Genomic DNA, 461,373 nt, shown 5'->3' on the forward strand with positions numbered 1-461,373 from the left:
TGCGCGAGGGCTTGCGCATATTGAAGGACGAGCCGGAGCGCCGCGCCCGCCTCTCCGCTCTGGTGGGACGCGCGGGCGAAAAGCTCGGCGCCATGGGCTGGCCGGCCAGCGGCTCGCAGATCGTGCCGGTGATCCTCGGTTCCAATGCGCGGGCGGCGGCGGTGGCCGCGCATGTGCGCGCGGCGGGATTCGATTGCCGCGCCATCCGCCCGCCCACGGTGCCGGAAGGCACCGCGCGACTGCGCATTTCGCTCACCTTGAACGTGGATGAGGCCATCGTGGACGGCCTCATGGGCGCCATCGCCGAGGCGCTGGAGCAGGTTGCGGCATGAGCCTTCCCCTGGTCGTGACGGGCACCGATACGGGTATCGGCAAGACCGTCTTTTCCGCCGCCCTCGCGGGCGCGCTCGGCGCGCATTATTGGAAGCCGGTGCAATCGGGCCTGGACGAAGAGACCGACAGCGAACTGGTGCGGCGGCTCGCCCGCCTGCCTGCCAATCGCATTCTGCCCGAGGCCTATCGCCTGAACACCCCGGCCTCGCCCCATCTGGCGGCGGAGCTGGACGGCGTCGCCATTGATCCCGGCGCCCTGATGCCGCCCACGGTCGAAGGCCCGCTGGTGATCGAGGGGGCGGGCGGGCTCATGGTGCCGCTGACGCGCACGCTGCTCACCATCGACCAGTTCGCGCACTGGGGTTTTCCCGTGGTGCTGTGCGCGCGCACGCAGCTCGGCACCATCAACCACACGCTGCTTTCGGTGGAAGCCCTGAAGCGGCGCGGCATCCCGCTGCTGGGCATCGCCTTCGTCGGCGACGAGATGGCCGACAGCCAGGAGACCATCGGCGCCTTTTCCGGCACGAAGATCGTGGGCCGCTTGCCGCGCCTCGTTCCCTTGACCCCCGATGCGCTGGCGGCCGCCTTTTCGGCCGCCTTCGACCTCGCCGATTTTGCGCCGAAGCGCGCGGGAACCTGATGATGAGCCCCTCTCCCGTCTGGCACCCCTTCTTCCAGCACGCGACCGAACCCACGCCGCCGCTGATCGCGCGAACCGAAGGCGCCTATCTGGAAACGGCGGAGGGCAAGCGCATCCTTGATGCCATTTCCTCCTGGTGGGTGATCACCCACGGCCATCGCCACCCGCCGATCATGGAGGCGATCCGCGCGGCGTCCCAGGATCTGGACCAGATCATTTTCGCCGGTTTCACCCATGCCCCGGCCGAAGCGTTGGCCCGCGAACTGGTGAAGCTCGCCCCGGCCGGGCTGGAGCATGTGTTCTATTCGGATTCCGGCTCGACCAGCGTGGAAGTGGCGCTGAAGATGGCGCTCGGCACGTTCCGCAATCGCGGAGAGGCGCGCAGCCGCATCGTGGTGATGGAGGACAGCTATCACGGCGATACCATCGGAACCATGAGCGTGGGCGCGCGCGGCGTGTTCAATGCCGCCTATGAGCCGCTGCTGTTCGAGGTGGATACCATCCCCTTCCCCGCGCCGGGCCGCGAACAGGAGACGCTCGACGCCTTCGAAGCCTTCGCCCGCACCGGAAAGGCCGCCGCCCTCATCGTCGAGCCGCTGATCCTCGGCTCCGGCGGCATGCGCATGTATGGGCCGCAGGTGCTGGCGGAGCTGAAGCGCATCGCGCAAGCGACCGGCACCTTGTTCATCGCCGACGAGGTGATGACCGGCTGGGGCCGCACCGGCACGTTGTTCGCCTGCGAGCAGGCCGGCATCGCGCCCGACATATTATGCACCTCCAAGGGCCTAACCGGCGGGGCGATCCCACTCGCCGCGACCCTCGCCACCGCAGAGGTGTTCGCCGCGCATTATTCCACCGACCGGGCCAAGACCTTCTTCCATTCCTCCTCTTATACGGCGAACCCCATCGCCTGCGCCGCGGGCCTCGCCAATGTGCGGGTGTGGCAGGACGAGCCAGTGCGGGAGCGGGTCGCGACGCTCTGCGCGCTCCAGGCCGAGCGCATCGCGCATTTCGCGGGGGATACGCGGTTTGAAAATCCCCGGCGTTGCGGCACCATCACGGCGCTGGACCTCAAGGTGCCGCAGGGCGGCTATCTCGCCGAAGTCGGGCCGAAGCTGCGGGCCTTCTTTTTGGAGCGCGGCTTCCTGGTGCGCCCGCTCGGCAATGTGCTCTATCTGATGCCGCCTTATTGCATCACCCCCGCCGAGCTGGATGCCCTCTATGGGGCCATTGATGCGGCGGCGGGCCAGTTCGGAACCGCGTCATGAGCGCTTTTTCCACCAGCCGCATCATCGGCTTCGGCCACGCCGTGCCAGGACGCGAGGTGCTGAACGCCGAGCTGGAAGCGCAATTGGGGCTGGAGGCCGGCTGGATCGCCCGGCGCACCGGCATCGAGGCGCGCCGCTGGGCGGAGCCTGGCGACACGCTCTCGGGCCTAGCCCAGGGCGCGGCGGAAATGGCCCTTGCCGAGGCGGATCTTCCACGCGACGCCATCGGCCTGACCTTGCTCGCCACCTCGACGCCGGACCAATTGCTGCCACCGACCGCGCCGCTGCTGGCCCACCGGCTGGGGCTCTCCCGCTCCGGCGCGGCGGATCTGGCGGGCGCGTGCGCCGGCTTTCTCTATGCGCTGGTGCTCGCGGAAGGCTTCGTGCGGCTGCACCGCAAGCCGGCCCTGGTGGTGGCGGCCAATATCCTCAGCCGCCGGATCAATCCCGCCGAACGCGGCAGCGCGGTGTTGTTCGCCGATGCGGCGGGCGCGGTGGTGCTGGCCCCCTCGACCGAGCCGGACACCGGCATCCTCGGCGTCTCGCTCGCTTCCGACGGCGCCGGCTATGATCTCGTCGCGATTCCCGGCGGCGGCAGCAGCCGGCCGTTCGCGCCCGATCTGCCGTTTGAAGAAACGCGCATGACCATCACCGACGGCCGTGAGCTTTACGTCCAGGCGGTGCGGATGATGACCGAGTCCGCCAAGGCCGCGCTCGATACCGCCGGCCTGGACGCCGGCGCGGTGGATTGGCTGGCGCCGCACCAGGCCAATGCGCGCATGCTGGACATGGTGGCCCATCAGCTCGGCATCGCGCCGGAAAAGGTGGTGCGCAGCATCGCCCGCTACGGCAATTCCTCGGCCGCGACCATTCCTTTATCCCTGTCCCTCGCGCATCGGGGCCGCGCATTCCGGCGCGGGGAAACCCTGGTGCTCACGGCAGCCGGGGCTGGCCTGACTGGCGGCGCCTGCGCGCTGCGGCTCTGAAGGGGGAAATCCATGCGCCTGCACAAGCTTGCCTGCGAAGACCAAGCCGCCGAAACAACGCCAATCGCGGCGGAGGTGCTGATTTCCGGCACGCCGCAGACCCGCGTCTGGGTCACCTATGACGCGCCCGCCGAGCGCCTGTGCACCGGTGAATGGGAAGCGACGCCCGGCAAATGGCGGGTGACCTATGAGGAATGGGAATATTGCCTCGTCCTCTCCGGCCGCTGCATCGTGACCGGGGACGACGGCAGCCGCATCGAAGCGGGGCCGGGCGATGCCTTCGTGCTGGAGCCGGGGTTTTCGGGCACCTGGGAAGTTCTGGAAACCATGCGCAAGCACTGGGTCATCCGCACCCCCGCCTGACGATCACCGCAAGGTCGAGCGGCGCTGAATGAGGTCGTGGGCGGCGAACAGCTCGGCCACCCAATCCACGAACACCCGCAGCCGCGCACTCAGGTGACGGTTGGGCGGATAGACCACATGGAGCGGAAACGGCTCCGTGCACCATGCGGTCAGCACCGGCACGAGATCGCCGCGCCCGAGGGCGGCATGGGCGAGGAAGCTTGGCGGCTGGACGATGCCGAGGCCGGCGACGCCCGCGGCGAGATAGGCATTGCCCTCGTTTACCGCGAGTGTGTAGCGACCGTCGATTTCCAGCGTTTCACCATCGCGCACGAACTCCATCGGAAAGAACCGCCCGGTGTGGGCGCTGAAATAGCGCACAACGGGAAACACGGTGTCCAGCTGGCTCGGATGGGTCGGCGTGCCGTAGCGCGCGAGATAGGCCGGCGCGGCGCAGGTAAGCATTGCAAGTTCGCCGATGCGGCGCGCGACCAGAGAGGGATCGGTGATGTCCCCGGCTCGGATCACGCAATCCACATTCTCGCTCAAGAGGTCCACCGGCCGGTCGGTGACGCCGAGGTCGATCTGGATATCGGGATGGCGGGCGTGGAAATCGGGCAATGAGGGAATGAGGATCAGCAGCGCAAGGCTGGGGCTGATATCGACCCGCAGCCGCCCTTGCGGCGTGCCTTGCTGCTGGGTCATCGACCCGTCCAGTTCGTCAAGGTCCGCCAAGAGCGTGACGGCACGCTCATAATAGGCCGCGCCGTCCGGCGTCACGGTCACGCGCCGCGTGGTGCGGTTGAGCAGGCGCGTCCTCAGATGCGCTTCGAGCTGCTGAATCTGCTTGGTGAGCGTGGGCTTCGGCACGCGCAGCAGATCGGCGGCGCGGGTGAAGGTGCCCGCCTCCACCACGCTCACAAAAGCCCGCATTGCAGCAAATTGATCCATATCAACAGCTCCTTAGCGGGGTTTAGCAGTCATTATTCACGTAGAGAAATAATGTAGTCAAAAAATGCATCTTTATTCAAGCGACATAGGGGCATATCGATGACGCATCGCAAAACGCCGATGAACGATTGGCGGGATTTGCGGCAATCCGGACCCCTGTCATGCCCCTGCCCTGGAGCGAAGATCGAATCGTGATGTCGTGTGGCGATGCCGTTCCGGTGCGCGTTCTGCGCCGGCCGGGCGCCTCCCGCGCCGCGCCGCTCATTCTCCACCTGCACGGCGGCACCTTCATCACCGGCACGCTGGATGCCGGGCGCACCATCGCGTGCCTGCTGGCGCAGGCTGGCGCAACGGTGGTGTCGCTGGATTATCCGCTGGCCTGCGAAAAGCCCTTTCCCTATCCGCTCGACATCGCGTTCGCCGCCCTGGAGGGCCTCAACCGCCAGCGCGCCACATGGAGCACAAAGCGCGCGCCGCTGCTGGTCGCCGGCGAGGAGGCCGGAGGCAATCTCGCCGCAGGCGTCGCCTTGATGGCGCGCGACCGGAAGGCGCCGCCGCTCGCCGGGCAGATCCTGATCTCGCCCATGCTCGACCCCGCGCTTGCCACCTGCTCGATCCGCGAGGCCGATGCCGGCCCGGTCGGCTGCAAATGGGCGGACGGCTGGCAGAAATATCTGGGCTCCGCCGACAAGGCCGCCCATCCCTATGCCGCGCCCGCCTCCGCCTCGCGCCTCACCGGCCTTGCGCCGGCGCTGGTGGTAACGGCGCAAGACGACCCGATGCGGGACGAGAGCGTCCGCTATGCCGACAAGCTGCGCACGGCGCAGGTGTGCGTGCAGGCCCACGTCTTCGACAGCCCCACCGGCTGGCCCGCCAGCCTCTCCGAGGCGGCATCGCGCGAGGCCGCCTGGGCCGAGCGGCTGCGCGGCCTGTTCTCCGCTTTCTTCGCCGAGCTTCGGGCCGCCGTGCGGCCCGGCCTGCCGACACATCCCGCCCTTATCTGAACGCCAGGACCGCCCCATGACCCGGATCATCACCAAGCGCCGCCTCGTGATCGCCGCCCTTGCCGCGACTGCTCTGTCCGCCGGCCTCGCCATTCCCTACGCCCTGCCCCACGGTGCCGCCCAGGCCAGCGATCCCGCGAAGGCACCGGCCGGCGTGCCGGTTTCCGTCGCCGTCATCGAGAAGCGCAACGCGCCGGTGTGGGATGAATTCTCCGGCCGCCTCGAAGCCATCGAGCGGGTGGAGCTGCGCTCGCGCGTCGCTGGCGCCATCCAGGCGGTGCATTTCCGCGAGGGCGCGCTGGTGAAGGAAGGCGCGCTGCTCATCACCATCGACCCCGCGCCCTACCAGGCCGAGGTGGATCGCACCCAGGCCCAGGTCACCGCCGCGGAAGCCCGCGTCGCTCTGACGAAGGCGGACCTGGAACGCGGCCAGCGCCTGTTCGAGTCCCGCACGGTCGCCCAGCGCGACCTCGACGAACGGCTGAACGCCCATCGCGAGGCCCAGGCCAACCTGCGCGCGGCCCAGGCGACGCTCCAATCGGCCGAGCTGAACCTCAGCTATACGGAGATTCGCGCCCCGGTCTCCGGCCGCGTCGGCAAGCTGGAAGTGACGGCGGGCAATTTGATCTCGGCGGGTCCCGGCTCGGTGGTGCTGACCACGCTCGTCTCCACCGACCCGATCTATGCCAGCTTCCACGCAGATGAAGAAGTGGTGCTGCGGGCGCTTGCCGGCCTCTCTCCCGAGAACGGCAGCGATACGCTGCCGCTCGAGCGCATCCCGGTGGAAATGCTCACCGTCACCAGCAATGGCACGCCGGTGCGCGGGCATCTCCAGCTGATCGACAATCAAGTGGACGCGAAAACCGGCACGGTGCGTGTGCGCGCGGTGTTCGACAATCCCGACGGCCGCCTCATTCCCGGCCAGTTCGCCCGCCTGCGCATGGGCCGCACCACGAATGGCGATGCCCTGCTGGTGAGCGAGCGCGCCGTCGGCACCGACCAGAACAAGAAGTTCGTCCTGGTGGTAGATGGCGAGGGCAAGGCCAATTATCGCGAAATCACCCTCGGCGAGCCGGTCGGCAACCTGCGCATCGTCACCAGCGGCCTGTCGGCCGGCGAGCGCGTGGTGGTGAACGGCCTTCAGCGCATCCGCCCCGGCGCGCTGGTGGTGCCGCAGACCGTGCCCATGGACGTCACCAAGACCGCCCAGGCCGCCGCCGCCGAAGACGTCGCCCAACGCTGATCCTTCCGGCCCGTTCCCAGGGGATCACCCTCGCGAGGATCTCCTAGGGGGCGGGCCGCTCCACCTGTAGCCGCGTCATCTCCGCTCCCGGGCCACCCGCCCGCGGGGCACGGCCTTTTATGCCCCTGCGGGGGAGGATGTCATGAATCTCTCCAAATTCTTCATCGACCGCCCGATTTTCGCGGGCGTGCTCTCGGTCCTGATCTTCCTCGGCGGCCTGCTGGCGCTGCGGGTGATGCCGATTTCCGAATATCCCGAGGTGGTGCCGCCCCAGATCGTGGTGCGGGCGAACTATCCCGGCGCCAATCCCAAGGTGATCGCGGAAACCGTCTCCACCCCCATCGAAGAACAGATCAACGGCGTGGAAGGCATGCTCTACATGAGCAGCCAGACCACCACCGACGGCCTGATGACGCTGACCGTCACCTTCAAGCTCGGCACCGATCCCGACAAGGCCCAGCAATTGGTGCAGAACCGCGTCTCCCAAGCCGAGCCGCGCCTGCCGGAAGATGTGCGCCGCCTCGGCATCACCACCATCAAGAGTTCGCCCGACCTGATGCTGGTGGTCCATCTGTTGTCGCCCAACGGGCGCTACGACATGACCTATCTGCGCAATTACGCGGTGCTGAACGTGAAGGACCGCCTCGCCCGCATCGCCGGCGTGGGCGACGTGCAATTGTTCGGCTCGGGCGATTATTCCATGCGCGTCTGGCTGGACCCGCAGAAGGTGGCCGAGCACGGGCTCTCCGCCAGCGACGTGGTGGCGGAGATCCAGGCGCAGAACGTGCAGGCCGCCGCCGGCACGGTGGGTGCCTCGCCGGGCGTGGACGGGCTGGACTTGCAACTCTCGGTGAATGCCCAGGGCCGCCTGCAAACGGAAGAGGAGTTCGGCGACATCGTCGTGAAGAGCGGCGACAATGGCGAGGTGGTGCGCCTGCGCGACGTCGCCCGCATCGAGCTGGGCGCCGCCGATTATGCCCTGCGCTCGCTGCTGAACAACAAGTCCGCCGTCGCCGTGCCGGTGTTCCAGGCGCCGGGATCGAACGCCATCCGCATCGCCGACGAAGTTCGCCGGGTGATGGCCGAAATCAAGGAGAACATGCCCGACGGAGTGGATTATTCTATCGTTTACGATACCACACAGTTCGTTCGCGCCTCCATCGACGCGGTGATCCACACCCTGCTGGAAGCGGTGCTGCTGGTGGTTCTGGTGGTGATTTTGTTCCTCCAGACTTGGCGCGCCTCCATCATCCCGCTGCTGGCGGTGCCAGTCTCGATCGTCGGCACGTTCGGCGTGATGTATGTATTCGGCTTCTCCATCAATGCCTTGACCCTGTTCGGCCTAGTGCTGGCCATCGGCATCGTGGTCGATGACGCCATCGTCGTGGTGGAGAATGTGGAGCGCAACATCGAGCAGGGCCTCGCCCCGCGCGAAGCCACCTACCGCGCCATGAAGGAAGTCTCAGGGCCGATCATCGCCATTGCTCTGGTGCTGATCGCAGTGTTCGTTCCGCTCGCCTTCATCACTGGTCTGTCGGGTCAATTCTACAAGCAATTCGCCCTGACGATCGCCATTTCAACTGTGATCTCGGCGGTGAATTCGCTCACCCTCTCGCCCGCTTTGGCGGCTCTTCTTCTGCGCGGCCACGATGCGCCGAAGGATCGTCTTACCCGCATCATGGACCGCTCGCTCGGCTGGCTATTCCGCGGCTTCAACTCGGTCTTTACCCGCGGGTCGCGCGCCTATGGCAATGGGGTGAAGGGCGCGATCTCCCGCAAGGGCATCATGGTCGCCTTCTATCTGGTGCTGGTCGCCTGCACCGTAGTGCTGTTCCGCGCGGTCCCCGGCGGGTTCGTGCCGGCGCAGGACAAGCAATATCTGGTCGGCTTCGCCCAATTGCCCGACGGCGCCACGCTCGACCGCACCGAAGAGGTGATCCGCCGCATGAGCGACATCGCGCTCCAGCAGCCCGGGGTCGAATCGGCCATCGCCTTCCCCGGCCTGTCGATCAACGGCTTCACCAATTCTTCCAATTCCGGCATCGTGTTCGTCGGGCTGAAGGCGTTCGAGGAGCGCAAGACGCCGGAGCTGAACGGCGGCGCCATCGCCATGCAGCTGAACCAGAAATTCGCCTCCATCAGCGAAGCCATCATCGCCATGTTCCCGCCCCCGCCGGTGCAGGGGCTGGGCACCATCGGCGGCTTCAAGCTGCAATTGGAGGATCGCGCCGGCTTCGGCTATGAGGCGCTGGACGAAGCCACCAAGGCGTTCATGGCCAAGGCCATGCAACAGCCCGAGCTGGCCGGCCTGTTCTCCTCCTACCAGGTGAACGTGCCGCAATTGTTCGCCGACATCGACCGCACCAAGGCGCGCCAGCTTGGCGTCGCGGTGACGGACGTGTTCAACACCATGCAGATCTATCTGGGCTCGTCCTATGTGAACGACTTCAACAAGTTCGGACGCACCTACACGGTGCGCGTCCAGGCCGATGCGCCGTTCCGCGCGCGGCCGGAGGATGTGGGCCAGCTCAAGGTGCGTTCCAAGACCGGCGAGATGGTGCCGCTCTCCGCTTTGCTGAAGGTGCGCTCGGCGGCGGGACCCGAGCGGGCCATGCGCTATAACGGCTTCCTCTCGGCGGATGTGAACGGCGGGCCGGCGCCCGGCTTCTCCTCCGGCGAGGCGCAGGCGGCGATCGAGCGGGTGGCGGCCGAGACTCTCCCCAAGGGCTTCGGCTTCGAATGGACCGAATTGACCTATCAGGACATTCTGGCGGGCAATTCGGCGATCTGGGTGTTCCCGCTCTCGATCTTCCTGGTGTTCCTGGTGCTCGCCGCCCAGTACGAAAGCCTCACTTTGCCGCTGGCGATCATCATGATCGTGCCCATGGGTCTGCTCGCTGCCATGGCCGGAGTGTGGCTCAGCGCCGGGGACAGTAATGTGTTCACGCAGATCGGCCTGATCGTGCTGGTGGGCCTGTCGGCGAAGAATGCGATCCTGATCGTGGAATTCGCCCGCGAACTGGAGTTCCAGGGGCGAAAGCCGATCGAAGCCGCCATCGAGGCGAGCCGGTTGCGGTTGCGGCCGATCCTCATGACCTCGCTGGCCTTCATCATGGGCGTGGTGCCGCTGGTCACCTCCACCGGCGCGGGCGCGGAAATGCGCCACGCCATGGGCGTCGCGGTGTTCGCCGGCATGATCGGGGTGACGGTGTTCGGCATCTTCCTCACCCCGGTGTTCTATGTGCTGCTGCGCCGCCTCGCCGGAAACCGCCCGCTGGTGCAGCATGGCGAGGCCCTTTCGGATCTTCACCCTACAGCCGGAGGCCATGACGCAGACGGGCACGATGCGCCCCATCCCGCGCCCCATCCCGCGCCCCATCCCGCGCCATCGCACGCGTCCTGAGCCGCGATCCACCGGAACGACAAAAGCCGCCCCCACGGGCGGCTTTTTTCATTTGAGGATCAAGATCGAGGACCGCTCAGAACGCGGCGGGCTTCGCAAGCGCGGCCAGCACCGGGCCGGCCACCGCCAGCGCATCGTCCGCGACCGCCAGAAACGGCTGACAGACCGCCATCGGCTCGGGCTGGAATCTTGCCCGCATGCAAAAGGTGTTGAACGGCGCGGCGAAGGCCGCGATTCCGTCCGTCACCTCGGTCGAGACCGCCTCCAGCCGCTTCGAGGATGCGCCAATGCTGCTCTCGACCGGCGTGACGGCACCGGGCAGATCGTCGAGGCCGATGATTTCCCGGTGTGGCGGCGTGAAAAGAAGCTCGATCGCTGCGCGATTGGCGCCCATGGCCTCGAGCCGCTCCGCCGGCAGGCTTGCCCGCGAGAAAAGCCCCTTCAGATTGAACCGCCCCTGGCGCCGGCGACTCTCCTGGGTATCGAGCAGGCACAGGGAATAGCCGAAGATCTCCACGTCGAACATGTGTTCCAGCGCTTGGGAGAAGGATTCGACCAGGGTGCCATCCCACCCGAAGTCCACCAGCGCGACCCGCATCTTGGGGGCGAGCCCGTGGTCCAGGAGGCTACGGAACAAGCCGCGGCGATTGCGGCGCGCCACCTTGAGGATTTCCCAGCGATAGGCTCCGAGGAAGCGTCGCAGCAGCGGCTCGGTGGTGGAATCGATGATGACCTCGTCTCCAAGGCCGATGTCGGCCAGCACAAAACTGGCGGGCGCGGGAATGTCCAGGCGTTGCAGCAGCTCGAATGTCCGCAGGCCGTGTGCTCCCGCCAGAAGCATGTCGATCCGCGTATCGAAATTACGGTCATGCGTGCCGGCCAGCATGATCACGGTGGGGCCGATGCAGAAATAGCCATGGCGGGACAATTGCGGCGCATCGGGATGTTGCGAAATTTTCTCGACGGCAGTGCCCACGCCCGGACAAAGCAGCAGCAGGTCGATGTTGTCGCGCCGCGCCTGTTGATCCAGCCAATGGAGAAAGCCTGTGACTACAGGGCCGCCGACGTGGAAGCCCAGCGCCTTGCAAGATCCTTTGGGCAGCCCGCTGGCTAGACGCTTCAGCCCAAAGGCCACCGAGGCTGCCCCCTCCGTAGGCAGAGGCAAGGCGTCGCGATCCTGCGGGCCGTTCTCCGCAAGATCATCCACGAGGTGGAAAATCCGGTCTGGGGCCACATCAAGGTCGCGCGCGATGCGGATTGCCAGGGCGGCCGCATCGGGCGAACCGATCCCATCATGCGACAGGAAGAGCGGCACCTTGGGCAAGGCATGCTGCGCGAGCAAGTCCTCGAAAAAAGCGGCGGGAAGATGGGTCGAACCCGCAAGGACCGCGCGCCCATTGGCGGCAGCTTCCCGGAACATCGCTTCAACGCGCGGGTTGGGAAGCCACAGGGCAAGCTCGAACCGGCCTTCGGTGCGCTTGGCGAGATTGCGCTCGGTCGGGCTCGCCTCGAGGTTGGCATAGATCAGGTCGAGGGTGAACGGCTGGTCGCCCCCGGTCTGCTGCCGCGCCTTAGCCTCCGCAGCAATGCGGCGGGCCCTGAAGTCGGGCATGCCGACGCTCGCGGCGACGAGGTCGAAGAGGTGTTCCGGCTCCACCAATGGGCGGATGAATAAGGTCTTGCAGACATCGAACCAGACGATATCTGCCGCCTCCATGGCCGCGTTCATTGTCAAAACCGGACCCCTTTCGCCCTTCCTCTCGCACCGTGGTGCACGGCCGCTTCCGCCGATATACCGCGCCGACATTATGCATCCTCCCTCAGGAAGGAACGCGGAATGTCAGGTCGTTCGGGTGCAAATTAGGGGAGAAGAAGGGATCCCGCATGAAGAAAAGTGGATGCGCCACGTCCAGCCGCCTCTTGTCAGCGCGCAGCCGCGCCATTTTTTCCGCGCTGACGTGGTCGATGCCCCGGCTCATGGATTCGTAATGCAGCAGCTCCGCAGCCGGACACACCACATTGAACAGGCCCGCCTCCACCAGGCGGAAGCACAGATCCACGTCGTTATAGGCAACCGGGAATGACTCGTCGAACCCGCCGACGGTTTCGAACTTGCTGCGCTCCACCATGAGGCACGCGCCGGTGACCGCCAGCCAGTTCCCGTCGAGCATGTTGCGCGCGTAATAGCAGGGGTCCTTGGCGTTCGCGCCAAGAAAGGCGTGGCTCGGGCCATCGGCGATATAGACCACGCCCGCGTGCTGAACCCGCTGCGACTTAGGATACAGCAGCTTGGCCCCCACGGCACCGACATGGCTCTGCTGGGCATAGCCGATCATGCGGTCGAGCCAGTCGGGGGTGATCACTTCGGTATCGTCGTTGAGGAACAGCAGGATCGCGCCCGATGAGGCGCGCACGCCGACATTGCAGAGCGCCGAGAAATTGAACGGGAAATCGTGCCGCACCACGCGCACGCCCTCTTCCGCGTCGAGACCGTCCAGATAGGCGAGGGTTTCCGCTTCGCTTGAGCCATTATCGACGATGATCAGCTCGATATTGCGGTAGCTGCTCTTGTCCCGGATCGAACGCAGGCATTGGCGCAGCACGGCCCAATTGTTCTTGGACGGGATGATGATCGAAACGCGCGGCGCTTCCGCCACATTGTACCGCACCCGCATATAGGCCTTCAGGCCCTCCACCGGCTCGCACGTGCCGCTGACGCCGCGGCGCTGCATCGCCTCCAGGCGCAGCCGCACCGCGGCCGAAAGCGCTTCCGGCTTGGCGTCGAACTCGGCCGCCGCGGAGCCCGGTATGATGCGCCAATGATACAGGACCTTCGGAATGTGGGAGATCTTGCGGGTATTCTCCGTGATGCGCAGCACGAAGTCCCAATCCTGCGACCCGTCATATTCCGAACGAAGCGGCCCGACTTTCAGCGCTAGGCTGCGGCGCACGCAGCTGACGTGGCACGTGTACATGAGGCTCATGAGCGTGTCGGGTGACCAGTCCGGCTTGAAGAACGGCTCCACGAACGTGCCGTTGGTCGCGATCTTGTCTTCATCGCTATAGATGAAGTCTGGATCGTCCCGATCGATGCAGGCGGCGAGCTCGTAGAGGCAATCCTCGGTCAGTTCGTCGTCATGGTCGAGAAAGACCAGGAAGTCGCCGCCCGCCAGTGCGATGGCTTCGTTGGTAGCGCCGGAAATGCCCTGATTCACAGTGAGATTCTTGACGATGACGCGCGGATCCTTGAGCAGGGCAAGGGCTTGGCGCACATCGTCGCGGGGGCTGCGGTCGTCCACCAGGATCAACTCCCAGTGCGGATACCATTGCGCATCGACCGAGGCCACCATACGGCGGAGCACGTCAAGCGGGGTATTGTAGAGCGGCACGATGATGGAGAAGCGCGGCGTCGCCCGGAAGCGTGCGATGCGCTCATCCAGATCGGCCGGGCACCGCGGGGCGATGTAAGTATAGCCTGGGGCTTGGCTGCGCCATTCGTAGGTGCCGGTGCGCACCGCCGGGAGCGTGCCGTCCATTATGCCTTTGCGGCCCGGCCGGAAGGCGACATGGCGGGCGTGATGCCCCAAAAGCCCGGCCCGGAAGGCCGGGACCGTGGTCTTGGCCATTCTCCTGTAGCGAAGCGCTCGCAACCAGCGCAACCATGTCCGCCAGACGGCGCCCGGAACCGCTTTCAAGCCGCTGCCGCGCAACCTGTCCGGCACCTGCTTCGACAGATAGTCGGCCAGGGGCGATTGCCAGGGCTCCAGCTCGGGATGTTCGTCACGATAAGCGATCGGACTGAAGGTGGCGCTGGGAATACGGCCCTCGCCCTCGCCCTCGCCATAGAGGATATAATGCCACAATGGATTCAAGGCCGCGCTGCTCACGTCCGGGTATGTCGACAGATAGAAATCGGAATCAAAGGCGGGATTTGGCCAGCAGCCCTCGAAACCGCCGCGCAGCAGGTAATCTACGACCGGCTCGACACCGACCGAATCGGGCTGGCGGTATTGATCCAGGTAGAATTGACGGTCAAAGAGGCCAGAATCCAGAAGCAGCCGGCAATTGGCCTCCAATTTCCCAGAGCCGAACCGACGGATCAGCCGTCCCCACACGCCGCGCCATCCGCGGCGGGCCGACACCGGCAAGGCTCGGATCACCTGAGAAATATTATGCCGCCGACGGCGCTCCACCTCGGCATGTGAGAGTGCAGATTCAAGCCGCAGGCTCAAAACTCCAAGTTCGGTCTCCTGCTGGCGTATGCGCTCTTCGGCCCGGGCGATCTCCTTGTCCAGCGTCGCCCGAAGCGCTGCCAGTTTCGCCGCATGCCCCCCGTCCATCTCCATCAACACGTTCGCTCCCAGCGGCCTCCAGAGATTGCGAGCCGGCTTATTCACCAACACCGCAGACCATGCCTCAAGTGTGGTCAGCCCCCTAAGAACGGTGCGCGCATCGCACACGACGAAGCTTATCGCCTTACCTCAAGATAAAATACTATTATAATGTGATTATATGGACGAGTTCGCATCTGACGCTGCGAACGTCCATTTGAACGTGAATGATACCCTGGCGGGCTGTCGAATCGCAAGGAAAAGTGCCGACCGACCCTTTGGCCTGGAACAATTATGGTGAGGCGTCGTTTCTACCGCGACGGCTCTCGCTGCAGCCCTTGGTCAGGTTTTAGGCTTCGATCGGATTCGCGTGATGGCATCGCCAGAAAAGAGGTGGGGACCGCCTTTTCAGGCTACTCTCACGAAGCCTAGAGCGGGCCGGATACCTGTCGTCGCGTTTGGTACGCACCCTCGCTACGCCACAAATTGCGCGCGACTTAGAACGCAAGCCTGGGCGCCAAACGAAGCGTTCGCAATCGCACCCGGTTAAAGGCGAGATAAGATTTTGAGAGGGACCGAGATCCTACGCTCATCGCTGCGCGGTTCCTTCTCCTCGCCGCAAAATGATCCGCGCAGATCGTGAAAAATTGACCCCCCCCCCCCGCAGAAATACAATGCCTACCTGCAAAAGGTTAAACCTGATTTCGGAAAGATCAAAATATGAAAAATATGCTATTAAATGTAAACGGGTCGTCAAGAGACATAAATGATCGTTATTTTTATAGAGATATACATGAAAATATTGGAAACTTATATATATCCCGGTCGGTTGCTAAAATATTTGGCCTAAATTCGAATAATACTAAATTTATAAATTCGATAATATCGGCAGATCCAGATGCTTTTAGATATTACCTAAATGCACTGGAGGAAGTTGATACAATTTTCCTCATCCTAGAAGATCATTTAAGAGAATCATTCCCAGATCAGTGGTATGATACCGCATTTAATTACATCCGCGAAATTGATCCGACAACTCAAAAACTTGTCGTTCTCAGTCTGGCCGCCAATTCTCATGCGCCTTGGGCCGATCCATACGATGCCGACCTTGCTTTCCGACTATCAAAATCAAAGCTTAACTTTTTCAAGATGCTTTCGGACAGAAGTAAAGTCATTGGTGTAAGGGGTGATTATGAAGTAGAACAATTGAATAAAATTCAAATACATAATACAAAAGCCCTCGGATGCCCATCCTATTTCGAAGAAGGTCGAAATCGTATCGTTTCTACTCCTGAGTGGAGCGCTAACGACGGCAGGATAATCGGGGTCACTGGACAGCTTGGATATTTTATAGATTCAGATGCACATTTTTATCTGCAAGGAGATTATGATTGGCCGATTGTCGAAGTTATATACGGTGAACCGAAATCACTGACATCTCAATGGCAGGAATCAATTGCCCAGGCACCTCGCTTATCGCTTCTACGCGGTCTTGTGACCGAGCGGGTCCATTTTTTTCCCGATTTCTGTGCCTGGAAGGACCATGTCCGGAAAAACTGTAAAGCTGTGATCGGCACGAGACTTCACGGAGCGATCATTGCACTGAACGCCGGAGTTCCTGCTATTGTCACAAACGGCGACACACGATGCCGCTCATCTTGCGCATTTCTGGGAATTCCTTGGCAACCCGGAGAACCCATCAACTCAACCCGGTCTGGAATCCAAAAGCTCTTCGGCGAGATAGATATCGCTGCAGTAAACGACATCTATCAGAGAAGGTTTTCTGATTTTTGCGATTGGGCCCAAGAGATGTCACTTCCTTTAGCTTTTAAGGAAACGGACCTTTCGCCGATTTCTATGCAAAATAAGAGGCCTCCTGATATTGTTGTGCAGAGTTTTGTTAAAATACTTCGAGGCAATATCAGATATAACGATGGAAATGACATCATTTTAGCACCACATTATTGATTATTTCTGTTTTAAAATATGCACAATAATAATGCATTAATATTGTTGCGTTGATATACCTACTTTTATAGGTTGACCACAAGACACGAAAGACGATAGCGGCATTTAGGTCTTAGGAGGTGGAGAGACGCTCGTCCTGAAGGGTGAGGAACCGGCCGGAGGAGAACAACGATCGATGCGCCGGAACGTTTCGCGCGCTCCCGGTCCGTAGGCCCCCGTCTCGAGCTCACACCTCGGCGGGATCAATCGGGCGAGATCAATCGGACCGGACGGATCACCAAAGGGGCGACGGGCATACGCGAACTGGGCTGTTGGCGGCGGCCAACATCATCTTGCGACCGAGCACACGCTGGGCACCGATGAAGGCCTGGGCGGTGCGTATCACCCGGCGTCATGAAGACAGCAGACGAAGGTCGCCCTGGCTCGCAAGATGGCTGACGTCCTTCAAAGCATGTGGCGATGCCGTGCGGAATTCCGATGGACTGCGACCGCGGCGTGATCGACCCGGCCACGGTTCCCTGAACGCCCCGTCGCGGGGCGGGGGATGATTGAGTTCACATGACCTGTCGTCGCAGCCGCTTCACGGAAGAGCAGATCATCGGCATCCTGAAGGAGCACGAGGCCGGATGCCGGTCTCGGACCTGTGCCCCAAGCACGGGGGCAGCGACGCCAGCATCGTACGCCTCCGCCGAAGGCCGCCTTGCGGGCTGCTGCGCTGGGATGAAGGTATGACCTTAAGTTCAGACTTAAGGTGATCAGGTCGATGAAGATCGAGGTGCTCGGGACCGAACGGCGACGGCGTTGGCGGGACGAAGAGAAGGCGCGTATTGTTGCGGAGACGCTGGACAACACCGCGACGGTCAGTGAGGTTGCGCAGCGAAACGATGTCTGCCCGAGCCTCGTTTTCACATGGCGCCGCCAAGCGCGCCAAGGGCGGCTCGTGGGCATCGCCGAGGTCTCGCCGCTCCTGCCGGTGATGATCCAGGCCGAGACGCCACCCGCGGTGAGTGAGACGGAGAGCGGGCCGACGCGACCTCGGCGCGCGACCGGGTTAATCGAGATCGATCTCGGCCGTGGCCGTCGGGTTCGGGTCGATCGTGACGTTGATGCCGCTGCCCTGCGTCTCGTCCTTGACCCGCTGAGCGCTCGATGATCCCGGTTCCGAGCGGCGTGAAGGTCTGGCTCGCAACGGGCCACACGGGCGTGCGCAAGGGCTTCAACGGCTTGGCCCTGATCGCCCAGGAGACGTTGAAGCGCGATCCGCATTCGGGGCATCTGATCGTGTTCCGGGGCCGCCGTGGCGACCTGGTCAAGATTCTCTGGCACGACGGACTGGGCATGTGCCTGTTCGCTAAGCGGCTGGAGCGGGGGCGGTTCCTGTGGCCATCGACGGTCGACGACACGGTGACGATCACGGCCGCGCAGCTCGGTTATCTGCTCGAAGGGATCGACTGGCGGATGCCGCAGAAGACGTGGCGCCCGACCGCGACGGGATGACATAAACCATTGCTTCGGCACTGCTTTGTGGCAGAATCATCGGCGTGATCGAAGCTCCCGATTTGCCCCAGGATTTGGCCGTAGCCCACGCGATGATCCTCGCGGAGCGGGAGGCGCGACTGGCCGTGGAGCGGGTGCAGGCGGGCGAGCGCCTGCTCATCGAGAAGCTCCGCCTGGAGATCGCTCGGCTCCGTCGACAGGCCTTCGGCACCTCCTCCGAACGGGGTCGCAAGCTCGAGCAACTGGAGCTGATGCTTGAGGACGCCGAGGAGACCCTGGCGGCGGCGGAGATCGCAGCACAGGTGGCGGTGGCCGCCGTAGAGCCCTCCGGAAAGGAGGCCCGCGAGCGCCGCCGGCCGATACGCGGTCCGCTGCCGGAGCATCTGCCGCGCGAGCGTGTGGTCGTCCCGGGACCTGCTGTCTGCCCGTGCTGCGGCGGGGATCGGCTGTCAAAGCTCGGAGAGGACGTCACCGAAACGCTCGAACGGATCCCAGCGCGTTGGTTCGTTGTCCAGCACGTGCGCGAGAGGGTCTCCTGCCGCGCCTGCGAGGCGATTGCCCAGGCGCCGGGCCCGTTCCATCCGATCGCCCGTGGTCGCGCCGGGTCGAACCTGCTGGCCGAGATCATCACAGCGAAGTACGCCATGCACCTGCCGCTCCATCGGCAGGGCGAACGGTACGCCCGCGAGGGGGTAGCTCTGACCGACAGCACGCTGGCCGACTGGGTCGGCGCCGTCACCGTCTCGCTCGCTCCCATGGTGGAGCGGATCGAGGCGCATGTGCGTGCTGCCGAACGTATCCACGTCGACGACACGCCGGTCCCCGTCCTGGCGAAGGGCAAGACCCGCACCGGACATCTGTGGGCCGTGGTGCGCGACGACCGCCCCTTCGCCGGTGCCGCGGCTCCCGCCGCCGCATACTTCTACTCGGCCACGCGCTCGGGCGAGCACGTCGAGGCCTGGCTCAACCGCTATGCCGGCCCGATGCAGTCCGATGCCTTCGCCGGCTACAACCGGCTCTACGACCCCAGCCGCAAGCCCGGCCCGATCCTCGAAGTGGGGTGTTGGGCTCATGCGAGGCGCAAGTTCTTCGAACTCGCCGATCTCAAGCGAGCTCCCATGGCGGCGGCGATAGTGAAGGCGATCGACTCCATCTTCGAGATCGAGCGCGAGATCAACGGTTGGCCTCCCGACGAGCGGCTCCGCGTCCGGCAGGATCGCAGTCGCCCTCTGGTCGCCGACCTGGAGGCCCGGCTTCGCGCCGACCGCGCCAGTCTGTCCTCCAAAAACGATACCGCCAGGGCGATCGACTATATGCTTAAGCGCTGGCAGGCCTTCGCCCGGTTCCTGGACGACGGACGCCTCTGCCTCTCGAACAATGCGGCCGAGCGCGCCGTGCGCGGCATCGCCCTCGGTCGCAAAAACTGGACCTTCGCCGGATCCGACGCCGGCGGGCGCCGTGCTGCTGCCATGTACACCTTGATCGAGACCGCGAAGCTCAACGACGTCGACCCGAGGGCCTGGCTCGCCGATGTCCTCGCCCGCCTTCCCGGCCATCCCGCCCGGGCCATCGACCAACTGCTGCCCTGGAACTGGAAAGCCGCAGATCACCTGCAGAATGCCACCTGAGCCACGCCCGCGCCAGACCTCATCCCGCGGCCCTCGCCGGATGCGTACAAAGCATCTACAAGTGGAAGGTCCGTTTCGGCGAGATGGACGTCCCGGTGGCCAAACGGCTGCCGGCGCTCGAGGACGAGAACGCGAAGCTGAAGCCCATGCTCGCCGACGCCACGCTGGACAATGCCGCGCTGAAGGATCTCCTGTGAAAGAAGTGGTGACGCCCGCTTCCCACCCGAGGCTGTGTGAAAACCCCTGATTATGCTATGTTTAGACACTTCTTCGGAGGTGCCAGATGGGACGTTTTGTCGAGGCTGCCGACCGTCATCAGGCGAGCTTTCTGCCCGCTTGTTTGGAGGACTATGTCGATCCCGACAATCCGGTCCGCATCATCGATGCCTTTGTCGATGAACTCGATCTTGCCGAGCTCGGTTTTTCCCGCGTGCAGCCGGCATCGACCGGCAGGCCTGGCTACGCGCCGGGCACGATGCTCAAGCTTTATGTCTATGGATACCTGCATCAGCTGACCTCGAGCCGGAAGCTAGAGCGCGAGGCGGGCCGCAACATCGAACTGATGTGGCCGACCGGCAAGCTGGCACCCGACTTCAAGACGATCGCGGACTTCCGCCATGACAATGCCAGCGCGCTCCAGATCGCGTGCCAGCGCTTCGTCGCCATCTGTCGTGCACTGGGTCTTGTCGGTGGCAGCATGGTCGCAATCGACGGGTCACGCTTGCGCGCGGTGAACACGCACGAGAAGAACTACACCAAGGGCAAGCTGGCGCGCCGGAAGGCCCATGTCGAGGAAAGCATCGCGCGCTATCTCGCCGAGCTTGAGGAAGCCGACAGTGCGGAAACCGGACCGGCCACTCCCCGGATCCATCACCTGACCGAGCGACTGGCGTCGCTGCATGGTCGGCTTCGCGAACTCGAGGAGATTGGCCAGCAACTGCAAGCCGCTCCCGATGAGCAGGTGTCGCTCACCGATCCCGATGCCCGTGTCATGGCGACCGGGAGCGACCATCGCGGGGTCGTCGGCTACAACGTCCAGGCGGCCGTCGATACCCGGCACCACATCGTCGTCGCCAATGCGGTGACCAACCGCGGTCATGACCGCTCGCATCTGCTGGAGATGGCCACAGCGGCCCAGGCCGAGACCGGCGCTGCCGAAATGATCGCCCTGGCAGATCGTGGATACTATGAGGGCGAGCAGATCCGCGCCTGCACCGAAGCTGGCATCATCCCGATGGTGCCCAAGCCAAATACCTCGCCGGCTCAGGCGCGTGGTTTCTGGAGCAAGGCCATGTTCGTACATGAGCCTGAGACCGACACCTACCGCTGCCCAGTCGGCGCACAGCTCCAGAAGCGCTTTGCCAGGGTGGAGGGCGGCAAGCTCATAAGCGTGTACTTCAACCAAAGGGCCTGTGGTGCCTGCGCATCTCGTGCGCTGTGCACGGCCGGCAAAGAGAAGCGTATCCGACGATGGGAGCACGAAGCGGTGCTCGATGCCATGGAGCGCAGGCTTCAAGCGATGCCCGAAGCCATGGCGGTCCGCCGCTGCACGGTCGAGCACGTCTTCGGCACCATAAAAGGATGGATGGGCGCCACCCACTTCCGAACGCGCGGCCTCAAGAACGTCTCCACCGAAGCCAGCCTGGCGATCCTGGCCTACAACATCAAGCGCGTCATCGCCGTCGCCGGCGTTGCATCGACCCTCAAAGCGATAACCGGGTGAACGGAGCTAATGCGCGCCGTGGCAACAACCTGAGCGACGAGCCATACTGAGTTCTCACACAGCCTCGGGCACAGAGCTGTCGCCCGCCTCATGGAAGCCCTTGGGATGAGCGAACGGCGGGCGTGTAAAGCCATCGGCTTCTGCCGCATGACCATGAGATACATGTCCGCCCGCGGGGACGACGGCCCGGTGCGCAAGCGCATGAATGCCATCGCCCCGGAGCGGCGGCGATTCGGGTACCGGCGTCTTGGCGCCTGCACCCGCCGCTCAGCCCCCCTGAGAGGGCAAATCCAACCGACGGAACGAACGAACTCACAGCTGGATAGAAGTTGGAGGCAACGTCGGGAGCGGATCATGATCGATGCCACCCATCTGAAGGCCCACCGCACGGCGGCGAGCCTGCTTAAAAAGGGGATGTTCCCCGTCGTATCGGGCGCACCAAAGGTGGCCTGAACTCAAAGCTCCACACGGTTTGCGACGGCGACGGCCGTCCGATCATCATGGTGCTGACCGAAGGCCAGATGAGTGACCACAAGGGTGCACGTCTCGTCCTTGATGCCTTGCCGCCGGCCCGAAGCCTGATCGCCGACCGCGGCTGCGACAGTGCCTGGTTCCGGGAGGCACTGGCCGCCAGGGGCATTGATCCCTGCATTCCTTCATCGCGGAGCCGCAAGCGCCCTTTCGACTATGACGAGGGCCTCTATCGCCAGCGACACAAGGTGGAGAACCTGTTCGCCAAGCTCAAGGACTGGCGCCGTATCGCTACACGTTATGATCGTTGCGCCCACACCTTCTTCTCAGCCATATGCATCGCCGCAACAGTCATCTTCTGACTCTGATTTGTGAGTCCTGAGCCTAGCTCTCTGATGTCGGCATTATGTGAACCCTCCTGGAATTCATTTAATATTCAAGATGCGCTTAACTGCCTTTCTTGGATGGCGAAATATTTTAACGACAGGACTGTATTCCCTTTTTTGCACAATAATGGTAGCAGGCGCCCCAGTATAATCCGCTGATGCTGGCGGCGCGACCAACTCAACCGAAACATTCGCGTCGTTTATAAGCTCTGCTTCATTCAGGAAACCACTCACCGGATGGGGCGTAGTGTACGCTACCGGCCGCAATGACTCCAAGAGAAGTCTTAAGTTAGCCATCTCCTTCTCAACAAAAATCCAAGGATGAACAGTGGCTGGAGACATACTGGCCAATATGGCCTCGTACGAACCTATATGCTGACCATGGATAGCTATAAAAACATCGTTTCTTTCATAGACAAAATAATCCCCCATTTTTTTAACAAAATAGGGCGAATGTCTAAAATCCGCAATCTGCTGCATGAGATGCAGTGTAGACAAAATCTCACCAGAAATGACATTCTTTGCTGCTCGCCCCTTCGATTTATCTATTGTTTCGATAATTCCAATTATTTTGCTGAATACTTCGATATAAGAAAGATCAAGAGAAAGAATAAAAACCCTAACTTCTTCTATATCGTCTAATGAAAAACATTGGCTAATCTCATTTTTCTTGAGATATACATCTGTTTGCTCAATTAACTTAACAACAATCTCGTTTAATGACCGATATATAGTACCATCATGTCTATACTCGTGTAATTTCGCAATTGTATCTGCAGAGATGTCACCCCGCTCCATTGCAGCACGAAAGTGCCGAACTATACCCACCGACCACCAGTAAAATAATGGCTTTCCCGTTGTTTGGGAAAATTTAGTCCAACCGCTCATGTCAAAGAAAATACGATAATCGACGAGAGGACTTGCGAGAAAACATACATGTGAATCTTTAAACAGATGCAGAAACCAAAAACAATGAGCATATATCGGGGACGTTTTAACAATCTCACGAAATATGTCTGTATTTAGCATTTTAGTCCGAGCTACAAGTATGGACCAACCCGATAACATATTAATAAGGCCCACACGGCGAAGCACACCCTCAAGGCCATAACACTCAACGTCAATAGCATCTGGGATCTGACCAAAATTCGCTAAGACTCCATTTTGCTGAATCACTCTGAAATTTGAAACATAAAAATCGACATTGGAGCCACCCTTCAGTCGCTCTATCAATTTCATCGCCGATTCGAAATTTGGAATATCATCGTCACCGAAAAACCAAGTATATTCTCCACTTACATCACATATGCCTCTAAGAATATTTTCCTCTGACGTCTCAATGTAGACGTTTGATCTTTTTATCACTAAATTTTTATTCTCTATTTTAAGCAGGTCTTCACTCGTCCCGTCTGAGCAGTTATTGTCGAGGACGACGACTTCTACGAGACCTTCCAGGTATCCATCTTCGATAAATCTGATAAATCTATTCACAAGCGGTATAATGAATTTTCGCCGATTGCGTGTTGGTATTAAAATTGACAACAACATATTGATACCCCTTCATGCCCTTCTTAAACTTTTGAAGTTAGCCCGATCTAATGCGCCTATTTACTGGTTTTCTAGGGTTATTTTTATAATATAGAAACCCTCATACTCTCTAAGGAATTTTTTAATTTTATTAAATATTCAATGTGTCAGCGATATTAAAAATCACCATCCTTCACTTCGAAGCAATAAAAATTGTGAAAAACACAGGTCTCCAGCACTAAGGGCGCTTTTTAGCGAGAAAATAGAACCGAATCACCGCCCTCGCAACGGCGAGGGTATTTTAAGCGACCTCGCCAAGCTCACCAACTCATAGATGGGGTTGCAGTTCGCGCCGAGCGGCTTCCCTCTCTCCGACAGGAGAGCCGACACTGACATAGCACCCTCCTACGGCGGCGCTGTGGATTTGCGATGTGCCGCCCCACAGGAGGTCCAAACACACCTTCTCCTTCAATCGGCGATTTTATCGTCGAAGAAACCACATCGAGCGATTCTTCAAGCGTACCGACCAGATGCACGATCTCACCTCCCGCGGCGATCGCGGTTCGAACAATTTCCGCATCTCCCTCAAACTCGCCCCGATTCCCATCTCGATCATTGCATTATGCGTTCGCGGATTAGGTGTTTTGTCCCACATTGTGATGGCATAGCTTTATCGCCGTCAGAATGGGAGGGGGCGGGCGCTATGGAGCAGGTTCTTTACGGAAGCGCCAAGACCACACACGCGATACGAGCAGAGCTACGGCGATCGAAGGCTCCGGTCGCGCAACTCGCGCTGCCACTCCTTGAGCTTGACGAACAAATTCTCAACATTGGGTCGCCGACCGTAAAGGTACTTGTCATGCTCTAGAGCATTTCATGTTTTGATTGAAGCATATCCGGCGTTTTTGAGGTCGTTGGCGCACTCGGTTGGGTCGATGGCCTGGACGAGTTCGCCGACATGGCGCCAGGTGTCTTCGATGGTTCGCTTCTGGGCCTTGCGCATCCAGTGCTTGATCTTGACGAAGGCCTGCTCGATTGGATTGAGATCGGGCGAATAAGGCGGCAGGAATCCGAGCCTAGCGCCGGCCGCCCGGATCAGATGGCGCACCGCCTCGGATTTATGGCTGCCCAGATTGTCCATGATGACGATGTCGCCGGGCTTCAACGTGGGCACGAGCATCTGCTCGACATGGGCGCGGAAACACGCACCGTTGATCGGGCCGTCGAAGACACAAGGCGCGGTCAGGGCATCGGCGCGCAGGACTCCAAGGAAGGTCAGGGTCTTCCAATGGCCGTGGGGCGCAAAGCCGCGCAGGCGCTTGCCCCTCTGTCCCCAACCATGGAGCGGGGCCATGTTGGTCTTGATCCAGGTCTCGTCGAAGACGAGCCTGCTCGGGTCGAGCTTGGGCTGATGTTTGCGCCAGCGCTGGCGGCGACGGGCGATATCGGCTCGGGCCTGCTCAAGAGCGAACATCGTTTTTTTTTGAAGCGCAGCCCCTCTCGGCTCAGGAACCGTCAGATGGCGTCATCCAAGACCGAGATCCCGTGCGCCGCCAGTTCCGCCTTCAGGGCGTGCAGCGTCAGGCTCGGCGTCTGCTCGATCCGCCCCGCGATGAAGGCGCGGTGCGGCTCAAGTACCCGCTTGCGGTGGCCGCCCATCCGGCCCGGTGCCACCGAGCCCGTCGCTCGAGGACGCTGCGACCACTTCACCACCGAGGAGACCGCAACCCCGAACCGCGCCGCAACCGCTCGGCTCGTCTCTCCGGAAAGAACCGCTGCAACAACCCGCTCCCGCAGGTCAGTCGATAGGGGTCGGACCATGCGATGCTGGCCTCCGCCCAGCCAGCATCTCGAATCACAACTTCCCGAAAACCGGAATCCCTACGATTTAAATCAAACGCAGAAATGCCCGAGGGCTGAGACTCAACGCAGCCAGCATGAGACGAGAGCGGCGAGGCAGAGGCCAGCGAGATAGTTCCTCGCGAGCTTGCCGTATCGGGTGGCGATGCGCCTGAAGTCCTTGAGGCGACAGAACATGCGCTCGATGGCATTGCGCTTCCTGTAGCGCCTTTTATCGAACGGATGCAGATACTTGCGATCATCCTTGTTGGGGATGACCGCGCGTGTGCCTCGGCGGGCAAGGTCTTCGCGGACCTTGTCGCTGTCATAGGCCTTATCGGCGAGAAGCTCGTCGGCCGGCGGTGCGGCATCCAGCATGACGGGCAGCATCTTGATGTCGGCCGCCTGGCCGGGGGTAAGGGCCAGGACCAGCGGCCGGCCCTGGCCGTCGCTCAGGGCATGGATCTTAGTCGTTCGACCGCCGCGGGAGCGACCAATCGCCTGACATTGCTCCCCCCTTTTTCGGCGCCGGCCGCCGAGCGGTGCGCCTTGACGTGGGTGCTGTCGGCGAGAAGCTGGCGCGGCGTGCGCTGATCGCCGGTCAGGGCGGCGTAGATGCGCTGCCAGATCCCCTTGCGGGACCAGCGGTTGAAGCGGTTGTAGACCGTGGTGTAAGGGCCGTAATCGACCGGGCAATCGCACCAGCGGCAGCCGCAGCGCAGCACATGAATGATCCCGGGCAGGATGCGCCGGTCATCCACGCGCGGCGGGCTACCATAATGAGGAAGAAGGGGTTCAATCTTCGACCATTGGTTATCATTCAACCAGAACAACCGGCTCATGGTATACTCTCCATCCATGAGCCGATTGAATCATAGATCGTTCGTTGAGTTTAGACCCTAGAGCTAGGCAGCGGAGCCTTCGGGTGGGCGTCCAACTTGAGTCGTGAAGCGCCCCTCGCTGCCCACCCGAAACCGTGCCACCCACTTGTAGCCGGCGCGCACCGAAATGCCCGCGGCACGGACCGCAGCGGTCACCGGCCAAGTCCCGGATGAACATCCTTTATTGCTTCGACATCTAGGCCTAGCCACCCGACCCAAGATCGCTTATCAAAACGATAACAAAAATTCACGAGAACCTCGATCTTGCTTTGCTATCTCTCAGGCCCGATATAACCACCCTAGAAATATTATAGTGCGATATCAGCGCTATAATGAATAGCGTATCATATTAAGCGCCCACTTACATTCACGTGAAATTTTCTGGCCGAGAAATTCGCTAGCCACTTTCGATCCAGGACGACACGCCAATGCGAGAATCACATTGTACTTCGGCAACACCGCTTCAAAAATAGGTACAAGATTTACTGCACGCAATAGAGCTCGAATGCTTCTTTGCGAGAAATGATTTATATGCTCATGCATTATCATCAGCGGGCCACCCGACTTCTCTTGCTCATCTAATGAGCTGAGAAGTAATCCGTCATATTGCTTTGGCACGTCGACACAAATGATGCCCTCGTCAGATAGATACTCCATCGCCTGAAGAAGTGTCAGCCGAGGATTGCTCACATGCTCCATCACTTGCGAGGCGAACACGAAGTCACAAAGACCGTTACCCGATTTTCCGGCACTCAAATCATCGATCCGAACCTCCGCAGCTGGGAAAATTCGGCCGGGGAAAAATCCATCCCCACCAAAATCCATAACTGTTTTGGGATAAATTTCAGAGAAAATATCGACCACCTCCGCATACTCTTGAGCTCGATCAATGTAATAGGGGCTGAATTTATTGTCGAAACTAGGAATAAACCCCGCATAAGACGGCTCGACTCTAAGTCGAAGATCATTATATTTCTGATCTCTATACCCAACATACAGCTTCTCAGCCTCACCCGAAGAAAGCCTGCGCTTAAAGAAGAAAAAGTCACATATTTGACAATATAACCCTTCAGTCATCACTTCTCCGAGCTCACAACGCTCAGTGAGAAACTGAGCTATTTCGCGGGAGCCTCGGTTCACCAATTTTTTGCTGCCGCAAATTGGACAGAAATCCATTTTCATCTATTTTTCCTCGTGTTGATTGGCAAAACTAAATCATTTTAATTCAAAAAAATCACGCCTTAAACAAAATTAATTAACTATCAGTTAAAATTAAGTTAGTTATCGTTCATCCATTAATTCAATTATCATATTCTCATTCAATTCTTCAAAACTAAGGAAAGGCGACATATCCTCAAGCGCCGGCGACGTGATGCGTCCGTCCGGATGCTGCTTGGCGCCGAGCTTCGGGGCAAACGGCACGGCTTCGTCGAGCATCACCTCACACACGACGGGCCCTTCAATCGCCAGTGTCTGCTGGATGATGTCGTCGAGTTCTCCGTGCGAGGAAATGCGTAGGAACGGGAAGCCGAACGCCTCCGCCACCCGCTTGAAATCGGGGAAGGTCACGCCGCTTTTCGGCCCGCCGCCCACTTCATCCCCGCCAAAAAAATTGCGCTGCGACTGAAAGATGGAAACGTATCCGCTGTTATTTAGTAGGAAGATCTTGATCGGCAGCCGATTCCCAATGATCGTCTGCAATTCCTGCAGGTTCATCATGATAGAGCCGTCGCCCGCCAGACAAATGACCTCCTTGTCGCCATTCGCCTTACAGGCACCGATCGCGGCGGGCAGGTCATACCCCATCATCGCGCTTCCGGAATTGGACCACAAGCGCTGGCCTTGCTTGAGCCGGCTGGCCTGGAAGCTCACGATGCACGCCGTCGCGTTGGCGGCCACGACGACAGCGTCCTGCGTCAGATGTTCGAACAGGCGATCCATAAAGCAATATGAATTGACGACCCGGTTGCTCCAATATTCCGGCTGCACGACGGAAAAACGCCGGCGACGCTCTTGTGCCCATTCCAGCCATTGCGCGTGTTCCGGTGTGGGACCGGCATATTCGGCATCGGCAAGCGCCGGCAAAAGCACCGCGAGGTCGGCGACCACCGGCATGTCGGCCTTGATATTGGGACGGTCCATTTCCAGCCGGTCGATATCGACCCAGATCTTGAACGCCTCGCGCGCAAACGATTGCCAATTATAGCTGATCTGGCGGATATTCAGGCGCGTGCCGAGGATGAGCAGGCAGTCCGAGTTTTGCGCCACGAAATTGCCCGGGCGGTCCCCGATGGTACCGGGCCGCCCGCCGTTCAGCGGATGGCTGTCCCACAACAGATCGTGGGCGCTGAAGCCGGTCACCACGGGGATTTTGAGCTTATCGATCAGGCGCAGAAAGGCGGTGTGCTGGCCGCTAAGGTGAACGCCGTTACCGGCATAGACGACCGGGCGCTTCGCCGCGGCGATACGCTCCAAAATCTGGCTGCATGTGTCCGCAAGCGCGAAATCCTGGTCCCAGGGCGCACCCAATTCGGCGGGATCGAAGCCCGGAAGTTCGTCGGGATCGATCAGCGACGCCTGCACATTGAGCGGGATGTCGAGCCAGCAAGGCCCCGGACGCCCGGAAACGGCGAGATAGAGCGCCTTTTCCAGATGGTAGCGGATCGATCGGGGATCGGTGACCATCTGGACATATTTCGTGACGGGGCGAACCAGCTCCTCAATGTCCAGCTCCTGGTCGCCATATTGACGCAGCGGTAGGCCGGTGGAGCGGACCGTTGTCTCCATCTTCACTTGGCCGGAGATCACCAGCATCGCGATGGAATCGGTAAAGGCGCCATGGACCCCGGTAATGGCGTTTGTCCCGCCCGGTCCGGACGTCACATTGGCCACGGCCAGCCTGTTGTTCACGCGATAATAGGCTTCGGCGGCGATGGCGCTGGCTTGCTCATGATGATTGAAAACGCATTCCAGGCCGGGATGCGTTCCAAACGCGTGGTTGAGATGCATGGCGCCGCCCCCGGTCACCATGAACACATGCTTTACGCCGAACTCGACAAGCCGCTGCGCGACCCAGTTCGAAAGCTTGACCTTGGTCATTGCTTCCACCCATTCCACATTGCCGTGCGACGTATCGCGTCTTCGAGGGACACCGCTGTGAACAAGCCGAGTTCGGTGGCGGCGCGCTTGGTTTCTGGAACATATCGGCCGGGGTTCCAGCCTTTCTCGAACGCATCGCGCACGATGAATTCGCCATTTCCAACCGTTGCCGAAACGACCCGTGCGAGGTCCCGGATCGAGATGCCTTCGTCGGAGCCTACATTATAGGCCGCCCCATCCGCGCCCCGCGCGAGCAGATGCCAGAGCCAGGTCGTCAAATCACCCGCATACATATAGGAGCGCACGGGCATACCGTTGCCGTTCACGATCACCGGCTTCCCCGCCATTGCATCGCGGATGAAGTTGCCCGCGGCGAAATGGATGTCCAGCGATATGTACGGACCCAGCAAGGCAAAAATCCGAGCGGTGGTAATCGAGAGCCCAAACTGTGCGCGATATATCGCGCACAGCATTTCGGCTGCCCGCTTGCCTTCCGCATAGGCGTTGCGGGCGTTCGTACAGTCCGGCGCGCCGCTCCAGGTTTCGGGAACGCGCTCCATCTCCCAGGGCTGCTGGCCGTAAATCGCGCCCGTGCTGAGATAGAGCACCCGCGGGATCTTGTTCTCAACGGCGAAGTTGAGCGCGGTTCGCGTCCCCGTGAGGACGGTATCGAACATTTTCAGAGGGTTGTTTTCATTCAGATCGGCGCTCGCATCGGTTGCGGCATGGATCAGATGCGTGAAACCTGCGGATTTGAGCGTGAAATCGCGGACATCACCGACGATGAAAGTGAACGCGCGAAACGAGGCGAGATGCGGCGCCTTCGCTGCGAACGCGTCCGCATTTCGGGTCAACACTGTCACTTTGATATCGAGGGGCTGGCGCTCCTCGGCATAGCGGAGGCTTTCCAACAGCCAGCAGCCGATGAAGCCGGTGCCACCGGTCATGAAGATACGCGCACCCCGCATCGTCTCCCACACCGTCGCAGTGTGTTCGAAAATATCGGCCAAATCGCTTTCGATAGACCAGCGCGTCACTGCCGATGCCCCTTCCCCATTTTAAGGCATGCTTCCAAAGACTTCCTGTATGCCGTCTGAGCGCTACCCGCGCTCCTGCGCCGCTATCCTCCAGCAATACGGTCAAGATCCGAGATTTCGCCGATCGTCAAAAAACAGTCCGCACGACGAACGCCGTCATCATATCCTCCCGCAAAGAATACGAACCGAACGCCGGCTGCCGCAGATCCCTTTTGATCCACGGTGCTGTCACCCACAAAGATCGCGTCATCGGGTTCGGTGCCCATGCCGGCCAATGCCGCCAAGATTGGCTCGCGGCTCGGCTTCGACGCGGACATGGTATCACCGCCGATGACGGCCCCGAAATAGCCCGCAATTCCGGTGTCTTCAAGCAGTTTCACGCAGAGCGATTCCGGCTTGTTGCTGCAAATCGCGAGCGCCATTCCTCGTCGGGCGAGGCGCTCCAGCACTTCCGGCACGCCGGCGTAAAGGCTCGATGCGGGTACGCGATGGCGGGCAAGCCGCCGGCGAAACTCGGCCAGCTCCATGGTGCAATCGCCCGTATGCATGTCCAGCGCATTGCGAACCAGTGTCGGGGCACCGAGGCTGATCCAGCCGCGATAGCGGCTGTCTGGCACGGGTGCGAAGCCGTGCTCGGCGCGCATTCCGTTCAGGACGGAAGCCACCGAGGGAGCACTGTCAACCAGGGTGCCGTCGAGATCGAAAACGATGCCACGAACCCGCATCAGCGCCGCCGGGGGACTGCGTAAAGCACGGAGTCGAAAGTATTGAACATATGCTGGCGAATGTAATAATCGTAATCGTCGACAATGCTGGAAATGAGAAGAAGGAGATCCCACACGTCTTCGGGCTTATGATAAAGCGAGGCGCAGATGATCGGGCGGCCTTCTGCGATCAGCCGGCTCGCGCCCTTCAGCGCCATCGCCTCGCTACCCTCGATATCCAGCTTCAGAAAATCGACCCGGGTATTCGAGAGCATGTCGTCGAGCTTGACGGTCGCAATGCGGGTGGTCCCGCCGCGATCGACAACCCCGCCTTCGCCTTCGCCTGAAAATGACAGGATTTCGTAGCTGTCCGCGACGGCGAGCGGAAGGCATTTTACAGCGCCGCTGAAGCCCTTCACATTCGCGACCAGGGACGCATAATTTCGTGTGTCCGGCTCGAAAAGATAGGCGTCCGCCACGGGCATATGCTGGTTCAGCGCGACATAGGTATCGCCATCAAACGCACCGCAATCCACATAGCAAAACGAGCGGTTGGCGAGATGCGGGAGCGTGAGGTCGCAGAAATACTGCTCTTCCGGATCCACATGGGCGGCATAGGCAAGGTCCTGCCCGGCCCGAAAGCGAATGATGCGCGAAAACAGCGTCCGGCTTCTTTCGTCCGACAACAGCTCATAGGCTTGGCGGATACGATCGCTCTCGGCCTTCGCGACCTTGGTCGAGCCCAGCCAGAACTTCCAGCCCAGTTGGTCCTCCACCTGAGGATAATAATCGAACGGCCAGAACAGTCGGTCTATTCCGGCCGCACGGGCGATGCTGTCGATATCGCTGTAGGACGTGTCCCGGTTGAAAATACCGACCGCGACCTGCGCCCCCGGACCCAGGGCCTGCGGGCCGACCGCAATCGGCAGGATCGGCAGCCCGTCGCAGTTCTCCGCCGCCGGCTTCGTCGCAACGAAGCCGGGCACCTGCGCGCCCTTCGCCCGGAGCGCCGCCGCCACGGCGCGCCCGAACGATCCCGTTCCATAAACCCAGACGGGACGGCCAAGGTCTAGCGCGCGCGTCGCGTCGTCGCTGGCATTGATCGCGGCGGCAAGTTCAGAAAATGACATGGCTGTCTTCCGGCGTAACCGCCCTTAAATGCCGCGCGCTTCGATGAGCGCCCGAAGCGATGGGTTTTCGTTGTACGGTCCGTCGACGTGGGTGATCATTAGGGGCTCATTGGCCTTGATCGGCTGGACCAGCTTCTCACCATCCATGACCTCGCGAACCGAAAGCTGGCCCTTGAGCAAGGGAATGGCCATGTAAAAATCGCGCTCGAAGGCTTCCTTCGAGAAGACATAGCCGGGGCTCAGGTCCGTCCGCGCGTATGCGCCGCGAACCAGGGCATCGAGATACTGCACCTCGCGCCTGGTGATCGGCCGGCGCTCGCTGCTGCGGCCGCCGCACATTTCGCGCGCCTTGTGGAAAGCCTTGAACCACTCGTCGCAATTCTCGGGCAGCGAGCAGTAAGGCGAGACCGCGACGCCTTCATAATTCACGTCGATGTGGCGTTCCCAGGTGCGCGCGCCCTTGCCGTAGGAGATCAGCATCGATGAATGCCAATCATGGTATTCGTGCGTCGATAGCCCGACCACATGGTTGGGATAGCGCGTTTTAAAATAATCGATCTGGTCGAGATCCAGCTCGGCGTCTTCCGACGGATATAGAGAGACGCAATGATTGATGGCGAGCGGGATGTTCCGCTTCTCGAAAAACTCCACCAGATCGTCCATGTCCTTTTCAGACGCACCGCCGGTGGAGACGATAACCGGCTTTCGCGTGCTGGCCACCTTCTCGATCAGCAACCAGTCGTTCATGTCGGACGAGGCGATCTTGATGATCGGCATGTCGAAGTAGACGCAGAGATCGACCGACGCCTCATCGAAAGGCGTCGCCATCGGGATGGCATCAACCGCCCGGATTTCGGCCACCATGCGCGCGAAATCTTCCTTCGAAAGCTTGGTGTCTTCCGTTTTCTTGATATAGCGCAGCTCGGTATTGCCCTTGAATTCAGGATGGATGAATTCATCGACGTCGCGGAATTGCAGCTTGATCGCCGCCTTCACGCCGTTGTGCCGAATAACTCGGCCATGATCACGAATGATCTTGAGCCCGCGGTCGAGCTTTCCCCAGTGATTGTTAGCAAGCTCGAGTACAAACAAGTTCTCAAACCGCTCGCGATCCCTTTGCTCAAGCATTTCCGTTTCCCATCTGAACGAATCCATCGATTTGCGCGAGTGTAACCTTGCGCATTTCTTCACCTCGAATAGCGGCCGTATGCCAGGCCACGGTTTCTTCAAGCGCGCGAGCAAGGCTCCAGCGCGGCGTCCATTTCAATATCGCTCTTGCCTTTGAACAATCAAGCTTCAACAGGCCCGCCTCGTGCGGCCCGGCGTCATCGTCCAGGGCCCATCGGGTGGGTTCCCCCCACATGCCGGTCATCTGATCGACGATCCACTGGACCGGTCGCTCATCGGCTACATCGGGGCCGAAGTTCCAGCCCTGTGCGAAGGTCGCGCCGTCCTCCACCAACCGCTGCGCGAGCAGAAGGTATCCGCTCAACGGCTCCAGCACGTGCTGCCATGGGCGGACCGCGCCGGGTCGCCGGATCTGGAGCGTCTTGCGCGCGGAGAGAGCACGGATGATATCCGGAATCAGCCGGTCTTCTGCCCAGTCGCCGCCACCGATCACGTTGCCGGCACGGGCGCTGGCGAGAAATGTCGACGGTCCCGACTGCGACTCATGAAAGAACGAGCGCTGATAAGCTGAGGTTACCAGCTCCGCGCAGCCCTTCGAACTCGAATAGGGATCAAATCCCCCCATGGGGTCGGTTTCGCGATAGCCCCATAGCCACTCGCGATTCTCATAGCATTTGTCGCTGGTGACATTGACCACCGCGCGCACGCCCTCCTGGGCGCGGACCGACTCAAAGAGATTGACCAGACCCAGAACATTGGTCGCATAGGTCTCCGTGGGATCGGCATAGCTTCGACGAACCAGCGGCTGCGCCGCAAGGTGAAGCACGATCTCCGGTGCGCATGCGCGCATCGCAGCATCAAGCGCGACGCGGTCCCGGATATCGCCGAAAATCGACGTCATCCCCTTGGCGACGTCGCCGGCCTCGAAAAGCGAGGGCGTGGTGTTCGGAGGCAGCGAAAAGCCCGTGACGTCGGCGCCTAGATGTTGGAGCCACAAGGAGAGCCAGCCTCCCTTGAAGCCGGTGTGGCCGGTGAGGAAAACACGGCGGCCGCGCCAGAATTCCGGCGTGCTCATGCGCCACCTTCAACATTACTGTGGCGACCCGCGCGGGTTCCCAAAACGACCTGCATCACACCGAGCACTCCTTCGCCACCCGACCCCATACCGGGCAACCGCCGCGAGCGCCGCCCTTCGACAAGGCACCTGAAATTTCCCGTAAAGACCAGGCTGTGCGCAAGCAATAAGGGGCGACCAATTCCATCGCCTCGTAGCCCACGCGACAGGACTTTGCCGACTGGGCATGAACGCGAAATGACATCAGTCCCAAACTTTCCACGGCGCCTTGCCGGTTTCCCACAACCCTTCGAGGCTGGTCTTGTCGCGCAGGGTATCCATCGGCTGCCAGAAACCGGGATGGAACCACGCTTGAAGCTCACCCTCGCGGGCCAAATGTTCAAGCGGCTCGCGCTCCCACAGCGTGTGATCGTCGGCGATATAGTCCAGAACCTTCGGCGACAAGACGAAGAAGCCGCCGTTGATCCAGCCGCCGTCCCCGACCGGCTTTTCCACGAAGGCGGAGATGCGGTTGCCGTCGAGCTGCAAGGATCCAAAGCGGCCCGGCGGCTGAACCGCGGTCATGGTCGCGAGATGCCCATGCGATTTATGGAAGTTGATCAGCGCGCCGATATCGACGGACCCGACGCCATCCCCATAGGTCAAGCAGAAATCACCCTTGATGTAGGGCGCCGCGCGCTTGACGCGCCCCCCGGTCTGCGTGCCTTCACCGGTATCGACGAGCGTAACGCGCCAGGGCTCCGCCTTGCGCTGATGTACTTCTATGGAATTATCTTCCATATTGATGGTCACATCAGACATATGAAGAAAATAATTCGCGAAATACTCTTTTATCATATAGCCTTTGTAACCACAGCAAATGATAAAATCATTTACGCCGTACCAAGAGTATATCTTCAGTATATGCCATAGAATAGGCTTTCCGCCGATCTCTATCATCGGTTTCGGCCGGAGATTGGATTCCTCGGAGATCCGCGTGCCGTAACCGCCAGCGAGAATGACCGCCTGCATTAATGCTTCCCCGCTCCGCCGCCCGAAATACCCCGGGACCTACTAAGGCACCTTGATATTGAGTTCAAGCCCTGTCGAGACAACTATAGGTGGGATATTCCGGCAATCGGGCCGAGAATGTCCGCGGGCCCGCTTTTGATCAAAATAGCGGCATCACCTTATGGTATCCTACGGCTAGTAGACCTTACCGCACGACCATGAAACGCATCCCGGCTGCCGGCCCACATCGAAGCTACCGTCCAACCATGAGCGTTGCCGTCTAATATTTCCTCATGGCGCGCCCGACGCGGCCGCTGCGCTGAAGATGCGCCGCTCCTTACTCGCTTGATCCTTCGGGCCCTGACATTTTGGCAAGGGGCTCCAAGGCCGGACCATCGTCATATTTTCCGGACCGCAGATAGTGGATGAGCGGATTCTGGCCCTCTCGCCTCAAATCCCGGTGCAGGGCATAATAATCACTGGTGGAGAAAAACGGTCCCGGATCCCGCCCCTCGCCGGCCCCGTGCAGCAGGTAATGACGGACCGGATCAACCTTCATGCGGGCGATATCGGGGTATTGTTCAAGATACCATTTTGGATCGAACAAACGAGATCTTCGCAATAGCCTCAGATCCGCTGAACGATCGAGAAGCATACGCCCCATGCTGAGCAACTGGGTTCCCGCTAGCCGAAACGGGTGGGAAGCCATGGCCCGCCCCTGGCGCGCCCGCTCTTCGTTGAACCCCTCGCCGGTCTCAAACGGCAGCAGCGGCCGGCGGACCTTACGGCGGTAGCTCCGGCCCGCCGTCGCAGCCTGCGTGACTTCAATAAAATGGGTGAGCTGGCGTTCGAACGCGGCCTCGGCCTGCCGATATTCCTCCGCGACCAGATGCACCGTCCGCTTCGCGTGTGCGACCTGCTCGGGGGTGTCGCCCCAGGCTACACCGTTGCGACCGAGCTCCTTTTCGGCGAGCGACACCTGAAAGAACGGATTCGGCATCAAAATCGTCGGGCAACCACACAACATCGCCTCCAGACAGAGCGATGTATTCTCGAAACAATAAAAAAAATCGCTTCTACGAAATAAACGGGCGAGTTCTTCTACCGTCTGCGAGTTCGGTTGATCGCGCGTGATCTCCGTGCTTCCGGCGGGAACGCCGAAAATCTCGCCCCCATGAACATACTTATACTTGATCGCGGTGTAACAGGTGCCGGTTCGCGCGCCGGTTCCGGCGGCGTTGAAGATGCTGGTATCCACATGGGGCAGAAACAGCACATTATCTGGCGCCCCGCAGAATTCGGCGAGAATGCTGGTGTAACCGAAGACGATCGTCTCCGGGGGAAAGCTGGCATCGCCGCCGAGAAATCCCGGAAAATTAAGGACGTAGCGGACCACCGTTTCCGCATCAAAGGGATTTCCGGACACCACCTCCGGGTAGATGACTATCGGCCGAACGCCGTTCTGAAAATGGTAGTCTACGATCTCCTCGGTCAAAAGCGGGGTCAACAGATCCGGATGCGTGTCGATCCCGTCCGCCAGCGGCGTCGGGGAAAAAAAAGCTCGCTCGCCCCTCAGGTTCAGCATATGGCAGAGTAAATGAAGACACTTTATGCCAGCAGACATGCGGGTGTAGCGCGGTGCTACAATATAATATGCACTTCGTTGAGGGTCGGGGAATTTCATCAGAGAAGAGATCGACTCGTTTGGCAGGAAGACCGAATATTTCTAGCGCAACCTGTGGATAACCCAGCATATACGCTTTTCACGGCATCACCATTACAAAGTATGCCGCATTCGGCAAGAAGCGACATCCGCAATCGAGCCCACCGAAGGTGCCCAAAGGGCGGGAGGCCGAACGCCGGTGCCGCTGCGTTCTTGCTGGTTTGACTAGGAAAGTGATAACCGATATCGCAAACGCGTGCGCGTTCGGTTCTCCCCCGCCAGTCACGATCAGGTGCCAGTTTCATGAACGACATCCTAATTAAGCAGGCCCACGACGTCCTGTCCGGGGAGTCGGACAATCCGGAAGAACTCCGCCGACTGATCGTCGAACTTGCCGCGCGGTATTCAGATATCGCCCACAAACCCAAGCCGTTTGTTCCGGGCTCGTCTTTTGTCCCCGTCTCCGGAAAGGTGCATGGCGCCACCGAGATGCAGCTTTTGGTGGAAGCTTCCCTCGATTTCTGGCTGACCACCGGCCGTTTCAACGATGCGTTCGAAAAGCGCCTCAAGGGATTCCTCGGCAGCCGTTTTGCCATGACCTGCAATTCCGGGTCATCGGCAAATCTTTTGGCGGCCAGCGCCCTGTGCTCGCCCCTGGTGCCGCACCACCTGAAGCCCGGCGACGAGGTGATCACCTGCGCCACCGGCTTCCCAACCACCGTCAATCCCATCCTCCAAAACCAGCTGGTTCCGGTCTTCCTGGATGTTCATCTCCCCACCTACAATATCCGCTCGGACTTGATCGAGGACGCGATCACCAGCAAGACGCGGGCCATCATGGTTGCCCATACCCTGGGTAATCCGTTCGATCTGGACACCGTTCTGGAAGTCGCGCGCAAGCACGACCTCTTCGTAGTGGAAGATACGTGCGATGCGCTCGGCGCGACATACAATGGCACGACGGTCGGAACACTCGGAGACATCGGCACGGTCAGCTTCTATCCTGCGCATCATATCACGATGGGCGAGGGCGGCGCCGTGTTCACCAATAAGAGCGTTCTGAAGCGCGCCCTGGAATCCATCCGCGACTGGGGCCGCGACTGCTGGTGCGAGCCAGGCAAGGACAACACCTGCAAGCAGCGCTTCAATTGGCAGCTCGGCGATCTCCCCGAGGGGTATGACCACAAATATACCTATTCGAACATCGGCTATAATCTAAAGATCACGGACATGCAGGCGGCTGTCGCCCTGGGCCAGATGGACCGGCTGGAGGGCTTCATCGCCGACCGGCGGCGCAATTTCGCCTTCCTGAAGGAGGCGCTGAAGCCCCTCGAGGAATTCCTGATCCTTCCCGAGGCGACGCCGAAGTCCGATCCGTCTTGGTTCGGCCTGCCCCTCACCGTCAGGGACGGCGCTCCTTTCACGCGCAACGCGCTGATTCGCCACCTGGAAGACAATAAGATCGCGACCCGCCTGCTGTTCGGCGGAAACCTCATCCGGCAGCCCTATTTCAAGACTCAAAACTACCGGGTCCACGGCGATTTGACGAACAGCGATAAGGTGATGAACTCCACCTTCTGGATCGGTGTCTACCCCGGCCTGACGTCGGATCACCTCACCTATATGGCGCAGACCATGGCGGATTTCTGCCGCAAGGTCTGATCCCGGCCCGGCTTTCGCGGCACGGAGCGGGGCGGCGATGAGATGATCGCGCCGCATCCTCCACGCGCCTCCTGCCTGAACTGCCTCCGCCCACCCCGACATAAAAAATGCCCGCTCAAGGCGGGCATTTTCTATTTTAACGTCAGTTCAGCGCCGCTCAGGCCTGGGGCTGGGGCTCTATGCTGCCGGCCGGTCCGTCGGGGCGGGGGCGGTTCTTGCCGGCGGTGGGCACCACCGAGCCGCGGGGATTGGCGGGCTCGATCACCGTGTCGCGCACCGGCGGCTTGCCGCCGAGCAGGTCGATGATCTCATCGCCGGAGAGGGTCTCATATTCCAGCAGGCCGCGCGCCAGGGCTTCCAGGCCCTCGCGATTTTCCGTGAGGATGCGGGTCGCTTCCTGATAGCCCTCGTCCACGAGGCGACGCACTTCCTTGTCGATGGTCTGGGCCGTCGCCTCGGAAATATTCTGGTGCCGCTGCATGGACATGCCCAGGAACACCTCGTCCTGGTTCTCGCCATAGGCGACTTGGCCGAGCAGGTCGGAGAAGCCCCAGCGCGTCACCATCATCTTCGCGAGGCGGGTCGCCTGCTCGATGTCGGAGGCGGCGCCCGAGGTCACCTTGTCGTGGCCGAAGATCAATTCTTCCGCCACGCGCCCACCCATCATGATGGCGAGGCGCGAGGTCATCTGCTCATAGGACATGGAGAGCTTGTCGCGTTCCGGCAGCTGCATGACCATGCCGAGGGCGCGCCCGCGGGGAATGATGGTCGCCTTGTGCACCGGGTCCGTCGCCGGAACCTTGAGCGCCACGATGGCGTGGCCGCCCTCGTGATAGGCGGTCAGCATCTTCTCTTCCTCGGTCATGACAAGCGAGCGGCGCTCCGCCCCCATCATCACCTTGTCCTTGGCGTCTTCGAACTCGCTCATGGTGACCATGCGCTTGTTGCGGCGCGCGGCCATGAGGGCGGCTTCGTTGCAGAGATTCGCAAGGTCGGCGCCGGAGAAGCCGGGGGTGCCGCGCGCGATCACCTTCAGGTTCACGTCGGGGGCGATGGGGATCTTGCGAGCATGCACCTTCAGGATCTGCTCGCGGCCCACCACGTCCGGGTTCGGCACCACGACCTGGCGGTCGAAGCGGCCGGGACGCAGCAAGGCGGGATCGAGCACGTCCGGACGGTTGGTGGCGGCGATGAGGATGATGCCCTCGTTCGCCTCGAACCCGTCCATCTCCACCAGCAGCTGGTTCAGGGTCTGCTCGCGCTCGTCATTGCCGCCGCCGAGACCGGCGCCGCGATGACGGCCCACCGCATCGATTTCGTCGATGAAGATGATGCAGGGCGCATTCTTCTTGGCCTGCTCGAACATGTCGCGTACGCGGCTCGCGCCGACGCCCACAAACATTTCCACGAAGTCCGAGCCGGAAATGGTGAAGAAGGGCACGTTCGCCTCACCCGCGATGGAGCGGGCGAGCAGCGTCTTGCCGGTACCGGGCGGGCCGACCAGCAGCACGCCGCGCGGGATGCGGCCGCCGAGGCGCTGGAACTTCTGCGGGTCGCGCAGGAATTCCACGATCTCGGTCAGTTCGCTCTTGGCCTCGTCGATACCCGCCACGTCCTCGAAGGTGACGCGGCCGTGCGCTTCGGTCAGCAGCTTGGCGCGGCTCTTGCCGAAGCCCATGGCCTTGCCGCCGGCGCCCTGCATCTGGCGCGAGAGGAAGATCCACACGCCGATCAAGGCGATGAACGGCAGCCAGGAGACCAGAAGGCTGACGAACCAGGGCACATTGTCCTGGATCGGACGCGCCGTGATGGAAACGCCCTTTCCGTACAGGCGCTGCACCAGGGTGGGATCATTGGGGGCGTAGGTCTGGAAGGCACGACCGTCGGTGAACGAGCCGGTGATGGTCGGCCCCTCGATCACCACGTCGCGCACCCGGCCCTGATCCACGTCGGAGAGCAGCTGCGAGAAGGAAATGTCGTTCGCGCTGGTGCGCTGTCCCGGGCTCTGGAAGAGCGAGAACAGGGCCAGAAGCAGCAGAACGATAATGACCCACAGGGCGAAATTGCGAAGGTTGGCGTTCATAAATTCCTCACGGGGAGCGCAGCGACGGCGCTCCCGCATCGGGCCTCCAGTTGCCCGGAATGGCCATTCTGCGTCATCGCTCACCTTGCGTCCGAGGTTAAAATAGGTCGCGCCCTCTGTCTTGCCAAGGAGAACAGCAGCCAGAAGACTCAATTATGCGCTATTGCCCACGCGACGGGCACGGCGCGGCAAGGCTCGCGCAACCTCCAGCCGGCTCGGCGCGAGTTGGATGCGCCCACCCGCCAGGGTGGCGCAAACGCTGCGCCCATCGGCCTGCGCGGCGCTAAGAGCGGCCAGCAGGCGTTCAAGCTTGGCCAGCTCAACGGGCCCCTCGTCACCCACCGCGTCGAGCAGACGCAGCAGCACCCGCAGGGCGATTTCCTCCGGCAAATTGAAAAAAGCCGCGCGGGCGAGGCGGATCGGCCCCGCCGCCGGCCAGGGTTCCGGCGCAAGGTCCGCGAGGGCGTGATCGGTTGCCTGTTCGAGCGCGGCCTCGGCGCGCGCCATCCGCCGCCCGAACCGGGAGAGCCCGGCGGCGTCCAGCCCCTCGCCGGCAAGCTGCGGCATCATGGCGCGCAGGCGCACGCGGGTGAAGGCCGGATTTGCATTGGACGGATCGCGCACGAAGCCCACCCGCGACGCCTCCAGAGTGGCGATGAGGTGCGCCTTGGGAATCGCGAGCAAGGGGCGCAGCAGCACCACGCCCTCGCGCCGGGAAGAGGCCGCCATGCCGGCGAGGCCGGAGAGGCCGGAACCGCGCGCAAGGCGCATGAGGATGGTCTCGGCCTGGTCGTCGAGCGTGTGCGCCGTCACGATGGCCTGCGCGCCGACCTGCCGGGCATGGCCCACCAGCAAAGCGTAGCGCGCGGTCCGCGCGCGCGCCTGGATGCTGCCGGTGATGCGCGGACCGGCCCAGTTCAGAATCGCGTGGGGGATGCCGAGACGCCGCGCCTGAGCGGCGGCGATCTGCGCCTCTTCCGCCGCGGCGGCGCGAAGGCCGTGATCGACGGTGGCCGCGAACAGCGCGGGCGCGGCGGGGGAAAGGCGCGCCCAGCGGGCGGCAAGTTCCATCAGGGCTGTGGAATCCGGGCCGCCGGAACAGGCCAGCAGCACGGCTGGATGGCCGCAGAATGCAGAAAACAGCGCGGGAAGTTCGTCATCCTCCACGGGACGCGGCGCGGATGGCGCTGCTTCAGCAGCCGGCACGCTTCTGCTCGCGTTCCACCGCCTGACGCACCGTCGAGGCGGCACGGGGATATTTGCGATCCACTTCGCCGAGGGTGGCGCAGGCCGCTTCGCGCTCGTTCAGCGAGGCCAGAGACTGGCCAAGGCGCAGCAGCGATTCCGGCGCGCGGGTGGAATTGGGATATTTGGTGGACACCTGGAGGAACAGCTCGGCCGCGTCCTTGAACGACTGGCGCTGGAACTGGCTCTCGCCGAGCATATAAACCGCGTCCGGGGTCAGCCTGTCGGAGGGATAGGCCTGGAGGAACTGGCGGAAGGTCTGCTCCGCCGCCGCATAATCCTGGCGCTGAATCTGGCCGTAGCCGGCATCGAACAGCTCGCGCGCGCTGCCGGCGGGCGCGAGCGCGGCCGTCTGGGCCCCCGTGCGCGGGGGAATCGCGCTGCCGCCGGGGCCGATCTCCAGCGGCACGTTCGGCCGGGCAAGGCCGGCGGAGGCGCTCGCCGGCGATCCCAGGGGCTGGGGGGCGCCGGGCGCGACCGGGTCCTCGTTCGGATCAAAGGCGTCGGAGCGCTTGCCGGTGCCCGGCACCACCGGAGCGGCAACCGACGGCACCGGCGCGGCGCCGGGTGCGCCCACCGGACCGGCGACACCGGCCGCAGGCGGCGCGGGGCGCGGCCCCTTTCCGCCCGAGAGGCGGTATTCGACATCCTCCTGGAAGCGGCGCACTTGCTGCTCCAGCTGCTGGTTTCGATACTGCAATTCCTCGATCTGGCCGGTCATCGTGCGCAGCTGGTTTTCCAGCCGGTCGATGCGCAGCACGCTCTCGGACTGCGCGGCGGCAGCGGCCTGCTCGCTCTGAACCGCGCCGGGCGGCTTGAAGAGATCGCCGAAGGGATTGTTCTGCGCCTGCGCGCCACCGGCCGCCAGGCTCAGGCAGGCGGCGAACAGGAGCGCTCGGGCACCGGAAAGCGGGCGCATCATGGTCCGAATCGCGAAAGGGGTTGAAGTCAGGGACATCGCTCAAAGCCCCGCATCTGTTGCAGCTTTGCCCAGGGATCGCGTCCAAAGTGTGACCCCAGGCGCAAGGGAGAAGCGGACGCGGCGGCAGGCGCGAGCCCGCCCGCGAAAACGACGGAGCCGGCGCCCGAAGGCACCGGCTCGGCCGAAGGGAGACCTGAAGGCGACAGGCGCGGATCAGGAACCGGCGGTGTTCAGCACCGTCACCGCGCGGCGGTTCTGCGACCAGCAAGAGATATCGTTGCACACCGCCACCGGACGTTCCTTGCCGTAGGAGATGGTGCGCATGCGCGCCGGGTCGATGCCGCGCGAGGCGAGATAGTCGCGCACGTTCTGGGCGCGGCGGGCGCCGAGGGCGATATTGTATTCGCGGGTGCCGCGCTCGTCGGCATGGCCTTCGATGATGAAGGTATAGCGGCTGTATTGTTGCAGCCACTGGGCCTGACGATCCAGCGTGGCACGCGCCTGGGGCGACAGATCGGTCTGGTCGGTATCGAAGAACACGCGATCGCCCACCGCCACGACGAATTCCTGCGGCGAACCGGGAGGCCCGCCGGCGCCGCCGGCTCCCGCCGCGTTCTGGTCAGGATTATTAGCGCAGGCGGCCAGTGCCAGCGCGAACCCGAATAGAGCGGCGAACCGGAAGCCGCGAGCAAAACCAAAGAAACGCATTCCGGTGACTCCCTTCTCAACGCAAGCCGGAGACCTCGTGTAACAGCCGCTTTCTTAAGCGAAGGTTCCGCAGGCCCCGTCCTTGGTCCGCAGAGCGCGGTAGATCCCGGTTCGCGGGTCCCTACCGTCTCCCATGGTTAATGCTTGGTGAGCGACGTCGGCCACGGCGGGACGCCGGTGTCTGAAACCCGGCGGCCGGCAGCGGCCGGCAGCCGGTCGCCCCTGCCGCATGACGAGGCATCCCGCATGCGGCGAATGCAGCAGTGGTGCGGGGCCGTGGCATCATGATGGCGAAGATGAGGACCGCTAAAGGCGGCGCTGCCGCGCTTTTGGACATTTTCCGAAAGCTGGTCCCAAACCCCTGAAATCACGGCATTATCCTTAATGCCACGCGAAACCATGGAAGAGGTTTGCGCCAATCTGTGGCGCAGAGGCAACACCTCGCGGCAGCCCCGGCATGGCAGCCCCGGCGTCAGGAGCGCAGCGGCGACCAGGCCGGATCCGAGGCATAGCTCGGTGTCGGGACGCGCTGCTCGTTATAGCCCGTCACGTCGATGGTGAAGAGCTGCGGCCCGGCGCCGCCCGCCGGATCGCGGAAGAACATGATCACCCGCCCGTTGGGCGCGAAGGTCGGCCCCTCATTGTGATAGCCTTCCGTCAGCACGCGCTCGCCCGAGCCGTCGGTCTTCATGACACCGATGCCGAACCGGCCTTCCGCCTGCCGGGTGAAGGCGATGACATCCCCGCGCGGCGACCAGACCGGGGTCGAATAGCGCGCATTGCCGAACGAGATGCGGCGCGCGCCTGAACCGTCGGCGCCCATGATGTAGATCTGCGAGGTGCCGCCGCGATCGCTCTCGAAGCAGATCTGGCGGCCGTCCGGCGAATAGCAGGGCGCGGTGTCGATCGCCGCCACGTCGGTGAGGCGGGTCGTGGTCTTGGAGCGCAGGTCCATGACGAAGATATTGGAATTGCCGCCCTGCTGAAGGCTCATGATCACCTTCTGGCCGTCCGGCGAAAAGCGCGGCGAGAAGCTCATGCCGGGGAAATTGCCGACGATCTCGCGCTGCCCGGTCTCGATGTTCAGCAGATAGACCCGCGGGTCGGCCCGGCCATAGGACATATAAGTGATTTCCTGGCTGGTCGGCGAGAAGCGCGGGGTCAGCACCAAATCGTCGCCGCGCGTGAGATATTTCACCTCGGCGCCATCCTGGTCCATGATGGCGAGCCGCTTGATGCGCCGCTCCTTCGAGCCGCTCTCGTCGATGAACACGATGCGGGTGTCGAAATAGCCCTTCTCGCCGGTCAGCCGCTCATAGATGGCGTCGGCGATGATGTGGGCGACCCGGCGCCAGTTCTCCGGCTGCGTGAAATATTGCTGGCCGAGCAATTGCTGGCCGGCGAACACGTCCCACAGGCGGAACTCGGCCTTCAGCCGCCCGTCGCCCTGGCGCGTGACGCGGCCGGTGACGAGGCCCTGGGCGTTGATCACCCGCCAGTCCTGGAACCGCGGCGCCTGGTCGGGATTGGTGATGTTCTCCACGAACGCCTTTGGCTCGATGGGCGCGAACAGGCCGGAGCGCTTGAGATCGGCGCTCACCACCTGGCTGATGCCGCGCCCCACCTCGCCCTCGCCGATGAAATCGGTGATGGCGATGGGAATCGGCTGCGGCGTGCCGGATGTGATGTCCAGCTTCAGCGCGGCCCGTGCCGGCGCGGGGAGCCCGCCGAGGGCCAGGGCGGCCGCGACGCCGCCCCCCGCCGTCACCAGGGCACGGCGGGACAGCAGGGTACCGGAGGCCTCGAACGGTGCGGGTCGCTTCAGAAGGGTCATTCTTGTCTCGTTTCGGCAGATCGGGTGCGGAACACCTCAGCCACGGAACATGTCGCGCGGCGTGAAGGTCATGTCGATGGTGCGCCAAACCTCGTATTTCGAGGGCGGCAGGAAGGAATAAGGCGAGCAGCGGCGGATGGCGCGGATCGCGCTTTCCGCGAACGCGGGTCCATAGGGCGAGGCGGAGCCTTCGATCAGAACCGGGTTGCCGATCACCGAACCGTCCTGATTGAAGTTCACGCGGATCAGCACCTGCATGTCCTGCGCCTCGGCCGCGCCCACGGGCGGGTTCCAGCATTCGCGCAGGCGGGCCCGCAGCGCATCAAGCTCGTTCTGGGTCAAGGTCGCGGCGACGCCCGCCGTCGCGCCGAGCGAGGCGGTGTGGGAAATCGCGTCGGCCGCGGCCGCATTGCGCTGGGGCGTGCGCTTGTCCAGCAAAGCGGCGATCTTGTCCACGTCGAACTTCTGGTCGGTGGGCGTCTTGGCGTCGGCCACCTGCTTGGGGACTTCCTTCGGCGGATCGGGCTTTTTCGGCGGCATCGGCGGGGCCTTGGCCTCCTGCTTCTGCTCTTCCTTCTTCGGCGCGGCCTTCAGCGCCTCGTCGGCCTTCGGCTGCTCGGGCGTGGGCTCGGGCGGCTTCTCGGCCTTGGGTGGGGTCGGGGTAGGCTTCTGCTCCTCCACCTTGGGCGGCGGCGGAGGCGGAGGCGGCGGCACGGCCGCGCTCGGCTGCACCTCGGCCTTGTCGGTGACCTTAAGGTCGGGATTGTCGGCGGGCTTGGGCGTATCGACCTTCTCGGCCACCACTTTCGGCGGCTCGGCCTTCTTGCCCTTCTGGTTGCCCTTGGTGAGTTGCGACAGGTCGGAGGCGGAAATCACGTCCACCGCCACCGTCTCGGGAGGCGCGTCAAAGGGTCTCGGGCCCGAGAAGGACACCAAGGCGAACACGAGGACGGCCCCGTGCGCTATGGATGATGCGGTTAAGCCGACGCGCATCCTGATCCTTCTCAGCCCCCTTGCTCGACCTCGGTCACCAGCGCGACCCGCTTGAATCCGGCACCCGAAAGGCGGCCCATGACGCGCATCACGGTGCCATAGTCCACCTTCTTGTCGCCGCGCACGAAGATGCGCTCGTCAAATCCGTTCTTGGCGATGGCCTGGAGCTTGGCCACCAGGTCGTCCATCTTGATCTCGGTGTCCTGGATGAAGATCTGGCCCTTGTCGTTCACCGAAATGGTCAGCGGGTCCTTGTCCTGGTCCACGGACTTGGCCTGGGTCTGCGGCAGATCAACGGGCACGCCCACGGTCATCAGCGGTGCCGCCACCATGAACACGATCAGCAGCACCAGCATGACGTCCACCATGGGCGTCACGTTGATTTCCGCCATGACGGAGACCCGGCGCCGGCGCGAGCGCCGTCCTTGCCATCCCCCCGCGCCGCCTGCCGACATGCCCATGGCGCGCCCTCAGCCCCGTTCGTCGATCTGGCGCGACAGGATCGCGGAGAACTCGTCGGCGAAGCCTTCGAGACGCTGCGCCTGCCGGCCCGCCTGGGAAATGAACTTGTTGTAGAAAATGGTCGCGGGAATGGCCGCAACGAGGCCCATCGCTGTCGCGAACAAGGCTTCCGCGATGCCCGGCGCCACAACCGCGAGGCTCGTGTTCTTCGAGGCCGCGATCGATTGGAACGAGGTCATGATGCCCCAGACCGTGCCGAACAGGCCGATGAAGGGGCCGGCAGAGCCCACCGTCGCCAGCACCAGCAGCCGGTTTTCCAGCCGCTCCATCTCGCGGGCGATGGTCACGTCCATCACTTTTTCTATGCGCTGGTTCAGCCCGGCGAAGGAGCGCGCGCCGCCCTCATAGGTGCGTTTCCACTCCCGCATGGCCGCGACGAAGATCGCCGCCATGGCATGGTTGGGCCGCCCGGCGAGCGAGCGATAGAGGTCTTCCAGGCTCTGGCCGGACCAGAAGGCCTGCTCGAACGTGTCCATGGCGCGGCGGTTGCGGCCGAACGCCAATGTCTTGTCGATGATGATCGCCCACACCCACACGGAGGCCGCGACGAGGCCGAGCATCACCAGCTTGACGACGATATGGGCCTGCATGAACAGGGTGATGAGCGATATGTTCACGCTCGGCGCATCGAGGGCGCCGCTCGTCACGGGAGCGGCCAGGGGCGGGGCATTGCCCGTTCCCTGTGCCAGAGCGGTGGCGCAGGAGAGGGCCAGCAGCGCCGCCGTCGCAAGGAGGAGCCGCTTCATCGGCCGCACCGCGCGTTCTCGCCAGACATCATCTCATATCCTCGGCTTCGCGCGCATGCAGCGCGAGTTGCAATGCGTGCGCCTGCAGCTTCCGTTTTGAAGAGTGCGGGTTCTTTGACCGGCGGACTCTGTCCAAACTTTGACCGCGCTGGATTTTCGCCGCGTCGCAGCAGATCGCGCGACGCTACGACAGAGAACACACGATCATGCTTAAGGAAGCGTTAGCGCTGCGCTGCACCGTCCTGCGCCGCGCGTTCCGCATCGGCCAGCGTCGCCTTGCGCAGGGCATCGGGAATGCGGCGCGCGCGCCCCTGGGAGACAAAGGCCACGCGCACATTGGCTGAGACCAGCAGCTCGCCGTTCCGCCGCACGCTCTGCCCCAGCATGATGGAGGCGCCGGCCACTTCCTTGGACAGCGTCACCACCTCCAGCACGTCGTCGATGCGGGCGGGTTTGAGAAAATCGAGCTGCATGGAGCGCACGACGAAGTGAAAGCCCGGCGCCTCCGCCGCGGCTTCCGCGAACAATTCGCCCTGCGCCACCCCCAGCAGGCGAATATAATCGGAGCGGCCACGCTCCATGAATTTCAGATAATTGGCGTGATAGACGATGCCGGAGAAATCGGTGTCCTCATAATAGACCCGCAGGGCCAGCGCGTGGCCGCCGGGAATGAGGCGCCCCGACAGATGGGGATGCGCCTCCAATTCCCCCGGTGCCGTCGCGCGTTCGCCGCTGATGTCGTTCTTCATGCCGTCTCTCTCGCCGTTTGCGCCCGTCAGCCCCTGCGCCCCGCCGCATGCGCGGGACGGCGACAAGACCTACTCTTCCTCGTCGAACAGAGGCAAGGCGGAGGATGGTCGCTGCGGCTCCGGCAGGCCGAGATGGCGGTAGGCGCCGGAAGTGAGCATGCGGCCGCGCGGCGTGCGCTGGATGAAGCCCTTCTGCACCAGGAACGGCTCGACGATCTCCTCGATGGCGTCGCGCGGCTCGGACAGTGCCGCTGCCAGCGTATCCACCCCCACCGGGCCGCCGGCATAGAATTCGGCGATCACGTTGAGATAGCGCCGGTCCATGGCATCGAGCCCGGCGCCATCCACCTCCAGGGCCGAGAGCGCGCGGTCGGCGATGGCGCGGTCGATGGTCTCGACCTCCGCCACCAGGGCGAAATCGCGCACTCGCCGCAGCAGCCGCCCGGCGATGCGCGGGGTGCCGCGCGCGCGTAGGGCGATTTCCCGCGCCCCGTCCGCCGCAATCCCGATGCCGAACACCCGCGCGCCGCGCGTGACGATGAATTCCAGTTCCTCGACCGTATAGAAGCCGAGCCGAACCGGAATGCCGAACCGGTCGCGCAGCGGCGTGGTCAGCAGTCCGGACCGCGTGGTCGCGCCCACCAAGGTGAATTTGGGCAGCGAAATCTTCACCGAGCGCGCTGCCGGCCCCTCGCCGATGACGAGGTCCAGCTCATAATCCTCCATGGCGGGATAGAGGATTTCCTCCACCGCCGGGGACAGGCGATGGATTTCGTCAATGAAAAGAACGTCGCGCTCCTCCAGATTGGTGAGGATGGCGGCAAGGTCGCCGGCCTTGGCGATCACCGGGCCGGAGGTGGAGCGAAAGCCGACCCCCATCTCCCGCGCCATGATCTGGGCGAGCGTGGTCTTGCCCAGGCCGGGCGGGCCGACGAACAGCACATGGTCCAGCGCCTCCTGCCGGACGCGCGCGGCCTTGATGAAGATTTCCAGGTTTGCCCGCGCCTGCGCCTGGCCCACGAAATCGGCGAGCCGCTGCGGCCGCAGCGTCATGTCGGCGGTATCGTCGTCGCGCTTTTCCGGCGTCAGGAGGCGTGGGTTCATGGGGCCTTGTGCCATCGGGCCATATGGAAATCTAGCAGGTCACACGGGGCGGCGCAGATCATTTCGCCAGCTCGCGCAATCCCAGCCGAATCAACGTCTCGGTGGTCGCGTCCTCCCCCGCCCCGCGCGCGGCCGCAGCGATCGCCGCCGCTGCCTGGGGCTGGCCATAGCCGAGATTGGTGAGGGCGGAGATGGCGTCCGCCACCGGTGCCGGTACCCGCGCGCCCGCGATCTTGCCGGCCAGCTGGGCCAGCGCGGGATCAAGGCCGGAGAGCGCCGGCGTCTTGTCCTTCAGCTCGGTGACAATGCGCGTCGCCACCCGCGGGCCGACGCCGGGCGCCCGCGCAACCGTCGCCTTGTCGCCCAAGGCGATGGCCTGCGCCAGTTCGGCCGGGCGCAAGGTGGACAGCACGGCGAGCGCGGTCTTGGTGCCGATGCCCTGCACCGCCTGCAACAGGCGGAACCATTCGCGCTCGCTCTCGCTGGCGAAGCCGAACAGGCGGATCATATCCTCGCGCACGAAAGTTTCGATGAACAGGACCGCCGCCTCCCCCGCCTGCGGCAGGCCCTGGAGCGTGCGGGTGGAGGCATGGACGAGATAGCCGACGCCATGGACATCGAGGATCACATGGTCCTCGCCGAGGCTGTCGATGACGCCCTTGAGCTTGCCGATCATGATAAAGCCTTCACGCGCCCGTGCCGCTCAGCGACGCCCAGAGAAAAACGAAGGTGGCCACGACGCCGAGGCCGGTGCGCACCATGTGCAATTGCCCCCAGCAGGCGATCAGGTGCGCGCTTTCCGGCCCCGCAAGGGCATCCTCGGTCGCCAGCAGCCGGCGATTGGTGGGCATGATGGCGATGAGGGTAAAGGGCCAGTTCGCCAGCATCAGCACGCCGCCGGCCATCCAGCGCCACTGGCCCGACACAGCAAAGGCGATCGCCCCCAGCAGAAAGCCGAGCAGCGCCAGGCTCGCCTGCATGGCGAAGCCGCGCGCATAGGCCGGCTTCCACTGGCGCAGCTGCGCGGCCGGGTCGAGCCTCGCCCGCGCCGGCTGCTCGGCGACGTTGATATAGAAGGCGGCACCGGCAAACAGTGCCGCGTCCACCAAAGCAAGCTGCCCCCAGATCATGCCACCCCCCTGCATCGCTGCCCTGCGAGCCCCCCGGCCTGCGCCACTCTACAGCGCCGCGCGCCGCAGCGCAGCGGCGCCGCGATGATGGGCATGGGTGATCGCCACCGCCAGGGCATCGGCGGCGTCTTCGGTCTGCGGCGTCGCCTTGGGCAGCAGCACGCCGATCATCATGCGGATCTGCGCCTTTTCCGCCCGGCCGGCACCGACCACGGTCTTCTTCACGAGGAGTGCGGCATATTCGGCCACCGCGACCCCGGCCTGGGCGGGGGCGAGCATCACCACGCCGCGCGCTTGCCCGAGCTTGAGGGTGGAGGCGGGATTCATGTTCACGAACGTCTCTTCAACCGCCGCCTCGTCGGGCGCATGGGCGGCCACGACGGCGCATAATTCCCGGTAGAGCGTCGCCAGCCGCACGGCCATCGCCGCGCCTTCGGGCGGCAGGATGGTGCCGCAGGCGATGAAGGAGAGGCGCGAGCCTTCGGCCTCGATCACCCCCCAGCCGGTCCGGCGCAGGCCGGGATCGAGCCCGAGGATGCGAATCGCATGCTGTTTCATGCGCTCACCATGCGCGAGGCGCGCCCGCGCCGCGAGAGGGATCGCGTCCCGGCGGCGGCGGGGCCGATCGACAGGCCCAGAGCATTTTCGAGCGAAGTGAACACCGGTTCGCGTGAAAAAAATGCGACAACGCAACGAGTTAGAGCATTTCGTCGTTTCCGTGAAACGATGAGATGCTCTAACTTCACGCAAGGACAGCCGACATGGCCGCGCAGGACCCTGGCCCGTGTGTCCGCGGCAATGCCGGTGCGGGGCTCCAGCCGCCGGCCCGGCAGAGAGAGACGAATCCGCCTCTAGGTGCTGGATTTGGCGGAGACGGTGCGCGGCGCCGCCTCATCCGGTGCCGTCTGTTTCCATTCCGGCTTGATGGCGGTGGTATTCGCCGCCTCGTCCACGATGCCGGGGGTGAAGGCGATCACGGCGGCCTGTGCCCGCCGCAAGGTTTCCGCATCCGCCCGCGCGACGATATCGTCGCGCTTGCGGGCGCTTTCCGAATCGCCCTGGTTCGCGGCGAGGGCAAACCATTTCCAGGCCTCGCCGAGATCCAGCGCGCCGCCGAGGCCGCGCGAATAAATCACGCCGAGATTGTGCTGGCTGTCGCGCAGGCCGAGATCCGCCGCCATGCGGAACCAGCGGATGGCCGCCGGCCAATCGGATTTTCCATCCACACCCTCCGAGGCCAGCACGCCAAGATTGTGCATGGCCCGCAGGTTTCCGCGCTCCGCCGCCCAGGTATAGAGCGCGCGCGCCTGCTCGATGTCGCGATTGGTATATTCATAGAGGCTGCCGAGCTGATAGGCGGCCGGAACGGAGCCCTTCGAGACCGCGTAGGACAGCCATTTCACCCCGTTGACCGGGTTCATGTCCGTGCCTTTGCCGTCCACATAGCGCATGCCCACCTCATAGGCGGCGGCGGGATTTCCGCCCAGGGCGGCGGCGCGCAAGGCGGGCGCGCCCACCGGCGGCGGCAGATCGCCGAGCGGGGGGGCATTGACCGGCGGCGGCGCCTTGACGGCAGCAAGCGAGGCGGTTGCGGTGGTGCCCGAAGCGGTCTCCGTCGCGCGCGCTTCCAGGTCCTGCGCGATCCGGGAGAAAGAGCCGGAGACCGTCTCCCCCATGGAATGCGCGAAGCTGGAGAGGGGGCCGGAGAGTTGCGCGGCACCCAGGATCACGATGCCGAGGACGGCGGCGGCGATCGCCACGCGCCCGGCGGCGGGAATGCCCGGACGCTTGCGGCTCGCCGCGGCGCGCTTGCGCGAGGTGCGGCGGGCGTTGCGGATGGCGCGATCCTCGCGCCGGCTGAACAGAGACGTCTTGCCCACCACCGGACGGCGCGTCGAACCGAGCTGCGGCTCGACCTTGCCCGGCGCGCCTTCGGGGAAGGGCGCCCAATGCGGGTCCGGCATCTCGTCGCCGGGAAAATGACGCGGCCTCAGATCGGCGAAATCCGCCGCGTCCAGGGCGCCGTCGAACACCGGGCGCGCGCCGTCGAAGCGCGGCGGCTCCACATCCGGGGCGTGGTCCAAGTCGGGGGCGTGGTCGAAGTTGGGCGCGTGGTCCCGATGGAATGCGCGATCGAGCTCCGGTTCCGCCACGCGATAAGGCGGGCGCACCATTTCCTGGCCCGCCAGTTCCTGATCTGCCAAGTCGCGCAGGCCCAATTCCGCCTCGGCGGAGAAGAACTCCTGGGTCCGGCGCTCGAAATCCTGCTGCCGCGCCTCCAGCGCTGCGAGGCCGCGCTTCAGGCCGATCACCGCCGGCGCGTCATCGCGGGCCGAGAGGCGCATCGCCACCGCCTGTACCGCCTCGGCGGAGACGTCGGCGGAGGCCATGCGAAAGCGTTCCAGCTCCTGCGTCAGCCCGTGTAGATTGGCTTCGATGCCTTCGAGCCGCGCCTGATGCTCGGCGCTGATCTGGACCCGTTCGGCGAGCACGGCGACATGGCGCTCCAGGGCTTCGGCGAGGGGCTGAAGGGTCTCGGCCTGCGGCCCGCCCTTTTCTTCCAGGCGCTCCAGCAGCAAAGCGACCTTCTCCGCCAAGGCTGCGGCGCCGCCGACGGCGCCCACCTGCTCCGACAGGTCGGTGAGGCGGGCGGTCAGGTCCGCAAGCTGCTGCTGAATCGCCGCGCCGGTCGAATCAGTGGCGGGCGCTTCGTCCAGGCGGGCAATCAGGTCGCGCGTGGACCGCTCCATGGCGGCGCCGGTGACGGCGATCCGCTGGACCACATCCTCGCCGACCCGCATGAGATCCGCGCGGGACGCGGCCCCAAGGCCGGCGAGCGCGCCGCCCTCTTCCAGGGCCCGGGCCACCAGGTCCTTCAGTTCCGCAATCTGTTCCTGCAAGCGCGCCAGGGCCTCGGGGTCCACCGCCCGGCTGTTGAGCAGGTCCACTTTCCGGCTCAATCCCTCCATTGCGGCGGAGAGCCCGTCCCTGCCCTCGCCATCCGAGAAAATCCCGAGGCACAGCTTGATATCATTGAGATCTGCCGCGAGGCGGGCCGGCTCGATGGCCTGCACCTCGCTCATCTGGCCGTGCAGATGGGTCAGGGCGCGGCCGATTTCCCGCACCGCGGCGCGCGGCGCGGTTTCGCGCAGATCCTCGCGCAACCGTTCCACCTCGGCGCGCAGGGTCTCGATGGCCGAGGGGGCGAACAGATCGTGCGCGCCTTCGATCCGGCGGCGCAATTCTCCCACCGGATCGGGCTCGTGGACCGGTTCGATGCGGAACTTTCGGGCGGCTGTTTCCAAACGGTCCATGCCCGCCTCCTGCGGCTGGGATGGGGCGAAGCGAAGCGCAACGCCGGGACAAGAAGTTCCGAATCTTTGACGCGGTTTGGTAAACGGTGAGTTAAAGCCCGATTTTCCAGGAATTTGGCGTCGGAAGTAACGGTTACTTTCCCTAAGGGAGCCTGCAACCTTCTCCCTGGGTGAGCCAGGTTTCCCTATGTTCGCAGATGGGTCCAGGACGCCGGTCACCTCGGGCAGCACGCCAGTCTCCGGTTATGTCCTTCGGTCTCAAATCACCTTGCGGGCCTTGGTCGCAGAATGGCGCGATTGCCGCCTCGATCGCGACCAGCTTCAGGAGAGTGTGCATGGACGCAAACGGTTTCGAAATTCGCGAGAACATCGCACAACCCGACCGGACCTTCGGGGCCGCCAATGTCTTCACCATCGGCGATCTGTCGCGCGAATTCGGTGTGACCTTGCGCGCGCTGCGCTTTTATGAGGACAAGGGCCTGCTGAGCCCGCGTCGCGAGGGCCTTGCGCGGCTCTATTCCGCGACCGACCGTGATCGCCTGTCGGTGATTCTCAAGGGCAAGCGCCTCGGCTTCACGCTCGCCGAAATCCGTTCGCTCGTGGCGGCGCATGAAGGACAGAATGTGCAGGATCTCGCCCTCACGCGCGACCGCTGCCTCTCCCAGCTCACCCAGCTGGAGCGCCAGCGTGCCGAAATCGAGGCCGCCATCAGCGAATTGCGCGAGACCGCCGACCGGCTTGCCGCCTGAGCTTGCGCTGACCTGCCGCCGGATTCGGCTGCGGTTGCGTTTCTTCGGATCAAGGCGGGACAGCGGGTCCCGCCTCGAACCCTTTACGATCCAATGCATAATCAAGCAGCCCGGCCCCACGTCCCGCGATCACGGACGCGGCGCGCCCGCTCTGGCTCGGATGGGGTCAGATATAGGCCGAGCGATAAAAATCCTCATTTTCCCCTGCCACCGTCGACAGGTGTAGCGCAAGGGGCGCTGTTTCCGCGGCACTGGCCGGATCCAGCAGGCGCAGGCGCAGCGCCACGAGGCGCTCCACCATCTGCCGCGGCGTCTCCGACAGGGAATATTCGAACGCGCCGGCGCTCCCCGCGACTCGTTCGGGAAAGGCGCCGAGGGGCGGCACCAGAACCGCGCGCCGCGCGGCGAACGCCTCGCTCAGCGTAAAGCTGTAGGTTTCGGGCCAATGCTGGGGGAAGAAGATCAAGTGCGGGTCGCCCTTGGCGATCAGGCCGGGCAGATCCTCCAGCTTGTAGCGCCCGGTCTTCGAGAGCTGCCCGCGCAGGTTTGAGGCCCGTGCATCGAGCTTGGCGGGAAACTCCCCGATCACCTGCCAGTCCAGCGGCGCTTTGATGGCTTGGCTGTATTCGATGCAATCCAGCAGGAACGCCCCGCCCTTATGCTCGGCGAGAATGCCGAGGACGGCGACGCGCAGGGGAATGTCCGCCGCGAGCGGCGGTATCCGGACCGGTTGCGGTCGCCGATACAGGTCGGGCTCGTGCGGCACCACCAGCAGATGGGCCGCAGGCGCGTAGCGGCGGATGCGATCCGCCACGTCGCGCGAAGGGCAGATCACCCGGTCGGCCCGCTCGATCAGGACAATGCCGAGCTCCCGCCACCGGACGATGTCGCGCGAGAACGGCTTGGGCTCCGCCGTAAGGCAGGCGCGGCAGCCCTGCGCGTCGGGTTCGCCGCAATAGGCGCCCGCCTGCGCCAGGTTGATGCGCGGGCAGATCAACGCATAATCGTGGATCGACAGGTCATAGGGCAGGTTCATGAGCGCCAGGAAGGGCGCGAGCTGTTCCATGGCCGTCAGCGCGTGATGCACATGGATGCGCCGCAGGCCGAACGCCCGCAGCAGCGGCGCCACATCGCCGAGCGCGGCGACGCGCATGTCGACCCGCCGTCCGCCGTTGGCATCGGGAATGAACAAGGCCAGCCCGAGATCGCTCCTGCCCTCGACCGGCGCGGCGATGATCAGCGTCAGGGATATGGCGCGCTCCGCCGTATGCGCCATCAGGTCCACCACCTGCTTTTCCGTGCCCCCGCCCCAAGGGTGCAGGATGTGCAGGATCACTGGCACGCCGGACGCGCGAATCAGGCTCGCCTCGATCGCGAGGCGCATCGCAAAGGCGGGGTCCTCGCGCACCCAGCGGGCGACGGCCGTTTCATAATCGGGATGGCGCGCATGCAGGAGTCCGGCCGAATCGCGCTTGCGCGCGGGCGCACTGCCGCCGAAGCTCACGCAGCCCGCGTGGTAGACGAACACATCGCCCGCGAGCACATGGCGCCAGGCCTTCGCGCTGGCGCGGCAGCAGAAGTCGGCTTCCTCGCCATACCCCTTGCCGAACGCGGCCACGTCGAACAGGCCGACATCGTCGAGGCACGCCCGGCGGATGAACATGCAGAACCCGACCGAAGTCGGAATATCCACGCAGCGGCCGGCATTGGCGGCGGCGCAAGCCTGGTCCATCTGGGCGAGCGTGTGGCCCGCCGGCAGGCCCAGCCCTTCGCCGATATCGGGATAGCTGCAGATGGTGGCGTTGTTCGAGAACGGGGTGACGGTGGCGATGCCCGGATCCCCCGCCGCCTGCGCCGCCATGCGGTCCACCCAGTCCCCGCAGACCTCGGTATCGCTGTTGAGCAGGATCACGTCGCGCCGACCCGCCGCGATCATGCCGCGGTTGGCGCTGGCGACGAAGCCTTCGTTCTCCGCATTCACCAGCAGCAGCACGTCCGGAACGGTCTGCGCGACCTGCTCGAGATAGGCGCGCAACGCCGGCTCGGGTCCGCAATCGTCGATGAGGATCAGCGGCCCGAAGGTCGTGTTGTGGGCGCGGGAGGCGAGCACGCTCTCGATGCAGACGCGGGTTTCCTCAAGGCCGGAATGGACCGGCAGCACCACGGCCACCTCGTCCATGGGCAGCAGGTCGAGGCCGATGCGGCGGATCGGCGAGGGCGCGAAGCTTGCAACGTCGAGGGTATGGCGCCGCGCCACCTTCAAGAACGTGAGGTCCTCGGCGTCCACGAGCGGGGCGCCGACCCGCCCTTCTCCCCGCCCCAGGGAAAGGAAGTGCGCCAGCGGGTCCATGCCCAGCGCCGCCACATCGGGATTGGCCGAGAGATACCAGCGCGGATCGAAATCCGGGCTGGGCATCCGCCCTTCCTTGCTGCCGTGTAGCAAATAGTGCAGCAGCGGATTTTCGCCCAATGTCGTCACATCCGGATAGCGCGTGACATACCAGCGGGTCTGGAACGCCGGGTTGGGGTCCCGCCCATCCTTCGCGCCATGGTCCAGATAATGGGTCAGCGGATCGATGCCGGCGGCGCCCACATCGGGATAGCGCCGCAGGTAATAGACCGGGTCGAACAGGTTCGATTGCTCGAGGCGCCTGCGGTTCTTGGCCAGCACATAGGTGGCCGTCCGCACGCCGAACAATTTGGCCACCCGGCTCAGGAGCTGGCGCTGTCCCGCATAAAGCGTCTTCGCCATCTGGCGCAGCAGCCAGGGGACGGAGCGCATCCGCTGAACCTGCTGGAGCAATTGGCGCTCGCTCTGGAGAAGCTCAAGCTCCAGGGTCGCGGTTTGCGCGGCCTCCTCGCGCAGGAGCGTGCGCAGCCGGGCGGCTTCGGCCGCGAGCACCTCGACGCGCGCGCGCGTCACATCGCGCAGCGCGTCCATCTGCGCGGCGCCGGCGGATTCGACCGCATGAGCGGTCTGCAGCGCTTTTGGCGTTCGCGCCAGCTTCAGATCCCGACCCAGGCGGGCGAAGGCCATCTGGATGTTCTGTCGCATGTTTTCGTCCCCCGGCGGATCGAACAGCGCGCGCAGCGGCGCGGCGATCTGGGCTCCGGCGGCGAGGACGCCCAGACCTTCGCCATGGGGGAAGATGAAACTATCGTAACGCGCGCTCAAGACGCGCCATAGATCCGCGTCGCCCGGCGCATCGAGCCCGTGGACCAGGATCACCGCGCCGGGGGACAGGCGTTCGAGCCAGGCATCCAGCACCTCGCCCGCGAGCGCGCCCAGGGGTGCGGCATCGAGGCAGAGCAGATCGATGCTGCCGGGCGCAAACTCCCGCCAGGCCGTGGCGGCGGACGCGAGCACCGCTTCGGAAGCGCGGACATCGTCGCGATTGAACGCGGCGCCGAAAGCCGCCGGCTGCCGCCCCTCGTGATCGCCGTCCCATCCCGAAACGGCGACGCAGCGGGTCGGCAGATCGAGATGCGCGGCGATCTGGAGAAAACACAGGTGAGGATTGGGGGTGCGCCCGCCGAGCGAAACCGCGAGGCGCGGCCGCAGCGTGTCGACCAGCCAGAAACCGAAGGGAAAATGCTCGACGAAGGCCGCAGGCAGGGCCACCTGCGCGGGCTCGAAAAACGCCGGCGTCGTCAGGGCTATCCCCAAAGACAACGAAGAGCCCATTATACCCGTCTCCGATCCCGCCCGCGCCCCCTCGCCCAGACAGTCAAGCCTATGCGTAGCTTTATGCATTTTTCAGGCAGTGCGCGAACTACGGTCGACCTTGGCAAGCTCCGACGACATGCTCGACCCGAAACAGGGCCTCCACCAAGGGCTCGCCCCCCATGGCGCGCGCCGTCCACCGATCTCCGAAGCGCGATTCGGGGAACGGTTTATGGCAATAAGAATGTTCGGAGAATAAATCATTTCCGGGCCGGAGACGCCATTTCTGCGTTTCTATGAAAATTGAGAAAATGCACACTGCTCATGCGAGTCTTGCTTGTACCACCACGCTCCCCCTCGGAACAATCCGCCTTTCATGTTTCCAAAAAACAAGACTGCAAGTGATTTTTGGCCTTTTTATTATATCAATCGAAAATTTCACAATATCTGCGAATTTAAAAACGGGTTTTGGACTGATTTTGATTGTCTAACATTATATATTTTTATGAAAAAACTCTTCCAGAAGTCTATCCATGCATATTTTTCAAATCATATCGGAATTGACCGTCACTGCACGTTTAAGTTGTTCACAACCGTGTTGGAAACAAGCTCACGTTCCTTTTTTTGCAATCTGTCCGGAGAGTATGACATCCTGATCACAGGACCGGAGGTATTATACGATCGCCCTATGCACCCTCGCCGACCCCGCAAAAGTCGGGGCCGCGCCGGCGGAGCACCTGCCGTCACCGTCGGATAACGCCAGGCAACGGTAAGGCCAGGAGACGTGCACGGACAAGGGTTCTCCCACGCGGCGCCAGGGGGAGCGGCTGGTGGTGCGATCGCACCATGACGCAGGGCGCCGTTGCGCCCGGCCGAGGAGCCGCGTCATCACGTCGCCGCAGCGGCCACGCGCAGAGGCGATGTCCGATGCGGTTCGCACGGAGCGGACCCGGCTCGTGCGAACCACATTGGTCCAGGCGTTCAGAGCCCCATCCCGAGAAATAAACCGCGCGAAAACCTCTAGGCGGTCATCTTCGCGACCATTGCGTCCGACAGCTCGAAATTGGCCGTGACGCTCTGAACGTCGTCATTGTCCTCCAGCGAATCCACCAGCCGCAGAAGCTTTTCGGCGGTCTCGTCGTCCACCGCGATATTGTTCTGCGGGCGCCACACAAGGCCCGCCTTGCGCGGCTCGCCGAACTTCAGTTCGAGCTGGCGCTGCACCTCGTTGAGATTTTCCACCGCGCAGATCACTTCATGCCCGTGCTCGGAGGAGGCGACATCATCCGCGCCGGCCTCGATGGCGGCTTCCAGCATGGCGTCGGCGCTGGCCTTGGCGGGGTCGAACTCGATCAGCCCGACCCGGTCGAACATGAAGGAGACCGCGCCGGTTTCGGCGAGGTTGCCGCCCGACTTGGTGAAATAGGAGCGCACTTCGCCCGCCGTGCGGTTGCGATTGTCGGTCAGCGTCTCGACGATCACGGCGACGCCGCCGGGGCCATAGCCCTCATAGCGGATCTCTTCGTAATTCTCGCTGTCGGCGCCGCCGGCCTTCTTGATGGCGCGCTCGATATTGTCCTTGGGCATGTTTTCCGCGCGGGCGGCGAGGATCGCGGCGCGCAGGCGGGCATTCATGTTGGGGTCGGGCAGGCCCATCTTGGCGGAGACGGTGATTTCGCGCGCCAGCTTAGAAAACAGCTTGGAGCGCACCGCATCCTGCTTGCCCTTGCGGTGCATGATGTTCTTGAATTGTGAATGTCCGGCCATGACCGCCTCCGATATCTGTTTGGCCTTAACTCCGCGCACCCATCAGGGGGCGCCGCACGAGCCGGGCCTTCTTGTATGAAGCCGGCCTTATAGGTCGGCCGATGGGCGAAGGGCAAGGAAGCCGCGCAAGGATTCCGTGCCGTCAGCTTTCCCAGAAGCCCGGCCGGGCTTCTTCCAGTACCCCGCCGAGCCGCACCGCCGCGACCTTCACGGCGAGCCCGGTGCGGTCGTCGCTCTCCACCGCAAGACCCGAAAGGCTAGCCGGGCCGGAGGCCGGCTCGAAGCGGCCGGAGCCGATCTTGCGCGTGAAGCGCCGCAAGGGCTCCTCCTTCTCCATGCCGATCACCCCGTCATAGGCGCCGCACATGCCGACATCGGTGCAGAACGCCGTGCCGCCGGAGAGGATGCGGTGATCGGCGGTCGGCACATGGGTGTGCGTTCCCACGACAAGCGTAGCGCGGCCGTCGCAATAATGGCCGAACGCCTGTTTCTCGCTGGTGGTCTCGGCGTGGAAGTCGATCACCGCCGCATCCACCATATGGCCGAGTTCCGCGCCTTCCAGCACCCGGTCGAGGGCCGCGAACGGGTCGTCCAGCGGGTCCATGAAGGTGCGGCCCATGATGTTTGCCACCAGCACGCGGGCGCCGTTCTTGGCTTCCACCAGGATGGCGCCGCGCCCCGGCGTGCCGGCGGGATAATTCGCCGGACGCACCAAGCGGTCCACCCGCTCGATGAACACCAGGGCCTCGCGCTGATCGAAGGCGTGGTTGCCGAGGGTGACGGCATCGGCCCCGGCGGCACGGAAATCCTCATAGATCGCTTCGGTGATGCCGAAGCCGCCGGCGGCGTTCTCGCCATTCACCACCACCAGATCCAATTGCCATTGGGCGATCAGGCCCGGCAGGCGGGAGGTCAGGGCCTCGCGGCCGGGCCGGCCCACCACATCGCCCAGGAACAGAATACGCATATTAACCGCCGCAGAGAAAAAGCCCCGCCTCCGTTATCATCCCGTCCACCCTCTCGTCATGGGGCTCTTCGGGCACGCAGGGCACTTCCTGGCAGGAAAACGCATAGCCGAAGGCCCGCACCGGGCCGCGCGCGCGCAATCCGGCAAGCGTGCGGTCGTAATGGCCCGCGCCATAGCCGATGCGGTAGCCGCGCCCATCGAACGCCGCGAGCGGCACCATGAGCGCCTGCGGCACCACCTCGGGCGCGTCTGACGAAGGGGTGGGGATGCGATAGGCGCCCGCAAGCTCAAGCACGTCGCCCGCCTGCCAGCGGCGGAACAGCAAGGGTTCGTCCCGGCTCAGCACCACCGGCAAGGCGACGATCGCGCCTGCATCCCACAGCAAGGCGGCGAGCGGGGCGGTGTCGATTTCATCGCGGAACGGCGCGAACACGGCGACCGAATGGCCCCGCACGTCTTCAAGCAGCGACATGGCGTGGAGCGCGGCGCGCTGGGAGGCGTGGGAGCGTGCCTCTTCTCCCATGGCGGTGCGGCGGGCGAGCGCCGTGCGGCGCAGGGCCGCCTTTTCTTCCTGCCGAGCAGCCGCGTCCTGTTTCGACGCGGGATCATCCGCGCCGACGGCTCTCGTGCCTGACGGGGAAGGTCGGGAAGCGGAAGGCGAAAAGATCATGTGCGGAGCCGCAAAAGCCGTCGGAGGTCGATCCCGGGAAACCTACAGCGTAGGTGGGCGCCGTGTGTCCAAGCCCAGGGGCGAGGTCAGGAACAGCTCCCTTAAGGATCGATAAGGCCCCGGGGAATGTTCTCCTAACGAACCCCACAGCCCCGCCGATTGAATGTAGGCCCGCCGCGCCCCGCGCGCCAGAGGCGGTTTGAAATTTACCCAGATAACAAAACCGCGCGCCGCACCCGAACCGCCGCGCCGGGGCGGGTCAGCCCATGCCGACATTGGCGGTGGGCGCCGGGCCGACTTCGCGGGCGAGCTTTTCCAGGCGCTCGGCCACCTCGTCGATGGAGCGGGCGACGGCTTCCTCGCTTGCCTCCATGCGGGCGAGCGCGGAGGCGCGGGCATCGCGCTGGCCCTCGATGTCGCTTTCCAGCGCGCGGATGCGGTTGCGCGCCTCGGCCAGTTCGTCGGCGATGGTGACAGCGGCCATGACGGTGAGGCGCTGATCGCCGATCTCGCCGAAGGCGGTGCGCAATTGGGCGATGCGACTGTCGATGTCGCGCGCGAGGCGGATGAGATGCTCTTCCTGCCCCTCGTCGCAGGCCATGCGATAATAGCGGCCGGCGATGGTGACGCTGACTTGCGCCATATTATCCGCCGTGGGTCGCGAGCACGTCGCGGATCGTGCTCATGGCCACATCGAGGCGCCGCGTGACCTCCTGGGCCACCTCGCCCAGCTCCGCCACCTTCTCGCGCGCGCCGTCCAGCTCCTCGGCGAGGCGGGCGCGGTCATTGCCCATGGCATGGAGCTGCGCCAGCAAGGCCTGCTGATGGCGATCGGCATCGCGCCGCCGCTCCAGGGCGTCGGTCAAGGCATCAAGCGCGGCGTGCAGGCGCTGCGTTGCCGTTTCGATGGGTCCAGTCTCGGCCGGGCGTTGCTTCAAGGCGTACATGAAATTCGAGTGTAGCTGAATCGGCGCGAAAACAGAGCCGTCTTGCCACTTGTCAACGGGAATTAGGGCGAGCAAGAGACCGCTGGCCCGCCGGCAGGGCGAAACCCGCCGCGAACCGGGCCGAAATGACGCAGAATGCGATGGGGGCAGGACGCCATGGGTGGGGACGCGATGGGTGGGGACGCGATGGGCGAAACGGGGAATGGCGGCGCACGGGGCGTCGGGCGGTGCATGACGGCAATGGCGGGGCGCGCCCTGCTGGTGATGGCCGCCGTTCTGGTCGCGGCCTGGGCGCACGCTGTTCCCGCGGCGGCGCAGGGCGCCAAGCCCACGCCCGCCTCGGCCCAAGGGGGCCAACCCGACCAGACGCCGGATGCCGTGGTGCGCGCGCTCTACCAGCATTATTTCGACACCGCCCCGGAGACGGTGGTGAGCTTCGACTATAGCGATCCCGCGACCGCGAAGTCCTATTTCGACCCGGCCCTGGCGAAGCTGATGGTGGCGGACGCCAAGCGGGCCGCGCCGCACCTCGATTTCGACCCCTTCATCGATGGGCAGGATTTCGAACTCTCCCCGGTCACCTACCAGACCAAGACGGTCTCGCGCGGCGAGGCGCTGGTGACGGCGCAATTCCTGAATTTCGACGAGACCAAGTCGATCGTCTTCAAGGTGGTGCGTACCGGCGCCGGCTGGCGCATCGCGGATGTGCAATGGGGCGGCGGGCGGGAGACGCTGCGCGCGCTGCTGGCCAAGGCGGGGAAATAAACCTGCGACATTATCGGCGCGATGACGCCGGCGGCGGCCGGGCCGGTCCGGCGTGCCGCGCTGCGGGAAAAAATGCCTTTGCGAACAAATGGCAACACGCGCGCAGCGCCCGGGCGCGACCATCCGGCGCGGCCCGCGCGGGGCCCGATCCCTTGACCTGCGACTTCCGCTGCGTTTGACACCCCGGGCAGCGCTGCTATCACTGCCGCGCCGCGGCATCTGCCGCTTGGCTCTTGTTGCCCATAAAGGCGCCCCCGGCGCCGGAGACCTGCCCCGCATGTCCAGTCGCGAACGCCATGACCGCATGGCCAACGCCATCCGCTTCCTCGCCATCGATGCCGTGGAAGCCGCGAATTCCGGTCATCCCGGCCTGCCCATGGGCGCCGCCGACATCGCCACGGTCCTGTTCTCCGACATCATCAAGTTCGATCCCGCCGACCCGAAATGGCCGGACCGCGACCGCTTCGTGCTCTCCGCCGGCCACGGCTCCATGCTGCTCTATGCCTTGCTGCACCTGCTCGGCGTGGAGGGCGTGAGCATCGAGGAGATCAAGAAGTTCCGCCAGCTGGGTTCGCTCACCCCCGGTCATCCGGAAAACTTCATCACCCCCGGCATCGAGACCACCACCGGCCCGCTCGGCCAGGGCATCTCCACCGCGGTCGGCATGGCAATGGGCGAACGCCTGATGGCGGCCCGCTTCGGCCGCGACGTGGTGGACCATTATACCTATGTGCTCGCCTCCGACGGCGATCTGATGGAGGGCATCAGCCAGGAGGCCATCGACCTCGCCGGCCATATGAAGCTCTCCAAGCTGATCGTGATGTGGGACGACAACCGCATCTCCATCGACGGCGCGACCTCGATTTCCGGCTCGACCGACCAGCTCGCCCGCTTCGCCGCCTCCAATTGGGCGACGACGCGCGTGGACGGGCATGATCCGGTCGCCATCCGCGCCGCGCTCGAAGCTGCCAAGACCTCGGACCGGCCGACCCTGATCGCCTGCCGCACGGTCATCGGCTTCGGTTCCCCCGCCAAGGCGGGTTCGGAAAAGGCCCATGGCTCGCCGCTCGGCGCCGCCGAGATTGCCGCGACCCGCGCCGCGCTCGGCTGGGAAGCCGGCCCGTTCGAAATCCCGGACGATGCGCGCGCCGCTTGGGCGGAAGCCGCCGCCCGCAGCACCTCCGCCCGCAGCGCCTGGGCCGAGCGCCTCGCCGCCTTGCCCGCCGCCGACAAGGCCGAGTTCGAACGCCGCGTCGCCGGCACCCTCCCGCCCGCGCTCGACGCGGCGGTGAAGGCCGCCAAGGCCAAGGCTGTGGCCGACGGCGGCGCGGTCGCGACCCGCAAGTCCTCGGAAATCGTGCTGGACGCTTTGACCCCGGTGGTGCCGGAAATGCTCGGCGGCTCGGCCGATCTCACCGGCTCCAACAACACCCGCGCCAAGGGCATGAAGGCGATTTCGCCGAACGATTTCGCCGGCACCTTCGTGCATTGGGGCGTGCGCGAGCACGGCATGGCCGCCGCCATGAACGGGCTGGCCTTGCACGGCGGCATCATTCCCTATTCCGGCACCTTCCTGGTGTTTTCGGATTATTCCCGCCCCGCGATCCGCCTCGCGGCGCTGATGGGGACGCAGGCGATCCACGTGCTGACGCATGATTCCATCGGCCTCGGCGAAGATGGTCCCACCCACCAGCCGGTGGAGCACCTCGCGGCCCTGCGCGCCATTCCCGGCCTGCTGGTGCTGCGCCCGGCCGATACGGTGGAGACGGCGGAAGCCTGGGAGATCGCGCTGAAGGCCAAGGACCGGCCGAGCGCGCTCATCCTCTCGCGCCAGAACCTGCCGATCCTGCGCCAGGCGGACGATGCCAACCGCTCGGCGGAAGGCGCCTATGAGATCAGCCCGGCCTCGGGCGCGGCGCAGGTCTCGCTGTTCGCCACGGGTTCTGAAGTCTCGCTCGCGGTCGAGGCGCAGAAGCTGCTGGAAGCCCAGGGCGTTCCCACCCGCGTGGTGTCGGTGCCCTCGTTCGAGCTGTTCCTCGCCCGCCCGGCGGCGGAACGTCGCGCGGTGGTCGGCGATGCGCCGGCCAAGGTCGGCATCGAAGCCGCTATCCGCATGGGCTGGGACGCGATCATCGGCTCGGATGCCGCCTTCATCGGCATGAGCAGCTTCGGGGCCAGTGCGCCCGCGAAGGAACTCTACAAGCATTTTGGCATTACGGCTGAGGCCGTGGTTGCCGCGGCCTTGGCGCAGCTGCGCCAGGATTGAGCCGCACGGGGCTGTTTTAAGGAGCACCGTGCCCTTCCCGGAGGGTGCGAGGCTCCAACCGGATCGGGCGACGCGCAAGCGGGGCCTCACGAATGACGCGGCGCGCGGGCGCGGCGTCTTGAATGGTCAAGATATGGCCTCGGCCTGAAGGGTCGGCCAATGGAGGATGACATGACGGTGAAGGTGGCCATCAACGGTTTCGGTCGTATCGGGCGCAACGTGCTGCGCGCCATCATCGAATCGGGCCGCACCGACATCCAGGTCGTCGCCATCAACGACCTCGCCCCGGTGGAAACCAACGCCCATCTGCTGCGCTTCGACAGCGTGCACGGCCGCTTCCCCGCCCAGGTGGTGGTGGATGGCGACACGATCGATTGCGGCCAGGGCAAGATCAAGGTGACCGCCGTGCGCGATCCCGCGCAGCTGCCCCACAAGGAGCTGGGCGTCGACATCGCGCTCGAATGCACCGGCATCTTCGCCAGCAAGGAAAAGGCCTCGGCCCATCTGACCGCCGGCGCCAGGCGCGTGCTGGTCTCGGCCCCGGCGGAAGGCGCCGACATCACGGTGGTCTATGGCGTCAACCACGAGAAGCTCGCGGCCGAGCATTTCGTGGTCTCCAACGCCTCCTGCACCACCAATTGCCTCGCCCCGGTGGCGAAGGTGCTGAACGACGCGGTCGGCATCCAGCACGGCTTCATGACCACGGTGCACTCCTACACCAACGACCAGCCCTCGCTGGACCAGGTGCACAAGGACCTGTACCGCGCCCGCGCCGCCGCGCTCTCCATGATCCCGACCTCCACCGGCGCCGCCAAGGCGGTGGGCCTGGTGCTGCCGGAGCTGAACGGCAAGCTGGACGGCGTCTCGATCCGCGTGCCGACCCCGAACGTCTCGGTGATCGACCTGAAGTTCGTCGCCAAGCGCGCGACCACGGTGGCCGAGATCAACGAGGCCATCAAGCGCGCCGCCGAGAACGAATTGAAGGGCGTGCTGAACTATACGCTGGCCCCCAACGTCTCCATCGACTTCAACCACGATCCCCATTCCTCCACCTTCCATATGGACCAGACCAAGGTGATGGACGGCACGCTGGTGCGCATTCTCTCCTGGTACGACAATGAATGGGGCTTCTCGAACCGCATGGCGGATACGGCGGTGGCCTTGGGAAAGCTGGGCTGACCGGCGGCTGAGGGAGGCATCATCATGACCGCCATCGCCGACGCCGACATCACCGCTTTCCGCACGCTGGACGATGCGGACCTGGCCGGAAAGACCGTGCTGGTCCGGGTCGATCTCAACGTCCCCATGGATGGGGACCGGGTCACCGACGACACCCGCATCCAGGCCATCATGCCGACGGTGCGGGACATCACCCGCGGCGGCGGGCGGGCGATCCTGCTCTCCCATTTCGGCCGTCCCAAGGGCCGCGACGAGAGCCAGTCCCTCGGCGCCGTCATGCCGGCGGTGCGCGAGCGGCTCGGCGCGGCGGTGGGCTTCGTGCACGACTGCGTCGGCCCGGAGGCGGAGGACGCAGTCGCCAGCCTGCCGGCGGGCGGCGTGCTGGTGCTGGAAAACACCCGCTTCCATGCCGGCGAGGAAAAGAACGCGGCCGATTTCATCGGCGCCCTCGCCAAGCTGGGCGATCTCTATGTGAACGACAGCTTCTCCACCGCCCATCGCTCCCACGCCTCCACCGAGGGCCTGGCCCACAAGCTGCCAGCCTATGCCGGTCGCGCCATGCAGAGCGAGATCGAGGCCCTCACCAAGGCGCTGGAAGCGCCCGAGCGCCCCGTGCTCGCGGTGGTGGGCGGCGCCAAGGTCTCCACCAAGCTGGAATTGCTGGGCAATCTCTGCCGCAAGGTGGACGTGCTGGTGATCGCCGGCGGCATGGCCAACACCTTCCTCGCCGCGCAGGGCCACACGGTGGGCAAGTCGCTGTGCGAGCATGATCTCGCCGCAACCGCGCGCGATATTCTGGAAAACGCCAAGGCGCGCGGCTGCGAGATCGTGCTTCCGGTGGATGTGGTGGTGGCGAAGACCTTCGCCGCCCACGCGCCCCATCGCATTGCCGATATCGATGATGTGGCCGCCGACGAGATGATCCTCGATGCCGGCCCGGCCACGATCGAGCTGGTCAAGCGCAAGCTCGGCACGGTCAAGACGGTGGTGTGGAACGGCCCGTTCGGCGCGTTCGAGCTGGCGCCGTTCGATGCGGCGACGGTGGCGGTCGCGCAGGCTGTCGGCAAGGCCACCCGCGAGGGGCGGCTGATCTCGGTCGCCGGTGGCGGCGACACGGTGGCGGCGCTGAACCACGCCGGAGCGGCCGACGACTTCTCCTATGTCTCGACCGCCGGCGGCGCGTTCCTGGAATGGCTGGAAGGCAAGTCGCTACCTGGGGTCGAGGCGCTGCGCCGCTGAGGCGTGTTTGCTAAAATCGGTTCCAGGGTCAAATCGGCCGCGAAAAGCGGCTTCTCAGATGGGTGGACTTAAGATGATGACGGCTGAGCTTGACGCGATCGCGCAGAAAATGGTGGCCGGCGGCAAGGGCATCCTGGCCGCAGACGAGAGCACCAGCACCATCAAGAAGCGGTTCGACGCCATTGGCGTCGAGAACACCGAGGACAATCGCCGCGATTATCGCGAACTGATGTTCCGCACCAAGGAAGCGATGCAGGATTATATCTCCGGCGTCATCCTGTTCGACGAGACCATCCGCCAGAAGGCCAAGGACGGCACGCCCCTGGTGCAGATCATCCAGGACGCCGGCGCGCTGCCCGGCATCAAGGTGGACGCGGGCGCCAAGCCCCTCGCCTTCTGCCCCGGCGAGACCATCACCGAGGGTCTCGACGGCCTCGGCGGCCGGCTGAAGGAGTATTACGCCCTCGGCGCCCGGTTCGCGAAATGGCGCGCGGTGATCGACATCGGCGCCGGCATCCCGAGCTATACCGCCCTGCGCGCCAATGCCCATGCGCTCGCCCGCTATGCGGCCCTGTGCCAGGAAAACAAGATCGTCCCGATCGTCGAGCCGGAAGTGCTGATGGACGGCGATCACGGCATCGACCGCTGCTATGAAGTCACCGAATGGGTCCTCAAGACCGTGTTCGAGGAGCTGTATTATCAGCGCGTGCGCCTGGAAGGCATGGTGCTGAAGCCCAATATGATCGTGCCGGGCAAGAAGGCCCGCACCCAGGCTTCGGTGGAGGAAGTCGCGGAAAAGACAGTGCGCGTGCTCAAGAGCTGCGTGCCGTCCGCGGTGCCGGGCATCGCCTTCCTCTCCGGCGGCCAGGCGGACGAGGACGCCACCGCCCATCTCGACGCCATGGTGAAGCTGGGCGGCCTGCCCTGGAAGCTCACCTATTCCTACGGCCGCGCGCTCCAGGCCGCGCCGCAGAAGGCGTGGTCCGGCAAGGCGGAAAATGTCGGCGCCGCCCAGGCCGCCTTCACCCATCGCGCGCGCATGAATTCGCTCGCCGCCCTCGGCCAGTGGTCCAGCGCGCAGGAACAGAAGGCCGCCTGAGCCTTCATGTCCCGATGTGAAAGGCCCGTCCCCCGCCGGGGGCGGGCCTTTTTCGTGCCGCGCGGGGGGCGGTGAAGAGGGGCGATGAGGAGGGGCGATGCGGGCAGGAAACGCCTTCGCGACCCCTTCAGCGGCGGGCGGCCCTTGCTTTTTTCCGCCCGCGTGCTCTAGCCATCCTGCACGGCCATATTTCCTCGGCCGTGTTTTCGCCCGTTTCTTGGCAGACCGATCGGACCCATGTCGAATACGCAACAGGCGCAGGGCGCCCGGCTCATGCTGATCCTTCCCGCCGCGCCGGCCCTTGGCCGCAGCGCCGTCGCCGCGCGGGTGCGCGCCGGAGACATGGCCGCCGTCATCGCCCGCATGGGCGAGGGCAAGGGCGAACGCGAGCGGCTGCGCGGCCTGATGGCCCCGGTCCAGGAGGCGGACGCCGCCCTGATCGTCGATGGACGCGCCGACGTGGCGATCGACATCGACACCGACGGCGCCCATCTCTCCAGCGTCGCGGCGCTGAAGAAAGCCATTGGCACCCTCAAGCCGGCGCGGATCGCGGGGGCTGGCGGCCTCACCTCGCGCCACGACGCCATGGAGGCGGGAGAGGCCGGCGCCGATTATGTGATGTTCGGCGGCTGGGAGGCGGATGCCCCCCCGTTCGAGGAGGTGCTCGACATGATCGCCTGGTGGGCGGAAGTGTTCGAGGTGCCCTGCGTGGGCGTCGCCACCTCGGCCGAGGAGGCGGAGCAACTGGCGCGCGCCGGGGCCGATTTCGTCGCCTTGTCCGGCGATTGGATTACCGGGGCCGAGGCCGAGGCTCGCATCGCCGAAATCGCCGCCCGCATCGCCGCCGTGGAGCGCGCGCCTTGAGGCGGCCGCCCGCATTGCGCCATTTCCTGCGGGGCGGAACATGCCCCGAGGGCTTGGATCTGCTTTTCCAGGGCAAGAATTTCCGCCAGAGCCGGACGCCGGCACTGCGCATCGCGGTCGCCGTGGCCGGCCTTTTGCTGCTGGCGGGCCTTGCCGCGCCGCTACGCGCCGAGGCGCAGACCGGCGAGAAGCCCGCCGCCTCGGGCACGAACGGCGCCAAGACAAGCAACGGCGCCAAGCCGAGCAATGGCACCAAGGCGGGCAACGGGGCGAACGGGGCCAAATCCGCCCCCGCACCGGCCGCGCCGCCGGCCCCCGCCGCCGCCGCGCCGGCGCCGAGCGGGCCCGTGGACGTGGCCTTCGGCGCCTATCAGGCGGGCAATTATCTCACCGCCTACAAGGAAGCCATGAAGCGGGTCGAGGCCGGCAATGATCCCGCCGCCATGACGCTGCTCGGGGAATTGTACGCGCGCGGCTACGGCATCCCCTACGATCCCGCCAAGGCTGCGCAATGGTACGAGCGCGCCGCCAAGGCCGGCTCGGCAAACGCCATGTTCGCGCTCGGCATGATGAATCTGACCGGCCAGGGCCGGGCGGTCGACGAGAGCGCCGCGCAGAAATGGTTCGAGCAATCGGCGAAGGCCGGCAATCCGGCGGCGGCCTATAATCTCGGCCTGATCTATCTCCAGGGACGCGGCGTCACGCAGGATTTCACCAAGGCGGCGACCTATTTCAAGCAAGGCGCCGACGGTGGGGTCGCGGATGCCCAATATGCCCTGTCGGTGCTGCTGAATGCCGGCAATGGCGTGCCGGTCGACAAGGCGGCAGCGCTCAAATACCTCACCGCCGCCGCCCAGCAGGATCACGTGACCGCCGAGGTGGAACTCGCCATCGCCACCTTCAACGGCAATGGCGTGCCGAAGGACGAGGCGGCGGGCGCCGCCCTGTTCCGCAAGGCCGCCCTCGCCGGCAATGCGATCGCCCAGAACCGCTATGCCCGCGTGCTCTCGGTGGGCCGCGGCGCGCCGCAGAACAAGGTGGCGGCCGCCGCCTGGCACATGCTGGCCAAGGCGCAGGGGCTCGGCGATCCCTATCTCGACGGGGTAGTGGACAGCCTCTCGCCGGAGGATCGCAAGAAGGCGGAAGACGTCGCCCACAAGTGGATCGCCCTGACGCCCAACGCGGTCCAGCCTTGACGCAGCCGTGCGGGACGGGCAGAGGATCGCGCTCAATTCAATTGACGGCCGCCCGCGCGGCCTCCTTTTGCAGACCCGGCCAGGAGCGGAGCGCCTTCGCGCCGCCGGGTCTGCGCCCTCACAGCGGCACGGCCGGCGCATCGTCCCTGGCGGACGGCGCCGGTGCCGCATGGCAGGAATGGTTTTTCGCACAATGATCCGCTCTCCGCTCATCACCGTCATGGTCCAGGCCGTCCGCAAGGCCGCGCGCGGGCTCACCCGCGATTTCGGCGAGGTCGAGAATCTCCAGGTGTCGGTGAAGGGCCCGGCGGATTTCGTCTCGGCGGCGGACCGCAAGGCCGAGGACATCCTGTTCACGGAACTCTCCCGGTCCCGCCCCGGCTTCAGCTTCCTGATGGAGGAGCGCGGCCGGGTGGAAGGCACCGATCCGGCCAATGAATGGGTCATCGACCCCTTGGACGGCACCACCAATTTCCTGCACGGCATTCCCCTGTTCGCCATTTCGGTGGCGCTGGTGCGCAATGGCGCGCCGTTCGCTGGCGTCATCTTCAATCCCGTGACGGATGAATTGTTCGTCGCCGAAAAGGGCCAGGGCGCCTATCTCAACGACCGCCGCTTGCGCGTCGCCGGCCGCCGCAAGCTGGCCGAATCGGTGGTGTGCTGCGGCCTGCCGCACATGGGCCGGGGCGATCACACGCGCTTCAACCGCGAGCTCGCCAAGGTGCAGACCCAGGTCGCCGGCCTGCGCCGCACCGGTGCTGCCGCGCTGGATCTCGCCTGGGTGGCGGCGGGGCGGTTCGATGCCTTCTGGGAGCGCAATCTCTCCGCGTGGGATATGGCGGCGGGCATCCTGATGGTGCGCGAGGCGGGCGGCTATGTGTCCGATCTCGACGGCGGCGACCAGATCCTGGAAAAGGGCGATGTGATCGCCGGCAACGAGGACATGCGGCGCGACCTTCTGGCGCTTCTGAAGGCGGCCTGAGGCCAGCTGGGCGCGACGCCGCGCCGGTCCGCCGCGCCCGCGCCTTTACCTTCGCACCGTTTCAATTTTCCCGGCCCGCGCCGGGCGCGGTTCCATTTGCGGCCATCTGTGCCATAGTCGCCCGTCAGGGGAACGGCCTGCGGGAGCGAAAATGGCGCGTGTCGTTGATCCGTACGTGAAGGTGTCTTCGCCCCGCATCTTCCTGGTGCGGATGGTCATCTTCCTCCTGCTCTGCGCTGCCCTCGCCGCGGTGCTCTACCAGCAGATCCAGGCTGCCTTCCTGAACAATCCCGGCTTGAATGCCGTGATCTTCGGCGTTCTGGCCTGCGGCATCATCCTCGCCATCCGGCAGGTGGCGCGGCTGTTCGCGGAAGTGGAATGGGTGAACTCCTTCCGCCTCGCCGATCCCGGCCTTGCCGTTTCCCGCGCGCCGACTTTGCTTGCCCCCATGGCCGCCCTGCTGCGCGATCGCATGGGACGCATGGCGATTTCCCAGGCGACCATGCGCTCGATCCTGGATTCCATCGGCACACGGCTCGACGAGGCGCGCGACACGGCGCGCTATCTCACCGGCCTGCTGGTGTTCCTCGGCCTGCTCGGCACCTTCTGGGGCCTGCTGGAAACCGTCTCCTCCATCGGCGGGGTCATCAGCTCGCTGGAGGTGCGGCCCGACAGCGGCTCCATGTTCGACGAGATCAAGCGCGGCCTTGCCGCCCCGCTCGCCGGCATGGGCATTTCCTTCTCGTCCTCTTTGTTCGGCCTCGCCGGCTCGCTGATCCTCGGTTTCCTCGATCTCCAGGCCGGCCAGGCGCAGAACCGCTTCTATACCGACCTTGAGGACTGGCTCTCCACCACGGTGGAGGATCTCGGCGATCCGGTCGGGCCGATGCCGCGCGAGCGCTTGCCGGTGCTGTCCGCCTTGCCCCATGGGGGCGGTGCTTCGGGCGCGGCGGGCATTCCGGCCGCCCTTCCCCTCGCCCTGCCGCCGCCCGCGCCGCTGGATGTGGCGCCTTTGGTGGAGGCCATGGCGAAGCTGGAGCGCACGTTGACCGAATCCGGCTCCCAGCGCGTGACCACGGCAGTCTCGCAGCTCGCTGAGAGCTTACAGGGGCTGGTCACCCACATGCGCTCCGAACAGGCGCTGATGAAGCAGATGATCGAGGTGCAGACCGGCCAGCAGGAGGAATTGCGCCGCATCGTCGACCGGCTGGACCAGACCCTCGACACCTATGACGAGACCGAGCCAGAGCCCAGAAGCGGCGGTCGGGGGGCCTGAGCATGGCCCTCGGCCGGCGCAGCCGCGAGCGCACGATCGATTATTGGCCCGGCTTCGTGGACGCTTTGTCCACCTTGCTGCTGGTGTTCATCTTCCTGCTCTCCGTGTTCATGATCACCCAGTTCTTCCTGACCCAGGACATTTCGGGCAAGGACGACGCCATGCAGAAATTGCAGGCGCAGATCCGCCAGCTCACCGAGCTTCTGTCCCTGGAACGGGCGACGGGGCTCACGGCGGAAGGGGAATTGAGTACCCTGCGCGCCAGTCTTGACGCCACCACCGCCGAGCGCGACCGCCTCAAGGGCCAGCTGAGCGCCGCCCCGGCCGCGCCCGCCCCCTCGCGCGAACAGGCGCTCGCGCGCGAAGTGGATGTCCAGAAGGATGCCGCTTCCCGCGCGCTCGCCCAGATCGAATTGCTGAACCAGCAGATTTCCGCCTTGCGGCGCCAGATGGCGGCGCTGGAAGAGGCGCTCAACGCCTCCGAGCAGCGCGACAAGGAGAGCCAGACCCGCATCGCCGATCTCGGCCAGCGGCTGAACGTGGCGCTCGCCCAGAGGGTGCAGGAGCTGAGCCGCTTCCGCTCGGAATTCTTCGGCCGCCTGCGCGAGATCCTGGGCAACCGGCCGGACATCCGCATCGTCGGCGACCGCTTCGTGTTCCAGTCCGAGGTGTTTTTCGACCGCGGCTCCGCCACCCCGCGCCCGGAGGCCCTGCCCGCCCTCGACCAGCTCGCCGGCGCCATCCTCGATCTGGAAAAGCAGATTCCGCCGGATATCTCCTGGGCTCTGCGGGTGGACGGGCACACCGACAATCGCCCCATCTCCACCCCGCAATTTCCCTCGAACTGGGAATTGTCGGCCGCCCGCGCCATCGCGGTGGTGCAATATCTGATCGCCAAGGGCGTGCAGCCGACCCATCTCATCGCCGCCGGCTTCGGCGAATATCAGCCGATCGACCCCGGCACCACGGACGAGGCCCAGGCCCGCAACCGGCGCATCGAGCTGAAGCTGACCGAGCGCTGATCGCGCCCGAACGGCGCGCTTGACTCTCCCGCGCCGTTCCGGAATCTATAAGAACAAATAGGGAACACGCGAGCCACCCCAAAGGCGAAAAGCCCAAGGCCGGCGCGCGCTCCCATGAAATCCCCCGGCATTCCGCGCGGGCGGCGGCGTTTGCGCCGCTCGCGCGGATGCTGCCAGCGAAACGGACGGCCCATGTCCAATCCGAGCGCGACCCGCGCTGCGGGCGAGCTTGCGCGCCTGCGACGCTGCATTTCCGCCATCGAGCGGCGCGCGGACGCCCCGCCCGCCCGCCCTCCCATGCCCTGGTCGGCGGGCGAAGAGGAAGACTGGAGCGCGCACGACTGGAGCCAGGAGAATGGGAGGGAGGACAGCTGGAGGGAGGACAGCTGGAACCGGGAGAATGGGAACCAGGACCATTGGGGCGAAGAAAGCTGGAGCCGCAAAGGAAGCCGAGAGAACAAGACCGGCAGCGATGGCGACGGCGATGAAGGAAGCCGGGGCGAGGGAAGCCGGGACGAGGGAAGCCGGGACGATGACGGCCGCAATGGTGGACCGTGGCGCGAGGCGGGCGGAAAAGGAGAGCGGGCTTCCGCGCCCGGAGGCTCTTTCCCCGCAGGGTCAATCCCGGAGGATTCTGCCGGCCCGGCGCGCGCCCCCTTCGCCGGATCGCCCTCCGTTGGATCACCCTCCGCCGCGTCCCAGACACGGATCTCCGGCGGTGGTCCGGCGCACGATGCGCGCAGCGCCGCCGCACGCGCGCAAGAACAAGCAGGCCCAGTCCGGGAGCGGGTGCGGGCCACCTGCCGCACCGCCCGCGCAGGCGCGCAAAAACCAGCACACGCGCAAGAAGAAGCCCACGCACACGAACACGCACGGGAACCGGCAGGCGCGCAGGAACACGCCCCGCTCGGCGCTCCCGGCGCCGCCCTGCCTCACCCGCTCGTGTCCCACCCGCTTCTGCCCCTCGGCCTCCCGCATCTGGATGGGGTGCTGGGCGGCGGGCTTGCCCTGGGCGCGCTGCACGAGGCGGCGGCCCGCGGCCCCGGCGCGGAAGGCGCGCTCACCGGCTTCGCCCTCGCGCTCGCGGCCCGCGCCGCGTTCCAGCTCAAGCGCCCGGTGCTGATGGTGCAGCACGAATTGGCGGAGCTGGAGGCCGGCAGCCTCTATGCGCCCGGCCTCGCCGAACTCGGCCTGTGCGGCGGCGCGCTGGTTCTGGTGCGGGTGCGCAAGGCGCAGGACGTGCTGTTCGCGATGGAAGAAGGCCTCAAATGCGGCGGGCTTTCAGCGGTGCTCGGCGAAGTGGGCACGGCCTTTCCCGAAGCCCTCACGGCCACCCGGCGGCTGTCGCTGGCGGCGCGCGCGCATCCGGTGCTCGGCCTGCTGCTGCGCCAGAGGCCGGATGCGGCCGCCTGCGCCGCCCTCACCCGCTGGGTGGTCACGCCCGCCGCGAGCACGCCGCACGATGCCCATGGCGGGCTCGGCCTGCCGACCCTGGAGGCCGCCTTGATGCGCAACCGCCTCGGCCCGCTGGGACGCTGGACCCTTTGCCTGGCCGGCCCGGCCTTCCTTTCGGCGGAAGCGCGTCCCGCCCTCCACCGCCCTGCCCGCGAGGCCGGATCATGAGCCCGCCCCTCACCGCGCCCCCCGCGCCCGGCCGGCGCTATCTGTGCCTGTGGCTGGACCGCCTTTCCACCGACCGCATCGCGCGGTCCCTGCCGCTTGAACAGCGCGCGGCGCCGCGCGCCACCCTGGTGCTGGAGAAAAGCGCGCTGCGGCTCGCCGCGCTCAATACCGCCGCGCGCGACCTCGGCCTCGTGCCCGGCCTCTCCCTGGCGGACGCCCGCGCCCGCCATCCCGATCTTCAGGTGGCAGAGCATGCGGCCGAGGCGGACGCGCGCCTGCTCGGCCATGTGGCCGACGCCTGCGAGCGCTATACGCCCTTGCTCGCCCTCGATGCGCCGGACGGGTTGATGCTGGATGTGTCCGGCTGCGCCCATCTGTTCGGCGGCGAGCGCGCTCTGGTGGGCGATCTGCGCGCGCGCATCGGCGCACGGGGCTATTCCACCCGCGCCGCGCTCGCCTCCACCCTCGGCGCCGCCTGGGCCTTGGCGCATTTCGGCGCCCGCCCGGCCCTGGTGGCGGAAGACGGCGCCGACCTTGCCGCCTTGCTCGCCCCCTTGCCGCTCGCCGCCCTGCGGCTGGATGCGAGGACCCTTGCCGCGCTGGCCCGGCTCGGCTTCGCGCGGATCGGCGATCTCGCCGGCAAGCCGCGCGCGCCGCTCACCGCGCGCTTCGGCACCGACCTGCTGCGCCGGCTCGACCAGGCCAGCGGCCTTGCGCGCGAAGCGGTGGAGCATCGCTTTCCCCCGCCGCGCTTTTGCGCCGAGCGCAGCCTCTCCGACCCCATCGAGCGCACAGAAGATGTGCTGGGCCTCGCCCATCATCTGGCAACCAAGCTTGCCCCCGCCCTGGAGCGCGCGGGCAAGGGCGCGCGGCACCTGGAGCTGACCCTGTTCCGGGTGGACGGGCAGGCGACGCGGCTGAAGGTGGGCGCCAGCCGGCCGCTGCGCGATCCCCTCGCCATCCGCCGCCTGTTCGCGGAGAAGGTGGCGCAGGTGGCGAGCCTGGATGCCGGCTTCGGCTTCGATCTGCTGCGCCTCGGCGTCACTTTGGTCGAGGACATGGCGCCCCACCAGCACGGCTTCGATGCCCGGCAGGCGGAAGAGGCCGCCCTGGACGGCCTCGTGGACCGGCTCGCCGCCCGCTTCGGCGCCGCGCGGGTGCAGCATCTCGGCGTTCTGGACGCGCATCTGCCCGAAGAGGCCGGGCAGGCCACCGCCCTGGCGCGTAAGCGCCTGCCGTTCGATGCCGCCGCCCTCGCCGACCCGGCGCGGATTCTGGCCGGGAGCGAAGCCCTTGAAGCCGGGCCACGCGAGACTTTTGACCCCATCGCCAAAACCACCCCGCGCCTGCCGCCGCAGGGCACGCCGGCGCCAAGCGGGAGGCAAGGGGAGCAAAGAGAGCAAGGGGGAGAATCGCAAAGGGGAGAAGGGGCGCAAAGGGGAGCCGGGTTACATTTGAGAGGGTTACAAGGGGGAGAAAGCGGGCAGGAAAAGCGGGAGGGGCAGGCCATCCCCTTCCCTGCGCGCGCCTTGCCCCCGCGCGCGCACGCCGCACACCGCTCCGCTTCGCCCCCGGCCGATCCGGACCGGCCGGCCCCGGTCCGGATCGCCGTTGCGATCCCTTTTCCCCGTGCGCTGGGCCTCCGGAGCAAGGCGGCCGAAACGCGCGCGCTCGCTCCGGCAGGGGGCGCCCCTCCAAGCTCCGCTGCAGCCGGGCACGCCCCAGCAGGTCGCATCCTGGCAGATCGCGCACCGCAAAGTGACGACCCCGGAGCCCTTTCGCACGTAGCCGATGCTCCCCATCCGGAACACTTGCCGCAGGAAGACCCGGCGCTGCGTCCGCCCGCCCATCCCCCCGTCGCCGCGCCGCCGGCACGCCTCGGCACCGCTGGTGCGATCCCGGTGTATCCCGTCCCCATGGACCGGGAGCCGCCAGCGGAGCTTCCCGCCGCTCTGGTCCCGCGCCCGCCGGTGCAGGCCTCCGCTTCCTCTGCGCGCTCCTCTGCCCAGGCCATGGCCGGTCCGCCTCTCCCCGCGCATCCGGCGGTGCGGCGCGCCGGCTTCGCCGCATCTCCTGCGCCCGCCGAGCGGCCCGATGCCGGCGGTGCCGCGCGGCCGCAGCGCCTGTTCGCCGCTCCCGAAGCGGTAGAAGCCGTGGCCGAGGTGCCGGATGGGGCGCCCTTGCGCTTCCGCTGGCGCCGCCGCATCCATCATGTGGCGCGCGTGGAGGGGCCCGAGCGCATCGCCGCGCCCTGGTGGCGTGAACCCGCCTTGCGCCTCGCGGGGCTGCCCCCCGCCGCGCATCCGGACGCGCTGATCGAGGGCACGCTTCAAGGCGCGCTCCACAATCCGACGCGGGATTATTTTCGCGTGGAAACAAACGAGGGCCTGCGCCTCTGGCTGTTCCGCGCCGGGCTCTATGGCGCGGAAACCAGCCGCCCCGCCTGGTATGTGCACGGGCTGTTCGCATGAGCGGCGATCTCCTCACCCCCGCCTTTGCTGGCCGGTCCGGCCCACGGGCCGCGCCGCCCGCCCCGCCGCCTTATGTGGAACTGGCCGCCACCAGCAATTTCTCCTTCCTGCACGGCGCCTCGCATCCGGAAGATCATGTGCGGCAGGCGCAGGCGCTCGGCCATCGCGGCATCGGCATTGCCGATCGCAACACATTGGCCGGCGTGGTGCGGGCCCATTCCATGACGCGGGCGCTGGATTTTCCCCTCGCCATCGGCGCCCGGCTGGTGTTTTGCGACGGCACGCCGGACATCCTCGCCTATCCGACCGACCGGCCCGCCTACGGCCGGCTCTGCCGCCTGCTCACCACCGGCAACATGCGGGCGGAAAAGGGCGATTGCCACCTCACCCGGGCCGATCTGCTGGATTTCCAGGAGGGGCTATGCCTCGCCGTTCTGCCCCCGCGCCGCCCGCCGGAGGCGTTCGCGACATTCCTTAGCCAGCTTAAAGAGGCCGCGCCCGACCGCACATGGCTCGCCGCCGCGCTCTCCCATGGCGGGGATGATGCGCGCCGCCTCGCCCGCCTCGCCGATCTCGCGCGGCGTGCGCGCTTGCCCGTGCTGGCGGTGGGGGACGCGCTCTATCACGCGCCGGAACAGCGCCCGCTGCATGACATTCTCACCTGCATCCGCACCCATGTGACGCTCGATACCGCCGGCACGCGGCTCGCCCCCAATGCCGAGCGGCACCTGAAACCGCCCACCGAAATGGCGCGCCTGTTCCGCGTCCTGCCGGAGGCGGTGGCGGAAAGTTTCGCCTTCTTCTCCCGGCTCGATTTTTCCCTGGACCAGCTGAAGCCCACCTATCCCCGCGAAGCCCGCGACGGCTTCGCCTCCCCGCAAGAGGCGCTGGACACGCTGGCCTGGGAGGGCGCGCGGAAGCGCTATCCCGAAGGCGTCCCGGACAAGGTGCGCGCCACCTTGGCGCACGAGCTCGGCCTCATCGCCGAGCTTGGCTATGCGCCCTATTTCCTCACGGTGGACGAAATCGTGCGCTTCGCCCGTGGCGCCGGCATCCTGTGCCAGGGGCGCGGGTCGGCGGCCAATTCCGCGGTGTGCTTCTGCCTCGGCCTCACCGAGGTGGACCCGATGAAATCCGCTTTGCTGTTCGAGCGCTTCATCTCCCGCAACCGCAACGAGCCGCCCGACATCGACATTGATTTCGAGCATGAGCGGCGCGGCGAGGTGCTGCAATTCGTCTATCGGCGCTATGGCGCGGCCCATGCCGGGCTTGCCGCCACCACCATCACCTATCGCACCCGCTCGGCGGTGCGCGAGGTGGGCAAGGTGCTCGGCCTCTCGGAGGATACGGTGGGCGCGCTCTCAGGCTCCATCTGGGGCTGGTCCTCCGGCGGCGTGAAGGCGGAAGAGGCGGTGCGGCTCGGCCTCGATCCCACCGACCGGCGGCTGGCCCTGACGCTGGAACTCTCCCGCGCGCTGATCGGCTTTCCGCGCCATCTCTCCCAGCATGTGGGCGGCATGGTGGTGACCCACGACCGGCTGGACGAGACCGTGCCGCTCACCCGCTCGGCCATGGACGAGCGGCCGATCATCGAATGGAACAAGGACGATCTGGAAGCCGTCGGCCTGCTGAAGGTGGACGTGCTGGCGCTTGGCATGCTCACCGCCATCCAGAAATGCTTCGCCTTGCTCAATACCCGGTACGGGCACGATTTCAAGCGCATCTGCGACATCCCGCCGGACGACGCGCGGGTCTATGCCATGCTCCAGCGGGCGGATTCCATCGGCGTATTCCAGGTGGAGAGCCGCGCCCAGCAGACCATGCTGCCGCGCCTCAAGCCGGCGAAATTCGAGGATCTGGTGGTGGAGGTGGCGATCGTGCGGCCGGGCCCGATCCAGGGCGGCATGGTGCATCCCTATCTGCGCCGCAAGCAGGGGATCGAGCCGGTGGTCTATCCCTCGCCCGAGCTGAAAGAGGTGCTGGAGGGCACGCTCGGCGTGCCGCTGTTCCAGGAACAGGCCATGCAGATCGCCATCGTCGGCGCCGGCTTCACGGCGGAGGAAGCCGACAAGCTGCGGCGCGCCATGGCCACCTTCAAGCATGTGGGCACCATCGACACGTTCAAGGACAAGCTGATCCGCGGCATGCTGGCCAAGGGCTATGAGCGCCCCTTCGCCGAGAGCCTGTGGCAGCAGATCCAGGGCTTCGGCTCCTACGGCTTTCCCCGCTCCCATGCGGAGAGCTTCGCGCTGCTGGTCTATGTCTCGGCCTGGATCAAATGCCATTATCCCGATGTGTTCGCCGCCGGCCTGCTGAACGCCTGGCCCATGGGCTTCTACGCCCCGGCCCAATTGGTGCGCGACGCCGCCGAGCACGGGGTCGAAATCCGCCCCGTCGATATCAATTCATCGCACTGGGACCACACGCTGGAAGCGGAGGAAGGCGCGGCGGTCGTCATCCTTCCGGACCATCCGGCTGAGGCGAAAAATTGCGAACTCCCTATCCCACCCAAAGCCCCGTGCCCCCTCTCCACCCCTCCCCCGCAAGCGGGAGAGGGGGACGGGCAGCGCATGCGGGAGCAAATTAATAGCCGACTAAATCACACGGCAAATCCGCGACGCACGATCCTGCCGGAAGAATTCCAGGATGAGACAGAGGTCATGAACCGCGAACCGCCTGCGCCATCCAAGACTGCGCCCCCCCTCTCCCGCGTGCGGGGGAGGGCTGGGGAGGGGGAAGAGGGCCGGGTTCGGGAGGGTGAACCGCCCGCAGGAAGAGAAGGCGCACCGACGCCCCACCTGCAAAGCCCCAGCGCGCGCACTGCCCATCCCCCCCTCCCGCCCTCATGCCCGTGCCCCCTCCCCAACCCTCCCCCGCAAGCGGGAGAGGGAGCAGGTGTGGCGCCCGCCGCCGGGCGCCTCCATCCCCGCCATGCCGACATGGCGGGCGACGTGAAGACCACCCATGCCCTGCGGCTCGGCCTGCGGCAGATCGACGGCCTGCACGAGGAGGCGGGCCGGCGCATCGCCGAGCTGCGCGGGCCGGGCTATGATTGCGTGCGCGACCTGTGGCTGCGCACCGGCCTTGCCCCGGCGGTGCTGGAGCGCCTCGCCGATGCCGACGCCTTCCGCTCCCTCGGGCTCGACCGGCGCGCCGCGCTCTGGGCGGTGCGCGGCCTGCGCCGGGCCGGCGACAAGGACGATCTGCCCTTGTTCCGCGCCGCCGCGGCCGCCCGCGAAGAGAGCGTGCGCGAGGCGGAGGTGGCGCTTCCGGTCCTGCCGCCGGGCGCGCAGGTGATCGCCGATTACCGGCACCTGAAACTTTCGCTGAAATCCCACCCCCTGGCCTTCCTGCGCGCCCGGCTCAACGCGCGCGGCGTGACGCCCAACGGCCGCCTGCCGGATCTGAAAAGCGGACGGCGCCTCACCCTCGCCGGGCTGGTGCTGGTGCGCCAGCGGCCGGGCACCGCGAGCGGCGTCATCTTCATGACCATCGAGGACGAGCAGGCCTTCGCCAATGTCATCGTCTGGCCGCGCGTGTTCGAGGCCTTCCGACCGCAGGTGATGGGCGCGCGCCTGGTGGGGGTGACCGGCCGGTTGCAGAACGAGAGCAGCGTTATCCATCTGGTGGCGGAGAAGATCGAGGATTGGAGCCATCTCATCGACGCCTTGGACCGGGACGGCCCGCCCATCGATCCCGCCATGCCCCCGGACGAGACCAAACGCGGCCCCGGCCGCGACCCGCGTGAGACAAGCAGCCCCGGCCGCGACCCACGCGACCCGAACGAGGCGCCCCACCGCCGGCGCCCCGCCCAAACGCCACTGCCCAACGATGTCCTGCCCGTCGATGTCCTGCCCGCCGATGTCCTGCCCGCCGATGCTCGGGCGGCATTGCCGAAAGGGCGGAATTTCCATTGATGCCCCGCCAGCGACGACCCCGGTGCGCGCGCCGCGCGGTGCACCCTCAGCGCGAGGGGCGGCGGACCCGCCCGGTACATCGCACGCAAACGAACCCCACGCAGGCGAACCCGCAGACGCGGCGCTTCGCGCCGGAGGGGTGGGAGGGTGGAGGGCGTGGGAGGGCAGTGGGCCTGGGAGCGTGTCAGGTTGGGGGCACGCGGGGCGTGGCGAACCGCCAAGGCGAGTTACCTGGGGCGAGTCTCACCTGGGGCAAGTCACCTGGAACGTGTCGCGATGGACGAACAACCGGGGCGAGTCACGTGGAACGGGTCAACCGAACCCGGCGCGCCGGGAGAAATCCCGGCACGTCCGGCGGCCCGGATTCATCGCTGCTGAACCTTCGCCCGAAATGGCGGTGTCATCCGCCGAGAGGGTGCGGAAAAGGTCCACGAAACCGATGTTCGTCCGTGGCAAGTCATTGTTTCACGTGAAACATTTTCCAAAATGCCCGCCCGCTCCGTGCCCGGCGGCGAGATTTCCGCCCTGCGCCACCGGCCGAAAACCAGCCGCGCCCGGCGGCTGTGACGGTATCGCGCGGCCGCGAAAGGCAAAACCGGATTGACGCGGAAACGCCCCTGGGCTCACCTCGCCCCATGACCTATGTGCTGCTCCTCATCGCCATCACGGCGGAAGTCATCGCCACCTCCGCCCTCAAGGCGGCGGAGGGCTTCAGCAAGCCCGTGCCCTCCGTCATCGTGGTGATCGGCTATGCGGTGGCGTTCTATTGCCTCTCGCTCACCTTGAAGGTGCTGCCCGTGGGCATCGCCTATGCCATCTGGTCGGGCGTCGGCATCGTGCTGGTGGCCGCCATCGGCCTGGTGGTCTATGGGCAGAAGCTGGATCTGCCCGCCGTCATCGGCCTCGGCCTGATCATCGCCGGCGTGCTGGTGGTGAACCTGCTGTCGAAGAGCGTGCCCCACTAGCACCCGTGCGGGCTGAGGCCCTCAGGCCGCGCGCGACCCCGGCAGCAGCAGGTCGATCACCCGCCCCGTCGCCCGCACCTGGGCCTGGAACACCGTGCGCGAAACCCCCTGCGCATCCGCCGCCGCCTCCCGCGCCAGCGACAAAGGGGTGGGATAGGGGGCGGTCAATTGCGCCACCACCTCGTCGGATTCGAACGTCAGGTCGGCGTCGAACCTGCGCGCGATCTGCTGCATGCGGCGGTTATGCGCGAGGCAGTTCATGTAGAGCGTACGGATGCCGCGATTGCGCGCGGTGAGAATGGTGCGCTCCATCAATTGCGTGCCGAAGCCGCCGTTCTGGAACGCGCTTTCCACGCTGAAGGCCGCCTCCGCCTCGCGCGGGAGCACGCCGGAAAAGGGATAAAGCTCCGCCGCCGCCCGCAGCACACCGTCGACGAAACAGCCATGGATCACGGCGCCGGAGCGGAACACGCGCTCGGCATAATGCTCGATGAAGGATTCGGACACGGCCGAACCGAAGCGGTTGCGCCGGCTTTCCTTATCCAGGCGCAGCAGATGCTCGCGCAGCAACTGGGCTTCGCCAGCCCATAGCTTGCGGATGATTCCAGGCGCGGCCTGATCGTTCATGGTGGTCTCCTGACCTATGGTCCGGACCCCCCGGTTCCTCTGTCCGCAATCTATGTGCAATGCAGCAAAGGTCAAGGACATTGACCCACCAGCGTCGCGTCAAGCCCACGCCGCTCCAACGGTCGCCGCGCTTAAAGATTTGACGTCGCTCAATTTCCAGCCGTCATGCGCCGCACGCAAACCTGCTGCGCCGCAGCAATGACGGCGATCTTCACCCCATTTTAGCGGATCAGGATGGCGCGGAAATCATTCACATTGGTCAGGGTCGGCCCGGTCACGACGAGCCGATCCAGCTTCTGGAAGAAGCTATAACCGTCATTATTGGCGAGGTGATCGGCCGCCGAAACGCCGGCCGCGCGGGCCTGAGCCAGAATCTGGTCGTCGAACCAGGCGCCGGCATTGTCCTCGGTGCCGTCCACCCCGTCGGTATCGCAGGCGATGGCGGAAATGCCCTTGGCCTCCTTCAGCGCGAGCGCCAAGGCGAGCAGGAATTCCACATTGCGCCCGCCCCGCCCGCTGCCGCGCACCGTCACCGTGGTCTCGCCGCCGGAAAGCAGCACGCAGGGCGCCTTCGCGGGCTCGCCATGGGTCGCCGCGCTGAACGAAATGCCGGCGAACACGGTCGCCGCCTCGCGCGCCTCGCCCTCGATGGCATCGCCGAGGATGATGGTCGAAAGGCCGAAGTCCTTGGCCTTCTCCCGCGCCGCATGCAGCGCCATCATGGGGGTGGCGATCATGTGCACCTCCTGCCCCGGCAGGGCATCGCCGGACACCGTATTGGCGCGGATCACCTTTTCCATCTGCGCGCTCACCGGCACCTCATAGGCGCGCATCAGGGCGAGCACCGCCTCGGGGTCCGATTTTTCCGGAATGGTGGGGCCGGAGCCGATGGCGCGTGGGTCGTCGCCCGGCACGTCGGAGATGAGATAGGTCACGCAGCGGGCCGGCGCGATGGCCGCCGCGAGGCGCCCGCCCTTGATGGCCGACATGGATTTGCGCACCTGGTTCATGATGCCGATGGGCGCGCCGGATTTCAGCAGCGCCTTGTTGAGCGCCTGCTTGTCTTCCAGCGTCATGCCCTCCGCCGGAAGGGTGAGCAGCGAGGAGGCGCCGCCCGACATCAGGCAGATGACCAGATCGTCCGGCCCGGCCGAGCGGGCAAGCTCCAGGATGCGCTGCGCCGCCTTCAGCCCGGCCGCGTCGGGCACCGGGTGGGAGGCTTCCACAATCTCGATCTGGCGGGTTTCGCAGCCATGGCCGTAGCGCGTCACGATCAACCCCTCGCAGGGCTTCTGCCAGGCATCCTCGAATGCGCGCGCCATGCGGGCGGAGGCCTTGCCGGCGCCGATGACAATGGTGCGCCCCTTCGGCGGCTGCGGCAGGCGCCCGTCGAACTTGCCTTCGGGCACGGCGGCCGCGAGCGCGGTCTCGAACAGAGCGCGGAGAATTTCCTGGTCGGACGGCATGTGCTCGGAGGGCTTGGGGTCGGACGGCATGGCGGCTCCCTTGGCCCCCGCGCGGGAGGGCGACATCCCCGCCCTTAGGGCTTGTGGGATTCATTATTTCATCCCGTCACTAGCGCCCCGAAAGGTCGGGATCAATGGCTTGCGCCCGCGAAATCGCGCTCCGCCGACCGGCCGGGACAGGAGTCAGCGGTTTAGACTTTCGTCTCAGGCACAAGAAAGCAGGTGGCCTTTGCCGCCGAAGGCGCTAGCCTTCCGGAAAAATACTTAATGATATCGGAGGAGCGTTCATGAAAAGGCTGAAGATGGTTGCCCTGTCGGTCGCGCTGGCGTGCGCGCCCGTGGCCTCGCAGGCGGCGGAATTCGTCAATATTCTCACCGGCGGCACCTCGGGTGTCTATTATCCGATGGGCGTCGCGATCGCCAACATCCTGTCGTCCAAGGTGGCGGATGTGCGCCCCTCGGTGCAGGCCACCAAAGCGTCGGTGGAAAATCTCATCCTGATCCAGCAGGGCAAGGGCGAGATCGCCTTCACCCTCGCCGACAGCCTCGCCGACGGCTGGGCGGGCAAGGAAGAGGCCGGCTTCAAGGCGCCGCTGAAGAAGGTGCGCGCGCTCGCCGCCATCTATCCCAACTACATCCAGATCGTCGCGTCCAAGGACAGCGGCATCAAGACGCTCGCGGACCTGAAGGGCAAGCGCCTGTCGGTCGGCGCGCCGAAATCCGGCACCGAATTGAACGCCCGCGCCATCCTGAACGCCGCCGGCATCAAATATGAGGACCTCGGCAAGGTGGAATATCTGCCGTTTGCCGAATCCGTGGAATTGATGAAGAATCGCCAGCTCGACGCCACCTTGCAGTCGGCCGGCCTCGGCGTGTCCTCCATCAAGGACCTCGCCACGGCGGTGGAGATCAATGTGGTGGAGATCCCGAACAGCGTGGTCGACAAGGTGGGCACGCCCTATCTGAAGACCGTGATCCCCGCCGGCACCTATACCGGCCAGACGGCGGACGTCGCCACCGCCGCGGTGCCGAACTTCCTCGTCGTGCGCGAGGACATGAAGGATGCCGAGGTCTATGCCATCACCAAGGCGATCTTCGAGAATCTGCCGGACCTCCAGGCCGCCCACGCCGCCGCCAAGGCGATCACGCTCAAGGGCGCCATGAAGGGTTCGCCGGTGCCGTTCCATCCAGGCGCGGAGAAATATTTCAAGGAAAAGGGCGTCTCGCCCTGACCTTTGGGAAGATGACGTGAACCGGCGCGCCCTCGTGGTTCGACCGTGACAGATGGAGCCCATCTGTCGCCAGGGGTCGAACCACAAGTCTTTGATCTGGTGGATCAACTTTCCGAAACGGATGGGGACCATCCGTTTCGGCTGATCCACCAGCGGCGCGCCCGTTTCCCATTCCCGCGGCTGCCGCACGGGGAAACCCGCCGGTTGGTCCGGCCCGGACGATCCGGAGCCAGCGATTCTGGAGCCAGTGAAGATGAGCGCGCCGCGCCTTTCCGCCGATGCCGACGTCACGCCGCCGGAGACTTTCGCGCCCATCGACGACATGGAGCACGGCTTGCCGCCCGGGTTCGGCGAAGGCCTGAAGGGCACGATCCTGTTCTGGATCGCCATCGCCTTTTCCGCCTACCAATTGTTCGTCTCCACCTATGCCATCCTGCCGAGCCAGGTGATCCGGAGCCTGCACGTGGGCTTCCTGTGCCTGATCGCGGCGGCGCTGATCGCCAATCATCGCAGCACGTCGCGGCTGACGCTGGCGCTGGGCTGGGGCGTCGGCCTCGTCGGCTTCGCGACCGGGCTCTATCAATGGATCTTCTATAACGACCTGATCCTGCGGGCCGGCGAGATTTCCAGCACCGACTTCGTGATGGGCATCGCCCTGATCGTGGTGGTGTTCGCCATTTCATGGCAGATGATGGGTCCCGCCCTGCCGCTGATCTGCGGCGCCTTCCTGGCCTATGGCCTGTTCGGCCAATATCTGCCCGCCCCGTTCGATCATCGCGGCTATTCGCTGGACCAGATCGTCGAGCAGATGTCATTCGGCACCGAGGGCATCTATGGCGTGCCGATCGCGGTCTCGGCCACCTACATCTTCCTGTTCGTCCTGTTCGGCACGTTCCTGGAGCGGGCCGGCATGATCCAATTGTTCAACGACGTGGCCCTTGGCCTGTTCGGCCGCGCGCGCGGCGGCCCTGCAAAGGTCTCGGTGTTCTCCTCGGCCTTGATGGGCACCATCTCCGGCTCCGGCGTCGCCAATGTGGTCACGGTGGGCCAGTTCACCATTCCGCTGATGAAGCGCTTCGGCTACAGCGCTTCCTTCGCCGGGGGGGTGGAGGCCACCGCCTCCATGGGCGGGCAGATCATGCCCCCGGTCATGGGCGCCGTGGCCTTCATCATGGCCGAGACCATCGGCGTGCCCTATGCCACCATCGTCAAGGCGGCGATCATCCCGGCCATCCTCTATTTCGGCTCCGCCTTCTGGATGGTGCATCTAGAGGCCGGGAAGCGCGGCCTGATGGGCATCCCCAAGGACAAGATCCCGCTCATGCTGCCGGCCCTGCGCAAGGGCTGGTACCTGCTGCTGCCGCTGATCGTCCTGGTCTATCTGCTGTTCGCCGGATACACGCCCTTGTTCGCGGGCGCCGTGGGCTTGGCGCTGACCGTGGTCCTGATCCTCGGCCAGAGCGTCGCCAGCGAAACCTCCAAGCCGATGATCCGCCTCGCCTTCTGGATCGCGCTCGGGCTGGTGTGCGCGGCCTTCTTTGAATTCGGCGTGGTGGTGATCGTGGCCCTGGTGGTGGCCCTGGTACTGGGCAATCTGATCACGCGCGGCGGCCGGGCGACCCTGGTGCTGTGCCGAGACGGGCTGGCGGAAGGCGCGCGCCAGGCGCTGCCCGTGGGCATGGCCTGCGCCATTGTCGGCACGGTGATCGGCGTGCTCACCCTCACCGGCTCGGCCACCATCTTCGGCGGCTGGGTGGTCTCCATCGGCAAGGAGACGCTGTGGCTCTCGCTGCTGCTGACCATCGTCACCAGCATCATCCTGGGCACCGGCATTCCCACCATTCCCACCTACATCATCACGGCCTCGCTGGCGGCGCCGGCTTTGCTCACGCTCGGCGTGCCGCTGATCGTCAGCCACATGTTCGTGTTCTATTACGGCATCATCGCCGATCTCACCCCGCCGGTGGCGCTGGCGGCACTGGCGGCGGCGCCGATCGCCAAAGCCTCGCCCGACGCCATCGGTTGGCAGGCGTGCCGGATCGCGCTCGCCGGCTTCCTGATCCCGGTCATGGCGGTCTATGAGCCGGCGCTGATGCTCCAGGACGGCGGACATATCGCGGCCCAATACGGCTATTGGGTCGAGGTGGCCTATGTGTTTTTCAAGGCCTGCATCGTCATCGGCCTGCTGGGTGCGGTGGCCATCGGCTGGCTGTTCGGGCCGCTGTCGATCATCCAACGGGTGGTGGCGGGGATCGCGGCGCTGCTGTTCGTGGCATCGGTCCCGCTGTCGGACTTTGCGGCGTTCGCGCTGTTCGCCGCCTTCCTCGCCTGGCATCTGATCCAGGTGCGGAATGCAACGGCCCGTGCGGCGTGAGCCTGATCTGCCTGGCCGGCGGCGGCGTGACGGTCCGCCTCGCCGCGCTGATCACCCTGGCCTGGACCCATTCGGTGCAGAAGACCGTATGGGAAGAGGATTGGCGCGCGACCCCCGCCGGCCTGGTGCTCATGGAAATGCGCCTCGAGGGCTCCGGCGCGGGCATGGATCCGCCCGAAGGATCGGTGCTGAAGGACGGGCGCTATGTCGCCCATCCCGTGCTTCCGCCGCAGAAGCAGATCGTGATGCGCCGCTCCGGCGCCACGGCGGATTACCGCGTCTGCATCGACGGCGCCTGCCGGCCCATGGGGGCGCTTCTCCCAGAGACGGCGGACCCGGTGACCCTTTCGACGTGCGAATGAGGCACCCTGTGCAAGGCCGGGGGTGCAGGCTTATATGGCGGCCATGAGCAGCCCTCTCGTGTTCGACCGGCCCTTGCTGCGCCGCCGCCTCGCCCGTGCCGCCGCCCTCGGCGCGGCCGATTTCCTGCTGAACCGCGTGGCCGAGGATGTCGGCGACCGGCTGCTGGCGGTGAAGCGCGATTTTCCCCGCGCGCTCGATCTCGGCAGCGCGACGGACGCGGTCGCGCAGGTGCTGGCGCGCCATCCCGGCATCGACACCGTGTTCCGCGCCGCCCCGCTCGCCGCCGCGGCGGGCTTTGGCTTCCCAGCCGTGGTGGCGGACGAAGAGGCGCTGCCGTTCGCGCAAGGCGCGCTCGACCTGATCGTCTCCGGCCTCTCGCTCCAGTTTGTGAACGACCTGCCCGGCGCGCTGACCCAGATCCGCCGTGCGCTGAAGCCGGACGGGCTGCTCATCGCCGCCCTCATCGGCGGATCGAGCCTTGGGGAATTGCGCGAGGTCTTCGCCATCGCCGAGAGCGAGACCACGGGCGGCCTCTCGCCCCGCGTCGCCCCGTTCGCGGACGTGCGCGACATGGGGGCGCTGCTCCAACGCGCGGGCTTCGCCTTGCCGGTGACCGATGTGGACCGCGTGACGGTGCGCTACGCCTCGCCCTTCACCTTGTTCGCCGATCTGCGCCGCATGGGCGCGGCCAATGCGCTGGCCGAGCGCCGGCGCGTGCCGCTGCGCCGCGCGACCGTGCTGCGGGCGGCGGAACTCTATGCCGGACGCTTCGCCGATGCGGACGGCAAGGTGCGCGCCACGTTCGAGATCGTCTGGCTGTCCGGCTGGGCGCCGCACGAGAGCCAGCAGAAACCGCTGCGCCCCGGCTCCGCGCGCATGCGCCTTGCGGACGCGCTCGGCACCACGGAAATGAAGCCGGCGGGGGAGCCGCCCACCAAACCATAGCGGCCGGGCGGCACCACAGGCCGCGCCAGGCGAGAAGCTGAGAGGGGGAGCCATGTCCGGGTTCGTGTTCAACACCACGCCGAGCATCATATGCGCCAGCGGCGCGGCGCTGCGGGTGGGCGATCTGTTCGCGGCGCGGGGCGTCTCGCGCATCCTGATCGTCACCGATCCGGGCATCGTCAAGGCCGGCCTTCTGGCGCCGACCCTGGAAGCCCTGCGCACGGCGGAAATCGCCCACCGGGTGTTCGACCAGGTGGTGGCCGACCCGCCGGAGGACGTGGTGTTCGCCGCGACCTCCGAAGCCGTCGCCATGGGCGCGCAAGGGGTGCTCGGGCTCGGCGGCGGCTCCTCGCTGGATGTGGCCAAGCTGGTGGCGCTGCTGGCGCTGGGCCAGGAGGCGCTGACGGAAATCTATGGCATCGGCATCGCCAAGGGGCCGCGCCTGCCGCTGATCCTGGTGCCGACCACCGCCGGCACGGGATCGGAAGTCACGCCCATCTCCATCGTCACCACCGGGGAGACGGTGAAGAAGGGCGTGGTCTCGCCCTGCCTCATCCCCGACATCGCGCTGCTGGACGCCGATCTCACCCTCGGCCTGCCGCCCCATGTGACGGCGGCGACCGGGGTGGACGCCATGGTTCACGCCATCGAGGCCTATGCCTCGGCGAGCCCGAACAATAATCCCATCTCGCGCGGCCTCGCCAAGGAGGCGCTGCGGCTGCTGGGGGCGAACATCCGCACGGCGGTCCACCAGGGCACCGACCGGCCGGCGCGCGAAGCCATGCTGCTCGGCTCTCTGCTGGCGGGGCAAGCGTTCGCCAATTCGCCGGTGGCGGCGGTGCACGCGCTCGCCTATCCGCTCGGTGGGCATTATCATCTGCCCCACGGGCTCACCAATGCGCTGGTGCTGCCGCACGTGCTGCGCTTCAATCTGCCGGCCGCCGCGAGCGCCTATGCGCAGATCGCGCCCTATGCCTTCCCGGACATTGGCGAAGGCACGGACGCCCTGGTGGCGGAACGCTTCGTCGAGCGGCTGGCCGCTCTCTCCATCGATCTGGGCCTGCCCCGCTGCCTGAGGGAAGTGAACGTGCCGGAACACCATTTGCCCATGCTGGCCGCCGACGCCATGAAGCAGAGCCGCCTTCTGGTGAACAATCCCCGCACCGTCCACGAGGCGGATGCGCTGGCGATCTATCAGGCGGCCTGGGCATGAGCGCGTCGGCACAAGAGCAAAAGGACAGCGGGAACAAGGGCGCGGGGCGCGAGCAACCGGCGCTGATCTCCGCCTTCCCCCACCGCCTCACCATCACGACCCGCTGGGCGGACATGGATGTCTATGGCCATGTGAACAACGTGGTCTTTTATTCCTATTTCGACACGGTGGTGAACGAGTATCTGATCTCCAAGGGGGCGCTGGATTTCGAGAACAGCCCGGTCATCGGCCTAGTGGTGGAAACCCGCTGCGCCTATTTCGCCAGCCTCTCCTATCCGGCGGTGGTGCAGGCGGGGCTTCGGGTGGCGAAGCTCGGCTCCAGCTCGGTGCGCTATGAGATCGGCCTGTTTCAGGGCAGCGACCAGGCGGCGGCGCAGGGGCATTTCGTGCATGTCTATGTGGACCGCCTCACCCGCCGTCCGGTGCCGCTGCCGGACGCGCTGAAGGCGGCCCTGCTGCCGCTCACCTGACGGAATCTGCGTCTCGCTGGCAATGTTTCACGTGAAACATTGATTTTAAAACAATGACTTGGCGCGGACGAACAGCGGTTTGGTGACGCTTCGCCGCGCCTTTTCGGGCGATGACACCGCCTATTCGCCCGAACGTTCGCCGCGAACTTCGGCAAATCGCGATTCCGCCAAAGGCGCGCCCTACGGCCCCAGCAGATCGATCAGCGCCGGGATCAGCGGCGCGTCGGCGGGGGGCATGGGCAAGTCGCGCAGCTTTGCCGGGCGCAGCCATTTGAGACCGGAATGCTCGCGCGCCACCACCGGCCCGTCCCAGCGGCGGCAGATCCACAGCGGCATCAGCAAATGGAAGGTCTCATAGCCATGGCTGGCGAAAGTGAGGGGGGCGAGGCACGCCTCCTTCACCACGATGCCCAGTTCCTCGTTGAGTTCGCGGATGAGGGTGTCCTCGGGCCGCTCGCCCGCCTCCACCTTGCCGCCGGGAAACTCCCAGAGGCCGGCCAATTGCTTGCCCTCCGGGCGCTGGGCCACCAGCACCCGGTTGTCCACATCGACCAGCGCGCAGGCGGCGACGAGGACGATCTTCACGAGCGATAATCGCCGTTGATGGCGATGTATTCCTTGGTGAGATCGCAGGTGAGCGCGCGGAACTTGCCGTCGCCGAGCCCGAGGTCCACCCGGATGTCGATCACATCGCCCCTCATATATTGGGAGACCATGCCCTCGTCGTAATCCGGGTCACGGGCGCCATGGGCGGCGACCTGGATGTCGCCGAAGGAGATGGTGAGAAGATCGCGGTCGGCGGGCTCCCCGGCCTTGCCGACCGCCATCACCACCCGGCCCCAATTGGCATCCTCGCCGGCCACCGCGGTCTTCACCAGCGGCGAATTGGCGATCGACATGGCGATGCGCCGGGCCGACTTCTTGGACGCCGCGCCAGTCACATGCACGCGCACCAGCTTGCGGGCGCCCTCGCCGTCGCGGGCCACCTGTTCGGCGAGGTCGGCCATTACGCCCTTCAGGGCGGCGCGGAAGCCTTCGACGCGCGAATCATCCCAGCGCTTGATGGTGCCGACGCCCAGCGCCTTGGCGGCGCCGGTGGCGAACAGCAGCAGCGTGTCGGAGGTGGAGGTGTCGCCATCCACGGTCACGGCATTGAAGGTGGTGCCCACGGCCTTGGACAGCATCTTCTGGAGCACGTCGGCGGCGATCGGCGCGTCGGTGACGATGAAGGAGAGCATGGTCGCCATATCGGGGGCGATCATGCCGGCGCCCTTGGCCATGCCGGCGATGGTCACGTCCAGTTCGCCGAGCTTCACCGTGGTGGTGGAGAGCTTGGGGAAGGTGTCCGTGGTCATGATGGCGCGCGCCGCCTCGGTCCAGTTCTCGCTGCCAAGGCGGGTCGCCGCATCGGCAAGGGGCGCCTCGAACTTGTCGGCGTCCAGCGGCTCGCCGATCACGCCGGTGGAGGCCAGGAACACTTCGGACGGCTTGCAGCCCAGGGCCGCGGCGGCATATTCCGCCGTGGCGGCGGTGGTGTCGCGGCCGGCTTCGCCGGTGAAGGCATTGGCATTGCCGGAATTGACCACCAGGGCCCGCGCCCGGCCGCCGCGCAGCGCAGCGCGGCACCATTCCACGGGAGCCGAAGGGCACAGCGAGCGCGTGGTGACGCCGGCAACCGTGGTGCCCGGCGCGAACGCCATCAGCAGCACATCGGTGCGGCCCTGGTATTTGACGCCGGCGGAGGCGGTCGCGAACCGGACGCCCCCGACCGGCGGGACATAGGGAATCAGCCGGGGGGCGAGCGGGGACAGGGGAGCGGACATCGGCGTGGCCTTCCGTGAATGGCGGGCGAGATGTGCCGCAGGCCGCGCCCGCAGGCAAGCGCTTCGCGCGCAGAGCGGCCCTTCGCGCGCGCTTTCCGCCGGGCTTGCACGCGCCGGCCTTGCCTCGCTGTGCCGCCCATGCCACGGTCGGCGCGATCTCGCACTGCTTTCCCTCAGGGGCCATGCCACTGCTTTCCCTTACGGATCTCGACCGAGCCGAACTTGGACCCTGGCCGGCGCTCGGCTATCAGGGCAGCCCGCTCGACCGCGCCGCCCATCTGCGCGGCGCGGTGGAGGACCTCGCCAAGCGGGAGGATGCCCGCTTCTATCTCCTCGGCGGCGAAGGGGTGGTGCTCCATCCCGGCGAACCGCTGCGCGACCCGCTGTTCACCGCCGATGCGGCGACCGCGCTCGGCGCGGGCAAGCGGATCTTCCTCGGCCTCGCCGACGGCGCGCCGCGCTTCGCCGCCCGGATCGACCCGGCGGAGAAGGAACGCCTGGAGGCGCGCGGCCTGCTGGTGCCGGATCTGCGCTCCACCGCCGTGCAGGGCCTGGTGTCCAACGATCATCTGGCCGCGCTCGCGTGCGGCAAGGCCATGCTCGCCTGGCACGGGCGTCATCGCTTCTGCGCCAATTGCGGCACCCGCACCCGCGCCATTGAAGGCGGCTGGCGGCGCGATTGCCCGAGCTGCGGGGCCCAGCATTTTCCCCGCACCGATCCCGTGGTGATCATGCTGACCTATCGCGGCGATGAATGCCTGATGGGCCGGGCGCCGCATTTCGCGCCGGAAATGTGGTCCTGCCTCGCCGGCTTCGTCGAGCCCGGCGAGACCATCGAGGAAGCGGTGCGGCGCGAGACGCTGGAGGAAACCGGCATCACCACCGGCGCGGTGCGCTATCGCTGGTCCCAGCCCTGGCCCTATCCCATGTCGCTGATGTTCGGCTGTATCGCCGAGGCGACATCGCAAACCATCACGATGGACCCGAACGAGCTGGCGGGCGCCCGCTGGTTTTCCCGCGCGGAAATCGCGAAGATGCTGGTACGCGCGCACCCCGACGGGCTGTTCGTTCCGCCGGCGAACGCCATCGCCCATCATCTGATCCGCGCCTTCGTCGAGGGCGCCACCGTCTGAAAGAGTGCCCGTGCCGGATCCACACCCCAGCTCCGGACCCGAGACCCAGGCACGGCCGCAGCAGGATGGCGCGACGCCCGCGCACCATCGTCCCGCACGCCTGCACTGGCGCGGCGCCCTGCGCGCGGCGCTGCGGCCGGTGCGCAAGCTCATCGCCCCGGCGCGCGGCACCGCGCCCCGCCCGGTGCGCCGGCCCTCCACTTTGGTCTATGGGCTGGAGGACAAGGTTCCGCTCTCCGCCCTCATTCCCCTGTCCACCCAGCACGCCATGCTGGCGCTGACCTTCCTGATCTATCCCATCGTCGCCGCCACCGAGGCGGGGCTGCCGGAGGACCAGATCGAGGCCATGCTGAGCGCCTGCGCCATGTGCATCGGGCTCACCACCATCATCCAATGTTCGCGCACCCGCTTCGGCAGCGGCTATCTGGGCATCCATATTCCCGCCGCTGGCGCCATTCCGCTGGCGGTGCAGGCGCTCACCATCGGCGGGCTGGGGCTGATGGCGGCAACCACCATCCTGGTGGGCGTGTGCCAGCTCTTCATGGCGCGCCTGGTGCGGCCGCTGCGCGTGCTGCTGCCGCCGGAGGTGTGCGGCGTCGCCGTGACCATGCTCGGCGTTTCGCTCGCCAGCCCCGCCCTGCGGCGTGCGCTCGGCCTGGAAGGCGGGGGCACCGAGGTGAACCTCGGGCCGCTCGCGGTGTCCATGGTGACCCTGGTGCTGATCGTCAGCGTCACCGTGTTCGCGCCGCGCCGGTTCAAATTGTTCGCGGTGCTCGTGGGCGCGTCCAGCGGCTGGGCGCTGGCCATGTTCAGCGGCGTCGATCCCACCGACATGGGGGCCGCCCTGGCCAAGGCGGATTTCGTCGCCCTGCCCCATCTCCAATTGCCTTCGCTGGCGCTGGAGCCGCGCCTGTTCCCGCTGGTGGCCCTGCTCGTGATGATGGGGCTGGTGGACGTGCTCGGCGTCACGGTCTCGCTGGAAAAGATGAACGACGCCGAATGGCGCCGCGCCGACATGCAGGCGGCGGGACGCGCGGTGACCGCCTGCGGCATCGGCAATATCTTGAACGGCATGACCTCGGGCTTCCAGTCCGGCCTGTCGTCCTCGGCCGTGGGTCTCGCCTTCGCCACCGGGGCGACTGCGCGCAGCATCGGCATCCTCGCCGGCGCCGTGATCTTCGCGACCGCCTTCTTTCCGAAGGCCATCATGGCGCTGACGCTGATCCCCTCGCCGGTGATCGGCGGCATCCTGCTCTACACCTCCGCTTACCTGCTGGTTGCGGGCATGGACCTGATCTTGTCCCGCCGACTCAGCGAGCGGCGGGTGTTCCTGGTGGGGCTCTCGGTGCTGGCGGGCCTCTCGGTGGCGCTGCTGCCGCTGAAGGGGCAATTGCCGTTCTGGATCCAGCCCCTGTTCTCCACGCCGCTCACCGTCGCGGCGTGCAGCGCCATCGCGCTCAACCTGCTGTTCCGCATCGGCATATCCAAGGAAAGTTCGTTCTTGGTGCCGGAGGGGGCGAACGCCTTCCTCACCGCCCAGGACTTCCTGGAACGCCAGGGCGATCTGTGGGGCGCGCGGCGCGACGTCATCGCCGCCGCCATTCCGGTGGCCGCCCAGGCGCTGGAGGTGATCGTCGACACCGGCATCGCCGAAGGGCCGGTGGAATTGCGCGCCCGCTTCGACGAGAGCCATCTCGACGTGTTCGTGCTCTATGACGGCGCGGTGCTGGAGGTGCCCAAGGAGCGCCCCTCCCCCGAGGCGCTGCTGGGCGACGCCAAGGAGGTCGCCGGCTTCGCCGCCTATCTGCTGGTGAAGCTGGGCGACCGGGTCACCTTCGGCCGGGCCGCCGGGCGCGCGCGCATCACTTTGCGCTTCGATCATTAGGGCGGGACCCGGACGCCGGACGTCGGAAATCATCCCGCACGCGCGGGGCTGGACAGGAATGGATGACCTTGCGCTTCCCAGGCGGGAAAAGCTCATGCCAAAGGCCATCTTCAAAACGCCCTTTGCACCTTAAGGCGAGCTCTTGAAAATCAAGTGTTCATCAAGATGGTCCCCCGAAGGTGTAGCATCCCACCGCTTGATAAGCCCGCTTCATCTTTTGTTGCCTCGCGCGCGCAAGAGAATAAATCTAGCCTTGTCTCAAAGGTGCGGCGAAGACGGCATCTGGGAGGCGGTCATGGGCGCGACTTGGGAACTCCTGCTCGGCAAGCTCGAATGGCTCAGCGCCCCGATCGGCGATTTGCCACAAGAGGCCATCGCCACGGCGACAGTGCTGTTCTGCCTGCTCATCCTGGCGGGCGTCGCAGCCATCTTGCGGCTTGCGATGCCGAGCATCATGGCCCTCACCCTGGGCGCGATCTTCCTGGCGCTCCAGGCCTATGACGTACAGACCCAATGGCGCACCATCAGCTTTGGCGCCGTCGCGCTCGTCATGGCGCTGATCGTCACCACCAGCGAGCGGCGACGTGGCGTGCGCGAGATCCGGCAGGAGCTTGCCGACATGGACGCGCGCTTCGATCGCTTCCTGGATGCGCTCGACCACCGCCAAGCCCTGGTTGAACATCGCGTCGAGCAGGCGCTGGTCGTTCCCGCTCCGCCGCCGCCGACGCAGAATACGCAGAATACGCAGAATACGTGATCGCCGGGCCTAGAGCGCGATCCGCCCATATGGAATCACTTGGTGGTTCCATATGGGCGGTAAATCGCCCCCTCACTTATTGAATAGAGGCGGATTCACTGCCCATATTGAAACGCCCAAGGCGATTGAATAGGGGCAGACCCGGCTCTATCCCCGCCGATGCCGGAAGCGGTTGACTGGGCGAAAGGGCAGCACAATTCCCATCTGCCCCCGCACGCAGGGGCCGAACATGTGGGAGTCCGGCCGCTTTCGGGTCGGACCCGGCGCTTCCAGATCCTTCAGCGCCCTGCGGCCGTTCAGCCAGACCACGCCCGGCAGCAGAAACCCCGCGTGCCCGCCTTCACCGGCTGATCCCGCATTAAGGGCGTGCTGCATATGCGCCACCTGATGCTCGATGTAGCTGCTGGAGCCGGCCTTGGGATCGGTGCGGCGCTTGGCGGTAGCCGAGCCCCGGCTGCCGTGCCTTACATTGGTGGCGAGAAGCGCGCCCGGTGGAAAGAAGGTGCCGCCGCCCATGATGAAGGAGAGCGCATGCTTGGCCACCTCCGGCGGCGTGGTTGTCGGGACAAAGCCGCGCGCACCTTGCCGAAAGGCGTCCGTCACCTCTTCGGGATCGCTCCTGTCGGACAGGATGACCAGTGGGGCGTTGAGGGTGAAATCCTGGACATGCCGCATCCATTCAGAGGCCACGGGATCCTGCACCGACAGCCGGCCGAGGCTCAGAATGCCCAGCGAGAATGCAAGATGTCGGTCCGCCGCGCTCTCAAGGTCCGCGGGATCGCAGTCGCGAAGCGAAACGCCGTGCATCTCAGCCCAATCCCGCAGCAGCCCCACGATGCCGGCGCGCCTCAGTGGAAGAGCGTCGACGATGAGGACGATGGGCGGGAGATCCTTTTCGATCGCTTCGGACAAGGCCACACCTGATGATGCAAGATCCTCTCCCATCCAATTGCATCAAGAACCAGCAATTTAACGCCGTACACTTGAAGATTTCATGCAGGCGCGTGAAATCGAAGCAGATAGAGAGTTGATTAAATATATTTCAATCGCCTGCAACAAAACAATTAATACTGAAGCATGAAGCCCCTAACGCGTACAAATGCGCTGTACTCCCGAGGCATTGCGCCGGGCAGAGAGACTCGGCCCCATAATGCGCGACCGAGGTCCGATGGCGGTCGCCTTCATATCGGAAGCGGTAGAGCCGGATATTTGGAGCTAGAGCGTTTTCAGCAAAAGTGGATTCCGGTTTTGCGTTACGAAAACGCGTCATAATAAAAGCCCGGAGCACGTTCGGCAAACCGGCGTTCGCCGAACCTGCTCTAGAGGCCCGGCACCCAGCTCTCCGGCCCCTTCACCGCTTCCGGCAATGCGGGCGACAAGCCGCCCACCGCCTGGCCTCGCTCCATTCCGCACAAGGCGGCCTGGGTTCGGTTCGACGCCCCAAGCTTGCGCATGATCTGACGGACATGGACTTTGACCGTCGACTCGCACATGGACAGCTCACGGGCTATCCTTTTGTTGGAGTGCCCCTGCTGAAGCAGACGCAGGACCGCGTTCTGCCGGACCGTCAGGGTCGTGCAATAGGCGCCATTGTGCATGACATTCGACACCACCGGCCGCCGCCAGTCGGGCGTGGGAGCCCGGTTCTGGCTTCCCAGCAAGGCGTTCGCCGGGAAGTACACGCCGCCACCCATGATGAAACGCAGCGCCTGAAACACCACGGAAGGCGAAATCTGCGAACTGATGAACCCGCGCGCGCCGGCCTTGAGCACATTGACCACCTCGTCCGCGTCGTCACGGTCCGATAGGATGACAAGGGGCACGTCCGGCTGCCTGCCGCGCAACTCCTCGATGCGGCCCTGAAGCTCGGGCGCCTCCATGGATTCTCCCCCGACGTTGAAGACGATAAGCTGCACGTCGCAATTGCCTTGACCGGATTCACGAAGGTCGGACAAGTCCAACGCTTCGAGCCGCATATTATCTTCCTTCGCCCAATCCTCGAGCAGGCTTTTCAGGCTCGCTCTGCGGAACGGAAGGTCATCTATTAAGATGATTCGTAGAAGACCAGCAAGATTATCAGGCACCGAGATCATGACTTCCTCCGCCTTACACCCCACCCATCACTCAGTTTTACGCTGTAAAAACATGATATGTGAAAAATGGTGTGCAAAAAACCAAAAGACGTCACTCTCTGCCGATTCGAATCTCCCAACGCCGTAATAACCTGTGCAATTATGCAAATTGAGTAGATATCACTAAGTCTATACTCAATATGGATACAAACTCGCGACTGAAAAATATAAAAATATACTAACCATGATAAGATTTATTTTTAAAATCTTTGTTTCAAATCAAAAACTGATACCGATATATCTAAAGTATTACTTTCCCCAAGGGAATGAAAAAGGAAGGTCAACTAAAGCGTCGCATTCGCCCGTAATCTAGGTCGAAATACAGATGCGAATCAACCTTCAACATGAAAGGAGCAGCAACATAACCCTGATTGTTGAGACGTTGGCCGACTCTTCAGCCTGAAACATAATCAGACTTCGCGGAAGCTGCGCCTCATCGCATCCTTGAAAGGTTCGATCAAATAGTCCACAAATGTCCGCTCCTGTGTAACGATCAGGACCTCCGCCGGCATGCCTGGAAGCAGCTCGACAATACCTTTCAAGCGCTCCAACTCCTTCACGTCTACTTCGACACGGGCAAGGTAATAGGATTGCCCGGTCGTCTGGTCCACGAGCCGGTCGGCCGAAATCGAATTCACGATACCGTCCATCCGGGGCAGGGCGCGCTTCGAGAACGCGGTCAGGTGCACCTGGGCAGCGAGGCCAGCATGGACAACATCGATATCCACCGGCGACACGCGCGCTTCGATTAGTAATGTTTCCCCATCCGGCACGATGTCAAGGATAGCTTCCCCAGCGCGAATGACGCCACCCAAGGTCTTGAACCGGAGGTTTACCACCGTGCCACTGACGGGAGCGATAACGACGGTGCGTGACAAGATATCCTTACTCGACTGGAGGCGCTCCATGACCGCTGCGAGCTCCACGCGAACCTTGTCCATCTGCTCGGACACCTGATCGGCCCGCTCGGCATCCAAAGCTAGAAGTTGCACCTCAGCTTCGCCAATTTGCTGCTCGGCGCGCGAGATCATGCCGATATATTCGCCCCTTCGGCCCTCGATCTCCGCCTGCGCCCGCTCGAGGCTGAGAACCTCCGGCTTGCGGATCAGGTTCTTGCTGAGCAGGATTCGCTTACCGTCGAGCTCCTCCCCGATCAACGTCAATTGCTGGACGGAACTTGCCGCCTGCGCCTTCAAGGCATTGATCTGTTGATGGAACTGCTGAATTCTCTGATGCAGGATCTCATGCCGCCGCTGGTGCGCCGTGCGGCGGGTCTCGAACATGGCGCGCTGGCCTTCCACGATCGTCTTGAGGCCCCGGTAGCCTTGGTCGGACAGCAATTCCCCGGGAAAGGCGATCTCCAGGCGATCCTGCTGCTCAGTGACCAGGCGCGCCTGCATGGCGAGCAATGTATAGTATTGGTTGAGTTGTGAATTTAATACAGTTTCTGCTTGTAAACTTTCCAGGACGACCAAAGGCTGGCCCGCCGCCACCTTGGCGCCATCGCGCACCTGTAGCCCGGCGATGATGCCGCCCTCCAAATGCTGGATGGTGCGCCGGCTGCCGTCAGGGCTGATCACGCCCGGCGCAACAGCCCCTCCGGCCAGGGGGGCGAGCATGGCCCAGGCCAGGAATCCACCGAGAAATACCAGGATGAGCCACAGGCCGACCAGCATCGGCGTGCTCACCGAGCGCCGCAGCGCCGCATCATTGCTTGGCGGCAGAACCTGCGTCGCTGGTTGCGATTCATGGGGAACGAGAGCGCGCGAGATAGCCATGGCTGCATACCCTTTCCAAGTTGGACGTCTGTCATGTCTAGGAGGCGGGAACCGGCGGACGACCGTCGCGCAACGTGTTGCGCTCCATCGGCGAGGCGCCGGAGACGGCCAGGCGCAGGCGCTTGAGAATTTCATCCCTCGGGCCGAAGCCCTCGACGCGCCCGTCCTTCATCAGCAGGATCTTGTCGGCCTGCGCGATGGTGGAGGGCCGGTGCCCGACGATCAGGAGTGTTGCGCCCTTGCGCTTCATCTCTTCCAGCGCGGCCGAGAGCGCGGCTTCTCCGGCCTGGTCCAGATTGGCATTCGGCTCGTCCAGCACGATCAGGCGCGGAACGCCATAGATGGCGCGGGCAAGGCCGATGCGCTGGCGCTGGCCGCCCGACAAGCGCAGGGCGCCGTCGCCGATGGCGGTGTCATAGCCGTTCGGCAGACGCTGGATCATGTCGTGCGCATGGGCGAGCATGGCCGCCTCGATGACCGCAGCATCGTCCGCGCCGCCGCTCATCCTTGAGATGTTGTCGCGGATCGTGCCGGGAAAAAGCTCGGCATCCTGCGGCAGATAGCCGAGGTGGCGCCCGAGATCATCGGGATTCCAATGGCCGAGGTCGGAGCCGTCGAGGCGGACCTCGCCGCTGGTGGGCCGCGCCACCCCAACCAGCAGGCGGCACAAGGTGCTTTTGCCGCTGGCCGAAGGGCCGATGACCGCGATCGCTTCGCCCGGACGCGCCTGGAACGAGACCTGCTGGAGCACCGGCGCGCGCATCCCCGGCGGGGTATAGCTGACCTGGTCCAGGGAAATGAAGCCAGCCGGGCTCGGAAGGCGGAACCGCCGGCGCTGGTCCGGCATGGATTGCAGGCGCATCTGGAGCCGGTTGTACGCCACCCGGGCGAGACCGAAATTCCGCCAGGTGCCCATGGCCATCTCCACCGGCGCCAGGGCCCGGCCGAGCAGGATGGAGGCGGCGATCATCGCACCGCCGGAAACCTCGCCCTTGAGCACCAGATAGGCGCCGAGCCCCAGCGTCGCCGATTGCATGAACAGGCGGGCGAACTTGGTGAACCCCAGCAGCAGCGCGCTGCGCTCGTTGGCCTCCTGCGAAGCCCGCACGCCCACATCATTGCTGACCCGCCAGCGCTCGATCAGGGCCGGCAGCATCCCCATGGCGCGCACCACCTCCGCGTTGCGGATCGTGGTTTCGGCCTGGAGCGTGGCGGCGATCTGCGCCTGGCTCGCCGCGGCGATCGAAGCCCGCGTCAAGGTTTCGTTGGCGATCCCGAGCGCCAGCAGCAATCCCGCCGAACACACCGCCAGAAGACCCAGCGCGGGATGCAGGATCCAGATCAGCACCAGGAACACCGGCGCCCACGGCGCGTCGAAGAACACGCTGAGACCGGGCGAGGCGATGAAAGCCTGGACCTGAGAGAGATCCCGCATGGCCTGGGCGCCCGATCCGTCGCCCATGAGGCGGGTCCGCACGGAATGGGACAGGTAGACCGGCCCCAGCCGGTCCGACAGCCAGGAACTCATGCGGATGGTCACGGCGGCCCGCAGGCCATCCAGAACCCCCAGCAGAAGCAATGCGGCGGCGGCCAGGATGGTCAGCATGACCAGCGTGTTCACGCTGCCGGTTACCATCACCCGGTCATAGACCTGCAGCATGTAGAGCGGCGATGCCAGCATGAGCAGGTTGATCGCCAGACTGAACGCCAGCAGGACCCATGCGGCCTTGCGGCATTGCGCCATTGCCTCGTCGAGGTCCGTGCCCCTGATCCGATGACCCGCCCTTCGATCCCGCGTCGACATTTCCGCCCCTCCACCAAGAGATGATCGCGCCCAGCCGAGCCTCAGACGATGAGGCCCGGATCCACGAAGAGGTCCTGCGAGACCAGGATGCCGGCGGCCGTCTGCGCGGCCGCAAGATCGGTCAGCGATCCGACCACGACGTAAGTGGTGTGGGTCGCCCCAACGAGGCGCACCGCCAGGGTCGGGTCGGACGCACCGAACACCTGCGTCAGCGTGGGCGCCTGGGTGAGGCTGTTCAGCTGCACGTCCTCGCCGGTCTGGTAGCCCATGATCAGGTTGGTGCCGCCCAGGATGCGGAACGTATCGACGCCCGCCGTGCCGCCATCATTGACGCCGTCCCCGTACAGCGTCTTCGACCCGCTGCCATTGGCGACCAGCAGATCGCTGCCGCTGCCGCCGCGCATGATGTCGCTGCCGGCGCCGCTGACCAGCTTGTTGTTGCCGGTGCTGCCGATGAGCGTGTCGGTGAAGGCCGAGCCGGTCACGTTCTCGATGGTGTTGAGCTGATCGCCCGCCGCATCGCCGCCACTGCCGACGGTCGCCGCTGCCGGATTGGCCGTCAGCGTCACGCTGACGCCCGCCGACGAGGTGGAATAATCGGCCGTATCGATGCCGTCGCCCCCGACCAGGATGTCCGCGCCGATGCCACCCCTCAGCGTGTCGTTGCCCGCCCCGCCTTCCAGGCGGTTGGCGACATCGCTGCCCACGAGCAGGTCGGCGAAGGCGGAACCGGTGAGATTCTCGATCCCGTTGAGCTGGTCGCCCTGGGCATCGCCGCCGCTACCGAGCGTCGTGCCGGTGGAGCTCAACCCCACCGATACGCCGCTCGCGGAGGTGGAATAGCTCGCCGTATCGGTCCCCGCGCCGCCCAGGAGGATGTCGGCGCCGCCCTGCCCGCGCAGCAGGTCATTGCCGATGCCGCCCTCCAGCCGGTTGGCGACGGCGCTGCCTTGCAGCGTGTCGTTGAAGGCGGAGCCGATGAGGTTCTCGATTCCGCTGAGCTGGTCGCCTTGCGCGTCGCCGCCGCTGCCAGTGGTGACGAGATTAGGATCATCGCTCGCAAACAAGGCCACGCCCACCGCCGAGGCCGAGGCCGAATAATCGGCCGTGTCGGTCCCCGCGCCGCCGATCAACCGGTCCGCGTCCGCGCCGCCGGCCAGCGTGTCGTCGCCGGCGCCGCCATCCAGCCGGTTCGCGCCTGCGCCGCCGCGCAGCAGATCGGCATAGGCCGACCCGATGACGTTCTCGATGCCCGTGAGCTGGTCCCCTTCGGCATCGCCGCCAATGCCGAGCGTCATTGCCACCGGATCGAGCGTGATCGTCACGCCGGCCGAGGAGGTCGAGTATTCGGCGGTATCGACGCCGCCATTTCCGGTGAGGACATCCGCGCCGCCGCCGCCGACGAAGGTGTCGCCAAGTTCCCCGCCCAGGAACGTATCGGCGAACGCACTGCCGACCAGCCGCTCGATCAGGATCAGGGTATCGCCCTGTGCGTCGCCCCCGAGGCCGGTCCCCGCCGCGGTGGGATTGGCGAGCGTCGAATTGAACTGGACCGTCACCGCGCCGGTCGAGGCGGAATAATCGGCCGTATCGAAACCGCTCTGGCCGATCAACGTATCGCCGCCGGCGCCGCCCGTGAGCGTATTGTCCTCGGAATTTCCCGCCAGCACGTCATCGAAGGCCGAGCCGATCAGGTTTTCGATCGACACCAGGCTGTCACCGGTCGCAGCTCCGGAGGTGGTGTTTGTGATCATGTCGATGCCGACCGCCCCGCCGGCGGAATAATCCGCCGTGTCGATGCCGTCGCCGCCATCCATCAGGTCCGCACCCGCGCCGCCGATCAAACGGTCGTTGCCGCCTTCGCCGGTGATGACATCGTCGCCATCGCCCCCGTCCATCCGGTCGTCGCCGTCGCCGCCGGACATCAGGTCCGCGCCCGCGCCGGCGAGGAAGGTATCGTTGCCGGCATCGCCGAACATCTGGTCGGCCCCGTCGCCGCCATTGAGGTCGTCGTCGCCGTCGCCGCCATACATCAGGTCGGCGCCGCTCGACGCATTCAGCATGTCCGCCCCGGCGCCGCCGCGCAGGATATCGTCCCCGAAGCCGGAGAGGAGTTGGTCGTCGCCGTCGCCGCCGTCCAGCAGGTCGGCATCGTCGCCGCCGGTGAGCAGGTCGTCGCCCGTGCCACCATAGAGCTGGTCCGCCCCGAAGCCGCCCAGCAGCGTATCGTTCCCGCCGCCGCCGAAGATGCGGTCATTGCCGAAGCCGCCGTCCAGGGTGTCATTCCCGCCCGCGAGGCTGTCATTCACCCCGTCGGGGATGCCGTCCGCGTCGTCATCGTCGGGAATTGCGTTGCCGTCCACGTCGACGATCGTGTCGCCGATCAGAAGGTCGTCGCCGTCATTGCCACGCAGGACGTCGTTGCCCATCATGCCAATGAGCTGGTTGGCAAGCCCGTTGCCCGAAAGAACATCGTTGAACGCGGAGCCGGTGAGGTTCTCAATCCCCAGAAGCGTATCGCCGCTGGCATCGCCGCCGGCGCCGCGGGTGGTCTTGGACGGATCCAGATTGAGGGAAATGGTGACCATGGCGCCGGAGGTGGAATAATCCGCCGTGTCGATGCCCTCGCCGCCGGTGATGGTGTCGGCGCCCGCGCCACCGCGCAGCACATCGTTGCCGGCGCCGCCATAGAGCTTGTCCGTGCCCGCCCCGCCGTCGAGAATGTCGTCGCTTTCGGCGGCGGTGAGCGTGTCATTGCCGGCGCCCCCGTCCAGATAATCGCCACCGGTGGTGCCGGCGCGCACCGAGATTGTGTCGTTGCCATTGAGGCCCAGCACCTTGAAGCGGCCGGATCCGGTGACTTCACCCCGGTCGTTGCCGTTTCCAAGGGTGAGAAGCTGGTAGCTGACGGGCACCGTGGCGAGCGCCTCGACCTGGGTCGTGGCCAGCAGTCCCATGGCGCCGGCAAGCGGTGCCGAACCCGTGGTGCCCGAACCCGTGGTCCCCGACCCCGTGGTGCCCGACGATATGATGCCCGACGATGCGGACGAAGACGATTTTGTAATCCGGATTGTCGTCGCCATGGTCCACTCTCCCCTTCGTGCTCGGACGTCCGCCGGCAGGTGGACCTAAGGTTAGATGCCAAGGAGCGCCGCCAACAACTGCACACACGTGGAGCCATCTTTTGGGGGAGAGAAGGATTATGTATTCGCTTTTGGTCTACTCCTTCGGGCGAATACATTTTTTACATATAATGAATTGATTTTGGTATTTAGGTATCTGGTATTAAAACAAATTCAAATAATGACGCAAAAAACAGCAAGGGAGCTCCGGGGGTGGGGGTCCCCGGAACTCCCAAGCTGACGAGTACGTTGACGCCTGCGATCCAGAACTCCGCCGACGCCGGCGTCCCGATCAGGCCACCGCCGAGTATCCCGACAGGGGGATGCTCGAATAGTCGTCGGTCGTCACCACGGCGAGGTTCACTTCGACGGAGGTGTCGTCGCCCACCGCCTGAACGTCGACATTGAAGCCAGCGAAGTTGCCATCGATGTCGACGCAGACTTCGATCGACGGATCGACGTTGAAATCGCTGCTGTATTCGGTGGTGGTGTCGAACTCGAGGGAGACGTCGGAAGAAAACTCATAGGTGACGTCGAGGTCCCAGTTGAAGTCGTCGTTTGAACCGTGATCCCAGGAAGACATGGCTACCTCCATTGCTTGAGCATCGGCCGTGTGCCGATGAAATGATCCTAGGTTTTCGAAGTTCTTCGGTCAAAGTAGCAAGTGGATAATTGAACCAATGGGGTACATTGAAAAATAAATACAAATTAATATACGCCGATATGAAGTGGGTATTATTTCGATATTTTCTTGCGGAACGCAAATATGCCCCCTCTGCAATGCAAGGGAGCAAACAAATTAAAACCTTAACTCTATGAACTCAGTCGATGGCCGCAGTAACCACGACAGTCACCGTCGAAAGCTGGTCTTCGACGGTCAATGCGAAAAAATCCACCTGGGCCAAGCTGTTGTCGCCGACAGCGACCGCGGTCACATCGAAAATCGCCAAGTTTCCGTCGACCTCGACAGCCCAGCTGTCGTCCGTGCCGCAGCCGCAGTCCGGGACATAGTCCGGGACCGGATCGGGCAAGGGAACCAGAACCTCGGTGCCGGGACCGGGGTCGGCCGCTTCATCTTGCAGGGTCACAGGCGCGAAGGGGATGCCTTCGATATCGAGCGCGAAGACCTCGGTGGTCGCGATCGCGGCCCATGTCGCCGCATCCCCGTCCACGCTGCTGACGGTGGACGTGTAGTTCAGGCTGAATGCGTGGTCGGCTTCGCCCGTCACCTCGCCATAAGACACCGCGGACGCGTAAGCGGTGCCATCGCCCGCGCCCCATGCGGTGAAGGTCGCGTTGCCATAGGCGGTCTGAACGCTCTCGTCGCCGACGACAAGCGCGTCCACGGAGGCCGTGGCAAGCGTGTCCTGCCCGACCGCTGTGGCATCACCGCCCAGCGAAAGCGCCATGCCCGCCTCATCCGAGGACGTCGGTCCCGTCGAGACGTCCAGGACCATCGCGACACTGTCGATGGACAGCGACACTCCATCGTCACTGCTTTCGGCTTGGCTCACCGACAGGTTTTGCGTGAATGAGGAATTGTAATTCGCTGACATGGCTATAACCCGCGCTCTGCGTTGTATCCAGTGTATCGGAACCATTCCCAATCAGATGGAAAATTGCGCGTTATTCATCACTATAAAACGAGCCTATCCGCACGAGGTACATCCTCATACTTAAGACCATCAGGCCAAAGTAGAGGCACCACGGTCGTACATCATCATTACGACTTGACAGATCAGTCGCCGACGCTTTCCGCTCTAGGCGATGAAGAAATCCGGCGCTTCGCTTTCGTTCATGGTAGCCGCCGCGGTATCGTCGGTCTCGGCGCCGTCGTGCTGCAGAAGGGCCCGAAGGATCGGGATCGCGACATCGTCCGGAAGCGACACGTCCGCGGGCGCATCGTCGAATTCGGGATTGAGGGCGAAGAAATCATCGAGCCGCAGGGTCGACCATTCGCCATCCAGCATGAAGGTCATCAGCAGGTCCTGAGGGTCGCAATCGGAGCGCTCGAGGAACAAGGTCGACCCATTGGCCGCACGCAATGCCGCCTCCGACGTCCATCCCTCAAGGCCGATCAGCCGATCACCCTCGCGGAGCTTGAAGTCCTGAAGGGTGGCGCAACCCTGATGGTCGGCGACATCATAGAGGTCCGCCGTGCCGGTGCAGGAAACGTCCTTGGCATCGCAGAGATTTTCAGACTCCACGGGCAGGATCAGGGTGCATACGTCGCAATCGCCGCCCCCCTCGTCCGAGCCGCCCTCGTCCGCTTCGCCCTCGGCGAGATCGTCTTCCAGCGGCGCGCCGCCGACGAGGCCGGTCTCGTTCGCCGATACGAAGTCATATTGCGTGGAAGGCCCGACCCGCTGCACCCCGCCGGGATCCAGCTCGCTGATGTCCGGCGAGACGGCAACGCCATTGGAGAAGGCACCAAAAGCCTCGGCGCGATCCGCACCACCGCCGCCGCCCTCTCCCCCCTGGCCCGTCCCTCCGCCTCCGGATCCACCGCCGCCCCCGTGCTGGCCGGGATCCGAGGGATCCGAGGGGTCCGAGGGGTCCGAGGGGTCCGAGGGCGTACAGGGTATCGGCTCGGAATAATTCGTGTGGTCCACGGCCGCTTCGAGCAGCGTCGCGACGCTCGACAACTGGTCCTCGACCGTCAGCGCCTGGATATCCACATTGACGAGACTGTCGGGCCCGGTCGCGACGTTGGAAATATCGTAGCCGGCGAGATTGCCCGATACGACGCCGGGCGGCGTGGCGACGGGCGCGCACGCGGTCTGCTCCAGCACCAGCGGCCCGCAGGCCAGCGACAGGCCCGCGATATCGACCGCGAAAAAGAAGGTGTTGCTGAAATCGGCGGCCCAGGCCGCACCGTCGCAAATGCCGCCGCCCGAGGCGGTGTCGGTCATCAGGAACACGAAATCCGCGCCGCAGAAATCGAACGTGGAGCCGACATCTGCAGCGACCGCATCCCCTTCCGCGCCAAAGGAAACCGCCGCCAGGCCCAAGGTTCCGGAAGCGACACTGCCCCATGAAAGCGATTGAACATTGGCCGAAAGGTCGGCGAAGGCGAACGTATCCGTGCCGACAGCATCCGCCCAGGATGCTATTCCCACAGACAGGCCATGATCGCTCGAATCGGCGACCCAGGACTGTTCGGAAATCAGCTGTCCGAAGGACCCACCCGACAAGGTGATATCCTTCGGACCGATCTCGACGATTCCACTCCCCTGCGGAAGGACAAAGGTTAGGCCCGAGATTTTTTCCGCTACTAGCTCGATAGTCATCACGTCCCCCTATGCGCCCCGTTATTTTCAAATATTCATACAACCTCCGAGGAGATTGCAGAACATTGCAAAGGGCGCTTGACCTATCGGACGGGGACTACGCCTAAAGAGGAGCCTTCGGAAGGTGAAGAAGCGATACGCCGAGCTCCTTATTACCTTTCTCTTCTCGCAGTCGCACACGCATTTCGCGGGAGCGAACCGATGTACCTAATCCTGTCGCACGATGCTGCGGCGGAAGGGATGCGCGGGATAGACGCCGAGAATGCGCAGTTCCCGGGAGAAGAAGGCCAATTCCTCCAGCGCCCGCTTCACCGGCAGGTCGTCGGGGTGGCCTTCCACCTCGGCATAGAACTGGGTCGCGGTGAACTCGCCGTTCATCTGGTAGGATTCCAGCTTGGTCATATTGACCCCATTGGTCGCAAACCCGCCCATGGCCTTGTAAAGCGCCGCCGGCACGTTGCGCACCCGGAACACGAACGAGGTCATGACCGGGCCGTTGTCCGCTCCCGCCCATTCGCCTTCGCGTGCCAGGATCACGAAGCGCGTGGTGTTGTGGCTCTCGTCCTCGATATTCTCCGCCAGGATCTCCAGCCCATAGAGGTCCGCCGCGAGGCGCGAGGCGATGGCGGCGCGGGTGACGTCCCGCGCCTCGGCGATCTCGCGCGCGGAGCCGGCGGTATCGGCGCCGATCACCGCCGAAAGGCCGAGCGTGCGCAACGCCTTGCGGCATTGGCCCAGCGCCATCACATGGCTCTGCGCGGTCTTCAGCGTCGCGAGGCTCGCGCCCTTCACCGCCATCAATTGATGGGACAGCGGCAGGAAGAATTCACCGATGATCTTCAGGCTGGCGCGCGGCAGCAGATGGTGGATGTCCGCCACCCGGCCGGCGACCGTGTTCTCGATCGGGATCATGGCGAGATCGGCCGTGCCGCCCTCCACCGCCGCGAACGCATCCTCGAAGGTGTGGCAGGGCACCACCTCATATTCGGGATAGGCTTCGCGGCAGGCGATGTGCGAATTGGCGCCCGGCTCCCCCTGGAAAACGATGCGACGGCTCATGCCCGAATTCTCATGCCAAGGTCCTCATGCCATATCTCCCGATGTGCGCTCGGCGGCGAGCAGGGCGCGCGCCCTTTCCAGATGCGCCGGTGTATCCACCCCCAGCGGCACCGCGTCCACCACCGCGACGTCGATGCGCATGCCGGCTTCCAGCGCCCGCAGCTGCTCCAGCTTCTCCCGCTGCTCCAACGGCGAGGGCGGCAGCGCCACGAACCGCGCCAGCGCCGCGCGGCGATAGGCATAGAGCCCAATGTGATGATAGAGCGGCCCTTCGCCAAAAGGCGCGGTCGCGCGGGTGAAATAGAGTGCCCGCAACAGGCCGGGCCCAAGCGGGGAACCGACCACCTTCACCACGTTCGGGTCGGTGCGCTCCTCCTCCAGCACGATCTGCGCGGCCAGCGTCGCGATATCCACGGCCGGATCGGACAGCGGCGCGAGGGCGCGGGCGATGGTGGCGGGCGCGATGGTGGGCAGGTCGCCCTGCACGTTGACCACGAATTCGACCTTGCCCTGCGGGTCGATCTGCATCAGCGCCTCGTAGATGCGATCGGAGCCGGAAGGATGGTCGGCGCGCGTCATCACCGCCTCGAGGCCGGCGCTCCGGACCGCGTCGGCGATCTCGGATGCATCGGTCGCCACTGCGACGCGGCCGATATTGGCTGCGACTGCTCGCCGCGCCACTTCCACGATCATGCTGCGCCCGCCGACATCGGCTAGCGGCTTGCCGGGCAGGCGGGTGGCGGCCAGGCGGGCGGGGATCAGCACCAGAACTTCCGCAGCGTCCATAATCGTGGCAACCTTGGGGCGGGAATGCGCCAGGACCAGCGCGAAACGTGGCATTGGGGCGCGCCTTATACGGGTTGCACGGCGCCAATCAAAGTGATTAGTGTCCGACCGGCTACGCCTTAATTGAGGCGACGGCCCAAGTTTTTGCCGGTGGACCGCGAATTTAGGGGCTCCGAGGAGCGAAGCGCCGATGGATAGTTTTGAATTGAACAAAATCGCGGGAGCGCTGCTCGGCACGCTTACCTTGACGATCGGCCTCGGCATCGTTTCCGAAATTCTCTTTGCACCCGAAGCGCCCGCCAAGCCCGGCTATGAGATCGCCGTGCCGGAAGGCCCAGCGGGCGGCAATGTCACGGAAGCCAAGGCGCCCGTGATTCCGATCGAGCAGTTGTTCGCCACCGCTTCGATCGAGAAGGGCGCCAACGTCGCCAAGCGCTGCGGCTCCTGCCACAATTTCACGGAAGGCGCCGGCGCCAAGGTGGGCCCGGACCTCTATGGCGTGGTGGATCGCCCGGTGGCGAGTGTCGCCGGCTTCGCCTATTCGGCCGCCATGAAGGCCAAGGGCGGCGAATGGACGCCCCAGGCGCTCAATCACTTCCTCACCAATCCCAAGGCCGACGTGCCCGGCACCGCCATGGCCTTCGCCGGTATCCCGAAGGAAACCGAGCGCGCGGACCTGATCGCCTATCTCAACTCGCTCTCCCATTCGCCCAAGCCCTTGCCGACGGCTGCCGCCGCCCCTGCGGATGCCAAGCCTGCGGATGCGAAACCGGCCGAGGCTGCGCCTGCGCCTGCGCCTGCGGACGCGGCCAAACCGGCCGAGACCGCTCCCGCCGACACCAAGCCCGCGGAGACCAAGCCCGCGCAATGATGCGGGCGGCACCGGTCACGGCGCGCTGAGTGCAAGCGCACTGATCGCGGCGCGACTGAAGTCGGGCCGCATCGGGGCTGGATTTGGGGACGCCCGCGCGGCGCCCACGATCCCTGGAAAACAAAAGCCGCCCCCACGGGCGGCTTTTTTATTTCCCGCTCAGATCGCACCCATCTGGCGCCACATGGGCAAGCGATTCTCAAAGCACCATTGCACACCTTCGGTGACGGCGGCCCGCGCCTCCTCGGCATTCTCCATGCGCTTGCCGTCACGCATCAGCGGCACCGCGTCCGCCGCCATGCAGGCTTCCACATGGGCCAGCAATGCCGGCAGCTCTGCCGGCACGCCACGCGCGAGGCCGTCGTAGACCAGGGCTTCCATGGTCGTGAGGGTGAGGCCCGACCCGGTGAGCGGCGCGGCCACCACCGCCGTTTTCGCCCGCTTCTCGGCCACTTCGCGCACCGCGGCGCGATTCAATTCCAGGCTCGCGGTGCGAGCACCGGCCGAGAGGCCGAACGGCACCGGCAGCGCCTGCGCGGTGCCGATGAGAATGCCGGCCAGTTCCACCAGGGACGGACTGCCCGCCTGGCCCCGCAGCTCCGGCAGATCCACCAGCTCGCCCAAGGTGTGCGGCCGCTCGGCCAGCGCCTCGAACACGGGGCGATAGAAGCGCGCCTCCAGCTGCGCCTTGCCGGCCGGAACGTCGAGCGCGGTCTTGGTGTCAGACAGCGGCACGCTGAGCGCGAGGCCGAAGTCTCGCAGCCGCGCGTCGCGCAGCGCATCCGGCATGCGGCGGGCCCCGCGCACGAAGATGTCGCGGCGGAACGGCCGGTTCACCAGATAATCCTTCACGCTCTCGCGCAACGGCCCGGCGGGCACGGTTGCGAGAATGTCCCGCTGGGCGGGATTGAACACCAGGTCCGGGAAATTCTCCGTCAGGGTCGCCGAGCCGACATAGGTCAGCTTGGCCTCGCCCAGCAGGCGCGCGGTATCCATGTGGTAGAGCGGCTGCCAATTGGCGTTGAGATATTCGTGGGCGAGATAGACCGCTTTCTCGTCGCCCGCATGCTTGGCGGAGCCGGCGCGCAACTGCTCGAACAAGGTGGGCGAACCGAGCACGCCGGACCCGGCCTTCTGCAGGGTTTCCGCGAAATCCAGCGCGCGGAGCACCTGCACGTCGCTGCGCTCGTGGCTGAGCGCCGCATGCTCCAGCATCAGGCGCTGAAGCGGCAGGATGGCGGTCCAGCCGGGCATGGCATTATAGCTCAGCGAGACGATGCCGCCCGGCTTTACCCGCCGGGCCAGGAATGTGGTGATGGCGGCGCGGTGTTCGGCGCTCACCCAGGACCACACCCCGTGCAGCGTCACCATGTCGAACGCTGGCAGGTCGGCCTTCTCGGGGTCGAGCATTTCCTCGAAGCTGAGCTCGAGGAACTCCACATTGTCGAGCCCCGCCGCCCGCGCGACGCCGCCGGCCCGGGCGATATGGGCCGGGTTGAAATCCACCGCCACCACGCGCGCCGCTGGATTGGATGCGGCGACCACATTGGCGGTAACCCCTTGCCCGCAGCCCAATTCGCAATAATCGAACGTGTCGCCGAGCAGCGGTGGTTCGATGCCGTTGATCAGGCAGGCCAGGATCAGATGCCCCGGCGCCTGTTCCACATACATGCCGGGAAGATATTCGATGTCGCTGACATAGCCGGAAGCCCAGGAGGTCATGAGGTGCACGCTGCGATGTGAAGGAGAGGGAGCGAACCGGCGCGAATCAGCCGAGCCGGCCGGCGGGGAAGATGGCGTCCGAGCGATCGACCGGGCTCGGCGCGGAAAGGATCCAGCCGGTCTGCCCGAGGCGGGCGGCGCCCGCGTCGTGCGCGGCGCCGGCAAGGCGGGCCGCCGGCACCGCGTCGGCCTTGATGATGACATTGATGTCGAAATCGAACTCCAGCCCGCAATAGAGCCGCACCAGATCCACGATGCGATTAGATTCCGGCCCGCCGGGCAGGAGATCTTGCAGGCCATCGCGGTCCACCGGGCCGATCACCACACGGAAGCAATCCTGCGCCGCCCAGGCGCGTGACCCGAGCATGGCGCTGGAATCGAGCCGGCAGTGAAGGCCCTGCGGCGCGCCAGCAGACGGCAGGCGCGTCTGTTCGGATGGCGCAACGGACAGCCAGCCGCCGACGAAGGAGACGATCGAGACCGGGTGCGCCAGCTCGTTCACCAGCAGCGCCTCGAGCCCCGACATGGGCCGCGCCTCGCTCGCGAACAGGCCCGCATGGTGCAACACCACCTCGTCCGCCAGCGCGAGGCGATCGTGCAGCGCCGGCGGGCTGAGCCCCACCAGGGCGCGCAGGGCGATGGTGAAGGGATCGGGCGTCTTGGGCGTGCGCTGTTCGTGGGAGGCGGCGAGCCGGTATTTGGTGGAAGCCCGATAGAATTGGGTCACCGCCCGGTGCTGGAAGATGTCCAGGAAGGCGGCGAAGGCGGGGTTCTTCTCGTGCAGGCTCTGGGTGGCAAGATTGGTATAGCCATAGGGCATCACGCCGAGCGGCCCGATCAGCCCGAACAGCGCGACGGTGAGCTGCACCGGCCCCTCGCCCTGCGGGGCGACCGCGCGGGTGATGGTGGCGGTGGGATATTTGAGCGAGGGCTCGGAGACGAAGCGCACCGCATCCAGATGCACGTCGCGGTCATCGCCGAAGCCGGACGACCAGCTGCCGCGCTGATCGTGGATCGGCCCCTGCTTGTCGCGCCACCGCCGCTCCAGCACGCGGACCGCCTGGATCAGGTCGAAGCTCTCCGGCGTGGCGATGAGCTGCTCGATTACAGTAGCGGACGGTATCCGGCGCGCGCGGGCCATGTGCACAGGGTTCCTGACTGTCCCTTGATCGTGGCGGTCAGCCGCGTGAAGGAATTGATGGAGGCATAGAGCCCGAAGAATTGGTCCAGCACCATGGCGAAGAGGAACATGGAGCTGCCGCTGAAATTGGCGGGATCGAACTCGATGCCGATGTCGATGCCGCGGCAGATGGCGTCGCCCCAGGCCACATCCCCCGGCCGCACCGGCGCGCGCGCCGTGCCGCGCTGCGCGGTCAATTCGACGATGCCGTCGATCAGCCGATAGCTCTCGGCGGAATCGCGGAAATCATAGAGCCGCAGGATTTCCTTCAGCGCCTCCAGGCCGTGAGTGCCGGAAATCGAGAGATGATTGAGCAGCAGATGCGAGACCAGCTGCCAGCGATGCCCCTGCCCCGGCCCGAGGCGCAGTGTGCGCGTGGGCGGGGAAATGCAGCTGATCTCCCCCACCGTGCCGATGCCGTGCACCGGCTTGAGATAGGGATGTCCACCGCCATAGGGCAACTTGGAGGGTAGATCGCGGTTGAGGCACAGGGTTTCCAGCGACACCACCCAATCCTGCTGGCCGGTCGGGTCGCGATCGAGATCGACGAAGGAGAGGAACACCTCGGTGCCCGGATCGCGCCCGCCCGCGGGCCGGCGGGATGCTGCCCAATAGGCCGGGGCGTTCACCTCGCGGCCGGCGCGGCGGCGGGCATAGAACGGCAGCACGGGCCGCTGCTCGCCATCGGCATCGGTGCCGATGACGGACAGGATGGAGTGCACCTCCAGCACGCCCTGCCGGCGGGCATCGGGGATGATGCGATGCTCATAGCGGTTCTGCGAGAGCACCATCGGCTCCGCGCGCTGGGGAAACAGATTGATGATGGGGGTGCAGCCGAGCGCGAACAGCTCGCGGGAGACGGTGCGCTCCAGCGTCACGTCGGTGCGGTCGAAATAGAAGAACACGTCCATCGCCGCGCCGGCGTCGCGCAGCACCTTGGCGGAAAGGTCGATGTCGAAGAACAGGAATTTCTCGGGGAAGACGAAGAATTCCGTCAGCAACCGATAGGCATGCTGCGACTGCGGGGGATAGGGCAACATGTTGTCTTCGGGGCCGAACCCCACCGGGGAAACCGCGCTCGGCGGCAGGATCACCGGATTCTGGTCGCCCACCCCGTCCGCCAGGGCAATGGAGACGGTGTTGTTCAGGATGAATTGCTGGAGCGTGTAGACCTGATGCGGCTGGCCGCGCAGATACACCCGCAGCTTGTCGGGCTGGAGCTGGGTGAAGGTGACGCCGGGCGTGGTGCAGGCGAGCGAGAGGCGCAGCACCGCCGCCGCGCCATCGGCGGCGGGATTGGGCGGCGCCACCAGCGGCCGCCCGGTCATCGAGGCGTCGTTCAGCACGATCGGCCAAAGCGTCACGGGATAGCGGGTGCGGAAGCGGCAGACCTCGCCCTGCACCGGCTCTGATTCCAGCTCTGTGTCGGCGGGAATGAGCTGCGGCCCGGTCATCTCCGCCTTGGGCTGGAACTGCACCGTCGCCATTGAGGGAATCGGCGCGAGATAATGCGGGTAGAGCACTTCCAGCAGCGCGTTCACCAGCTCGGGAAATTCATCGTCGAGCTTGCGGCCGATGCGGGCATTGAGGAAGGCGACGCCCTCCATCAGCCGCGCCACATGGGGATCGTCGATGGCATCGCCGGACAGGCGCAGATGGCCCGCGATCTTGGGATTGGCGCTGGCGAATTCGCTCGCCATCTGCCGCAGATAGGCGATCTCGCGGTTGTAATAGGACAGAAGATCGTCAGTCACTGCGCGCACTCGTGAGGGAGACCGTATTGCCGAGCGGGTCGATCAGGGTATCGAAGATCATGGGTTCCGGGGAGGGCTCGATCATGATCTCCGCCTCGATGCGCATGCGCAGCGAGCGGTCGCTGGAATCCACATTGGGCACCGCGCTGACCCGCATGTTCGCAAGCCGCGGCTCCCATTGCCGGATGATGTCGCCAATCTCCTCCACCACCTGCGCGCGCCGCTGCTCCGTCGACAGATTGACCGTGGACAGGCACATGACGCCGAAATTGACCAGCGAGGTGTCCAGCTCGGTGAGATCGGCTGCCCAGCCGATCACCCGCCGATCGGTGTTCAGCAATTCCTCCAGGTCGCGCCGCAACCCGTCGCGGAACGCGGCCACCGTGGGCCGGTCCGCGTCGAGCAGCCGGTCCACCAGCGACAGGCCGAACGGGGCGAGTTGCTCCGGGCGCCTCATGCGGCGGGAGCGTCCTGCTGCGCGGAGACCGCCGAGGTGAAGGCGAGCGCGCGCAGATCCAGGATCGAGACGCTCTCCTCGCCCACCAGGAAGCAGCGCAGGCCCTGGCCGGTCACGAAGCCGGCGCGGTCCTCGATCCAGTCGGTGGCGCGGCCGAGCCGCAGCGCCTCGCGCAGCTCGCCGGAGAGAACGGGATAGGTGGCGGGAACCACCACTTCGCCTTCCGGCCCGCCGCGCACGCTCATCTGAACCGTGCGCCAGGCACTGTCGAGCGGACGGCTCGGCACCGTGAACACCGCCTCGTCCACCTGCTCCAAGGGAATCCAGAAATATTTGCCGGTCACGGTCATCACTTCGAAGATGCCGGCGGTGAGATCATCGAGGTCGCGGAAATCCTCGAACGGCACGCCATTATGCGTGCCGGCGACCACCGGGCGGGCCTCCTCGGCGCGGGCGAGGCAGGCGCCGGCTTCCTCGGCGCGGCCTTCACGCAGATGCATCAGCGCTTCGAGGCGCAGGGTCACATGCTCGGGCGGAGTGCCGGCGAATTCCGGCATGCGGCCCTCGGTCCACACCTGGCGGCGGGCCATGTCGGCGCGGACAAGCTGGCGCAGCGCAGCGACGCGCACGGCGGTGGTGGGGTCCTGGGTGGCGATGGCGTCGAACTGGCGCTCGGCCCGCTCCAGATCGCCGGCGACGCACAGCAGCTCGGCCAGCAGGCTGCGCCGCTGAATGTCCTGCGGGGCAGCCTTGACCTCCGCGTTTCCGGCGGCGATGGCGTCGCTCAGACGGCCGGCTTCGAAAATCTTCAGCGCGGAATCGGTCATGGGAGACTCTCCTGGACGTCGGTTCAGCCGGTCCGCGACGTGGCGATGGCCACGTCCGTGACGAGCTTGAAGGTGGTGAAGATCTGGTCGAGTTGGAAATGCGGCCGCAGATGCATGACGCAGGCGAACGTGCCGGGACGGCTCGGCACCGCCTTCACCTCGACGCTCGCCTCGCGCAGCGGATAACGGGCCTTCATATCGGGGCCGGCATCGTCATTGCCGAGGCAATAGGAATGCAGCCACGTCTGAAGGTCGCGCTCGCACGCCTCGGCATTCACATAGGCGCCGATCCGGTCGCGGATCTTCACCTTGGCATAATGGGCGAAGCGCGAGACGCACAGGATATAGCGCAGCATGGCCGAGAGGCGCGCGTTCACATTCGCCGCCGAATGCCCGCTCATCGGCACTTTCTGGATCGACGGGCTGGAATGGAACACCAGATAGGGCGTGTCCTTGCAGACATTCACCGTCATGAAGCCCATCTGCCAGAGATCAAATTCGGTCTGGTTGGCGATCGCAAGCTCGCTGCCGAACCGATCCACCACGCCCGGCGTATCGGTTTCCGCACTCGGCGCCTGGATGCCGGTGACGAGGCCGTTGTCGATCTCGTCGCGCCGTGTGCCGCAGATATCCGCGAACCAGCCGTGCAGGTCAAAGGCGCGGATCAGCACCTCGCCGAAGGGATAGATCGCGCTGCCCCAGCACATGTCGTCCTCGGTGAGGCCGCGCAGATCCTCGCGATAGCGGAAGCCGACGCCGGCGACCCCGTCCTGGGTGTAAGGCTTGCGCATGAGCACGCGCGGCAGCACGAGCCCGAGGAAGCGCACGTCGTCGGTGGCGCGCAGCCGCTCGAAACGGGCGTATTCCGCCCCGCGATACAGCCCGCTCAGGCTCGGCAGGTGGCTCAGCTCGGAAAAGCTGTCGAGGCCGAGCATGCGCGGGGATGCGCCGAGGATCGCCGGGGCGAAGGCGGCCGCGGCAACGCCCGCCAGTCCCGCCAGCCCGGCCACATCGTCGGTGGGATGATCGAGGGTCGGGCGGTGCTGCACCTGATAGTCGCATAGCAGCACGCCATAGGGCAGGCCACCCGGCATGCCGAATTCTTCATTATAGACCTTGCCGAACAAATGGCTCTGGTCGAAATCCGAGGCGCGGTCGAAATCGGCGCACACCTCGCTCCAGGACAGGTTGAGCACCCGCACCACCACCTTCTGGGCCGAGGCGGCGCAGGCGCCGAGATAAGCCAGCCCGCGCCAGGAGGCTTCGAGCGCGCGGAAGCGCTCGTGGTGCAGCACCGCGTTCAGCTGGTCGGTGAGCAATTCGTCGAGAAACGCGATGTCGCGGTCGATCAGGCCGGCGAGCGCCGTGCCCTTGGGCATCTGCGCCAGATCCGCGCCGAACCAGGCGATGAGCGCACGCAGGGGATCGTCCTCGGCCAGGAACGCGGTCAGGCGCGCGTCATCCGCGCGGCCGAGCGCCATGTCGATGGCGTGGCGGCGCAGCGGCGGCGGCAGTGGGACCAGCAGGTCGAGATCCGACGACCGGCCCGCGCCCGCCAAGGGAGCGGGCCCGGAAGGTGATGCCTCCGGGCCCGGGTGCAGTTGATCCACCAGGGAGTCCAAACGGGTGTCCTCCCGTGGCGCTCAATCAGTTCAGGACGCGGTCGGGATGCGGGCCACCATGCGCAGCGAGGTGGTCAGCTCTTCCATCTGCAGCCACGGACGCAGCCAGGCGACCGCGTTGTAGGAACCGGGCTTGCCGGGAATCTCGCGCACTTCGACCTTGGCCTCGGCGAGCGGATACTTGGCCTTCATGTCCTGGCCGGCATCGGGATTGCCGTTGACGTAATTGATGATCCAGCGGTTCAGCCACTTCTCGCAATCGGTGGCTTCCATGAAGGAGCCGACCTTGTCGCGTCCCATGATCTTCAGATAATGGGCAAAGCGCGAGGTGGCCATCATATAGGGCAGGCGCGCCGAGATCGCCGCATTGGCGGTCGCCTCGGGGCGGTCGTACTTCTTGGGCTTCTGCGTGGTCTGCGCGCCGAAGAACACGGCATAATCCGTGCCCTTGTAGTGGCAGAGCGGCAGGAAGCCGAGCTTGGAGAGTTCGGCCTCGCGGCGATCGGTGATGCCGATTTCCGTCGGGCACTGCTGGTCGCTGTCGCCGTCGTCGGAGACGAACACGTGGCTCGGCAGGTTCTCCACCTTGCCGCCGCCTTCGGCGCCGCGGATGGCGGTGCACCAGCCATGCTGGGCGAACGCGTCGGTCAGGCGCACGCCGAGCACATAGGCCGAGTTCATCCAGGTGTAGTCGGAATGGTTCATGGCGCGCGGCACGCCATTGACCACCGGAGCCTCCTCATAATCGAACGCTTCCACCGGCTTGGTGTCGGCGCCGTAGGGCAGGCGGGCGAGCGTGCGCGGCAAGGTCAGCGTGACGAAGCGGGAATCCTCGCTGTCGCGGAACGAGCGCCACTTGGCGTATTCGATGGAGTCGAAGATCTTCTCCAGGTCGCGCGGCTTGGACAGCTCGGTGTAATCGTCGAAGCCGAACAGCTTGGGGCTGGAGGCGGCGATGAACGGGGCGAACGCCGCGGCGGCCACGGAAGACATCTGCGTCAGCAGCTCGATGTCCTCGGGATGGTTGGAGAATTCGTAATCGCCGATGAGCGCGCCATAGGGCTCGCCGCCGGGGCTGCCGAACTCGGTCTCGTAGATCTTCTTGAAGATCGTGCTCTGGTCGAATTCGGAGGACTTGGTGAGGCTCTTGTAGAGCTCTTTCTTGGTGCAGTTCATGACGCGGATCTTCATGCCCGCGCCGGTTTCCGAATTCATCACCAGATAGTTCAGGCCGCGCCAGGTGCCTTCCAGCTTCTGGAAATCGGCATGGTGCATGATGGCGTTGAGCTGGGTCGAGATCTTCGCGTCAATGCCCTTGATGGCATTGTTGATGGTCTGCGACAGGTTCTTGGAATAGGTGACCGTGCCGGACATCGCTTCGCGCGTGAAGGTGCGCAGCAGTTCGGCGGTGCGGTCGGGATCGGTCTGCTTGGTGGCAGCGATCGCCTGGTCGAGGAAGGAAGGGGTACCGGCTTCGGCGACTGCGCCCTCCGGGGCGGCGCCTTCCTGGGTCTGAGCGTCGGCCATGATCAGCCCTCCTTCTTTTCGGTTTCGGCTTCGAGCCCGAGCTGGCTGCTCAGCGTCTTCAGATCTTCTTCCTTGGTCAGGATCTGCTCAAGCAGGCTTTCCAGGTTTTCCGAACGGTCGGCCTTGGAGAGCAGGTCGCGCAGCTGGTCGCGCGCTTCCATCAGCTTGCGCAGGGGTTCCACGCGCTGGACCACGGAGGCCGGGTCGAAATCGTCCATGGACTTGAAGCCCAGCTCGACCATCATCTGGCTGCCGTCGTCGGCGAGGGTGTTGTCCACCTTCAGTTTCAAGCCGGGGGTCATGCGCGCCAGGATCTGGTCGAAATTGTCCCGATCGATCTGGATGAACTTGCGATCGTTCAGCGGCTTCAGCGGCTCGGTGGGATCGCCCGAGAAATCGCCGAGCACGCCGACAACGAAGGGCAGTTCCTTCTGGACGACCGCGCCTTCGGTCTCGACATCATAGGTGATGTGGACACGCGGCTTGCGCACGCGGTTTAGCTTTTCGTGAATGCTGGGCATCGCGCTTCAACCCCTTGTTCTCGGCTACGCAGTTGGCGTTACGATCTCCGACATCCGGCGCGGCGGCCGGGCGCGGTCAACTCTCCACTTCCGGCGCCTTCAGGCCGGAGGCGATGTAGAAATAGCGGCGGGCATCATGGTCGATGATCAGTTCGTCCAGAAGCTGTCCGAGCGGCATGCGCCCGCGCCGCACGATCTCTTCCAGCGTGTAGGAGATCGGCGAATGCGGCTCATGCTCGCGGAAATAGGCGGCGATGCGCAGGATCTGCCGCAAGGCGTCCTCGCGGTTCGAGGGTGCGCCGAACGCCGCCGTTCCCCCGCCCGGCGCCGCGCCGACGGTGCCGCCTTCTTCCGCGGGAGCCTCGGACTGGGAGGTGTGCATTTCGCTCTGCTGCGCGGCCTGGGCCAGCTTGTCGGCGGCGAACACCCGCACCGCATCCAGCACGCCCGTCAGCACGCCGCGGATGGTGCCGGCCGGCGGGGCATCGCGGCCCACATGGGCGCTGAACGCCTCGGAGAGCGCGTTCAGCGCTTCCAGGCAGGCTTCAAGCTCGGCCACGAGATTGGAATAGAAGGAGGCCTGGGTTGCTTGCACCGATGCGGTGAAGGCATCGAGCGTCAGTCCGCCCGCCGCGAGCCGCGCGTCGCGCTTGGCCTGATCGGCGATATGGACGATATCGTTCGCCTGCTCATACTGCCAAAAGGCATAGGCCGGATCGCCCGCGGTGATCGGCAGCTTGCGCAGCGGCTGGATCAGCGTGCCCTGCCCGTCCACGCCGTTGAGGCCGATGAACGGCGCGAGCCGCGCCTCGTTCCCGTCCTCGTCCGGTAGCGGGTGGATTCCCTCCCAGAAGGTGGCGACCAAGCCCTCGGCCACCTTCAGCGCGGTATAGAGGCCGCTATAGCCGTCGATCCGCACCATGCCTTCGATCATCCAGGCCATCACCTCGAGGTCCTTGCCCTCCAGGGACAGGATCTCGCCGGACAGATCGACCACGTCGCCCCACTCTTGCAGCGGGGGCGCGCCGTCATTGTCGACATCGTTGGCGCGCTCGGCGCGCCGGGCCATGGCGCGGGCGTCCTTCACCCGCAGATAGCGCGAAGTGACGGAGATATCGGCGCGCGGATCGGTGCCGCAAGGCGCCTCCTCGCTGATGGGCTGAAGCAGAACTTCAGGATCGAAAGTGGTTGCAATGGCCATGGGTTACCGAGCGTGCCCTAGATGTGCTGCACCCGATTGTCGATGCGCGCAGTCGCAGCGCCGTCGCATCGGGAAATACGCTAACGGATGTGTCGGCTGGAAGCTAGGCCGGAGACCAAAACACCATTGTGACAGCACAATATTTGTTCGCGCGCGGGATTGTGCAGTGCAAGCAAGGATCATCATGGCACCAGCGAGGGGAGGCACTTGAAGCCGGTCATCGGGTTCTGGCGGAAGGGATTGTTCACGCTCGCGGCGTCCAGCGTGAAACCGGCCGAACGCGGTCCAAGATTCACATTGAAGGAGAATCGGTTCGCCGTGATGCGGGTGAGGCCGCGCGCATTCAGGAAGCGGAACAGCGCCCATGGCCCGTTCACGGTGAGCGAGGAGGGCTGGCCGCTTTCCTGGGCGCCAAACTCCACCCGCATGATGCCCGTGGCGCCAGGCCATTTCACCGCCAGCGCCTGCGGTGGCCCATATTGGTAGATGATCGACTGGCCGTCGATCTCGAGCTTCACGCGCATGGCGCCGGGATCGAGGCGGGTCGGCGTCACGTCGAAATTGAGCTGCGGCGCGGTGGCCCCGGCGGGAAAGAACATGGCCCGGATGCGCGCCGCCTGCTCGAAATAGCCGAGCGCGGCGACCGTGATGTCGGGCCGCGCGCTGGCATTGGACAAAAGCTTCCAGGGCGCGATGCTGGTATCCACGAACGGCTTCAGCTGCTTGTCGAAAAACTGCTCCAGCAGGCCGCCGGGAGCGAACATGCGGGTGAAGTCCGGCAAGGTCGCCTCATTCTGCGAATTCTCGAACGGATAGCGCCCGTTGATGGCCACCTGGCAGAACGGCAGCACCTGCGCCTTCCAGGCCGCGTTCATGTCCTCGCGCACCCCGGCATTGGTGATGGTGGAGGTCTGCCGCACCAGGGCCATGATGGATTCCGCCAGCGCCGGCGGGGCGGTCAGCGTGCTCATCCTCAATTGCCCGAGGATCTGCGCGAATGCGGGCCCGGAGGTCAACTCGGTCACCTGGGAGGGGCTGGCATCGCCCGCGCTGGCGGCGGGGCCGATGGCCATGCGCAGCTGGGTCAGCGCCTTGATGACATCGTCCACCGGGCTCGGCGTGCCGGAGACGAACTTGTGCAAGCCGGCGAAACGGTCCGTCACCGGCTGGCCAGGCGAGGGACCGCCGCCGAGCAGGCTTTCCAGCTCCGCCTTGGCGGCGGAGGCATTCTGCACCGTGGTGGGCTTGGCAGGCGGGGCCAGCGTGGTCTGCTGGGCCACCGCGCTCAGATACATCTTGAGCGGCGAAGGCGGACCGATCAGCGCCTGAAGCACCGCCATTTCCTGCTGAAGCGTGCTGAAGGGCGCGATGGTGACATCGCTCAGCAGGTCTTCCCATTGGGCGGCATAATCACTGGTGTAGAGCGCCAGCATATCCTTCTTCAGCTGGTCCGTACGCACCAAGGCGGGCGTGTTGGAATTGGCCGGGGTACGCACCCAATCCTCGCGCACCAGGGCTTCCGCCACCTTGGAAATGCCCGGCAGCACGACGGTGAAGAAATTGGCCGCGGTATACATGCCCGCGATACCGTCGGAGAGCGATTTGCCGGTGCGGCGCACCAGGGCATAGGGCGCAAGGGGGCCCGCCGCTTCGGCGAGCGTCCAGGGTGTCAGGTCCTTCACTTCCGGCTGGTCTTCCAGGATCGCCAGGCCGCGCTCGGCGGCGGGATACTGGTTCAGCACCACCCGGGCGCGGGCCACCAGATTGTTGTTGAGATCGAGCTTGGGAAAGCCGGCCTGCAACAGATTGGTCAACTGCGTCACCAGCGCCGCACGCAGCGGCGCCTGGGCCGGGCCGGGATAGGCGTCGGCCCAATCCTGCCGCATCCAGGCGATCACCAGATCCTTGTCGATGGGCGCGACGCCGCCGAACATCAGATAGACCATCAGCGCGCCATAGAGCGCGCTGGGCTTGCCCATGTTCGCCTCGATCTGCCGTTGCAGGCGCAGGTCGAGGCGCGGCAGGAACAGTGTTTCCAGGGCGTCGGTATATTCCGAGCGGGTCGCGGTGGAGAGCAGCGGGGTCTGGCTCAGCCCCGCCGTCAGGCGCAGCGGAACGTCCTGGTTGCGATCATTCCACCCGGTCGGCATGGCGGCGAGCGTGGTGAGCGCGGGAATGGTGACGGAGAGGTCCCCGTCGTCGGGCTTCACATTGGTGCTGTTGCGGAGCGGCGCGATCACCACCTTCGCATTGTCGGCGGCGCGATCCACCTGCTCGATCAATTCGCGATTGCCGACGAAGCTGGCCGCCCACCAGATCGAAAGCCCCGCCGCCAGGCAGGCGGTGAGCGCGGTGAGGCCCCACGTCATGCGTTTCTGGCGCCGCTTCAGCTCGGCATCCACCCCGACGAGCCCGGCCTCGCCGAAGATCACCTTCTCCAGCGCATCATGGATGAAGAAGCCGGTGCGGCGGCGCTCCACCACCGCAGTGCCGCCTTCCGGCCGCTCCTGAGGGATCAGGCGATAGGGGCTCTCGTTGGCGGCGTCCTCGGCGTCGGCGCTGGTGAGGTAAAGGCCGCGCAGCAGCAGGGGGCGTTCATAGCCGCTGGGCTTGAACATGTCCTCCAGCAGATCGCAGATCGCCGGCTTCACCGCCGCCAGATAGGGCAGGAACATGAAGGTGTCGAAGCGCCGTTCCGTATCGGCCTCGGTGTTCACCCGGTTCAGCACGCGCGGCAATTGCCAATGCAGCAGATTGTCGTATTCGCGGTTGAGGAACGCGAACATGGTTTCGCCGTCGGCGGTGAGGCCGTTTTCGTCGCACAGCGGGAAGGTCAGGCCGAACACGCGGTTGCGCTCTTCCACGGTGATGCCGTCGAAGAACGCATGGAAGCCGGGAATGCGGTCGGCCTTGGTGATGACCACGTAGATCGGGAATCTTACCTTCAGGCGGGTCTGCAAGCCCACCAGCTGCTGGCGGATGTCGGCGCCATGGGTGAGGCGGTCGGTCTCGCTCCAATTCTCCAGGTCTTCCAGGCTGATGGCCAGGATGACGCCGTTGATCGGCTGGCGCGGCCGGTGCTTCTTCAGCAGGCCGATGAAATTATTCCACACCTGCCGGTCGCTGCCGGAGGCGACGCCGTCGCCGCGAAACGGACCCTGGGTGTCCACCAGGACCGCCGCATCGGAGAAGAAGAAGGCGCAGCTGTTGCCGGCGGCGATCTGCCCGCCCGGTCCGTCGCGGCGGTCGTTCACCGGGAACCGCAGGCCCGAGCGGCGGATCAGCGAGGTCTTGCCCGCGCCGGCGGTTCCGGTCACCAGATACCAGGGCAGTTGATAGACGTAGGAGTGGCCCCAGCGGTGCGACAGGCGCATGCGGCGCAGGACGCCGAGGGCGCGCTGCATGCCGTCCGCCATGGCGGACGTCTGCGCCTCCACATGTTCATCGCGGGCGGGAACCACGCCGGCCGGCATGAGTCCCTTCTTGTCCTGCGGCAGGCCGCCGGCCGCAGGCGCCGGCACGGACGGCCGCCAGCTCAGAACGATGAGGACGCAGACCAGCACCAGCACCAGCAGCGCGAGCACGCGCGGCGTCACGGCGACGAGCGGGGCCTCCCCAGCGATGCTGAGATGCGGGGCAAGGAACCAGATGGCGGCGGCGACCAGGGTGGCCACCACGATCAGCACCACCCAGCGCCAGAATGCGCGCGACGTCAGCATTTTCACCATGGAGATTGTCCCCTCACCTGGGCTCTGCGGGGCGCTATTGGGGAGTCAGCACAATTTCGACCCGCCGGTTGGCCTGGCGGCCTTCGGGAGTCGCATTGGACGCGATGGGATCTGAGGATCCGCGCCCGGTGGCGGTGATGCGCGCCGGGCTGCCCATCTCGGCGGCGAGGAAATCCGCCACCCGGCCCGCACGCGCCTGGGAGAGAACCTGGTTGTTGGGATAGGTCGCGGTATTGATGGGCACGTTGTCGCTATAGCCGATCACTTCGATCGTGCCGGGCGTCTTCATCAGCGCCTGCCCGATGTGTTTGATCACATTGGTGAATTGAGCGCGGATCCCGGTGCTGGCGGTGGCGAACACCTCGCCCACGGTGCGGATCACCACCTTGTTGTCCTGCTTGATCACCTGAAGCACGCCGGCCTTCTGCTCGGGCGCGAGGAAGGTGGAGATGATCTGATAGGGATCGGGCGCGGGCACCGCCGGCTTGGGAGGCGCGACGGGGGCCGGCGCAGGTGCGGGCTGGGCCGGCGGCGCGGCGACCGGGGTCGGCGGCTTGGCCACAGGGGGCGCCGGAGCGGCCAGCAGGGCGGAAACTTTCTCGGCCGCAAGGCTGCTGTCGTGCCGCAGCACGGCGGCGAGCGCGATGAAGCCGGCCACCAGCAGGGTGCCGAGGATCGCCCCGCCGACCCAGATCGGCAGCAGGTCGCGCAGCTGGTGCTGCTCCACGCTGACGCCGCGCCATTTGGGCGAGAGGTCGGTCTTCACCGCACCCTGCGCGCTGCGCAGGATCTGGAAGATCTCCTCGCACAGATGGGCAAGCTCGCCCGCCCCGTTCGCCGCGAGGCGATATTTGCCCTCGAAGCCGAACTCCAGGCAATAATAGAAGAACTCGATCTCCTTCAGCACCGATTGCGGCGCCGCCATCATCTGGTTGAGCAAGGCGAAGAAGCGCTCGCCGCCCCAGGTCTCGCGGAAGAACATGGAAATCATGCTCTTCGAGGACCAGAAGCTGTCCTTGCCCCAATTGGTCTTCAGGACGCCATCGTCCACGGTCGCGGCGAGGGCATATAAGGTGATGCGCACCTGCTGGGAATTCAGCCCGTTGGCGGTCGCCTGGGCCTCGAAATCCTGCAGCCCCTGCACCAAGGTCTGGTGCAGCCATTCGATATCGGGGGTCTGGGTCGTGGCCTCGACGCTGGCCAGGAGATCGAAGATCGGCGCCGCGAGGCCGAGGCTGGGATTGTCGCGATAGACATCGAACGCGGCATAAAGCGCATCGGAGCGTTCGGTCCCGGCCGGCGGTCCCTTGCGCGGCGCGGCGCGGTCATCGGCCCCGCGCGTCGCGGACATCGTCTGGCTCTGCGGCGGCGGCGGCGCGGGCGGGCGCGTCTGTTCGAACGGCGCGGCACGTGCGCGGCCCGTCGGCGGCGCCGACTGCGCCTTTACCGGACCATCGGCGGGCGCGGCGACCACGGAACCAAGCTGCCGCGCTGCGACAGCAGGACGAGCGAAAATGGTGTCATCCATATCCCCTTCGCTCGGTCCATTGCGGTTCATGTGATCAGTTTCCAGCTTGATCCAACATACCTCGTGTGAGCTGAACTTGTGATGCTTTCCTGTTGCGATCCGATGACTAAGGCCCGAAAGCTCCGCTTAACCTTAATTGCGGATTGCCCACATCTCCATATGGACTCCGGGAAAATCGCCCGCGAGATGGACGGCGATACCGCCCGACACGGCCAATTGCTTCCAAAGCGGACTGGCCGGCTCCAATTCGAAATAGACCGCGCCGGCATTGTAGGGGATCTGGCGCGGGGCAAGCGCCAGCGGGCGGACACGGATGCCCGGGAGCTGGACGTTCACGAGTTCGCGGATCTGCTCCACGGGGCCGATCTTGATCAGCGCCGGCAACGAGCGGCGGATGGTCTCGCCGGGCATCTCGGCCTTCACCACCAGCACGAAATTCGCGCCGGAAATCAGCGTGCGGTCCTGAATCGTGCCGACGCGGATGCCGTATTTGCGATCCTGAAGCGGGATCTGCACCGCGCTCTGCTCCAGCACCGCGCTCAGCGAGCGGCGCAATTCCACCATCACCGGCTCGAACGTCTCTTCCAGATTGTCGTGGCGATAGACCGCGAAATCGCGCGGGCGCTTCTGCACCGCGGTGAAGGTGGACAATTCCCCCGCCAGCTCCAGGAAGGTGGCATAGAGGCGCTCGGGATGCAGCCCGGACAGCCGCGCCAGATGGGCAAGATGCGGTTCCGCCCGGTTGATCACCTGGAGCATCAGGAAGTCGGCGATCTCGGCGACGCCGTGGCTGTCGGACCCGGTCACGCGCGGGGCCAGCGCCTCGCCGCGATGGTGCAGCATCGCCGTCAGCTCGTTGAGGAAGCCGGAAAGCGCCGGCGAGGCGGCGGCATCGAGGAAGGGCGGGATGTAATTGGCATCGAGCCGCACCTTGCGGTCCGCCCCCACTTCCGCCACCCGCGCCAGGCCGAGGCAATGGAAGCCGCTGCGGTCCTGGTTATGCAGCAGCAGCGAAAGCCGCAGCTTGGCCGTGCGGATGCGGGCGGTATTGTTGGAACCGCTGATCTCGTCCACCACCTCCATCTCTTCGGAGCCGAAGCGGGCGGCGGAATTGCGCATGGTGCCCACTTCCACATCCGCCGCGCCGCGCTGGCGCACCGGAATGCAGAGATAGACGATGGAATCCGTAAGGCTCACCGGCAGGTCGATGGGCTCGGGATGCTCATGGTCCTCGGGAATGTCGAATGGCGTGCCGTCCTCGAACACGCCCTGGCAGCGGTCAAGCGCGAACTTGCCCAGCGCCAGCAGGTCGCGATTGATGGACAGCGCCCGCAGCCCCCACGGGAACGGGCACAGGCCCTCCACCCGCGATCGAACCAAGCGCTCCAGATACCGGTCCTGCTGCTGGAAATGCTGGGCGCGCAGGAACATGCCCTCGGACCAGACGACCTTGCCATTGGTGTTCATCGCGTGTCGTCTCCGTCAAAGGGGCGGCGGTAGGGGGCCTCGGCTGGGTCGGGGGGGTCCCACGCGTCCGGTGGCAATGGCGCGTGCTGGGCCGGGCCACCCGAGAAGTCGCGGTCCGCCCGCAATTGGCCCGTGATCCGTACCGACAGGCTGACCAGGGACAGGGCGGCCCATTCCGGATCCAGCGCCGCAAGCCGCGCCACCGCTTCTTCCGCCGTGCCGGCGAGAATATCCTCGCCGCCCTGGGCATCCGCCGCCTCGGAGATGCGGGCGAGCGCCTCCACCAAGGCAAGCACGGTCGCGCGCGGCAAGGTAGGCGGCCCGCCGGTCGCCGCCGCGCTCGCACCGCCGAAGGCCGGAGCAGGATCGCCGAAAGGCGGGATCGGCGCTCCGAAGGCCGGGGCGGGCGTGCCGAAGCCGGGGCTCTGGCGCGGCGCGCCCAGCACCTCCTCCTCCCAGCTTTCGGGAATATGGGTGTTCACCGGCGTCACGGTGCCGAGCGCCTGGAGCTCGGCGGGTACGTGGTCCGGTTCGGTCGCGTTCTGCCACGGGCTGGTGGCGAACAGCGGGTCCGGCAGGTGCGCGGGCGGATCTTCCGTCCAGGGCAGAAGCGAGGTGGGCGAATAGGGCGCGAATGCCGTGCTCCCCCCGATCTGCGGCGCGTCGGCGAAGGGATCGGCGGCCGGCGGCGGAGCGGCACGCGAACCGGCGGCGCCGGGCAGGATCGCCAGGAACGGGTCGCGCTGCGCCTCGGCATCCTGGAGGCTGGCCTGAAGGGTGACGCTGGCGAGGTGCAAGAGGTCGCCGTCGTTCAGGATCACCGAATTGCCGCGCCCCAGCGGCTGCTCGGCGCTGTTGACGAACAGGCCGTTGACCGAAGTGTCGATCACCACGAACACGCCGGCCTTCAGGTCGATGGTGCAATGGTGGCGGGACATGAGCCGTGCGGGATCCTCGATGACCCAGTCGTTGTCATCCACACGGCCGATGCGGAACGGCCCCTGCGTGATGCTGCGCGTGCGCTCGTGCAGCGGCAGGTTGGCCGGATCGACGATGGTCAGGCGAAGGCTCGGTGCCATGCTCCTCATGCGCTCCTTCAGGCGGCGGGCTGTCCGCTGCCACCATTGGCGATATCCGCGCCGATCATCAATGCCGCCGCATGACGTTCACCGATGGTCTTGGCCGGACCGGGCACGCAGCACAGGAGCAAAGAGGCGCCGATCGCGCTGCCGGTCAGGGCATCGCCCGGCGGCACCACCAGCACCGATTCCGGCGGCGCGAGGCTGCCGCCCGACCAGAAGGTGCCGAGCGCGGCATAGGCCCCGGCGGTCTCGAACTTCAGCGCCTCCGCCGGACGATAGGCCGCCCGCCGGTTCGCCTCGGTGGGTTCATAAACCCAGGTTTCGGCCGCGTTCCAGGCCGCGGTTTCCTTTTCCGGCAGTTCGCCCGGCAGGAACCGCTGGCGCGCCGCGCAGGCCCACCACACCGCCTCGCGCCGCGGCAGGCCCAGTGCCAGGAACCGCAGCGCCTCGGTGGTGAGCTCGGCGTCGGCGAGCGCCTGGATGAAGCCGGCTGCAGTCAGGCCCGGCGTCAGCAGCGCCTGCGCCTCCTCACTCGGCTCAAGCTGGGCCGTGAGATGCTCCGCCAGCGCATAGCGCAGCTTGGGGAGAAAACCGAGTTTCATGTTCCCCTCCCCTAATTGATCGTGACCAGGCCGCCCTGGACCTGCACCGTGCCGCTGCCGTTCACGGACACCATCGGCCCGCTGACGGCAACCTTGGCGGTACCGGAAATCGTAACCTGTGTCGCGCTGATGGCGACGCCGCTCTGGCTGATGGTGATGGAATTGCTCCCCACCTTGAGGGTGATGGTCTGCGCCGCCTGCAAGGTGATGCTGCCGCCGTTGCACTTCAGCGTCGCATTGCCCGAGCCGAGCGTCACGGTCTGGTTGCCCTGACTGATATCAGTGGTGGAATTGCCCTGCGAGACCGTCAGCGCGTGATTGCCCTGGCTGACGGTGGTGGTGGAATTGCCCTGCGAGACGGTGAGGGTCTGGTTGCCCTTCGACACCGTCAGGTCCTCGGTGCCGGTGGTGATCGTCACCGCCCGGTTGCCCTTGGAGACCGTGACGGTCTCATTGCCTTCCGACACCGTCTCGGTGCGATTGTTGGTGATGGTGATGATCTGGTCGTGCTTGACGTTCAGCGTGTCGTCATTCTCCACGTCGCGCGTCTGGTCCTTCTGCGCGTGCATGTAGATCAGCTCGGCGCCCTTCTTGTCGTCGAAGCGCAGCTCGTTGAAGGTTGTGGCGTCGCCCCCGGTGGTGGAGCGCGTCTTCAGCCCGCTCTGGGTCTTATTGTCGGGCTGGGTATAAGGTGGCATGTTGGTGGCGTTGTAGACGCAGCCGGTGATCAGCGGCCGGTCGGGATCGCCCTCCAGGAAGCTCACCACCACTTCCATGCCGACGCGCGGCGTGAACAGGGCGCCCCAGCTGTTGCCCGCCATGCCCTGCGATACGCGGATCCAGCACGAGCTCTTCTCGTCATTGGTGCCGAGCCGGTCCCAATGGAACTGCACCCGAACGCGCCCGTACTTGTCGCAATAAATCTCCTCGCCCGAGGGGCCGACCACGGTCGCGGTATGGGGGCCGGGAATCAGCGGGCGGCGCGTCACCGGCGGCGGGCGATAGGCCACGGTCGCCGGCAGGGCCGTGAAGCTGTTGGAATAGACCACGTTCTTGGTCTGGTTGCCGATGTGGGTGGGATCTTGAGCCTGGTGGGTGACGGTTGAGAGCACATAGGGCTTGCCCTGCTCCGCGGCCACTTCATGCTTGGCCATGGTGAATTTGGAGCCGGCCTGGAAGGAGGCGTAATTCGCCTCCCCGCGCACCACCGAATAGGTCGCCTCGACCGCCTCCATGCGCACCCGCGACGTGGAGGTGCCATCGTCCTTCTTGGTATAGTCGCCGGGATAATCATAGATTTCCCAGGACTTGAACGCCGAGTTGGTGAGCACCGTGGAGGTGGTGGAGGTGAGGTCCGTGGTCGGCTGCTCGAAATTATAATCGTCCAGCGTCGTCTTGCCGGATTCGAAATGATAGGACGATTCCCAGCGCTGCACCGCCACCGTCTCGCCGCTCTGCGGCTGGGCATGCTGCACGCTCTTGTCGGCGCAATCGGTGTATCCGGCGGTGCTGTCGCTGAGGATCAGCGTGTGCTTTCCGTTGGTGTGCTGGAAATAATAATAGATCCCCTCTTCCGCGAACAGGCGGGTGAGGAATTCGAAGTCGGTCTCGCGATATTGCACGCAATAATCGCGCGAGGGATGCGAGCCGGTGAGGCCCTGCTTCTGGTAATCCGTGATGCCGCCGTCCGAGAACAGCGTATCGGCGATCTGCGTGACGCTCTGGTTCTGGAAGATGCGGCAGTCGGCGGTGCGGGTGAGCAGCCAGAATTTCGGCGCCAGCACCGCCTCGTAGCGGCGCATGCCGTCGACCGTCTTGTCGGCCGCCATGAAGGAAATCACGATTCCGTTGATATAGCGCGGGTCGGCGCCGGGCCGCGCGATGGCCACCGTGATCGGCTTGCCCAACAGGCTATCCGGGGTGATCGCGTTATTGGTCGACACCATGGAGAGGGTGAAGCGGAACAATTGCGACAGCCCCTCCGTCCCCGAAAACGCCGTGGCGATGAGCACATCGCCGCCAAGCGGGGTGGTGAGGGTCAGCAGGCGATCGGTCTGCACCGGCGCTTCGGTACTCATAGGTCAGGTCCCGTGGCGCGCGAGGCCCGATTGGCGTCCCGCGGCGCAGTTTGAGCGCAGCGCAGTGTAGCGCGATGCCAGAACCGGCAAAGCCGGAATGCGATGGCGCGCGCCCCGCATCCCGGCTGGCAACGAAGCGGCCGGCGCAGTGCGCCGACCCGGATACCTTGCAGGATCAGGAGGTCTTGGTGGTCGACATGTCGTACGACACGGTGACCGGGGTGCCGGCCTTGTTGGTGTCGTCATAGGGGGTGAACTTGAACTCGAGCTTGGTGAAGCTGATCGAGATCGACTCGGTCGGGCGGTCGCCGCCGGAGGACACCGAATAAGACGAGATCAGCGCATTGGTCAGCGTGTAGGTGCAATAGGTCACGCCGGGGCTGCCGGTGGTGGTCAGGTCGATCTTGACCGTCTTGCCGGTGTTGCCGGTGCAGGCTTCCGTGAACAGCTTGGGCGAGGAGGAGTCGAACATCTTGACGATCGACACTTCGCTCACGGACGGCTCGGAGGCTTCACGATTGTTGGTGGAGCCCGAAACAGTGGCGATGCCGCGGCCGACGCCCCAGGACATCGACAGCACGTCGATCCACTTGGTGTGGTCCTGCTGCGTGGCTTCACCCGGGATGCCGTCGTAATTCACATAGATGGCCATTGCTGCCCTCCTGCTGTTTCAACTGGTTGGGAAAAATTGAACTCCAGCCCTTCTAGATGAGGCTGAAGGTCGAATCATTTGACCGCTGTGTTGGAAATCGTCTTGCAGACCTGATTGAGGGCAAGCTTTGTTTCCTTCCAACTGCAGAAGCCCAACGAAATCTTGCCGACGTCCAATGAGAAGGCCACCACGGTGCAGAATGCAATGACCATCGCGCGCTCGGTGTTGCTCGGGCTCACCGACCAGCGCAGTCGGCCAGTCGCGGCCAGCGTCGCCTTCTTCGCCTTCGTCACCACGCCGAAGGTGCCGGTATAACGCTCGATGAATCCGGCGTCCTCCAGCATCTGGATGTAGCGGTTGTCGATGGACGTGGCGTCGGTGGTGGGGGTGATCGCGCGCGAGAACCGCGTGAGCTTGCTGGTTTCCTTCAGTTTCGCATCCCGCAGCGTCTGGTTGATGATGAGGTTGGCGCCGATATAGACCTTCCACATCTCGACCATGTCTTTGTCGTTCATGATCCCTTCGTTGCCCTTGTTCATGGCGGTCGAAATGTCCGACACGAGGGCATCCTTCAGGGCACTGAAATATTCCTTCGAGGCCGCCTTCACCTGGTCGAGCTTCTCGATGGAGATGTCGGAGCGGGTGAAGGTGTCGCCGAGAAAGTTCCTCTTGCTGAGCGCGGTGCTGGCTTTCTGATAGGTGGCGTAACTCGTCGCCATCAACGCATCGTCCTGATTGCCTGCCTGCTGCCAGAAGGTGTGAACCGCCGTCAGCGTATTCTTCTTCGACGTCAGCTGGGCCAGCGCCTGCTGGGTCGAGGCGATCTGGCCTTCCTTGTTGCGCAGATCGAGGTTCAGCTGGCTGATCGCATCCTCGAGCGGGCCGCGGTCAATGCCCTGCGCATTGGCGAGATCACCCGTATTCCTCTGGATGCTCGTTTCAATCACGCCCTTCTCACCCGTCAGGCGCTGGAGATTGGTGGTGTGCGTGACCATCTGGGTGCCCTTGTCCCAGCGCTTGGCGTAGAAATAGCCAAGGATGAGCAAGGCGATCTTCTGCTGGTCGGAGAGCGGGCGATCGATCCGGTCGGTGGAGCTCTTGAAGGATTCCCGCAAGCCGGCCGAAATCACCTGGCTGATCAGCTTGTAGAACGCGATGAACATTTCCTGGGTCTTGGTCCGGAAATCGCCCAGGGACTTCTTCTCATCCAGGTAGAATTTGGTCCGGTCGGCGGTCGGCCGCAGCACATCCGGCAGCTTGAGATTGATCTTGTTGAGGCTGTTGATCTCGACCGCGACCGACTGGTTCTGCGACTGGACCTGACCCATCATGACGTTGGTGAAGGCCCGCCCGCTGGTGGAATCGGGGTTCTTCAGAACCGCTTCCTCGTTGCGCTTCACCAGCATGCCGATGCCCGTGGCCACGAGGCTGGCGATGCCCTTCTGAGCGGCCAACTGGCCAATGGTGCTTTCCTTGTCGAAGGCGCCGAACGCGCTGGAGACGCCGCTGCTGATCGCCTTGCCGGCGTTGCCGGAGGCATCGGCGCGGTTCTGGGCGGAATTGACGTCGGAGCTCCCGGAGATGGCCGTCTTCTGGTCGGCCTTCTGCTGGGCGTTGCCGGTGTTGAACAGAAGCGAGGGATCGTTGACCGCACCCTGGATGCCAGCATTGATGCCGAACCCGATGGCGCTGCCGAGGCCCTGCGAGAGCGGCACCAGGAACGGGCCTGCCACCGGCACGAAGGCGAGGCCGGCGGTGATCGACGTATCCATAACGGCCAGCAACACGCCCATCATGCCCGCCGGCGGCGGCTTCACGCCGGCCAGGACGGCGCTCAGGTTCGCGTCGAAGCGCTGGGTCTGGTACACGAGCGCGCCCATGGCCGTGGTCGCGCCGGTGGTCGCCTGCGCCGGCAGTCCGTTGACCACCAGCGCAAGTTCCGCAAGCGCGTTGGCGAACTGCTGGTTCGGCACCCGCACCATATGCTCGTCGTAAAGCTCGAGCGCCTTGGCGACGGCCTTGTCCTTCATGATCTTGTCGGTCAGGGGGCCATACTGGGCGATCAGGGTGCCCGCCGGCTTCGTCATGCATGCCGCGAGCGTGTCGGCGCCACCTGCCGCGGTCACGGTCGATTCGATGAGCCTTGTGAACTCTTTGATGTCCATGACGTCCCCCTTCGAAAAACCGCGGGCGCGGCCGCAGGCTTAATGGGCCGGCCGAGTTGCATTCGCCCGGTCCCTGACAAGCGCCAGCCTCCGGGCCGGCGTACAGCGCCGACCCGGATACATCGCCGGATCAGGAGGTCTTGGTGGTCGACATGTCGTACGACACGGTGACCGGGGTGCCGGCCTTGTTGGTGTCGTCATAGGGGGTGAACTTGAACTCGAGCTTGGTGAAGCTGATCGAGATCGACTCGGTCGGGCGGTCGCCGCCGGAGGACACCGAATAAGACGAGATCAGCGCATTGGTCAGCGTGTAGGTGCAATAGGTCACGCCGGGGCTACCGGTGGTGGTCAGGTCGATCTTGACCGTCTTGCCGGTGTTGCCGGTGCAGGATTCCGTGAACAGCTTGGGCGAGGAGGAATCGAACATCTTGACGATCGACACTTCGCTCACGGACGGCTCGGAGGCTTCACGATTGTTGGTGGAGCCCGAAACGGTGGCGATGCCGCGGCCGACGCCCCAGGAGAGCGACAGCACGTCGATCCACTTGGTGTGGTCCTGCTGCGTGGCTTCACCCGGAATGCCGTCGTAATTCACATAGATGGCCATGGTGGGGTTTCCCTGTTTTCACCCATGATCGGCGCGGCTGCGGAGATCATCGAGGCTTGGCTGTAGCACCCTATATTGACAGTCGTACAACTGATTTATCCGTACTCCTGAAATTCAAAGTCAGTCCAGCGAGGCGGTGAGCAAATGGACCGCGTAATGCATCGCAGCACGATCATGCAGGCGCACATGCCAGTCTAGGTCGCGTGCGGGACCGCTCTGAACCAACGCGCCGACCCCCGCCTGACGGGCCTGTGCGGCGACCTCCGCCAGCAGCGTCTCCAGCGCCGCCGGCCCGTCCACCCACGCGTCCGGCGGGGTGACCTGGCTGCTCCAGTCGAACGGGGTCGCGATCGCCGCGCCGCCGCCGGGCCTGAGCACCCGCGCCATCTCCGCGATCAGGCGCGGCGGAGCACTCACGCAGTCGATCACGTTCAGCGCCATGGCGAGATCGAAGGTTTGCCCGCGGAACGGCAGGGCCAGCGCATCGGCGATCCAGAAATCCACCCGCTCGCCGCCGGGGAAAGACACCGCATGGCGCCGGCGCTCGAAATGCATGCCCAGGCGGCGGTGCGGATAGGACAGGACCGCCCGATCCAGGATGCCGCGGCCGATCGCCAGCAGCGGCCAGTTCAGGTCGAGGCCGAGAACGAGGCCGGGGGACGCGGCGGCAAGGTCGAACGCGGTGCGGCCCACGGCGCAGCCGATGTCGAGGACGGGACCCGTGGTCGCCGGCAGCTGCGCCAGCGCGGCGGCGAGCGTGCGCCGCACCGCGCCGGGCTGAGGGGGCGTGGGCGTGGGCGGAGCGCAATTCCCCGGCACGGCGTTTCCCGGAGGGGGGCCGAACGCGGCGGGTGTGCCGCCGTCCTCTTCCAGGTCGCCGTAATGGTCGTAGGCGTAGCTCGCCTGCTGGGTCCGGATCACGTTGAACGCGGCGTCCGGCCCGAGGGCGGCCGCCACCACCGCTTCCACCGGGTCGGGCAGTTCGTGGCGCTGGAGCAGCAGGTGGCCGTTGGCGGCGAGCCAGCCGGCGAGATCCGGGACCAGGATCGGCGCGCCATCGATGATGGGATAGGCGATACCGCAATCCACCACGGCGCAACGCAGCAGGCCGGAGCTCACGCCGGCGGCATCCTCCAGCGCGCCCGGCGCAAGCTGGAGCGGGGATTCGATGCCGCGTCGCAGGCAGGCCGGGCAGACCGGCTGGAGCGCCTCGAAATGAGCATGGCGCATGGGGTCAGCCGCCGATCATCACGGTGGGGCAGCCGGGCGGCAGGATCGTGCCGCTCGGGCTCGGGATCGGCGCGACGCAGCTGGAATGCAGCGAGGAATCGCCCACTCGCGCGGCCGGCAGGCTGCCGATCAGCACCGTGGCGGACCCCTTCATGATCATGCCAGGCCCGCCGGGCACGCAGCCGATGAGCATGCAGGGCATGGTGGTATCGGTGAGGCGGGCGGCGGGCATGTTGCCGATCAGCACCGTGGGGCAGCCCTTCATGATTGCCAGCGGCGTGGCGGGATGCGGGACGGGCGTCGGCACCAGCGCCGGCGGATGGATCGGCGCATGGCAATGCGGCGCGGTTTGCAGCACCTGATCGCCCATGCGGGCAGCGGGGGGCATCAGACATGCCTCCGCACGGCCGGCGCGGACGCCGGCCGGGAGAACAACCGACCGCGCTCAGGCGACGTCATAGGTGAACTGTCCGTCATCGCCGAGGCCGACCTGGATGCGGGTGATGGGCAGGCCCTCGGTGAGCTTTTCCAGCACCCGCGCGGACATTTCCGGCAGCAGCGTGCGCGAGAGGATGTTTTCCACATTGCGCGCGCCCGACGAGCTTTCAGTGCAGCGGGCGGCAATGGTTTCCACCAATTCGGGCGCATAGGAGAACTCGGCCTTGTAGGCCTCGCGCACGCGCTTCGCGATCCGGCCGAGCTGCAGCCCAACGATGGTGCGGATGGTGGCGTCGGTGAGCGGCAGATAGGGCACCAAAGTCACGCGGCCGAGGAAGGCCGGCTTGAAGAATTTCATCAGCTCCGGCCGCAGCGCCTCGGCGAGCACCGTCGGTTCGGGCATGGTCTCCGGGTCGGCGCACAGCTTCGCCAGCAGGTCGGAACAGGCGTTGGAAGTCATGATGATGATGGTGTTCTTGAAGTCGATGTCGCGGCCTTCGCCGTCCTTCATATTGCCCTTGTCGAACACCTGGTAGAACACGTCCTGCACGCCGGGATGGGCCTTTTCCATCTCGTCCAGCAGCACCACCGAATAGGGCTTGCGGCGCACCGCCTCGGTGAGGATGCCGCCTTCGCCATAGCCCACATAGCCGGGAGGCGAGCCCATGAGCAGGCTCACCTTATGCTCTTCCTTGAACTCGCTCATATTGATGGTGGTGAGGTTCTGTTCGCCGCCATAGAGCAGGTCCGCCAGCGTCAGCGCGGTCTCGGTCTTGCCGACGCCGGAGAGGCCGACCATCAGGAACACGCCGACCGGCTTGCGTGGGTCGGTGAGCTTGGCGCGCGAGGTGCGGATCGCCTGCGCCACCGCCTCCAGCGCGTGCGCCTGGCCGATGATGCGCTTTTCCATCGCCTCCTTTAGGGCGAGGACGGTGCGGATCTCGTTCGACTGCATGCGGCCGGCGGGGATGCCGGTCCAGCTCTGGACGATCTCGGCCACGGCCTGGCCGTCCACCACCGGGAACACCAGCGGCTGCTCGCCCTGCACCGCCTTGAGGCGCGCCACCGCGTCCTGGAGCGCGGCGCGCAGCGCGTCCTTGTCGTCGAGCACGGCGGGATCTTCGAGCTTCGCCCGCAGCGCCTCGAATTCCTCCACCAGCGCCTTTTCCTCGCCCCAGCGCTGTTCCAGCGCGGCAAGCTCGGTGGTGGCCGTGGCGCGCTCGGCCTGGAGCTCGCCGGCGCGGACGGAGTGCTCGCCGCCGGAGCGGGTCTCGCGATCCAGGATGCCCAGCTCGGTGTCGATCAGCGAGATCTTGCGCTGGCGATCCTCGATCGGGGCGGGAATGGTGCTCTGGCTCACCGCCACGCGCGAGCAGGCGGTGTCGAGCAGGGACACCGCCTTGTCGGGCAGCTGGCGGGCCGGGATATAGCGGGCGGAGAGGCGCACCGCATCGCCCACCGCCTCGTCCAGGATGCGCACCTTGTGGTACATTTCCAGGGTTGCGACGAGGCCGCGGATCATGGCCATGGCGGTGGGCTCGCTCGGCTCCTCCACCTTGACCACCTGGAAGCGGCGGGTCAGCGCGGCGTCCTTCTCGAAATATTTCTTGTATTCCGCCCAGGTGGTGGCGGCGATGGTGCGCAATTCGCCGCGCGCCAGCGCTGGCTTCAGCAGGTTCGCGGCATCGCCCTGCCCCGCCGCGCCGCCGGCACCCACCAGGGTGTGCGCCTCGTCGATGAACAGGATGATCGGGGTCGGGCTCGCCTTGGTCTCGTCGATCACCGAGCGCAGGCGATTTTCGAACTCACCCTTCATGCCGGCGCCAGCCTGGAGCAGGCCGAGATCGAGCGTGCGCAGGGTCACATCCTTGAGCGCGGGCGGCACGTCGCCCGCGGCGATGCGCAGGGCGAAGCCCTCCACCACCGCCGTCTTGCCGACGCCAGCCTCGCCGGTGAGGATCGGATTGTTCTGCCGGCGGCGCGACAGGATGTCGATGATCTGGCGGATTTCCTCGTCGCGGCCGAGGATCGGGTCGATTTTGCCGGAACGCGCCTGGGCGGTGAGGTCGATGGTGAACTGGTCGAGCGCGCCCTTGCCGCGCGGCAGGGCCATGTCGTTGCCGCCGCCATCGCTCGACTGAGCGGTGCGGGCCACGGAATTGGCCTCGCCCGTGGTCATGGTGAGGCCGGAGAGATCGCGCTTCAGTGCGTCCGGCTGGATGCGGCGGAACTGGTCGGAAATCTCATAGGTGCGGCGCGCGAGCGCGTCGTCCGCGACCATGGCCCACAGGATATGGCCCGAGCGCACGCGCGACTGGCCCTGATCGAGCGAGGCGAGCAGCCAGGCCTGCTTGGCGAGATCCACGACGTCGGGCGCAAGGCCGGGTGGGCGGGAATTGCCGGTCTTCATCTTGTCGAGGGCGCGGTTGAGATCGGCGGCAAGGCGGCCCTGCTCGACCCCGTAATGATTGAGCACGGCGATGAAATCGGCGTCGTTCTCGCCGGCCAGCTTGGCGATCCAGTGCTCGACCTCGACATTGTAGTGCGTGCGCATGAGGGCGAAGCCTGCGGCGCTTTCCAAGGTCGCGCGGCACACATCGTCCAAGCGCAGAATCAATGATTTGAGATCCACAGCCGCCATTGTCGTCCCCACGCCGCTGATCCGGCCCGCGCGCCCGCGCAGGTCGCTCGCCGAGGGGTGCAATCCCCCGCGCGGCGCGAACCTATTCACGAATGACTAGAACAATATGTCGGTTTGCGACCGCCAGCGAGCGCACCGGACGGCAAAGCCTCGGCTCCGAGGAAGCTGTGGCGCGGCAGCAAAGATGTCCCGGCGACGGGACATAAGGGTTTTCCCGTATGTCCGCACGCTTACGACCGGCAGAGGGCCCCGCGTCGACCCCCGTGGGCAGCCGAAAGCGAGGGAAATCTGCGACAATATAGCACATGTTACGTTTTGAGCCGGCTGAAAATTGCTGCACCGCAGAAAAACGCCCCGCGCGAAAGTCCCTCCTGTAACGGCAGGGCCGTGAAAACGCTTCTGTCATTTTTCGATGCTACATCTTAGCTTTCCCGCCTCGCGGCTGCTCTTGGGCCGCGCGGGAACGGCAGCGGCGGACCCCAGAATGGCGGAGCAGCACAGCGAAACCCAGGCACTCGATCAGCTGCGCACGCTGTGCGAAGCCATATCCGGCGGGCGCTACGAGGATGTGGACGTGCTGCTCGCCATGACCGGCGATTTGGCGCTGCCCGACACGGTGCGGCGCCTCGCCGAGGCGTTCGGCATGATGATCGTGCGCGTGGAAGCGCGCGAGCTGCATCTGGAAGAGACCCTCGCCGCGCTGAAGGAGGCGCAGGCGCTGCTGGAGAAGGACAACCGCAACCTCGCCGCCAGCAACGAAGCCCTCTCCGCCGAGGTGCACCGCCTGCGCATCGACATCTCCCAGCGCGACCGCGCGGTGGCCGAGATCGTCGATACCGATCAGTTCCGCGCCGTCCAGGCCATGGCCAAGCGGCTGCGAGATCGCCCCCTCTAGAGAACAGTGCCCCCATGACCCAGATCCTCGCGCTGCACTCCTATCGGGGCGGCACCGGAAAAACCAATGTGGCCGGCAACCTCGCCGCCGAGCTGGTGCGCGCCGGCCGCCGCGTGGCGCTGGTGGATGCGGACATCCAATCCCCCGGCATCCACGTCCTGTTCGAGGTGGACGTGGACGAGGTCAGCACCCTCAATGATTTCCTCTGGGGCCGCTGCGCGATCGACAAGGTGGCGGTGGACGTGACCCATATGGTGGCGCGCGCCGTGCCGCCGGAGGAAGTGCCCCGTCTCGGCCATCTCAGCCTGCTGCCCGCGAGCCTGAAGGCGGTGGATATCGCCCGCGTGGTGAAGGAAGGCTATGAGGTGGAGCTGTTGAACGAGGGGCTGATCGCGCTCTGCCGCTCGCTCGCCCTCGACTATCTGATCCTCGACACCCATCCCGGCCTCAATAACGAGACCCTGCTGTCGATCGCCATTTCCGATATCGCGCTGATTCTGCTGCGGCCGGACCACCAGGACTACCAGGGCACGGCGGTGACGATGCAGCTGGCCCGCCGGCTGGAGGTGCCGCGCATCGTCATGGCAGTCAACAAGGTGCATCCCGATTTCGACACCGCCGTGCTCTCCGAGCGGATCTCGGAGACCTATGGTGCGGAAGTCGGCGCCATGATCCTGATGAGCGACGAACTGGTGCGCACCGGCTCTTCCGGGCTGGTCTCGCTGCTCTATCCGCAGATCGACTTCTCGCGCGGGGTGCGCCAGCTGGCGATGGCGCTGGAGCGGGACGCCTCAATCCTCCCCGCGCCGGCCGATGAGGCTGGGCAATAGCGCGGCCGCGAGAGCTCGGGCATCGGCGGGGCGGTCCGCCCGGTTGAACGACAGCGCATGCTCCAACGCCCGCCGGGCCATGTCCGGCATGCCGGGAATTGGCGCGGGCACCAGCCCGAGCTGGGCCGCCTCCCCCGCCGGGCGGCGCCCATAGGGATGCTCGCCCGAATAGACCAGATAGATGAGACAGCCGAGCGAGAACACGTCGTCACGCGGATCGCGCGGCGCGCCCGCGATCATCTCCGGGCTGGAGAAGGCGGGCGTATAGGCGGCCAGCCCCTCGGGATTGAACCCGCCGCCCCGCAGCGCCACGGCGACGCCGAAATCCAGCACCTTGGCCATGCCTTCGCGGGTGATGAACACATTACCCGGCTTGAGATCCCCATGCACGATGCCGAGCGCATGGGCATGGGACATCGCCGCCAGCACCCCGGAGACCACGTGGCCGGCGAGATCCACGTCCAGCGGCTCCCCCGGCGTGCGGCGTAGCGCGAGGTCGAGCGTCTCGCCCTGGAGCAGCTCCATCACGAAGAAGGCATGCGGCCCGTCGCGGTCGAAATCGAAGATCGGACAGATGTTGGGGTGGGAGAGCAATTGCACCTTGCGCGCCTCCGCCTCCAGCGCCGCCAGCGCGTCGGGATGCAGGCGGAACTGGGCGGACAGCACCTTGAGCGCCACATAGGGATCGGGGTCGCCCGCCTCCAGGCGGCGGCGATCGACCGCGCGGAACACTTCGCCCATGCCGCCGTGGCCCAGCTCGTCGTCGAGCACGAAGCGATCCTTCAGCATGAAGCCGATGGCGAGCTTGGGCGCGGCGGTGGGCAGGCGCTTGGGCTCCAGCCGCTCGCCGTCATGGACCAGATCCGCCTGCCGACGCACCCGCATGCTGCGGAAGCCGGAGAGCCAGCCGTCCAGATGGCGTTCGTTGAGCCCGGGGCCGTGCGCCTCGGCGCCCTTGTGGCGCAGGCCACGCAGGCCGGACAGCAGGGCCGAAGTAATGCTCTCCTCGATCCGGGCGCGCGGCGTCGCGGAACCGGCGTCGGCCGCATCCGGGGCGGCGGCGAGCGGGGTGCGACCGCGGGGCCGCGTGGGCAATGTGGGAAGCGGAAGCGGCGCGGGAACCCGCGGCGCGACCTCGCGGGGCGTTCCATCGCGCGGGGTGCCATCGCGGGGCACAGGCGCACGTGGTCCGCCGGGCGTGGGAAGCGCACCACCGCTCGGCCCCGCCAGCGCACCCGCCGCGCTCGGTGGCAGCAGAGGCCTTCGGGCGACGCCCGTCTCCGGCGCCTGGAGGGGCGCGGGCTGGAGGGGCGCGGGGGCAAAGCCCGTCCGGTCGCGGGCGAAGCGGTCGGGCGCCCCGGCCGGGGGCGGCGCCACCTCCGGCGGCTCGAAGGCGCGGACCGCGTCCGGCGCGAGGCCGCGACGGTCCAGCAGCGGCCGCTCGTCGAGACCACCCCGCGCGTCCGACAGCGGCAGCGGGCGCACGGACCGGCGCGGATCGACCACCGGGCGAAGCGTGCGCTCCTCCTGGGGCTGCGGCAACGGCGTGCGCCGGGAGGATGCAGCGTCGAAGCTGGCCGGCGGCGCCGGCTCGAAGTCCGCGGGATCGGGCGGAAGCAGCGGCTCTCGCCGTCCCATCGGGACGCCGGCTTGCGCGGACGGCAAGGCGCGGCGCGGATCGGTCCGACGGAGATCGGTGCCACGCGGATCGGCCCCACGCGGAGCGGAGCGGAGCGGATCGGGGGAAAGCGAACGGCGGCGTTCCGGCATCGCGCCGGCGCGCACGCGATCGAGCAGCAGCGCCGCGAGGCGCTCCGGCAGGCGGCCGGCGGTGACGAAATGCGTGAGGACGGCGGCGATCTCCTCCGGCGCGACGCCGCAGCCCACCAGCCGCTCGCCCAGGTGCTGGACGCCGATCTCGCCAGTCAGGAAAAGCTCGATGGCCTCGACTGCGGAGGAATATCCGGCCATGTCCCGACCCTTGTGCTGACCCGTGACACGCCCTGTTTCCGCCGGGTCCTGATTGCTTCCGCGCCAGCGCCCCGCGCCAGTGTTAGTGCCAGTGCCGCAGCGCCCATATGCGCGCCTGATCTCACGGCACTTTAGCACCGGCGCCGGCGAACGGCAGCGATTTCCCTGTCGCCCTCGGATCGCATCGCATCGACGCGGTGGCGCAGTGCAAAACCCTAGAACCAGTTGTGATAATAAACCTTCACCAGCGGGATCGAGACCGCCAAGGCGGTGATGTTCACCGTCGCCGCATTCAGTGCGTTTTCCTGGATGGGCGCGATGGCCCGCCAATCGGCGAAGTCGATATTGCGGAAGCCCACGACCACGCCGAGAAACGCGGTGTCCAGCGGCACGTCGTCCTTGTAGCCCTCCACCTTGCCGGGAGCCATGAGGAATTCCCGCTTGCCCAGCATGTCCTGGCCGAGCGTGGCGGCATCGGCATTGAACAAAGACGAGAAGTCCGCCTGCTGAAAGGCATTGTCGGTCTTCAGCGTATAGAGGCGGATGATCACCGGCGTGGCGGTGCCGTCGGGCGCCGGGTTGATCGACAGGTCGGCCGTGATCTTGGCGCTGACCTGGGTGGATTTCGGCGGCTTCAGCGCGCTGCATCCGGCAAGCGTGAACAGGCTGCCGAGCACGAGCGCCCGGCGCCCGCTCTGGAATGAGGCCTGCTGTGCGCGGGCGGCGAAATCGCGACCCATCTGATCCTCACCCATCTGATCTCGTTGCTGAATAGGGGTTGGCCCGATCCGGTGCGGGCCGATGCGTTCGCCCCCGGACTGCGGATGCGGCGCGGAAGCGCCGGGCGCCGCAGCCGGGCCGGATTTATCCCGGCAATGGGGGGTTAAATCACGATTTTCGTTACAGAATGACGACGGCGCGCCATCCGCTCGCGGGGCGCTCATGCCGGAAGCCTTTCGCCAGAGGGCTCGATGCGCGGAATGCGCGCAATGACGGGAACGCCGAAAATGCGTGCGAAGTCGCCCGGCTTACGCAAGCGGGTGTCGAGAAATTCCGCCATGCCGGCCAAACCTGCTCCAAGGGCTATGCCGGCGACGATGCCGGCGAGGATATAGACGATATAACCCGGCGTGATCTTGCGGGCCGGACTGTCGGGGTCTTCCAGCACCTTCACGCGCTCGGGCGCCTCGAACACGCCGAGCGCGCCGGTGACGCGCGCCATCTCATAGCGCTTGGCGAGGGCGTCGTAATTGTCCCGCGCCATGCCCACCTCGCGCTCCAGCTGCTGCTGCTGCCGGTCGATGGGCCCGAACGCCGCGATGTCGCGTTGCAAAGTGGCGATCACTTCCTTGATCTGCTCGACCTCCTTGGCCAGCGTCACCCGACGGGCCTGCGCCTCCTGAAGACGCTGCAATTGCGACACCAGCAGCGGGGCCGAGCCGAGGGCCTGGCCGTTCTCGCCGGGCTGGGTCACCCCGGCGGCGAGGTTCCATAGCCGGTCGAGATCCACGGTCTCGATGTTCTTCGCCGCTCCGAGCAGGTGCTGGCGCTCCTCCTCGAGCCGGGCGAGCTTGCGCTCGGCCGCCTGCACCTCGGAATGCGCGTCGGTATAGCGCGCGCGCAGGCTCGCGAGCTCGGCGGAGACCTGCACGATGGATTCCTCGATGCGCCCGATCAAGGGGTTGGTGCTGGCGAGGCGCTTGCGCAGATCCTGAAGCGCGGCATCCGCGCTGCCCAGCGCCATCTGCTTTTCCTCCAATTGCTGGATCAGCCCGGCAAGCCGCTGGACCGTGGCGTTATAGAGCGCCGGCAGCTTGTCCGCATTGGCGGAGCGGAATGCGGCGAAGGCCTGCTCGGCCTGATCGAGGCTGGCGCGGCGCTCGTCCATCTGCTGCTTCAGGAAGCGCTCGCTGTCCTGGACCGATGTGCGCTCGGGCGAGACCAGGCGCTCCACGAAGCGGTTTGCAATGGCGGTCAGCGTCGCCGCCGGCGAGAGCGGATCGCCGGAGCGCAGCCGCATTTCGATGATGTCGCTGCCCACCAGCTGGATGTTCACCGCCAGCGAAAGCGCCCGCACCATGTAATCGCGGTCGCGCGGGTCCGTGGTCGGTCCGATCCGCCCGAGATCCTCCAGCACCTTGCCCAGCACCACCTCCGAATGGGCGAGCGCGACCAGGGCCGACATGCGCTCCTTCAGATTGGGATTGATGGAGATATCCTTCAGGATCGGGTTGAGCTTGGAGGGCTCCTGCACCAGCATCGTCATGCGCGCCTCGTAGCGCTTGGGGGCGACCATGGCGGTCACCACCGCGAGCGGCGGCAGAAGCAGCAGCGGGATGAACGCCAGGAATCGGCGCCGCCACGCCACCTGGGCGATATAAGCGAGGGTGTCCGCGGTGCTTTCGAACAGCGCGCTCATGGGCGGCTTCCCGCGAGGATGCGCACCGTATCGGGCTCAAGATCCGGGTCGTAGAGTTGGGTGGCGGGAAGATCCGGCGGCAGCAGAGCCTTGACCGCACGCGCCCGCTTGTTCGCCAGCAGCGCCTGGGCGAACGGATCGTCGGCGGAGCCCGGGCCGGCAAGCACGGTGACCGGGCGGCCGGGACCGAGCCGGGCCGCCTTGAGCGCCCTGGCCAAAGCCGCCGCGTCGGCCGCGCTCGGCGCGTCCTGCCCGGGCTCGAACACGATGTCGATCAGCGGCGCACGGGTGGACGGGCGCGGCAGGGCGCCCGTGGTGTCTCCCGTGGAATCTGCGGCGAACGCGCTGACCTGCCGCGCGGCGGGAAGACCGGCGGACGCCGAGGACGGCACTGGGGACGGCGTCGCGGCGAGCAGCGCGCGGCGGGCCGCGGCGGCTTCCGGCGTCGCGGCCTCGGGGGGAGGCCCGCCCGCCATACCGGACGCGGCGGAGGCGGAGGCATTCGAAGGCGCCTGTGCGAGTGTCGGTTGGTCCTGGACCGCACGGGCGCGCGCCAGAATGTCGGTGACGCTCACGGCGGACCCGTCGCCCTTCTGCGCCGACGCGGCGGCGCGCGCCTCGCGCAGCCTGTCTTCCGCCATCACCGTCGTCTGCACCGAAACCGGAATGAGTGCGGTGGGGTCGCGCGGGCCCGCGCAGCCGCCCAGCCCTCCCGCGAGCAGAGCCCACAGAAGGACGGCGGCGAAGCGTTCTGGAGCACGCCGGCTTCCCATCACCCTTTCCCCCGAAGCGCCCATCCCCGAATCGGCGGACCGCAGGCCGCAAGTTTACCGTCATCCGCCTTAATAGATGATTCCCCTGCGGCGCCGGCCATCGCCGCGCGTTCAGAACCGCCCGAGCGCGGTCTCCACCGCCTCGGCGCGCAGGTCCCATCCCTCCTGCGCCACTGCCAGCTGGCGCAGCCGGGCCAGGGCGCCGCCGGCCTGGTGCGCCGCCGCCTCGATGGCGCCCGCGAGATCGCCGCCGGGATCGATGGCGCTGACGAGATGGGCATAGGGCGCGAGCGCGGGAAAGCGGGTCGCCGCCACCGGCGTGCCGCTGGCAAGATATTCCCGCAGCTTCAGCGGGTTGCAGGCTCGGATCTGCGGCGTGTCGCGGAACGGGATGAGCGACACCGTCCAATGCTGCACATAGCCCGGCAGCGCCGCATGGGGCCGCGCGCCGAGAAAGCGCACATTCTCCAGCCGGGCCAGGGCCGAAACATCGGTGCGCACCGGCCCGATGAACACGAACGTCCAATCGAACAGCGCCTGCGCCGCGCGCGCCAGCATCGGCAGGTCCAGCCAGTCGGACACGCTGCCGTAGAAGCCGGCCACCTTGCCCTGCGGCAGATCGGCGGCGGGCGGGGCGGGGCTGGAGAACACGCGCGCGTCCACCCCATGGGGCACCAGCACCGTCTTTTCGCGCGGAAAGCGCTCCGCGAGCACCGGGCTCGCGGCGATCACGAGGTCGGCCTTCTCCACCAGCCGGCGCTCCATATCCAGTACCGGCGCATGGTCGACGCCCGAGAGCGCGCCGAAATCATCGCCGCAATAATAGACCACCGCCCGCTCGCCGAGCGTTCCCACCACCGGCAAGGCGCTCGGCAGCGAGGTCCACAGGATCGGCCGAACCATGTTTTCCTGCGCCATCACGGCGCGCAATTGCCCGCCCAGGAGGCTGGCGTTCGCCGCCTCCGCAAGCGGATTGCCGGGCCAGGGCACGGCGCGCGGCGCCACCACGCGAAAGCCGGGGGCGGCGCCCGGCGCATCGACCACAGATGCATCGGCGGATGCCGGCGAACCGGCAAGCGCGGCGAGCTTGTGCGCCACCCGCCGCATGTCGCCCAGGCGCGGACGCCGCAGGCCGATGGAATTCACCCACACGATCTTATGGGTGCGCGCCAGATGGCCGATGAGATGCTGGGTCGAAGAGGGATGGCCGCCCCAATCCTCGCCGAAGACGATCAGATCAGCTGCCATGACCGCCCCTCTCTCCCTGTTCGCCCCGCTCCCCCTGGCCGGGCGGCGCCGGCGCGTGCGCGCGGGGAAAGGCCGCCCGCGGCGCCGGGCGCGGCGGTGGGAGAAAGTCCGCTTCCCCCTCCGCGTCCGGGGGCGCGAGCGCGCGATCCAGTGCGACGCTGAGGGCGAGGATGACATAAAGCGGCCATGTGGTGCCCTGTGTGAGGAAGGTGCCGGAGACACAGAAGCTGGCGAGCCCCGCCAGCAGCGCCACCGCCGACATTTTCAAGCGCGGATCCACCTCCGGCGCCTGCGCCGCCTTCAGGGAATGCAGGCACATGCGCCACATACAGGTGACCAGCACCATCAATGTGACGAAACCGGGTACGCCGATCTCGCCGAGAATGCCGAACCAGGTGGAATGCACGGCATGGGGCTTGCCGTCCCAGGTATCGGAATATTCGAAATAATTGGCCGTGAAATTGGCGATGCCGACGCCGGTGAGCGGATTGTGGATCGCCATGCTGGTGGCGGCGCGCCAGGCGGTGAGCCGGCCTTCGGACGACTCGTCCACGATCGCCCCTTCGCTCGCCCCGCCCGACGAGCGGCCGGAAATGCCGGCGGCGGCGAACAGAATGAAGAGACAGACGAGGCCGCCGCCGATCAGCACCAGCTTGCTCTTCACGAACCGGCTGCCGATCACCGCCGCCACCGCCGCGAGCCCCAGCAGCCCGCCGCGGCTCTGGGTGCACATGATGCCCCAGAAGATGGTGCCGCAGGCCACGGCGCCGAGCAGCCGGTCGGCCCAGCCGCAGCGTCCCATGAGCAAGGCGGCGGCGAACGAGAAGGGAAACAGCAGCGCCAGCGCGAGATCGTTGGGATCGCCCAGCAGCGAGCGGATGTTGCGCCCGATGGTGACGCGCGACCCCTCCACGAGGCCGATGCCATTCATCCAATTATAGATCGCCACCATGGCCACCACCGAGCCGAACACGCAGAACGACCGGCTGATGAGGCTGAAATCCTCCGGCTTGCGCGTCGCCCAGGCCACCACGAAGGTCATCAGACCGATCTTCACGAACACGTCGGCCCAAAAGGTGAAGGCCAGATCCTTGCTTTTCGCGAACACCACCGAGACCGTGCAGAAGAAGAAGAACAGCGCGAAGATTTTCAATTCGCGCGTCCAGAACACTTTCATCGTCCGCAGGAAGAACAGGTGCCAGCCGATCACCGCGATGGTGAGCACGGCCAGCAGCAGCGGGATCTTCAGATTGAGCAGGACCGGGAACACCTCGGGAATGCGCAGGAAGGAGAAGATGATGAACAGGATGCACGGCACGAACGGCCAGCGGAACGCGAAGATCAGGAAGATCAGCCCGAACGCCAGGGCGATCGGCACCACCGGTTCGGCGACGCTGAGCCAGGCCGCGAACACCGCCAGCACCGCGCCCACCGCGATGGCGATCTCGCGCCAGGGACGCGGGCGCGGATCGGCGGGAGGGTCGAAAAGGCGTTCGGTCACACGGGGCTCGCGGCGCAGCAGGCGATGGCGGCGAGTCTACACGCGCCCGTCCCGCCCCGCGAGGGCGGCATCATAAAGCGCGAGAATTTGAGGCAGGCGCGCATGCGGCCCGTAGGCGGCCTGCACCTTCTCCCAGGCTCGATGCGAGAGCGCGGCGCGCGCGGCCGCATCCGCCCCCGTCCAGCGCTCCAGCACGGCAGCGGCGGCAGCGAGATCGCCCGGCGCGAACAAATAGCCGTTCGCGCCATCGTCGATCAGCTCCGGCAAGGCGCCGAGCCGGCTTGCCGCCACGGGCACTCCGGCCGCCATGGCCTCGATGGCGGCCATGGGCAGGCCCTCCGCGCGCGAGGGCATGAGCAGCAGGCCGATGCGCGGCCAGATGGCGGCGGGATCGCTCACCATGCCGTGGAACCGCACCCGCCCGCCATGGGCGGCCTCAAGACCGGGGCGCATCGGCCCGTCGCCGAACATCTCGAACGACAGGCGACCGGCGAACCGTTCCGCCAGGGCGCAGAACAGGTCCGGCCCTTTCTCCGCGCTCAGCCGGCCGACGAAGGCGATGACGCGCGAGGGCGGCGGCGGCGGCGCCTGGTCCGGCACCGGCACGAAATTGCCGATCACCGACACCGGCTGCGGCAAGGTTTGCGCGATCGGTTCGCTCACCGCGATGCGCGGGCCGAGGCGCGCGGTGGCGGCATCGAGCACCTGATAGAGCGAAACCGGAAACCGCCCCTTCTCGCCCGCGTGGAAGGTGGAGAGGCAAGGAATGCCGGCGAGGCGCGCGGCGAACCGGCCGAGAATGCCGGCCTTATAGCCATGGGTGTGCAGCAAAGCGGGTAGCCCATCCGCCAGCGCCGCGCGCAGCGGCCGGAAGCCGCCGGGCAACACCGTGAACGGCACGGCGGCGGCGCGCAGCTGGCGCAGGAAATCATGATCGCCATGGTCGGCCAGCAGCACCGCCCGCGCCGGCCGGCCGGCGTCATTCAGCGCCTGGGTGAGGATCGCCACATGGCGCTCGATGCCGCCAATGCCGCGCGAATCCACCAATTGCCAGATTTCCCCGCCCGCCACGCCGCCTCCCCTTTCCGTCCCGAACCCTGCCACCTGGCCCCCGCACACCTGGCCCCCACCGGGCCCCCGTCCGTTTGTGACCCGCCCGTTTGCGACCCGCGGTCATCATGCCGCGTCATGCCCGGCCTTGTGCCGGGTATCCACGCCGAACCGCCAGCGATAATTTAGCCCGTGCCCGCCGCCGCCGGGCGCGGATGGCCGGCAAAGGGCTGGCGCTGACGGTGGAAAATCGTCGGCGTGGCCGCGGTCCACGCTCCGAAAGACAGTCGCGGACGGATGGAGTCTCGCAGCGCGGCGGGTTGTGGCGATTGGACCCAGCCCTGCGCGCCGCGCGCATCTTCGGCTGCGCCGCCGGGTGCCCATGGACGCCGGCTCTGATATATGCGTTTTCCGCACACGAACGAACGAAGGGCGCCGCCGATCATGGCCAATGTGACAGCTTTCCCGGATAAGGCCACCATCGCCGAGCTTTCGGCGCGCATGTTCCTTGAAGTGGAGGCGGTGCGCTTCTCGTCCGGCGAGCCCTTCATCTTCACCTCGGGCTGGGCGAGCCCGGTCTATATCGACTGCCGCCGGCTGATCTCGTTTCCGCGCGTGCGCCAGGCGCTGGTGGATTTCGCGGTCTCCACCATCTATCGCGAGATCGGCTTCGAGAAGTTCGACAGCGTCGCCGGCGGCGAGACCGCGGGCATCCCGTTCGCGGCCTGGATTTCCGACCGCATGATGCTGCCCATGCAATATATCCGCAAGAAGCCCAAGGGCTTCGGCCGCAACGCCCAGATCGAGGGCCACCTCTCGGCGGGCGAACGGGTGCTGCTGGTGGAGGATCTCACCACCGACGGGCGCAGCAAGGTGAATTTCGTCAATGCCCTGCGCACCGCCGGCGCGGAATGCGAGCATTGCTTCGTGTTCTTCTATTACGACATCTTCGCCGAAGCGGCGGGGGTGTTCGCCGAATCCGGCCTGTCGCTGCATCGCCTGCTCACCTGGTGGGACATCCTCGCCGAGGTGAAGCGGCAGAACCTGTTCCCCGCGGCCCAGGTGGCCGAGATCGAATCCTTCCTCAACGATCCGCACGCCTGGTCGAAAGCCCATGGCGGCGTCGCGCAGATGGCCGAATAGCACCCGCGCGATGGATCTCTATCCCCTCCTGCGTCCCGCGCTGAGCCGCATCTCGCCCGAGACCGCCCATGCGCTCGCGATCCGCGCCCTGCGCGCGGGTTTCGGGCCGAAAGCGCGGACCGATTGCGATCCCATTCTCGCGACGCGGGTCTGGAACCTTGATTTCCCCAATCCGGTGGGCCTCGCCGCCGGGTTCGACAAGCATGCCGAAGTGCTCGACCCGCTGCTGCACATGGGCTTCGGCTTCGTGGAGGCGGGTTCGGTGACGCCGCGCCCGCAGAGCGGCAATCCCAAGCCGCGCCTGTTCCGCCTGGATGAGGACGATGGCGTCATCAACCGCTTCGGCTTCAATTCCGAGGGGCTCGCGCCGTTCATCTACCGACTCGGCAAGCGGCTCGGGTCCGGCGGCATCGTCGGCGCCAATGTGGGGAAGAACAAGGATACCGAGGACGCCAGCGAGGATTATGCCGCCGGCATCTCGGCCACCTGCCGCCTCGCCGATTATCTCGTGTGCAACCTCTCCTCGCCCAACACACCGGGCCTGCGCGATCTCCAGGCCCGCGCCGAGATGGGGCGGCTGATCGACCATGCGCTCGCCGCGCGCAACGAGAGCATTCCCGATCCCGTCGGCCGCCCGCCGCTGCTGGTGAAGATCGCCCCCGATCTCGACGACGCGGCGCTCGCCGACATCGTCGAAGTGGTGCTGGAGACCGGCGCAGACGGCATCATTCTCGGCAACACCACATTGTCGCGTCCGGCGAGCCTGCGCAGCGCCCACAAAAGCGAGACCGGCGGTCTCTCCGGCAAGCCGCTGATGGCGCTCTCCACCGAGCGCCTGGCGGCGCTCGCGCGCCTCACGCAGGGCCGCATTCCGCTGATCGGCTGCGGCGGCATCGCCTCGGGCGCGGACGCCTATGCCAAGATCCGGGCCGGGGCGAGCCTGGTGCAGCTTTATTCAGCGCTGGTGTTCAAGGGGCCCGGCCTGGTGGTGCGCGTGCGCGACGAGCTGGCCGCCCATTTGCGCGCCGACGGATTTTCCTCGGTGGCCGAGGCGGTGGGCGCGGACTTGCGCTGACGCGTGGCGGTTTCCGCGCCCTGCGCCTCCAACGTTGGGAGGCCGGCGAGGGATTCGTGCACCATCTCCGCCTTGTGGCGCAGATGCTCGCGCAGCACCGTCCCGAGCGCCGCCCCGTCGCGGGCGATCAGCGCCTCCATCATGCGCTCATGGTCCTCCACCGCCTCCAGCCAGCGGGCGGGCGATTTGCGCGCCACGAAGCGGATAGCGTGGATGCGCACCATCATGGAATGATAGAGCTGGGTCAGCGGCGCATTGCCGGCGATCTCGAACAGCGCCTCGTGGAACGCCCGGTTCAGATTGAGATAAGGCGCCGACTGGCCGGCGCGATAATGCGCGACCATCGCCTCGTGCAGGACCTTCAGCTCGGCCAGTTTCGCATCGGTGACGCGCGCGCAGGCGAGTTCCCCGGCCAGCGCCTCCAGCGCGCCCATGATGGGGAACAGTGCATCAATCTCACCGTCGGAGAGGCGCGCGACCATGGCGCCGCGATTGGGCGTGAGCGTCAGCAAGCCCTCGGCCGCCAACACCTTCAGCGCCTCCCGCAGCGGCGTGCGCGACACCCCGAACCGCACGCACAAGGCCTGCTCGGCGATCTTGTCGCCGGGCTGAAGCTCGCCGCCGAGGATCAGGTCTCGCACCAAAGGCACCAGGGCGCCATGAAGGCTGCGGCGGACGATCACTGCGCTGTCGGACATGAGGATCTCATTTCTGCGCACAGAGATTTGCCGCCGCCGCGCCGCGATGCAAGCCCCGCGCGCATCCGCCGGCCGCTTTCGCGCGGATCGGCCTTTTTTGCGATCGCCGCGCCCGCCAAACAGGCAGGCGCGCGCGCAAAATGCGATCAGATCGAGCGGGCGCCGATGCCCACCAGCAGGCTCGCCGCGATGCCGCGCGCGATTTCCGGCGAGGGATCGCCGGCGAACGCCCTGAGTCGCCCGACCAGCGAAGCCCAGGTCCGGCCCGCCGCAAGGTCGGCTTCCGCCTCCACCAGGGCGATTTGGGTGCGGACCCGGCGGACCGACTTCACCATCGCCGGGCTGGTGCGATCGGCATAGGCATCGACAATCGCATGCAGCGCGGCGATGCGCGCGGCGATGTTCTTGGACACGCTGCCCGGCCGGTCGAGATAATCCACCAAGGTCGCGCCGGAGATGGCGACCGGGTGCCGGTCGGCGATCTTCAGCCACAGTGCCCAGTCCGACGCCGAGGGCACGTCGGTGGGAAAGCCGCCCACCGCCCTCAGGACCTCCGTGCGCGCCACGGCGGTGGAGGTGCCGATGAGATTGCAGCCGAGCAGCGCCGCGCACGGGTCCGCGAGGCGCTGGAACGCGGGGGCGCCGAAGAAGAATTCGTCCGGCTTCACAAGGTCGAAGAAGGTGCTGAAGGTCTGCCCGGCCTCGTTCACGAAGCGATAATCGGTGCCGGTCAGCGCCACCTCGGGGTTGGCCGCATGGTAGGCGAGCTGGCGCGACAGCTTGTGGTCCAGCCATACGTCATCGGCATCGAGAAAGGCGATCAGCTCGCCCTCGGCGCGTTCGATGGCGTGGTTGCGCGCCCGCGCCGGCCCGATGCCGTCCGTGGACAGCACCCGCAGCGCCCGCCAATGGCCCGCCTCCCCCGCCAGGAAGGCGTCGGTGCCATCGGTGGAGCCATCGTCGACCACCAGGATTTTCAGCCCCTCGACCTGCTGAAGGCGAATGCTCGCAAAGGCCTTCGGCAGATAGGCGAGGCAATCGCGCGTCGGCATGACGATGGAACAGATCGGCCGCATGGTCCCCCCGAACTTCCCGCCTGCCTTAGCATGGCGGGGCCTGCGTCCATAGCGGCGCGCGTGCCGCACCCCGGCGCGGCGCAGGCCGTCGCGGCGCGGGCGAAAGGGCTTGCGCGGGATCGGGGAAAAAGGAATCTTCCGCCCGCATCGCCGCAATGGATTGCGGGGCGGATAGAGGCGCAATGACGTTCCGGACCCGCTTCAGCCTCCAGAGACTGCCGGCCGGGGTGCGCGAAAGCCTGTATTACGCCACCGGCATCATCATGGTGCGGGCGATTGGCCTGATCCTGCTGCCGGTCAACACGCGCTTTCTCTCCGCCGACGATTACGGCCATCTGGAAGTGCTGCTCGCCTTCGCCGACGTGGGCTCGCAATTGTTCGCGCTGGCCCTGCCCACGGCGCTGAGCCGGTTCGTCGGGGCGGCGGCGGGCTGGGACGAGCGGCGGCGGGTGTGCGCGGAAATGTTCGGCGTGGCGCTGCTCACCGCGCTTGTCTTCGGCGCCGCCGGGCTGGCGTTCGCGACGCCGCTCGCTTCGGTCCTGCCGGGCACGCCCACGACCTGGGAAGTGCGCATGCTGCTGATCGCCCTGTGCACCGAGGGGTTGCTGGCCGTGGGCCTCACCTGGCTGAGGATTCGCGGACAGGCCGGCACCTTCCTCGCCCTCAGTCTGGGCCGTACGGTTCTGTTCGCGCTACTCTCCATCAGCCTGCTGTATGCCGGCTTCGGCGTCATCGGCATCCTGATCGCCACCGCCGCATCGGCCGGCGCGCAGACGCTCGCCATGGTGTGGCTGGTGGTGAAGGACACCGGCATCCGCCTGCGCGGCATCAATTGGCCGGGGCTGGCGCTCTATGTGGTGCCGCTGCTGCTCTCCGGCATCGCCGCGTTCGCGCTCGGCACGTTCGACCGCTGGATCCTGGCGGATGCGGTGGATCCCGCTGCCCTCGGCCTCTACGGCGTCGCGGTGCGCATCGGCGTGCTGACCGCCGTGCTGCTCCAGCCGTTCCACATGTGGTGGATGCCCAAGCGCTTCATCGTGCTGGAGGAGCCCGAGGGCGCAGCGCGCAGCGCGCGCATGGTGGGTGTGGGCATCCTCATCACGCTTCTGGCGGCGGCGGGCGTGGCGCTCGCGGGGCCCTTGGTCATCACGCTCATGACGCCGCCCGCCTTCCATGCCGCCGCAATCTATGTGCCGTGGCTGGCGCTGATCTATGTGGTGCAGGAATCCACCTCGCTGGTGGCGGTGGGCTGCTTCCTGCGCAAGGACGGCTTCGCGCCGCTGGCCATCAATCTGGTGGCGGCCGGCGTCGTCATCGCCCTCTATTTCGTGTTCATCCCGCGCTATGGGGTCGCCGGCGCCATCGGCGCGACGCTGGCCGCGCAGGTGCTGCGCTTCGCCCTGACCCTGGCGATTTCCTATCATTACGCGCGAATCGCCTATCCCTTCGGCCGGCTCGCCCTGGTGGCGCTGTTCCTGCTCGCGGCGGTGGGCGCGGCGGACGCCTGGGGCGAACCCCTGGCCCTGTTCCTGCTGGCGGGACCGGTGCTCGCGCTCGGCGCCCTGCTGACCCTGGTGCTCGGCCTGGTGCCCGCGGTTTCCGAACGCTGGCCCCTGCTGCGCCGCTTTTCGCCCCTGGGCGGGCGCTGAGGCGGCGCGCGGGGCGATCATGCCCATGCCCCTGCCCCAGCGGCGGATTGCCCCGCGCGCCGCAGGCGCTGACCCGTTCGTGCCGCAGGCGCTTACGCCTTCACGCCGCAGGCGCTTTGCCGCCCACGCGACGTGTGCCTGCCCCTGCGCGCGGCGCGCGTCTGCCGAGCACCTGCCCCAAGTGGCGGCATGACGCTTTCATGACTTTGAGCGCGCCCCCGCCTATGATAGGGAGTGCCCGCGCTCGCAACGCGCGCAACCTCGAGCCTGGCTTTGCCGGGCCTTGAGGTCTAACGAAACTCACCCCTTCGTGGGCAGAATGGCGATACCCGTTAGAATGGCCGAGCGGCAGACCAGCTTCGAGTATGAAGACCTCCTCGCATGCGGACGTGGCGAACTGTTCGGTCCCGGCAACGCCCAATTGCCGCTGCCCCCCATGCTCATGTTCGATCGCATCGCGGAGATTTCCGAGACCGGCGGCGAATTCGGCAAGGGGTTCATGCGCGCGGAACTCGCCGTGCGGCCGGACCTGTGGTTCTTCGATTGCCACTTCAAGGGCGATCCGGTGATGCCGGGCTGCCTCGGGCTGGACGCCATGTGGCAGTTGGTGGGATTTTATCTCGGCTGGCTCGGCTCCACCGGGCGGGGGCGGGCGCTCGGCCTCGGCGAGCTGAAATTCTCCGGCCAGGTGCTGCCGACCGTCTCCAAGGTGGTCTATGGCATCGAGTTCAAGCGCGTCATGCGCTCCAAGCTGGTGCTCGGCATCGCCGACGGCTGGCTGGAGGCCGACGGCACGGTGATCTATCGCGCCAAGGACTTGAAGGTCGGTTTGTTCCAGGCGGACGCCCCGGCGCCGGTGGGCGGCTGACACCGCTCCGCCACGATTGCCGGCCAGGGTGCCGGTCCGATTTAGGGAGGTGACATGCGTCGCGTCGTCGTGACCGGAATGGGCATTGTATCGTCCATCGGTAATTCCACCCAGGAAGTCCTGGCCAGCCTGCATGAAGCCCGCAGCGGCGTCACGTTCGCGGAAGATTACGCCAAGCTCGGCTTCCGCTCGCAGGTGCAGGGCGCCCCGACGCTGAAGGCCGACGAGGTCGTGGACCGGCGCGCCATGCGCTTCCACGGCGGCGGCACCGCGTGGAACCATGTGGCCATGGACCAGGCGATCCGCGACGCGGGCCTTGAGCAGAGCGAGATTTCCAGCGAGCGCACCGGCCTCATCATGGGCTCGGGCGGCTCCTCCACCAAGACCATCGTGGAAGCCGCCGACACCGCGCGCACCAAGGGTCCCAAGCGCGTCGGCCCGTTCGCGGTGCCGAAGGCCATGTCCTCCACCGCCTCGGCGACGCTCTCCACCTGGTTCAAGATCAAGGGCCTGAGCTATTCCATCTCGGCCGCCTGCGCGACCACCAACATCTGCATCGGCAATGCCTATGAGCTGATCCAGTTCGGCAAGCAGGACATGATCTTCGCCGGCGGCTGCGAGGATCTGGACTGGACGCTCTCCGTGCTGTTCGACGGCATGGGCGCCATGTCCTCCAATTTCAACGACCGTCCTGCGGTCGCCTCGCGCGCCTATGACAAGGACCGCGACGGCTTCGTCATCTCCGGCGGCGCAGGCGTGCTGGTGCTGGAAGAACTGGAGCACGCCAAGGCGCGCGGCGCCCGCATCTATGCGGAAATCGCCGGCTATGGCGCCACCTCCGACGGCTCCGACATGGTCGCGCCCTCCGGCGAGGGCGCCGCGCGGGCGATGAAGCTGGCACTCTCCGGCATCAAGGCGCCGATCGACTATATCAACCCGCACGCCACTTCCACCCCGATCGGGGACCTAAAGGAAATCGAGGCGATCCGCGCGGTGTTCGGCGACAAGTGCCCGCCGATCTCCGCCACCAAGTCGCTCACCGGCCATTCCCAGGGCGCCACCGGCGTGCATGAGGCGATCTATTCCATCCTGATGATGCAGAACGGCTTCATCACCAAGAGCGCGCATATCGACGAGATCGACCCGGCCTTCGCCGACATGCCGATCGTGCGCGAGCGGGTGGACAATGCGAAGCTCGGCCATGTGCTGTCCAACGGCTTCGGCTTCGGCGGCGCCAATGCCAGCCTGGTGCTGAAGCATCTCGACGCCTGAGCCTCTCCCCCGGCACCGGCCGCACGGCCGCTGCCGGGACAGCACGGCGAGAACCGTCAGGTTCTGAAATGCCAGGTGATCACGTTCGGGCACGCGGGAGCGACTTGGCGATGGTTTCTGGCGGCAAGGTCTGATAATCGCCCTTTCGAACGTTTCCGACCCGACAGGGTCACACCTGGGGTAGCCGGCAATGCAGGACCTGATGAAAGGCAAGCGCGGCCTCGTGATGGGGGTGGCCAACGACCATTCCATCGCATGGGGCATCGCCAAGGCCTTGGCCGGTCAGGGCGCCGAACTGGCCTTCACCCACCAGGGCGAGGCCATGGCCAAGCGGGTGCGCCCGCTGGCGGAAAGCCTCGGCTCCACCATCATCGCGCCCTGCGACGTGGAAGACCTCGCCAGCGTGGATGCGCTGTTTTCCCGGCTAAGGGACGAATGGGGCACGCTGGATTTCGTGGTCCATGCGGTCGCCTTCTCGGACAAGTCGGAGCTGAAGGGCCGCTACGCGGACAGCAGCCGGGAGAATTTCTCCCGCACCATGATCATTTCCTGCTTCTCCTTCACCGAGATCGCCAAGCGGGCGGCGGACCTGATGCCGAAGGGCGGCGCGCTGCTGACCCTGACGTTCGGCGGCTCCACCCGCGTGATGCCCAATTACAATGTGATGGGCGTTGCCAAGGCGGCGCTTGAAGCGAGCGTGCGCTATCTCGCCGCCGATTTCGGCCCGGCTGGCGTCCGCGTCAACGCGCTGTCCGCCGGCCCGGTGCGCACGCTGGCGGGCGCGGGCATCGCCGATGCTCGGCTGATGTTCAATTACCAGAAGCGCCACGCCCCCCTGCGCCGCACGGTGAGCATCGAGGAAGTAGGCAATTCCGCGCTCTATCTGCTTTCGGATCTCTCCAGCGGCGTCACGGGGGAGACCCATTTCGTGGACAGCGGCTACAACATCATCTCCATGCCGCATCCCGACGTGCTGAAGACCCAGGAAGACGCCGAGGCGAAACTCGCCGGCGACCTTCCCGCCAACGCCGCCGAATAGCCGCGCGGACCTTCAGGCGCGTGGCCGCGTGCCTTTTCTCTCGTTCGTCAAGATCGGGAAGTCCCTGGATTGCAAGGAAAGGCACCCGGACGGGCGCGCCGCGTTTACATTTAACGCGATGCCCCTTCTCCTGCGGTATTCTGCTCCGCTATTGCCAAGGTCACGTTCATGTTCTAGCTGGGATGCTGGCTCCCCGGCATCGCAGCAACGAGATCATGCATGGACGCCCTCACACTGGGGTTAATCGTATTTGCGGCTCTGTTCGGCGGAGCGGCGATCGCCATACGGGTCGCGCCTCTTCTCCCGGCACATCATCTCAGCAAGGACAGCCAGGACGCGGTGAAGCTGGGCGTCGGCATGATCGCCGCCATGGCCTCCCTGGTACTGGGCCTGATGACCGCCTCGGTTAGCGGCAATTTCGGCAATGCCAGCAAGGATGTGAACAGCTACGCCCTGAACCTGCTCTCGCTCGACACGGACATGCGTCATTTTCAGCCGCAGAGCTGTCCGGCCCAGGTTCTTCTGGCGGATTATATCCGCAGCGTGCTGCATGAGACCTGGACCGGCGCGACGGATTTGCCCGAGCAGCGCAATTCGGCAGGCTCGGGGCAGATCCTGCTTCAGCTCGATGGCATGATTCACGACTGGACGCCCGCCACCGCCGATGATGCCGCCGTGCGGACGAATGTGCAGAACGGCTTGCGGACCGTTCTGACCAGCCGGTGGACCGTCAGCCAGGATTCCGCCGCCGCCATTCCCATCGCTTTCGTGATCGTCCTCGTTGCCTGGCTCGCTCTGATCTTCGTGAGCTTCGGCCTGTACTCCCCACCCAATATGGTGGTGATCGGCTCGCTGCTTCTGTGCGCCGCGTCCATTGCCGGCGCCCTGTTCCTGATTTCGGAAATGAGCGGGCCGTTCGACGGCCTGGTCAGCATCTCGCCCCAGCCCATGGTGAGGGTTTTAGACTTCATCGATACCCAGGGCTGTGGAAAATAGCCGCGACCAGGTTTCCGGCACATCTGACGACACCGGTGCGCCGGCATCCATCAAGTCCATGTTTTATCTTCATTCCGGACGCACGTGCGCGAAGCACGTCCAAGGGGTCGGCTGGGCAAGCCGGCCGGTGCCTTTCCAAGAACCGCAGGGTGCAAGCCGCAGGGTGAAGAGCCGCAGGGTGAAGAGCCGCAGGGCGCGCGGCAGGCGGTCCAGCGACACGACAGCCTCGGGCAAGCGTTTGGGCGGATCTTGGGGAGCGCTTATCAACCGTGGACAGACACAATGGCCATCCGCATGGGCATCGGCCTGAAGCTCGGGATTGCTTCCGGTATAGTAATCCTCCTGTCTGGAGGGATCATATTCAGCCAGCAATATGCCGCCTCCCAAATTGCGGCTGCGGACAAGGCTGCCGAAACGGAAAGCGATATTCTTTCAAGAACACAACACGTCGGCTTTTTGCTCGGCCAGATACAGGTGAATGCCAATGACATCCGCCTGGCGGTGGCCGGCTGGGAGGTGGATGTCCTGTTGGGCAAGATCTCCATCGACATGTCCGCGGCGAAAACGGAATTGGACAAGACCATCGCGCTGATCACCGAGAAGGAGGCCGCGGACGGCTATCGCCGGATCAAGGCGCGCCTCTCCCACATCGATACCGGCGTGGCGGAGATCGCCGCGACGCAGAAGGCGGAAATCGCGTCGTTCGCCGCGCGCAACGATATCATCACGCAGTGGGATCCCGCGCTTCGCGATCTTCGGAACGAGATCAAGATGTCGAGCGGTGTGACCACCGCCCAGGCCAGCACCGCCGAGGCGGCGCTTATGGTGCTCGATGAGCACTTGCGCGGCATCGACGCCGCCGCATGGCGTTTCGCGACCACCGGAGACGGCGGCGAAGCTCTCATGGTCGATGAGGACGAAAAGCGGGGACAGGCCGCACTCGACCTGATCGCAACATCCATCGCGAGCGATGGCGCGATCGCCGGAAAGATCGCGGCCATCGGTGGTTTGTTTAAGGATTATATCGTCGCGGCCCGCGATGCGTTCAAGCAAGTGCAGATCCGAAAGGACGTTCTGGAGCAGCGCCTTCGCCCCGGCACCGAATATGCCAGTGCCCAGATCAAGGCGGCGGTGGTCAGCGCCACCGCCCGCTCCAAGGCGCTCGATGAAGTGTCCTCGGCGGAACTCTCCTCCGGCCTGCTCCAGATCCTGGCACTCACCATCATCGCCATTGCGGCGGCCATCGCCTCGGCCGCCTATTCGGTGGTCGCCATCGCGCGACCGATCAAGCACCTGAGCAGCGCCATGGAACAGGTCTCGAGCGGCGATTTCGCCGCGCAGATCCCCTACGCCCGCCGAAACGACGAACTGGGCGACCAGGCGCGGGCCCTCACCGTATTCCGCGACGGGCTGGCCGAAGCCGAACACATGCGTCAGCAGCGCAGCATCGAGGAGCGTCAGACGGTGGAGCGGCGCAAAGCGGAGATGCGCGCGCTCGCCGATCAGTTTGAAAGCGCCATCGGCGCCGTGGTGGATACGGTGGCCTCGGCCGCGACCGAATTGCAGCAGGCGGCGGAGACGCTCAGCTCCACCGCCGAGGAAACCACGGCCCAGGCCGCCGCCGTCGCGTCGGCGGCCGGCCTTGCCACCACCAATGTGCAGTCGGTCGCCTCGGCGGTCGAGGAACTCTCCGCCTCCGCACGGGCTATCGGCGAGCGCCTGCGCCAGTCCACGCAGATGACCGAGCGCGCCGTGACGGAAGTGGACAATACCAACGGCCAGATGGGCGAGTTGCGTGCCTGCGCCGACCAGATCGGCAGCATCGTCAGCGTCATCGACACCCTCGCGGGTCAGACCAATCTGCTGGCGCTGAACGCCACCATCGAGTCGGCCCGCGCCGGCGAGGCAGGCCGCGGCTTCGCTGTGGTCGCGCAGGAAGTGAAGCAGCTGGCCGGGCAGACCGCCAAGGCCACAGCCGATATCGCCGAGCGCGTCTCGGGCATCCAGGAGTCCACCGGCGACGTGCTCGGCGCGATCACTGGCTTCAGCCGCACCATCGTCGAGCTGAACGCCGGCTCGCTGGCCATCGCCGCCGCCATGGACGAGCAGAATGCCACCACCGGCGAGGTCGCCCGCAGCATCCAGCAGGCGGCCACCGGAACCCATGAGGTGACCACCAATATCGCCGGCGTGGAACGGGCCTCCCAGGCCTCCGCCAGCGCCGCCGTGCAGGTGCTCTCCTCCGCCACCGGGCTGTCACAGCAAGCCGAGCTTCTGCGCGGCCAGGTGCGCACCTTCCTCACCACGGTGCGCGCGGCGTGAGGGGGTCCGATCGCACGGCGCTCACCGGAGCGCTTGCGCGATCACCCGCAGCGCTGCGCCGTTCGTCTGGGCGACGTTGAAGCGCATCAGCTCGCCGGCCGATTGGGTGACGCTGAAGACATTGCCCGGCGCGAGCACCACCCCCTCGCGCAGCGCTCCCTTGGCGAGCTGCCCCGCGTCGCGCCCGTCGGGCAGGCGGCACCATAGAAAGAAGCCGCCGCGCGGCAGCGTCCAGGGGCGGATGCCGAGCGTTTCGAGTTGGCCGACCACTTCCCGGCGGCGTTTCGCGAGCCGGGTCCGCAGCCCGGCGAGATGCTTGCGATAGCTGCCGTCGCTCAGGGTCGCGAACACCAGCTCGGCCGCGACCGGGCTCGGCCCGCCGAAATTCGTCGCCACCTGAAGATCGATGAGGCCCTCGATCCAATCCGGCCGGGCGACGATATAGCCGCAGCGGATCGAGGCCGACAGCGTCTTGGAGAAGCTGCCGATGCGGATCACGCGCGCAAGCCCGTCCAGCGCGGCAAGGCGGGGCGACGGCTCGGGCTCGAAATCGGCCAGGATCTCATCCTCCACGATGGTCAAATCGTGGGCCGCGGCGAGGGTCAGGATGCGATGGGCGGTCTTCGGCGAGAGCGTCGCGCCAGTGGGATTGTGGAGCGCCGCATTGGTGAGATAGAGGCACGGGCGATGGGCCGCCAGCGCCTCGGCGAAGCGCGCGACGTCGGGCCCGCCTGGCGTATAGGGCACGCTGACAATCCGCGCCCCATGGGCGCGCAGCACCGCCTGGAAATTGAAATAGCAGGGATCGTCCACCAGTACCGTATCGCCGGGCTTCAGCAGGAACCGGCAGAGCAGGTCCATGGCCCGCGAGCCCGACGGCGCAAGCAGGATCTGGTCCGCCCCCGCCTCGATCCCCTCGGCCGCGAACTGGCGCGCGAGCAGCCGGCGCAGGGCGAGCGATCCGCGCGTGGGCCCGTAATCGGTCAACACCGCGCTGTCCGCGCGGGCGAGCGCGCGGATCGCCCGGCGGATCGCGGCTTCTGGCATCCAGTCGGCCGGCAGCCAGCCGCAGCCGGGCCGCAGGGTTTCGGGCGCGGCATCGAGCGATTGGCGCGACACCCACAAGGGATCGATGGCGCGGTCGAGCTGCGGCGCCACGTCCCGCAGCGCGCCGGCCGGTACGGCGCCGGCGACATAGAAGCCGGAACCGGGACGCGAGCGGATCAGTCCTTCCGCCGCGAGCCGGTCGTACGCCTCGACGACGGTGGAGGGCGAGACCTGCATGTCGCGGGCAAACTTGCGGATCGAGGGCAGCTTTTCGCCCGCCGTCAGGACCCGGGTCGCCATGCGGCGGCGGATCTCGGCCATGACCGAAACCGTCCGCGTCGGATGCGCTCCCTCCGGAGCGGCACCCGCCTGCGCCGGGGCGGCATCTTCGTGGCGGGGATCTTCGTGGCGGGCATCTTGCCGGCCCGCATCTTCCTGGGCGGCGCCGCTTGCCGCCGCACCATCCGCGTCACTGTTCGCCAAGTGTGCGGCCTCCGTGACCCATACTGTTCGACTTCACCGTATGGGTGTGTGGCTGTCGCCGCAATCCCGGCCGCGCTATCGCGGCGGGAGAGGCGAGGGACACCATCATGCAGCGTGGGACGGAGGGCTGGGGCAGCGGCCTCCTCGGCGTGATCATCTTCAGCGGGTCGCTTCCGGCGACGCGTGTGGCGGTGGGTGGATTTTCGCCCCTATTCCTCACCTCGGCCCGCGCGGTCATCGCCGCTTTGCTCGGTGCGGCCCTGCTCGCGCTGCTGCGCCAGAAGCGTCCCGCCAGCGGCGATCTCCTGCCGCTGGCGGTGGTGGCGCTCGGGGTGGTCATCGGCTTTCCGCTCCTCACCGCGCTCGCGCTCCAGCACATCACCTCCGCCCATTCGATCGTGTTCATCGGCCTCTTGCCGCTGGCCACGGCTCTGTTCGGCGTGATCCGGGGCGGCGAGCGGCCGAAGCCGGCCTTCTGGCTGTTCTCGGTGGCCGGCGCCGCCGCGGTGGCGGGATTTGCTTTGGCGGGCGGCAGTTCGGCCTCGCTCGTCGGCGATCTGCTGATGGTCGCGGCGATCCTCGTCTGCGGCCTCGGCTATGCGGAAGGCGCCCGCCTCTCCCGCCATCTGGGGGGATGGCAGGTGATCTCCTGGGCGCTCGTTCTCGCCCTGCCGGTGATGGCGGTGATCGCGCTTTTCACCGTGCCGCAGACCTGGAGCGGCATCGGCGGCCCGGCGTGGCTGGGCCTTGCCTATGTCTCGGTGTTTTCCATGCTGGTGGGCTTCGTCTTCTGGTACCGGGGCCTGGCGCTGGGCGGCATCGCCGGGGTGGGCCAGCTCCAATTGCTCCAGCCCTTCTTCGGGCTCGCGCTCGCAGGGCTGCTGCTGGGGGAGCCCGTGGCCTGGACCATGGTGGCGGCCGCCGCCGTCGTGGTGCTCTGCGTCGCCGGCTCGCGGCGTTTTGCGTGAGGACGCGCCGACACGGAGGACGCGCGAAACCGCAAAAGCCGCGCACAAACAAAAAGGGCGACCCGAGGGCCGCCCTTTCCTGTTCTAATCCGCAGGGGGCTGCCGATCACTCGGCGGCGCCGGCCTCGGTCTCCTCCTTGGCCGCATCGCGGGCCGCGTCGCGGTCGGCCTTTTCCTTGGCTTCCAGATCCTCGCCGGTGGTCTGATCGACCACCTTCATGGACAGGCGGGTCTTGCCGCGCTCGTCGAAGCCGACCAGCTTGACCTTGACCTTGTCGCCTTCCTTGACCACGTCCGAGGTCTTGTTGACGCGCTCCTTGCCCAGCTGGGAGATGTGGACCAGGCCGTCCTTGGACCCGAAGAAGTTCACGAAGGCGCCGAAGTCCACGACCTTCACGACCGTGCCGTCATAGATCTGGCCGACTTCCGGCTCGGAGGCGATCGACTTGATCCAATTGATCGCCGCCTTGATCGACTCGCCGTTGGCGGACGCGATCTTGATGGTGCCGTCGTCCTCGATGTTGATCTTGGCGCCGGTCTTCTCGACGATCTCGCGGATCACCTTGCCGCCGGAACCGATCACTTCGCGGATCTTGTCCACCGGGATGTTCATCACCTCGATGCGCGGGGCATGCTCGCCGAGTTCCGAACGCGCGGAGGTCAGGGCCTTGGCCATCTCGCCGAGGATATGGGCGCGGCCTTCCTTGGCCTGGCCGAGGGCGACCTTCATGATCTCCTCGGTGATGCCGGCGATCTTGATGTCCATCTGGAGCGCGGTGACGCCGCGATCCGTGCCGGCCACCTTGAAGTCCATGTCGCCGAGGTGATCCTCGTCGCCCAGGATGTCCGAAAGAACGGCGAACTTGCCCTCTTCCAGGATCAGGCCCATGGCGATGCCGGCCACCGGACGGCGCAGGGGAACGCCCGCATCCATCAGCGAGAGCGAGGCGCCGCAGACCGTCGCCATGGACGACGAGCCGTTGGATTCCAGGATCTCGGAGACCACGCGCAGGGTGTAGGGGAATTCATGCTTCGGCGGCAGCATGGGGCGGATGGCGCGCCATGCGAGCTTGCCGTGGCCGATTTCGCGGCGGCCGGGCGAACCCATGCGGCCGGCTTCGCCCACCGAGAAGGGGGGGAAGTTGTAGTGCAGCAGGAAGTGCTCCTTATAGGTGCCTTCCAGGCTGTCGATGAACTGCTCGTCCTCGCCGGTGCCCAGCGTGGCGACAACCAGCGCCTGGGTCTCGCCGCGGGTGAACAAGGCCGAGCCGTGGGCGCGCGGCAGCACGCCGACTTCGGAGACGATCGGGCGCACGGTGCGCACGTCGCGGCCGTCGATGCGGATGCCGTCGTCGAGGATGGCCCAGCGCACGATCTTGGCTTCGAGCGCCTTGAGCACTTCGCCGACCTGCTGGCTGGCCGGGGCGGGCTGGCCGTCCATGGCCAGTTCCTCGAAATACTTCTTCACCTTGGACTTGGCGGCGCCGACCGCTTCATAGCGGGACTGCTTCTGCACGATCTTATAGGCGGCGCGCAGATCGGCTTCGGCGATTTCGCGGATCTTGGCTTCCAGCGCCGAATTATCGGCGGCGGCGAACGCGCGCGGCTCCTTGGCGGCCTTCTCGGCGAGGCGGATGATGGCCTCGATCACCGGCTGGAAATGGCGGTGGCCGAACATGACCGCGCCGAGCATGATTTCCTCGGGCAGCTCCTTGGCTTCCGATTCCACCATCAGCACGGCATCGCCGGTGCCGGCGACCACGAGGTCGAGCGCGCTTTCCTTGAGCTCGTCGGTGGTCGGGTTCAGCACATATTCATTGTCGATGAAGCCGACGCGGGCGCCGCCGATGGGGCCCATGAAGGGCACGCCGGAGAGCGTGAGCGCGGCGGAAGCGCCGACGATGCCGGCGATGTCCGGATCATTCTCCAGATCGTGCGCCAGCACGGTGATGACCACCTGGGTCTCGTTGCGATAGCCGTCGGCGAACAGCGGGCGGATCGGGCGGTCGATCAGGCGGGAGACCAGGGTCTCCTTTTCGCTCGGACGGCCTTCGCGCTTGAAATAGCCGCCGGGAATGCGGCCGGCCGCATAGGTCTTTTCCTGGTAATTGACCGTCAGCGGGAAGAAATCGATGCCGGGCTTCGCCTCACGGGCGGAAACGGCGGTGGCGAGAACCTTGGTGTCGCCATAGGTGACAAGCACCGCGCCATCAGCCTGGCGGGCCATCTTGCCGGTTTCGAGGATCAGGGTACGTCCACCCCAATCCAGTTCCTCGCGATGAATATCGAACATGGAATTATCTCTCTCGTCCTTCGAAGCGGGAGAGCCATGAGCAAGACGGCCGGACGCACCGCGCGCCTGCGCTTCCCGCATCGGGAAGGCGTGCGACGGTTGCGTCCGGCGATCCTGCCATGACTTTCCCTTGAGCTTCGCTTTTGCGCGGCGGGCCCCATGCCCGACACGTCGTGCCCCGCCTCACGGGCGAGGCACCGGAGCCCGACGCGGAAAAGGTCCGACCTTTTCGACCGCGGCAGGCTCCGCCGGCATCAGCGACGCAGGCCCAGACGCTCGATCAGCGCCTTGTAACGGGCTTCGTCCTTGCGCTTCAGATAGTCCAGAAGGCTGCGGCGGGTGGAGACCAGCTTCAGCAGGCCGCGGCGGGAATGGTTGTCCTTGTTATGGGACTTGAAGTGCTCGGTCAGGTTGGAGATGCGTTCGGACAGAATCGCAACCTGGACCTCCGGCGAACCCGTGTCGCCAGCCTTGGCACCGAAATCCTGAATGAGCGCCTGCTTGCGCTCGACCGTGATCGACATCGGATGATCCTTTCAGTCAGAAGAAAACGAAAGGCTCCGCCTTGGCACACGGGCCGCAGCTGCGAAAAACGGGCTGCGGAACACGGTGGCGAGGGGGCCTTGCCCATTCGGCCGGGCCGGGATGTCGTCCAGCGCGGTCAAAAGAAGGGCGTGCGCAAATCCTGGAAAACTCCAGTGCTCTGCACGCGGGCACCATACACGAAAGCCCCTCAAGCGCCAGTGCTTCTTGAAACCGGCGCCGCGACGGCGTTTTCCCACCAGCGCCGCGGCGCGCTTGCGCCTCTCGCGGCGGTCCCTCCTCAACCCTTCGCGCCTCTTCCCCCTCCCTAGCCCTCCCCCGTAAACGGGAGAGGGGATGGGCCGGGTTTATGGGGAGCTGCAGGTACCGCAAGCCCCCTAAACTCCCTCTCCCGCCTGCGGGGGAGGGTTGGGGAGGGGGCAAGCACAATCTCGGCGAAGTGAGCTCTATCGGGCCGAATTTAGCCGGAGAAGGACCTCTCTCACGCCGTGCGGCGCAGGGCGCGGGGCATGGCGCGGGACCAGTTGAACACGCGGTGCGGGCGGATTTCGCCTTCCACCATGTCGCCGATGGCGATCAGGCTGCCTTGGCAGCTCACCGCCACATGGCCGTCGAAGATCGGCGCGTCGCGGCCGCGCAGGAACACATTCTGCCCGCAGCGCAGGCGATGGGCGTCCTGCGGCGACACCGAGAGCTGCGGCAGATCCTCCAGCGCGCAGTCGAGCGGGTCGAGCGCCTCGAACAGCGGCCCCTCGCCGGCATCGGCGCGGGCGCGCAGATCGTCGAGCGTCACCAATTGCTCTTCCAGGAACGCCCCCACCGCCGCGCGGCGCAGCATGGAGACATGCCCGCACGTGCCGAGCATGCGGCCGAGGTCGCGGGCGATGGCGCGCACATAGGTGCCCTTGCCGCATTCCGCTTCCAGCACCGCATGGTCGGCGTCGGGACGGGCCACGAGATCGAGCCGGTGGATCACCACCGGGCGGGCCTCCAGCACCACCTGCTCGCCCTCGCGGGCCAGATCATAGGCGCGCGCGCCGGCGATCTTCAGAGCCGAATAGGCCGGCGGCACCTGCATCACCTCGCCCCGGAACTGCTCCAGCGCGTCGAGAATATCCTCATCGCTCGGGCGCACGTCGCTGGTGGCGACCGGCGTGCCCTCGGCATCGTCGGTATCCATCTCGGTGCCGAAGCGCACGGTGAAGCGATAGGTCTTCTGCCCGTCCATCACATAGGGCACGGTCTTGGTGGCCTCGCCGAAGGCGATCGGCAGGCAGCCGGAGGCGAGCGGATCGAGCGTGCCCGCATGGCCCGCCTTCTTGGCGTTGAACAGGCGCTTCACCACCGAAACCGCCTGGGTCGAGGTCATGCCGATGGGCTTGTCGAGCAGCACCCAGCCGTCGATGTCGCGCTTGGGCAGGCGCGGACGCTCGGGATCGTCCGGCGCGCGCGGCGTGCGGGGGCGCGGATCGGCGCTCTTATAGCGGGGGCGCTCACCCTCGCGCGGGGCGCGGCCGCCGAATTCGCTCTGGCGCGCATCCTCGGCGCTCACGTGCTGGGTGCTCAGTTGCGGGGTGCTCGCCTGCGGGGCGTCGGCGGCCGGCAGGTCGGCCGGAGCCGGGTTCAGGTCCGCGTTGAGGTCCAGGGTCGCCACGCCGGCTTCGTCCTCGGTCCGCATCATTGGTCTTCCGTCTTGGTCTTGTCGTCGAGGGTAAAGGGCTCGTGTTCGAGATCGCGCAGCACTTCCGGCTGGCGCAGCAGCGCGTCGATGCGCGCGCCTTCCTCGAACGAGGTGTCCTTCATGAAGCGCAGGGCGGGAACCGATTTCAGCTCCACGCGGCGGCCGACCTCGGTGCGCAGCACCTTCTGGTGCACGGCCAGGGCCTTCAGCACCGGCTGGATGTCGGCGCCGCCGAGCGGCATGACATAGCAGGTGGCGATCTTCAGATCGGGCGACATGCGCACTTCCGGCACCGTGATGATGCGGCCGGTGAGCACCGGGTCCACCACCGCATCGCCGCGCGCGAGCACATCGGCCAGCGCGTGGCGCACCAGTTCGCCGACGCGCAGCATACGCTGGCTCGGGCCCGTGCCCGGTCCAGAACGAGTTTGAGTCTTCATTGTCGAAACCTTCTCGGCGCGCCGCTTTTCGCGGATCTTGAGCGCCATGGAAAACATGAGGCCGGCGGACTTGGACCGTCCGGCCTCGATGGCAATCATACCGGCAAACCCGGCGAACGCATGGCGTTGACGTCCCCTAAGGTCCCTCCCCCCTTGCGGGGGAGGGCTCGGGAGGGGGGTATTCTCCACGCAAACGATTTCCGCGCGGTCGGCGAGGCACCCCCCTCCCCGACCCTCCCCCACACGGGGGGAGGGAGGTCCTCGGAAAGGAGACGCCTCAGCCAGTCCTCACAGCGAGCGCTGGATGACCTCGACGCGGTAGCATTCGATCACGTCGCCGGCGCGCATGTCCTGGTAGTTCTCGAACGACATGCCGCATTCCTGGCCCGCGACCACCGTGTTCACGGCGTCCTTGAAGCGGTTCAGGGTGGCAAGCTTGCCTTCGTGGATCACCACATTGTCGCGGATCAGGCGCACGTGCTGGCCCCGCTCCACATTGCCGTCGGTGACGCGGCAGCCCGCGACCTTGCCCACCTTGGAGACCGCGAAGATCTCCAGGATGAGGGCATTGCCCAGCATCGTCTCGCGATTGATGGGGGCGAGCAGGCCGCTCATGGCCTTCTTCACGTCGTCCACCAGGTCGTAGATGATGTTGTAATAGCGGATCTCGATGCCGGCCTGTGCGGCGGCATCGCGGGCTTCCTTGTTGGCGCGCACGTTGAAGGCGATGATCGCGGCGCCGGAGGTTTCCGCCAGCGTCACGTCGCTCTCATTGATGCCGCCGGCACCGGCGTGGATCACGCGGGCCTGGACCTCGTCGTTGCCGACCTTCTCCAGCGCGCCGATGATGGCTTCCACCGAGCCCGACACGTCGCCCTTGATGATGAGCGGGAATTCCTTCCGGCCGGTCGACTTGACCTGGCTCATCATCTGTTCGAGCGAGCCGCGCATGGTGGCGGAGCGGGCCGCCGCCTTCTCGCGCTTCTGGCGCTGGCGGTAATCGGTGATCTCGCGGGCGCGGGCTTCGTTCTCTACCACCGCGAGGCGGTCGCCCGCCTCCGGGGTGCCGTTGAAGCCGAGCACTTCCACCGGCACCGAGGGGCCGGCTTCGTCCACATTGGCGCCGGTGTCGTTGATGAGGGCGCGCACGCGGCCCCATTCGGCACCCGCGACCACGATCTCGCCGATATGCAGCGTGCCGCGCTGAACCAGCACGGTCGCCACCGGGCCGCGACCGCGATCGAGCTTGGCCTCGACCACCGTTCCTTCCGCGGGGCGGGTGGGATCGGCGGTCAAATCGAGCAGTTCGCTCTGCAGGGCGATCAGCTCCAGCAGCTTGTCGAGGTTGAGCTTCTTGGTGGCGGAAACTTCCACTTCCAAGGTGTCGCCGCCCAGGCTTTCTACCTGGATCTCATACTGGAGCAGCTCGGTGCGCACGCGCTCGGGCTTGGCGTCCGGCTTGTCGATCTTGTTGATGGCGACAATGATCGGCACGCCCGCCGCCTTGGCGTGGGCGATGGCTTCCGCCGTCTGGGGCATCACGCCGTCGTCGGCCGCCACCACCAGCACCACGATGTCCGTCACCTTGGCGCCGCGGGCGCGCATGGCGGTGAAGGCGGCGTGGCCGGGGGTGTCGATGAAGGTGATCTTGCTGCCCGAAGGCGAGGTCACCTGATAGGCGCCGATGTGCTGGGTGATGCCGCCGGCCTCGCCGGAGACCACGGCGGTCTTGCGGATGGCGTCCAGCAGCGAGGTCTTGCCGTGGTCGACATGGCCCATGATGGTCACGACGGCCGGGCGCGGCTGCAGGGATTCGGGCGCGTCGACGGTGTCGAACAGGCCTTCTTCCACATCCGATTCCGACACGCGGCGCACCGTGTGCCCGAGATCCTCGGCGATCAGCTGGGCGGTGTCGGCGTCGACCACGTCCGTGATCTTCACCATCTGGCCCTGCTTCATCAGCATGCGGATCACGTCCACAGCCCGTTCGGACATGCGGTTGGCGAGTTCCTGGATGGTGATGGTCTCGGGCAGGATCACCTCGCGGCTGATCTTTTCCTTGGTCTCCTGCACCCGGTGGCCGGTCATGCGCTGGGTGCGGCGGCGGAACGAAGCGAGCGAGCGCTGGCGTTCCTCGTCGCCCGACAGGGCGGTCACGAGGGTCAGGCGGCCACGGCTCTTTTCGGCGCCGGGACCCTTGGGCAGCTTGGCCGGGGGCGCGGGACGCGGCGCGGCGGGACTGCGGCGGACCGCGGCGCCCTTGCGCTCTTCCTCTTCGCTCGTCTCGGTGGCGGTGGTGCCGGCGGGACGCGCGGTGAGGGGCCGGGCGGTGGTGGCCGCCGGAGCGGCGGTGCCGGAGCGGGCAGCGGCGCCGCTCTGGTCCTCGCCGCCGAAGCGCTTGCGCGCTTCCTGCTCGGCGCGGCGCTTGCTCTCGTCCTCGTTGGCGCGGCGGCTTTCTTCCTCGCGCTTGCGGGCTTCGGCGGCCTCGCGCTCGGCGCGTTCGATGCGCTCGCGCTCAGCGCGACGACGCGCCTCTTCCTCGGCGATCCGGCGCTCTTCCGCCATACGCCGCTCTTCCACTTCGCGGACGCGGGCGTCGGCAAGGGCGCTGGCGCGCATGTTGCGCTCTTCATCGGTCAGGGTGCGCAGCACCACGCCCGATCCGCCGGGGCGGTTGGAACCGGGACGCCCGGCCGGGGCGCCGCCGGCACCGGGGCGGCGCTCGCCGCTCGGTGCGGCACCGCCGCGCTGGGGGCCGCCCTGGCCGGGGCGCTGGCCCTGGCCGGACGCGGACGCACCGGAGCCGGATTGGCCGCCACGCTGCGGCGCGCCGGAGGCGCTGCGATTTCCACCCGCGCCGGCTGGGCGCGAGGAGGAGCCGGACGCACCGGTGCGGCCTTCGCCGGTCCGGGCGGATGCGGCGGGCCGGGTCTCGGCCGCACGCGGTTCCACCGCACGGGGTTCGGCCGCGCGGGGCTCTGGGGCTTTTGCCTCGGTTGGCTTTGCGTCCATCGGCTTTGCTTGCGAGACGGGTTCGGAGGGTGCCTTGGGGGCGGGAGCGGGTTCTGCCGACGCCTTCGCCTCGGCCGCCGGAGCGGCGGGCGCGGCAGCGGCCGGAGCGGGAACAGGCGCGGCGGGCGCGGCTGCCTTGGCTTCCACCGGAGCGGCGGGAGCCTCGACCACCGGCGGCTTGGCCACGGGAGTCTTCACCACGGGAGACTTCGCCGCCGGAGCGGCGGGGGCGGTCTCGGGCGCCTTGGCTTCCACCGGAGCGGCAGGGGCTTCAGCGCGGACCGGAGCGGTGGGCGGCGTAGGCACAGCCGGGCTGGGCGTAGCCGGGGCGGTTCCGGCAGGTGCAGCGGGCGCGGCCGGGCGCGGCGCGGCGGCCGCCGGCGCAGCCGGAGCAGCGCTCGCCGGCGCGGCGTCGCCCGGACCGAAGACGCGGCGCTTCACCTTCTCCACCACAACCGCCTTGGAGCGGCCATGGCTGAAGCTCTGGCGCACGGTGCCCTGCTCCACGGGTCGCTTGAGGGTCAGCGTCTTGCCGGTGGCAGGGTGGAGCGTCTTGTCGCCGGGTGTCTTAGTGTCGTTCATTCCGTATCCGTTCCTGGCATCCGGTCGAGCGTCAGGCCATGCCCGTCCGGTGCGCGGGCGGATGTTCCCATCCGCCAGCGCTCGAGCTTTCGGCAGCGCGCGAGAAATCCCGCGGTCGTCGGATGCGCGAGCAGCGCAGCGTGTACCACATTTGACCGCCCGAGCGCCAAGTCCAATTCGAGGCCCGATAAACAGTCGACGATGGCCACCGGGCTCATGCCGGCAGCTTCTCTCTGACGGGCGATGCCGTCGAGTTTGCGTTTCCCGTCCGGACGGCCGTCGGCAGCATGCAGCAGCACGCGCACAGGGTCCGCATGGAGGGCGGCATCCACCTTCGTGGTGCCGGTGATGACGCGGCCCGCTTTGTTCGCCATGGACAAGGCGCTGCGGACTTCGGTCAGCATCAGGGATTCGATGAGGTCGGGCAAATCCGGGGCGATGGTGCCCTTGCCCTTGAACGCGCGGCCGAACGCCTTGCGCTTCAACGCCTCGGCGAGGGCGGCGCGGGTCGCGGTGACCCAGGCGCCCCGGCCGGGAAGCTTAGCGGCGAGATCCGGAACGATGGTTCCGTCCGGCCCCAGCACGAAGCGGATCATCTCCGCCACCGGCGTGACGGCGCGCGTCGCGAGGCACAGACGCGCCAGCGGCGCACGCGCGGACACAAGCCCGCGCGGCCCCCCATCGGTCTCTTCCTCGATCAAACTCGCTGCCAGCACGCCGGGTCATCTCCTTTTCTCTCAGGTCTGGATTTCGTCGGACGGCTCGTCCTCAACGGCGCCGGCGGCGTCGGAGTCGAGATCGTCCTGCGAAATCCAGCCGGCCACGACTCGGGCCTGCATGATGATGTGTTCCGCGTCCTCGCGGCTCACTTCGAAGCCGTCGAGCGCGCCGGGGAAGCGGGTGGTCTCGCCGTCCTTGCGCTCGGACCAACCGGTCAGATCGTCGGTGGCGCAGCCGGCCAGGTCTTCCACGGTCTTGATGTCGTGCTTGCCGAACGCCACCAGCATCTTGGAGGTGACGCCGGGCACGCTGGCGAGCGCGTCTTCCACGCCCAATTCCTTGCGCTCATTGTCGAGCGCCTCTTCCACGTCGGCGAGATGCTTCAGGGCGCGCGCCTGCAATTCGCCGGCGGTCTCCTCATCGAAGCCCTCGATGGAGGCGAGTTCGGAAATCGGCACATAGGCGATTTCCTCGACGCTCGCGAAGCCTTCGGACGCAAGCAATTGGCCCATCATCTCGTCGAGATCGAGCGCTTCCGCGAACATGGTGGTGCGCTCGGCGAATTCCTTCTGGCGCCGCTCGCTCTCTTCCGCCTCGGTCATGATGTCGATGTCCCAGCCGGTGAGCTGGGAGGCGAGGCGCACATTCTGTCCGCGCCGGCCGATGGCGAGCGAGAGCTGGGCGTCGGGCACCACCACTTCGATGCGCTCGCGCTCCTCGTCCAGCACCACCTTGACCACTTCGGCCGGGGCGAGCGCATTGACGATGAAGGTCGCGATGTCCGGGTTCCAGGGGATGATGTCGATCTTCTCGCCCTGCAGTTCGTTCACCACCGCCTGCACGCGCGAGCCGCGCATGCCGACGCAGGCGCCGACCGGGTCCACCGACTGGTCGCGCGAGATCACGGCGATCTTGGCGCGCGAGCCGGGATCGCGGGCGACCGCCTTGATCTCGACGATGCCGTCATAGATTTCCGGCACTTCCTGCGCGAACAGCTTCGACATGAATTGCGGATGGGTGCGCGAGAGGAAGATCTGCGGCCCGCGCGGCTCGCGGCGCACGTCGTAGATATAGGCGCGCACGCGGTCGCCCACTTTCACGGTCTCACGCGGTAGCAGTTCGTCGCGCCGCAGAATGGCTTCGCCGCGGCCGAGATCGACCACCACATTGCCGTATTCCACCCGCTTCACGAGGCCGTTGGAGACCTCGCCGATGCGGTCCTTGTATTCGTCATACTGGCGATCGCGCTCGGCCTCGCGCACCTTCTGCACGATCACCTGCTTGGCGCTCTGCGCGGCGATGCGGCCGAAATCGAACGGGGGCAGCGTATCGGCGATGGTGTCGCCGACCTGGGCGGCGGGATTGTGCCGGCGGGCGCCGTCGAGATTGATCTCGGTGGCGAAATTCTCCACCTCGTCCACCACCAGCAGATGGCGGGCGAGCCGCAATTCGCCGGTCTTGGGATTGATGTCGGCGTGGATGTCCGTCTCCTGGCCGTAGCGCGAGCGCGCGGCCTTGGCGATGGCGTCTTCCATGGCGGCGATGACGATGCTGCGATCGATCGTCTTCTCGCGGGCGACCGCTTCGGCGATCTGCAGCAGCTCGAGCCGGTTTGCGCTGACGGCAACCATCAGTGCGTCTCCTTCGCTTTGGCATTGCCGCCCTTCGCCTTGCGGGCGGACGGCTTCGATTGGGACTTGTCGGCCTTGGGCTTTGTGAGCTTGCGCGGCTGCAAGGGTTTCGCCGGCTTGACGGGAGCGGCGGGCGCCTCAACGGCTTCGTCGGCGAGATCGTCGAGCGCGCTGTCGGCCAATTCGTCGTCCGCATCCTCCATCGCGCGACCGGCGGCTTTCGCCCGGCGCAGCGCCTCGGTGATGAGGTCGTCGGTGAGGATCAGCCGCGCATCGCCGATGTCGGCGACCGGCAGGCGCGAGACCGGATCTTCCCCGGCCGGCGCATCGGGGCGCCGCACCAGGGCGAGGCCGCCCTCGGTGCCGAGCAGGATGCCGCGGAAGCGCTTGCGGCCGTCCAGCGGCACGGCCATTTCCACCTTCAGCTCATGGCCCGACCAGCGATCGAAATCGGTGAGGCGCACCAGGGGCCGGTCGATGCCGGGGGAGGAGATTTCCAGGCGATAGGCGCTGGCGATGGGGTCTTCCACGTCGAGCACGGGGGAGATGGCGCGGGAGACGGCTTCGCAATCATCGATGGTCATGGAGCCGTCGGGCCGCTCGGCCATGATCTGCAGCGTGCCGCCGTCGCGGGCCGTGTGCTTGACGCGCACCAGCCGCATGCCGAGGCCGGTGAGCACGGGACCGACGATGCCGGCGACGCGCGCGGCCACACCCGTCTCGATGATGAGGCGGGGCTCGTTCAGGTCTGCGGTGTCCACACCGTGGGTCGCTTGCGTATCGGTCATGTCCCTCCGGGACGTCTTTCTTTTCCTGTGGCGCGGATGCGCCTGATGTTCAGTGGCGCGTCTGCGCCTTACGTGTCGTGCGGCGCGTGGGCGCCGAACCTTGGCCTTTTCGCCGCCTTCTCCCCGCACCGGCCGACCTTGAGGAGGCGGCGGGGCGGACCGGATCGAAGGGGTTCGAAACGAAAGCGTGCGGGACTTCTGCGCCCCGCGGACGATCGCGTAAACGAAAATCGAGCGGGTCCCGGCCGGGGCCCACTCTCATCACCTTCGACGACGATGGCTCTGAGGTATCCCCGTTGGGGGACAGCGCTAATATAGACGGAACGGCGGGGGATGCAAGGGCGGGGGTTGGGGAGGCGCCACCCCGATCAACCTATTAATCATTTGGCGGATCGTGCATCGCACGCATTGCGCCACTTATGAAGTCCTGCAACCCTTCGGGCATGGCAGATTTTGTCGCGAGACTTCCTAATGTAATTTCATGGATCCTAACTCGGTAATTGCGACGATCGCGCATTTGGGAAAAAAAATAGATTCCATATTATTGTAATCATTAAATAATAAATTGATCCATTTGATAAAAAAATCATGATTGTATTTTCCACGATAACGGTCACGAGGATAAAAATTATCGAAAATTGATTTATGTAAATAAAAATTTGCTGAATCAGTTTCAGATATGCAATATTCTATTTCTTTATAAATCGAATTCCGCAGAATTACTTCTCGTAGTCGAATATCAACCATATCTGAAACGTTGCTAGGGGCTGGTGAAGCGAACTTCGCAACCTTATTTGCCTCTAAATACAACTGAAAATTGACAGACTTTGTCATTATCAAAAATGAATCATACAGGGCTTCAAACTCGTCAATAATAATGCTCCGAATATCTGGCCTAACATGGCAATGAAATTCATTTTGAAGAATTTCGGCCAAGACGTCTCCAGACACAAGGTAATTTTCTATGGAATACTTATCCGTCACAAATATATCCGGGCCAGCTTCATACACTCCCAGATCATCGTAATCTCGGTCGACAAAAAATAAAACATTCTTATTTAAATTATTTAAATCCCTTTTTATCATTTCCCTAAACTGGAGTAGACATTTCTTACCGGAACACGGCAATGCTTCATATTTTAAATTCCAATCTAATCGCTTAAGCCAGCTATGGTAAGCGATCTTATCGTCTAGGCCCTCGAATACTAGGACAATCTTGCTGTTATCAAAACTACGCAAGGCGATAAGGTCGGACTTTACCACACTGGGTTGTTTACGCCCCCGCCTAAGGTCGTTTATAGAATTATCGACTATAGAAACTATATTATCATTGTTCACTGGCGTCATTCTCCAATGAATCTGGAGGAAGCGCTTCCAAATCGACAGCAATTCTCAGCGATTGAGCAAATGGATCTAGCTCATTGTCGAAGACAAAAGGCGAATGAGTTATAGCTATTACTTGTTGACATAAGGGAGCACTTATAACGTCTGGCAATATTCTACGCTGCCAGTTCATTGATAACGAAAGTTCTGGCTCATCGATCAAAATTAATTTCTTCTCCGGATATAAAAATATTTTCGCAAATAATGATATCATCTGCTTTTCGCCTGACGAAAGCGAATTGAGCGATATTTTTTTACCGCCCCAGATACTTTGAGCGTGAATTTTCAAATTATTTCGATTTAGAACAAGTTTCTTACCATCACTAGAGCGGACGTCTGATTTCGATAGATCATCTACGGATATAGAATCTTCTGACGACAAATATTTATTGCAACTTACTACAAACTCCTCGATAGGAAGTTCGATTTGACGTGTTCTTTGTATAACCTCGTTTAGCTTACCAAGAAAATATTTTAAAAATTTATTTGACGGCGAAGGAATTTGATCCAAAGTATATATTTTATCAATATTTGGTAACGTTACGTCTGCTAAAAAGTCATTTTGTTGCCCCTCCTTTATTCTAGTAAAAAATAAATTAAGCTCATCTTTACTCGGAATATTTGACAAGTCAGCCGTATTTTTTTCGAAACTTCCGTCCAGTAATTCAGTAATAATACTTGCGCTAATCTGTCTATACCCAAAATTCGAATTAATTAGTATGTTCTGATTGACTTCCGCAAGTCGATCATCTATATCTCCCAATCCGAATTGCATGGCCCCATTAAAAAATCGCCCCTGCGCAGCCTTTTGGCGACCTCTTCTTCTCACCTGCTCTTCGGGTTCAGAAACTAATGGCAATTCAATTCTTCTATATGTCGGCAAATAAACAACTTCAACACCGGAAAGCGCCTTCGAAATTGCGGACATCGCAAAATCTACTTGGCTTACTCTGCCGGTTAGCCCTAATTTTAAACGCTCAATATTATCAAGCGTGTTTTCGTATCCAAAATGGCGATATATCACACTATATATCGGATCATCAAGTAAATTTCGGTAATCATCTTTAATAACGGGAAATGTCTCAAATAAAAATCTAAGTAACGCCTGTGATTCTACCTCGATTTTTCGAGCCATTTTTGCGACATCGCTGTCAAAAGAAACGTCAAAAAAATTAGATATGTCATCTCTTGAGAGAATTACTTCATCTTTGATGCCGCGAAATTTGCATTTAATTACAGAAAATTGTAAATCCATCAATCTAGAAAATTGCATCTTTAAGAATGCATCAAGTGCGCCAAGTAATGTTGTTTTTCCAGACCCATTTCTTGCAATTAGTATCGTTGCAGCGTACTCCGATGACAACGATATTGTTCGATATCCATACAAACCAACTATTGAGAAGCTTTGGACAATCGACGGTTCTGCTCCGCGCTGATAAATGTCAGCCCGCTCATTTGACCCACTTGACATCTGACCACCGGATTTTGCAGGCATTTTTCTAATCCGAAATCAGCATTTTCGATGTGCTGACGGCATTTCCGAAAAGAATGATATCTACCTTAACCCAAGTCGCACACTTTTTTTCACCGCACAAACTCCAGATACGTCGGCACGCGCCCTTCCCGCAGCGCCTTGGCCTCGTAGCGGGTGCCGGGCCAGCCGGCGTAGGGCAGGCGCCAATCGTCCGCCGTGCGGGCGGTCCAGCTGAAGGCGCCGTGGGCGCGGATCTCGCGCAGGGTCCAGCCCACATAGTCCGGCACGTCGCTGGCGAAGCGGAAGGTGCCCCCCGGCGCGAGCGCGCGGGCCAGCAGGTCCAGATTGTCGGCGCGCACAAAGCGGCGCTTCCAGTGGCGGCGCTTGGGCCAGGGGTCGGGATAGAGCAGGCTCGCGCCGGCGAGCGATCCTTCCGGCAGGCGCGCGAGCAGCAGCGCCGCGTCGCGGTCGAACAGGCGCACGTTGTCACGCGGGCCCGCCTCCAGCGCCGTCACCGCCTTCACCATGCCGTTGAGAAAGGGCTCCACGCCGATGAAGCCGGTGCGTGGCGCCTCATGCGCCCGGGCCAGCAGATGCTCGCCGCCGCCGAAACCGATTTCCAGGCGCACCTCGTCCACCGCGCCGGCAAACAGATCGCGCAGGGACATTTCGGGGGCGATGGTATCGAGGTCGATCAGATAGCGCGGAAGAATATCGCGCAGGGCCGCCGCCTGGTTGGGCCGCAGCGGCTTGCCCACCCGGCGCCCGTAGAAGGCGCCCTTCTCGTCATAATCGGCAATCATGGGTCTTCGTTCTGAAACCGCGGCACGCGGCAATATTTTACCGCTACGCCGAAGTTCGGGAAAAACATTCGGCCGAATTCACCCGGAGAAGCCGGGAAATCGCACGGAGATCGCACGGAGAAGTGCCGCCAAAACACGTTCGGCAGGCGGGAAAAGCCCCGCCTGCCGAACGAAATGTTTCACGTGAAACCTTCAGAGCGCGGATTTCAGCGCATCCACAAGGTCCGTCCGCTCCCAGGAGAAGCCGCCATCCGCATCCGGCGCCCGGCCGAAATGGCCATAGGCGGAGGTGCGGGCATAGATCGGCTTGTTGAGCCCGAGATGCTCGCGAATGCCGCGCGGACGCAGGTTCACCACCTCGCGCAAGATCTTCTCCAGCTTGGCTTCTTCCACCTGGCCGGTGCCGTGCAGGTCCACATAGACCGCCAGCGGGTCCGACACGCCAATGGCATAGGCGAGCTGGATGGTCGCGCGATCGGCCAGGCCAGCGGCAACCACGTTCTTGGCCAGATAGCGCGCGGCATAGGCGGCCGAGCGGTCCACCTTGGTCGGATCCTTGCCGGAGAACGCGCCGCCGCCATGGGGCGCCGCTCCGCCGTAGGTGTCCACGATGATCTTGCGCCCGGTGAGGCCGCAATCGCCATCGGGCCCGCCGATCACGAACTTGCCCGTGGGGTTCACGTGCCACACCGTCTCGGGCGAAATCCAGCCTTCCGGCAGTGCCTTGGTGATGTAGGGCTCAACCAGCGAGCGCACGTCGTGGGAGGTGAGGTGCTCGTCCAGATGCTGGGTGGAGAGCACGATCTGCGTCACGCCGACCGGCTTGCCGGCCTCGTACTGCACGGTCACCTGGCTCTTGGCATCCGGGCCGAGGGCGCCGGTTTCGCCGGAACGGCGGGCTTCCGAGAGGGTTTTCAGGATCTTATGGGCATAGAAGATGGGGGCCGGCATCAGCTCCGGGGTCTCGCGCACGGCATAGCCGAACATGATGCCCTGGTCGCCCGCGCCCTCATCCTTGTTGCCGTCGATGTCGACGCCCTGGGCGATGTCGGCGGACTGCGCATGCAGCACCACTTCGATATCGGCCTTCTCCCAATGGAAACCGTCCTGCTCGTAGCCGATGTCCTTGATGGCAAGGCGGGCCTTGTGGGCGATCAGGTCCTTGGTGATGGTCGAGGGGCCGCGGGTCTCGCCGGCGATCACGACCTTATTGGTGGTGGCAAGCGTCTCGGCCGCCACACGCACCTGGGAGGGATCGAAGCCCTGCTCTTCCGACACGCGGAAGAAAGTATCGACCACCTCGTCCGAGATGCGGTCGCACACCTTGTCGGGATGACCTTCGGACACGGACTCACTGGTGAACAAATAGGATTGACGCGACATATGCTTCCTCTCGCCCACCGACGGAGCTCGCGGTCCTTGTGTCAAAGGCCCGCGAGCCGGTCAAGACCGGCTCGCAGCTATAGCAGCATCAGACCGGCCGCTCTGCGGCCTCCTCCTCGCCGGCGATCGCGGTCACCAGTTCCACGATGCGTCGGCGGATCTTGGCGTCGGTGATGCGCATGAAATTGCGGGTCAGGACGAGGCCGTCGGATGTCGCAAGGAAATCCGAGACATAGGCGGGGGAGTGCGCTTCTCCGAAACCTTCGGAGTCAGTGGTCAGGGACGGCGCGCCTTCAAAGAAGAAGGCAACGGGCACGCTGAGCACGAGCGAAATCTGCTGCAATCGGCTGGCACCGATTCGGTTCGTGCCTTTTTCGTACTTCTGGATCTGCTGGAAGGTGATGCCGAGGCTCTCCCCAAGCTTCTCCTGACTCATCCCAACCATCATGCGTCGCATACGCACACGGCTACCTACATATTTATCAATAGGATTTGGCGCCTTCTTGGCCATGTTCTCTCCGGCTGGATCGGAAATGTGTCACACTTCGCATCGCGAAGGCTGCCCTGACGGCGCGAAGATACGCATACATGGTTAGCGCGTCGATCAACTTTTGCGTGCAGCTCGCAAGATCCGCAAGCCACCAGCACCCAGCCACGCAGACGTCAGAATCAAAAGAAACATGGATAGGACGATGGAACCACCGGCGCGGGCAGCGGGCGGTGGATTCTCCAACGCTTGCGGGAGGTATCCGTCCACTACACCGCGTATGTCCAATCCCAAATGTGCGACAATCCGTCCCAGCGGATCAACGATGGCCGAAATGCCCGTATTTGCCGATCGGACCAAGGGCAACCCTTCCTCGATCGCGCGGATGCGTGCTTGCAGGAAATGCTGGTGCGGGCCCGGCGTCTCGCCGAACCAGGCATCATTGGTCACGTTGAGCAGGAAGCGCGGGCGCGGACCTTCCGGAATGACGGCGCCGGGGAAGATCGCCTCGTAACAGATCAGCGGCGCGGCCAGCGGCGCCCCGGGAATATTCAAGGCCCGCAACGCTTCCCCGGCTGAAAATCCGCCTCTCACACGGGTCAGCTGCTCCAGGCCGATGCGTTCCAGAAACGCCTGGAACGGCAGATATTCGCCGAATGGGACGAGATGCACCTTGTCCACGCTCTGGAGCACCGTGCCGTCCGCCGCGATCACCCGGATGGAGTTGAAGTAAGGCGAGATCTGCCCCTCCGGCGGCACCCCGTAGCGCGCGGCGCCGGTGACCAGAACCAGGTTGCGCGGCAGGCTCTCGCTGATTCGTCGCGCCGCCCAGGGCTCTCGTTCATACAGGAAGGGGAAGGCCGATTCCGGCCAGATCAGCAGGCTCACGTCCGTCAGGCCGCCGGGGTACCGCGCGCTCGGCGTGGCGCTCAACGCCAGATAATCGTCGAGGATCGCCTCGCGCCGGCCATAGGCGAATTTCTCGTCCTGCGGCAGCGCAGGTTGCATCAGGCGCAGGTTGACGCCGGGCACCGAACCGATCTGCGTGCGTGCGAGCCGCAGCGCGCCGCCGGCATACATCGCGCCGAGGGTGACCGCCGCGAGGCCGAGAAAAGCCAGATGGCGCGGGCGGGCCACGGCCGAAACCACCAAGACCGGCGCCGAGAGCAGGAGGATCGTAAGGAACGTCAGCCCGCCGATGCCGATCAGCGCCGTGCTCTGCGCCAGGGCCAGATTTTCCGCCAGGGCATAGCCGAAGGTGTTCCAGGGAAAGCCGGTGAACACATGGCCGCGCAGCCATTCGGCGCCCCCGAGGCCGGCGGAAAGCGCGCACAGCCGGGCCGCTCCACGCGACCACAGCAGGCGCGCGGCAAGAAGGCCGAGCGCGGGAAACAAGGCAAGGCCCGCTGGCAGGCACACGACCGCGACCGGCAACAGCCAGGCGAAGACATCGGCATCCACCAGGAACGCCGCGCCGATCCACCACAAGGAGCAGAGGAAATAGCCGAAGCCGAACCACCAGCCGATGGCGGCCGCGACCCGCCACGGGCGCCGGGTGCCGCGCCGGGTGCCATCCACCAGCAGCACCAGGATAGGAAAGCTCAAGCCCAGCACCGGCCACAGGTCAAACGGCGCTGTCGACAAGGCCGCGAGCGCCCCTGCGGCGAAGGCCGCCGCAAGGCGGCGCCACCCCTCGAGCGCGCTGACCCTATGGGCGAGCGCACCAAGCGTCAGGGCAAGACGCGTTAGAACACCACGCGTCAGAACAGGGCGCGTCACGCCTGATCGCCGTCCGAAGCCTCTGCCGCGTCGTTCGCCGCCTGCGCGGGCGGGAGGATCCGCAACATTTTCACCCGGCGCGGATCGGCGTCGAGCACTTCGACGCTGTGACCACCCGGCAGGGTAATGATCTCGCCCACGGCCGGAACGCGCGCGGCGATGGTCACGATCAGCCCGCCGAGGGTGTCGACCTCCTCGGCCACATGGGCCGGGGCGAAATCTTCGCCCAGCACATTGAGCACGTCTTCCAGCGGGGTGCGCGCATCGGTGACGAAGCTGCCGTCGCCCTGACGCTGGATCAGCGCCGCCTCGTCGTCATGCTCGTCCTCGATCTCGCCGACGATTTCCTCCACCACGTCCTCGATGGAGACGAGGCCGTCGGTGCCGCCATATTCATCGATCACCAGGGCGAGATGGGTGCGCGCGGCCTGCATGGACACCAGCAGATCCACCGCCGGCATGGACGGCGGCACATACAGCAGGCGCCGCACAAGCCCGGCATCGGTCAGGGATTGCCGCAGATCGACCTTCGACAGGTCGATTTCCTTGTCGGCGGGATGGTCCTCGGCGCCTTCCGGCAGCGGGCCCGTCATGAAGGAGAGAAGGTCGCGGATATGGACCATGCCGACCGGGTCATCGAGATCATCATCGAACACCACAAGGCGGGAATGGGCGGCGTTTGCGAAAGCCACCATCAATTCACCCAGCGACACATCCTTCTGGATGGCCACGATCTCCGATCGCGGGACCATGATGTCGCCGATGCCGACTTCCTTCAGATGGAGGATGTTGCGCAGCATCTTGCGCTCGGATGGCGAAAACTCGCTCACCTCCCCGGAGCTTCCGCCTGCCTCCTCAAGCACCTCGACAAGGTCGGTGCGCAAGGAGCCATGAGGTCGGAACGTCCCGAGGAGGGCACGCAATCGATCGATGAAACTCTGCGGCTCCGCTGAGGCGGGGTCGCTCGACTGGTCGATGTTGGACATGGTCTCCCTTTGGGGTCGGCCTCAAGTTTCCGCGGGCAACGCATAGGGGTCGGAGATGCCGAGCCCCTCCAGTATGCCACGCTCCATTTCTTCCATCTCTTCGGCCTCGGCATCGTCCTCATGGTCGAAGCCCAGCAGATGCAGCGTGCCGTGCACGACGAGATGCACCAGATGATCCTGCGGCCGCTTGTCCTCGGCTTGCGCCTCGGCCAGCACGGTTTCCAGCGCCACGATGACATCGCCCAATGGCTCCGGCGTGACATCTTCCGGCACTTCGGCGGCGGGGAAGGACAAAACGTTGGTCGCCTTGTCCTTTTCGCGCCATTGCCGGTTCAGCACGCGGATGCGCGCATCATCCGTCAGGGTCACGCTCATCTCCGCCGCGCGCGCGAACCCATCCCCGCAGGCGGCGAGCGCGGCCTGCGCGGCCCGTTCCGCGAGCGCCGGAGCGTCCGGCACACCATCCCAGCGCGCGTCCTCGACCAGAATATCGACGGCGAACCGATCCGGCGCGGGCGAAGACACCGATGTCGCGCCACGCGCCATCTCAGGCCCCCTTGGCGGCAATGCGTGCCGCTTCGTGGGCTTCGTAGGCACCGACGATGCGCCCAACCAATTCGTGCCGCACCACGTCTGCCGCCTTGAACTGGGTGATGCCCACGCTCTCGATCCCCTCAAGAAGACGCACCGCTTCCGCAAGGCCTGAAGTCTGCCCCACGGGCAAATCGGTCTGGCTGGCGTCGCCGGTCACGATCATGCGCGAATTCTCGCCCAGGCGGGTGAGGAACATCTTCATCTGCATGGAGGTGGCGTTCTGCGCCTCGTCCAGGATCACCGCCGCGTTGGAAAGCGTGCGGCCGCGCATGAAGGCCAGCGGCGCGATCTCGATCTCGCCGGTCTGAAGCGCCCGCTCGACGAAGGCGCGGTCCATCAAATCGTAGAGCGCGTCATAGATCGGACGCAGATAGGGATCGACCTTTTCCTTCATGTCGCCGGGCAGGAACCCGAGCCGCTCGCCCGCCTCCACCGCCGGACGCGACAGGATGATGCGGTCCACCATGCGCCGCTCCAGTAAATGGACAGCGTAAGCGACGGCGATCCAGGTCTTGCCGGTGCCGGCCGGGCCGGTGCCGAAGTTCAGCGTGTTGCGCTTCAGGGCGCGGATATAGGCATCCTGCGCCGCCGTGCGCGCCCGCACCGGGCGACGGCGCAGCTGGATCTCGTCGAAGGCTTGGCCCTCGGCCGGGTCGAAATCGAACAGCGAACCCTGCGCCACCGCCTCGCGGATCGCACCTTCCACGTCGCCGACGCTGATGTCGCGGCCGCGTTTCAGGGCCTCGTAGAGATGCTCCAGCACCTTGCGGGCCTGCTCGCAGCCTTCGCGTCCGCCTTCCAGGCTGACGTGATTGCCGCGCGAATCCGCCTTCACGCCGAGCTTGCGCTCGATCAGGGCGAGGTTGCGCCCGTAATGGCCGAACAGCAGCGTCGCCAGACGATTGTCGTCGAACGCGAGAACCACCTGGGCGGGGGTGTCGTCGCCATTGATGGCCCAGGGATCGCTGATGGCCGCCCGAGCGGGGGCCTGCGCCGAAGGAGAAGGACGGTCTTTATCGGCGCCGGACTTTCGCAAGCTCAAGCCTCCATGGCGGCGAACGCGGGTGCGTGCGCGGACGGGGAAACAGCATCGACACGGCCTGCGAGGCTGTTCGGCCCCACGTCCGTGATGGTGACGGTGACGAAGGCGCCGATGCCCACCGGCGGGTTGTTCACCACCACCGATTGGAGATAGGGCGAGCGGCCGATCATCTGGCCGTCCTGGCGGCCCGGCTTTTCCAGCAGCACATCCAAAGTGCGGCCGATCAGGGAGCGGTCGAACGCGCGCTTGGAGGCTTCCAGCGCCTGCTGGAGGCGGGCGAGGCGCTCGGTCTTCACCTCTTCGGGAAGCTGGGCGTCCAGATCGGCGGCGGGCGTGCCGGGGCGCGGGCTGTATTTGAAGGAATAGGCGCCGGCAAAGCCCACCTCGCGCACCAAGTCCATGGTCTCCTCAAACTCGGCGTCGGTCTCACCCGGGAAGCCGACGATGAAATCGGTCGAGAGCGCCATGTCCGGCCGCGCGGCGCGCATGCGGGCGACGATATCGAGAAACACATCCTTGCCGTGCTTGCGGTTCATGGCCGCCAGCACCCGGTCGGAGCCCGACTGCACCGGCAGATGCAGATAGGGCATCAGCGCGGGCAGGTCGCGATGGGCGGCGATGAGATCCTCGCCCATGTCGCGGGGATGACTGGTGGTGTAGCGCAGGCGCGCAATGCCCGGAATTTCGGCAAGCGCATGGATCAGGCGCGCCAGCGTCCACACTCCGCCGTCCGGGCCGAGGCCGTGGAAGGCGTTCACATTCTGGCCGATCAGGGTCAGCTCGCGCACGCCCTGGTCGGCGAGGCGCTCCGCCTCCGCCAGGATCTTCGCCACCGGGCGAGAGACTTCGGCGCCGCGGGTATAGGGCACCACGCAGAAGGTGCAGAACTTGTCGCAGCCTTCCTGCACGGTGAGGAAGGCGGTCGGCCCGCGCTTGCGGGTGGCGGCATCGCTTGGCGCGGGGAGATGGTCGAACTTGTCCTCGACCGGAAATTCGGTGTCCACGGCGCGCACGCCGGCCTTCACCTGCGCCAGCAGCTCGGGCAGGCGATGATAGCTCTGCGGCCCCACCACCAGATCCACCACCGGCGAGCGGCGCATGATCTCGGCGCCTTCCGCCTGGGCGACGCAGCCGGCCACTGCGACCAGCGTGTCGCGCCCGTCCTCGGCCTTGGCTTTGCGCAGCCGGCCCAGCTCGGAATAGACTTTCTCGGCCGCCTTCTCGCGGATGTGGCACGTGTTCAGGATGACGAGATCGGCGTCTGCCGGATCATTCGTCTCTACATAGCCTTCATTCGCCAGGGTGTCCGCCATACGATTGGAATCGTACACGTTCATCTGGCAGCCGAAGGACTTCACATAAAGCTTGCGGGGTTCGTGCATGTTTCGCGTTCTGCCAACTCCACCATCGCGCATGGGCGCGACGCTCCCGTGACGCCCGCGCAGTCCGCCCCCGATTGAAAACCTGGAACGTTCGTCTTTACCGGCAAATTGGCGTTTTGGGAACTCAGACCGCAGGGGCACGGCCCATCAAACTCGTCTCGCTGAGCCGGCGCACGGCCTCTTCGCTCGCCTTGGTCACGGCCTTGCGATCCGCCGCGCCGTCGAGCGCCTCGGGCTCACCGAACGTGACCTCAACATCAATGGCGCCCTGCCGCAGCACTTCCAGCAGATGGGGCGCAAGATCCATGTCGCCGAACCAGGCGGCGATGCCGCGATGGGACCGCCCCATGGGGATGCCCTGGATCTTCACATAGGCGACGCACAGCGGCTGGACCAGCACCTTGCCGTTAGCCTCGAAAGTCTCGCGCACCGCCCCCACCAGCGCCGAGCGAAAGGGCAGGATGCGGTTGCCGTCGCTGGAGGTCCCCTCCGCGAACAACACCACCGGATCGCCCTCCGCGAGGCGCGCGGCAATGGTGGAATTGACCTGCCCGGTGGCGTGGCGGCGTTGGCGATCGACGAAGATGGTGCGCTGGAACGCGGCCAGCAGGCCGATCAGCGGCCAGCGCGACACCTCGCTTTTGGCGACGAACACCAGCGGCGTCAACGATCCCAGCACGCAGATGTCGAGCCAGGACGCATGGTTGGACAGCAGCAGCAAGGGCCGCCCGGCGGCCGGGGCACCCCTCACATGCCGGCGCACGCCGATCAGGAACAGGATGATGCGGTGGTAAAGCAGCGGGATGATGCGCCGGCTGGGCAGGTGCAGCTTCAGCGACACCCACTGCAAGGGAATGCCAATCGCCGTGACGAAGCCCACCAGCGTCAGGATCACGCCCACGCGCACGGTATCGAAGAAGCGGCCGAGGCGCGGCTGGTCCGGTCCGAGGTCGGGCATGGGCTCGGCATCGAAGCTGGAGCGCGGCATCGGCTCTGCCGAATGGCCGAAGAACGAGCGATGCTTGCGCCCGCGCTTCATGCGCCCGCCCGCCAGCTCGTCGAAAATATTGAGATCGTCCCGGGGGGCGCTCACGACGGGTCCTCGTCCAGCGGCAGGACATGCAGTTCAAGGCGGTGCCCCACAAGGCGATAGCCAAGCCGGCGCGCGATCTCTTCCTGAAGCCGCTCGATTTCCTCGGAGCGGAATTCGATCACCTTGCCGCTGCGCAGATCAATGAGATGGTCGTGGTGTTCCTCGGGCACCGGCTCATAGCGGGCGCGGCCGTCGCCGAACTCGTGGCGCTCGATGATCCCGGCATCCTCGAACATCTTCACCGTGCGATAGACGGTGGAAATCGAGATATTGTCGTCGATGGCGCTGGCGCGGCGATACAATTCCTCGACGTCGGGATGGTCCTCGGCTGCCGTGAGCACGCGCGCGATCACCCGCCGCTGGTCGGTCATGCGCATGCCCTTGGCGGCGCAGGCGTGCTCGATGGCACTGATGATGTCGCTCAAGAGCCAATCCTCACTCAATTCGCCGCTCTTATCGCCGCCCGCGCCGGTCCTCGCAAGGCATGCCCCGTGCAACCTCGGGTCACAGATCCCGGCGCATCACCAGCGCATCGGTTCCACCGGCATAATAGCCCTTGCGGCGGCCGCTCTCCACATAGCCGAGGGCACGATAGAGTCGCAACGCAGGCTGGTTGCTTTCCTCCACCTCCAGATGGGAGACCGCAACGCCCTCGCAAACCAGCCGCCGCAGATGATGGTCCAGCAGCAGCGCGCCATACCCCTTGCCGCGCGCGGAGGGCAGCACGGCCAGCGAGAGAATCTCCGCTTCCGGCGCTACCACATGGGACAGGACGAAGCCGATCGGCGGCGTTTTGGGCGCCGCGCACAGCAGGTGCCCCCGCGCCGCGCGCTCGCTCAGCAGGCGCTCGAACTCGTCAATGCCCCAGCCGCGATGGAACGCGGCGGCATGGATGCGCGCCAGATGCTCGCTGTCCCGCGCCTCCGCCGCGCGGATATAAGGCGGCCGGGGCCGCCGCGAGAACAGGTCCAGAAAGCTCACCGCCGTGCGATCCTTGCCCCATCCTGGGGCTTGGCGTCGGGCGCACGCAGATACAGCGGGCGCGGCTCGGCCCGCGCCGGGTCCGCCACGGCGCCGAGCCGCGCGACCCAGGCCACGTCGGGGGCCGGTTGCAGATCGACGCTGAAGGGCAGCGTCTCGCCCGGCGGCCAGGCCTCGGCCACCAAAGCGGCGCCCGAGCCGACAAGGCGAATGGCGCCGATGGCGGCGGAGCGCGCCGCGTCTTTGGCGGCCATGATGCGCGGCGCGATCAGGGTGCGCCCGCCGGCGCCGAACATCTGCAGAAACACATGGCCGTGCCGCGCATCGATCGCGCTGACCACCGGCATGCTGTCGTCCATGGCCAGGAACGGTGCCGCCAGGGCGGCAAGGGTGGTCACGCCCACCACCGGACGGCGCGCCGTGAGCCCGAAGCCCCGTGCGGCCGAGAGGCCCACCCGCAGCCCTGTGAAGCTGCCCGGACCGACGGTCACGGCGATGCGCCCCAGGGCGGGAAAATCCAGCCCGGCATCCGCCATCACCTGTTCGACGATGGGAATCAAAGCTTCGGCGTGTCCGCGCTCCATGAGCAACGAATCGCCCGCGACGATGGTGTCGCTTTCCGCGTCCAGCACGGCCACCGAACAGGCGGTCAGCGCGGTATCTATGGCAAGAACTAGCATGATGAGTGTGGACGCCCGAATCCCGCGCCCACAATCCATCGAAACCGCATCTAACGGAAGGGGATAGTGCTAAATCCCCGGTCCGCACCGCAAATCAGCGGGGCATAGCTCAGACCGGACGCACCTCGACCACCTCGGGCACGAAGTGCCGCAGCAGGTTTTCGATGCCGTTCTTCAGCGTGGCGGTGGACGACGGGCAGCCCGAGCACGAGCCCTTCATGTTCAGGAATACGACGCCTTCCTTGAAGCCGCGGAAGGTGATGTCGCCGCCGTCATTGGCCACCGCCGGGCGCACCCGCGTCTCGATCAGCTCCTTGATGGTGGCGACCGTTTCGGTATCGGCTTCGGCGAAGAATTCGTCGGCATCATCGCCATCCGCCGCCGCGCCATCGGCCAGCACCGGCACGCCGGACATGAAATGCTCCATGATGGCGCCGAGGATCGCGGGCTTCAGATGCGCCCAGTCCCCGCCGGTCTTGGTCACGGTGATGAAATCCGAGCCGAGGAACACGCCGCCCACGCCGTCCACGTCGAACAGGCGCTGGGCGAGCGGGGAACGGCCGGCCTCCTCGGAGGTCTTCAGGTCGAGCGTGCCCTCGCCGAGCACGTCGCGGCCCGGCAGGAACTTCAGCGTCGCCGGATTCGGCGTCGGCTCCGTCTGGATGAACATGGTTCGCATCCTTGCGCGAAAGGGTGGCGGCCTGCGCCGCATATATAGTTCTTAAGATAAGGTGCCGGGCCGCAAACTGAAAGGGCCGTGCCAAATCGGCACGCCGACACGAACGGACGGACCCGACGGGCGAACGCGCCGGGAACGAAGCGGGGGCGAATCGCTGACCCGCGCCCTATGCCCTTTTGTTCTGCACCTTCCGGCTGACCTTGCGGGACATGGGCCGCATTCCCATCCTATGACAGGATATCGGGCGGCGCGGCCGCCGCGTGGAGGAGAGAATGAATTATCTGAAGACGGCGATCCTGCTGGCGGGCCTGACCGCTCTGTTCATGGCCGTCGGCTTCGCCCTCGGGGGCACCAGCGGCATGTTCATCGCATTCCTGGTGGCCGCCGCCATGAACGTGTTCAGCTATTGGAATTCAGACAAGATGGTCCTGCGCATGTATGGCGCGCGGGAAGTGGACGATCGCACCGCGCCGGAACTGGTGTCCATGGTGCGCGAGCTTGCGGCGCGGGCGCAATTGCCCATGCCCAAGGTCTATATCATGGACAATCCCCAGCCGAACGCCTTCGCCACGGGCCGCAATCCGCAGAATGCCGCGGTCGCCGCCACCACCGGTCTGCTGCAGATGCTGACCCGCGAGGAGGTCGCCGGCGTGATGGCGCACGAGCTGGCGCACGTGAAGCATCACGACACGCTGACCATGACGATCACCGCCACCTTCGCCGGCGCCATCTCCATGCTGGCGAATTTCGGCCTGTTCTTCGGCGGCGGAAATCGCGAGAACAATTCGCCGTTCGGCATGGTCGGTACCATCCTCATGGCGATCCTCGCCCCCATCGCCGCCATGGTGGTGCAGATGGCGATCTCGCGTTCGCGCGAATATGTGGCGGACCGGACCGGCGCGGAAATCTGCGGCCATCCCATGGCGCTTGCCGCCGCGCTCGCGAAAATCTCCGGCGCCGCGCACCGGATCCCGAATTATGAGGCCGAGGGCCATCCCGCCACCGCCCATATGTTCATCATCAATCCCTTGTCGGGTGAGCGGATGGATAATTTGTTCTCCACCCACCCGGCCACCGAGAACCGCATCGCCGCGCTGCGCCAGCTGGCGCAAGAGATGGGCGCGCGCGGTTTCGCGAGCGCGCCCGCCGCAGCGACGCCCCACGGCCACGTGCCCCAAGGCCAAGCGCCGCGCGGCCCCTGGGGCGGCACCGGCGGCCCGCAGCGCCGCGGGCCCTGGGGCTGATGGGGATAGGCGAAAGCACACGGTTCAGGTGGAATTGAGGGTGCGACAGGTACGGAAACCCGTGGCGAGGTTGCCAAGCGCCCCGCATGGCTCTAGGTGCGCGCAATGAAAACCCCGTCCCGCCCGAGATCCGCCGCCCGAACCGCCCCCCGCTCGCCCGAGCGGCGCCCGCCGGAAGCCGCCGGCCTGCGCGCCCGCCTGGTCGCAGCCGATGCCCTGGACCGCGTGCTGCGCGGAGGCACCGCGCTGGAAGATGCGCTCGACAATGCCGCCGGCCTCGAACCACGCGACCGGGCGCTCGCCTTCCGCATCGTGGCCACCGCCCTGCGCCGCCTCGGCACCTTGCGCGCGGTGGTCGGCCCCATGCTGGACCGTGGCTTTCCGAAATCCGCGCCCAAGGTCGAAACCGTGCTGCTCGTTGGCGCCGCGCAGATCCTGTTCATGGACGTGCCAGACCATGCGGCGGTCGGGCTTTCGGTGGAAATCGCGCGCGGCGACGGCACCACCTCTGGCTTCGCGGGCCTCATCAATGCGGTCCTGCGCCGCCTGACCCGCGAGGGCGCCGAGCGCCTCGCCGCAATCGATGCGCTCGCCGCCGACACGCCCGACTGGCTGCGCCAGCGCTGGACGAAGACCTATGGCGCTGAACGCGCGGCCGCGATCTGCGCCGTGCATGCGCACGAGCCGGCCCTTGATCTCACGGTGAAATCCGATCCCGAAGGCTGGGCGCTGAAGCTGGGGGGCGAGGTGCTGCCCACCGGCACCGTGCGCATTCTCCATGCCGGCCCGGTGCGGGCCCTGCCCGGCTATGAGGACGGCGAATGGTGGGTGCAAGATGCCGCCGCCGCCCTGCCCGCCCGCCTGCTCGGCGATGTGAGTGGCCTGAACGTGCTGGATCTGTGCGCGGCGCCCGGCGGCAAGACCGCCCAGCTTGCCGCTGCGGGGGCCCGCGTCACCGCGCTCGACCGCTCCGGCCAGCGCCTGGTGCGCCTCTCGGAGAATCTTGCCCGCCTCAAGCTCTCGGCCGAAGTGGTGGAGGCGGATGCGGCGGATTTTTCCGGCGGCCCCTATGACGCGATCCTGCTCGATGCCCCCTGCACCGCCACCGGCACCTTGCGCCGTCACCCCGACATCGCCTGGAACAAGCGGCCCGGCGACATCGCCGGCCTAGCCGAGCTTCAGGGCCGGCTGCTGGACCACGCGCTCGACCTGCTCAAGCCCGGCGGCGTGCTGGTCTATTCCACCTGCTCGCTGGAGCCGGAGGAGGGCGAAGCCCAGATCGCGCGCCTGCTGGCCGCACGCCCGGAGGCCGAAAGAGCGCCCCTGAGGGCAGAAGATGCGCCGGAGCTCGCGCCGTTCATCACTCCTCAAGGTGATTTGCGCACTGTGCCCAGTGATTGGGTGCGGGGAGAGCCGGAGCGGTCCGGCCTCGACGGCTTCTTTGCCGCACGGATAGTGAAAGGCGGCACGCGCCGTCGGGGGTAGTCACCAGGCATGACCCGCGGAGCCCTGGCAGAACGCATGCGCCTCGCGGCCTTCGTCGCGGGGCAGGGCTGGCGCTTGCTTCTCGCGCACCTGCCCGGCCTGCCGTTATCGCTCGGCCGGGTGAGCATTCCGGTGCCCGAGCGCCTGCTGATCGCCCCGCAGGACCTGCGCACCGGGGATGCCACCCGCGCCAGCGAGATTTATGCCGGGCGATTCGCCTTCGCCGGCAAGATCGCCCTGCTGGACGGGCGCACCCCGTTCGAGCTGGAGCCGCCTTCCCACGAATGGGCGCAGACGCTGCACGGCTTCGGCTGGCTGCGCCATTTGCGGGCGGCGAGCACCACCATCGCCCGCGCCAATGCCCGCGCCATCGTGGGCGATTGGATCCGCAATCCCGGCGAAGCCCGCGCCATCGCCGCCGAGCCGGAGGTGACGGCCCGCCGCATCATCTCCTGGCTCACCCAGGCGCCGTTCATCCTCCAGGACGCAGACCACGAATTCTACCGCCGCTTCATGCGCAGCCTCGCCCGGCAGGTGCGCCACCTGCGGCGCAGCGCGATCGCCGCGCCGGACGGCTATCCCCGCCTCATCTCCACCATCGCTTTGGTGTTCGCGGGCCTGTGCATGTCCGACCAGAGCCGGCTGCTCAAGGTCTCCCAGCGCCGCCTGGAAGAAGAGCTGGACCGGCAGATCCTGCCGGACGGCGGCATCATCACCCGCAATCCCGACAGCCTGATCGCTTTGCTGCTGGATCTTCTGCCCCTGCGCCACGCCTTTGCCGCGCGCAACCAGCCGGCGCCGCAGGCGCTGATGAACGCCATCGATCGTATGATGCCCATGCTGCGCTTCTTTCGGCACGGAGACGGCGCGTTCGCCCATTTCCACGGCATGGGGCACACCGCCGCCGATCAGCTCGCGACCATCCTCGCCTATGATGACGCGCGCGGCGCGCCGGTGGCCAATGCGCCCCATTCCGGCTTCCAGCGGCTCGACGCCAAGGGCAGCGTGCTGATCGCCGACACCGGTGTCGCCCCGCCGCTGGCCGCCGGCTGGGAGGCGCACGCAAGCTGCCTTGCGTTTGAATTCTCCAGCGGGCGCAACCGCATCTTCGTCAATTGCGGGATGACGGCGATGAACCGCGAGATGTGGTGGCAAGTGGCGCGCGCCACCGCCGCCCATTGCACGGCGGTGATCGGCGACACCTCGTCCGCCCGTTTCCTGCAATGGAAATGGCTGGGCAAGCTGGTTGGCTTCCCCATCGTCTCCGGCCCCAATGCGGTGCCGGTGCAACGGGGAAAGAGGGACGATTCCCTGATGCTGCGGGCGAGCCACGATGGCTATGCCACGAGCTTCGGCGTCGTCCACCAGCGCTCGTTCCGCCTCGCGAGCGAAGGCGCGCGGCTCGATGGCGAGGACCTGTTCAAGCCGGCGGAGGGGGCGCCGGCCACCTTGCCCGCCACCGCCTTCGCCATCCGCTTTCACCTGCATCCGAGCGTGACGGTGGAGCGGCTCGCCGATCCGAGCACCGTACTGCTGGCCCTGCCCGGTGGCGAAGCCTGGGCCTTTCTCGCACCCAATCAAAGCGTTCTGCTGGAAGAGAGCATTTATCTCGCGGCCCCGGACGGCCCGCGCCGCACGGTGCAACTGGTGATTTCCGGTTCGCTGGCCGAAACCGGGCGGGTGCTCTGGACCCTGGTGCGCACCCGCGAGCGCCAGCCCCCGCTTCCCGTGGGGGGCAGCTCTTCCGCCCGGACCCGGTGACGAGCACCGCCTCTCCGTGATAGGGCGAGCGCAATTCAGATCCGGAGTTGCCCCATGCCCGCCGACGTGCGCCCCGTCACCCGTGCCCTGATCTCGGTGTCCGACAAAGCGGGCCTGATCCCCTTCGCCACCGCCCTAGTGAAGACCGGCGTGCAATTGGTCTCCACCGGCGGCACCGCCAAGGCCCTGGCCGAGGCCGGCCTTGCCGTGGTGGATGTGGCCGAGCTGACCGGCTATCCGGAAATGATGGACGGCCGGGTGAAGACCCTGCATCCCCGCGTCCATGGCGGCATCCTGGCGATCCGCACCGATCCTGGCCACCAGGCCTCCATGGCCGAGCATGGCATTCCCCCCATCGATCTGGTGGTGGTCAATCTCTACCCCTTCGAAGCCACGGTCGCACGCGGCGCGGACTTCGATGAAACAATTGAAAACATTGACATTGGCGGCCCCGCTTTGATCCGCGGCGCGGCTAAGAACCACAATGACGTGGCGGTGGTGGTGGATGTTTCCGACTATTCCGCCGTGCTGGCGGAAATCGAACTGCATGGCGGCACCACCCTCGCCCTGCGGCGCAAGCTGGCGCAGACCGCCTATGCCCGCACCGCCGCTTATGATGCGGCCATTTCCAACTGGTTCGCGGTTGAGGTGAAGACCGAGGCGCCGACCTATCGCGCGGTCGGCGGCAAGCTGATCGAGGCCCTGCGCTATGGCGAAAACCCGCACCAGACGGCGGCCTTCTACGCCACCTCCGAGCAGCGCGCGGGCGTCGCCACCGCCCGGCAGGTTCAGGGTAAGCAATTGTCGTTCAACAATATTAACGACACGGACGCGGCCTTCGAATGCGTCGCGGAATTCCACCCGGCCCGCACGGCGGCGGTGGTGATCGTCAAGCATGCCAATCCCTGCGGCGTCGCAGAAGGAAGCTCGCTGGCGCAGGCCTATGCCAAGGCGCTGGCCTGCGATCCGGTGTCGGCATTCGGCGGCATCATCGCCGTCAACCGGACCCTCGATGCCGAGGCGGCGCGGGCGATGGTGGAGATTTTCACCGAGGTGATCGTCGCTCCCGACGCCACCGAGGAAGCGATTAACCTCATAGCCGCAAAGAAGAATCTGCGCCTGCTGCTGACCGGTGGCCTGCCCGATCCGCGCAGCCCCGGCCTCAATGTCCGCACCGTCGCGGGGGGGCTGCTGGTGCAGAGCCGGGACAATGCCTCGATCGACGATCTGGACCTCAAGGTGGTCACCCGCCGGGAGCCGACGGAGGCCGAACTGACCGACATGCGGTTCGCCTTCCGGGTGGCTAAGCATGTGAAATCAAACACGATTATCTATGCCAAGGACCTCGCGACGGTGGGCATCGGCGCGGGGCAGATGAGTCGGGTGGATTCGGCCCGCATCGCCGCCCGCAAGGCCCAGGACGCCGCCGAGGCGGCCGGGCTGACGGTGCCGCTCACCAAGGGCTCCGTGGTCGCCTCCGACGCCTTTTTCCCCTTTGCGGACGGGCTGTTAGCGGCGGTCGAAGCGGGCGCGACGGCGGTCATTCAGCCGGGCGGATCGATGCGGGATGCGGAGGTGATCGCCGCCGCTGACGCCGCCGGCCTCGCCATGGTGTTCACCGGCGTGCGCCACTTCAAGCACTGACGAACCGCGCGGAGGAGGGCTCCTCCGCGCCTTCTCCGGTCTGTTCGGGGCGATGTCCGCGCATTTCGGCAAATGTTCGCCGCGGCGTCTTCGGAACGGCGCCGCGCGGGCGTGCCTTGCGGTGAATCAATGCGATTTGCCGGCGTTTCGCCGATGATCCGCGCATCATGAATGCAGATCTGCTCGCGCGCGCCGGCCGCCCGGTGCCGCGCTATACCTCCTACCCCACGGCCCCCCATTTCGGCGCGGAGGTCGATGCCGCGACCTATGCCGGGTGGCTGGCGGCGGTGCCGCCGGACGCGACGGCCTCGCTCTACCTGCATGTGCCATTCTGCGCCGAGCTGTGTTTTTACTGCGGCTGCCACACCACGGTGGCGCGCGGGATAACGCCGCTGGTGGCCTATGCGGCGCGGCTGGAGGAGGAGATCGCGCTTGTGACCGCGCGCCTGCCCGGCCGGCTGGAGGTGGGGCACCTGCATTGGGGCGGCGGCACGCCGACCATGCTGGGCAATCCCGATTTCCTGCGCCTCATGGCGCTGCTGCGCACGCGCTTCGCGGTCCGTCCCGATGCCGAGATCGCGATCGAGATCGATCCCCGCGTCATGGACCAGGCCAAGGTGGATACGCTGGCCTCAGCCGGCATCAACCGGGCCAGCCTCGGCGTGCAGGATTTCGACCCCAAGGTGCAGGAGGCGATCGGTCGCCGGCAAAGTTTCGCCGAAACCGCCGCCGTCGCCGATGCCCTGCGCAAGGCCGGCATCGGCGCCATCAATCTCGACCTGATCTACGGCCTGCCCCACCAGACCACGGCCTCGGTGACGCGCACGCTGAACGACGCGCTGGCGCTGGAGCCGAGCCGAATCGCGGTGTTCGGCTATGCCCATGTGCCGTGGATGAAAAAGCACCAGGCGCTGATCTCCGAAGCCACCCTGCCCGGCCCCGCCGCCCGGCTCGAACAGGCGGAAACTATTTCCCGCCTGCTAAATGAAGCCGGCTATGTATCCATCGGCCTGGATCATTTCGCCCGTCCTGGCGATGCCATGGCGGAGCGCGCCGAGGCCGGAACGCTGAAGCGCAATTTCCAGGGCTATACCACCGACGATGCCCCGATCCTGCTGGGCTTCGGCCCGTCCGCCATCGGCGCTTTGCCCCAGGGCTATGTGCAGAACCTGCCCGCGACCCCGCACTGGCACCAGGCGGTGGCGCGGGGCGAATTGCCGATCGCGCGCGGACGCGCCCTGACCGCCGACGACCGGCTGCGGCGGGCGGTGATCGAGCGGCTGATGTGCGATCTTTCGGTCGATCTTGATGCCGTCTGCGCCGCCCACGGCACCGATGCCGGGGTGTTCGCCCAGGAGCTTGGCGCCCTCGCGCCCCTGATCGCGGACGGACTGGCGGTGCGGGAGGGAGCATCGGTGCGCGTGCCGGAAACCGCGCGCGCCTTCACCCGCACCGTATGCGCGGTGTTCGACGCCTATCTCGCCCCGCAATCGGGCGCGGCCTCTGACTCGGCCCCGGCCCCGCGCCGGCACGCGGCGGCGGTGTGAGGGCGAGGGCTGCTTGGCCTTAAGGGGTGTGGGTGCGCCGGAAAGCAGGTGCACGCCCTTCGTTCATCATGGCGGGGCGTGTGCCCGGTCATCCACGCCGGGCCGCCCGCACCGGTCTTGAAAGGCTGGCACCAACGGGTCCACGTGGATGCACGGGACAAGCCCGTGCATGACGAGGCTCTGCTGCAATCGCGCCGGATCACCAATGTCGATCAGCACCACGGCAGCGGGAGGACCCGCCTGCGCTATTTTGGGATGCGTCTTCCTAGGGATGTGCCTTCGTCCCCGTGCGTATCCCGGCCATCCGGTCGGCGCTGCGGGAACACGGCCGGCGAGGCCCGGGCGCCTGAGGCGGCACAGATTGCCGGGACGCGCCTGGGGAAGAAAGGGATGCTTCCTTCACGACAGCCCGGCCGCAAGGCGGCGGGACAAGACAGTGAAACTGACCGTGAAACGGGCCGCACACTTGGCCACGCACTTGGCGGCGCCTTCGACGCGCCCCCGCGCGGAAAGCCCGCGCGACGAAAGCCGCTGGTCTCAGCTGTCGAGACGACGCAACGCGTTGCGGTCGCGCAGCACAATGCAGCGCGAGGACGGCAAAGCGATCGCCGCGGAGCCCTCGAGCTGGGTCAGGGTGCGCGAGACGGTCTCGATGGTGAGGCCGAGATAATCGGCGATATCCTGGCGCGACATGGGCAAATGCACTTCGCTCAGATCGACCGGGCTGGAGCGGCGGGCAAGGTCCAGCAGGAAGGTGGCGACCCGCTCCTGCGCGGTCTTGCGGCCCAGCAGCAGAAGATGGTCCTGCGCGCGGTGCAATTCGGTGAAGGTGAGGTTCCAGATGGCGCGGGCGAGCACGCTGTCGTCGGTGGCCCGGCTGAACAGCAGCGACCGCTTCACGCGGGCCAGGCGGCATTCGCTGACCGCCTCGGCGGAAAAGCGGGTGCGCTCGGCGGTTTCCCAGCCGAAGGCATCGCCCTTCAGGCAGAAGGTCTCGATCTGCCGGCGCCCGTCACCGAGCAGCTTGCAGATGCGCACGACGCCCGAGAGCACCACGAAGACATGATCGGCCGGTTCATCCTCGCCGAAAATCTCGGCATTGCGGGTGAAACTGACGACGGTTCCCATGCGCGCCACGGCGGCGGCGGGGTTGAGCACGTCTTCTTCCTCCCGGATGGCGGCGGGCAAGGGGGCGGGAAAGGCGCGGTTCGCGACGATAGCGGCGGCGGTGGCGGGCATCGAACAGGCCTCCAAAGGTTCGATTAGAGGATTAGGTCTTTGCTCTTGATCAATAAATTCGGATCGAACCCTTAAGTAGGGCGCCTTAAGGGATTTCCCGGAGGCGCGGAGTGGGCCAAAGTGTATGTAAGCGGCGGCGGTAGCCGGCAGGCGCGTCGCGCCCGCCGCGCCTGCGCAATGGGGTACGGACAGGCGGGATGACCAGCCAGAACGAGACCAAGCCCGCCGCCCCTGCGGCGGTGGCGCCGCTCCCGGCCGGCGGCGGACAGATGGCGAGCTTCACCGGCGAGGCGCTCACCAGCCTGTTCGCCGGCGCGTTCGCGGTCATGATCGCGGTGGTGGCGGGCGACCTGCTCGGCTGGCCCGCCTTCGGCCCTGCGGCCCTGCTCGCCTGTGGCTGCGCGGTGGTGCTGGTCAGCGGGCGCGGCCTTGCCGCCTGCCTGCCGGCGGTGGCGATCGCGCTCGGCGCGCAATCCGCCTTGGCCTGGACCGGCGCCGACAACGCCCCCCCCACGCTCCCGGCGGCGCTGCTGTTTCTGGTCCTTGGACTTTCCACGAGCGTGCTGGGGGAGCGGCTGCGCCGCACCAAGCTCGATTCCGCCGCGCGCGACCGAGCGCTGCTGGCGCGCGAGGCGCACCTCTCGTCCATCCTCGATACCGTGCCCGACGCCATGATCGTGATCGACGCGCGCGGCATCATGCAATCCTTCTCCAGCGCCGCCGAGCGCCTGTTCGGCTACACCGCCTCGGACGCCATCGGCCGCAACGTCTCCATCCTCATGCCCAATCCCCACAAGAGCACGCATGACGCCTATCTGGAGCGCTATCTCACCACCGGGGAACGGCGCATCATCGGCATCGGCCGCGTGGTCGCGGGGCTGCGCAAGAACGGCTCCACCTTCCCCATGGAATTGTCGGTGGGCGAGATGCGCTCGGGGTCCGGCCGGTTCTTCACCGGCTTCATCCGCGACCTCACCGAGCGCCAGGCCACCGAGGCGCGGCTTCAGGAATTGCAGGCCGAGCTGGTCCACATCTCACGCCTCACCGCCATGGGCGAGATGGCCTCCACCCTCGCCCACGAACTCAACCAGCCGCTCTCCGCCATCGCCAATTACATCAAGGGCTGCCGCCGCCTGCTGGAACAGGACGAATCGCGCAACGCGCCGCAATTGCAGGGCGCGCTCGACAAGGCCGCCGAACAGGCGCTGCGGGCCGGCCATATCATTCGCCGCCTGCGCGATTTCGTCTCGCGCGGGGAAAGCGAGCGGCGGGTAGAAAGCCTCTCCAAGTTGGTGGAGGAAGCGAGCGCCCTCGCCCTGGTGGGGGCCAAGGAATATGGCATCGAAGTGCGCTTCAGATTCGATCCCGCGTGCGACCTCGTGCTCGCGGACAAGGTGCAGGTGCAGCAGGTCTTGCTCAATCTGATCCGCAACGGCATGGAAGCGATGATGGAGGCGCCACGGCGCTTCCTGGTGGTGCAGACCAGCCCGGAGGAGGACGACATGGTCGCGGTTTCCGTGTCCGACACCGGCCACGGCATCTCCAAGGAGGTCGCCGACCAATTGTTCATGCCCTTCATCACCACCAAGCAGCATGGCATGGGGGTGGGCCTTTCCATCTCCCGCACCATCATCGAATCGCACGGCGGCCGCATCTGGGCCGAACCGAACCCCGAGGGCGGCAGCATTTTCCGATTCACCCTGCGCGCCGTGCAAGAGGAGGCCGTGGGCAATGCCTGAGACCTTTCCCCAGGACACCTTTCCCAAGGACGCCTTGCCGATCCATATCATCGACGATGACGACGCGGTGCGCGATTCCCTGTGCTTCCTGCTGGAATGCGCCGGCTTCAAGGTGCAGGCGCACCCCTCCGCCGGCGCCTTCATCGACGGCGGCGTTCCCGCGAGCGCCGGATGCATCATCACCGACGTGCGCATGCCCGGCCTGAGCGGGGTCGAGCTGCTGCAATATCTCAACACGCGCGGCTCGAAGATCCCGGTCATCGTCGTCACCGGCCATGGCGACGTGCCGCTGGCGGTGGAGGCGATGAAGCTCGGCGCCGCCGAATTCCTGGAAAAGCCGTTCGACGACGATGCCCTGCTCGCCGCGGTGCACACCTGCCTCACCCAAGCCGCCCTGCATCACCACCAGGATGCGGTGCGCAGCGACGTGGAGGAGCGCATCGCCGCCCTCTCCCAGCGCGAGCATCAGGTTCTGGAACTGCTGCTGGTGGGCCATGCCAACAAGGTGATCGCCCAGGATCTCGGCATCAGCCCGCGCACAGTCGAGGTTTACCGCGCCAATGTGATGACCAAGATGAAGGCGGCCAGCCTCTCCGAACTGGTGCGCATGGCACTGATCGCCGGGGTCGGCGGCCCGGTGGACTGACGCCGCTGCGGGATCCTCAGGCCGGCCTTGATCTATCTCAAGGCCGGTGCGCCGCCATATCTAAATACTTCTCCAGCTGAGAATGCGAGACGGGTCCGTCGCAGCGGCGGATGGAGTGTCTCGCAAGAAGGCGGGAGTCTCATGCAAGAGGCGTATGGCGGTGTTGATGGCCGGGGACAACCAGGACATGCGGGACATGCCCGGCAATGTGGTTCTGCTGGTGGATGACGATCCGGCGATCCGCAGTTCGCTGAAATTCGCCCTGGAGCTGGAAGGCTTCGACGTGCGGACTTTCGCTTTGCCCGAGGAGATTCTCGCCGCCGATCTGCCGTCGCGCGGCTGTATCGTGGTTGATTATTACCTTCCAGGCCAGGACGGCCTGGAACTGCTCGGCCAATTGAAAGCCCGCCACGTCTCCCTTCCCGCCATTCTCATCACCAGCAACCCCGCCGAAAACGTCCGCCGCCGGGCCTCTTCCGCCGGCGTCGCGATCATCGAAAAACCGCTGCTGAGCAACGCCTTGAGCGATGCGGTGCGCGACACCCTCGCACGCGGCTCCTGACGCCGCTTCGCAACGCCACGCTCCTTGCCACACCGCTTGCCGCTTGGAGCCGCAAACTCCAAAACCCGCACGCCCGTCTCCCGGCCGTCGCGGGAATGCGTCATGATCAGCGCGAAGCTCCATCGCTCTGTCCGAGTTCCTGCCAAAGGTCCCGCCCATGACGATGCGCAATCTCGACGCCTTGTTCACGCCTTCCGCCATCGCGCTGGTGGGCGCCAGCAGCCGGGCCGGCTCGATCGGCACGGTGATCGCCCGCAATCTGTTCGAGGCCGGCTTCAACGGGCCGATCCTCACGGTGAAGGCGGGCGAACGGGCGATCCGCTCCTCGCTCAATTATCCCACCATCGAGGCGCTGCCGATCCCGGTCGACCTCGCGGTGATCGTCGCGCCGCCGAGCAAGGTGCCCCAGGCGGTGGCCGAGCTCGGCGCCAAGGGCTGCCGCGCCGCCATCATCGCCACCGCCGGCTATGACGTGGCCGACGGAATCTATGATGCCGCGTTGCGCCAGCAGGTGCTGGATGCCGCCAAGCCGCATCTGCTGCGCCTCATCGGACCGAACAGCCTCGGCTTCATTTCCACCGGCCCGCGCATCAATGCCAGCTTCGCGCACCTGATGCCGGCGCGCGGCCATATCGCCTTCGTCAGCCAGTCTGGCGCCATGGCCACCGCGGTGCTGGACTGGGCCCATGCGCGCGGGCTCGGCTTTTCCCATGTGATCTCGCTGGGCGAGAAGGCGGACGTGGATTTCGGCGACCTGCTGGATTATCTCGCGCTCGACAATTCCACCCGCGCCATCCTGCTCTATGTGGAATGCCTCACCGACGCCCGCAAATTCATGTCGGCGGGGCGCATCGCCGCGCGCTCCAAGCCGGTGATCGTCATCAAGGCCGGGCGCAGCGCGGCAGGGGCACAGGCGGCGCTCTCCCACACCGGGGCGCTCGCCGGCTCGGACATGGTCTATGACGCCGCGTTCCGCCGCGCCGGCATGCTGCGCGTGCACGAATTGCGCGAATTGTTCGAGGCGGTCTCCACCCTCTCGTCCGGCATCCGCCTCAAGGGCGAGCGGGTGGGCGTGCTCACCAACAGCGCCGGGGCCGGCATCATCGCCACCGACACGCTGGAGGACATGCCGGGCCAATTGGGCACGCTCGATCCCAAGACCCTGGCGAAGCTCGACGCCGCGCTGCCGCGCGCCTGGTCCCACGCCAATCCGGTGAACATCGGCGCCGACGCCGACGGCAAGCGCTATGCCGACGCGCTCGCCATCCTGATGGAGAACGAGGGCACCGACGCGACTTTGGTCCTCAACAGCCCCAATGCCGTCTCCGACAGCGGCCAGGCGGCGGATGCGGTGATCGCCGCGCTCGCTTTGCGTCCGCGCGCGCCGGTATTGACCTGCTGGATGGGCGAAAGCGCGGTCGCCGATGCCCGCCGGCGCTTCACCGCCCAGCGCGTGCCGACCTATGAGACCCCGGACGAGGCGGTGCGCGCGTTCGCACATCTGGTCTCCTACCAGCGCAACCAGACCCTGCTGATGGAGACTCCTCCGGCGCGCTCGTTCGACGAGCCGGACCGCGCCAAGGCGGCGGAGGTGATCCGCGCCGCCATCGCCGAGGGGCGTTCCACCCTGAGCGAGTTCGAGGCCAAGGCGGTGCTCGCGGCCTATGACATCCCCATCGTCGAGACCCGCATCGCGCACGATCCCGCCGAGGCCGGGCGCATCGCCGCCGAAATGGGCGGGGTGCTGGTGCTGAAGATCCTGTCCCACGACGTGCTCCACAAATCGGATGTGGGCGGCGTGCGCCTCGACCTGCACGGGCCGAAGGCGGTGGAAGAGGCGGCGCGCGACATGCTCGCGACGCTGGAGGCGCGCATGCCCGGCGCGCGGGTGGAAGGCTTCACGGTCCAGCCCATGATCCGCCGGCCCAATGCCCAGGAGCTGATCGCCGGCATCGCCAATGATCCCACCTTCGGCCCGGTGGTTCTGTTCGGCCAGGGCGGGCTAGCGGTGGAGGTGATCGCCGACCGCGCGGTCGCCCTGCCGCCGCTCAACGGCGTGCTGGCGCTGGAGATGATCGGCCGCACGCGGATTTCCAAGCTGCTCGCCGGCTATCGCGACCATCCGCCGGTGGATCTCGACGCGGTGGCCGCGACCTTGGTGAAGATTTCCGACCTGCTCGGCGACCTGCCGCAGATCGCCGAACTGGACATCAATCCCCTGCTGGCGGACGAGCACGGCGTAATCGCGCTCGATGCCCGCATCGTGGTGCATCCCACCGAGGGGGCGGGCACGGAGCGCTTCGCGATCAAGCCCTTCCCCACCGGGCTCGTGCGCGAGATCACGCTTCCCGATGGCCAGGCACTGGAGCTGCGGCCGATCCGGCCCGAGGACGAGCCGGGAATCGTCGACATCGTGCGCCGCTCGGACCCGCGCGACGTGCGCATGCGGTTCCTCGGCTCGCTGAAGGATTTTCCCCATCTGCTCGCCGCCCGCCTGTCGCAGATCGACTACGACCGGGAAATGGCGCTGGTGGCGGTGGACACGGCCGGCGCGTTCCTCGGCGTGGTGCGCATCATCGCCGATCCGGACAATGAGACCGCCGAATACGCCATCATGGTGCGCTCGGACATGAAGGGCAAAGGGCTCGGCTACCGGCTCATGAACGAGATCATCGCCTATGGCCGCCAGCGCGGCCTGAAGATGATCTATGGCGACGTGCTGCGGGAGAACCAGCCCATGATGCACATGGCGCAGGATCTCGGCTTCATCGCCAAGACCGGCGAGGATTATACCGTGATGCGGGTCGAGCTGGAGCTGAAGCCGTAGGGCGCTCAGACCGCCATGGCGGTCAGCACCGCCGCGCCCACCGCCATGGCCAGAACGATCAGGCTCCACATGGTCCAGCTGGGATGCAGGCGCGAGCCCGCGCGCGGGTCTTCCGCGCTCAGGAAGGGCGTGAGCGGGTCGCCCGCATCCCGCCCCGCGGGCGTGAGCACCGGCGGATAGGGACGGGTCGTGGTGGGCGTCACGCCAGCCGCCTCGTCGTCGGTGCCCAGCGGCACGGCGGCGGGCCCAAAGGAGGGATCGGTGGTGAAGGAGCGCAGCGCCCGTTCCTCGCTCGGCGTCAGCGCAAGCCCGGCCCGCGCGGGTGGTGCCGGCGGCGGGATGGAACCCGCATCCTGGCGGTGATCCGCCGCCCGGTCACGCGGCAAGTCATGCTGCAGGTCGCGCTGAAGGTCGCGCGGCGGCTCATCTGGTCTCGGGCGGGGATCATCGTGAAATTTCGGCGGGTGCATGAGCGTCTCCCTTCGTCAGGAGCAACACCGTGCACACCAGCCTGTTCCGCTTTTCCCGCAGGCTCAGGCAAACCAGTGCGGCTGGCGATCCAGCGCGATCAGCGCTTCCGCCGAAACGCGCGGCCGCACCACCGCATGCTCGGCCCCGCGCACCAGCACTTCGGGAATGAGCGGACGGGTGTTGTAGGTGCCCGCCTGCACCGCGCCATAGGCGCCGGCGGTCATCACCGCCAGCAGGTCGCCGGCCTTCAGCTGTGGCAAAGCGCGATTGAGGGCGAGATAATCCCCGGTCTCGCACACCGGCCCCACCACGTCGGCCAGCAGCGTGGGCGCACCCTCGGCCGCCTGAACCACGGGGAGGATGTCGTGATGGGCGTCGTACAGGGTGGGGCGGATGAGATCGTTCATGGCCGCGTCCACGATCACGAAGGTCTTGCCCTCGCCGTGCTTCACATAAAGCACGCGGGTCACGAGGATGCCGGCATTGGCCACGATCATGCGGCCCATCTCAAAGACCAGCGGCAGATTGAGGCCGCCCAGCGCGCGGTTCACCGCCGCCGCGTAGGCATCCGGCGCCGGCGGCACGGGATCGCTCGCCGCATAAGGCACGCCGAGCCCGCCGCCAAGATCGAGATGGCGCAGCGCGTGGCCGGCGGCCATCAGGTCGCGCGCCAGTTCCGCCAGCAGCAAAATCGCATTCTCGAACGGCGCCATGTCGGTGATCTGGCTGCCGATATGCATGTCGACACCGGCGATGCGGATACCCGGCAGGCGCGCGGCCTCCTCATACACCGCGCGGGCGGTGGAGATGGGGATGCCGAACTTGTTTTCCGACTTGCCGGTGGAGATCTTGGCGTGGGTTTTCGCGTCCACGTCGGGATTCACCCGCAGCGACACCGGGGCGATGACACCGCGCGCGGTGGCGACCTGCGAGAGCTGCTCCAGCTCCGGCTCGCTCTCCACATTGAAGCATTTGATGCCGGCATCGAGCGCATCGGCCATTTCCTGGCGGGTCTTGCCGACGCCGGAAAACACGATCCGCTCCGCCGGGACGCCGGCGGCGAGCGCGCGCTTCAATTCCCCGCCGGAAACGATATCCGCCCCCGCGCCGAGGCGGGCGAGCGTGGAAATCACCGCCTGGTTGGAATTGGCCTTCAGCGCATAGCACAGCAGCATGTCGCGGCCTTCGAAGGCCTGCGTGAACACGCGATAGTGCCGCTCCAGCGTCGCGGTGGAATAGCAATAGAAAGGCGTGCCTACGCTGTGGGCGAGCGCGGTGAGGTCGACGTCCTCGCCATGGAGGCGACCGTCGCGATAATCGAAATGATGCATGGCGGCTCCGGGCGCGTCAGAGCAGCCCGTCCAGGATGAAGGGACGTTTGGCGATATTGGGGGTCTGCGTCACCGGACGGGAGACCGAATCGCCGGGCGTGTTCGGCGAGATATAGGCATTGCCGGACGCCGCGCGCGCATCGGCGTTGCCCGGCTGGGCGGAATTGGTGGACATGATGTCGTCGGTGGTCACCAGGGCGCCGGTATTGTCGGCGGACCCTTGGGGCGCGGCCGGCGCGGCCGGGCCGTTGGCGGCGGTGGCCGGGCCTGCGGCGGGGCCGGTGGTCGCGGCGGCGGCCTTCTGACCGGGCGGGGTGGGCGGCTTGGTGCCGGGCGGCTCCAGCGGACCCTTCACGCCGCAGCCGGCGAGCGCCAAGGCAAACAGGAAAGCCAGGGAGACAGGCAAGCGATGCGACACGGCGAGGCCATCCAGAAAATTTCGACGCCACTATAGCGAGGGATACGCCAAAGGCGAGCCCCGCGCACGGCGGCGCTTCTCTCTACCGCACCGCAGCGCCGCTGTCGCGCCCGAGTGCGACGTTGGTGGCGCATCCCCTCCGAGCCCTTCCCCCTCCCCAACCCTCCCCCGCACGCGGGAGAGGGGGCTTAACCGCTCAGGCGCGGCCAAGCGGAGAAAAGCACGACACGCACCCCTCAGCGCTGCAGCACAAAGCCTTCCGGCGGGTGGCGGTGCTCCCACTGGCGGGTTTCCAGCTCCGGCACGGCGCTTTCCACACGCGGATAGCCGAGGCAGAAATAGCCGATGAAGCGCCAGTGCGCCGGCACGTCCATAATCCCCGCCATCTGCTCCGGCGGCAGGATCGACACCCAGCCGAGGCCGATGCCCTCCGCCCGCGCCGCAAGCCAGAGGGTCTGCACCGCCATGACCGCCGAATAATCCAGCGTTTCCGGCATGGTGAGCCGGCCGAGCCCGTGGCCCTGGGCGGTCTCGCGATCGGCGAACACAGCGAAATGCACCGGCGCGTCATCGAGCCCGGCCAGCTTCAGGCGGGCATAAGCGGCGCTCTTGTCCGCCGACTGGCTGGCCAAAGCGGCGGCATTGCAGCTTTCGAAACAGGCGCGCACCGCCGCGCGGCGGGCCGGATCGTCCACCAGCACGAAGCGCCAGGGCTCGCTCAAGCCCACGGAGGGGGACAGGCAGGCCATTTGCAGCAGCCGCGCCATTGTGCCGTCGGGCAGCGGATCGGTGCGGAAGTGCCGCACGTCCCGCCGCCAGGCGAGCAGATCGCGCAGCCGCGCGCGGAACGCGGCATCGAAACACGGCGCGGGGTCCGCGCCGCCGTTGGTCCCTTCGTGCGCGACCATGGGTGCCTCCCTCCCTGCCGCAATCGCCCGCCGTTTGCGGCGGTGCGATCCTCTTGTCCGTCGCCTCGGGCCTTGTGCGCCTAAGGCCTTCTGCGCCTCAGGCCTTGGCGGCCTCCACCTGGAGGCGCTTCAGCCAGCGCTTGGCCTGGGCGCGCACCCGGCTCGGCGCGGTGCCGCCATAGGATACGCGGCTCTGCACAGAACGGGTGACGGACAATACGCTGAAGACATCCTGCGTGATGCGCTCATCCACGCTGCGCATGTCCTCCAGCGACAGCCGGTGCAGGCCGATGCCGCGATCGGACGCCAGCGCGACGATGCGCCCCGTGACATGGTGCGCCTCGCGGAACGGCATTCCGGCCGCGCGCACCAGCCAATCGGCGAGATCGGTGGCGGTGGAATAGCCCTGCCCGGCGGCGCTCTTCATGCGCGCCGTGTCGGGCTTGATGTCGCGCACCATGCCGGCGGTGGCGGCGATCACCAGGGACAGGGCGGAAAACGCGTCGAAGGCGCCTTCCTTGTCTTCCTGCATGTCCTTGGCATAAGCGAGCGGCAGGCCCTTCATCACCACCAGCAGGCCGGTGAGCGCGCCGATGATGCGGCCCGCCTTGGCGCGCACCAGCTCGGCAGCATCCGGATTGCGCTTCTGCGGCATGATGGAGGAGCCGGTGGTGAATTTATCCGACAGCTTGATCAGCGAAAAGGCGGGCGAGGTCCAGATCACCACCTCTTCCGCGAAGCGCGAGAGATGCACGGCGCAGATGGCGGCAGCGGAGAGCGTCTCCAGCACGAAATCGCGATCCGACACGGCGTCCAGCGAATTCGCGGTCGGCCGGTCGAAGCCGAGCGCCTTGGCGGTCATGTCCCGGTCGATGGGGAAGGACGTGCCGGCCAGCGCCGCCGAGCCGAGCGGGCATTCGTTGAGCCGCGCACGGGCATCACGCAGCCGGCTGCGATCGCGCGCCAGCATCTCCACATAGGCCATCAGATGATGGCCGTAGGTGACCGGCTGGGCGGTCTGCAGATGGGTGAAGCCGGGCATGACGGTGGCGGCATGGGCCAGCGCCTTTTCCGACAGCGCCAGTTGCAGGTCCGCCATCTGGGCGTCGAGCGCATCCACCGTGTCGCGCACATAGAGGCGGAAGTCGGTGGCCACCTGATCGTTGCGCGAGCGCGCGGTGTGCAGGCGCCCCGCGCTCGGGCCGATCATGTCGGCGAGGCGCTGCTCGACATTCATATGGATGTCTTCAAGGTCGCGCCGGAAAGTGAATTTGCCGGCCTCGATCTCTGACAGGATCGTGTCTAGACCGTCCTGGATCTTCTCGACATCCTCGCCCGCGACGATGCCCTGCGTCGCCAGCATGGCCGCATGGGCCTTGGAACCGGCGATATCCTGGGCGAAAAGACGCTGGTCGAAGCCGATGGAGGCGTTGATCTCCTCCATGATCGCATCGGGGCCCGTGGAGAATCGCCCGCCCCACATCTTGTTGCTCATGACGGATCTCCGCTGATGACCGAGCCGACCTTGCCGCCCGCCCCCCCGGAACACCGCGCCGAACCCGCCCGTGGCGGCAAAGGGCGCATGCTGGCTGTGGTGGCAGGAGCGGCACTTGCTGGCGCCGTGGCCGGCGCGCTCGCCCTATACGGGATGAATGCCCTTCCCGGCAATGCACCCACGCTCACGGCCGCTTCATCGCCGACGAATTCACAAGTCGCCGCGGCGCCCGAGAGCGGCAGTTCGGCCCGCGATCCCGCCTGCGCGCCGGCGGTGGAGGCGGCGAAGCGCCTGGCGCCGCTCGCCAAGGGCGAAATCGCCGCGTTCACGCTCGCCACCGAGCCGCGCCGCCTGCCGCCGCTCTCCTTCGCCGACGGCACCGGCACGCCGAAGACGCTGGCGGATTTCAAGGGCAAGACGCTGCTGGTCAATCTGTGGGCCACCTGGTGCGTGCCCTGCCGAAAGGAAATGCCGGCCCTCGACCGGCTGGAGCAGACCCTTGGCGGGGCGAATTTCCAGGTGGTGGCGATCAATCTCGATACCCGCGACGCGGAAAAACCGAAGGCGTTCCTGAAGGAGATCGGCATCTCCAGCCTCGCCTTCTACGCCGATAGCGGCACCAAGACCTTCCAGGCCCTGCGCGCGGTGGGGCGCGGCTTCGGCCTGCCCACCACCTTGCTGGTGGACGACCAAGGCTGCGAGCTCGGCTATCTCGCCGGCCCCGCCGAATGGGCGAGCGAGGATGCCCAGCACCTCATCAAGAGCGCGCTCGGCGGCGGGCAAGGCTGAGGTTTTCGGCACCGCCCTCGCATGTGGCGCGCTCGCCTCTCCCTCCCTCGGCAGCTGGCGCCTCAAACCCCCAGCAGCAGCTTCATCGCCCGCGTGCCGACCAACGTCGCGGACGGGCCGTTGCACAGCACGAACACCCCTTCGCCCGAGGGCTTGCCGCTGCCCTGCCAAGCGGAAAAGCCCATCCAGGAGGTGAAGCCCGCCACCCCGCCGTTCTTGTTGAGCACCGTGACGCGCCCGCGCGGCGCTTCCACTTCGGCGCGGAACCAGCCATAGGCGGTGTGCGGCGCGCGTCCCCCGGCGCAGGCGGGCGCGAACACATCGGCACCTTGCTGATAGGCCAGCGCCGGGTCCGAAAGTCCGCCTTTCGCCAAGCCCATGTTGAGCCGCAGATAGGCCAGCATGTCCGCCCCGGTGCTGACGATGCCGCCGGCGCCCACCGCCAGCGCATGGGTCGGCCGATAGGACGCGTCGCGCGGCAGGGCCTGCCATTGCTTGGTATAGCCGAGCGGCAAACGGGCTTTCATGCCGGGCCGGAACCAGCCGGTGTCGCCGGCGCCGAAGCTCGCGCAATAATCCCCGAGGCGGCGGTCGTAGCGCTCGGCGAAGCCGTCCGCATCGGCGCCCGCGATCCCCGTTCCGGCCATGGCGAGCAGCGCCCAGCCGAGGTTCGAATAGGCATAGCAGGCGCCCTGTTCCATGGGCGGATTATAGGTGGAGAGGAAGTCGAACAGGGTCTGGAAGCCGGCCATGGTGCGCGGCGGATAGGCGCCGCCTTGGTTGTCCCGCGGCAGGCCGGGACGATAGGTGGCGAGATTGACGAGGCGCAGCCCCTCCAGCGGCGCGGAAAGGCGCGCGCTGCCCCCGAGCCAGGTGCCGAGCGTGCCTTCGAACGGGCCATGCCGTTTGAAGTGCACGCTGGAGGTGAAGACCTTCGAGATCGAGCCGATCTCGAACGGGGTCTTCGCGTCGAGGGCGAGCGGCGCGCCAAGGGGGTTGGTCAGGTCCGTGCCGCCCGCGAACAGCAGGCGGCCTTTGCCGTCCGGCCCCACCACCCCCAGCACCAGGGCAAGCCGCGCCGCGCGCATCGCCCGCGCCCGGGCGCATTCCGCATCGATCAGGGCCTGGAACGGGTCCGTGCCGCTCGAAAGGGCTGACGTCGCGAGGGAAGGGGCAGCTAAGGAAGGGTCGCCGACCGGCTGCGCGCGGGCGCCGCGCCTTCCGAGGGGCGATGTGAGCCCGCCCATCGCCAGCCCGCCCAGGACCATCGCGCGCCGTGTCAGCATTCGCCGCTCCCCCGACCTTCGCGCCCAGGCAAGGCCCGGTTTGCGGCGAGATCAGGGACGGCGGCGACTGTACACGCAATCGGGAACAGCGGCGATCTGGTGCCCCAGCGGCAGTGCCGCGGGGGTCGGCCTCAGCGGGTGGGAACCGGCTTCTCGCCACGATAATCGTAGAAGCCGCGCTGGGTCTTGCGGCCGAGCCAGCCGGCCTCGACGTACTTCACCAGCAGCGGGCACGGACGGTACTTGCTGTCGGCAAGCCCCTCGTGCAGCACCTGCATGATGGCGAGGCAGGTGTCGAGGCCGATGAAATCCGCCAGCTGCAACGGGCCCATGGGATGATTGGCGCCGAGCTTCATGGCCCGGTCGATGGCGTCCACGGAGCCCACGCCCTCATAGAGCGTGTAGATGGCTTCGTTGATCATGGGCAGCAGGATGCGGTTGACGATGAAGGCGGGGAAATCCTCCGCTACCGCATAGGTCTTGTGCAGCCGGGTCACGAACTGCTTGGCGCTCTCGAAGGTGTCGTCGTCGGTGGCGATGCCGCGCACCAGCTCCACCAGCTCCATCAGCGGCACCGGATTCATGAAATGAATGCCGATGAAGCGCTCCGGCCGATCAGTGGAGGCGGCGAGGCGGGTGATGGAGATGGACGAGGTGTTGGACGAGATCAGTGCGTCCGGCCGCAGCACCGGGCAGAGATCGGCGAGGATCTTGCGCTTCACATCCTCGCGCTCGGTGGCCGATTCGATCACGAGGTCGCACTCGGCGAGCCCGTCCATGGTCGGCGCGCCGACGATGCGCTGAAGCGCGTCCTGGCGGGCCTGCTCGGTCACGGTGCCCTTGGAGACCTGCTTGGCCATATTGCCGTTGATCGTGGCAAGGCCGGAGCGGATGCGGTCCGGATCGGCATCGCTCAGCGCCACGTCATAGCCCGCGAGCGCGCAGACATGGGCGATGCCGTTGCCCATCTGGCCGGCGCCGATGATCCCGACCTTCTTGATCTCGAGCGGCATGGTGCTCTCGTCTTTCCGATATTGGGGGCCGAGATGGCCCCGGTCGGCGCCGAGCCGGGTGGACCGGCGCCGCATGGAGATGTCGCCCGGCTTCGATGGGCGCCGGGCGGGCCCTCAGCCCTTCGCCTTGACGATCGCCGCCTGCAACTCGGGCACGATGGAGAACAGATCGCCCACCAGGCCGTAGTCCGCAACCTGGAAAATAGGCGCTTCCTCGTCCTTGTTGATGGCCACGATGATCTTGGAATCCTTCATGCCCGCCAAGTGCTGAATCGCACCCGAGATGCCCACCGCCACATAAAGTTCGGGCGCGACCACCTTGCCGGTCTGGCCGACCTGCCAGTCGTTCGGGGCATAGCCGGCGTCCACGGCGGCGCGCGAAGCGCCCACCGCCGCGCCCAGCGCATCGGCGAGCGGCTCGATCACCTCGGCGAACTTCTCCTTGGAGCCGACCGCACGGCCGCCGGAGACGATGATCTTCGCCGCCGTCAGCTCGGGACGGTCGGAGGCGGCGATGCTCTCGTCCACGAACGAAGACACGCCGGGATTTTCCGCCGCGCCGATGGTCTCGACGCTGGCCGAGCCACCCTCGGCCGTGGCGCCGAACGAGGCGGTGCGCACGGTGATGACCTTCTTGGCATCGGTCGCCTGCACCGTCTGGATGGCGTTGCCGGCATAGATCGGCCGCTCGAACGTGTCGGGCGAAACCACCTTCACGATGTCCGACACCTGCATCACGTCCAGCAAAGCGGCGACGCGCGGCAGCACGTTCTTCGCCACCGAGGTGGAGGGGCCGACGATCGCGTCATAGGCCGGAGCCAGCGAGACGATCAGTGCCGCCAGCGGCTCGGCGAGGCGGTGGGCATAGGTTTCGCCCTCGGCGAGCAGCACCTTTTCCACGCCCGAAAGCTTGGCGGCGGCATCCGCCACGGCGGCGGCATTCTGTCCGGCCACCAGGATATGCACCGGGCCACCCAATGCGACCGCGGCGGTGAGGGCCTTGGCGGTGGCGCCGTTGAGAACCGAATTGTCGTGTTCGGCGAGCAGCAAAGTCGTCATCAGATCACCCCCGCCTCATCCTTGAGCTTCGCCACCAGCTCGGCCACCGAGCCCACCTTCACCCCGGCCTTGCGGCCCGCCGGCTCGGCGGTGTTCAGCACCTTCAGGCGCGGCGCCACGTCCACGCCATAGGCGTCGGGCGTCTTCTCGTCGATGGGCTTCTTCTTCGCCTTCATGATGTTGGGCAGCGAGGCATAGCGCGGCTCGTTCAACCGAAGGTCGGTGGTCACGATGGCCGGCAGGGAGAGCTTCACGGTCTGGAGGCCGCCGTCGATCTCGCGCGTCACCAGGGCCGCGCCCTCTTCCAGCACCACCTTGGAGGCGAACGTACCCTGGCCCCAGCCGAGCAGCGCCGCCAGCATCTGGCCGGTCTGGTTCGAATCGTCGTCGATCGCCTGCTTGCCGAGGATCACGAGCTGCGGGGCTTCCTCGCCCACCACGCCCTTGAGGATCTTGGCGACCGCGAGCGGCTCCACGATGCCGTCCACCTTCACCAGGATGCCGCGATCGGCGCCCATGGCGAGCGCGGTGCGCAGGGTTTCGGTGGCTTGCGCCGGGCCGATGGAGACCACCACCACCTCGGTCGCCTTGCCCGCTTCCTTGAGGCGCAGGGCTTCTTCCACCGCGATCTCGTCGAACGGGTTCATGGACATCTTGACGTTGGCCAGTTCCACACCGGACCCGTCCGCCTTCACACGGACCTTCACGTTGTAGTCCACCACCCGCTTGACAGGCACCAGGATCTTCATTGTTGAGCGCTCCTCCCGACCCACTTTAAGTGCGGCTGCGGAAAAACTCCCGCGCCGGAGCCATGCGCCGCAAACCACGCAGCGCAGCAAACCTTGGGGCGGGCAACCTAGAAGTGGCCCGAAACCCTGTCAACGCGTAAGCTGGCGCGGGTTTCCGCCGCTCCGCGCACCGCCCTCATTTCTCCCGGAACGACCGCGTCAGGGCATCGGTGAGGGGGCGCGTCAAATAGCTCATGACGCTGCGTTCCCCGGTGTTGAAAACCACTTCCGCCGGCATGCCGGGGCGCAGGCGCGCCTTCATGTCGTCGGGAATGTCCGTGCTCGCCACCGCCACCACCGCCTGGAAATAGGGCTGGTGGGTGGTCTCGTCGATGAGCCGGTCGGGCGAGACCGTGCGCAGCTCGCCGAGGATCAGCGGCGTGGTGCGCGAATGGAAGGCGGGGAAGCGCACCTCCACGCCCGTGACGCCGCCGTGCAGGCGGTCGATATCGGTGGTCGGCACCTGGGCGTCGACGATCAGGTCGTCGTTCTGCGGCACGATTTCCAGCATGGTGTCGCCGGGCCGCACCACGGCGCCGACGGTATAGATCTTCTGGTTGATGTTCTGCACGATGCCGGAGCGCGGCGCGCGGATGTCGATCCGGCTCAGCACGTTCCGGGAAACGTTCAGCTTCTCCCGCAGGTCCGCGATCTTCTGTCGCGCATCGACGATTTGGCCGGCGACCTCTTCCTGCTGCTTCTGATCCAATTGCTGGATCTGCATCTTCATTTCGCTGATGGTGTTGGCCGCCTTCGCCGCATCGGCCATGTTGCGGCCCACCGTGCCCTGGAGCCGCGCCTTCTCGCGCTGGAGCTGGGCGACCCGCGGCTTGGAGACCAGCCCCTTGTCGTTGAGCTGCTGCACGCCGGCCAGTTCGTCGTCGATATAGAATAATTGCTGGTCGGCGGAGGTGCGCTCGCGGGCGAGCCCATCGATCTCGGTCTGGCCCTGGGCGATCCGGCTGTTGAGGATGGCGGTCTGTCCCTCCAGCGAGGTCTTGCGGTCGCGGAACTGGATCACCTGGTCGGCGAGGATGGATTTGACCGCCGGATCTTCCGCGCGGGCCAGGAGCTCGGGCGGAAAGGTGACGGCGCTCGCGTGCTCGCGCTCGGCGGTGAGCCGGGCGTCGGTGGCCAGCAGCGTGTCGAGCTGGCCGCGCAGGGAATCGTAATTGGATTGCGAACTGGTGGGATCGAGGCGGAACAGCAGCGCGCCGCGCTCCACGCTCTGCCCGTCCTTGACGTGGATTTCGGCGACGATGCCGCCCTCCAGATGCTGCACCACCTGGCGCTTGCTCTCCACCGACACCACGCCCGAGGCGATCACCGCGCTGTCGATATTGGCGAGCGCGGCCCAGCCGCCGAGCACGCCGAAGGTGAGGAAGATCACCCCGTAGCCCATGGTCGCCACGCGGCGGAAATCGCTGGAGGCCACCGGCGCCTTCATGCCGTTGTCCGCGTCGGCGATCTCCGGCGCCGGAGGCGGCACGATCACGTCGCGCACGAAACGCACGCTGACGTCCTTCGCGGTGGCGAGGCGCGCCAGCGCGGTCTGGCCGAGCGCGCTTTGGCCGAGGGGACTTTGGCCGATCCCCCGCAGCACCGCGCCGAGCCGCTCGCGGGCGGCCTCTTTCACGGAGCGGATGGGGCTGTCAGGACGAGTGGACATCTGCTTCCCCTCAAGCGCCGGCGGCGTGGCCGCCGATATGTGCGGGCGCCGGGCCTTCCCCCGGCTGCACCAGGCGCGGGCCGAGCACCTTGGCGAGCACTTCGTCGCGCGGGCCGAACCCGTGCACCACGCCTTCGTTCAGCAGCAGGATATAATCGCACAGGCCGAGGCTGTTGGTCTTGTGCGTCACCAGAACCACGGTGCGCCCGGCCTTGCGCAGCGCCTGCACCGCCACCATCAGCGCCTGCTCGCCGGCGGCGTCGAGGCTCGCATTGGGCTCGTCCAGCACCACCAAAGCGGGGCTTCCGTAAATGGCGCGGGCGAGCGCGATGCGCTGGCGCTGGCCGCCGGACAGCGAGGCGCCGCTTTCGCCGATCTCGGTATTATAGCCGCGCGGCAGGCGCTGGATCATCTCGTGCACGCCGGCCATCTGCGCGGCCTGCACCACCTGCGCCTCGTCGCGGGTCGTGAAGCGGGCGATATTGTCGGCGATCGTGCCGGCGAACAATTCCACGTCCTGCGGCAGATAGCCGAGGCAGCGGCCGAGCTGCTCGGGATCCCAATGGCTAAGGTCGGACCCGTCGAGCCGCACCGCGCCGGCGCTGGCCGGCCACACGCCCACCAGCACGCGGGCAAGGCTCGATTTTCCCGCCGCGCTCGGGCCGATGACGCCGAGCACCGCGCCCGCCGGCACCGCGAACGAGACCCCCCGCAGCACCGGCACGTCGCGGCCCGGCGCGTGGGCGACCAGATTTTCCACCTGCAACGCGCCGGTGGGATCGGGCAGGCGCATGCGGGTGGCGGGGGGCGGCGACATGCGCAGCAGCTCCTGCACCCGGCGGAACGCCGAGCGCGTGGCAACGATGCCCTTCCAATTGCCGATCGCCATCTCGATCGGCTGGATGCAGCGCCCGACGATGATCGAGGCGGCGATCATCATGCCCGGCGAGATTTCGCGGTTGATGGCGAGATAGGCGCCGAGCCCGAGGATCAGGCTCTGCATGAACATGCGGTTGAACTTGGTGGCGGCCATCAGGAACGCCGCCCGGTCGGAGGCCAGCGCCTGCCAGCCGAGCGCGGCGCCGCGATGGATGATCCAGCGCTCGCGCAATTGCCGCACCATGCCCATGGCCTGCAGCACCTCGGCATTGCGGAACGTGGTGGTGGCCTCGTTATTGGCGCTGATGTTCGCCTTGGTCGCCCGGTCGAGGATCGGCCGCGTGACCTTGTCGTTGGCGAAGGCGAGCACGCCGGAGATCACGCAGCTCACCACCGCCAGTATGCCGTACCAGGGATGCAGCAAGGTGGCGAAGATGATGTAGATCGGCACCCAGGGCACGTCGCAGCAGGAGATCAGGCCCGGGCCGGCGAAGAATTCGCGCACCGTGTCCACGTCCCGCAGCGCCTGCACATGGCTGGGCGAGGGCCGCCGCAGCGAGGCGCGCTGCACCGCGTCAAACGCCTCTTCCTTGATGCTCTCGTCGAACTTCGCCCCGGCGCGCACCAGCAATTGCGTGCGCAGCGCCTCGAGCGCGGCGGAGACCAGGTACAGGATGGCGACGATGATGGTCAGCAGCACCAGGGTCTGCAGGTTGCGGCTCGCCAGGACGCGGTCATAGACCTGCATCATGTAGAGCGAGCCGGTCAGCCCGAGAATATTGATGAAGAAGCTGAAAACCACGACCGTCCAAAGGGCCGGCTTAGCCGCGCGCAAAGCATGATCGAGCGCTGTAGGCGCCGTCGGAAGCGCCGAGCGCGAGGCTGCGAGCGACATTGACCATTGACCCCCGGACCACACCGCCCCTCCCCGAGGAGCGAAAGCTTTCCCGGCCCGCAGGCCGGTATTCTGTTGTCGCTAGCCGCGCGCCCATTGGCAAGAGCGGAAAGCGTTGCGCCAGCTTTGTTCTCATGCCGCACCCGGGTGACGCGCCGGTGACGGGATGCAGCATTTGCTTCGCGCATGCAAAAAAGCTCGTTAGACTAAAGAGCAATACGCGAAGCGGCGACGGGGGTCGGACATATGTCGAGTGCGGTCTGGGCGGGGTTGAACGAGCCGGCGGATGAAACCAGCGAGAAGGATCGCCCGCTCCGGGAGGATATCCGCCTGCTGGGCCGCATCCTCGGCGACACGGTGCGCGAGCAGGAAGGCGACGATATCTTCGCGCTCGTGGAGCGCATCCGCCAGACCTCGCTCCGCTTCCACCGCGATTCCGAGGAGGGCGCGCGCCAGGAGCTGGAAGGCCTCCTGGAGAGCCTGAAGTCGGACACCGCCGTACGCATCATCCGCGCCTTCAGCTATTTCTCGCACCTCGCCAATATCGCCGAGGACGTGCACCACACCCGCCGCAACCGCGCCCACGCCATCGCCGGTTCCGCGCCGCGCGTCGGCACGCTCGCCAACGCCTTCGCCCGCGCCGCCGCCGGCGGCAAGAGCCCGGATGCGCTGAAAGCCTTCTTCGACACCGCTTTGGTCAGCCCGGTTCTCACCGCCCATCCCACCGAGGTGCGGCGCAAGAGCACACTCAACCGCGAGATGGAAATCGCCGCTTTGCTGGACCGGCGCCAGCGGGTGGAGGCCACCCCGGAGGAGGCCGCCCGCGACATCGACACCCTACGCCGCGCGGTGCTCACCTTGTGGCAGACCGCAATCCTGCGGCGCATCAAGCTGACCGTGCTCGACGAGGTGGTGAACGGCCTATCCTATTACGACTACACCTTCCTGCACGAAGTGCCGCGCCTGTTCTGCGCCATCGAGGACCATCTCGAACAGCTCGACCCCGGCGCCGGGCCGGTGGACGTGCCTTCGTTCCTGCGGGTGGGCAGCTGGATCGGCGGCGACCGGGACGGCAATCCCTTCGTCACCGCCGACGTGCTGCGCACCACGGTGGAGCTGCACCGCGACCGCGCCATGCAATTCTACCGCGAGGAGGTGGAAGCCCTCGCCGCCGAACTCTCGCTCGCGAGCCGGCTGGTGCCGGTCTCGGCGGAGCTGACCGAGCTCGCCGCGCGCTCCCCGGACACTTCCGCGCGCCACCAGGACGAGCCCTATCGCCGGGCCCTCGCCACCGTTGCAGCCCGCCTCGCCGCGAGCGAGGCGGCGCTGAAGGGCGAACCTGCCCCCGCCGACCCGGCCTTTCCGCCCTATGAAAGCGCCGCCGCCTTCAAGGCCGATCTCGACATCATCCACCGCTCGCTGTGCGCGAACGGCTCGCGCGTCCTGGCGCGGGGCCGGCTACGCAATTTGCGGCGCGCGGCCGATTGCTTCGGCTTCCATCTCGCGAGCCTCGACCTGCGGCAGAATTCCGACGTCCATGCCCGCACTGTCGGCGAATTGCTGGAGGCGGTCTCTCCCGGCACCAATTACGCCGCGCTGGACGAGGAGGCGCGCATCGCTTTGCTCACGCGCGAGCTCACCAACGCCCGCCCGCTGGCCTCGCCCTTCCTCACCTATTCGGACGAGACCCAGTCGGAACTCGCGATCCTGCGGGAGGCCGCGCACGCCCACCGCATGCTGGGCGGCGCGGTGATCCCCAATTGCATCATCTCCAAGGCCGAGGGCGTCTCCGACCTGCTGGAAGTGGCGCTGCTGCTGAAGGAAGTGGGGCTGGTGCAGGCAAACGGCACCAGCGCGCTCAACATCATCCCGCTGTTCGAGACGATCGGCGATCTGCAGGCCTGCGCCAAGGTGATGGACCGCATGCTGGCGATCCCGCAATACCGCAGCCTGGTGGACAGCCGCGGCGGCGAGCAGGAAGTGATGCTCGGCTATTCCGACAGCAACAAGGACGGCGGCTTCGTCACCTCGGGCTGGGAATTGTACAAGGCCGAGACCTCGCTCATCGAGGTTTTCGCCCGCCACAATGTGCGACTGCGCTTGTTTCACGGGCGCGGCGGCTCGGTGGGACGCGGCGGCGGCCCGAGCTACGATGCCATTCTCGCCCAGCCCGCCGGCGCGGTGGACGGGCAGATCCGCGTGACCGAGCAGGGCGAGATCATCGCCTCCAAATATTCCAATCCCGATGTCGGCCGGCGCAATCTGGAGATCCTGGTCTCCGCGACTCTCGACGCCACCCTGCTCCAGCCCGAACAGGCCGATCCCCGGCCGGAATTCTCCGCCTTCATGGAGGATTTGTCGGCCCGCGCCTTCGCGGCCTATCGCGGCCTCGTCTACGAGACTCCCGGCTTCGAGGATTATTTCTGGGCCTCGACGGTGATCAGCGAGATCGCCACCCTGAACATCGGCTCGCGCCCCGCCTCGCGCAACAAGACCCGTTCCATCGAGGCGCTGCGCGCCATTCCCTGGGTGTTCTCCTGGGCCCAGTGCCGGCTCATGCTGCCGGCGTGGTACGGCTTCGGCACTGCGGTGAAGGGCTTCCTCGCCGCCCATCCGAACGATGGGATGGCGCAATTGCGCGCCATGTACAAGGAATGGCCGTTCTTCCGTACGCTTTTGTCCAACATGGACATGGTGCTCTCGAAAAGCTCGATCGCGGTGGCCTCGCGCTATGCCGAGCTGGTGCCGGACGAAGGGCTGCGCGCCCGCATCTTCGAGCGCATCCGGGCGGAATACGAGACCTCCATCGAACTGCTGCTCGCCATCATGGGCCAGAAGCGCCTGCTGGAGGGTAATCCACTGCTCGACCGCTCGATCCGCAACCGCTTCCCCTATCTCGACCCGCTCAATCACGTTCAGGTGCACATGCTGAAGCTGCACCGCCGCGCCGAGGCGGGCGAGGATGTGGGGGACAAGGTGCTCCACGGCATCCAGCTCACCATCAACGGCATCTCCGCCGGATTGCGCAATTCGGGGTGAAAAGGGCGCGGCCCCGCACGGTCTCGCCCGCCGGGCGGCGGGCATCGGAACCGCCCGCCGCGGCGTAACGCCTTGCCTCGCAAGCCTCGATCCCGTAAGACGCACCCTTAATGCCCCGGACAAACCGGGGCTTTGCTTTGTTCGCGCGTGCCGAATCCGGCCGCGCTCCGGCGGAGGACCGCTCACCTTGGCCAACGTGGTCGTTGTCGGCTCGCAATGGGGCGACGAAGGAAAAGGCAAGATCGTCGACTGGCTCTCCGAGCAGGCCGACGTGGTGGTTCGCTTCCAGGGGGGCCACAATGCCGGCCATACCCTGGTGGTGAACGGCGTCACCTATAAGCTCTCGCTGCTGCCTTCGGGCGTCGTGCGGCCGGGCAAGCTCTCGGTCATCGGCAATGGCGTCGTGCTCGATCCCCAGGCGCTGGTGGATGAACTCGCCCGCCTCGCGGCCCAGGGTGTCGTCGTCGGCCCCGAGCGCCTGCGCATCGCCGAAACCACCCCGCTGATCCTGCCGCTGCACCGTGAGCTGGACGCCCTGCGCGAAGGCGCCAATTCCGGCACCCGCATCGGCACCACCAAGCGCGGCATCGGCCCGGCTTACGAGGACAAGGTCGGCCGCCGCGCCATCCGCCTCGTGGACCTGTCCGATCTTTCGAGCCTGCCGGCCAAGGTCGAGCGCCTGCTCAGCCATCACAATCCGCTGCGGCGCGGCCTCGGCCTCGCCGAGGTGGATGCGGCGGCGCTGATCGCCGAGCTGGAAGCCATCGCCCCCAAGGTCCTGCCGTTTATGGACCGGGTGTGGGAATTGCTCGACAAGGCCCGCCGCGACGGCAAGAAGATCCTGTTCGAAGGCGCCCAGGGTGCCCTGCTGGACATCGACCATGGCACCTATCCCTATGTCACCTCCTCCAACACCGTGGCCTCCGGCGCGGCGAGCGGATCGGGAGTGGGGCCGGGCGCGCTGGACTATGTGCTCGGCATCACCAAGGCCTACACCACCCGCGTCGGCGAAGGCCCGTTCCCCTCGGAGCTGACGGACGAGGTGGGCAAGGCCCTCGGCACCAAAGGCCGCGAGTTCGGCGTCGTCACCGGCCGCCCGCGCCGCTGCGGCTGGTTCGACGCGGTGCTGGTGCGCCAGACCGTGAAGACCTGCGGCATCCACGGCATCGCGCTGACCAAGCTCGACGTGCTGGACGGATTCGAGGAGCTGAAGGTCTGCGTCGGCTACATGCTCGACGGCAAGGAGATTGATTATCTCCCGGCCGAAAGCGGCCAGCAGGCGCGCGCCATACCCATCTACGAGACCATTCCCGGCTGGAAGGAATCCACCGCCGGCGCCCGCTCCTGGGCCGATCTTCCGGCCGAGGCGGTGAAATATGTGCGCTGGGTCGAGGAGCTGATCGGCTGCCCGGTGGCCGTGCTTTCGACAAGCCCGGAACGCGATGACACAATTTTGGTGCAAAATCCGTTTCAAGCTTAACCAAAGCTTTCCTGTTCTCCTCCAGACATAAGCGCTGATGGCTGATTATTACCCGCTCCTGGTTCGTGCGATCGCCGGTCTCCCGTCCAACACGGCCGAGAAGCGGAAGATGATGTTCGACCGCGCGCGGAACACCCTCCTGAAGCAATTGCGCGGCGTCGAGCCGCCCTTGCCGGAAGGAGAAATCACCCGCGAGCGCCAGTCCCTGGAAGAGGCCATCCGCCGGATCGAGGCGGAACAGAAGACTCTCTTCCCGGCCGTGGAGCCGCCCGCCGCGGCGGAACCCCCACCGCCTGAAAAGCCCGCCGCCCCGCCGCCGGAGCCGGCCCCCTCCGGCACCGAACCGCCGCGCCGCCGGCTCGGCGAGAGCCCCGCGCGCCCGGCCTTCCCCCCGCCACCCGCAGACGAGGTCCCGGATGCGGCGGACGATGCCGCCACCGACCAGCGCCCGACCCTCGGCAAGCCCAAGGTCGCGAGCCGTACCGCCCGCCCGCGCATGCCGGCTTCCGACGATGGCAAGACCAGCGGTCGCGGCCGGCGCACGCTCATCTATTTCGCCTTGGCCATCGTGGCGGTCGGCGGCATCGCGCTCGCCGTGGTCAATCACGAAACGCTGGAGCAGCTTGTCTTCTCGCGCGCGGCGCCCCCGCCGGGTCCAGCCACGCAGGGCGCCGATGCCTCCCGGCCCGCGAGCGAACCGGCCAAGAGCGCGGATCGCGTCGCCCAGGCCTCTGGCGATGCCGCCCGCCGTCCCCCGCCCATGCCGCTGCGCCCGACCAGCGGCACCCAGCGCGCGGTCCTGTTCGAGGAAAGCGCCTCGGGGCCGCAGGGCCTGCAAAGCTATGAAGGCACGGTGACCTGGAAGACCGAGACCTTCAATGCCGGCCCCGGCCTGCCGCCCGACACCGGCATTCGGGCCGAATTACAGATTCCAGAACGGCGCATGGCGCTGTCGTTCGTGCTCCGGCGCAATACCGACCAGACCTTGCCGGCCTCGCATACCATCGAGATCGGCTTTACCCTGCCGGCTGACTTCCCCTATGGTGGCATCACCAATGTGCCCGGTATCCGCATGAAGCAGACCGAAGGCGCCCAGGGCGCGCCGCTGGTGGGGCTCTCGGTGCGGGTCAACCCGACCTATTTCCTGGTGGGCCTCTCCGCCGTGCCGGCCGATCGCCAGCGCAATATTCAATTGCTTCAGACCCGGCCGTGGATCGACATTCCGGTGGTCTATACCAACAACAAGCGGGCGATCATCGCATTCGAGAAGGGCGCGCCGGGCGAACAGGCGTTCCAGGATGCCTTCACCGCCTGGGGCGAATGGCAGCCGCAGGCCGCTCCGCCGCCGCCCATCGACGCCGGCACCGCGCCCATGACCGCGCCCGCGCCGGGCGGGGGCTGATCTCCTCGCAGCTCACCCGGCCGTCTGTGTCCGCAGGCCCTTCAGCCGGTACAGCGCCTCCAGCGCCTCGCGCGGCGTGAGGCTGTCCGGATCGAGCCCATCCAGCGCCGTCAATGCGGGATTGACCGCGCGCGTCTCAGCTTGCGACTCCGGCCGGCGGGCGGCGGCGAACAAAGGCAGTTCGTCCAGCAGCTTCTGCGCCGGCGCTGCCCGTTCCGCCGCTTCCAATTCCGCCAGGACCGACTTTGCGCGGGCGATGACGGCGGGCGGCAGGCCGGCGAGCTTTGCGACCTGGATGCCGTAGGAGCGATCCGCCGCGCCCGCGATCACCTCATGCAGGAACACCACGTCGCCCTGCCATTCCGCCACCTTCACGGTGGCGTTCATCAGCCGGTCGCAGCGTTGGGTCAGCGCGGTCAGCTCGTGGAAATGCGTGGCGAACAAGGCCCGGCTGCGGTTGATTTCGTGCAGGTGCTCGAGGCTCGCCCAGGCGATCGACATGCCGTCGAAGGTGGAGGTGCCGCGCCCGATCTCGTCCAGGATCACCAGCGAGCGCGGCGTCGCCTGGTTCAGGATGGCGGCGGTCTCGACCATTTCCACCATGAAGGTGGAGCGGCCGCGCGCGAGATCGTCCGCCGCGCCGACGCGCGAGAACAGGCGATCCACCACGCCCAGCCGCGCCGACCGCGCCGGCACGAAGGCGCCGGCCTGCGCCAGCACGGCGATCAGCGCGTTCTGGCGCAGGAAGGTGGACTTGCCCGCCATGTTCGGGCCGGTGACCAGCCAGATCCGGCCGGCCTCCTTGCCGGGCGGGGCGGAGAGATCGCAATCATTGGCGACGAATGGCCCGCCGACCTTCGCCAGCGCCTGTTCCACCACTGGATGGCGCCCGCCCTCAATCTCGAAATCCACCGCGCCGGTCATCTCGGGGCGCACATGGCGTTCATCCACGGCGAGCCGCGCGAGGCCGGCGAACACGTCCAGCTCCGCCAGGGCCTCGGCGGCGGCGCGGATCTCGCCCGCCTGCGCCACGACGGCGGCGGCGAGGCGGTCGAAAATATGCTGTTCCAGCGCGAGCGCGCGTTCGCCGGCGCTGGCGATGCGGCTCTCCAGATCGCCCAGTTCCACGCTGGTGAAGCGCACCGCGCCCGCCAACGTCTGGCGATGCACGAAGGTCGCCGAGAACGGCGCCTCGCGCAGGCGGTCGCCGTGCTGGGCGGTGACCTCCACGAAATAGCCGAGCACCGCATTGTGCCGGATCTTCAGCGAGCGAATGCCGGTCTCGTCCACATAGCGCCGTTCCAGCGCCGCCACCACGCGCCGGCTCTCGTCGCGCAACGCCCGTGTGGCGTCGAGATCGGCATCATAGCCGGCGCGGATGAAGCCGCCGTCGCGGCGGGTCGGCGGCGACTCGTCCTCCAAGGCGGCGGCAAGATCGCGCGCCAGTTCCCGGTCCATGCCGGCAAGCGCCAGGACGGCGTCGGCCAGATCGCGCGGCGGCGCGTCGACGAAGGCGGCGGCGAGCGCAAAACCTTCCTCCAGGCCCCGGCCGATGGCGGCAAGGTCGCGCGGGCTCGCCCGGCCGAGCGAAAGGCGGGAGAGAGCGCGCGCAAGGTCCGGCGCACCGGCCAGCCCGCGCCGCAGGACGGCGAGAATCTCGGCATTGCCGGCGAGAAATTCCACCGCGTCGTGCCGTGCGCGGATCGCCCCAAGATCGGTCAGCGGCTCGGAGATGCGCCGCGCCAGCAGGCGGGCGCCGGCCGCCGTCACCGTGCGGTCGACCGCCGCCAGAAGCGAGCCGCGCCGCTCGCCGGACAGCGTGCGCACCAGTTCCAGATTGGCCCGCGTGCCGGCATCGATGAGCATCAAGGCGCCATCGGCCTCGCGCACCGGCGGGGCAAGAGCTGGCCGGGCGCCGAGCTGGGTGCGCTCCACATAAGCGACGATGGCGGCGGCGGCGATCAGCTCGGCGCGGGAGAAGGCGCCGAACGCCTCCAGCGTCGCCACCCCGAAGAAACCCGCTAGCCGGCCTTCCGCCCCCGTGCCCTCGAAACCCTGGCGCGGCAAGGGCGTGACGGCGGGCAGCTGGTCCCAGATCTCGCGCAGGTCGCCGTCTTCATAGAGCGCGTCCGAGATCAGCACTTCCGCCGGCTCGATGCGGGCAAGATCGGCGGCAAGATCGGCCCGGCTGGTGGAGATCACGCGGAAGCCGCCGGTGGAGACGTCCGCATAGGCCAGCGCATAGGCATGGGCCTCGCCCTCCCCGCCGGCACGGGTGCGCGCCACCGCGAGCAGCACGTTGTCGCGCCGCGCATCGAGCAACGCATCCTCGGTGAGGGTACCGGGCGTGACGAGGCGGGTCACGTCCCGCCGCACCACGCTCTTGCCGCCGCGCTTGCGCGCTTCCGCCGGATCTTCCAGCTGCTCGCACACCGCGACACGGAAGCCGAGCGCGATCAGCTTGTGGAGATATTCCTCCGCCCGCGACACCGGCACGCCGCACATGGGGATGTCCTCACCCAGATGCTTGCCGCGCTTGGTGAGCACGATGCCGAGCGCCTGGGAGGCCTGCTCGGCATCCTCGAAGAACAATTCGTAGAAATCGCCCATGCGGTAGAACAAAAGGCAGTCCGGATTGGCCGCCTTGATCTCCACGAACTGGGCCATGACCGGGGTCACGTGCCCCTCGCCCGCGCGCGGCGCCTGCGCCTTTGCGGCACGCGCGCCCTCCCCCGCCCCGGACGGGACGGGATCGATTTCGACGGGATCGGCTTGCGGATGGATGCCTTCGCTGGTCATGGCCGCAGGCTAGAGCACGCGGCCGGGCAAGGAAATCGCGCCACCGCCCTTTCCCCTGTCATTGGAGTGTCCGGCGGGGAAAAGGCCGGCCCCAACGAGAAAGGCGCGGCATCCCGTAGGAGCCGCGCCCGGTTTCAGATCCACAGAAGCGACCGGCGGACATCCGCCCGGCCGATCACATCAGCTGGCGCAGCAGGATATAGAGCCCGCCGGAGAGGATGATCGCCACCGGCAGCGTGAGCACCCAGGCCATGGCGAGGTTGCGCACGGTGGAGAGCTGGAGGCCGGACTTGTTGGCCGCCATCGTTCCCGCGACGCCCGAGGACAGAACATGGGTGGTCGACACCGGCAGGCCATACATGTCGGCGGCGAAGATGGTGCCCATGGCGACTACTTCCGCCGCGCCACCCTGGGCGTAGGTGAGATGGGTCTTGCCGATCTTCTCGCCGACCGTCACCACGATGCGCTTCCAGCCCACCATGGTGCCGAGGCCGAGGGCGATGGCCACTGCCACCTTCACCCACAGCGGGATGAACTTGGTGGCATTGTCCAGCGCGCGCTTGAACGCCGCCAGATTGTCGCTGGTCTCGGTATCGAAGGTGGGTTCCTTCTGGCGCCCCATCAGGCGGATGGTTTCCGAAGCCAGGTACATGTCGTTGCGCATGTTGGGAACGGCGGCGGCGGGCACCTGGGCGAGCGTCTCGTGATTGCCCACCAGGGCGGAGATTTCACCCGCCACGGCGGCGAGGGCCGGCACCGTTTCAGGGGTCAGCTTGCGGTCGCGCACATAATCGGTCAGCGCCTGGCGCGGGTCCGCGGGAACGGCGGCATTGTCGGAGGCCTTGACCAGCGACGCCTGGGTCACCGACGCAAGCGCGCGGAATTGGGCGACATCGGTCGAGTCGATGGCGCGATTCAGCGCGTAGGCGGTGGGCACGATGCCGATCAGGATCAGCATGATGAGGCCCATGCCCTTCTGGCCGTCGTTCGAGCCGTGGGCGAAGGAGACGCCCGTGCAGGTCAGCACCAGCAGGCCGCGGATCCACCACGGCGGCGGGTGGTGGGGCTTGGGCTCGGCATAGAGCGCCGGGTTCTTCACCAGTACCTTCATGGTCAGCAGCAGCAGGCCGGCGGCGAAAAAGCCGACCACCGGGGACAGCAGCAGCGCATAGCCCACGTTGGCGGCCTGGCTCCAATCCACGCCGGCGACGCCGCTCTTGCCCTGGATCAGCTGGTTGGCGATGCCGACGCCGATGATCGAGCCGATCAGGGTGTGGGAGGAGGAGGCCGGCAGGCCGAGATACCAGGTGCCGAGATTCCAGATGATGGCGGCGATCAGCAGGGCGAACACCATGGCCATGCCGGCGCCGGTGCCCACGTGCAGGATCAGTTCCACCGGCAGAAGCGAGATGATGCCGAACGCCACCGCACCCGAGGACACCAGCACGCCGAGGAAGTTCCAGCCGCCGGACCACACGACCGCGAAATGGGCGGGCAGCGAATTGGTGTAGATCACCGTCGCCACCGCGTTCGCGGTGTCATGGAAGCCGTTCACGAATTCGAAGCCGAGCGCGATCAGCAGCGCCAGCAGCAGCAGCATGAACGGCGCGAAGGTGAGCACGCCGGGAGATGCCGCCTGCACGTCGGTCCAGATGGACCACACCGTGTAGCCAAGGCCACCGATGAGCAGGGCGAAGAAGATGAAAATCTCCGGTGCGCCGTTCTTGCGATCGAGCTTCACCGGCTTTTCGCGATGCGCGTGGCCGTGCGCCGCCCCATGGGCATGCGCCGGTTTCGCAGCAGTGTGCGCCGTCATCGAACCCCCCTCAACCGACCCGGAAAAACCTTCCGTTACCTCGCACCAGCCCGTGACACGCGCATGACGCGTTGCAGCATAAGGGCTTGTGCGACCGGCCCCGAGGTGTGGGGGAAACGCGGGAAAAGTCTTTGCCGGGTCAGGCCGGAGGCCTCACGCGACGCCGAGCCGCCGGCAGATCAGGTCCAATTGGTCGAGGTCGCCATAGCGGATGCGCAGTTCGCCCGCCTCGCCTTTGGCCTGAAGGCTCACGGCCAGCCCGAGCGCATCCGTGAGGCGCTTTTCCAGCGCGCGGGTGTCGGCATCCTTGGGCGCCGGGGCGGGCTTGGGCGCCGGCACGGACGACAGCGCCTCCCGCACCTTGCCCATGGCCTCCACGTCGCGCACGCTCAGGCCCTTTTCCACCACGTCGCGGGCGATGGCCTCGGGATCTTCGTGCGCGAGGAGCGCGCGGGCGTGGCCGGCGGAGAGGCGGCCTTCGGCGAGATAGGCCTTCACGCTCTCGGGAAGCTTCAGCAGCCGCAAGGTGTTGGTGATGTGGGAGCGGCTCTTGCCGATGACCTTGGAAAGATCGAGCTGGGTATAATCGAACTGCGCCATCAGGGCTTCGTAGCCGAGGCCCTCTTCCACCGGGTTCAAATCGGCGCGCTGCACATTCTCGATGATGGCGATTTCCAGCGCCTCGCGGTCGGTGAGCTCCAGCACCACCACCGGCACCTCGTGCAGGCCGGCGCGCTGGGCCGCGCGCCAGCGCCGCTCGCCGGCAACGATCTCGAAGCTGCCGGGATGGTCCGCCACTGGCCGCACCACGATGGGCTGGATGATGCCCTTCTCGCGGATCGAACTCGCCAGATCGTCCAGCCCCTCTTCCAAGAAGGTGCGGCGGGGGTTGCGCGGATTGGCGCGCACGAATTCGATCGGCACCTTGCGGGTACCGGCACTCTTCTGGCTGGGCGCAGGACGGGTATCGTCCTGCCCCATGTCGCCGATCAAAGCCGCGAGCCCCCGGCCGAGCCGCGAGCGGCCTTCTTCCGCCATGTCCTTCTTCCCCATTGGAACGCGCCGCCTCAGGCTGCGACCGCGCGGGCGGCCCGCTCGCGCTGGATGACTTCGGAGGCCAGCCGCAGATAGGCCTGCGAGCCCGCGCATTTCAGATCATAGAGCAGCACCGGCTTGCCATAGGACGGCGCCTCCGAGACCCGCACATTGCGCGGGATCACGGTCTCGTAAACCTTGTCGCCCATGAATTGGCGCACATCCGCCACCACCTGCTCGGACAGATTGTTGCGCGCGTCGTACATGGTCAGCACGATGCCGTGGATGGTGAGATCGGGATTGAGGGCGGTGCGCGCCTGCTCCACCGTCTTCAGCAATTGGGAGAGGCCTTCCAGCGCGAAGAACTCGCATTGCAGCGGCACCAATATGGCGTGCGCCGCCGCCATCGCATTCACCGTGATGAGCGAGAGCGAGGGCGGGCAGTCGATCAGGACATAGGTGAATTTCGGCGCCGCCGGGTCGTTGACCATGTCGCGCAGGGCATTGCGCAGGCGAAACGCGCGGTCGCGCTCATTGGCGATTTCCAGCTCCAGGCCCGAGAGGTCGAGCGTGGAAGCCGCCACGAACAGCGAGGGAACGCCGGTATCGACGATCGCCTGCGCCATGGTCGCTTCCCCGCTGAGCACGTCATAGGTGGACAGCTTGCGCCGGCCGCGATCGATGCCGAGCCCGGTGGAGGCATTGCCTTGGGGATCGAGATCCACCACCAGCACGCTCTCGCCGATGGCGGCAAGGGCGGTGCCGAGATTGATGGCGGTGGTGGTCTTGCCCACCCCGCCCTTCTGGTTCGCCAGCGCCAGGATGCGCGGCGTGACGCCGCCGACGATGGGGGCGGTGACGGAATGATCAGTCATGTGCGCTTCCGCGTAGGTGTCCGCCGGGGACGGCCGGGGACGGGACCGCTTTGAGGGCGCGCGTCACAACCAGGATCTTCCCGTGGGGATCGCTGAGGCTGTCGCGCAGTTCGAGGTCGAGTGTCCAGTCTTTGCGGGCTTCGGTCAATTCGCGCTGCCAATCCTTGCCCTTGGGAAATATCCCGATGGCGCCGGCCGCGAAAAACGGCGCGGCAAGCGCCAGCAATTTCGGCAGCGGCGCGAGCGCACGGGCGGAAACCACGTGTTTTCCAGGCGCCAACGCCTCCGCCACCTGCTCGATGCGCTGGGGATGCACGCTCACCGGCAGATCGGCGAGCCGCGCCGCTTCCCGCAGGAAGGCGGACTTGCGGCTGTCGCTCTCCACCAGATCCACATGGCCGCCGTCCCGCTCCGCCAGCACCGCCGCGACCACGAGACCGGGAAATCCGCCGCCGGACCCAAGATCCACCCAGGCGCGAACATCATTGCTCACATGGGTCATAAGTTGCAGGGAATCGGCGATATGGCGCGTCCACAGCTCCGGGATGGTGGCGGGGGAAACGAGATTTATCGTTTTCTGCCATTTGGTTAGCAGGTTCGCGATGGTTTCCAGCCGGGAAAATGTTTCACGTGAAACATTTTGCGCGATCGCCGCCTTGGCCGAATCCGAAGAGTTTCTCATGCGCTTTTCGTGCCCATTTCCGCGGCTTTATCGCACGTGAAACCGCAGATTCGGCAGTACGTTTTTCGCCGAAATGGGCGCGCCGCGGTTTTGGGCCAGGTTACGGGTTACGTTCCCCAGGATTCACACCGGGATTTCCGGAACGGCAAGGAGAAAGGCCCTTGCCGACGCCGGAAGCGTACCGCTCCCCCGACGCTTCCCTCTGTGGAAGAGGGAGTGAGGGCCAAAGGGCGATTCGCCGCACCCTTCCCTGCCGCTCCGTCCATCCTCAACCGACCGCCTGCTCCACGCCCGCGATCACAGCCCCGCTCCCCGACACCGCCCCTTGCCGCCGGGCATAGGTCACCAGCAGCGCGAGCGCGGCCGGGGTCATGCCCTCCATGCGGCCGGCCTGGCCGATGGTGCGCGGGCGCACATGGGCGAGCTTGTGCTTCAGCTCGTTGGAGAGGCCCGGCAGCGGCGCATAGTCCAGCGCCTCGGGCAGGATCAGATCCTCGTCGCGCCGCAAGGTGGCGATATCCGCCGCCTGGCGATCCAGATAGACGGCATATTTCGCGTCGATCTCCAATTGCTCGGCAATCGCCGGGCTCAGATCGGAGAATTCCGGCCAGATGCGCGCCACCTGCTCCAGGCCGATGTCCGGATAGGCCAAAAGATCGAAGGCGCTGCGGCGCTGGCCGTCCTTGTTCACGTTCAGCCCAAACGCCGCCGCTTCATTGGGCGTGACGTTCAGCGCGCGGGCGCGATCGCGCGCGCCGTCAAGCGCCGCCATCTTGGCGGAAAACTGAGCCGCCCGCTCCGCCCCCACGAGGCCGAGCGCCAGGCCCCGCGCGGTGAGCCGCTGGTCGGCATTGTCAGCGCGCAAGGTGAGGCGATATTCGGCGCGCGAGGTGAACATGCGATAAGGCTCGGTCACGCCGCGCGTGACGAGATCGTCCACCATCACGCCGAGATAGCCCTCGGCCCGGTCGATCACGATGCCCTCGCCCGCCTCGCCCGCCTCCCCTGCCCCGCTGCCCGCCTGCCCGGCGCGCCGCGCGGCATTCAGCCCGGCGAGCAGGCCCTGGGCGGCGGCTTCCTCATAGCCCGTGGTGCCGTTGATCTGGCCGGCGAGAAACAAGCCGCCCGCGCGCTTCGCCTCCAAGGTGGGGGCAAGCTCGCGCGGGTCCACATGGTCATATTCGATGGCATAGCCCGGCCGCAGCACCTCGACCCGCTCCAGGCCGGGAATGGTGCGCAGGAAGAGGTGCTGTACCTCTTGGGGGAGCGAGGTGGACATGCCGTTGGGATAGATGGTCGGATCGTCCAGGCCCTCGGGCTCCAGGAAGACCTGGTGGCCGTCGCGATCGCCGAAGCGCACCACCTTGTCCTCGATGGACGGGCAATAGCGCGGCCCGGTGCTCTCGATGCGGCCGGAATACATGGCCGAGCGCGAGAGGTTCGCGCGGATCACATCGTGCGTCTCTTGCGTGGTGCGGGTGATGCCGCACTTTACCTGCGGATTGGGCAGGCGGGTGGTGAGGCTGGAGAACGCCTCCGGCGGTTCGTCGCCGTCCTGCATCTCCAGGCCCGCCCAATCAATGGTGCGGCCATCGAGGCGCGGCGGCGTGCCCGTCTTCAACCGGCCGAGCACGAGGCCGAGGCGCTTCAGCGTGCCGGAGAGCCCGAGCGCGGGCTTCTCCCCCATGCGACCGGCGGGGATCTGCACCTCGCCCATATGGATCAGGCCATTGAGGAACGTGCCGGTGGTGAGCACCACGGCGCCGCAGGAGAAAGCGCGGCCATCCCCCAGCAGCAGGCCGGCGACGCGCCCGCCCGCGAGAATCAAATCGTCCGCCTCGCCTTCGAGGATCGTGAGATTTTCCTGTGCCGCAAGCGCCTGTTGCATGGCGCGGGCGTAGAGCTTGCGGTCGGCCTGGGCGCGCGGGCCGCGCACGGCGGGGCCCTTGCGGCGATTAAGCACGCGAAACTGAATGCCGCCTTGGTCCGCCACCCGGCCCATGAGCCCGTCCAGCGCATCGATCTCGCGCACCAGATGGCCCTTACCGAGCCCGCCGATGGCGGGATTGCACGACATGGCGCCGATGGTCGCCGCGCTATGAGTAACAAGCGCGGTGCGGGCGCCCAGGCGCGCCGCAGCCGCCGCCGCCTCGCAGCCCGCATGGCCGCCGCCGACCACCATCACATCGAACCGGAATTCCAGCTTGCTCATTCGCATCTCGTGGCCCAAGGGCCGTGGGCGGGGACGCCGCCGTATTTTTTGGATTGGAGAGACAGGAACGGCACTTTCGCGGCGGGGTCAAGGCGCCCGGAAAATGCGTGGCTGGACGTATGGGCCGGGCAGATGTTTCACGTGAAACATTTTGGGGCGATGGGCCCGCGCGCGAAGCGAAGGATTGCCGGCCTAGCGGCCACCGCCCGCGCTTTTCGAATGTTTCACGTGAAACATTCTCAGTGAGCGCCAAGCTTGTCGCCGGCTGAGCCCGCCGCTCCGCATGCCCGCCGGCCCGTGCGGAAAATGTTTCACGTGAAACATTTTGCTTGGAGGAGCCGACACGGTATCGGATCTGGACGGTCCGTTCCGCACCATCGCGCTGAGCTGGCCGACCCGGCGCAATATTAACGAGACATGCGGAAGACGGCGGCCACCGAAGTCTCCCCCCAAGCATCGGAATGTTTCACGTGAAACATTTTGCGGAAGGACACACACAGCGTCGGATCTGCGCTGTCCGCTCCGCGCGACATCGCACATGGCTGCCCTCCGCCTCGATATAATAGGGTGATCTCTCCAAACGCGGCATGCCCCAGCGCTCTCGCCTGGGGGGCCACAGCAGCGAGAACGGCACAGGCTGGTTTTTATTCCGCAGGCACCGGCCATGGGCGCGAGGCGGGACGAATGTTTCACGTGAAATATTTTGAGGCGGATGGCCCGCCGAATGATCGGGACTGCGCGATACCTCGTCTGCGCCAGCTATGCCGGGCACCGCCAACACGATATGCGCGATGGTTTCTGATGCCCCGCCCTCTCGCCGACAGGCGCCTGATCCTCGGCATCGCCAATACTGGTTCCACCGGCGACAACCTCCTTCCATCCTGATCCACCACAGGCGGGGGATGGAGCGGATGTTTCACGTGAAACATTCCAGGGCCTGATAAGGCGCCTTGCATTTCGTTTCGTGCACCGGTCCGCGAAAATGCTTCACGTGAAACATTTTACTCAAGCGGCGCGACGCGCGTTCGCAGGCGCACGACCCCCTGCGCGCGACATTGCGCGATCCTGAGTGCCTCGCCGGAGACCACGCAGGTTCCCCGAACGCCGCCGCACCACAACGCTTCCCCTCAGAGCACATAGGCGGGCGGAATGGCCGGGCGAAGTCCGCGAAAATGTTTCACGTGAAACATTCTGCGGCATGCAAGCGGGCGATCTTTCGCAGACCCTCGCGGCCGTCTGACTTCAAAAGCCAATCGACCGGGATTGACGAGCGGATATGGAGCGGCACGCTGTTCCTGCGCACCTCACGGCCCGCGAGGCCCCTGCCTGCCTGACGGCGGGGGATTACCGCGACCCGCTGCCGCCACGTTTCCTTTTCATCTCGGCCCGCTCAGCCACAACCGGGGACGCGGAATGTTTCACGTGAAACATTCTGCGAGGGCCCGTGGGCCATCGCCTCTGCCGGCTTCTTTTTCGCGATTTGCCAGGGGTGACGAACGACGGCTTTCGGCGGTGGCTTTGGGCCGCGTACCGCTTCGCTGAATGGCGATGATCCCGCCTCCTGGCGTCGCGATGGTGGGACCGCACGCCAACCGGGTCCGCCGCGATCGACCTTTCATCCGGCCCCGCTTCGTCACGACCGAGTGGAATGTTTCACGTGAAACATTCCAGGTGGACCAGAGGCAATCGCGATTGTTTTCACCGGGGCCAGGCGCCGCAGTCGACAATGTTTCACGTGAAACATTTTCTGATCAGCGCAGAAGGGCCGCCGACGCGAGGCTCACCGACAGGGCCAGATCCGCCGCACCGCGTCCGCCGGTTCTCACTTTCGGCAAGAGGAGCGGCGAAGGCGAGCCGGCCGGCTCATTCACCCGCATCGCGCAAAATGTTTCACGTGAAACATTGCGCCTCCGCGCCTCGCCCCGCGCGTCACTTGCCGATGCAGAAAGTGCGGAACAGAGCGTCGAGAACGTCTTCCATGTCCACCCGCCCCACCAGAGCATCGAGCGCGCGGGCGGCGAGGCGCAAGTCTTCCGCAAGCAGGTCCTCGGCCAGCAGACCCTCGCCCCCGCCGTCCGCCCGTGCCAGCGCGCGATCGAGGTGCGCCAGCGCATCCTTAAGCGCGAGCCGCTGACGTTCGCGCGTGATCAGCGCAGGCTCCCCGCCCCCCAATTCCGCCGCCCGCGCCTCGATCAGAGCGATCAGTTCATCGATCCCCTGCCCCGTGGCGGCGGAAATCGCGAGCATCGTCGTGGCATCGCACGGCGCGGACGGTCCCTCTTCCGCCTGGTCGATCTTCGTGCGCACGGCGAGCGCGTGCGCGAGTTCCGGTGGAGGTGGGGCGCCCTCCTCGCTCAGCCACACCACCAGATCGGCCGAAGCGGCGCGGGCGCGGGCGCGGCGAATGCCTTCCGCTTCCACCTCGTCGTCGGTCTCCCGCAGGCCGGCCGTATCGATCAGCGTCACAGCCTGCCCGGCCAGCTCCAGATGCACCTCCAGCAGGTCGCGCGTGGTCCCGGGACGATGCGAAACGATGGCCGCCTCGCGCCCCGCAAGGCGGTTCAGCAAGGTGGATTTGCCCGCGTTCGGCGGGCCGGCGATGGCGATGGACAGCCCGTCGCGCACCATTTCCCCGCGCGCGCTGTCAGCGAGCGCCGCCGCCAATTCCTCCCGCAACAGGCCGGTTTCCAGCAGCGCCGGGCCGGTGAGATCCTCCGGGACGTCGTCCTCATCGGAAAAATCGATGGTGGCTTCCACCAGCGCGAGGGCGCGGATCAGCCGCGCGCGCCAGCCCGAGACGCGCCGCGACAGGACGCCGGAGGCTTGCGCCAAAGCCTGTCGGCGCTGGGCTTCGCTCTCCGCCGCGATGAGATCGCCGAGGCCTTCCACCTCGGCGAGGTCCATCTTGCCATTGGCATGGGCGCGGCGGGTGAATTCGCCCGGCTGCGCGGGGCGGAACCCATCGAGACCCGACAAGGTTGAAAGAACAGCGGCAACCACCGCGCGGCCGCCATGAAGGTGAAGCTCCAGGAGGTCTTCCCCCGTGGCGCTGCGTGGGCCTTCGAAGAACAGGACCAGCCCCCGGTCCAGCGCCTCCCCCGTCGGCGGCGCCCGCAAGATGGTGTAGGTCGCGTGCCGCGGCGCAGGCACCGTGCCGGCCAATGCCTGGGCTGCCGCGCGTGCGGAGGGGCCGGAAATGCGCACGAGCGCCACTCCCGAGGGCAAGCGCCCGCTGGACAAAGCGAAGATCGTGTCCGATGACCGCATCACGCACAGGCCTTGAAACTGGAGTTAGGACGATGACCGAAAACCGCCTCGGGTCCGAGACCAGTCCCTATCTGCTCCAGCATCAGGACAATCCCGTCCATTGGTGGCCGTGGGGCCCCGAAGCCTTCGCGGAAGCCCGCCGCACGGGAAAGCCGGTTCTGCTCTCCGTGGGCTATGCGGCCTGCCATTGGTGCCATGTCATGGCTCATGAAAGCTTCGAAAATCCCCTGGTGGCTGGCGTCATGAACGACCTGTTCGTGAACATCAAGGTGGATCGCGAGGAGCGGCCCGACGTGGACCAGATCTATATGGCCGCGCTCCAGCAGCTCGGCGAACAGGGCGGCTGGCCGCTGACCATGTTCCTGGACGGGGATGCAAAGCCATTCTGGGGCGGCACCTATTTTCCCCCCAATGCGAGCTATGGCCGCCCCGGCTTCACCAACGTGTTGCAACAGGTGTCCGAGGTCTATCGCGAGACGCCTGAAAAGATCGCCCATAATCGCGACGCCATCCTCGAACGGCTAGAGAAAGCGGCCCGTCCCCAGGGCGAGGTGGTGATCGGCCTTGCCGAGCTGGACCGGGCGGCGCAGCAGATCGCCGGCCTGTTCGACAAGGCCAATGGCGGCCTGCGCGGCGCGCCGAAATTTCCCCAGACCGGGCTGATGGAAATGCTCTGGCGCGCGGGCGAGCGCACGGGCGATGAAAAGCTGAAAGCCATCTGCGCCTTCACCCTCAATCGCATGTGCGAGGGCGGCATTTATGATCATCTCGGCGGCGGCTTCTCGCGCTACAGCGTGGATGAATATTGGCTCGTCCCGCATTTCGAGAAGATGCTTTACGACAACGCCTTGCTGCTGGAATTGCTCGCTCTCGCCCATCGGGAGACCGGCGACCCGCTGTTTCTCGCCCGCGCGCGCGAAACCGTCGGCTGGCTGGAACGGGAAATGCTGACCGACGGGGGCGCCTTCTGCGCCAGCCTGGATGCCGACAGCGAGGGCCATGAAGGCAAGTTCTATGTGTGGACCAAGGCCCAGATCGAAGAGGTTCTGGGTGCGGATGACGCCGAGTATTTTGCCCAATTCTATGATGTGACGCCGGGCGGAAACTGGGAAGCTGCCACAATTCTCAACCGCACCAAGGCCGGCGACGTGGCGGACGAGGACGAGGCGCGCCTTGCCCCGATGCGCGAAAAACTCCTCGCGGCGCGGGCGAAACGCGTGCGGCCGGGACGCGACGACAAGGTTCTGGCGGATTGGAACGGCCTGATGATCGCCGCCCTCGCCCGCGCCGGCGCGCTGCTGAACGAACCCGCCTGGATCGCCCTTGCCGCGCGCGCGTTCGCGGGCGTGGTGGAGCTCATGAGCGAGGGTGACCGGCTCGGCCATTCCTATCGCGCCGGCCGCACGCTTTTTCCCGGCCTTGCCAGCGATCTCGCCGCCATGGCGCGCGCCGGCATCGCCCTACATGAGGCAACCGGCGTCGGCGAACCGCTGAACCGCGCGGTGGCCTTTCTCACGGTGCTGGAGCGCCACCATCTGGATAGCGCCAGCGGCGCCTATTTCCTCACCGCCGACGATGCGGACGCTCTGGTCGTGCGGCCGCTCTCCACCATGGACGAGGCCCAGCCCAATTATAATGCGGTGGCCGCCGATGCCCTGGTGCGCCTCTCCGCTCTGGTGGGCGATGATGCCTTGCGCGAACGGGCCGACCGCATCCTGCGTGGGCTCTCGGCGGCGGCGGCCGGGAACGCGCTCGCCCATGGCGCGCTGCTCAATGCCATCGACACGCGCCTGCGGCTGGCGGAAATCGTCACCACCGGCGCGGCGGGGGAGGCCCTGGCGCAGGCGGGCTTGCGCCTGCCCTTCCTCGCGCGGGTCGTGATCCGCGCCGCCGAAGCCGATGATTTGCCCGCCGGCAGCCTTGCCCGCGCGCGCATGGAGAGCGCCCCGCCCTCCGGCGCGGCCTTCATCTGCGTCGAGGGACGCTGCACCCTGCCGATCACCGAGCCGGAGGCGATCGCGCCGGCTTTGCAGGCCGCGCGCGCCTGAAAAGAGGAAATTTCGGCGGCGGAAAAAGGGGATGCCTCTAAAATCGCTTCAGAAGGCGCATGACGGCGATTTCAAATCGGATGAAGAATGGGTCATCCGATCCTCGATTTTGCCGCACAAAGGCTTCTGAGAGGATCAACTTTTTCGCGAAACTCGGTTGTAAATGCCCGTTTAGCGGGCATTTACCCGCACGGGGACTCGCGGCACCGACGCCAGCAGATCCGCCCCCTGCGCGCGCACCGACGTGGGGCGCAGGAGATCGGCCATCAGCTGCTCCACCACCACCTGCCAGGAATACCAGGCGAGGTGCGATTGGCGATGCTGCGTTGCAGCATAAACCGCCGCATCCTCAAGGGCGCGGATCGCATCCGGCAGATCGCTCCTGCCGGAAAAATAGCACCCCGCCGAGCCGAGCACTTCACGCACCACGGGGATGTCGCGCGCGAGCACGGGAAGCCCGCGCGTCGCCGCTTCCAGGGGCGGCAATCCGAACCCCTCGGCCAACGAGGCAAACAGCAGCGCGTGGGCGCCGGCATAATGCGCCGCCACTTCGGCGTCCCCGAGGTCCTGATGCCAGAACAGCCGCTGCCCGAACCAGGGCGAGCCGCAGATGATCTCCAGCATGTCCTCGCTCATCCAGCCGCGACGGCCGATGATCACCAGCGGCCGGTCATAGCCCTCGCGCCAGAGCCTCTCGAACGCGGCGACGGCATCGCGATGGCCCTTCTTGGGCTCCACCGTGCCCACCATCAGCCAGGGCCGCCGCGCGAGAACGGCGCGCTGCGCATCGCTCAGCGCGGCGGAGATTGCGCCCTGCCCGTCCGTCGGATCAAAGCCATTATAGGCGATCGCGCCGCGGACCTCATGGCCGTGCCAGCGCGCGAAATCGCGCAGGTCGTTTAAAGTTTGGCCAGAGACCGCATAAAATTGTCCGCCCAGCGCCACGGCCTGGATCAGCGCGCGCTCAAATTTCAGTCGCCAGGGATGTTGATAGAAGGTCGGCATGAGCGCCGGCAGGATGTCGTGGACGAGAAACACGATCTCGGCTCCTGCGACGGATGCCCGCCGATAGGCGCTGAAATCCATCTCATGCCAGAAGCCGGCGCAGAACAGCACGTCGCCCGGCGCAAAGGGGATCGCCTCGCCCTGCACCGGCGCAGGTGCGAGGGCGGCGCGTGCCGCTGGGACAAGCCGCTCCATCGTTCGAGAAAGGGCCGCGCTGCCGCGCTTCAGCGGCGCCGCTGGCACCAGGGCTGCCAGAAGATTGCCGCCCGCAGACAGCACGCGGCTGCCATAGCGCAATACTTCAAGGCCTGTACCGATGGCCATGCGAACCGCCAGAGGCGGTTTGGGCGGCTTTTGCGGAACGCCGATGAGCGGTGCCAGCCGGCGCGTGAAACCGCCGTCGGCGGTGCATTCCACCAGATCGAACCCGACGCCCGCCTCTGCGGCGAAGCGCGCGCCATGGGCGGCATATTGCGCCAGCACCCGGTGGATGCCGAGCGGCGCCGGATCGGGCTTCACGAACGATGTGTCCAGCAGCACCCGCCGCACCAAGGGTCGATGCCGGGCATGGTCCTGCTGGATCACCGGATCAGGCATCGAACTGCATTCCTCACGATCGATGCACCGCCCGGCGCATCAGCCCATGGCGGCATCATTCGCACGGATCGGGATAAATCTTGCTCGGGTAGCGGGCATGGCCACAAAAAAAATCAGCCGCAGGCGGTGCGGCTGATTTTCACATTTCCTCGGAAATTCCCCGATCAGGTATTCCTGGGTCGGGTATTCCTGGATCAAGTGTTCATGGAATCGAAGAAATCCTGGTTCGTCTTGGTCTGGCGCAATTTGTCCATGAGGAATTCGATGGCGTCCACCGTGCCCATGGGATTGAGGATGCGCCGCAGGACGTACATCTTCTTGAGCACGTCGGCGGGAACCAGAAGTTCTTCCTTGCGGGTGCCGGAGCGCGTGATGTCGATTGCGGGGAACACCCGCTTGTCGGACACCTTGCGGTCCAGGATGACTTCCGAATTGCCGGTGCCCTTGAACTCTTCGAAGATCACTTCGTCCATGCGCGAGCCGGTATCGATGAGCGCGGTCGCGATGATGGTGAGCGAGCCGCCTTCCTCGATGTTACGCGCCGCGCCGAAGAAGCGCTTGGGCCGCTGGAGGGCGTTGGCATCCACACCGCCGGTCAGAACCTTGCCGGAGGAGGGGACCACCGTATTGTAGGCGCGGCCGAGGCGGGTGATGGAATCCAGCAGGATCACCACGTCGCGGCCATGTTCCACGAGGCGCTTGGCCTTCTCGATCACCATTTCGGCGACCTGGACATGGCGCGAGGCCGGCTCGTCGAAGGTGGAGGAGATCACCTCGCCCTTCACCGAGCGCTGCATGTCAGTGACTTCTTCCGGCCGCTCGTCGATGAGCAGCACGATGAGGAAGCATTCCGGATGATTGGCGGTGATGGACTTGGCGATATTCTGCAGCAGCACCGTCTTGCCGGTGCGCGGCGGTGCCACGATCAGCCCGCGCTGGCCTTTGCCGATGGGCGAGACGATGTCGATGATGCGCGCCGAATAGTCTTTCTTGGACGAATCCTCGAATTCCAGCTTCAGGCGCTCGTCGGGATAGAGCGGCGTCAGATTGTCGAAATTAATCTTGTGCCGGGTCTTCTCGGGGTCTTCGAAATTAATCGTATTGACCTTGAGAAGCGCGAAATAGCGTTCGCCCTCCTTGGGGCTGCGGATCTGGCCGTTGACCGTATCGCCGGTCCGCAGGCCGAAGCGGCGGATCTGGGAGGGCGAGACATAGATGTCGTCCGGGCCGGGCAGATAATTGGCGTCGGGCGAGCGCAGGAAGCCGAAGCCGTCCTGGAGCACTTCGACGACGCCCTCGCCGATAATCTCGGTTTCGCTGGCGGCGAGTTGTTTCAAAATCGCGAACATCAGCTCCTGCTTGCGCAGGGTGCTCGCGTTTTCGACCTCGTTTTCTTCAGCGAAGGCGAGCAGTTCGACGGGGGTTTTGGACTTGAGATCCTGGAGTTTCACTTCCCGCATATGGGAAAGCCTCGAAATCTTGAATTGGGCCGGCGGCTTCGTGAACCAAAGCCGGGCAGATGGAAGGGGCGGGGAATCGCAGATCTTCAGGAAACACCGGGATACCGGGATCTCACCTGACGTTCCGTGTTGGCCCCATGACGTGGCCATAAAAACGAAACGCGCGCTGCCTGCGTTTAGGAAAGCCTGAGAACAATACCGGAATCGTAGGCCTTTATGCAAGCCCCGTCGAAGCCTGCCGGCTCATCAAAAGGGCTTAAGGATCACCAGGATCACGATGCCGATCATCAGGAGCGTCGGTACCTCGTTGGCGATACGGTAGAATTTGGCGCTGCGGATGTTGCGGTCCTCGGCGAACGCCCTTGTCCATTTCGCGCATTCCCCGTGGAAAGCGGACAAGGCGAGCACCAGAACCAGCTTCGCGTGCAGCCAGGGCGCGGAAATCCAGCCGCCCTCATAGATCAGGAAACCGCCTGCCAGCCAGGTCACGATCATGGCCGGGTTGGAAATCGCCTTCAGCAGGCGGCGTTCCATGACCTTGAACGTCTCCGATTGGACCGAGCCCTTCGGCGCGTCGCAATGGTAGACGAACAGGCGTGGCAGATAGAACAGCGAGGCCATCCAGGCGATGACCGCCATCACATGCAGCGCCTTGATCCAGAGATAGAGCATCTCAGCGTCCGCCTCGAACAGCTTTTGTGCACCGGAAGATCACAGGCTTATCCGCACCTTTTCCACAAGGTTTTCCACATGCGCGATGGGGGTCTCCGGCTTGATGCCGTGGCCCAGGTTGAAGATGTGCCGCGCGCCCTGAAAATCCTTGCGGATATTGAAGATTTCCTCATCCAGCTGCGCCCCTCCGGCGATCAGCCGCAGCGGGTCCAGATTGCCCTGGAGCGCCACTTTATCCCCAAGCCGTGCCCGCGCAACATGCCGATCCGCGCTCCAGTCGAGCCCGATGCCGTTGAGGCCGATCCCGTTGGCGTCCGGGGCCGCCAGCTTCTCCAGCGCCTCCATGCTCGCGCCCTTGGGGAACGAGATGATGCGCGCGCCGGGATGCACCGCCCGCACCCCCGCGACGATCCGCGCCAGGGGTTTCGCGCACCAGCGCTCGAACGAAGCCGGATCGAGCACGCCGGACCAGGTGTCGAAAATCTGCACCGCGTCGGCACCGGCGGAAATCTGCCCGTTCAGATGCGCGATGGACATCTCCACCAGCACGTCGATCAGTGTCTGGAACAGCGCGGGATCGCGCAGCGCGAGCAAACGCGCCGGCCCCTGATCGTCGGTGCCTTGCCCGGCCACCATATAGGTCGCAACCGTCCAGGGCGCGCCACAGAAGCCGATCAGCGCGATTTCACGGGGCAGGGCCGCTTTCACCAGCGAAAGCGCCTCATAGACCGGCTGGACGCGATCCGGGTCGAGCGTTCCGCGCAGCGCCGCAACGCCCGCGCCGCTGGTCACAGGTTCCAGCCGCGGCCCCTCGCCGGCTTCGAAGCGCACATCCACCCCGAGCGCATGGGGAATGACCAGAATGTCGGAAAAAATGATCGCCGCATCGAAGGCGAAGCGCCGGATCGGCTGGAGCGTCACCTCGGCGGCGAGCTTGGGCGTGTAGCACAAGGTGAGGAAATCGCCGGCCGTCGCACGAACGGCACGGTACTCGGGCAGATAGCGCCCGGCTTGCCGCATCATCCAGAGCGGAGGGATCGCCTGGGGCACGCCATCGAGCACGGCGAGAAAGGGGGAAGGCTGCGCCGCGCTGTTCGTCATCCCGCTCCAACTATCTAAAAAGGAATCTTATTTAAGAGAGAGTCTTTTATGTCTTAACGGTTGATTAACTATTCGCAGCGCCGTCGACAACCGGTCCACAGGCTGACACGTCCGCGCACCCTGTCCGGTGAGCCGGCCAACAATCGTTAACAAAAGGTAAATCGCCCCGCGCCGGGAGATATCCCCACAAGCCCACAGAGGGTGCCTGTGAGTCAGTCCCCACGGGTTCAATTGTGGACGACGATCCCCATGACTCTTTCGCCGGCCTTGCATGACCCCCTTGGGCGTGCGTTTCTGCACCAACCGTCCACAGGCCGGTGGATAAGTGGCAGGATATGACGTGACGGCACCGCGCGTTCCCAATGAGAGCTATTTCCATCTGCACTTGGTCTCGGATGCCACCGGCGAGACGCTGATCAATGTCGGCCGTGCCGCCTGCGCCCAATATGCCAATGTGCTGCCGATCGAGCATGTGTACCCGCTCGTGCGCTCCATGAAGCAGCTGGAGCGGGTGCTGATCGACATCGAGAACAATCCCGGCATCGTGCTCTACACGCTGGTGGACAAGGAAGTCCGCGAGCGGCTGAAGGAGCGCTGCCGGGAACTCGGCGTGCCCTTCCTCTCGGTTCTGGCGCCGGTGGTGCAGATGTTCCAATCCTATCTGGGCGGCGAGCCGCAGCCGCGCGTGGGTGGGCAGCACGCGCTGGATGCCACCTATTTCAAGCGCATCGACGCGCTCAATTTCACCGTCATGCACGACGACGGCCATATGACCGACGATCTGGAGCTGGCGGACGTGGTGCTGCTTGGCGTGTCGCGCACGTCCAAGACGCCCACCTCCATCTATCTCGCCAATCGCGGCATCAAGACCGCGAATATCCCTCTCGTGCCCAATGTGCCTTTGCCGCCGGGGCTGGAACGGCTGAAAAAGCCGCTGATCGTCGGCCTCGTCGCCAGCGCGGAACGGATCGTGGAGATCCGCCAGAACCGCCTTCTGGGGCTGAATGCCGCGAGCCCGAACACCGCTTATGTGGATCGCGAGGCGGTGTCCGAGGAACTGGCTCTCTCGCGCCGCCTGTGCGCGCGCCATGGCTGGCCGCTGATCGACGTGTCGCGCCGCTCCATCGAGGAAACGGCGGCCGCCATCATCGGCCATCTTTCCGAGCGCCGCCGCCGCTCCATCGTGGAAACCTGAGCGGACGGACCGGCCCATGACTCTCTGGCGCGGTACTCTCTGGCGCGGCCCTTCTCCCCTCGCGCTCGCTTCGCGCAGCATCACCCGGCGCGCCCTGCTGGAAGCCGCCGGCCTGCCGGTGGAACTGGTGGACGGCGAGGTGGACGAGCGCGCCATCGAGGCGGCGGCGCCCGCCTGCGAGGCCGGGCCGGACGATGTCGCCCGCATGCTCGCCCGCGCCAAGGCGTTCGCGGGCGCCCGGTGCGTGGATGCGGATCGCCTGGTGGTCGGTGCCGACCAGACCCTGGCGCTGGCTGGCGAGGTGTTTCACAAGCCGAAGGACCGCGCGAGCGCCCGTGCCCAGCTCTCCCGCCTCGCCGGCCGCACCCACGCCCTGCATTCCGCCGTGGCGGTGGTGCGGGACGCGGAAGTGGTGTTCGAGACCGTCCAGACCGCCCGTCTCACCATGCGCGCCCTCTCCGATACCGCGCTCGACGCCTATCTCGACGCCGCGGGGCCTGCCGTGCTCGCCAGCGTCGGCGGCTATCAGCTGGAAGGGCTGGGCGTGAATTTGTTCGCGGCCATCGAGGGCGATCATTTCACCATTCTCGGCCTGCCGCTCCTGCCGCTGCTGGGATTCCTGCGCGACGAGGGCGTTTTGCTGTGAGCGTGAAACTGTGCATCAGCGGCCATCCGGTGGCCTATTCCCGCTCGCCCATGCTCCATGGCTATTGGCTGGAAAAGCACGGTCTTTCCGGCACCTATGGCCGCGAGGACGTGCCGCCGGAGGACGCCGCCGCGTTCTATGCGGATTTCGCCGCGCGCGGCTATGCCGGTGGCAATGTGACCGCGCCAAATAAGGAAATCGCCTTTCGCGCGGTCGTCGAGGCGGACGAGACCGCTCGCGCGCTCGGGGCGGTGAATACGCTCTGGTTCGAGGATGGGCGTCTCCACGGCGGCAATACCGACGTCTATGGATTTATGGCCAATCTCGATGCCGGCGCGCCGGGCTGGGACACGAGCGGCGGCCCGGTGCTGGTGCTCGGCGCGGGTGGGGCCGCGCGGGCCATCGTTTATGGCTTGCTGTCGCGCGGCGTGGAGAAGCTCTGGCTCGCCAATCGCACGCTCGACCGCGCGCAGGCGCTGGCGGACCAGTTCGGGCCGCGGGTGGTGCCGATTTCCCTTGGTGAGATCGCCGCGCCCTTGGCGGATGCGGCTTTGCTGGTGAACACCACCTCGCTCGGCATGAAGGGCCATCCGCCGCTGGAGCTCGATTTTTCGCCCCTGAAAACCGAGGCGGTGGTGACGGATGCGGTCTATGTGCCGCTGGAGACGCCCTTGCTGAAGGCGGCGCGGGCGCGCGGCCATCGCATCGTGGACGGTCTCGGCATGCTGCTGCACCAGGGCGTGCCCGGCTTCGAGCGCTGGTTCGGCGTGCGCCCGCAGGTGGATGCGCCCTTGCGTGAGCTCATCGTCGCGGACCTGCGCGCCAAGGGCCAACTGGAGGCCTGATCTCATGTGGATTCTCGGCCTCACCGGCTCCATCGGCATGGGAAAATCCGCCACCGCCGGCCTGTTCCGGGCGGAAGGCGTGCCGGTGTATGACGCCGATGCCGCCGTGCATGCGCTTTATCGCGGGGAGGCCGTCGCGCCGGTGGAAGCCGCCTTTCCCGGCGTGACGCGGGACGGTGTCATCGATCGCCCGGCCCTGTCCGCCCGCGTGCTGGGCGATGCGGCGGCGATGAAGCGGCTGGAAGCGATCGTCCATCCCCTGGTGCGGGCGCAGGAGATGGCGTTTCTCGCCAAGGCCCGTGCCGCCGGGGCGCGGCTGGTGGTGCTGGATATTCCTTTGCTGTTCGAGACCGGCGGCGAACGGCGGGTGCATGCGGTCGCGGTGGTGAGTGCGCCGGCGGCGGTGCAAAAGAGGCGGGTGCTGGAGCGCTCCGGCATGACGCCGGAGCGGTTTGAGGCCATTCTGGCCAAGCAGCTGCCTGATTCGCTAAAGCGCGCCCGCGCTCATTTCCTGATCGATACTGGGCGCGGGTTCGACAGCGCCCGGCATCAGGTGCGCGGCATCGTGCGCGCACTGAGCGGGCCGGGCCGGCGGCCGCAGGTGCGGGATTGAACGGAAAAGACCATGCGGGAAATCGTCCTCGACACCGAAACCACCGGCCTCGACGCCAATAAGGACGACCGGCTGGTGGAAATCGGCTGCGTGGAGATGGTCAACCGCATCCTCACGGGCACGGTGTTCCACGTCTATATCAATCCGGAACGCGACATGCCGACGGAGGCGTTCAACGTCCATGGCCTGTCCGCGGACTTCCTGTCCGACAAGCCGAAATTCGCCGAGGTGGCGGACGCGTTTTTGGACTTCATCGCCGACGACACGCTGGTGATCCATAATGCGGCGTTCGACATCGGCTTTCTGAATGCCGAACTGACCCGCTCCGGCCGGACCGTCATCGCCCGCGACCGGGTGATCGATACGCTCGCTTTGGCCCGCCGCAAGCATCCCGGCGCCCAGAACAGCCTCGACGTGCTGATGAATCGCTATGGCATCGACAGCTCGCGCCGGGTCAAGCATGGCGCCTTGCTGGATGCCGAGTTGCTGGCGGAAGTTTATAGTGAATTGCTGGGCGGCCGGCAGGCCATGCTGGTCGGGCTGGTGGAGGAAAGCGGCAATGCCGCGCCGCGCCTGGTGGCCGACACGGTGATCGCCGCCCGCGCCCGCCCGGTGCCGCTGGCGCCCCGCCTGACGCAGGAAGAGCACGCGATCCATCGCGCCTTCATCGCGCAGATGGGCGACAAAGCCTTGTGGGCGCAATATCTCGTGGATGAAGTGCGGGCCGAAGAGGCCGCGCAGGGCTGAAGCTCCCGGCCTCCGGCAGCGTGCGAACCCCCTCACCCGGCCGTTGCACGGCCGACCTCTCCCCCACGGGGAGAGGTGGAGCGTTCTCGAAGGGAAGTTTTGGGAGTGCCTTGAATCGTCGGTAATCCCCCTCTCCCCGCCGGGGAGAGGGTTGGGGTGAGGGGCCGCCGCGATCAGCGAAAGCCCGCACCCCGCGTGGAAAAACCTCAGGCCTGGCCGACCGGCTGGAGGCGCTGGGCTTCGGCCATCATGCGCTGCTGGTACAGGCTGGCGAAGTCCACGGGATCGATCATCAGGGGCGGGAAGCCGCCGTTGCGCACCGCGTCCGCCACGATCTGGCGGGCGAACGGGAACAGCAGGCGCGGGCATTCGATCAGCACCACCGGCTGGAGGCTCTGCTCGGGAATGCCCTGGATGCGGAAGATGCCGCCATAGGTGAGGTCGAAGGCGAACATGGTGTTGCCCTGGACCGAGGCCTTGCCGTCCACCTTCAGCTCGACTTCGAACTCATTGTTCGCGAGCGGGCGGGCGTTGACATTGATCTGCACGCTCACGTCCGGCTGGCCGGTCGGGCTGGCCAGTGAATTCGGGGCGTTGGGATTCTCGAACGAGAGATCCTTGATATATTGTGCGAGGACATTGAGCGAAGGCGCCACATTGTCCGCCGGGCTGCCATTTTGAGTCGCCATGCTCGTCTCCCTTGAGGCTGGTCCTCGTCCCCATGCGAGGTGGCGGGTCGCTAGCATGCCTCAGGACCAGGGGCAAGGACACCAGCGGGGATGCACCATAGGCAACCCCGCTTATGACATGAGGAAGACCAGCATGAGCGAAACCGAAATCCGGGCATCGGCGCCGGCGGCGGCCCCAGGCAAGCCCCTCTCCCCGGCGGCGCAGCGCGCCCTGGCCGAGGCGGCGGAACGGCGCGCGGCGATCGACGCGGTGTCGAAGTCCATGCCGAAGGAGCTGAACGGGCGCGGCGGCACTGAGCCCGTGCGTTACGGGGATTGGGAAGTCGGCGGCATCGCCTCCGACTTCTGAGGCCGCAGATCCAGCGCGCGGCGGCTCCTCAGTGCACGATGGCGAGGCCGATCAGGCCCGCCACGCCCACCACGATGCGCCACCAGCCGAACACGGCATAGCCGTGGCGCGAGACGAAATCGAGCAGCGAGCGCACCACCAGCACGGCGGCGCAGAACGCCGCGACGAAGCCGATGAGGATCAAGAGCCCGTCATCCAGCGAGAGGATGTTGCGGTTCTTGTAGAGGTCATAGGCGAAGGCGCCGAACATGGTCGGCAGGGCCAGGAAGAAGGAGAATTCCGCCGCCGCCCGTTTGTCCACGCCCATCAGCATGGCGCCGACGATGGTCGAACCCGAGCGCGACATGCCGGGGATCATGGCCAGGCACTGGAAGAAGCCGATCTTCAGCGCCAGCGGGAGCGGGAAGCCCATGGCGTTGTTATAGCGCGGCTCCGGCACGATGCGATCCACGAACAGCAGCACGATGCCGCCGAAAATCAGCGTGAAGCAGATCAGCATGGGGCTTTCAAACAACACCGCCTTGATGAAGCCGTGCAGCGCCGCTCCGATCACCGCCGCCGGCAAGAACGCGATCAGCACGCCGAGCACGAAGCGCCGGGCGCCGGGGCTGGTGGGCAGCGCCAGCGCCACTTTCAGGAAACGCTGGAAATAGACCGTGAGGATCGCCAGTACCGCACCGAGCTGGATCAGCACCTCGAACGTCTTTCCCGTGCTCTCGAAGCCCAGGAAATGCCCGGCCAGCAGCAAATGGGCCGTGGAGGACACGGGAATGAATTCGGTGAATCCTTCCAGAAGGCCGAGGAGCAGGGCTTCGAGCATTGTGCCGAGGGTCATGGCGCGGGAGTCCGGGCGTGAAGGGGGAATGGCCAGGGGCCATGAAGCGGCGGCATCCTGAAATTTTCGCTTAATCGGTGCAATGCAAAAGCACCCGCTGGCGTCGGCGCGAACCTTGCGTCAGGGGCTTGGTTTGGTTCACCATGTGGCCCTATTGCCACAGCGCGGGCGGCCATTCGGTCTTGCGGCACTGCGAGAACCGATCTAGACCGGGGTCAGCCGCAGCGGCGAAAACCCCCCAGACATGCATCTGCACCATCATCCTTTTTGCCCTCATTCGCGTTTCGTGCGCCTCCTGCTTGCCGAATACGGCATCGAGCCGGAGCTGGTGGAAGTGCGCGTGTGGGAGCGCAAGCCCGAGTTCCTCACGCTGAACCCCGCCGGCGAAACGCCGGTGATGGTGGAGCAGCAGGCGCCCTCCGTTCCCGGCGCCAGCATCATCGCGGAATATCTCGACGAGACGCGCGGCCTTGCCCTCGCCGACCGCCGCCTGCTGCCGGAAGACCCGGCCGGGCGTGTGGAAGTGCGGCGCTTGGTGGCCTGGTTCCACGACAAGCTGTTCCTGGAAAGCACCGAGCATCTGGTGCGCGAGCGCATTTACAAGCGCTATATGAAATCCGACCAGGGCGGCGGCCCGCCCGATGCCCAGGCGCTGCGTGCGGCGCGCAGCAATCTGCGCTACCATCTCAAATATATCGGCTGGCTGGCGAAGGGCCGCAATTGGCTGGCCGGCGAGCGCATGAGCCATGCGGACCTTGCCGCCGCGGCCCATCTCTCGGTGGCCGATTATCTGGGCGACGTGCCGTGGGACGAGGACGAGGATGCGAAGGCCTGGTACGCGCGGCTGAAATCGCGCCCGACCTTTCGCGGCCTGCTGAACGATTCCATTCCCGGCATGCCGGCCTCCAGCACCTACGCGGACCTGGATTTCTGAGCCGTCGGGATCACCCCCCTCTCCCCGGAGCGGGGCAGGGAAATCCTCTTCCCTCACCCCCATGCCGCCCCTCATGACCGGCACCTTCCCCCTCCCAACCCTCCCCCGCAAGCGGGAGAGGGCATCGACGGTGGTGGATACGCCGCCGGATCGGGCCACCCTCAAGGACTACCTGCGCGCGCTGGCCCTTATCGAGGGGTTCGACGCCTTCGGCATCGCCGATCCCGCTGCGGCCTCCGCCGCCGGGCCGCGCCTGCGCGCCTGGGTGGCCGAGGGAAATCATGGCGACATGGGATGGATGGCCGAGACCCTCGACCGCCGCGCCGACGCGCGCACCCTGTGGAGCGAGGTGCGCACGGTCGTCATGCTGGGCCTGAACTATGGGCCGGACGAGGACCCGCGCGCCGCGCTGGCCGAGCGTACGGGCGGCGTCATTTCGGTCTATGCGCGGGGCGAGGATTATCACGAGCTGATCAAGGCGAAGCTGAAGCGCATCGCCCGCGCCTTGCTGGCCAAGGCGGGGACCGGGGACGTGAAAGTGTTCGTGGACACCGCGCCGCTGATGGAAAAGCCCCTCGCCCAGGCGGCCGGCCTCGGCTGGCAGGGCAAGCACACCAATCTGGTATCGCGGGCGCGCGGCTCCTGGCTGTTCCTCGGCGCCATCGCCACCACGCTCGATCTGCCGGTGGATGCGCCCGAGGGCGATCATTGCGGACATTGCCGCGCCTGCCTCAATGCCTGCCCGACGGCGGCTTTCCCCGCACCCTATCGCATCGATGCCCGGCGCTGCATTTCCTATATTACCATCGAGCATGCCGGGCCGATCCCGCGCGATCTGCGCCCGCTCATGGGCAATCGCATCTATGGCTGCGACGATTGCCTCGCCGCCTGTCCCTGGAACAAGTTCGCCCAGGCCGGACGCGAGATGAAGCTTGCCGCGCGGGACGAAAATCGCGCGCCCGCCTTGGCGGAGCTGGTCGCTCTGGACGACACAGCGTTCCGCGCGCGCTTCGCGAAAAGTCCCATCAAGCGCACCGGCCGCGTGCGCATGGTGCGCAATGTGCTGATTGCCATGGGCAATTCGAACCATCCCGGATTCGTGCCGCAGATCCTGCCTCTGCTGGAGGATGACGCGCCGCTGGTGCGCGGGGCGGCGGTGTGGGCGCTCTCGCGCCTGATGCCGGCGGCGGACTTCGCGCGGATCGCGGCACGGCGCGTGCCCGACCCCGACGGCGATGTCCGGGCGGAATGGGATGCCGCGCTCTCCTGAGTGCGGGGCGGGCGGCGGAACGGCCGCTTTCACCCTTGCCGGATGCGCGCGGCTGCGTCATGACCGAAGGCATGAGCACGCTGCTGGCGGTGGGATTGGGATATTGCGGGCGCGCCCTCCTGGCGCGCGACGGGCTGCCGTTCGCACGCGTGATCGGCACCAGCCGCACGCGCGAAGGGGCACAGGCCCTCGCCGCCCTGTCGCGGCCTGGGCTTGCGGTCACGGGCCTGCCGTTCGACGGCGTGCACCTCTCGGCCAATCTGGAACAGGCGCTGCGCACGGCCAATGTGCTGCTGCTCTCGGCGCCGCCCGGCGAGGCGGGCGATCCGGTTCTGGCTGTGGGGCGCGCGGCGCTGATGGCCAATGCCCATCTGCGCTCGGTGATCTATCTGACGACGCTCGGGGTTTACGGCGACCACAAGGGCGCCTGGGTGGATGAACGCGCCAAGCCGAAGCCGGGCTCCGTGCGCCTGGAGCGGCGCCTTGCCGCCGAGGCCGAATGGCTGCGGTTCGGCGGCGCGCGTGACGTGCCGGTGGCGGTCCTGCGCCTCGCCGGCATCTATGGCCCCGGCCGCAACGCTTTGGTTCAGGTGGCGCGTGGCGAAGCCCGGCGCATCGACAAGCCGGACCAGGTGTTCAACCGCATCCATGTGGACGACATCAGCGCCAGTATCCGCAACGCGGTGAAGCGACGGTTCCACGGCGTGGTGAACGTGACCGACGATCTGCCCACGGCGCCCAGCGAGCCGATCCTCGCCGCCGCGACCCTGCTGGGGGTGGAGCCCCCGCCGGCCATTCCCTTCGACGAGGCGGCACGGGACATGACGCCCATGGCGCTGTCCTTCTGGGCGGCCAACAAGCGGGTCGACAATGGCCGGCTGAAGCACGAGCTGGGCGTGACCCTGACCTATCCCACCTATCGCCAGGGCCTCGCCGCGCTCTATGCCGCCGGCGAAGGGCGCGACTTGTAGCCGGCCCGGGCTAAGGCGGACCGACATTCAGCGGCGTGGTGGATCGTCGAGGCACCTGACCGCAGGCGCGTGCGATTGTTCTTCTTTCGCCGGCCGTCCTCCCTCACGCGTCATGGCCGAGACAGGCCCGGCCATCCATGCCGGGCCGCTTGCGCGTGCCTTGAAAGGCCGGTTCCAACGGCTCCGCGTGGGTGCACGGGGCAAGCCCGTGCATGACGATGCTCTGCTGCAACGGCGTCAAGTCATGAAAGGCGATCGGATCTATGGATCCTGTTCCAGCCAGGATTTCAGCTTTTCCAGCTGGCGCGGACCCTCGACGGACAAGGCGCGCGCAGGGCCAAGCTGCGCCGCCGCGTCGGGGGCGTGCTCCACCTGGCGAGCAAGGTCGGCGGCGCCGGCAAGGCCGAACTGGCCGAGCAGGCCGGCGAGCGCATGGGCTTCGCGCCGCAGCGCCGCCCCGTCGCCTGCCGCGACCAGTGCGCTCCAGGCCTCGAACCGCCGCGCGGCATTCTCCACGAACCGCTCGGCAAGGCCCTGGAAGGCGGCCGGGCTCACCGCATTGCGCAGGGCCGCGACACCGGACAGGTCGAGACCGTCCACGCCCGCCGCAACGGGGCTATCGCGGGGGACCGGCGGCGGGACGGGTTCCGGCGCCAGAGAAGCAGGGGGCGGGGCGTCGCGGCTTTCTGACGGGCCGGCCGGATCTAACGTCGCCGGCGCGGCATCGCGGTGCGGGTCCGCATGGACGGTGGCCGCCGGTGCGATCTCGGACGCGGCGGTGTCGCTGCGTTCCAGCAGGATCAGCATCCAATCGTCTTGCGGATCGGGACCGAGGCGGGCCGCGATGCGCGCGGCGGTCCGCCCGGCTGCGGCCGACAAGGGCAGGGCGGCGCGGCTCTGTACTTCGCCCACCAGCCAGTCCGGGCAGTTGCCGCCGCTCGCCAGTTCCGCTGGGTCCAGCCCGTCGGTGGCGAGCAGCAGGCGTTCCCCCGGGGCGAGGGTCAGGCGCATGTCCTCGTAGCGCGGCCGGTCGGCAAAGCCGAGCAGCGGTCCCTCGCAGGCCACCGCCCGCGCCGAGGTGGCGCTGAGGATCATGGGATGGGGATGGCCGGCCGAGGCGATCTCGATCGTCCCGTCCGCCAGCAGGTCCACCACCAAGGCGGTGGCGATGGCGGCATCGAAGGCCGGCTCGCCGAAAATCAGGTCCGACCAGCGGGCGAGGAACCGCCCAGGCGACAGGCTGGGATCGAGATCCAGCGCGCGCACCATGGCGGCATGGACGATGGCGCCGGCCTTGGCATCGATGCCATGGCCCATCACGTCCACCATCACGATGCGCTCGCGCCCCGGACGCGGCAGATGCACCACGAGATCGCCGCCGCCGATGTCGGCGGTTTCGTGCAGCAGCGCCAGGGCGAACGGGCCGAGCGCCTGCGGCAGGTTGGGCTGCACCAATTGGCCGAGGGTGGTGCCGAAATAGCGAAACAGCCGCAGCCGCTGGCGCAGCGCGCGGGTGAGCGTGAGCTGAATGGTTTCCAACAGGGCTTCCGGCGTCACCGGCTTGGTGAGGAAGGTGTCGATGCCCAGCTCCAGGGCGCGGGTGCGCACGCTGGAATCCGCCGTGATCATGACGATCGGGATGGGCGGCCGGTCGCGATCTTCCTCCAGCGCCGCCACCAGCGCCGTTCCCGGCTCGGAGCCGAGATGAAAATCGGTGAGGATCAGGTCCACCTTGGTTTCGCGCGCCAGCAGCAGCGCGCTGCGCAGGTCGCGCGCGGCGATCACGCGATAATGCGGCTCCAGCAGGCCGAGATAGGTTTCCAGGAGAATTTCCTCGTCCTCCACCACCAGAACCTGCGGGCGCCGGCGCGCCAGCTGGCGGCGCAGGAGGAAGCGGTTGGGCGGGCCGGGCTCATAGCGCACCTGGTCGAGGAAATGCCGGGCCAGCGGCAGGCCGCGCCCGGATTCGGCATCGGGCGCCATGCGGGTGAGGCTCGCCGCCTCCCAGGCCGCCGCGAAGCCGAGGAACGGGCCGCCGTCATCCACGAGATCGAGAGTGAGCAGGATGCCTTCCAGGCGGACCCGCACGATGAGTTCGCGCGCCGGCGGGCGGGCGTGCTGCACGGCGTTGGTGGCGAGCTCCACCAGCGCCAGCACCACCTCGTCGCTGATGTCCGCGCCGATGCGCAATTGCGCCAGCTCGCGCCGCAACGCCTTGCGGATCCAAGAGATGCTCTCCAGCGTGGCCGGCCTGCGCGCCTCGAACAAGTCCAACGCCCGTCCCCTCCCGTTCCATCCCGTGTGGCCTCGCGACGCCGCTCCCCGACCGTGTCAGGCGAGGGCGTCCAGCTCCTCGTCCGAGAGCGCGCCGGGCACGATCGTGACGGGAATGGGAAAGCGCGCCGCGTGCGGCCCGGCGGCGGCCGCGACCAGGGGCCCCGGCCCGTCCGATCCGGTTCCGGCGGCGAGCACGAGGATGGCGATATCGCGGTCCTCGCCGATCAGGTCCAGCAAAGCGGCGCTCTTGCCGCCCTCGCGGATCACCGTTTCCGCCTCGATGCCGGCGAGCTGGCGGGCGCGGGCGACATAATCGTCCAGATGGGCCTGCATGGCCTCGGTGGCTTCCGCGCGCATGAGGTCGGCGATGCCGAGCCATTGCTGACGCGCGCCCTCCAGTTCCAGGATGCCCAGCATCACCACCCCGGCGGCGGTGCGCGCGGCGCGGCGGCTGGCGTAATAGACCGCGCGGTCGCATTCCGGGGTTTCGTCGATCACCACCAGGAACTTGCGGCGATGCCCCGGCTCGTTGATCTGCCGCTTGGGATTGGTGTTGGTGATGGGATGCATGATCCGGCCCTTTCCCGCTCGCCGCGATGCTGCCACGCGCGGCCTTTGCCATCGACAAAAAACCGCGCCGGCGCAACCGGTGCCGTGTTTCCCCGATGTCTTTCCCTGCGGCCGGGCTTGTACTACTCCTCCTGCCGTCGCACGGGGCGGCACGGGAGACGCGCATGTCGGTTTTGACCCTCGACCAGGCCCAGACCATCCTGTCCACGGCGCTGCGCCAGGCAGTGGCCCAGAATCTCAGCCCGCTTGCCATCGTGGTGCTGGACGGGCGCGGCGCGCTCAAGGCGTTCGCGGCCCAGGACGGCACCAGCCTGAAGCGCGGCGAGATCGCCATCGGCAAGGCGCGCGGCGCGCTGGCGCTGGGCATGGGCTCGCGCTCGCTGTTCCGCCGCGCCAAGGAGCAGCCCTTCTTCATCGCCGCCGCCGGCGAAGTGGTGGGCGACCTCATCCCGGTGCCGGGCGGCGTGCTGATTCGCGATGCCGAAGGCGCCATCTGCGGCGTGGTCGGCATTTCCGGCGACACCTCGGACAATGACGAGGCCTGCGCCGTCGCCGGCATCGAGGCGGCGAGCTTCCGCGCCGATCCCGGCCAGGACTGAACGTGCAAGCAGACGAGGGGACGCAGGCGCAGGCCCTGCGTCCCGCCGCGTTCCTGGATCGCGACGGCGTGCTGAACGTCGATATCGGCTATGCCTTCCGCCCGGCGGACCTGCGCCTGATGCCGGGCGCGGGGGAAGCGGTGGCGCGGCTGAATGCGGCCGGCTATCTGGTGTTCGTGGTCACCAACCAGTCCGGCATCGCGCGCGGGCTCTATACGCTTGAGCAGGCGCAGGCGTTCAACGCGGCGTTGGCGCAGGCGCTGTCCTGCCAGGGCGGCCATGTGGACCGCTTCTATCTTGCGCCCCACCACCCGGACGGCAGCGTCGCGGAATATGCCCTGGACCATTTCGACCGCAAGCCCAATCCCGGCATGATCCTGCGCGCGCTCGAAGAATGGCCGGTGGATCGGGCCCGCTCCTTCCTCATCGGCGACAAAGACACCGACATGGAAGCTGCCCGGCGCGCCGCGGTGCCGGGGCATCTCTATGCGGGGGGAAATCTGGACGATCTGGTGCGGGAAATTATTCGCGGGACTTAAATAGAAAATTCCGCCCCAAAGCTGGGGCGGCACGGGATCCACCCGGCCGGAAGCGCGCAAACCCTTTATTTTCGGTAAAATGTTTCACGTGAAACATTCGCGGGCCACGGACGAACGGCGGATCCGTGGAGCATCGCGCCGCTTTTCCGGCCGATGAAGCCGCCTATTCGCCCGAACGTGCGCCCCGAAGTTCGGCAAACGCGTTTTTGCGCCGCTCGGCGAGAGGCGCCTCATCGAAGGCGCCCCGCGATATGTCAGGAGCGATGCGTCGGAAGCGATCCGCCGCTCAGAGGATCTTCGCACCCTCTTCGAACGGCAGGCGCGGCAGGCGGGGCATGACCTTCGCCGGGTCGCCATGGCCGAGGGCGGTGATGAAATTGGTCTTCACCTTTCCGTCCGGGAAAAATTCCGCATCCAGCTTGGCCGCGTCGAAGCCCGACATGGGGCCCACGTCCAAGCCGACCGCGCGGGCGGCGAGCATGAAATAGGCGCCTTGCAGCGCGGAGTTGCGGAAGGCGTGGGGTTCGATCATGCCGGGATTGTTCACGAACAGATCCTTGAAGCCCGGCGCGTGGGGGAACAGCTGGGGGATCTTCTCGTAGAATTCAAGGTCATAGCCGATGATGGCGATGACCGGGGCGGCGAGCGCCTTGAGGTTGCCTTCGGACAGGGCCGGCTTCAGGCGCGCCTTGGCTTCATCGGACGCCAGGAACAGGATGCGCGCGGGCTGGGTGTTGGCCGAGGTCGGGCCATAGATGGCAAGGTCATAGAGCGCGCGCAGCTCGGCTTCGCTCACGCCCTGGTCGGTCCAGCCGTTCTGCGAGCGCGCCTTCAGGAACAGAGTGTCCAAAGCGGCCTGATCAATCTTATAGCTCATGGCGTCACCATATGGAGGGGCCGGGCCGCGGGCCCGGTATCGCCTCGACTTAAGCTTGCGGCACGGGGCTGGATAGGGGGGTGTCCTGCAAGGGTCGTTTGCAAGGATGCAAACCACATATCAAGAATGCTGATTAATGCGTCACGGCATTTGATGGGTGCTGGCGGGCGAACATGGGTATGGTCGCCGCGCTCCCTTTGCGCCGTCGCGCCGAAGGGCGCCCCCCACCGCGCTCCTGCGCCCAAGGGGCGCTTCCCCACCGCGCCCCTTCCGCTCAAAGGTGGCGCTTCCACCGCGCCCCTCCCGCTCAAAAAGGGGGCGCTTCCACCGCGCTCCTGCGCCCAAAGGCTTTTGCCCAGGCTGTCCCCATGACCGCATCCGCCCCCGCATCCGCCCCCCTCCCGCACGCGAGCGGTCCTGCCGCCGATCCCTTGCTGGATGCGGTGCGCGCCCATGTGCGCGCCCTGCCCGAGAGCGGCATCGTGGAAGTGATGAATTACGGGCGCAATCGCGAGGGCATCGTGCCGCTGTGGGCCGGCGAGGGGGATATCCAGACCCCCGCCTTCATCTGCGAGGCGGCGGCGCAGGCGCTGCACGCGGGCGAAACCTTCTACACCTGGCAGCGCGGCCTGCCGGACCTGCGCGCGGCGATCGCCGATTATATCGCCGGCCTCTATGGCGTGCCGGCCGAGCCCGAGCGTTTCTTCGTCACCGGCTCGGGCATGCAGGCGATCCAGATCGCCTTCGCGATGGCGCTGGGGGCGGGCGATGAAGTGCTCATCCCCTCGCCCACCTGGCCCAATGCGGCGGCGGCGGCGCAGAAGGCCGGCGCGCACCCGGTCTATGTGCCGTTCTCCTATGGGCCGGAGGGCTTCGCGCTGGACCATGCGCGCCTGGCCGAAGCGGTGACGCCGCGCACCCGCGCCATTTTCCTCAATTCGCCCGCCAATCCCACCGGCTTCGTCGCGGCGCTGGAGGATCTGAAAGCCGTGCTGGCGCTCGCCCGCAAGCACGGGCTGTGGATCGTCGCCGACGAAATCTACGGCCGCTTCCATTATGGGGAAGGCGTGCGCTCGCCCTCGTTCCACGATGTGATGGAGGCCGACGACCATATCCTGTTCGTGCAGACCTTCTCAAAGAACTGGGCCATGACCGGCTGGCGCATCGGCTGGATCGAGGCGCCAGCCGCGCTCGGGCAGGTGATCGAGAATCTGATCCAATATTCCACCTCCGGCGTCGCCGCCTTCATGCAGCGCGGCGCGGTGGCGGCGCTGACGCAGGGCGAGCCCTTCGTCGCCGCGCAGATCGCCCGCGCCCGTCGCGGCCGCGATCTTGTCGCCGACGCGCTGCTGGCCACCGGAAAGGTGGATCTCGTGAAGCCGGATGGCGCCTTCTATCTGTTCTTCGGCATCGCGGGGGAACGCGACGTGCGCAAGCTCGGCCTCAGGCTGGTGGACGAGGCCAATGTCGGCCTTGCCCCCGGAACCGCCTTCGGCGCGGGTGGTGAAGGCTTCATGCGCCTGTGCTATGCCCGCGGCGAAGAGCAGTTGCGTACCGCCGCCGACCGGCTGGTGCGCTGGCTGGAGGCCCGCCCCACGGGCCGGTGAAGCGTTCAGGCATCGTCTCATGACCGTCACTCCCCCGTCGCGCCGGGCCATCCTGGTGGCGAGCCTCGTCACCCTCGCCAGCGGCGCGCTCGGGGGGCTGGTGTTCTTCCGCATCGGCATGCCGGCGGCCTGGATGTCGGGCGCGCTGATCGTCACCACGGTGCTCGCCTTGTGCGGCGCGCCCCTGGCGGTGCCGACGCCGGTGCGGTTCGTGGGCTTTTTGGTGCTCGGCGCCTCCATGGGCACCGCCATGTCGCCGGACATGCTGACCCATGCTGCCACCTGGCCGATCTCCATGGCTTTGCTCGCGGTCAGCGTGGTCGGCGTGATGGCCGGCAGCATGGCGTTCCTGGTGCGGGTGGCGCGCTGGGATGCGCAATCGGCCTTCTATGCCTCCGCGCCGGGCGCGCTCAGCACGGTGGTGGCCATGGCCGCGACCACGCCCGCCGACATGCGCAAGGTGGCCTTCTCCCAGGCCATGCGGCTGTTCCTGCTGGTGGCGGCCCTGCCTCATGTGATGGGCCGGGTCGGCCATCCCTCCGGCGCGCCGGCGGCGGTGCCGCTCTCCTCCCTGCCGGATATCGCGATTTTGCTGGCGGTGAGCCTCGCCACCGGGGTGGCATTCAACCGCCTGCGGGTGCCCGGCGGCATGCTGGTGGGTGCCATGACCGGCAGCGCGCTGCTGCACGCCTTCGGCTTGTCCCATGCCTTCGTGCCGCCGATTCTGCTGATCCCGGCGTATGTGGTGCTCGGCGCGGGAGTGGGCATGCGGTTCCAGGGCACCGACCGGGCGACCTTGAGCTCGTGCCTGCTCGCCTCGCTCGGCGCGTTCGCGGTGGCGCTGGTGGTGTCGGTCGCCTGCGCGCTGCTGGCGGCGCACCTGACCCATGACGATCCCGGCAAGCTCATCACGGCGTTTTCCCCCGGCGCGCTGGAAACCATGACCGTGCTCGGCTTCGCCATGGGATACGACCCGGCGTTCATGAGTGCGCATCATCTGTTCCGCTTCGCCGGGATTTCGGTTTTTCTGCCCCTCGCGGCCCATCTGCTGTTCACGATTCGTCGACAACGCACGCCGGACTGAGGCGACGGGCGCACGGTCACCGCATCGTGAGCGTGGCCGTGTTGCCTTGCCCGGCGCGCGCGGCCCAATGAGAGCGGATAGCCATGCCGGAGGGGCACTCATGAACCGTATCGACGATCTCGCATTGCTGGTCGGCCGCCTGCTGATGGCCGCCCTGCTTCTGCCTTCGGGCTTCCGCAAGGCCACCAATCTTGGCGGAACCGCGCAATATTTCGCCGGCCTCGGCCTGCCCGCGCCGGACCTGATGGCGATCGCGGCGGCGAGCGCGGAAGTCGGCCTGCCGATCCTGCTGGTGCTGGGCGTGGTGCCGCGCCTCACCGCCTTCCTCACCGGCGGCTTCGTGCTGCTGACGGGGCTGATCGCGCATCGCTTCTGGGATGTGGCGGACCCCGCCGCCGTCGTCGGGCAGCAGATCCATTTCCTCAAGAACATCGCCATCGTCGGCGGCACGATGTTCTATTTCGTGTCCGGCGCGGGCGCCTTCTCGCTCGCCGGCCGCAAGCGCTGACGCTCTGACGGGGTGAGCGCTATTCGGCGCCGTAGCTGTGCAGGCCGGCGCCATTGGCGCGCAGCCAGGCTTCGGCGATCTTGCGCTCGGGAAAAATGCGCTCCACGGCGCGCCAATAGCGCGGGCCGTGGTTCATTTCGAGCCGGTGCGCCACCTCGTGGGCGGCGAGATAATCCAGCACATGGGGCGGGGCGAAGATCAGCCGCCAGGAAAACGACAGGTCGCCCGAGGCGGCGCAGGAGCCCCAGCGGCTCGCCGTGTCGCGCAGGGTGAGGGCACCGATCTCCACCTGGAGCGCGGCGGCGTGGCGGCGCACGGCGGCGGTCAGGTCGGTTCGCGCCTGGCGCTTGAGATAATCGGCGATGCGGCGGGCGATGTGGGGCAGGTCGCCGGACACGCACAGCAGGTGCATGCCGTCCTGCGGGTCGATCTCCACCGAACAGGTGCCACGCAGGCGCTCGCGATGGACGATGCGATGGGGAATGCCGCGCACGGGAATGATCTCGCCCGGCGCGAACGGCACTTGCTGCGGCAGCCGCACGAGGCGCGTGCGCACCCAGTCCAGATGGCGCTGCACGAAGGCGTTGGCGGCCGCGAGCGGCACGTGGGGCGGCGCCGTGAGCGTGACGTCGCGCGAGACCGTGCGCACGCGCAAGGTCAGCCGCCGCGCGGTGGGATGCCGCCGCACGCTGACCCGCACGGTCTCCCCATCCACCAGCAGGTCGATCCATTCGGCGCCGCGCCGCGCCGTCGGCGATATATCCTGCCTGCGAAAGAGCATGGCATTCCGACGATTGGGTGGGCCAGGAGCGGCCAGGGACAAGCTTATCGCCGAATGTGAAAAGATTCGCCGCCGAAACGCTACCCCTTCGCGGCATCTGGACAGGGGAAAAGCGCGAATGGCCAAAGAGTGCCGCCCCCGCTAGTGCGGGAACAGCTGTGTCACATTATCGGCATCGGCGCGGGAGCCGGGCGCGACGTGGGCGTCGGCGCGCGGGCGTTCCTGGTTCATGATGAAGTCGGAAATGCGCGGCGCGATCTCCGAGCGGAAGCGCGAGCCGTTGAACACGCCGTAATGGCCGACCCCCGGCTGGAGATAATGGGCACGCTTGTCCTCGGGGATATTGGCGCACAGACGATGGGCGGCGAAGGTCTGGCCGACGCCGGAAATATCGTCCTTCTCGCCTTCCACCGTCATCAGCGCCACGTTGCGCACCGCCTCCGGCCGCACCAGATGGCCGCGATGGGTCATCTCGCCCTTGGGCAGGGCGTGGGTGATGAAGCCCTTTTCAACCGTTTCAAGATAAAAGTCGGCCGAGAGATCCATGACGGCAAGATACTCGTCATAGAATTCGCGATGCTTGTCGGCCGGCTCGCCGTCGCCCTTCACCAGGTCCTGGAACAGGTTGTAATGGGCCTTGACGTGGCGATCGAGGTTCATGCTCATGAAGCCGGTGAGTTGCAGGAACCCCGGATACACCTGCCGCATGGCGCCGGGATGGGCCCATGGCACGGTGGTGATGACGTTGCGGCGGAAGAATTCGATGCCCTTGTCCATGGCGAGCCGGTTCACGGCGGTGGGCGCCTCGCGGGTGTCGATGGGGCCGCCCATGAGGATCATGGAGCGCGGCGCGGTGTGGTCCTGCTCGGCCTCCATGCGCGAAACCGCCATCAGCACCGGCACCGCCGGCTGACACACCGCGAGCACGTGGCAGTCGCCGCCGAAGCTGCGGAAGATGGAGATCAGATAATCCACGTAATCATCGAGCCCGAACCGGCCCTCCGCCAGCGGCACCATTTTGGCGTCGGTCCAGTCGGTGATGTAGACGTCGTGGGTGGGTAGGAAGGCTTCCACCGTGCCGCGCAGCAAGGTGGCGTAATGACCCGACATGGGCGCCACGATCACCAGCTTGGGCTGCGGGCGACGCGGCGGATATTCGAACGCGCGCGAGAAATGCAGCAGCCGGCAGAACGGGCGGCTCCACACCGGGTTGATATGGACCGGCACCTTCATGCCGCTGACCATGGTATGGGTGATGCCCCATTCCGGCTTTCCGTAGCGGCGAGTGGTGCGCTCGAACAGTTCGAAGCCCGCCGCCATGGATTTGCCGGCGGTGGTGTGGGACGCGGGATTCATGGGATTGGCGAAGAACATGCGGCTGGCATCGGCAAGCGCCCGCGAGGGGTTGAGCGCGGCATGCGTCATCTCGTACATCCAGTACAAGGGCGCGGACAGGCTGCTCCCGTTCGCGGATGGCTGGCGCGCGGCGCCGCCAAATTCACCGATAGCCATGGTCGTCCCTCACGTTCTTTCTTATCGCACGAGAGTGTGGCCGGGTTTTCAAGCGGTCAATCTCGACAAAAGGTCAACTCAACACTTGACCCAAGTCATCCACCATTATGCTTGCGCCAGCCTAACGATATCCTGACGCCACACAGAGAACCCGGCATGCAATACGGATCTGCGACCTTCCCTTATGGAAGATCCTTCGGACTTCGGCTCGACACGCTGATTCGTCTGCGCTGGCTGGCCGTGGCCGGACAGGTGCTGGCCCTGCTGGTGGTCCATGGCCTGCTGGGATTTCCGGTTCCGCTCATTCCCTGCCTTTTGGTGGTGTCGCTTTCCGCATTGGTTAACCTCCTGCTGCGGGTTCGGTTCCCGATCGCGCGCCGGCTGGAGGATGCCGCCGCCGGGCCGCTGCTCGCCTATGACGTGCTCCAGCTCACCGCCCTGCTCTATCTGACGGGCGGGCTGAACAATCCGTTCGCCCTGCTCTACCTGGCGCCGGTGACCATTTCAGCCACCGCCTTGTCCTGGAGCACCACGGTGGCGCTTGGCGTGCTGGCCATGGGCTGCGCCGGCGCGGTGGGCCTGTGGCACCAGCCGCTGCCCTGGTCCGGCCCGGAGGTTCTGGCGCTGCCGGACCTGTATCTGGCGGGGACCTGGGTCTCCATCGCGGTGTCGATCGGCTTCATCGGCCTGCATTCCTGGCGCGTCACCGAGGAGGCGCGGGAACTCGCCGATGCGCTCGCGGCAACCGAGCTGGTGCTGGCGCGCGAGCAGCATCTCTCCCAGCTGGACGGCCTCGCCGCCGCCGCCGCCCACGAGCTCGGCACGCCGCTCGCCACCATTGCCCTGGTGGTGAAGGAGATGGCGCGCGGCACCGCGCCCGACCATCCCATGGCCGAGGACATCGCCTTGCTGCGCGACCAGGTGCAGCGCTGCCGCGACATTCTCCAGACCCTGACCTCGCTCGGCTCGGGAGACGCGCCGTTCGACCGCATGCCGCTGTCGCTGCTGCTGGAGGAGGTGGTGGGCCCGCACCGCGACTTCGGCATTTACATTTCCGTGACCCTGCCCGAGGACCGCACGCAGGAACCGGTACTGGCGCGCAATCCCGGCCTCATCTATGGGTTGGGAAACTTGGTGGAGAATGCGGTGGATTTCGCGACCGCGCGGGTGGAGATCGAGGCGCGCTGGACCACCACCCGGATGGACATCCTGGTGCGGGACGACGGCCCCGGCTTCTCGCCCGAGGTGAGCGACCGCATCGGCCAGCCTTATGTGACCAGCCGCGCCCGCGACCGCCAGAACAGCGAGGAGGAAAGCGGGCTCGGCCTCGGCTTCTTCATCGCCAAGACGCTGCTGGAGCGCACCGGCGCCGCGCTGGTGGTGGAAAACCGGGCGGCGCCGGGCCGCGGCGCCGAGGTGAAGATCTCCTGGCTGCGCAACACCATCGAGATGGATCCCGAGGACGGTGGGACAAACCCGCCCCCCGCCCCCTATGCTGAAGCAAAGCCGGGCTGAGGGTGGCCGCAAGGTCAACCCGGCCGGAACAGGCGCCGCTGGAAGAACAGGCGCCCAAGAGGTAAACGAGATGATGCCTGAACCCACCTTGCCCGAGATCGAGGGCCCGCGTTCCGTCCTGATCGTCGACGATGATCGCTCGTTTCTCCAGCGCCTGGCGCGTGCGCTGGAAGCGCGCGGCTTCGAGGTGTCCACCGCCGAGAGCGTGGCCGAGGGCCTGGCCCTGGTGGAGAGCGGCGCGCCGGCCTATGCCGTGGTGGACATGCGGCTCGGCGACGGCACCGGGCTCGACGTGATCTCGGCGCTGAAGAAGAAGAGCCCGGGCGCGCGCGCCATCGTGCTCACCGGCTATGGCAATATCGCCACGGCGGTGACGGCGGTGAAGCTCGGCGCGGTGGATTATCTCGCCAAGCCGGCCGATGCCGACGATATCGTCGCCGCCCTGATGGCCAATGCCGACCACAAGCCCTCGCCGCCGGAAAATCCCATGTCCGCCGACCGGGTGCGCTGGGAGCATATCCAGCGGGTCTATGAATTGTGCGGTCGCAACGTCTCGGAGACCGCCCGGCGGCTGTCAATGCACCGTCGCACGTTGCAGCGTATCCTGGCCAAGCGCGCACCGCGGTGATGCGGCTGGTGGTTGCAATCTGATCTGCCGGTTGCAATAAGCGGGAACCGGATGTCGGGTTTCGACGTTTCGGCTTCAGGCGCGGGTTCCCGCGATCCGTCCGGCCCGTGTCCACGGGGCGGCGCATTCTCATCGACGAAGCGGACATCCGGCGGCATGGCAGGACCCTCCCTCGTTCGCCTGGCCCTTGCGCTCGTCCTCATGGCGGCGCTCCAGGTGCCCTGTGCCGTTCAGGCGCAGACTCTCGAGACCTATCGCGGGCGCGCGCCGGCGGTCTTCATCGTCGCGCCGGGCAGCAAGTCCCCCGCCCTCGCCGTGCAGATGAAAAGCCTGAAGGATGCCGTCGCGGGCGTGCTCGCGCGCGATCTCGTGGTGATCGAGCTGGATGATCTGAACCCCGCCCAGCGCCAGCGCTTCGACGTGGCGCCGGACGCGTTCCAGGTGATCCTGGTGGGGATCGACGGCAAGGTGATCCAGCGCTGGGACGCACCCGTGGCACCGGCGACCCTGTTCGCGCTGATCGACGCGGCGGGCAAATAGCGCGCGTCTGGCGGCTACAAGTCGCTCATGCCCCGCAGTTCGGGATCATAGAGGGCGGCGAGGCGGCCGGCGCCGGCGCGGGCGAGGCGGATCAGCAGCGCCTTGCGGGTGGCCGCCGGCAAGGGATGGGCCGGGGCCGGGCGGATCACCGCCGCGCCGAACGCGTCGCCCACCAGGATGCCCACGTCGAGCGGCAGCAGCTCCAGCGGAAAATCCACCGTCACGGCGAAATAGAGCCGGTCGCAATGCAGCAGATAGTCCGGCCATTTGGCGTCGGCGCGGAAATCGGCGACGCTGGACTTGATCTCCACGATGCTCACCTCGCCCTTGAGGTCGAGCGCGGCGATATCCGCCCGCCGGCCCGAGGCGAGGCAGAATTCGGGAATGCCGATCAGCCCCAGCGCCGCGAAATGGCGCAGCACGCCGCGTTGCAGCGCCAGCGCGGTGGGCGACTGGCGCCCGTCCGGCGGGGGAACCGGCGCAACCGGCGCCGTCACAGATCGGGCTCCATGATCAGCTGTTCGCGCGCGGCGGCATCCCGGCGCGCGCGCTGGCGGGCCTCGCGGGCGCGGGCGATGGCGGCGTTGAACTCGCCGCCGAACACGAAGATGGTCGCGGTGAGGTAAAGGAACACGAGCGCGATCATCACCGAGGCGAGGCCGGCGTAAGTGGTGACGTAATTGGCCGGGAATTCGGCGAGATAGATGCCGAACACGGTCGCCGCCACCAGCCAGAGCGTGAGCGTCATGACGATGCCCGGCGTCACCTCCCGCAGCGAGCGTTGGCCGGCCGGCAGCCACAGATGCGCCACCAGCAGGCCGATGATGAGAATGATGGTGGTCGCGCCGAAGCGCGCGGCGGTGACGATGCCGCTCAGCGGCTGGAGCGCCGGCACATTGTGGAGCACCGTGCGCCAGATCAGCGGCCCCAGCACCACGAGGAAGGACAGAGCCAGCATGCCGGCCGCGCCGATCACCACGAACACGATGGATTCCAGCCGCAGCCGGTACCAGGAGCGTGCCTCCTTCACCTGATAGGCCCGGTTGAGGCCGATGCGCAGGCTCTCGATGCCGTTGGAGGAGAAATACAGCGCCAGCACCACGCCGAACGTGATGACATCGGTGCGCACATGGCTGACCACGCTGCGGATTTCCTGGGCGATGGGCGCCGCCACCTGCTGCGGCCAGGTGTCGAGGATGAGCTGGATGGTCTCGTTCGCGAGCGGCCGCAGGTCGAGAAATCCGGCCAGCGCCGTGACGAAGATCAGGAACGGGAACAGGGACATGAGGATCGACAGCGCGATGTGGCTTGCGATGGCCCAGCCGTCGTCGGCGACGAAGGTCCACACCGCATCCATCACGATTCGGTAGGCGCGCTTCACCATCCCCGGGCTCGTCTCCTTCTGGCCGCGTGCCGCGCGACGGGCTGCCGGCGCGCGGCGCATTCCTCTACGGCGCGCACATGATAAGGAGAAGCCTGTCGCGGGGCCATCTGTCCAGAGGTAACTCCCTTTGCCACGTATCGATCCGGCCCATCTTCGCCTCGCCGTCCGCGCCACCGTGGCGGCGGCGATCGCCTTTCTGCTGGCGTGGCTGCTCGACCTGCCGAAGGGCTATTGGGCGGTGCTGACCGCCATATTGGTGGTGCAATCCTCCATCGGCGCGAGCCTCGCGGTGGCGGTGGACCGCTGCCTCGGCACGCTGGCGGGCGGCGGCATCGGCGTGGGGCTGGCGATGATCGCCGGTCCGTCCTGGAGCCTCTCCTTCGCGCTGCTGCTGCTCGGCACCTTCGTGTCCGCCTTTATCGCGGCCCGCAATCCCAGCTTCAAGCTCGCCCCGGTGACGGTGGTGATCGTGATGCTGGCGGACCCGACCCATGCCGAACCCTGGATTTCCGGCCTGGAGCGCGTGTCCGAAATCGCGCTTGGCGGCGCGGTGGGCCTGGCCTGCGCGTTGCTGGTGCTGCCCGACAAGGCGCTCGGCTATCTGTTTCCCCATGTGGCCGATGCGCTGGAGGCGAGCGCGGACCTGCTGGAGGCCGGCGTCGCCGCGCTGCTCGACGGCGGGCTCGATCCGGCGCGCATGGATGTGCTGAACCAGAAGGTGCGCGTCACCTTGCGGGCGGCGGACGTGCGGGCCGGGGAGGCACGGCGCGAGCGGGTGGGCCCGTTCAACGCCGCGCCCGATCCCGGCCCCATCGTGCGCGGCGGGCGGCGGCTGTGGCATTCGGTGATCATCCTGCTGCGCGGGGCCGACCGGCCCCTGCCGCCGGCGGTGGCGGACCAGGTGCGGCCCGCGCTCTCGGCGGCATCGCAGGCGCTGGCCCAGGGCGTGCGCGGCATCGCTTCCGCCTTGCGCGGCGGGGGGCCGCCGCCGGACCTTGCCGCCACCGACGCCGCCGTGGCCGCGCTTCAGGCGGAGCTGGAACGCCTCGGCAGTTCCGGCGCGCTCGCCGGCGAGGGGCCGAGCCTGATGCCGCTTTATGCGGCGGCCGCCGGCTGCGCCTATATCCACGACAATCTGATCGAGCTTGCCGCCCGCCTCGCCGAGGCGCGCAAGGACGCGGCCTGAGCCGACCGGCTTCTCGCGCCTTCCCACGGGCCTCTTGCCCGCACGCCTCTTGCGCGCACGCCTTCCGTGCCGGGGACAGCGCGCTCGGAACTGCGCCGTCTTAGCCAAATCTCCCGTTGCGTCGCGGCGGACGCGGGATAATCTGGCAAGAAAATTCCGCATCGCACAACCAGAGGAAATTCCGCCATGTCCAGCAGTGCCGCGCTTCAAGCGCTCGATGCCGCCCCCATCGACGCCGTGGCCCTCGGCCGGACGGCGACCAATGTCCTGCAAAGCGTGCTCGCGGAAGCCACCTCCCAGGTGCGCGCGCGCGTCAGCGAGGGCGGCAAGCTGTCCTCAAAGCTGCTGGATGCCGAGCAGCGCGCCTCCCACGGCCTCGCCTGGCTCGCCACTTACGTCTTCGGCGTGCGCGAGCTGGTGCATTACGCCGACAGCCTGACCGAGACCGGCCAGTTCGGCGCGACCGAGCGGCTGCTGGTGCAGATCGGCCTCGGCGAATATGTGGCGCAGATCCTCGGCGGCATTCCCATGAGCCAGGGCGAGATCGTGCGGCTGGAGGATCTGTTCCTCGGCGCGGAGACCATCGCCGCCCTGCGCGCCGAACCGGCGATTGCCGAGCTGGCGCGCTCCGGCAATACCACCGAGAGCCGCGCCGCGCTCGCAGCCCTCATCCGCGAGAGCCATGGCGGCACCGTGGGCGAATCCGGTCTCGACGAGACCATGGCGGCCATGCGCACGGAAATCCGCCGCTTCGTCGAGGCGGAGGTCGCCCCCCATGCCCACGAATGGCATCTGAAGAACGCCTATATCCCCATGGAGATCATCCAGGGGCTGGCTGATCTCGGCGTGTTCGGCCTCACCATTCCGGAGGAATACGGCGGCCTCGGCCTCTCCAAGGAAGCCATGTGCGTGGTCACCGAGGAACTCTCGCGCGGCTATATTGGCGTCGGTTCGCTCGGCACCCGCTCGGAGATCGCGGCCGAGCTCATCCTCGGCGGCGGGACGCAGGCGCAGAAGGACTATTACCTGCCCAAGCTCGCCTCGGGCGAGATCCTGCCGACGGCGGTGTTCACCGAGCCCAACACCGGTTCCGACCTCGCCTCGCTCCGCACCCGCGCGGTGAAGGAAGGCGAGGGGGAGGATGCGGTCTATAAGGTCAATGGCAACAAGACCTGGATCACCCATCCCGTCCGCGCCGATCTGATGACGCTGCTGGTGCGCACCAATCCGGCCGAGCCGGGCTATCGCGGCCTCTCCATGCTGCTGGCGGAAAAGCCGCGCGGCACGGACCAAGAGCCGTTCCCCGCCAAGGGCATGACCGGCGGCGAAATCGAGGTGCTCGGCTATCGCGGCATGAAGGAATATGAAATCGGCTTCGACGGCTTCGAGGTGCCGGCGGGCCAATTGCTCGGCGGCGAGGAAGGGCAGGGCTTCAAGCAGCTCATGAACACGTTCGAGGCCGCGCGCATCCAGACCGCCGCGCGTGCCGTGGGCGTCGCCCAGGCCGCCATGGAAACCGCGCTGCGCTATGCCGAGGAGCGCATCCAGTTCGGCAAGCCGCTGATCGCCTTCCCGCGCGTCGCCGACAAGATCGTGATGATGGCGGTGGAAACCATGATCGCCCGCCAGATCACCTATTTCGCCGCGCGCGCCAAGGACGAGGGCCGCCGCACGGATCTTGAGGCCGGCATGTCCAAGCTGCTCGGCGCCCGCGTCGCCTGGGCGGCGGCGGACAATGCCTTGCAGATCCACGGCGGCAACGGCTTTGCGCTGGAATATCCGGTCTCGCGCCTGCTGTGCGACGCGCGCATCCTCAACATCTTCGAGGGCGCGGCGGAGATCCAGGCCCAGGTCATCGCCCGCCGCCTGCTGGAAGGCGGGAACTGAGGTTTCCTCATAAAAAAGGCGGTCCCGGCTTCGGCCCGGACCGCTTTTTTCGTTTCAGATGACCCGTTGCGGCCTCACGCGCGCGTCAGCGGCGCGCTCACCTTGGTGCCGGCTGTTTCGCGCGCCCACAGATTGATGCCGATGAGGCCGCCCATCACGCACACGGCCACCAGATAATGGGCGTGCGCCATGGGGTCGATCTGGAGCGCCAGCGTCACCAGCAGCGGGGTCAGGCCGCCGAACACGGCATAAGCCACATTGTAGGAGAAGGACACGCCGGAGAACGCCACGGCCGGCGGGAAGATGCGCACCATCACGAACGGCGTCGCCGAGATGATGCCGACGAAGAAACCGGCCAGCCCATAGAGTGGCAGCAGCAGCCCCGGTTGCGCGCCCACCAGGGCATAAAGCCCATAGGTCGAGGCGCCGAGGCAGAAGCTGCCGAGCGCCAGCACCCGGCCTGCGCCGAACCGGTCGCACATCAGGCCGGTGAGCACGCAGCCGACGGAGAGCGTCAGCGTGGCCAAGCTGTTGGCGGTAAGCGCGTCGGCGGCGCTGATGCCATAGCGGGTCTGGAGCAGGGTCGGCGTCATCAGGATCACCACCACGATGGCGGCGGAGAGCATCCAGGTGAGCGCCATGGACAACAGAACCTGCGGCGCGTAGCGGCGCATCACCAGCTTCACCGGCAGCTCGGCGGCGAGCGCCTTGCGCACCTTCATCTCCTTGAAGATGGGCGTCTCTTCCAGCCAGGAGCGCAGATAGACCGCACAGAAGCCGAATACGCCGCCCAGCAGGAACGGGATGCGCCAGGCCCAGTCGTGGATATCCGCCGGGCTGAAGCCGCGATTGATGGCGGTGGCCACCAGCGAGCCCAAGAGGATGCCCGAGGTCAGCCCGCAGGTGAGGATGCCGCAGGCAAGGCCCACCCGGCCGGCGGGCACATGCTCGGACACGAACACCCAGGCGCCGGGCACTTCCCCGCCGATGGCGGCGCCCTGCAGCACCCGCATGGCGAGCAGCAGCACCGGGGCGGCGATCCCGATGCTCTGGTAGCTCGGCAAGAAGGCGATGCCCAGGGTGGAGAGCGCCATCAGGAAGATGGAGAGGGTGAACATGCGCTTGCGGCCGAGCGTATCGCCGAAATGGGCGAGCACGATGCCGCCCAGCGGGCGCGCCAGATAGCCGGCGGCGAAGATGCCGAACGCCTGAAGCTGCACCAGCCAGTCGGGAATGCCGGGCGGAAAGAACAAATGCCCCAGCACCGTGACGAAAAACACGAAGATGATGAAATCGTAGAATTCCAGCGCGCCGCCCAGCGCCGACAGCACCAGGGTGCGATAATCGGCGGCATTCAGGCGGCGGTGCGATGGCGCGGTCGAAGGAGGGGACATGGCGAACTCGTTTGCGGCGCGGGGCCGAAGATGACGGTGCTTTGACAGCCCTTTGCGCTGCAGTGCAGCAATATTCAAGCAGGAAAGCGCCCGCTCCGGGTTCTTTGATGCATGGCGGACCCGCGTTTTCGGCAATGATCGCAAAGCTTGGCCGTTTCCGCAGACCTCCCCTTACTCGTTTCCCCGCGTTTCCCCGCGTCATGTGCGCCCTTGACGGATGGCGTTCCGGCCGCGAGTTTCTTCGCCTTTCCGGCCGCGCTCGGCCGTGCCAATGGAGTGCCCATGCTCGCCGCTCCGGCCGGAACTTCCCCGCTCTTGCGCTCGCTCCTGCGATTTTTCGCCTGCCTCGCGCTGGTGGCGCTGGTGAGCTTCGTCGGCGGAGTCACCACCTATCCGCAGATCCCCACCTGGTACGCGACGCTGGTCAAGCCCGCCTGGACCCCGCCCAACGCGACCTTCCCCATCGCCTGGACCTTGCTCTACGCGATGATGGCGGTCTGCCTGTGGCGGCTGTGGGACAAGGTGCCCGCTTCGCCCGCGCGCCACCGGGCGATCGTGCTGTTCCTGGTGCAGCTGGCGCTGAACGCGATCTGGTCGCCGGTGTTCTTCGGCCTTCATGCGATCTGGCCGGGCCTGCTGATCCTGCTGGCGCTGCTTCTCGCGCTCGCGGCGACGCTGCGCGCCTGTCTGCGGGTGGACGCGCTGGCGGGCTGGCTGCTGGTGCCCTATCTGATATGGGGCTGTTATGCCGCGAGCCTCAACGGCGCGATCGCCGTGCTGAACTAGCCGGCCGCCGTCCCCGCCGCCGCCGGGCGCAACAAGCGGTTTCCAACCCGCGCGAACATGCCATAGAGTACTGACATGCTGCATTGGACCATCTATCTGCTCATTCCGCTGGCGCTGGCCAGCGTCGCCGGGGTGCTCGTGCTCGGGCTGGTCAATCTGGCGGCCGGCGGGTCGCCGCAGCGCTCGCAGAAGCTGATGCAATTGCGCGTGCTGTTCCAGTTCCTGGCGATCGTGCTCATCATGATCACCATCTTCGCCATGGGCCGGTGACGGGAGCGCGGCGTGGTCAAGCTGAACAAGATCTATACCCGCACCGGCGATGACGGCACCACCGGCCTCGGCACCGGCGAGCGCGTTTCGAAATATGACGCCCGGGTGGAAGCCTATGGCACCGTGGACGAAACCAATGCCGCCATCGGCTTGGTGCGCCTGCATCTGGCGGATACGCCCGATCTCGACGCCATGTTCGCGCGGATCCAGAACGATTTGTTCGACCTCGGCGCCGATCTGTGCACGCCCGAGCGGCCCGGCGCGCCGCCGCCGGCCTATGAGGCGCTGCGCATCGTGCCGGCCCAGGTGGACAAGCTGGAAGTCGATATCGACCGGCTGAACGCGGACCTCTCGCCGCTGCGCTCGTTCGTTCTGCCCGGCGGCACCCCGGCCGCCGCCTATCTGCACCTGGCCCGCACCATCGCGCGGCGCGGCGAGCGGCAGATGGTGGCGCTCGCCCAGACGCCGGGGGAGAAGGTGGGCCCGGCGGCGATCCAATATATGAACCGCCTGTCCGACCTGCTGTTCGTGGCGAGTCGCTATGTGAACGGGCGCGGCGCGGGCGACGTGCTCTGGGTGCCGGGCGCCAGCCGCTAGGACCGATCGCCATTCATGGCTTGATGCCGTTGCAGCAGTCAATCGTCATGCACGGGCTTGGCCCGTGCATCCACGCGGCGCCGCGGGCACCGGCTTTTCAAGGTTCGCGCGGTCGGCCCGGCGTGGGTGGCCGGGACGAGCCCGGCCATGACGCGCAAAAGACAACGGCTGGCGAAAGAAAGACAATCGCGCGCACTGCCGTCAGGCGCCTCGATGATGCACCCGCCGCTGATGTGCGGCGTTGACGCCCGGTGCGCGGGCGATCAGCCGGCGGCGGGGCGCAGCGGGCTCGGCGCGCCTTCCGCCTTGGCGGGGACCTTCACCCAAGCTTCGCCATCCAGCACCAATTCGTCGCCCACCTTGCAGGTGCAGGCGAGGCGCGCGCGGCGTCGCTCGGGGATCAGCTCGGCCACTTCCACCCGCACCACCACCACGTCGCCGATCTTCACCGGGGCGCGGAAGTTCAGCGTCTGGGAAATATAGACCGCGCCCGGCCCCGGCAGGCGGGTGCCCAGCACCGCCGAGATCAGGCTCGCGGTATAAAGGCCGTGGGCGATGCGGGTGCCGAACGGCGTCTTGGCGGCGAAATGCTCGGAGAGATGGATCGGATTGCGGTCGCCGGTCACTTCGGCGAACCCCACCACGTCCGTGGAGACGATGGTCTTTCGCAGCTCCTCCGACAGGCCGACGGTGAGATCCTCGAAATACAGAACGCGCAATTCGGGCAGCATGAACGACTCCTTAGGTGCCTGGTGATGATGCCTGCGGGCGAGGTTACCCTCGTGAGGTTGCCTCGTGAGGCTTGCCCTTCTTTCGGGGCGGGGCAGGCATAAGGGTCGCAAAGCGCGCGCGTTTCAAGCGCGACCATCGGGGGAGATGGGCGGACCGCCGGGAGAGGCGAAGCCGGCGCGGGACGCCTTGCGGGTCCCGCGCCGAAACATTTGGCTCACTTGGCGGCGAGGCGGCCAACGGTGAAGATCTGCACCCGGCGGTTGATCGCCGACGTGGGGTTCTTGGTGTCGAGCAGCACTTCCTCGCCCAGGCCGACCGCTTCCAGGCGGGAAGGATTGACGTTGAACGTGGTGGTTAGCGCGGTCACCACCGCATCGGCGCGGGCCTGGCTCAGTTTGAGGTTGAGCTCGCGCGAGCCGGTCACGTCCGTGTTGCCGGTCACGATGAACTTGTAACCGTGCAGGATCGGGTTGTGCATCGCATCGGCGATGGAGCCGAGCGTCCGGTAGGACGAGGGTTCGATGATCGCCGAATTCAGGCGGAACTGAATCTGCACGTTGATCTGCGGCAGCTTGTCCAGGTGCAGCGCGAGCGAGGGCCGGGTGAGGGCCTCGCCAGGATACTGCACCATGTGGGCCTGGACCTGGTCGCGCATCTGCTGCGCGGTGATCACGGGCGCGGTGTCAGTCAGGCCCTGGAGGCCCTGGAGGACCTGGCTGTTGTTCAGCGCGGTCTGCGCGAACACGGGAGACGCGGCACAGGTGAGCGCTGCCGCCAGCGCGAAACGGATCAGAGGCGACGTCATGGGGGTCGTCCTTGTTCAAGCGAGTGCGGGATTGCGGACGATCACCGATAGCCGGCGTCGGTAATGGCCTGGTTGCAGGCACCGGAGACCACCTTGGTCGCCTCCAACAGGCACGACAGAAGGTTGCCGTCCTGCGGGATCATGCCCGGGCACAAGCGCGCGGCATCCGCGTTGCACACCTTGATGATCGAGTCCTGCGCCGCGTCGCGCTTGGCGATGGAGGCCTCAGCCGCCGCATAGTCCGCCTTGCACTGTGCGCTGACCTTGGTGATGTTCTTGTCCATGCAGGCGACCAGGGCGCCGTTGCCCAGATTGACGGTCGAGCAATATTTCTGAATGTCCTTGCCGCAGCTTTGAGCCAACAAGCCGGCGGCGTCCGCATAGCTCATGGTCTGCGCGCTAGCACCGCCAACGGAACCTGCCAGCAGCACAGCCGCCAGCATCACTCGAAAGCGCGTCATGATTCATCCTCCCAGTGCCCCAAGGGGTGGACTCGGCTTATCAGAAGCCAAGGGTCCGCAACAGCGCAAGGGGCGATGATTTTTAGACAAAATCGCCAACTTTATTAACGCCTGCACGTATCTGGCATATCTAGAGCCGGCAGCGCTGTTCGGCGCATCTGGGACATCCCGCTGGGTGCGGCGCCGATTTTTCTTCCTCACTGGTCGATATGTCTTGAGCAGGTCCGTGCGCTCCCGCTGCCACGGCGCCGAATGCCCCGCCACACGCCGGCCGGGCGTGCCCGCGTGAAAAGTTTCACTTCAGGAAATATGACTGACTCGTCAGTCATATTCTGGCATGATGCGGCATGTCCGATAGCGTGTCCCCCGCTCCCGTCCCTTCACACGCACCCGCCGCGAAACGTCGCCGGGCCGGCGCGGCGACCGGCCCCGGCCAGCGCGAGGCGCGGCAGGCGGCGATCCTGGCGGCGGCGCTCGCGACATTCACCGCGCATGGCTATGCCGCCACCCGCCTGGAGGATGTCGCCCGCGCCGCCGGGGTCGCGAAAGGCACGCTCTATCTCTATTTCCCCGACAAGCAGGCGCTGTTCGAGGCGGTGGTGAAGGATACGGTGGCGCCGGCGCTCAGCGATGCCGCCGCCTTGCTGCCCGCCTACCAGGGCACGACGCGCGAGCTGCTGCACGCGATGTCCGAGATATTGATCTCGCGCATCGTCGAGGGGCCGGCGCGGGGTATCTTGCTGCTGATGATCGCGGAAGGCCCGCGCTTTCCCGAGCTTGCGGCGTTCCATCATCGCGAGGTGGTCGCGCGAGGGATGGCGCTGATCCGCGCCATCGCCGAGCGCGGGCTTGCCCGTGGCGAGATCACCTCCGATGCCGCCGTCCGTTTCCCGCAGATCGTGATCGCTCCCGCCATGACATCGCTGGTCTGGAACAGCCTGTTCGCGCACATCGCGCCGCTCGACGTGCGCGCCTTCATCCAAACCTATCGGGACGTGCTGCTGCGCGGCCTCGGGAGCACGGACGCATGAGCCCCGACCTTGCGCGCCCATCCCCGCGCGCCCTCCGCTTCCCCGTCGCGGTTCTGGCACTGCTCGTGCTCGCCGGCTGCTCGGCGCCGCCGGACAACCAGTTCACCGGCTATGTGGAAGGCGACCTGCTGTTCATCGGCCCACAGGAGCCGGGGCGCGTGGTCACCTTGCCGGTGGCCGAGGGCAGCGCGGTGAAGGCGGGGTCGGTGATCGCAACCGTGGAGGACGACGTCCAGAAGGCGGACCTCGCCGCCGCGGTCGCCGCATTGGGCGAGGCCCAGGCGCGGCTCGACAAGGCGAAGGCGGCCCAGCAGCGGCCGGAGGAAATCGCCATTCTCGATGCCGCCCAGCGGCGCGCGAGCGCGGCGCTCGATCTCTCGCGCATCGAGCTGCAACGTCAGAAGACCCTGGTGCCGAAGGGCGCCTCCTCGCAAGCTAACCTCGACACGGCCCAGCACCAATATGACCAGAACCAGGCCAGCCTCGACGAGGTGCGACGCCAGATCGACAATGCCAAGATCGCCTCGCGCGACGAGGATATCGCCGCCGCCCAGCAGGCGGTGATGCAGGCTGAGGCCAATCGCGACGCCGCCCGGATCCGGCTCGACCGAAGGGCGCTGAAGACGCCGTCGGACGCCACGGTGCAGACGCTCTATTATCGGGTGGGCGAACTGGTGCCCGAGGGGCGGCCGGTGGCGTCCCTCCTGCCGCCGGGGCTGGTAAAGGTGCGCTTCTTCGTGCCCCAGGCGGCCCTCGCCAAGATCGCGCTCGGCGCTCCGGTGGCGGTGTCGTGCGACAATTGTCCACCGCTGACCGCCGACGTGACCTTCATCGCCGATGTGGCCGAATATACCCCGCCGGTGATCTACAGCCGCGAGGAGCGCTCAAAGCTGGTCTATCTGGTGGAGGCGCGCCCGCGCGATCCCTCCGCCGCCCGGCCGGGACAGCCGGTCACGGTGACGCTGGCGGGACCTTCGCGGTGAGCGCGCCCGGCCCCACGGCCCCGGCGCCCGCGCCGGCCCCCGACGCTGGGAACGGCCGCGACATCGTCATCGAGGTGGAGGGCCTGCGCAAATCCTTCGGCAAAAGGGTGGTGGTGGACGATCTCTCCATGCGGGTGCGCAAGGGGCAGATCTACGGCTTTCTCGGCCCCAACGGCTCGGGCAAGACCACCACCATCCGCATGCTGTGCGGCCTGCTTACCCCCGATGCCGGACGCGGCACCTGCCTCGGGCTCGACATCCTGACCCAGGCGCGCGAGATCCGCAGCCACGTCGGCTATATGACGCAGAAATTCTCGCTCTATGCCGACCTCTCGGTGCGCGAGAATCTGGAATTCGTCGCCCGCCTCTATGGCGTGCGCAAGCCCGAGCAGGCCGCTCAGCAGGCGCTGGAGCGTCTCGGCCTCGAAGGGCGCGGCAAGCAACTCGCCGGGGAATTGTCCGGCGGCTGGAAGCAGCGCCTCGCGCTCGGCGCCTGCATCCTGCCTTCGCCCGAACTGCTGCTGCTGGACGAGCCCACCGCCGGCGTCGATCCCCAGGCGCGGCGGGAATTCTGGTCGCAGATCCATGCGCTCGCCGCCGACGGGCTGACCGTGCTGGTCTCCACCCATTACATGGACGAAGCCGAGCGCTGCCACGAAATCGCATACATCGCCTATGGCCATCTGCTGGCGGAAGGGCGCGTGCCGGACGTGATCGCCGCCTCCGGCCTCTCCACTTATACCGTGGAGGCGGTGGCCGGCGCCGATCCCGGGCGCACCATGGCGGTGCTGGCGCGCGCGCTTGAATCCACCGCCGGGGTGGACATGGTGGCGCCGTTCGGCAACCGCCTGCACATCTCCGGGCGCGATCTGAACGCCCTCGACGCCGCGCTCGCGCCCTATCGCACGCGGCCGGACCTTGCCTTCCAGCAGGATTCCCCGACCCTGGAGGATGTGTTCATCGACCTCATGAGCCGGTCGAAGGACACGCTGCGATGATCGGCCTTCCCGGCTTCGCTCGCCGCGTCTCGGCGATGGTGCGCAAGGAATTCATCCAGCTGCGGCGCGACCGGGTGACGTTCGCGACCATGATCATGATCCCGCTGCTGCAATTGGTGCTGTTCGGCTATGCCATCAACACCACCCCGCGCCATCTGCCGACGGCTGTTTTCAGCCATGAGAACAATGAGGTGACGCGGGCGATCCTCGCCGCGCTGCGCAACACCGCCTTCTTCGCATTCACCCGCGAGGCGCACAGCGAGGCGGAGGCCGAACATCTGGTGCGCGGCGGCGAGGTGCTGTTCCTGGTGGAGATTCCCGCCGGCTTCGAACGGGCGCTGCGGCGCGGGGAGGATCCCCAGCTGCTGGTGGCGGCGGACGCGACGGACCCGGTCGCGGCAGGCAATGCGCTGGGCGCGCTCGCCGGCATCGTCGGAACGGCGCTCAAGCAGATCCGGTACGTGGACGCGGCCGGGGCGATGCCGTTCGAGATCGTCCAGCACCGGCGCTACAATCCCGCCGGCACCTCCCAGCTCAACATCGTGCCTGGCCTGCTCGGCACCATCCTCACCATGACCATGCTGATCTTCACCGCCCTTTCGGTGACGCGCGAGGTGGAGCGCGGCACGCTGGAAAGCCTGCTCTCCATGCCGATCCACCCGGTGGAGATCATGCTCGGCAAGATCATCCCCTATGTGCTGGTGGGCGTGCTCCAGGCGGTGCTGATCCTCGGCGCGGGGGTGGTGCTGTTCGGCGTGCCGGTGGAAGGCTCGCTGCTGTTGCTGTGCATCGTGACCTTGCTGTTCATCACCGCCAATCTCGCGGTGGGCTATACGTTCTCCACCCTGGCGCAAAACCAGCTCCAGGCGGTGCAGATGTCGTTCATGTTCTTCCTGCCGAACATCCTGCTCTCCGGCTTCATGTTTCCCTTCGCGGGCATGCCGGTGTGGGCGCAGTGGATCTCCGAATGTCTGCCGCTGACGCATTATCTGCGCATGGTGCGGGGCATCCTGCTGAAGGCCTCCACCTTCGCCGATCTACAGCTCGACATCGCTATACTGGCGCTGCTGATGCTGATCGCCATGGGAATTGCGGTGGCCCGTTTCCGCCAGACTCTGGACTGACCCGCGCCGCTTTTTCGCCACGGGTGCGGCAATGCGGCCTCCGGGTGAACCCGTAGCTTTGACCTGTATCAAGGAGAAAGAGCGCTCGCAGCCCATTTTGCCCCCAAGGCTTGCAGGGCGGGTTTGCACCGCCCCCGCGCAAGGGGTGCCCAATGTCCATTGTCCAGACACCAATCACGAAGCGCATGACATTCGGAGAAACCGGTCTCCTGATCGTGTTCTCGCTCTTCGCTTTCTTCGCCGTTGTGGTGGCCGCCAAGGCCCACACCTCGGCCTATGCCTTCCATGCCTTCGTGTTCGCCGCGGCGAGCGTTGCGGCGGTGTTCGCCATCGGCAATCGCTACATGGATCGCGACGCGATCCTGCCGCCGCAGACCATCGACGGAAAGCCCAATTACAACATGGGCCCGGTGAAGGTCGGCACGCTGCTGGCCGTATTCTGGGGCATCGCGGGCTTCACGGTGGGCGTCATCATCGCCCTTCAGCTGGCGTTTCCGCTGCTGAACTTCGATTTGCCCTGGACCTCGTTCGGCCGGCTGCGGCCGCTGCACACCTCGGCGGTGATCTTCGCCTTCGGCGGCAACGTGCTGATCGCGACCTCCTTCTACGTGGTGCAGCGCACCTCCCAGGCGCGCCTCGCGGGCGATCTTGCCCCGTGGTTCGTGATCTGGGGTTATAATCTGTTCATCGTCATCGCGGGCACGGGCTATCTGCTGGGCATCACCCAGGGCAAGGAATACGCCGAGCCGGAATGGTATAGCGACCTGTTCCTCACCATCGTGTGGGTCACCTATTTCCTGGTGTTCCTGGTCACGGTGCTGAAGCGCAAGGAGCCGCATATCTATGTGGCGAACTGGTTCTATTTCGCCTTCATCCTGACCATCGCCGTGCTGCATCTCGGCAATAACGCGACCATCCCGGTCTCGGTGTTCTCGCCCAAGTCCTACATTCTGTGGTCGGGCGTGCAGGATGCCATGGTGCAATGGTGGTACGGCCATAACGCGGTCGGCTTCTTCCTGACCGCCGGGTTTTTGGCGCTGATGTATTACTTCATCCCCAAGCGGGCGAACCGGCCGGTCTATTCCTACCGGCTGTCGATCGTGCACTTCTGGGCGCTGATCTTCCTCTATATCTGGGCTGGCCCGCATCACCTGCACTATACGGCGCTGCCGGACTGGGCGCAGACGCTGGGCATGACCTTCTCCATCATGCTGTGGATGCCCTCCTGGGGCGGCATGATCAACGGCCTGATGACCCTTTCGGGCGCGTGGGACAAGCTGCGCACCGATCCGGTGATCCGCATGATGGTGGTGTCGGTCGCCTTCTACGGCATGTCCACCTTCGAAGGCCCGCTGATGTCGGTGAAGGCGGTGAACTCGCTGAGCCACTACACGGAATGGGGCATCGGCCACGTGCATTCCGGCGCGCTCGGCTGGGTCGCCTATATTTCCTTCGGCGCCATCTATTGCCTGGTGCCCTGGCTGTGGAACAAGCGGGAGATGTATTCGATGAAGGCCATCAACTGGCACTTCTGGATCTCGACGCTGGGCATCGTGCTCTACATCTGCTCGATGTGGGTCGCCGGCATCCTCCAGGGCCTCATGTGGCGCGCCTATACCTCGCTCGGCTTCCTTGAATATTCCTTCATCGAAACCGTCGAGGCCATGCACCCGCTCTATGTGATCCGGGCGCTGGGGGGAATCCTGTTCCTGATCGGCGCGCTGATCATGGCCTGGAACGTGATCATGACCATTCGCTCGCCGGAGACCGTCGCCGAGACGACTGGCGCCGCGCTCGCTCCCGCCGAATGACGGAGATAGAGATGTCGACCAAGACCACTTCGATCTGGAGCAAGCACGCGATCTTCGAGAAGCACTCGCTGATCCTGCTCCTGGGGGTGCTGGTGGTGATCTCCATCGGCGGCCTCGTGGAAATCGTGCCTTTGTTCTACCTCAAGAGCACCATCGAGAAGGTGGATGGCATCCGCCCCTATACGCCGCTGGAGCTGGCGGGGCGCAACATCTACCTGCGCGAGGGCTGCTATAATTGCCACAGCCAGATGATCCGCCCGCTGCGCGACGAAGTGGAGCGCTACGGCCATTATTCGCTGGCGGCGGAAAGCATGTACGACCACCCGTTCCAGTGGGGGTCGAAGCGCACGGGGCCTGATATCGCCCGCGTCGGCGGCAAGTATTCGGACCTGTGGCAGCTGGAGCACCTGAACAATCCGCGCTCCGTGGTGCCGGCCTCGATCATGCCAAGCTATCCCTGGCTCGCGTATAACAAGCTCGACGCCAAGCATATCGCCGCAGACATGAAGGTCCTGCGCGTGGAGGGCGTGCCCTATACCGACGACATGATCGCCAATGCGCAGGCGGACCTGAAGACCCAGTCCACCACCGACGCCGACGAGATGGATGCGCTCCAGAAGCGCTATCCCAAGGCGCAGGTGCGCGATTTCGACGGCAATCCGGCCGAGCTGACGGAAGCCGATGCGCTGATCGCTTATCTGCAGATGCTCGGTACGCTCGTGGACTTCAAGCTCTACGACGACAAGGCGAACGTGAGGTGAGCCATGCGTGACATCTACATGTTCTTTGCATCGTTCGCCCAGACCTGGGGGCTGATGCTGTTCTTCCTCGGTTTCGTCGGCGTGATTGTCTACGCCTTCTGGCCTTCCAAGAAGATGCAGAAGAATTGCGACGAAGCCGCCCAAATTCCGCTGAAGGAGGATTGATCCCGTGAGCACCGCACACGAGAGCCATGACGCGCACGTGGACGCCGCGAGCGGGACCGCCACCACCGGCCACGAATGGGACGGCATCCGCGAACTCAACAATCCGCTGCCGCGCTGGTGGCTGTGGACCTTCTATGCCTGCATCTTCTGGGCGGTCTGCTATTGGATCGCCTTCCCGGCCTGGCCGCTGGTGTCCAATTATACCACCGGCGTGCTCGGCTGGAATTCCCGTACCGCCGTCCAGGGCCAGCTTGCCGACCTGCGGACCCTGCGGGCGGCCACCTCGGAACGTCTCGCCACGGCCTCCCTCCAGGAGATCGAGAAGAGCCCGGAGCTGCTGGCGCTGGCGCGGGCGGAAGGGCGGGTCGCCTTCGCCGACAATTGCGCGCCGTGCCATGGCGCCGGCGGCGGCGGGGCCAAGGGGTTCCCGAACCTCAATGACGACGATTGGCTGTGGGGCGGCACCCTGGCGCAGATCCAGGAAACCATCACCCACGGCATTCGCGCGGGCGACGATCTCGGCCACCAGGGCAACATGACGCCGTTTGGCGCCGTGCTCTCCAAGGCCGAGATTTCAGACGCGGCGGATTTCGTGCGCTCGCTCTCGGGCCTGGTGCCGGCGGGTACGCCGAGCGTCGAGAAGGGCGCGGCGGTGTTCAAGGCCAATTGCGCCGTCTGCCATGGTGAAGACGCGAAGGGAAATCAGGAGCTTGGCTCCAAGAACCTGACCGACGGCATCTGGCTCTACGGCAGCGACAAGGCCACCATCGTCCAGACCATCACCAATGGCCGGGGCGGCGTGATGCCGGCCTGGGGCGAGCGCCTGTCGCCGACCACCCTCAAGGCCCTGACCGTCTACGTCCACACCCTGGGCGGCGGCCAATAGCAAAGCCGGCCCTTCCGCCGGAGCCGGCCTCGGGCCGCCCGGCGGAAGGGTTCCGCGTTTGAGGGCGTGCCGCCCTCTTTTTCCACGCCTTTCCCCACGGGGGCGGGCAACAGATCAGTGATGTGATGACCGTTCCCGCCGCCAAGACCCACGCGACCCCGCCGGCAGCACCGGACATCGACGCCGATGATGCGCCGCTGTACGCCGCGCGCCGCGCGATCTATCCCCAGAGCGTCCACGGCACCTTCCGGCGCATCAAGTGGATCGTGCTCATCATCACGCTCGGCATCTATTATTTCCTGCCCTTCGTGCGCTGGGATCGCGGGCCGGACGCGCCCAACCAGGCGGTGCTGATCGATTTCCCCGCCCGGCGCTTCTATTTCTTCTTCATCGAGATCTGGCCGCAGGAATTCTATTATGTCGCCGGCCTGCTGATCCTCGCGGCGCTGATCCTGTTCCTGATGAATGCGGTCGCCGGCCGGGTGTGGTGCGGCTATCTGTGCCCGCAGACCGTGTGGACCGACCTGTTCATGGCGGTGGAACGGCTGATCGAGGGCGACCGGCGCGAGCGCATCGCCGCCGATAACGCGCCCTGGACCATCGACAAATTCGCCCACAAGACGCTGAAGCATACGCTGTGGCTGCTGATCGCCTGGTGGACCGGCGGCGCCTGGGTGCTCTATTTCGACGATGCCCCGACCCTGGTGCGCGAGCTCGCCACCTTCCAGGCCTCGGCGACCGCTTATACCTCGATCGCGGTGCTGACTTTCACCACTTATGTGCTGGCCGGCCACATGCGCGAGCAGGTGTGCACCTATATGTGCCCCTGGCCTCGCATCCAGGCGGCGCTGACCGACGAATACGCGCTCAACGTCACCTATCTGCTGGATCGCGGCGAGCCGCGCGGATCGCTCAAGAAGGTTGCGCAGCTGCGGGCCGAGGGCAAGCCGGCGGGTGATTGCATCGACTGCAACCAGTGCGTCAATGTCTGCCCCACCGGCGTGGACATTCGCAAGGGGCTGCAGCTGGACTGCATCCAGTGCGGCCTGTGCATCGATGCCTGCGACACTGTGATGGACAAGATCCATCGCCCGCGCGGGCTGATCCGCTATGAATCGGAAGCCAATCTGGAAGCGCAGGCGCGCGGCGAAGCGCCGGTGCGGCGCATCGTGCGCATGCGCACCATTCTCTATGCGGCGCTGATCTGCGGCATCGGCGGGCTGATGCTGGCGACGCTGGTGAACCGCTCCAGCGAGGGCCTGGCCGCCATCCACGATCGCAATCCGGTGTTCGTGCGGCTGTCCGACGGGTCCCTGCGCAATGCCTATACGCTGCGGCTGATCAATAAGAAGCTGTATGAGCGCAGCTTCTCGATCTCGGTCTCCGGCGTGCCCGGCGCCACCTTGAACGTGGTCGGGACGGATGCGGGCTCGGAGAGCGATGTCCTCACCGTCGGCCCCGACCAGACGCGCGAAGTGCGCGTGCTGGTGACCACCAGGGATAAGTTGGACGCCGGCGCATCCTTGCCGGTGATATTCGAGATCCGCGACACGGCGACCGGCCTCGCCGCCCGTGCCAGTGACCATTTCATCGCGCCGTAGGAAGCATTCGATGGCACAGCTCGGCATCGCGCAAAAGCCGCCGCGGGAACTCACCGGCCGCATGGTATTGTTCATCATCCTCGCCTTTTTCGGCGTGGTGGTGGGCGTGAACGTGGTCATGGCCCGGTTCGCCGTCTCCACCTTCGGCGGGGTGGAGACCGAAAGCTCCTACAAGGCGGGCCTCGCCTTCCGCAGCGAGGAGGAGGCGGCCGCCCAGCAGACGACGCGCGGCTGGAACGTGGAAGCCGATATGACGAGCCAGGGCCTGGAGCGCCACATCGTGCTGATCGTGCGCGATGCGGCCGGCAAGCCCCTGAGCGGGCTCGAGGTGACGGGGCGCCTGTTCCATCCGACGGATGCGCGCGGCGACGTGACCCTCGCCCTCGCCGACGTCGGAGGCGGCCGCTACATGGGCGCCGCCACCGCCCATGCCGGGCAATGGGACCTGATGCTTGATCTTGCGCAAGGCGGGCAACGCCTGTTCCGGTCCAAGAACCGGGTTCAACTGCACTAGCCGCGTCCCGCCGTGCGGGGGGGCCGGTGCGGGGCTCGCGTGATTTCCGGGTGCTGCGCACATGGCCGAGGCCGTCGATTATTCCATCTTTCTCGCCCGTGACGCGGAGGGCCGCGCGGAAGTGAGCCTCGCCGTGGACGGCGTGGATTGCGCCGCCTGCATCAGCGACATCGAGAACGGCGTCAAATCTTTGCCCGGCGTGGTCCATGCCCGGCTGAACTATTCCACCCATCGCCTCACCGTCGCCTGGAGCGGCGAAGGCGCGCCCGCCGAGGTGGTGCAGCGCCTGGAATCGCTCGGCTATCGCGCCCATCCCTTTTCCGGCCGGGTGGAGGAGGAAGAGGCGCGTCGCGCCCGCTGGCTGCTGCGCTGCATGGGCGTCGCGGGCTTCGCCGCCATGAACGTGATGCTGCTGTCGGTCTCGGTCTGGTCGGGCAATGTCACCGACATCACGCCCGAGACGCGGGATTTCTTCCATTGGCTGTCCGCCCTCATCGCCCTGCCCGCCGCCGCCTATGCCGGTCAGCCCTTCTTCCAGAGCGCGCTGCGCGCGGTGCGCACCCGCAAGCTGAACATGGACGTGCCGATCTCGCTCGGGGTGATCCTGGCGCTCGGCATGTCGGTGGTCGAAACCGCGCTGCACAAGGAGCACGCCTATTTCGACAGCGCGGTGATGCTGCTGTTCTTCCTTCTGGCGGGCCGCTATCTCGACCATGAGGCGCGCCGGCGCACCCGCGCCGTGGCCGGCAATATCGCCGCCTTGCGCGGGGAGATGGCGCATCGCCTCGGCTCCGACGGGGTGCCGGTGCTGGTGCCGGTGCAGGCGCTGGCGCCGGGCGACATGATCCTCGTCGCCGCGGGCGAGCGGGTGGGCGCGGACGGGGAAGTGGTCTCCGGCGCCTCGGCGGTGGACGAAGCGTTGATCACCGGGGAGACCCTGCCGCGCCTCGTCGCTCCCGGCGCGCGGGTCTATGCCGGCAGTCTCAACGGGTCCGGCGCGCTCACCTTGCGCGTCACCGCCGGCGGCGAGGGCACGCTGATCGACGACGTCCAGCGCCTGCTGGATGGTGCGCTCAGCGCGCGCGGCGCCTATGTGCGCCTCGCCGACCGGGTGGCGCGCCTTTATGCGCCGGTGGTCCATCTCACCGCGCTGGCTTCCGCCATCTTCTGGCTGGTGCTGGGTGCGAGCGTGCATGATGCGGTGATGATCGCGGTCGCCGTGCTGATCATCACCTGCCCCTGCGCGCTGGCGCTGGCGGTGCCGGTGGTCCAGGTGGTGGCGACCGGGCGCCTGTTCCGCGCCGGACTGCTGGTGAATGCTGGCGACATGCTGGAGCGCCTCGCGCCCGTGGACATGGTCGTGTTCGACAAGACCGGCACGCTGACCCTGCCGGACGCCGTGCTGCGCGTGCCGCAGGACGCCGATCCGCGTCTGCTGGCGCTCGCGGCGCGCCTCGCCTTGTCGAGCCGGCATCCGCTCGCCGCGGCGCTCGCCCGCTCGGCGCAGGGCGCGGCCTTCGCCGAGGTGGAGGAAAGGACCGGCGCGGGCGTGCGCACCTTGCTGCCGGAGGGCGAGGCCCGGCTCGGCAGCCTGGAGTTCTGCGATGTGCGGCTGCCGGCGGACCTTCCGCCCGACTTGCCGCCCGACTGCTCGCTGATCGCGTTCCGGCTCGGCGACGCGCGCCTCATCATCGGCATCGCCCAGCAAGTGCGGCCCGATGCGCGCGCCGTGGTGGACGCCCTCAAGGCGCGCGGCATCGCCGCGCGCATTCTCTCGGGCGATCGGCCGGAAGCGGTGGCGCCGGTCGCGGCACAGCTCGGCATCGCCGATTATGAAGGGGGCCTGCGCCCGGCCGACAAGATTGCCGCCCTGGAAAAATTGAAGGCGGCGGGGCATCGCGTGTGCATGGTCGGCGACGGGCTGAACGATGCGCCCGCGCTTGCGGCAGCCGAGGTGTCGCTCTCCCCCGCCAGCGGCGCGGCGGTGACGCAGGCGCAGGCCGACGCCGTGTTCATCGGCCAGCGCCTCGCCCCGGTCCTCGCCGCGCTCGATGGCGCGCGCACTGCCGGCCGGCTGATGCGGCAGAATCTCGCCCTCGCGATCTGCTATAATTTCATCGCCGTGCCGCTGGCGGTCGCGGGCTATGTGACGCCCCTGGTGGCAGCGCTCGCCATGTCCGGATCGTCCATCCTGGTGACGCTGAATGCCCTGCGCGCCGGCACGTCCGCCGCCGGGCCGGCGCCCGCGACGACGGTCGAGGAGGTGCACGCATGACGGTGCTGCTCTATCTGGTGCCGATCGCGCTCGGGCTCGGGCTGATCGGCCTGTTCGCCTTCCTGTGGAGCCTCAAGAGCGGGCAATATGAGGATCTGGACGGCGCCGCCTTCCGCGTGCTGAGCGACGACGACCTTCCGTCCGCGCCCCGCGCCCCCGCCAGGCGGGAGCCGCGCCCATGAAGCCCGCGACGCCCTTGCCGGGACCGCGCGCCGGCATGCTGGTGTGTGTCTGCGATCCGCAGTTCGATCCGCCGGCCAATGACAATGCCGCGCGGCGGGCGCCCCCGTTCGGCCTCGCGCTGGGGTTCGCCTTCGCGGTGCTGGCGCAGACGCTGGCGAGCGGCATCCTGCCCCTGGCGGGCGCGGCGCTGGCGCGCGATCCCCATTATGCGACCGTGCCGTTCGCCGCCATGCTGGTGGGCGCCGCCCTCGCCTCCTTCCCCGCCTCGTTTCTCGGCGATGCCTTCGGCCGCCGCACCGGCTTTGCGCTCGGCGCCTCGCTCGGCATCGGCGGCGGGGCCTTGCTGGCGGTCGGCCTTCTGCAGATGCAATTCGCCTGGGTCTGCCTCGGGGCGCTCTGGCTCGGCATGGCGCAGGGTTTTTCCTTCTTCTACCGGCACGAGGCGGCGGCCACCGCCGGGCGGCCGGTGGCCGCCGCCGCGGGCGTGCTCACCGGCGGCCTGCTCGCCGCCTTTGCCGGGCCGCTGCTGGCGATGGGCGCGGAATGGCTGTTCTCGCCTTTCTTCCTGGTGGGATCTGCGGTGCTGGCCGCGCTCGCCCACACGCTGTCGCTCGCCGTCGCGGTGCTGATGGCGCCGGATGCCGCGCCGCGCTTCCGCGAAAAAGCGACGCTGCCGCTGAAGGCGATCGCGGTGCCGACGCTTTGCGGAGCGCTGGCCTGGCTCGGCATGAGCCTGCTGATGGCGCAGGCGCCCCTGGCGCTGCTCGGCTGCGGCATCGGCGAGGGCGCGGTGTTCGGCTTCATCGCCCTGCATGTGGCCGCCATGTATGCGCCGGCCGCCCCGCTGGCCTATTTCGGCGCGCGGCTCGCCCCACGTCCGCTGGCGCTCACGGGGCTCGCGCTGGTGGTCGTGGCGCTCGCCCTGCCCGCCGCGAGCGTGCTTCTGCCGGCCCGCCTGTCACCGGAAACCTGGGGTTGGACCTTAGCGCTGATCCTGGTGGGCGCCGGCTGGTCGCTCGCCACCATCGGCTGCACCGGCTGGATCTACCAGAAGGGAACGCCCTCGCGCCTCGGCCTCGCGCTGCATGACGGCGCCCTGTTCCTGTCCGCCATCCTCGGCGCCCTGCTCGCGGGCCGATTGCTTTAGCGCCGGATTCAGCGATCCTATGGAGACGTTAGCGGCTCCACAGGATCGGATCGCGTCCAGCGCGCTTCGTCTTGTGATCGCGGGAGGGATCTGCCAAGGCTCGTGTACGATGCGTCGGGAGCGCGGCATGTCTCAGCTTTTTTCGCTTGCCGGGCGCACGGCCCTGGTCACGGGAAGCGCGGCGGGCCTGGGTTTTGAAATCGCCAAGGGCATGGCGCAGGCCGGCGCCCATGTGCTGCTGAACGGGCGCGACCGCTCCCGCCTGCTTGCCGCCGGCGCCCGCCTCGCCGATTTCGGCAAGGTGAGCCTGCTGCCGTTCGACATTTCCGACGCCACCACGGTCGCCCATGCGCTGGAGGAAGCGCCGCCCGTGGACATCCTCGTGAACAATGCCGGCGCCCGCGACCGGCGTCCGTTCTTCGAGCTGGACGACGCGGCGTTCCAGCGCCTTCTGGATGTGGACCTGATCGCCCCCGCGCGCCTCATGCGGGCGGTCGCGGGCGGCATGGCGGCACGGGGCGAGGGGCGCATCATCAACATCACCTCCATCGCCGGGCCGATCGCGCGCGCGGGCGATGCCGCCTATACCGCCGCCAAGGGCGGGCTGGAGGCCCTGACGCGGGCTCTTGCGGCTGAGTTCGGGCCGCACGGCGTCACCGTCAACGCCATCGCGCCGGGCTATTTCGCCACCGATGCGAATACCGCCATGGCAACGGACCCCGCCATCGGCGACTGGCTTTCGCGCCGCACCTCTCTTGGAAGATGGGGGCAGCCGCAAGAAATCGCCGGCGCGGCGGTATTCCTTGCGTCGCCCGCCGCAAGTTATGTCACCGGGCATGTTCTGGTTGTGGACGGCGGTTATCTCGCGCATTTCTAGGGACCCGCGTCGGGTGCACTATCCCTGCGTCGCGTTTGAGAGATAAATCAGCGGAAAGGGGAGGCGGCAGGATCGACGATGGATGACGGACGACTCAACTCCTTGACGGGGGAATTCGTCGAGCCGATCCGCGAACAGGTCTTCCGGAGCCAGCGTTTCGGCGAGCTGGTTCGGCATAGCCGCGTGCTGTTCCTCCTCGCCGCCCTCCTCAACGCCCTGTTCCTGTTCAGCGACTGGCGTTTCGAGGGGCAGTCGCATTTCCTCGATGCGATTTACGCCCGGTGCGCGGTGATCGCGGTGTCGCTGGCCTGCGCCGCCGTCGTCAACCGCGCCGTGAGTTTCCGCGCGGTGCAGTTCATCATCGTCCTGTGGCAATGGATCACGGCCATCGGAGTGGCGGTGCTGGTGCATTCGCGCAGCGACATCGCCCTGTTCGTGGTGCTGCTGCTGCCGGCGATCTATTATCTCGTGGTGCCGGTGTCGTTTCGCTGGTCGGTCGCGAGCGGCGTGTTCTGCAGCATTCTGATGCTGGTGGGCTATCTCGGGGTGCCGCCGCAAACGGACACCGCGCTCGGGCTCGCGCTGGCGGTGGTGATGCTCAACGCCGCGCTGATCCTCGTGCTGGTGCGCAACAACCGCCAGAGCCGGCTCGAATGGGTCGCGACCCAGGACCAGAAGGCCGCCCGCGAGGTGCTCTCGCAAAGCGAGCGCCTGCTCGAGCGCACCTTCATGGCGGTGCCCATCCCGCTGCTCATCACCGAACTGGAGAGCGGGCGCATCGTGCGCTACAACGCCGCCGGGGTGAGCTATTTCGGCGGCGAGCCGCACGAGTTCGGTGTCCAGTCGGTATGGCAGATCTATGCGGACCTCGGCGCGCGCCGGGTGTTCCTGGAACGGCTGATCCGCGACGGATCGGTGACCAATTTCGAAACCAAGATCCGCCTCGGCAATGGCGAGCTGCGCAGCGTCCTGGTGGCGGCCACCTTCATCGAGATCGACGGCGAGGCGTGCCTGGTCTCCGGCGTCATCGACATCACCGACCGCCTCGCGGCCGAACAGAAGATCCGCTATGCGGCGAGCCACGATGCCTTGACCGGGCTCACCAACCGCGCCGCCTTCCAGGCCCAGCTCGATGCCACGATCCGCGAGGCGCGCACCCGGCCCGGCGCGATCTTCCTGCTGCTGGTCGACCTCGACGGGCTGAAGGACGTGAACGACACGCTCGGCCATGCGGCGGGTGATGCCCTGCTGGTGGAGACGGCGCGGCGCCTGGAGCGGCTCGCGGGCGAGCGGGCGGTGGTGGCGCGGCTCGGCGGCGACGAGTTCGTCATCCTGCTGCGCGGGGCGATCTCGCTGGAGGAGGCGCAGGCGCTCTCCCAGGCGATCATCGCCGATTTCCGCCATCCGCTAGTCTATCAGGACCGCTCGCTCTCCACCAAGGCGAGCATCGGACTTGCCGCCTGCCCCAATGCCGATTACGCCCCCGGCGAGCTGATGAAGGACGCCGACCTCGCGCTCTATGCCGCCAAGCAGGAAGGCCGCAACCGCGCGGTGCTCTATGCCCCGGCCATGCGGCGCGCCATGAACGAGCGCATCTCGCTCAACCGCTCGCTGGCCAATGCGGTGGCGGGCAATGAGATCACGCCCTATTACCAGCCCAAGGTGTCGCTCATCACCGGCCAGCTGATGGGGTTCGAGGCGCTCATGCGCTGGAAGCGCTCCACCACCCAGGTGCTCCAGCCCCAGAGCTTCCTGACCGCGTTCGAGGATCCCGAGCTGGCCCTGCTCATGGGCGACACCATGCTGCGGCAGGTGGCGCGCGACGTACGCAAATGGCTGGACCAGGGCTATCCCGTGGGGCGGGTGGCGGTGAACCTCTCGCCGGCCCAGTTCACCCATCGCGACCTGGCGAACCAGATCCTGGAATTGCTGGCGGCGGAGCGCGTGACGCCGAGCCATTTCGACGTCGAGATCACCGAGACCGTGTTCCTCGGCCGCAATTCGGATTTCGTCGCGCCCATTCTCGGCCAGCTGCACAGCGCCGGCATGAATCTCGCGCTGGACGATTTCGGCACCGGCTATGCGGCGCTGACCCACCTCAAGCAATTGCCCATCGACACCATCAAGATCGACCGCAGCTTCGTGCAGGATACGGAGAGCGATTCCTTCGACGCCGCCATCGTCTGCACGGTGATCGAGCTCGGAAAGAACCTCGGCATGTGCGTGGTGGCCGAGGGCGTGGAGACTGTGGGCCAGGCGCGCTTCCTGCGCGAGCGCGGATGCGAGGTGGCGCAGGGCTTCCTTTATGCCCGGCCGATGCCGGCGGCCGCCACGGCCGAATTCCTCGCCCGCGAAACCCGCGACACCGCCGCCACCCGCGTGTGCGACCTGTGGGGGCGGTGAGAACTCAGGGAAACAGGGCGCGCGCAGCGGCCACCAGCGCGGCGGCATCGTGCGCGATCGCTTCCGCCGGCTTGCCGGGCTTGTAGAGCGCCGAGCCCAGCCCGAAGCCGTCGGCCCCGGCGGCGCGATAGGCGGCCATGTTGGCGGCATCTATCCCGCCGACCGGCAGCAGCGTCGCGCCCACCATCACCGCCCGCCACGCCTTCAGCACCTGGGGCGGCAGGCCCTCGGCGGGGAACAGCTTGAGCGCGTCGGCACCTGCGCGCAAAGCGGCGAAGGCTTCCGTGGGGGTGGCGACGCCCGGCGTGCAGATGAGCCCGGCGGCCTTGGCGGCGCGGATCACGTCGCCATCCGAATGGGGCATGACGATCAGCCGCCCGCCGGCCTGCGCCACCTGCGCCACGTCCGCCGGCGACATCACCGTTCCCGCGCCGATCAAGGCCTCGGCGCCGAAGCGCTCCGCCAGCAGCGCGATGGAGCGCAGCGGGTCGGGCGAATTCAGCGGCACCTCGATGATGGCGATGCCGACCTCCACCAGCGCTGTGCCCACATCCAGCGCCTCGTCTGGCTTCAGGCCGCGCAGGATGGCGACGAGCGGGCAGCGCGCCAGGGCCTGGGGGAAGGTGAGGGTCATCGAAAGCACTCCGGTGCGGGCGGTCAGAGGAGATCGGCGGCGCGGGCGATCGCGGTCAGCCCGGCGGCGGCGCAATCGGGCGGCGCGCGGTCGTGCGGCAAAGCGAGCAGCGCGGCGGCGGTGGAATAATGCTGCGTCAGCGCGGCATTGGCGATCAAGGTGAAGCGCTCGCGGCCGTCGGTGACGCTGGCGAGCTCCGCGCCGATCAGCAGGCCGGAGAGAAAATCCGCCGCATCGGCGTCGGCGAGGCCGCCGGTAAGGCCGAGCGCGCGGATCGTGAACAGGCGCGAGAGCAGGGCGCCGGGACCATGCAGGTCGCGCGAGGCGGCGACCCCGGCGCGGAAGCCGGCCGGCGAGGGCGTCCCTTGCCCCATCATGCGGCCGAGAATGGTATGCCCCTTCAGGGCGGCGAAGATTTCCCCGGTCATGAAGGTGGCAAATCCGGTGACGCGGCCGCCTTCCACCAGCACCCATTTGGAATGGGTGCCCGGCAGCACGAACAGCCCCTCCGCGCGGCCCAGCAGCGCGAGGGCGCCGAACAGTTCAGTCTCTTCCCCGCGGATCACGTCCGGGGTCTTCGGATCGTCCACCAGCAGGCCGGGCACGAGACGCACCGGGCCGAGGGCGCTATCCTCCACCGGCAGCGGCATCAGGCCGGCGGCGAGATCGCCGAGACCGGCGGGACACGTCACGTACGGCGCCTCCGCCCAGCCCTGCCGGCTGCCGATCATGCCCGAGAGCAGGATCGGCAGGCGACCGTGCGCCTGCGCCCACGGGCCGGCGATGCGCGAGAGGACCGGCGCGAAGGCGCGATCCTTCACCGCCATCAGCCCTTCGGCGGATTCGATGCGGGCAAGGATGCCGCCGTCCCCATCCAGCAGATAGGCGCGCAACGAGGACGTGCCCCAGTCCAGGGCGATGAGGGACGCGCGGCTCACGGGCGGATCTCGCTTCTGCTTGGGGTGGCGCGGGCTCGGGTGGCGGTTCGGGTGCGCCGGGGTCCGGCGCCGGTTCAGTGGTGCAGGATCTGGCCGAGGAAGGTGCGGGTGCGCTCGCTCTTGGGATGGGCGAAGAAATCCTCCGGCGCGCCTTCCTCCACGATCTCGCCCTTGTCCATGAAGATCACCCGGTCGGCGACCTGGCGGGCAAATCCCATCTCATGGGTCACGCAGATCATGGTCATGCCGTCCTGGGCGAGCGAGGTCATGGTGTCGAGCACCTCTTTCACCATTTCCGGGTCGAGGGCGGAGGTGGGCTCGTCGAACAGCATGATCTTGGGGCTCATGCACAGCGCGCGGGCGATCGCGACGCGCTGCTGCTGGCCGCCGGAAAGCTGGCCGGGATATTTGTTCGCCTGCTCGGGAATGCGCACGCGCTCCAGATATTTCATGGCGATCGCCTCCGCCTCCTTTGGCGCGAGGCCGCGCACCTTGCGCGGGGCGAGGGTGCAATTCTGGAGCACGGTCAGATGGGGAAACAGGTTGAACGACTGGAACACCATGCCGACCTCGGCGCGCACCTTGTCGAGATTCTTCGATGAGGTGCCGACTTCCACCCCATCCACCTCGATGCGCCCGCTCTGGTGATGCTCCAGCGCATTGATGCAGCGGATCAGCGTGGACTTGCCCGAGCCGGAGGGGCCGCAGATGACGATCCGCTCGCCGTGGGTGACGGTGAGGTTCACGTTCTTCAGCGCGTGATAGGTGCCGTAGTGCTTTTCCACGGCTTCCATGCGGATCATCACCGGCCCGCTCTGCTTGGAGAGTGCGGCCACGGCGCCGAGGTCCGGGCTCTGGCCTTCGCTGTGGCCGTGGCTTTGGCCTTCATGGGCGGTGTTCATGATGACGTCTCCGAAGGATGCGGTCGGATCTTGGGCCGGACTGGTGGCCGGCCACGGACGCGTGCGCCCGTTGCCGGCGTTTGAGGAGATCAGAAGGTGGGCATCACCGGAAGGGGGGTCTTGAACCACTTCTGGTTGATCGCGTCGAGTTCGCCGTTATTCTTCACGAAATACAGGAACGTATTGATCCACTGAAGAAAATCGGTGGAGCCGCGACGCACGGTGATGCCGTTGTACTGGCTGCGCAGGACGATCTTGCGCTCGATGCCCATGTCCGGGTTCGCCTCGGCGAGCTGCACGCCGATGAGATTGTTGGCGCCGAGCAAATCCACCTGGCCGGAGATGAAGGCCTGGGCGGCGGTGGCATCGTCGTCGAAGCGCATGATGGTGGCGCCCTTGGGCACCGCCGCCGTCAGCGCGGTGTCCTGGGTGGAGGCGCGGGCCACCGCGATCTTCTTGCCGACCGTCTGGTCGAGCGTCTTCACGTCCAGCTTCTTCGGGCCGATCAACTGGATCTCGATGGTGGAATAGGGGATCGAGAACTGCACCTGCTTGGCGCGCTCGGGCGTGATGCCGAAGGTCGCCACCAGCACGTCGACCTTATTGGTCAGCAGATAAGGGATGCGGTTCGGGCCGGTGACCGGCACGATCTCGACTTCGACGCCGAGATACTTGCCCATCAGCTTGGCCACGTCCGCGTCATAGCCTTCCGGCTTGCCCTCGGTGTTGAGCAGGCCGAACGGCGGCAGGTCCACCAGCATGCCGACCTGGAGCTTCTTCTTCGACAGGATGTCGTCGATGCTCTGGGCCGAGGCGCCGTGGGGAAGGGCGGTCGCGGCGAGCGCCGCGAGGCCGAGGGCGGCGAAGGCGCGCCGCGTGGTGGTGAGGACGGACGTCAGGGACATGGGCTTTCCTCCGATTGGCCCCGTGCGGGGCAGGCGTGCCGATGAGGGGCGGCGCGGTTTGGATCGATCGAGCTGCGCCCCGCGCCTCAGCGCGAGACGGTTCCGAACTTCTTTTCGAGATGGCGCGAATAGAGCGAGAGCGGCCAGCACAGGATGAAATAGATCACCGCCACCACGCCGAACACCAGGAACGGGCGGAAGGTGGCGTTGTTGACGATCTGCCCGGCGCGGGTCAGCTCGACGAAGCCGATGATGGAGGCGAGCGAGGTGCTCTTCACCAGCAGCACCAGGAAGCCGACCGTGGGCGCCACCGCGATCTTCGCCGCCTGGGGCAGGATGATCTCCTTCATGCGGGTGAAATAATGCAGGCCGAGCGCGGTGGACGCCTCCCACTGGCCCTTTGGAATGGCCTGGATGCAGCCGCGCCAGATCTCGCCCAGGAAGGCCGCGCCGTTCAGCGTGAGGCCGATGGCCGCCGCCGCCAGGGGATCGATGTTGAGGCCGAGGAAGGTGGCGCCGAAGAACACCAGGAACAGCTGCATGAGCAGCGGCGTGCCCTGGAAGATCTGGATATAGCCGGCGGCGGTTGCCCGCAGCCAGGGCCAGGTCGAGGTGCGCGCGAACGCCACCAGGAGCCCGCCGGTCGCCCCGCCGACGAAGGCGATCAGCGAGAGCAGCAGCGTCCAGCGCACGGACGAGATGAGGAAGAGCAGTTCCGCGGAGGTGAATTGACGGATCATGGCATCCTCCTCAGCGGGCCACATCGGTGGGCGCGAACACCATTCTGTAGATCAGCGCGAAAACCCCCGAGAACATCAGCGACATGGCGAGATACATGCCGGTCACCACCAGATAGATCTCGAACGAGCGGAAGGTCTGGGATTGGAGATTATTGGCGATGGCGGTCAATTCCTCCGCCGAGATGGCCGAGACCACGCTGGAGGTGAGCATCAGCAGGATGAACTGGCTGGTGAGCGCCGGGTAGATCGCCTTCAGCGCCGGGAAGATCACGATATAGGAGAACACCTGCATGGGCTTCAAGCCCAGCGCCTTGCCCGCCTCGATCTGGCCCTTGTGGATGGTCTCGATGCCTGCGCGCACGATCTCGGTCGCATAGGCGCCCACATTCACCACCATGGCGAGGAGCGCGGCCTCATTGGCGTCGAGCCGCAGGCCGATGCGCGGCAGGCCGAAGAAGATGAGGAAGATCTGCACCAGGAACGGGGTGTTGCGGATGATCTCCACATAAGTATCCACCAGCCAGCGCACCGGGCGCGGGCCGGCGGTCTTGCCGAGCGCGCCGGCCACCGCGACGATGAGGCCAAGCACCATGGCCATGGCCGAGAGCTGGATCGTCAGCCACGCGCCATAAAGCAAATCCTGCCAGGCGTTGAAGACTTCTCCGAACTGGAAGACGTAGTTCATGTCCCTGCGCTTCCCTTGAGGGCTTGAGGAGAGGGGCGGCGGGGCCGGCGGGGCTTCGGCGCTTGCGTTGCGGCTGAGCACCCGACGGTGGGTGCGGGCGCCCGGCCGGGCGCGGCGCTGCCGCAGGATTGGCGGATGATCAGGCGCGGCGGCACGATGATCTGCTCCGGCGGACGACCGGGGTTCTCGATCCGCCGCAGCAGCAGCTTGGCGGCCTCCCGCCCCACCACGCGCGGATCGGTGGTGAAGGTGGTGAGCGCCGGACGGTGCAGGCCGGCTTCGGCGACATCGTCGCAGCCGACCACGGCCACGTCGCGGCCGGGTTCAAGGCCATGCTCGATCAAGGCCAGCATGACGCCGAAGGCGACGATGTCATTGTAGCAGACCAGGGCGGTGGGCGGATTGTCCTGCGCAAACAGATCGCGCGCGGCGGCATAGCCCGAGGAGCGATCGAGCACCGGGCAGGGTACGATGGGGCCGATCTTCAGCTTGTGCCGGCGCAGCGCCTTGCGAAAGCCGCTGAGCCGCTCGCTCAAGGGCGCGATGCGCCGCACGCCGCCGATGAAGCCGATATGGCGATGGCCGAGGCTGATCAGATGCTCGGTGACGAGTTCCATCCCGGCGGCATAGTCCGGGCCGACATAATCCGCCGGAAAGCCCTCAACCCGGCGCTGCGCCAGCACGCAGGGCAGGCCGCCGCAATGGGCTTCCTCCAGCGCGTCGGCACGGGTCTCCTCCGCCGGGACCAGCACGATGCCGTCGACGCCATGCTCCTGCATGCGCACCAGAACGCGCTTCTGGCGGGCCGCGTCCTCGGCCGTATTGGTGATGAAGCCGACATAGCTTTCCGCATCCAGCACATCGTCGATGCCGGCGGTGAACTGGGAATAATTCGGCGTGATGATCTCGCACAGCACGAGGCCAATGGTGCGGGACGCCCCGGAGCGCAGGTTCGCGGCGCGGCGATTATAGACGTAGCCGAGGTCCGCCATGGCCTGGTCGATACGCTGGCGGGTGTCTTCCTTCACCAGCGGGCTCTTGCGCAGCACCAGCGAGACCGTGGCGCGCGAGACCCCGGCATGGGCGGCGATGTCGTTGAGCGTGACGCGATGGGCGAGCGGAAGGGCCGCGCCGCCGGGGGCGGTTTCGCCCGGTGCGCGAGCGGGCGCGGACGCGCCTTTGCCTTTCCTCAGATCCACGCGGCGTCTCCCCGCCGACGCTATTTCTGCGCTCGGCCAGGGTTCTCTAGGGGAGGCAAAACCGACGGTCAACGAAAAATTAGATCGATCTAAATCCCTCTTTCGTCGCGTTTGCGATGCAGCATGGCGCAAGGGATTGGAGGCGCAGGGCACATGCCGCCACGCCTCCGTTGCGGCGGGTCAGCTCTGCCGCGATGCGATATAAGCGCGCCATCCGCCGAGCGCGGTGATCTCCTGCGCGCCGGCCACCGCATGGGCCTCGCACAGGAAGCCCGGCACCTGCGAGCCATCGTCGAGGGTCATCTTGCCGATGCCGAGCGGGGCCGGAATGCGGGCGACGAACGCGCCGAACGCGGCGGCATCCAGCGCCCACACTTCCACGTCGAGGCCCGGGCCGGAAAAGCCCGGCTCGCGCACCACGCCGGGCTTGGCGGGCACCGTATCCGGCAGCACGAACAGGCGATAATCGGGCGCGGTGCGGCAGCGCTTCACGAGCGCGCCGCCGGCGCCGGTCAATTCGCCGTTCAGCGGCATTCCGGAGAGATGCGCGCCGACCACGGCGATCGGCAATTGCCCACCCGCGACCGCGCGCGGATCGGATGCGGAAGCGGGTGGGGAATGGAGGCCGCTGAGCGGGCTCTCGCTGAACTTGCTGGTCACGATATGGCCTCCAGAACTGCCACCACGTCTCCGGTGCGCACCGTGCGGCCGGGCACCATGCGCACGGCGCGCACGCGCCCCGCGGCATGGGCGGTGATGGAGATTTCCATCTTCATGGATTCGATGATGGCGATGGTCTCCCCCGCCGCCACTTCGGCGTTCTCTTCCACCAGCACCTTCCAGACATTGCCCGGAACATTGGCGCTCACCCCGAAGCAACCTTCGGGAATGGCCTCCTCTTCGCCGCCCGCGATCCCCTCGTCGGCGACGAAGCTGTCGAGCCCCTGTTCCTTCCAATGGGCCCGCTCGGCATCGAACGCCGCCTGCTGGCGCGCCTTGAAGGCATTGATCTCGCCGGCATTGCGGGCGAGTTCCGCCGCATAGTCCGCATAGGAGAATTGGGTTTCCTCGATGCGCAGCGGATAGGCGCCGTGGGGAAAGGCGGCGCGCGCCTCCATTAGCTCGGCATGGCTCACGGGGAAGAAGCGGATCTGGTCGAAGAAGCGCAGCAGCCAGGGCGTGCCGGGCTTGAACACCGGCGTGGTGCGCCAGGTATTCCAGACCTGGATGGTGCGGCCGAAGAGCTGGTAGCCGCCCGGCCCCTCCATGCCATAGATGCACATATAGGCGCCGCCGATGCCCACCGCGTTTTCCGGCGTCCAGGTGCGGGCCGGATTGTATTTGGTGGTCACCAGGCGATGGCGCGGGTCCATGGGGGTCGCAACCGGCGCACCGAGATAGACATCGCCGAGGCCGAGCACGAGATAGCGGGCGTCGAACACCACGCCGCGCACCGCCTGCTCGTCCTTGAGCCCGTTGATGCGGCGGATGAACTCGATGTTCGAAGGACACCAGGGCGCGTTGGGGCGCACCAGTTCCTGATATTTGCGCATGGCGAGCTGCGCGTCCTCGTCATTCCACGACAGCGGCAGATGCACGATGCGGCTCGGCACCACCACGTCCTCGGCCGCCGGCAGGGACCGTTCGATCTCATCCAGCAGCCCGAGCAGTTTTCCGCGCGAGACCTGTGCCCCATCGTAATGGAGCTGGAGCGAGCGGATGCCGGGGGTGAGGTCGAAGAGGCCGGGGATCTTGGCCTCTTCCACCGCCGCCGCCAGCAGATGGGCGCGCAGCCGCAGGGCGATGTCCAGCGTCATGTCGCCGAACTCCACCAGCAGATTATCGTCGCCCTGGCGGCGATAGACCACCCGCACCGGCCCATCATCACGTTGCGCGAGAATGGCGGAGGCCGCCTCCGGCACGGATTTAACGGCCGGCCCCGCGACTGGGTCCTGCGGGCGGGGCAGCGGGTGGAAGCGCACCTTATCGCCGGGCTTCAGCTGGCCCATCTTCCATTGCTCGTCCCGCGCGATCACCGCCGGACAGACGAAGCCGCCGAGCGAGGGACCATCCGGGCCAAGGATGATGGGCATGTCGCCGGTGAAATCGATGGCGCCCACCGCATAGGCATTGTCGTGCAGGTTGGAGGGGTGGAGCCCCGCTTCCCCGCCGTCCGTGCGCGCCCAGCGCGGGGTCGGGCCCATCAGCCGCACGCCGGTGCGGGCGCTGTTGAAATGCACTTCATAGGTGGCGTCGAACAGGTCGGCGATGTCCTCGTCCTGGAAGAAGTCGGGCGCGCCATGGGGACCGTAGACCACGCCGATCTCCCACTCCCGCGTCAGCGGCGCGGGCTGCGCCGAGACCTTTTCCGGCAGCGCTGGGCGGCTGGCGGGCGGGGTGAGGTGCAGCACGTCGCCGCCCTTCAGAGTGCCGGTGGCATGGCCGCCGAACAGGCCGAGGGCGAAGGTGGCACGCGAGCCAAGCACCTCCGGCGCCGCGAACGCCCCGCGCACGGCGAGATAGGCGCGCTGGCCGGCACCGGAAATGGCGCCGACGGCGAGCATCTGTCCCGCCTTCACGGCGAAGGCCGTATCGTGGGGCACCGGCACGCCGTCGAGCATCGCCGGCATATGGGCGCCGGAGATGGCGATGTCCGCGTCGGTGTGGAAGCGCAGCGTCGGGCCGTTCACCGTCATTTCCAGCGCGACGGCGGTTTCCGTATTGCCCACCAAAGCATTGGCGCGGGCAAACGAGCGCGCGTCCATGGGGCCGCTCGGCGGCACGCCCACATGCCACAGATGCAGCCGGCCCGGCAGTTCCTGAAGGCTCGACTGGGCGCCGGGGCTGAGCACCTCGATGCTTTCCGGACGGAAGGCGAAATCCTTCAGCGCGGTCGTCGCCACCTTGCCGGAGGCGAGCAGATCGGACGCCGCAATCGCCCGCAGATAGGCCAGATTGGTCTCAATGCCGCTGATTGCGGTGTCTTCCAGCGCCGCCCGCAAGGCGGCGAGCGCGGCGGGGCGGTCGGCGCCGGAAACGATCACCTTGGCGAGCATGGGATCATAAAAAGGCGTCACCTCGGTGCCGGTTTCGACCCAGGTATCGACCCGCGCGTCCGGGGAAAATGTCACCTGCGTCAGCAGGCCGGCGCTGGGCTGGAAATTGGCGTGCGGGATTTCCGCATAGACCCGCACCTCCATGGCCGCGCCCTTGGGCACCAGCGGAGTTGTGGGAATGATGTCTTCGCCAGCCGCCTGGCGGATCATCCATTCCACGAGGTCGATGCCGAACACCGCCTCGGTGACGGGATGTTCCACCTGCAGGCGGGTGTTCACCTCCAGGAAGTAGAAATCCTCCCGCGCTGGGTCATAGATGAATTCCACCGTTCCGGCGGAGGCATAGGACACGCTTGTCCCAAGCTTTACCGCCGCGTCGTGCAGGCGTGCGCGGGTCTCGGGCGAAAGCAGCGGCGCCGGCGTCTCCTCCACGACCTTCTGGTTGCGGCGCTGGAGTGAGCAGTCGCGCTCGCCGAGCGCGATCACCTTGCCCTTGCCGTCGCCGAAGATCTGCACTTCCACATGGCGCGCCTCGGAGACGAAGCGCTCCAGATAGACGCGGGCATCGCCGAAGGAGGCGCGGGCGGTGCGCTGGACCCGCTCGAAGGTCTCCTTAAGCTCCTGCGGCGTATGGCAAAGCTGCATGCCGATGCCGCCGCCGCCGGCCGTGCTCTTGAGCATCACGGGATAGGTGATGGTGTCCGCCGCCTGAAGCGCCGCGTCCACATCCTCCAGCAGGCCGGTGCCCGGCAGCAGCGGCACGCCGCTCTTCTGAGCGATCTCGCGGGCGGTGTGCTTGAGCCCGAAGGCGGTGAGATGCTCCGGCCGGGGGCCGATGAAGACGATCCCGGCTTCCGCAAGCCGTTGCGCGAACCCGACATTTTCCGACAGGAAGCCATAGCCCGGATGCACCGCCTGCGCCCCCGTTGCGAGGCAGGCGGCGATTACCGCCTCCACGTCGAGATAGCTCTCGCTGGCGGGGGCGGGACCCACGCGCACGGCTTCGTCGGCATCGAGCACGGGCCGCGTGAAGCGGTCCGCGTCGGAATGGATGGCGACGGAGGAAATCCCCATCCGTCGCAAAGTCTTGATGATCCGGCCGGCGATTTCGCCCCGGTTCGCGATGAGAACCTTGGAAAACATCTTCAGCCCTCGGCGCCCGCGAAGATCAGGACGCGGATCGGCGTCGGATTGAAGCCGTTGCAGGGATTGTTGATCTGCGGACAATTGGAGATGACGCAGAGAACATCCATCTCCGCCCTCAGCTCCACATAATCGCCGGGCTTGGAGACGCCATCCACGATCGCCAGTTCGCCCGAGGGCTCCACCGGCACGTTCATGAAGAAATTGATGTTCGGCACGATGTCACGCTTCGACATGCCGTGTTTCGTGACTTCCACGACGAAATTCTCGCGGCAGGCGTGAAGATACTTCGTGTGGTGGCCGAACCGCACCGTATTCGCCTCGCACGAGCAGGCGCCGGCCGAAGTGTCATGCAGACCGCAAGTGTCGGCGGTGACGGTGAGCATCAAATGCCCCTCGTTGGAGATCAGCCGCGTGCCGGTGGAGACATAGGCTGAGCCCTGGACGCGCAGCGTATCCTGCGAGGAATAGCGCTCGGCGAAATCGTCGGCGCGGTAGAACAGGGTGTCGACCGCCTGCTGGCCTTCCAGGTCGATGATGCGGATGGACTGCCCGCGCTTGACGAGGCCGGACCAGGGCGCCTGCGCGGGGATGTCGTGCACCTGGAGCGCCTTGGCGGGATCGTGCACGGGGGCGGCGAAGACTGGGGTGCTGTTCATGATCGCTCTCCCTCAGCGCGCGAGATTTTCAAAGCCGCGCACGGCTTCCTGGGTGGCGGTGCGGCACAGATCGTCGGCAGCGGGGGCGGGCGCCTGGAAGCGCACCACCTCCACGGGCTTCGGGTCATAGGCAGGGTTCGGGTCGAGCGGATGGGGGCAGTTGGAGAGCGCGACCAGCACATCCATTTCCGCGCGCAGGTCGACAAAATCGCCCTGCTGGCGCTTGCCCTCCAGCCACACGAAGCCGCCCGCCTCATTGGTGCGCACGGGCGCGAAGAAGGTGATGCAGGGCGGGATGTCGCGCCGGTCCAGGCCGAGCTTGCCGGCGGCCAGAACGAAATTGTCCCGCGTGTTGCGCATATGGCCGGCGCCGTAGCGGGCGCGGTTGGAGGCGGGGGTCGAGCCGCCCATCAGGGCATCGTGGGCGCCGGTGGTGTCCTCGACGATAGAGAACATGACCTTGCCCATGTCGGAGAAGATCACCCGGCCCTTGCCCAGCGCGGCGGTCCATTGGACCTTCACCGTATCGGCATAGTTCAGCCGTTCGGACGTGTCGGCCGCGTTCCAGGCGATCAGGGAGATGGCGGAGGGGCTCTCGGGCAGCGAGAGGCGCAGGGCCTCGCCCGCCAGCACCTTCACGGTCCAATACCAGCCGCCGGGAATGGTTTCCCGATGCAGCGGGCCGGGCGGGAGCATGACGCTCCAGCGTTCGGTGGGCGCGGGCAGGGCGCGGGGGGCGTGGTCCAGGCCGGCGGCCTTCAATTCCTCATAGCGGCGCGTGTTCGCCGCGATGAGGGCGCGTGTCTCGTCATTCATCGTCATGCGTCTCTCCTCAGACCGACAGAAGCGCCGGGTCGTCCCGGCCGGTGTCCTCGGGGCTGATCGGGCCGTCCCGATCGGAGGATGGGATGCGCGGCTGGCCGGCGATGCGGCGGGGCCAGACCTCGATGTCGTGGGCGATGGTGGCGCCGAAGCGTTCGCGCTCCTCGGCGCGGTTGCGCTTGCGCTCGAAGGCGATGACGCGGGTGGCGAGCGTGAAGGCTTCGCGCAGATCGTGGGTCACCATCACCACGCTCATTTCGCAGCTGTGCCAGAGCTTGAGCATGAGCGTGTGGATGTCGCCGCGAATGCCGGGATCGAGCGCGCCGAACGGCTCGTCCAGCAGCAGGATCTTCGGCTTGCGCATGATCGCCTGGGCGAGGGCGAGGCGCTGCTGCATGCCGCCGGACAAGGCGGCGGGATATTTATCCTCGGCACCCGTGAGCCCCACTTCGGCGATGAGGGCGCGCGCCTCCTCCTGCGCCCGCCGCCGGGCGGCGCCGAACAGGTGGCCGGTGAAGGGCGCGCCAGGAATTTCGGCGGCGAGCAGAACATTGCCCAGCACGGTCAGATGCGGGAACACGCTGTAACGCTGGAACACCACGCCCCGGTCCGCACCGGGTTCGCCGGCGAGCGGCTTGCCGTCGATCAGCACGCGGCCGCGCGTCGCCTGTTCCTCGCTCAAGAGGATGCGGAGAAACGTGGTCTTGCCGCAGCCGGAGGGACCGACCAGGGCGACGAAGGAGCGGGGCGCGAAATCGAGGGAGATGTTCTCCAGCACGATCTGCTCGCCATATTCCTTCCAGAGATGCTCGACCCGGATCGCGGTCATTTTGCGCCTCCGAACCAGGGGAAGGCGGTGTCGCGCAGCTTGGCGAGGGCGAAATCCATGATCACGGACAGCAGCGTGATCCAGGCCACATAAGGCAGGATCACATCCATGGCGAGATAGCGCCGCACCAGGAAGATGCGATAGCCGAGCCCGGAATCCGCCGCGATGGCCTCGGCGGCGATCAGGAACAGGAAGGCCGGGCCGAGCGAGAGCCGCACGCCGTCGATGAGGCGCGGCAGGATCTGCGGCAGCACGATGCGCAGCGCGATTTGCCAGGTGGTGGCGCCGAGCGTCTCCGCCTTGATGATCTGCTCGCGCGGCAATTCCTGCACCCGCATGGCGAGGTCGCGGATGAGGAACGGCGTCACGCCGATGACGATCAGCGCGATCTTGGAGGTTTCCCCAAGCCCCAGCACGATGAACAGGATCGGCAGCAGGGCGAGCGGCGGCACCATGGACACCATGCCGACGAAGGAGGCGAGCAGAGCCCGCACCCCCGGCAGCAGGCCGATGAGCAGACCCACGACCAGGGCGATGAGCGTCGAAAGCGCGAGCGCGCTGGCCAGCCGCTCCAGGCTCGCCAGCGTATCGGCCCACAGGATGTAGTCCCCGGTGCGGGCATCGGCGGTGAAGGCAACGCGGACGATGGCGTCGCCGAGGGTGGCAAGGCTCGGCAGCAGCTTGTCCGCCGGGTTTTCCGCCAGGCGCTCGGCCGAGCCGAGCACATAGGCGAGGAGCACGAGCGCGAACGGCAGGATCGCCAGCAGGAGCCCTGCCGTGCGGTCCGGTCTGCGGTTTATGAGACGCATGGAGGGGATCTCCGATCTGCCGTTGCCTTGTTCCCCCCGTCGCGCTTGTCCCCCCTGTGGGGGAGGGCAGGGAGGGGGTCGGTTCGTCATGGCCGGGCTTGTCCCGGCCATCCACGTCGGGCCGACTGTGGGAGCCTCGAAAAGCTGACACCGGCGGAACCGCGTGGATGCACGGGACAAGCCCGTGCATGACGATGTGCGGGCGCAGCGGCGTCAAGCCACTCGATACCGATCAGCTTCCTAGAGTTTGCCGTCGGCGGCGGCGGCCATATAGGTGTCGGTGAAGCGGAACTTCACGTTCTTCGGATCGCCGAGGATCTTGCCGTCGGCCAGCTCGATGCCCACCGCGTCGGCGGATTTGGCGTCATTGCCGAGCAACTTCTTCTCGAACAGGAACTTGCGCACCCGGTCCATGGTGGTGCCCACGGCCGGCGACTTCACGAACGCGACGGCGTCGGCGGCCTTGTCGAACAGCTTGGTGGCGGCGAGCTGGCTTTCGAAGCCGGCGAGATCGGTGCCGGAGGCCTTGCCCATGGCGGTGCGGGCGGCAATCCCGGCTTCGGTCTTGGCGGTGGTGAGCGCCATGGTCTCGTACCAGATGCCGACCAGCGCCTTGCCGAAGTCCGGGTTGTCCTTGAGCGTCGCCGTGTTGGCCACCAGCAGGTCCATGATCTCGCCGGGGATCTTGGAGCTGTCGAACACGTTGTGGGCGGACTTGTCGGCGAGGATCTCGGAGACCAGCGGGTTCCAGGTGACGACGGCGGTGACGGCCTTGGTCTTGTAGGCGGCGACCATGTCGGCGTCTGAAGTGTTGGTGACCTTCACGTCGCGCTCGCTCATCTTGGCGGATTCGAGCGCCCGGGCCAGCAGGTAGTGGGAGACCGAGAACTCGACCAGATTGACCTTCTGCCCCTTGATGTCGGAGAGCTTGGTCTTGTCCTTGAGGATCACGGCGTCATTGCCGTTGGAGAAATCGCCGACGATCACGGCGGTGGTGTCCACGCCGCCAGCGGCGGGCACGGAGAGCGTGTCCATGTTCGTGACGGTCAGGGCATCGAAGGCACCGGCCGTGTATTGGTTGATGGATTCGACGTAATCGTTGAATTGGGTGACGTCGATCTTGATGCCGTATTTGTCGGCCCATTTCTTGACGATACCGTTTTCGGCGGCATAGCCCCAGGGCATCCAGCCCACATAGATCGACCAGGCGACCTTGAATTCCTTCTTCGGCGCGGCGAGCGCCGGGGAGGCGCCGGCGATCAGCGCGGCGGCACAGGCAAGGCCGAGAATTTTCGAGAAGCGAGAGCGCATATTCTATTCCCCTATCGTTAGGTCGAACGATGAGGAATTGGCGAGACTCCAGTGCCGCCAATTCCTTGGCCACCGAGGTCTCCCGGGCTTTTATCCCGCCGTGCACCCGGCCGGATGTCTCCCGGACCGGTGGCAGCTCTCGGACCAGCACATCGCGGATGCGATGCCGGAACCCTAGCCGCCAACTCTGCCCCTAATTGAGCAAATCGCATGCCAGTTGCCGCCGACGCAGAATCAACGGGTTTCGCCAACGGCCGCGTGTGGTAGTGCACGCAGGGGGAGCATCGTGGGCTGAAAATAGGCAAAACTGGCCCTTATGATGCCCCGTGCATGCAAAAGGCAGCCGGCTCCAGGTCGGCTCTTATCGCCTCACCCAAGGGCCACATGGGTATCTGTGGAAACCCCGAGAAGAGCGGCCTGCGCATCCGCCGCTTTGTGGGCCGCGTCGAGGGTGGCGCTCCATTCGTCGATGACGCTGGAATCATGGCCGGTGACATTGGCGAGGCTCAATTGGTCCAGCGCCACGCCCTTCAGCGTGTAGGTGCGCAGATTCTCCGGCAGGGCGATCACCGTGGAGCCGTTGACCTCGCTCAGCACCACGCTGTCCGCCGGCACCCAGCCGAAATTCAGCACGTCGGTTGTGGGCTGGAAATCGGCGATCACTTCCTGCTTGCCCCAGTTCCAAGTGATGTCGATGGTTTCCGGCGCATGGGCGACAGGCGCGGCGGAGACCACGCTGTCGAGCACGCCATTGCCGCCGATCACCGTGTCCGGCGTCAGGCTGGAGGCATTGGCGATGTCGGAGAACGACTTGCCCTGAACCCAGCTGTCATAGGCCGCCTTCACCAGGCTCTCCGAACTGCCGGTCGCATCGCCCGAGAGATCGTAGAACATCATGCCGCCGAGCCCCTGGGACTGGGCCCATTCCGCCTTCATCGCCACCGAGGCGGGGGTCTCCACCGACGAGAAGATGCCAAGCTTGGCATTGTAGACATAGGCCGCCTGGGCATCATCGTCCCAATAGAGCGACCAGCCGCTGTTCGGATCCTCCAGCTTGGCGAGGATGTCGGCATAATCATAATGGCCGACCGAGGAGCCGACGGGAAATCCCGTGCTGGCGGCATCGAGCCCGCCGTCCCCGCCGTCCGCCACCCCGCTCCAGGCGGCGGTATAGAGCGGCGCGCCGAGCACCATCTTGCCGGGGTCGATGCCGACCGCGAGATATTGCGCGACCGCGCTTTCAATGCCCGTTCCGTCGGCGGAATCCAGCAGCGGCGCGAGATGGCCGGTGGTGGTATCCCAGGTGCCGTGGAAGTCGTAGGCCATCACATTGAACCAATCCACATAGGGATCGAGGCCGGCGAGGTTGAAATTGGCGATCTTGGTCGCGCCCACCGGAGAGGCCACGGAGATGGTGTAGTCGCGCCCGGTTTCGGCCTCCAGCCCGTCGAGGGCGTGGCGCAGGTCGGCGACCAGGAGGGCGTAATTGGCGCCGTCGTCCGGGCGCACCGAATTGCCCGCCAGACCCTCGCCGCCGGGAAATTCCCAGTCGAGGTCCACGCCGTCGAACATGGGATAGGTCTTGAGGAAATCCACCACCGACTGGGCGAACGTGTCCCGCCCTTCGGCGGTTGCGGCGGTGTCGCTGAAATTGGCGGAGAGGGTCCAGCCGCCGATCATCATCGAGACCTTCAGGTCGGGATGCTCGGCCTTCAGTTCCACGATCTGGTTGAAACTGCCCGCCAATCCCTGGCCCGCCGTATCGGCGATGCCGTCCACGCTGTCGGCGGCGGAGAACAGCATCTGCGTGTCGCTATAGGGATCGAACAGCACCATGTGGCCGCTGGAATCGATATTGGCCGCGGCATAGATGAGGTTGGTGAGCTGGTCGGCGGGCACATCCGAGATGGTGTAATTGTGATCGTAGACGGTCCAGTCGGCATAATAGCCGGCGAGGATCGGCCCTTTCGCCCCGCTGGCGGGCGTGTCCACGGGCGTGCCGCCCGAAGGCGTCTCGGCCGGCGGAACCTCCGCCACCGGGGTTTCCGTCACGGGCGTTTCGACTGCCGGGGGCTGGACGACCGGCGCCTCGACCACAGGGATGTCGACCGCTGGGGTGTCCACCACTGGCACCTCGACCACCGGCGGCGCGGCCGGAACCGGCTCTGCCGGAGTTTCCACGGGGAGGTCTACGGGGGCCTGCGGGCTGGTCGTACCGCCCGCGTCATCCGGCGCGGCATGGGCGGCGGAGAGCGCGGCGGTCCAGGCCATCAGCGCCGAGGCATCGTCCGCCGTGATGTTGGACAAGGAGAGTTCGGCCAGCCCGACGCCGCTCAGCGTATAGGTCTGGTCGCTCGCCGGAAGGGCGATGACGGTCGAGCCATCGACTTCCGACAAGGTGAAGCTGGCGGCGCCGATCCAGCCGAAATCCAGCATGTCGTGGGCGGGGTCGAAGGCGATGGTTTCGTGCGTCGCCCAGCCCCAATTGATGTCGATCTCCTTGCCGAGGCCCGCATTGCCGCCGAAGGCCCCGTCGCCGGGATCGAGGATGCGGCTCCAGGCCACCAGCGCGGAAGCGTTCAGCGCGGCGATATTGGCAAGCGAAAGCTCTGCCAGGGTAACACCGCGCAGCGTATAGGTTTCAGCGCTGGAAGGGATGGAAATCACCACCGAGCCGGCGACTTCCGCCACCGTGAACGTGTCGGCGGAAAACCAGCCGAAATCCAGCGTATCGCAGGTGGGATCGAAGTCGAGCACGGTATTCGTGCTCCACGCCCAGGTCAGGGCGGTGACGATGCCGGGATCGCCCTGTTGGCGCTGCGCTTCCGCGTCCCATTCGTCATCATTCAGCGTGCTCGTTACGGATCCAGTGTTCCCGTTCGACATGCCCGCCTCCTGCCCCGTCACCAGCTAATGCCTTATGATCTGAATCATTAACGCATCCGGGTGACGCCAGCATGGCGGAAGCGAGTGGGGGTTGTCGAGCGGCTTTTACAGATGGATTGCTCAACCAATTGGTTCATTCGAGAAAATTTAGCCAATGAGTATTTTCCAGATAACAGTAAATAAAGGTTCGGACGCGCCTGAAGACGCTGATTCGGGGGCGGTAATATCGTATTTTCACGCCGGACTGCCCCGAGAAGCGCCCGCGTGACGCCCCCTTGACGCTATGTTCGCGCAGCTTGAGATTGACGCTTGGCAGCAGACAGGAATTTCATGTTCGATTCCATGAAGATCGAGCGCAGCCTCGACAAGGCGAGCTTCAAGGCCCTGGAACCCGGCCTGCGCGAAGGGCTGCTGGATCTTCAGTCCGAGCTGATCGCGCAGAAGCGCTGCACCATCCTCATTCTCATCAATGGCGCGGATGGGGTGGGCAAGGGGGCAATCCTCAACCAGCTCTATGGCTGGCTGGATGCGCGCAAGCTCGCCACCCTCACCTATGAGGCGCCCACCGACGAGGAGCGGGCGCGCCCGGCGATCTGGAAATATTGGCGCGACATGCCGGCCCATGGGGACATCGGCATCATCCTTGGCTCCTGGTACCATACGCCGCTCGAAACCCACGCGCTCGGCGGCCCCGATGGGGCGGAGCTGACCCAGGCGCTGGACGCGATCAATCATTTCGAAGCCATGCTGCATGCCGAGGGCGTGCTGCTGCTGAAATTGTGGCTCTATCTCGACCCCGAGGACGCCCAGGCGCGGCTGAAGGCGCTGGACGAAGGGCCTTATGACCGGCCGGTGGTGCGGGAATGGGCGCGCATCTCCAGCAAGAAAATCCGCCGCCGACTGGAGGCGAGCGCCGCCGAGACATTTCGCCAGACCTCCACGGGCATCGCCCCCTGGACCGTCGTGCCGGCCGCCGATCTTCATTATTGCGCCATCGCGGTCGGTAATGCGCTGATGGAAGTGCTGATGCAGGCGACCGCCGTGCCGCCGACGGAATGCGCGGTCCCTGCACCGGCCAGCGAGCCGGCCCATCCCTCGCCGATCCCGGCGGCGCTGCCGGCAGTCAGCATCCTTTCCACCCTGGATTTCAGCGAGAAACTCGACGAGGCGAGCTATCGCGCGCAGCTCGACGTGGAGCAGCAGCGTATCACCCGCCTCACCAATTCGCGTGCCTTCGCCAAGCGGGGCCTCGTGTGTGCGTTCGAGGGCAGCGACGCAGCCGGCAAGAGCAGCACCATCATGCGCCTGCGCGAGGCGCTGGACCCGCGCCATTTCCGCGTCCATCCCATTTCCGCCCCCAGCGACGAGGAGCGCGCGCGGCCCTATCTGTGGCGCTTCTGGCGGCGCATTCCCGCGCGCGGCTCAACCGCCGTATTCGATCGCTCCTGGTACGGTCGGGTGCTGGTGGAGCGGGTGGAGAAACTGACCCCGCAGGAGGACTGGAGCCGGGCCTATGGCGAGATCAATGATTTCGAACGCCAGCTCCACGAAGGCGGCTATGTGCTGGCGAAATTCTGGCTCGCCATCAGCCCCGACGAGCAGGCCCGCCGCTTCGCCGAGCGCGAGCGCATCGCCTACAAGCGCTTCAAGCTGACGCCGGAGGATTGGCGCAACCGGGAGAAATGGCCGCTCTACGAGCACGCCGTGACCGACATGGTGGACCGCACCAGTACCTTCTATGCCCCCTGGACCCTGGTGGAGGCGGAGAACAAGCATTTCGCCCGGGTGAAGGTGCTGCGCACCATCGCCGACCGGCTGGAAGAGGCCTTGGGCTGAGGCCGGCGGGGCCTGCCGGACGCAATGGTCCGGCGGCCTCGGCCGCGCGAGGCGGCGTCGCCGGCCTCAATGCATGTGCAGCCCGCCGTTCACGTCAAGCACGGCGCCGGTGACGTAGCTGGAAAGGTCGCTCGCGAGGAACAGGCAGGCATCGGCGATTTCTTCCGCGCGAGCGAGCCGGCCCATGGGCACCGCCTCTTCCACTGCGCGGCGCCGCTCCGGCGTCAGCTGGCCCTGGAAGATGTCGGTATCGACCAGGCCGGGCGCGATCGCATTGACGCGGATGCCGTCGGCGGCCAGTTCGCGCGCCATGGATTTGGCGAGGCTGTGCACGCCCCCCTTCGCGGCGGCATAATGGGGACCGCCGAACACGCCGCCGCCCCGCAATGCCGCAAGCGAGCCGATGCACACAATGACGCCGGCGTGTTGGACGCGGAAATGCGGCACGATGGCCTGGCTCATGTTGAAGGTGCCGCGCAGGCTCGCATCCATCACCAGGTCGTAATTGGCGCGGTCCACGTCCATCAGGCGGGTGGGCTGGCTGACGCCGGCATTGTTCACCACGATGTCGAGCGCGCCGAAATGGGCGAGCACGGCCTCGATGGCATGCGCGCACTGCGCGGGGTCGGTGACGTTGCAGGCCAGCCCGGCGTGCGCGGTGCCAAGGCGTGCCGCGGCATCGCCGGCGGCCTTGCCGTCCAGGTCGAGGATGGCGATGCGGGCGCCTTCGCGGGCAAAGCGGGTCGCGGTGGCGAAGCCGATCCCGCGCGGGGTGGCCGCGCCGGTGACGACGACCACTTTTCCTTCCAGCAACATGATGATGTCCTCGAAATGTTTCGCGGCCGATGCCCCGCCTGCCGCCCGCGCCGCGCGCCGGTCTTCTGCGTCAGGCCGAAGACCGGCACGGATCGGGCGGCAGCCGAGGCATCGGTTTGCGGCGTCAGCCGCGCTTGACCAGCGGGCAGGAGCCCTTTTCCATCGATTGGAACGCCTCGTCGCCGGGAACTACGGCTTTGACGATCATGTCGTCCCACGGATACTTGGATTCTTCCGGCTTCTTCACCTGGAGCAGGTACATATCGTGAATCATGCGGCCGTCGGCGCGGATGATGCCGTTCTTGGCGAACATGTCGTTGACCGGGGTCTTGCGCATCTCGGCCATCACCTTGTCGCTGTCCTTGGAGCCGACGGCGGCGACCGCCTTGAGATAATGCAGCACCGAGGAATAATCCGCCGCCTGGGTGACGGTGGGCATGCGGCCGATCTTCTCGAAGAAGCGCTTCGACCAGGCGCGGGTCTCGTCATTGAGGTCCCAGTAGAAGCCTTCCGTGTAAAGCAGGCCCTGGGCGGTCTTCAGGCCGATGGAATGCATGTCTGTGATATAGCCGCCGAGCACGGCGAGGCGCTGCTTGCCGTCCTTGGTGATCTTGAATTCCTCGGCCTGCTTCACCGCATTGATGGTGTCGCCGCCGGAGTTTGCGAGCGCGATCACCTTGGCGCCGGAGGATTTGGCGCTGAGCAGGAAGGCGGAGAAGTCCGGCGTGTTGAGCGGCGTCTTCACCGAGCCGACCACCTTGCCGCCGGCATCCTTGACGATCTGCGCGGTGTCCTTCTCCAGTGCCAGGCCGAAGGCATAGTCGGTGGTGAGGAAGAACCAGCTGTCGCCGCCATCCTTCAGGATCGCCTTGCCGGTAACATTGGCCCAGGAGATGGTGTCGAAAGCGTAATGGATGGAATAGGGCGTGCATTTATCGTTGGAAATGCGCGAGGTGGCGGCGCCGACGACGATGGCGATCTTCTTGAGCGAGGCGGCAATATCCACCACCGCGAGCGCGACCGCCGAGTTGGAGATATCGGTGATCATGTCGACGTTGTCGGTCTCGTACCATTGCCGGGCGATGCCGGCGCCGATGTCGGCCTTGTTCTGGGTGTCGGCATAGACGAGGCCGATGGGTTGGCCGAGCACCTTGCCGCCGAAATCGTCGATGGCCATCTGCACGGCGGTGACCGAGCCCTGGCCGGAAATATCCGAGAACAGGCCGGACATGTCGGTGAGCACGCCGATCTTCACGCCGTCTGCGGCGTGGGCCGTGCCGAGCGGCAGGGTGGCCACGAGGGCCATCGCGAGCGCGGGAAGCGAGAACAGTTTCTTCATTTTGGGCATCTCCCCTTACGTTTTGTTTTTCAGGTCTAGCGCCTGTGCATACGTATGCATTCACAGGCGCACGCGCGTGTCAATGGGCGTTGTCCCGGCGCGCGCGGGGTTATTCCGCCGGATGTTTCGCGGCGATGAGCGCCGATGAGCGCACGATCAGTTCGCCCGGAAGCCGCTCGGTGATGGCCTTGCGCTTGGTCTTGCGCTCCGGGTCGAACAGCAGCGCCAGGGACCGTTCGATCATGGCGTCGATCGGCTGGCGGACCGTGGTGAGCTGGTAGCTCGGCCAGGAGGCCGAGGGGATATCGTCGAAGCCGACGATGGAGAGGTCCTGCGGCACGCGCAGGCCCAGTTCGAACCGCGCCGCATCCAGCGCGCCCATGGCCATCACGTCGCTCACGCACACGATGGCATTGGGCCGCCTGCGGAAGCGCAGCAGCCGCAGGGCGGCGGCAAAGCCGCCCTCATAGGTGTTGTCGCCCATTTCGTCGCCCACCAGCGCGAGCCCGTGGCGCGCCAGCGCCTCCTCCAGCCCCTGCTTGCGCTCGATATGGGTCGAGGTGTCGGCCCGTCCGCCGATGATGGCGAAGCGGTCGTGCTCCGCCTCGATCAGGCGTTCCGTCAGGTCGAAGGAGGCTTGCACATTGGCGCAGCACACCGAGCAGACCGCCTCCTTGTAGGTGGCGCGGTTGAACAGCACGACCGGCGTCTTGTTGCGCTCGCACGCATTGGCCATCTTGCTGGACAGGGCCGACGACGTGATGATGACCCCTTCCACCTGATATTGCAGGAGAAACGGCAGCACGTCGTCCACTTCCCCGCCCGGCGGAACGGTGAAAAGCAGCACCCGCTTGCCGCGCTTCTGTAACGCCGCGACGAAGCCGTTCAGCACCGTCGGATAGAACGGGTTGAGCAGGTCGCCCATCACCAGGCCGACGATGTTGGACTTGTTGCTCAGCAGGCTGCGCGCCAGCTCGTTGGGCGTATAGCCGATGCTCTGCGCGGTCGAGAGGATGCGCTCGCGCGTCTCGCTGGAGATGCGTTCGTCGCCGGCCAGCGCGCGCGAGACCGTGGACTGCGAGACGCCCGCGGCGCGCGCCACGTCGCGCGAGGTAATCTTGCTCATCCGTCCTCCGCACTGGCCCGGCGCTTGCGCGCGGCCACGTTATAGACTGGTCCGTCGTGTCGCTCCAAACGGCGGGGCGCCGCAGGCGAGCGCTTCGCCCACCGTCCTCGCCGGCGCCGAGGCCGGCGAGATGCCGGTCGCGGCCCGATTTGCGCGCGCGCGCCATTTTAAAAATCCGTGCTGGCGCGGGGCGCCGGCGTGAACCGGCGTTCGGCCCGGCGCCGCCGCCAGAATGCGGGGAGCTTGGCGAGCCGGTCCAACTCGCCGACGATCCCACGCCGGAAGGCCAGCACGCAGACCACGAAGATCGCGCCCTGGATGATCGTGACCCAGGAGCCGAACTGGGCGAGATATTGCTGCATGCCGGTGACGATCAGCGCGCCCATCACCGGCCCGGTCAGCGTTCCCGCGCCGCCGAGCACGGTCATCAGCACCGCTTCGCCGGAGGCCTGCCAGCTCACGTCGGTGAGGGAGGCGAGCTGGAACACCAGCGCCTTGGTGGCCCCGCCCAATCCCGCGACGCCGGCGGAGATGACGAAGGCCGCCAGCTTCACATGGCGCGTCTTGATGCCGAGCGAGGTGGCCTTGATGTCATTGTCCCGCACCGCCCGCAGCACCTGGCCGAACGGGGAATTGATGGTGCGGTAGATGATCAGGAAGCCAATCAGGAACACGCCCATGACGAAATAATACATCGCCATGTGGCTGCCGAGCGGGATCAGCCCGAACAGATCGCCGCGCGGCACGCTCTGGATGCCGTCCTCGCCGCCGGTGAATTCCGCCTGGAGGCAGAAGAAAAACACCATCTGCGCCAGCGCCAGCGTGATCATGGAGAAATAGATTCCCTGCCGGCGGATCGCCAGCCAGCCGAACGCCGCGCCCAGCACGATCGCGACGCCGGTGCCGGCGAGGATCGAGAGTTCCGGTGTGAGGCCCCAGTATTTCGCCGATTCCGCCGTCACATAGGAGGCGATGCCGAAATAGGCGGCATGGCCGAATGAGAGCAGGCCGGCGAAGCCGAACAGCAGGTTGAAGGAGCAGGCGAAGAGCGCGAAGCACAGCACCTTCATGGCGAACAGCGGGTAGACCATGAAGGGGAACACCGCGAGCGCCGCGATGCCGAGCCCCCAGGCGAGGATCTGGCGCCGGCGCGCGGCCGTGGCCTTGGCGGCGAGAGGAGTTTTGACGGGACTCGTAGCGGGACTTGCCATGAGCATGGTCACGCCCTCCTTCCGAACAGGCCGGCCGGCTTCACCAGCAGGACGCAGGCCATGAGGACAAACACGACGGTGCTGGACGCGGCGGGATAGAACACCTTGGTCAATCCCTCCACGAACCCCACCAGGAAGCCGGAGACGATGGCACCCGACATGGAGCCGAGGCCGCCGATCACCACCACCGCGAACACCACGATGATGATGTTGGAGCCCATGAGCGGGCTCACCTGGTAGATCGGCGCGGCGAGCACCCCGGCGACGGCGGCGAGCGCGACGCCGAGGCCGTAGGTGAGATTGATCATCTTCGACACGTCGATGCCGAAGGCCCGCACCAATTGGGGCTTCTCCGTCGCCGCGCGCAGATAGGAGCCGAGGCGGGTGCGCTCGAACATGTACCAGACCGCGAAGCAGATGGTGATGGAGGCCACCAGCACCCAGGCGCGATAGGTGGGCATGTACATGAAGCCGAGATCCCACCCGCCGCGCAATTCCGCCGGAATGGCATAAGGCTGGCCCGAGGAGCCGAGCTTCTGGCGGAAGCTGCCTTCCAGCAGCAAGGCGATGCCGAAGGTCAGCAGCAGGCCATAGGCGGGATCGAGCGCATAGACCCGCCGCAGCACGAAGCGTTCCAGCAGCAGGCCGAACGCGCCGACGATCAGCGGAGCCAGCAGCAGCGAGGCCCAGTAATTGATGCCGAGGGTCTGGAGCAGGATCCAGGCCATCATGGCGCCCAGCATGTATTGCGCGCCATGCACAAAGTTCACGATGTTCAGCATGCCGAAGATCAAGGCGAGGCCCAGGCTCAGCATGGCATAGAAGGCGCCGTTGATCAGGCCCAGCATCAGCTGGCCCATGAAAGCGTCGATCGGCAAATTGTAGAGGGTGTCCAATATATTATGCATATGGCCCTCCTATGCGTGCAAATAGTTGGCGATGGCGCGCACTTCGTCGGCCTTGGCGGCGTGGGGGATGTGTTCCACCACGCGGCCGTTCTCCAGGACGTAGTGCTGGTCGGCCACCTTGGCGGCGAACTTGATGTTCTGCTCCACCAGCAAAATCGTGTAGCCGAGCGTCTTCAGCTCGCGGATCACGGCGCCGATCTGCTTGACGATGACCGGGGCGAGCCCCTCGGTCGGCTCGTCCAGCAGAAGGGTATCGGCGCCGGTGCGCAGGATGCGGGCGATGGCCAGCATCTGCTGCTCGCCGCCCGAAAGCTTGGTGCCGCCGCTCTTGCAGCGATCCTTCAGGTTCGGGAACAGGCGGTAGATGGCGTCGATCCCCATGCCGCCTTCGCGCAGCTTGGGGGGAAGGCGCAAATTCTCCTCCACCGAGAGGGTCGCGAAGATGCCGCGATCCTCCGGGCAATAGGCGAGGCCCTGGCGGGCGATCTGGTTGGCCTGGGCCGCGATGGTCTCCTTGCCGCGAAACAGGATCGAGCCGCGGCGTTTGTCGAGCAGACCCATCATGGCCTTGAGCGTTGTGCTCTTGCCGGCCCCGTTGCGGCCGAGCAGCGTCACCAGCTGGCCGGGGCGCACGTCGAAGGAGACCGAATGCAGCACATGGGAATCGCCGTACCAGCCGTGCAGGTCGCGCACGCAGAGGACGGCGGGGCTCAGTTCATTCATCGTCGTCGTCCTCCCCGAGATAGGCGGTGATCACCTCGGGATTGGCGGTGACTTCCGCATAGGTGCCGCTGGCCAGAAGCTGGCCGCGCGCCAGCACGGTGATGGTGTCGGAGAGGGTGGCGACGACGGGAAGATTGTGTTCCACCATCACCACGGTCCGCCCCTTGGCCACGGTGCGGATCAGCTCCGTGATCGGGCCGATATCCTCCGGGCCGAGGCCGGACATGGGTTCGTCCAGCAGCAGGGTTTCCGGCTCCAAAGCGAGGGTGGTCGCAAGCTCCAGCGCCCGCTTGCGGCCATAGGCCAGCGCGCCGGAAGCGGTGTCCGCATAGGCGGTGAGCCCGACCATCTCAAGCAGTTCGTCGGCGCGGTCGTCGAACCGCGTGAGCGCGGCGGTGGAGCGCCAGAAGCAATAGCTTCCACCCTCCTTCCCCTGGAGCGCGACGCGCACATTGTCCCGCGCCGAGAGCTGGTCGAAGACCGAGGAGATCTGGAACGAGCGCACCAAGCCGAGGCGCGATACGGCCGCCGGCTCCAGATGGGTGATGTTGCGCCCGCGATAATGGATCGAGCCGTGGGTCGGCTTGAGGAAGCTGGTCAACAGATTGAACAGCGTGGTCTTGCCGGCGCCGTTGGGGCCGATGATGCCGTGTATGGTGTTTTCGGCCACCTGAAGGCTGACGTCCTTGACGGCGAAAAAGCCGTTGAACTGCTTGCTCAGGTCGCGCGCTTCGATCGCGATGCCCATATCCCTCCTCCGGTGGTGCGGAGACCGGGCGCGGTCCATCCCGCGGCCGCGTGACGGGGCCGCAGGCAGGGCGCGGGAAGCTGTATTCCTTAAGGGAAGCCAGCTTCCATCGCGCCGCGCAGGTCGTCCTTGGCGTTCAGCGTTTCCTCCTCCCCCGCCTTTTTGTTTTATGGCGGTGGGAGACCTCGTCCGGTCTTAGACGGCGCGCCTCATGGTCTCGTCCTCGCCCGCGGCACCGGCCGCCGCGGCCTCGGGCACCTTCATCATCATCTTGATGATGCTGCCATAATCGAGATGGCCGTTGCCGCTCTGGCAATGCAGCGCGAACAGGTCGCACGCGAGATCGCCGAGCGGGCTTAGGGATTTGTATTCCGCCGACAATTGCTTGGCCAAGCGCATGTCCTTGAGCTGGAATTCGGAGCGGAAGCCGCCCTGGTAGCCGTGGGAGGACGGCACGTTCGGCATGATGCCGGGATAGGGGTGATAGCGTTCCAGGGCGTAATTGGTGCCCGAGGAATTGCGCATCACCTCGGAGAGCACCGCCGGGTCCAGGCCGTTGGCGACGCCGAGCGCGAGCGCCTCGGCGGTGGCGGCCATGCAGACGCCGGAGAGCATGTTGTTGCACAGCTTCGCGGTGTGGCCGGCGCCATTGCCGCCGACATGGAAGATGCGCTTGCCCATGGCTTCCAGCAGCGGGCGCGCCCGCTCCAGGTCCTCAAGGCTGCCGCCCACCATGAAGGTGAGCGTGCCGGCTTCCGCGCCCGGGGTGCCGCCGGAAACCGGGGCATCGATCATGGTCTTGCCGGCGGCGCGGGCCGCGGCGGCGATCTCGGACGATACCGTGCTCGATATGGTGCTGGAATCGATCAGCAATGTGCCGGCGCGGGTTTTCGTCACGAGGCCGTCGGACCCGAGATAGAGGTCGCGCACATTCTGCCCGGTGGGCAGCATGGAGATCACCACATCGGCCTCGGCGGCCGCGCCCTGGGGCGAGACCGCCGCATGGGCGCCGAGCCGCACCGCCTCGTCGAGGGCGGACACCGAAAGGTCGTAGGCGAAGACGGTGTGACCGGCATGGATCAGGTTGCGGACCATGGGCCGCCCCATATTTCCGATGCCGATGAATGCAACACGCATGACGGGCTCCCTAGGCCGAAATATTCGGATTGATGATGGCGGTCTTCGACCAGGTGAAATGATGCAGCATGCTTTCGAGCGAAAGCTCCTTGCCGAGGCCGCTCATCTTGGTGCCGCCGTATTCGATGTTCGCTTCAGCCACCGCATATTGGTTCACCTGCACGAAGCCGGCGTCCACCTGCTCGATAAACTGGAAGGCCTTGGACAGATCATTGGTCCATACCGTGGCGGCGAGGCCGAACTTGACGTCGTTGGCTTCCTGGATCACCGCTTCGAAATCGCTCCAGCGTGCGAGCGTGGCCACCGGGCCGAAGATCTCGTCCTGGCACACCTCAGAGGAATGCGGGATGCCTTCGATGAGGGTGGTCTGGTAGAAATAGCCGTCCTTCAGGGCCGGGTCCTGCGGGCGCGCGCCGCCGGTGAGGATGCGCGCGCCCTCGGTCTGGCGCGCCATATGCACATAGCGCTCCACGCGGTCGAGCTGGGATTTGGAGATGATGGAACCGACCTGCGTGCGCTCGTCCAGCGGGTCGCCGACGCGGAAGGTGGGGATAATTGCAAGCACCCGCTCCACCACCTCGTCATAGAGCGAATCGTGGATATAGACGCGCGTGCCGGCGGTGCAGGACTGGCCCTGGCGCTGCAGCCGCAGACCGCGCACCACGCCGTCGGCGGCGGCCGTGGGGTCCATGTCGGGCAGGAAGACGCTCGGATTCTTGCCGCCAAGTTCCGCCGTCACGGGGGCGATCTTGTCGGCGGCATAATGCAGGATCTTAACGCCCACCGCGCTCGACCCGGTGAAGGTGACCTTGCGCACCTTGGGATGCTCGCACAGCAGGCGCCCGGCCTCTTCGCCGAGGCCTGAGATGCAATTCGCGACGCCCGGCGGCAGCACTTCCTGCATCAGTTCGAAGCAGCGCAGCACGGCCAGCGGGGCCTGTTCGGCGGTCTTGAGCACCACCGTATTGCCGGCCGCGAGCGCGGGGCCGATCTTGGATGCGAGTTGCATCAGCGGCGCATTCCAGGGAATGATGGCGGCGACCACGCCAAGCGGTTCGCGCTTGGTGAACAGCAGGTGGCCGTCGAGATAGGGGATGGTCTGCCCCTTCACCTCACCGGCGAGGCCGGCGAAGAAACGCAGGATATCCACCATGGTGGCGGCTTCGCCGCGAGTCTGGGTCGCGAGGGCGTTGCCGGTCTCGAATGCGGAAAGCTGGGCGATCGCTTCGGCCTCGCTCTCCAGCCGCGCGGCGGCCTTCACCAGGAGGGCGGCGCGGTCACGGGCGGTGAGGTGGCGCCAGCCGGCGAAAGCGGCGCTCGCGGAGGCGACCGCGCGGTCCACGTCGGCGCCGCCGCAGCGGGGCGCGTGGCCGATGATGCGGGCGGTAGCGGGATTGTCGACCTCGAATTTGTGGTCGGTGAGCGCGGCCTGGAGACGGCCTTCGCACACCACCATTCCGGAAAGACGCTTCGCTTCCGCAGCGGCGGCTTCCGCGCGCTGGACGGGCGATATCGCTTCGCTGATATCGAGCATTGGCTTCCTCTCGTTTCCGCCCTGGCTCCGCTCTTTGAGTGTGCCGGCGGGCCATTCCGCTGCACTTCGGCGCGGCGGGACGAGGTCCCTGCTCGGCTTGCGCATACGTATGCACTAGTGCTAATCGACGGCTAACAAGAAGTCAATCAGGTGATCGGAGACGCAAATGGCTCGTATTGGAATGATGCTCGGCGATCCTGCCGGCGTGGGGCCGGAGGTGGTCGCCAAGGTGCTTTCGGCCAATCGCCATGTGCCCGTCGCTTTGTTCGCGGATCCCGGAGTGTTCGCGCGCGCGCAGGCGATCGCGGGCGTCAGCATTGATGTCGAGCCGGTCGCCGACAGCGCCGCCAGCGCCGCGTCCGATGCCCTGGTGACGCTGATCGAGGTGCCGCTGGCCGAGGGCGAGAGCCTTCCGCCCGGCATCGCCTCGGTGCAGGCCGGGCGCCATACGCTCGCGAGCCTCCAGGCGGTGGCCGCGGCCGCGGCAGCGGGGCATGTGAACGGCATCCTCTACGGGCCGCTCAACAAGCAGGCGATGAAGCTTGCCGGGCACCATGCCCTGGATGAGATGCATTATTTCCAGGAGCTGCTGAACTGGCGCGAGACCTGTTTCGAGCTGATCAATCGCGGCCCGCTCTGGACCACCCGCGTCACCTCCCACATTCCGATGAAGGAGGTCGCGGGAGCGATCACGGTCGAGCGCATCCTTGAGGCGACGCAGATCGGCGTGCGCGCGGCGCGGGCCGCAGGCATCGATGCGCCGCGCATCCGCGTGGCCGCGCTCAACCCCCATGCGGGCGAAGGCGGGGCGATGGGGCTGGAGGAGATCGAGGTCCTCACCCCCGCAGTGGCGCGGATGAAGGCCGATGGGCTCGACGTGGAGGGTCCGTTCCCCGCCGACACGCTCTTCCGCAGTGCTTTGCGCGGCGATGCCGACCTGATCGTCACCATGTATCACGACCAGGGGCAGATCGCCCTGAAGACCGTCGCGTTCGGTGAAAACGTCACCGTGCTCGGCGGCATGCCGGTGCCCATCGTGACCTCCTCGCAGGGCACCGCCTTCGACATCGTCGGCCAGAACAAGGCCGATCCCTCGGCGCTGCAACATGCCTTCGATCTGGTAGTGCGCCTGGCGGGCGTCGGCGCGGCCTGGCGCGGGGAGCAGGTCCCCGCATAAATCGGCGGGCGGTTTCCCGGTTCAGAAAATCGGGAACATCGCCGTCCGCTCGCTCATTGCGAGGTGCCGTCGTGCACCGCGTGATAGCGCCGGCCGAAATAGATCAGCGCCTCCGGCGTCCCGCCGGCGGCGATGCCCACCACCTCGCAGAACAGCACGCAATGTGTGCCCACATCGACCGTGCGGGCCACCCGGCAATCGAACGCGGCCACCGCGTCCGCCAGCATGGGCGCGCCGGTGGCCGATGGCGCCCATTCGGCAGCGGCGAAACGCTCCTCCATCGGCGTCTTGCCGCCGAACAGGTTGGACAGGCCCTTGTGGCTCGGCGCGAGCGTGTTGACGCACAGCACGCCATTGGCCGCGAACGCCGGGCTGACGGACGAGCCGCGATTGAGGCACACCAGCAAGGTGGGCGGGCTATCGGTGACGCTGCACACCGCGGATGCGGTAAAGCCCGCCTTCCCGCCCGGCCCGTCCGTGGTCACGACATTCACCGCCGCGCCCACGCGGGACATGGCGTCGCGATAGTCCTGCTGGGTCACGGCCGGTGCATCGGCCATGCCGGTGCTCGCCGGCGGGGTCTGGCTGAGGTTCATGAGGGTCCCTCCAGGATGGCGGGGGTGGTTGAACGCGCGGCCGGGCTCATGCCAGCACGCACGCTTCGGAAAAATCGAAGCGCGGCAGCCGGCCGAACACGCCGGATGGGTCGCCATGGCCGAGATTGACCAGGAAATTCGCCTTCCAGGTCGTTCCCGCAAAAAACGCCGCATCAACCTTCGCCTTGTCGAAACCGCCCATGGGGCCGGCATCGAGCCCGAGCGCGCGCGCCGCGAGGATCAGATAGGCGCCCTGCAAGGTGCCGTTGAGAAAGGCGGTCTCGCGCGCCGCTTCCGGGCTCGACGTGAACCAGGATTTTGCATCCGCATGGGGAAACAGCTTGGGCAGATGCTCGTAGAAGGCTTCGTCCCGCGCCACGATCACCGTGACCGGGGCGGCCATGGTCTTCTCCAGATTGCCCTTGGAGAGGGCCGGGCGCAGCTTTTCCTTGCCCTCTAGCGTGCGCACGAAGACGAAGCGGCCGGGCGAGCAATTGGCCGAGGTGGGGCCCATCTTCAGCAGGTCGTAGAGCTCGACCAGCGTTTTATCCGAGATCTTGCCGTCGAACCATTTGTTGTGGGACCGGGCGGTGCGGAACAAGGTGTCGAGAACATCCGGGCCGACGGCGCCGGGGTGCGATGCTTCGCTCATGTGCCTCTCTCCAGGGTGCGGGGCGCGGCGGCGCGCGGGTGCGGCCGCCGCCCGCCGGTCAGAATTCCAGCAGATTGTCGCGCAGCTTCTCGTGGGTGTAGGCGGTGCGGGTCAAGCCGCGGCGCTGCAAAGCCGGCACGAGGCCGTCGGCCACTTCCATGATGTAGCGGCGCGAGACGCGCAGCACCGGCGTGGTGATGAGGAAGCCGTCGCCGCCCACCTCTTCCATCACTTCGCCCATGCGGTCCGCCACCTGGTCCGGCGTGCCGATCAGCTCCACCGAGGAGACGAGGCCGCCGCCGCCATCCACCACCAGTTCGCGCACGGTCTTACCCGAGCCCCATTGCTGGAACTTGTCGAGCGTGCCCGACTCGCCATTGGTGACCAGCTTTTCCGGCAGCGGCTTGTCCACGTCGTATTTGGAGAAGTCGATCTCCGTAATAGCGGAGAGCGAGGACAAGGTGTCATTGATGAAATGGGGCGAGGACACGAGGCGCTGATATTTGGCCTGCGCCTCCGCCTCGGTCTCGCCCAGCGTCGGCGTAATGCAGAACAGCACCTTGATCGTATTCGGATCGCGGCCGAGCTTCACGGCACGGGCGCGGATGTCGTCGCGGAACTTCTTCATCTCGGCGACGCCGCTGGCCACCGAGATGATGGAATCCGCGTGGAGCGCTGCGAAATCGCGCCCGCGCGGCGAGGCGCCGGCCTGCACATAGACCGGCCGGCCCTGGGGCGAGGGCACCGTGTTCAACGGGCCGCGCACCTGGAAATACTTGCCCTTGTGGTCGATGGTGCGGACCTTGGAGGGATCGGCATAGATGCCGTTCTCCCGATCGAGCACGATGGCGTCGCTATCCCAGCTGTCGAACAGCTTGCTGACCACTTCCATGTATTCGTCCGCCATCTCGTAGCGGATTTCGCGCAGCGGCAGCTTGTCCAGGCCGAAATTCTGCGCGGCAAGATCCTCCGCCGAGGTGACGATGTTCCAGCCGAAGCGGCCGCGCGTCAGGCTGTCGATGGTGGAGCACAGCCGCGCCAGCAGATAGGGCGGATAGGCGAGGGTGGACATGGTGGCGACCACGCCGAGGCGGCTGGTGGCCATGCCCATGGCGGTGGCAAGCGGGGCGGGGTCGTGCTTCGGCACCATCATGGCGTTCTTCAGCGCGAAATCGCGCGAGCCGCCGAAGGTCTCCGGCACCATCAGCTTGTCTTCGATCATGATGTAGTCGAAGCAGGCGCGCTCCAGCGTCTGCGCCATTTCCATGTAGAAGCGGCCGTCCCAGGGATACCCCCCATTGCCGAACGGCTCGCGCCATTCGTCGGGGGTGAAGTTCATGAACCAGGCCAAGTGAAAGGGTTGCGCGACCATGTGGCGTGCTCCAAGGCGTTGGATGTTGAAGGCGGGCGGAGGCTGTTAGGCGGCGCCGGCCTTGAGGGGGAAGGGGTGGATCACCGCCGCGGACGGGGGCGAAGCCCCGCTCTGGCCGTGGTCCTGCCGCGCCTTGGCGCGGGCGGCTTCGAAGCGCTCGGATTCGCGGACGACCCGGCACTTGGCTTCGAAATCGGAGGTGATCGTGGCCCCATAGCGTTCCGGCGCTTGGGTATCCCGCCGGGGGCGGTCCACGGCGATCACGCGGGTACCGAGCGCGAACGCCTCGGCCAGATCATGGGTGACCATGACGATGGTCATGGCATGCTCTTCCCACAGGTCGCGCACCAGCACGTGCATCGCCTTGCGCGTGCCGGGATCGAGGGCGCCGAACGGCTCGTCCAGCAGCAGCACCTTGGGCTTCATGATCAGCGCCTGGGCGATGGCGAGGCGCTGCTGCATGCCGCCGGACAGCTGCTGGGGATATTTGTCCACCGCCCCACCGAGCCCGACGCGCTCAAGCAGGGCTATCGCCCGCGCCTTCAGTTCGCGATGCTTCTTGCCGAAGAAGCGGCCGAGCACGGGCGCCTGCGCCCATTGCGGGCCGAGCATCACATTGCCCAGCACGGTCTTGTGCGGGAACACGGAATAGCGCTGGAACACCACGCCCCGGTCGGCGGTGGGTTCGCTGGCGATGGGCTTGCCGTCGATCAGGATTTCCCCGCGCGTCGGGGTCTCCTGGCTCAGCAGCAGGCGCAGCAAGGTGGTCTTGCCGACGCCGCTCGGCCCGATGATCACCAGGAATTCATGGTCCGGCAAATCGAGGCTGACATTCTCCAGCACGATTGTGTCGCCGTATTCCTTCCAGACCTTGTCGATCTTGATCGCCGTCACCTCAGCTCTCCTTCAACGCGGCCCAGGGAAAGGCAAAAGTGTTGAGGCGGCGCAGGCCGTAATCCATCAGGAAGGCCAGCAGGGTGATCCAGGCGACGTAAGGCAGGATAACGTCCATCGCGAGATAGCGGCGCACCAGGAAGATGCGGTAGCCAAGCCCGCCTTCCGCCGTGATGGCTTCCGCCGCGATCACGAACAGCCAGGTGGCGCCGAGCGAGAGGCGGACCGAATTGATCAGGTTCGGCATTACCTGCGGCAGCACCACATGGGTCATCATCTGCCAGGTGGACCCGCCGAGCGTCTGCGCCTTGATGATCTGCTCGCGCGGCAGGCTCTCCACCCGCAGCACCACGTCGCGGATCAGGAACGGGGCGATGCCGAACACGATCAGCACGATCTTCGACACCTCGCCGAGCCCGAAGATGATGAACAGGATCGGCAGCACCGCCAGCGGCGGCACCAAGGAGAGCGCGGCGAGCACCGGCTCGAACATGGCGCGCAGATGGGGGATGAAGCCGATCAGGATGCCCAGCACGCAGCCCAGCAGCGCCGAGATGCCGAGCCCGACGCACAGCCGCCAGAGGCTGAGATAGGTGTCGAACCAGAACAGATACTGGCCGTTGGAGCGGTCCGGCTGCGCCATCAGCCGCTCCATGGCGCCGTAGAAGGACGAGAAGCTGGGAATGAGCTTGTCGCCCGGATTGACCGCGAGGCGGGCCTCGGAGGCCATCAGATAGATCAGCAGGATGGCGATGAAGGGAAGGAGGCCCAGGATCAGCTTCTGGCCGCGCGCGGGCGGATAATTGATGATGCGTCGCAAGGATCAGCCCTCCCTTCGTTCGCTCGTGTCAGAGCTTGCCGTCGGCCGCCGCCTGGGCGAACGCGGCGTTCACGCGCATCTTCACGTTCTTCGCATCGCCGAGCACGCTGCCGTCGGGCATCATGATGCCGATGGCGTCCACGCTGGTCGCGCCCTGGCCGAACAGGCCGCGGTCGAAGCAGAAGGTGCGGATATAGTCCCAGGCCTTCTTGGTGCTGGCGGCGGTGAGGAAGGTTGCGGCCTCGGCCGGCGTGTAGAAGAAGTGGGTGGTCTCCACCTGCGACTGGAGGCCGGGGACATCGGTGCCCATGGCGCTGGCCATGATTTCATTGATGGGCTTTGCGGCATCGCCGCCGGCCTTCAAGGTGGCGAGTGCCTCATACCAGGCCCCGGTGATCGCCTTGGCGAAGTTCGGATTGTCCTTCAGCACCTCGGTCTTGCCGATGAAGACATCCATGATCTCGCCGGGGATCTTGGAGCTGTCGAACAGAATCTTGGTGTCCTTGCTGCCGGCGAGCATGTCGGCGGTCATCGGCTTCCAGGAGACGGCGTTCTTCAGTTCCGGCTTGGTGAGATAGGCGGCGGCGATGTCGGCGTCCGAGATATTGATGGTCTTCACCGCGCCGACGCCGTGCAGGCCGTTCATCACCAGCGCGCGATCGAGCAGATAATGGGAGACGCTGAATTCCAGCAGATAGACGTCCTGGCCCTTCAGGTCCGCCACCGTTTTGGCGGACTTCGACAGCAGCGCGTCATTGCCGTTCGAGAAGTCGGTGATGAGGAAGATCGAGGTATCCACGCCGCCGGCGGCCGGCATGGTGAGCCCGTCCATTCCGGCCACGCCGACGCCGTCGAGGTCTCCGGCAATGAACTGATTGATGGAGCCCACGTAATCGTTCACCAGGACGAGGTCGATATCGATGCCGTATTTGTCGGCCCACTTCTTGAGAATGCCGGATTGCTTCATGTAAGCGAGGGGCATGAAGCCGACATAGATGGAATAGCCCATCTTGAAGGATTTCTTCTCGGCGGCCTCGGCGCGATTCGGGCCGGCGCCGAACACGGCGCTACAGAGCAGGGCGAGCAGGACCACGGCGCGTAAAAAGCGGTTCATAAGCGAACTCCGACGGTCGAATGCGACAAGACGACGCTTATTAAGCGAGCGTTTAATACGCACTCGCAAGAGAGATTTTTGCGTCGCACAACATTTATGCAAAACCTTATGCCGCAACGCCTGAAAGGCCCTATCTTGTGCAATTGGGGGCCCGCCGTGCCTGCGATATCAGCAGCGAAAACCGGCTTTTCGCCCTATGACCTACGGAATAACCCGAAGTGGCCGCATCAGGCGGGGTGTGCGATGCTCCGCCCGAAGGGAGAGTTTCAATGAATGTGAAGGCGGTGCGCCAGCGCCTCGATCCGGCCAAGCGGTCCGAACTCATATTGGATGAAGCGCTGAACTTGTTCGGCACGTCCCACTACAGCATCGTCACGGTGCGCGACATCGCACTGGCCTGCGGGATCAATGTCGGGCTGATCTATCATTATTTCGAGAACAAGGATCATCTGTTCCGCAGCGTGCTGGCCCATGCGCTGAACCAGATCATGGCCGGCTATGAGGCGCGGCGCGGCGCGCGTGACAATGATCCGCTCTCCGATATCGGCGCCTGGCTCGATATCCAGATCGAGATCGCCCCCACGGTCACGCGCATGGTCAAGATCATGGCCGATTATGCGGCCTTGAACGCCCGCGATGCGCAGGTGGACCAATTGATCGCGGATTTCTATCGCGACGAGCGCGTCCTGGTGGAAGAGACCCTGGCGCGGGGCATCGCCGCTGGTCAGTATCGGCCCGTGGACACGGCCAAGATGGCGCGGCTGATCGGCCTGCATCTCGATGGCATCTTCCATGCCTCCGCCAGCCGTGGCGATGATCGCATCGCCGCCGACATCGAGGAATTGCGCGAGTTCATCCTTCATTTCCTGGGCGTGCGGCCGGACGCGGCCTGAGCGCGATTCCCGCCCCGAACACGCATCCGACGGAGCGTCCATGCTGATCGCTTTATTGCAGATGACGCCGGTCGCCGCCGATCCGGCCGCCAATCTTGCCCGCATCGCGCAGGCGGCCATGGCGGCGGGGGCCTTCGGCTGCGATCTCCTGGTGACGCCGGAAATGGGCGTCACCGGCTATCATATCGGCGCCGATATCGCCCGCCTCGCCGAGCCGCGCGACGGGCCGCTGGTGGCCCGGCTGGGCGAGATCGCGGCGCGCGCCGGGCTGGCGCTGGTGGCTGGTTTCCCGGAACGGGCGGAGGGCAAGATCTATAATAGCCTCGTCCTGGCGCGGCCGGACGGCGACACATTCGTCTACCGCAAATGCCATCTCTATGGGCCGGACGAGAGGGCGGCCTTTACGCCCTCGAACGTGCTCCCCGGCATCGTCGAGATCGCCGGGCTGAAAGTGGGATTCCTGATCTGCTACGACGTGGAGTTTCCCGAGATGGTGCAGGGCCTTGCCCTCGCCGGCGCGGACTTGGTGGTGGTCCCGACCGCGCTGGCCGCCACCCCCTCCTGCCGGCGCATCGCACTCAGCCTCGTGCCGGCGCGGGCGCTGGAGAACCATGTCTTCATCGCCTATGCGGATCTGTGCGGCAGCGAGCGCGGGCTGACCTATCAGGGCTGCTCGGTGATCGCGGCGCCTGACGGGGAGGATCTGGCGCGGGCGGGAGCGGCCGAGGCGCTGCTGATGGCCCGCATCGATCCCGGCGCCTATGCGGCGGCGCGGGTGGAAAATCCCTATCTGCAAGACCGCCGCCCTGCGCTTTACGCGGCCCGGCGCGCGGGGGCGGCGGAAGGATAGGCGGCGGAAGGATAGTCAGGAGGCCGGGACGGTCCCGGCCTTGGTGCGCGGGACGCGGGACGCGGCCTTGCCGCGCGCCGGCTGCGGAGGCGGTTCACGCCCATCCGGATCCGGGCCGGCCGCGCCGTCGCCGGCTTTGGCTGCCGCCCGCTTTCCCGCCGTGCGCGGCTCGGGTTTCTCCTTGGCGTCCAGGCCGGCCAGCGATTCAAGCACCATGCCCGCCTTGTGACGCAGATGGTCGCGCAGGATGCGGCCGAGCCGCGGGCCGTCGCGCTCCGCCAGCGCTTCCATCATGCGTTCGTGGTCGTCCACCGCCTCGCGCCAGCGGGCCGGCGATTTCTTGGCCACGAACCGCACCGCATGGATGCGCACCATCAGATTATTATAGAGCTGGGTCAGCGGCGCATTGCCGGCGATCTCGAAGAAGGCGGCGTGGATCGCCTTGTTGAGGTTGAGATAGGGCGCGACCTCGCCCGCCTGGTAATGGGCGACCATGGCGTCGTGCATGGCCTTGAGCTTGGCGAACTGCGCCGTGGTGATGCGGGTGCAGGCGATTTCCCCGGCGAGCGCTTCGAGCGCGCCCATGATGGGGAAATAGGCGTCGATCTCCTCATTCGAGATCCGCGCGACCATGGCGCCGCGATTGGGCGTGAGCACCAGCAGGCCCTCGGCCGCCAGCACCTTCAGCGCTTCCCGCAAGGGGGTGCGCGAAACGCCGAAGCGGGCGCACAGGGCCTGTTCGGGGATCTTGTCGCCCGGCTGCAATTCGTCGCCGAGGATCATGTCGCGCAGCAGCGGCACGAGCTCGCCATGCAGGCTGCGCCGGGTAATGATGGCCTTGTCCGATGTGGTTTCAGGCATGGAACGCGTCCTCTCCTTAGGAGAAGTGTCCCGGTCCGGCGCGGGAATGCAAGCGGTCCCGCGCCGGGATGATGCGGGCTATTCCGCGGCGACGGCCACCTGGTGGCGCGCGGCTGCCGTGAGATACTCCATGGCCGCCTGCACGCCGCCCTTGTGATGGGGGATGCCGGCGAGCTCCAATCCCATTTCCACGCCCGCGAGCGCGCCGAGGATGGTCAGGTCGTTGGTATCGCCGAGATGGCCGATGCGGAACACCCGGCCCTGGAGCTTGGTGAGGCCGGTGCCGAGCGAAATGTCGAAATGCTCCAGCGCCACTTGGCGGAAGCGGTCGGCATCATGGCCTTCCGGCACCAGCACGGCGGTCAGGGACGAGGAATAATATTTCGCCTCCCGGCACAGCACCTCCAGCCCCCAGGCGCGCACGGCGCGGCGGGTGGCCTCAGCGTGGCGGTCGTGGCGGGCGAAGACATTCTCCAGCCCTTCCTCGTTGAGCATGTCGATCGCCTCGGCGAGGCCGTAGAGCAATGTGGTGCCGGGCGTATAGGGGAAGAAGCCGTTGCGGTTGGGGCCGAGCATTTCTTCCCACGCCCAGAACAGCTTCGGCAGCTTGGAGGTCTTGGTGGCGGCGAGCGCCTTTTCGCTCACGGCGGTGAAGGAGAGGCCGGGCGGCAGCATCAGCCCCTTCTGCGAGCCCGCCACCGTGACGTCCACGCCCCATTCGTCGTGGCGATAATCGATGGAAGCCAGCGAGGAGATGGTGTCCACCAGCAGCAAGGCCGGGTGCCCGGCGGCATCGATGGCGCGGCGGATTTCCGGCACTAAGGTGATGCAGCCGGTGGAGGTCTCGTTGTGCACCACACACACGGCCTTGATCTCGTGGGCCTTGTCTTCCTTGAGCCGGGCCTCGATGGCGGCGGCATCCGCGCCGATGCGCCAGTCGGAGGCGATGAATTCCGGCTGGATGCCGATCTTCAGCGCCATGTTCTTCCACAAAGTGGCGAAATGCCCGGTCTCGAACATCAGCACCTTGTCGCCAGCGGAGAGCGTGTTCACCAGCGCCGCTTCCCATGCGCCGGTGCCCGAGGCGGGATAGATGATGACCGGGCTGCTGGTGCGGAAAATCGTCTTGATGCCCTCCAGCACCCGGCGCCCGAGCTTCTGGAAATCCGGTCCGCGATGGTCGATCACGGGCATGTCCATGGCCCGCATGATGCGGTCGGGCACCGGCGTCGGGCCGGGAATCTGCAGGAAATGGCGCCCCGCGATGCGGGCGGAATTGCTGGCCATCGGGTTTGGCTCCCCTTGGATCATTGGGCGACCGGAAAAATCCCTGCCGCGATTTAGCGTTCTGTTTCAGGCCATTAGCCCTCGTCGGCCGGCGCCGGTCCGGGGGCCGGACACGGCGCGGCGACGGCAGCGCGCGAAACGCATCTTGCATGAAATGAATTATGAATGCAAAATCAGTTTCAAGTCCGGCGATGAGACCGGAAACAAAGGCGCCAGGGTGGGGAGATGCGAGCATGGCGGCACGTCTGATGCCCGGGCTGGAACGTCGGCTGCGCGCCGAGACCACCGGCGACGTGCTGTTCGACCGCTTCAGCCGCGGCCGGTATGCGACCGACGCCTCGGTCTATCAGATGATGCCCGTGGGCGCGGTCGTGCCCCGCTCCGTGGACGAGGCGGAGCGCGCCATCGCCTTGGCGCGGGAAGAGGGCGCCCGCGTTCTGCCGCGCGGCGGCGGCACCTCCCAATGCGGCCAGACCCTCAATGATGCGCTGGTGGTGGATTGCTCCAAGCATCTCACGCGCATCCTTGACTTGGATGTGGAAGGCCGGCGCTGCGTGGTCGAGCCAGGCATCGTGCTGGATGAATTGAACCGCCAGCTGAAGCCGCACGGCCTGTGGTTCCCGGTGGATGTCTCCACCGCCTCGCGCGCCACCATCGGCGGCATGGCGGGCAATAATTCCTGTGGTGGCCGCTCGCTGCGCTACGGCACCATGCGGGACAATGTGATCGCGCTCGACGCCGTGCTGGCCGATGGCACGCCCGCCCATTTCGGCGCCGTCTCCCCCAATCTGCACGAGATCGAGACCGGCTCGCCGCTGCTGCCGCTGGCGCAGGACCTGCTGGCACTCGGCGCCCGCGAGGCGGACGAGGTCGCGGCCCGCTTTCCCAAGGTCCAGCGGCGTGTCGGCGGTTATAATCTCGACGCCTTGCTGCCGGGCAAGCCGCTGAACCTTGCTCATCTGCTGGTGGGCTCGGAAGGCACGCTCGCCTTTTCCACCCGCATCGAATTGAAGCTGTGGCCGGTGCTCGGCAAGCGCGCGCTCGGCGCCTGTCATTTCGGCAGCTTCTACGCGGCGATGGACGCCGCCCAGCATCTGGTGAAGCTGAAGCCCATCGCGGTGGAACTGGTGGATTCCACCTTGCTCGCGCTCGCCTCCGACATCGCCATGTTCCGCCCGACGCTGCACCAGTTCGTGCGCGGCACGCCGGAAGCGATTTTGCTGGTGGAGTTCGCGGAGAGCGAAGCGGAAAACGCCCTGCGCCTGGAGCGCCTGCACCAGCTGATGGGCGATCTCGGCTTCGGCTGGGATCGTTCGGGCGCCAAATGGGGCGGGGTGGTGGATGTGCTGAACCCGGCGCTCCAGGCGGCCATCGCCGATGTGCGCACGTCCGGCCTCAACATCATGATGTCCATGAAGGAAGCGGGAAAGCCGGTGTCCTTCGTGGAAGATTGCGCGGTGCCGCTGGAGCACCTCGCCGAATATACGAACCAGCTGACGCAAGTGTTCGAGAAGCACGGCACGCGCGGTACTTGGTATGCCCACGCCTCGGAAGGCTGCCTGCATGTGCGCCCGGTGCTCAACCTGCGCCAGGACAAGGATTTGAAGGCCATGCGCGCGATCGCCGAGGAGGCGTTCGCCTTGGTGAAAGCCTATAAGGGCTCCCATTCCGGCGAGCATGGCGACGGCATCGTGCGCTCGGAATTCCACGAGACCATGTTCGGCACCCGCCTCGTGAACGCCTTCACTGAGGTGAAGGACCGGTTCGATCCGCACGGCCTCTACAATCCCGGCAAGATCGTGCGGGCGCCGAAGTTCGATGATCGCAGCGTCATGCGCTACGGCCCCGGCTATGCCGGCCGGCCCATGGAAACCCGGCTCGACTGGTCGGCCTATTCCGGCACCGGCGGCGGGTTCCAGGGCGCGGTCGAGATGTGCAACAACAACGGCGCCTGCAGGAAGCTCTCGGGCGGCACCATGTGCCCGTCTTATCGCGTCACCCGCAATGAGAAGGACGTGACGCGCGGCCGCGCCAATACGCTGCGCCTCGCCATCACCGGCCAATTGGGGCCGGATGCCTTCACCTCCGACGCCATGGCCGAGACGCTGAAGCTGTGCGTGTCGTGCAAGGGCTGCCGGCGCGAATGCCCGACCGGCGTCGACATGGCCCGCATGAAGATCGAGGTGCTGGCCGCGCGCGCCGAAAAATACGGCCATTCCCTGCGTGACCGGCTGGTGGGGTGGCTGCCGCGCTATGCCCCGCTCGCGGCGAAGCTCGCGCCGCTGCTGAATTTGCGGGATCGCCTGCCGGGCGCGGCGCAGCTGTCGGAAAAACTGACCGGCTTCAGCGCCCGCCGCCGTCTGCCGCGCTGGCGGCGCGACGTGTTCGCGCCCAAGGGCGGCATGTTCGGTGATCCCGACGGGCGGGAAGTGGTCCTGTTCGCCGACACCTTCAACCGCGCGTTCGAGAAGGAGAATCTCGACGCGGCGCTGGAGGTGCTCGTCGCCGGCGGCTACCGGGTGCATCTCGCCCTGCCGCCGGCCGGCGAGCGGCCCTTGTGCTGCGGGCGCTCGTTCCTGTCGGTCGGACGGCCGGATCTTGCGAAGGCCGAGGCCGAGCGGGTGATTGCCGCGCTCGATCCCTTCGTGTCGCGCGGCGTGCCGGTGGTGGGGCTGGAGCCGAGCTGCCTGCTCACCTTCCGCGACGAGGTGCCGGCGCTGCTGAAAAGCCCGGCGGCGGAGCGGCTTGCCGCCCATGCTTTGCTGTTCGAGGAGTTTTTGGCCCGCGAGCACGACCAGGGCCGTCTTTCCTTGCCGCTCGGCGCGATCGAGGGCAGCGCTTTGCTGCACGGCCATTGCCACCAGAAGGCGTTCGCCGCCATGGGCGCGGTGGAAAAGACGCTGCGCCTGGTGCCGGGGCTGAAGGTGGAAACCATCGAATCCAGCTGCTGCGGCATGGCGGGCGCGTTCGGCTATGGGGCGGACACGATCGACGTGTCGCTGGCCATGGCGGAACTTTCGCTGCTGCCGGCGGTGCGCGCGGCGGGCGAGGACACCATCCTCGTCGCCGACGGAACCTCCTGCCGGCATCAGATCGCGGACGGCGCCAAACGCTCCGCGATCCATGTCGCCCGTCTCCTCTCGCGCAGCCTCGCGGCCGGCGTGGAGCAGAAGCGGGAGGCGCAGGAGGCCGCGCAATAGGTGCGTGCGTAACCAGCTTCAAATCAACAGCCGGAACGAGCGTCGCAAAGGCGCCGGAAACCAAGGAGGAAGCCATGTGGAGTGCCGAGCTTAAACGCGGTGCCGTCGCCGCCATCTTCGCCGGCGGCCTGTGCGCCGCCGCCCCCGCCCTCGCCTGGGAGCCGACCAAGCCCATCGAGATCATCGTCCCGGCCGGCGCCGGCGGCGCCACCGACCAGATGGCGCGCATGATCCAGGCCGCCGTGCAGAAGAACAATCTGCTGAAGGTGCCCACCGTGGTCTCGCTGAAAGGCGGCGCCTCCGGCGGCGAGGGCCTGATGGACATGAAGGCGAGCGCGGGCGATCCCTACAAGTTCATCATCGCCCAGTCGTCGATCTATACGTTGCCGTTCTCGGCGAAACTGCCCTTCTCCTGGAAGGACATGACGCCGGTGGCGATCATCGCGCTGGATGAATTCGTGCTGTGGGTGAATTCGGGCGCGCCCTACAAGACCACCGCCGAATTCGCCGCCGCCGCGAAGAAGGCCGGCACCGAGACCCTGCGCATGGGCGGCACCGGCTCCAAGCGCGAGGACCAGATCCTCACCGCCGCCATCGAGAAGGCGACCGGCGCCAAGTTCGCCTATATCCCCTACAAGTCTGGCGGCGAGGCGGCGACGCAATTGGTGGGCAATCACACCGAAGCCAACGTCAACAACCCGTCCGAGAACGTCGCCCAATGGCGGGCCGGGCAGGTGCGGGCGCTGTGCCTGTTCGACACCAGCCGCCTGCCCTATGACGAGAAGGTCACGCCCGACATGGCGTGGAAGGACATTCCCACCTGCAAGGAAGTCGGGCTCGATATCGACTACACGATGTTGCGCGGCATCTTCCTGCCTGGGAAGGTCACGCCCGATCAGGTGGCCTTCTATCAGGATCTGTTCCGCAAGATCGCGCAGACGCCTGAATACAAGGATTACCTGAAGAACCAGGCGCTGAAGGCCGCCTATATCGAGGGCGAAGCCATGACCAAGTTCCTCCAGGAGGACGAGGCCCGCCACAAGGCACTGATGACCGAGGCGGGCTTCATCGCCGCGCACTGATGTCTGTGTGACTCCGGCGCAAAGCCCTCTCCCGCACGCGGGGGAGGGAGCTAACGCCAGCTTCCCCATCGGGGGATCCTTCACCCTTTTCTTCAGCGGAGCGCGCCATGTCCGCAGACCTCCATTCCTCCCCCGCGTCCGACGACCGGGCCGTGATTTCCCGCCGGGCCGTCGATCTCTCGGTTTCGGTGCTGCTGTTCCTGGTGGCGCTCGCGCTGGCCTATGACAATTGGCAGGTCGGCATCGCCTGGGCCCCGGACGGGCCGGAGGCGGGCTATTTTCCGTTCTATCTCTGCATGATCATGGCGGTGGCGTCCCTGGTCGGCGTGGCGCGCAGCCTCACCGATCCGGGCGGGCGGGACGGCTTCGTCACGCGCGGGCAGGCGCGCCGGGTGATGCAGGTGTTCGTGCCCACCTTGATCTTCGTCGCGCTGATCCAGCTGCTGGGCATCTATGTCGCCAGCTTCATCCTGGTGAGTGGCTTCATGATCTGGCTCGGCAAGGCGCCGGCTTGGAAGGCCCTGCTGACCGCCGCCATCTTCACCGCCTTCATGTTCTACGTCTTCGACGTGCAATTCACCGTCCTGATGCCCAAGGGTCCGCTCGAAGCGGCCTTCGGTCTCTGAGGAGTATCGACATGGACGCGCTCCTCTCCTTGATGCACGGCTTCGAAGTGCTGCTGACCTTCGACAAGATGCTGCTGATGCTGGTGGGCATTACGCTCGGCATCCTGGTGGGCGTGCTGCCGGGCCTCGGCGGGCCGAACGGCGTCGCCATCCTGCTGCCGCTCACCTTCTCCATGGATCCAACCTCGGCCATCGTGATGCTCTCCTGCCTCTATTGGGGCGCGCTGTTCGGCGGGGCGATCACCTCCATCCTGTTCAATATTCCGGGCGAAGCCTGGTCGGTGGCGACCACGTTCGACGGCTATCCCATGGCGCAGAAAGGCCAGGCGGCGGAAGCGCTCACGGCCGCCTTCACCGCCTCGTTCGTGGGCTCGCTGTTCGCGGTGCTGCTGATCACCTTTCTCGCGCCGAGCATCGCGGAATTCGCCATCTGGTTCGGGCCGCCGGAATTCTTCGCGGTCTATCTGCTCACCTTCTGCTCGTTCGTCGGCCTCGGCCGCGAGGCGAAGCACAAGATCGTCATCTCGCTCATCGTCGGCTTCCTGCTGGCGGCGGTGGGCATGGATACGGTGTCGGGCCAATTGCGCATGACCTATGGCTCGGTGGAGCTGCTGCGCGGGTTCGACTTCCTGGTGGCGGTGATCGGCCTGTTCGGCATCAGCGAAATCCTGCTCACCATGGAGGACCAACTGGCCTTCAAGGGGCAGAAGGCGGTGATCCGCATGAAGGTGGTGTGGGAGACATGGAAGACGCTGCCGCGCTATTGGGTGACGCTGCTGCGCTCCTCGATCATCGGCTGCTGGCTCGGCATCACGCCGGGCGGGGCGATCGCGGCGTCCTTCATGGGCTACAATCTCGCCAAGCGCTTTGCCCGCGACAAGGAAGGCTTCGGCCAGGGCCGCATCGACGGCGTGCTGGCGCCCGAGACCGCCGCCCATGCCGCCGGCACCTCGGCTTTGCTGCCCATGCTGGCGCTCGGCATTCCCGGCTCGGGCACGGCGGCGGTGCTGCTGGGCGGGCTGATGGTGTGGGGGCTCCAGCCAGGGCCGCTGCTGTTCACCGAGCATGCGGATTTCGTGTGGGGGCTCATCGCCTCCATGTATCTCGGCAATATCGCGGGGCTGATCATCGTGCTCGCCACCGTGCCGCTGTTCGCGGCGGTGCTGCGCGTGCCGTTCGCCACCATCGCGCCCATGATCATCGTGTCGTGCGCGGTGGGCGCGTTCGCAGTGCAGAACGCCATGTTCGATATCTGGCTGATGCTGGCGTTCGGCGTGGTGGGCTATGTGTTCAAGAAGCTCGATTATCCGCTGGCGCCCCTGGTCCTGGCCCTGGTGCTGGGGGACAAGGCGGAGGACGCCTTCCGCCAGGCCATGATCGGCGCGCGCGGCAATATGGGGGTGTTCTGGTCCAACGGGCTGGTGGGCACCATCACGACGCTGGCGCTGCTGATGCTGTTCTGGCCGGTCATCATGAAGCTGGTCGGCCTGGTGCGCGGGGACCGCGCGCCGCGCACCGCCTGATGCGAACGGCCCCGGTCTGGGACCGGGGCCGGGCGTTTTTGTTAACGGTAAGACCGGGCGAGGGTCACGCCGCCCCGTCCAGCAAAGCCAGCGCGGTGCCGGCGCCGATGCGCTCGCGCTCCGCCTCTGAAAGGCCGGGCACGGCGGCGAGGCTCTCCAGCGGGGTCTCGTCGCCCATGTCGAACGGCGCGTCGGTGCCGAGCACCACATGGTCCGCGCCCACCACGTCCACCAGATGGCGCAGCGCCTGCGGGTCGAACAGGATGGTGTCGAAATAGAGCGTGCGCAGCAGGTCGCGCGGCGAGGAGGTGGTGAGCGCCTTGGGCTCGGCGCGCACTTTCTGCCCGTGCACCAGGCGACCGATCTGATAGGGCAGATAGCCCCCGCCATGGGCCACCAGCAGCTTCAGCCCAGCGAGTTCGTCGAGCACGCCCGAGAACAAAAGGTTCGCCAGCGACACGGTGGTGTCGACGGGATTGCCCACGAGATTGGTGAGGTAATAGGCCTCCAGCCCCGCTTTCGCGCCCACATAATAGGGGTGGATGAACACCAGCACGCCGAGGTCGCGCGCCTTGCGCAGGAATGGGCGGAAGCGCGGATCGGCGAGCTGCACGCCCTCGATGGTGGTGCCGATCTCGACCGCGCGGAAGCCATGGGTCTTCACCGCCCGCTCCAGCTCCGCAACCGCCAGCTCGGGATGCTGCATGGGCACGCTCGCCATGCCGCGCAGGCGGTCCGGCGCGGTCGCGACCATTTCGGCGATGCCGTCATTGACGAGCCGAGCGGCGGTGGCGGCGAGCTCCGGCTCGGCCCAATAATAGAACATGGGCGGGGCGGTGGAGACGATGGAGAGGTCGAGGCCCTTGCGGTCCATCACCTTCAGCTTGGCGGCGGGGTCGATGAATTCCTCGAACAGGGGATAGACATAGCCCTGCTCGTGCACCATCCGCCGCTGCGCGCCCGTGCCCTCGACGCGGGCGGCAAATCCCTTGGGATCGGCGGCGATGGCGTCGAGAATGCGCGGGGGGATGACGTGGCTGTGGATGTCGATACGCATCACGAATACCTCTTTTCGACACCGTCTTCCGCGTACCAGTCGAACGGCGCATCGGAGAGGTTGACGATCACGTTCTGGATCTGGGTGTATTCCTGGTAGGCGATCAGGCCGTTCTCGCGCCCGATGCCGCTCATCTTGAACCCGCCCCACGGGGAGGAGGGATCGATGCGGTGGTGGTCGTTGATCCACACGATGCCGCTCTGCATGGCGTGGGCGACGCGGTGGGCGCGGGACAGTTCGCGGGTCCAGATGGAGGTCGCGAGGCCGAAGATGGTGCCGTTGGCGAGCGCGATCGCCTCCGCCTCGGTCTCGAACGGCAGCACGCACACCACCGGCCCGAAGATCTCCTCCTGGGCGATGCGCATGTCGTTGGTGACGTCGGTGAAGATGGTCGGCGTGAAGAAGAAGCCGGTGTCGAATTGCGCGCCTTCCGGCCGCCGCCCGCCCGCCGCCAGGGTCGCGCCCTCGGCGAGGCCGATGTTCACATAGCGCTCGGTCAAGGCGCGCTGCTTCTCGGAGACCAAGGGGCCCATCTGGGTCGCCGGGTCCTGGGGATCGCCGATGCGGATCGCATTGGCGCGGGCCACCAGCTTTTCCACCACCGCGTCATGGATCGAGCGGTGCACCACCAGGCGCGCGCCCTGCACGCAGGTCTGGCCGGCGGCGATGAAGGAGGCGAACAGGGTGGCGGAGACCGCCCGCTCCACATCGGTATCGCCGAACACCACGACCGAGGCCTTGCCGCCGAGCTCGGCGGAGACCTTGGTGAGGTTCTGCGCGGCGAGCGCCGCCACCGCCTTGCCGGTCTCGGTGCCGCCGGTCAGGTCGATCTTCTTGATGCGGGGATGGGTGGTCAGCGCATGGCCCGCGCTCGCGCCATAGCCGGGTACGACATTGTAGACGCCGTCCGGTACGCCGGCTTCCTTGAACACCTCGGCGAGCAGCAATGGCGTGATGGGCGCCAGTTCGCTCGGCTTGACCACCATGGTGTTGCCGGCCGCCATGGAGGGCGCCACCTTCTTCACCAGGATCAGCAGCGGGTGGTTCCAGGGCGTGACATGCCCCACCACGCCGAGCGGCACGCGCCGGGTATAGTTGAGATAATTGCCGCCGAACGGGGGGACCGTATCTTCATGGGTGCGGGCGACGGCGCCGAAATAGCTGAACCATTCCGGCAGGCGCGCCAGCTGGGCGGTCATCTCGCGCCGCGCGCGGCCGATCTGGTCCACCTCGATGCCGACGATCTCGGGAAGGCGCGCCTTCAGGATCGCCGCGGCGCGATGCATGATGTCGCCGCGCTCGGCCCCGGTGAGGCCGGACCAGATGGGGAAAGCGGCTTCCGCCGCCTGGACGGCGCGCTCGATGTCGGCGGCATCGCCTTCCGCGACGCGCCCCACGAGCGTTCCGTTCTTGGGATTGCGCACGTCGAGCACACGGCCCGAGGCCGAGGGCACATAGGCGCCGTTGATGTAAAGGCCGAGCGGTTCCGCTCCACCGGGGGTGAACATGGCACTCTCCTCGATCTGGGAAGGCGACGGGCTCAGAGCGGCCGCCGCGAGGCTTCGGTCATGATGTTGAGTACGGCGCTGCGGCCCGAGCGCACCGCCGCGAGCGCTTCAAGCAGCGCCGGTTCCACCTCGTCCATGCGGGTGACGCGCCGCCCGAAGGCGCCGCACGCTTCCGCCAGAGTCTCAAAGGCCGGCGACTGGGGCAGCAGGCTGCCCACATGGCCGAACTGCTCCTGCGCGCCGTCCGGGAAATCCTGGCGCGAGGCGAGGACCACCGAATTATAGCTCTCGTTGTTCAGCACGATCACCAGCAGCGGCACGCCGTTCTGCCGCGCGGCCCACAGGGCCGGCGTCGGTGCGCCGAACATGAAGGCGCCGTCGCCGACCACGGTCACCACCAGGCGGTCGGGATCGCCGAGCCGCGCGCCCAGCGAAGCGCCGAGCGCCCAGCCGAGATAGGAGCCGCCGTTGCGGAAATAGCTGCCCTCTTCGCCGGGCGTGAAGCCATAGGCGAAGGGATTGCCGGAGGTCACGGCCTCCTCGATCACCATCGCCTCGGGGGCGACGCGGGCCAGGATCGCACCGACTTCCATGGGCGAGATGGCGCCGCCGGAAAGCGCCGCCGCGCGCCGCTGGTCGCGGTCCGCCATCATCTTCTCATGGCGCGCCGCGATGTTCGCCTTGCGCGCCGCGAGGCGCGGATCGTCCGCGCGGGTGCGCGCGACGGCGATGAGGGCGTCGAGGGCGCGACCCACGTTCACGCTGTGCACCGTGTCGCTGGGAAAGCCCCAGGTGGTCCAGCGCTGCTGGATCGGATCATTGCCGATGTGGATGATGTGGACGTCGTCCTGCAAGGTGAGATCGGCGGGCACGAACGGCACGTCGTGATCCACCACCACCATCAGGTCGGCTTCCACCACCTGCTGCTCCGGGTTGAAGCCGAGGTGCTGGGGGTGCTCGAGCGGCGCGTTGAAGCGCCCGCGATATTCGGTGATGCCGGCGCCGGTCAGTTCCGCCAGCGCCACGAAGGCGCGGCGCAGTTCCGGCGTGCGGCCGACATAGGCGGTCACCAGCAGCGGATTGCGGGCGGCGATGAGGCGCTCGACGATCGCTTCCGCCTCGTCCGTGGAGAGCGTGCCCTGGCGCACGGAGCGGATGCGCGCCGGGCCGATGAGGCCGCCGTCGGCAAGCTCGCTCATCAGCGTCTCGCGCGGGAACGCCATGTAGACCGGGCCCTGCGGCTCGCTATTGGCGATCTGGAACGCGCGGTCCACGGCCGGGCCGATGGCGGCGGGTACGGAGATGGTCTGCGTCCACTTGGTGTAATTGCGCACCAAAGCGTGCTGGTCCGGCACGTCCTGGTGCCAATTGATGAATTTCGAGCGCCCGCCGGGCACCGAGGAATCCAGCGCGGACGGCGACATGCCGGCGCACAGCAGCACCGGGATCTGGGAGGCGCGGGCATCGTTGAGGGCGCCGGCGGCATTGGCCGTGCCGACGTCCACATGCACCAGCGCCACCTGGGCGCGGCCGGTGGTGAGATAGGCCCCTTGCGCTGCCGCGCAGGCAATCACCTCGTGCGGGCAGGTGACGAGCTTGGGCAGCTTCACCTGCTGGTGGGTCAGGCTGGCATAGGCTTCCTGGAGCGCCGGCGTATCGGTGCCGGGATTGATGAAGATGGCGTCCACGTCATGGAGCGCGAGGCCCCGCAGGAACCATTCCGCGACTGTCGGCATGTTCGGTCCTTTGAAAGTCAGTGCGTCTCGGCGGGGTGCGGCGGGGCGGGGGAGGCGCTCGCGCGTTCGGCGGCCACCCGCTGCACCATGTCGGCGGTGTCGCGGAAATGCTCCGTCAGCACCCGTTGCGCCGCGCCCACATCGCGGGCGCGGCAGGCCTCGTACAACGCCCAGTGCTGGCGCTGGGGCGTCTCGTATCCCGCGCTGTCGACCCAGATGCGCACGTAGCGTTCCACGTTCCGGCGCAGCACGTCGATCTGTTCCACGAGGCGCGGCCAGCCGCTGGCGGCATTGATGATGGAATGGAAGCGCTGGTTCAGCTCGCGCCAGCGCGCCCGGTCCTGCGGCGCATCCATGGTGGCCAGGATCTCGCCCATCTTGGCGAGCTCCTGGTCGGTGAGGTTGGGGACCGACCGCGTCAGAGCGAGGCATTCGAGGGCGGTGCGCATGGCGAACAGCTCCGCCACCTCCTCGGCCCGCAGCTGCGACACCTCGGTGCCGCGGAACGGATAGCAGGTGACGAGGCCCTCCACTTCCAGCACCTTGAGCGCCTCGCGCACCGGCATGCGGCTGCATCCGAGGTCGGCGGCGATGCGGTCCGGTTCGAGGCGCGCGCCGGGTCCCAGCCGCCCCTCGATGATCGCGTTGCGCAGCACTTGAAGCACCGCGTCCTTGCGGCTTGGAATGCTGCCGAGAAGCAGTTTCTCGCCGTCCGTCAGGCCCATGATGGTCGTCCTCGCTGGGGATTCATCCGCTCACTTCGCGTCTGGCGGGCGGTATCCCTGCTGGAGCGAAAAATCCACCGCCGCCTTGAGGTCGATCGGGGCCCGCAGCACCTTCCACTTGATCAGATCGTCCTCGGTGAGCTTGAGGAAATCCTCGGGAATGGTGCGCTGGTCCCAGCCCGCCTTGGCGTAGCCGAGCATGGCTTGGTCCACGGTGGTCTTGGCGCGGCGGGCGAGCACTTCGGCGGCGCGCTTGGGGTCCTTCTGGATGATGTCGAGCGCGGCGAGGTGCGCCCACACCACCTTGCGGGCCTCTTCGGGGTGGGCCTTGATGAAGTCTTCGTTCAGCACCAGCGCGTTGCGGTAGATCTGGCCGTTGGCGAACACCTCGCGCCAGTCCCACAGAAGCTTGGCCTGGCCCTTCTCGATCATCTGCGAGGCGTAGGGCTCATAGACGTAATAGGCGTCGATATCCTTGCGCTCGAGGGCGATGCCGGCCTCGGGCGGGGGCACCTGGATGAATTTCACGCCCTTGGGATCGATGCCGTGGCTCGGCAGGATGTGCTCGGCGGCGAGCAGGTGCATGGTATCGAGCTGGCGCACGATGCCGAAATTCTTGATGTCCTTCTCCGAGGCGAGGTCCTTGCGGGCCACCACGGTGGCCGAGCCGTAGCTGGAGGCACCGGCGATGACGATCGGCAGACCGCGCGCGCGATAGGTGAGGGCGGTGGCGATCTGGGTATAGGCCGCGTCCCATTCCCCGGTCTGGAGCACCTGGCTCACGCGCTGGGAGGAGCCGCTGTCGAATATCGGGTCGATGCCATAGGCCTTCCAGATGCCTAGTTCCTCGTCGAGGAAGGGCATCAGGTGATCCCATCCGGGATAGCCGGCGAAGATGCGCGGGCGATAGGGCTCGGCGGCGCTCGCCTGCGCCGCGCCGAACAGCGTGGCGGCGCATAGCGAGAGGGCTGCGATCAACCGCCCGGGTCGGAACGAAAATCCGTGCCTTGTCATGTCGGCTTTTCCTGTTCTGCTCTGGAAGGGAGGGTCAGTCGGTGCGCTGCATGCCCCAGCGGCCGATGGTGCGGCGTTCGAGCCAGTCGAAGAACACGGTCTCCACCAGCAATCCCACGATGCCGATGATGAGCATGCCGCCGATCACGAGGTCCGGGCGCAGCTGCCAGCGGGCGTTGTCGATCATGAAGCCGAGGCCGTCGGTGGCGGCGAGGATCTCGGCGCTGATGATCACGCGCCAGCCGGTGCCGTAGCCGAGCCGCAGGCCGGTGAGGATGAACGGCATGGCGGCCGGGATCACCACCCGCAGGAAGGCGCGCAGCGGCTTGGTGCCGAACACCTTCACCACGCGGATATATTGCTCGTCGATGGCGGCGACGCCGGCGGCGGTGTTCACCAGGATCGGGAACACGGCAGTGATGAAGATGGCGAAGATGATCGACTTGAAGCCGAGCCCGAACCACAGGATCGCCAGCGGCACCCAGGCAACGCCGGGAATGGGATAGATGATGCGGATCGTGGTCTGCAGCGCGCTCTGCGTCCAGCGGGACCAGCCGACCACGAGGCCGAGCGGCAGGCCCACGATCACGGAAGCCACATAGCCGACCACCTGGCGTTCCAGGGAGCGCGTCACATTGTGGATCAGGTCGCCGTCGGCGAACGCTTCGCGCACCGCCTGCGCCACTTCCATCGGGGTCGGCAGGAGATGGCGCGGATAGATGCCGGAGCTGGCGGCGAGATGCCAGAGCAGGATCACGCCGACGAGGAACAGATATCCCACCGCCGCATGGGCGAAGCGGGTGGAGCGGGGGCCGCGCAGGCGGTCCATGACCGAGCGGGGGCCGCGCTCCGCGACGGCGGCGGGGGTCGCATCAATTGGCGACATGGCTTGCTCCTTCCTGCGCCGGGGCCGGCACGCCGGCGCCGAGAATGTCCGCGAGGCCGCGATAGGTCTTGTGATGGCCGAGGCCCATCTCCTCGCCGAGCGAGGCGCGCACCTGGTTGACGCGTTCGAGATAGGCCGGAGAAGTCACGTCGCGCGGCCGGGGAAGATCGTTCTCGACCACCAGCTTCATGCGGCCGGGCCGGGAGGTCATGACGACGATGCGGTCGGCGAGCTGCACCGCTTCGTCGATATTGTGGGTCACGAACAGCACCGTCTTGTTGAGCGCTTCCCAGATCGAGAGCAATTCGTCCTGGAGCTGGGCGCGGGTGAAGGCGTCGAGCGCGGCGAACGGCTCGTCCATCAGCAGCACCTTGGGATTGACGGCGAGGGCGCGGGCGATGGAGACGCGCTGGCGCATGCCGCCGGAAAGCTGCTTGGGAAAGGCGTCGGCGAATTTGTCGAGCCCCATGACGGCGAGGATCGCACGCGCCCGCTCCAGCCGGGGCGTCTTCTGCCAGCCCTGGGATTCCAGGCCGAAGGCGACGTTCTCGGCCACCGTCAGCCAGGGAAACAGCGCGTAGTCCTGGAACACATAGGCGCGGTCGGGACCGGGACCGGTCACCTTGCGCTCGTCCACCCGCACTTCGCCGCCCGACTGCTTGAGCAGGCCGGCGACGATGTTGAGGGCGGTGGTCTTGCCGCAGCCGGACGGGCCGAGCAGGCAGATGAACTCGCCGGTGGCGATGTCCAGGCTGAAGTCCTGGAGGGCCACCACCTGGCTCCCACCGGGGACCGAATAGGTCTTTCGCAGATTGCGGATTTCGACGCGGGACATGTCATCCTCAGCGATATATCGGATCAGATATTTGTCCGCATGAGACGTATTGGCGCCGTATTGGTCAAGCGCAAATTTTATGCAAGTCGTTGATTAAAAAGTAGATTTTTCACAAATGCAGACGCGCCGAAGCGCGCCGCCTCCGCTTTGGAGGGGCGTGCTTCAGGCGTGGGCGGCGGGGGAGAAACGCCCCGCCGCATGTGTCGGCGGTCGTGCCGCCGGGGTCGCTGGCCCGGATCGGGCCTAAATCTATGTTAGAGCACGCGTTATCCGATCAGCTTGCGATGCAAGCTGATCGGCGCGTGCCCTACAGCGCGCCGCAGTCCGGCGGGATGCGCTTATGAAAATCGGTCCTTTGCTGATAGGCGTCGGCCGCGCGCAGCAGCAGGTCTTCGCCATAGGGGCGGCCGACCAGCTGGAACGAGGCGGGCAGGCCGTTGTCGGTGAAGCCGCACGGCACCGCCACCGCCGGCAGGCCGAGATAATTGATGCCGCGCGTGCAATGGGTGAGCTTGCCGAGCACGGTCGCGAAATCCGCCTGTGTGGTCTCCGCGATCGAGGGCACGGGAATGGCGAAGGTGGGAATGTGCACCATGTCCGCCTCGCCCATGGCGGTGGCGAGCCATTCGCGGGCGATGGTGCCGCGCATCATCAGCGCCTCGGCATAGCGCGTCGCGGGATACGAAAGGCCCGGCATCAGGCGCGCGCGCACCTGGGCGCCGATGTCCTGCGGCCGCTCCACCAGCGCCTTGCGATGCAGGGTCGCGCCCTCCACCGCCATCACCAGCATGATCAGGGCGTTGATCAGCGCCATGTCCGGCACTGCGGTTTCGATCACGCGTGCGCCGGCGTCCTTCATCACGCGCAGGCTCTCGTCCAGCAGGGCGTTGATCTCGGGCGTCGCGGCCTCGCGATAATAGGCCTGCGGCACCGCGATGGTGAGGCCGGAGAGATCGCCCGTCAGCGCGGCCTCATAATCGTACACCTTCGCGTTCACGCTGGAGGCGTCGCGCGGATCCGGCCCGCCGATCACGGACAGGATGCGCGCCGCGTCCCGCGCGCTGGTGGCGAGCGGGCCGAGCGTATCCAGCGAGGGCGCGAGCGGCATGGCGCCATAAAGAGGCACCAGGCCGTGGGTGGGCTTGATGCCGGTGATGCCGCACATGCCGGCGGGATGGCGAATGGAGCCCGCCGTATCCGAGCCGAGCGCCGCCGGCACCAGCCGCGCCGCCACCGCCGCGCCGGAGCCGGAGGACGAGCCGCCCGGTCCATAAGCGGTGTTCCAGGGGTTCAGCCCGTGGCCATATTGGGCGTTGAAGCCGGTGGGCGAGAGCGCGAGCTCGGCGAGGTGCAGCGTGCCGAGATCGAGCGCGCCCGCCGCGTCCAGCCGCTCCAGGGCGGTGGACGTGGTGTCGGGGACGAAATCCTTGCGGATCAGCGAACCGCCGGTGCACACGCGCCCGGCGCGGTAATAGAGATCCTTATGGGCGAGCGGCACGCCGGCCAGCGGGCCGAGCTTTTCCCCCCGCGCCCGCGCTTGATCCACCGCGCGCGCCGCTTCCAGCGCGCTATCGCGGGTGATCAGCATGATGGCGTTGAAGCGCGGTCCCATGCGCTCCAGCCGGTCGAGGGCGAGATTGGCCACCTGCTCGGCGGAAGCCTCACCCTTCGCGATGGCGTCGGCCGTGGCGACAACGCCCCATTCCTGCATTTCGCTCATGGCTTTGCCTTCGTGTCGGTGCTTGGCGCGGCGAAGCTGGCGCACAGGGTGGCGAAGCTCCAGGGCGCATCGGCGAGCGTGATCCGCTCGCTCGCGCCCGCCTCGATGGTCGCGTTGATCGCCAGCGCCACGTCGCGCGCCGCCGCCGCCTGGGCGGGATCGAGGGTGACACCGTTGAGCGCGCGGATGCGGCTCGTCCAATCATCTTCGGTCATGGTGAGGCCTTTCAGTGCACGCCGAGGAAGCGGGTCAGGGTTTCGGGTTGGCGGGCGATCTCGGCGGCGGGCGCCTCATGTACCACGCGTCCGGTTTCCAGGATGTAGACCCGGTCGGCCACCGCCAGCGCGCTGTAGAGATTTTGCTCCACCAGAAGAATGGAGAGCCCGGCGCGCTTCAATTCGGCGATGATGCCTTCGAGATGCTGCACCATCACCGGCGCGAGGCCCTCGGAGGGCTCGTCCATCAGGATCAGCTCGGGGTCGATCATCAGCGCGCGCGCCACCGCGAGCATCTGCCGCTCGCCGCCGGAGAGCTGGTTGCCGCGATGGTGGCGCCGCTCGCCGAGGCGGGGGAAGAATTCGAAGGCCTTCGCCACCGTCCAGCCATGGGTCGCGCTGGCGGGCTTGAGCACGGTGAGGTGCTCGGTCACGGTGAGCGAGGGAAACAGCCGCCGGCCCTGGGGCACCAGGGCGATGCCGCTGCGGGCGATGAGATGGGGGGCGACGCCGAGCAGGCTCTTGCCCTTCCAGCGCACCGCGCCCTGCCGCACATTGGGCGGCGACAGCCCCATGATGGAGCGGATGAGCGTGGTCTTGCCCATGCCGTTGCGGCCGAGCAGCGCCACCACTTCGCGCGTCCCGACATTCAGGCGCGCGCCGTGCAGCACATGGGCGTCGCCGTAATAGGAATGGATGTCCTCGACCTCAAGCATTGTGCCGCGCCTTGCCGAGATAGACGTCCTGGACGTCGCTGTTGCCACGGATTTCCGACGGCGGCGCCTCCACCAGCAGCTTGCCGTTGTTGAGACAGGTGACGTAGTCCACCAGCGAGAGGATCAGGTCCATGTCGTGCTCGATCAGCACCAGGGTCAGCGCGCGCGGCAGGGCGCGGATGATGTCGGAGACGATCACGCGCTCGGCCGGGGAGAGGCCGGCGGCGGGCTCGTCCAGCAGCAGCAGCTTGGGCTGGGCGACCAGGGCCATGGCCATTTCCAGCTGGCGTTGTTCGCCATAGGAGAGTTCCTTCACCGCCGCGTCGCGCCGCGTGTGCAGGCGGGAAATCTCCAGCGCCGCGCCGGCCCGGCGGGTTTCCTCCGCATCCAGCGCGTCCGTGCCGAAGAAGGAGAATTTGCGCGGCGAGAGGCCCCGCACCGCGAGGCGCATATTCTCCGCCACCGTGAGGTTGGGAAACAGATTGGTGATCTGGAAGGTCCGGCTCATGCCGCGCAGGGCGCGCGCATGCACCGGCGCGCGGGTCACGTCCGTGCCGGCGAAGATCACCTGGCCGGAGGTGGCGGCGACGACGCCGGTGATGGCGTTGAACAAAGTGGTCTTGCCGGCGCCATTGGGGCCGATGATGGCGCGCCGCTCGCCCTCTCGGACGCGGATCGACACGCCATCCACGGCGCGCAGCGCGCCGAATTGGACCGTGACGGAATCGAGTTGCAGAAAATCGGTCACGACGCGGGGCGCCTCGGTTCGATGCCGGCGAGCCTGCCGGCGAAGGGGAAAGCGAGAGGGGTCGGCGTCAGGGCTGAGCCCACCCCTCTCGCCAGCCGATGCGGAGCCTCCAAAGGGGGGAAGAGGCGGCTCCGCTGCGGCATTCAGCTTTTCTTGATGCCCTGGAAGTCGCGCGAATAGGGCGGCTGCTTCATGTAGGTTTCCGGATCATACTTCCAGAATTGCGACACCTGCGGATAGGTGGCAATCGGTACGTTCCAGTATTTGCCGTCCGCATTCTTGACCACCTTGCGGATCGACACGTCGTAGATCGGATTGCCGAAGGCATCGAGCTTCACGGTGGTGCCGAGGGGCGAGTTGGCGAGGTCCGTCTTCATCACAGAAGCCAGGAACGCCGCGCGGTCGGCGGTCGCGCCGTTGAGCGGCTTCAGCGCCTCGTCGATCCACATGGCGCCGGAATACATGGAGAAGCCGTAGAGCGAAGGCAGCTTGGAGAATTTCTTGCCGTACGCGGCCACGAACTCCTTGGTGCGCGGATTGTCCGAGCCTTCGGCGAAATGCGCGGCGACCACGACGCCCTCGACCTCATCGCCCATGGTGCGGATCACCGACTGGTCGGTGACGTTCATGGCGCCCACCAGCGGAATCTGGCCCTTCAGGCCGAAGTTCGCATATTGCTGCATCAGGCGCGCGGCATCCGCCCCGGTCTCCATGCAGAAGATCACGTCGGCGCCGAGATTGGCGAGCTGGCCGAGATAGGGGCTGAAGTCGGAGGTGTTGAGCGGGTGCCAGAACTGGCCCAGCACCTGGCCGCCGCCCTCGGTGAAGGTCTGGCAGAAGCCGCCGCACTGCTCATGCCCGAACGTATAGTCCTGGCTGATGGTGGCGACCTTGCGATAGCCCTGCTTCAGGCACCAGTCGGCGAGCGGACGGGGGAACTGGCTCGCGGTATAGCCGGCGACCCGGATCACGTTCTTGATGCGGTGGCGCTGGGTGAGATCGTCGGCGGCGATGATCGGGATGAAATAGGGCATGCCGTTGCCCTTCACGTAATTCGCCACCGCAAGGCCGGTGTTGGCAAGCAGATTGCCGAACAGCATGTCCACATTGGCCTGCTCCACCAGGCGCCGGGCCTTCTGGAGCGCGGTATCGGGGTTGGAGGCGTCGTCTTCCACGACGATTTCCACCTTGCGGCCACCGGACTGGAAGCCGCGCTCTTCCCAATACATGTTGAAGCCGTCCACCATCTCGCGGCCGCCGGCGGCGACCACTCCGGTGAGCGGCGCCATGACGCCGATCCTGATCGGTCCGCTCGCCTGCGCGCGGGCGACATAAGGCATCGCCACGGTGCCGACGGCGGCCAGCGCGGCGCTTGATTTCAGAAACGTCCTGCGATCCATCTGTCCCGCTCCTGTCTGGAATTGATTGTTGTCGTCTTCAGCGGCGTCGTTGCGCCACAAAGCTGCGAATGCGCCCGAGGATGCCTTCGGGGGCGAAGATCATGATCAGAACGAACATTGCGCCGAGCACGCTCTGCCAGCGCTCGGTGTAGAGGCTGACGAGATTTTCCAGCCCGATGATGGCGAAGGATCCGATGAACGCGCCAAACAGCGTGCCGACCCCGCCGGTGATCGCCATCAGCAGCCCTTCCACCGATTGGGAGAGGCCGACCGTGGAGGGGCTGACGAAATCGTTGAACATGGCGTAGAGCGCCCCGGCGATACCGGCGAAGAAGCCGGAGACGGTGAAGGCCAGGAACAGGTGCGCCGGCACGTTGTAGCCGAGCGAGCGCATGCGGCTCTCGCTGTCGCGGATGCCGCGCAGCGTCAGCCCGAACGGCGAGCGCACGAACCGCCACATCACGAAGGCGACCACGGCCACCGCCGCGAACACCGCGTAATAGAAGGAAAATCCATCGGCGAGGGCGGCGGGCCGCACCGCGCCGCGCAGGCCGTTTTCCCCGCCCGTGACGCTGGTCCAGCGCAGGCACACGCCCCACACGATCATGCCGAGCGCGAGGGTCAGCAGCAGAAAATAGACCCCGGAGGTGCGGATCGCCAGCAAGGCGAAGATCGCCGCGACAAAGGTCGCCGCCGCGATGCCCAGAACCACGCCCACATAAGCCGAGCCGCCCATATGCGAGGTCCAATAGACCACCACATAGGTGGAGACGCCGAAGATGGCGCCATGGCACAGGGGCGTGCGGCCGGTGTAGCCGGCGAGTATGTCCACCGCCATGGCCAGCACCGCGAAGATCAAGACTTCGGTGAGGATGCTCACCTGATAGGTCGGCAGGATCAGCGGCAGCACCGCGAACGCGAGCGCGCCGAGCGCGATGGCGCCCAGGGCGAGGCGCGACATGCCGGTTTCCCGGGCGGGGAGCGGGGCGGGATTGGGAACGGGGGAGGCCATCACGCCGCCTTTCCGAACAGGCCGAGCGGGCGGAAGGCGAGGATCGCCGCCATGGGGCCGAAGATGACGAAATAAGCGAATTCCGGGAACATCACCTGTCCCACCGTATTCAGCAGCCCGACGATCAGCGCCCCCACCGCCGCGCCGACGAGGCTGCCGCGTCCGCCGATGATCACAACCGCGAGCGAGAACACGAGGATCTCCGCATCCGCGCTCGGGTAAAGCGTGAGGAAGGCGCCGCCCACCGCCCCGCCGAGCCCGGCCAGCGCCGCGCCCAGCATGAAGGTGAGCAGGAAGATGCGGCGGATGTTGATGCCCATCGCCTCGATGGTTTCCGGATCGTCCACCCCGGCGCGGATCAGGGCGCCGAGCCGGGTCTTGTTGAGCAGCAGCCAGAGCGCGACGAAGATGAGAATGCCCAGCGCCAGCACGAACAGGCGATACTTGGGATAGAACATCCCGGAGAAGCGCACCGCCCCGCGCAGGAATTGCGGCGCCGGCACCGTGTAGGTATCGCCGCCGAAGATCACGAGCGTCATGTCGTTCAGAATGAAGGCGACGCCCAGCGTCAGCAGCACTTGGCGCAATTCATATCCGCGCACGAAGCGCAGCAGGCCTTGGTCGAGCACCAGCCCGGTCGCCGCCACCACGGCCATGGCGGCGAGGATGCCGAGGAAGAAATTGCCTGTGGCGCTCGCCGCCGCATAGCCCGCATAGCCGCCCAGCAGGTACAGCGCGCCGTGCGCAAGATTCACGATGCGCAGCAGGCCGAAGATCAGCGTGAAGCCCGAGGCCACGATGAACAGCAGCGCCGCGAAGGTGAGCCCGTTGAGGAGCTGGAAGGCGTTGAGGCTGTTCATCCCGCATCCGCCACGCTGAGGGCGTCGGGCCGCTGGCCGAGATACCAGTCGTAGATCTGTTCCCCGGTCATGAAGGCGACGTCGTCCTTCGCCTTCATGGTCTCGAAGATCTTGCGGAAATGCTTCAGCCGGTGCGGCGCGCCCATGATGTAGGGATGCACCACCAGGGCCATGATGCGCGCGCTGTCGCGGCTGTCATGGTGGATCTGCTCGAACTGGTCGATGGCGCGATCGTAATATTCGCTCGCTTTGTGATGCTGGATCAGCATCATCGCCACGTCGTTGCATTCCTGGGTGTAGGGAATATTGACGATCGGCGTCGTGCGGGTCTTCAGCACCACCGGCTGGTCGTCCAGCACCCAGTCGCAGACATAATCATAGCCCTGTTCCACCAGGATGTCGGGGGTCTCCCAGGTCTCGGTGAGGCCCGGCCCCAGCCAGCCGCGCGGGCGCTTGCCGGTGAAGGCTGCGATGGCCTGCGTGGTCTTGGCGATGTCCTCGCGCTCGTCGGGCACCTTCTGCATGTTCTTCTGCGAGAAGCCGTGGCCCATGAATTCCCATTTGCGCTCCAGCGCCGCTTCCGCGATCGGCGCATAGCTGGAAATGGCCGAGCCGTTGATGGCGAGCACAGCCGGCAGGGCGAAATCGTCGAACACTTCCAGCATGCGCCAGAAGCCGACGCGATTGCCGTATTCGTGCCAGGCCCAATTGGGGATGTCGGGCGTGGGCGAGCCGCCGGCCGGCGGGGTGAGGACGGTGCGCGGCATGGTCTCGCGCGGGTTCCATTCCTCGATATTGACGATCACCCACACCGCCATGCGGGCGCCGCCCGGCAGGGTCAGCTTGGGTCGGCGGGAAATGGGGGAAAAGGCGATGCGCTCGGTGGGCAGCATGTCTCAGGCCTCCGGTTCGCCGATGGTGAGGGTTAAGGTGCCGAAGCCGTCGATGGCGCCGAGGACGCGGTCGCCGGGATGGATCTCGCCGACCCCGGCGGGGGTGCCGGTCATGATGAGGTCGCCCGGCTCCAGGCGATAGGAGCGCGAGAGATTGGCGACGATTTCCGGCACGTTCCAGATCATCTGCGCGAGGTCGCCGCGCTGGTGCTCGACGCCATTGACGCTCAGCGTGATGGCGCCGCGCGCCGGATCGCCGCCGGTGCCGGCGGGATAGAGCGGGCCGCACGGGGCGGAAAGATCGAACGCCTTGCCCGCTTCCCACGGCAGGCGCTTGTCGCGGCAATCGCGCTGGCGGTCGCGGCGGGTCAGGTCGATGCCGATGCCATAGCCGAAGATGGCGTCCTGTGCCTGCGCGAGGTCGATGTTGCGGGCGGTGGCGCCGATGGCGACCACCAGCTCGATCTCATATTGGAAATCGCGGGTATCGGCGGGATAGGGAATGGTGGCGCCGTCCGCGACGATGCTGTCGCGCGGCTTCTGGAAGAAGAAGGGCGGATCGCGCTCGTCTTCCGCTTCCTTCATCTCGCGGATATGGGCGAGATAATTGCGGCCCACGCAATAGACGCGGCGCACCGGGAAGCGCGCCGCGCGGCCGACCACGGGCAGCGCGACGATCTCAGGGACGGGAATTGCGAAGGCGGTGCTCATGGATGCGCTCAGGCCTTTGTCTTCGTTGCCTGGTACCAGTCGAGGATCTCTTCCCCGTTCCAGAACAGCACGTCGCCGAGGCTGGCGGCATACTCATAGATCTGTTCCAGATACTTGATGCGATGCGGCTGGCCGGAAATATAGGGGTGGATCGCCACCGCCAGGATCTTCGCCCGCTCTTCCCCTTCGGCGTGCAGGCGGTCGATGCTGTCCTTGAAGCGCTGCACCCAATAGGGCGATTCATGATGGGCCACCGCCATCATGGGAATGTCGTTGTGCTCCACCGTATAAGGCAGCGTGACCAGCGGGCCCTTGGCGGTGGTGATGTCGCAGGGCTCGTCGTCCCACACCCAGTCGCCGATATATTTCACGCCCGCCTCGGCGAGGTTCTCCGGGGTTTCCAGGGTCTGCGTCAGGCCCGGTCCGAGCCAGCCCTTGGGGCGCTTGCCGGTGAATTTTTCCAGGATGTCCATGGAGCGGAAGATCATGCCGCGCTGGTCGTCCTGCTTGTGGATCGGCCCCTGGTCATAGGCGTGGCCCATGAACTCCCAGCCGGCATCGCGCGCCTGGGCGGCGACCCGCTCATAATCCTCGGTGACGCGGGCATTGATGGAGAGGGTGGGGCGGATGCCGAGCTTCTCGTACAGCTTGAAGAAGCGCCAGGCGCCGACCCGCATGCCGTATTCGTGCCAGCTCCAGTTCGGCACGTCGGGCAACAGCACCTGTCCGGTGGGGGCGGGGAGAACCTGGCGCGCCATGGGGCGGGCGATGTCCCACACTTCGAAATTCACGATGGTCCACAGAACCACGCGCGCCTTGCCGGGCAGCTTGAGCGGCGGGCGGTCGACAATGGCGGAATAGGGCGCGCGGTCGCGCGGCAGCAGGGTCATCGAAACTCTCCGCGAAATTCAGCGATGCGGGAAAAAAGCGCGTGTCTCATGCGATGGCCGCCTGGCGGATGGCGGCCACGCCGGGCCGCAGCAGGGATTCCAGCGTCGCATAAAGGAAAGTGGCGCCGCGCCCGACCCAGTGCGCGGTGGTCTGCTCGGTCACCGGCAGGCCGAAGGCGCGGCCGGCGGCGGCGAGGCGCGCGGTGATGTCGTCCACCGCGGCCACCAGTTCGGGGCGGCTCGTATTGCCGAGGAACCCCATGGAATGGGCGAGGTCGTTGGGTCCCACCAGGATCAGGTCGATGCCGGGAGCGGCGGCGATGGCGTCCAGCCGGGCATGGCCTTGCGCGCTCTCGATCTGGGCGATCAGCATCAGGTCGGCTTCCCGGCCGCAGGTGGCGGCGCGCGCCGTGGCATGGAGCATGGCGCAGGCTTCCACGCTTTCGACCTGCGGCAGGACCAAGCCGTCGATGCCGCAATCGAAATAGCGGGTGAGGATCGCGGGATCCTTGGAGGGCGAGCGCACCACCGCGCTCATGCCGCACGCCTGGGCGGCGCGGGCGAGCATGGGCACGCTTTCCACCGACACCGCCGTGCGCTCGCAATCGATGAACAGGCAATCGGCGCCGCAGGCGGCGAGCGCCTCGACCGCCGGCAGGGACGCCCCGCCGGGATTGACCGCCAGGATCGGGCGACCCGCGAGGATCATGGCCTTGGTGCGCGGGAGGCTGGTGCGGACCCTCATGCGCCGTCTCCACCACAGGGCGTGCGGGCCGCGTCCCGGACCGGCGGCGCGGACGAAGCGCGGCCTGCGCGAGCGGCTGATCCTGCGGGGGCGAGGGGGGCGGACATGGGGCCGGAAGTCCTTCCTGGCGCGACTGGAGAATTCAAAAATTGCGTACAATCTGATGACCGTCAATAATTAATGTATACAATTTTTGCTCAAAAATTCACCCGCTTCTGCCCGCAATATAGGCTTGAAGCTGTTCATTTCCCGGTCCTAGCTGAGGCAGGTTCCGCCCCGGAGTCAGGCTTCGCGGGTGGGTTGGATTGTATCCTCGTGTGGGTTCGGGTATGGCGGCTATGGCTGATCAAAAGGAGCGACCACCGGGCATGTCAGCGATTGTTTCCGACGCGCTCGGCGAAACCGCCCCGGACTCTTTCGGCGAAGGCGCGGACGCGGAGCGCGCGCCGACCCGCTCGCTCTCCGTCGCCGACCGGATTCGCGCCTCGATTCTCTCCGGAGATTTCGAGCCCGGCGCGCGGCTTCACGAGGTGCGCCTCAGCGAGCGGCTCGGAGTTTCGCGCACCCCCGTACGCTCGGCGCTGCAATCGCTCGCGAGTGAAGGGCTGCTGGAATATGCCCCGAACCGCGGCTATTCGGTGCGCCGGTTCCTCACCTCCGAGATCGTCGATGCCTATGAGATCCGCACCATGCTGGAATCGCTCGCGACCCGGCTCGCCGCCGAGCGCGGGCTGACCGACGCGGAGCGGGCGGTGATCGAGGGGGCGCTCGCCGATGGCGACGCCATTCTCGCCAAGGAGGAATTGGAGGAATCCGACCGGATCGGCTATGGCGCGGTCAATTTCGCCTTCCACGACACCATCCACGCCGCCTCGCGCTGCCGCATGCTGGGCGACATGATCCGCATGTGCCAGAGCGTGCCCCAATCCTCCCACCGCAACGTGGTCTCGTTCGAATATCTCGAGGTGCGCCGCCGCCACGAGGACCATCACCGCATCTATGACGCCATCCTGCTGCGCGATGCCTATCGCGCGGAAATGCTGATGCGCGAGCATGTGGCGAGCGTGAAGACCGGCCTCGTGCGCTCCATCAGCGGGCGCGCGCCCACCCGAAGCCGGCGCTAGAGCACGCGCCGATCGGCTTGCATCGCAAGCGGATCGGATAACGCGTTCTCTAGCGAATGTTTCGAGACTGATTCACCGATCAAGTTGGTTCAACCTGATCGGATCAGGCTCTGAGCCATGGCGCTGGCGGCCCGCGCCGGCCTGTTCTACGCTCCGCCGCCCGAATACACCTGCCGGAGACCAGGCGTGCAGATCGCATCCATCGACCACATCGTGCTGACGGTGGCGGACATTGACCGCACCGTTGAATTTTACACCCGCGTTCTCGGCATGCGCAAAGAGGTATTCGGCGAGAACCGGATCGCGCTCGCGTTCGGCGCGCAGAAGTTCAATCTTCAGGACGGGCGTTCGAAGCAGGATATCGTCGCGATCGCAGAGCACCCGACGCCCGGTTCGGTGGATCTGTGCCTGCTGTCGGCGGTGCCGCTCGACGCGGTGATCGCCCATCTTGCGGCCTGCGAGGTGCCGATCGCCGCCGGCCCGGTGCGGCGCACCGGCGCGACCATGCCGCTGCGCTCGGTCTATATCCGCGATCCCGATGCCAATCTGATCGAGATTTCCGTCCGCTGGGAAGAAGAGGCGCCGGCCGCTCTGTGAGCCGGCGGCGCGCTCAGGCGTCGAAGGCCCGCACATTGTAGCCGGCCGGCTGGGTGCGGGCATAGGCGCAGGCGGCGCGCACCACATCTTCCTCGCAATAGGCGCGCGCGACGATCTGGAGCCCCACCGGCATGCCGTCGTCGGCGATCCCCGCGCACACCGCCCCGGCCGGCTGGCCGGTGAGGTTGAAGGGATAGGTGTAGAACACCCAGGACACCAGATTGCGGTCCGGCAGGCTGTCGGGAATATTCTTGCCGGCGTCCAGCGAGGTCACGGGCAGCACCGGCGAGATCAGGATGTCGTAGCGCTCGAAGAAGGCGCGCAGCTTCTCGCGCAAAGCATAGCGCTCGAATACGCTGGTGTAATAGCTGCGCATCTCCTGGGCGAGCGCGGGAGCCAGCACCTCGGCCACCGCCGGGTCCAGCAAATCGCGCTGGTTTTCCAGGAAGGACCGCAGGCGAATGCCGACGCCGGCATAGAATTCCGCCGTCCACAGATCGGCCGGATCGCTATCGAACACGCTGTCGACGAGATCGACCTCGCAGCCCAAGCTTTCGAAGGTCTTGGCTGCGCGATCGGTGATCGCCAACACCTCCGGGTCGGGCCGGGCATAGCCGAGCGTCGGGCTGTAGGCGACGCGCATGCCGGCGACCGAAGCCTTTGTCGCGCCCATCACGTCCGGCACCGGACCGGCGACGCCGAACGGGTCGCGCCGGTCGGGCCCGGCGATGGCCGAGAACAGCAGCGCCGCGTCTTCCATGGAACGGGCGATGGGCCCCACATGGGCCAGCGTCGGGGTCGCGGAGGTGGGCCATACCGGCACGCGGCCGAAATGCCCCTTGATGCCGGCAAGCCCGGTGAAAGCGCAGGGAATGCGCACCGAGCCGCCGCCGTCGGTGCCGAGGGCGAACGGCGTGATCCCCGCCGCCACCGAAGACGCCGCCCCGGCGCTGGAGCCGCCGGGGGTCTTGTCGAGGTTCCAGGGGTGGCGCGTGATGCCGGTCAGCGGGCTATCGCCCACCGGCTTGCAGCCGAATTCGCTGGTGGTGGTCTTGCCGATCAGGATGCCGCCGGCCGCCTTGGCGCGCTCCACCGCGGGCGCATCCACGCTCGCGACATTGTCCGCCATGGCGCGCGAGCCGGAGGCATAGCGCTGGCCCTTCACCGCCATCAAATCCTTGGCGGAGAACGGTAGGCCGTGCAGCAGGCCGAGCGGCGCGCCTTTCATCACCGCGTCTTCCGCGACACGGGCGGCGGCCATGGCCTCGTCCTCCATCAGCACGAAGAAGGCGTTCAGCGTGCCTTGCGTCGCCTGCGCCTTGTCCAGCGCGCGCCGCGTCAGCTCCACGGGCGAGATATCGCGGGTGCGGATGCGCCGGCGCAGCTCCAGCGCGCTCATGGTGTCGAATGCGGCGGACATGGGGCTCTCCGGGGTATGGCGAGGATTCCCTCTCCCGCTTGCGGGGGAGGGCCAGGGAGGGGGAAGAGGCGCTGGGGAATGAAGCACCCCATCCGGCTTCGCCGGCCCCCTCCCCAACCCTCCCCCGCACGCGGGAGAGGGGGCATATTGCGATTAAAGGGGGCGTTGTGCCCCGCTCAGTTGAGGATGGCGAACGCGCGCACCGGGGAGCCGGAGCCGCCCTTGAACTTCAGCGGCGCGCCGAAGAACTGGAACTCGCCCTTGCCCACCAGCTCCTCCAGGTTCACCAGCCATTCCCAATGGCTCACCCCGAGGTCGCGGCACAGGCGGTGCTGGGCGAAGATGTTGTCCGTGGGCTTGTCGGTGGAAGGGCCTTCCACGCCGTGCATCTTCGAGCCGCGATCATACAGCCAGCGGGTCGCCTCGGCGGTGAGGAGCGGGTTTTTCCAGACCGAATCCAGGCTCGGATAATTGCGCGTATGGAAGCCGGTGCACAGCAGCACGATATGGCCGTCCACTTTCACGCCGGCCTTCTTCTCCGCCTCTTCCATGTCGGCGACGGTGATTTCGCCGAGATCGGGGATGTGGCGCAGGTCGAAGCACACCGCCTTGCCCATGAACATGTCGAGCGGCATCTCGTCCACCGGCGCGCCGTTCGGGTTCACATGGCGATAGGCGTCCACATGGGTGCCCACATGGTCGAGCATGGCAATGAAATTGGTCTGGAAGGTCATGGCGTCGCCGGGCACGCCGAGATTGAGGCCCTTGGAGCCCTCATGGCTCATATGGGTGGTGATGACCGGCCGCTGGAATAGCTTGTGGGCCGGCATATTGTCTTCGATGAGGAGGGAGAGGTCGATGACTTTGGACATGGTCGCTCCTTGGCGGGCTTGGTTTTCGGGGGAATTGCTGGCATTCGGGCGCGTTCAGGCCGCCGCCTTTTTCTTCTTGCCGAGGAACGCCTCCATCACCTCCGGGTCGCGCGCGAGATCCGCGCTCGGCCCGTGGCGCGCCACCCGCCCGTTCGCGATCACATAGGCGTGGTCGGCGATGGCGAGCGCGTAGGAGGCAAGCTGTTCGACAAGCAGAATGGTGAGGCCGGCCGCATTGAGGTCGGCGAGGACCCGCATCAGCTGGTCCACGATCTTGGGCGCGAGTCCGAGCGAGAGCTCGTCGATGATGAGCAGCTCGGGTTCCGCCATCAGGCCGCGCGCGATGGCCAGCATCTGCTGCTCGCCCCCCGACATGGAGCCGGCCTGCTGGGGCAGCCGCTCCTTCAGGCGCGGGAACAGCGAGAGCACCTTTTCCAGCGTCGCCTTGGAGCGCTCGGACTTGAGGCCGCCATGGGCGTAGGCGCCGAGGATGAGATTGTCCTCCACGCTCTGGTCGGGAAACAGAAGCCGGCCTTCCGGCACCATCACGAGGCCGCGCGCCACCTTCCGGTCGGCGGAAAGGCGGGTGGTGTCCTCGCCCTTGAACAGCACTTGTCCGCCGGAGGGCCGAACCAGGCCCGTGGCGCCGCGCACCATGGAGGATTTGCCGGCGCCATTATTGCCGATCACGGCGACCAGTTGACCGCGCTTCACGCTCAACGAGATGTCGCGCACCGCCACCGCCGCGCCATAGCGCAGTTCCAGGGCGCGGATATCGAGGAGGATATCGGTGTCGCTCATGCCACGTCCTCCGCCTTGGCGGCATCGAGGGAAGCGCCGAAATAGGCTTCGATCACGCGCGGATCCTCCTGCACGATTGCGGGGGTGTCGCTGGCGATCACCTGGCCGTAATCCAGCACGGTGACGGTGTCGGCGACCGCCATGATCAGTTCCACATGGTGCTCGATCAGCAGCACCGAGATGCCGAGCGCGGCGATGGCGCGGATCATCTCTTCCAGCGCGTCGATCTCCTGGGTGGTGAGGCCGGCGGCCGGCTCGTCCAACAGCAGCAGGCGGGGCTTGGCCGCCAGGGCGCGGGCGATCTCCAGCCGCCGCTGCAGGCCGAAGGGCAGGAAGCGGGCCAGCTCATTGGCATAGGCATCGAGCCCCACGAAGGTGAGCAGGCCGATGGCGGCGCGCCGGCTCTCCTTCTCCTCGCGGCGCAGGCGCGGGGTGCGCAGCAGCGCGTCGGCAATCCCGTAGGTCAGGCGCTGCTGATAGCCCACCAGCACGTTTTCCAGCACCGTGAGCTCGCCGAACAATTCGGTGTTCTGGAACGTGCGGGCAAGGCCAATGCGCGCGATCTCGTGGGAGCGCTTGCCGGTGAGCTGGATGCCGTCCAGCTCGAATTCGCCTTCCGTGGGCTTGTAGAAGCCCGAGATGGTGTTGACGAAGGTGGACTTTCCGGCGCCGTTCGGTCCGATCAGGGCATGCACCTCGCCCGGCTTCACCCGCAGCGAGGCCTTGGAGAGGGCAGTGAGGCCGCCGAAGCGCACCGTGAGGTCGCGCGCCACCAGCTCCGCCTCGCCTTCGCGCACGTCGTGGCGCAGGCTCTGTTCGGCGGGAATGCCTTCGGCGGGATCCGCCTCGCGCTTTTCGGGGTTGAGGCGCTGGACCAGCATCCACAGCGTACCGACGATGCCGCGCGGCAAGGCGAACATCACCACCAGCAGCAGGGCGCCATAGGCGAACTTCTGCCAGAGCTGGAATTGCTGCAGAAATTCCGGGAGATAGGTGAGGATATAGGCGCCGATCACCGGCCCGAAGGTGGAAGCCGCCCCGCCCAGGATCACCATCAGCAAAAACCGCACGCTGTCGGCGAAGGTGAAGATGTCGGGCGAGATGTAGGAATTGAGGAAGGCGTAGAAGCTGCCCGCGATCCCCGCCGTCACGGACGCCACCACGAAGGCGAGCGTGCGCATGGCGGTGGCGTTGACGCCGAGCGCGCGGGCGGCGGTCTCGCTCTGGGACACCGCGAGCATGGCCCGGCCGTAGCGCGAGCGCTTGAGATTGTAGGTGGCGAGCGTCGCCAGGAACAGCGTCACCGCCAGCACGCCGTAGAAGGCGAAGCCGGAAATGCGATAGCCGAAGATGTTCGGGCGCGGGATCGAGGAGAGGCCCGTGGTGCCGCCGGTCAGCGACTGCCATTCGATGGCGACATTCTCCACGATGATGCCGAAGGCGATGGTGACGACGGCGAGATAGACGCCGCGCACCCGCACCGTGGGATAGGCCAGCAGCACGCCGAACGCCCCGGAGACGACGGCCGCGCCGATGCTGGCGCTCAGCATGTCGAAGCCGAGCCGCACCGCGAGGATCGCCCCGGTATAGGAGCCGAGGGCGAACAGGCCCGCCTGGCCAAGCGAGACGAGGCCGGTGAGGCCCACCAGCACGTTCAGGCCCACGGCGATCACGCCATAGATCAGGAACAGCATGAACAGGCGCAGTTCGTATTCGTTGCCGGCGGTGAGCGGCACCGCGATGAGGATCGCGGCGAAGACGAGGAAGCCGAGCGCGGTGAGGTGTCTCATACCTTGAGCACCTCCCTTTTGCCGAACAGGCCCTGCGGAAACACCAGCAGCACCAGGATCATGGAGGAAAAGCCGATGATCTCGCGGGCGGCGGTGGAGATGTAGCCCTCGACGAATTTCTCCATCACGCCGAACAGCAGGCCGGCGATCACCACGCCCGGCGCCGAGGTGATGCCGCCGATGATGGCCACCGCAAAGCCCTTCAGCCCCAGCAGCGTGCCCATGGTGGCGGACACCTGGATCACCGGCGCCACGAGAATGCCCGCCGCCGCGCCGAACAGGGCCGCGAGCCCGAAGGAGAAGGCGACGATGCGGTTGACATTGATGCCCATGAGGGCGGCGGCGCGCTTGTCATGGGCCACCGCCTGCATGGCGCGGCCGACCAGCGTGTGTTTCTGCATGAATTTCAGCCCCACCATGGCGAGGATCGCGACCAATGGGATCAGCAATTCCTGCGGATAGATGCCGGCGCCCAGGATGTGCACCGCCTTTTCCACGCCGGGCGAGGGCAGGGGGCGGGAGAAGCCGCCGAACTGCATGGTGGCGAGGCTCTCGATCATGATGCCCACCGCGATCGTGGTGAGCATCCAGCCAATCGAGGTGGTGCCGCCGGTGAACGGGCGCACCGCGAAGCGCTCCAGGAGAATGCCGAACAGCGCGCCGGCGACCACGCCGAGCCCGCAGGCGAGCCACAGCGGCAGGCCCGCATCGACCCCCAGCACGGCCAGGACGGCGCCGATCATCAGCGTGTCGCCATGGGCGAAATTCACCGCCTTGGCGGCGGTCCACATGATGTGGAAGCCGAGCGCCACGAGCGCATAGATGCCGCCGATGGCGAGGCCGGAGAGGGTGTATTGAATGAAGGTGCTCATCGCGCTGCCCGTGTGTTGGCCGCTGTTGCTGATGTCCCGGTCGCGCCGCGCGGCCCCCTCCCCACCCCTCCCCCGCAAGCGGGAGAGGGAGCAGGGCGCGCCTGGCTTCGGCATCCCTCCGAAACCTCCTGAGGCCTTGCACAACACGTCCCCTCTCCCGCTTGCGGGGGAGGGCTAGGGAGGGGGAAGGCCGGGGAGGACCGAGTCCTCCGGAGGAGAACGACCAAGGGGCCGGCAGGACCTCAGTTGGTCTTGCCGTACTTGGTCTGCTCGATGGGCAGCAGCTTGCCGTCCACCCACACCGTCAGCTTGTAATATTTGGGCAGGATCGCGTCCTGGCGCTCCGGGTCCTTGGCGTCGAAGGCGGGCTTGTATTCGGCCACCAGCCCGTCGAGGTTCACCGTGTAGAGCGCGTCATGCACCTTCTTCCAATCGAAGGCGCCGGCCTTCTCGATGGCGGCGGCGATGATGTAGACCGCGTCATAGGCATTGGCCACGCCCGATGGCATCTTGACGTCGGAGGGCTGCTTCAGGCCGTACTTGGCTTGGAGCTTCTCCCACAGCGCCTTCTTCTTGGGATCCATGTCGCCCATGAAAGTATAGGTCTGGATCACTTCCACGCCGTCGGCCAGCGGCCCGGCGAGTTCGCCGAGATTGCCGGCGATGCCCCAGGCGCCGATGATGGTCGGCTTGTAGCCCACCTTGTCCATGGACCGCAGGATCTGGTTGCCTTCGCGATCCAGCGCCCAGAACAGCACCACGTCCGCCCCGGCGTCGCGGGCGCGGATCACCTGCGGGCTCATGTCCTGGTCGCCCCAGTTGAAGGTCTCGGTGGCCACCAGCTCCTTGCCGGCCTTGGCCATGGCGTCCTTCACGTCCGGCAGGGCGCCGTTGCCCCAGCCGGTGTTCTCGTAGAAGAACGCGACCTTGCCGGTCTTGGAGGCTTTCAACGCCTGCTCGACGAGGAAGCGCGCCACCCATTTGTCCTTCGCCGAGACGCGGAACATGTAATTGGGATTGGCGCCGTTCTCGATCGCCTTCGTGTTGGCGGCGAGCACGCCCACATAGGGAATGCCGATCTCGTTCACCGGCTCGGCCTGGGCGACCGCGACGGTGGAATGATAGCCGCCGAGGATGGCGACGCACTTGTCGGCGAGCGCGATGCGGCGGGTGTTGTCGACGCCGCGCGGCGGGGCGCCGGCATCGTCATATTGCACGAAGCTGAGCTTCTTGCCGAGCACGCCGCCCTTGGCGTTGATCTCGTCGACGGCGATTTCGGCGCCCATCTTGATGGCGGCGCCGCCGAACGCGGCGGGGCCGGTGGTTGCGGCGGAATTGCCGATGCAGGGCTGCTGCTGCGCCATCGCGAGCGTGGAGGAGAGGCCGAGCATGACCGTCGCGGCCAGCAGCTGGCCACGTAAAAGCATGTGTGAAGGCATGTATTTATTCTCCTGTTGTCTACAGGATGTGTGGGCATTTCGCCCCTGTTCCCATCTGCACAATAAAGCTACCGACAAGTCCGGGCCACCGACAAAGATGATTTTCCAATCGCCGATATAGGGAGTTCCTATGAAGGCATTTTATAGGCAGAAGCGATGCTCAATCACATGCAATAATACATTATAAAATAACGTTTTTTCCACAAATGCTGCCCATAGTTTAAGCAGCTTGGCGCTTGGGAAGTCGTTTGACAAATCGAATCCCCTCGTGAGAATTCAGGGCTTGCAAAGGTGGTACATGGATCTTCGCCAGCTCAAATACTTCGTCCAGATTGCGGAAAGCGGGAATTTCTCGCGTGCCGCGGAAATCCTGCGGGTCGCGCAGCCCTCCTTGAGCCAGCAGATGAAAAACCTGGAGGATGAGCTGGGCGTTGATCTGCTGGTGCGCCATGCGCGCGGCGTCACCCCTACGGAAATCGGCCAGCAACTCTATGACCACGCCCGCCGCATCCTCCAGGAGGTGGACCGGGTGAAGGACGTGGTGCGCTCGCAATCGGCAAATCCCTCCGGCCGGGTTTCCGTGGGCCTGCCCACCTCCGCCTGCCGGGGCCTCTCCATTCCGCTCATCAACGCGCTGGCCGTGCACCAGCCCAACATCACCTTGCACGTGGTGGAGGCGATGACCGGCTATCTGGACGAATTCCTCCAGCTCGGCCGGCTCGACGTGGCGCTGCTGTACGATCACAAGGCCTTCGAGCATGTGGCCTGGACCGAGATGATGGTCGAGGATCTCATGCTGTTCGTGCCGCCCGGTCATCCGCTCGCGGCCGAGGGCGAGGTTTCCTTCAAGCGCATGTTCGAGCTGCCGATCGTGCTGCCGGGCCGCCCCAATGTGCTGCGCACCGTGGTGGAGCAGTTCGCCGCCCGCCACGACGTGGTGCCGACAGCCATGGATTGCGACAGCCTGCCCGCCATCGCCAAGCTGGTGCTCCAGTCCACCGCGTTCGCGATCATGCCGCATTTCGCGCTGACCGAGGAGATGGCGCGCGGCGAGATGGTGGCGGTGCGGATCGTCGATCCCACCCCCTCCTGGCGCCTGTCGGTGGTGGTGTCCCAGCGCACCATGAACCTGCGCGGCAGCGAGGCGGTGGCGCAGGTGATGGCCGATGTCATCGCCGGCATGGTGGAGGCCGGCGTCTGGCGCGCCCGCCTGCGCGCCGAGAAGACCCGCGGGGAGCTTTTCCGCGCGCCGGCGAAATAGGCGTCCGCCAATAGCCGGCCGCCAGGCCCGTGCCGGGCGCGGGTGCGCTTCCCGCGCATTTCGGGGGGCAATCCGAGATGTCGGGCGAACGTTCGCCCGAAATCGCGGTGTGATCGGCCCGAGAGGTGCGGAGAAGGCTCTTTAAACCGCGATTCGTCCGCCGTAAGTCTTTGGTTTCACGTGAAACATTTTACGGTGAGGTAGCTGTGCGGTGTTGGATCTTCTTGGAGTCAGGCGTCCGCCAAGGCCAGCTGCACGTGCCGCACCCCGAGTTCCGGGCTGGTGAGAATGGGGATGGAAAAGCCGTTATCCCCTTGGTCCTCAAGGGCCCGCGCCATGGACGCCTGGGCCAGCACCACCACATCCACCTTGGGCACCATGGCGGCGAGCTCGGCCCGCACCAGCACATCATGTCCGGCCCGATCCCCCGCCGCGAGCCGGGCGAACGCGCCCTCGCAGACCCCACTGGTCAAGGTCACCCGGACCCCCTTTTGTGCGGCATGGTGTTTCAAAAGATCGGTGGTGGGGACGAGGGTGGTGGAGAGCGTGGCCAGCACCCCGATGCGGGTGCCTTTCTCCAATGCCGCCAAGGCCATGCCGTCATCGACCCGGAACAGCGGCACCGGGCACAGCGGGATCGCGGCATCCACCGCCGGTCCGAGGGAGGAACAGGTGACGAGCACCGCATCGGCCCCTGCATCTACCGCCGACCACACATAGCCGGCCAGCCGGCGCATGGTGAGGCGGGAGAGCTCGCCCATGCGAATCGTATTCCGCAACAGGCTTTCATCGACGATGTTGAACGGTTCCCAGCCGGGCAGATGGCGCCGCGTGAGATCCTCGAACACCGGCACGAGGCCGGCGACCGTATGGATGAGGGCCAATGAGCGGGGTGCGGACGCGGAGGTCGTCATCGGGAAGCGGCTCGGCTATTTGGGAAAGGCGGTGTTGAGTTCGTCGATCTGCGCCGCCGTGAGCAGGCGCGGCTGGCGATCTCGCAGCAGCACCAGCAGCTTGGCGGTTTCCTCAAGTTCCTCGGCGGCATAGACGGCGCCCTGGAGGTCCTTGGCGGTGACCACCGGGCCATGATTGGCCAGCAGCACCGCCGCGCATTCCCCCTTCAGCTCCCGGATCAGCGTGCCCATGGCCGGATCGCCGGGGCGCACATAAGGCAGCAGCCGCACCTTGCCGACCCGCATCACCACATAGGGCGTGAGCGGGGCGATGCAGTCGGCGGGGTCGATCTCCGGCAGGCAGGAGAGCGCGGTGGCGTAGGTGGAATGCAGATGCACCACCGCGCCGGTGCCGGGGCGGGTCTCGTAATAGGCGCGGTGCAGGAACACTTCCTTGGAGGGCTTGTCGCCCGACACGTGGTTCCAGTCCCGGTCGAGCTTGGAGATGCGGCCGGCCTCCAGAAAGCCAAGGCAGGAATTGGTGGGGGTGATCAGCACCCCGTCCTCCACGGCGACCGAGATATTTCCCGCCGAGCCGACCGAATAGCCGCGCTCGAACAATGAGCGCGACAGGCGCACCAGGAGATCGCGGGTGGCAGCTTCATCCATGGCTCAGGCTCCCGTCGTGCCGGCGATGGCGCCGAGCGCCTTGCCGAAGAAATCGGGGGCGCCGAAATTGCCGGATTTCAACGCCATTCCAAGGCCGGTGCCGTCTTCCGCCACCAGGACCGGCACGCCCGGATCGATCTCAGGTCCGATGCGGAACGAGGTGACGCCGAGGGCCGAGACAACAGCGCCCGAGGTTTCCCCGCCGCCCACCACGATCCGCCGCATGCCGGCGTCATAGAGCGCCTTGGCGGTCTGGGCGAAGATCCCGTCCAGCTTGTGGGCGACTTCGCTGCGACCGTACTTTTCTTGCAGCGCCGTCACCTGCTCCGGCCGGGAGGAGGAATAGACCAGCGGCGCGTGGCCGGGGTTGGCCTGGATGAAGGCCACGAGATCGGCGGCGGTGATGGTGCCGTCCATCACCTTGTCCACGTCGATGGCGAGCACCGGATGGTCCTTGCCGTGCACCTCGATCTGCTGGAGCGTTGCGCGTGAGCAACTGCCCACCAGCACCGCTTCCGGCCCGCCGATCAGGTCCACGGCCGGATTTCCGCCCTTGGCGAGGCCCGCCTTGATGAAATTGCGCGGCAGGCCGAGCGCGATGCCGGAGCCGCCGGTCATCAGGCGGGCATCGGCGCAGGCTGAGGCGATGGCGAGCAGATCGGCATTGGTCAGGGCATCGACAATGACGAGCCGCTCGCCTTTCTCCGACGCGGCCGCAAGGCCCGCACGGATCGCATCGGGCCCGCGCTGAAGCACGGGCCAATCCACCAGGCCGACCGGATCCTGGCACTGGAGCTGCAGCCAGCGCCGCAAATCGGCGTCGGTCATGGGGTTGAGCGGGTGATGCTCCATGCCGGAATCGTTCAGCAGGCGATCGCCGACGAACAGATGGCCCTTGTAGATGGTGCGCCCGGCATCGGGGAAAGCGGAACAGGCGATGACGCCCTTCTCGCCGAGCCGCCGCGCCAAAGCCTCGCCCACCGGGCCGATATTGCCTTCCGGGGTGGAATCGAAGGTGGAGCAATATTTGAAGATCACCTGCCGGCAGCCCTGGGCCTCCAGCCAGTCGAGCGCCGCCAGCGACTGCGCCACCGCCTCGTCCGCCGGGATGGAGCGGCTCTTCAGCGAGATGACGCAGGCTTCCACGTCATCCGCCGCCGGAACGGTGGGAATGCCGAGATATTGCACCGTCTTGAGGCCGCCTTCCGGCGCGATCCCCTTGGCGATGGTATTGGCGATGTCGCTCGCCCCGGTGAAATCGTCGGCGATCACTCCAAGCAGCATGGCGGGCACTCTGTGAGAGGGGGCGAGGGGTGGCGGATGGCTCCGCCGCCGGTCAGGCGTTTTCCTTCAGCACCGCGCGCTTGGCCTTCACCAGGGCGGCGAGGCAGCGGTCGCGCCACGCCTTGCGGGCATCGAGCTTGTCCGCCGGAGTCTTCGCGCGCCGCTGCGCTTCGACCTGCGCGACCAGGGCATCGCTCCAGGGGCGCGGGTCGGCCTGTTCCTTCGCGAGATCGTAATACATGGGCCCGAGCTTGGCGCAATAATCGGCGACGCCACCCTGGGCGTTGAGGTCGATGGTCTCGAACGGGCCCATGAAGAACCAGCGCAGGCCGAGGCCTTCCGAGATGGCGGCATCCACGTCGGTGGCGGAGACGATGCCGTCCTCCACGAGGCGGAAGGCTTCGCCCAGCACCGCGCTCTGCAGGCGGTTGACCACGAAGCCGGCGATCTCGCGGTTGAGGCGGATCGGCACCTGCCCCACGGCCTTCATCAGCGCGTCGGTGCGCTCGACGACGCTGGGTGCGGTCCAGGGGGCGGGGATGATTTCCACCAGCGGGATGAGGTGCGGCGGGTTGATGGGATGGGCCACCACGCAGCGCTCGCGGCCCTCGATCTCGGCCGTGAAGGAGGAGGCGGGCAGGCCGGAGGTGGAGGAAGCGATCACCGCATCCGCCTTCACCAGCTTGGCCAGCTCCCGGTAAAGCGCCTGCTTGATGGGAAGCCGCTCCGGCGCGCTCTCCTGGATGTAATCGGCGTCGGCCACGGCTTCCGCCAGGCTCGCGGCGGGCATGAGGCGGGCGAGCACGGCGGCGGGCGTCTCGCCGTTCAGCAGACCCTGTTCGGCAAGGCCGGGCGCTGCGCCGGCGGCAAAGTCGAGCGCCGCCTGGAGGGAGGCGGGCGAGGGATCATAAAGCGTCACGTCAAAGCCGGCGCGCGCGAATACGAGGCCCCAGGAGCCTCCCACAAGGCCACAGCCGACAAGAGCGATTTTCGTCATCTGGGAATGTCCCGGTTGGAAGGTGAAGCCGGCGGCGGGCCGCGCCGCCGGTTCGAAAGAGGCGGCGCGCCGCCGGACATCACGCGGAGGCGGCGAACCCGCCGAGATAGGCGGCGCGGACCTGGGCGTTGTTCCACAATTCGTCCGGCTTGCCCGACACCAGCAGGGCGCCGGCCTCCAGCACATAGCCGCGGTCGGCGACCGACAGCGCCATGTTGGCGTTCTGCTCCACCAGCAGCACCGTGGTGCCGCGCTCGCGGATCTGGGCGATGATGCGGAACACCTGCTGCACGATCTTCGGCGCGAGGCCGAGCGAGGGCTCGTCCAGCAGCAGCAGGCGGGGCTTGGCCATCAGGCCGCGCGCCACGGCGACCATCTGCATCTGCCCGCCGGAAAGCGTCCAGCTATAGGCGTGCTCCAGGCGTTGCAGATCGGGGAAGAAGGCGAACATTTCGTCCGCCTCCCGCTCCAATTGCGCGCGGCTGACGCCGGAGCGGTTGGACGAGCCGAGCAGGATGTTGTCGCGCACCGTGAGGCCGGGAAACAGGCGCCGGCCCTCCGGCACATGGGCGATGCCGAGGCGGGCGATGGCGCCCGTCTTCATGCCCAGGATCGAATTGCCGGCGAAGAGGATCTCGCCCGACGTGTTCGGCATCAGCCCGGAGATAGAGCGCAGCGTGGTGGTTTTTCCCGCGCCGTTGGAGCCGAGCAGGGCGACGATCTCGCCCTCGTTCACGGTGAGGTCCAACCCCTTGAGGACGTCGCTCGCGGTATAGCGCGCGGTGAGCCCCTTGATCTCAAGCAGCTTCATTTTGCGGCTCCCCCAGATAGGCGGCGATGACTTCGGGATGGCTGAGCACGGACTTGGGGTCGCCGTCGGCGATGCCGCGTCCGAAGTTCAGCACCGTGATGCGGTCGGCCACTTGCTCGATCAGCTTCATGTCGTGGTCGATGATGACGATGGTCAGGCCGTGGCCCTTCAGGCGCTTGAGCAATTCCGCCATCTCGCCCTTTTCGGTCAGGTTGAGGCCGGCGGCGGGCTCGTCCAGCAGCAGGATTTCCGGCGAGCCGGCGAGGGCGCGGGCGATCTCCACATAGCGCTGGTGGCCGTAGGGCAGATCGCCCACCGGCAGGTGCGCCACATTGCGCAGGCCCACGAAGTCGAGCGCGGCAAGCGCCCGCTCCACCGTGGCGTCGGCGCCGGAAATGTCATTGCCGGGCCGCTCGGCGCCGATGGTCACATTCTCGAGCACCGAGAGGCCGCGGAAGACGCGGATGTTCTGGTAGGTGCGGCACATGCCGCGCCGGGTGCGCTCATGGGGCGGCAAAGCGGTGATGTCGTCGCCGAGCAGCTTCACCCGGCCTGCCGTCGCCACGTAAAGGCCGGTGATGACGTTGAGCATGGTGGTCTTGCCCGAGCCGTTCGGCCCGATCAGCGCATGCACCGAGCCCTTGCGGACCTTGAAGTCCACGCCGTCGAGGGCTTTAAGGCCGCCGAAATGCTTGGCGAGCCCGGTCACCTCCAGCACCACGTCGGCCGACATGGTCCCGGTGCGGCTGAGCAGGGGCAGGGGCGTCACCGGGCCGGTGTCGGCGGGTGCGGGCTTGAAGAAGCGCTTGGTGAGAAGACCCCAGACGCCGTTCGGCAGGAAGATCATGATGGCGATCACCGCCGCGCCATAGACCGCCAGATAGGCTTGGCGCAGGAAGCGCAGCCATTCCGGGAGCAGCACCAGAAGCACCGTGCCGAGCAGGGCGCCGATGGGGGACTGCACCCCGCCCAGCAACGCCATGGTGAGCAGAACGATGGATTCGTTGAAGGTGAACTGGTCCGGCGAGATGTAGGAGAAGGCGCCGGCGAACAGCCCGCCGCCGAGGCCGCCGAGGGCCGCGCTGATGCCGAAGGCCACGGTCTTGGTGCGGAACACGTTGATGCCGCAGGTGGAAGCGGCGATTTCATTGTCGCGCACCGCCTGCATGGCCCGGCCGAGGCGGCTGGTCTTCAGCAGGGCAGCATAAAGCGTGACCACCACCAGGAACACCATGCATAGGCCGAGATAGGTGGACCCACCCGAGAGATCGAGCGGCCCGATCACCGGGCGCGGCACGCCGGAGACACCGTCGGGGCCGCGGGTGAGGCTGATCCAATTGGTCAGCACCATGGTGACGATCATCTGGAAGCCGATGGTCACCATGGCGAGATAATGCCCGCCGAGCCGCAGCGAGGCAAAGCCCAGCAACATGCCGCCGAGCCCGGTCAGCACCACCCCCATGCCGAGCGCGACGAAGAAGGGCAGGCCGTAATCCACCGTGCCGAGGGCGACGCAATAGGCGCCGATGCCCAGGAACGCGGCCTGGCACAGGGCGAGTTGGCCGCAATAGCCGAGCACGATGACGACGCCGGCGACGGCGATGGCATAGGTCGCCGCCTGCATCATGATGTTGAGATAATAGCCGTGGGTCGGCGCCACGAAGGCGATTGCGATCACGGCGAGGATGGCGATGCCACCGAACAGGAGACCGCGGTTGCGGTGCGAGGCTGCGGTTTTCATGAATGCCTCCTCACGCCTTCTCGGCGATGCGTTCGCCGAACAGCCCCTGCGGGCGAACCAGCAGCACGGCGAGCAGCATCAGGAACGCGAATGCGTCCTTATAGGGAACGGAGATGTAGGCGGCGCCCAGCGTCTCCACGATGCCGATCAAGAGGCCGCCGAAGATGGCGCCCGGGATCGAGCCGAAGCCGCCGATGATGTTGGCGGCGAAGGCTTTCAGCGCGATCAGCGGGCCGATGCCGACGGACACGAACAGGATCGGCGCCACCAGGATGCCGGCGAGGCCGCCCAGCGCGGCGCTGTAGGCGAAGGTGCCGAGGATCATGGCGATGACCGGAATGCCGAGCAGGCTGGCCATTTCCTTGTCCTGCGAGGTGGCCTGCAGCTTCTTGCCGACCATGGTCTTCTCGAACACCAGATATTGCAGGGTCACCAATGCGATGGTGACCGCGATGATGGAGAGATACTGGGTGTCCATGAAGATGTTGCCGACCAGGAAGCCGGCGCCGTCGAACAGCCCGGGCAGCACCTGCGGGCTCGGCCCATAGGTGGCGAGGACCAGGTTCGACAGCAGGATCGTGGCGCCGATGGTGGAGATGATGACCGGGATCTGCCCGCGATCGCGCAGCGGCCAATAGGTGATGCCGGCGAAGATCACGCCGAACACCGCCATCAGCACCACCGCCCCGATGAGGGCGATGGGATAGGGCACGCCGAAACCGGCGAACAGGATCACCATGAAATAGGCGCCGAGCATGGAAAACTCGCCCTGGGCGAAATTCACCACATTGGCTGAGCGAATGAGCAGAACGAAGCCGAGGGCGACCATGGCATAGATGCTGCCGATGCCAATCCCGGTGAATAGAAGCTGAGGAAGCAAGCTCATCGCCGATCCTGTGCGCGAGAAGATACAAAGACTGTCCGGAAAGGGGACGAAGCGGCCCGTCCTCGCCATCAGTAGGTTCGTCGGGGCCGAGTTTGTCGCGGCCATCCACGCCGGGCCGCCTGTTTCAGCGGTGCCGGGTGCTCTGATGCAACCGCGTCATGCCCGGGACGCGCCCGGGCATCGCGGCTGATTCAGGGGTTACGCCATGACCTTCAAAAAGGTCGGGCGATCACTTGTCGAAGGCGATGTGGCGATCGAAAATGATCTTTCCGTTTTCGTTCTTGACGATGTTGTAGCCGCGCAGGCCGTCGCCGTTCTCGTCGAAGGTGTAGGTGCCTTCGGTGCCGGGGAAGTCCTTGATGGCGAGGATCGCATCGCGGATCTTGGCGGGATCGGTGCTGCCGGCCTTCTTGATGGCTTCCGCCAGCAGGAGCACGGAATCATAGGCCCAGGCCGAGGTGTAGTCGGGCGCGCGGCCGACCTTCTTGGAGAATTCCTCGAAATAGGCCTTGGCGATCGGGTTGGCGTCGGCATTGAAGTCGGCGACCGCATAGGTGCCATAGAGCGCCGGGCCGGCGAGCTGCATGGCAGTGGTGGACGCGACCGAAGCCGAGCCGACCCAGGTGGCGGTCACGCCGAACTGCTTGAGCTGGCGGGCGAGCACCGCGACGTCGTTCTCGAACGCGGTGTAGGTGGCGATGATGTCGGCGCCAGACTGGCGCACGGCGAGCACCACCGGGGTGAGATCGGATTGGCCGTTGTTGAAGCCCTGCACCAGCACCGGTTCGATGCCCAGCGTCTTGAGGGATTCCACCAGCGCCTTGGCGCCGTTGGTGCCGAACGCGTCGGTGGAGTGCAGCACCGCCCACTTCTTCTTCTTCAGCTGGTTGACGCCGAAGTCGGCGATCACCTTGGCGGAATAGCTGTCGTTGGGGCGGGCGCGGAACAGCCAGGGATTGCCGGAATGGGTGAGCGTGGGGTCGGTGCCGCCGAAGAATACCGGGATGCCGGCCTTCTTGGCATCGCCCGAAATGGCGTTCACCTGGGTGGAGCGCACCGAGGCGAGCACGGCGGCGAGATCGCCACGGCTGATCAGGCGGGAGAAGGCGAGCACGATGCCGGGGTTGGTGGTCTGGTCGTCCTCGATCACCAATTCGAACTTCTTGCCGAGCACGCCGCCGGCGGCGTTCACCTTCTCGACGCCCAGCTTGGCGCCTTCGGTCTGGAGGTGGCCGATCTCGGCGGCCGGGCCGGTGAGCGGCGCGGTGAGGCCGATCTTGATGGTTTCCTGCGCCGAGACAGCGCCGAAGGAGCCCACGAGGGCAGCGGCGGAAAGCAGGCCGATAGCCGTGCGGCGGGACATGCCCATGATACGTCTCCCTATATCCGATCCGATTTGATATCGGAATTGATGGCCGCGAACATGGCTGCTATGATTTCCCTGAGTCAAGAGGATTGGCGCCCGTAAGCGGACATATCATTGACTTTTTTATTGTTATCGAGAGAAAATCCCTCAAGATCGACGGCTGGGCGCCAAATGAGCAGTATCTATCAGATTTCCAAGCCCATCCGCTTGGGCAACGAAGTCTATGACATCCTGCTCAAGAAGTTGATGTCCCTGGAAATACAGCCCGGTGAGCGCATAGGCGTCGATGGGCTCGCGCGGGAGCTTGGCGTTTCGCAGACACCGATCCGCGAAGCGCTTTCTCAACTCGAAGCTCAGGGGCTGGTGGTGAAAATCCACCTCTCCGGTTATCGCGCCGCTTCGCAATTGACGCGCAAGCAATTCGACAATTTGTGCGAGCTTCGCCTATTGATCGAGCCGCCGGCGGCCGCCAAGGCGGCGGTGCTCATGTCGCCGGAAGAATTTCAGGGGATAGCGGGGCTGGCCGCGCACATGCGAGACGCCAAGCGCGACGATGCGCAATCCGCCTATAACGCCTTCGCCCAGGAGGATGCCCGCTTCCACGCGGCCATCGCCAAGGCGAGCCAGAACGACCTTTTGCACGACATCATCACGCAGCAGCGGGTGCATCTGCACCTGTTCCGCCTGCGCTTTCATGCTCGCGTCACCGAGGATGCGATCGTCGAGCATGCGCGCATCCTGGAGGCCTTCGCCCAGCAGGACGCCGCGGGGGCCGCCGCCGCGATGCGCATCCACATCGAGAATGCGCATGCCCGCTTCAAGACGGTGTTCGAGGGCTGAGTTGCGGCGCGCCGTGAACCTTCCGGCCGCATACGTGTTGATTCCGCGGGGGGCAAGCTGCGAGGATGTCATGCCTGCAAAATCCAAAGCCCAGCAGATGGCCGCGGGTGCGGCCCTTTCCGCGAAGCGCGGTGAGACCAAGAAAAGCGAGCTGAAGGGCGCATCGCGCTCCATGGCGCAATCCATGAGCGAGGCCGAGCTCGAAAAAATGGCTTCCACCAAGCGCAAGGGCAAGCCGGAGCACGTCTCCAAATCCTGAGGCCCCATCGAGTTCAGGGCTCCGCAAGCGTACTACGGCGTCGCCTCCGTACGCGGCCGGCAGCGCAGGCAGGCCCGCAAGCCGGCGGCTTCGGCGGCGGTCCAATCGGCATGGAAGGTCACGTTCTCTCGCCGCGCGAGGCGGGACGGGCAGGACGGGCGGCAATAAATTCCGGTAGTGCGCACGCCATAGACGAAGGCGGCGTCCTGGGTGCGGTCGCGCGTCTGGACCGCGCGCCACAGGCGGGCGGGATCCTCGCAGCTTGGGTCTTCGATCGGCATTGCGGGCGCTCCCGGACTGAGTGTTTCCTGGCCTTCGATACGGCTTCCACGGCCGGCGCGCAGCCCGGTTTGGACGGACCGGGCTCGCGTTCACGAGCTTGCGATGTCGACCGCGGAGCGGTCCCGCGCTATACCCCGCCCATGCAGTCGATCCTCTCCATCAGCCATCTGTCGAAGACCTATGCGTCCGGCCACAGTGCCCTTAAGGACGTCTCCCTCGATATCCGGCGCGGCGAGATTTTCGCCCTGCTGGGTCCCAACGGTGCGGGCAAGACAACGCTCATCTCCATCGTCTGCGGCATCGTCAATCCGACCGGCGGCACAGTCACCGTGGACGGCGCAGACATCATCAAGAATTATCGCGCCGCCCGCAGCCAGATCGGCCTTGTGCCGCAGGAACTCACCACCGACGCTTTCGAGAGCGTGTGGGGCACGGTGAGCTTCAGCCGCGGGCTGTTCGGCAAGAAGCCGAACCCGGCGCACATCGAAAAGGTGCTGCGGGACCTCTCGCTCTGGGACAAGAAGGACAGCAAGATCATGACGCTGTCCGGCGGCATGAAGCGGCGCGTCCTGATTGCCAAGGCGCTGTCCCACGAGCCGCGCATCCTGTTCCTCGACGAGCCGACGGCGGGCGTGGACGTGGAACTGCGTCGCGACATGTGGCGGGTGATGCGCACGCTGCGCGAGTCCGGCGTCACCATCATCCTCACCACCCATTATCTGGAAGAGGCGGAGGAGATGGCGGACCGCATCGGCGTCATCCGCAAGGGCGAGCTGATCCTGGTGGAGGAGAAGCGCACGCTGATGCGCAAGCTTGGCAAGAAGCACCTCACCCTGCAGTTGGCGGCGCCGCTCGCAGCGATTCCGCCCTCCCTGTCCGCCCACCAACTGGCCCTCTCCGCCGACCGGACGGACCTGATCTACACCTACGAAACCGACAGCGAGCGTTCCGGCATCGCCGACCTGCTGCGCGATCTCGCCCTCGCTGGCGTCGCCTTCAAGGATCTGCACACGGAGCAGAGTTCGCTTGAGGATATTTTCGTGAGCCTGATGAGAGACGCGCAATGAACATCCATGCCATCCGCGCGATCTACATCTTCGAGATGGCCCGCACCGGCCGGACCCTGCTGCAATCCATTATCTCGCCGGTGCTCTCCACCTCGCTTTATTTCGTGGTGTTCGGCTCGGCCATCGGCTCGCATATGGCTGAGATCGGCGGCGTCAGCTATGGCGCCTTCATCGTGCCGGGCCTGATCATGCTGGGCCTGCTGACGCAGAGCATCTCCAACGCCTCGTTCGGCATTTATTTCCCGCGCTTCGTCGGCACCATCTACGAATTGCTCTCGGCGCCGGTCTCGGCGGTGGAGATCGTCATCGCCTATGTGGGCGCGGCGGCCTCAAAATCCATCATCCTCGGGCTGATCACGCTCGGCACGGCTTCGCTGTTCGTCGATCTGCACATCGTGCACCCGGTCTGGATGCTGTCCTTCCTGGTGCTGACGGCGGTGACCTTCTCGCTGTTTGGCTTCGTCATCGGCATCTGGGCCGATAATTTCGAGAAGCTGCAACTGGTGCCGCTGCTGATCATCACGCCGCTGACCTTTCTCGGCGGCAGCTTCTATTCCATCGACATGCTGCCGCCGTTCTGGCGCACGGTCACGTTGTTCAACCCGGTGGTCTATCTGGTGAGCGGGTTTCGCTGGAGCTTCTTCGGCATCTCCGACGTGGGCGTGGAGATCAGCCTGGCCATGACCTTGCTGTTTTTGTGCGTGTGCCTCGGCATCGTCATGTGGATGTTCAAGACCGGCTATCGCCTGAAGAGCTGATCCCGTCCCGCCGGCTCAGGCGGCGAGATCCGCCGGCGCCGCGGTGTCGCAGAAGCGGGCGAGGATGCCGGCGAGTGCGCGCGCGGTCTCGTCCGCCTGGGGGGCGAGGCACAAGGCCAGTTCGCCGGCGGCCACATCGGGCAGGCCCTCGGCCGCGCCGAGCATGCGGTGGGTCGCGGTGAGGCTGCGCCGTTCCAGCAGCGCGACGCCGAGGCCCCCCGCCAGGGCCGCCTGGAGGCCCATGAGGTTCGGGCTTTCATAGGCGATGCGCCAAGAGAGCCCTGCCGCCTCCAGGGCATGGACGGCGCGGTTGCGATAGATGCAGCCCTGCGGGAACGCCACCAGCGGCACCGGGTCGAGCGGCGGCATGGGATGGTCGGCGGCGGCGATCCACACCAGATGCTCCGGCCACACCGCCATTGCCTCCGCCGGGCCGGGCTCGCGCTTCAGCAAGGCGACGTCGAGATCGCCGCGGGCAAGGTCGGCCGCGAGGTCGCGCGACATGCCGCAGCGCACCGAAAGCCGCACATCCGGCCGCATCCGGGCGAAGGCTGCCACCGTGCGGGTCAGGGCGATGAGGGCGAAATCGTCGGGAATGCCGACCCGCACCACGGCCTGGGGGGTGTCGTGCCGAAGCGCCGCCTTGGCCTCGATGCTCAGCGCCAGGATGCGCCGGGCATAGCCGATCAGCCGCTCGCCTTCTTCGGTCAGCCGCACCCCCCGGCCGGCGCGATGGAACAGCGCGCAGCCCGCCGCCTCCTCCAGCCGGCGGATCTGCTGGCTGACGGTGGACTGGGTGCGATGGACGCGTTCGCCGGCGCGGGTGAAGCCGCCGGCATCCACCACGCTGACGAAGGCCCGCAGCAGATCGAGATCCAGCATGGTCGGTCATTCATTCGATTTTCAACTATTAAAGATCATGACATTCCATTTTTCAATGGTGGCGCGGAGCGTTAACAAGGCCGGGCCGCGCGGCTTCCGCCGCGCCCCTATTCGACGACCCGAAGATCGCCGCCATGAAACAGACCGCAGCGCCGACCGCCGCTCCGACCGCCGCGCCCGTTGCCACCCCTCGCCCTGCCGGTACCGCGCCGGCCGCCGCGACGCCGGCGCTGGTGGCCTTGTTCTGCGTGCTGTGGAGCTCGGCCTTTGTCTCGGCGAAGATCGCGGTGGTGGATTGCCCGCCGCTGCTGCTGCTGTCCGTCCGGTTCCTGCTGGCGGGAGCGATCCTGCTCGCCGGCTGCGCGCTCACCGGTCGGCTGAAGCCGATCTCGCGCCGGGAACTCGCAATGCTCGCGGTCTCGGGCGTGCTGAACAATGCGGTCTATCTGGGCTTCAGCTTCGTCGGCATGGTCAGCGTTTCCTCAGGCTTCGCCGCCGTGATCATCAGCGCAAACCCATTGCTGGTGGCGTTTCTCGCCGGGCCGGTGCTGGGCGAGCATCTCACCCGGCGCAAGCTGCTGGGGCTGGTGCTCGGCCTGCTCGGCGTCGCCATCGTGCTGCGCTCGCGCATCGCCGGCGGGCATGAGGACGTGGTGGGCACGCTGTTCATCCTGGCGGCGCTGGTGGCGCTCTCGGCGGGAACGCTGGTCTACAAGCGGGTGCGCACCTCCGCCGATCTGTTCATGGCGAGCGGGGTGCAGAGCCTGGCTGGCGGGCTCGCGCTGCTGCCGCTGGCGCTGGCCACCGAGAGCATAAGCGCGGTGAATCTCACCCCCGCACTCGCGGGATCCTTCGTCTACATGGTGCTGGCCGTCTCTATCGGCGGCTACAGCCTGTGGTATTTCATCCTCGGCCGCGCCAGCGCCACCGAGGCGAGCGCGCTGCATTTCCTCATGCCGCCGCTGGGACTGCTGTTCGGCTGGCTGCTGCTGGGCGAGCATGTGCCTTTGCTGGATCTCGCCGGCATCGTGCCGATCGCGCTCGGCATCCGCCTCGTCACGCGGTGAGGGGGAAGGCGGCATCCGCCGCCGCGCCGATCGCCTCGGCGTCCAGGCCCAGGGCCGCAAGCGTTGCGGCCATATGGGCCGGGAGCGGGGCGCTGACATCCAGCGCCGGCCCGTTCTTCGCCACCTGAAGCACGATGCGGCGCGAATGCAAATGCAGCATCGGCCCGCCCGGCAGGCGCGAGGCGCCGCCATAAATGGCATCGCCCAGGATCGGGAAGCCCAGATGGGAGAGATGGGCCCGCAATTGGTGGGTGCGCCCGGTCACCGGCGACAAAGCCAGCACGCTCAAGCCCTCGCCGCGATGGAGCACGCGCCAATCGGTGACGGACTCGAGCGCGCCGGGCGAGCCCTTCGGCACCGCCTGCATCCACCAGCCGCGATGGGGCGAGCGCTTGGCCAAGGGCTGATCGATGCGGCCGGAATCTTCGTCGGGCGCGCCCTTGGTGAGCGCCACATAGGTCTTGTGCGCCTGCCCGGTGGCGAACAATTTATTCAGCTGCGCCAGCGCCTTGGCGTGACGGCCGAGGACCAGGCAGCCGGACGTGTCCTTGTCCAGCCGGTGCGCCAGTTCGGGCGCGCGCGGCAGGCCGAAGCGCAGGCCGTTCAGATGATCGTGCAGGGTTTCCCCGCCCTTGGGGCCGGGATGCACCGGCAGGCCCGCCGGCTTGTCCAGCACCAGAACCATGCCGTCGCGATGCAGCACGCGGGCCGCGAGGGGGGATTGGGTTTCCAAGGGAACGGCGGGCGCGGCATTCATCGGCGGTGTTTTCGGGCTGGATGCGATGCGCCCGCATAGCATGATTTTGCCCGCGCGGGCGCCCTGGCCCCGGCGACCTTGCCGCGCCGCAGTAAAAACCCGCGCGATTCAAACCTGTTAGCTGTTGCGCGGTGTCATGACGGCGCGACGCAGGCATGCCAAGGTCGGCCATTCGCGTCTGAGGAGAGGAGCTTCGGTCATGGCCCATACGAGAAAGAACGAACGCCGGGTGCTGTCGGACGGCGAACTGGAGTTCGTCGACAAGGCCCGCCATCCCGCCCTTGCCGAGATGGCCCACGCCGATCTTCACGCCCTTATCGGCCATCTGCGGGAGCGGCGGGACCGGGCGCAGACCATCGCCAACAGCCAGCGCCGGGCCTTGCGCGGCAAGGGGCCGGGCGATGTGCGCTACGACAAGGCCGATCTCGGCAATCGCCAGAAGGCCTCGGTGCTCACCGACGCGCTCACCCGCGCCCGCCGCGAAATGACCCGCCGCACTGAAAAGGCGGCCCGCGAAGAGCTGATGGCCAATGCCCGCCACGCCTTGGCGCTGAAGCAGGCGGCCGGCGGGGCGCACCATCCCGACGGCGGCCCCACCGCCAACGAAGGCATGCGCGCCAAATCCCGCAAGCGGGTGGAGTCGCTCGCCCGCCCGGCGGAAGCTGGACGCGTGACCAAGTTTGTCGCCACCGCCCAGGCGAAAAAGGACAATCGCTGAGGCGCGACTGCGCTCTGCCGGGCTTCGGGTCGGGCGGAGCGCGCAAATGCACGCTTTGCGCTCAAAATGTTTCACGTGAAACATGGGCTTGGCACGGACGAACAGCGGTTTCGTGCGGCTTTGACGTGCCCTGTCGGCCGATGACATCGCCTTTTCGGGCGAAGGTTCGGCGATGAATTTCGGCAACCGGCCGGACTTCCGCATTTGACGGCCGCGGCCATGGAAAAGCGGGCCGGGCATTGCTACATTGTTTCATCAGATGCCGCCCCGAAGGCTCATCCGCCTGTAGCCCGGCTTCGACGCGGACCGCCGAAGCCACGATCCTGGTCGAGCCACCACGTCGAAAGCCGCCAAGTCGCCAGCCACCAAGTCGCCAGCCACCAGGTCGCGAGCTAGCCCATCGCAAGTCACCCGTTCGAGATCCAGATGCCCGGTTCCGCCGCCTCCCCGCCCGATCACCACGACCACGCCGCCTGCGTCTCGGGCGCGATGGCGCGGATCGAGCATTTGTGCACGCAGAAGGGCATGCGCCTCACGCCCCTGCGCCGGCGGGTGATGGAGGCGCTGGCGCAGAGCCATGTGCCGCTCGGCGCCTATGAATTGGTGGACCGGCTCGGAGCTGCGGGCGAGCGGCCGCCGCCCATGTCGGTCTATCGGGTGCTGGATTTCCTGGTGACCGAGGGGCTCGCCCATCGCATCGAGAGCCGCAACGCGTTCCTCGCCTGCGGCCATGCGCACGACAAGGACGAGGTGGTCGTCTTCCTCATCTGCGAGCAATGCGGCGACACCCGCGAGGTGCGCTCCCATGCGGTGGGGCGCGATCTTTCCTGGGCGGCGCGCGCGGAAGGGTTCGAGCCGCGCCAGCGGGTGCTGGAGATCGCCGGCCGCTGCGCAAATTGCCGCGAGTGAGGATGCGCCCCAAGCGCGAAACATTGACGCTCGCCCGCGCGCGGCCTACCTCCTAGCCAGATCGCGCCTCCCAGCCAGATCGCGCCGCCGCCCATCACAGGACGCTCCCATGACGCAGCAGCCCGTCGTGCCCACCGAATTGCTGGAAGCCGGCCCGGCCCTGCGCCGCACCACCGTGGGCGTGCCCGTGGGCAAGGTGATGGTGGGCGGCAATGCGCCGGTGGTGGTCCAGTCCATGACCAATACCGACACCGCCGACATCGACGGCACGGTGCGCCAAGTGGCCGCGCTCGCCCGCGCCGGCTCGGAGATCGTGCGCATCACGGTGGACCGGGACGAAGCCGCCGCCGCCGTGCCGCGCATCAAGGACCGGCTGCTGAAGATGGGCGTGGATGCCCCGCTGGTGGGCGATTTCCATTATATCGGCCACAAGCTGCTGGCCGATCATCCCGCCTGCGCCAAGGCGCTGGACAAATACCGCATCAATCCCGGCAATGTGGGCTTCGGCGACAAGAAGGACCGGCAGTTCGCCGCCATCGTCGAAACCGCCATCAAATATGACAAACCGGTGCGCATCGGCGCCAATTGGGGCTCGCTGGACAGCGAATTGCTGACCGCCCTCATGGACGAGAACGCGAGGCTCCACCGCCCGGCGGAAGCCCGTGCCGTGACCCGCGAGGCGCTGGTGCGCTCGGCCCTGCTCTCGGCCCAGCTGGCCGAGGATATCGGCCTTAAGCGCGACCGCATCATCCTGTCCGCCAAGGTCTCGGCGGTGCAGGACCTGATCGCGGTCTATACCGAACTCTCCCGCCGCGCGGATTATGCCCTGCATCTCGGCCTCACCGAGGCGGGCATGGGCTCCAAGGGCATCGTCGCCTCCACCGCCGCCATGGGCGTGGTGCTCCAGGCCGGCATCGGCGACACCATCCGCGTATCGCTGACCCCGGAGCCGAACGGCGACCGCACCCGCGAAGTGCAGGTGGCGCAGGAAATCTTGCAGACCATGGGCCTGCGCACCTTCGTGCCGCTGGTCGCCGCCTGCCCCGGCTGCGGGCGCACCACGAGCACCGTGTTCCAGGAACTGGCGCAGAGCGTGCAGGATATGATCCGCGAACGCATGCCGGAATGGAAGAAATCCTATCCCGGCGTCGAGGCGCTCAACGTGGCGGTCATGGGCTGCATCGTGAACGGCCCCGGCGAGAGCAAGCATGCCGACATCGGCATCTCGCTGCCCGGCACGGGGGAAACCCCCTCCGCCCCCATCTTCATGGATGGCAAGAAGGTCGCCACCTTGCGCGGCCCCAACATCCAGAGCGAATTCCGGGCCATGGTGGAAGACTATGTGGCCAAGCGCTATGGGGTGGCCGCCGCGCGTCCGGTCGCGGAAATCGACGCGGCGGAATAGCTCTATAGCCGATCGACATTCATGGCTTGGCGCTGTTCAGGAGAGAAACGTCATGCACGGGCTTGTCCCGTGCATCCACGCGGCACCGCTGGAGCTGGCTTTCCAAGGCCGGTGCGGTCGGCGCCGCGTGGATGGCCGGGACAGGCCCGGCCATGACGACCGGTGAAAGAAAGACAATCGCACGCACCCAACGTCGGGCGCCTCGACGATGCGCCACGCCGCTGAATGTCGATCGGTCCTAGCGCTCGTCTCAGGCCCGCCGCAGGCGCCTCACGCAGGCTTCACTTGAACCTTCTCCTGACGCTGCGTAGCGTCGCCTTTTCCTGGCGCGGGCCGGAAGCCCGCGCCCCCACGGGATGTTTCCGCATGACATTCGCGCGCCGCTCCGCCGCCGTCCTCAGCGCTGCCACCCTTTCCGCCGTCGTCCTCGGCGTCGCTTTGCTCGCGCTGCCCGCGCGCGCCCAGAATGCCGGCACCAGCGATGCCGGCACCAGCGATCCCGGCGCGGTGAAGGCCGGCACCTATGTGCTGGACCCCGGCCATAGCCGCGTGAGCTGGAGCGTGACGCATCTCGGCTTTTCCACCTACACCGGCCTTCTCCCCGCCGCAGAGGGCACGCTGGTGCTCGACCCCGCCGCGCCGGAAAAGAGCACGCTCACCGTGACCCTGCACACCGGCAAGGTCGGCACGCTCGACCCGGCGCTGGACCAGCATCTGAAGAGCGCGGAATTCTTCAATGTGGAGAAATTCCCTACCGCCACCTTCAAGGCGACGCAGATCGTGGCGAGCGGCAAGAGCGCGAAGATCACCGGCGATCTCACCCTGCTCGGCGTGACCAAGCCCATCACGCTGGATGCCACCTTCAACAAGGCCGGCACCAATCCTCTGGACAAGACCTATTCGCTTGGCTTCGACGCGAAAGCGGTCATCAAGCGCTCGGATTTCGGCATGAAGACCTATGTGCCGGCGGTGAGCGACGAGGTGACCTTGCAGATCGAGACCGAGCTGAAGGCGAAATAGCCGTCGTGGGGGCTCACCCCACCGCCCGTCGATCCTCGATGGTCTTCGCATCCGCCGGCAAGGTTCCCGGCGCGAGCAAAACGAGGCGGCCGCGCAGCTTGGTGGAGGCGCGCAGATCCTCCAGCACCGCATCCTGGGAGAGCGCGGCGGCGTCCGCCACCTCCACTTCCAGCAGCATGTCGTCATTGTCGCCGGCGCGGTCCACCACCAGGCGGGCTTTCGCGATGGCGGGATGCTTCTTCACCGCCGCGCTCACCTGCACGGGGTGCACGAACATGCCGCGGATCTTGGTCACCTGATCCGCGCGCCCGAGCCAGCCGCGCAGGCGGGTGTTGGTGCGCCCGCACGGGCTGATGCCGGGCAGCACGGCGGAAAGATCCCCGGTGGCGAAGCGGATGAGGGGATAATCGCTCTCCAGCAGCGTCACCACCACTTCGCCCACTTCGCCCGCGCTCTCCACCGGGTCGCCCGTACCGGGGCGCAGGATTTCGATGATCAGGTCCTCGTCGGCGATCAGGCCTTCTTCCGCCTCGCTCTCATAGGCGACGAGGCCGAGGTCGGCGGTGCCGTAGCATTGCAACGCGGCAATCCCGGCGGCCTTCATCTCCGCCCGCTGGCTGGGCAGAAAGGCTTCGCCCGAGACCAGCGCTTTCTTCAGCGAGGAAATGTCGATGCCCTGCTCGCGCGCCTTGTCCACCAGGATCTTCAGGAAGGAAGGCGTGCCGCCATAGCCATTGGGGCGGATGTCGGCGATGGCGCGCAATTGCAGGTCGGTCTGCCCGACCCCGCCGGGCACCACCGCGCAGCCGAGCGCATGGGCGCCGCTCTCCACCATCGAGCCGGCGGGGGTGAGATGATAGGAAAAGCAATTGTGCACGATCTCGCCCGCCCGGAATCCGGCGGCGAACAAGGCGCGGGCGAACCGCCAGTAATCGGAGCGTCGGCCCTCGGGATCATAGATCGGCCCCGGCGACATGAAGATGCGCGCCATCTGTCCCGGTGCCGCGCCGTTGAGCCCGCCGAACGGCAGGCTTTTCGGCTGGATCTCCAGCAGGTCGGACTTGCGCGTGACGGGCAATCGGGCGAGCGCGGCGCGGCTGGTGACGGCGTTTGCGTCCACATCCTTCAGCAGGGTGCCGAAATAGGCCGAGCGAGCCTTGGCGGTGGCCACCTGCGCGGCCAGCGCCTCCATGAGGGCGGCCTCGCGCACGTGGGGGGCGCGGGTTTCGGCGGCGTCGTAATGGCGGCTGCGGTCGTTCATGTCTTGCTCCCTTGCCGCTGCGCGGCCCCCTCCCCAACCCTCCCCCGCACGCGGGAGAGGGGGCTTGCCGCGCGCGCAGGTTGAAAGCCCTCTCCCGCCCGAATTCGGCTGTAGCCGACTTCGGCACGGTCAGGTGCCGAAGTCGGAAACATCCGCCTTCGGTTCGGGGGAGGGTTGGGAGGGGGCACGGCCGGGACCGGCCTCACAGCCACCGCTTCCTGCGCTTGAACGATTTCAGGTTCTTGAAGGATTTGCGCTCCTCCCCGCCGCCCTGGCCGAGATAGAATTCCTTCACGTCCTCATTGTCCGCGAGCTGCTCGGCGGTGCCGTCCAGCACGATCTTGCCCTGCTCCATGATGTAGCCGAAATCCGCCACGGAGAGCGCCACGCGGGCATTCTGCTCCACCAGCAGGATCGTCACGCCGAGATCCTGGTTGAGCTGCTTGATGATGGAGAACACCTCCTTCACCATCAGCGGCGAAAGGCCCATGGAGGGCTCGTCCATCAGGATCAGCTTGGGCCGCGCCATCATGGCCCGGCCGATGGCCAGCATCTGCTGCTCGCCGCCGGAGAGATAGCCGGCAAGCCCGGTGCGCTCCTTCAGGCGCGGGAAATAGCCGTAGACGCGCTCGATATCGTCCTTCACCCCATTGTCCTTGCGGGTGAAGGCGCCGAGCCGCAGATTTTCCAGCACCGTCATGTCGGAGATGATGCGGCGGCCCTCCATCACCTGGAAGATGCCGCGCCGTACGATCTTGTCCGGCTCGATGCCATTGAGCCGCTCGCCGAGGAAGGTCACGTCGCCGCGCGTGATCTCGCCGTCCTCGGTCTTCAGCAGGCCGGAAATGGCCTTCAGCGTGGTGGATTTGCCGGCCCCATTGGAGCCGAGCAAAGCCACGATCTTGCCTTCCGGCACGTTCAGCGACAGGCCGCGCAGCACCAGGATGACGTCGTTATAGACCACCTCGATATTGTTCACCGCCAGCATCGGCGCGGGCGCGGCCTCGGGACGGATATCGAGCTTCAGTGCGGCGTTGGACATGGCGTGATCCTGGGCGCGAACCCTCTCCCGCGTGCGGGGGAGGGCAGGGAGGGGGAATGCCGGGAGGCGGCCCGCGTGGCCCCCTCCCCAACCCTCCCCCGCACGCGGGAGAGGGCGCGCGTTGCGCAGGCCGTCAGATCACCAGCCGAGCAGCTCGGTCTTGCGCGGCAGGTCGATGGTGGTGACCTTTTCCAGCTTGATGGCGCCGCTCTTCACGAGCTCCGAGACGGTGCCTTCGGTCGCGCCGGAGACCACGGCGCGATAGAGATCCACCTTGGTGGTGGGGCGATGATCGCTGGCGGTCCAGGTGGAGGGATTGCACACCCCGTCCGTGCCCTTGGGCACCCAATTGGCCTTCTGATACATGCCGTCGCGGATCTTCGGGCCGGTGACGCCGCCGTTCTTGTCGGCCCATTCCATCGCTTCCTTCATGTACATGACGGTGCAGACGGCGGCCATGTAATGCACCGGGCGATAGGCGGTGCCGCTCGGGTCGGACATTTTCGAAATGTCCTTGAAGGTGGCCATGCCGGGCGCGTCCCCGGTCCAGGTCACGGCGGTGCGCACCGGAATGATGACGCCGTTCGCGGCGCTGCCGGCGGCCTTCATGGCATTCTCGTCCATGCCCCACACATTGCCGAAGAACTGCACCTTCACGCCCGCCGTCTCGCACGCCTTCAGCACCGAGATGTTGGAGCCGGCGGTGTTGCCGAGATAGGCGTAATTGGCGCCGGACTGCTTCAGCGTCAGGCACTGGGCGGTGTAGTCGCCGGGGGTGAGGGCGAAGGTGATGGGGTCCAGCACCTCGAAGCCGAGTTCCTTGGCATAGGCTTCCGCCGCCGCCTTGGGCGAGTTCGGGAACGGGTGGTTGGCGCCCATGTGCACCCATTTGGGCTTGCCCTGGCCGCCCTTCTTCTTCCAATCCTCGGCGGCCCACTGCACCTCGGCGCGGGCGGCGTCCGAATAAGACGGGCCGTAGAAGAAATTATACGGCGCGGCGCGCTCGCTCCTCGGGCCGCCCTTGCCGGTGGGGTCGGTGAGGGTCGCGGCATAGGAGCCGGAATAATAAGGGATTTCTTCCTTGGTCACCATGGCGACCAGCGCCTCGGTATCGGCCGTGCCCCAGCCCTGGATGGCGACCACCTTGTCGCTGCCGACCCATTTCTTGAACGCCGCCAGCGCGCGCGGCACCTGGTAGCCATATTCGGTGAAGTCGGAATTGATCGGCTTGCCGTTCACGCCGCCATTCTTGTTGATATAGGCGATGGCGTCCTGCACGCCCTGGCCATAGGGCGTGCCCACGTCCGAGGTGCCGCCGGAATAATCGGCGAGATGGCCGATATTGATGGACTGGGCCATGGCCGGTACGGCCGCCGTGAGGGCGAGAAGGCTGGCGAAGGTCGTTGCGATCCGTTTCATGCACGTCTCCTTGGGTATTTGTGTTTGCGTTTCCTCATGCGGCCGGCGCTCGTTGCTGGCGCCGGTCCGCGATCCTGTTCAATAGGAGAAGGGGTAGAGCTTCCAATAGGCCTTGATCTGCTTCCAGCGGTGGGCGAGCCCGTCCGGCTCGAAGATCAAAAACAGGATGATAGTGGCACCGATCAGCATCTCGCGCATATAGGTGATGCCGTCCTTCAGATGCAGCAACCGATCAATGGCGCTGCCCTGGAGAATGCCGGCCAGCGCGCCGGTGAGTTCCGGCAGCAGCACCATGAAGATGGTGCCGAGCAGCGAGCCCATGATCGAGCCGAGCCCGCCGATGATGATCATCGCCAGGAACTGGATGGAGAACAGGATGTCCAATCCCTCAACCGACATATAGCCGATGTAATGCGCATAGAGCGCGCCGCCGATGCCGGCATAGAAGGACGAGATGCCGAACGCCATGGTGCGGTATTTGGCAAGGTTCACGCCCATCATCTCGGCCGAGAGATAATGATCGCGCACGGCGATCAGCGCCCGCCCGTCGCGGGTGCGCATGAGATTGGCGGCGAACAGATACATCACCACGACGAACACCAGCACCACGTAGAAATACCGCGTGTCGCCGGACATGTCGAAGCCGAGGATGGTGAACGGCGCCGCCACCGCGCCCGAGGAGCCGCCGGTGAACCAGGCCGCCCGCACGAAGAAGTCCTGCAGGATGAATTGGGCGGCGAGCGTCGCGATGGCGAGATAGAGCCCCTTCACCCGGGTTGCCGGCAGGCCGAACAAAAGGCCCACCGCCGTGGTCCACAGCCCCGCCAGCACGATGGCGATCGGCACCGGCACGCCATGCTCGGCAAGGAACGCCGAGGCGAAGCCGCCGAAGCCGAAGAACACCGCGTGTCCGATGGAGATCTGGCCGGAGAAGCCGACCAATATGTTCAGCCCCAGGGCGGCGATGCCGAGATAGCCGATCTGGATCATCAGGCTCAGATAATAATTGCTGAGGACCAGCGGTGCCAACGCCAGCAGGATGATGCCGCCGACGATGAAGGCGAAGGTCAGCCGGGTGTCGAAGATGGTCTGGTCGGCGCGATAGCTGGTGCGATAATCGCCGCACGGGCGCATGGTGTCGATGGCCATGGCTTTAGACCCTCTCGATATCGCGGGTGCCGAACAGGCCGTAAGGCTTGATCATGAGAATGATGATGAGGACGTAGAAGGGCACGATTTCGTACAGGTTTCCCCAGTGCAGGAACTGGCTGTCGAAATAATGCGCGATGTTCTCCAAGAGCCCGATGATGAGCCCGCCCACCACCGCGCCGAACACCGAATCGAGCCCGCCGAGGATCACCGCCGGGAACACCTTGATGCCGAAGAACGAGAGCGCGGAGGACACGCCGTTGACGATGCCCACCACCACGCCCGCCACCGCCGAGACCGCCGCCGATATGCCCCAGGAGAGGGCGAACATCTGCCGCACCGAGATGCCGAGCGATTGCGCCACCTGCTGGTTGAAGGCGGTGGCCCGCATGGCGAGGCCGATCTTGGAATATTTGAAGAACCAGGCGAAGCCCGCCATGATCAGCACGCTGACGCCGGTGGACATCAGATAGGCGCTCTGCACCTGGAGCCCGAACACATCCACCTTGCTCACGGCGAAGATCGGCGGGAACGGCTGCGCGAACGTGCCGAACATCCATTTCATCAGCGCCTGGAAGAAGATGGAGAGGCCGATGGTGACCATGATCACCGAGATCACCGGCTCGCCGATGAGCGGCCGCAGCACCAGCATCTGCAGCGCCAGGCCGAACAGCATCATGAAGGCGAGCGAGATCAGGAAGCCCCAGACGAACGGGATCTGCCAATAGGTCAGCAGCCACCAGCAGGTCCAGGCGCCGATCAGCAGGAACTCGCCCTGGGCGAAATTCACCACTTGCGAGGCCTTGTAGATGAGCACGAAGCACATGCCGACAACGCCATAGAGCGTGCCGATGATGAGGCCGTTGATGCACAATTGTATGAAGAGCTGGAAGCTCATTGGGCTGCTCCTCGGGCGGCGCTGCGCCCGCTCCACGGGCCTTTGATTTCACCTCTCCCCGAGGGGGAGAGGTCGGCTGCGGAGCAGTCGGGTGAGGGGGCACCGCTGGTCCGGGACTCGAAAGGTTGGCGTCCCCTCACCCCGTCCCTCTTCCCGTGGGGGAGAGGGGGATGCCCGGTCGCCATATCGCGCGCCATCATGCGGCCCTCTTCTTGCTCGAGCCGGACGCGGTCGGCGCCAGCTTCAGGTCGATGACCTTGAGCGTGGTGCGGATGCGCTGCTTGCTGCCGTCCTGGAACGCGATGGTGGTGTCCACGTCGATGGTGGGATCGCCGCGATACATGGCGTCGATGATGTCGCCATAGCGCTCATTGATGACGCCGCGTCGCACCTTGCGGGTGCGCGTCAGCTCCCCGTCGTCGGCGTCCAATTCCTTGTAGAGCAGAAGGAATTTCGAAATGCGCTGCTTTTCGGGCAAGGTCTTGTTCACATGCTCCACCTCGCGGCGCAGCATGTCCGTCACCTCCTGCCGGCCCGAGAGGTCGGTATAAGTGGTGAAAGAGATGCGGTTCTTCTCCGCCCATTTGGAGACGATGGGGAAGCGGATGCAGATCATGGCGGCGAGATGCTCGCGCCCGTCGCCCAGGATCACCGCCTCCGCCACATAGGGCGAGAATTTCAGCTTGTTCTCGATATATTGCGGCGAGAAGCGGTCGCCATGGGCAGTCTGCGCCATGTCGCGCACGCGGTCGATCACCACCAGATGGCCGCGCGGATTGACGAAGCCGGCATCCCCCGTGCGCATCCAACCGCCGTCCACGAACGACTTCGCGCTTTCTTCCGGGTTGTTGTAATAGCCGGTGAATGTATTCGCGTGCCGCGTGACGATTTCACCCAAGCCATTGGGGTCGGGATCGTCGATGCGGATTTCAACGCCTTCCATCGGCACGCCGACCGTGTCGAAATCAACATCATTTGCGGTGTGGATGGTATAGGCGCCGAGCAATTCCGTCTGGCCATAGAGCTGGCGCATGGGCACGCCGAGCGCGAGGAAGAAGCGGAACGTATCCGGCCCCAGCGCCGCCCCGCCGGTGGCCGCCGATTTCAGGTGCGAGAAGCCGAGGCGGTCGCGCAGCGCCCGGAACAGGATGAAATCCGCGAGGCCGGAGCGCTGCCCGCGATCGAGCGCCGCGAGGCCGAGCTTCATGCCGAAATCGAACATGGCGCGCTTGAGAAAGGATGCATCCATCATGCGCGCCCGCACGTCGGCGGCGATCTGCTCCCACACGCGCGGGGCGAACAGCACGAAGGTGGGGCCGATCTCCCGCATGTCGGCCATGGTGGTTTCCGGCTCCTCGACGAAGTTCACCTTCATGCGGGACAGCAAAGCCTGACCGAAGGCGTAGATCTGTTCCATGATCCAGGGCATCTGGAGCACGGAGACATATTCATCGTCCGGCCCGCGCATGTCGGCGGCGAGATAGGCCGCGCAATGGCGCAGCGCGGCGCCGCCCGTGAGCATGGCGAGCTTGGGGTGGGAGGTGGTGCCCGACGTGGTGCACAAGATCGCCACGTCGGCGCCGGAACCCTTGTCCACGAGCGCCTGATAGGCGTCCGGCTGCGCCGCCGCGCGCGCTGCGCCGCGGGCTTCAAGGTCCGCCAGGGACACGAGGCGGGCATCATCATATTTGCGCAGCCCGCGCGGGTCGGCATAGATGATGTGCCGCACGGTGGGGATGCGGTCCTCCAATTGGAGAAGCTTATCCACCTGCTCTTCGTCCTCGGCGAAGATGACCGCCACGTTCGCATAGGTGACGAGATAGGCGACCTCGTCGGCCAGCGCATCGCGATAGATGCCGAGCGATTGGCCGCCCACCGCATGGATGGCGATTTCGCCCATCAGCCATTCGGGGCGGTTGTCGCCGAGCAGAGAGATCACGTCGCCGCGCGCGACACCAAGGTCGAGCAGGCCGAGCGCCATGTTCTGCACGCGCGCATTCACCTGCTGCCAAGTATAGGCATTCCAGATGCCGAGGTCTTTCTCGCGCAGCCAGGTATCCGTCGGATGCTGGCGCGCATTGAGCGCGAGCAGCTTGGGGAACGTGTCGAAGATCGCCACGTCGGGCAAGGCGGAGGCGGGGGTATTCACGCTCATGGCTGCCTCACGCGGACACGGCCTGGAGGAGGGGCTCATCCTCGACGACAAGGTCTTCCTCGCCGAGATAGGCCTTGCGGACATTGGGGTTGGCGAGCACCTCGGCGGGCAGGCCCTCGGCGATCTTGCGGCCGAAATCGAGCACCATGACGCGGTGGGAGATATCCATCACCACCCCCATGTCATGCTCGATCATGATGATGGTCATGCCCCATTCTTCATTAAGGTCAACGATATAGCGGGCCATGTCCTCTTTCTCTTCGAGATTCATGCCGGCCATGGGCTCGTCGAGCAGGATCAGCTTGGGCTGCAGGGCGACGGCGCGCGCCAGTTCCACGCGCTTGCGCAGGCCATAGGAGAGCGTGCCGGCGGTGGCCTTGCGCACGTGCTGGATTTCGAGGAAGTCGATGACATCCTCCACCGCCTTGCGATGCTCAAGCTCTTCTTTCTGCGCGCCGCCGATCCAATAGATCGCGCCGGTGAACAGATTGTTCTTCAGCAGATGGTGGCGGCCGACCATGATATTGTCGAGCACGCTCATGTGGTGGAACAGCGCGAGATTCTGGAACGTGCGGCCGATGCCGGCGGCGGCGCGCTTGTTCGGCTTCAGGCGCGTGATGTCCTTCCCATCGAACGCGATACGGCCTTCCTGCGGCGAGTAGCGACCGGAAATGCAGTTCAGCAACGACGTCTTGCCGGCGCCGTTCGGCCCGATGACCGAAAACAATTCGCCGCTGCGGACAGAAAATCCGACATTGCTCAGCGCTTTAAGGCCACCAAAGCGCAGTGAAATGCCATCGACATTCAACAACGACGAATCGGCGACGGATGCGCCAGGACGCTTGCCTGTCGACATGTTCCCCTCCCGGATTCCGCATATGAGCGGGTGGCTTCTATGGCCACATCCCACATTGTGAGATGAATTGGTTTGATTATCTAGCGAGCGTTTGCTTTTTTCAAGGGAGATCGCATCAAGCCATCCTAAATATTGCGGCGTGGATTTTTTTGTCTCACATTGTAGGACATGAGCGACGACGAACTTGATCCGGCCGCGCCCAAGGGCGCGCAAAGCCTCGGGCGGGCCATTTCCGTGCTGCGGGTGGTGGCCAACGCCGCCCCGCACCCTGTGCGCCTCGCCGATTTGATCCAGGGCACCGGCCTGTCGAAGGCCACCGCCCACCGCCTGGCGACGACGCTGGTGTTCGAGACCCTGCTTGCCTATGACGCCCGCGACCGGTGCTATTCCCTCGGCGCCTTCTTCTCGAAATTCGTCGCGGGCAAAGGTCCGGCCGCCGCCCATCTCCCGCTTGAGGAGGAGGGTTCGCGCCCGGCGGCGCATCCGGGCCGATACAGCGGCAGCAAGATTCCTCTCGCCCATCTGCTGTGCGACCGGCATCTGGCGGTAAAACGCGCCCATCCCGCAATGATCCACGAGACCGTTTCGGGCCAGACCTCCGAATTGAGCTTTGGCAAGCTTGCGGAATATTCATCTCGATTTGCCCGTGTCTTGGCGGCGGCGGGTATCAGGAAGGGCGACCGGGTCGCCGTCCTTTTGCCCAAGGGCATGGAACTGGTCATCACGGCGCTCGCGATCTGGCGGATCGGGGCGGTCTACATGCCGCTCTTCTCCACCTATTCGCCCGCGGCCGTCGAAGCCCGGCTGAAGGCCGGCGGCGTCAAGGCCGTGGTCGCGAACCGGTTCCTGATCGATCGCGCCTCCCGCTACATCAACGAGAAGACCTTCGTCTGCTTGATCGAGGGCGACCAGATCAACCGGATCGACGGCAAGGTGACCCTTTTCTGGTCGTCCATCTATGCATCCGAGCCGCTCGAAGGGGTGGAAACCTACGCCGCGGGCGACCCCTTCACCATGACCTATGCCCCGAGCTTCGTGGAGGCCCGGCTTGGTCTTCTGACCCCGGTGCGGGCGCTGGCGGCGATCGAGCAATACATGCGGATCGGCATGGATGTCCGCGACGACGACATCTATTGGAACATGGCCGACCAGGGTTGGGAATACGGCATCTATTACGGTCTCATCGGTCCTCTTCTGATCGGCTGCTCGATCCTGTTCTGCGATGGGCCGTACGACGTCTCGCAGGGCTATCGCGTGCTGTCGAAGTTCCGCGTCACCAACCTCACGGCCGCCCCGTCCCAGATCAAGGCGTGGCGGCGCGGCGATCCGAACGACGCCACCTCCCCGTTCGCCATCCGCATGGTCACGGTGGGGGGTGAACCGTTGCCGCCCGACGTCATTTCCTGGGTCACGCAGAAGCTCGAGGTGCCGCTGATCAACCAGTATGGACACCGCGAGACCGGCATGATCGTGGGCATGAAATACGACCCCAGCGATCCCGCCTCCTCGCGGCGTTCCTCGGTCGGCCGCGTCATGCCGGGCTTTGCCCTTGCGGTGCTCGACAAGCACGGCGCCGAATTGCCCGCCGGCTCGGAAGGCACCCTGGCCATCGATGTGGAACGCTCGCCCTTGTTCTGGTTCCGCTCCTATTTCAAGGATGATGCCAGGACGAAGACGCGATTTCCGTTCGGTGGCGACTATTATATTCTTGGTGATACCGGCTTCATCGACGACGAAGGATGGGTCCACTACAGCGGGCGGGCATCCCATGCCATTTTGATGCAGAAAGATTGAAGGCGCATCCGTGCGCGGGTCATGCTCTCTCTCCCATAGTGGCCGCCGGCTGGACGTGGCGTGGCGCGCAGTCCCGATCATTCCGTCGGGTTATCAGGAAACAATCGAACGTTCTTTTTCTCTTGCGGTCAAGGCCATTTTTGGCCGCTTGCGTCTTGCGTCCCCGGCGCGCTGCGCTCACTCTAGGGTGTTGCCGCACCCGGCGGCCTCATCCAACACGCGAGGATCGCGCGCGCACAAAGCGCGGTCAAAAATTGAGAAAAAGATGGCGCGTACAGTCGGTTCCAATGGTGCCCGCACCGCCCAGGCGATCCGCCAGGCGGGGGTGCTGCTGATCTACAAGCACGGCTACGAAGCCATGAGCCTGCGGCAACTCGCCGCCGAGGTCGGGCTGCAATCCGGCTCGCTGTACAAGTATTTCGAAAACAAGCAGAGCCTGCTGTTCGACATCGTGCGCGATCACATGGAAGATCTGACCGCCCGGGCGCGGGAAACTCTTGAGGGGCTGGACGCTCCGCTGGATCGCCTGCGGGCTTTCACGGGGTTTCATCTGCGCTATCACATGACGCGGCGCGCCCATGTTTTTATCGCCAATATGGAAATCCGCTCGCTGGATGACGAGCATCGCGCTGTCGTCGTGGAGATGCGGCGCAATTACGAGGGGCTCCTGGAACAAATCCTGCGCGAGGGGGCCGCCCAAGGCGTGTTCCGCGTGAGCGAGCCGAGGGTCTCCACCTACGCCATCATCTCCATGCTCACCGGAATTTGCATGTGGTACCGGCCCGACGGGCGGCTGAGCCAGGATGATCTTGTGGCCATCTATGGCGACCTCGTCACCCAGGGGGTTGCGCCGGGTGCGCCGCTGGCGGCCCCCGTCGCCCGCGAAGCGCCGCCCCTTCCGGCGCCCGCCCCGCCGCCCCGCGCCAAGCGCAAGGCGCGGGCCTGATTTGCGCTTGCGGTTCTCCTAAAAAAACGTACGATCGTTTCTAAGCCGACACGAAGCGGCACGGGAGGACACACGGTTCGAAGGCCCGCCCGCCTTGTCGGCGCGGTGTTCTGGGCGTTCGTGCTTCCGCAATCGACACTCAGGGGTGAAGCGCTCATGGCGATCATCGAGGATGCGGTGGACCGCCGCTCCGAAGCCTATCATCGCAATCGCGCGGCGCTGTTTTCAAGCGTCAGCGATCTGCGCGAAAAGGTTGAGCGCATCGCCCAGGGCGGCGGGGAAGTCGCCCGCGAGCGCCATCTCAAGCGCGGCAAGCTGCTGCCGCGCGACCGCATCCGCACCTTGCTCGACACCGGCTCGCCGTTCCTGGAGCTCTCCCAGCTCGCCGCCTACGATATGTATGGCGGCGATGTCCCGGCCGCCGGCATCATCACCGGTATCGGGCGCGTGTCCGGCCGCGAATGCATGATCGTCGCCAATGATGCGACGGTGAAGGGCGGCACCTATTTCCCCATGACGGTGAAGAAGCATCTGCGCGCCCAGGCGATCGCGCGGGAAAACCATTTGCCCTGCGTCTATCTGGTGGATAGCGGCGGCGCGAACCTGCCGAACCAGGACGAAGTGTTTCCCGACCGCGAGCATTTCGGCCGCATCTTCTTCAACCAAGCCAATATGTCGGCCGAGGGCATCGCCCAGGTGGCGGTGGTCATGGGCTCCTGCACCGCCGGCGGCGCTTATGTGCCGGCCATGGCGGACCAGTCCATCATGGTGAAGAACCAAGCCACCATCTTCCTCGCCGGCCCGCCTCTGGTGAAGGCCGCCACCGGCGAGGTGGTCACAGCCGAGGAGCTGGGCGGGGCGGACGTGCACACCCGCGTCTCCGGCGTCGCCGACCATGTGGCGGAGAATGATGCCCACGCGCTCGGCATCGCCCGCACCATCATCGGCGACCTCAACCAAGTGAAGCGGCACGACCTCGACATCCGCCCGCCCAAGGCGCCGCTGTATGACGCGGACGAGATTTACGGCATCGTCTCGGAAGATCCCAAGAAGCCGTTCGACGTGCGCCAGATCATCGCTCGCATCGTCGACGGCTCGGATTTCGACGAGTTCAAGCCGCTCTATGGCCAGACCCTGGTGACCGGCTTTGCCCGCATCTTCGGCTATCCCGTGGGCATCATCGCCAATAACGGCATCCTGTTTTCCGAGAGCGCGCTGAAGGGCGCGCATTTCGTGGAATTGTGCTGCCAGCGCAATATTCCGCTGGTGTTTTTGCAGAACATCACCGGCTTCATGGTGGGCCGCAAATACGAAGCCGGCGGCATCGCCAAGGATGGCGCCAAGCTGGTCAATGCGGTGTCCTGCGCCAGCGTGCCGAAATTCACCGTGGTGATCGGCAATTCCTTCGGCGCCGGCAATTACGGCATGTGCGGGCGCGCGTACGATCCGCGCTTCCTGTGGATGTGGCCCAATGCCCGCATCTCGGTGATGGGCGGCGAGCAGGCGGCGAACGTGCTCGCCCAGGTGAAGCGCGACGGCATCGAGGGCAAGGGCGGCGCCTGGCCGGCCGAGGAGGAGGCCGCCTTCAAGGCGCCGATCCAGGCCCAGTATGACCGCCAGGGCCATCCTTATTATTCCTCCGCCCGGATCTGGGACGACGGGGTGATCGACCCCGCCGACACCCGCATGGTGCTCGCGCTCGCGCTTTCCGCCGCGCTCAATGCGCCCGACAGGGAGACGCGCTTCGGCGTGTTCCGCATGTGAGCGAAATTTCGTCGCGCGCCGGCCGCTTTCCCCAATCTTGGGCGGAGCTGTATCGCGCCTGTCACAGCCGCTCGGCCAATGTCCTGCTCGGAGCATCTTACCGGCGGAGAACAGGTCCATGAGCCTCATTGTTTCCCATGAAGACGGCGTTGCCACCCTCACGCTCGATCGGCCGGAGGTGCACAATGCCTTCGACGATGGCCTCATCGCCCTGCTGACTGCGGCCTATCACCATGCCGCCGGCGATCCCGCCATCCGCGCCGTGCTGCTGCGGGCCAATGGCAAATCCTTCTGCGCCGGAGCCGATCTCAACTGGATGCGCCGCATGGCGGACTATTCCCATGATGAGAACGTGGCGGATGCCGGCACCTTGGCCCATCTGCTCCATGTCATCGACACCTGCCCCAAGCCCACTTTGGCGCGGGTGCAGGGCGCGGCGTTTGCCGGCGCGGTGGGATTGATCGCGGCGAGCGACATCGTGGTCGCCGTGCCGGAGGCGGAATTCGCCATCACCGAAGTGCGCATCGGCCTCATCCCGGCGGTCATCAGCCCCTATCTAGTGCGGGCCATGGGCGCGCGGCAGGCGCGGCGCTATGTGCTTACCGCCGAGCGTTTTTCGGCCGATACGGCGCTCGCGCTCGGCCTCGTGCACCAGGTGGTGCCGGTGGACGAGTTGGACGGCGCCATCGCCAAGCATCTGAAGGCCGTGAAGGCGGCGAGCCCGGCGGCGCTCAAGGCGGCGAAGGATCTGGTGGCGGCGGTGGACCGTCCCCTGACCCACGAACTGATCGCGGACACCGCCCTGCGCATCGCCCATGCCCGCGCCAGCGCCGACGGCCGCGAGGGCGTGACCTCCTTCCTGGAAAAACGCAAACCCGAATGGGGACAAGCATGACCCGACCCATCCGCACCCTCTTGGTGGCGAACCGGGGTGAAATCGCGGTGCGGATCATGCGCACCGCGAAAGCCATGGGGCTGAAGACCGTCGCGGTCTATTCGCAGGCCGATGCCCGCGCGCTGCATGTGGAGCGCGCAGACGAGGCCTATCCCATCGGCCCGGCGCCGGCGCGCGAGAGCTATCTGCGGATCGAGGCGATCCTCGATGCGGCGCGCATGAGCGGGGCGGACGCGATCCATCCCGGCTACGGCTTCCTCTCCGAGAATGCGGAGTTCGCGGACGCCTGCGCGCGGGCAGATATCGTGTTCGTCGGGCCGCCGGCCTCCGCGATCCGCGCCATGGGCTCCAAGAGCGCGGCCAAGGCCTTGATGGAGAAGGCGGGTGTGCCGCTGGTGCCGGGCTATCACGGCGCCGACCAGGACGAAGCCTTCCTCGCGCGCAAGGCCGGGGAGATCGGTTATCCCGTGCTGATCAAGGCCTCGGCCGGCGGTGGCGGCAAGGGCATGAAGGTGGTGCGCGCGGCGGAGGAATTCGCCGAGGCGCTCGCCTCCGCCAAGCGCGAGGCGAAGAATGCCTTCGGCGACGATCAGGTGCTGATCGAGAAATATCTGACTAAGCCGCGCCATATCGAGGTGCAGGTGTTCGCCGACACCCACGGCCATGCGGTCTATCTGCACGAGCGCGACTGCTCCATCCAGCGCCGCCACCAGAAGGTGGTGGAAGAGGCGCCGGCCCCCGGCCTCACGCCCGAGCGCCGCGCCGCCATGGGCAAGGCGGCGGTGGATGCCGCCAAGGCGGTCGGCTATGTGGGCGCCGGCACGGTGGAATTCATCGCCGAGGGCGACGACTTCTTCTTCATGGAAATGAACACCCGCTTGCAGGTGGAACACCCCGTCACCGAGGCCATCACCGGGCAGGACCTGGTGGAATGGCAAATTCGGGTCGCGCGCGGCGAGAAGCTGCCGCTGGCGCAGGACGAGATCCCCCTCATCGGCCATGCCATCGAGGTGCGCCTTTATGCCGAGGATCCGGCGCGCGATTTCCTGCCCCAGGTCGGCCGGCTGGACCATCTGCGCCTGCCGTTCGACCTTGCGGGCCTGCGGGTGGACAGCGGCGTGCGCGCCGGGGATTCGGTGTCGATCCATTACGATCCCATGATCGCGAAAATCATCGCCGCGGGCGCCGATCGCACGGAAGCCTTGGGGCGGCTGGCGGCGGCGCTGGCGGCGACCGAAGTGGTCGGCCTGCCCACCAACCGCATGTTTCTTCAAGCCATCGTCGCCGAACCTGCCTTTGCCGCAGCCGAGCTTGATACCGGCTTCATCGAGCGCCACCGCGCGACGCTGCTCCCCGCGCCGCTTCCGGTGAACGACCGGGTGCTGGCGCTCGCCGCTCTGTTCTTGTTGCTAGACGAGGCGCGCATTTCCGCCGCCGCGGCCGATCCCGCCGATCCCTGGTCGCCCTGGGGGCTCGCGCCGGGCTGGCGGTTGAACCGCTCGGCGTTTGTGGACCTGACCTTCGCCGATCACGAGGCCCGTATTCCCGTGCGCGCCCATTACACCGACGGTGGCTTCCTGCTGGACCTGCCCGGCGGGCGCGTGGCGGTGGAGGGGGCGAGCCGCGAGGACGGCAGTCTCATCGCCCGGCTCGACGGCGTGCGCACCAATGCGCGCGTGGTGCGCAGCGGGGCGCGCCTGACCATCTTCTCCGCCGGCACCGAGCGCAGCCTCGACCATATCGACCCCCGCCTCGCCAGCATCGAGGCCACCGGCACCGCCGGCCGCCTCGTGGCGCCCATGCCCGGCACCATCATCCGCGTCGCGGTGAGCGCCGGCGAGGAGGTGACCAAGGGCTCCGCGCTTGTGGTGGTGGAGGCCATGAAGATGGAGCACACCGTGACCGCGCCGCGCGACGGGCGGGTGAAGAGCGTCGCCTTCGGCGTCGGCGATCTCGTGGACGAGGGCGCGGAATTGCTGGTGCTGGAGGATGTGGCGTGAGCCGGCCGGCGCGGGTGCGCATCGTCGAGGTGGGGCCGCGCGACGGCTTGCAGAACGAGCCCGGCGTGGTGCCGTTCTCGGCCAAGGTGGCGCTGATCGAGGCGCTGGCCGATGCCGGCGTGACCACCATCGAGGCGGGCAGTTTCGTTTCGCCCAAATGGGTGCCGCAGATGGCGGATACGGCGCAGGTTCTGGCGGCCATTCGGCCGCGCGAAAACGTCCGCTATCCGGTGCTGGTGCCCAATATGAAGGGGCTCGAAGCGGCGCTGGAAAGCGGCGTCACCGAGATCGCGGTGTTCGCCGCCGCCTCCGAGGCCTTCAGCCAACGCAACATCAATTGCTCCATCGCCGAGAGCCTGGAGCGCTTCGTCCCGGTCCTCACGGCCGCGAGCGTCGCCGGCATCGCGGTGCGCGGCTATGTGAGCTGCGTGCTCGGCTGCCCCTATCAGGGCGCGGTGCCGGTGGAGAAGGTTGTGGAGGTCTCGCGCGCCCTGGTGGAGATGGGCTGCTACGAAATCTCCCTCGGCGATACGATCGGCATCGGCACGCCGGACAAGGCGAAGGCCATGGCGGGCGCGGTGGTCGAGGCCATCGGGCTGGAACGCACGGCCGTGCATTTCCACGACACCTATGGGCAGGCGCTCGCCAATGTCTTGGCGTGCCTCGATCTCGGCATCGCCGTGGTCGACAGCGCGGTGGCCGGGCTCGGCGGCTGCCCCTATGCCAAGGGCGCCTCCGGCAATCTCGCCACCGAGGATCTGGTCTATATGCTCGACGGGCTCGGCATCGAAACCGGCATAGATTTGGACAAGCTGGCCGCCGCCGGAGGGGACATCACCGCCGCGCTCGGCCGATTTCCAGCCTCCAAGGTGGCGCAGGCGCTGGCGGCGCAGCTTTAGCGGGGCGTTAGGTGCGGCGCGGGTCGCGGATCGTGGGGCGGCTCCGGAAGATTTGGTGAAGGTCCCTCGGCAATCCGTCTCAATGTCCTCTCCGAAGATGCGCCATCTCCTCCCAATGCTCGGGTTCATTCCCTCTCCCGCTTGCGGGGGAGGGTTAGGGAGGGGGGAACCGGGCAGGGTTAGGGAGGGGGAACGCGAGGTGAGGGTTCGACAGACGGCAGCGTTCCGTTGGTTCGCAGCGCGCAGGGCCGCCCTCGTGAGTGCCCCCACCCCAGCCCTCCCCCGCAAGCGGGAGAGGGGGCGGTGCGGCACCTGCGGCAGATGTCCTCTCGTAGCGCTGAGGCGCTGAGACGGGGCGCCCGCCCGCTTAGACCCGTGCGCCGCTCAGCCGCGCCCGCGGGCCGCGCGGGTGGGGAGCACGAGCTGTTCGATCCAGTTGCGGATTTCCACCGTGCGCAGATCCTTGGAGATCACCGCCCCGTCCACCCCGTGGCGCCAGACCAGGGGCTGGTTGGCGGGCTCGCGCTCCAGCGTCTCAAGGTCGCCGATGAAGCGCTCCTGAGCCTCCTCGTCCAGGAAGAAGCCCTCCGCCACCAGCGAGGGGCTCAGCCGGCGGAAAATGGCGGCCATTTCCCGGAACGGATATTCGGGATGATATTGCACCGCCCATGCGGTGCTGGCGCCGGCGGGGATTTCCGCGGCCTGAACCTGCGAATGATCATTGGTGGCGAGCAGGCGCGCGCCTTCCGGCAAGGTCTCCACCTCGTCCAGATGCACGGTCATGGCCTCGAACACGCGCGGCTTGCCGAGGAAGATGGGATGGTGCGCGCCGTGCTCGGTCATGCGGATGCGGCGGCCGAAGCCGACTTCCCGGCCGCGCGGATTGCGCCGCACCACGCCGCCGGCGGACACCGTGATCAGCTGCAAGCCCCAGCAGCTGCCGAAGATCGGCGTGCCGGTTGAAAAGGCGCTGCGCAGCAATTCGATCTGCTGCTCGATGGGCAGCCCGCCATTATAGATGTTGAGCGAGGAGCCGGTGATGGCGATGCCGTCATAGCCCTCCAGGCCCCCCGCATCGGGAAGATTGGCACCCGCGTCGGCCGGATAGCAGATGTCGACCACGGCACCGGGGCACAGGTCGCGCAGCAGGCGGGCATAGCCCTCGCTTGCCGCTTCACCGCCGAACTTCACCTGGCGGGCGCGGGCGTCTGCGGTATTTCCTTCGACAACGAGCAAATGGGGGGCGGGCATGGGGGCAAGGTCCGAATTCTGTGCCTCGCAGCATACGGCCTAATTTGACGAAAGCGAGGAAGCGGCGGGACTTTTCCCTGTTTCCTCAGTCCGGAGTGGTCGCATACAGCGTCTTGCGCGCGCGGTCCCTTCGCTCCTGCAACAGAAGATAAATGCCGGAGCTGACCACCACCGCCGCGCCCGTCAGGGTCCAGGTGTTCGGCAGATTGCCGAACAGCAGCCAGCCGAGGATGATCATGGAAATGATCTGGGTATAGATGAAGGGCGAAAGCGTCGCTGCCGGGGCGCGGGCATGGGCGAGAATGAGCAGGAAATGCCCCGCGCCCACCACCGCGCCCAGTTCCAGCATGGCGCCGAGCACCAGGGGTTCGCGCGGCGTTTCCCACATCCAGAACAGCGGCACCGAGGCGGCGAGCGCGCCCACCAGGGACGAATAGACCAAGGTGGTCTGGGAGGCGTCGGTCGCCGCCAGCATGCGCGTGGTGATGCCATAGAGCGAATAGCACACCGCCGCCGCCAGCATGAGCAAGGCGGCGGGATGGATGCCGCCCACCCCCGGCCGCGCCACCAGGATGATGCCGGCGAAGCCCACCAGGATCGCCGCCCAGCGCCGCACGCCGATCCATTCCCCCAGCATCGGCCCGGCGAACAAGGCGACGAAGAAGGGGGTCGAAAACATGATGGAGACGGTCTGGTCGAGCTGGAGATATTGCAGGGCGCAGAAATTCAGCGCCGTGCAGGCGAACAGCAGGGCCGAGCGAAACAATTGCAGCCACGGCCGGCGGGTGCGCATCAGGCCCGGCACGGTCCAGGGATTGAACAGCACCAGCGCCAGCACGAGCTGCACCACATAGCGCGCCCACACCACCATGAACACGTTGATGTGCCCGCTCAGCCATTTGGCGGTGGCGTCGCACAGCGCGAAGCAGACCACCGCCAGGCACATGAGGCCAATTCCCGCGAGCGTCGAATCGCGCCGCCCCGAAAGCTGCATCTTGTGTCCGGCGATGGTCATGGAAGGCTTTCCGGCACCGCGCGTCGACGCAGCGCAGCAGGTCAATAGGTGGCGCGGCCCCCGGACAGGTCGAACACCGCGCCGGTGGTGAAGGAACAGTCCGCCGAGGCGGCAAAGGCGATGGTGGCGGCGGCCTCCTCCACCTGGAGGAAGCGGTTGCGGGGGATCTTGGAGAGCATATAGGCGATGTGCTGTTCGCTGATCTGGTCGAAAATGGCGGTCTTGGCGGCGGCGGGGGTGACGCAATTCACCGCGATATCATATTCCGCCAGTTCCTTGCCCAGCGATTTGGTCAGCGCGATCACCCCGGCCTTGGAGGCGGAATAGGCCGAGGCGTTGGGATTGCCTTCCTTGCCGGCGATGGAGGCGACATTGACGATGCGGCCGTAATTCTGGGCGATCATGCCCGGCACCACGGCGCGGCAGCAATTGAACGGGCCGTTGAGATTGATCGCCATCACCTGCGCCCAGGCCTCGGCGGGATAGTCCCACAGCTTGTGATTCGGCCCGGCGATGCCGGCATTATTGATCAGGATATGGATCGCCCCGAGCGCCGCCAGGGTCGCGTCGCGGGCGCGCTCCACCTCGGCAAGGCTGGTCACATCCACCGCCACGGGCACCACCTTGTCGCGGCCGAGGGTGTTGGCGAGGCTCTGCGCGAGGTCGGCGTCGCGGTCCCAGATGGCGACTTTCGCACCGGAGGCGAGGAAGCGCTCGACGACGGCGCGGCCGATGCCCTGCGCGCCTCCGGTGACGACGGCGCAGCGTCCGGCAAGATCAATGGCGTTGGACATGGCTCCCTTTCCGGCCGAAATGAGGTTTCGGCTCTTAATCGATTAGATTTCCAGCAATAGCGCGAGCTTGCGACGGGGGCAAAGCTCTAATCTTGCATGGATCGGGAAACCGCCCATGCGCGCGAAGCGGGGCGGCGCGGCCGCCGCCGAGGGCGTCCGGAAACGCCTGCCGTTCGCGCTGGAAGGCGCGAGTCCCGGGGGCGAAAACCTTAAGCCCGGCGCATGCGCGCAGCGGCCCGGATGGCGCCGCGCGCAGGGCCTAGAGCCGGATCTGCCCATATTGAATCGCCCAAGGCGATGCAATATGGGCAGTGAATCCGCCTCTATTCAATAAGTTAGAGGGCGATTCACCGGCCATGTGGGCGGATCGCGCTCTAGCGTCCGCTCAGTTGTCGTCGTCCTCGTCCGCCGGCTCGGCCTCGTCATCCACGCCGCCGTCGGCGCCGAGGCGCAAGGCGAGGTTCTTTTCCACCTTGCGCAGCAATTTGCGCAGGCGCTTGCGCTCCTTGTTCTCGAGGCCGGCGACCATCTCGTTTTCCAATGTGTCCCACACATGGTCGATGGCGCTGCCCTTGTCGCGGCCGGCGGCGGTGAGGAACACGCGCACCAGGCGCCCGTCGCCGTCGGTGGCCCGGCGTTCCACCAGGCCCTGCGTGGTCAGGCGGGCGATGGTCTTGGAGGCCGTGGGCGGGCGCACGCGCAGGGCGGTCGCCAGATCGCCCATGGTGCGGCCATCCTCGTCGATCAGCAGCTTCAGCACCGATTCCTGGCCCGGAAACAGGCCGAGGTCCGCCAGCAGCCGGGCCGAAAGGGCCTTTTGCAGCCGGGCCGTGTGCGTGAGGCGGTAGCCGATGGTCTTTGCAATCGGATCCTTCATCCCAACCCCCTGGCGCGCCCCAAGCGCAATCGTCCGCAGGCCGTCGATTGCCGCGCGCAGCCTACCTTATCCACGCGCCGGCTTACAATTTTGCGAAGGTCTTGTGCCGATTGGGAGACAAGTGCCCGCCGCGTGCTTGCGGCGCAGCAGGCACGCTCCTAATGTCCGCGCCGAAACGCCGGCCCCGGAGCCGGGCGCGCCCGCCCCGCGACCAAGATGACACCGGCATGACCGCACGGGTGCTTCCATGACACACCGATTCTGGGCCGCGCTGTCCTCGCCGGCGCTCGCGGCGCTGGACCGGTCGGCGGCGATCGCCATCCTGCCGGTGGCGGCGGTGGAACAGCACGGGCCGCATCTGCCGCTCGGCACCGATACGTTCATCTCTCAGGGCTATATCGACCGCATCCTGCCCTTGCTGCGCCCCGATATGACGGCCCTGTTCCTGCCGATCCAGGCGGTGGGCAAGTCGGACGAGCACCAATCCTTCACCGGCACGCTCACCTTGTCGCCGGAAACCGCGCTGCGCGCCTGGACCGAGATCGGCGAGGCGGTGGCGCGCGCCGGCATCCGCAAGCTGGTGCTGCTGAACACCCATGGCGGCAATGTGCCGGTGATGGATCTCGTCTCGCGCACGCTGCGAGCGCGCCACAAGATGCTGGCGGTGAACGTCTCCATGCACCGCTTCGGCTATCCCGAAGGCCTGTTCGCGCCGCAGGAGCGGGCACACGGCATCCATGGCGGGGATATCGAGACCTCGCTGATGCTCGCCTTCCGCCCCGATCTGGTGGACATGGCGCAGGCGCGCGATTTCGCCCCCTGGAGCCTCGCCATGGAAGGCGATTTCAGCCAGTTGCGCGCCAATCACCCGGTCGGCTTCGGCTGGCTGAGCGAGGATCTGAGCCCCGCCGGCGCCATGGGCGATGCCCGCCCCGCCAGCGCCGAAAAGGGCGCGGCGGCGGCGGATTTCGGCGCCCGCGCCTTCGTGGCGCTGCTTGAGGATGTGGCCGCCTTCGACCTGTCCCGGTTCGATGCGCGGCCTGAAGGAGAAGACCCGTCATGACCGAGGGCCGCAGGCTCGATCTGAACGGCGCGCGCGCCTATGCCGCCGCCGCGCTTCAGCATTTCAACACCAGCGCCGAAAACGCGGCCGTGGTCGCCGACGCGCTGGTCGCGGCGGAAGCCGACGGCCTGCCCAGCCACGGCCTGGCGCGTCTGCCGAGCTATGGCCTGCAGGCGCAGGCCGGAAAGATCGACGGACATGCCGTGCCGACCGTGCGCAAGGCCGCGCCCTCGGTGGTGGGCATCGATGCGGCGAGCGGCTTCGCCTATCCCGCCGTGCGGCTTGCCGAAGCGCATCTCGCGCCGCTCGCCAAGGAAATGGGCATCGCCATCGCCGGCATTCGCCGCTCCAGCCATTTCGGCGTTGCAGGCCATCCGGTGGAGCGCCTGGCGCAGGCGGGGCTGATCGCGCTCGCCTTCACCAATGCCCCGGCCTCGATCGCCCCGTGGGGCGGGCAGCGCGCGGTGTTCGGCACCAATCCCATCGCGTTTGCAACCCCGCTGCTGGACCGGCCGCCGGCGGTGGTGGATCTCTCCGTCTCCAAGGTCGCGCGCGGCTATATCCTCGCCGCCGCGCAGAAGGGCGAGCCGATCCCCGAGGGCTGGGCGCTCGATAAAGAGGGCCGCGCCACCACCGACGCCAAGGCCGGGCTCGCCGGCACCATGGTGCCCATGGGCGAAGCCAAGGGCACCGCGCTCGCCTTCATGGTGGAAGTGCTGTCCGCCGCCCTGAACGCGGCCACTTTCGCCATCGATGCGCCGTCCTTCTTCGACGGCGAAGGCCCGCCGCCCGCCATCGGCCAGACCTTGGTGGCGATCAACCCGGGCGCGCTGGGCGGCCCCGGCTATCTCGACCATCTGGCGCGGCTGGTGGAAGCGATCGAGGGCCAGGACGGCGCGCGCTTGCCCGGCTCCCGCCGCATCGCCGCCCGCGCCCGTGCCGAACAGGAGGGGGTGCTGGTGAGCGTCGCCCTGGAGCGCGAACTCGCCAAGCTCGGCTTCGGCGCTTAGCGCCGAGGCGCGGAGCAAGGCTTGGGAGCAAGGCTCAGGCTTCGGCCTTAGCCTTAGCCTTGGCCGCCAGCTGGGCGAGGTGCGGGCGGTTGAGCGCCAGCCATTGCAGCGCGATGCGGGTATAGCCGTTCATCACGCAACCGGGGCTGAGCAGCGCGAGCGCATCGTCCAGACCGAGGGTGAAGGGCGCGGTCACCTCATGTTCATGGGCAAGGCCGGCGCGCGCGGGCAGAGCGTGGGACTCCACGATGCCGAGATAGAGAGTGCAGATTTCGTCCGTCACGCCGGGGGTGGGCATGAATTTGAACAGCTCTTCCAGGCGCGTCGGAGCGATGCCGATTTCCTCCAGGCATTCGCGATGGGCCGCCGCAGCCGGTGCCTCGCCGGGATCGACCCGCCCGGCGACGATCTCCACCATCCGCCCGAGGCCGGTGGCGAGATGGGCGGCGAGGCGAAATTGGTGGATCAGCACCACGCGGTCACGCGCCGGATCGAAGCACAGCACGGCGACCACGCGCCCGCCGACCACGATATCGCGCTGGGACGTCTCGGCCGCGCCGCCCGGCTCGTGATGCAGGCGCACGTCATAGCGCAGATAATCGCGAAACCCCTGGCCCAGCAGATGGGGCGGGGAGACCTCGACCTCGGCGGCGGAATCGCCATGGGCGCGAGGGGGCGCGGTCTTGCTCGGGGCGGTCTTGCTCGGCTCGCTCATTGGGCGGTCACTCCCGGCAGGGCGGTTTCCAGATTGAAGGCGGCGGCAAACAGCGCCTTGGTGTAGGCTTCCTTCGGGTTTTGGAATACCTCTCGCGCGGGGCCTTCCTCCACCATCTTGCCATTGCGCATCACCAGGATGCGGCTCGCCAACGCGGAGACCACCCGCAAATCGTGGGAGATGAACATATAAGTGAGCGACCGGCGCCGCTGCAGGGTGCGCAGCAATTCCACGATCTGCGCCTGCACCAGCATATCCAGCGCGCTGGTGGGCTCGTCCAGCACCACGAAGGACGGCTCCAGCGCCATCGCCCGCGCGATCGAGATGCGCTGGCGCTGGCCGCCGGAAAATTCGTGGGGGTAGAGGTGGCGGCTTTCGGGATCGATGCCGACATCGGCGAGCGCGGCGATCACCCGCTGCTCGCGCGCATCGGCGTCCAGCCCCTTCTGGTGCACGCGCAACCCCTCGCCCACGATATCCTCGATGGACATGCGCGGCGAGAGCGCGCCGAACGGATCCTGGAACACGATCTGCATGTCCGCCCGCAAGGGGCGCAATTGCTTGAAGCGCAGCCCGTCGATGCGGTTGCCGAGGAAGGCGATGGGACCGCTGGAGGAAATCAGCCGCAGCAAGGCGAGCCCCAGCGTGGTCTTGCCCGAGCCGGATTCGCCCACCACGCCCAAGGTCTCGCCCTCGTGGATATCGAGCGTGACCCCGTCCACCGCCTTCACATGGCCGATGGTGCGGCGAAGAATGCCGCGCTTGATGGGGAAATGCACCTTCAGGTCCTGCGCCGAGACCACCACTTTCGCGTCTGGCGCGGCGGGGGCGGGGTCGGGCTTCGGCTCCGCATGCAGCAGCGCTTGGGTATATGGGTGCTTGGGATGGAGAAAGGTTTCCTCCGCCCCGCCCTGTTCGACGATCTCGCCCTTGCTCATCACGCATACCCGGTCGGCGATCTTGCGCACGATGCCGAGGTCGTGGGTGATGAACAGCATGGCCATGCCCATGCGGGCCTGGAGATCCTTCAGCAGCTTGAGGATCTGCGCCTGGACCGTGACATCGAGGGCGGTGGTGGGCTCGTCGGCGATCAAGAGGTCCGGTTCGTTGGCGAGCGCCATGGCGATCATGACGCGCTGGCGCTGGCCGCCGGAGAGCTGGTGGGGATAATCCGACAGGCGCCGCTCGGGATCGGGAATGCCCACTTCGTGCAGCAATTCCAGCGTGCGTTCGCGCACCTGCGTCCCGCCCATGCCGCGATGGAGGATCAGCATCTCGCCGATCTGCTGGGAGATGGTGTGCAGCGGGTTGAGCGAGCTCATGGGTTCCTGGAACACCATGGTCACGTCATTGCCGCGCACGCCGCGCAAGTCCCGCTCCGGCAGGGTGAGCAGGTCGCGGCCCTTGAACAGGATCTTGCCCGTGGGATGGCTCGCGGCCGGATAGGGCAGGAGCTTGAGCACCGAGAGCGCGGTGACGGATTTGCCCGAGCCGGATTCGCCGACCAGCGCCACGGTCTCGCCGGGCGCGACATCGAACGAGACGTTCTTCACCGCCAGAAAATCCCCGCCCACCCGGCGGAAGGCGACGGAAAGGTCTTGCACGGAGAGGAGGGGGGAGGGGGTCATGCGGGGCGCAGGATGTCGTCGATGGTGAAGGGGGTGATGGCGAGGCGAGTCAGGCCGTCCGGTACGTGCAGGCGCTCGTCGGCGGTCACGAAATGCGAACACCGCGCGGCGAGGGCGGTCGCGAGATGGATCGCGTCCGGAAGCCGGATCGAGCGGCGCGCGGCGCGGAGCGCGGCGGCGGAGATCAGCAGCGCGCGCCCGACCTCCAGGACTTCGAAGCCGGCCGCCGGCGTGATCATGTCGGTGTAAGCCTCGACCACGGTCGTTGCCTCGGCCTCCAGCGGCTTGACGAGAATCTCGGCGAGGGTGATCTCGCTCGTCACGCCGATGATTTCTTCCGCTTCAATGGCCCGCAAAATCCACCATGCATGGTCCGAGTGGGCGCCGACATGCTCCAGCGCGGCGATGAAGACATTGGCGTCGAGATAGACGCGTGGAAGCGTCATCGGCGATCCCATTCGTCCCGCAGGGCGCGGACATGGGCGACGATCTCTTCCGACGATTCGAAATGGCTGCGCCGGGCATTCTGCCATTTCGTGAAATGGCCGGCGGATGCGGCGGCGGGGATATCGTCTTCGAGCACGACGCGCACCGTGGTGCGTGAGGTGACGCTCTCCCGCAGATCCTCCGGCAGCTTCTCCACGGGATAATGCTCCCGCACGATCCTGTTCATGGCTTCATCTCCGTGGCGCGCATCCTACCACACCTCACCCGAAGGTCTTGCGCGGGTCGAAGGCGTCGCGCACCGCTTCGCCGATGAAGATCAGAAGGCTCAGCATCAATCCCACGGTGAAGAAGCCGGCAAGGCCCAGCCAGGGGGCCTGAACGTTGGACTTGCCTTGCGAGAGCAGTTCGCCCAGCGAGGGCGAGCCGGGCGGCAGGCCGAAGCCGAGGAAGTCCAGGGCCGTCAGCGTCATCACCGAGGAGGAGAGGATGAACGGCAGGAAGGTGAGCGTCGCCACCATAGCGTTCGGCAAAAGGTGCCGCACCATGATGGTGAAATTGTTTACGCCCAGTGCCCGGGCCGCCTGCACATATTCGAAATTGCGCGCGCGCAGGAATTCCGCGCGCACGAGGCTGACCAGCGAGACCCAGGAGAACAGCAGCAAGATGCCCAGCAGCACCCAGAAGCCGGGCACCAGCACCGAGGAGATGATCAGCAGCAGATAGAGCGAGGGGATGGAGGTCCACACCTCGATGAAGCGCTGGAACAGAAGATCCACCCAGCCGCCGAAATAGCCCTGCACCGCCCCTGCGGCGACGCCTATGGCGGAGGAAATGAGGGTGAGCGCGAGCCCGAACAGCACCGAGATGCGGAAGCCATAGATCAGGCGGGCGAGCACATCGCGGCCCTGGTCGTCGGTGCCGAGCCAATTATATTCAAGCCCCGCGCAGCCGGAGACGCCCTTGCGCTCGGCCTCCGACTTGCACTGCGCCTCGGTCAGCATCCAGGTGGGCGGCGAGGGGGCGGGGGTGGGCAGGTCCAAATTGTGGGTGGAATAGCTGAAATGCACCGGCGGCCAGAGCATCCAGCCGCCCTTTTCGTCGATCAGCTTGCGCAGATAGGGATCGCGATAATCCGCCGTGGTCTCGAAATCGCCGCCGAACGTGGTCTCGGGATAGGCTTTCAGCACCGGGAAATAATAGGCGCCGTCGAAGCGCACCACGATCGGCCGGTCGTTGGCGATGAATTCCGCGAACAGGCTGAGCACGAACAGGATCATGAACAGCACGAACGACCACCAGCCCCGCCTGTTGGCGCGGAAATTGGCGATGCGCCGCTGGTTGAGCGGCGAGAAGAACGGCCGCTTGCTCGGCTTCGCCGCCGGCAGGGGAGCCGGCGAGGTCGCGGGGGCAGTGTGCGGGGAGGTGGGATGGGCCGTCATGGCTCAGACGTCCCGCGTCTCGAAATCGATCCGCGGATCGACCAGCATATAAGTGAGGTCCGACAGCAGGCCGACCACGAGGCCCGCCAAGGAGAAGATATAGAGCGTGCCGAACACCACCGGATAATCGCGGTTCAGCACGCTCTCAAAACCCAGAAGGCCGAGCCCGTCGAGCGAGAAGATGGTCTCGATCAGCAGCGAGCCGGTAAAGAAGGCCGAGATGAAGGCGCCGGGAAAGCCGGCGATGACGATCAGCATCGCGTTCCGGAACACATGGCGATAGAGCACGCTCCGTTCGGAGAGCCCCTTCATGCGGGCGGTGGTGACATATTGCTTGCGGATCTCTTCCAGGAACGAATTCTTGGTCAGCAAGGTCATGGTGGCGAAGGCGCCGAGCACCATGGAGGTGAGCGGCAGCACCAAGTGCCAGCCATAATCGAGAATGCGCTCGGGCCAGGAGAGTTGCGCCCAATTGTCCGAGGTCAGGCCGCGCAGGGGGAACCAATCCAGGAACGAGCCGCCGGCGAACAGGATGATCAGCAGGATGGCGAACAGGAAGGAGGGGATGGCATAGCCGACGATGATCACCGCCGAGGTCCACACGTCGAACCGCGAGCCGTCGCGCATGGCCTTGGAGATGCCGAGCGGGATCGAGATGGCGTAGGTCAGAAGCGTCATCCACAGACCGAGCGAGATGGAGACCGGCATTTTCTCCGCGATCAGGTCGATGACGCGGATGTCGCGGAAATAGGAGCGGCCGAAATCGAAGGTCGCGTAATTCTTGATCATCAGCCAGAAGCGCTCATAGGCCGGCTTGTCGAAGCCGAACTGCTTTTCCAGCTCCTGGATGAATTTCGGGTCCAGACCCTGGGCACCGCGATATTTCGAGGCCGAGGCATCGGCCCCGCCGCCGCCGGGCATGGCGCCGCCGCCGGCGAAATCGCCGCCCTGGCCGGATATGCGCGAGGTGGCGGAGGCGCCGTCGCCGGTCAATTGGGCGATCACCCGCTCCACCGGGCCACCCGGGGCGAACTGCACCACCACGAAGGAAACCAGCATGATGCCGAGGATGGTCGGGATCATGAGGGCGACACGGCGGATGATATAAGCGAGCATCGGGTCTCCAGGTTCGCGCCGACGGTGCGGGCTCTCGCCGGCGGCGTCAACCGCCCTTTGCGGGCGGCAGCGAGGATGCCGGCTTCTGCCACCAGGTGTCGAGCACCCCGCGCTCATATTTCGGCTTCACGGCGGGCCGCTCGAACACATCCCAATAGGCCACCCAATGGGAGGCCTTGTTCCATTGCGGCACCCAATAGCGGCCCGAACGCAGCACCCGGTCCAGCGCGCGGGCGGCGGTGACCAGCTCCGGCCGGGTCCGCGCGGCCAGCGCGACCTCGATCAGCCCGTCTACGGCGGTATCGGAAATGCCGGAGAGATTGTTGGACCCGCGCGTGCGCGCCGCCTCGCTGCCGAAATAGGCGCGCAATTCCTCGCCCGGATTGAGCGACACCGAATAGCGGCGGACCACGATGTCGAAGTCGAAATCCTTCAGCCGCGCCTGATATTGGGCGGGATCGACGATGCGATAGGTGGCGTCGATCCCGAGCAGCTTCAGATTGCCGATGAAGCGCGAGGTGTGCCGCTCGAACGAGCCCTCGTCATCCAGGAACTCGATCTGCAGCGGCTGGCCCTTGCCATCCACCAGCTTGCCTTGCTGGATGGTGTAGCCGGCTTCCTTCAGCAAGGCGGCCGCGCGGCGCAGCAAGGCGCGATCCTGGCCCGAGCCGTCGGTGACGGGCGGCGCATAGGCCTCCTCGAACACATCCTGCGGCAGGCGCTCGGCATAGGGGTGCAGCAGCTTTTCTTCCGCCGGCGAGGGCTTGCCCTGCGCCATCAGGTCGGAATTCTGGAAGAACGACCAGGTGCGCTCATATTGGCCGTACATCAGATTCTTGTTGGTCCATTCGAAATCGAAGGCAAGCGAGATCGCCTCGCGCACCGAGCGATCGAAGAATTTCGGCCGGCGGGTGTTGAAGAACCAGCCCTGCGCGCCCGAGGGCGTGTCGTCGGGCAGCACGTCGCGCTTCACATGGCCGTCGCGCAGCGCGGGAAAATCATATTGGGTGGACCAGGCGCGCGAGGTGAATTCCTCGCGGAACAGATAGACGCGGGCCTTGAACGCCTCGAAGCCCACGTCCCGGTCGCGGAAATATTCAAAGCGCGCGATATCGAAATTGTTGCGCCCCACGTTCACCGGCAGGTCCTTGGCCCAATAGTCCTGCACCCGGTCATATTCGATGAAGCGGCCGGATTCGAAGCGGCCGATCTTGTAGGCGCCGCTGCCGAGCGGGGGGTCGAGCGTCGTCTCCTCGAACTTGTGCTTGGTGTAATAGGCCTTGGAGAAGATCGGCAGGCTCGCGGCATAGAGCGGCACGTCGCGCGGGCGCTGGGCGGTGAAGCGCAGGAGAACCGTGCCCGCCCCCTCCGCCTCGGCGCCGGTGAACTCGCGCAGCGCCTGGCGGATCAAGGGGTGGCCCTGGGCCTTCAGCGTGTTCAGCGAGAAGGCGACATCCTCGGCGGTGAGCGGCGTGCCGTCGTGGAAGCGCGCCTCGGGACGCAGGCGGAAGGTGTAGAGCTGGCCGCCCTCGCCGATGGTCACGCCGGAAGCGAGGAGGCCATAGAGCGCATCCGGCTCGTCATTGGCGCGGGCCATGAGGCTGTCGAAGATCAGCGCCAGCCCCTGGGCGCCGTCGCCGCGCAGGATATAGCCGTTGAGCGAATTGAAGGTCTGGAACGACTGGTTATAGGCCGCCGTCGGGCCGATCTGCGAAAACGTGCCGCCCTTGGGGGCGTCCGGGTTCACATAGTCGAAATGCTTGAAGTCCTTGGGATATTTCAGATCCCCGAAGGAGGAGAGGCCGTGCCGCTCGACGCCCGGCGCGGCCGATGGCCCGCCCTCGGCCTCCGCCGCCGCCTTGCCATCGGGCGCGCCCTGGGTCTGGCCGAATGCCGGGCGGGCCAGCAGCGTGACCCCTCCGGCGGCGGCGAGGCGCAGCAGCGTGCGGCGATCGACATCGCTCATTGCCCGCGCGTCCCGATCTTGGCCGCCTTGGCCGCGTCCCACCACCAGATTTCCGGGAAGGCGTAGGAATAGCGCGGCAGCTTTTCCGGGTGGCTGAAGCGGTCCCAGCGGGCGGTGCGGGTGTAGTGCAGCGTCCAGGCGGGGATGACATAGTCATTCCACAGCAGCGCCCGGTCGAGCGCGTGGGTCGCCGCCACCAGATCCTCGCGGCTGGTGGCGTAGATCACCTTCTCGATCAGCGCGTCGATGGCGGGATTGGAGATGCCGGCATAATTGCGCGAGCCGTCGCGGGTGGCGGAATCCGAGCCCCAATAATCGCGCTGCTCATTGCCCGGCGAGAGCGATTGGCCCCAGCTCGCGACGATCATGTCGAAATCGCGCGAGCGGATGCGGTTAATATATTGCGAGGTATCCACCATCCGCACCGAGACGCCGATGCCGAGTCGCTCCAGCGCCGGCTTGTAGAACAGGGCGACGCGCTCGAACGCGGGGCTCATCAGCAGGATCTCGATGGTGAAGGGGGTGCCGGAGGCATCCACCAATTGCCGGCCCTTCACCTGGAAGCCAGCCTCCTTCAGCAGGTCGGCCGCCTTGCGCAGATTGCTGCGGCGGTCCTGGTCGGTGCCGTTGACCGGGTTGGTATAAGGCGTGGTGAAGACTTCCGGCGGCAGCTTGTCCTTCAGCGGCGTGAGGATCTCCAGCTCGCGCCCGGTGGGCAGGCCGGAGGAGGCGAGCTCGGTGCCGCTGAAATAGCTGTTCACGCGCTCATATTGGTCGAAGAACAGGGTCTTGTTCATGCCCTCGAAATCGAGCGCGTAGTTCAGCGCGCGGCGCACGCGCGGGTCCTGGAACTTGGCGCGGCGCAGATTGGGCACGAACGCCTGCATGACGCCCGAGGCGCGATTCTCGAAGGTTTCGAGCAGCACCTTGCCTTCCGCCTTGGCGGGGAAGTCATAGGCGGTGGCCCAGTTCTTGGCCGAAATCTCGACGCGGAAATCATATTGGTCGGCCTTGAAGGCCTCCAGCTCCACCGTGTCGTCGCGATAATATTCGTAGCGGATCTCGTCGAAATTGTTCGTGCCGACATTCACCGGCAGGTCCTTGCCCCAATAATCCTTCACCCGCTCATAGACGATGGTGCGGCCGGGCACGAACGACTTGATCTTATAGGCGCCCGAGCCGAGCGGGGCTTCCAGCGTGCCCTGGGTGATATCGCGCTTCCGGCCGGTGCCGTCGGTGCCGGTCCACCAATGCTTGGGCAGGACCATCATCTCGCCGACGATCTGCGGCAATTCGCGATTGCCGCCCTGGTCGAAGGTGAAGGTGACTTCCCGTTCGCCGGTCTTCTGGACGTCCTTCACATGGCGATAATAGAAGGCCTGGCCGGGATTGTTCTTGGTCAGCACGTCGAACGACCACACCACGTCGTCGGGGGTGATGGGCGTGCCGTCATGCCATTTCGCCTCGGGGCGCAGGCGATAGGTGACCGAGGAGAAGTCGGCGGGATAGCGCACGCCGTCCGCGATCAGGCCATAGGCGGTGGCCACCTCGTCGCGCGACTGGGTGGTGAGCGTGTCGTAGATCAGGCCGAGCCCCGCGCCGGGCGTGCCGCGCGTGATGATGGCGTTGAAGCTGTCGAACGTGCCGTTCTCCGACAGGCGCACCGTGCCGCCCTTGGGCGCGTCCGGGTTCACATAGTCGAAATGCTTGAAATCCGCCGGATATTTCGGCGTGCCCATCAAGGATGTCGCAGAGCGGAAGGGGCCGGCGTCCGCCGGCGCTGCGGGGGCGGAAGCGCCCTGCGCGGCCGCGTCGCGGATCGTCCCCGGCAGGCCCAGGATGGGCAGGAGGGAGACGAGGAGGGCGGCGAGGCGGACCTTCACATGCATCAGCGGCTCCGGAGGCTGGGATAAGCGAGCGTGCTTCAGCCAATATCCGATTATGGCACCTGCCGCGACGGCATAAAAATGGCGGGGTGCGGGGCCGGCACCACATTCTCCCCAGCCGGCGCGCACGTTGCGGTGAGGAGGTGCGCGGGGCGGGCGGCGGAGGGCGCGGGAAACGAAAAAGGCCCTCCCGGCGGGGAGGGCCCTCGTTCGAGCGGCATGGTGCGCGATTCGCGGACCCGCAGTCAGCGCACGATGCGCCCTCGCGGTCAGCGCACGATAATGTTCTTGAACTGCCAGGGGTCCTCGAGGTCGATGTCCTCGGGGAACAGGTCCACGCGCTTGGTGAGCGGGGTCCAGTCGGTATAGGTGCCCTTGACCTCGCCGAGATAGGGCGATTGCACCTCAAGGCAGCGGCGGAAGTCCATCTCGTCGGCTTCCACGATGCCGGCTTGCGGATTTTCCAGCGCCCACACCATGCCCGCGAGCACGGCCGAGGTTACCTGGAGGCCGGTGGCGTTCTGGTAGGGGGCAAGCTCGCGCGCTTCCTCGATGGAGAGATGCGAGCCGTACCAATAGGCGTTCTTGGCGTGGCCATAGACCAGCACGCCCAGTTCGTCCCGGCCGTCGACGATTTCGGTCTCGTCGAGGATCTTCCAGGACGATTGCTGCACGCCGCCATTGCCGAACATCTCGTGCAGCGACAGCACCGCGTCGTTGCAGGGGTGATAGGCATAATGGCAGGTCGGGCGGTAGAGCACGTTCGCCCCGTCGCGCACGGTGAGATAATCGGCGATCGAGATCGCCTCATTGTGCGTCACCAGATAGCCGAATTGCGGGCCGGGGGTCGGGGTCCAACTGCGCACGCGGGTGTCCGCGCCGGGCCGCATCAGATAGATGGCGGCGCCGCAGCCGCTCGCATGGGTGCGCCCGTCCGGGGGAAGCTGCTTCTCGTTCGTGCCCCAGCCGAGTTCGGCCGGCTGCAGGCCCTCGGAGACGAAGCCTTCCACCGACCAGGTGTTCACGAACACGTCGGCGGGCTTGGGGTCGCGGGCGCGCTGGGTGTCGCGCTCGGCGATGTGGATGCCCTTCACGCCGAGAGCGCGGGCGAGCTGCGCCCATTCCTCGCGGCTGGCGGGCTCCGGCCGGTCGAGCCCGGTGTCGGCGGCGATGTTGAGCAGCGCTTGCTTCACGAACCAGGACACCATGCCCGGATTGGCGCCGCAGGTGGAGACGGCGGTGGGGCCGCCCGGCGAACGCCGGCGCGCATCCAGCAGGCCCTCGCGCAGCGCATAATTGGAGCGCGCCTCGGGGCCGAGCGAGTTGTCGAAATAGAAGCCCTTCCAGGGCTCGATCACGGTGTCCACATAGAGCGCGCCGATCTCCCGGCACATTTCCATGATCGCGATCGAGGACACGTCCACCGAGAGATTGACGCAGAAGCCGCGTCCGCCGCCCGCCGTCAGCAGCGGGGTGAGCAGGTCGCGATAATTCTCCGCCGTCACCTCGGCCTGGATGAAGCGGATGCCGCGTTCGTCCAGCAGAGCCCGATCCTTGTCCACGGGGTCGATAACCACGAAGCGGGATTTATCGAATTCGAAGTGGCGCTCGATAAGCGGCAGCGTGCCGCGACCGATCGACCCGAAGCCGATCATCACAATGGGTCCATCGATTTTCGCGTGAACCGGCCATTGGCTCATGATGGGGAATACTCCTCGTCAACGCCCAGATGTAAGCGCGGCCGCACCATGCGGACGGCGGGTCCCGCCGTCAACACTTGCCCGGTGAAAAGTGAAGAAACACAAGGCTTGGGACGGGATTTTGGGGGTGCGAAGAGGGGCCGGGACGACATAAAAATGTCATGTCACACCCGCCGGGTGCCGGAACGGCCGACGGCGGCGAAGGCCGGGGCCGCGCGCGCGGGAAGCTGCCGCAGCGCCGGGCTGGCCTTGGCGTCGGGCTGGCTTTGCCGTTCGCCGGCCTCGGCCTCGGGCGGGCGCGGTTCGATTGCGCCGGCTCTGCGCGGCGCGGCGGTTTGCCGCCCGCAAGCCGCCAAGTGCCGATGTGGGGAGCCGATGTGCGGGGAAGAGCCCGGCGCCGGTCAGGCCCGGTTCTGCATATGGGCGGCGAGCGCTTCCACGCGCGGCAGAAGCTCGGCGGCGGCGGTGCGGTCCGTGACGGTTTCGGCCAGCGCCTGGCGGAAGCACGCCAGCCAGCCGTCGCGCTCCGCCGGCCCGATGGCGGCTGGGAAATGGCGCATGCGCAGGCGCGGATGGCCGTTGCGGGCCACGTAATCGGACGGGCCGCCCAGCCAATAGGTGAGATATTCCTCCAGCTTGCGCGCGCTGCCCTCCAGGCCCGGGGGATGGATGGCGCGGCATTCGGCAGCTTCCGGCAGCGTGTCCATCAAATGATAGAAGCGCCCCACGAGCGCCTGCACGGCGGGTGCGCCGCCGATCCGCGCATAGAGGCTGGGCTCCTCGACGTCTGGCATGTTTCCTTCCCGTTTTTCGCTTTTCGCGGCGAACCTAGCGCGGCCGGCGCGCCGGCTCATCCTGGGACGATTGCGGAGCTTCCCGCGCCTGGAGCCGCGCCTGTTCGAGGTCCGCCGGAGTATTGACGTTGAAGAAGATCTCCGCCTCCGCCGCATAGGCGGCCACATCGGCCGGCGGCAGGATCACGGCGTCAAGGCTGGCGATGAAGCCGTCCATGCGCAGCTCCCGGCGGGCGATGAAAGGCGCGATCAGCGGAGCGATGCGGCGGGCATAGATGGCGTGCAGCGGCTGCAGGCCATAGCCGTCGCGCGGCACGGCGGCGTCGTGCGCGCCGATGCTGGCATTCAAATGGTGGATCAGCGGCGGGGAAATGAACGGCATGTCGCACGCGCAAACGAACACCGTGTCGCCCCGCGCGTGGGTGAGCGCCGCCTGCAGCCCGCCCAGCGCCCCGTTGCCGGGCGCGATGTCGGGATGCACCGTGAGCCCGCGCGCCGCATAGGGCTCGGGATCTGCGGCGATCACGATCAGCTCCTCGCACAGCGGCGCGAGGCGGGCGATCAGCCGGTCGATCACCGGCACGCCGCCCACGGTCACCAGCGCCTTGTTGACGTGGCCCATGCGCCGCGCCTGGCCGCCGGCGAGAATGGCGGCGCTGAGGCCGGAAATGCGCTGCTCACTCATTACGCTCTGCTCCACCCGGCGGACGCCCGCAGCGGGCCGGATATGGACGCGCCGCCCGTCCCTGGCAAGGCACGCGGCGCGACTCGCGAAAAAGTGGATCGGCTCGCGCTTGGTCATGCTGGACAGCAGTAAGGATACTCTGTATCAAAACTCCCATGACACTGATTGATCCCAGGTCCCAGGCCCCCTTGCACGGCGCCCATCGCCATTCCGGTGCGATGGCGCAGGCGTTGCCGGCGACGTTCTCGGTGCTGCGGTCCTCGCTCGGGGCCCGGCTGGTTTTCGTTCTCGGGCTCAGCGCGGTAATGTGGGTGTTCGTGCTGTGGGTGATCGCATGAGTGCGCCGGTGCAGCTGCGCTTCCGCGACCTCACGCTCGGCTATGAGCGCCATCCGGCGGTTCACCATCTGGACGGCGCGGTGGAAGAGGGCGCGCTGCTCGCGGTGTGTGGGCCGAACGGGGCCGGAAAATCCACCCTCATGAAGGCGATTTCCGGCGCGCTGCGCCCGCTCGCCGGCGCCATCGAGCGCTGCGGGCTCGATTCCCGCGACATCGCCTATCTGCCCCAGGGGGCGGAGGTGGATCGCTCCTTCCCCATCAGCGTCTATGATCTGGTGGCGATGGGGCTGTGGCGCCGCGCCGGCCTGTTCGGCGGCATCGGCAAGGGGAATCATACCCGCATCGCCGACGCCATCGCCGCGGTCGGCCTCACGGGTTTCGAGCGCCGGCCCATCGGCACGCTGTCCGGCGGGCAGATGCAGCGCACCTTGTTCGCCCGCCTGCTGCTCCAGGATGCGCGGCTGATCCTGCTGGACGAGCCGTTCAACGCGCTCGACGCCAAGACCGTGTCCGATCTGCTGGACCTGGTGCGCCGCTGGCACGGGGAAAAGCGCACGGTGCTCGCGGTGCTGCACGATTTCGAACTGGTGCGCGCGCATTTCCCGCAGACCCTGCTTCTGGCGCGTGGTCCCGTCGCCTGGGGGCCGACCGCCGAGGTGTTGGCGCCGGACAATCTTTTGCTGGCGCGCCGCATGACCGAGGCGCCGCAAAATGGCGCCGCTCCGTGCAGCGCGGCGGCCTGAACCGTGAGCGTTTATGACCTGCTGGTCGGTCCGTTCGCGGAATTCGAATTCATGCGCCGCGCTCTGGTGGGCGTCTTCGCTTTGGCGATCGGTGCGGGGCCGGTTGGCGCGTTCCTGATGCTGCGGCGCATGAGCCTCACCGGCGACGCCATGGCGCATGCCATCCTTCCGGGGGCGGCGCTGGGCTTCTTGTTCTCGGGGCTGAACCTTTACGCCATGACCGTCGGCGGCATCGCCGCCGGTCTGCTGGTGGCGGTGGGCGCAGGCGTGATCGCCCGTGCGACGGAGCTGAAGGAGGATGCCTCGATGGCCGCCTTCTATCTGATTTCCCTGGCGCTCGGCGTGATGATCGTCTCGCTCAAGGGCTCGAACGTGGACCTGCTGCACGTGCTGTTCGGCACCGTGCTGGGGCTGGACGACCCAACGCTGATCCTGGTGGCCGGCATCGCCACGCTGACCTTGGTGACGCTGGCCGTCATCTGGCGCCCGCTGGTGCTGGAATGCGTGGACCCCTCGTTCCTGGCCTCGGTGAGCCGGGCCGGCGGGCCGAGCCATATCGCCTTCCTGGCGCTGGTGGTGCTGAACCTGGTGGGCGGCTTCCACGCGCTCGGCACCTTGCTTTCGGTGGGGCTGATGATGCTGCCCGCCGCCACCGCCCGGTTCTGGGTGCGTGACCTGACGCCGCTGGTGGCGCTGGCCACGTGCATCGCCTTTGCGAGCGGGGCGATCGGCCTGCTCGTGTCCTACCATTTCGGCGCGCCCTCCGGGCCCGCCATCATCCTGGTAGCAGGCGCCGCCTACGCGGTGTCGGTGCTCATCGGTCCCGCCGGCGGCATCGTGACCGCCCGGGTGCAAAGACGGCATCTCGAAGCCTAACGGAGTAACCCATGCTCTCTCGTCGTTCCCTGCTCGCCGCGGCACTTGTGCTCGGCGTAACCCCCGCGCTCGCCCAGAGCGATGCCGGCGCCCCCGCCGCGAAGCTGCCGGTGGTGGCCTCCTTCTCCATCCTCGGGGATTTCGTGAAGAATGTGGGCGGCGATCGCATCGCCATGACCACCATCGTCGGGCCCAACAGCGATACCCACGTCTACCAGCCGACCCCGAGCGACGCGAAGAAGCTCGCCGCAGCCAAGGTGATCTTCGTCAACGGCCTCGGCTTCGAGGGCTGGATGGACCGCTTGGTGAAGGCCTCCGGCACCAAGGCGACGGTGGTGGTCGCCACCACCGGCATCACGCCGCGCGAGCGCACCGCCGACGAGCCGCAGGACGACGACGCGCCGAAGGGCAAGAAGGACGCGCACGCCGGCCACGACCACGGCCCGATCGATCCCCACGCTTGGCAGTCGGTGGCCAATGCCAAGGTCTATGTGGCCAATATCCGCGACGGCCTGATCGCCGCCGATCCCGCCGGCAAGGACGCCTACACCGCCAATGCCGCCGCCTATCTCGCCAAGCTGGATGCGCTCCAGGCCGACGTGGTGAAGGCCGTGGCCGCCATCCCGGAATCCCACCGCCGCATCATCACCTCCCATGACGCCTTCGGCTATTTCGGCGATGCCTATGGCCTGAAGCTGCTGGCGCCGGAAGGTGTCTCCACCGAGAGTGAGGCCTCGGCCAAGGACGTCGGCCGCATCATCCGCCAGATCAAGGCGCAGAAGATCCCTGCGGTGTTCCTGGAGAATGTCACCAATCCACGTCTGGTCGACCGCATCGCCAAGGAAAGCGGCGCCAAGGTGGGCGGCACGCTCTATTCCGACGCCCTGTCCGATGACAAAGGCCCCGCCACCACCTACATCGACATGGTGCACTACAACCTGCGTGAGCTTTCGGCCGCCCTGGCGAGCTGATCCGCACCGCGGGTTGGGGCAAAGGGTTTTCATGGGACCCGCGCGGCCGGCCTCATCGCCGGCCGCGCGGCATGAGGCGGGGCCAAACCCCGCACAGGAGAAATCATGTCTGCAACCGCATCCGAAAAAATCCCCGTCACCGTGCTCACCGGCTATCTTGGCGCCGGCAAGACCACGCTACTCAACCGCATCCTCTCCGAGCCGCACGGCAAGAAATACGCCGTCATCGTCAATGAGTTCGGCGAGGTGGGCATCGACAACGACCTGGTGGTCGGCGCCGACGAGGAAGTGTTCGAGATGAACAACGGCTGCATCTGCTGCACCGTGCGCGGCGATCTCATCCGCATCATCGACGGGCTCATGCGCCGCAAAGGCGGCTTCGACGGCATCATCGTGGAGACCACCGGCCTCGCCGATCCCGCACCCGTGGCCCAGACCTTCTTCGTCGACGAGGAGATGGGCGCGCGCACCAAGCTGGACGCCGTGGTGACCGTGGCGGATGCCAAATGGCTCATCGACCGGCTGAAGGACGCGCCCGAGGCGAAGAACCAGATCGCCTTCGCCGACGTGATCCTGCTCAACAAGACCGATCTCGTCACCCCTGAGGAACTGGCCGAGGTGGAAGCGCGCATCCGCGCCATTAACCCCTATGCCACGCTCCACCGCACCCAGAAATCCGCCATCGCGCTCGACCAGGTGCTGGACCGCGGCGCGTTCGATCTCGACCGCATCCTCTCGCTGGAGCCGGCGTTCCTGGAGCAGGACGAGCATGTCCATGACGAGACCTGCGGCCCGGACTGCGGCCATGATCATGGCCACGGGCACGATCATGGGCACGGCCACCATCACGGCCATGGCGGGCTGAAGCATTTCCACGACGAGGACATGCAGTCGGTCTCCATCGCCACCGACAAGCTCATGGACCCGGACAAATTCTTCCCCTGGGTGCAGGATCTGGTCGCCACCGAGGGCGTGAACATCCTGCGCTCCAAGGGCATATTGGCGTTCAAGGACGATCCGGACCGGTTCGTGTTCCAGGGCGTGCACATGATCCTGGACGGCGATCACCAGCGCCCCTGGAAGCCCGAGGAGAAGCTGCAGAGCCGCATCGTCTTCATCGGCCGCAATCTCGACCGTACGAAGCTGGAAAGCGGCTTCCTGAGCTGCGCCGCCTGAGGCCCCAGCCGAGCCCGGCGCGCGTCCGGCATCAGCCGCGCGCGTGCGCCGGGCGCAGGCGCCGGAGCGGGGCGGGCAAGGTGCGGTCGATCCAGGCCGCGAACGCCTGGCGGCGCGGGTAGAGCCACAGGCCCGCGCCCATCACCGCCACCCCCAGCACCGAGAGTGCGAACGGAAACAGCAGCGAATCCTTGAACACCGCTCCCACGAGGTGGCCGACATAAATGCAAATGCCGATCGCCCCGAACACGGCATAGACCCGCCGCGCCAGGAAGATGGCGAGCAGCACCAGCCCCACATTGATCAGGCAATAGAGCGCCATCAACCATTCGGTGCCGCCGTCCTGAAGGCTCAGCCCGCCCCAGAAGGTCACCGCCGCCACCAGATGCAGCCAGAAGGCGAAATCGGCGCGGGTCGCGGCAAGGTCCACCGCCCAGGCGACCAGCAGGACCGCGAGGCCGAAATAGAGCGAGACGTCGCGCCGCTCGTCCAAGCTCAGGTCCGGCGCGTAGAACAGCACCGGGGCAAGGTCCATGGAGAGGAACCAGAGCGCGAACGCCATGATCGCGACGATGAAGGGAAAGCGGTAGACATAAAGGGCGAGCGCGCCCGCCGCGAGGGTGGCAAGCTCCATGGGCAGCCAGCTGCCGTGGATCCGGCGGTAGAAATCCACATAGGTGCCCGGCGTGCCCTGCGTCCCCCAGGCGCCGAGCGCATCCTGGATGCCGAACACGGCGAGCGGCGCCATGCCCACCGCGACCGCGATCATCAGCCCGCCCGGCGTGGTGAGCCCGCGCCGCCACACTTGGTCGCCGGCGATCAAGAACACTCCGGCATAGACGATCGCGGTCAGCGCCAGGGCGACCCCGCCCATCTGCGCGAAGGCGAGGGTGGCGAACAGGGTCATGGCGCCGATGATGGTCAGCGCCCCGCCGTACCAGAGCAGATGGGTCAGATCGAAACGCGGCTTCGCCATCGCGGCGGCGTGGGGGGACGGGTCGGGAGGCAAGGCGGCGAGCAGCCGCGCCACCGCGCCCGGGCCGATGGCGGCGGCGGTGGCTGCCTCTTCGATCTGTTCGCGGGTGTAGGACATGGCTTCGCTCCGTCTCGCCCCGCCGCGAGAGCCGGAAAATCCGTCTCTCCTCAAGAGGTAGAGGGCGACCTGGATCGTCCTCTAGATGAAATAAAGGACGGTGATGAGCGCGAAGCAGGGCAGCAAGAACACGCAGGACCAGCCCATATAGCCGAAGAAGCTCGGCATCTTCACGCCGCGATGGCGCGCGATGGAGAGCACCATGAAATTGGGCGCATTGCCGATATAGGTCATGGCGCCCATGAACACCGCGCCCGCCGAAATCGCCTCCAGCGTCACCTGCAACGGCCCCATCAGGCGATAGGCATCGCCGCCTGCGAGGTTGAAGAAGACGAGATAGGTCGGCGCATTGTCCAGGAACGAGGACAGGATGCCGGTGAGCCAGAAATACCAGACATTCACCGGCTGGCCGCTCGGATCGGTGACGAGGTCCACCAGCGGCGCGAGCGCGCCGGTGGAGCCCGCGCGCAGGATCGCGATAACCGGGATGATGGTGAGGAAGATGGCGGCGAACAGCTTCGCCACTTCCAGGATCGGCTCCCAGTCGAAGCCGTTGCGCTCGCGCACGAGGCGCGGGGTGATGGCGAGGGACACGACGGCGATGGCGATCAGCAGCACGTCGCGCACCACCCATTGCAGTTCCACGCGGGTGCCGTAGACGTCGAACCCGATGCCCGGCTTCCACAGCGCGCTCAGCAGGATGGCGCCGATGATGCCGATCAGCAGCGGTACGTTCTGCAAGCCGCGCACATTGACGTGCTCGGTATCCGGGGTGGGGTCGATCAGCGGCGGCGGGGTTTCCTTGGAATAAAAATAGCGGTCCAGGAAATAGAAGGCGACCAGCAGCAGGCCGGCGACCACCAGAGTGTCATGCAGCAAATGGGTGGTGGTCCAGAAAAAGCTGACGCCCTTCAGGAAGCCCAGGAACAGCGGCGGATCGCCGAGCGGGGTCAGTGAGCCGCCGATGTTCGATACCAGGAAGATGAAGAACACCACCACATGCACATTATAGCGGCGGTTGTCGTTCGCCCGCAGTAGCGGCCGGATCAGCACCATGGAGGCGCCGGTGGTGCCGATGAGGCTGGCGATGAGCGTGCCGAAGGCGAGAATGCCGGTGTTGGTCAGCGGCGTGCCGTGGATGTTGCCGGCGATCAGGATGCCGCCGGACACCGTGAAAAGCGAGAACAGCAGAATGATGAAAGGAATATATTCCAGTGCTGCCGTATGCACCACTTCGTGCAGCATCAGGCTGGGCCCGAAGGTGAGCGCGAACGGCACCATGAAACAGGCGCCCCAGAATAGCGCCACCTTGCCATAATGATGGTGCCAGAAATGGTTCGCCAGTAGCGGAAACAGCGCGATCGACAGCAGCATGCCGGCGAACGGAAGGCCCCAGAGCAGGTTCAGATCGGCGCCATTGATGGCCGTAACGCCCGGCGCGGCGGCCTTTGCGAGCGAGGCACCCAGCAGAACCGGAAGGGCGGCCAGGGTGCCGGCGAGAATCCGCAGTCCGGTTCCCCTACGGGATGCGCGCGGCCTTGCGGTTTCACGTTCCGGATTTGGCCCCACCGTCCATCCTCCCCACTTCGCCTAAGCCTTTTGATGGACGATGGCGGCGGCTAACGCAAGCTGGCCGCTCCGCTTTTGGCTTTGGATATGCCGTAGCGTCAAGGCGGATCACGTGCCGCGCGGTTTCGTCCGGTGGGTCGGCGGTGCGGAGGCGGGATCCTCCGGCCAGGGATGGCGGGGATAGCGCCCGCGCATTTCCGCCCGCACCTCGCGCCAGGAGCCGCGCCAGAATTGCGGCAGGTCCTTCGTCACCTGGATCGGCCGGTGGGCGGGCGAGAGCAAGGAGAGGATCAGCGGCACCTTGCCGGCGGCGATGGCGGGGTGGCGGGTGAGGCCGAACAATTCCTGCACCCGCACCGCCAGCAGCGGGCCTTCGGGGTTCTCATAATCGATGGGCAGGCGCGAGCCTGATGGCGCATCGAAATGGGTCGGCGCCTCCGCCTCCAGGCGGGCCGTGAGCGCATAGGGCAGCAAGGCGTGGAGCGCATTGCCCAGGTCGCCCGCGCCGACCTGGGCGAGGGACGATTTGCCGTCGAGAAACGGCGCGAGCCAGAGGTCCGCCGTCGCGGCGAGGGTTGCATCGGAGAGGTCGGGCCAGCCCTGCGCTTCGCCCTCCGCGTGGCGCAGGAATTCCACCCGGTCGCGCCATTGGGACAGCGCCGCCGTCCACGGCAGGCGGTTCATGCCGAGGCCGGCGATCCCCTGCGCCAGCACCAGCGCCGTCTCCGCGCCCGCCGGCACCGGGCGCGGACGTCGGCGAGCACCAGCGCGCGCAGACGGCGGGTTTCGCGCGCCCGCACGGCGGCGGCGTCTGGATCGAAGCCGATCTCGATGCCGGATGTGATCTCGCCCGCGAACAGGCGCTCCAATTCCTCGTCGGACAGCGCGGCGGCAAGCGAGATGCGCGGCGCCTCCGCCCGGCCGGAAATCTCCGCCACCGAAAGCAGTGGCGCCTTGGCGAGCGCGGCGGATGCTTCCATCACCCCGCCGCGCCCGTTCGCCAGCAGGAAGCGCGTGCCATCGCCGCGCGCCTTGGCCACCCGGTCGGGAAAGGCCAGCGCCAGCAAGGCGGCGGGGGAGGGGGCCTCTCCCTTCTTCGACCCGCGCGCGCCGGCAAGATCGGCCCAGCGCTCGGCGAGGCGGCGGGCATCATCGGCGCGGCGGGAGCGGTCGCGGCGAAATTCGTCCAGGCGGTGCAGCAGGTCCACGCTCTCCCCGCCGAGCCCGCGTTCCACCAGGATGCCGGCGATTTCGGCAGCAAGCGCCGCCACGCCGGCATCGGCGCCCATCACCACCATATGGGCAAGGCGCGGCGGCAGCGGCAGGCGCGCCATGCGCCGGCCGAGCGGCGTCACCGCGCCGTCTTCATCGAGTGCGCCCAGCAGCACCAGCAGCGCCTTCGCCTCGATGAGCGCGGGCAGCGGCGGGGGATCGAGAAAGGCGAGGCTGCGGGCATCGCGCACGCCCCATACCGCAAGATCCAGCACCAGGCCGGAGAGGTCGGCGGCGAGGATTTCCGGGGTCGCGAACGCTTGCAGGCTCGCGGTCTCAGCTTCGCCCCACAAGCGGTAGCATACGCCCGGCTCGGTGCGTCCCGCGCGGCCGCGCCTTTGGTCGGCGGCGGCGCGGGAGACGCGCACGGTCTCAAGCCGGGTCAGCCCCACGTCCGGCTCGAAGCGCGGCACGCGGGCAAGCCCCCCGTCCACCACGACGCGCACCCCCTCGATGGTGAGGCTGGTTTCGGCGATGGAGGTGGCGAGCACCACCTTGCGCCGCCCGGCAGGTGCCGGCAGCACGGCGCGATCCTGCTCGGCGGCATCGAGCGCGCCATAGAGCGGCACGATATCGACGGACGAATCGCGCATTTGCGCGCGCAGGAGGTTTTCGGTGCGGCGGATTTCGCCCGCGCCGGGCAAAAACGCGAGCACCGAGCCGCGTTCGGCGGCGAGCGCGGTCTTCACCGCCTCCGCCACCTGGGCATCGATGGGCGCGCGGGCATCGCGGCCGAGATAGCGTGTGGTGACGGGAAAGGCCCGGCCCGCGCTCTCCACCACCGGCGCCGGATCGCCCGTCCCGCCCAGCAGCGCGGCGACCCGGGCGCCATCGAGCGTCGCCGACATGGGCAGCAGGCGCAAATCTTCACGCAGCGCGCCCTGCGAATCGAGCGCCAGCGCGAGGCCAAGGTCGGCGTCGAGGCTGCGCTCGTGATATTCGTCGAACAGCACCGCCGCGACGCCGGACAATTCCGGATCGTCGAGGATCATGCGGGTGAAGACGCCTTCGGTAATCACCTCGATCTGGGTGCGTTTCGAGACTTCCGAGCGCAGGCGCACCCGGTAGCCGACCCGATCCCCCACGCGTTCGCCGAGCGTCTGCGCCATGCGGTGGGCGGCGGCGCGGGCGGCGAGGCGGCGCGGCTCCAGCACCAGGATGCGCCGGCCGGCGACCCAGGGCTCGTCCATCAGCGCCAGCGGCACGCGCGTGGTCTTGCCGGCGCCCGGCGGGGCCACCAGCACGGCGCTCGCCCGCGCGCGCAGCGTCGCGGTGAGGGCGGGCAGAATGGCGTCGATGGGCAGGCGAGTATCGAACATGGAGCAAGCGACCAAGAGAGCCGCCCCTTAGGCCATCAAAGCGCAGGGAAATCCAGAGCCGCGCCCGCCGCATGGCCCAATGGCGGGACAAGCCCGCGGCCTTGGCTTATGAAGGCGGCATCCGACCGCCTTCATGGAATGTCGCCCGAAATGCCGTCCACGCCGTCTTCGCTCACCGATAAGGTGCGCACCTTCGCCCTCGACGGGGCGACCGCCGCCGCCGCCTTCCTTCGCGGCACCTGCGTCTTCATTTCCGAGACCGGCACCGCGCTCTTTCCCGACGCGGACCGCACGGTTGCGCTGCATGACGGCGTGGTGCTGTGCGCCGCGGGCGACGGACAGCGGCTCGTGACCGGCGGCGACGACGGCAAGGTGATGGAGATGCTGGCCAGCGGCGAAGCGAAGACCATCGCCACGCAGAACGGCCGCTGGATTGACCGCATCGCGCTCGGGCCGGACGGCGCTGTCGCCTATTCCGCCGGCAAGACCGCTTTCCTGGTGCCGGCTAAAGGCGAGGTGCGCAGCTTTGCCGCACCCTCGACCGTCGGCGGCCTCGCCTTCGCGCCCAAGGGGCTGCGGGTGGCGGTGGCGCATTATGGCGGGGTCAGCCTGTGGTATCCCAACGCCGTCGATGTGAAGCCCGAGGTGCTGGAATGGAAGGGCTCCCATCTCGGCGTCACCTATTCGCCGGACGGGCGCTTCATCATCACCACCATGCAGGAACCCTCGCTGCACGGCTGGCGCCTGTCGGACGGCGCGCACATGCGTATGACCGGCTATCCCGCGCGGGTGAAGAGCTTCGAATTCACCCATGACGGCAAATGGCTGGCCTCATCCGGTTCCACCGAAGTGGTGCTGTGGCCGTTCGCCACCAAGGACGGCCCGATCGGCAAGCAGCCCTCCATGCAGGCGCCCTCCACCAGCGGCGGCCGCGTGACCGTGGTGGCGTGCCATCCCAAGGACCCGGTGATGGCCTGCGGCTATGACGACGGCATGGTGCTGATGGTGCGCCTGACCGACGGCGCGGAAATCCTGCTGCGGGCGCCCGACGCCGCGGCGGTGAGCACCATCGCCTGGCGCAAGGACGGTGGCGCGGTGGCCTTCGGCACCTTGGGCGGCAGCGCCGGCCTGCTGGAATTTTAGCTATGCGCGGGGGCGGTGGGGTGAGGTGCGCGACCCGCAAGGCGCGGCGGTCCCGATCAATTTCGCGCCGTGCCGCCGTTTGGTTATGATCGTCGCGGGGCTGTCACGTCGAACAGCTATCGGCTAACGTCAGCGTCATCTCGCAGGCGCGAGATGCACCATGCCGGTCGGAGATGCTCCATGAAGATCGAGGACGTTCGCCGCAACGCCTACTCCATGCCCCTGACGAATCCCGCCTATCCGCCGGGACCCTATCGCTTCTTCGACCGCGAGTTCATGATCATCACCTACCGCACCGACATCGAGGCCCTGCGCCGGGTCGTGCCGGAGCCGCTCGAAGTGTACGAGCCGCTGGTGAAGTACGAATTCATCCGCATGCCCGATTCCACCGGCTTCGGCGATTATACCGAGACCGGACAGGTGATCCCGGTGAAGCTGAACGGCGTGGAAGGTGGCTACGTCCATTCCATGTATCTGGACGACGAGGCGCCGATCGCCGGCGGCCGCGAGCTGTGGGGCTTCCCCAAGAAGTATGCCCACCCCAAGATGGAAGTGGAAAAGGACGTCCTGGTCGGCCGCCTGCATTATGGCAAGACCCTGTGCGTGGAAGCCACTATGGGCTACAAGCACAAGCAAGCCGATAAGGACGCAGTGCTCGCCGCCCTGAAGACCCCGAGCTTCCTGATCAAGATCATCCCCCATGTGGACGCCACCCCGCGGATCTGCGAGCTGGTGCGTTATTATATGGAAGACATCCAGCTCAAGGAATGCTGGACCGGTCCGGCCGCGCTCGGCCTGTATCCGCACGTGATGGCGGACGTCGCCAAGCTGCCGGTGCTGGAAGTGGTTTCCGCCCTGCACCTGCGCGCCGACCTGACGCTCGGCATGGGCGAAGTAGTTTACGATTACATGACCGAGACGAAATGATCCGGCCCGGAGCGCTTGCCGCCCCTTGGCGCTTGCGCTCCGATGCCTGATTCTGCCTTCTTCGAACACGACGGCGTGGTCCGGCGAGGGGTGGCGGAGAAGCCCCATCCCTCGCGCGCCGAACGGGCCGCTGGCCGCCAAGCTGATGGGGAACGACATGCGCACGCGGATCTGTGAAAATCCCAACGATATCAGCGAGATCGTCAAGGATTACGACCGTATCGCGCTGGTGTTCCAGGGTGGCGGCGCGCTCGGTGCCTATCAGGCGGGCGTCTATGAAGCGCTCTCGATCGCCGGTGCCGAGCCCAACTGGGTCTCCGGTGTCTCCATCGGCGCGATCAATTCGGCGATCATTGCCGGCAATACTCCGGAAAACCGCATCGCCCGCCTGCGGGAATTCTGGGAGACGGTGTCCGGCCGCAAGATCTGGCCGTTCACCCCCGACGGCGACATCTTCCGCGCCCTGCGTAACCAGATGAGCGCGATGGTCACCATGAATTTGGGTCAACCGGGCTTCTTCAAGCCGCGTTTTCCCAATCCCTGGCTCCTGCCCACCGGCTCGGCGAACGGCACCAGCTTATACGACACCGAACCTCTGCGTGAGACCCTGTTGAAGCTGGTCGATTTCGACCTGATCAACAATGGGTCGAAGCGCTTTTCCGTGGGCGCCGCGAATGTGCGCACCGGCAACTTCATCTATTTCGACAATACGACCCACCGCATCGGTCCCGAGCACGTGATGGCCTCCGGCGCCCTGCCGCCGGCATTCCCGCCGGTGCGCATCGACGGCGAATATTATTGGGACGGCGGCGTGGTCTCCAACACCCCGCTGCAATGGCTGCTGGACCAGCCGGATCATCCGGGCGCCCTGGTGTTCCAGGTTGATCTGTTCTCCGCGCGCGGCGATCTGCCCCGCGACATGTTCCAGGTGATCGAGCGGCAGAAGGACATCGTCTATTCCAGCCGCACGCGCTACACCACGGATCTGTTCCGCCGGGTGCAATTGCTGCGCTCCCGGCATGCGGAAGCGGTGCTGCGCATTCCCGAGCAGCTGCGCACCGAGGAAGATCTGCAGGTGATCTCCGATTACGAGAAGTCGGGCGCGGTCAACATCTGCCACCTGATTTATCAGGAGAAGGATTACGAGCGCGACTTCAAGGATTACGAATTCTCCGGCACCTCCATGCGCGACCATTGGGCGTCGGGCTTCGAGGATACGGTGAAGACCTTGCGCCATCCGCAATGGCTGGTGAAGCCGGACAAGAGCGCGGCCATCGTCGTCCACGACGTGCACCGCATCGAGGATTAGAGCCTGTCCGACTGAGCCCGCCCGACTGAGCCCGCCAAGGCGGCGCTGAAATGCGAAAATCCCCGGCTTTCAGGCCGGGGATTTTTGTTCGCCCGGCGGGCGCGCCTCAGATGAAGAAGCCGCGCGCCAGCATGAACGCGCCAAGGCCGAGCAGGCCGGCGAAAAAGCAGGTCTTGAACGTCGCCGGGGAGAAGGTGAGGCGCATGCGCCGGCCCACCTCCATGCCGATCAGCGCCGGCACCAAGGCGATCAGCGACAGCATCACCGCGTGCGGATCGGCGAGCGGCGCATCGCCGCCGGTGAGCGCGAAGGCGAGGGTGAAATTCGCCACCGTGAAGGTGAGGCCGAGCGCCTGGATCAAGTCCTCCCGCTCCAGCGCGAGCGATTGCAGATAGGGCGCGGACGGCATCACCGTGACGCCGGTGGTGCCGGTCAGGAACCCGGCGGCGAGCCCGATCACCGGCGAGAGCCAGCCTTCCCACGCGGTGGGCGTGTGGAAATGGATCGCCCGCAGGCCGAGCACGCCATAGACGGACAAGGTTAGCCCCAGCAGCGGCGGCGCCCAATGGGAACTCAGCCCGCCCAGCCAATAGCCGCCGACCAGCGTGCCCGCTATCAGCGTCAGCAGCAGCGTCCAGAATCGCTTCGCATTGGGCAGGATGCGCGGGCCGCTGAACAATTGCAGCACATTGGTCACGGTCGCCGGCACGATGATCATCGCCGCCGCGTGGGAGGGCGGCATGACGATGCTCAGCAGGCCGACGCCGATGGTGGGCAGGCCCATGGCGATGACACCCTTCACCACGCCGGCAAGAACCAGCGCGAAGGCGATGAAAAGGAGGGTGAGCAAGGACCAGTCGGACATGGCGCGAACATGCTGCTTCCGCCCCATCCCGGCAATGTGGAACTTCCGCTTCTAGCCTTCGGAACATCCGAAGGATAAGCTCCTCCCATGCGCCTGGATCTCTCGGACCTGCGGTTGTTCCTGAATGTGGTGGAGGCCGGCAGCCTCACGGCCGGGGCCGCCCGCGCCCATCTGGCGCTGGCCTCGGTGAGCGCGCGCATCCGCGACATGGAGGCGGAGATCGGCACACCGCTGCTGGAGCGCGGCCGCGCCGGCGTCGCCGTGACGCCGGCGGGCGAAGCGCTGGTGCATCATGCCCGCCTGATGCTGGCGCAGAGCGAGCGCATGCGCGGCGAGCTCGCGGGCTATGGCAAGGGCTTGAAGGGCCATGTGCGCCTGTGGTGCAACACCGCTTCCTTCGGCCACGGCCTGTCGGCGGAGCTGGCGCGTTTCCTCGCCGCCAATCCCAATATCGACATGGACCTGGAGGAGCGGCCGAGCTGGCAGATCGCCCAGGCGCTGGCCGAGGGGCTGATCCATCTCGGCATCACCTCGGACGCGGCCGATACCTCGGGCCTGCACCTGACGCGCTATCGCGAGGACCATCTGGTGGTGGCGCTGCCGCGCGGCCATCCCCTGTGCGACCGGGCGAGCCTGCGCATCGCCGATGTGCTGGACGAGCCGTTCGTCGGCCTGCCCGAGGGCAACGGCCTGCAAAGCCTAGTGGAACGCAATGCGGTGCGGGCCGGCGGGGCGCTCAAATACCGGGTGCGGGTGAACGGCTTCGCCGCGGTCGCCACCATGGTGGGGCCGCACATCGAGGCCCATGTGGGGCTCGCGGTGATCCCGGCGGCGGTGGCGCAGCAATTGCGCGAGAGCCACGCCCTCGTCTTCGTGCCGCTGGACGAACCTTGGGCGCGCCGCACTTTGGTGATCGCGGTGCGGCGCGAAGACGTGCTGCCCGCCTATGCCAAGCGCCTGCTGGCCTATCTGCGGCCGGCGGCGTGAGGGCTGGGGCGCGCGGCGCCGGCCGTGTCGGCCCTCAGAACTCGACGTCCAGCTCCTCCAGCTCTTCCGGCTCGGCCTTCGCGCCGGCGATCCATTCCTGCATGAAGGGATGCGCCATCATGCGGTCGCGATAGGCGGCGCAGGCGGCGTCGAGCGCGACGTCATAGGTGGCGAAGCGCGAGCACACCGGCGCATACATGGCGTCCGCGAGCGTGATATTCGCGCCCATCAGATACGGTCCGCCATGGGCGGCGAAGCAGCCGCGCCAGATGGCGAGGATGCGCTCGATGTCCGCCTGGGCGCCGGCCCACACCTTGAAGCCGGGAAAATGGGCCTTCATGTTCATCGGCAGGGCCGAGCGCATGTTGGCGAAGCCGGAATGCATCTCGCCGGAGATGGAAAGGCAATGCGCCCGCGCCGCGCGGTCGGCGGGCAGCAGCTGGGCGTCGGGGAAGACTTCGTTGAGATAGGAGGCGATGGCCAGCGTGTCCCACACGGTCACGCCCTCATGCACCAGGCGCGGCACGAGGAAGGAGGGGGAGAGCAGCAGCAGTTCGGCCTTCGCGTCCGGGTCGTCCACCGGCACCCGTTCCTCCTCGAAGGCGAGGCCCGCCATCTTGCACAGCAGCCAGCCGCGCAGCGACCAGGAGGAGTAATTCTTGCTGGAAATGGTGAGGGCGCTCATGAACGTCACCGCTGGCTCGAAGGCATCTGGAGCAATCTTAGCGGTTGTGTGTTGCAATGCACCACCCCCCGCTCCAATATCCTTTCTAGAAGTACATCCGATCGAGCGCGTAGGGAAGTGTAGAACAGAAATTGCGCCAAAGCCTTAGCTCTTTCGGACAGGTCGAATTGCGGGCCGGCCCGGGTGTCGGCGTGGCTCGCTCAGCGGGTATCCAGCGGGTAAAAGGCGTTCAAACGCGATGAAAAAGAACCTGTCTTCCAGGACCCAGCCCCCCTCTTTCCGTCAGCGAAGGGCATCATGATGTACCTCGCTTACCAGACTCAGTCCGATCTGATGGATCCCTTGCGCTTCGGGGCCCACATGGCCCGGCGTGCGCTCGACAACTCCTTCCTCTCCTTGTTCAGCACCGAGAGCATGCGCACCAGCATGCGCCATCTCTCGGCTGCCTTCGAAATGGTGGAGCGCGCCGGGCTCAGCCACGCGCGCCTGCCGTTCGGCCTCGCGAGCACAATGGTCGGCAACCAGGAGGTGGAAGTCACCGAGGAGCCGGCCCATGTGCTGCCCTTCGGCACCTTGCTGCATTTCAAGAAAGACACCACGGTGCCGCAGCCGCGGGTGCTGGTGGTGGCCCCGCTCTCCGGCCATTTCGCCACCCTGCTCGTGGGCACGGTGAAGACCCTGCTGCCCGACCACGACGTCTATATCACCGACTGGCACAATGCCCGCGACGTGAGCCTGGAGCACGGCGCCTTCGGCTTCGATGATTATGTCGAGCACGTCATCAAGTTCCTGGAATTCATGGGTCCCGGTTGCCACATCCTGGGCGTGTGCCAGCCGTGCGTGCAGGTTCTGGTGGCCGCCGCCGTGATGGCGCAGGAGGGCAATCCCGCCTATCCGCGCTCCATGACGCTCATGGCCGGCCCCATCGATTGTCGCATCAACCCCACCAAGGTGAACGAGCTCGCCACCTCCAAGCCCATTTCCTGGTTCGAGAAGAACCTCATCGCCACTGTGCCGATGGGCTTCAAGGGTGCCGGCCGCAAGGTCTATCCCGGCTTCATCCAGTTGACCGCCTTCGTCAGCATGAACATGAACCGCCATGTGAAGGCGCACATGGAGCTGTACGAGAACCTCGCCGCCGGCGAACTGGAAAAGGCCGAGGCCACCAAGCACTTCTACGACGAATATTTCGCCGTGCTGGATCTCGCGTCGGAATTCTACCTGGAGACCGTGAAATACGTGTTCCAGGATTACCTTCTGCCGAAGGGCGAATTGACCTATCGCGGCAATCCCATCGACTTCAAGGCCATCCGCCGCACCGCTTTGCTGACCGTGGAAGGCGAGCGGGACGACATCTGCTCCATCGGCCAGACCATGGCGGCGCAGGATATCTGCTCGGGGCTGCGGCCCCACCGCAAGCGCCATCACATGCAGGCGGGCGTCGGGCATTACGGCGTGTTCAGCGGGCGCAAATGGGCCGGACAGGTCTATCCGCTGGTGCGCAACCACATCCTCGCCAGCGATTGAGCACAAATCCCCCGGCCGGGCGGCCGGGGGCGAAGCGCCGCGCGGGCGCCCAATCAGCCGGGCCTCATCAGGCCGCGTGCTGTCCGCTGTGTTTTCCTTCCGCGAATTCCTCGATCATCTTGGCGTTGAAATCGGGAATGTCCTTCGGGTTGCGGCTGGTGACGAGGCCCTGGTCCACGATCACCGATCTGTCTTCCACCTTCGCCCCGGCATTGGCGAGGTCCACCTGGATCGCCTTGTAGCCGGTCATCGACCGCCCCTTCACCAGCCCGGCCGAGATCAGCACCTGCGGGCCGTGGCAGATGGCGGCCACGGGTTTCTTGTCAGTGAAGAAGGCGCGGGTGAAGGCGAGTGCCTTCTCGTTGATGCGCAGCGCGTCCGGGTTCATCACCCCGCCCGGCAGCAACAAAGCGTCGAAGTTTTTGGCATCGGCGGCGTCGAGCGCGACGTCCACCTTGATCTTGTCGGCGGGCGTGTCGTGATTGACGCCCTGAACCTCGCCCTTCTCGGGGCTGACGATCTTCACATCGGCGCCGGCGGCCTTCAGAGCCTTCACGGGCTCCGTCAGCTCCACATTCTCGAAGCCGTTGGCGACCAGGACCGCGATCCTGCGTCCGTCGAGACGGTGTGCCATGGAAATTCTCCTTTTTGCTCATTGGTGCTATCGGTGCGCTCAAGCCCTGTGGCGTGAGGACGAGCCCCGTCCGGCCCCGGGGAACAACCCGAGGAAGCAGCAAGGGGTTCCTGGCGCCGCCGGGAGCCCGAGGGAGAGACCCCCATGTTGAAAACCGTCGCCGCCTTCGACCGGATCGGCGAGGAAAATGCGTTCGCCGTCCTGGCGCGCGCCACCACGCTCGCGAGCCAGGGCCGCGACATCCTCAATCTCGGCATCGGCCAGCCCGATTTCCGCACCCCCGAGCACATCGTCGAGGCCGCCATCCAGGCGCTGCGCGACGGGCAGCACGGCTATACGCCCTCGGTGGGCATCGCGCCTTTGCGCGAGGCGGTGGCGGCGGATCTCCACAAGCGCCACGGCGTCGAGGTGGACCCCGGCCTGGTAATGATCGTGCCTGGCGGCAAGGTCACCATGTATGCGGCGATCCGCCTGTTCGGCGAGCCCGGCGCGGAAATCCTCTATCCCGATCCCGGCTTCCCCATCTATCGCTCGATGATCGAGCACACCGGCGCCACCCCGATCCCGGTGCCGATCCGCGAGGAAAACGCCTTCGCCTTCTCGGCCGAGGAGACGCTGGCGCTGATCACGCCGAACACCCGCCTGCTGATCATCAATTCCCCCGCCAATCCCACCGGCGGCGTCACGCCCAAGGCCGAGATCGACAAATTGGTGAAGGGCCTTGCCGCTTATCCCCATGTGGCGATCCTATCGGACGAGATCTACGATCATTTCGTCTTCGACGGCGAAGCCCACCAGACCCTGCTCGCCTATCCGGAGATCCGCGACCGGCTGATCCTGCTCAACGGCTGGTCCAAGACCTATGCCATGACCGGCTGGCGGCTCGGCTATTCCATCTGGCCGAAGGGCCTGTACGAGCAGGTGCGCAAGCTTTCGGTGAACGCCTGGAGCTGCGTCAACGCCGCGACCCAATATGCCGGCATCGCCGCGCTTCAGGGGCCGCAGGACGCGGTGCATGCCATGGTCGCGGAGTTCGACCGCCGCCGCCACATCGTGGTGGAGGGGCTGAACGCGCTGCCGGGCGTCTCCTGCGCGACGCCGGGCGGCGCCTTCTACGCCTTCCCGAACGTCGCCGGCACGGGGTGGACCTCGGCCAAGGCGCTCGCCTCCGCCTTGCTGGAGGATGCGGGCGTGGCGGTGATCGGCGGGCCGGATTTCGGCGTTCATGGGGAAGGCTATCTGCGGCTGTCCTATGCCAATTCGGCCGAGAACATCCGCGCCGCGCTGGGCCGTATCGCGGCCTTCCTGGCGCAGCGGCAGGCCGCCTGAGTTCCGCGCCGGGCGAAGGGGGAATGACACGCCGCGCCTTCGCCCGCAGAGTGTTCGCCGGCAGGGAATGCGCCGGTCCTATCCGCGCGGGCTTTGCGTCTGGACCTGTTCCGGCGGTCCGTCTCCTTCTGGCATTCGCGCTTCTGCTCGGGGCACCGGGCGGGAGCGCGCACGCCCAGCCGCCCACCTCCAGCCCGCCCCCGCCCTCGAAGGCGGCGGTGGTGGAGCCCTGGCCCTCCACCGCCCGTTGCCGCAGCGGCGAAGTGCTGGCGCGCGACTATAACCGCTGCCTCTACGAGGCGATCTCGGTCTCCGAGAAGGTGATGGAGGCGGCGCTCGCCAATGCCGTCGCGGTGATCGAGGCGCGCGCCGACCTTCTGCCGTCGCAGCGCAATCGCTGGCGCGTGCTGCTGGACGAGGCGCAGATCCGCTTCGGCATGTATCGCAATTTCGATTGCCAGAGCGTGGCGCCGTTCGAGGGGCCGCGCGGCATCGGCAATTTCGAGCAGCGGGCCTTGTGCCTGATCGCGAACAACGAGCGCCGCGCCGAGGATCTGCGCCGCCGCTATGGCGAGGTGCCGCCGCCCGCAGCGCCGGCGCCGGCCCTGGTGATGGACAATATCGGCACCCGCCCCGCCACCTGGCTCACCGCCGTGGCGCCGCCGCTGGATTAGCCGGGCAAGATTCCGGAGTGAAACCCCCCTCTCCCCGCCGGGGAGAGGGCTGGGGTGAGGGGTGCACTGCCCGCGCGAAGGCCGGGCGCGTCCATGCCGAGGGTCCCCCTCACCCGCCCGCTGCGCGGTCGACCTCTCCCCCTCGGGGAGAGGTGAGGTCCCGTCCGGCTCAGCCTCTGGCTTCCGGAGAGAAAACCCCCTCTCCCCGCCGGGAGAGAGGTGATGTTCTGGCTGGCGCGGCGTCTGGCTTCCGGAGTGAAAACCCCCTCTCCCCGCGGGGGAGAGGGTTGGGGTGAGGGGCGCACCGCTCGCGCGAAGGCCGGGCGCGTCCATGCAGAGGGTCCCTCACCCGCCCGCTGCGCGGTCGACCTCTCCCCCACGGGGAGAGGTGAGGTCCCGTCCGGCTCAGCCTCTGGCTTCCGGAGAGAAAACCCCCTCTCCCCGCCGGGGAGGGGGGGGCTTGGGCTGGTGCGGTTTTCCGGTTTTCCAACAGAAAGCCCGCCCCCAACCTAAATCCATTGGACTTGCGCCGGCCGGTCCCTTTCGCCAAAGGTGCGGAAGGATGCGTTCGAGGAAGTGCAATGGCCAAAGTGGTGTGCGTGGGCGAAGTGATGGTGGAACTGGCGCGCGGCAATGACGGCCGGTTCGGCCTTGCGTTCGGCGGCGACACCTTCAACACCGCCGTCTATCTCGCCCGCGCCGGGATCGAGACCGCTTATGCCACCGCGCTCGGCGACGATGCCTATTCCGCCCAGATCCTCGATCTTGCCGCCCATGAGGGCGTAGAGCGAGAGGCGGTGCTGATCGCCAAGGGGCGGGTGCCCGGCCTCTATCTCATCACCACCGACGACCGGGGCGAGCGCACCTTCCATTATTGGCGCGATACCGCCCCCGCCCGTTCGCTGTTCGAGTTCGAGGGCTGGCAGGGCGTCGCCGAGATCCTGGTGGATGCGCGGGCGACCTATTTCTCCGGCATCACCCTGTCGCTTTATTCCAATGTCGGGCTCGGCCGGTTTCTCGCGGCGCTGGAGATGGCGGGCGAGCGCGGCGCTTGGCGCGTGTTCGACGGCAATTACCGTCCGCGCGGCTGGGGCGGCGATGTCGCGCGCGCCCGCATGGTGTTCGCCGAGGCGCTGAAGCGCGCCTCCATCGCCATGCCCACCTTCGAGGACGAGGCGGCGCTATGGGGCGATGCCTCGCCGCACGCCACCATTGAGCGCATGACCACCTACGGGGTGGGCGAGGTGGTGGTGAAGAACGGTGCCGGCGGCGCGCTGGTCTATGCCGAGGGGCGCATCATAGAGGTGCCGGTGGAGCGCGAGGTGCGCCCCGTGGACACCACCGGCGCGGGCGACAGCTTCAACGCCGCCTATCTCGCCGCCCGCCTCAAGGGCGCGAGCCCGGAAGAGGCGGCGCGCGCCGGCCATCGCCTCGCCGGCACGGTGATCCTGCATCGCGGCGCCATCATCCCGCGCGCCGCGCAGGAAGGTATCCCGGCGCATTGAGCGGCAGGGCGCTCCAGGCGCCCTGCTTTATTGCGGCAAAACCAGTCTCAGCCGAATTTCGCGGCCCGCGGCAGTGCGGCGGCGACGCTGGCGAGGTCGCGGATGGCGGTAAAATCGCCGGCGCGGATCAGATCGGCCGGCACCACCCAGGAGCCGCCCACCGCCACCACGTTCGGCAGCGCGAGATAGTTCGCCACATTGCCCGGCCCGATGCCGCCCGTGGGACAGAAGCGCAAATGCGGCAGCGGACCCGCCACCGATTTCAGGAAACCGACGCCGCCCGACGCCTCGGCGGGAAAGAATTTCAGCACCTCGAAGCCGAGGCCCGACAGCACCATGGCTTCGCTCGTGGTGGCGCAGCCGGGCAGCACCGGCACCGGCGCCTGCGCGAGGGATTCGGCGAAGCGGGGCGTCGTGCCGGGGCTCACAAGATAGGCGGCACCGGCCTCGATGGCGGCTTCCACCTGCGCCTGGTCGGTCACCGTGCCGGCGCCGGCGAGCGCACCTTCCACGTCGCGCACGATATGGCGGATGGCCTCCAGCGCCACCGGCGTGCGCAGCGTCACTTCGATCAGCGGCAACCCGCCCTGCACCAGCGCGCGGGCGAGCGGCACGGCATCTTCCAGGCGCTCGATCACCACCACCGGGATGACGGGCGCGCGGGCGACGAAGGGGAGCGGGCTTGGAAGGCTCATGATGTGTCTCTCTCAACCGAGCCGCCTTTGAACCCCACCCGCCGGCCGCTGTCGAGGGGGCATCGCCCGAGGCAGGGGCACGCGGCCGCGGGTGTTGCGCGTCAAAGGGTTGAAACGATTTAAGAAATGCCCGGCGGAAAATCGGTGGCCCGTCGCGCGGCCTGTCGCGCGGACGGTCAGACCAAAGCGGTCATCAGGCTGGAGCTGGGGAACAGCGCCAGCCCTGCGCCGGCCAGCGCCACGCCATAGGGCAGGCTCCCGGCCATCCCGAGGCCGCGCCAGCCGCCCCGTGCCCAGAGCGTGACGCCGCCCACCAGCAGCGCGCCGAACAGGCCGCAGATCAAGGCGAAGGCCGGCAATTGGGAGGGATCGAGCCACAGGGCCAGCGCTGCGGCGAGCTTGGCGTCGCCCGCGCCGATGAGATCATGGGCGAACAGCCAGAAACCGGACGCCAGCACCCCCGCCGCCAGCATCAGCCGCAGCGGAAGGTCGCCCACCCGTCCCGAGGCGGCGAGCAGGGTGAAGCCGCAGGCAAGGGAGAGGATGACGAGATTGGGAATCACCCGCCATGACAAGTCGGTGGCGATCACCGCCGCGAGGGCCGCCGGAAACAGGCCGAGCACCAGCAGATGGTCGAGCGGGAAGAAGACCACGCCGCTCAATTGCCCGCCGCTGCGGCGCCAGCCTTCAGGCGCGCCAGGGTGAGGCCGATCTGGGTCAGCACAGTGACGATGGCGATCGACAGCCCGGCGGCGATCAGCCCGTATTCCAGGGCCGTCGAGCCATGTTGTTCTTTCACGAAGCGGGCCAGCAAGAGCTTCATCGCACACCCTCGTCCGCGCTGTCCCGCGCGGCTGTCTCAGACGGCGTGAGGCGCCGTCCTTGGTTCGAACGCTAGGGGATGCTCCTTTGCCGAGTGGTAAACGCGCCCCGCCCGGCAGCTCTCGCGCCGGCACAGCTTGTGGGGAAGGTTAACGCTCCCTCAGCAGCGCTCGGCCGCGACCGGCTGCGCGCGAGCGTCTTGCCGCTGCGCGCGGGCGTCCAGCCGCTGCGAGACCAGTCCGAGCACGAGCGCCGCGCATGCGAGCGCGATGCCCACGAACGGCAGGTTCTGATAGGCGAGGCCGTGGGTGATGGCGATGGCGCCGATCCAGGCGCCGGCCGCATTGCCGAGGTTGAAGGCGCCCTGGTTGAGGGTGGAGGCAAGGTTCGGCGCCGAGGTGGCGGTATCCACCACGCGCAATTGCAGCAGCGGCACGAGCGCGAAGGCGAGCACGCCCCACACCGTGAGCACGGCGAGCGCCGGCGCGGGCCTGGTGCTCGCGGGCACGAACACCACCAGCACCGCGATCAGCACCACCAAGGTGCCGATCAGCGAGGGCATGAGCCGCCAGTCGGCGAGCTTGCCGCCCAGCATGTTGCCGGCGGTCAGCCCCACCCCGAACAGCAGCAGCGCGCCGGTGATGGCGTTCGCGGATAGCCCCGTCACCTGCGCCAGCAGCGGCGAGATATAAGTGAAGACGCTGAACAGGCTGGCCGAGCACAGCACGCTGATCAGCATGGCCAGCGCCACCTGAACATCGCCCAGCACGCGGAATTCGCTGAGGATGCGCCCGCTTTTCATGGGCAGGCCGCGGGGCAGCAGCACCACCAAGGCGGCAAGCGCCGCGGCGCCGATGAGCGCCACCGCGAAGAAGGTGGAGCGCCAGCCGAGCCATTGGCCGAGCGCCGTTCCCGCCGGAACCCCGAGCACATTGGCGATGGTAAGGCCGGCGAACATGAGCGCGATCGCCTGCGCCCGCTTGTGGCGCAGCACCAGGTCTGCCGCCACCACCGAGCCGATGCCGAAGAAGGCGGCATGGCAGAAGGCGGTGACGATGCGCGCGCCCATCAGCAGGCCGTAGCTGGGCGCGAGCGCGCACAGGATGTTGCCGCCGATGAACACCGCCATCAGCCCCACCAAAGTGGTCTTGCGCGGCCAGTTGGCGGTGAGGATGGCGAGCAGCGGCGCGCCGATCACCACACCGAGCGCATAGCCGGTCACCAGAAGCCCGGCCTGCGGAATGGTGACGCCGAGGTCGCCGGCCACGTCGGGCAGAAGGCCCATGACCACGAATTCCGTGGTGCCGATGCCGAAGGCGGCGACGGCGAGGGACAGGAGCGACAAGGGCATGGGAACGTCCGCGCTGGGAGGGACCGGGCGAAGCATAAGATTTGACTTTGATCAAATTGATGCGCCGCAGCAAGTGCGCTGCGGTAGTGCCAGCCATGCGGCGATGCAGCATCGCGCCCTTTTGCCGAGGCCCTGCGTGCCTCATGCCGAATGGCGACGCCTTCGCATCGCGACAGCGCGCGCGTGTCTGATATGTTGCTGCAAAGCCGGGTTGGACGGGGCGGGAGACACGCGCCATGGGTCTGTGGTTCAAGGACGATCTGTTTGAGGCCCAGTTCCTGCGCACGCTCGGCCACACCTATTATGGCGGCGCCGATATCGGCGAATGCCTCGCGCTCGCCGCCCGCATCCCGCAGGGCGACACCGAGCGCTGGCATGGCGAATGGAATACGCTCGCCGAACGGCTGTACGACGCCGGCCAGGCGAGCCTTGCCGCCGGCCGGGGCACCAGCGCGCGCCAGGCGTTTCTGCGCGCCTCCAATTATTTCCGCGCCTCGTCCCTGTTCCTGCTGGCGGCGCCGGTCGACCCCCGTGCGGTCAAGGCCTATGAGCGCCAGGCCGAAGCCTTTGCCCGCGCCGGCGCGCTCATGGCCCATCCGGTGGAGAGCGTGCGCATCCCGTTCGAGGAGACGCGCCTTCACGGCCTGTTCCTGCGGCCTTCCGCCGACGACACGCCGCGCCCGACGCTGATCGTCACCGGCGGCTATGACGGTACGGCGGAGGAGAACTTCTTCTTCAGCGGTGCGGCAGCGCTGGAGCGCGGCTATAATGTGCTGCTCTATGACGGGCCGGGGCAGGGCGAGGCGCTGTTCAAGCAGGGCCTGCATTTGCGGCCGGACTGGGAAAACGTGCTGCGGCCGGTGGTGGATTTCACCCTCGCCCAGCCGGGAGTGGACCCCGAGCGCATCGCGCTCTACGGCCTCAGCCTCGGCGGCTATCTGGCGGCGCGCGGCGCCAGTGGCGAGCCGCGCCTTGCCGCTTTGGTGGTCGATCCCGGTCAATATGCGCTGCTCGACGAGATGCGGGCGCGCCTGCCGCGCTGGCTCGGGCGCGGCCTGCCCAAGGGCAATCCCCTCACCCGCCGCCTGCTGAGCCGGATGATGGATCACATGCTGCGCAGCCCCACCAAGGGCTGGGGCCTGCGGCGCGGCCTGTTCGTCAATGGCGTGGATACGCCGTGGGATTATGTGCAGTCCATCGCCGCCTTCACCCTGGAGGGCCGCGCGCAGGAAATCGCTTGTCCCACCATGGTCTGCAAGGCGCAGGGCGACGCCATCGGCGCCACGGCGGAAAGCCTGTTCGAGCATCTCGCCTGCACCAAGCGGCTCGCGCTCTTCAAGGCGGAGGAGGGGGCCGCGGCGCATTGCGAGGGCGGCGCCCGCGCCCTGTTCAATCGCGAGATGTTCGACTGGCTGGATGCCGTGCTCGGGCGCTAGGAGGGATCGACATTCAATGGCGTGGTGTATCTTCGAGGAGCCTCACGGCACCTGCGCGCGGTTGTCTTGCTTTTACCGTTCGTCATGGCCGGGCTGGTCCCGGCCATCCACGCCAGGTCGCCCGCGCGGGCCTTGAAAAGCTGGCGCCAGCGGTGCAGCGTGGATGCACGGGACAAGCCCGTGCATGACGTTTCGCTCCTGAACTGCGTCAAGCCGTGAATGTCGATCCGGCCCTGTTCAATCAGGTAGAGGGCGATCGGATCGCGCTCTAAGCGGTGCCGTTCAGGCGGCGTCGCGGCGGCGCACGGCGAGGTTCAGCAGCACCCGTTCGGTGATCGGCTGGGCCATGGCGGCATTGCGCCGGCAGGCGAGGACGGCGTCGTCCACGGTGAGGATGGCGCGCAGGCAGCGGTCCGGCGTGAACGCGCGTAAGGCCTTGTCCACCAGGGGCTTGCGGGAGAAATGCACGGCCGGGCGGGCCTGGTCGATCACCCGCTCGATCGAACTGCCGCCCTCCACCGCCAGCGCCATCTGGTGCAGCGCCATGAGCGCCCGCAGCAGCGCGCCGAGAATGGCGTCGGGCCGGGTCGCCGCGCCCCAGGCCTTGGCGAGCGCGGTGGCGGTCTGCGCCGGCTGGCCGGCGAGCGCGGCGTCCACCACATCGTCCATGGCGAGTGCGGAGGCATCGCCCACGATGAGCCGGACGTCTTCCAGCGTCACGCGCCCCTGCCCCTTGGCATAGAGCGCCAGCTTCTCGATCTCGCCGCGCGAGGCGAGGCGGTCGCCGCCGATGAGGGAGACCAGCAGGTCGCGCGCGTCGAGGTCGATGGCGAGGCCGGCTTCGCCCAGCATGGTATCGACGAGGCGCATCAGGTCGCGTTCGCCGTCGGCATAGCAGGGGATGGCGAGCGCATTCGGCGCGCCCTCGCATAAGGAGCGCAGTGGCGCGCCCTTCTTCAGGTCGCCGGCCTCCACCACCACCAAGGCGTCGCACGGCTCCGCAAGCACGGGTTCGAGCGCGGGCACGAGGTTGCGGCTGCCGGCGCGCACCCACACCACGCGCTGCCCGCCGAACAGGCCGATGGTGCGCGTCTCGTCCATAAGGCGCCGCGGATCGGAGGAGAGCTCGTCGCCGTCGAGCCGCACCACGGCGAACGGATCGCTGGTATCGGGCACGGCGCGGCGCACGAGGGTGGCCGCGCGCTCACGCACCAGCCCCATGTCGGGGCCGTAGATCAGCACCACGGGACGCTTTGGATCGCGGCGAGCGAGGGCGGTATCGGCCTCGCCCGCGCGCACCGCAACCATGGGTCAGCGCGCCGGCGTGGTGGTGGCCGGAGTTGCGGCCGGCGGCGGCGCCACCGGCGGGCTGCCGGTCGGGGGGCCACCCGGAGCGGGCGTGCCGGTGGGGTTCTTGATGAAGAAGGCGGCCAGCTGCACCTTGATCTGGTCCGCGACCACCTGCGAGGCGCGGCTCTCCGCGTCGCGGGCGGAGCTGTAATTGGCGAAGCGCTGTTCGCTGACGTCGGTGGAGACCGCGGCGGCCGCCTTGCCGGAGGCGATCGGCGGCTTGGTCTCCTCGCCCGCGCGCACCAGCTTCCAATCGCCTTCCACGCGATAGGTCTTGGCTTCCGGCAGGCCCGACTGCGTATCGACGATGGCGAACGAACTGGAGGAGCGGACCGTGATGAACATCTTGTACGGCGCATTGGCGGGATTTCCCGCGCCGCCGGTGAGATTATAGATCAAGTCGTTGCGCAGATCGTTGCCGATGCGCCCGTTGATCTTGACGATCTCGATATCCTGCAGCCGCTCCTGCAGGGCAGGCCCGGCGACGGTGGAATTCGCCGCATACATGGGCTGGAAACAGCCGGCGAGCGCCCCGGAGAGGGCGCACACGAGGCCGAGGCGGGCGAATAGCGCGGCGCGATCAGGCGACAACATTCACGATCCTCTGTGGAACCACGATGATACGCTTCGGCGGCCGCCCGTCGAGGGCGCGCTGCACGGTTTCAAGGGCGAGCACGGCGGCTTCGATCTCCGCCGGCGTCGCCTCGCGCGGGACGATGATGTCGTCGCGCTTGCGGCCGTTGATCTGGATCGGCAGCGTGATGGTGTTTTCAACCAGCAGCGCCGGGTCCACCTGCGGCCATGCGGCCTCGGCGACAAGACCCTCATGGCCGAGCGCGGCCCAGCATTCCTCCGCCAGATGCGGCGTCATGGGAGCGACGGTGCGCACCAGCATTTCCGCCGCCTCGCGCAAGGCGAACGCCATGTCCGGCGCCACCTCGCCGGCGCGCACGCCGGCGATCGCCTGGCCGAAGGCATTGGCGAATTCGTGCACATGCGCCACCGCCACGTTGAAGCGCAGGCGCTCCACATCCTCGGCCACCGTGGCGACCAGGGCGTGGGAGGCCCGGCGCAAAGCGGTGGCTTCCGGGCCGAAGCTGTCCGGGCGCGGCGCATCGGCCGGCGCGCCGAGCGCGATGCCCTCATGCACCAGACGCCACACCCGCTGCACGAAGCGCCACGCGCCCTCGATGCCGGACTGGGTCCATTCGCTGTCGCGCTCGGGCGGGGTGTCGGCGAGCATGAACCAGCGCGCGCAATCCACGCCATAGGTGTCGGCCACCACTTCGGGCGCCACCACGTTGCGCTTGGACTTGGACATCTTCTCCGGCGGGCCGACCACCACGTCCTCGCCGGTGTCGATCTTCACCGCCTTGCCGGTACCGAGGAGCTTCACCTCCTCCGGGAACAGCCAGCGGCCGGCTTTGTCCTTATAGGTCTCGTGGACGATCATGCCCTGGGTGAACAGGCCGGCGAATGGCTCCTTGATGTCCACGCGGCCGCAGGCATTGAGCGCGCGGGTGAAGAAGCGCGAATAGAGCAGGTGCAGGATCGCGTGCTCGATGCCGCCGATATATTGGTCCACCGGCAGCCAATGGCGCACCGCGTCCTTGTCGAGCGGCTTCGACGCGTCGTCGCTGGCATAGCGCAGGAAATACCAGGACGAATCCACGAAGGTGTCCATGGTGTCGGTTTCGCGCTTGGCCGGCGCGCCGCACTTGGGACAGGGCACGTTGCGCCATGCCTTGGCGCGATCCAGCGGATTGCCCGGCATGTCGAACGTCACGTCGTCCGGCAGCGTCACGGGCAGCTGGTCGCGCGGCACACCCACGGGGCCGCAGGTCTCGCAATGGATGATCGGGATCGGGCAACCCCAATAGCGCTGGCGCGAGATGCCCCAGTCGCGCAGGCGGAAATTCACCTGCCGCTTGCCCTGCGGCTCGTCGCCGATGCGGAACCGCTCCAATTGCCGGGCGACCGCTTCTTTCGCCGCATCCACGGCCATGCCGTCGAGGAATTGGGAATTGAACAGCGTGCCTTCGCCGTCATAGGCGAGGTCCTGCACCGCGAAGGTTGCGGGATCGGCGTCCGGCGGCAGCACCACGGGGGTGACCGTGAGGCCGTATTTGCGGGCGAAGTCGAGATCGCGCTGGTCGTGCGCCGGGCAGCCGAAAATGGCGCCGGTGCCGTAGTCCATCAGCACGAAATTGGCCACATAGACCGGCACGGTGCGGCTGGCATCCAGCGGATGCACTACCTTCAGGCCGGTGTCATAGCCCATCTTCTCCTGGGTTTCGATCGCCTCGGCGGTGGTGCCGCCCTTCTTGCAGGCGACCACGAAGGCGGCGAGCGCATCGTCCTTCGCAGCCAGGGCCGTCGTCAGGGGATGGTCGGGCGAGAGCGCCAGGAAGGACGCGCCGAACAGCGTGTCGGGGCGGGTGGTATAGACCTTCACCGCCGCCGTGCCGGTCGGGATCTTCTCCCGGTGATGGGCTTTCGACAGCTCGAACAGGACTTCGAGGCCTTCCGAGCGGCCGATCCAATTGCGCTGCATGAGGCGCACGCGGTCCGGCCAGCGGTCCAGCGTGTCGATGGCGTCGAGCAAATCCTGGGCGAAATCGGTGATGCGGAAGAACCATTGGGACAGCTTGCGCCGCTCCACCACCGCGCCGGAGCGCCAGCCGCGCCCGTCGATCACCTGCTCATTGGCGAGCACGGTGTTATCGATCGGGTCCCAATTGACCTCGCTTTCCTTGCGATAGGCGAGGTCCTTGTCGAACAGGTCGAGGAAGATGCGCTGCTGCTCGACATAATAGGAGGGATCGCAGGTGGCGATCTCGCGGTTCCAGTCCAGCGACAGGCCGAGCAGCTGGAGCTGCTCCTTCATGGAGGCGATGTTTTCATAGGTCCAGGCCTTGGGATGGATGCCGCGCTCGATGGCGGCATTCTCCGCCGGCAGGCCGAAGGCATCCCAGCCCATGGGATGGAGCACGTTGAAGCCCTGCATGCGCTTGGTGCGCGCGAGCACGTCGCCCATCACATAATTGCGCCCGTGGCCGATATGGATACGACCCGACGGATAGGGGAACATCTCCATCACGAAGAATTTGGGACGCGGATCGTCGTTCCGCGTGCGGAAGATGCCGCGGTCCTTCCAAATCTTCTGCCAACGGGGTTCGGCGTCGCGGGCGTTATATCGGTCTGTGGTCATCGAATATCTATGGTCCAGGGGCGGCGGGACTAGGACAGAAACCGCGCCACGGGTCAACCTTCGCGGCTGCGGCAGAGGGTGCGGTCATGGCGCCATGAAAGAGCCGGCCGCATGCCTCCGGCGTTTTGGCCGCGCCCCCGCCGCGAAGAATTGCCCGTTGACCAATACATAGCTCTGTGGTTATGAATCTAATTCATAGCCGCAGGATTATGATTTCATGCCGAACGCCCCCGACCTCCTCTTCAAGGCGCTGGCCGATCCCACCCGGCGGGCCATATTTGAGCGCCTCTGCAGCGCCGGCGAGCAGACGGTGGGCGCGCTGACGGCGGAGGCCGGGATTTCGCAGCCCGCCGTCTCCAAGCACCTGGGCGCCCTGAAACTGGCCGGGCTGGTGCGCGACCGCCCTCAGGGCCGGCAGACTCACTACAGCGCCCAGCCCCTCGCCCTTGCCCCTCTGATCGACTGGACACGCCAGATGTCGGCCTTCTGGGCCGGCCGGTTCGACGAGCTCGAAACCCTGCTGAACAGGATGGACCAATGACCGAGATGGCCGAAGAGACACGCACCGTCGTGGTCGAGCGCGCGCTTGCCCATTCCCCCCAGAAGGTGTGGCGTGCGCTCACGCAGCCGCATCTGATCGAGACCTGGCTCATGAAGAACAATTTCGAGCCGGTGGTGGGCCACAGCTTCGATCTGCGCGCGGACTGGGGCGGCGTGACCTGCCGGGTGCTGGAGATCGAACCGCTGGCGCTATTGTCCTACACGTGGTCGGGCATGGGGCTGGAAAGCGTCGTCACCTGGACCTTGGTCCCGACCGGCGAGGGAACGCTGCTGCGCATGGAGCAGTCGGGCTTCCGGCCGGGCCAGGAGCAGGCCTATCACGGCGCCCAGGCCGGATGGCCGCGGTTCCTTGCGGCATTGGAGCAGACCCTGGACCGGCCGGACTGAAGCGCGAGAACCGGACTCGGGCGGGCATGCATGGCACAGCTGCGGGCCATCCCGCCGCCGTGCTGGCTCGCCGGGCCGGGGCCATGCTAACCAGCAAGGCCAAGGAGACCGCCATGCCGATCGTGATGCCCGAGTGCTTCGCCCCTGCCGCCATGTCCTCCATGCCGGTGCGCCTCGTGACCCGGGAGGGCTTCAAGACCGCGCCCTTGCCGCAGGCGGCGCGGCGGTTCGCGGAAGCGGCGGGCTTCAAGGGCGAAAGCGGTAAATTGCTCGCTTTGCCCGACGCAGACGGCGCGGTCGCCGGGTTCCTGTTCGGCGTGCCGGGGGAAAAGGGCGATCCGTTCGCCGCCGGAGCCCTGCCGGGCCTGCTGCCGGAAGGCGATTATCATCTGGAGGGCGAAATCGGCGCGCTCGATGCCCTCGCCTTCGCCCTCGGCACCTATCGCTTCACCCGCTATCGCGCCAATGCCAAGGGGCAGGTGCGCCTGAAGCTCGGTGCGGGCGATGATGCCGCTGCGCTCGCGCGCACGTTCGAGGCGGTGAGCCTGGTGCGCGACCTGGTCAATACGCCGGCTAATGACCTCGGCCCCGCCGAGCTGGAGGACGCCGCCCGCCGCCTCGCGGCCCGCCATGGGGCGAGCTTTCGCTCCATCGTCGGCGCGGATCTGCTGGCGCGCAATTTCCCGCTGATCCACACCGTGGGCCGCGCCGCCACCCGCGCACCCCGCCTGCTGGATCTCACCTGGGGGCCGGAAGATGCGCCGAAGGTGACATTGGTCGGCAAGGGCGTGTGCTTCGACACCGGCGGGCTCGATATCAAGCCCTCCTCCGGCATGCTGATCATGAAGAAGGACATGGGAGGCGCCGCGACCGCGCTCGGCTTGGCCCATCTCATCATGTCGCGCGGCTTGAAGGTGCGGCTGCGGGTGCTGATCCCGGCGGTGGAAAATGCCATCGCGGGGGACGCCTTCCGCCCCGGCGACATTTTTTCGAGCCGCAAGGGCCTCACCGTGGAGATCGGCAATACCGACGCCGAGGGGCGTCTTGTGCTCGCCGATGCGCTCTCGCTGGCGGACGAGGATAGCCCCGACCTGCTGGTGGATTTCGCCACCCTCACGGGCGCTGCCCGCGTCGCGCTCGGCCCCCATCTGCCGCCGGCCTATACGGACGACGAGGCGCTTGCCGCCGATCTCGCCCGCCACGCCCAGGCGCAGGCCGATCCGCTCTGGCGCCTGCCGCTGTGGCGGCCTTATGCCGCGATGATCGACTCCAAGGTGGCGGATATCAACAATGCCGGCGCGGGCGGCTTTGCCGGCTCCATCACGGCGGCGCTGTTCCTGGCGCGCTTCGTCGAGACCGCCAAATCCTGGCTGCATCTCGACATCTACGCCTGGAACCCCTCCGCCCGTCCCGGCCGGCCGGAAGGCGGCGAGGCGCAGACCATCCGCGCCCTCGATGCCCTGATCGCCGAACGCTACGGCGCATGAGGCCCGTTTTATGAGCCAGGATCTGAAAGGCCGCGACCCGCGCCTCACCCCCGCCAAGGCTACTCTTGCCGCCGAGAGCCTGCGCGGCATCGTCGATGCGCCGTTCTACAATGAAGGCGTGAAGCGCCGGGTGGTGGAGCCGGTGGCGGGGATGCGCCGCGCGCCCTCGTCCACCGCCGCGCTCGATACCGAGGCGCTCCAGGGCGAGATCGTCACCATCTATGAGGACGAGGGCGAGGGCTGGGCCTGGGGCCAGCTCGAAACCGACGGCTATGTGGGCTATCTGCCGAGCGACGCGCTGGATGTGATGGACCCCGCGCCGACCCATAAGGTGCGGGCGCAGCGCACCTTTCTGTTCCCCGGCCCGGATATCAAGCTGCCGCCGCGCGCGGTGCTGCCGTTCGGCGCGCGGGTGGAGGTGCGCGAGCTGCGCGGCGCCTTTGCCGTGACGCCGCAGGGGTTCCTGCCGGCGGTGCATGTGGCGCCGCTGGATCTGCTGGAGGCGGATTTCGTGGAGGTGGCGGCGCGCTTTCTCGGCACGCCCTATCTGTGGGGCGGGCGCTCGGCCTTCGGGCTCGATTGCTCCGGCCTGGTGCAGACCGCGCTTGCCGCCTGCGGCATCGCCGCGCCGCGCGACAGCGACCAGCAGGAATCCGCCCTCGGCATCACCGTGCCGCTGGATGCGCCTTTGCGGCGGGGCGATTTGCTGTTCTGGGCGGGGCATGTGGGGATCGTGGAGGATGAGGCGACCTTGCTCCATGCCAATGCCTTCGCCATGGAAGTCGCCCGCGAGTCCTTGCCGGCCGCGCTCGCCCGTATCGGCGCGACGACGCCGCTGCGCAGCATTAAGCGGCTGGGGATTTAGGCCCGCGCCTCCGCGCCCGCATCCTTCCGCGCCAGCGCCTTGAAATGCCCGCGCGCCTGCAGCCATGCCAGCAGGATCAGGCCGGGAATGCCGGCGAGGACGGTGATGAGGAAGAACAGCGCCCAGCCGGTGGCCTCCACGATATAGCCGCCGCCGGAGGCGAGGAACGTGCGGCCGACGGCGGTGAGCGCGGTGAGCAGGGCATATTGGGTGGCGGTGTGCGCCCGCGCCCCGCACAGGGCCGAGAGATAGGCGACGAAGATCACCGTGCCGATGGCGCCGGTGAAATTCTCCACCACCACGGTGGCGGTGAGCGCCGCCACGTTCACGCCGATCAGCGCCTGGGCGGAGAAGGCGAGGTTGGACAGCATCTGCAATATGCCGCCGACCCACAGGCAGGTCACCAGAGGATAAGCCCGCGCGATCGCCCCGCCGGCAAAGCCGCCGAGCAGGGCGGCAGCGAGGCCCACGCCCTTCACGATGGCCGCATAGGTCGCCTTGTCGAAGCCGATGGAGATGACGAACGGCGCCGTGAGCACGCCGGCGAGCGCATCGCAGAATTTATACAGCAGCACGAACAGCAGGATGGTCACCGCCTGGTCGCGCGAGAGGAATTCGCTGAACGCCCCCACGGCGGTCGCGACGACGCGCTTCAGCGCGCTGCCCTCGCGGGTCGGCGTGTCGCCATCGTGCCGCACCGGGGCGTCGGGCTCGCGGGCGAGGAAAGTCGCGGCGATGCCCACCAGCATGAAGAGCGCGGCGGCCACATAGCCCCAGGTCCACACCTGCGCGCGCGGCACGCCATAGACTTCCAGCGCCGCGACGATGGCGATGACCCCGGCGCCCGACACCAGCATGCCGATGCGATAGGCCGCCACATAGCCCGCCATGCCAGCGGCCTGCTCGGAGGTGTCGAGCCGCTCCACGCGGAACGCATCCACCACGATGTCCTGCGTCGCCGAGACGGTGGCGACGATCACCGCCCCGAGCGCCACGGCGAATGGCGCCGCCATCGGATCCTGGAGACCGAGGAACAGAATGGCGCCGGCGAGCACGATCTGGGTGGCGAGCAGCCAGCCGCGCCGCCGCCCGAGCCAGGCAGAGAGCACCGGCACGTCCAGCGCATCGACAATCGGCGCCCAGAGGAATTTCAGCGTGTAGGGCAGGCCCACCAAAGAGAACAGGCCGATGGTGGCGAGATTGACGCCGGCTTCGGTCATCCAGACCGACAGCGTGGTGCCCGTGAGCGCCAGCGGCAGGCCGGAGGAGAAGCCGAGCAGGATCACCACCAGCACGCTCGGCCGCAGATAGACCGCGAGCGCCGCGAATGCGGAGGAAACGCGCGCATTCGCAGAAGTAAGGCTCATGAAGCGGGCTCCAGCGTGGGACTGCCGGGCCGCCGCCAGCGGCCCGGGCGCGGATCGCGAAAGAGCTCAGGCCTGCCCATGGCTCCACAGGCCGGATTCCACCTTGGAGACGGCGATGACGGCCTGGGTGCGGCTTTCCACCCCGAGCTTCTGGAGGATGGCCGAGACATGGGCCTTCACGGTCGCCTCGGACACCGACAATTCATAGGCGATCTGCTTGTTGAGCCGCCCTTCGGACAGCATCATCAGCACCCGCACCTGCTGCGGGGTCAAGGTGGAGAGGCGGGCGAGGATGGCGTCGGATTCGCTGTCGCCGCGGCCGGAGAGATTGATATCCGGCGGCGCCCAGCTTCCGCCGGCGAGCACGGTCGCCACCGCATCGCGCATGGCGGTGACGCCGAGGGTCTTCGGGATAAAGCCGGACGCGCCGAGATCGAGGCAGCGGCGGATGATCGGCGCCTCCTCATTGCCGGAGACCACCACCACCGGCACGCCGGCATATTGGGCGCGCAGATAGATGAGCCCGGAAAAGCCGCGCGCGCCGGGCATGGTGAGATCCAGCAGGATCAGGTCGAAATCCGCTTCCTTGTCCAGCAAGGCGTGGAGATCGTCGAACGTGCCGACCTCCGCGATCTCGCTCTTAGGATAGAGCGCGGCGAGCGCTTCGCGCAGCGCGCCGCGAAACATCGGATGGTCATCGGCGATGACGAGCCGGAAGGCGTTGGCGTCTCCCAAATGGCTTCTCCCCCGGTCCCACCGGCTGTTAATTGCCCACCGGCTTTGCTCGAGGCCCGCGCGCGAATCGGAAATCACCGAATCATCCGACCCGTCGGCGCGCGTTGCAAGCCGGCTTATCCACCCGTGTCTTGAGGGCATAGGGGCAGGCGTGGAGTCAAGCGGCCAGGTCAAGTCCCGGCGCAATCGCCGCGGCAGGGGCGGGCGGCGGGGCACGTGCCGGCATTGCCTATTCGAAAGGCAATCATGCTTAAGAAATAAGCAGTTTTAGCTTCGGTGAGGAATTTTGCGCCGCTCGGGAGGGGCGCTCCAAGCGGGAGAAGGATTTTGCGCGAGGCAAGGTGACGCGGGCGCGCCGCTGCAAATAAAAAGGGCCGGCGCTTGTACGGGCCGGCCCTCAGGTCGTTTGCAAGTGTTTAAAAGACGAACGTGGCATGGGTTGCGTGGACGTCTTGAATTCAGCGCTTGCGGGGCGTCTCCGATTCCTGAATTGCGGCTTCGTGGTACCAGCTGCTGCCGAAATTCTGGGTGGCGATCTGCATCGCAGCTAGGTCGTTCACGGGCTTGGCAGCGGTCTGCCGGCCGGAAACACCCGCGCGTCCGCCGGCGGGGAAGGCATAAATCTTTGCGGATCCCGGATACTGACTCGTGGCCATTCTATCTCTCTCTCGTTTTGTGCTGTGCGATAACGCATCAGACGTTGGGTGAGCTTAGCATGGTCTGCCCGTGTTTTATACAAGCTGCCTCTTTTAAAATCACCGTTTGACTACATTATCAGCACTTCGGTTTTTGCATCTTCGGCTAGCATTCCATGCAGATGGAACGTGCGGTTACGCATGAAGTTCCAGCCGCGCCCTGCGGCTTCTGTCGGGGTTGCTGTCAAATGGAGCCTGTTCATTTCCTGGGCACGCCATTCAGCCTCATGCTGAGCCGCCTATCTTGTGCGGGCCTGGGAGAAATCGATGCCGCCGCAGATTGCGCAGGGGCATCCGCCGGGTCCGGCCTCTTGGCCGGGTTGGCATAGGAAATGCTTGGGAGAGGCCAGCCAGTTGGCGGCCGAGCACGCCATTCGCTGCCGGTTCCTTTTCGGAACCGCGCATCCGAACACGGTCACATGTCGCGTCATCAGCTCACGAGAGGCTCGTAATGACAAAGTACAAACTCGAGTACATATGGCTGGACGGGTACAGCCCCGTTCCCAATCTGCGTGGGAAGACGCAGATCAAGGAATATGACCATTTCCCCGCGCTCGATGAGCTGCCGCTCTGGGGCTTCGACGGTTCGTCCACCAATCAGGCCGAGGGCCGCAGCTCGGATTGCGTGCTGAAGCCGGTCGCGATCTATCCCGACCCGGCGCGCAAGAGCGGCGCCCTGGTGATGTGCGAAGTCATGATGCCGGACGGCGTCACCCCGCACGCCACCAACGCCCGCGCCACCATCCTGGACGACGAAGGCGCCTGGTTCGGCTTCGAGCAGGAATATTTCTTCTATAAGGACGGCCGTCCGCTCGGCTTCCCCGAGCATGGCTATCCGGCCCCGCAGGGCCCCTATTATACCGGCGTCGGCTTCAAGAATGTCGGCGATGTCGCCCGCGAGATCGTCGAGGAGCATCTTGAGCTCTGCCTCGAAGCCGGCATCAACCACGAAGGCATCAACGCGGAAGTCGCGAAGGGCCAGTGGGAATTCCAGATCTTCGGCAAGGGCTCCAAGCGGGCCGCCGACGAAGTGTGGATGGCGCGCTACCTGCTGCTCCGCCTGACCGAAAAGTACGGCGTGGACATCGAGTTCCACTGCAAGCCGCTCGGCGATACCGACTGGAACGGCTCGGGCATGCATGCCAATTTCTCGACCACCTACCTGCGGGAAGTCGGCGGCAAGGATTATTTCGAAGCCCTCATGGCGGCATTCGACAAGAACCTTCAAGACCACATCGCCGTGTACGGTCCGGACAACCACATGCGCCTGACCGGCAAGCACGAGACCGCGCCGTGGAACAAGTTCAGCTACGGCGTGGCCGATCGCGGCGCCTCGATCCGCGTTCCGCACTCGTTCATCAAGAACGACTACAAGGGCTATCTTGAGGATCGCCGCCCCAATTCCCAGGGCGACCCCTACCAGATCGCTTCGCAGATCCTGAAGACCATCTCCGAAGTTCCCACCAAGGACAGCGTCTCGGCTGCGGCCTGATCGTTTCGATCCCCTCCCATCAGCGGCGCGGGCCTTCGGGTCCGCGCCGTTTTTTTTGGGGTCCGCGCTGCTTTTTTGACTGCGGCGGCCGGCGTGCCGTCAGTCCCGCGCTTCCCCGCAGAAGCACAGCACCACCTCGCGCACATGCGGGCGGGCGCGATGCTCGATGAGATAGAGCGCCTGCCACGTGCCGAGCCGCAGCGCGCCGTCCGCCACCGGAATGGCGAGGTCGCTGGCGGTGAGCGCCGTGCGGATATGGGCGGGCATGTCGTCCGGCCCCTCCAGATCATGCACCCAGGGATGATCCGCCGGCGCGAGGCGCCGCAAGGCGGTGAGCAGGTCCACCCGCACATCCGGGTCGGCATTCTCCTGGATCGTCAGCGAAGCGGAGGTGTGGCGGCAGAACAGGTGCAGCATGCCGTTGCGCGCGCCCACCTCGGTCAGGAAGGCGCGCGCCTCGCGGGTCAGGTCGATGAAGCCCTCGCCGCGCGTCTCCACCTCCAGCAGCGCCTGGGCGCAGATGTCGAGGGCGGTGACGTGCGGGCGGCCGCGGCGGATCTGGCTCATGCCAGGGGCTTCACAGCGCTACGCCCTTCACCAGAGCGGTGATCAGCTGGGCGATGCGGCCCGAGGGCTCGGCCATGGTCTCCAATATGGTGAAATGATTGGCGCCGGGGATTTCCTCATAATGCAGCGGCAGGCCCTGCGCCGCGCGGTGGGCGGCGAAATCGGCGGTCTGCTTGCGCATGAGGGGCAGTTCGCCGCTGCCGGCCACCAGGATCAGCGGAACCTTCCCGCGCCCCGGCAGCAGGGTGGGCGAATTGCGCGCC

At 66.4% G+C, this 461,373-nt stretch carries 392 protein-coding genes, 1 other RNA gene, 8 pseudogenes and 1 riboswitch (2 of these 402 running past the window's edge); of the genes and pseudogenes, 153 read left to right on the plus strand and 248 right to left on the minus strand.

What is annotated here, in order from left to right; genetic code table 11:
• The 5 genes in view from V5G24_RS22570 to V5G24_RS22590 are tightly spaced (at most 12 nt apart) and all read left to right on the plus strand, a layout consistent with a single transcriptional unit that may run on beyond the window.
• Positions 1-332, plus strand: the 3' end of a protein-coding gene (locus tag V5G24_RS22570) for an 8-amino-7-oxononanoate synthase (RefSeq protein WP_394086214.1). Its footprint begins 808 nt before the window's first position; only the last 332 of its 1,140 coding nucleotides appear in the window; its start codon lies beyond the left edge, outside the window; its stop codon occupies positions 330-332.
• Positions 329-973: a dethiobiotin synthase gene (gene bioD, locus V5G24_RS22575; RefSeq protein WP_394086215.1), complete on the plus strand. Its 645-nt coding sequence runs from the start codon at positions 329-331 to the stop codon at positions 971-973. Before V5G24_RS22570 ends, bioD begins: the two co-directional genes overlap by 4 nt.
• A gap of 2 nt (positions 974-975) precedes the next feature.
• Positions 976-2,241, plus strand: a complete 1,266-nt coding sequence (locus V5G24_RS22580; RefSeq protein WP_394086216.1) for an adenosylmethionine--8-amino-7-oxononanoate transaminase — start codon at positions 976-978, stop codon at positions 2,239-2,241.
• Entirely contained in the window at positions 2,238-3,227 is a 990-nt protein-coding gene (locus tag V5G24_RS22585; protein ID WP_394086217.1) for a beta-ketoacyl-ACP synthase III, read from the plus strand. The genes V5G24_RS22580 and V5G24_RS22585 overlap by 4 nt, the downstream gene beginning before the upstream one ends.
• Before the next feature lie 12 nt (positions 3,228-3,239).
• Positions 3,240-3,590: a cupin domain-containing protein gene (locus V5G24_RS22590; protein ID WP_394086218.1), complete on the plus strand. Its 351-nt coding sequence runs from the start codon at positions 3,240-3,242 to the stop codon at positions 3,588-3,590.
• A 3-nt stretch (positions 3,591-3,593) separates the two neighbouring features.
• On the opposite strand, the gene V5G24_RS22595 is transcribed toward V5G24_RS22590, so the two are convergent.
• Positions 3,594-4,520: a LysR family transcriptional regulator gene (locus V5G24_RS22595; protein ID WP_394086219.1), complete on the minus strand. Its 927-nt coding sequence runs from the start codon at positions 4,518-4,520 to the stop codon at positions 3,594-3,596.
• Between the two features lie 161 nt (positions 4,521-4,681).
• Between V5G24_RS22595 and V5G24_RS22600 the strand changes: the two genes are divergently transcribed.
• The 3 genes from V5G24_RS22600 to V5G24_RS22610 all read left to right on the plus strand — a co-directional run bounded on the left by V5G24_RS22600 (position 4,682) and on the right by V5G24_RS22610 (position 10,170).
• Complete coding sequence (locus tag V5G24_RS22600) at positions 4,682-5,524, plus strand: alpha/beta hydrolase (protein ID WP_394086220.1); 843 nt, start codon at positions 4,682-4,684, stop codon at positions 5,522-5,524.
• 16 nt (positions 5,525-5,540) lie between these two features.
• Positions 5,541-6,767, plus strand: a complete 1,227-nt coding sequence (locus tag V5G24_RS22605; RefSeq protein WP_394086221.1) for an efflux RND transporter periplasmic adaptor subunit — start codon at positions 5,541-5,543, stop codon at positions 6,765-6,767.
• A 142-nt stretch (positions 6,768-6,909) separates the two neighbouring features.
• Entirely contained in the window at positions 6,910-10,170 is a 3,261-nt protein-coding gene (locus V5G24_RS22610; RefSeq protein WP_394086222.1) for an efflux RND transporter permease subunit, read from the plus strand.
• Positions 10,171-10,246: 76 nt separating this feature from the next.
• Here V5G24_RS22610 and V5G24_RS22615 read toward each other — a convergent pair whose 3' ends face one another.
• Together V5G24_RS22615 and V5G24_RS22620 are read right to left on the minus strand one after the other, a co-directional pair.
• Positions 10,247-11,899: a hypothetical protein gene (locus V5G24_RS22615; protein WP_394086223.1), complete on the minus strand. Its 1,653-nt coding sequence runs from the start codon at positions 11,897-11,899 to the stop codon at positions 10,247-10,249.
• A 91-nt stretch (positions 11,900-11,990) separates the two neighbouring features.
• Entirely contained in the window at positions 11,991-14,516 is a 2,526-nt protein-coding gene (locus tag V5G24_RS22620) for a glycosyltransferase (protein ID WP_394086228.1), read from the minus strand.
• Positions 14,517-15,221: 705 nt separating this feature from the next.
• Here V5G24_RS22620 and V5G24_RS22625 point away from each other — a divergent pair.
• The 10 genes and pseudogenes from V5G24_RS22625 to V5G24_RS22670 form a co-directional block, all read left to right on the plus strand.
• Positions 15,222-16,469, plus strand: a complete 1,248-nt coding sequence (locus V5G24_RS22625) for a polysaccharide pyruvyl transferase family protein (RefSeq protein ID WP_394086224.1) — start codon at positions 15,222-15,224, stop codon at positions 16,467-16,469.
• Between the two features lie 171 nt (positions 16,470-16,640).
• Positions 16,641-16,832 (plus strand): transposase, encoded by a 192-nt coding sequence (locus V5G24_RS22630; protein ID WP_394086229.1) that lies wholly within the window; start codon positions 16,641-16,643, stop codon positions 16,830-16,832.
• A 195-nt stretch (positions 16,833-17,027) separates the two neighbouring features.
• Positions 17,028-17,164, plus strand: a pseudogene (locus tag V5G24_RS22635) (transposase); the annotation flags it as partial.
• A 68-nt stretch (positions 17,165-17,232) separates the two neighbouring features.
• Positions 17,233-17,622, plus strand: coding sequence for an IS66-like element accessory protein TnpA (gene tnpA / locus V5G24_RS22640; RefSeq protein ID WP_394086225.1), 390 nt, complete (start codon positions 17,233-17,235; stop codon positions 17,620-17,622).
• Positions 17,619-17,966, plus strand: a complete 348-nt coding sequence (gene tnpB, locus V5G24_RS22645; RefSeq protein ID WP_394086226.1) for an IS66 family insertion sequence element accessory protein TnpB — start codon at positions 17,619-17,621, stop codon at positions 17,964-17,966. Before tnpA ends, tnpB begins: the two co-directional genes overlap by 4 nt.
• A 44-nt stretch (positions 17,967-18,010) precedes the next feature.
• Positions 18,011-19,594 carry an IS66 family transposase gene (gene tnpC / locus V5G24_RS22650; RefSeq protein ID WP_394086227.1) on the plus strand — a complete coding sequence of 528 codons (1,584 nt, stop codon included), beginning with the start codon at positions 18,011-18,013 and terminating at the stop codon, positions 19,592-19,594.
• Positions 19,595-19,644: 50 nt separating this feature from the next.
• Positions 19,645-19,814, plus strand: a pseudogene (locus V5G24_RS22655) (transposase); the annotation flags it as partial.
• Positions 19,815-19,877: 63 nt separating this feature from the next.
• On the plus strand, positions 19,878-21,317 hold the full coding sequence (locus V5G24_RS22660; protein ID WP_509292272.1) for an IS1182 family transposase: 1,440 nt from the start codon (positions 19,878-19,880) through the stop codon (positions 21,315-21,317).
• A 72-nt stretch (positions 21,318-21,389) separates the two neighbouring features.
• A pseudogene (locus V5G24_RS22665) lies at positions 21,390-21,596 on the plus strand (IS3 family transposase); the annotation flags it as partial.
• A gap of 66 nt (positions 21,597-21,662) precedes the next feature.
• Positions 21,663-22,150 (plus strand): annotated as a pseudogene (locus V5G24_RS22670) (IS5 family transposase); the annotation flags it as partial.
• 63 nt (positions 22,151-22,213) lie between these two features.
• Here V5G24_RS22670 and V5G24_RS22675 read toward each other — a convergent pair.
• The 13 genes and pseudogenes from V5G24_RS22675 to V5G24_RS22735 all read right to left on the minus strand — a co-directional run bounded on the left by V5G24_RS22675 (position 22,214) and on the right by V5G24_RS22735 (position 37,268).
• The gene (locus tag V5G24_RS22675) at positions 22,214-23,722 is read right to left on the minus strand and encodes a glycosyltransferase family 2 protein (RefSeq protein WP_394083871.1); all 1,509 of its coding nucleotides are present in this window, start codon (positions 23,720-23,722) and stop codon (positions 22,214-22,216) included.
• Positions 23,723-24,575: 853 nt separating this feature from the next.
• Positions 24,576-25,522: pseudogene (locus V5G24_RS22680) on the minus strand (IS630 family transposase).
• Between the two features lie 102 nt (positions 25,523-25,624).
• A protein-coding gene (locus V5G24_RS22685; protein WP_394083873.1) for an IS5 family transposase occupies positions 25,625-26,382 on the minus strand; the annotation gives its coding sequence in 2 pieces (ribosomal slippage) (positions 25,625-26,062 and positions 26,065-26,382; 756 coding nt in all).
• A 63-nt stretch (positions 26,383-26,445) separates the two neighbouring features.
• The gene (locus V5G24_RS22690) at positions 26,446-26,631 is read right to left on the minus strand and encodes a leucine zipper domain-containing protein (RefSeq protein WP_394084513.1); all 186 of its coding nucleotides are present in this window, start codon (positions 26,629-26,631) and stop codon (positions 26,446-26,448) included.
• A 117-nt stretch (positions 26,632-26,748) separates the two neighbouring features.
• Positions 26,749-27,603 (minus strand): methyltransferase domain-containing protein, encoded by an 855-nt coding sequence (locus V5G24_RS22695; RefSeq protein ID WP_394083875.1) that lies wholly within the window; start codon positions 27,601-27,603, stop codon positions 26,749-26,751.
• Positions 27,604-27,702: 99 nt separating this feature from the next.
• Positions 27,703-29,520: a thiamine pyrophosphate-binding protein gene (locus tag V5G24_RS22700; RefSeq protein WP_394083877.1), complete on the minus strand. Its 1,818-nt coding sequence runs from the start codon at positions 29,518-29,520 to the stop codon at positions 27,703-27,705.
• A complete protein-coding gene (locus tag V5G24_RS22705; protein ID WP_394083879.1) occupies positions 29,517-30,557 on the minus strand; it encodes an NAD-dependent epimerase/dehydratase family protein in 1,041 nt (346 codons plus the stop codon). Before V5G24_RS22705 ends, V5G24_RS22700 begins: the two co-directional genes overlap by 4 nt.
• A gap of 83 nt (positions 30,558-30,640) precedes the next feature.
• The gene (locus V5G24_RS22710) at positions 30,641-31,282 is read right to left on the minus strand and encodes an HAD-IA family hydrolase (RefSeq protein ID WP_394083881.1); all 642 of its coding nucleotides are present in this window, start codon (positions 31,280-31,282) and stop codon (positions 30,641-30,643) included.
• Positions 31,282-32,391 carry an FkbM family methyltransferase gene (locus V5G24_RS22715; RefSeq protein ID WP_394083883.1) on the minus strand — a complete coding sequence of 370 codons (1,110 nt, stop codon included), beginning with the start codon at positions 32,389-32,391 and terminating at the stop codon, positions 31,282-31,284. The genes V5G24_RS22710 and V5G24_RS22715 overlap by 1 nt, the downstream gene beginning before the upstream one ends.
• A gap of 24 nt (positions 32,392-32,415) precedes the next feature.
• Positions 32,416-33,519 carry an N-acetylneuraminate synthase family protein gene (locus tag V5G24_RS22720; protein ID WP_394083885.1) on the minus strand — a complete coding sequence of 368 codons (1,104 nt, stop codon included), beginning with the start codon at positions 33,517-33,519 and terminating at the stop codon, positions 32,416-32,418.
• Positions 33,512-34,594, minus strand: a complete 1,083-nt coding sequence (rfbG, locus tag V5G24_RS22725; protein ID WP_394083887.1) for a CDP-glucose 4,6-dehydratase — start codon at positions 34,592-34,594, stop codon at positions 33,512-33,514. Before rfbG ends, V5G24_RS22720 begins: the two co-directional genes overlap by 8 nt.
• 243 nt (positions 34,595-34,837) lie before the next feature.
• The gene (rfbF, locus tag V5G24_RS22730) at positions 34,838-35,605 is read right to left on the minus strand and encodes a glucose-1-phosphate cytidylyltransferase (protein ID WP_394083889.1); all 768 of its coding nucleotides are present in this window, start codon (positions 35,603-35,605) and stop codon (positions 34,838-34,840) included.
• A gap of 316 nt (positions 35,606-35,921) precedes the next feature.
• Positions 35,922-37,268 carry a hypothetical protein gene (locus V5G24_RS22735; protein ID WP_394083891.1) on the minus strand — a complete coding sequence of 449 codons (1,347 nt, stop codon included), beginning with the start codon at positions 37,266-37,268 and terminating at the stop codon, positions 35,922-35,924.
• A gap of 282 nt (positions 37,269-37,550) precedes the next feature.
• Here V5G24_RS22735 and rfbH point away from each other — a divergent pair, with 282 nt between their 5' ends.
• Positions 37,551-38,909: a lipopolysaccharide biosynthesis protein RfbH gene (gene rfbH / locus V5G24_RS22740; RefSeq protein ID WP_394083893.1), complete on the plus strand. Its 1,359-nt coding sequence runs from the start codon at positions 37,551-37,553 to the stop codon at positions 38,907-38,909.
• Positions 38,910-39,066: 157 nt separating this feature from the next.
• Here the strand turns inward: rfbH and ftsH are convergent, their stop codons facing one another.
• The 14 genes from ftsH to V5G24_RS22810 all read right to left on the minus strand — a co-directional run bounded on the left by ftsH (position 39,067) and on the right by V5G24_RS22810 (position 54,259).
• Complete coding sequence (ftsH, locus tag V5G24_RS22745) at positions 39,067-40,992, minus strand: ATP-dependent zinc metalloprotease FtsH (protein ID WP_394083895.1); 1,926 nt, start codon at positions 40,990-40,992, stop codon at positions 39,067-39,069.
• Positions 40,993-41,145: 153 nt separating this feature from the next.
• Positions 41,146-42,198 (minus strand): tRNA lysidine(34) synthetase TilS, encoded by a 1,053-nt coding sequence (tilS, locus tag V5G24_RS22750; RefSeq protein WP_394083897.1) that lies wholly within the window; start codon positions 42,196-42,198, stop codon positions 41,146-41,148.
• A complete protein-coding gene (gene ybgF / locus V5G24_RS22755) occupies positions 42,185-43,159 on the minus strand; it encodes a tol-pal system protein YbgF (protein ID WP_394083899.1) in 975 nt (324 codons plus the stop codon). The genes tilS and ybgF overlap by 14 nt, the downstream gene beginning before the upstream one ends.
• Before the next feature lie 213 nt (positions 43,160-43,372).
• Positions 43,373-43,867: a peptidoglycan-associated lipoprotein Pal gene (pal, locus tag V5G24_RS22760; RefSeq protein ID WP_394083901.1), complete on the minus strand. Its 495-nt coding sequence runs from the start codon at positions 43,865-43,867 to the stop codon at positions 43,373-43,375.
• 472 nt (positions 43,868-44,339) lie between these two features.
• On the minus strand, positions 44,340-45,701 hold the full coding sequence (tolB, locus tag V5G24_RS22765; RefSeq protein WP_394083903.1) for a Tol-Pal system beta propeller repeat protein TolB: 1,362 nt from the start codon (positions 45,699-45,701) through the stop codon (positions 44,340-44,342).
• Positions 45,702-45,737: 36 nt separating this feature from the next.
• Complete coding sequence (gene tolA / locus V5G24_RS22770) at positions 45,738-46,646, minus strand: cell envelope integrity protein TolA (RefSeq protein ID WP_394083905.1); 909 nt, start codon at positions 46,644-46,646, stop codon at positions 45,738-45,740.
• A gap of 59 nt (positions 46,647-46,705) precedes the next feature.
• Entirely contained in the window at positions 46,706-47,155 is a 450-nt protein-coding gene (tolR, locus tag V5G24_RS22775; protein ID WP_394083907.1) for a protein TolR, read from the minus strand.
• A 9-nt stretch (positions 47,156-47,164) separates the two neighbouring features.
• Positions 47,165-47,806 (minus strand): protein TolQ, encoded by a 642-nt coding sequence (tolQ, locus tag V5G24_RS22780; RefSeq protein ID WP_509292330.1) that lies wholly within the window; start codon positions 47,804-47,806, stop codon positions 47,165-47,167.
• A gap of 377 nt (positions 47,807-48,183) precedes the next feature.
• Positions 48,184-48,711, minus strand: coding sequence for a tol-pal system-associated acyl-CoA thioesterase (gene ybgC, locus V5G24_RS22785; RefSeq protein WP_394083911.1), 528 nt, complete (start codon positions 48,709-48,711; stop codon positions 48,184-48,186).
• A 69-nt stretch (positions 48,712-48,780) separates the two neighbouring features.
• On the minus strand, positions 48,781-49,815 hold the full coding sequence (gene ruvB / locus V5G24_RS22790) for a Holliday junction branch migration DNA helicase RuvB (RefSeq protein ID WP_394083913.1): 1,035 nt from the start codon (positions 49,813-49,815) through the stop codon (positions 48,781-48,783).
• 58 nt (positions 49,816-49,873) lie between these two features.
• Complete coding sequence (gene ruvA / locus V5G24_RS22795) at positions 49,874-50,491, minus strand: Holliday junction branch migration protein RuvA (RefSeq protein WP_394083915.1); 618 nt, start codon at positions 50,489-50,491, stop codon at positions 49,874-49,876.
• A 10-nt stretch (positions 50,492-50,501) separates the two neighbouring features.
• Complete coding sequence (locus V5G24_RS22800; RefSeq protein ID WP_394083917.1) at positions 50,502-50,945, minus strand: anthrone oxygenase family protein; 444 nt, start codon at positions 50,943-50,945, stop codon at positions 50,502-50,504.
• Positions 50,946-50,993: 48 nt separating this feature from the next.
• The gene (gene ruvC / locus V5G24_RS22805; RefSeq protein ID WP_394083919.1) at positions 50,994-51,503 is read right to left on the minus strand and encodes a crossover junction endodeoxyribonuclease RuvC; all 510 of its coding nucleotides are present in this window, start codon (positions 51,501-51,503) and stop codon (positions 50,994-50,996) included.
• A gap of 293 nt (positions 51,504-51,796) precedes the next feature.
• A complete protein-coding gene (locus V5G24_RS22810; RefSeq protein ID WP_394083921.1) occupies positions 51,797-54,259 on the minus strand; it encodes an SEL1-like repeat protein in 2,463 nt (820 codons plus the stop codon).
• A gap of 335 nt (positions 54,260-54,594) precedes the next feature.
• Between V5G24_RS22810 and V5G24_RS22815 the strand changes: the two genes are divergently transcribed.
• Positions 54,595-55,008, plus strand: coding sequence for a MerR family transcriptional regulator (locus tag V5G24_RS22815; protein ID WP_394083923.1), 414 nt, complete (start codon positions 54,595-54,597; stop codon positions 55,006-55,008).
• Positions 55,009-55,174: 166 nt separating this feature from the next.
• Here V5G24_RS22815 and V5G24_RS22820 read toward each other — a convergent pair whose 3' ends face one another.
• The 7 genes from V5G24_RS22820 to V5G24_RS22850 form a co-directional block, all read right to left on the minus strand.
• Positions 55,175-58,693, minus strand: a complete 3,519-nt coding sequence (locus V5G24_RS22820) for a glycosyltransferase (RefSeq protein WP_394083925.1) — start codon at positions 58,691-58,693, stop codon at positions 55,175-55,177.
• A 999-nt stretch (positions 58,694-59,692) separates the two neighbouring features.
• Entirely contained in the window at positions 59,693-60,439 is a 747-nt protein-coding gene (locus V5G24_RS22825; RefSeq protein WP_394083927.1) for a YebC/PmpR family DNA-binding transcriptional regulator, read from the minus strand.
• A gap of 142 nt (positions 60,440-60,581) precedes the next feature.
• The gene (locus V5G24_RS22830; RefSeq protein WP_394083929.1) at positions 60,582-61,406 is read right to left on the minus strand and encodes a TIGR00282 family metallophosphoesterase; all 825 of its coding nucleotides are present in this window, start codon (positions 61,404-61,406) and stop codon (positions 60,582-60,584) included.
• Between the two features lies 1 nt (position 61,407).
• A complete protein-coding gene (locus V5G24_RS22835) occupies positions 61,408-62,076 on the minus strand; it encodes a 5-formyltetrahydrofolate cyclo-ligase (RefSeq protein WP_394083931.1) in 669 nt (222 codons plus the stop codon).
• Between the two features lies 1 nt (position 62,077).
• Positions 62,078-62,232, minus strand: a non-coding RNA gene (gene ssrS / locus V5G24_RS22840) — 6S RNA.
• A 103-nt stretch (positions 62,233-62,335) separates the two neighbouring features.
• Positions 62,336-62,719, minus strand: coding sequence for a cell division protein ZapA (locus tag V5G24_RS22845; protein WP_348845882.1), 384 nt, complete (start codon positions 62,717-62,719; stop codon positions 62,336-62,338).
• Position 62,720: 1 nt separating this feature from the next.
• A complete protein-coding gene (locus V5G24_RS22850) occupies positions 62,721-63,023 on the minus strand; it encodes a DUF4164 domain-containing protein (RefSeq protein ID WP_348845881.1) in 303 nt (100 codons plus the stop codon).
• 186 nt (positions 63,024-63,209) lie between these two features.
• On the opposite strand from V5G24_RS22850, the gene V5G24_RS22855 reads away from it, so the two are divergent.
• The 14 genes from V5G24_RS22855 (at position 63,210) to V5G24_RS22920 (ending at position 83,887) form a co-directional block, all read left to right on the plus strand.
• A complete protein-coding gene (locus tag V5G24_RS22855; RefSeq protein ID WP_394083933.1) occupies positions 63,210-63,788 on the plus strand; it encodes a DUF3828 domain-containing protein in 579 nt (192 codons plus the stop codon).
• Between the two features lie 277 nt (positions 63,789-64,065).
• Positions 64,066-66,054: a transketolase gene (gene tkt, locus V5G24_RS22860; RefSeq protein WP_394083935.1), complete on the plus strand. Its 1,989-nt coding sequence runs from the start codon at positions 64,066-64,068 to the stop codon at positions 66,052-66,054.
• Between the two features lie 171 nt (positions 66,055-66,225).
• Positions 66,226-67,233 carry a type I glyceraldehyde-3-phosphate dehydrogenase gene (gap, locus tag V5G24_RS22865; RefSeq protein ID WP_394083937.1) on the plus strand — a complete coding sequence of 336 codons (1,008 nt, stop codon included), beginning with the start codon at positions 66,226-66,228 and terminating at the stop codon, positions 67,231-67,233.
• Positions 67,234-67,281: 48 nt separating this feature from the next.
• Entirely contained in the window at positions 67,282-68,472 is a 1,191-nt protein-coding gene (locus V5G24_RS22870; RefSeq protein WP_394084515.1) for a phosphoglycerate kinase, read from the plus strand.
• Between the two features lie 73 nt (positions 68,473-68,545).
• On the plus strand, positions 68,546-69,571 hold the full coding sequence (locus V5G24_RS22875) for a class I fructose-bisphosphate aldolase (protein WP_394083939.1): 1,026 nt from the start codon (positions 68,546-68,548) through the stop codon (positions 69,569-69,571).
• Positions 69,572-69,808: 237 nt separating this feature from the next.
• The gene (locus tag V5G24_RS22880) at positions 69,809-70,435 is read left to right on the plus strand and encodes a thiamine phosphate synthase (RefSeq protein WP_394083941.1); all 627 of its coding nucleotides are present in this window, start codon (positions 69,809-69,811) and stop codon (positions 70,433-70,435) included.
• Positions 70,436-70,488: 53 nt separating this feature from the next.
• Positions 70,489-71,631, plus strand: a complete 1,143-nt coding sequence (locus tag V5G24_RS22885; protein WP_394083943.1) for a tetratricopeptide repeat protein — start codon at positions 70,489-70,491, stop codon at positions 71,629-71,631.
• Positions 71,632-71,824: 193 nt separating this feature from the next.
• Entirely contained in the window at positions 71,825-72,613 is a 789-nt protein-coding gene (locus V5G24_RS22890) for an inositol monophosphatase family protein (RefSeq protein WP_394083945.1), read from the plus strand.
• 151 nt (positions 72,614-72,764) lie between these two features.
• Complete coding sequence (locus V5G24_RS22895) at positions 72,765-73,889, plus strand: flagellar motor protein MotA (RefSeq protein ID WP_394083947.1); 1,125 nt, start codon at positions 72,765-72,767, stop codon at positions 73,887-73,889.
• Between the two features lie 2 nt (positions 73,890-73,891).
• Entirely contained in the window at positions 73,892-74,911 is a 1,020-nt protein-coding gene (locus V5G24_RS22900; RefSeq protein WP_394083949.1) for a peptidoglycan -binding protein, read from the plus strand.
• 942 nt (positions 74,912-75,853) lie between these two features.
• Positions 75,854-76,534 (plus strand): ImuA family protein, encoded by a 681-nt coding sequence (locus tag V5G24_RS22905; RefSeq protein ID WP_394083951.1) that lies wholly within the window; start codon positions 75,854-75,856, stop codon positions 76,532-76,534.
• Positions 76,531-79,005 (plus strand): Y-family DNA polymerase, encoded by a 2,475-nt coding sequence (locus V5G24_RS22910; RefSeq protein ID WP_394083953.1) that lies wholly within the window; start codon positions 76,531-76,533, stop codon positions 79,003-79,005. Before V5G24_RS22905 ends, V5G24_RS22910 begins: the two co-directional genes overlap by 4 nt.
• A complete protein-coding gene (locus V5G24_RS22915; RefSeq protein ID WP_394083955.1) occupies positions 79,002-82,922 on the plus strand; it encodes an error-prone DNA polymerase in 3,921 nt (1,306 codons plus the stop codon). Before V5G24_RS22910 ends, V5G24_RS22915 begins: the two co-directional genes overlap by 4 nt.
• Positions 82,923-83,557: 635 nt before the next feature.
• Complete coding sequence (locus V5G24_RS22920; RefSeq protein WP_394015909.1) at positions 83,558-83,887, plus strand: SMR family transporter; 330 nt, start codon at positions 83,558-83,560, stop codon at positions 83,885-83,887.
• Between the two features lie 21 nt (positions 83,888-83,908).
• Here V5G24_RS22920 and V5G24_RS22925 read toward each other — a convergent pair whose 3' ends face one another.
• Both V5G24_RS22925 and V5G24_RS22930 read right to left on the minus strand, forming a co-directional pair.
• On the minus strand, positions 83,909-84,514 hold the full coding sequence (locus V5G24_RS22925) for a GNAT family N-acetyltransferase (RefSeq protein ID WP_394083957.1): 606 nt from the start codon (positions 84,512-84,514) through the stop codon (positions 83,909-83,911).
• Positions 84,515-84,735: 221 nt separating this feature from the next.
• Complete coding sequence (locus tag V5G24_RS22930; protein WP_394083959.1) at positions 84,736-86,010, minus strand: glycerate kinase type-2 family protein; 1,275 nt, start codon at positions 86,008-86,010, stop codon at positions 84,736-84,738.
• A 257-nt stretch (positions 86,011-86,267) separates the two neighbouring features.
• On the opposite strand from V5G24_RS22930, the gene V5G24_RS22935 reads away from it, so the two are divergent.
• The 6 genes from V5G24_RS22935 to V5G24_RS22960 all read left to right on the plus strand — a co-directional run bounded on the left by V5G24_RS22935 (position 86,268) and on the right by V5G24_RS22960 (position 92,577).
• Positions 86,268-87,212, plus strand: a complete 945-nt coding sequence (locus V5G24_RS22935; RefSeq protein ID WP_394083961.1) for a TAXI family TRAP transporter solute-binding subunit — start codon at positions 86,268-86,270, stop codon at positions 87,210-87,212.
• Between the two features lie 322 nt (positions 87,213-87,534).
• Positions 87,535-89,586 carry a TRAP transporter permease gene (locus V5G24_RS22940; RefSeq protein WP_394084517.1) on the plus strand — a complete coding sequence of 684 codons (2,052 nt, stop codon included), beginning with the start codon at positions 87,535-87,537 and terminating at the stop codon, positions 89,584-89,586.
• Positions 89,583-89,948, plus strand: coding sequence for a DUF1850 domain-containing protein (locus tag V5G24_RS22945; RefSeq protein ID WP_394083963.1), 366 nt, complete (start codon positions 89,583-89,585; stop codon positions 89,946-89,948). Before V5G24_RS22940 ends, V5G24_RS22945 begins: the two co-directional genes overlap by 4 nt.
• A 43-nt stretch (positions 89,949-89,991) precedes the next feature.
• Positions 89,992-90,894 carry a methyltransferase domain-containing protein gene (locus V5G24_RS22950; protein ID WP_394083965.1) on the plus strand — a complete coding sequence of 301 codons (903 nt, stop codon included), beginning with the start codon at positions 89,992-89,994 and terminating at the stop codon, positions 90,892-90,894.
• Between the two features lie 52 nt (positions 90,895-90,946).
• On the plus strand, positions 90,947-92,107 hold the full coding sequence (locus V5G24_RS22955) for an iron-containing alcohol dehydrogenase (RefSeq protein ID WP_394083967.1): 1,161 nt from the start codon (positions 90,947-90,949) through the stop codon (positions 92,105-92,107).
• Positions 92,104-92,577 carry an acyl-CoA thioesterase gene (locus V5G24_RS22960; RefSeq protein ID WP_394083969.1) on the plus strand — a complete coding sequence of 158 codons (474 nt, stop codon included), beginning with the start codon at positions 92,104-92,106 and terminating at the stop codon, positions 92,575-92,577. Before V5G24_RS22955 ends, V5G24_RS22960 begins: the two co-directional genes overlap by 4 nt.
• 180 nt (positions 92,578-92,757) lie before the next feature.
• On the opposite strand, the gene V5G24_RS22965 is transcribed toward V5G24_RS22960, so the two are convergent.
• Together V5G24_RS22965 and argJ are read right to left on the minus strand one after the other, a co-directional pair.
• Complete coding sequence (locus tag V5G24_RS22965; protein ID WP_394083971.1) at positions 92,758-93,162, minus strand: (deoxy)nucleoside triphosphate pyrophosphohydrolase; 405 nt, start codon at positions 93,160-93,162, stop codon at positions 92,758-92,760.
• Positions 93,159-94,400: a bifunctional glutamate N-acetyltransferase/amino-acid acetyltransferase ArgJ gene (argJ, locus tag V5G24_RS22970; protein WP_394083973.1), complete on the minus strand. Its 1,242-nt coding sequence runs from the start codon at positions 94,398-94,400 to the stop codon at positions 93,159-93,161. Before argJ ends, V5G24_RS22965 begins: the two co-directional genes overlap by 4 nt.
• A 182-nt stretch (positions 94,401-94,582) precedes the next feature.
• On the opposite strand from argJ, the gene nudC reads away from it, so the two are divergent.
• The 3 genes from nudC to V5G24_RS22985 all read left to right on the plus strand — a co-directional run bounded on the left by nudC (position 94,583) and on the right by V5G24_RS22985 (position 98,175).
• Positions 94,583-95,533, plus strand: a complete 951-nt coding sequence (gene nudC / locus V5G24_RS22975; protein WP_394083975.1) for an NAD(+) diphosphatase — start codon at positions 94,583-94,585, stop codon at positions 95,531-95,533.
• Positions 95,534-95,543: 10 nt separating this feature from the next.
• Complete coding sequence (locus V5G24_RS22980; protein ID WP_394083977.1) at positions 95,544-97,418, plus strand: uracil-xanthine permease family protein; 1,875 nt, start codon at positions 95,544-95,546, stop codon at positions 97,416-97,418.
• 295 nt (positions 97,419-97,713) lie between these two features.
• Complete coding sequence (locus V5G24_RS22985) at positions 97,714-98,175, plus strand: hypothetical protein (protein WP_394083979.1); 462 nt, start codon at positions 97,714-97,716, stop codon at positions 98,173-98,175.
• 147 nt (positions 98,176-98,322) lie between these two features.
• On the opposite strand, the gene V5G24_RS22990 is transcribed toward V5G24_RS22985, so the two are convergent.
• From V5G24_RS22990 to V5G24_RS23035, 10 genes are all read right to left on the minus strand, one after another.
• Positions 98,323-99,087 (minus strand): response regulator, encoded by a 765-nt coding sequence (locus tag V5G24_RS22990; protein ID WP_394083981.1) that lies wholly within the window; start codon positions 99,085-99,087, stop codon positions 98,323-98,325.
• A gap of 407 nt (positions 99,088-99,494) precedes the next feature.
• The gene (locus tag V5G24_RS22995; protein WP_394083983.1) at positions 99,495-100,268 is read right to left on the minus strand and encodes a LuxR C-terminal-related transcriptional regulator; all 774 of its coding nucleotides are present in this window, start codon (positions 100,266-100,268) and stop codon (positions 99,495-99,497) included.
• A gap of 449 nt (positions 100,269-100,717) precedes the next feature.
• Positions 100,718-102,085, minus strand: a complete 1,368-nt coding sequence (locus V5G24_RS23000) for an HlyD family type I secretion periplasmic adaptor subunit (protein WP_394083985.1) — start codon at positions 102,083-102,085, stop codon at positions 100,718-100,720.
• A gap of 37 nt (positions 102,086-102,122) precedes the next feature.
• Positions 102,123-103,889: a type I secretion system permease/ATPase gene (locus tag V5G24_RS23005; RefSeq protein WP_394083987.1), complete on the minus strand. Its 1,767-nt coding sequence runs from the start codon at positions 103,887-103,889 to the stop codon at positions 102,123-102,125.
• Between the two features lie 41 nt (positions 103,890-103,930).
• Complete coding sequence (locus V5G24_RS23010; RefSeq protein WP_394083989.1) at positions 103,931-106,972, minus strand: beta strand repeat-containing protein; 3,042 nt, start codon at positions 106,970-106,972, stop codon at positions 103,931-103,933.
• Positions 106,973-107,303: 331 nt separating this feature from the next.
• Positions 107,304-107,594, minus strand: coding sequence for a hypothetical protein (locus tag V5G24_RS23015; RefSeq protein ID WP_394083991.1), 291 nt, complete (start codon positions 107,592-107,594; stop codon positions 107,304-107,306).
• 238 nt (positions 107,595-107,832) lie between these two features.
• The gene (locus tag V5G24_RS23020) at positions 107,833-108,567 is read right to left on the minus strand and encodes a hypothetical protein (protein WP_394083993.1); all 735 of its coding nucleotides are present in this window, start codon (positions 108,565-108,567) and stop codon (positions 107,833-107,835) included.
• A gap of 204 nt (positions 108,568-108,771) precedes the next feature.
• Positions 108,772-110,301 (minus strand): hypothetical protein, encoded by a 1,530-nt coding sequence (locus V5G24_RS23025; protein ID WP_394083995.1) that lies wholly within the window; start codon positions 110,299-110,301, stop codon positions 108,772-108,774.
• Between the two features lie 207 nt (positions 110,302-110,508).
• A complete protein-coding gene (locus tag V5G24_RS23030) occupies positions 110,509-111,360 on the minus strand; it encodes a prephenate dehydratase (RefSeq protein WP_394083997.1) in 852 nt (283 codons plus the stop codon).
• A 24-nt stretch (positions 111,361-111,384) separates the two neighbouring features.
• The gene (locus V5G24_RS23035; protein ID WP_394084519.1) at positions 111,385-112,146 is read right to left on the minus strand and encodes a 3-deoxy-manno-octulosonate cytidylyltransferase; all 762 of its coding nucleotides are present in this window, start codon (positions 112,144-112,146) and stop codon (positions 111,385-111,387) included.
• Between the two features lie 190 nt (positions 112,147-112,336).
• On the opposite strand from V5G24_RS23035, the gene V5G24_RS23040 reads away from it, so the two are divergent.
• Complete coding sequence (locus V5G24_RS23040) at positions 112,337-113,017, plus strand: c-type cytochrome (RefSeq protein ID WP_394083999.1); 681 nt, start codon at positions 112,337-112,339, stop codon at positions 113,015-113,017.
• 159 nt (positions 113,018-113,176) lie between these two features.
• Here the strand turns inward: V5G24_RS23040 and V5G24_RS23045 are convergent, their stop codons facing one another.
• From V5G24_RS23045 to tssH, 21 genes are all read right to left on the minus strand, one after another.
• On the minus strand, positions 113,177-114,739 hold the full coding sequence (locus V5G24_RS23045) for a methyltransferase regulatory domain-containing protein (protein WP_394084001.1): 1,563 nt from the start codon (positions 114,737-114,739) through the stop codon (positions 113,177-113,179).
• A 46-nt stretch (positions 114,740-114,785) separates the two neighbouring features.
• Positions 114,786-115,880 carry a type VI secretion system baseplate subunit TssG gene (tssG, locus tag V5G24_RS23050; protein WP_394084003.1) on the minus strand — a complete coding sequence of 365 codons (1,095 nt, stop codon included), beginning with the start codon at positions 115,878-115,880 and terminating at the stop codon, positions 114,786-114,788.
• A complete protein-coding gene (gene tssF, locus V5G24_RS23055; protein ID WP_394084005.1) occupies positions 115,844-117,673 on the minus strand; it encodes a type VI secretion system baseplate subunit TssF in 1,830 nt (609 codons plus the stop codon). Before tssF ends, tssG begins: the two co-directional genes overlap by 37 nt.
• Positions 117,666-118,130 (minus strand): type VI secretion system baseplate subunit TssE, encoded by a 465-nt coding sequence (tssE, locus tag V5G24_RS23060; protein ID WP_394084007.1) that lies wholly within the window; start codon positions 118,128-118,130, stop codon positions 117,666-117,668. The genes tssF and tssE overlap by 8 nt, the downstream gene beginning before the upstream one ends.
• Positions 118,127-118,957 (minus strand): type VI secretion system accessory protein TagJ, encoded by an 831-nt coding sequence (locus tag V5G24_RS23065; protein ID WP_394084009.1) that lies wholly within the window; start codon positions 118,955-118,957, stop codon positions 118,127-118,129. The genes tssE and V5G24_RS23065 overlap by 4 nt, the downstream gene beginning before the upstream one ends.
• Before the next feature lie 23 nt (positions 118,958-118,980).
• The gene (gene tssC / locus V5G24_RS23070; protein WP_394084011.1) at positions 118,981-120,567 is read right to left on the minus strand and encodes a type VI secretion system contractile sheath large subunit; all 1,587 of its coding nucleotides are present in this window, start codon (positions 120,565-120,567) and stop codon (positions 118,981-118,983) included.
• A 42-nt stretch (positions 120,568-120,609) separates the two neighbouring features.
• Positions 120,610-122,106, minus strand: coding sequence for a type VI secretion system contractile sheath large subunit (gene tssC, locus V5G24_RS23075; protein ID WP_394084013.1), 1,497 nt, complete (start codon positions 122,104-122,106; stop codon positions 120,610-120,612).
• Positions 122,107-122,108: 2 nt separating this feature from the next.
• Positions 122,109-122,627, minus strand: a complete 519-nt coding sequence (gene tssB / locus V5G24_RS23080; RefSeq protein ID WP_394084015.1) for a type VI secretion system contractile sheath small subunit — start codon at positions 122,625-122,627, stop codon at positions 122,109-122,111.
• 76 nt (positions 122,628-122,703) lie between these two features.
• Positions 122,704-123,828 (minus strand): type VI secretion system protein TssA, encoded by a 1,125-nt coding sequence (gene tssA / locus V5G24_RS23085; RefSeq protein ID WP_394084017.1) that lies wholly within the window; start codon positions 123,826-123,828, stop codon positions 122,704-122,706.
• A 182-nt stretch (positions 123,829-124,010) separates the two neighbouring features.
• Positions 124,011-127,556 (minus strand): type VI secretion system membrane subunit TssM, encoded by a 3,546-nt coding sequence (gene tssM, locus V5G24_RS23090; protein WP_394084019.1) that lies wholly within the window; start codon positions 127,554-127,556, stop codon positions 124,011-124,013.
• Between the two features lie 34 nt (positions 127,557-127,590).
• Positions 127,591-129,084, minus strand: a complete 1,494-nt coding sequence (icmH, locus tag V5G24_RS23095; protein ID WP_394084021.1) for a type IVB secretion system protein IcmH/DotU — start codon at positions 129,082-129,084, stop codon at positions 127,591-127,593.
• Between the two features lie 132 nt (positions 129,085-129,216).
• Positions 129,217-130,551, minus strand: a complete 1,335-nt coding sequence (gene tssK, locus V5G24_RS23100) for a type VI secretion system baseplate subunit TssK (protein ID WP_394084023.1) — start codon at positions 130,549-130,551, stop codon at positions 129,217-129,219.
• The gene (locus V5G24_RS23105) at positions 130,548-131,630 is read right to left on the minus strand and encodes an FHA domain-containing protein (RefSeq protein WP_394084025.1); all 1,083 of its coding nucleotides are present in this window, start codon (positions 131,628-131,630) and stop codon (positions 130,548-130,550) included. Before V5G24_RS23105 ends, tssK begins: the two co-directional genes overlap by 4 nt.
• Positions 131,631-131,647: 17 nt before the next feature.
• Positions 131,648-132,235, minus strand: coding sequence for a DUF6931 family protein (locus V5G24_RS23110; protein WP_394084027.1), 588 nt, complete (start codon positions 132,233-132,235; stop codon positions 131,648-131,650).
• A gap of 11 nt (positions 132,236-132,246) precedes the next feature.
• Positions 132,247-134,313, minus strand: coding sequence for a type VI secretion system Vgr family protein (locus V5G24_RS23115; protein ID WP_394084029.1), 2,067 nt, complete (start codon positions 134,311-134,313; stop codon positions 132,247-132,249).
• Positions 134,314-134,488: 175 nt separating this feature from the next.
• Positions 134,489-134,965: an Hcp family type VI secretion system effector gene (locus V5G24_RS23120; RefSeq protein ID WP_394084031.1), complete on the minus strand. Its 477-nt coding sequence runs from the start codon at positions 134,963-134,965 to the stop codon at positions 134,489-134,491.
• 74 nt (positions 134,966-135,039) lie between these two features.
• On the minus strand, positions 135,040-137,130 hold the full coding sequence (locus V5G24_RS23125; protein ID WP_394084033.1) for a hypothetical protein: 2,091 nt from the start codon (positions 137,128-137,130) through the stop codon (positions 135,040-135,042).
• A 130-nt stretch (positions 137,131-137,260) separates the two neighbouring features.
• Positions 137,261-137,737, minus strand: a complete 477-nt coding sequence (locus tag V5G24_RS23130; RefSeq protein ID WP_394084035.1) for an Hcp family type VI secretion system effector — start codon at positions 137,735-137,737, stop codon at positions 137,261-137,263.
• Between the two features lie 120 nt (positions 137,738-137,857).
• On the minus strand, positions 137,858-138,967 hold the full coding sequence (locus tag V5G24_RS23135) for a methyltransferase domain-containing protein (protein WP_394084037.1): 1,110 nt from the start codon (positions 138,965-138,967) through the stop codon (positions 137,858-137,860).
• A 4-nt stretch (positions 138,968-138,971) separates the two neighbouring features.
• The gene (locus V5G24_RS23140) at positions 138,972-139,355 is read right to left on the minus strand and encodes a PAAR domain-containing protein (protein WP_394084039.1); all 384 of its coding nucleotides are present in this window, start codon (positions 139,353-139,355) and stop codon (positions 138,972-138,974) included.
• Between the two features lie 57 nt (positions 139,356-139,412).
• A complete protein-coding gene (gene tssH, locus V5G24_RS23145) occupies positions 139,413-142,022 on the minus strand; it encodes a type VI secretion system ATPase TssH (protein ID WP_394084041.1) in 2,610 nt (869 codons plus the stop codon).
• A 508-nt stretch (positions 142,023-142,530) separates the two neighbouring features.
• Here tssH and V5G24_RS23150 point away from each other — a divergent pair.
• Together V5G24_RS23150 and V5G24_RS23155 are read left to right on the plus strand one after the other, a co-directional pair.
• On the plus strand, positions 142,531-142,941 hold the full coding sequence (locus tag V5G24_RS23150; RefSeq protein ID WP_394084043.1) for a hypothetical protein: 411 nt from the start codon (positions 142,531-142,533) through the stop codon (positions 142,939-142,941).
• A gap of 14 nt (positions 142,942-142,955) precedes the next feature.
• Positions 142,956-143,771 (plus strand): MinD/ParA family ATP-binding protein, encoded by an 816-nt coding sequence (locus tag V5G24_RS23155; RefSeq protein WP_394084045.1) that lies wholly within the window; start codon positions 142,956-142,958, stop codon positions 143,769-143,771.
• Here the strand turns inward: V5G24_RS23155 and V5G24_RS23160 are convergent.
• From V5G24_RS23160 to V5G24_RS23190, 7 genes are all read right to left on the minus strand, one after another.
• Entirely contained in the window at positions 143,733-145,742 is a 2,010-nt protein-coding gene (locus V5G24_RS23160) for a protein kinase domain-containing protein (RefSeq protein ID WP_394084047.1), read from the minus strand. The genes V5G24_RS23155 and V5G24_RS23160 overlap by 39 nt on opposite strands.
• Before the next feature lie 215 nt (positions 145,743-145,957).
• Positions 145,958-146,497 carry a type VI secretion system lipoprotein TssJ gene (gene tssJ / locus V5G24_RS23165; protein ID WP_394084049.1) on the minus strand — a complete coding sequence of 180 codons (540 nt, stop codon included), beginning with the start codon at positions 146,495-146,497 and terminating at the stop codon, positions 145,958-145,960.
• A gap of 185 nt (positions 146,498-146,682) precedes the next feature.
• Positions 146,683-148,161, minus strand: coding sequence for a GumC family protein (locus tag V5G24_RS23170; protein ID WP_394084051.1), 1,479 nt, complete (start codon positions 148,159-148,161; stop codon positions 146,683-146,685).
• Positions 148,158-148,934 (minus strand): hypothetical protein, encoded by a 777-nt coding sequence (locus V5G24_RS23175; RefSeq protein WP_394084053.1) that lies wholly within the window; start codon positions 148,932-148,934, stop codon positions 148,158-148,160. Before V5G24_RS23175 ends, V5G24_RS23170 begins: the two co-directional genes overlap by 4 nt.
• Before the next feature lie 111 nt (positions 148,935-149,045).
• Positions 149,046-150,182 carry a glycosyltransferase gene (locus V5G24_RS23180; protein WP_394084055.1) on the minus strand — a complete coding sequence of 379 codons (1,137 nt, stop codon included), beginning with the start codon at positions 150,180-150,182 and terminating at the stop codon, positions 149,046-149,048.
• Positions 150,172-151,683, minus strand: coding sequence for an O-antigen ligase family protein (locus V5G24_RS23185; protein ID WP_394084057.1), 1,512 nt, complete (start codon positions 151,681-151,683; stop codon positions 150,172-150,174). Before V5G24_RS23185 ends, V5G24_RS23180 begins: the two co-directional genes overlap by 11 nt.
• 36 nt (positions 151,684-151,719) lie before the next feature.
• Entirely contained in the window at positions 151,720-152,754 is a 1,035-nt protein-coding gene (locus tag V5G24_RS23190; protein ID WP_394084059.1) for a glycosyltransferase family 4 protein, read from the minus strand.
• A 423-nt stretch (positions 152,755-153,177) separates the two neighbouring features.
• On the opposite strand from V5G24_RS23190, the gene V5G24_RS23195 reads away from it, so the two are divergent.
• Together V5G24_RS23195 and V5G24_RS23200 are read left to right on the plus strand one after the other, a co-directional pair.
• Entirely contained in the window at positions 153,178-153,876 is a 699-nt protein-coding gene (locus tag V5G24_RS23195; RefSeq protein WP_394084061.1) for an orotate phosphoribosyltransferase, read from the plus strand.
• Between the two features lie 10 nt (positions 153,877-153,886).
• Positions 153,887-154,951 carry a quinone-dependent dihydroorotate dehydrogenase gene (locus tag V5G24_RS23200; RefSeq protein ID WP_394084063.1) on the plus strand — a complete coding sequence of 355 codons (1,065 nt, stop codon included), beginning with the start codon at positions 153,887-153,889 and terminating at the stop codon, positions 154,949-154,951.
• 137 nt (positions 154,952-155,088) lie between these two features.
• On the opposite strand, the pseudogene V5G24_RS23205 reads toward V5G24_RS23200, so the two are convergent.
• Together V5G24_RS23205 and V5G24_RS23210 are read right to left on the minus strand one after the other, a co-directional pair.
• Positions 155,089-155,649, minus strand: a pseudogene (locus V5G24_RS23205) (GntR family transcriptional regulator); the annotation flags it as partial.
• Between the two features lie 146 nt (positions 155,650-155,795).
• The gene (locus V5G24_RS23210; RefSeq protein ID WP_394084065.1) at positions 155,796-156,725 is read right to left on the minus strand and encodes a glycosyltransferase family 2 protein; all 930 of its coding nucleotides are present in this window, start codon (positions 156,723-156,725) and stop codon (positions 155,796-155,798) included.
• 182 nt (positions 156,726-156,907) lie between these two features.
• Between V5G24_RS23210 and V5G24_RS23215 the strand changes: the two genes are divergently transcribed.
• The 6 genes from V5G24_RS23215 to V5G24_RS23240 all read left to right on the plus strand — a co-directional run bounded on the left by V5G24_RS23215 (position 156,908) and on the right by V5G24_RS23240 (position 164,871).
• Entirely contained in the window at positions 156,908-158,374 is a 1,467-nt protein-coding gene (locus V5G24_RS23215) for a lipopolysaccharide biosynthesis protein (RefSeq protein WP_394084067.1), read from the plus strand.
• Between the two features lie 337 nt (positions 158,375-158,711).
• Positions 158,712-159,242, plus strand: a complete 531-nt coding sequence (gene fabA / locus V5G24_RS23220; RefSeq protein WP_394084069.1) for a 3-hydroxyacyl-[acyl-carrier-protein] dehydratase FabA — start codon at positions 158,712-158,714, stop codon at positions 159,240-159,242.
• Positions 159,243-159,296: 54 nt separating this feature from the next.
• Positions 159,297-160,514 (plus strand): beta-ketoacyl-ACP synthase I, encoded by a 1,218-nt coding sequence (gene fabB, locus V5G24_RS23225; protein ID WP_394084071.1) that lies wholly within the window; start codon positions 159,297-159,299, stop codon positions 160,512-160,514.
• Positions 160,515-160,704: 190 nt separating this feature from the next.
• The gene (gene fabI, locus V5G24_RS23230) at positions 160,705-161,553 is read left to right on the plus strand and encodes an enoyl-ACP reductase FabI (protein WP_394084073.1); all 849 of its coding nucleotides are present in this window, start codon (positions 160,705-160,707) and stop codon (positions 161,551-161,553) included.
• 219 nt (positions 161,554-161,772) lie between these two features.
• Positions 161,773-162,549 (plus strand): bestrophin-like domain, encoded by a 777-nt coding sequence (locus V5G24_RS23235; protein WP_394084075.1) that lies wholly within the window; start codon positions 161,773-161,775, stop codon positions 162,547-162,549.
• A 282-nt stretch (positions 162,550-162,831) separates the two neighbouring features.
• The gene (locus tag V5G24_RS23240) at positions 162,832-164,871 is read left to right on the plus strand and encodes a methyl-accepting chemotaxis protein (RefSeq protein ID WP_394084077.1); all 2,040 of its coding nucleotides are present in this window, start codon (positions 162,832-162,834) and stop codon (positions 164,869-164,871) included.
• A 21-nt stretch (positions 164,872-164,892) separates the two neighbouring features.
• Here the strand turns inward: V5G24_RS23240 and V5G24_RS23245 are convergent, their stop codons facing one another.
• Positions 164,893-166,239, minus strand: a complete 1,347-nt coding sequence (locus tag V5G24_RS23245) for an aminotransferase-like domain-containing protein (RefSeq protein WP_394084521.1) — start codon at positions 166,237-166,239, stop codon at positions 164,893-164,895.
• Between the two features lie 269 nt (positions 166,240-166,508).
• Between V5G24_RS23245 and V5G24_RS23250 the strand changes: the two genes are divergently transcribed.
• Positions 166,509-167,369, plus strand: coding sequence for a DMT family transporter (locus tag V5G24_RS23250; RefSeq protein WP_394084079.1), 861 nt, complete (start codon positions 166,509-166,511; stop codon positions 167,367-167,369).
• A gap of 106 nt (positions 167,370-167,475) precedes the next feature.
• Here the strand turns inward: V5G24_RS23250 and pnp are convergent, their stop codons facing one another.
• From pnp to V5G24_RS23365, 23 genes are all read right to left on the minus strand, one after another.
• Positions 167,476-169,662 carry a polyribonucleotide nucleotidyltransferase gene (gene pnp, locus V5G24_RS23255; protein WP_394084081.1) on the minus strand — a complete coding sequence of 729 codons (2,187 nt, stop codon included), beginning with the start codon at positions 169,660-169,662 and terminating at the stop codon, positions 167,476-167,478.
• Positions 169,663-169,916: 254 nt separating this feature from the next.
• Positions 169,917-170,186 carry a 30S ribosomal protein S15 gene (rpsO, locus tag V5G24_RS23260; protein WP_394046515.1) on the minus strand — a complete coding sequence of 90 codons (270 nt, stop codon included), beginning with the start codon at positions 170,184-170,186 and terminating at the stop codon, positions 169,917-169,919.
• Positions 170,187-170,686: 500 nt separating this feature from the next.
• Positions 170,687-171,886 carry a tRNA pseudouridine(55) synthase TruB gene (truB, locus tag V5G24_RS23265; RefSeq protein WP_394084083.1) on the minus strand — a complete coding sequence of 400 codons (1,200 nt, stop codon included), beginning with the start codon at positions 171,884-171,886 and terminating at the stop codon, positions 170,687-170,689.
• Complete coding sequence (gene rbfA / locus V5G24_RS23270) at positions 171,883-172,326, minus strand: 30S ribosome-binding factor RbfA (RefSeq protein ID WP_394084085.1); 444 nt, start codon at positions 172,324-172,326, stop codon at positions 171,883-171,885. Before rbfA ends, truB begins: the two co-directional genes overlap by 4 nt.
• Positions 172,327-172,614: 288 nt before the next feature.
• A complete protein-coding gene (infB, locus tag V5G24_RS23275) occupies positions 172,615-175,920 on the minus strand; it encodes a translation initiation factor IF-2 (protein WP_394084087.1) in 3,306 nt (1,101 codons plus the stop codon).
• Positions 175,917-176,636 carry an RNA-binding protein gene (locus V5G24_RS23280; RefSeq protein ID WP_394084089.1) on the minus strand — a complete coding sequence of 240 codons (720 nt, stop codon included), beginning with the start codon at positions 176,634-176,636 and terminating at the stop codon, positions 175,917-175,919. The genes infB and V5G24_RS23280 overlap by 4 nt, the downstream gene beginning before the upstream one ends.
• A gap of 21 nt (positions 176,637-176,657) precedes the next feature.
• Complete coding sequence (gene nusA / locus V5G24_RS23285; RefSeq protein ID WP_394084091.1) at positions 176,658-178,271, minus strand: transcription termination factor NusA; 1,614 nt, start codon at positions 178,269-178,271, stop codon at positions 176,658-176,660.
• Complete coding sequence (rimP, locus tag V5G24_RS23290; RefSeq protein WP_394084093.1) at positions 178,271-179,059, minus strand: ribosome maturation factor RimP; 789 nt, start codon at positions 179,057-179,059, stop codon at positions 178,271-178,273. Before rimP ends, nusA begins: the two co-directional genes overlap by 1 nt.
• A 468-nt stretch (positions 179,060-179,527) precedes the next feature.
• Entirely contained in the window at positions 179,528-180,397 is an 870-nt protein-coding gene (locus V5G24_RS23295) for a DUF4435 domain-containing protein (protein WP_394084095.1), read from the minus strand.
• Positions 180,387-181,937, minus strand: a complete 1,551-nt coding sequence (locus V5G24_RS23300; RefSeq protein ID WP_394084097.1) for an AAA family ATPase — start codon at positions 181,935-181,937, stop codon at positions 180,387-180,389. Before V5G24_RS23300 ends, V5G24_RS23295 begins: the two co-directional genes overlap by 11 nt.
• Before the next feature lie 89 nt (positions 181,938-182,026).
• Complete coding sequence (gene trmB, locus V5G24_RS23305) at positions 182,027-182,719, minus strand: tRNA (guanine(46)-N(7))-methyltransferase TrmB (RefSeq protein ID WP_394084099.1); 693 nt, start codon at positions 182,717-182,719, stop codon at positions 182,027-182,029.
• A gap of 192 nt (positions 182,720-182,911) precedes the next feature.
• Complete coding sequence (gene metK, locus V5G24_RS23310; protein ID WP_394084101.1) at positions 182,912-184,102, minus strand: methionine adenosyltransferase; 1,191 nt, start codon at positions 184,100-184,102, stop codon at positions 182,912-182,914.
• A gap of 88 nt (positions 184,103-184,190) precedes the next feature.
• Positions 184,191-184,613, minus strand: coding sequence for a helix-turn-helix domain-containing protein (locus tag V5G24_RS23315; RefSeq protein ID WP_394084103.1), 423 nt, complete (start codon positions 184,611-184,613; stop codon positions 184,191-184,193).
• Between the two features lie 93 nt (positions 184,614-184,706).
• Positions 184,707-186,368, minus strand: a complete 1,662-nt coding sequence (lnt, locus tag V5G24_RS23320; RefSeq protein ID WP_394084105.1) for an apolipoprotein N-acyltransferase — start codon at positions 186,366-186,368, stop codon at positions 184,707-184,709.
• Positions 186,365-187,354 (minus strand): hemolysin family protein, encoded by a 990-nt coding sequence (locus V5G24_RS23325; RefSeq protein ID WP_394084107.1) that lies wholly within the window; start codon positions 187,352-187,354, stop codon positions 186,365-186,367. Before V5G24_RS23325 ends, lnt begins: the two co-directional genes overlap by 4 nt.
• A 21-nt stretch (positions 187,355-187,375) precedes the next feature.
• Positions 187,376-187,900 (minus strand): rRNA maturation RNase YbeY, encoded by a 525-nt coding sequence (ybeY, locus tag V5G24_RS23330; protein WP_394084109.1) that lies wholly within the window; start codon positions 187,898-187,900, stop codon positions 187,376-187,378.
• Position 187,901: 1 nt separating this feature from the next.
• Positions 187,902-188,918 carry a PhoH family protein gene (locus V5G24_RS23335; RefSeq protein WP_509292331.1) on the minus strand — a complete coding sequence of 339 codons (1,017 nt, stop codon included), beginning with the start codon at positions 188,916-188,918 and terminating at the stop codon, positions 187,902-187,904.
• A gap of 68 nt (positions 188,919-188,986) precedes the next feature.
• On the minus strand, positions 188,987-190,372 hold the full coding sequence (gene miaB / locus V5G24_RS23340) for a tRNA (N6-isopentenyl adenosine(37)-C2)-methylthiotransferase MiaB (protein ID WP_394084113.1): 1,386 nt from the start codon (positions 190,370-190,372) through the stop codon (positions 188,987-188,989).
• 124 nt (positions 190,373-190,496) lie between these two features.
• Positions 190,497-191,465 (minus strand): lyso-ornithine lipid O-acyltransferase, encoded by a 969-nt coding sequence (olsA, locus tag V5G24_RS23345; RefSeq protein WP_394084115.1) that lies wholly within the window; start codon positions 191,463-191,465, stop codon positions 190,497-190,499.
• Positions 191,462-191,842: a Fur family transcriptional regulator gene (locus tag V5G24_RS23350; RefSeq protein WP_394043345.1), complete on the minus strand. Its 381-nt coding sequence runs from the start codon at positions 191,840-191,842 to the stop codon at positions 191,462-191,464. Before V5G24_RS23350 ends, olsA begins: the two co-directional genes overlap by 4 nt.
• Before the next feature lie 127 nt (positions 191,843-191,969).
• Entirely contained in the window at positions 191,970-192,446 is a 477-nt protein-coding gene (locus V5G24_RS23355; RefSeq protein ID WP_394084117.1) for a GNAT family N-acetyltransferase, read from the minus strand.
• Complete coding sequence (tsaB, locus tag V5G24_RS23360) at positions 192,443-193,126, minus strand: tRNA (adenosine(37)-N6)-threonylcarbamoyltransferase complex dimerization subunit type 1 TsaB (protein ID WP_394084119.1); 684 nt, start codon at positions 193,124-193,126, stop codon at positions 192,443-192,445. The genes V5G24_RS23355 and tsaB overlap by 4 nt, the downstream gene beginning before the upstream one ends.
• Positions 193,127-193,235: 109 nt before the next feature.
• Positions 193,236-193,796: a NifU family protein gene (locus V5G24_RS23365; protein WP_394084121.1), complete on the minus strand. Its 561-nt coding sequence runs from the start codon at positions 193,794-193,796 to the stop codon at positions 193,236-193,238.
• Between the two features lie 281 nt (positions 193,797-194,077).
• Between V5G24_RS23365 and htpX the strand changes: the two genes are divergently transcribed.
• The 5 genes from htpX to hemN all read left to right on the plus strand — a co-directional run bounded on the left by htpX (position 194,078) and on the right by hemN (position 201,486).
• Positions 194,078-195,049, plus strand: a complete 972-nt coding sequence (gene htpX / locus V5G24_RS23370) for a zinc metalloprotease HtpX (RefSeq protein ID WP_394084123.1) — start codon at positions 194,078-194,080, stop codon at positions 195,047-195,049.
• A 105-nt stretch (positions 195,050-195,154) separates the two neighbouring features.
• Complete coding sequence (gene rsmB, locus V5G24_RS23375; RefSeq protein WP_394084125.1) at positions 195,155-196,534, plus strand: 16S rRNA (cytosine(967)-C(5))-methyltransferase RsmB; 1,380 nt, start codon at positions 195,155-195,157, stop codon at positions 196,532-196,534.
• A 9-nt stretch (positions 196,535-196,543) separates the two neighbouring features.
• Positions 196,544-198,295, plus strand: a complete 1,752-nt coding sequence (locus tag V5G24_RS23380) for a heparinase II/III family protein (protein WP_394084127.1) — start codon at positions 196,544-196,546, stop codon at positions 198,293-198,295.
• A gap of 54 nt (positions 198,296-198,349) precedes the next feature.
• Complete coding sequence (gene purH, locus V5G24_RS23385) at positions 198,350-199,939, plus strand: bifunctional phosphoribosylaminoimidazolecarboxamide formyltransferase/IMP cyclohydrolase (RefSeq protein WP_394084129.1); 1,590 nt, start codon at positions 198,350-198,352, stop codon at positions 199,937-199,939.
• Between the two features lie 167 nt (positions 199,940-200,106).
• Positions 200,107-201,486, plus strand: coding sequence for an oxygen-independent coproporphyrinogen III oxidase (hemN, locus tag V5G24_RS23390; RefSeq protein ID WP_394084131.1), 1,380 nt, complete (start codon positions 200,107-200,109; stop codon positions 201,484-201,486).
• Between the two features lie 537 nt (positions 201,487-202,023).
• On the opposite strand, the gene V5G24_RS23395 is transcribed toward hemN, so the two are convergent.
• A complete protein-coding gene (locus V5G24_RS23395) occupies positions 202,024-202,725 on the minus strand; it encodes a helix-turn-helix domain-containing protein (protein WP_394084133.1) in 702 nt (233 codons plus the stop codon).
• A gap of 197 nt (positions 202,726-202,922) precedes the next feature.
• On the opposite strand from V5G24_RS23395, the gene V5G24_RS23400 reads away from it, so the two are divergent.
• The 4 genes from V5G24_RS23400 to V5G24_RS23415 all read left to right on the plus strand — a co-directional run bounded on the left by V5G24_RS23400 (position 202,923) and on the right by V5G24_RS23415 (position 208,499).
• Positions 202,923-204,464, plus strand: coding sequence for a PAS domain-containing sensor histidine kinase (locus V5G24_RS23400; RefSeq protein ID WP_394084135.1), 1,542 nt, complete (start codon positions 202,923-202,925; stop codon positions 204,462-204,464).
• A complete protein-coding gene (gene fixJ, locus V5G24_RS23405) occupies positions 204,457-205,110 on the plus strand; it encodes a response regulator FixJ (RefSeq protein ID WP_394084137.1) in 654 nt (217 codons plus the stop codon). The genes V5G24_RS23400 and fixJ overlap by 8 nt, the downstream gene beginning before the upstream one ends.
• Positions 205,111-205,276: 166 nt before the next feature.
• Positions 205,277-205,672: a response regulator transcription factor gene (locus tag V5G24_RS23410; RefSeq protein ID WP_394084139.1), complete on the plus strand. Its 396-nt coding sequence runs from the start codon at positions 205,277-205,279 to the stop codon at positions 205,670-205,672.
• Between the two features lie 157 nt (positions 205,673-205,829).
• Entirely contained in the window at positions 205,830-208,499 is a 2,670-nt protein-coding gene (locus V5G24_RS23415) for a bifunctional acetate--CoA ligase family protein/GNAT family N-acetyltransferase (RefSeq protein WP_394084141.1), read from the plus strand.
• 5 nt (positions 208,500-208,504) lie between these two features.
• On the opposite strand, the gene V5G24_RS23420 is transcribed toward V5G24_RS23415, so the two are convergent.
• The 5 genes from V5G24_RS23420 to argH form a co-directional block, all read right to left on the minus strand.
• Positions 208,505-208,969 (minus strand): hypothetical protein, encoded by a 465-nt coding sequence (locus tag V5G24_RS23420; RefSeq protein ID WP_394084143.1) that lies wholly within the window; start codon positions 208,967-208,969, stop codon positions 208,505-208,507.
• 63 nt (positions 208,970-209,032) lie between these two features.
• The gene (gene lysA, locus V5G24_RS23425; protein WP_394084145.1) at positions 209,033-210,301 is read right to left on the minus strand and encodes a diaminopimelate decarboxylase; all 1,269 of its coding nucleotides are present in this window, start codon (positions 210,299-210,301) and stop codon (positions 209,033-209,035) included.
• A 16-nt stretch (positions 210,302-210,317) separates the two neighbouring features.
• Positions 210,318-210,719: an LPS translocon maturation chaperone LptM gene (lptM, locus tag V5G24_RS23430; protein ID WP_394084147.1), complete on the minus strand. Its 402-nt coding sequence runs from the start codon at positions 210,717-210,719 to the stop codon at positions 210,318-210,320.
• Positions 210,720-210,955: 236 nt separating this feature from the next.
• On the minus strand, positions 210,956-211,627 hold the full coding sequence (gene bluB, locus V5G24_RS23435) for a 5,6-dimethylbenzimidazole synthase (protein ID WP_394084149.1): 672 nt from the start codon (positions 211,625-211,627) through the stop codon (positions 210,956-210,958).
• A 97-nt stretch (positions 211,628-211,724) separates the two neighbouring features.
• Complete coding sequence (argH, locus tag V5G24_RS23440; protein WP_394084151.1) at positions 211,725-213,122, minus strand: argininosuccinate lyase; 1,398 nt, start codon at positions 213,120-213,122, stop codon at positions 211,725-211,727.
• A gap of 15 nt (positions 213,123-213,137) precedes the next feature.
• On the opposite strand from argH, the gene tlpA reads away from it, so the two are divergent.
• Positions 213,138-213,911 (plus strand): thiol:disulfide interchange protein TlpA, encoded by a 774-nt coding sequence (gene tlpA, locus V5G24_RS23445; protein WP_394084152.1) that lies wholly within the window; start codon positions 213,138-213,140, stop codon positions 213,909-213,911.
• A gap of 62 nt (positions 213,912-213,973) precedes the next feature.
• Here tlpA and V5G24_RS23450 read toward each other — a convergent pair whose 3' ends face one another.
• From V5G24_RS23450 to V5G24_RS23475, 6 genes are all read right to left on the minus strand, one after another.
• Positions 213,974-215,197, minus strand: coding sequence for a serine hydrolase (locus V5G24_RS23450; RefSeq protein ID WP_394084154.1), 1,224 nt, complete (start codon positions 215,195-215,197; stop codon positions 213,974-213,976).
• A 131-nt stretch (positions 215,198-215,328) separates the two neighbouring features.
• Positions 215,329-216,210, minus strand: coding sequence for a 3-hydroxybutyryl-CoA dehydrogenase (locus tag V5G24_RS23455; RefSeq protein WP_394015468.1), 882 nt, complete (start codon positions 216,208-216,210; stop codon positions 215,329-215,331).
• Positions 216,211-216,324: 114 nt separating this feature from the next.
• Positions 216,325-217,269, minus strand: coding sequence for an electron transfer flavoprotein subunit alpha/FixB family protein (locus tag V5G24_RS23460; protein ID WP_394084156.1), 945 nt, complete (start codon positions 217,267-217,269; stop codon positions 216,325-216,327).
• The gene (locus V5G24_RS23465) at positions 217,269-218,018 is read right to left on the minus strand and encodes an electron transfer flavoprotein subunit beta/FixA family protein (protein ID WP_394084158.1); all 750 of its coding nucleotides are present in this window, start codon (positions 218,016-218,018) and stop codon (positions 217,269-217,271) included. The genes V5G24_RS23460 and V5G24_RS23465 overlap by 1 nt, the downstream gene beginning before the upstream one ends.
• Before the next feature lie 175 nt (positions 218,019-218,193).
• A complete protein-coding gene (locus tag V5G24_RS23470) occupies positions 218,194-219,726 on the minus strand; it encodes an HlyD family type I secretion periplasmic adaptor subunit (RefSeq protein ID WP_394084160.1) in 1,533 nt (510 codons plus the stop codon).
• Positions 219,727-219,736: 10 nt separating this feature from the next.
• Positions 219,737-221,500 (minus strand): type I secretion system permease/ATPase, encoded by a 1,764-nt coding sequence (locus V5G24_RS23475; protein ID WP_394084162.1) that lies wholly within the window; start codon positions 221,498-221,500, stop codon positions 219,737-219,739.
• Between the two features lie 246 nt (positions 221,501-221,746).
• On the opposite strand from V5G24_RS23475, the gene ppc reads away from it, so the two are divergent.
• From ppc to V5G24_RS23490, 3 genes are all read left to right on the plus strand, one after another.
• On the plus strand, positions 221,747-224,539 hold the full coding sequence (ppc, locus tag V5G24_RS23480; protein WP_394084164.1) for a phosphoenolpyruvate carboxylase: 2,793 nt from the start codon (positions 221,747-221,749) through the stop codon (positions 224,537-224,539).
• A gap of 187 nt (positions 224,540-224,726) precedes the next feature.
• Positions 224,727-226,019, plus strand: coding sequence for an adenylosuccinate synthase (locus V5G24_RS23485; RefSeq protein WP_394084166.1), 1,293 nt, complete (start codon positions 224,727-224,729; stop codon positions 226,017-226,019).
• 37 nt (positions 226,020-226,056) lie between these two features.
• Positions 226,057-227,421, plus strand: a complete 1,365-nt coding sequence (locus V5G24_RS23490; RefSeq protein WP_394084168.1) for a hypothetical protein — start codon at positions 226,057-226,059, stop codon at positions 227,419-227,421.
• A 12-nt stretch (positions 227,422-227,433) separates the two neighbouring features.
• Here V5G24_RS23490 and mutS read toward each other — a convergent pair whose 3' ends face one another.
• The 7 genes from mutS to mnmE form a co-directional block, all read right to left on the minus strand.
• Positions 227,434-230,220, minus strand: a complete 2,787-nt coding sequence (mutS, locus tag V5G24_RS23495; protein WP_394084170.1) for a DNA mismatch repair protein MutS — start codon at positions 230,218-230,220, stop codon at positions 227,434-227,436.
• Positions 230,221-230,395: 175 nt separating this feature from the next.
• Positions 230,396-232,036 (minus strand): inorganic phosphate transporter, encoded by a 1,641-nt coding sequence (locus V5G24_RS23500; RefSeq protein WP_394084172.1) that lies wholly within the window; start codon positions 232,034-232,036, stop codon positions 230,396-230,398.
• Positions 232,037-232,189: 153 nt separating this feature from the next.
• Positions 232,190-233,074 (minus strand): ParB/RepB/Spo0J family partition protein, encoded by an 885-nt coding sequence (locus V5G24_RS23505; protein WP_394084174.1) that lies wholly within the window; start codon positions 233,072-233,074, stop codon positions 232,190-232,192.
• A 29-nt stretch (positions 233,075-233,103) separates the two neighbouring features.
• Positions 233,104-233,946, minus strand: coding sequence for a ParA family protein (locus V5G24_RS23510; protein WP_394084176.1), 843 nt, complete (start codon positions 233,944-233,946; stop codon positions 233,104-233,106).
• Positions 233,939-234,628 (minus strand): 16S rRNA (guanine(527)-N(7))-methyltransferase RsmG, encoded by a 690-nt coding sequence (gene rsmG / locus V5G24_RS23515; protein WP_394084178.1) that lies wholly within the window; start codon positions 234,626-234,628, stop codon positions 233,939-233,941. The genes V5G24_RS23510 and rsmG overlap by 8 nt, the downstream gene beginning before the upstream one ends.
• 268 nt (positions 234,629-234,896) lie before the next feature.
• Entirely contained in the window at positions 234,897-236,840 is a 1,944-nt protein-coding gene (gene mnmG, locus V5G24_RS23520; protein ID WP_394084180.1) for a tRNA uridine-5-carboxymethylaminomethyl(34) synthesis enzyme MnmG, read from the minus strand.
• 1,929 nt (positions 236,841-238,769) lie between these two features.
• Entirely contained in the window at positions 238,770-240,107 is a 1,338-nt protein-coding gene (mnmE, locus tag V5G24_RS23525) for a tRNA uridine-5-carboxymethylaminomethyl(34) synthesis GTPase MnmE (protein ID WP_394084182.1), read from the minus strand.
• A gap of 32 nt (positions 240,108-240,139) precedes the next feature.
• On the opposite strand from mnmE, the gene V5G24_RS23530 reads away from it, so the two are divergent.
• Entirely contained in the window at positions 240,140-242,155 is a 2,016-nt protein-coding gene (locus V5G24_RS23530) for a thioredoxin domain-containing protein (protein ID WP_394084184.1), read from the plus strand.
• A 171-nt stretch (positions 242,156-242,326) separates the two neighbouring features.
• Here the strand turns inward: V5G24_RS23530 and V5G24_RS23535 are convergent, their stop codons facing one another.
• From V5G24_RS23535 to hemE, 4 genes are all read right to left on the minus strand, one after another.
• On the minus strand, positions 242,327-243,757 hold the full coding sequence (locus V5G24_RS23535; RefSeq protein ID WP_394084186.1) for a glycosyltransferase family 4 protein: 1,431 nt from the start codon (positions 243,755-243,757) through the stop codon (positions 242,327-242,329).
• A gap of 194 nt (positions 243,758-243,951) precedes the next feature.
• Positions 243,952-245,217, minus strand: a complete 1,266-nt coding sequence (gene rho, locus V5G24_RS23540; RefSeq protein ID WP_348845784.1) for a transcription termination factor Rho — start codon at positions 245,215-245,217, stop codon at positions 243,952-243,954.
• 246 nt (positions 245,218-245,463) lie between these two features.
• Positions 245,464-245,889: a protoporphyrinogen oxidase HemJ gene (hemJ, locus tag V5G24_RS23545; protein ID WP_394084188.1), complete on the minus strand. Its 426-nt coding sequence runs from the start codon at positions 245,887-245,889 to the stop codon at positions 245,464-245,466.
• A 39-nt stretch (positions 245,890-245,928) separates the two neighbouring features.
• Complete coding sequence (hemE, locus tag V5G24_RS23550) at positions 245,929-246,990, minus strand: uroporphyrinogen decarboxylase (RefSeq protein WP_394084190.1); 1,062 nt, start codon at positions 246,988-246,990, stop codon at positions 245,929-245,931.
• A 340-nt stretch (positions 246,991-247,330) separates the two neighbouring features.
• Here hemE and V5G24_RS23555 point away from each other — a divergent pair, with 340 nt between their 5' ends.
• The 5 genes from V5G24_RS23555 to dnaQ are packed head-to-tail and all read left to right on the plus strand — an operon-like array spanning position 247,331 to position 251,036.
• A complete protein-coding gene (locus V5G24_RS23555) occupies positions 247,331-248,185 on the plus strand; it encodes a pyruvate, water dikinase regulatory protein (protein WP_394084192.1) in 855 nt (284 codons plus the stop codon).
• 16 nt (positions 248,186-248,201) lie between these two features.
• Positions 248,202-248,831: a Maf family protein gene (locus V5G24_RS23560; RefSeq protein WP_394084194.1), complete on the plus strand. Its 630-nt coding sequence runs from the start codon at positions 248,202-248,204 to the stop codon at positions 248,829-248,831.
• Entirely contained in the window at positions 248,828-249,676 is an 849-nt protein-coding gene (locus V5G24_RS23565) for a shikimate dehydrogenase (RefSeq protein ID WP_394084196.1), read from the plus strand. The genes V5G24_RS23560 and V5G24_RS23565 overlap by 4 nt, the downstream gene beginning before the upstream one ends.
• A gap of 4 nt (positions 249,677-249,680) precedes the next feature.
• Positions 249,681-250,289: a dephospho-CoA kinase gene (coaE, locus tag V5G24_RS23570; RefSeq protein ID WP_394084198.1), complete on the plus strand. Its 609-nt coding sequence runs from the start codon at positions 249,681-249,683 to the stop codon at positions 250,287-250,289.
• A 12-nt stretch (positions 250,290-250,301) separates the two neighbouring features.
• Positions 250,302-251,036: a DNA polymerase III subunit epsilon gene (gene dnaQ / locus V5G24_RS23575; RefSeq protein ID WP_394084200.1), complete on the plus strand. Its 735-nt coding sequence runs from the start codon at positions 250,302-250,304 to the stop codon at positions 251,034-251,036.
• 206 nt (positions 251,037-251,242) lie between these two features.
• Here dnaQ and secB read toward each other — a convergent pair whose 3' ends face one another.
• Entirely contained in the window at positions 251,243-251,725 is a 483-nt protein-coding gene (secB, locus tag V5G24_RS23580; protein ID WP_394084202.1) for a protein-export chaperone SecB, read from the minus strand.
• A gap of 133 nt (positions 251,726-251,858) precedes the next feature.
• Between secB and V5G24_RS23585 the strand changes: the two genes are divergently transcribed.
• Entirely contained in the window at positions 251,859-252,074 is a 216-nt protein-coding gene (locus V5G24_RS23585; protein WP_394084204.1) for a DUF1674 domain-containing protein, read from the plus strand.
• Positions 252,075-252,102: 28 nt separating this feature from the next.
• On the opposite strand, the gene V5G24_RS23590 is transcribed toward V5G24_RS23585, so the two are convergent.
• Positions 252,103-252,909 carry an undecaprenyl-diphosphate phosphatase gene (locus V5G24_RS23590; protein WP_394084206.1) on the minus strand — a complete coding sequence of 269 codons (807 nt, stop codon included), beginning with the start codon at positions 252,907-252,909 and terminating at the stop codon, positions 252,103-252,105.
• 244 nt (positions 252,910-253,153) lie between these two features.
• Here V5G24_RS23590 and V5G24_RS23595 point away from each other — a divergent pair, with 244 nt between their 5' ends.
• From V5G24_RS23595 to V5G24_RS23605, 3 genes are all read left to right on the plus strand, one after another.
• Positions 253,154-253,843 (plus strand): glutathione S-transferase family protein, encoded by a 690-nt coding sequence (locus V5G24_RS23595; protein ID WP_394084208.1) that lies wholly within the window; start codon positions 253,154-253,156, stop codon positions 253,841-253,843.
• 130 nt (positions 253,844-253,973) lie between these two features.
• Complete coding sequence (queG, locus tag V5G24_RS23600; RefSeq protein ID WP_394084210.1) at positions 253,974-255,113, plus strand: tRNA epoxyqueuosine(34) reductase QueG; 1,140 nt, start codon at positions 253,974-253,976, stop codon at positions 255,111-255,113.
• Positions 255,114-255,172: 59 nt separating this feature from the next.
• Positions 255,173-256,084 (plus strand): Rossmann-fold NAD(P)-binding domain-containing protein, encoded by a 912-nt coding sequence (locus tag V5G24_RS23605; RefSeq protein ID WP_394084212.1) that lies wholly within the window; start codon positions 255,173-255,175, stop codon positions 256,082-256,084.
• A 261-nt stretch (positions 256,085-256,345) separates the two neighbouring features.
• On the opposite strand, the gene V5G24_RS23610 is transcribed toward V5G24_RS23605, so the two are convergent.
• Positions 256,346-258,358, minus strand: coding sequence for a SpoIIE family protein phosphatase (locus V5G24_RS23610; protein ID WP_394084214.1), 2,013 nt, complete (start codon positions 258,356-258,358; stop codon positions 256,346-256,348).
• A 57-nt stretch (positions 258,359-258,415) separates the two neighbouring features.
• Positions 258,416-258,931, minus strand: a complete 516-nt coding sequence (locus tag V5G24_RS23615) for a universal stress protein (protein WP_394084216.1) — start codon at positions 258,929-258,931, stop codon at positions 258,416-258,418.
• 164 nt (positions 258,932-259,095) lie between these two features.
• Between V5G24_RS23615 and V5G24_RS23620 the strand changes: the two genes are divergently transcribed.
• Both V5G24_RS23620 and V5G24_RS23625 read left to right on the plus strand, forming a co-directional pair.
• Positions 259,096-259,530, plus strand: a complete 435-nt coding sequence (locus V5G24_RS23620; protein WP_394084220.1) for a GlcG/HbpS family heme-binding protein — start codon at positions 259,096-259,098, stop codon at positions 259,528-259,530.
• Between the two features lie 2 nt (positions 259,531-259,532).
• Positions 259,533-260,069, plus strand: a complete 537-nt coding sequence (locus tag V5G24_RS23625; protein ID WP_394084222.1) for a D-glycero-alpha-D-manno-heptose-1,7-bisphosphate 7-phosphatase — start codon at positions 259,533-259,535, stop codon at positions 260,067-260,069.
• Positions 260,070-260,355: 286 nt separating this feature from the next.
• On the opposite strand, the gene V5G24_RS23630 is transcribed toward V5G24_RS23625, so the two are convergent.
• Complete coding sequence (locus tag V5G24_RS23630; protein WP_394084224.1) at positions 260,356-260,946, minus strand: malonic semialdehyde reductase; 591 nt, start codon at positions 260,944-260,946, stop codon at positions 260,356-260,358.
• A gap of 368 nt (positions 260,947-261,314) precedes the next feature.
• Between V5G24_RS23630 and V5G24_RS23635 the strand changes: the two genes are divergently transcribed.
• The 3 genes from V5G24_RS23635 to V5G24_RS23645 all read left to right on the plus strand — a co-directional run bounded on the left by V5G24_RS23635 (position 261,315) and on the right by V5G24_RS23645 (position 264,145).
• On the plus strand, positions 261,315-262,553 hold the full coding sequence (locus V5G24_RS23635) for a pyridoxal phosphate-dependent aminotransferase (RefSeq protein ID WP_394084226.1): 1,239 nt from the start codon (positions 261,315-261,317) through the stop codon (positions 262,551-262,553).
• A gap of 19 nt (positions 262,554-262,572) precedes the next feature.
• The gene (locus V5G24_RS23640; RefSeq protein ID WP_394084228.1) at positions 262,573-263,637 is read left to right on the plus strand and encodes an AbrB family protein; all 1,065 of its coding nucleotides are present in this window, start codon (positions 262,573-262,575) and stop codon (positions 263,635-263,637) included.
• A 100-nt stretch (positions 263,638-263,737) separates the two neighbouring features.
• Positions 263,738-264,145, plus strand: coding sequence for a DoxX family protein (locus V5G24_RS23645; protein WP_394084230.1), 408 nt, complete (start codon positions 263,738-263,740; stop codon positions 264,143-264,145).
• Between the two features lie 19 nt (positions 264,146-264,164).
• On the opposite strand, the gene V5G24_RS23650 is transcribed toward V5G24_RS23645, so the two are convergent.
• Together V5G24_RS23650 and V5G24_RS23655 are read right to left on the minus strand one after the other, a co-directional pair.
• Positions 264,165-264,926, minus strand: a complete 762-nt coding sequence (locus V5G24_RS23650) for a M48 family metallopeptidase (RefSeq protein WP_394084232.1) — start codon at positions 264,924-264,926, stop codon at positions 264,165-264,167.
• A 141-nt stretch (positions 264,927-265,067) separates the two neighbouring features.
• Positions 265,068-266,438: a polyhydroxyalkanoate depolymerase gene (locus V5G24_RS23655; protein WP_394084234.1), complete on the minus strand. Its 1,371-nt coding sequence runs from the start codon at positions 266,436-266,438 to the stop codon at positions 265,068-265,070.
• A 156-nt stretch (positions 266,439-266,594) separates the two neighbouring features.
• Between V5G24_RS23655 and V5G24_RS23660 the strand changes: the two genes are divergently transcribed.
• The 3 genes from V5G24_RS23660 (at position 266,595) to V5G24_RS23670 (ending at position 269,121) form a co-directional block, all read left to right on the plus strand.
• Positions 266,595-267,953 (plus strand): ActS/PrrB/RegB family redox-sensitive histidine kinase, encoded by a 1,359-nt coding sequence (locus V5G24_RS23660; protein WP_394084236.1) that lies wholly within the window; start codon positions 266,595-266,597, stop codon positions 267,951-267,953.
• A 70-nt stretch (positions 267,954-268,023) separates the two neighbouring features.
• On the plus strand, positions 268,024-268,581 hold the full coding sequence (locus V5G24_RS23665) for an ActR/PrrA/RegA family redox response regulator transcription factor (RefSeq protein WP_394070763.1): 558 nt from the start codon (positions 268,024-268,026) through the stop codon (positions 268,579-268,581).
• 156 nt (positions 268,582-268,737) lie between these two features.
• Positions 268,738-269,121, plus strand: coding sequence for a DUF4174 domain-containing protein (locus V5G24_RS23670; protein WP_394084238.1), 384 nt, complete (start codon positions 268,738-268,740; stop codon positions 269,119-269,121).
• A gap of 14 nt (positions 269,122-269,135) precedes the next feature.
• Here V5G24_RS23670 and V5G24_RS23675 read toward each other — a convergent pair whose 3' ends face one another.
• Positions 269,136-269,618, minus strand: a complete 483-nt coding sequence (locus V5G24_RS23675) for an MmcB family DNA repair protein (protein ID WP_394084240.1) — start codon at positions 269,616-269,618, stop codon at positions 269,136-269,138.
• The gene (locus V5G24_RS23680) at positions 269,615-270,505 is read right to left on the minus strand and encodes a YihY/virulence factor BrkB family protein (protein WP_394084242.1); all 891 of its coding nucleotides are present in this window, start codon (positions 270,503-270,505) and stop codon (positions 269,615-269,617) included. Before V5G24_RS23680 ends, V5G24_RS23675 begins: the two co-directional genes overlap by 4 nt.
• A gap of 127 nt (positions 270,506-270,632) precedes the next feature.
• On the opposite strand from V5G24_RS23680, the gene V5G24_RS23685 reads away from it, so the two are divergent.
• Both V5G24_RS23685 and V5G24_RS23690 read left to right on the plus strand, forming a co-directional pair.
• Positions 270,633-271,691, plus strand: a complete 1,059-nt coding sequence (locus V5G24_RS23685) for an FUSC family protein (RefSeq protein ID WP_394084244.1) — start codon at positions 270,633-270,635, stop codon at positions 271,689-271,691.
• Positions 271,692-271,877: 186 nt separating this feature from the next.
• Entirely contained in the window at positions 271,878-273,578 is a 1,701-nt protein-coding gene (locus tag V5G24_RS23690; protein WP_394084246.1) for an acyl-CoA dehydrogenase family protein, read from the plus strand.
• A 74-nt stretch (positions 273,579-273,652) separates the two neighbouring features.
• Here the strand turns inward: V5G24_RS23690 and V5G24_RS23695 are convergent, their stop codons facing one another.
• Entirely contained in the window at positions 273,653-274,972 is a 1,320-nt protein-coding gene (locus tag V5G24_RS23695) for an MFS transporter (protein WP_394084248.1), read from the minus strand.
• A 282-nt stretch (positions 274,973-275,254) separates the two neighbouring features.
• Here V5G24_RS23695 and V5G24_RS23700 point away from each other — a divergent pair, with 282 nt between their 5' ends.
• The 3 genes from V5G24_RS23700 (at position 275,255) to V5G24_RS23710 (ending at position 276,625) form a co-directional block, all read left to right on the plus strand.
• Positions 275,255-275,758 (plus strand): TspO/MBR family protein, encoded by a 504-nt coding sequence (locus tag V5G24_RS23700; RefSeq protein ID WP_394084250.1) that lies wholly within the window; start codon positions 275,255-275,257, stop codon positions 275,756-275,758.
• Between the two features lie 75 nt (positions 275,759-275,833).
• Complete coding sequence (locus V5G24_RS23705; RefSeq protein ID WP_394043229.1) at positions 275,834-276,028, plus strand: twin transmembrane helix small protein; 195 nt, start codon at positions 275,834-275,836, stop codon at positions 276,026-276,028.
• A gap of 12 nt (positions 276,029-276,040) precedes the next feature.
• Positions 276,041-276,625: a cob(I)yrinic acid a,c-diamide adenosyltransferase gene (locus V5G24_RS23710; RefSeq protein WP_394084252.1), complete on the plus strand. Its 585-nt coding sequence runs from the start codon at positions 276,041-276,043 to the stop codon at positions 276,623-276,625.
• 263 nt (positions 276,626-276,888) lie between these two features.
• Here the strand turns inward: V5G24_RS23710 and croR are convergent, their stop codons facing one another.
• From croR to V5G24_RS23725, 3 genes are all read right to left on the minus strand, one after another.
• Entirely contained in the window at positions 276,889-277,356 is a 468-nt protein-coding gene (gene croR, locus V5G24_RS23715) for a 3-hydroxybutyryl-CoA dehydratase (RefSeq protein ID WP_394084254.1), read from the minus strand.
• Positions 277,357-277,571: 215 nt separating this feature from the next.
• The gene (locus V5G24_RS23720) at positions 277,572-278,162 is read right to left on the minus strand and encodes an OmpA family protein (protein ID WP_394084256.1); all 591 of its coding nucleotides are present in this window, start codon (positions 278,160-278,162) and stop codon (positions 277,572-277,574) included.
• 41 nt (positions 278,163-278,203) lie between these two features.
• Complete coding sequence (locus tag V5G24_RS23725) at positions 278,204-278,623, minus strand: cysteine rich repeat-containing protein (protein WP_394084258.1); 420 nt, start codon at positions 278,621-278,623, stop codon at positions 278,204-278,206.
• Positions 278,624-278,970: 347 nt separating this feature from the next.
• Here V5G24_RS23725 and V5G24_RS23730 point away from each other — a divergent pair, with 347 nt between their 5' ends.
• From V5G24_RS23730 to V5G24_RS23800, 15 genes are all read left to right on the plus strand, one after another.
• The gene (locus tag V5G24_RS23730) at positions 278,971-279,654 is read left to right on the plus strand and encodes a TetR/AcrR family transcriptional regulator (protein WP_394084260.1); all 684 of its coding nucleotides are present in this window, start codon (positions 278,971-278,973) and stop codon (positions 279,652-279,654) included.
• On the plus strand, positions 279,651-280,637 hold the full coding sequence (locus tag V5G24_RS23735; protein WP_394084262.1) for an HlyD family secretion protein: 987 nt from the start codon (positions 279,651-279,653) through the stop codon (positions 280,635-280,637). Before V5G24_RS23730 ends, V5G24_RS23735 begins: the two co-directional genes overlap by 4 nt.
• On the plus strand, positions 280,634-281,635 hold the full coding sequence (locus V5G24_RS23740; RefSeq protein WP_394084264.1) for an ABC transporter ATP-binding protein: 1,002 nt from the start codon (positions 280,634-280,636) through the stop codon (positions 281,633-281,635). The genes V5G24_RS23735 and V5G24_RS23740 overlap by 4 nt, the downstream gene beginning before the upstream one ends.
• The gene (locus V5G24_RS23745; RefSeq protein ID WP_394084266.1) at positions 281,632-282,759 is read left to right on the plus strand and encodes an ABC transporter permease; all 1,128 of its coding nucleotides are present in this window, start codon (positions 281,632-281,634) and stop codon (positions 282,757-282,759) included. The genes V5G24_RS23740 and V5G24_RS23745 overlap by 4 nt, the downstream gene beginning before the upstream one ends.
• Positions 282,760-282,911: 152 nt before the next feature.
• Entirely contained in the window at positions 282,912-284,570 is a 1,659-nt protein-coding gene (ccoN, locus tag V5G24_RS23750; RefSeq protein WP_394084268.1) for a cytochrome-c oxidase, cbb3-type subunit I, read from the plus strand.
• 11 nt (positions 284,571-284,581) lie between these two features.
• Positions 284,582-285,331, plus strand: a complete 750-nt coding sequence (ccoO, locus tag V5G24_RS23755; RefSeq protein ID WP_394084270.1) for a cytochrome-c oxidase, cbb3-type subunit II — start codon at positions 284,582-284,584, stop codon at positions 285,329-285,331.
• A 3-nt stretch (positions 285,332-285,334) separates the two neighbouring features.
• On the plus strand, positions 285,335-285,496 hold the full coding sequence (locus V5G24_RS23760) for a cbb3-type cytochrome c oxidase subunit 3 (RefSeq protein WP_394084272.1): 162 nt from the start codon (positions 285,335-285,337) through the stop codon (positions 285,494-285,496).
• A gap of 4 nt (positions 285,497-285,500) precedes the next feature.
• A complete protein-coding gene (ccoP, locus tag V5G24_RS23765) occupies positions 285,501-286,382 on the plus strand; it encodes a cytochrome-c oxidase, cbb3-type subunit III (protein ID WP_394084274.1) in 882 nt (293 codons plus the stop codon).
• Between the two features lie 125 nt (positions 286,383-286,507).
• Positions 286,508-287,983 (plus strand): cytochrome c oxidase accessory protein CcoG, encoded by a 1,476-nt coding sequence (gene ccoG / locus V5G24_RS23770; RefSeq protein WP_394084276.1) that lies wholly within the window; start codon positions 286,508-286,510, stop codon positions 287,981-287,983.
• Between the two features lie 10 nt (positions 287,984-287,993).
• The gene (locus tag V5G24_RS23775) at positions 287,994-288,497 is read left to right on the plus strand and encodes a FixH family protein (RefSeq protein WP_394084278.1); all 504 of its coding nucleotides are present in this window, start codon (positions 287,994-287,996) and stop codon (positions 288,495-288,497) included.
• A gap of 61 nt (positions 288,498-288,558) precedes the next feature.
• Positions 288,559-290,772, plus strand: a complete 2,214-nt coding sequence (locus V5G24_RS23780) for a heavy metal translocating P-type ATPase (protein ID WP_394084280.1) — start codon at positions 288,559-288,561, stop codon at positions 290,770-290,772.
• Positions 290,769-290,954, plus strand: coding sequence for a cbb3-type cytochrome oxidase assembly protein CcoS (gene ccoS, locus V5G24_RS23785; protein WP_394084282.1), 186 nt, complete (start codon positions 290,769-290,771; stop codon positions 290,952-290,954). Before V5G24_RS23780 ends, ccoS begins: the two co-directional genes overlap by 4 nt.
• Positions 290,951-292,102, plus strand: coding sequence for an MFS transporter (locus tag V5G24_RS23790; RefSeq protein WP_394084284.1), 1,152 nt, complete (start codon positions 290,951-290,953; stop codon positions 292,100-292,102). The genes ccoS and V5G24_RS23790 overlap by 4 nt, the downstream gene beginning before the upstream one ends.
• 127 nt (positions 292,103-292,229) lie before the next feature.
• Positions 292,230-292,979, plus strand: coding sequence for an SDR family oxidoreductase (locus V5G24_RS23795; RefSeq protein WP_394084286.1), 750 nt, complete (start codon positions 292,230-292,232; stop codon positions 292,977-292,979).
• A gap of 78 nt (positions 292,980-293,057) precedes the next feature.
• Positions 293,058-295,382 (plus strand): putative bifunctional diguanylate cyclase/phosphodiesterase, encoded by a 2,325-nt coding sequence (locus V5G24_RS23800; protein WP_394084288.1) that lies wholly within the window; start codon positions 293,058-293,060, stop codon positions 295,380-295,382.
• A 4-nt stretch (positions 295,383-295,386) separates the two neighbouring features.
• Here V5G24_RS23800 and V5G24_RS23805 read toward each other — a convergent pair whose 3' ends face one another.
• From V5G24_RS23805 to V5G24_RS23875, 15 genes and pseudogenes are all read right to left on the minus strand, one after another.
• On the minus strand, positions 295,387-296,016 hold the full coding sequence (locus tag V5G24_RS23805) for a 2-dehydro-3-deoxy-6-phosphogalactonate aldolase (protein WP_394084290.1): 630 nt from the start codon (positions 296,014-296,016) through the stop codon (positions 295,387-295,389).
• A gap of 23 nt (positions 296,017-296,039) precedes the next feature.
• Positions 296,040-296,954: a 2-dehydro-3-deoxygalactonokinase gene (locus tag V5G24_RS23810; protein ID WP_394084292.1), complete on the minus strand. Its 915-nt coding sequence runs from the start codon at positions 296,952-296,954 to the stop codon at positions 296,040-296,042.
• Positions 296,955-297,028: 74 nt separating this feature from the next.
• Entirely contained in the window at positions 297,029-297,757 is a 729-nt protein-coding gene (locus tag V5G24_RS23815) for an amino acid ABC transporter ATP-binding protein (protein ID WP_394084522.1), read from the minus strand.
• A 188-nt stretch (positions 297,758-297,945) separates the two neighbouring features.
• Positions 297,946-298,761, minus strand: a complete 816-nt coding sequence (locus tag V5G24_RS23820; RefSeq protein WP_394084294.1) for a transporter substrate-binding domain-containing protein — start codon at positions 298,759-298,761, stop codon at positions 297,946-297,948.
• Positions 298,762-298,847: 86 nt separating this feature from the next.
• On the minus strand, positions 298,848-299,501 hold the full coding sequence (locus V5G24_RS23825) for an amino acid ABC transporter permease (protein WP_394084296.1): 654 nt from the start codon (positions 299,499-299,501) through the stop codon (positions 298,848-298,850).
• 10 nt (positions 299,502-299,511) lie between these two features.
• Positions 299,512-300,186, minus strand: coding sequence for an amino acid ABC transporter permease (locus tag V5G24_RS23830; protein ID WP_394084298.1), 675 nt, complete (start codon positions 300,184-300,186; stop codon positions 299,512-299,514).
• Positions 300,183-301,385: a LacI family DNA-binding transcriptional regulator gene (locus V5G24_RS23835; RefSeq protein WP_394084300.1), complete on the minus strand. Its 1,203-nt coding sequence runs from the start codon at positions 301,383-301,385 to the stop codon at positions 300,183-300,185. The genes V5G24_RS23830 and V5G24_RS23835 overlap by 4 nt, the downstream gene beginning before the upstream one ends.
• A 180-nt stretch (positions 301,386-301,565) precedes the next feature.
• Positions 301,566-302,072, minus strand: a pseudogene (locus V5G24_RS23840) (allophanate hydrolase-related protein); the annotation flags it as partial.
• Complete coding sequence (uca, locus tag V5G24_RS23845; RefSeq protein WP_394084302.1) at positions 302,042-305,584, minus strand: urea carboxylase; 3,543 nt, start codon at positions 305,582-305,584, stop codon at positions 302,042-302,044. The gene uca and the pseudogene V5G24_RS23840, both read right to left, overlap by 31 nt.
• A gap of 2 nt (positions 305,585-305,586) precedes the next feature.
• On the minus strand, positions 305,587-306,243 hold the full coding sequence (locus tag V5G24_RS23850; RefSeq protein ID WP_394084304.1) for an urea amidolyase associated protein UAAP2: 657 nt from the start codon (positions 306,241-306,243) through the stop codon (positions 305,587-305,589).
• Between the two features lie 12 nt (positions 306,244-306,255).
• The gene (locus V5G24_RS23855; RefSeq protein ID WP_394084524.1) at positions 306,256-307,059 is read right to left on the minus strand and encodes an urea amidolyase associated protein UAAP1; all 804 of its coding nucleotides are present in this window, start codon (positions 307,057-307,059) and stop codon (positions 306,256-306,258) included.
• A gap of 16 nt (positions 307,060-307,075) precedes the next feature.
• Positions 307,076-307,894: an ABC transporter ATP-binding protein gene (locus V5G24_RS23860; RefSeq protein ID WP_394084306.1), complete on the minus strand. Its 819-nt coding sequence runs from the start codon at positions 307,892-307,894 to the stop codon at positions 307,076-307,078.
• Positions 307,891-308,703, minus strand: a complete 813-nt coding sequence (locus tag V5G24_RS23865) for an ABC transporter permease (protein ID WP_394084308.1) — start codon at positions 308,701-308,703, stop codon at positions 307,891-307,893. The genes V5G24_RS23860 and V5G24_RS23865 overlap by 4 nt, the downstream gene beginning before the upstream one ends.
• A 240-nt stretch (positions 308,704-308,943) precedes the next feature.
• Positions 308,944-310,014: a putative urea ABC transporter substrate-binding protein gene (locus V5G24_RS23870; RefSeq protein WP_394084310.1), complete on the minus strand. Its 1,071-nt coding sequence runs from the start codon at positions 310,012-310,014 to the stop codon at positions 308,944-308,946.
• Between the two features lie 77 nt (positions 310,015-310,091).
• Positions 310,092-310,203, minus strand: a riboswitch (guanidine-I (ykkC/yxkD leader).
• A 180-nt stretch (positions 310,204-310,383) separates the two neighbouring features.
• Positions 310,384-312,900, minus strand: a complete 2,517-nt coding sequence (locus V5G24_RS23875; protein ID WP_394084312.1) for a glycoside hydrolase family 18 protein — start codon at positions 312,898-312,900, stop codon at positions 310,384-310,386.
• 330 nt (positions 312,901-313,230) lie between these two features.
• Between V5G24_RS23875 and pap the strand changes: the two genes are divergently transcribed.
• Positions 313,231-314,736, plus strand: a complete 1,506-nt coding sequence (pap, locus tag V5G24_RS23880; RefSeq protein WP_394084314.1) for a polyphosphate:AMP phosphotransferase — start codon at positions 313,231-313,233, stop codon at positions 314,734-314,736.
• 66 nt (positions 314,737-314,802) lie between these two features.
• On the opposite strand, the gene V5G24_RS23885 is transcribed toward pap, so the two are convergent.
• The 9 genes from V5G24_RS23885 to V5G24_RS23925 form a co-directional block, all read right to left on the minus strand.
• Positions 314,803-315,552, minus strand: coding sequence for an SDR family NAD(P)-dependent oxidoreductase (locus V5G24_RS23885; RefSeq protein ID WP_394084316.1), 750 nt, complete (start codon positions 315,550-315,552; stop codon positions 314,803-314,805).
• A 124-nt stretch (positions 315,553-315,676) separates the two neighbouring features.
• A complete protein-coding gene (locus V5G24_RS23890) occupies positions 315,677-316,891 on the minus strand; it encodes an ABC transporter substrate-binding protein (RefSeq protein WP_394084318.1) in 1,215 nt (404 codons plus the stop codon).
• A gap of 109 nt (positions 316,892-317,000) precedes the next feature.
• Positions 317,001-318,017, minus strand: coding sequence for a LacI family DNA-binding transcriptional regulator (locus tag V5G24_RS23895; protein ID WP_394084320.1), 1,017 nt, complete (start codon positions 318,015-318,017; stop codon positions 317,001-317,003).
• 167 nt (positions 318,018-318,184) lie between these two features.
• On the minus strand, positions 318,185-319,228 hold the full coding sequence (locus V5G24_RS23900) for a branched-chain amino acid ABC transporter permease (RefSeq protein WP_394084526.1): 1,044 nt from the start codon (positions 319,226-319,228) through the stop codon (positions 318,185-318,187).
• A gap of 8 nt (positions 319,229-319,236) precedes the next feature.
• Positions 319,237-320,124 carry a branched-chain amino acid ABC transporter permease gene (locus V5G24_RS23905; protein WP_394084528.1) on the minus strand — a complete coding sequence of 296 codons (888 nt, stop codon included), beginning with the start codon at positions 320,122-320,124 and terminating at the stop codon, positions 319,237-319,239.
• 21 nt (positions 320,125-320,145) lie between these two features.
• A complete protein-coding gene (locus V5G24_RS23910) occupies positions 320,146-320,859 on the minus strand; it encodes an ABC transporter ATP-binding protein (protein ID WP_394084322.1) in 714 nt (237 codons plus the stop codon).
• Positions 320,852-321,646 carry an ABC transporter ATP-binding protein gene (locus V5G24_RS23915; RefSeq protein WP_394084324.1) on the minus strand — a complete coding sequence of 265 codons (795 nt, stop codon included), beginning with the start codon at positions 321,644-321,646 and terminating at the stop codon, positions 320,852-320,854. Before V5G24_RS23915 ends, V5G24_RS23910 begins: the two co-directional genes overlap by 8 nt.
• A 156-nt stretch (positions 321,647-321,802) precedes the next feature.
• Complete coding sequence (mmsB, locus tag V5G24_RS23920) at positions 321,803-322,744, minus strand: 3-hydroxyisobutyrate dehydrogenase (protein WP_394084326.1); 942 nt, start codon at positions 322,742-322,744, stop codon at positions 321,803-321,805.
• A gap of 10 nt (positions 322,745-322,754) precedes the next feature.
• A complete protein-coding gene (locus tag V5G24_RS23925; RefSeq protein WP_394084328.1) occupies positions 322,755-324,278 on the minus strand; it encodes an aldehyde dehydrogenase family protein in 1,524 nt (507 codons plus the stop codon).
• Positions 324,279-324,444: 166 nt separating this feature from the next.
• Between V5G24_RS23925 and V5G24_RS23930 the strand changes: the two genes are divergently transcribed.
• Entirely contained in the window at positions 324,445-325,455 is a 1,011-nt protein-coding gene (locus V5G24_RS23930) for a 4-hydroxythreonine-4-phosphate dehydrogenase PdxA (RefSeq protein WP_394084330.1), read from the plus strand.
• Between the two features lie 53 nt (positions 325,456-325,508).
• Here the strand turns inward: V5G24_RS23930 and V5G24_RS23935 are convergent, their stop codons facing one another.
• The 6 genes from V5G24_RS23935 to V5G24_RS23960 are packed head-to-tail and all read right to left on the minus strand — an operon-like array spanning position 325,509 to position 330,903.
• Positions 325,509-326,051, minus strand: coding sequence for a flavin reductase (locus tag V5G24_RS23935; protein ID WP_394084332.1), 543 nt, complete (start codon positions 326,049-326,051; stop codon positions 325,509-325,511).
• Between the two features lie 46 nt (positions 326,052-326,097).
• A complete protein-coding gene (locus tag V5G24_RS23940; protein ID WP_394084334.1) occupies positions 326,098-326,703 on the minus strand; it encodes a malonic semialdehyde reductase in 606 nt (201 codons plus the stop codon).
• A gap of 58 nt (positions 326,704-326,761) precedes the next feature.
• The gene (locus V5G24_RS23945) at positions 326,762-328,075 is read right to left on the minus strand and encodes an NtaA/DmoA family FMN-dependent monooxygenase (protein WP_394084336.1); all 1,314 of its coding nucleotides are present in this window, start codon (positions 328,073-328,075) and stop codon (positions 326,762-326,764) included.
• Positions 328,076-328,120: 45 nt separating this feature from the next.
• Positions 328,121-328,969, minus strand: coding sequence for an ABC transporter ATP-binding protein (locus V5G24_RS23950; RefSeq protein ID WP_394084338.1), 849 nt, complete (start codon positions 328,967-328,969; stop codon positions 328,121-328,123).
• Between the two features lies 1 nt (position 328,970).
• Complete coding sequence (locus V5G24_RS23955; protein ID WP_394084340.1) at positions 328,971-329,789, minus strand: ABC transporter permease; 819 nt, start codon at positions 329,787-329,789, stop codon at positions 328,971-328,973.
• 28 nt (positions 329,790-329,817) lie between these two features.
• Positions 329,818-330,903: a putative urea ABC transporter substrate-binding protein gene (locus tag V5G24_RS23960; RefSeq protein WP_394084342.1), complete on the minus strand. Its 1,086-nt coding sequence runs from the start codon at positions 330,901-330,903 to the stop codon at positions 329,818-329,820.
• A gap of 269 nt (positions 330,904-331,172) precedes the next feature.
• Here V5G24_RS23960 and V5G24_RS23965 point away from each other — a divergent pair, with 269 nt between their 5' ends.
• Both V5G24_RS23965 and V5G24_RS23970 read left to right on the plus strand, forming a co-directional pair.
• The gene (locus V5G24_RS23965; protein ID WP_394084344.1) at positions 331,173-331,796 is read left to right on the plus strand and encodes a TetR/AcrR family transcriptional regulator; all 624 of its coding nucleotides are present in this window, start codon (positions 331,173-331,175) and stop codon (positions 331,794-331,796) included.
• Positions 331,797-331,836: 40 nt separating this feature from the next.
• Positions 331,837-332,646 carry a carbon-nitrogen hydrolase family protein gene (locus tag V5G24_RS23970; protein ID WP_394084346.1) on the plus strand — a complete coding sequence of 270 codons (810 nt, stop codon included), beginning with the start codon at positions 331,837-331,839 and terminating at the stop codon, positions 332,644-332,646.
• Between the two features lie 15 nt (positions 332,647-332,661).
• On the opposite strand, the gene V5G24_RS23975 is transcribed toward V5G24_RS23970, so the two are convergent.
• Together V5G24_RS23975 and V5G24_RS23980 are read right to left on the minus strand one after the other, a co-directional pair.
• Entirely contained in the window at positions 332,662-333,507 is an 846-nt protein-coding gene (locus V5G24_RS23975; RefSeq protein WP_394084348.1) for a GntR family transcriptional regulator, read from the minus strand.
• A 78-nt stretch (positions 333,508-333,585) separates the two neighbouring features.
• Positions 333,586-334,794: a pyridoxal-phosphate-dependent aminotransferase family protein gene (locus V5G24_RS23980; RefSeq protein WP_394084350.1), complete on the minus strand. Its 1,209-nt coding sequence runs from the start codon at positions 334,792-334,794 to the stop codon at positions 333,586-333,588.
• A gap of 233 nt (positions 334,795-335,027) precedes the next feature.
• Here V5G24_RS23980 and V5G24_RS23985 point away from each other — a divergent pair, with 233 nt between their 5' ends.
• From V5G24_RS23985 to V5G24_RS24000, 4 genes are all read left to right on the plus strand, one after another.
• Positions 335,028-337,994 (plus strand): FAD-binding and (Fe-S)-binding domain-containing protein, encoded by a 2,967-nt coding sequence (locus V5G24_RS23985; RefSeq protein WP_394084352.1) that lies wholly within the window; start codon positions 335,028-335,030, stop codon positions 337,992-337,994.
• Between the two features lie 74 nt (positions 337,995-338,068).
• Complete coding sequence (locus tag V5G24_RS23990; RefSeq protein ID WP_394084354.1) at positions 338,069-339,076, plus strand: Bug family tripartite tricarboxylate transporter substrate binding protein; 1,008 nt, start codon at positions 338,069-338,071, stop codon at positions 339,074-339,076.
• Positions 339,077-339,183: 107 nt separating this feature from the next.
• Positions 339,184-339,702 carry a tripartite tricarboxylate transporter TctB family protein gene (locus V5G24_RS23995; protein WP_394084356.1) on the plus strand — a complete coding sequence of 173 codons (519 nt, stop codon included), beginning with the start codon at positions 339,184-339,186 and terminating at the stop codon, positions 339,700-339,702.
• Between the two features lie 11 nt (positions 339,703-339,713).
• On the plus strand, positions 339,714-341,225 hold the full coding sequence (locus tag V5G24_RS24000; protein WP_394084358.1) for a tripartite tricarboxylate transporter permease: 1,512 nt from the start codon (positions 339,714-339,716) through the stop codon (positions 341,223-341,225).
• A gap of 64 nt (positions 341,226-341,289) precedes the next feature.
• On the opposite strand, the gene V5G24_RS24005 is transcribed toward V5G24_RS24000, so the two are convergent.
• From V5G24_RS24005 to V5G24_RS24090, 18 genes are all read right to left on the minus strand, one after another.
• The gene (locus tag V5G24_RS24005) at positions 341,290-342,282 is read right to left on the minus strand and encodes an amidohydrolase family protein (RefSeq protein WP_394084360.1); all 993 of its coding nucleotides are present in this window, start codon (positions 342,280-342,282) and stop codon (positions 341,290-341,292) included.
• Positions 342,282-343,790 (minus strand): aldehyde dehydrogenase, encoded by a 1,509-nt coding sequence (locus V5G24_RS24010; protein WP_394084362.1) that lies wholly within the window; start codon positions 343,788-343,790, stop codon positions 342,282-342,284. Before V5G24_RS24010 ends, V5G24_RS24005 begins: the two co-directional genes overlap by 1 nt.
• A 32-nt stretch (positions 343,791-343,822) precedes the next feature.
• Positions 343,823-345,526 carry a thiamine pyrophosphate-requiring protein gene (locus V5G24_RS24015; protein ID WP_394084364.1) on the minus strand — a complete coding sequence of 568 codons (1,704 nt, stop codon included), beginning with the start codon at positions 345,524-345,526 and terminating at the stop codon, positions 343,823-343,825.
• 17 nt (positions 345,527-345,543) lie between these two features.
• Positions 345,544-346,251, minus strand: coding sequence for a GntR family transcriptional regulator (locus V5G24_RS24020; RefSeq protein ID WP_394084366.1), 708 nt, complete (start codon positions 346,249-346,251; stop codon positions 345,544-345,546).
• A gap of 30 nt (positions 346,252-346,281) precedes the next feature.
• On the minus strand, positions 346,282-347,265 hold the full coding sequence (locus V5G24_RS24025; RefSeq protein ID WP_394084368.1) for an ABC transporter substrate-binding protein: 984 nt from the start codon (positions 347,263-347,265) through the stop codon (positions 346,282-346,284).
• 34 nt (positions 347,266-347,299) lie between these two features.
• Complete coding sequence (locus V5G24_RS24030) at positions 347,300-348,151, minus strand: ABC transporter permease (protein WP_394084370.1); 852 nt, start codon at positions 348,149-348,151, stop codon at positions 347,300-347,302.
• Positions 348,138-348,986, minus strand: a complete 849-nt coding sequence (locus tag V5G24_RS24035; RefSeq protein ID WP_394084372.1) for an ABC transporter ATP-binding protein — start codon at positions 348,984-348,986, stop codon at positions 348,138-348,140. Before V5G24_RS24035 ends, V5G24_RS24030 begins: the two co-directional genes overlap by 14 nt.
• Before the next feature lie 307 nt (positions 348,987-349,293).
• A complete protein-coding gene (locus V5G24_RS24040; protein ID WP_394084374.1) occupies positions 349,294-350,706 on the minus strand; it encodes an amidase in 1,413 nt (470 codons plus the stop codon).
• Positions 350,703-350,921, minus strand: a complete 219-nt coding sequence (locus V5G24_RS24045; protein ID WP_394084376.1) for a hypothetical protein — start codon at positions 350,919-350,921, stop codon at positions 350,703-350,705. The genes V5G24_RS24040 and V5G24_RS24045 overlap by 4 nt, the downstream gene beginning before the upstream one ends.
• Before the next feature lie 11 nt (positions 350,922-350,932).
• Entirely contained in the window at positions 350,933-351,637 is a 705-nt protein-coding gene (locus V5G24_RS24050; RefSeq protein ID WP_394084378.1) for an ABC transporter ATP-binding protein, read from the minus strand.
• On the minus strand, positions 351,630-352,385 hold the full coding sequence (locus tag V5G24_RS24055) for an ABC transporter ATP-binding protein (protein WP_394084380.1): 756 nt from the start codon (positions 352,383-352,385) through the stop codon (positions 351,630-351,632). Before V5G24_RS24055 ends, V5G24_RS24050 begins: the two co-directional genes overlap by 8 nt.
• Before the next feature lie 143 nt (positions 352,386-352,528).
• Positions 352,529-353,785, minus strand: coding sequence for an ABC transporter substrate-binding protein (locus V5G24_RS24060; RefSeq protein WP_394084382.1), 1,257 nt, complete (start codon positions 353,783-353,785; stop codon positions 352,529-352,531).
• Positions 353,786-353,822: 37 nt separating this feature from the next.
• Positions 353,823-354,797 carry a branched-chain amino acid ABC transporter permease gene (locus V5G24_RS24065; protein ID WP_394084384.1) on the minus strand — a complete coding sequence of 325 codons (975 nt, stop codon included), beginning with the start codon at positions 354,795-354,797 and terminating at the stop codon, positions 353,823-353,825.
• On the minus strand, positions 354,797-355,657 hold the full coding sequence (locus tag V5G24_RS24070; protein WP_394084386.1) for a branched-chain amino acid ABC transporter permease: 861 nt from the start codon (positions 355,655-355,657) through the stop codon (positions 354,797-354,799). The genes V5G24_RS24065 and V5G24_RS24070 overlap by 1 nt, the downstream gene beginning before the upstream one ends.
• Complete coding sequence (locus tag V5G24_RS24075; RefSeq protein ID WP_394084388.1) at positions 355,654-356,550, minus strand: polysaccharide deacetylase family protein; 897 nt, start codon at positions 356,548-356,550, stop codon at positions 355,654-355,656. The genes V5G24_RS24070 and V5G24_RS24075 overlap by 4 nt, the downstream gene beginning before the upstream one ends.
• Positions 356,551-356,553: 3 nt before the next feature.
• On the minus strand, positions 356,554-357,261 hold the full coding sequence (locus tag V5G24_RS24080) for a fumarylacetoacetate hydrolase family protein (RefSeq protein ID WP_394084390.1): 708 nt from the start codon (positions 357,259-357,261) through the stop codon (positions 356,554-356,556).
• 8 nt (positions 357,262-357,269) lie between these two features.
• Complete coding sequence (locus V5G24_RS24085; protein ID WP_394084392.1) at positions 357,270-358,151, minus strand: polysaccharide deacetylase family protein; 882 nt, start codon at positions 358,149-358,151, stop codon at positions 357,270-357,272.
• A 46-nt stretch (positions 358,152-358,197) separates the two neighbouring features.
• Positions 358,198-358,896: an HpcH/HpaI aldolase family protein gene (locus tag V5G24_RS24090; protein WP_394084394.1), complete on the minus strand. Its 699-nt coding sequence runs from the start codon at positions 358,894-358,896 to the stop codon at positions 358,198-358,200.
• 368 nt (positions 358,897-359,264) lie between these two features.
• Here V5G24_RS24090 and V5G24_RS24095 point away from each other — a divergent pair, with 368 nt between their 5' ends.
• Both V5G24_RS24095 and V5G24_RS24100 read left to right on the plus strand, forming a co-directional pair.
• Positions 359,265-360,020, plus strand: a complete 756-nt coding sequence (locus V5G24_RS24095; protein WP_394084396.1) for a GntR family transcriptional regulator — start codon at positions 359,265-359,267, stop codon at positions 360,018-360,020.
• A 186-nt stretch (positions 360,021-360,206) separates the two neighbouring features.
• Positions 360,207-360,617: a VOC family protein gene (locus tag V5G24_RS24100; RefSeq protein ID WP_394084530.1), complete on the plus strand. Its 411-nt coding sequence runs from the start codon at positions 360,207-360,209 to the stop codon at positions 360,615-360,617.
• A 13-nt stretch (positions 360,618-360,630) separates the two neighbouring features.
• Here the strand turns inward: V5G24_RS24100 and V5G24_RS24105 are convergent, their stop codons facing one another.
• The 6 genes from V5G24_RS24105 to V5G24_RS24130 all read right to left on the minus strand — a co-directional run bounded on the left by V5G24_RS24105 (position 360,631) and on the right by V5G24_RS24130 (position 367,799).
• Positions 360,631-362,037 (minus strand): amidase family protein, encoded by a 1,407-nt coding sequence (locus V5G24_RS24105; protein WP_394084398.1) that lies wholly within the window; start codon positions 362,035-362,037, stop codon positions 360,631-360,633.
• Positions 362,038-362,213: 176 nt separating this feature from the next.
• Positions 362,214-362,909, minus strand: a complete 696-nt coding sequence (locus V5G24_RS24110) for a cyclase family protein (RefSeq protein WP_394084399.1) — start codon at positions 362,907-362,909, stop codon at positions 362,214-362,216.
• Positions 362,910-362,963: 54 nt separating this feature from the next.
• The gene (locus V5G24_RS24115) at positions 362,964-363,710 is read right to left on the minus strand and encodes an ABC transporter ATP-binding protein (protein WP_394084401.1); all 747 of its coding nucleotides are present in this window, start codon (positions 363,708-363,710) and stop codon (positions 362,964-362,966) included.
• A complete protein-coding gene (locus tag V5G24_RS24120) occupies positions 363,707-365,500 on the minus strand; it encodes a branched-chain amino acid ABC transporter ATP-binding protein/permease (protein ID WP_394084403.1) in 1,794 nt (597 codons plus the stop codon). The genes V5G24_RS24115 and V5G24_RS24120 overlap by 4 nt, the downstream gene beginning before the upstream one ends.
• Positions 365,497-366,372, minus strand: a complete 876-nt coding sequence (locus V5G24_RS24125; RefSeq protein WP_394084405.1) for a branched-chain amino acid ABC transporter permease — start codon at positions 366,370-366,372, stop codon at positions 365,497-365,499. The genes V5G24_RS24120 and V5G24_RS24125 overlap by 4 nt, the downstream gene beginning before the upstream one ends.
• A 242-nt stretch (positions 366,373-366,614) precedes the next feature.
• Positions 366,615-367,799, minus strand: coding sequence for an ABC transporter substrate-binding protein (locus V5G24_RS24130; RefSeq protein ID WP_394084532.1), 1,185 nt, complete (start codon positions 367,797-367,799; stop codon positions 366,615-366,617).
• Positions 367,800-368,109: 310 nt separating this feature from the next.
• On the opposite strand from V5G24_RS24130, the gene V5G24_RS24135 reads away from it, so the two are divergent.
• Entirely contained in the window at positions 368,110-369,072 is a 963-nt protein-coding gene (locus V5G24_RS24135; protein ID WP_394084407.1) for a LysR family transcriptional regulator, read from the plus strand.
• Positions 369,073-369,302: 230 nt separating this feature from the next.
• On the opposite strand, the gene V5G24_RS24140 is transcribed toward V5G24_RS24135, so the two are convergent.
• The 8 genes from V5G24_RS24140 to V5G24_RS24175 form a co-directional block, all read right to left on the minus strand.
• Positions 369,303-369,986, minus strand: coding sequence for an aspartate/glutamate racemase family protein (locus V5G24_RS24140; protein WP_394084409.1), 684 nt, complete (start codon positions 369,984-369,986; stop codon positions 369,303-369,305).
• Positions 369,987-370,001: 15 nt separating this feature from the next.
• Positions 370,002-370,634 (minus strand): 3-oxo-tetronate 4-phosphate decarboxylase, encoded by a 633-nt coding sequence (otnC, locus tag V5G24_RS24145; protein WP_394084411.1) that lies wholly within the window; start codon positions 370,632-370,634, stop codon positions 370,002-370,004.
• A gap of 3 nt (positions 370,635-370,637) precedes the next feature.
• A complete protein-coding gene (gene otnK / locus V5G24_RS24150) occupies positions 370,638-371,918 on the minus strand; it encodes a 3-oxo-tetronate kinase (RefSeq protein ID WP_394084413.1) in 1,281 nt (426 codons plus the stop codon).
• 52 nt (positions 371,919-371,970) lie between these two features.
• A complete protein-coding gene (locus V5G24_RS24155; protein WP_394084415.1) occupies positions 371,971-372,915 on the minus strand; it encodes a 3-hydroxyacyl-CoA dehydrogenase in 945 nt (314 codons plus the stop codon).
• A 79-nt stretch (positions 372,916-372,994) separates the two neighbouring features.
• Positions 372,995-373,726 (minus strand): ABC transporter ATP-binding protein, encoded by a 732-nt coding sequence (locus V5G24_RS24160; RefSeq protein WP_394084417.1) that lies wholly within the window; start codon positions 373,724-373,726, stop codon positions 372,995-372,997.
• Positions 373,713-375,467, minus strand: coding sequence for a branched-chain amino acid ABC transporter ATP-binding protein/permease (locus V5G24_RS24165; protein ID WP_394084419.1), 1,755 nt, complete (start codon positions 375,465-375,467; stop codon positions 373,713-373,715). Before V5G24_RS24165 ends, V5G24_RS24160 begins: the two co-directional genes overlap by 14 nt.
• Positions 375,468-375,477: 10 nt before the next feature.
• On the minus strand, positions 375,478-376,353 hold the full coding sequence (locus V5G24_RS24170; RefSeq protein WP_394084421.1) for a branched-chain amino acid ABC transporter permease: 876 nt from the start codon (positions 376,351-376,353) through the stop codon (positions 375,478-375,480).
• Positions 376,354-376,582: 229 nt separating this feature from the next.
• Positions 376,583-377,722, minus strand: a complete 1,140-nt coding sequence (locus tag V5G24_RS24175; RefSeq protein ID WP_394084423.1) for an ABC transporter substrate-binding protein — start codon at positions 377,720-377,722, stop codon at positions 376,583-376,585.
• A 168-nt stretch (positions 377,723-377,890) separates the two neighbouring features.
• On the opposite strand from V5G24_RS24175, the gene V5G24_RS24180 reads away from it, so the two are divergent.
• On the plus strand, positions 377,891-378,559 hold the full coding sequence (locus V5G24_RS24180; RefSeq protein WP_394084425.1) for a GntR family transcriptional regulator: 669 nt from the start codon (positions 377,891-377,893) through the stop codon (positions 378,557-378,559).
• A 70-nt stretch (positions 378,560-378,629) separates the two neighbouring features.
• A complete protein-coding gene (locus tag V5G24_RS24185; RefSeq protein WP_394084534.1) occupies positions 378,630-378,818 on the plus strand; it encodes a DUF3008 family protein in 189 nt (62 codons plus the stop codon).
• A gap of 32 nt (positions 378,819-378,850) precedes the next feature.
• On the opposite strand, the gene V5G24_RS24190 is transcribed toward V5G24_RS24185, so the two are convergent.
• Positions 378,851-379,099, minus strand: a complete 249-nt coding sequence (locus tag V5G24_RS24190; RefSeq protein WP_394084427.1) for an Ada metal-binding domain-containing protein — start codon at positions 379,097-379,099, stop codon at positions 378,851-378,853.
• A 141-nt stretch (positions 379,100-379,240) separates the two neighbouring features.
• On the opposite strand from V5G24_RS24190, the gene V5G24_RS24195 reads away from it, so the two are divergent.
• Together V5G24_RS24195 and V5G24_RS24200 are read left to right on the plus strand one after the other, a co-directional pair.
• Positions 379,241-380,167: an ABC transporter ATP-binding protein gene (locus V5G24_RS24195; protein ID WP_394084429.1), complete on the plus strand. Its 927-nt coding sequence runs from the start codon at positions 379,241-379,243 to the stop codon at positions 380,165-380,167.
• Entirely contained in the window at positions 380,164-380,925 is a 762-nt protein-coding gene (locus V5G24_RS24200; protein ID WP_394084431.1) for an ABC transporter permease, read from the plus strand. The genes V5G24_RS24195 and V5G24_RS24200 overlap by 4 nt, the downstream gene beginning before the upstream one ends.
• 15 nt (positions 380,926-380,940) lie before the next feature.
• Here V5G24_RS24200 and V5G24_RS24205 read toward each other — a convergent pair whose 3' ends face one another.
• Positions 380,941-381,807 (minus strand): LysR substrate-binding domain-containing protein, encoded by an 867-nt coding sequence (locus V5G24_RS24205; protein WP_394084433.1) that lies wholly within the window; start codon positions 381,805-381,807, stop codon positions 380,941-380,943.
• A 134-nt stretch (positions 381,808-381,941) separates the two neighbouring features.
• Here V5G24_RS24205 and V5G24_RS24210 point away from each other — a divergent pair, with 134 nt between their 5' ends.
• Entirely contained in the window at positions 381,942-382,874 is a 933-nt protein-coding gene (locus V5G24_RS24210) for a DMT family transporter (protein ID WP_394084435.1), read from the plus strand.
• Here V5G24_RS24210 and V5G24_RS24215 read toward each other — a convergent pair.
• On the minus strand, positions 382,864-383,631 hold the full coding sequence (locus V5G24_RS24215) for an RluA family pseudouridine synthase (RefSeq protein WP_394084437.1): 768 nt from the start codon (positions 383,629-383,631) through the stop codon (positions 382,864-382,866). The genes V5G24_RS24210 and V5G24_RS24215 overlap by 11 nt on opposite strands.
• Positions 383,632-383,830: 199 nt before the next feature.
• On the opposite strand from V5G24_RS24215, the gene V5G24_RS24220 reads away from it, so the two are divergent.
• From V5G24_RS24220 to V5G24_RS24235, 4 genes are all read left to right on the plus strand, one after another.
• A complete protein-coding gene (locus V5G24_RS24220; protein WP_394084439.1) occupies positions 383,831-384,349 on the plus strand; it encodes a hypothetical protein in 519 nt (172 codons plus the stop codon).
• Between the two features lie 426 nt (positions 384,350-384,775).
• Positions 384,776-385,258: a Fur family transcriptional regulator gene (locus V5G24_RS24225; RefSeq protein WP_394084441.1), complete on the plus strand. Its 483-nt coding sequence runs from the start codon at positions 384,776-384,778 to the stop codon at positions 385,256-385,258.
• A 109-nt stretch (positions 385,259-385,367) separates the two neighbouring features.
• Positions 385,368-386,663 (plus strand): flavodoxin-dependent (E)-4-hydroxy-3-methylbut-2-enyl-diphosphate synthase, encoded by a 1,296-nt coding sequence (gene ispG / locus V5G24_RS24230; protein ID WP_394084443.1) that lies wholly within the window; start codon positions 385,368-385,370, stop codon positions 386,661-386,663.
• Positions 386,664-387,029: 366 nt separating this feature from the next.
• Complete coding sequence (locus V5G24_RS24235; RefSeq protein ID WP_394084445.1) at positions 387,030-387,683, plus strand: YceI family protein; 654 nt, start codon at positions 387,030-387,032, stop codon at positions 387,681-387,683.
• Between the two features lie 13 nt (positions 387,684-387,696).
• Here the strand turns inward: V5G24_RS24235 and V5G24_RS24240 are convergent, their stop codons facing one another.
• From V5G24_RS24240 to V5G24_RS24270, 7 genes are all read right to left on the minus strand, one after another.
• The gene (locus tag V5G24_RS24240; RefSeq protein ID WP_394084447.1) at positions 387,697-388,944 is read right to left on the minus strand and encodes a phenylacetate--CoA ligase family protein; all 1,248 of its coding nucleotides are present in this window, start codon (positions 388,942-388,944) and stop codon (positions 387,697-387,699) included.
• A 202-nt stretch (positions 388,945-389,146) separates the two neighbouring features.
• Positions 389,147-389,986, minus strand: a complete 840-nt coding sequence (locus tag V5G24_RS24245; RefSeq protein WP_394084449.1) for an ABC transporter ATP-binding protein — start codon at positions 389,984-389,986, stop codon at positions 389,147-389,149.
• Between the two features lie 138 nt (positions 389,987-390,124).
• Positions 390,125-391,405, minus strand: coding sequence for an ABC transporter substrate-binding protein (locus V5G24_RS24250; RefSeq protein WP_394084451.1), 1,281 nt, complete (start codon positions 391,403-391,405; stop codon positions 390,125-390,127).
• Positions 391,406-391,483: 78 nt separating this feature from the next.
• Positions 391,484-392,554, minus strand: coding sequence for a branched-chain amino acid ABC transporter permease (locus tag V5G24_RS24255; protein ID WP_394084453.1), 1,071 nt, complete (start codon positions 392,552-392,554; stop codon positions 391,484-391,486).
• A 4-nt stretch (positions 392,555-392,558) separates the two neighbouring features.
• A complete protein-coding gene (locus V5G24_RS24260) occupies positions 392,559-393,452 on the minus strand; it encodes a branched-chain amino acid ABC transporter permease (protein WP_394084455.1) in 894 nt (297 codons plus the stop codon).
• Positions 393,453-393,648: 196 nt separating this feature from the next.
• Entirely contained in the window at positions 393,649-395,607 is a 1,959-nt protein-coding gene (locus V5G24_RS24265) for a long-chain fatty acid--CoA ligase (protein ID WP_394084457.1), read from the minus strand.
• Between the two features lie 7 nt (positions 395,608-395,614).
• Positions 395,615-396,463 carry an ABC transporter ATP-binding protein gene (locus tag V5G24_RS24270; RefSeq protein WP_394084459.1) on the minus strand — a complete coding sequence of 283 codons (849 nt, stop codon included), beginning with the start codon at positions 396,461-396,463 and terminating at the stop codon, positions 395,615-395,617.
• Positions 396,464-396,631: 168 nt separating this feature from the next.
• Between V5G24_RS24270 and V5G24_RS24275 the strand changes: the two genes are divergently transcribed.
• The 6 genes from V5G24_RS24275 (at position 396,632) to V5G24_RS24300 (ending at position 404,761) form a co-directional block, all read left to right on the plus strand.
• Positions 396,632-398,257, plus strand: a complete 1,626-nt coding sequence (locus V5G24_RS24275) for an AMP-binding protein (RefSeq protein WP_394084461.1) — start codon at positions 396,632-396,634, stop codon at positions 398,255-398,257.
• Positions 398,258-398,522: 265 nt separating this feature from the next.
• Positions 398,523-399,203, plus strand: coding sequence for a TetR/AcrR family transcriptional regulator (locus V5G24_RS24280; RefSeq protein ID WP_394084463.1), 681 nt, complete (start codon positions 398,523-398,525; stop codon positions 399,201-399,203).
• 156 nt (positions 399,204-399,359) lie between these two features.
• Complete coding sequence (locus V5G24_RS24285) at positions 399,360-400,967, plus strand: carboxyl transferase domain-containing protein (protein WP_394084465.1); 1,608 nt, start codon at positions 399,360-399,362, stop codon at positions 400,965-400,967.
• A gap of 118 nt (positions 400,968-401,085) precedes the next feature.
• The gene (locus tag V5G24_RS24290; protein ID WP_394084467.1) at positions 401,086-401,862 is read left to right on the plus strand and encodes an enoyl-CoA hydratase/isomerase family protein; all 777 of its coding nucleotides are present in this window, start codon (positions 401,086-401,088) and stop codon (positions 401,860-401,862) included.
• Positions 401,859-403,862, plus strand: a complete 2,004-nt coding sequence (locus V5G24_RS24295; protein ID WP_394084469.1) for an acetyl/propionyl/methylcrotonyl-CoA carboxylase subunit alpha — start codon at positions 401,859-401,861, stop codon at positions 403,860-403,862. Before V5G24_RS24290 ends, V5G24_RS24295 begins: the two co-directional genes overlap by 4 nt.
• A complete protein-coding gene (locus V5G24_RS24300) occupies positions 403,859-404,761 on the plus strand; it encodes a hydroxymethylglutaryl-CoA lyase (RefSeq protein ID WP_394084471.1) in 903 nt (300 codons plus the stop codon). Before V5G24_RS24295 ends, V5G24_RS24300 begins: the two co-directional genes overlap by 4 nt.
• A 384-nt stretch (positions 404,762-405,145) precedes the next feature.
• Here the strand turns inward: V5G24_RS24300 and V5G24_RS24305 are convergent, their stop codons facing one another.
• From V5G24_RS24305 to V5G24_RS24320, 4 genes are all read right to left on the minus strand, one after another.
• On the minus strand, positions 405,146-406,012 hold the full coding sequence (locus tag V5G24_RS24305) for a type 1 glutamine amidotransferase (protein ID WP_394084473.1): 867 nt from the start codon (positions 406,010-406,012) through the stop codon (positions 405,146-405,148).
• 85 nt (positions 406,013-406,097) lie between these two features.
• The gene (locus tag V5G24_RS24310; protein ID WP_394084475.1) at positions 406,098-407,027 is read right to left on the minus strand and encodes a DMT family transporter; all 930 of its coding nucleotides are present in this window, start codon (positions 407,025-407,027) and stop codon (positions 406,098-406,100) included.
• A gap of 41 nt (positions 407,028-407,068) precedes the next feature.
• Positions 407,069-407,821, minus strand: a complete 753-nt coding sequence (locus V5G24_RS24315; RefSeq protein ID WP_394084477.1) for an SDR family NAD(P)-dependent oxidoreductase — start codon at positions 407,819-407,821, stop codon at positions 407,069-407,071.
• Positions 407,822-408,206: 385 nt separating this feature from the next.
• Positions 408,207-408,698, minus strand: coding sequence for a MarR family winged helix-turn-helix transcriptional regulator (locus V5G24_RS24320; protein WP_394084479.1), 492 nt, complete (start codon positions 408,696-408,698; stop codon positions 408,207-408,209).
• Positions 408,699-408,945: 247 nt separating this feature from the next.
• Between V5G24_RS24320 and V5G24_RS24325 the strand changes: the two genes are divergently transcribed.
• Positions 408,946-409,761, plus strand: a complete 816-nt coding sequence (locus V5G24_RS24325; protein ID WP_394084481.1) for a creatininase family protein — start codon at positions 408,946-408,948, stop codon at positions 409,759-409,761.
• A complete protein-coding gene (locus V5G24_RS24330) occupies positions 409,758-410,771 on the plus strand; it encodes an Ldh family oxidoreductase (protein WP_394084483.1) in 1,014 nt (337 codons plus the stop codon). The genes V5G24_RS24325 and V5G24_RS24330 overlap by 4 nt, the downstream gene beginning before the upstream one ends.
• Before the next feature lie 34 nt (positions 410,772-410,805).
• Here V5G24_RS24330 and V5G24_RS24335 read toward each other — a convergent pair whose 3' ends face one another.
• From V5G24_RS24335 to mobA, 11 genes are all read right to left on the minus strand, one after another.
• Positions 410,806-411,486 carry an NUDIX domain-containing protein gene (locus V5G24_RS24335; protein WP_394084485.1) on the minus strand — a complete coding sequence of 227 codons (681 nt, stop codon included), beginning with the start codon at positions 411,484-411,486 and terminating at the stop codon, positions 410,806-410,808.
• Positions 411,483-413,114, minus strand: a complete 1,632-nt coding sequence (locus V5G24_RS24340; protein ID WP_394084487.1) for an ABC transporter ATP-binding protein — start codon at positions 413,112-413,114, stop codon at positions 411,483-411,485. The genes V5G24_RS24335 and V5G24_RS24340 overlap by 4 nt, the downstream gene beginning before the upstream one ends.
• Positions 413,111-413,560 carry a type II toxin-antitoxin system VapC family toxin gene (locus tag V5G24_RS24345; RefSeq protein ID WP_394084489.1) on the minus strand — a complete coding sequence of 150 codons (450 nt, stop codon included), beginning with the start codon at positions 413,558-413,560 and terminating at the stop codon, positions 413,111-413,113. Before V5G24_RS24345 ends, V5G24_RS24340 begins: the two co-directional genes overlap by 4 nt.
• The gene (locus V5G24_RS24350; protein WP_394084491.1) at positions 413,557-413,787 is read right to left on the minus strand and encodes a hypothetical protein; all 231 of its coding nucleotides are present in this window, start codon (positions 413,785-413,787) and stop codon (positions 413,557-413,559) included. The genes V5G24_RS24345 and V5G24_RS24350 overlap by 4 nt, the downstream gene beginning before the upstream one ends.
• A gap of 34 nt (positions 413,788-413,821) precedes the next feature.
• Positions 413,822-415,000 carry an ABC transporter permease gene (locus V5G24_RS24355; protein ID WP_394084493.1) on the minus strand — a complete coding sequence of 393 codons (1,179 nt, stop codon included), beginning with the start codon at positions 414,998-415,000 and terminating at the stop codon, positions 413,822-413,824.
• Between the two features lie 3 nt (positions 415,001-415,003).
• Positions 415,004-416,116: a microcin C ABC transporter permease YejB gene (locus V5G24_RS24360; protein WP_394084495.1), complete on the minus strand. Its 1,113-nt coding sequence runs from the start codon at positions 416,114-416,116 to the stop codon at positions 415,004-415,006.
• Between the two features lie 46 nt (positions 416,117-416,162).
• Complete coding sequence (locus V5G24_RS24365) at positions 416,163-418,082, minus strand: extracellular solute-binding protein (protein ID WP_394084497.1); 1,920 nt, start codon at positions 418,080-418,082, stop codon at positions 416,163-416,165.
• Positions 418,079-419,971: an extracellular solute-binding protein gene (locus tag V5G24_RS24370; RefSeq protein ID WP_394084499.1), complete on the minus strand. Its 1,893-nt coding sequence runs from the start codon at positions 419,969-419,971 to the stop codon at positions 418,079-418,081. Before V5G24_RS24370 ends, V5G24_RS24365 begins: the two co-directional genes overlap by 4 nt.
• A 266-nt stretch (positions 419,972-420,237) precedes the next feature.
• Positions 420,238-421,668 (minus strand): homospermidine synthase, encoded by a 1,431-nt coding sequence (locus tag V5G24_RS24375; RefSeq protein WP_394084501.1) that lies wholly within the window; start codon positions 421,666-421,668, stop codon positions 420,238-420,240.
• Positions 421,669-422,069: 401 nt separating this feature from the next.
• Positions 422,070-422,462: a group II truncated hemoglobin gene (locus tag V5G24_RS24380; protein WP_394084503.1), complete on the minus strand. Its 393-nt coding sequence runs from the start codon at positions 422,460-422,462 to the stop codon at positions 422,070-422,072.
• 34 nt (positions 422,463-422,496) lie between these two features.
• Positions 422,497-423,147, minus strand: a complete 651-nt coding sequence (gene mobA / locus V5G24_RS24385; RefSeq protein ID WP_394084505.1) for a molybdenum cofactor guanylyltransferase — start codon at positions 423,145-423,147, stop codon at positions 422,497-422,499.
• Positions 423,148-423,302: 155 nt separating this feature from the next.
• On the opposite strand from mobA, the gene V5G24_RS24390 reads away from it, so the two are divergent.
• The 5 genes from V5G24_RS24390 (at position 423,303) to V5G24_RS24410 (ending at position 427,251) form a co-directional block, all read left to right on the plus strand.
• Entirely contained in the window at positions 423,303-423,485 is a 183-nt protein-coding gene (locus V5G24_RS24390; RefSeq protein ID WP_394084507.1) for a hypothetical protein, read from the plus strand.
• On the plus strand, positions 423,482-424,228 hold the full coding sequence (gene aztA / locus V5G24_RS24395; RefSeq protein WP_394084509.1) for a zinc ABC transporter ATP-binding protein AztA: 747 nt from the start codon (positions 423,482-423,484) through the stop codon (positions 424,226-424,228). Before V5G24_RS24390 ends, aztA begins: the two co-directional genes overlap by 4 nt.
• A 51-nt stretch (positions 424,229-424,279) precedes the next feature.
• Positions 424,280-425,104 carry a metal ABC transporter permease gene (locus V5G24_RS24400; RefSeq protein ID WP_394084536.1) on the plus strand — a complete coding sequence of 275 codons (825 nt, stop codon included), beginning with the start codon at positions 424,280-424,282 and terminating at the stop codon, positions 425,102-425,104.
• A gap of 11 nt (positions 425,105-425,115) precedes the next feature.
• Positions 425,116-426,075, plus strand: coding sequence for a metal ABC transporter substrate-binding protein (locus V5G24_RS24405; RefSeq protein ID WP_394084511.1), 960 nt, complete (start codon positions 425,116-425,118; stop codon positions 426,073-426,075).
• A gap of 105 nt (positions 426,076-426,180) precedes the next feature.
• Entirely contained in the window at positions 426,181-427,251 is a 1,071-nt protein-coding gene (locus tag V5G24_RS24410) for a CobW family GTP-binding protein (protein WP_394086111.1), read from the plus strand.
• Between the two features lie 31 nt (positions 427,252-427,282).
• Here V5G24_RS24410 and V5G24_RS24415 read toward each other — a convergent pair whose 3' ends face one another.
• From V5G24_RS24415 to hrpB, 3 genes and pseudogenes are all read right to left on the minus strand, one after another.
• Positions 427,283-428,344, minus strand: a complete 1,062-nt coding sequence (locus V5G24_RS24415; RefSeq protein ID WP_394086112.1) for a hypothetical protein — start codon at positions 428,342-428,344, stop codon at positions 427,283-427,285.
• Positions 428,345-428,425: 81 nt separating this feature from the next.
• Positions 428,426-429,847: a sodium:proton antiporter gene (locus tag V5G24_RS24420; protein ID WP_394086174.1), complete on the minus strand. Its 1,422-nt coding sequence runs from the start codon at positions 429,845-429,847 to the stop codon at positions 428,426-428,428.
• 174 nt (positions 429,848-430,021) lie between these two features.
• Positions 430,022-432,504, minus strand: a pseudogene (gene hrpB, locus V5G24_RS24425) (ATP-dependent helicase HrpB).
• A 150-nt stretch (positions 432,505-432,654) separates the two neighbouring features.
• Here hrpB and V5G24_RS24430 point away from each other — a divergent pair.
• The 3 genes from V5G24_RS24430 (at position 432,655) to V5G24_RS24440 (ending at position 435,883) form a co-directional block, all read left to right on the plus strand.
• A complete protein-coding gene (locus V5G24_RS24430) occupies positions 432,655-433,647 on the plus strand; it encodes a WD40 repeat domain-containing protein (protein WP_394086113.1) in 993 nt (330 codons plus the stop codon).
• 180 nt (positions 433,648-433,827) lie between these two features.
• Positions 433,828-434,574 carry an acetoacetate decarboxylase gene (locus V5G24_RS24435; RefSeq protein ID WP_394086115.1) on the plus strand — a complete coding sequence of 249 codons (747 nt, stop codon included), beginning with the start codon at positions 433,828-433,830 and terminating at the stop codon, positions 434,572-434,574.
• Between the two features lie 157 nt (positions 434,575-434,731).
• Positions 434,732-435,883, plus strand: coding sequence for a patatin-like phospholipase family protein (locus V5G24_RS24440; RefSeq protein WP_394086116.1), 1,152 nt, complete (start codon positions 434,732-434,734; stop codon positions 435,881-435,883).
• Positions 435,884-435,989: 106 nt separating this feature from the next.
• On the opposite strand, the gene V5G24_RS24445 is transcribed toward V5G24_RS24440, so the two are convergent.
• Positions 435,990-436,748, minus strand: coding sequence for a TSUP family transporter (locus V5G24_RS24445; protein WP_394086117.1), 759 nt, complete (start codon positions 436,746-436,748; stop codon positions 435,990-435,992).
• 87 nt (positions 436,749-436,835) lie between these two features.
• On the opposite strand from V5G24_RS24445, the gene V5G24_RS24450 reads away from it, so the two are divergent.
• Entirely contained in the window at positions 436,836-437,735 is a 900-nt protein-coding gene (locus V5G24_RS24450) for a LysR family transcriptional regulator (protein ID WP_394086118.1), read from the plus strand.
• A gap of 34 nt (positions 437,736-437,769) precedes the next feature.
• Here the strand turns inward: V5G24_RS24450 and V5G24_RS24455 are convergent, their stop codons facing one another.
• Positions 437,770-438,420, minus strand: a complete 651-nt coding sequence (locus V5G24_RS24455) for a glutathione S-transferase family protein (RefSeq protein ID WP_394086120.1) — start codon at positions 438,418-438,420, stop codon at positions 437,770-437,772.
• A gap of 297 nt (positions 438,421-438,717) precedes the next feature.
• On the opposite strand from V5G24_RS24455, the gene V5G24_RS24460 reads away from it, so the two are divergent.
• Positions 438,718-439,947, plus strand: a complete 1,230-nt coding sequence (locus tag V5G24_RS24460) for a polyhydroxyalkanoate depolymerase (protein ID WP_394086121.1) — start codon at positions 438,718-438,720, stop codon at positions 439,945-439,947.
• Positions 439,948-440,014: 67 nt separating this feature from the next.
• Here V5G24_RS24460 and V5G24_RS24465 read toward each other — a convergent pair whose 3' ends face one another.
• Positions 440,015-440,581: a type 1 glutamine amidotransferase domain-containing protein gene (locus V5G24_RS24465; protein ID WP_394086122.1), complete on the minus strand. Its 567-nt coding sequence runs from the start codon at positions 440,579-440,581 to the stop codon at positions 440,015-440,017.
• A gap of 144 nt (positions 440,582-440,725) precedes the next feature.
• Here V5G24_RS24465 and V5G24_RS24470 point away from each other — a divergent pair, with 144 nt between their 5' ends.
• From V5G24_RS24470 to V5G24_RS24480, 3 genes are all read left to right on the plus strand, one after another.
• Entirely contained in the window at positions 440,726-441,910 is a 1,185-nt protein-coding gene (locus tag V5G24_RS24470) for a pyridoxal phosphate-dependent aminotransferase (RefSeq protein WP_394086123.1), read from the plus strand.
• A 23-nt stretch (positions 441,911-441,933) separates the two neighbouring features.
• The gene (locus tag V5G24_RS24475) at positions 441,934-442,584 is read left to right on the plus strand and encodes a lysozyme inhibitor LprI family protein (RefSeq protein WP_394086124.1); all 651 of its coding nucleotides are present in this window, start codon (positions 441,934-441,936) and stop codon (positions 442,582-442,584) included.
• 581 nt (positions 442,585-443,165) lie between these two features.
• The gene (locus V5G24_RS24480) at positions 443,166-444,089 is read left to right on the plus strand and encodes a sugar kinase (RefSeq protein ID WP_394086125.1); all 924 of its coding nucleotides are present in this window, start codon (positions 443,166-443,168) and stop codon (positions 444,087-444,089) included.
• Between the two features lie 47 nt (positions 444,090-444,136).
• Here V5G24_RS24480 and eda read toward each other — a convergent pair whose 3' ends face one another.
• The 4 genes from eda to V5G24_RS24500 form a co-directional block, all read right to left on the minus strand.
• A complete protein-coding gene (eda, locus tag V5G24_RS24485; protein WP_394086126.1) occupies positions 444,137-444,784 on the minus strand; it encodes a bifunctional 4-hydroxy-2-oxoglutarate aldolase/2-dehydro-3-deoxy-phosphogluconate aldolase in 648 nt (215 codons plus the stop codon).
• Positions 444,785-444,960: 176 nt separating this feature from the next.
• A complete protein-coding gene (locus tag V5G24_RS24490) occupies positions 444,961-445,437 on the minus strand; it encodes a prepilin peptidase (protein ID WP_394086176.1) in 477 nt (158 codons plus the stop codon).
• A gap of 5 nt (positions 445,438-445,442) precedes the next feature.
• Positions 445,443-445,607 carry a Flp family type IVb pilin gene (locus tag V5G24_RS24495; protein WP_394086127.1) on the minus strand — a complete coding sequence of 55 codons (165 nt, stop codon included), beginning with the start codon at positions 445,605-445,607 and terminating at the stop codon, positions 445,443-445,445.
• Between the two features lie 159 nt (positions 445,608-445,766).
• Complete coding sequence (locus V5G24_RS24500) at positions 445,767-446,957, minus strand: MFS transporter (RefSeq protein WP_394086129.1); 1,191 nt, start codon at positions 446,955-446,957, stop codon at positions 445,767-445,769.
• Positions 446,958-447,193: 236 nt separating this feature from the next.
• On the opposite strand from V5G24_RS24500, the gene V5G24_RS24505 reads away from it, so the two are divergent.
• Positions 447,194-448,393, plus strand: coding sequence for an alpha/beta hydrolase family protein (locus tag V5G24_RS24505; RefSeq protein WP_394086130.1), 1,200 nt, complete (start codon positions 447,194-447,196; stop codon positions 448,391-448,393).
• Positions 448,394-448,675: 282 nt separating this feature from the next.
• Here V5G24_RS24505 and holA read toward each other — a convergent pair whose 3' ends face one another.
• The 3 genes from holA to leuS are packed head-to-tail and all read right to left on the minus strand — an operon-like array spanning position 448,676 to position 452,954.
• Positions 448,676-449,701: a DNA polymerase III subunit delta gene (gene holA / locus V5G24_RS24510; RefSeq protein WP_394086131.1), complete on the minus strand. Its 1,026-nt coding sequence runs from the start codon at positions 449,699-449,701 to the stop codon at positions 448,676-448,678.
• 3 nt (positions 449,702-449,704) lie between these two features.
• Positions 449,705-450,337 carry a hypothetical protein gene (locus tag V5G24_RS24515; RefSeq protein ID WP_394086133.1) on the minus strand — a complete coding sequence of 211 codons (633 nt, stop codon included), beginning with the start codon at positions 450,335-450,337 and terminating at the stop codon, positions 449,705-449,707.
• Complete coding sequence (gene leuS, locus V5G24_RS24520; protein ID WP_394086135.1) at positions 450,324-452,954, minus strand: leucine--tRNA ligase; 2,631 nt, start codon at positions 452,952-452,954, stop codon at positions 450,324-450,326. Before leuS ends, V5G24_RS24515 begins: the two co-directional genes overlap by 14 nt.
• Positions 452,955-453,171: 217 nt before the next feature.
• Here leuS and V5G24_RS24525 point away from each other — a divergent pair, with 217 nt between their 5' ends.
• The 4 genes from V5G24_RS24525 (at position 453,172) to V5G24_RS24540 (ending at position 456,254) form a co-directional block, all read left to right on the plus strand.
• Complete coding sequence (locus V5G24_RS24525; RefSeq protein WP_394086136.1) at positions 453,172-453,495, plus strand: ArsR/SmtB family transcription factor; 324 nt, start codon at positions 453,172-453,174, stop codon at positions 453,493-453,495.
• Positions 453,492-453,902, plus strand: a complete 411-nt coding sequence (locus V5G24_RS24530; protein WP_394086137.1) for an SRPBCC family protein — start codon at positions 453,492-453,494, stop codon at positions 453,900-453,902. The genes V5G24_RS24525 and V5G24_RS24530 overlap by 4 nt, the downstream gene beginning before the upstream one ends.
• A gap of 125 nt (positions 453,903-454,027) precedes the next feature.
• Positions 454,028-455,389: a leucyl aminopeptidase family protein gene (locus V5G24_RS24535; protein WP_394086177.1), complete on the plus strand. Its 1,362-nt coding sequence runs from the start codon at positions 454,028-454,030 to the stop codon at positions 455,387-455,389.
• Between the two features lie 10 nt (positions 455,390-455,399).
• Complete coding sequence (locus tag V5G24_RS24540; RefSeq protein WP_394086138.1) at positions 455,400-456,254, plus strand: C40 family peptidase; 855 nt, start codon at positions 455,400-455,402, stop codon at positions 456,252-456,254.
• On the opposite strand, the gene V5G24_RS24545 is transcribed toward V5G24_RS24540, so the two are convergent.
• The 3 genes from V5G24_RS24545 to V5G24_RS24555 form a co-directional block, all read right to left on the minus strand.
• A complete protein-coding gene (locus tag V5G24_RS24545) occupies positions 456,251-457,621 on the minus strand; it encodes an AmpG family muropeptide MFS transporter (protein ID WP_394086139.1) in 1,371 nt (456 codons plus the stop codon). The genes V5G24_RS24540 and V5G24_RS24545 overlap by 4 nt on opposite strands.
• Before the next feature lie 66 nt (positions 457,622-457,687).
• Positions 457,688-458,308, minus strand: a complete 621-nt coding sequence (locus V5G24_RS24550; RefSeq protein WP_509292332.1) for a LuxR C-terminal-related transcriptional regulator — start codon at positions 458,306-458,308, stop codon at positions 457,688-457,690.
• A 506-nt stretch (positions 458,309-458,814) separates the two neighbouring features.
• Positions 458,815-459,012 (minus strand): DUF2735 domain-containing protein, encoded by a 198-nt coding sequence (locus V5G24_RS24555; RefSeq protein ID WP_394086142.1) that lies wholly within the window; start codon positions 459,010-459,012, stop codon positions 458,815-458,817.
• A 490-nt stretch (positions 459,013-459,502) separates the two neighbouring features.
• Between V5G24_RS24555 and V5G24_RS24560 the strand changes: the two genes are divergently transcribed.
• A complete protein-coding gene (locus V5G24_RS24560) occupies positions 459,503-460,543 on the plus strand; it encodes a glutamine synthetase beta-grasp domain-containing protein (RefSeq protein ID WP_394086144.1) in 1,041 nt (346 codons plus the stop codon).
• A 99-nt stretch (positions 460,544-460,642) separates the two neighbouring features.
• Here V5G24_RS24560 and V5G24_RS24565 read toward each other — a convergent pair whose 3' ends face one another.
• On the minus strand, positions 460,643-461,110 hold the full coding sequence (locus tag V5G24_RS24565) for a secondary thiamine-phosphate synthase enzyme YjbQ (RefSeq protein WP_394086146.1): 468 nt from the start codon (positions 461,108-461,110) through the stop codon (positions 460,643-460,645).
• Positions 461,111-461,120: 10 nt separating this feature from the next.
• A protein-coding gene (locus V5G24_RS24570) for an alpha/beta hydrolase (protein ID WP_394086147.1) crosses the window boundary here: on the minus strand, positions 461,121-461,373 show its 3' portion. It continues 599 nt past the right edge of the window; the window shows 253 of its 852 coding nt (coding positions 600-852); the start codon falls outside the window, past its right edge — the gene reads right to left on this strand; its stop codon occupies positions 461,121-461,123.

This window comes from Roseixanthobacter finlandensis (assembly GCF_043195105.2).
Classification (GTDB): Bacteria; Pseudomonadota; Alphaproteobacteria; order Rhizobiales; family Xanthobacteraceae; genus NCEH01.

Excerpts from the sequence above, each read along its gene's own strand:
- bioD (WP_394086215.1), top strand. The coding sequence starts at position 329 with ATGAGCCTTCCCCTGGTCGTGACGGGCACCGATACGGGTATCGGCAAG.
- V5G24_RS22580 (WP_394086216.1), top strand. The coding sequence starts at position 976 with ATGAGCCCCTCTCCCGTCTGGCACCCCTTCTTCCAGCACGCGACCGAA.
- V5G24_RS22585 (WP_394086217.1), top strand. The coding sequence starts at position 2,238 with ATGAGCGCTTTTTCCACCAGCCGCATCATCGGCTTCGGCCACGCCGTG.
- V5G24_RS22590 (WP_394086218.1), top strand. The coding sequence starts at position 3,240 with ATGCGCCTGCACAAGCTTGCCTGCGAAGACCAAGCCGCCGAAACAACG.
- V5G24_RS22595 (WP_394086219.1), bottom strand. The coding sequence starts at position 4,520 with ATGGATCAATTTGCTGCAATGCGGGCTTTTGTGAGCGTGGTGGAGGCG.
- V5G24_RS22600 (WP_394086220.1), top strand. The coding sequence starts at position 4,682 with ATGCCCCTGCCCTGGAGCGAAGATCGAATCGTGATGTCGTGTGGCGAT.
- V5G24_RS22605 (WP_394086221.1), top strand. The coding sequence starts at position 5,541 with ATGACCCGGATCATCACCAAGCGCCGCCTCGTGATCGCCGCCCTTGCC.
- V5G24_RS22610 (WP_394086222.1), top strand. The coding sequence starts at position 6,910 with ATGAATCTCTCCAAATTCTTCATCGACCGCCCGATTTTCGCGGGCGTG.
- V5G24_RS22615 (WP_394086223.1), bottom strand. The coding sequence starts at position 11,899 with ATGAACGCGGCCATGGAGGCGGCAGATATCGTCTGGTTCGATGTCTGC.
- V5G24_RS22620 (WP_394086228.1), bottom strand. The coding sequence starts at position 14,516 with ATGGAGATGGACGGGGGGCATGCGGCGAAACTGGCAGCGCTTCGGGCG.
- V5G24_RS22625 (WP_394086224.1), top strand. The coding sequence starts at position 15,222 with ATGAAAAATATGCTATTAAATGTAAACGGGTCGTCAAGAGACATAAAT.
- tnpA (WP_394086225.1), top strand. The coding sequence starts at position 17,233 with ATGAAGATCGAGGTGCTCGGGACCGAACGGCGACGGCGTTGGCGGGAC.
- tnpB (WP_394086226.1), top strand. The coding sequence starts at position 17,619 with ATGATCCCGGTTCCGAGCGGCGTGAAGGTCTGGCTCGCAACGGGCCAC.
- V5G24_RS22660 (WP_509292272.1), top strand. The coding sequence starts at position 19,878 with ATGGGACGTTTTGTCGAGGCTGCCGACCGTCATCAGGCGAGCTTTCTG.
- V5G24_RS22675 (WP_394083871.1), bottom strand. The coding sequence starts at position 23,722 with ATGTTGTTGTCAATTTTAATACCAACACGCAATCGGCGAAAATTCATT.
- V5G24_RS22695 (WP_394083875.1), bottom strand. The coding sequence starts at position 27,603 with ATGAAAATGGATTTCTGTCCAATTTGCGGCAGCAAAAAATTGGTGAAC.
- V5G24_RS22700 (WP_394083877.1), bottom strand. The coding sequence starts at position 29,520 with ATGACCAAGGTCAAGCTTTCGAACTGGGTCGCGCAGCGGCTTGTCGAG.
- V5G24_RS22710 (WP_394083881.1), bottom strand. The coding sequence starts at position 31,282 with ATGCGGGTTCGTGGCATCGTTTTCGATCTCGACGGCACCCTGGTTGAC.
- V5G24_RS22715 (WP_394083883.1), bottom strand. The coding sequence starts at position 32,391 with ATGTCATTTTCTGAACTTGCCGCCGCGATCAATGCCAGCGACGACGCG.
- V5G24_RS22720 (WP_394083885.1), bottom strand. The coding sequence starts at position 33,519 with ATGCTTGAGCAAAGGGATCGCGAGCGGTTTGAGAACTTGTTTGTACTC.
- rfbG (WP_394083887.1), bottom strand. The coding sequence starts at position 34,594 with ATGAGCACGCCGGAATTCTGGCGCGGCCGCCGTGTTTTCCTCACCGGC.
- rfbF (WP_394083889.1), bottom strand. The coding sequence starts at position 35,605 with ATGCAGGCGGTCATTCTCGCTGGCGGTTACGGCACGCGGATCTCCGAG.
- V5G24_RS22735 (WP_394083891.1), bottom strand. The coding sequence starts at position 37,268 with ATGAAATTCCCCGACCCTCAACGAAGTGCATATTATATTGTAGCACCG.
- rfbH (WP_394083893.1), top strand. The coding sequence starts at position 37,551 with ATGAACGACATCCTAATTAAGCAGGCCCACGACGTCCTGTCCGGGGAG.
- ftsH (WP_394083895.1), bottom strand. The coding sequence starts at position 40,992 with ATGAACGCCAACCTTCGCAATTTCGCCCTGTGGGTCATTATCGTTCTG.
- ybgF (WP_394083899.1), bottom strand. The coding sequence starts at position 43,159 with ATGATGCGCCCGCTTTCCGGTGCCCGAGCGCTCCTGTTCGCCGCCTGC.
- pal (WP_394083901.1), bottom strand. The coding sequence starts at position 43,867 with ATGCGTTTCTTTGGTTTTGCTCGCGGCTTCCGGTTCGCCGCTCTATTC.
- tolB (WP_394083903.1), bottom strand. The coding sequence starts at position 45,701 with ATGACCCTTCTGAAGCGACCCGCACCGTTCGAGGCCTCCGGTACCCTG.
- tolR (WP_394083907.1), bottom strand. The coding sequence starts at position 47,155 with ATGGGCATGTCGGCAGGCGGCGCGGGGGGATGGCAAGGACGGCGCTCG.
- tolQ (WP_509292330.1), bottom strand. The coding sequence starts at position 47,806 with ATGCAGGCCCATATCGTCGTCAAGCTGGTGATGCTCGGCCTCGTCGCG.
- ybgC (WP_394083911.1), bottom strand. The coding sequence starts at position 48,711 with ATGAAGAACGACATCAGCGGCGAACGCGCGACGGCACCGGGGGAATTG.
- ruvB (WP_394083913.1), bottom strand. The coding sequence starts at position 49,815 with ATGAACCCACGCCTCCTGACGCCGGAAAAGCGCGACGACGATACCGCC.
- ruvA (WP_394083915.1), bottom strand. The coding sequence starts at position 50,491 with ATGATCGGCAAGCTCAAGGGCGTCATCGACAGCCTCGGCGAGGACCAT.
- V5G24_RS22800 (WP_394083917.1), bottom strand. The coding sequence starts at position 50,945 with ATGATCTGGGGGCAGCTTGCTTTGGTGGACGCGGCACTGTTTGCCGGT.
- ruvC (WP_394083919.1), bottom strand. The coding sequence starts at position 51,503 with ATGAAACAGCATGCGATTCGCATCCTCGGGCTCGATCCCGGCCTGCGC.
- V5G24_RS22810 (WP_394083921.1), bottom strand. The coding sequence starts at position 54,259 with ATGGACCGTTTGGAAACAGCCGCCCGAAAGTTCCGCATCGAACCGGTC.
- V5G24_RS22815 (WP_394083923.1), top strand. The coding sequence starts at position 54,595 with ATGGACGCAAACGGTTTCGAAATTCGCGAGAACATCGCACAACCCGAC.
- V5G24_RS22820 (WP_394083925.1), bottom strand. The coding sequence starts at position 58,693 with ATGGGCTCTTCGTTGTCTTTGGGGATAGCCCTGACGACGCCGGCGTTT.
- V5G24_RS22825 (WP_394083927.1), bottom strand. The coding sequence starts at position 60,439 with ATGGCCGGACATTCACAATTCAAGAACATCATGCACCGCAAGGGCAAG.
- V5G24_RS22830 (WP_394083929.1), bottom strand. The coding sequence starts at position 61,406 with ATGCGTATTCTGTTCCTGGGCGATGTGGTGGGCCGGCCCGGCCGCGAG.
- V5G24_RS22835 (WP_394083931.1), bottom strand. The coding sequence starts at position 62,076 with ATGATCTTTTCGCCTTCCGCTTCCCGACCTTCCCCGTCAGGCACGAGA.
- V5G24_RS22845 (WP_348845882.1), bottom strand. The coding sequence starts at position 62,719 with ATGGCGCAAGTCAGCGTCACCATCGCCGGCCGCTATTATCGCATGGCC.
- V5G24_RS22850 (WP_348845881.1), bottom strand. The coding sequence starts at position 63,023 with ATGTACGCCTTGAAGCAACGCCCGGCCGAGACTGGACCCATCGAAACG.
- V5G24_RS22855 (WP_394083933.1), top strand. The coding sequence starts at position 63,210 with ATGGGCGAAACGGGGAATGGCGGCGCACGGGGCGTCGGGCGGTGCATG.
- tkt (WP_394083935.1), top strand. The coding sequence starts at position 64,066 with ATGTCCAGTCGCGAACGCCATGACCGCATGGCCAACGCCATCCGCTTC.
- gap (WP_394083937.1), top strand. The coding sequence starts at position 66,226 with ATGACGGTGAAGGTGGCCATCAACGGTTTCGGTCGTATCGGGCGCAAC.
- V5G24_RS22875 (WP_394083939.1), top strand. The coding sequence starts at position 68,546 with ATGATGACGGCTGAGCTTGACGCGATCGCGCAGAAAATGGTGGCCGGC.
- V5G24_RS22880 (WP_394083941.1), top strand. The coding sequence starts at position 69,809 with ATGTCGAATACGCAACAGGCGCAGGGCGCCCGGCTCATGCTGATCCTT.
- V5G24_RS22890 (WP_394083945.1), top strand. The coding sequence starts at position 71,825 with ATGATCCGCTCTCCGCTCATCACCGTCATGGTCCAGGCCGTCCGCAAG.
- V5G24_RS22895 (WP_394083947.1), top strand. The coding sequence starts at position 72,765 with ATGGCGCGTGTCGTTGATCCGTACGTGAAGGTGTCTTCGCCCCGCATC.
- V5G24_RS22900 (WP_394083949.1), top strand. The coding sequence starts at position 73,892 with ATGGCCCTCGGCCGGCGCAGCCGCGAGCGCACGATCGATTATTGGCCC.
- V5G24_RS22910 (WP_394083953.1), top strand. The coding sequence starts at position 76,531 with ATGAGCCCGCCCCTCACCGCGCCCCCCGCGCCCGGCCGGCGCTATCTG.
- V5G24_RS22915 (WP_394083955.1), top strand. The coding sequence starts at position 79,002 with ATGAGCGGCGATCTCCTCACCCCCGCCTTTGCTGGCCGGTCCGGCCCA.
- V5G24_RS22920 (WP_394015909.1), top strand. The coding sequence starts at position 83,558 with ATGACCTATGTGCTGCTCCTCATCGCCATCACGGCGGAAGTCATCGCC.
- V5G24_RS22925 (WP_394083957.1), bottom strand. The coding sequence starts at position 84,514 with ATGAACGATCAGGCCGCGCCTGGAATCATCCGCAAGCTATGGGCTGGC.
- V5G24_RS22930 (WP_394083959.1), bottom strand. The coding sequence starts at position 86,010 with ATGCCGTCCGACCCCAAGCCCTCCGAGCACATGCCGTCCGACCAGGAA.
- V5G24_RS22935 (WP_394083961.1), top strand. The coding sequence starts at position 86,268 with ATGAAAAGGCTGAAGATGGTTGCCCTGTCGGTCGCGCTGGCGTGCGCG.
- V5G24_RS22940 (WP_394084517.1), top strand. The coding sequence starts at position 87,535 with ATGGAGCACGGCTTGCCGCCCGGGTTCGGCGAAGGCCTGAAGGGCACG.
- V5G24_RS22950 (WP_394083965.1), top strand. The coding sequence starts at position 89,992 with ATGAGCAGCCCTCTCGTGTTCGACCGGCCCTTGCTGCGCCGCCGCCTC.
- V5G24_RS22955 (WP_394083967.1), top strand. The coding sequence starts at position 90,947 with ATGTCCGGGTTCGTGTTCAACACCACGCCGAGCATCATATGCGCCAGC.
- V5G24_RS22960 (WP_394083969.1), top strand. The coding sequence starts at position 92,104 with ATGAGCGCGTCGGCACAAGAGCAAAAGGACAGCGGGAACAAGGGCGCG.
- argJ (WP_394083973.1), bottom strand. The coding sequence starts at position 94,400 with ATGTCCGCTCCCCTGTCCCCGCTCGCCCCCCGGCTGATTCCCTATGTC.
- nudC (WP_394083975.1), top strand. The coding sequence starts at position 94,583 with ATGCCACTGCTTTCCCTTACGGATCTCGACCGAGCCGAACTTGGACCC.
- V5G24_RS22985 (WP_394083979.1), top strand. The coding sequence starts at position 97,714 with ATGGGCGCGACTTGGGAACTCCTGCTCGGCAAGCTCGAATGGCTCAGC.
- V5G24_RS22995 (WP_394083983.1), bottom strand. The coding sequence starts at position 100,268 with ATGATCTCGGTGCCTGATAATCTTGCTGGTCTTCTACGAATCATCTTA.
- V5G24_RS23000 (WP_394083985.1), bottom strand. The coding sequence starts at position 102,085 with ATGGCTATCTCGCGCGCTCTCGTTCCCCATGAATCGCAACCAGCGACG.
- V5G24_RS23005 (WP_394083987.1), bottom strand. The coding sequence starts at position 103,889 with ATGTCGACGCGGGATCGAAGGGCGGGTCATCGGATCAGGGGCACGGAC.
- V5G24_RS23010 (WP_394083989.1), bottom strand. The coding sequence starts at position 106,972 with ATGGCGACGACAATCCGGATTACAAAATCGTCTTCGTCCGCATCGTCG.
- V5G24_RS23015 (WP_394083991.1), bottom strand. The coding sequence starts at position 107,594 with ATGTCTTCCTGGGATCACGGTTCAAACGACGACTTCAACTGGGACCTC.
- V5G24_RS23020 (WP_394083993.1), bottom strand. The coding sequence starts at position 108,567 with ATGTCAGCGAATTACAATTCCTCATTCACGCAAAACCTGTCGGTGAGC.
- V5G24_RS23025 (WP_394083995.1), bottom strand. The coding sequence starts at position 110,301 with ATGACTATCGAGCTAGTAGCGGAAAAAATCTCGGGCCTAACCTTTGTC.
- V5G24_RS23030 (WP_394083997.1), bottom strand. The coding sequence starts at position 111,360 with ATGAGCCGTCGCATCGTTTTCCAGGGGGAGCCGGGCGCCAATTCGCAC.
- V5G24_RS23035 (WP_394084519.1), bottom strand. The coding sequence starts at position 112,146 with ATGGACGCTGCGGAAGTTCTGGTGCTGATCCCCGCCCGCCTGGCCGCC.
- V5G24_RS23040 (WP_394083999.1), top strand. The coding sequence starts at position 112,337 with ATGGATAGTTTTGAATTGAACAAAATCGCGGGAGCGCTGCTCGGCACG.
- V5G24_RS23045 (WP_394084001.1), bottom strand. The coding sequence starts at position 114,739 with ATGACCTCCTGGGCTTCCGGCTATGTCAGCGACATCGAATATCTTCCC.
- tssG (WP_394084003.1), bottom strand. The coding sequence starts at position 115,880 with ATGGCCCGCGCGCGCCGGATACCGTCCGCTACTGTAATCGAGCAGCTC.
- tssE (WP_394084007.1), bottom strand. The coding sequence starts at position 118,130 with ATGAGGCGCCCGGAGCAACTCGCCCCGTTCGGCCTGTCGCTGGTGGAC.
- V5G24_RS23065 (WP_394084009.1), bottom strand. The coding sequence starts at position 118,957 with ATGACCGATTCCGCGCTGAAGATTTTCGAAGCCGGCCGTCTGAGCGAC.
- tssC (WP_394084013.1), bottom strand. The coding sequence starts at position 122,106 with ATGGCCGACGCTCAGACCCAGGAAGGCGCCGCCCCGGAGGGCGCAGTC.
- tssB (WP_394084015.1), bottom strand. The coding sequence starts at position 122,627 with ATGCCCAGCATTCACGAAAAGCTAAACCGCGTGCGCAAGCCGCGTGTC.
- tssA (WP_394084017.1), bottom strand. The coding sequence starts at position 123,828 with ATGGCCATTGCAACCACTTTCGATCCTGAAGTTCTGCTTCAGCCCATC.
- tssM (WP_394084019.1), bottom strand. The coding sequence starts at position 127,556 with ATGGTGAAAATGCTGACGTCGCGCGCATTCTGGCGCTGGGTGGTGCTG.
- icmH (WP_394084021.1), bottom strand. The coding sequence starts at position 129,084 with ATGGATGACACCATTTTCGCTCGTCCTGCTGTCGCAGCGCGGCAGCTT.
- tssK (WP_394084023.1), bottom strand. The coding sequence starts at position 130,551 with ATGAACACCAATGGCAAGGTCGTCTGGTCCGAGGGCATGTTCCTGCGC.
- V5G24_RS23105 (WP_394084025.1), bottom strand. The coding sequence starts at position 131,630 with ATGGCACCGAGCCTTCGCCTGACCATCGTCGATCCGGCCAACCTGCCG.
- V5G24_RS23110 (WP_394084027.1), bottom strand. The coding sequence starts at position 132,235 with ATGAAACTCGGTTTTCTCCCCAAGCTGCGCTATGCGCTGGCGGAGCAT.
- V5G24_RS23115 (WP_394084029.1), bottom strand. The coding sequence starts at position 134,313 with ATGAGTACCGAAGCGCCGGTGCAGACCGATCGCCTGCTGACCCTCACC.
- V5G24_RS23120 (WP_394084031.1), bottom strand. The coding sequence starts at position 134,965 with ATGGCCATCTATGTGAATTACGACGGCATCCCGGGTGAAGCCACGCAG.
- V5G24_RS23125 (WP_394084033.1), bottom strand. The coding sequence starts at position 137,130 with ATGGACATCAAAGAGTTCACAAGGCTCATCGAATCGACCGTGACCGCG.
- V5G24_RS23130 (WP_394084035.1), bottom strand. The coding sequence starts at position 137,737 with ATGGCCATCTATGTGAATTACGACGGCATTCCGGGTGAAGCCACGCAG.
- V5G24_RS23135 (WP_394084037.1), bottom strand. The coding sequence starts at position 138,967 with ATGCGCCATGCTCATTTCGAGGCGCTCCAGCCGGTCTGCCCGGCCTGC.
- V5G24_RS23140 (WP_394084039.1), bottom strand. The coding sequence starts at position 139,355 with ATGCCCCCCGCTGCCCGCATGGGCGATCAGGTGCTGCAAACCGCGCCG.
- V5G24_RS23150 (WP_394084043.1), top strand. The coding sequence starts at position 142,531 with ATGGCGGAGCAGCACAGCGAAACCCAGGCACTCGATCAGCTGCGCACG.
- V5G24_RS23155 (WP_394084045.1), top strand. The coding sequence starts at position 142,956 with ATGACCCAGATCCTCGCGCTGCACTCCTATCGGGGCGGCACCGGAAAA.
- V5G24_RS23160 (WP_394084047.1), bottom strand. The coding sequence starts at position 145,742 with ATGGCCGGATATTCCTCCGCAGTCGAGGCCATCGAGCTTTTCCTGACT.
- tssJ (WP_394084049.1), bottom strand. The coding sequence starts at position 146,497 with ATGGGTGAGGATCAGATGGGTCGCGATTTCGCCGCCCGCGCACAGCAG.
- V5G24_RS23170 (WP_394084051.1), bottom strand. The coding sequence starts at position 148,161 with ATGAGCGCGCTGTTCGAAAGCACCGCGGACACCCTCGCTTATATCGCC.
- V5G24_RS23175 (WP_394084053.1), bottom strand. The coding sequence starts at position 148,934 with ATGGGAAGCCGGCGTGCTCCAGAACGCTTCGCCGCCGTCCTTCTGTGG.
- V5G24_RS23180 (WP_394084055.1), bottom strand. The coding sequence starts at position 150,182 with ATGGCAGCTGATCTGATCGTCTTCGGCGAGGATTGGGGCGGCCATCCC.
- V5G24_RS23195 (WP_394084061.1), top strand. The coding sequence starts at position 153,178 with ATGGCCAATGTGACAGCTTTCCCGGATAAGGCCACCATCGCCGAGCTT.
- V5G24_RS23200 (WP_394084063.1), top strand. The coding sequence starts at position 153,887 with ATGGATCTCTATCCCCTCCTGCGTCCCGCGCTGAGCCGCATCTCGCCC.
- V5G24_RS23210 (WP_394084065.1), bottom strand. The coding sequence starts at position 156,725 with ATGCGGCCGATCTGTTCCATCGTCATGCCGACGCGCGATTGCCTCGCC.
- V5G24_RS23215 (WP_394084067.1), top strand. The coding sequence starts at position 156,908 with ATGACGTTCCGGACCCGCTTCAGCCTCCAGAGACTGCCGGCCGGGGTG.
- fabA (WP_394084069.1), top strand. The coding sequence starts at position 158,712 with ATGGCCGAGCGGCAGACCAGCTTCGAGTATGAAGACCTCCTCGCATGC.
- fabB (WP_394084071.1), top strand. The coding sequence starts at position 159,297 with ATGCGTCGCGTCGTCGTGACCGGAATGGGCATTGTATCGTCCATCGGT.
- fabI (WP_394084073.1), top strand. The coding sequence starts at position 160,705 with ATGCAGGACCTGATGAAAGGCAAGCGCGGCCTCGTGATGGGGGTGGCC.
- V5G24_RS23235 (WP_394084075.1), top strand. The coding sequence starts at position 161,773 with ATGGACGCCCTCACACTGGGGTTAATCGTATTTGCGGCTCTGTTCGGC.
- V5G24_RS23240 (WP_394084077.1), top strand. The coding sequence starts at position 162,832 with ATGGCCATCCGCATGGGCATCGGCCTGAAGCTCGGGATTGCTTCCGGT.
- V5G24_RS23245 (WP_394084521.1), bottom strand. The coding sequence starts at position 166,239 with ATGGCCGAGATCCGCCGCCGCATGGCGACCCGGGTCCTGACGGCGGGC.
- V5G24_RS23250 (WP_394084079.1), top strand. The coding sequence starts at position 166,509 with ATGCAGCGTGGGACGGAGGGCTGGGGCAGCGGCCTCCTCGGCGTGATC.
- pnp (WP_394084081.1), bottom strand. The coding sequence starts at position 169,662 with ATGTTCGATATTCATCGCGAGGAACTGGATTGGGGTGGACGTACCCTG.
- rpsO (WP_394046515.1), bottom strand. The coding sequence starts at position 170,186 with ATGTCGATCACGGTCGAGCGCAAGCAGGCGCTCATTCAGGATTTCGGT.
- truB (WP_394084083.1), bottom strand. The coding sequence starts at position 171,886 with ATGATGCGGACCGAGGACGAAGCCGGCGTGGCGACCCTGGACCTCAAC.
- rbfA (WP_394084085.1), bottom strand. The coding sequence starts at position 172,326 with ATGAAGACTCAAACTCGTTCTGGACCGGGCACGGGCCCGAGCCAGCGT.
- infB (WP_394084087.1), bottom strand. The coding sequence starts at position 175,920 with ATGAACGACACTAAGACACCCGGCGACAAGACGCTCCACCCTGCCACC.
- nusA (WP_394084091.1), bottom strand. The coding sequence starts at position 178,271 with ATGGTTGCCGTCAGCGCAAACCGGCTCGAGCTGCTGCAGATCGCCGAA.
- rimP (WP_394084093.1), bottom strand. The coding sequence starts at position 179,059 with ATGACCGATACGCAAGCGACCCACGGTGTGGACACCGCAGACCTGAAC.
- V5G24_RS23300 (WP_394084097.1), bottom strand. The coding sequence starts at position 181,937 with ATGCCTGCAAAATCCGGTGGTCAGATGTCAAGTGGGTCAAATGAGCGG.
- trmB (WP_394084099.1), bottom strand. The coding sequence starts at position 182,719 with ATGATTGCCGATTATGACGAGAAGGGCGCCTTCTACGGGCGCCGGGTG.
- metK (WP_394084101.1), bottom strand. The coding sequence starts at position 184,102 with ATGTCGCGTCAATCCTATTTGTTCACCAGTGAGTCCGTGTCCGAAGGT.
- V5G24_RS23315 (WP_394084103.1), bottom strand. The coding sequence starts at position 184,613 with ATGGCCAAGAAGGCGCCAAATCCTATTGATAAATATGTAGGTAGCCGT.
- V5G24_RS23325 (WP_394084107.1), bottom strand. The coding sequence starts at position 187,354 with ATGTCCAACATCGACCAGTCGAGCGACCCCGCCTCAGCGGAGCCGCAG.
- ybeY (WP_394084109.1), bottom strand. The coding sequence starts at position 187,900 with ATGGCGCGTGGCGCGACATCGGTGTCTTCGCCCGCGCCGGATCGGTTC.
- miaB (WP_394084113.1), bottom strand. The coding sequence starts at position 190,372 with ATGCACGAACCCCGCAAGCTTTATGTGAAGTCCTTCGGCTGCCAGATG.
- V5G24_RS23350 (WP_394043345.1), bottom strand. The coding sequence starts at position 191,842 with ATGCGCATGACCGACCAGCGGCGGGTGATCGCGCGCGTGCTCACGGCA.
- tsaB (WP_394084119.1), bottom strand. The coding sequence starts at position 193,126 with ATGCTAGTTCTTGCCATAGATACCGCGCTGACCGCCTGTTCGGTGGCC.
- V5G24_RS23365 (WP_394084121.1), bottom strand. The coding sequence starts at position 193,796 with ATGTTCATCCAGACGGAGCCGACGCCGAATCCGGCGACGCTGAAGTTC.
- htpX (WP_394084123.1), top strand. The coding sequence starts at position 194,078 with ATGAATTATCTGAAGACGGCGATCCTGCTGGCGGGCCTGACCGCTCTG.
- rsmB (WP_394084125.1), top strand. The coding sequence starts at position 195,155 with ATGAAAACCCCGTCCCGCCCGAGATCCGCCGCCCGAACCGCCCCCCGC.
- V5G24_RS23380 (WP_394084127.1), top strand. The coding sequence starts at position 196,544 with ATGACCCGCGGAGCCCTGGCAGAACGCATGCGCCTCGCGGCCTTCGTC.
- purH (WP_394084129.1), top strand. The coding sequence starts at position 198,350 with ATGCCCGCCGACGTGCGCCCCGTCACCCGTGCCCTGATCTCGGTGTCC.
- hemN (WP_394084131.1), top strand. The coding sequence starts at position 200,107 with ATGAATGCAGATCTGCTCGCGCGCGCCGGCCGCCCGGTGCCGCGCTAT.
- V5G24_RS23395 (WP_394084133.1), bottom strand. The coding sequence starts at position 202,725 with ATGCCCGCCACCGCCGCCGCTATCGTCGCGAACCGCGCCTTTCCCGCC.
- V5G24_RS23400 (WP_394084135.1), top strand. The coding sequence starts at position 202,923 with ATGACCAGCCAGAACGAGACCAAGCCCGCCGCCCCTGCGGCGGTGGCG.
- fixJ (WP_394084137.1), top strand. The coding sequence starts at position 204,457 with ATGCCTGAGACCTTTCCCCAGGACACCTTTCCCAAGGACGCCTTGCCG.
- V5G24_RS23410 (WP_394084139.1), top strand. The coding sequence starts at position 205,277 with ATGGCCGGGGACAACCAGGACATGCGGGACATGCCCGGCAATGTGGTT.
- V5G24_RS23415 (WP_394084141.1), top strand. The coding sequence starts at position 205,830 with ATGACGATGCGCAATCTCGACGCCTTGTTCACGCCTTCCGCCATCGCG.
- V5G24_RS23420 (WP_394084143.1), bottom strand. The coding sequence starts at position 208,969 with ATGCACCCGCCGAAATTTCACGATGATCCCCGCCCGAGACCAGATGAG.
- lysA (WP_394084145.1), bottom strand. The coding sequence starts at position 210,301 with ATGCATCATTTCGATTATCGCGACGGTCGCCTCCATGGCGAGGACGTC.
- bluB (WP_394084149.1), bottom strand. The coding sequence starts at position 211,627 with ATGGTCGCGCACGAAGGGACCAACGGCGGCGCGGACCCCGCGCCGTGT.
- argH (WP_394084151.1), bottom strand. The coding sequence starts at position 213,122 with ATGAGCAACAAGATGTGGGGCGGGCGATTCTCCACGGGCCCCGATGCG.
- tlpA (WP_394084152.1), top strand. The coding sequence starts at position 213,138 with ATGACCGAGCCGACCTTGCCGCCCGCCCCCCCGGAACACCGCGCCGAA.
- V5G24_RS23450 (WP_394084154.1), bottom strand. The coding sequence starts at position 215,197 with ATGCTGACACGGCGCGCGATGGTCCTGGGCGGGCTGGCGATGGGCGGG.
- V5G24_RS23455 (WP_394015468.1), bottom strand. The coding sequence starts at position 216,210 with ATGCCGCTCGAGATCAAGAAGGTCGGGATCATCGGCGCCGGCCAGATG.
- V5G24_RS23460 (WP_394084156.1), bottom strand. The coding sequence starts at position 217,269 with ATGACGACTTTGCTGCTCGCCGAACACGACAATTCGGTTCTCAACGGC.
- V5G24_RS23465 (WP_394084158.1), bottom strand. The coding sequence starts at position 218,018 with ATGAAGATCCTGGTGCCTGTCAAGCGGGTGGTGGACTACAACGTGAAG.
- V5G24_RS23470 (WP_394084160.1), bottom strand. The coding sequence starts at position 219,726 with ATGTCCACTCGTCCTGACAGCCCCATCCGCTCCGTGAAAGAGGCCGCC.
- V5G24_RS23475 (WP_394084162.1), bottom strand. The coding sequence starts at position 221,500 with ATGTCGCTCGCAGCCTCGCGCTCGGCGCTTCCGACGGCGCCTACAGCG.
- ppc (WP_394084164.1), top strand. The coding sequence starts at position 221,747 with ATGTCGAGTGCGGTCTGGGCGGGGTTGAACGAGCCGGCGGATGAAACC.
- V5G24_RS23490 (WP_394084168.1), top strand. The coding sequence starts at position 226,057 with ATGGCTGATTATTACCCGCTCCTGGTTCGTGCGATCGCCGGTCTCCCG.
- mutS (WP_394084170.1), bottom strand. The coding sequence starts at position 230,220 with ATGACCAGCGAAGGCATCCATCCGCAAGCCGATCCCGTCGAAATCGAT.
- V5G24_RS23500 (WP_394084172.1), bottom strand. The coding sequence starts at position 232,036 with ATGACGGCGCACACTGCTGCGAAACCGGCGCATGCCCATGGGGCGGCG.
- V5G24_RS23505 (WP_394084174.1), bottom strand. The coding sequence starts at position 233,074 with ATGGCGGAAGAAGGCCGCTCGCGGCTCGGCCGGGGGCTCGCGGCTTTG.
- V5G24_RS23510 (WP_394084176.1), bottom strand. The coding sequence starts at position 233,946 with ATGACTGATCATTCCGTCACCGCCCCCATCGTCGGCGGCGTCACGCCG.
- rsmG (WP_394084178.1), bottom strand. The coding sequence starts at position 234,628 with ATGAGAAACTCTTCGGATTCGGCCAAGGCGGCGATCGCGCAAAATGTT.
- mnmG (WP_394084180.1), bottom strand. The coding sequence starts at position 236,840 with ATGAGCAAGCTGGAATTCCGGTTCGATGTGATGGTGGTCGGCGGCGGC.
- mnmE (WP_394084182.1), bottom strand. The coding sequence starts at position 240,107 with ATGCGGTCATCGGACACGATCTTCGCTTTGTCCAGCGGGCGCTTGCCC.
- V5G24_RS23530 (WP_394084184.1), top strand. The coding sequence starts at position 240,140 with ATGACCGAAAACCGCCTCGGGTCCGAGACCAGTCCCTATCTGCTCCAG.
- V5G24_RS23535 (WP_394084186.1), bottom strand. The coding sequence starts at position 243,757 with ATGCCTGATCCGGTGATCCAGCAGGACCATGCCCGGCATCGACCCTTG.
- rho (WP_348845784.1), bottom strand. The coding sequence starts at position 245,217 with ATGCGGGAAGTGAAACTCCAGGATCTCAAGTCCAAAACCCCCGTCGAA.
- hemJ (WP_394084188.1), bottom strand. The coding sequence starts at position 245,889 with ATGCTCTATCTCTGGATCAAGGCGCTGCATGTGATGGCGGTCATCGCC.
- hemE (WP_394084190.1), bottom strand. The coding sequence starts at position 246,990 with ATGACGAACAGCGCGGCGCAGCCTTCCCCCTTTCTCGCCGTGCTCGAT.
- V5G24_RS23560 (WP_394084194.1), top strand. The coding sequence starts at position 248,202 with ATGACTCTCTGGCGCGGTACTCTCTGGCGCGGCCCTTCTCCCCTCGCG.
- coaE (WP_394084198.1), top strand. The coding sequence starts at position 249,681 with ATGTGGATTCTCGGCCTCACCGGCTCCATCGGCATGGGAAAATCCGCC.
- dnaQ (WP_394084200.1), top strand. The coding sequence starts at position 250,302 with ATGCGGGAAATCGTCCTCGACACCGAAACCACCGGCCTCGACGCCAAT.
- secB (WP_394084202.1), bottom strand. The coding sequence starts at position 251,725 with ATGGCGACTCAAAATGGCAGCCCGGCGGACAATGTGGCGCCTTCGCTC.
- V5G24_RS23585 (WP_394084204.1), top strand. The coding sequence starts at position 251,859 with ATGAGCGAAACCGAAATCCGGGCATCGGCGCCGGCGGCGGCCCCAGGC.
- V5G24_RS23590 (WP_394084206.1), bottom strand. The coding sequence starts at position 252,909 with ATGACCCTCGGCACAATGCTCGAAGCCCTGCTCCTCGGCCTTCTGGAA.
- V5G24_RS23595 (WP_394084208.1), top strand. The coding sequence starts at position 253,154 with ATGCATCTGCACCATCATCCTTTTTGCCCTCATTCGCGTTTCGTGCGC.
- V5G24_RS23605 (WP_394084212.1), top strand. The coding sequence starts at position 255,173 with ATGACCGAAGGCATGAGCACGCTGCTGGCGGTGGGATTGGGATATTGC.
- V5G24_RS23615 (WP_394084216.1), bottom strand. The coding sequence starts at position 258,931 with ATGCATCCCATCACCAACACCAATCCCAAGCGGCAGATCAACGAGCCG.
- V5G24_RS23620 (WP_394084220.1), top strand. The coding sequence starts at position 259,096 with ATGTCGGTTTTGACCCTCGACCAGGCCCAGACCATCCTGTCCACGGCG.
- V5G24_RS23630 (WP_394084224.1), bottom strand. The coding sequence starts at position 260,946 with ATGAGCTATAAGATTGATCAGGCCGCTTTGGACACTCTGTTCCTGAAG.
- V5G24_RS23635 (WP_394084226.1), top strand. The coding sequence starts at position 261,315 with ATGACCGCATCCGCCCCCGCATCCGCCCCCCTCCCGCACGCGAGCGGT.
- V5G24_RS23640 (WP_394084228.1), top strand. The coding sequence starts at position 262,573 with ATGACCGTCACTCCCCCGTCGCGCCGGGCCATCCTGGTGGCGAGCCTC.
- V5G24_RS23645 (WP_394084230.1), top strand. The coding sequence starts at position 263,738 with ATGAACCGTATCGACGATCTCGCATTGCTGGTCGGCCGCCTGCTGATG.
- V5G24_RS23650 (WP_394084232.1), bottom strand. The coding sequence starts at position 264,926 with ATGCTCTTTCGCAGGCAGGATATATCGCCGACGGCGCGGCGCGGCGCC.
- V5G24_RS23655 (WP_394084234.1), bottom strand. The coding sequence starts at position 266,438 with ATGGCTATCGGTGAATTTGGCGGCGCCGCGCGCCAGCCATCCGCGAAC.
- V5G24_RS23660 (WP_394084236.1), top strand. The coding sequence starts at position 266,595 with ATGCAATACGGATCTGCGACCTTCCCTTATGGAAGATCCTTCGGACTT.
- V5G24_RS23665 (WP_394070763.1), top strand. The coding sequence starts at position 268,024 with ATGATGCCTGAACCCACCTTGCCCGAGATCGAGGGCCCGCGTTCCGTC.
- V5G24_RS23670 (WP_394084238.1), top strand. The coding sequence starts at position 268,738 with ATGGCAGGACCCTCCCTCGTTCGCCTGGCCCTTGCGCTCGTCCTCATG.
- V5G24_RS23680 (WP_394084242.1), bottom strand. The coding sequence starts at position 270,505 with ATGGTGAAGCGCGCCTACCGAATCGTGATGGATGCGGTGTGGACCTTC.
- V5G24_RS23690 (WP_394084246.1), top strand. The coding sequence starts at position 271,878 with ATGTCCAGCAGTGCCGCGCTTCAAGCGCTCGATGCCGCCCCCATCGAC.
- V5G24_RS23695 (WP_394084248.1), bottom strand. The coding sequence starts at position 274,972 with ATGTCCCCTCCTTCGACCGCGCCATCGCACCGCCGCCTGAATGCCGCC.
- V5G24_RS23700 (WP_394084250.1), top strand. The coding sequence starts at position 275,255 with ATGCTCGCCGCTCCGGCCGGAACTTCCCCGCTCTTGCGCTCGCTCCTG.
- V5G24_RS23705 (WP_394043229.1), top strand. The coding sequence starts at position 275,834 with ATGCTGCATTGGACCATCTATCTGCTCATTCCGCTGGCGCTGGCCAGC.
- croR (WP_394084254.1), bottom strand. The coding sequence starts at position 277,356 with ATGCTGCCCGAATTGCGCGTTCTGTATTTCGAGGATCTCACCGTCGGC.
- V5G24_RS23720 (WP_394084256.1), bottom strand. The coding sequence starts at position 278,162 with ATGACGTCGCCTCTGATCCGTTTCGCGCTGGCGGCAGCGCTCACCTGT.
- V5G24_RS23725 (WP_394084258.1), bottom strand. The coding sequence starts at position 278,623 with ATGACGCGCTTTCGAGTGATGCTGGCGGCTGTGCTGCTGGCAGGTTCC.
- V5G24_RS23730 (WP_394084260.1), top strand. The coding sequence starts at position 278,971 with ATGTCCGATAGCGTGTCCCCCGCTCCCGTCCCTTCACACGCACCCGCC.
- V5G24_RS23735 (WP_394084262.1), top strand. The coding sequence starts at position 279,651 with ATGAGCCCCGACCTTGCGCGCCCATCCCCGCGCGCCCTCCGCTTCCCC.
- V5G24_RS23745 (WP_394084266.1), top strand. The coding sequence starts at position 281,632 with ATGATCGGCCTTCCCGGCTTCGCTCGCCGCGTCTCGGCGATGGTGCGC.
- ccoN (WP_394084268.1), top strand. The coding sequence starts at position 282,912 with ATGTCCATTGTCCAGACACCAATCACGAAGCGCATGACATTCGGAGAA.
- ccoO (WP_394084270.1), top strand. The coding sequence starts at position 284,582 with ATGTCGACCAAGACCACTTCGATCTGGAGCAAGCACGCGATCTTCGAG.
- V5G24_RS23760 (WP_394084272.1), top strand. The coding sequence starts at position 285,335 with ATGCGTGACATCTACATGTTCTTTGCATCGTTCGCCCAGACCTGGGGG.
- ccoG (WP_394084276.1), top strand. The coding sequence starts at position 286,508 with ATGACCGTTCCCGCCGCCAAGACCCACGCGACCCCGCCGGCAGCACCG.
- V5G24_RS23775 (WP_394084278.1), top strand. The coding sequence starts at position 287,994 with ATGGCACAGCTCGGCATCGCGCAAAAGCCGCCGCGGGAACTCACCGGC.
- V5G24_RS23780 (WP_394084280.1), top strand. The coding sequence starts at position 288,559 with ATGGCCGAGGCCGTCGATTATTCCATCTTTCTCGCCCGTGACGCGGAG.
- ccoS (WP_394084282.1), top strand. The coding sequence starts at position 290,769 with ATGACGGTGCTGCTCTATCTGGTGCCGATCGCGCTCGGGCTCGGGCTG.
- V5G24_RS23790 (WP_394084284.1), top strand. The coding sequence starts at position 290,951 with ATGAAGCCCGCGACGCCCTTGCCGGGACCGCGCGCCGGCATGCTGGTG.
- V5G24_RS23795 (WP_394084286.1), top strand. The coding sequence starts at position 292,230 with ATGTCTCAGCTTTTTTCGCTTGCCGGGCGCACGGCCCTGGTCACGGGA.
- V5G24_RS23800 (WP_394084288.1), top strand. The coding sequence starts at position 293,058 with ATGGATGACGGACGACTCAACTCCTTGACGGGGGAATTCGTCGAGCCG.
- V5G24_RS23805 (WP_394084290.1), bottom strand. The coding sequence starts at position 296,016 with ATGACCCTCACCTTCCCCCAGGCCCTGGCGCGCTGCCCGCTCGTCGCC.
- V5G24_RS23815 (WP_394084522.1), bottom strand. The coding sequence starts at position 297,757 with ATGATCCGCATGGAAGCCGTGGAAAAGCACTACGGCACCTATCACGCG.
- V5G24_RS23820 (WP_394084294.1), bottom strand. The coding sequence starts at position 298,761 with ATGTCCCTGACGTCCGTCCTCACCACCACGCGGCGCGCCTTCGCCGCC.
- V5G24_RS23825 (WP_394084296.1), bottom strand. The coding sequence starts at position 299,501 with ATGATCCGTCAATTCACCTCCGCGGAACTGCTCTTCCTCATCTCGTCC.
- V5G24_RS23830 (WP_394084298.1), bottom strand. The coding sequence starts at position 300,186 with ATGAACTACGTCTTCCAGTTCGGAGAAGTCTTCAACGCCTGGCAGGAT.
- uca (WP_394084302.1), bottom strand. The coding sequence starts at position 305,584 with ATGTTTTCCAAGGTTCTCATCGCGAACCGGGGCGAAATCGCCGGCCGG.
- V5G24_RS23850 (WP_394084304.1), bottom strand. The coding sequence starts at position 306,243 with ATGAACAGCACCCCAGTCTTCGCCGCCCCCGTGCACGATCCCGCCAAG.
- V5G24_RS23855 (WP_394084524.1), bottom strand. The coding sequence starts at position 307,059 with ATGAATGACGAGACACGCGCCCTCATCGCGGCGAACACGCGCCGCTAT.
- V5G24_RS23860 (WP_394084306.1), bottom strand. The coding sequence starts at position 307,894 with ATGACCGCGATCCGGGTCGAGCATCTCTGGAAGGAATATGGCGAGCAG.
- V5G24_RS23865 (WP_394084308.1), bottom strand. The coding sequence starts at position 308,703 with ATGCGTCTCATAAACCGCAGACCGGACCGCACGGCAGGGCTCCTGCTG.
- V5G24_RS23870 (WP_394084310.1), bottom strand. The coding sequence starts at position 310,014 with ATGCGCTCTCGCTTCTCGAAAATTCTCGGCCTTGCCTGTGCCGCCGCG.
- V5G24_RS23875 (WP_394084312.1), bottom strand. The coding sequence starts at position 312,900 with ATGTCGAACGGGAACACTGGATCCGTAACGAGCACGCTGAATGATGAC.
- pap (WP_394084314.1), top strand. The coding sequence starts at position 313,231 with ATGTTCGATTCCATGAAGATCGAGCGCAGCCTCGACAAGGCGAGCTTC.
- V5G24_RS23885 (WP_394084316.1), bottom strand. The coding sequence starts at position 315,552 with ATGTTGCTGGAAGGAAAAGTGGTCGTCGTCACCGGCGCGGCCACCCCG.
- V5G24_RS23890 (WP_394084318.1), bottom strand. The coding sequence starts at position 316,891 with ATGAAGAAACTGTTCTCGCTTCCCGCGCTCGCGATGGCCCTCGTGGCC.
- V5G24_RS23895 (WP_394084320.1), bottom strand. The coding sequence starts at position 318,017 with ATGAGCAAGATTACCTCGCGCGACGTGGCGCGCGCCGCGGGCGTCTCG.
- V5G24_RS23900 (WP_394084526.1), bottom strand. The coding sequence starts at position 319,228 with ATGGCAAGTCCCGCTACGAGTCCCGTCAAAACTCCTCTCGCCGCCAAG.
- V5G24_RS23910 (WP_394084322.1), bottom strand. The coding sequence starts at position 320,859 with ATGAATGAACTGAGCCCCGCCGTCCTCTGCGTGCGCGACCTGCACGGC.
- V5G24_RS23915 (WP_394084324.1), bottom strand. The coding sequence starts at position 321,646 with ATGGACCGCGCCCGGTCTCCGCACCACCGGAGGAGGGATATGGGCATC.
- mmsB (WP_394084326.1), bottom strand. The coding sequence starts at position 322,744 with ATGCGTGTTGCATTCATCGGCATCGGAAATATGGGGCGGCCCATGGTC.
- V5G24_RS23925 (WP_394084328.1), bottom strand. The coding sequence starts at position 324,278 with ATGCTCGATATCAGCGAAGCGATATCGCCCGTCCAGCGCGCGGAAGCC.
- V5G24_RS23930 (WP_394084330.1), top strand. The coding sequence starts at position 324,445 with ATGGCTCGTATTGGAATGATGCTCGGCGATCCTGCCGGCGTGGGGCCG.
- V5G24_RS23935 (WP_394084332.1), bottom strand. The coding sequence starts at position 326,051 with ATGAACCTCAGCCAGACCCCGCCGGCGAGCACCGGCATGGCCGATGCA.
- V5G24_RS23940 (WP_394084334.1), bottom strand. The coding sequence starts at position 326,703 with ATGAGCGAAGCATCGCACCCCGGCGCCGTCGGCCCGGATGTTCTCGAC.
- V5G24_RS23945 (WP_394084336.1), bottom strand. The coding sequence starts at position 328,075 with ATGGTCGCGCAACCCTTTCACTTGGCCTGGTTCATGAACTTCACCCCC.
- V5G24_RS23960 (WP_394084342.1), bottom strand. The coding sequence starts at position 330,903 with ATGAACCGCTTTTTACGCGCCGTGGTCCTGCTCGCCCTGCTCTGTAGC.
- V5G24_RS23965 (WP_394084344.1), top strand. The coding sequence starts at position 331,173 with ATGAATGTGAAGGCGGTGCGCCAGCGCCTCGATCCGGCCAAGCGGTCC.
- V5G24_RS23970 (WP_394084346.1), top strand. The coding sequence starts at position 331,837 with ATGCTGATCGCTTTATTGCAGATGACGCCGGTCGCCGCCGATCCGGCC.
- V5G24_RS23975 (WP_394084348.1), bottom strand. The coding sequence starts at position 333,507 with ATGCCTGAAACCACATCGGACAAGGCCATCATTACCCGGCGCAGCCTG.
- V5G24_RS23980 (WP_394084350.1), bottom strand. The coding sequence starts at position 334,794 with ATGGCCAGCAATTCCGCCCGCATCGCGGGGCGCCATTTCCTGCAGATT.
- V5G24_RS23985 (WP_394084352.1), top strand. The coding sequence starts at position 335,028 with ATGGCGGCACGTCTGATGCCCGGGCTGGAACGTCGGCTGCGCGCCGAG.
- V5G24_RS23990 (WP_394084354.1), top strand. The coding sequence starts at position 338,069 with ATGTGGAGTGCCGAGCTTAAACGCGGTGCCGTCGCCGCCATCTTCGCC.
- V5G24_RS23995 (WP_394084356.1), top strand. The coding sequence starts at position 339,184 with ATGTCCGCAGACCTCCATTCCTCCCCCGCGTCCGACGACCGGGCCGTG.
- V5G24_RS24000 (WP_394084358.1), top strand. The coding sequence starts at position 339,714 with ATGGACGCGCTCCTCTCCTTGATGCACGGCTTCGAAGTGCTGCTGACC.
- V5G24_RS24005 (WP_394084360.1), bottom strand. The coding sequence starts at position 342,282 with ATGCGTATCGACATCCACAGCCACGTCATCCCCCCGCGCATTCTCGAC.
- V5G24_RS24010 (WP_394084362.1), bottom strand. The coding sequence starts at position 343,790 with ATGTTCACCCCCGGTGGAGCGGAACCGCTCGGCCTTTACATCAACGGC.
- V5G24_RS24015 (WP_394084364.1), bottom strand. The coding sequence starts at position 345,526 with ATGCCGACAGTCGCGGAATGGTTCCTGCGGGGCCTCGCGCTCCATGAC.
- V5G24_RS24020 (WP_394084366.1), bottom strand. The coding sequence starts at position 346,251 with ATGGGCCTGACGGACGGCGAGAAACTGCTTCTCGGCAGCATTCCAAGC.
- V5G24_RS24025 (WP_394084368.1), bottom strand. The coding sequence starts at position 347,265 with ATGACAAGGCACGGATTTTCGTTCCGACCCGGGCGGTTGATCGCAGCC.
- V5G24_RS24030 (WP_394084370.1), bottom strand. The coding sequence starts at position 348,151 with ATGTCGCCAATTGATGCGACCCCCGCCGCCGTCGCGGAGCGCGGCCCC.
- V5G24_RS24035 (WP_394084372.1), bottom strand. The coding sequence starts at position 348,986 with ATGTCCCGCGTCGAAATCCGCAATCTGCGAAAGACCTATTCGGTCCCC.
- V5G24_RS24040 (WP_394084374.1), bottom strand. The coding sequence starts at position 350,706 with ATGAGCGAAATGCAGGAATGGGGCGTTGTCGCCACGGCCGACGCCATC.
- V5G24_RS24045 (WP_394084376.1), bottom strand. The coding sequence starts at position 350,921 with ATGACCGAAGATGATTGGACGAGCCGCATCCGCGCGCTCAACGGTGTC.
- V5G24_RS24050 (WP_394084378.1), bottom strand. The coding sequence starts at position 351,637 with ATGCTTGAGGTCGAGGACATCCATTCCTATTACGGCGACGCCCATGTG.
- V5G24_RS24060 (WP_394084382.1), bottom strand. The coding sequence starts at position 353,785 with ATGGATCGCAGGACGTTTCTGAAATCAAGCGCCGCGCTGGCCGCCGTC.
- V5G24_RS24065 (WP_394084384.1), bottom strand. The coding sequence starts at position 354,797 with ATGGCCTCCCCCGTTCCCAATCCCGCCCCGCTCCCCGCCCGGGAAACC.
- V5G24_RS24070 (WP_394084386.1), bottom strand. The coding sequence starts at position 355,657 with ATGAACAGCCTCAACGCCTTCCAGCTCCTCAACGGGCTCACCTTCGCG.
- V5G24_RS24075 (WP_394084388.1), bottom strand. The coding sequence starts at position 356,550 with ATGCTGCCCACCGAGCGCATCGCCTTTTCCCCCATTTCCCGCCGACCC.
- V5G24_RS24080 (WP_394084390.1), bottom strand. The coding sequence starts at position 357,261 with ATGAGCACCGCCTTCGCAATTCCCGTCCCTGAGATCGTCGCGCTGCCC.
- V5G24_RS24085 (WP_394084392.1), bottom strand. The coding sequence starts at position 358,151 with ATGACCCTGCTGCCGCGCGACCGCGCGCCCTATTCCGCCATTGTCGAC.
- V5G24_RS24090 (WP_394084394.1), bottom strand. The coding sequence starts at position 358,896 with ATGAGGGTCCGCACCAGCCTCCCGCGCACCAAGGCCATGATCCTCGCG.
- V5G24_RS24095 (WP_394084396.1), top strand. The coding sequence starts at position 359,265 with ATGTCAGCGATTGTTTCCGACGCGCTCGGCGAAACCGCCCCGGACTCT.
- V5G24_RS24105 (WP_394084398.1), bottom strand. The coding sequence starts at position 362,037 with ATGTCCGCCGCATTCGACACCATGAGCGCGCTGGAGCTGCGCCGGCGC.
- V5G24_RS24110 (WP_394084399.1), bottom strand. The coding sequence starts at position 362,909 with ATGTCCAAAGTCATCGACCTCTCCCTCCTCATCGAAGACAATATGCCG.
- V5G24_RS24115 (WP_394084401.1), bottom strand. The coding sequence starts at position 363,710 with ATGAGCGACACCGATATCCTCCTCGATATCCGCGCCCTGGAACTGCGC.
- V5G24_RS24120 (WP_394084403.1), bottom strand. The coding sequence starts at position 365,500 with ATGAGACACCTCACCGCGCTCGGCTTCCTCGTCTTCGCCGCGATCCTC.
- V5G24_RS24125 (WP_394084405.1), bottom strand. The coding sequence starts at position 366,372 with ATGAGCACCTTCATTCAATACACCCTCTCCGGCCTCGCCATCGGCGGC.
- V5G24_RS24130 (WP_394084532.1), bottom strand. The coding sequence starts at position 367,799 with ATGCTTTTACGTGGCCAGCTGCTGGCCGCGACGGTCATGCTCGGCCTC.
- V5G24_RS24135 (WP_394084407.1), top strand. The coding sequence starts at position 368,110 with ATGGATCTTCGCCAGCTCAAATACTTCGTCCAGATTGCGGAAAGCGGG.
- V5G24_RS24140 (WP_394084409.1), bottom strand. The coding sequence starts at position 369,986 with ATGACGACCTCCGCGTCCGCACCCCGCTCATTGGCCCTCATCCATACG.
- otnC (WP_394084411.1), bottom strand. The coding sequence starts at position 370,634 with ATGGATGAAGCTGCCACCCGCGATCTCCTGGTGCGCCTGTCGCGCTCA.
- otnK (WP_394084413.1), bottom strand. The coding sequence starts at position 371,918 with ATGCTGCTTGGAGTGATCGCCGACGATTTCACCGGGGCGAGCGACATC.
- V5G24_RS24155 (WP_394084415.1), bottom strand. The coding sequence starts at position 372,915 with ATGACGAAAATCGCTCTTGTCGGCTGTGGCCTTGTGGGAGGCTCCTGG.
- V5G24_RS24160 (WP_394084417.1), bottom strand. The coding sequence starts at position 373,726 with ATGAAGCTGCTTGAGATCAAGGGGCTCACCGCGCGCTATACCGCGAGC.
- V5G24_RS24165 (WP_394084419.1), bottom strand. The coding sequence starts at position 375,467 with ATGAAAACCGCAGCCTCGCACCGCAACCGCGGTCTCCTGTTCGGTGGC.
- V5G24_RS24170 (WP_394084421.1), bottom strand. The coding sequence starts at position 376,353 with ATGAGCTTGCTTCCTCAGCTTCTATTCACCGGGATTGGCATCGGCAGC.
- V5G24_RS24175 (WP_394084423.1), bottom strand. The coding sequence starts at position 377,722 with ATGGGCATGTCCCGCCGCACGGCTATCGGCCTGCTTTCCGCCGCTGCC.
- V5G24_RS24180 (WP_394084425.1), top strand. The coding sequence starts at position 377,891 with ATGAGCAGTATCTATCAGATTTCCAAGCCCATCCGCTTGGGCAACGAA.
- V5G24_RS24185 (WP_394084534.1), top strand. The coding sequence starts at position 378,630 with ATGCCTGCAAAATCCAAAGCCCAGCAGATGGCCGCGGGTGCGGCCCTT.
- V5G24_RS24190 (WP_394084427.1), bottom strand. The coding sequence starts at position 379,099 with ATGCCGATCGAAGACCCAAGCTGCGAGGATCCCGCCCGCCTGTGGCGC.
- V5G24_RS24195 (WP_394084429.1), top strand. The coding sequence starts at position 379,241 with ATGCAGTCGATCCTCTCCATCAGCCATCTGTCGAAGACCTATGCGTCC.
- V5G24_RS24200 (WP_394084431.1), top strand. The coding sequence starts at position 380,164 with ATGAACATCCATGCCATCCGCGCGATCTACATCTTCGAGATGGCCCGC.
- V5G24_RS24205 (WP_394084433.1), bottom strand. The coding sequence starts at position 381,807 with ATGCTGGATCTCGATCTGCTGCGGGCCTTCGTCAGCGTGGTGGATGCC.
- V5G24_RS24210 (WP_394084435.1), top strand. The coding sequence starts at position 381,942 with ATGAAACAGACCGCAGCGCCGACCGCCGCTCCGACCGCCGCGCCCGTT.
- V5G24_RS24215 (WP_394084437.1), bottom strand. The coding sequence starts at position 383,631 with ATGAATGCCGCGCCCGCCGTTCCCTTGGAAACCCAATCCCCCCTCGCG.
- V5G24_RS24220 (WP_394084439.1), top strand. The coding sequence starts at position 383,831 with ATGGCCCATACGAGAAAGAACGAACGCCGGGTGCTGTCGGACGGCGAA.
- V5G24_RS24225 (WP_394084441.1), top strand. The coding sequence starts at position 384,776 with ATGCCCGGTTCCGCCGCCTCCCCGCCCGATCACCACGACCACGCCGCC.
- ispG (WP_394084443.1), top strand. The coding sequence starts at position 385,368 with ATGACGCAGCAGCCCGTCGTGCCCACCGAATTGCTGGAAGCCGGCCCG.
- V5G24_RS24235 (WP_394084445.1), top strand. The coding sequence starts at position 387,030 with ATGACATTCGCGCGCCGCTCCGCCGCCGTCCTCAGCGCTGCCACCCTT.
- V5G24_RS24240 (WP_394084447.1), bottom strand. The coding sequence starts at position 388,944 with ATGAACGACCGCAGCCGCCATTACGACGCCGCCGAAACCCGCGCCCCC.
- V5G24_RS24245 (WP_394084449.1), bottom strand. The coding sequence starts at position 389,986 with ATGTCCAACGCCGCACTGAAGCTCGATATCCGTCCCGAGGCCGCGCCC.
- V5G24_RS24250 (WP_394084451.1), bottom strand. The coding sequence starts at position 391,405 with ATGAAACGGATCGCAACGACCTTCGCCAGCCTTCTCGCCCTCACGGCG.
- V5G24_RS24255 (WP_394084453.1), bottom strand. The coding sequence starts at position 392,554 with ATGGCCATCGACACCATGCGCCCGTGCGGCGATTATCGCACCAGCTAT.
- V5G24_RS24260 (WP_394084455.1), bottom strand. The coding sequence starts at position 393,452 with ATGAGCTTCCAGCTCTTCATACAATTGTGCATCAACGGCCTCATCATC.
- V5G24_RS24265 (WP_394084457.1), bottom strand. The coding sequence starts at position 395,607 with ATGAGCGTGAATACCCCCGCCTCCGCCTTGCCCGACGTGGCGATCTTC.
- V5G24_RS24270 (WP_394084459.1), bottom strand. The coding sequence starts at position 396,463 with ATGTCGACAGGCAAGCGTCCTGGCGCATCCGTCGCCGATTCGTCGTTG.
- V5G24_RS24275 (WP_394084461.1), top strand. The coding sequence starts at position 396,632 with ATGAGCGACGACGAACTTGATCCGGCCGCGCCCAAGGGCGCGCAAAGC.
- V5G24_RS24280 (WP_394084463.1), top strand. The coding sequence starts at position 398,523 with ATGGCGCGTACAGTCGGTTCCAATGGTGCCCGCACCGCCCAGGCGATC.
- V5G24_RS24285 (WP_394084465.1), top strand. The coding sequence starts at position 399,360 with ATGGCGATCATCGAGGATGCGGTGGACCGCCGCTCCGAAGCCTATCAT.
- V5G24_RS24290 (WP_394084467.1), top strand. The coding sequence starts at position 401,086 with ATGAGCCTCATTGTTTCCCATGAAGACGGCGTTGCCACCCTCACGCTC.
- V5G24_RS24295 (WP_394084469.1), top strand. The coding sequence starts at position 401,859 with ATGACCCGACCCATCCGCACCCTCTTGGTGGCGAACCGGGGTGAAATC.
- V5G24_RS24305 (WP_394084473.1), bottom strand. The coding sequence starts at position 406,012 with ATGCCCGCCCCCCATTTGCTCGTTGTCGAAGGAAATACCGCAGACGCC.
- V5G24_RS24310 (WP_394084475.1), bottom strand. The coding sequence starts at position 407,027 with ATGACCATCGCCGGACACAAGATGCAGCTTTCGGGGCGGCGCGATTCG.
- V5G24_RS24315 (WP_394084477.1), bottom strand. The coding sequence starts at position 407,821 with ATGTCCAACGCCATTGATCTTGCCGGACGCTGCGCCGTCGTCACCGGA.
- V5G24_RS24320 (WP_394084479.1), bottom strand. The coding sequence starts at position 408,698 with ATGAAGGATCCGATTGCAAAGACCATCGGCTACCGCCTCACGCACACG.
- V5G24_RS24325 (WP_394084481.1), top strand. The coding sequence starts at position 408,946 with ATGACACACCGATTCTGGGCCGCGCTGTCCTCGCCGGCGCTCGCGGCG.
- V5G24_RS24330 (WP_394084483.1), top strand. The coding sequence starts at position 409,758 with ATGACCGAGGGCCGCAGGCTCGATCTGAACGGCGCGCGCGCCTATGCC.
- V5G24_RS24335 (WP_394084485.1), bottom strand. The coding sequence starts at position 411,486 with ATGAGCGAGCCGAGCAAGACCGCCCCGAGCAAGACCGCGCCCCCTCGC.
- V5G24_RS24340 (WP_394084487.1), bottom strand. The coding sequence starts at position 413,114 with ATGACCCCCTCCCCCCTCCTCTCCGTGCAAGACCTTTCCGTCGCCTTC.
- V5G24_RS24345 (WP_394084489.1), bottom strand. The coding sequence starts at position 413,560 with ATGACGCTTCCACGCGTCTATCTCGACGCCAATGTCTTCATCGCCGCG.
- V5G24_RS24350 (WP_394084491.1), bottom strand. The coding sequence starts at position 413,787 with ATGAACAGGATCGTGCGGGAGCATTATCCCGTGGAGAAGCTGCCGGAG.
- V5G24_RS24355 (WP_394084493.1), bottom strand. The coding sequence starts at position 415,000 with ATGACGGCCCATCCCACCTCCCCGCACACTGCCCCCGCGACCTCGCCG.
- V5G24_RS24360 (WP_394084495.1), bottom strand. The coding sequence starts at position 416,116 with ATGCTCGCTTATATCATCCGCCGTGTCGCCCTCATGATCCCGACCATC.
- V5G24_RS24365 (WP_394084497.1), bottom strand. The coding sequence starts at position 418,082 with ATGAGCGATGTCGATCGCCGCACGCTGCTGCGCCTCGCCGCCGCCGGA.
- V5G24_RS24370 (WP_394084499.1), bottom strand. The coding sequence starts at position 419,971 with ATGCATGTGAAGGTCCGCCTCGCCGCCCTCCTCGTCTCCCTCCTGCCC.
- V5G24_RS24375 (WP_394084501.1), bottom strand. The coding sequence starts at position 421,668 with ATGAGCCAATGGCCGGTTCACGCGAAAATCGATGGACCCATTGTGATG.
- V5G24_RS24380 (WP_394084503.1), bottom strand. The coding sequence starts at position 422,462 with ATGCCAGACGTCGAGGAGCCCAGCCTCTATGCGCGGATCGGCGGCGCA.
- mobA (WP_394084505.1), bottom strand. The coding sequence starts at position 423,147 with ATGAGTGAGCAGCGCATTTCCGGCCTCAGCGCCGCCATTCTCGCCGGC.
- V5G24_RS24390 (WP_394084507.1), top strand. The coding sequence starts at position 423,303 with ATGACACTGATTGATCCCAGGTCCCAGGCCCCCTTGCACGGCGCCCAT.
- aztA (WP_394084509.1), top strand. The coding sequence starts at position 423,482 with ATGAGTGCGCCGGTGCAGCTGCGCTTCCGCGACCTCACGCTCGGCTAT.
- V5G24_RS24400 (WP_394084536.1), top strand. The coding sequence starts at position 424,280 with ATGCGCCGCGCTCTGGTGGGCGTCTTCGCTTTGGCGATCGGTGCGGGG.
- V5G24_RS24405 (WP_394084511.1), top strand. The coding sequence starts at position 425,116 with ATGCTCTCTCGTCGTTCCCTGCTCGCCGCGGCACTTGTGCTCGGCGTA.
- V5G24_RS24410 (WP_394086111.1), top strand. The coding sequence starts at position 426,181 with ATGTCTGCAACCGCATCCGAAAAAATCCCCGTCACCGTGCTCACCGGC.
- V5G24_RS24415 (WP_394086112.1), bottom strand. The coding sequence starts at position 428,344 with ATGTCCTACACCCGCGAACAGATCGAAGAGGCAGCCACCGCCGCCGCC.
- V5G24_RS24430 (WP_394086113.1), top strand. The coding sequence starts at position 432,655 with ATGCCGTCCACGCCGTCTTCGCTCACCGATAAGGTGCGCACCTTCGCC.
- V5G24_RS24435 (WP_394086115.1), top strand. The coding sequence starts at position 433,828 with ATGAAGATCGAGGACGTTCGCCGCAACGCCTACTCCATGCCCCTGACG.
- V5G24_RS24440 (WP_394086116.1), top strand. The coding sequence starts at position 434,732 with ATGCGCACGCGGATCTGTGAAAATCCCAACGATATCAGCGAGATCGTC.
- V5G24_RS24445 (WP_394086117.1), bottom strand. The coding sequence starts at position 436,748 with ATGTCCGACTGGTCCTTGCTCACCCTCCTTTTCATCGCCTTCGCGCTG.
- V5G24_RS24450 (WP_394086118.1), top strand. The coding sequence starts at position 436,836 with ATGCGCCTGGATCTCTCGGACCTGCGGTTGTTCCTGAATGTGGTGGAG.
- V5G24_RS24455 (WP_394086120.1), bottom strand. The coding sequence starts at position 438,420 with ATGAGCGCCCTCACCATTTCCAGCAAGAATTACTCCTCCTGGTCGCTG.
- V5G24_RS24460 (WP_394086121.1), top strand. The coding sequence starts at position 438,718 with ATGATGTACCTCGCTTACCAGACTCAGTCCGATCTGATGGATCCCTTG.
- V5G24_RS24465 (WP_394086122.1), bottom strand. The coding sequence starts at position 440,581 with ATGGCACACCGTCTCGACGGACGCAGGATCGCGGTCCTGGTCGCCAAC.
- V5G24_RS24470 (WP_394086123.1), top strand. The coding sequence starts at position 440,726 with ATGTTGAAAACCGTCGCCGCCTTCGACCGGATCGGCGAGGAAAATGCG.
- V5G24_RS24475 (WP_394086124.1), top strand. The coding sequence starts at position 441,934 with ATGACACGCCGCGCCTTCGCCCGCAGAGTGTTCGCCGGCAGGGAATGC.
- V5G24_RS24480 (WP_394086125.1), top strand. The coding sequence starts at position 443,166 with ATGGCCAAAGTGGTGTGCGTGGGCGAAGTGATGGTGGAACTGGCGCGC.
- eda (WP_394086126.1), bottom strand. The coding sequence starts at position 444,784 with ATGAGCCTTCCAAGCCCGCTCCCCTTCGTCGCCCGCGCGCCCGTCATC.
- V5G24_RS24495 (WP_394086127.1), bottom strand. The coding sequence starts at position 445,607 with ATGAAGCTCTTGCTGGCCCGCTTCGTGAAAGAACAACATGGCTCGACG.
- V5G24_RS24500 (WP_394086129.1), bottom strand. The coding sequence starts at position 446,957 with ATGCCCTTGTCGCTCCTGTCCCTCGCCGTCGCCGCCTTCGGCATCGGC.
- V5G24_RS24505 (WP_394086130.1), top strand. The coding sequence starts at position 447,194 with ATGGGTCTGTGGTTCAAGGACGATCTGTTTGAGGCCCAGTTCCTGCGC.
- holA (WP_394086131.1), bottom strand. The coding sequence starts at position 449,701 with ATGGTTGCGGTGCGCGCGGGCGAGGCCGATACCGCCCTCGCTCGCCGC.
- V5G24_RS24515 (WP_394086133.1), bottom strand. The coding sequence starts at position 450,337 with ATGTTGTCGCCTGATCGCGCCGCGCTATTCGCCCGCCTCGGCCTCGTG.
- leuS (WP_394086135.1), bottom strand. The coding sequence starts at position 452,954 with ATGACCACAGACCGATATAACGCCCGCGACGCCGAACCCCGTTGGCAG.
- V5G24_RS24525 (WP_394086136.1), top strand. The coding sequence starts at position 453,172 with ATGCCGAACGCCCCCGACCTCCTCTTCAAGGCGCTGGCCGATCCCACC.
- V5G24_RS24530 (WP_394086137.1), top strand. The coding sequence starts at position 453,492 with ATGACCGAGATGGCCGAAGAGACACGCACCGTCGTGGTCGAGCGCGCG.
- V5G24_RS24535 (WP_394086177.1), top strand. The coding sequence starts at position 454,028 with ATGCCCGAGTGCTTCGCCCCTGCCGCCATGTCCTCCATGCCGGTGCGC.
- V5G24_RS24540 (WP_394086138.1), top strand. The coding sequence starts at position 455,400 with ATGAGCCAGGATCTGAAAGGCCGCGACCCGCGCCTCACCCCCGCCAAG.
- V5G24_RS24545 (WP_394086139.1), bottom strand. The coding sequence starts at position 457,621 with ATGAGCCTTACTTCTGCGAATGCGCGCGTTTCCTCCGCATTCGCGGCG.
- V5G24_RS24550 (WP_509292332.1), bottom strand. The coding sequence starts at position 458,308 with ATGTTTCGCGGCGCGCTGCGCGAAGCGCTCGCCGCGCTCTATCCTAAG.
- V5G24_RS24555 (WP_394086142.1), bottom strand. The coding sequence starts at position 459,012 with ATGGCCACGAGTCAGTATCCGGGATCCGCAAAGATTTATGCCTTCCCC.
- V5G24_RS24560 (WP_394086144.1), top strand. The coding sequence starts at position 459,503 with ATGACAAAGTACAAACTCGAGTACATATGGCTGGACGGGTACAGCCCC.
- V5G24_RS24565 (WP_394086146.1), bottom strand. The coding sequence starts at position 461,110 with ATGAGCCAGATCCGCCGCGGCCGCCCGCACGTCACCGCCCTCGACATC.